Raw genomic sequence first — 461373 nt, forward strand, 5'->3', positions numbered from 1 at the left:
CGACTCCTTAGAATCTCTACTTAGAGTCCTTGCTCTAGTATGAAAGAGACAGAACCTTAAGGGGTTCTGTCTTTTTTTTTATGTCGATAAGCCCTACTTCAAACAAGATTTGTTGGTTTTTGCGTTAATTTATATTAATTAATTAGAGTCAAACAATTATCATATAATTAAATCGTTTTATTTATTTTACTTATTATTATGTCTGAGCCTAAGCCAATATATCAAAGCCCTGCTTTACATCAGGTAGAGATCGGAAAATCATTCTTAGATAGGAATCCGAAAATTGCTAGAACTATGCAAGTTACCGGAATAGTGCTAGCTGTCTTAGCTATAGTCGCTTCTGTATTTTTGATTACCGTCATGCCTTTAGGTTTACCGATTTCTGTGGCACTGGGTGGAGTCTTGCTTGGAATTGGTGGAAGTGTATTGTTTACCTCTGTGAGCCATTTAGCTCAAAATATAAAGAGGGCAGTTGTAGAGAATAAACGTCGGAAGCTTTTACTTCAGGAAAAACGCGAAGGGATAAAGCCAAGAGATGACAACTTAGAAATATTGTGGTCTAAATACCATCATATGGTGGATAAGTTTGCTCATTTAAACATGAGCATAGGCAAACATGAAAGAAGTATTCTAAGTCATATGGGTAGGGGAGAGGGAGCCTGGTTTGTAGAGAACCTCAATCAAATTACTAGCGATTACTTAACTTGTATGAGTTTACTTGAGGGTCGTCGGGCTGTTTATGATCAGGAAGATTATGCGCAGCGCGATGAGAGTTATCCCAGTGTTGCTAGGAAAAATGAACTACTTATTAGATTAGGAAATAACATCGTTTCTAAATTGTCTAAGGGTGGTGGGGCCTTTTCTTTAAAGATGCAGAGATTAAGCAGCACCATGTCAAAAGTTCATACGGGAATAACTTTAGGTTTGGTCGTTGGAGGCATTGCTGCTGTAGGGGTTATTGCTGCAGTTATCCCCGGAGGGATCTTCGCTCTACCTATGATTATAGCAGCGGCTATAGGAATCGGTCTTGCTGTTTTAGGTTTGTCCTATGCAATCGAAGCCATATTAGAGCGATCTAAGACAAATAAAAAACAATTACTTAAAGATCTAAAGTCCACGATTGATATTCAAGATTTGAAAGATATGACACTAGATCAAACTGTTCTTATGAATATGTTGAAAGTCTCTTTACAAGCCGATCAACAAATGACTTTGGATCACAAAGACTTTTACGAGGAGTATAATAGGATACGCGATAATTTGCAGTCCTTAAACGAACACCTCGAAGAACTAGAGTTTAAATACAAGCATATAAATAATGAGCACAAGCGACGTGCTAAAAGATTAGAAAAAAGGCTTGTGACTCTTTCCGATAAGCAGAATGCCCAAGAGGGTAGCAGTGCCCCTCAGGGACCTGCTGCTGGTCAATCAGATCTATGGGGTGATACTGCAGGATTTGATGAATTAGTCACTAAAGGTGCAAATGCTGCGCAACGCAGACGAGAAAATGATCGCCAAGGCAGATCATTTTTAGGCGATTATGGACAGCATTTAGATGCAGATCAGCTAGAATTTGCCTCTGGATGGAGCCCATCAGGAAAACGTGCTCTTGAAAAAATGTGGTCTGCAAAGCCTGGAATGACTGAAGAAGATTACTTCATTTTATATGAGGATGTAAATAAAGAGCTGACTGCATGTCGCAACGATATACAAACTCTGAAAGCATATATTATTTATATGCAGGCGCTCTTTGCTGAAATAAATGCAGGAAGAAGCAGGCTTGAAGTTTACTCAGAAGAGATTATAGGGATTTGGACGGATGCAAGTAACTATTGCCACAGGATTCTTAATCATCTAGTGGGAATGCAAATGCGGCTGATAGATTGTATAGAATCTAGAGAGATTCGCCCTGATGTCGGGAATATCTCTCCAGGGCAATTCCCTTACTAACGCATAGAGAGCTCTTCTACTATTTCTTGGGAGAGCTTTTTTGTTCAATTTTATCCCAATGATTTAACTGCTCTTTTAGTGTAAGAGCTTGAGAAGAGAGGGGACTATTTTCTTGCCATAGGGCGTATTCCTGACGCTTATCATTCACCATAGAATCTAAATTTTTGGACAGATTATGAATCTGCGTTTCTTTTGTAGATATTGCCGTATCATAGTCATTTTGTAGTTTATTGTTTAAGTCCCGCATATGCGGAATAAACGTATTCCGTATATTTCCAAATGCTACGCGGAACTTCTCGATAGATTCTACACCTAAATTCGAGATGTCTTGAGAAATTTCTTGGGTCAATGAAGTGCCAAAAAAATTATTTTTGATAGGCAAGTCTAGAATAAGTGCCACGGAAATTAGTAAAAGGATCATCCCTAAGCTAATACCAAAAATTAGCCAATTACCATAGAGTATAGCATAGCTCATTAAAGCGATCATTCCTAAACACGTAAGTACTGAGATAGCAAAACAAACCGTAGTACGTAGTATTAAATTAGCACGATAACTATCCCAGGGAAGGAGGAAAACTACTTTTTGATCTGGGGGAATAGGCGTTAATGTCATAGTCTCGTGACTTAGTTTGTTAAATTAGGAGTGGTTGCATCTGGCACATACATTTCCTGAGACGCATTTGATATTTCCTGCCAGGCACGTAGTTTGACCAGTAGATGATGTTCCTCTTGTTTTAATTGTTCTAGCCGCTGTTCTTTCCCGATGATCGAGTAAATCAATTTTGAATAGGCATTTTGAAGTAGTTGGAAAGAAGATAATGATGAGGTTTTATTTTTTACGAGGGTTATCGTTTGTTGGATCTTAGATGGTAGGCACTTAACTAGATAAATCATGCTAATAAGTAGGAGAATACAAACTAATGAAGCGACCATCAAAGTCACCCCACCAATAATTTCTGGAAGACTAGAAGAAATACAGCCAAAAGCTACCACTACAGCACCCCCAGTCATTGTTCCCATCAAAAGTATAATAGCTAAAATATAAGAGAAAGAGCTTTGCTTAATAAAAATAGCAACTTTTTTTTGTAATACCGTAGCGTCCTTTTCTACGTTGAAAAGCAAGGAGCATTGGCTAGGCAAGGATAGAAGATCTGGTGAAATAGAATTAGAAAGACTTAATACCACAGAATTCCTTAAAATATAGTGGTAAAATTTAAAGAATGTATTCATTTTATTCAAGGCGTAACATAAAGTAATTCTTTTTAAATTCTTTTCTGTTTTAGTTTTTTATGAATAAAACTGTTGTTGTTGCTATGTCTGGAGGCGTAGATTCCTCCGTAGTTGCCTATTTATTAAAAACGACCACTCCTTACAAAGTTATCGGTCTCTTTATGAAGAATTGGGAAGAGGAGGATAGCGATGGTCTTTGCTCTACAGCTAAAGATTACGAAGACGTGGAAAGAGTCGCGGGTCAGTTAGACATTCCCTACTACACAGTATCTTTTGCTAAGGAATACCGTGAGAGGGTTTTCTCTCGTTTCCTTAGAGAATATTCTAAAGGTTATACGCCTAATCCTGATGTTCTTTGTAATCGTGAAATAAAGTTTGATCTACTTCAAAGAAAAGTCCGTGAATTAGGGGGAGATTTCCTAGCGACAGGTCATTACTGTCGCTTATCTTCAGCTGCCGAGGGGAGGCATTTACTTCGGGGGCTAGATCCCCAAAAAGATCAAAGCTATTTCCTATGTGGCACACGAAGGGAATCTCTCGATAATGTACTTTTCCCTTTAGGGGGTATGACAAAAACAAAAGTACGTGCCATTGCTGAACAAGCTAGATTGGCTACAGCGCAAAAAAGAGATAGTACGGGGATCTGTTTTATTGGGAAACGTCCATTTAAAAGTTTTCTTGAAAAGTTCGTGCCTAATGTAGAAGGGGATATCGTAGATTACGATTCTCAGAAAGTTGTAGGCCGACATGAAGGCGCACACTATTACACGATAGGACAACGCCGTGGGTTAGATCTTGGGGGTTCAGAAAAACCTTGTTATGTTGTTGGCAAAGATATGGAAAAGAACATCGTATATATCGTGCGTGGGGAAGATCATCCTTTGCTATACCAGACCGAACTTACAGCTAAAGAATTGAACTGGTTTGTATCTCCAGAATCTATAACAAGATGTAGTGCAAAAGTACGCTATCGCTCTGAAGATGAAGAATGTGAAATTCTTCATTCAGATGAGGATAGTGAAGTGCGTGTACGATTTTCTTCCCCCGTTAAGGCAATTACCCCAGGGCAAACAATTGCCTTTTATGATGGGGAGAAGTGCCTAGGGGGAGGGGTCATAGAAGTTTCTATGACTCCCCATTAGGTATAGCCGCTGCGACGCTTTCAGTTTCTTGCGCTTCATCGCGTTCAAAAGTAACGCGATCTTCAGAAAGACGAGCACGAAGTTTTCGTGCTTCTTGACGACAAGACTCCTTAAGCAAAAGTTCTGCAAGAGGATCTTCAAGATACTGCTCAATAACACGACGTAGAGGTCGTGCCCCCATTTCTGGAGAATGTCCTTTTGTAACCAAGAAAGAAATCACTGAGTCGGGAATACTTAACGCCATTTGGTAATTTTTCAAACGGGAATCCAGTTTGTTAATTTCTAAATGGATAATTTCAGATAGAGCATCTTTCTCTAAAGGACGGAAGATAACACTTTCATCTAAACGGTTGATAAACTCCGGTTTTAAATGCTTCTTAACAGCATTCTCGATTTTTTCTTGAATCACTTTATAGTCAAAATTCGATCGAGACCCAAAACCGATTTCTCCGCTTTTCTTAATTAAGTCTGCACCTAAGTTAGACGTCATGATAATAATTGCATGACGGAAATCAATCTTACGACCGAAGGAATCTGTGAGACGTCCTTGTTCAAGAATCTGCAACATCAAGTCCATAATATCGGGGTGCGCTTTCTCAATCTCATCGAATAGAACAACGCAATAAGGCCGACGACGCACTTGCTCAGTAAGATGACCACCTTCCTCATGTCCAACATATCCTGGAGGTGACCCCATCATTTTCGTAGCTGCAAATTTTTCCATGTATTCAGACATGTCTACTTGAATTAAGGCATCCTCACCGCCAAACATCTCGATAGCAATTTGTTGAGCGAGTAATGTTTTCCCGACCCCTGTAGGACCTAAGAATAAGAAGGAACCTGTAGGACGATTAGGATCTTTAATGCCTGTTCTTGAACGACGGATAGCACGGCAAATACTTTTTACAGCTTGATCCTGGCCAATGACTTTTTTACGTAGGGTATCTTCTAATTTAAGTAGTTTCTCACTTTCTGCTTCAGTAAGTCTTGCTGAAGGAATTCCTGTTTGTAAGGAGACCACTTGAGCAACAGCTTCTTCATCTACAGGAATCTGATGCTCTTCTTTATGATTTTCCCATTCTTGCTTCATATTGGAAAGACGTTCACGAAGCTTTTTCTCCTCATCACGCAATCCTGCAGCTTTCTCGTATTCTTGAGTGCCGATAGCTTGCTCTTTAGCTAGTTTCGTAGTTTCGATCTCAGCTTCGAGTTTCATTAACTCTGTAGGCTGATCCATGGTATTCACTCGTACGCGTGCTCCAGCTTCATCAAGTAGGTCAATAGCCTTATCTGGAAGGAAACGCCCATGAACATATTGATCGGATAACGTTGCTGCTGCTTTCAAAGCTTCTTCAGTAATCGCCACGTTGTGATGTTCTTCGTATTTCTTCTTCAATCCACGTAGGATTTCTATAGTTTCATCTACACTAGGTGGCTGGACGATAATTTTTTGGAATCTACGTTCTAAAGCAGCATCTTTTTCAATGTGCTTGCGATATTCATCAATCGTTGTTGCTCCGATACACTGGATTTCTCCACGCGCTAATGCAGGTTTTAAAATATTTGAAGCATCAATAGCGCCTTCAGCAGCTCCAGCACCTACAATAGTATGCAGCTCATCGATAAATAAAAGGATGTTTCCATGTTTGCGGACTTCGTCCATAACAGCTTTGATACGTTCTTCAAATTGCCCACGGTATTTCGTTCCGGCAATCATTAAAGCAAGATCTAAAGTAATCAAACGCTTCTTACGTAAAGTATCGGGCACTTCATTAGAAATAATTTTCTGTGCTAATCCTTCAACAATAGCCGTTTTCCCTACACCGGCTTCACCGATAAGCACGGGATTGTTTTTTCTTCTACGGCAAAGGATTAAAATTAAACGTTCAACTTCTGCAGATCGACCAATAACAGGATCAAGCTTAGACTCGCGAAACATCTCTGTTAAGTCATAGCCATAGGCTTTTAATGCCGATAACTTATCACTTTTTTCTCCACCTAAGGCATGACCTAAAGAGGAAGATTTAGAAGAAGAAGAGGAACTTCCTCGAGGATTAGAAGAAGATGAAGGAGGAAGTTGAAGATTGAATGTTTCGAGCTCTTTAAGAATTTCTTTGCGAACTTCTCTAGGATCAATATGTAAATTTTCTAGAACTTGTAAAGCAACACCGTCAGCCTGATTTAAAATCCCTAAAAGAAGATGCTCGGTACCTACATAATTGTGTTCTAAAACCCCGGCTTCTTCATTTGCAGATTCAAAAGATTTTTTCACCCTCCCAGTAAGGGCAGGGTCGCCATAGACTTGAATTTCTGGGCCGTAGCCAATTAGTCTCTCGACTTCTTGCTTTGCCGTATCGAAGTCTACCCCTAAATTACGCAATACATTTACAGCTACTCCTTGGCCTAATTTGAGTAGGCCTAAGAGTATATGCTCTGTGCCTAGATAGTTATGATTTAACCTCTGAGCTTCTTTTTTAGCCAATTTAATGACCTGTTTGGCTCTGTTAGTAAACTTCTCAAACATAAAAACCTGAAAGACCGGGTAGAACTTTCCTTAAGCATATACGAAATTTAAAATAATGATGCAACTCTTCGATAAATAGATAAAGTATTACCGAGAAGAAAGAATTTTTTTCACAAAAATAGTAAAGAATCCTCCTCCTATGCTATACTGTTTCTACATTTTTTAACGAATGCTTCACCCCCGAAATATCCCCCCATTTCATTATGGCTATGCGCATAGTAGATTCCGGAAAAGGAAGTTCTGAGGCCCATATGGCCCGAGACAAGTATTTGCTAGAACACCTCAAAAAAGGGGAGGTAATCCTTCATCTCTATGAGTGGGATAGTCAATACCCGCTCACTTACGGCTATTTTATGCGCCCAGAAAAATTTTTAGTTGACAATAGGGCTGCGCTAGGCATGGACGCTGCTGCCCGACCTACGGGAGGGGGGTTTGTTTTTCATCACGGGGATTATGCATTTTCGTTATTAATGTCATCGGAACATCCTAGGTATGCGCCAACTGTTTTGGAGAATTACTATACTGTGAATCAGATGGTGTTACAGGTTTTGAATAAGGTTTTCCGTATTAAGGGCTCGCTTTCTTTTGACGAGGATGTGCACCACCCCCAGACGTCTAATTTTTGTATGGCTAAAGCGTCAAAATACGATGTTTTAATGGGAGATAAGAAAATCGGTGGTGCTGCTCAGCGTACTGTAAAACAAGGATTCTTACACCAAGGGTCGGTATTCTTGTCGGGAAGTTCCTTAGAGTTTTATCAAAAGTTTCTTTTGCCTGAGGTTATGGATGTTATCGCCTCTGCGATTGAGAAACGAGCATTTTTCCCTCTGGGTCTGTCAGCACCTTCTTCAGATCTTTCAGAGGCAAGAAAGGAAATAAAAGAGGGGTTAATTCAAATGTTTTCAAGTGGCCATCTATGAATACAATGCGATGGGGTTTGGTTATTGCGCTCTTTTGTTCATTTATAACAAAAGATGCTTTTGCCTTTACAGTGCATTTCCCTACTTCTAAAGAACACGCGAGTGTTATTGTTCATGATAATAGTGTTGAGGTTTACGAAAAGCTTCTATCAGCTATAGACGTTGCTGAGCATTATGTCGAATTATGTCCTTGCATGACGGGCGGGAATTTATTAAAAGAGATCGTTGAGCATTTACATGTACGCATGTCTCAGGCCCCGCAACTGTGTGCTTATATCCTTATTCAACCTACATTTATTGATAGTAAGGACAAGCAGGTCCTTGAAGATGCAAAAGCCAATTGGCCTGATAGATTTTTTTATCTATTTACCGGATGCCCCCCGGGATCAAGTATTCTAGCCCCTAATGTTATAGAGAGTCATATCAAGATCTCCATGGTAGATGGAAAGTACATTTTTATGGGAGGGACCAATTTTGAAGATTTTATGTGTACTAAAGGGGACACCATTCCTGAACCTGTAGAATCTCCGCGTTTAATTATCGCCGGCACCCGAAGACCTCGAGCTTTTCGTGATCAAGATGTCACTATCAGTTCTGCGCAACTTGGCACAGAGTTAAGAAAGGAATTTCATGCGCACTACGCTCTTTGGCATGCTTATGCTCAAAAACCTTGGTTTAATAAAAATCTCAATGATTTTCGTGCGCTCCCTTATCCAAAATTAACTGTTGAAGAAGCTGCAGCTACATATTGTAGCGCTATTGAAGAAAGTCCTGATCTTGTAACAACAGATCTTAAAAATATTCGTGTGATTTTTTCTGGGCCTGATGAAAGTAAAAATGCAATTACTCAAGAATATGTAGATTTAATCAATAGAGCAGAGAAATCTATCAAAATTGCGAATATGTATTTCATCCCTAAAGATGAGATTATTGAGAGTTTAAAATCTGCATGTTTCTCTCGTGGTGTGCTCTCAGAAATTATTACTAATGGATGTACGGAAAATAGTCCTGATCTTACCGCAGTGTATGCTTGGGGAAATCGCATGAACTATTTCTTTTTATCTTATGGAGAGCGTCCTTCTCTATGGAAGAAGTTCATATTTTCTAACAAAACACCTTGCAATTCTCTGTTTATCAATGAATATTTTGTTCCGGATACGCAACTACATAAAAAATGTATGATCGTAGACGGACGTTACTTTGTTATAGGGAGCTATAACTTCGGGAAGAAAAGCGATCTTTTTGATTACGAAAGTATTGTGGTCATTGACTCTCCAGAAGTTGCTGAAAAAGCTAATACCGTCTTTATAAAAGATTTGAGCTTATCCAAACCCGTCGATGATTCTGAGATTTTTGATTGGTACTTCAATCCTGTGTATAATCTCATAGGTCACTTACAAATTAATTTTATGCCTGCTTAAGTAGGGGAATAAAATTTTGCACAGAAAAGAGAGAACGCCTCTCTTTTCTGTTTCTCAGGGATCCTTCTTGGTTTTTTCCGATCAATAGTTTACACTAAGTTTTTTATTGTTTATTCCAAGAGGGTGGCTTTGCTAGCATTCTTTTATAAGCATCAGAAAAAATTCATTGGTTTAGTTATTGTCGGTGTATGTGTATCTGGAATAGGCATAGGCTGGGGACGCTATCCAGGGGAATCTGCAAGTAATGGATCTAGGAAGGTTGTTTTCTCTGTACCGGGGAAAAAATATTCTGAGAGAGAATTCCTAGCGATTAAGAGATTCTTTATGAATGAGGCGTATCCCTTTACAGGAAATCCTCAGGAATGGAATTTTTTAAATGAAGGGTTACTTACTGAGCGCTTTTTAACAAATAAAATTGGGGAAAAGCTCTTTTTAAAAATCTATTCTCAAGACTATCCAGCTTTTAATAAAGAGAAACGTTATCAAGCTTATCGAAGATTTGATACTCCATTTATTTCTTCTGAGGAAGTTTGGAAGTCTTCTGCTCCCCGTTTATATCAAGCTTTGACTACTTTGCAGGAAATAGATAATCCCGTGTCTCCTGAAGGATTTGTTGCTAGGGTTCAGCTCTTTTTAGAAGAGAAAAAATTCCCACATTATATTCTCAAACAGATGCTTGAATATCGTAGACAAATGTTCAATCTTCCCCAAGATGCTGCTTTGGCTCAGGGAAAAGATCTACGTTTATTCGGTTATAAGAATATTTCTGATTGGTTTGGAGATGCGTATGTTTCTGCTGCTGTTGAAGCCTTGTTACGCTTTGTCAATGAGCAGAAAAAGAATATCGCTATGCCTTCTTTAAAAGAAGCGCGGCAAGATTTCGAAGATAAAGCTCAACAAGCGTTTACTAAATTGACTAAACACGCGGGACTTACCTTGAGTTTTGATCAATTTGTGGCTTCTTATTTCGATTTTCTTGGAGTAAGCAAGTCAGAATTTTTCAATATGTATCGTGAGATACTTCTATGCAAAAGAGCCTTTTTACAATTAGAAGGTAGCGTGACCTTTGATTACCGTCCTTTGCAAGAGTTTTTCTCTATGGGGAAAGATTCTACATCTGTAGAAATGGTTAAGCTCCCTCGTGAATATCAATTTAAGAATAGAGAAGATCTAGAAGCTTTCGAGACTTATATCAGCCTTGTAGGCGTTCCAGTTAAGGATTGTCTCGATGTTCCACGGTTTACCTTGCCTATTAAAACTATTAAGGCGAAAGAGCCAAGATTGGTAGGGCGAAGATTTTTAGTTTCCTATAAAAGTATCCATCTTCAGGATCTCGAGACTAAAGTTCCCATGGTTGAGGTGCACCAGTGGCAACAAAATCCTGAAAATTTCCAAATTCTGCTTCAGCAGTTTCCTAAGATTGAAACATGCAACTCAAGCAAGGATTTCCAAGCTCTTAAACCCTCTCTTTTAGAAAAAATCTATTCTTTCACAAGAAAGGAGATTTTAAGAGCACATCCAAAAAGAATTCTCGAGAGCTTAGCTCAATGTAAACATGAGAGCCACGAAATTTTCCTTTCTTCAGGAAAAGATAGTATCTTAGAAGGCATTTTAGATGGTGATAAGCTAGCTGCATTATTATTGGATAATGAGCTCTTAGAGGCCTACAGTCAGGATGGAGAACACTATTACACATTTGTCGTAAATACGTGTTTTGAGGGAGAGGAGGTCATTCCTTATCGTGAAGTATTACGTAAGGATCTAGCGAAAGCCTTAGTTTCCTCACATAAAAATTCCTCACATATTGATAAGGTGATTTCTGCTTTAAAATCTCATTATCAAGAAGAGGAGAACGAGCATCTCTGGCAAAAACGCCTATGGTCTTTGGTCAAAGAACATAAAGAGGGAACATATCAAGCAGGGACTCTGTCCTGGAATCTTGAAAAATCTATAAAAATATTTACTCGTGGGGATCAAAGTATTCCTCGGCCTTATTCCGAACTAGCTTCTATGGAAGAGGGAGCGTTGTCAAATATTGAATTTAATCCTGAAGAAGGCCCATTTTTCTATAAATGTTTATCACATCAAACATGTGTTGATCCCGCTAGTGTGGAGAAGTTATTCCTCGCTAAGGGGCATTTAAATGAAGAAATCCTAGGGAGCTATATAGAACGTTTTATTGATGAAAGAGTCAGATAATGTGGGATTCTGATTATCATGTGTGGATTTTACCGATTCATAGTGACGTTGTCCGTTTAGGATTGACAGCTAGAATGGGGGAGAACTTAGGTCAAATGCTTCATATTGATTTGCCCACAGTAGGTAGTTTCTGTAAGGAAGGTGAGGTTCTAGTCATCTTAGAGTCTTCGAAATCGGCTATCGAGGTTTTAAGTCCCGTTTCTGGAGAGATTATAGAGGTTAATGAGGCTCTTAAAGAGGACATTCAGCTTCTTAATAATTCTCCTGAAGAATCTGGTTGGTTCATGGTTGTTAAACTCGATGAAAAATTAAATACAGAAAATCTTTCTCCTAGAAAATAGTCAGGTTAGTATTTCAAAAAAATTCTTACATTGATTATATTTTTTGAACTTGGATAAGAGTTTTTTTTTATTTTCTGAAGGAGTAAAATTTTTCCCTAAAGAGTTTAAAATGCACATTTTATTATGTCCTCGTTAATAGTTGGCAATGTCTCTACTCCTGTAAAGATGAAGAGCGCCCAGTTGGAGCTTTCAACGCAGCTTAAGGTAATAACAGCTATTACGGTATTATTAGCTTTAGCGGTGATAGGTCTTGCCTGCTATGGACTGTTTGGAACTCCACTGATAGCCACGCAATTAATGATATGGATTATGAGTGCTTCTATGACCTTAGAGGCGTTGATATGTTCTTGTGCGAAATATCATCTTCTTCGTCGTTATGAGAAAAACCTACTTAGCGGTGGAGAACCGATACAGTAATAGATAAAGGAACTATGATTTATGATGATTCACGTGCAAAGATTTCAACGACCTTCTCCTGAAGCTCCGAATACAGCAACTCTATTGTATCAACTACATAAAGGCCCTTTAAAGGAGCCTGAGGGATTGCGCACTTTCCGTAGAGTACTATCAACTCTTATGACTTCTTTAGCGATACTCGTCATGATAGTATTCACTATTCAATCTTCAACGATTACTCCAGCAGCGTTGTACACAGCAATTTTCTTTGCCTGCTGTACTCTTGTATGCATAGCAATGTTTATGGTAAAACACGTATTGTGTCACTTTCCAGAACTCGCTAGAGGGACTATCGAAATTACCTCGAATAGTTAACTTACTGAGTTTTTCCTCTTTTTATATTTATTGCTTTTTCCTTAGCAGCACGTTGTTGTGCTATTCGTACTTTTTTCACAGGTTTTAGATTTGTTGTTGTTATCGAAGAAGCATTTGGTGTTTCTAGAATATCCGATGTTGGTGCTGCTGCTGATGGCTTAGAGATATCAATACCTGTAAGACTCATAAAGGCCATAGCTATAAGTCCTGTGGTAATGAAGGAGATCCCCATGCCTTGAAGGTTTTTAGGAATATCAGAATAGGCAAGTTTTTCTTTAATAGTTGCAAATAAGACAATAGCTAACCACCAACCGCATCCTGCTCCTAAAGAGAATATCATCATAGGGATAAATGGATAATTCCGTGTAATCCCAAAGAGCACGCCTCCTAAAATTGCACAATTTACAGCAATTAACGGTAGGAAGATCCCTAAGGAAAGATAGAGATTTCTGGATACCTTTTCTAAAAGTAGTTCCAAGATCTGTGTGAAGGCAGCAATAACTACAATGAAGATAATCAGCTCAAGGAAATTTAGATTTACATTGGCTAATGAGGGGGATATCCAAGTTAAAGCTTTAGGCCCGGTAATAAATGTATGCACGACCCAGTTAATGCTTCCAGTAACTGTCAGTACTAAGGCTACAGACATTCCTAAGCCATTAGCAGTAGAAACTCGCGCGGAACAGGCAAGATAGCTACACATCCCAAGGAAATTCGATAGAAGGATGTTTTGGATGAAGGTTGCTTGTAAAAAGATACCAAAGACATTTAGCCATGTATATTCGCCTAACCACATAAAGTTACCTTTTTGCTTTCTTAGATCTAAGAATATTCACTCCCCAAATCATAATGCCTAAAAGGAAAAATGCTGAGGGCGCTAAAACCATCAAACCAAAGTTTTCATATCCATCAGGATGGGTTTCGGACGCGTAGAAACATTTTGGGATAAGTTGTAATCCAAGAATAGTACCAAAGCCGAAGAACTCTCTGACTATACTCACAGTAACTAATACCCAACCGTAACCTAATCCCGATGCAAGACCATCTAAAAATGCTGGAATAGGGGGAACATTTCTTGCTAGGCTTTCAGCTCTTCCCATAACGATACAGTTGGTGATAATCAATCCAACAAAAACGGAAAGCGTTTTTGAGATAGTAAAGAAAAAGGCTTTTAAAAACTGATCAATAACAATCACAAATAAGCTAATAATAATGAGCTGTGTGATCATACGGACGCTATCAGGAGTCGCTTTGCGTAATAAAGATACAAAGAATGAGGAGCATCCTGTAACAAAGCTTACAGCAAGACCCATAGTAATCGCCGTGTTTACTGTTGTTGTTACAGCAAGTGCAGAACAAATCCCTAAAATAGCAATAAGCGGTTGGTTGTTACCCCAAAGAGGATCAAGGAAATAACTCTTATATGATTTATTTGCTGCCATTGTGATCTCTCTGGTTAAGCTTTGCAAAAGATATCAACAAATTCCGATAGGGAGCTAAAGATTGTGCGTAAGCTTCAGTAACACCGTTACATGTTAATGTGGCTCCAGAAATACCATCGATTGATGATAATGCTTTCGGAGTTGTCCCAAATGCTGATTGTACCGATCCTTTAATTACTTCAAGACCTAAAGGTGTTGTAGCAAAATCCGTATTTCCTGCCGCAGCCTGTAAGAAGATTTTCTTTCCATAGAATTGCTTTTGCCATTGAGGATTGGCAATATTTGCTCCTAATCCTGGAGTCTCCGCTTGTTGATACCACGCTGTTCCCAAAACAGTATCACCGTTATTTTCTACAGCGAGATAACCGTAAATAGGTCCCCACAAACCAAATCCAGAAATGGGAATAATAATAGCACGAACTACTGAAGGATTTTTAATAACATCGGCAGCGCTCATGGCCCTAGCTTGTTCGGTATTTGCTAAGATTACATAAAACAATAACAAGGGCTGTTGGTAGAAATGGCCATTTTGATGTTTTTCTATAAACTCTGTCACGTTAATGTTTTTTTCTTCGAAAGAAAACATCTGTCCAAGTTTATCAGCGAGTAAAGGACGAACAAATCCTTGTGTATAGGCGTCCAAAACCGAGCTTGTAACAACAGGGGCATGTTGATCTGCAACTTTGAGTAGGTGGGATTTCTTATCATATACAGCAGGCTGCCAAGATCCTTCCTCATAGATTTGAAATTTTCCTGAGAAGTCTAAAACATGTGCTGCGGTTAGCATTTGCTGATCGCGATCAAAAATAGCTGCTCTTTCTTCGAAAGGAGCTAAGATATAATACACGGTAGAGAGAAAAACGCTGGAGAATAAACTTAACGCAAAAATGAAAAGGATAACATACCATGTTTTATTCAGATGCGGTTTTGGTTTCTCTGAAGACATAGTTTTATATTCTCCTTCGTCTGTACTTTCTTACAGCAAAGTAATCAAGAAGAGGAGCAAACACATTTCCAAGAAGAATGGCGAGCATAACTCCTTCGGGATATGCTGGATTAATTAAGCGGATAACAATGGTCATAAAACCAATAAATAATCCGTAAATCCATTTTGCTAATTTCATGGTTGGCGACGATACTGGGTCTGTAGCCATGAATACAAGACCGAAGCCTAAACCTCCAAGGAATAACTGTCGGTAGGCAGGAATAAAAAATCTTGCAGGAGCCCAAGCTCCATGTTTTCCAACGATAAGAATACTGAAAATTTTAAATAGCCAGGCAGTGATGAAAGCACCTATACCGAAGGATACCATCGTTCTCCACGACGCAATGCCTGTCACAACAAGAAATATAGCACCGAGTAAGCAAGCAAATGTCGATGTTTCTCCTAAGGAACCGATAATATTTCCCCAGAATAAATTTCCTGAAGAAAATTTCCCAATACCATAGATCACATCAGTAATTGAGTAGGCTGAATCAAACTGGGTTGGTAATAAGCCAAGGCCTCCTTCACTAAGAGGAGAGGTTACAAAGTTTTGCAATTGTTCTAAAGTGAGCTTATCTAACATTAATCCTGGATGAGACTCCGCCCAGATAGAAAATTGGGAGTGGATAACACTTTCTGTAGGAACATGCGGCATCTGCAATATGTTAGAAGCTATAGCATCTACGTGAACTCTTTTTACAGCAGGTGCTGTAGAGTTTAATGTTTGTAGGCAGGTAGATTGTGAGAAGCCATCGATAATCGATTTTCCTGCTGTAGAATTCATAGCAAGAAGACTTTCTTTAATTTTTGTTGGATTACTGCCTACCCAAACATCACCACTCATCTTTGCTGGAAATGTGAAAAATAGGAAAGCTCTTCCGGATAGTGCAGGATTGAGAATATTCATCCCTGTGCCACCAAACAATTCCTTACTAACGACAACACCAAAAGCAATTCCTAAGGCAGCCATCCAATAGGGAATTGTTGGCGGTAATGTTAGAGGATAGAGAATCCCTGTAACGAGTAATCCTTCGGCAATTTTATGCTTTCTAACGATAGCGAAGAGCACTTCACAAACACCGCCTACCGAATAACTAATTATTAGTAGGGGAAGAAAAATTTTACATCCTGTCCAAAGAATGGAAAATACGCCGATGTCGTTGAAGATAAATGAGAGATAACTACGAAATCCTGAGATATGTAAAAATGACTCCATGAGTTGGGCATTACCCGAACCATAGACTAAAGCTTGAACTCCTGAATTCCATATGGCTAAAAACGTTGCCGGAAATAGGGCAATAACAACAAGCATCATCCAACGTTTAACATCTACAGCATCGCGAATGAATGGAGGAGATGAAGGTTGATGGATAGGCTCGTAGCAAAACGTATCAATAGCGTCTGCAACTGGAGTAAAGCGTTGAAACTTGTCCTTTTGACAAATTTCCCAGATGGAATTAACAAATCGTTTAAGCATTGCTACTGAGAGGGAAGTTGAAGCTTCTACACGTTTAAGAACGTAACAAATTGATTGGAATTTTAGGAATAAAAATTTTCCATGATTCAGAGATTCTTTAGTTTTTTTCTTCGTTTGATTTTCCCTAGGCTGTGTTATGGTTGCCGAGCACCTGGAAAATTTTTGTGCCGCAGGTGTTTGGAATCTTTAAAAATAGAAAAGATATCAGGGCGTTGCCCACATTGTTTTCATGTTTTAAGAATAGATGAAACAGCCTCTTGCAGAAATTGCCTTCCATCATTTTCTAGGAAATCTTTTTGTTTGTACGTTCCTTCCGCGCAATCGCTTTCGCTATATTCTCAGGCTTGTCTTGGGAAGATTCCTGCTATCAAATTTTTTACGAGGGCTATAAGACGACAGTGGGAATTTCAGGAAATTTTTCCTAAAAAGATTTTTTATCTAATATCAAAAATTCCTAGAGATTTTGGCAAACAGCTGTCTAAAGAAACAGGAATCCCTTGTAAGGGGATTGTGCTTTCAGAGAGGCAACTGCGTAATTTAAAGAAAACTATAGGCTCTGGGCCTATAGGTATTCTATCTACTTATCCTTTATCTCGTGAATGGCAAAATAGTATCGAAAGGTATGCTCCGCAACCTGCAGTGCTTATCAGTCTTTTTCTTTCTGAGACTCTTCGTTGATTCCAACAATAGCTACGTAGCCTAAAAGCCGCACACCTTCATCAACGCAGAGAGTGCCTGCTTGGATATCGCCTTTCACTATCGCTTCACCACGGAGTTCTAATTTCCCACTGACTGTGATGTTGCCTTCAACAGCACCTTCAATAATTGCTTCTTGAAGTTGTATATCAGCTTTCACACTACCTTTAGGGCCTATGATGATTTTCCCATTAGAAACTAAGATCCCTTCAAAAGTACCGTCAATACGTAATAAACGATCAAAAGCTAACTCGCCTTTAAATGTTACACCTTCTCCAAGTGTAGTTTCTGGTTCTTCGGAAAATGAAGGTAAAGAGTCAATTTCAGAAGATGCAGAGGCCCATTTTTGTGATTCTTCACTTATAGGGTAAGAAAGAGGTAACGGCCGCGTTTCTGGAGATTTTGGAGAATCAAAAAGATTTGGAGGAGAATCTAAACGCTCAGATCTAGGATAAGAGGCATAGTTAGCATGCGAGGGAGTTTCTTCTTCGTATAATGTCTGAACATCTTCAAAGGGACTTTTTCCAGTTCTCCGAAACATTAGGAATTCTCCTAGATTACCCAACAATGTGGTTTTTACATAAACTAATTTGACGTGTTAGAGTCTCATCTTTTTCTATTTTTTGTTCTATAGTTTTACAAGCATAAAGCACTGTCGAATGGGTTTTCCCAAAAGCAGAACCTATAGCAACTAAAGAATCTGTAATTAGAGTTTTTGCAAGATACATAGCCACTTGACGTGCTAAAACAAGTTCTTTAGACCGTGAAGTTCCTTTAAGATCCTGTAGTTTTACTTGAAAGACCGTAGCAACACTTTTCAATATACTTTCTACAGAGACTTTTTGTTTGGAAGGAGAACGGAACAGTTCTCTTAAGGTATCTCGAACAATACTTTCTGTAAGTGTTTTTCCAAATAAACGACAATAAGCAGTGAGTTTATTAATAGCTCCTTCAAGTTGTCTGACATTTCCGTAAATATGATCTGCAATATAAAATGCGATTTCATTAGGAATATGTAAGCCTTTCTGCTCTGCTTTATGTTGTAAAATGGCTACGCGAGTCTCTAGATCAGGAATTCCTACATGAGCAACTAATCCCCATTCCATTCTAGCAATAATGCGCTCTGATAATTTTAGTTGTCCTGGGGGTTTGTCACTCGTAATGACAATTTGTTTATTTAAATTAATCAACGTCTCAAAAGTATTACAAAATTCCTCTTCGAAATTTTGTCTGTTTTGCAGAAATTGGATATCGTCGACGAGAAGTAGATCTAAAGAACGATAAAAATTCTTCATTTTATCGATAGATTTTAATCTAAGATGTTGGACTAAATCATTGATAAAAGCTTCTGTAGTTATGCAGTGAACGCGAAGATTTTTATGATGTTCTCTGACGTAGTGACCTACAGCATGGAGTAAATGTGTTTTCCCTAGTCCCACACCCCCGTGGATAAATAGAGGATTGTAAGAACGTCCGGGACGACCTGCTATACCTACAGCTGCAGATTTGACGAATTGGTTTGAAGGGCCTTCTATGAAATTATCAAAACGGTACGCTGCGTTTAATTTCAGTTCAAAGTCTTTAGATTCTTCAAAAGTTTCAGCAGGGCTCTCTTGGGGCTCTCTAGGCGCAATGGGTTGCGCAGGAGCTTTTTTGATTTCTGCAACAACAAATTCTAAAGCGGGCTCTCCTTGGGCATCAAGGGGAACAAAAGAACACAGATCTTGTTTATAATTATCAAGAAGGTAATTTTGAACAAAGATATTCGGAACTTCTAAACGGATCTTTTCTTGTGTTTCTTCTATAATTTGAATAGGAGAAATCCAATTCTCAAAAGCCGTTTTTGAGCAACGTGTCTTAACATAATTCACAAACTGTTCCCAAGTACTACAATCGCTACAGGTTAACATGCTGCTCTCTTTAATGTGTCGAGGATTTCCTTAATGGACGAGCAAACTTATGCTCGTTTAGGAAGAAATTGCCAATGTAGCATTGCTATTGATAAGCAATCAACAGTTTTTCTGCAAAAAACAGCAGGGGATTTCAAACGTATAAAGAATTATTATAAATTAGGGACAAAACGATCCTGAATAAGTGCACGCAAGATTAATGAGAAACAGCAGCAGGTTTTTTAATCGTTTTTTTAGCGTAGCTCATAAGCAAAGCTTCGGCATCATTAGCAATCATAGAATCCTCGCAAGACGTAAGGTAGGTTGCTATAGCGGAGGCTTCATCAATACGATTCAAACAAAAGAGAGCTTTGGTTTTATTTAGTAATGTAGGGAGGTGATCTCCTTGCATACGCAAAGCTTGATCTAAGACTCCTAAAGCTTTGGCGTTTTCTCCAATTTGCAAATATAATCCTCCAAGAGTTTGGAAATCATAAATGCTTAATGGATCTAAAATCACTAGGGCCTCGAAAAAGAGGATAGCTTTTTGATAATGTCCTTGACGAAGAAATGTGTACCCAGAAATGCGGAGTTCTTCGAGTTCTTCATCCCCCCATCCTAAGATGGCTTTCCATTCATTATCCAACATATCTTAGCCTTGAACAAATTGAAAAATACGAGAAATAACGTAATCAATCATAATGTTAGAAGATTTCAACCCTATATCAATAGCTTTGAGTAGGATTTTTCCTTCTTGAACGATGACGTCTTCTTCAGAGTCAGAAGCTTCTTCTTCCTCTTCACTTTCTTCTTGATCTTGGTGAGATAGAAAAGGTGTTACACGACTTTGATAAGAGAATTTTCCTCGAGTCAGTACTTTTAAATAGGAAGAAATTTTCTCTAAATCATCATCTTGCTGATCAGGAGATCCTAGTGAAGGAGCTAAATAGGGAGTAGAGAATCGTTGTTTATGGAAATTATTAGGAGGTGAAAAGAAAGCCCAATGGGTTTTCTTATTCGTCTGCATTAGGGAAGATAAAGCCGAGGGTTTTGGGGTCATGTCCATAATTTGGGCATGCTTGGCCACATCACGGATCGTCAAACTTTCCATGTGCACTTCCTTGCGGAAGTCATTCACTACTTTACTGTTAGACGCGTGTTTTTCGTAAACAGAGGTACTGTAATTAAAAATTTCTACCATAATACAGCCTTTTAAACCCTACTTTTTAAATCATAATAGGGTAAAGGAAAAAGTCAATAGTCTTAATTATTCTTAAAATCGAGGATGGCAAATGATAGAAATCTTTCCCCATTCTCTCCAATGGTGTATGTTTTTCTTTCGTTATTGTTTATAGAATGATTTAGGCGTTTTTGTGGCTGAGACTCCTTTCCATATTCCGGTATTAGTAAATGAGTGTTTGTCTTGGTTTTCTGATCGAAATCCAAGATCTTTCTGTGATGTTACTGTGGGAGCTGGAGGTCATGCCGAGGCTTTCCTCTCTACCTATCCTTCTATAATTTCTTATGATGGCTCCGACCGAGATGCTACAGCTTTATCTTTGGCAAGGGAACGTTTAGAAAAATTTGGAGATCGTGTGCATCTTCATCATGCTTCATTCGAGGATCTTGCTCAAGATCCTAAAGAAAATGTGTATGATGGGATACTTGCAGATCTTGGGGTTTCTTCTATGCAATTAGATACGTTATCTCGAGGTTTTAGTTTTCAGGGGGAAGATCACGATTTAGATATGCGTATGGATACCTCTCAAGGAATCACAGCAAGTGAAGTATTGAACACACTTCGAGAAGAGGAGTTAGGAAAGATTTTTCGTGAGTATGGAGAGGAACCCCATTGGAAAAACGTAGCTAATGCTATAGTGCATTTTAGAAGACGTAAGAAAATCATTACTGTCAAAGATTTAAAAGAAGCGACTGCAAGGGTTTTCCCTTCCTATCGTTTACGTAAAAAAATTCATCCACTAACTTTAATTTTCCAAGCTTTACGCGTGTATGTAAATCAAGAGGACGTGCAATTGAAAGTATTGCTAGAGTCTGCTATGCGTTGGCTTGCTCCTAAGGGACGTTTAGTAATTATTTCATTTTGTAGTTCTGAAGATCGTCCTGTAAAATGGTTTTTTAGGGAGGCAGAGAAGTCTGGTTTAGGGAAAATTCTTACTAAGAAGGTTGTTATGCCTACCTATGAAGAAATTAGGAGAAATCCTCGTTGTAGATCGGCAAAACTCCGTTGTTTTGAAAAGACATCCTGATGAATAAGTATCGTTTTTTACGCCTATCCTTTTGTTGTTGTTTTTTAGGAGGGTTACTTTATTCCTATATTAACAAACAAAATGATTTGACTAAATTACGGTTAGAAATTCCTTCTTTATGGTCAAAGTTGCGCCAAAGAGAACAAGACAACATTGCTTTGAGCTTTCTTATTGATAAAATAGAAAGTCCTGAACATCTCATGCATATAGCAACCCTTCCCGAATATCAATATCTCCAATATCCTACAGAAGATAGTGTTTGTGTTGTAACTGATGAATCATCGTAAATACTTAACAATAATCACTTGTGGGATGCTGCTTGCTTACTCTTTCTTGATTATGCGTTATTACAAAATTCAGATTTGTGAAGGCAAACGTTGGGCTGCGGAAGCATTAGGGCAACATGAATTTCGGGTCAAAGATCCTTTCCGTAGGGGAACATTCTTTTCTTTGATGAATGTACGTAAGGGAGATCCTGAACAACGACAACCTCTCGCCGTTGATATTACAAAGTTCCATCTTTGTTTAGACGCAGTAGCGATTCCAGAAGAACATCGCGATACGATTGCTGAGAAAATATATCATCTTATTGGTGATGGGGATTATGAGAAGTTGCGTGCAGAATTTGATAAGAAATCCCGACATAGGAAGTTATGTCTTTGGTTAGATCGTGCTGAGCATGACCGAATTCTTTCTTGGTGGCGAGGGTATGCATCTAAATCTAAAATACCTTCTAATGCTTTATTTTTCATGACGGACTATCAAAGATCCTACCCTTTTGGAAAGCTTCTAGGTCAAGTGCTTCATACTCTTAGAGAGGTGAAGGATGAAAAAACGGGGAAGGCTTTTCCTACTGGAGGATTAGAAGCATATTTTAACCATATCCTTGAAGGGGAACCTGGGGAAAGAAAATTTCTTCGTTCTCCTTTAAATCGTTTAGATCTTGATAAAGTTACAAAAATTCCTAGGGATGGATCGGATATCTATCTTACTATTAATCCATGCATACAGACGATTGCGGAAGAGGAATTAGAAAAAGGTGTGAAAGAGGCTCGCGCTAAGGGCGGGCGTTTGATTTTAATGAACGCCTATACCGGAGATATTTTAGCTTTAGCGCAATATCCTTTTTTTAATCCCGCAGAGTATAAGGACTTTTTCAATGATAAAGAAAAGATAGAACATACAAAAGTGACGTCAATAAGTGACGTTTTTGAACCAGGTTCTATTATGAAACCTCTTACTATTGCTATAGCATTGCTCGCGAATGAAGAGATGATAAAAAGATCTGGGAAACCTCTATTTGAGCCTTCGGAGCCTATCGATGTTACTCGCACTATTTTTCCTGGAAGAAAGCAATTTCCTCTTAAGGACATTTCATTAAATCGTCGTTTAAATATGTATATGGCGATTCAAAAATCTTCCAATGTGTATGTCGCACAGCTTGCCGATCGTATAGTCCAGAATTTAGGAAGCCATTGGTATGAAGAGAAGCTTTTGCTATTTGGCTTTGGAAAGAAAACGGGAATAGAATTACCCGGAGAAGCTGCGGGATTGGTCCCTTCTCCAAAGCGTTTTCATATTAATGGTGTTCCCGAGTGGTCTCTGTCTACACCGTATTCTCTTGCTATGGGCTATAATATTCTTGCTACAGGAATACAGATGGTGCGAGCTTATGCGATTCTTGCCAATGGTGGGTATAATGTGCGTCCTACTTTGATAAAGAAGGTTGTGGCTACTTCTGGACAAGAGTATGTATTACGTTCTCAAGTTCGGGGAGAAAGGATTCTATCTCAGAATATTGTTGATGAAGTGTTAAAAGCTACCCGGTTTACTACATATCCTGGGGGTACAGGGTTTCGAGGTTCTCCTAAAAACCATTCTAGTGCTGGGAAAACAGGAACAACAGAAAAACTTGTTAATGGGAAGTATGATAAACATCGCCATATTTCTTCATTTATCGGAATTACTCCTATATATCCTGCTGAAGAAACTTGCGTTCCTCTTGTTATGCTTGTTTCTATAGATGATCCTGAGCACTGTGTTCGAGAAGATGGTTCTAAAAATTATATGGGAGGGAGATGCGCTGCTCCTGTATTTGCTCGTGTGGCAGATCGTGCGCTCTCTTATCTGGGTGTTCCTGAAGATAAACAGAAATACAATTATAATCAGGAAGTTGCTTCTATGAAATCTTTGTATGAGGAATGGAATCGTTCGGGAAAATAAACTTACACTACCAAGTTGTGGTAGATGCGTGCTTGAACAAATTCGGGTTGTTTCCTGGAGAGACGCGTTAATAAGGATATAACTGTAAACATAATTTTCAGCGCCAATACGACTAAACCGAGACCAAGTGTTTCTAAGATTCCTGCAAAAGTGTGAAAGGCAATGTCTACTTTGCTATCTGCTTTAGTAGGCGCTGCAAAAATGCTAAATAGCTTAGCGGCTCCTAAGATATTTCCTAATATAGGAAGTGCGCGAACAACAGATTCTGAAATAGATTTTCTATTATTCAAAAGCCAATCGTTGTGCACAATGCCCTGACGGTTGCGTATGCATCCCCGTTGAATGATTTGTGGAAAATGTTTTGCATGCGCAACGAACTGCTCGTTGTCTTTATAACAACAGCGATGTTCTATTACATTAATTTGGCGTTCGAGGCACTGATACATCTTCCCTCATGGATTTTGTTGTCCCAATCGTAGAGAGAAGGATTCTATCAGGGAGTAATTTCTTTTCGCTATAAAAATAGGATATTTTTTAAGTAGAAGAAAAAATTAGATGGACTATTTTAATTGTTGCAAGTAAACTAGTTCGGCGGCAAATTTTTTGAGCTATCGTTGAAATTCGAAAGTTTATTTATGACGCATGAGCGTGAGCCAGGCTTTTTTTCTGTATGCAAGAGAAAAAGAGTATCTACAGACATATTAGGAACAATTTTGTATATAGAGGGGTCATTCCTTAAAAAGGAACTCCGGGCTAAAAAATGAATTTAAAAGAACTCCTCAACAACATAGAAGCAAAGATTTATGGGAAAGTTTCTCCCATAGAGGTGAGAAATCTTACCAAAGATTCCCGTAATGTTGGATTTGGAGATATTTTTATAGCTAACAAGGGGAAACAGTTTGATGGAAACGATTTCTCGCCCCTTGCTATTGAAAACGGCGCTATTGCTATAGCGTCTTCTATTTACAATCCTTTCCTATCTGTTGTTCAAATCGTTTCGTCGAATCTTCCTCAGCTTGAAGCAGAGCTTTCTGCGAAATATTATAACTACCCTTCTAAAAAACTTTGCATTGTTGGTGTTACCGGCACCAATGGCAAGACTACAGTTTCTCATTTAATAAAAACCCTGTTTGATGGTTGCAATAAGCCTTCGGGCTTGATAGGAACTATCGAGCATGTTTTAGGGAACAACCGCATTCAAGATGGTTATACCACTCCCGAATCTTGTCTATTGCAAAAGTATTTAGCTGAGATGGTAAAGAACCGTTTAACATCTGCGGTTATGGAAGTTTCTTCCGTAGGTCTTGTTTTAGAGCGGTTGGCAGAGGTCGATTTTGATGTTGGAGTTTTAACAAACATTACTCTCGATCATTTAGATTTCCATGGTTCATTTGAAGAGTATATAAACGCTAAGCTAAAATTATTCTCGAAGCTTCCTGCTACGGGTCTTGCTGTCGTGAATGGTGATTTATCCTATGCTTCGCGATTTTTGGAAATGACTCAAGCGCAACCCATTACTTATGGTATAGAGTGTCCAGCAGATTATCGAGCCATGCATCTGCGCTCTTCTCCTTTTGGAACTGATTTTGATTTAGTCTATAGGGGAGAGTCTTTGCCGTGCCGCCTACCTTTAATAGGGAAACATAACGTTTACAATATTCTTGCTGCTATCGCTGTTGCGCATCAACACTGCAATGGCGATTTGCAACAGCTAATTTCCTTAGCGGCAAATGTAGAATCGCCTAGAGGGCGATTAGAACCTGTTTTTTCAGGGCCTTGTCCTATTTATATTGATTATGCACATACCCCAGATGCCTTAGAAAATGTATGCAAAACACTACATGCTTTACTTCCTGAACAAGGAAAACTCATTGTTGTTTTCGGATGTGGAGGAGATAGAGATCAAAGCAAGCGACAAATCATGGCTGAAGTAGTCGAAAGATACGGATTTGCTGTTGTGACTTCAGATAATCCCCGAGGGGAAGATCCAGAAGAGATCATCAAGGCTATCTGTTCAGGGTTTGTAAAAAGAAATTTTTCTATCGAAATCGACAGAAAACAAGCAATTACATATGCTTTGTCCATTGCCTCAGATAGGGATATAGTGCTAGTGGCAGGGAAAGGGCATGAGACATACCAGATCTTTAAACATCAAACCATCGCTTTTGATGATAAGGAAATTGTGCGCGAGGTATTGTCATCTCATGTCTAATCGTTATATCTTGCTTACTCTTTGTATCTTTGGAATGGCTTTAGGAGGGGTTGCTGCTGAAAGTGCGCCTCCACAACGCGTGCGTCGCAATGAAGTGATCTTTATTGATCCCGGACACGGGGGTAAGGATCAGGGAACAGCGAGTAAAGAATTTCATTATGAGGAAAAGTCTTTAACCTTATCTCTTGCGTTTTCAGTGCAGAGTTATCTCAAGAGAATGGGGTATAAGCCAGTTCTTACCCGAACGTCAGATGTTTATGTAGACTTAGGGAAAAGAGCCGCTTTAGCAAATCAAAACAAAGCTGATATTTTTGTCAGCATCCACTGTAATTATTCTTCTAACGCGTCAGCCTTTGGTACTGAAGTATATTTTTATAATGGTAAAAATAATGTTGCTTCGAGAAGTCGTGCTTCAGAAGCTCTAGCTAAGGAAGTCCTAAACACAATGCAAAAAAACGGAGCGTTGAAAAATCGAGGAGTGAAGAACGGGAACTTCGCTGTTATTCGAGAAACAACAATGCCCGCAATTTTAATTGAAACGGGATTCCTCTCCAATCCTAGAGAACGAGCCGCACTTTTAGATGCGCGTTACCGAATGCATATAGCCAAAGGCATAGCTGAAGGCATCCATACGTTTCTTACTGGCCCTAATTTCCAAAAAACGAATTTAGTGAATGTTAAGGCCAGAAAACTTTCTGCAAAAGCGAGTTAGATTTCTATTGAGAAAACACTGAAGAAAAGAAAAGGTCGTCCTCGATGCGATTCGAACGCATGGCCTGCTGCTTAGGAGGCAACCGCTCTATCCTACTGAGCTACGAGGACACCAGGTGCAGTACTTTATCAAGTTAGATTAAAGAAGTCACGCGTTTGCCGTTATTAAATTAGAATATGAAAGCTTAGAAATTTTTTGTCAGACCATAAGATGCAGTAAGCATAGGTTTTGGCAAATACGAATCTTCGTTACTTATAACGATATAGAACGACTACGTATTTTTAAAAAATGTCTTGAATCCAAAGGATGAATAGATATGATACGCATATACTTCAAAAGTTTATTATTTAGGGCTACTCAACAAGTTACTTTAGGGCACTTTAATTAGGAGGCAACGGCTAATATGGCTACCATGACCAAGAAAAAACTGATCAGCACAATATCACAGGATCACAAGATTCATCCGAATCATGTGCGTACTGTAATCCAAAATTTTTTGGATAAAATGACAGATGCTCTAGTCAAAGGTGATAGGTTAGAGTTTAGAGATTTCGGCGTTTTACAGGTTGTAGAAAGAAAACCTAAAGTAGGGCGCAACCCTAAAAACGCAACTGTTCCCATTCACATTCCTGCAAGACGTGCCGTGAAATTTACTCCAGGAAAAAGAATGAAACGCTTGATCGAAACTCCTTCGAAGCATTCCTAATTTCGTGCCTTTCTCTTTTATCTAATTTATCAGAGTCAAGTTTTTAGGATGCTTAGAGACTTGACTCTAAAGTTTTTTGTTATTATTGTCTGGACGCAATCCGTTTCTGAGTAAAAAATTGTGAATATTGATGGGATCACAGCTAAGATTGCAAGAATGTGTCGAAGTGTTTCCCCATTCGAATTTTGATTCGCAGGTAAAGCAATTAATTTATGCCTGTCAGGATAAGAAACTTCGCGATTTCGTCTTTAAAGTTTTCCGACATCATCCTCTCTTAAAAGTTCATGACATCGCAAGGGCAATTTATTTGCTTATGGCTTTGGAAGAAGGACATGACTTGGGATTGGATTTCTTGAAATTAGAACAAGAAAGTTCTGGAGCAGCACGTCTATTTTGTCGAGGGGGATTTCCTTGGAAAGGTCTTCCTTATCCCGCGGAACATGCGGAACTCGGACTTTTACTTTTACAAATCTCTAGATTCTACGATGAAAGCGTGAAGCATGCTGAAATGATGAACTCCTTCCAGCAGGCATTATTTACGCATGAAGCGACTATATTTCCAGCTTTATGGAGCCAGGAATATACCCGATCTATAAAGGAAAAGACCTCGGTGAGTAAGTCTTTTCTATACCAGTTAGATCAGCAGGTAACCAGCGAGTATAGCTTTACAGATCCTAATCTAGGTTTCTGGATGCAACGAACACGTTCGGCATCCACTTTTATTGCTGGATCAGGGTGTAAAAGTGGTGTGGGAGCTTATTACTCCGGAGATGTTGGTATAGTAAACTACGGTCCGTGTTGTGGAGACATTAGCGATTGTCAGGGATTTGGTCTTTGTGGAATGGTTAAAGATTTCTCTATTATAGAAAATCAGGGTATTACGGAAATCTCTTTCCTTTCCGCTACCGCGGTGCCTTGTCCAAGAATTACAGGCTTTTCTTATTTACAAGATGCTTATTTAGGATCAAAAATTCGCCATTATATCACTATCTCAGAAAGGCAATGTCAGGTACGCTCTTCGTTAGAAGAAGATCCTTGCCAATCCTCATTCTCGATTTTCTGTAAGGGGAAAAGCTGCCAAGTGGTTGAAGGTCCTAGATTGCGGTCAAGCTCACTAGATTCTTATAAAGGACCGGCGAATGATGTAATAATTCATGGAGAACGGGATTCCTTGCGAATCCTATGCTCTAACCCTCATATGAAAATTTTTTCTTTACAGGGAAAAGAAAGGTTTTGGGGAAGTAATTTTTTGATTAATATTCCCTACCAAGACGCTAACGTCTCTGTTATTTTTGAAAAATGCAATTAATAGTTTATTATTTTTTGAAAAATTCTCAATAAAGTAATCTTATAATTGTTTTTTAAGAATTATTTGTATTAAAATTATCCTTTCTGTAAGAGGAGAAACGTTATTATGGAGCTTCTTCCCCACGAAAAACAAGTGGTAGAGTACGAGAAAACGATAGCCGAGTTCAAAGAAAAAAATAAAAAAAATTCTTTACTCTCATCCTCAGAGATACAGAAATTGGAAAGGCGTTTAGATAAGTTAAAAGAGAAGATTTACTCCGATTTGACACCATGGGAACGTGTGCAGATTTGTCGGCATCCCTCGCGTCCTCGATCTGTGAACTACATTGAGGGGATGTGTGAGGAATTTGTCGAGCTTTGTGGAGATCGTACGTTCCGTGATGATCCTGCCGTTGTTGGGGGATTGGCTAAGATCCAAGGCCAACGTTTCATGCTTATTGGTCAGGAAAAGGGATGTGATACTGCTTCTCGTGTGCATAGAAACTTTGGGATGCTTTGTCCCGAGGGTTTCCGCAAGGCATTACGTCTAGCAAAAATGGCTGAGAAGTTTGGTCTGCCGATTGTTTTCTTAGTAGACACCCCAGGAGCTTTTCCTGGACTTACGGCTGAGGAACGTGGCCAGGGATGGGCCATTGCTAATAATCTTTTCCAATTAGCTAGATTAAAAACCCCGATCATTGTTCTTGTTATTGGTGAGGGGTGTTCTGGAGGTGCTTTAGGCATGGCAATCGGAGATGTGATTGCGATGTTAGAGCACTCTTACTATTCTGTAATTTCTCCTGAAGGTTGTGCTTCTATTCTTTGGAAAGACCCAAAAAAGAATAGTGAAGCGGCTGCTATGTTAAAAATGCATGGTGAGGATCTCAAGCAATTTGCTATTGTGGATGTTGTAATTAAGGAGCCGGTAGGTGGTGCACACCACGATCCAGCTGCTGTATATCGCAATGTTCAAAATTTCATACTTCAGGAGTGGTTACGATTAAAAGACCTATCGATAGAAGATTTATTAGAAAAGCGGTATCAGAAATTTCGAACTATAGGTCTCTATGAAACTTCTTCTGAAAGCGGTCCTGAGGCATAAAAAGCATCTTACGTTATTAGGTTTTTCCCTACTTGCTATTTTAGGACTCACGGTATCTTCTCAAGCAGAGATTTTTTCTTTAAGTATTATAGCAAAAACAGGACCTGACGCTTTTGTTCTTTTCGCCCGCAAGGAAAAAAATCGCCTTGTAAAGGCTTCCCAGTTAAGCCAAGAGCAGATTTTAGAGAGATGGTCAGATATCTCTCCAGATTCTGATACGATAACTTCCGCGCAGGCAAATGCCTATATTTCTCGTTATGGTAGGGGAACCACATCCATAACCAGTAAGTTATCACGTCTTATTTCTCAGTACATAGATCTCTCGCGTTTCGGCTCTTTAGCTTTATTTTTAGTAATTGTAGCCATTTTCAAAGCTGTGACTTTGTTCTTTCAGAGATTCCTTTCTCAAGTGGTTTCTATTCGTGTAAGCTGTGATCTTCGTAGAGACTATTTCAAAGCTCTACAAAAGCTTCCCATGACATTTTTCCATGCTCACGATATGGGAAATCTTAGTAGCCGTGTGGTTACCGATTCCACATGTATTGCTCAAGCAGTAAATTCGTTAATGGTGAACTATGTTCAAGCTCCGATAACCCTCACACTAGCTTTAGCAGTATGTTTATCGATATCCTGGAAGTTTTCTCTTTTAGTATGCATTGCTTTTCCTATATTGATTCTTCCTATTGTGATCATTGCTAGAAAAATCAAAGCTTTAGCAAAGAGAATACAGAAAAATCAGGATAAGTTTTCTTCGGTACTTTTAGATTTCCTCGCAGGAATTGTCACTGTAAAGGTCTTTCGTACGGAGTCTTTTGCTTTTAAGAAGTATTGTGATCAAAATAGTCAAATTGCCGCTTTGGAAGAAAAAAGTGCAGCCTACGGTTTACTTCCTCGGCCACTATTGCATACGATAGCCTCGCTATTTTTCGCTTTCGTGGTGATTATTGGTCTTTATAAGTTCAATATTCCTCCTGAAGAGCTTATTGTATTCTGTGGATTGTTATACCTTATCTACGATCCTGTGAAGAAATTTGGAGATGAAAACACAACTATTATGAAAGGTTGTGCTGCTGCAGAAAGATTTTATGAGGTGCTTTCTCATCCCGATCTTCATAATGAATCTGAAGATAGTAAGGAATTCTTGGGTTTAGTAAAAAATATAGAATTTCGTGATGTTTCGTTTTCTTATACTAATCAGAAAACGGTGCTTAAAGAGCTGAACTTTACTATTAATAAAGGTGAGGCCATCGGTATTGTTGGTCCTACAGGAAGTGGGAAAACAACGATTAGTAAACTGCTTCCAAGGCTATATGAAGTAACACAGGGAGAGATTCTTTTAGATGGAGTTTCTATTAAAGACTATAGCAAATCTTCTCTTAGGAATCATATCGGCTGTGTTTTACAAAATCCGTTTCTCTTTTACGATACTATTTGGAATAACCTTACCTGCGGTAAGGATATTCCTGAAGACGATGTCATCCATGCGTTAAAGCAAGCGTACGCTTACGAATTCGTTCAAAAAATGCCTCAAGGGGTGCATAGCCTTCTTGAAGAATCTGGAAAAAATCTTTCCGGAGGACAACAGCAAAGGTTAACTATAGCGCGCGCCTTGTTGAAAAATGCTTCCATCTTGATTTTAGATGAAGCTACATCTTCTCTAGATGCTATTAGCGAAAACTATATCAAAGAGATCATCGGCCAGCTAAAAGGTCAGTGTACGCAGATAATCATTGCTCATAAGCTCTCCACTCTTGAATACGTAGATAGGGTAATTTATCTAGAACATGGTGAGAAAGTAGCAGAGGGAGTGAAAGATGAGCTTTTGTCCTCATGTCCCGCCTTTTTGAAAATGTGGGAATTATCGGGAACTAAAGACTGGGAATCCTCTGCAAGTGCTGAGTTGATAACACCGCTATCTCTTAGCTAAAGTAAGCATTAGATTTGGCTTGGGGTAGAAGTTGCTACGATGTCATAAATAGATGAGGAGAAAGCGTAGGAAAGCTTTTCAGCTAATACGTTTTTGTGTTTTTTAAGGTACACCCCACCTTCTTGCGTAGCATAATCTGAAGTTATTTTTATCATCATACAGTGTAGGTGATGATTTTTGCATAACCTAGCGATAGTATATCCCTCCATATCCACAAGTTGGAATGTCTCATGAAATCCATATCTATAAGGAGCATGAGCAGAAACCAAAGAGGCTTTGGGAAGATTAGGAAGCGTTGTGATTTCTAGCGCGATTGCCGAATCCAGTTGTTTGGGATGTGTTTTGCTAAGCTGCGCTACCTTATCAACGGTATAGAAGCTTTGTAAAGGAAGGTCGGGGGAGCAGCTTCCAGCAAAGCCAAGATTCACACAGGAATCATAATCTTCTAGTTTGGTATTGCTTAAAGCTTTTATCACGCCAGCTTCTCCCCATTGCTCTAAGAGGATCATGTCTATAGCTAGCGACATATGTGCATCGCGACATTGATAGAAATTTTTGTCATATCGAGTGAAGGAAAAATCTTGAATGAGAGATTTTGCTTCATTCATGTCTGCGAGAATAAGAAGAACTCTACATAGGTAATTAGATAAAGCAGCTGACATAATTTGATAATGTGTAGAGAGATTGTTCCCCTGAATTCGATAAGACAAGAGTATCATCGTTTACATAGGTGGCGATGAACTTGTTAATAACTGAGGTATCTTTATTTCTAGAGTATTCCAAAGCTTTATTTTCAGAACCTTTAGGATCTTTTAATGCTAGAAATAGAGATTTTCTTAACGCTAGGGTTAAAATATCAACAACAGTTTGTGGAAGTGTTTTTGATACAACAAGACACCCTAAAGGGAGAGGAAGTTGTGTTTTCTTTTCCCATAACGCACCAAGATCGGCTTTTAAAAATAGTTGCGCGCCATAGCTAAATCTTTCTTCATGAATGACTGCTCCTGCATTTACGTCACCACGTAAAATGGCAGCGATAATCTCACTGTATTTCATAGGAACAAGCTTTGCTTCAGGGTAGAATATCCTACAGAGAAGGTGAGCTGTTGTTGTTTCCCCAGGCGTGGCTATGGATCGTAAAGGTGACTTAGGATCCGAAGCTAGCACTAAAGGACCTACACCATGACCAATAATTGTCCCTACTTTCATAAGGGTGTAGTGATCAGCGACTTTTGGCAATAACGCTGCGGATATTTTTATTAGGGAATAGCGATGTTGCAAAGCTAATTCGTTTAATGTTGCAATATCTGCTATGGTAATTTGATCTAATAAGGAAAAACCTTCATGACGTTCTAAAAAAGAACGAAATAAGTAAATATCATTAGGGCAGGGTGAAAAAGCAGCTGAGAGGATCATGTCATTTGTTTCATTAAATCGATAGCAGCTTTCATATCTTTATCTAGGTTGCCTTGGTTTTCCAACCATTGGATATAAGATGCGGGAACCTCAGTGAGAGGTTTCCCTCTGTATTTGCCAAAAGGCATTTTAAAAGCTTTAGGATGCTGGCTCTCTTCCATTAGAGCCAGCACCTGCTCTGCAGAGAGATCGCCAATAAGCGCAGAAAATACATTGTATAGGGTAATGACATCGTCTAAAGCACGGTGGGCTTGATTTTCTGCAAAACCATATACTTGACGTAGGTATTGTAAATTATGTTTTGGTAAGTCGGGGCGATATTTTTGTGCCCATTTTAATGAGTCTATTGTCCGTAGGGATAAAGGTTCCAAGGAATGCCTACGGCATTCCTTTTCAAGTAGTGGGAAGTCAAAACTATCGTTGTTATGTGCAACAAGAATGGCTTCATTACCACAAAAATCACAGAATTGCTTGTAGGCTTCTGGAAATTTTGGAGCGGAACTTACTGTTGATGTCGTAATCCCATGAATTTTTGATGCTTCCTCAGGAATAGGAATTTCAGGATTTACATAGGTTACAAAGGATTGTTTAGTGACATTGTTATAGGCAGCAATTTCTATGATACGATCTTTATCTATCTGAGTTCCTGTAGTCTCCGTATCGTAAAAAATTAGTGCTGTCATCAGATCTTCCTAAATTATTCCTTTCTGTCTTTAGCTGCTTGTTTTTTCAATTCATCAAGATTCATGTTCCCTGAAGAGATCAAACCTATAGCATGAGAAAAACTATCACAAACCAGCCTAATAGTGTCGATATATACACGCAATAGGGTTTCATTAATTTCCCCATTGAGACAAGGAATTACCAAACGGTAAAAAATTAATCCTTGTTCTTCATCCATTCCAAATCCAGGAATATCCACATCTCTATTGAGCAAGTGTAGAAGACGTGCTGTAGCTTCTTTTTGGTTGTCGTAGAGTTGGTAGGGGAAATAGCAGATCATCTGAAGGATTTCTCCTTCACTACGAATCACAAAAAACAAAGGTAGCTCATGATCTCCAGCTTGGATATTGATATAAGTTAACCCGCTTTCTCTTTCTAAAAGAGGCTCTAATCCTGCATGTGTGAGATATTTTGATAGATTATTTTGATTTAAAGACCATGTTGTCATTTAAGACACTCCGTATTGTTCATAAATATGCTTAAAATTCTTTGTCAGTAGGATTAGAGATCTGAGGACTATCTACTTTTTTATTCTTATGAAATTTCCGTATGCTTTTGCTAAGAAAATCAGAAGTAGATGCGTGTTCTTTTTTCTCATTTTTTTGTAGGAGTTCATTGATATCTGTGTCGGGAGGAAATTCTGACAGTAGTGTAATTTTTTCTCCTGATTCTGCAATGACGAGAATTTTATTTACAACGCGAATGATGTAGATACAAGTTTTTGGATTTAAGGAGCGTCTATCAAGAATTTTAATTGTTGAAGAGTTTCCAAAGCCGGGACCTTTCGATTTTAAGAACTTTTTAAATGCCCAAACGCCAATGCCAAATAGCGTAAGAAGTAGTATTAACGATCCTAACATCTTAAACATTTCCAGCTTCATATTTTCTGGAAACATTCCTTGAAAACCCATGTGCTCATTAGAGGTATCCCCAAGAGCAAGATCGTCCATACAAAATGTTAGATAAGAAAAAAATTTATAAGGCATATTTGAGACCTTTTTGAGTTCCTATAGTCGTAAAACAACTAAGAAACAATTTGATTTGGGACATTTCACTAATGAATTGTTTTCGATCAGTTCTTTATAAGTTAATGCTTGATAGGTTCCAAGAACAAATTAAACTGTAACATTGTATATTCCTGCAAGAACGATGTAATTAAGATGACTAATTTAAAAATTTAAGAGAATATACTCAGAGCGATCTTGAAGGGTTTTTAATAGTTTCTTTCTTTATCGTGTTTTATGTGGATTTTGTTCTTTAAAATAGATGTAAATTTTTAATGACGATCTACGTATTTGTTGGGGAGCATGAAAGTTAGGATAACTTTATAGGGGAGTGTAAGATTGCTTTATGGATAAATTACTGATTACGGATATCGACGGTACGATTACACATCTTCCGCATCATTTAGATCCTGAAATTATTAAGAGCTTGCATCAGCTGTATTATTCTGGATGGCAGATATTCTTCCTTACAGGAAGGTATTTTTCTTACGCGCGTCAGTTATTTCGAGATTTTTCAGTTCCCTATTTATTAGGGTGCCAAAACGGTGCTTGTGTTTGGTCCTCTGAAGAAGAGAGATTTCTCTATTTTCAAGATATTCCCCATGAGATTTTACATATATTAGAGATGTATGTGGAAGATAGCGATGTGGTTTTTTCTATAGAAGCTGGAGCTAAGAATCAAGATCAGTATTATCGGTTTACATCTTATCCTAGTGAGGAAGATTTATTGCGTCATTTAGATCCTGTATATTTCCCCAACGCAGAAGATAGAGCACGATTAATAGAAACAAAAAAGCTTTCCGAAGACTATCCCTATGAGATGTTTGCCGTGGCAAAAATTTTTGGTAAAAAAAGCGAAGTAGAGAAAATACAAGCGAGAATGCATCAATCTAAAGAGTTAACTGCTAGTCTAAGGATGACCTTCATGCGTTGGCCTTTTGATTTTGATTATGCGATCTTATTTATGACGGATAAAGCAGTATCTAAGGGATATGCTGTTGATCGTGTTGTAGATTTGGTCTATGAAGGTCAAAAGCCTTTTATCATGGCTTCTGGAGATGATGCTAATGATATTGATTTGATAGAGCGTGGGGATTTTAAGATCGTGATGAATACAGCTCCAAAACATATGCACGCTGCAGCAGATTGCCTTGCCTCCCCAGCGAAAGATTTAGGGATTCTTCCCGCTTGGGAGGCAGGTGTAGAAATGTATCAAAGAATTAGGAATTCTTAGGAAGCATTTCAGGGCCAATTCCCATAATATTTGCTCCATGATCTACATAGAGAGTTTCTCCGGTAATTGCACTGGCAAGAGGGGAAACTAAAAATGCAGCAGCAGCCCCGACCTGTTCTGTTGTCATAGGGTTGGGGATTGGAGTCCAATCTAAGTAGTAATCTACCATTTGTTCAATAAACCCGATGGCTTTCCCTGCACGGCTCGCTAGAGGCCCTGCAGAAATGGTATTTACACGAATGCCCCATTTTCTTCCTGCTTCCCAAGCAAGCATTTTCGTATCACTTTCTAATGCAGCTTTTGCAGCGCTCATGCCGCCTCCATAGCCAGGTACGGCACGTGAAGAAGCTAAATAAGTTAAGGAAATGCTGCTGCCTCCGGGATGCATAATGGGGCCGAAGTGGGCTAATAAACTCACTAGAGAATAACTCGAAGTGCTTAATGCTGCTAGATAACCTTTGCGTGATGTTTCTAAAAGTGGTTTAGAAATTTCCGGACTATTCGCTAGGGAATGGATTAAAATATCAATATGACCGAAATCCTTTGTTACTTGCTCAACAACCTCAGAAATAGTATATCCTGAGATCCCTTTGTAACGTTTGTTTTCCGTAATATCTTGAGGAACATCTTCAGGTTTATCAAAGCTTGCATCCATAGGATAGACTTTTTTGATTTCTAAGAGGCTTCCATCGGATAGCTTTCTTGATTCGTCAAATTTTCCTAAATCCCAAGATTGGGAGAAGATTTTATAAATAGGTACCCAGGTGCCTACAATAATAGTAGCTCCTGCTTCTGCTAGTACTTTAGCGATTCCCCAGCCATAGCCCTGATCATCACCAATGCCCGCTATAAAAGCTACTTTGCCAGTTAAATCGATCTTTAACATTCGCCAACCTTATTTCTAAGTCCATACTGATACGAGGAGGTTAGCAGATTTCTTTATTATTACGAAACTCTTTGAAAACCTCATTAAGGAGCCCTATCCCAAGCTTTTTTTATCTTTACCCCTCCAGCTATCAATTAAAATTTTTATTTACATTTTAAATTCGCCGCTCTAACCTCCCTGCCCCTTGCGTAAGTTTGCAAGGTGAATCCTATGTTTAGTGTGATCTGTAAGTGAATAGGATTAAATTAAAATAGGAGAAAAATCATGGCATTTCCATTAGGGAATACGCGTTCTTCTTTAGGTTTTAGAGAACCTCAAGAAGAGACAAATGTTACAGAGAGCACATCATTAGTTTCTACAGTTGCTGAAATAGCACTAACTAATTCATCCACAGCCTCTACTTCACAAACAGCATCAAGTGCTTCTACGTTGATTTCTTCAGCTTTTGTTTCTGAAGCGGGGGATGCAGCGGTAACTGCAGCTGCGGTAGCTTTATCCACTTTGGATGCGAGCTTGGAAGATATCTATGTAGATATGGAGCCAATTAGGAGCGATAGCGCATCGCAAACGGAAAAGGTGAGTTATTTAGAATATCTAATAGAAAGAGAGACTCAAGGAGTGGTTTTACGTGACCATGTAAGAGAAGTTATGTCATATCGATCATCTTCCTCTGGCGCAGATCTTTTTGCGAGATCGTCGATACTCACACAACCTATTCGTGCAAGTATGGAGTGTTTAGATGATATTTCCATTTGCGAGAATACTGAAGAGACACCTTTAACAGCTGAAGAAAATGCCGTAGAGGATAAATCTCCGATACGTGCTCAGCTATTCAGTTTCTTTGTAGATCTTTTAAAACAAGATTTGCAGCACGGGAATATTAGTGGAGGTAGAGTTAAGGCGCTTTTAGATCACATATCTGGAGGTATGACTGCGCAAGAATATAAAGAGCTATTGGACTTGATTAAGGAGGGGGATTTCTCTTCGATAAGAGATATTAGCAAGTTGTGCAATATATTTATGTCCACACCTGTATTTCAATCTTCTCATCAGTTGCAGGCGCTATTTGCCTTTTTTAAAGGAGAAGGTGGAGCTGTTACCTTAGTCATGTTACATGAATTGATGGGTGTATTAACCGAAACGTTTGGTTTACCTCTTCCTGAGGGACTAGGTACATTCTTACTTGCTCTTAAAAATTTATATGAGACTACACATCCTGAAGGAGGCTCGGGAGTTGCTGCGGCAGTGTCTATAGTTTCATTAGTTTCTGGAATGTTGCAAAGTGAAACAACACGACGTGTTATGCAATCCTGTTATGATGGCTGTGCAGATTCTTGTACAGGAAATTGTGGTTGCACAGGTTGTGGATGTGCTGAAGGAGCTGCAGGTTGCGGTGGGTTTGGTTCATTGTTATGCGGACTTTTTGCAGGATGCTTCAATTTAAATACCGGCCGTAGTGGTGTTACAGAAGAAGATTTTAAAAAATTAGAAGACAAATACAGCTCTGCTGTTGTTTTAATTGCTTTAAATAATTTGGGAGTCAATACCGTAGATCTTCTTGCAGGGAGGTCAAAGGTTTTGATTACTTTAGATGCGCTTAAAGCTGAGTGCGACTCTTCTTCTAAAGATCTTAACAAAATTATCAAGAGTAAGAGTAGGGAGATGTGGGGAGAGGCTGCGTGCAACTACTCTCAGATTCTATCCCATCCAGTTCTTAAAGAAGGCATTGTCGTAGGTTTATCCAATCGAAATATTGTAATTAATGAAAAACGATTACAAGGGAAAGTGCTTATCGATTGTTCTTGGGGATCTCAAGGGTTTATTTCTACTAATGAGCCTTTTGATTCTCAGAGATTGGTAGGTTCTCTTGTCTCTCTTGTAGTGATGAAGAAAGAGGATAAAGTACACCGTAGATTGGGTGCTAATGATGCTGCTGCTGTAATGACGAGTGTATCTAGAATTCTTTCTGCTGCAATAGCTGAGGGAGAGAATATTTGGTTATCTACTGAAGATCTCATGACGTTGGTTTGCATTGTTTTAGCACATAGGAATTTTTCTGTGGTTGATGGAGAAGGTTCTGAGAATACAAGAATCTTTAAGACTCAGGAAATCAAAGATCTGTTTGCCACTGTTGAAGAGAATCGTATTCGATTAGAAAGGACGCAACAAGGTGATATTAGGGCTGGCTTGAACGCCACTGTTTTATACGCCAATATTGCTAGAAATGAATCTAAGAAAGAAACAGGTTACAGAGTATTTAAAGACAAGGCTAGAACTGAGGTTAGAAATAATCTTGTTACTCGTATGTCTATGCCGTGGATGAGAGCTTCCGGTTTAGTGTTAAAGAGCGCTTCAAAAGCAGATCTCGATGAAGTTCGCCATCCTATCGCAGAATCTTCTCTAGGTGTCTATATGCCTCAGGAGTATAGAGAAACTGCCGTGTAACTTAAATACATCAAAACGATTATCAAAATAGCCAAGGCTATTTTGATGATGAACATCCGAGCGTGTAATAACTCAAAAAATTGTTTCTAAGCGCCTAAGCCGTAAAGGGTGACAATAGAAACAAAAATGTGGTTATTATACGCTCACTTTTTTATATTTTTAAAATTTTTACTATACATTTTATTTCGTGTTCCCCAATCTGTTGCGCCTAATTTATTGAAAATCAACAACTTTGAGCTCAATTGCCTTTGTTTGTTGCTTTATTTAAGGAGAATAGAAATGACATCGCCTACAGGTAGGGGGAATGCGAATCCCGGTTTTATTTTTGATGAGGATTCAAATATTGGAGGAAATTCTACTGACGAAGAAAGAAGAGGAACACCGCGTCCAGGAGGAGCTAGGAGGATATCTGCTCGTGTTGAGGATGTGTTGCAACAAACGAATGTTTCTGGAGTCAATGCTGCATCACAAACCGATGACCCGCCTCCCATGCAAGTAACTGCGCAACCTGGTTCTGATGATCATAGGCGTCTCTCTGCGAGAGTTCAGTCGCTTTTAGGATCTCTCAGACAAGGTGGTGTGGCTCCTGCTCCCACACCTACGTCTATTCCAGCGCCATCTGCGGCTCCTACAGCTGAGTCTAGTGGGGATGCTGGCATGGAATCACTTCTATCTTTATTTTCGCATTTTGGTGGACGCGGTTTACCCCCCATGTCTACTGCAGATGCGATGCAGCCTATTGATTCTGTTGTTACTACGCAACCTGCTCCTCGGCGATTAGATATGCTGGCTGCTGGTATAACTCCCGGAGCCTTCGCGCTTTCAGCTATGACGTTGCCTACTCCTCCCGTGACTACACAACCCGTGACCACACAGCCTGTGACTACACAACCTGCTCCTGGATATGTCTTGCAGCAACCTAGTTCTGGTCTTGCTCCCGAGGCAAGAGCGCTTTTATCTTTACTTACACAAGCTAATGGAGGAGGGATTCATGCCCCCGCTCCAGCTGCGATGCCTTTGCCTGTGACTACACAACCTGCTGCTGCACCTGTTAGTCCTGCACAAGCTGCTGGCTATTTGACGGCATCAAATATGGTGAATCCTGGTACTAATCCCGCGTTGAATTCGCTTCTGGGTTTATTGAACCAAGCCGGAGGAGGAGTCGCTATACCCAATCTAGGGGGGATACCTTCCATTCCTTGGTCTACACAGCCTGTGTCTGGAGGTGCGTCGCAACAAACACTTATGGGGCTTTTAGGTTTATTTGGACAAGGTACTGGCGGTCTTTCTGGTTTAAATCCACAAATGTTTCTCAGTATGCTTCAAGGAATTGCAGCTACTCCTGGCCCTTACCAGAACGGTGCGAAAGCTATTTTGGATTTACTTCAGGGACATACTGGAACATCTATTCAGCATGGGCTTGGAGCTATAGCAAACTTAGTCAGTGGCCAGGGGTCTACGGCATCTAATGTGGGAGCGGCTGTACAAGCGTTAAGTGGGTTAGCGGGTTTGGCAGGTCCTGCGGGTGTTGCTGTTGGAGGTGTAGCCTCCCTTCTTGCAGCAGCAGTAACGAGTGAACCTGTACGTCGAGGAGGACGGTTCTGCTATGATAACTGGCATACAGGTTGTGAGGGAAATTGTTGCTGTCCTCAATGTGGCTGTGAAGAGGGAGAATGTGGCTGTGGAAGCTTAGGAAGATGTTTATGCGGTCTATTCGGAAATTGTTGCGGAGTGGGAGTCGATGCGCGAAGAGAGTTAGAGCAACAGCTAAGAGAAATAGAGGCTGAGTATGGTGACAGTATCTTTCTCATTGCTTTGAGTAATTTAGGTATAGATACCGTGGCTCTCTTATCTGGAAGCACGGCATTAATACTTCCTTCTTTGGATAGGATTCGTGAGGAATGTGGTCACTGTTCTAGAGATCTTCCAGGGATTTTGAAACGGAAAACAAATGCTATGTGGGCAGCTGCTGCTCAATGCTATGATAATGTATTGCGCAATCCATCTTTAAGAGCATCTTTTGTCGCTGGTATGGCAGGTAGATGTGATATCAATGCCGCTCAGTTAGCAGATGATATACGTATACTTCATCTTTGGGGAGGAGATGGCAGCCTTGTTGTAGCATCACCTTTTGATATGGAAAAGTTAGCACTTACTCTTCCAGAACTTAACGTGACCTCGCGTCGTAGTCCAGTAGCAGGGCCGCTAGGTGCAATTACAGCTGCAGTTGTCATGCAGGATTTAGCTAGGGTTTTAATGAAAGCTTCTCACGGAAGACGACAAATTTGGCTCAGTGTAAATGATTTGATGACTCTTACATGTATGATTCTTGCTTATCGAGGTATTAGTATTGTCTCTGATGACGTATTTACTGAGGGATCAAAGATACATAGGAGAGCTGATATGCGTCGGCTATTTACGGACATAGATAATCGTCGCTTCTTAAACGAGCGTACTCGAGGACCGGCTCCTTATGAAACTCTAGTAAATCCTTATGTGGAACTAGCTACAAGATGTTTTGCTGAAAGTGCTGCTCGCGCAGAGAGAATGAGACGTCCCGGAGATGCCTCTAGGGAAGAACTGTTAACAAGCCTCTCGAGTAGATGGATGTTAGCAGCAGGCATTACTCCCGCCAATCCTGTTGTAGCACAACCTTTAGGATTAAGGGCTCCTACACATATGCCAATTAGTGATTTAGGAGAGGCTGCATCTAGAGGAGATCAGGGTCGTGATTACGAACGGGAAGGTGCGCGACCTCGAGGAGACCATGGAAACAACAATGCAGGAGGCAGTACCGAAGAGGAAGAAGAAACTATAGTTTAACGTTTTTGTAGTAGATGTGGGGCTGCTTGTCTAGGATCTCCGGATGAGGAGGCTACCGCATCTACCTTTTCTTGAGAAAATGGCGATGTAAAGGTTAAAGCGTGTGCATGGAGTAGAGGACGAAATACATCTTTTGGTTGTTCTTTCCTGCCATAATCTACATCGCCAACAATGGGATGTCCGAGAGTTTGCATATGCAGACGAATCTGATGCGTTCTTCCTGTAATTGGTTCACAGCGTATTAAAGTGTAGTGCTTATAAGTACTCAACACCGACCAGTTTGTAATTGTTAATTTCCCACAATCTTTATTTGTATTTCCAAAAATTACAGCGCCGCAACGGCGTGACTTGGGAGCTGTGTGAGAAATTAACGTTCCCGAAGATTTTTTTGGGTGACCAAAAACTAAAGCAGTGTATTGTTTATGTATTTTTCGTTTTTTAAACAATTCCATGAGGGCATTAGCAGCATCTGCACTTTTGGCAAATAGGATGCATCCTGTAGTATCCCTATCTAGCCTATGGACGGTATAGAGTCCCGTTGTTTTTGCCAGATCTTCCGTAGAGATATGAGAAGGTTTGTCATAAATACAACAATGCTGATCTTCCCACAGCATTTTTGGCTCTGATCTTATTTGCAAGGTGAGGGTGATATGATCTCCAGGTTGAACTTTGTAAGATTCGAACCGTTCGACATGACCGTTTACACGACAACCGTGATAACGCACCGAATCAAGAATGATATGTTTTTTATAGTCGGGGAGCTGTGAACGTAGGAAAGATGATAATCTTTCTACATGATCAGCAACCCAAGAAAATTCTTTCATAAACTAGCAAAATTGAGAACTTAGGTAAAATTTTACGAGAATTTGTATGGTAAAGATAGCTTTTTCTGAAAGAGCGAAAAAATTTCCTGTAGAAAAGTTAAAACAATGGTTTACAGACAATAAACGTAGCTTCCCATGGAGAGACAATCCTTCTCCCTATAATGTCTGGGTTTCCGAAGTGATGCTCCAGCAAACACGAGCAGAAGTTGTAGTAAAGTATTTTATTGAATGGATGGAGAGATTTCCGACTATAGAATCTTTAGCCACAGCTAAAGAAGAAGATGTCATTAAGGCTTGGGAGGGTTTGGGGTATTATACCCGCGTGCGCAACCTTTTGCATGGAGCGCGCATGGTGATGAAGGATTTTGGGGGAGAGCTTCCTGATGATCCTTTAGATTTAATGCAGATCAAGGGGCTAGGTCCGTATACGGTACATGCGATTTTAGCTTTTGCTTTTAAAAGAAGAACGGCCGCGGTAGATGGCAATGTTTTGCGGGTAATCAGTAGGGTATTTTTGATAGATGCTTCTATAGATTTAGAATCTACTAAAACTTGGGTATTTAGGATTACCTTATCTCTTTTACCTGCTAAAGATCCACAGATAATTACGGAAGCTTTAATAGAGCTTGGAGCGTGTATTTGTAAACGTGTGCCCAAGTGTGAAATTTGTCCTTTAAACGCTATGTGTGGAGCTTATAAAGAAGGGAGACAAAAATCTCTTCCTATACGTCATGCTAGGAAAAAAACAGTGACACTATTTCGTTGGGTAGCGATTGTTCTTTATGAAGATTCTATTGTTCTTGAACAGAGAAAACCTGAAGAGATGATGGCTGGTTTATATGAATTTCCTTATATAGAGGTTGAGTCTTTTGATGATTTTTCGGATATAGAGGGGCTTATCCAAGAAATGGGGGAACGTGTGGGAACTCCTCTGGTATTTCATGGGGAAATAGAGGAACAGCGTCACGCATTTACACATTATAAGGTACGCCTTATTCCAAGAATCTTCCGTGCAAAATTTAAACCCAAGCCTGAGCTTCTTTATCCTTTAAAAGGATTAGACTCGTTGCCTTTTTCTTCTGGACATAGGAAAATCAAGGCTTGGTTATTAGAGAATGCTTACATTGTTTCTAATCCTGAACTTGTGAAGGTTTAAGTTCATGAAAAATATCGACTTTTCTCAATTAATAGAGCTTGTTAGAAAAATGGTCTCGGATGGTGTTTGTCCTTGGACAGATCATCAGAATTTTGATTCTATAATCGGCCATATTCTTCAGGAGTGTCAGGAATTATCCGAAGCTGTTCATGAGGGACATCCCATGGAGGAGGTCACTTCAGAAGCTGGAGACGTTCTTACTCTTGTATTGTTGTTGTGCTTTAAGATGGAGTTTCTAGGAATGTCTTCGGTAGATGCAATCATTACCGAAGCTCTTGCTAAGATTCGCCGTCGTGCTCCTCATGTTTTCGATTCAAGTAAAACAATTTCTTATGAGGAGGCAAGAAAGGCTTGGGCTCTTGCCAAACTCGAAGAGAAGAGTAGAAAATAGACAGTTTGCTAGGGGCTTTCCTCTTTAGTAAAATGCATCAAATATGGTATCAAGGAGCAGTAAGTTGGGGACCTTTTAAGAGAAGAGACCTACGAATCGGGTCAGGACTGGAAGGTAGCAGCCCTAAGAAGTGTTTTCTTTTGCTAGAAGTGTTCTCCAACTTACTCTTCTTTTCTTTCAAGTTTACACCGATAACATTCCGATATTCGTCGCATTGAATAGCATATGCAATACTATAGGTGCAGCAATATGACGTTCTTTTTCATAAAGAAATCCCGTAAATAGAGAAAAAATGAAAAGAACAGGAACAAATACCAAACTTCCCCAAGAATGCTCTACATGAGTAAGAGCAAAGATGACCGAAGAGTATAAGAGAGCATAAACTCTATTCATTTTATTTTTTAAAAAGGTTTGTAAAAACCCTCTGAAGAATATCTCCTCAGCAAAAGGAACCAACATGCCTAAACTTAGAATAAATCCCCGATCATGCGCGGTAGAGGTTAAGGTATCTTGAACTTCCTGAGTCAACGTTTGTTCTTGTAACGCCTCTATAGGCAAAATGAGTGCTAGCCCTTTATTCAGCACCAAACCAATGATCTGGGTAATGGGAATGACAATAATCCACATCCGTATAGCAGAAGATACCGCATGTAAAAATGTCGCTCCAGGCTTATTCCCTGAGTAAATTACACTACGTGTAACTTCAATAGGTAGCCCTAGAAGATAGAAAATATAAGCACAGGTTAGAAAAACCCCATGCAATGATCGTGCAGTGGTATGAGAATGCGATCCTGTAATAAAAGGAAGCAGACCAGGAAGAAACAAAAGAACAACTCCAGCAAGAATATGTCGTAGCTGTAATGGAGTTTTTTCTGAGGGTTTTGGCCAACTAAAAAAATTTCTTGATACAACAGCTGCTAAAGCTAGAAGTGCAAGAAGGACTAACCAAGAATGCATCATAAATTACGAATAATTTGCACAGACATAGCCTTCAACTCTGGCAACGACTTCTCGAAATAGACGCTGATGCATAAGCCCCATAGGTGTGGAATCGAAGTGTTTCGTGTGCCATCCGTAGCGATGATAATCGCTCGCTGTTGTAGCAAGAGGCTGGCTAGATTCAATGATTTCTTGATAGATCATTGTAACTTTATTATGACGAATATCGAAAACACGAACACGAACAGAAGCTGTTACAGAGTCGTGACCAAACATATCTTGTGATGTTTTCTGTTCTAAAAGTTCTGTAGCTACGACAAATTCTGCAGGGAGGAATTCGACGATGGCTTGTGGAGAAAAATCATGAACTACAGGAGCATAAAATTGTGAGATGACCTGTGGAGATGCAGAATGTTTAATAAGAAATAATTTTTCAGAAGAGTGGAATCTTTTGCTAATTTCTTGAGTGAATTCTGCTTGTAAACTCCATGGAAGTACTTCAGAGACCTTTCCAGAACGGTAAAATACTGGTAACATGGCAACAACACCCTTAGCCTTACTTCCTGATTTGTATAGCTTAGGATGATAGCTCCCCGATGCTGGTAGAGAACAGCTAGATAGGTTGATAGACAAAAGTCCACAAGAAACTAATAAGAGGAGTTTTCGCATAATTGCTGTCCTTACATTAACAAATATCGTTGGCTCAGGTAGTGAAAGTTTGCTTTTGTAAAGCGCCCCGTGCTTTCACAGAATTCATATTTTCCTATGAATAGGGATACTGAGTTGTTATTCCTGTTAAGTTATAACAAAGAAAAAAATAAAAACAAGTCCCGAAATCATAGAAAACCCTAGGGCTATTCCCTTTGGTTTTCGTTATTTTACCTGAGAGCTAGACTCTTGCTGATGGTATGAGCAGGGGCAATCCCATTCTTTAGGAATTAGTGTGCATCCTGGAATTAATAGTGCAGGGGATGAGAATACAAGAATAGAAAGAAACCATTTCATTACTTATCCTTAACATTGTCTTTTCTATCTTTTCATAAGCGCAAGAATAGTTTTATGCAAAGTCTATTTACACATTTATTTAGAAGAAAATTAACCTCTTTTTAGCTGTATATAGCGGTAATTGAAGAAGAATTAGAAAATGACTGTACTCTTAAGGGCACTGTTTTCTTAATGAAGAAAATTTAGGCAGAGTCTCTGTGAGTAACCTTCAGTTCCAGTAGGGATGATTAACTCTATATTGCCTACCTCAGAATATCTTTAGCAGTGGAGCTTATCTAGATCCTAGCTCTTAACTATTAAATTATGTGCTGGAGTACAAGGGTTTAAGTATTTTGAAATGAAAAAAGGAACCACGGACGTATGTCCGGGTTCCTTGCAATGTTTAAGAACGCTAAATAAACGTCTTATTGTTGGTTAAGCAGCTCTGCTCCTAATCCCTCGGCAAAATCCGGCTCAGTATTAGCAAATCCTAATACGGGGGTCTTGGGAACAAAAGGAGTAAAGGAGAGTTTAGGCCGTACATTATAAATTACTAGAACCAAAACAACGGAAAGAACAAGAGCTAGCACAGGAATCGCCCATAGAGCCGAAATCCCAGTAAGAACAGTGGCCGCTATACCCCCAGCAGCTATTAATACTGCAGCTACAATCGCAATGATGGAAAGGACTTTCGCTTTTCTTACGCCTTTATGATAGGACTCTGGAGTGGTAAAGCTCTGCGGTTTTACCTTTACCTCTCCAGGTTGTGGAGATGCTGGATATATTAACATATTTTATCCGAAAAATTGAAACCAATTACTAATACTATTTTAATGCTAAATGGTATTTAAGTCTTTTAATTATGTGTATTTAATTGCAGCTGGTTCCTTCTTGGGGGATGGAATTCTATAGGCATGCCCCGCTCTCTAACCACCACAATTGTTAAGGATGTGTTAGGATGACGTTCAGAAAATTCTTGAAGAGCGACCACAAGAGCCGCTTTTGCTGCTTTTAGATGGGGGTTATCGAAGGGAAGCTCTTCGGGATCAAGGGAACTTCCTCTGTTTGCCTCAGAGAATAGTAAAGGCATTTGCACCATGGTTGCTGGGCTCTCCCCAGAAATCGCTTCTTCAAAACATTTTATATAGGTTTCTTTACACAAATAGAAAGCTGCTCTAGGGTCGTAGCATTCTAGGGTTATGGGGTTGTAGACGTGAGAGAAGTAGAAAGGTAGTCCAGTATTTGGAGGATTTTTCAATCCTTTATTAGTTTCCCAGATACATTTTTTTGAGCAGGTCCCAGGCGTTAGTATAGGGCTATGATTCGGGGTTTGTTTCGCTCTATTCCAACAGTGAGAACTTATAGTTTTATAGAAAGGGTAGCGTCCCCCAAAGAGATCTTCTTTGTTCATTTGTGCATCCGTAGGATTTACCATCATTAACGTGCACTCAGAGGTTGTTCTAGGCACAGTGACATCACCCACAGTGGAAATCAGAATAATTCCTGGGTTGCTATTTAACCGCCATACAGATTGTTGCACGCTATCTGGAAGCGGGCGTATTTTATAGGGGAGATGACACCACCAAGATGCCGTCCATAAAGTTGTCAATAGATCATCATATTTAGGAACAGTAGGTAGATCTGCAGCAGATTTGCCATCAAGGGAACTATTTTTCCTGCAGAGGAGTTCTCGACAGGGAAAAGAGGTGGGTTGGACCGTGCTATTGGGATCTGATTTTGTATTTATCAAATCTAAAAGACAGCAAAGAATCATTAAAATAGGCACTAAGGAGAGGGTGATAATAAACGCTGCCGAAGGGAATGCCATAGCCAAACTAATTCCCAATAAAGTCAACACCCCAGCAAGTCCTAGAATGCATCCTAAGAGCTTTTTCTCATGTTTTTCTACGAATTGAGAACAGCTTCTTGATGAATCAATTTGGAATAGCGAAGCTTCTGGTTTTAAAGATACTGGTTGTATTGACATGTGTGTTTTGCATAGAGGATTCTATTTCACCGGGATTTGATTTAAAAATTCCCAGTCTTTAGTTAATTATTTCCTTGGGAGCGCGATTATAACACAACTTTTTCTATTTTAGCCAATTAGTATTAATTTATATGTAAAAAAGCAGTGAAGACTTAAATATAAAAATTTCTCTAAATATTATTGTTTTGGTATACCCCAGAGAGAACAATGAAGTATATTTTCTATTGATTGAGCCATCCGGGTTCATAGAACCTCTAATTTTTATCAGTGTTTAGTGATTTATAGTTTCCATGCAAAGTACTGTAGATTTCGATTATTTTGGTCTAAGTGACATAGGGATGGTTCGTTCCAAGAATGAAGATTTTTGGCAGGTAAATCTTTCCTCCAGAGCTGTGGCTATTGCAGATGGCATGGGAGGATGTTTAGGTGGTGACGTGGCTTCTCACGAGGCTATTTTTAGCTTAATGGAACTCATCGATGCTAGACAGTCCCAGTTAGAAGAGTTTCAGGATGATCAATATCGAGAGATGTTAACTATTATCCTTTCTGAAGTTAATGGTTTGATTTATGAGCATGGCCTCATGGAGTCTCGTCTTCAAGGTATGGGAACCACATTGAGCTTCATGCAATTTCTTAGAGACAAGGCCTGGCTACTTCATGTGGGTGATAGTAGAATTTACCGTTTGCGCGGTGAAGAGCTTTCCTGTTTGACGGAGGACCACTCCCTAGCAAATCAATTGAAAAATCGTTATGGGCTTTCTAAACAATCAGATAAGGTGTATCCTTATCGTCATATTCTGACTAATGTATTGGGAAGTCGTCCCCACGTTACCCCCGATATTCGGGATATTTCTTACGAGAAAGAAGATCTGTTTGTTTTTTGCTCCGATGGCTTAACAAACATGGTTTCTGATGTAGATATTCGGGATACTCTACTTCAAACTGCGACCTTAGAAGAAAGTGGGAATCTTTTAATTTCCCTAGCAAATAGTCGCGGGGGATCCGATAATGTTACCGTGGTGTTAGTCCGAATACAATAGTATCCGATTCAGGGAACTTTGTAATGATCTACTTGGATAACAATGCTATGGCTTCTTTAGAGCCAGGTCTTTTGCAATTTTTACAACAACTCTTTTGTGAGGGGATTTACGCCAATCCTTCTAGTGTACACAGTGCTGGGAAAAAATCCCGTAAGATAATTCACGACACTACAGCGTTAATTCAGAAGGTCCTCTCTTTTTCTGGGCAGGTAATTTATACCGCAAATGCTACGGAAAGTTTAAATCTGGCTATTGCTAGCCTTCCTAAGGGAAGTCATGTGATTACCTGCAGCTGCGAACATCCTGCGATCATAGAGCCTTTAAAAAATGCCAATCTTTCCGTGTCCTATTTGGATCCTGATTTGGGAAGTTGTACGCTCAGCCCAGAAAAAGTAGAAGCTGCGATTACACCAGCAACTTCAGCTCTCGTCTTTGGCTGGGTAAATAGTGAAATTGGTGCAAAAATAGATATAGAGGCGATGGCCAATATTGCCAGAGAGCATAATTTACAATTTATTGTAGATGCTACAGCAATTATCGGTAGGGAAAAGGTGGCCATCCCTCAAGGCGTCACTATGGTTGCCTTTAGTGGACATAAATTCCATGCTTTATCAGGAATAGGCGCTCTTCTTATCTCTCCAAGAGTGAAGGTATCCCCTTTATTTTTTGGAGGTGGTCAGCAAGGAGGCCTACGTTCAGGAACAGAGAATCTTTGGGGAATTGCTTCGCTATATTACATCTTCAACATACTTAATGAAAAACAAGAAGAGATAGCCTCAACGCTAGCGCAATACCGTAATGACTTCGAAGCCTGCTTAAAGAAGCGTATTCCTGATATTAAAATTCATTGTGAGCACCAACCTCGTGTAAATAATGTTTCGGCTATCGCTTTCCCGCCATTAGAAGGTGAAGTGATGCAGATAGCTTTAGATGTTGAAGGTGTTGCCTGTGGTTACGGATCGGCATGTTCTTCAGGAGCGACTACAGCTTTTAAATCTTTGGTCGCGATGAAAATAGATCAGGATATAGCACTAGCTACACTTCGGTTTTCTTTCTCTCATTTGCTAACACAAGAAGATCTTAATTTAGCCATAGAGAAGATCGTCAAGGTAACCACGCATTTAAAAAATGCTTGGTAGAGCTATGAGAGTAGATTTTTAATAGAGACGCTTTTAATTCCGTACAATGATACTTCTTTGACCTCTAGAAGAAGATTATCGGTAATCACCGAGGTTCCTATTTCTGCAGGGGTATCGAGTAATTGTAGAACTAGCTGCGCTAGAGTTTCTACGCCATAACGCGTAAGCTCAATTCCTAACTCCTTCTGTAGATCTTTGAGTTGCGTATTTCCAGGAAATGTTCTTTCTATCAAAGAGACGGTTTTCGGCTTTAATTGAGCAATATTTGACGTATTAAATAGGATTTTAAAAATCGCATTTAAACTAAGAATTCCCATAGGTTCTCCAGAAGAATTCAAGACAACAGCTACGCTGGAGCGGTTATCTCTAAATTCTTTTAGGATACGTATCAGCTTAGATTTTGCTGTGATAAACCAGGGTGAATGTAGGTTGTGAATTAACGCATCGTTAGGATTTTTATTCACAAAATCTTTAGGCAGCGCTATCCCTATCACATTCTTACGTGCTTTGTGGTATACAGGAATGAACTCCATGTCCGTATTTTTTATCTTACGACATAAATCCTTAACATTTGCTGTAGAGGGTAACATCGTTACCTGATCTAAGGGTTGGCATACCTGCTCCGCAGACGTCGCACTTAAAGAGAAAATATTTGTAGCAATAACATTAAAGTCCTGTTCTTCATGATGCGTTTCTAAAGCTTTTTGAAATTCATCACGACTTAATGTTGAGTTCAGCTTCTCTTTCTTTATCTTTAGAAGATAGTAAATCCCTTCTGTAAGGCTCCCTATGAACTGAATTAATGGATAAAATAGATAGTGAGAATAATACAATATAGGAGCGCCCCAAAGCGCTAATCTCTCGGGGATTTTACGTGATATGGTTAAAGGGAAAAGCTCAGCAAAAATCACAACAAGAAAAATCTGAGTAAAGGGAGCATAATCTGGAGAAAAACCTAGAGCCTTATAACAGTTTCTAGCTGATTCAGAACCCACTTGAAGCGCTATATTCACCCCAAGCATTACCGTTCCAAATAGACGATAAGGACGGCGAATAAGAAAGTTAATATAGCGCGCTTTTTTATGATCCTTAGTTAGGTAGTATTGCAGACGTACACGATTGAAGGAAACGCAAGCCATTTCCATCATAGAATAGAACCCCTGAAGAACAATACATAGAAAATTGATCCCAAGCCAAAAGAAAGGAGAATCAGTCATGTATTTTCCTTATATATACTCGGCGTATACGATTGGGAGCGGCATCCAAAACTTGAAACATAAGATTATTCCAAGTGAGCTTTGTTCCTGTAATCGGAATAGATTCCATCTGCTCAGTGAACCATCCTCCTAAAGTTGCGCTATTGTTATTTGTAGGGAGATTAATATTAAAAATCTCGCTAAGGTCACTTAGCTCTAAAGTTCCTGCTGCGATAATAACATCTTTCCCAGACATTGTATAAAGGACTTTCTCACTGCGTTGATCTATAATTTCTCCAGAAACGATCTCAAAGAGATCTTCTTGAGTGATTAACCCTTCGATGGAACCGTATTCATCAATGATCATCCCTAACGTTTCATCTTCAGCAGCAAGGTGACATAAAGCTGTTTTCGCTGATATTGTCTCAGGCATATAATAAGGTTTTTTCAACAAGGGTAAGAGGTCTTCAGACGATTGTAAGGGTTTGCCATGAAGTAGCAAAGCTTTCGCGGTGCAAATTCCTAATAGGTTTTGCAAATTGTCGTTACATACGGGAACTCGTGAGCAATGCTGCTGAGAAAATAGATCATAGAGATTATCCAAAGGTGTTTGAATGTCATAGTACAAAACATCCTGACGGGGTTTCATACGCTCTTTAACACTACAATCACTAAGAGATAGATAACCGTATAGTAGGCGACTTTCATCTTGATTAACAACTCCAAAGTCTTTGCAACTTTGTAAGACCTCTTTCAATTCCTGAGGTTGGATAATATCCATCTTCTGAGAGGAAAGAATCCATTGCACAATATAATTAATGCCACTGATTGCCCAGTAGAGTAAAGGCCGAAGAATTTTTGTAAATACTAAGATAAGAGGAGCAACAAAAGTGGCGATCTGCGTGTTAAAGGGAAGGGCAACAGCTTTGGGTAGAATTTCACATAGAATTAAAGTTAACGCTAAAGGGAAACCTACAATGAGTAGCCAAGAAGCCTGATCACCAACAAGTATAGCTACGCAGTTTTGAATCCCAATATTTAATCCAATATCAAGAAAGATCAGAGTAATGAGTAAATGGTGGGGATGCGAAAGAAGAGACGCGACTAACTGCTGCTTTTTATATCTAGAGCGCTTGTAATGAGAAATTAAAGAAGTTGGAAGAGAGAAAAGCGCTATCTGCGATAACGAAATAAATCCAGAACATAGGGTGAAACATATGATTAAAAAAATCAGAACAATAGAAATCATGCTTGTGTCTCAATCCATGCTCTTCGATTCTATAATCGGAGAGAAACATACTTTAGTGTAGCCCTTAGGAATTAGGCCTAGTCTACGAATCAAAGCAGATTCAATCACCGCAGGATTATCCCAATGTTGAATATGCAGTCGAAGTTCTTTTTGCTCTTCTTCAGCATAAAGGATTTTTTCTCGAAGTTCTGCTACACGCTTTTGTAAACGCATTTCCTCTTGTTTTAGTTCATGAATAGCACGGTCATACATAAACCCACTAATAAGCATGCAGAGGATTAACCACCAAGAGTTAACCACAATTTCTTCAAGACATCTCTGCCAGTGAACTTTTTGCATCTTCAAACTTTAAACAAAAGGAACGGTAATTCCTTGCTGTTTTTGATACTTACCTTTTCTTTCTGCATAAGAAACTTCACACATCTCATCTGCTTCAAAGAACAAGACTTGAGCTATTCCCTCGTTAGCATAAATTTTTGCAGGTAAGGGAGTAGTATTGGAAATTTCTATGGTAACGTATCCTTCCCATTCAGGTTCAAAAGGGGTTACATTAACAATGAGTCCGCAACGTGCATATGTGGATTTTCCTATGCACATTGTTAAGATGTTTCTTGGAATACGAAAATACTCTACGCTATGAGCAAGAGCAAATGAATTCGGAGGAATAATACAAACATCATCAGTAATAGAAATAAATGTATCTTCTGTAAAATGCTTTGGATCGACAAGAGAATTGTACACATTAGTGAATACTTTAAACTCTCTAGACAAACGAAGATCATAACCATAGCTAGATAAACCGTAGCTGATTAATTTTTCCCCAGTTTCCGCGTCTACATTGACTTGACCATCTGCAAAAGGCTCGATCATTCCATGAGCCAATGCCATTTTACGGATCCACTTATCTTCTTTAATGCTCATTTAGAAACCTTAATAGTTAGATTCTATAAGAACGTTTTTGTAATGTTTTGATTTTATAGAGACTGCCGTCATTAACCATAAGACAAAGACAGTTTTCTATAGGATAATAGAATACATCTTTTGTCCGTATATGCAAATACCTAAAAAATTCAAAGGTCTTTTAACTATTTGAAATAGAACGCTCTTGCGCTCTCCTAAAAAGAGAAGAACGTTGACCAGATGCAATCCTACGGGGATGTTAGATAATACCATAGGAAAAAGGCAAATCTTATTTTTTCTAAGATTTTTTTAATTGTTCTTAGCTACGAGCACGCATAGCATAAGTTTTCTTTTATGCGAGAGCGCCGTCTTTATTAGCTGCGTTGTCATTTTCGTAAGATGTTCTTATCTATGTTTCTCAAAGGAGTTGGTGTTGACGTTATAGAATTAGCCTAGGTATAACGGCATCTGAGCAGAGTACTACACGATAAAGAGTTCAAAAAACACAAAGCTTGTTCTCTCGAAGATTTCTTAAAAAGAAGAGAGAATAGTGTAGTTAATGCAAATTTCTTAGAAGACAGAAATTCCTATCCTTTGTGAGACTAAAGGAAATGCGGTAACATATGACACATCAGGTATCTGTCTTACATCAAGATAAAAAGTTTGATATTTCTTTGCGGCCCAAGGGATTAAGGGAGTTTTGCGGTCAAAAGCAGCTTACAGAACGCTTGGAATTATTTCTTCATGCTGCTGTACAACGGGGAGAAGTTCCTGGTCACTGTCTTTTTTTTGGCCCCCCAGGATTGGGTAAAACCTCGCTAGCCCATATCGTTGCTCATACCGTTGGTAAAGGACTAGTTGTCGCTTCAGGACCTCAACTTGTTAAGCCGTCCGATTTATTGGGATTGTTAACAAGCTTGCAAGAAGGTGACGTTTTCTTCATCGATGAAATCCATCGTATGGGAAAAGTCGCTGAGGAATATTTATATTCCGCGATGGAAGATTATAAGATTGATATCACCATTGACTCGGGGCCAGGTGCGCGATCAGTTTCTGTAGATCTTGCTCCTTTTAGTTTGGTAGGAGCAACAACACGTTCCGGAATGTTAAGTGAGCCCTTACGCGCGCGCTTTTCTTTTACAGGGCGGATGTCTTATTACTCCGATGAAGATCTAACAACAATTCTTAAGCGATCTTCTAATTTATTAGGTATTGATGCCGATACTGCGGCATTATATGAAATTGCCCGAAGATCTAGAGGGACACCTAGATTAGCCAATAATCTCTTGCGTTGGGTTCGAGATTTTGCTCAAATGCGTGAAGGTAATTGCATTAATAGTGACGTAGCCGAAAAAGCTTTGGCTATGCTATTAATAGATGATTGGGGATTAAATGAGATTGATATTAAACTCCTCACCACAATAATAGATTATTATCAGGGGGGCCCTGTGGGAATTAAAACTTTATCAGTGGCCGTAGGAGAAGATATCAAGACCTTAGAAGATGTATATGAACCTTTTTTGATTTTAAAAGGTCTATTAAAGAAAACATCTCGAGGAAGAATGGTTACCCAAATTGCCTATAATCATTTGAAAAGGTGTTCAGATAACTTGCAGAGTTTAGGAGAAGAAAAGTGAAGATATTGAAGTGCATCCTTTTAGGACTTTCCTTCAGTATGGGCGTCGCCGGGTACGCAGAAGTTAAAGTTTCTGATACGTTTACGGTGCAGTCTGTTGTTTCCGAACCTAAAATTCGTGTTCTTCTTCTGAATGAAAGTACGACAGCTTTAATAGAAGCTAAAGGTCCTTACCGTCTCTATGGTGACAATGCGTTGTTGCAAACCTCACCTCAAGGTTTGCGTTGTGCAGCTCATGCACTTTATGGTGGCATTCGCTGGGGAGAAAATTTTCCTGGGGTCCAATGTTTAAAAATAGAGCCTACCGATGATTCCGCATCTCTATTTGTAAATGGGCTACAATACAAAGGCGCTCTCTATATTCATAAGACGGATAAACATTGTATCGTTGTAACTAACGAGCTCACTGTTGAAGAGTACCTTAAATCAATTCTTTCTACAAAATATCTCAAAGAATTAGATAAAGAAGCTTTATCAGCCTGTGTAATTTTAGAAAGAACAGCTTTATATGAAAGGCTTCTTGCTAAAAATCCTCAGAATTTCTGGCATGTCACAGGAGCTGAAGATAATTATGCTGGTTATGGAGCCACAAGACAGTTTTACGGCGTTGAAGATGCTGTAGATTGGACATCACGATTAATTGTTGATAATCCTGAAGGATTAATTATTGATGCGGATGGCTTGCTCCAAGCTAATGTAGATCGTCTTGCTGTGGAAGGCTACAATGCACGTCAAATTCTTGAAAAATTCTATAAAGATGCAGATTTCGTAGTTATCGAATCCTGGGATGATGAAGCTAATGAAATTAGCTAGCTTGGTTTGCATAACTTATAGCAACTAGCATCATATGTGCATCTAAAGATACTTGCTTTGATAAGCTCTCTGATGCAAATCCAAAGCTATCTGCTACTTTCTGATAAGGAAGGAAGTTCTCTCTCAATTTTGGTAGATGGATTTCGATTTTTTCTTCACCTGTATAAAATGCTGTGAATAGGCTATATTTCGGAGATTTCAGCTCGTAAGCTAAAAATTTGCTAGGGTTCCATTGCATAGGATTGCCCTGTGCATCAAGCCAGGAAATATTTTCTTCAGTGAGGAATCCCTGATTAAAGATTTCCTTATGCTGTTTTCTAAAACGAATGGCATTACAGACAAAATCAAAAAGAGCATTGTTCTTAGATAGCTCGTCCCAAAGGAAATGGTTGGTATCAGTATCTAGTGCCCAGCGGTTATTATTGCCTTTTGCGCTATGCCCATATTCATCTCCAGACTGTAGCATAGGAATACCTTGAGAAAGGAATAGGGTTAATAGAAAATTGCGCATCTGACGTTCACGTAGCGCAAGAATTGTTGGATTGTTAGTTTCGCCTTCTTCTCCAAAATTATAACTGTAGTTTGCGTTGCTTCCGTCCCGATTCTCTTCTCCGTTTTCTTCATTATGTTTGGAGTTGTAGGAAACTGTATCATGTAAAGTAAATCCATCGTGACTACAAATATAGTTAATGGAATTACATGGAGAACCTTGAGGATAGAGATCTTGAGACCCGGAAATTCTTGAGGCGAAAGTGCCAATAAGATGGCCATCCCCATTTAAAAAGGACTTTATCGTATCGCGATATTGTCCATTCCATTCGCTCCATCGAGGACTTAAAGTAGGGAAATAACCTACTTGATATAAACCGGCAGCGTCCCAAGGTTCAGCAATAATTTTGGTTTCAGAAAGCACGGGATCATAGCTGATAGCCTGTAGAATAGGTGAGAAGGGGACGGGATTTCCTAGAGGATCTCGTGAGAACACAGAAGCAAGATCAAAACGAAATCCATCTACGTGCATTTCCTGAACCCAATAGCGTAAAGAGTCTAAAATCCATTGCGTTGTAGGCGTGTAGTTAGTATTTACTGTGTTTCCACATCCTGAATAATTCGCAAATTCTCCTTGAGAATTCACCATATAATACGAAGAAAGGTCTATCCAAGGCAAAGGGCAAGTGGTGTTGTCTAATCCTGTATGATTGAAAACAACGTCAAGGATCAACTCAATGCCTGCTTTATGCAAAGCTTTTACTAGAGTCTTAAATTCTCTGATCGGTGCGCAGGGATCCGAACCATAAGCGTAACGTCGGCAAGGAGAGAAGAAGTTTACTGAAGCATATCCCCAATAGTTGCAAAGATGCGAGGAATCAGCTGTTCGGAAAGGATGATGGGTTTCATCGAATTCAAAAATAGGGAGGAGTTCAATAGCATTGATTCCAAGTTTTTTGAGATAGTCGATCTTCTCGATAATACCTAAAAAAGTCCCTGGATAACATACTTTCGAAGAATTATTCCAAGTAAAAGAACGCACATGCATTTCATAAATGATTGATTCTTCTTTAGGTAAATTGAGACAGTGATCGCCTTCCCAAGAAAACTCTTCATTTTTTAAATAACTAAAGGCATAGTCTCCAGAAGTTTTTATAGAACCGAAAATTTGTGGAGAATGAAGGTTTTTTGCATAAGGATCAGCAAGGTATTTTTTAAAATCGAACTTAGCTGTTGTATTTGTAGGACCATCTACACGAAAAGCGTAAGACCACTGATCTGAAATCCCTTCGACTTCTATATGCCAGACGGCTCCTGTGCGGTTTTTTTCATGCGATAAAACAATTTCCTGAATGTGGGAATTCTTATCAGAAAGAGCAAGAACCACTTGAGTAGCTTGTGAGGAAAATAATGCAAAACGATAACGATGAGAAGAAAGTTGAGTTGCTCCCAGAGGTAGTGGAGAGCCTGGATAAAAACTAATTTTGTCCATTGTTAACCCGATAACACAATGGGTTAAGAAAAACAAGAAAGTTTTTGATTATAAGTCTTTGAAATCGTTTACTAACAAATCTACAATATGTTAACTTAAGAAACATAACAATTATCACAAGGAGATTCCCTCATGTCCAGGCAAAATGCTGAGGAAAATCTAAAAAATTTTGCTAGAGAACTAAAGCTTCCCGATGTAGCTTTTGATCAGAACAACACGTGCATTTTGTTTGTTGATGGCGAATTTTCCCTTCACCTTACTTATGAAGAGCATTCTGATCGTTTGTATGTCTACGCTCCCTTGTTAGATGGTTTGCCAGATAATACTCAAAGAAAATTAGCTTTATATGAAAAGCTTTTAGAGGGATCTATGCTTGGCGGGCAAATGGCTGGCGGCGGCGTTGGAGTTGCTACTAAAGAACAGCTCATTTTGATGCATTGCGTTTTAGACATGAAATATGCTGAAACAAATCTCTTAAAAGCATTTGCTCAGTTATTTATTGAAACTGTGGTAAAATGGCGAACCGTTTGTGCCGATATTTGCGCTGGTAGGGAGCCTTCTGTAGATACCATGCCTCAAATGCCACAATCCGGTGGTCCTGGTGGAATGCAACCTCCTCCTGCAGGCATTCGTGCGTAACTTAATCCAGGGTGCGTCATACGTCTTTTTCTATATGGCAAAGACGCTCCTTGTTCTTAAATGCGATTGTGCGATCTCTTTAAATAGAAAGTGCAACTAGACTTTCTTAGTTATTTTTAGTTAGATAATTCATGTGAATCATGGATAGATCTTTTTATTGGATTTTCAAGCATTATCTAACTGTTCTTTTTTCTTGTTTCCCAATGACACATATTGACGATATTACTTGGCGGATGTATAACACATTGTCTCGTGATATTAGCTTCTAAGACAAGCTGACGAAGACTCTGATATTGAGGTTTAGGTCATAGGCTTTGCCCAACTAGATATTTAATATTTAAAGAAGTATTTCGTATGAGTGCTTAACAGACAGTATAGAAAATGCTTTTCAAATAAACTCTAGGGGGAAGTTTGAATCTATTGGTAAGATTGCAAATCAGGTGATTTTCTCGATAAATTCGTGGTATGTGTATAAGTGTCTTTGATTGTATCTTTGAGGTATTAGAGGAGCTTTATAGCTAAAGCTACTTAACAGAAGTCAGATTTCAAAACCTTTAGGCTTTAGCCTTGTAGGTGTGTCAGATTTTCTTAATATTAAAATGACAACACAGCCTCTGCTCGCTATAGGTAAAGAAGCGTTGGCTCTAAAGGAAATTCAATAGGTGATTGTTATGATGTTTGGTTATTTTGTCGGTTATTTGGGAGCAGATCCTGAAGAAAGAATGACCTCGAAAGGTAAACGCGTGGTTGTATTGCGTCTAGGCGTAAAATCTCGCATAGGAACTAAAGATGAAACCGTATGGTGCAAATGTAATGTTTGGCATAACCGTTATGATAAAATGCTTCCTTATTTGAAAAAAGGGTCAGGGGTTATTGTCGCTGGAGATATCTCTGTAGAAAGTTACATGAGCAAAGATGGAACTCCACAGTCGTCTTTAGTCATTAGTGTTGATACCATTAAATTTAGTCCTTTTGGAAGAAACGAGTCGCGTTCTCTATCACTACTTGAAGAGAGCTCAGCCCAAACAACATCGTATGATAACGTTTCCTTAGGATTTGAAGGGGAAAGTTTGGATGCTGAAGCAATAGCGGATAAAGATATGTATGCCGGCTATGGTCAAGGTCAGCAATATGTATCAGAAGATGTGCCTTTTTAACGGCTAACGAAATAACGATTTTTATAAAGAGGTAATTGTGGTTCTATTTCATTCTCAAGCGTCTTGTAGTAAACGTATTGAAGCTGATGCGATTATTCTTCCTTTTTGGAAGCTGAAAGACAAGGTTAAGTGTGCAGCTTCAATCGCAAAAGAATACGAATCACTTTATCAAGTTGCTTTAGATAACTTTTCAGCGAAGAGCAGGGAAGTTGAGCTGATTTATAGCTGTGGACAGGGGAAGGAAAAACGTATCGTTCTCTTAGGATTAGGAAAGAACGAAGAGCTCTCTTCTCAAGAGGTTTTAGAAGCTTATGCTAAAGCAACCCGTCTGTTACGTAAGGCAAAATGTACGACGGTGAATGTGGTCCTCCCTACAATCTCCGAATTACGTATCTCTATAGAGGATTTCCTCACCAATCTAACTTCAGGAATTCTATCATTAAACTATAACTATCCTAAGTATACTAAGGAATCATCGAATGATCCCTTATTGACTAAAGTTAATGTATTGGGAATTGTTCCTAAGATTGCTGATAGAATCTTTAGGAAAGAAGAGAATATCTTTGAAGGTGTTTACCTGACTCGAGATCTTGTAAATGGTAATGCTGACGAGGTAACTCCTCAGAAATTAGCGAATATTGCTAAGGGAATGGCTAAAGAGTTCCCTAGTATGGATGTGAAGATTTTAAATAAGGATGCTATCCTTAAAGAAAAAATGGGTCTTTTAGCTGCAGTGGCTAAAGGATCTGCTGTAGATCCTTGTTTTATTGTTTTGACTTATCAAGGAAAGCCAAAATCCAAGGACCATACCGTACTTATTGGGAAGGGTGTAACTTTTGATTCAGGGGGCTTAGATCTTAAGCCGGGCAAAGCTATGTTAACCATGAAGGAAGATATGGCAGGAGCAGCTACAGTATTAGGTATTCTGTCAGGAATAGCTGCTTTAGAGCTTCCCGTAAATGTTACTGCTATTGTTCCTGCTACAGAAAATGCTATAGACGCTGCTGCTTATAAGATGGGCGATGTCTATACAGGGATGTCAGGCTTATCCGTAGAGATTGGCAGTACGGATGCTGAAGGGCGTCTAATCCTCGCAGATGCAATCACTTATGCTTTAAAATATTGTAATCCTACACGCATTATTGATTTCGCTACATTAACAGGAGCGATGGTTGTCTCTTTAGGAGAGGATGTGGCTGGTTTCTTCTCTAATAACGATGTATTAGCTCAAGATCTTTCCGAAGCTTCTGCAGAAACTAGCGAAGCGCTATGGCGACTTCCTCTTGTTGAAAAATATAACAAAGCTTTGCATTCCGATATTGCTGATATGAAAAATATTGGTAGTAACCGTGCAGGGGCTATTACTGCAGCACTTTTCTTAAAACGTTTTCTTGAAGATCAACCGGTAGCTTGGGCACATTTAGACATTGCTGGTACTGCATATCGTGAAAAAGATGAAGATCTCTATCCAAAATATGCTTCTGGTTTTGGTGTTCGTTGTCTTATTTATTACATAGAAAAGTTTTTATCTAAGTAATTGTTTTTAAACTTCTTTTGATTTAGTAATGCGTATTTGTTTTTAAATTATTAAAAATAAATACGCGTTTTATTAAAGTTTTTTCAATTTCTTGCCGATAGATGGGATAAGTAATTACCTGTCTAATTAGGGGAAATGAAAATGTTGAGAGTACAAAAAAAGCGTAGCAGCAAGAAAACAGCTACCAAAGCTGTTCGTAAACCTGCTAAAAAAGCTGCTACTAGAAAGCCTGTTGCTAGAAAGACAGTTGCTAAGAAAACTACAGCTCGCAAAACAGTTAGAAAGGCTACAACAGCTCGCAAGACTGTAGCTAAGAAAACTACAGCTCGCAAAACAGTTAGAAAAGCTACAACAGCTCGTAAGACTGTAGCTAAGAAAACTGTAGCTAAGAAGCCTGCTGTTAGAAAAACTACAGCTCGCAAGCCAGCTGCTAGAAAAGCAATAGCAAAACCTGCTATCTCATGCCACAAGAATCATAGACACTCAGCTGCTTGCAAGCGTGTATGTTCTTCTTCAGCTAAAAGAAGATGTGGTTCTAAAAGTCGTGTTCGTACAGCTCATGGCTGGCGTCAACAATTAATGAAACTCGTTTCTCGTTAGAAACAGGTTTTGTTAGACGAGGGTGAACGGTAAGGCTTTATAAAAGTTTCTTACCGTTTTTTTTGCCTGTTATAGACTCCCTCTGTACAGTTAGATGAGTAAAGGGTATAGTAAATCTCTAGGCGTATCTGTGCTAGGAGGTTCAGGAGATGCAAGAGCATACGTGCTTCCAAGATTTTTCCAAATTCTACAAGGAAAAGGCTCCTGCTCTTACGGTCATCGGCTCAAATTCTGAAGAAGATAAGAGTGTCTGCATGGAGCTTCTTGTTTCTGGGAAAACTCAGGAATTTGATGCTTCAGGGTTGACAATCAGCGATTTATCAAAGTGGACTGAATCTTATGGATTATTTGCCTCTAAAGAGGTGATTTCTATTTTCCAGGCTGAGAAGCTATCGCAGCAAACTCGAGATTTTCTTATTCGCTATGCGAGAAATCCCCGCCCCCACCTTATTGTATTTTTATTCACTACGAAACAATCGTGTTTTCAATCTTTACGTAAAGAACTCTCTTCCGCAGCTTTTTTATCGTTATTTGGTGAGTGGCAGTCGGATAGAGAGAAGCGCATGACCGTTCTTCTCTCTCAAAGAGCTGCACTTTTAGGGGTGACATGTTCTTTAGCTTTAGCCTCGGCATTTATTAAGAAATTTCCTCTAGGGGAGATGCATAACCTTATAGGAGAATTTCATAAGTTGTTGTGTTGCATAGGGAAAAAGCAAGCGCTAGAGTATAGCGATATTGAAAGCTTTGTAGTGAAAAAGGAACAAGTATCCTTATGGAAATTACGCGATGCTATTTTACAGAGGAATACTGCAGAAAGTCAGGCATTACTACGGGCTTTGCTTCTCGAACATGGAGAAGATCCTCTAGGATTGATAGCTTTTCTTCGAGGTCAGTGCTTATATGGTCTACGTAGTTTAGAAAAAGAAACAGCAGATAGGAAACATCGGTTTTTCATTGCCTATGGAAAAGAACGCCTCCATCAAGCGTTGAGTCATTTATTTTATGCCGAGAGTATTATAAAGAATAATGTCCAAGACTCTATAATAGCTGTTGAAACTTTGCTGATTAGGATGACAAATTCATGACTTTGTATATTTTCCCCAATACTTTAGGTAATCGACGTGTGGACCTTCTGCCTGCGGTTATCGGAGAGATTATCCCTAAACTCCAAGGTTTAATAGCGGAGAGTGATCGCGGGGGACGTGCTTTTCTTAGTCTCTGGAAAGTTCAAGAAACACATAAATTTCCCATTGCGGTGTTAAATAAAAATGATCGTTCTATAAAAGCTTGGGATTTTTACCTTGAGCCTATTATAAAAAAGCAGGAGAACTGGGGACTAGTCTCTGATTCTGGACTTCCTTGTATTGCAGATCCTGGAGCAGGACTCGTGCGTCGTGCTCGTGCTCTTAACCTTCCCATTCAGGCATTTTCAGGTCCATGTTCTATAACATTAGCGTTAATGCTGTCGGGATTGCCTGGACAGAATTTTACTTTTTTAGGGTACCTTCCGCAAAATCCCAAGGATAGGGAACGTTGTATAAAGAGTAGCTCAGGGAAACAACATACACAAATATGTATTGAAACGCCGTACCGTAATGTACATACATTTCAAGCGTTATTGGAAACTCTACCGGGATATGCTGAGCTATGTGTAGGTGTAGACATTACCGGAGATCAAGAGTTTGTTTCTACAAGATCTGTAGATGCTTGGTTGCGATCTGCAGATCTTGATAAGGTAACGAAACAAATCACAAAGATACCGGCAATTTTTTTATTTCACACTCCAAGATAATCTCTTGTGAGAGAAACCTTTATGTTAAAGGTTTCTCATGAATATCCCGGGAGTCCCTATTGCTGCAGCAAGAGCCTTTTGAGCAGCAGCGTTCAACAACAACAGGTTGTTTCACAGAAGTATTTTCAGCTTCTTTAGCAAGTTGTGCGTAATGGTCTTTTAATTTGCGCATTTTATGACAAAGAATAAAAGGTTCTATTGCTGACCAAATAAATAAGACGATGATAGATATTCGGGTCAATAGCTCTGCCAATAGCAGTATCCAAGAGAGCTCTCTTAAGGCGATATATGTTTCCTTAGAGGCTCAAGGAGGCAGAATAAGATTGTGGAGACAATAGTAATAACAACAGTGAAGTATACTAAATTCTTGTACTTTTTAAAATGCTTCTTAGGAGCTAAGGGCTCATTTTTAAATAGGAGTCTATAAAAAATGAATACAGGGATCGTTAGTGTTATGACGAATAAAATTAAAATTAAAGTGTCCATTGATATTTGTGGCTCAGCACTCTCCTTGTTTTTCGATCAACATACCTTAACTTTTCCCTTCTAAATTCGTCGATATTTTTATTATTGAATTAAGTTTTTATATTTAAAAAAATTTATTTTGTTCTATTTATTTGTTTTAAAATTGATCAATATAAGTTTTATAAATTAAAAAATGAAAAATACAAATAAAGATATAAAAGCGCAAAATTCTGGAAGAACCATCCCTGAAGACAAGATACAATTCTCCTGTGATGATGGTGTTGGGAATGCTATGCGTAAACCTTGGAACGTTTCTAATCAAAAAGTTACAAATATAGCTCGTGGATCTGGAACTCCTCCTACTGGCAGTATCGCTGTAAAAAGTGATCTTAGTGATTATCTTGAAAAGGGAGGTGTTACTACAAGAGGGGTCTTTCTAAGGACGACAGGGGGATTGATGATTGGGGACATTGACATGACATCCTCTTGTACTGTCGTGGGTCTACCTACATCATATAAAACTGCTACTGTGAATGAGAATGACATGGCTTCAGTAGGTATGGTCTCGGAAGATATAGGTTCTCTTGCTAATAAGGTAACCGAGCTTATTGATCGTATCAACCAGCTTTCATCAACAAATGGCTTGGATAAAATTATAAAAGATTTAGGAACGCCATCTAACAACAATGTTACAAAACCCACCGAATCCAAATGGTTAGTGCGTGCTGGAGGAAGCCCTATGCAGGGAGATCTTGGATTTAAAAAAAACAGCCAAAGTTCTCCTACGGATTCAGATCCTACCATTACAAATCTTGCAATCACAGGTTCTGTAGCCTCGCCAATAACTAAAACAGCACCCAAACCTAAACCAAAAAAAACAGCTCCTAAAAAAAGTTCTACAACAACAGGTTCCACAGCAGGTTCTACAACCAAGGCGCTTACGGCATTGGGGGCTATTTCTACAGCAACTACACAAGAAAACCTTCACAGAATTGTTGCTGTAAATGACCTTAAAGAAACTTTAGAGGCAATAAAAACGAAAAATACTACCTATCCAAATTGGACAGGAATGGATGTGCCGTTTGTTTGTTTAAAGCAAGGTACGAGCACGACATCTTCTATAGATTATGAAAAATCTGACAATGCGGATAAATATATAAAAACAGTAAGTGAAACCAGCGTTACATTATTGCGTAGAGGTATTTATTGCGTATCTTGTATCTATGATTTCACTCAACCAACGCCTCCCACTCCACCATCCGGATCTTCTACATCGGCTACAGAGGTTAGCTGTGCATTATCTCTTACTCCTAAAAATGGCACGAAAACAGAGCGTTATAAAATAACAGGTAAGTCGGACACGACATTGATAGGAAGGGCTTATATTTTTGTTGAGGGGGATCAAGCATCGATAGAAACAATACTAAGTTTTGATGTCACACCTACTCCAACAATTGAGAAACGAACATGGACAGTATCTTTTGTAGGTGCTGCTTATTAAATTATGGAATAATAAGGCTAAGAATAAACTTAGCCTTATTTTAAGAATCTATGGTGAAGGTGGAGTTGTAGTTGTTGCGAATGTTGATGGAAGAAGGGTTACCTGCCATGACCAAGATGTCACAGTCAGATCATTTCCTGTGTTACTGCTTCCGGTTGTCGGTGGATTAAATTTCAGTTTAAGATCAGAAGGTTTTTCAACAGGGATCTGACAGAATAAATTTTGTCCCGAACTTAAAGCAGAAACAGTGTAGACGGTAGTATCCGTAGTTGTAGATGTATTCCCAGATGAAGACGAACTTGAGTTTGAAGATGATCTTACAGATGTAGGTGCACTTGGAGATGTTCCTCCTCCGCTGCCATTGCTTGGAGTTCCTCCGCTGCCACCGCCGCTAGAAGAACCTCCTCCTGCGCTGCCACTACCGCCGCCTGCCGGTGTAGACGGATTCAATATCACACTAATATTTGCATTAGTGCCACCAGACCAGTTAGCTGTTACAGATAATGTAAGAATTCCTGGAGCAAGAACTTTGATAGTTTTTGTATCACTATCTTCAATCTTTAAATATTGATCTGTTACTGGAGTAGTGACTATCACATCGGTTGTTGTTGGAGTTGTTGTTGGGGGTGTCGTCGTCGGTGTCGGCGTTGTTTTAGGCGTTGTGGTTGTTGTAGGAGATGCAGCCGTGATATCCGACCCCATTTTTATACGTTTTGGAAGTGAGGGTTGTGGCAGAGACGGCGTAGGCACAGCAGGGGTTGGTGATGGCTGTGGTGCTGGAGCGGGAGGAGCTGGCGGTACTGGTGTTGGAGGAGTTGGAGCTGTTTTCCAATCAAACTCACCTGTAACTGTAGTTTGCGTAGAGATTGTATTCCCTAATAACCCAATTTGCGGTGTGGTAATTTTAGATTGTACATACTCAACATTTGCTGCGTCTTTAGTATCGCTATCAGATGGTGTCTTTAAACCTGTGACAGTATGTAGAGACATATCTAAATTACCCGACATAGTGCTCCCTTCAATTTTCACAAATAGTGATGTGTCGGGTGGTGGTGGAGCATCTGGATCATCGGCATCATCATCATCTGATTTCATCCCTAAGGCTTCTTCTATAGTGGTGACCTTTGCGGATACCTCAGTAATTTTTTGTACAGCATCATTAATTTGAGAGTTATTCGTTACTGTATTAGCTGTATCCATAACATATTTTACAGTTGCAGCAGCTGATGGATTTAAATCTGTTGACCCCTGAGTTGTAGGCATAGATATATTAATGATAGAGTGACCACTCATATCAATATTCCCCGTCATAGAACCACCTGTTGTGGCAAGATATCCAGATAGGGGATCGCTTTTGGATACGTAATTGGACTTTAAATAATCCAAAGATACCGCATCTGAGTCGTTTCTAGGCTCGGGTAAACCAGTAATATTTTGGTTATTCATATTAATGGCTTTTGTTGATGTGATCGATGTCGTTGTCACGGTAAATAAAGCTGGATCAGGACCAGCCTTTGTTTGTTTTCTAGCAGCGTTAATTAATGACAATTCTTCAGACTCGTTATTATCTATTTTATCTTTCATATTTTAAATAACAATTAATTGTTGTTTTTAATAAAAACAAATAACAATTATTAATGTTTTATTAAATTAAAAAAGAAAGATTCATTATTTCTTCAGCGATAGTATCGTGAAATAATCGACCTTGTTTATTTAAGAATAGAAACTCGTCGTTATGATCGAATAGTTCTTTAATTAGAGGAAGGGATGTAAGAGATTGTATTAATGAAGGTGGGAAATCTTTGATTTTTGCTCCTTTGGTAAGGCGTAATCTTAAAGCTAGGGCTTCTTTGATACGTTCTTTTTCAGGCAGGCATTCTGTAGATTCATGAGTAGGGAGATTTTTGCGTACAGCACGTAGATATTGTGAGATTCTTGAGAGATTTTTCGAGCGTACTTTATCTATGTATTGTGATGCAGAAACCCCCAATCCTAAAAAGGGTTTATCTGTCCAGTAGTAGAGATTATGTTTAGACTGCGCTTGAGATTTTGCATATGAGGCAAGTTCATAGCGAGAAAATCCCCGAGAGGAGAGAAGTTCTTCAGCGGAGAGGCTCATAGCTGCTAATATATCATCGTTAGCAATAGAGGGGGTTAGAATACGCCGATGCTTATAAAACGAGGTATGAGGATCTAAGGTCAGATTATAAAGAGAAATATGCGCAATAGGGAGAGTAAGAGCTTGATGAAGATCTGCAAGAAAATCTGCCAAAGATTGTGTAGGGAGACCGTAAATAAGATCTATAGAGATGTTATGAAATTCATGTTCGTAGCAACGGTGGACAGCATCCATAGATGTAGATGCTGAGTGGATCCTTCCTAAAGCTTTAAGAATGGGATCATGAAACGTTTGTACCCCAATACTTATCCTATTAATCGGTGTAAGAGTAAGATCTCTCAAATAGGATTCAGATAAGTCCTCAGGATTGGCTTCTAAAGTGATTTCTTGAGCGTGGGGAGCTAGGAGTGTAATTATATTATGCAGATGATGGGGAGGAATTAATGAAGGTGTTCCTCCACCAAAAAATACAGTGTCGATGAAGTGCGTATCTTTAATAGCTGCTAGCTTATTCAATCCTTCTTGAAGAACCGCATTGCAGTACAAACTTACAGATTCCGGATTGTAGGGAATAGTATAAAAGCTACAGTAGTGGCATTTCTTTGAGCAGAAAGGAAAGTGAATGTAGAGAGCTAAAGGTTGCTTACCATTCATTAGCATCGGGGTCAACAATGCCCCCACGTCTCCAACGATTGCGATCACTGAAAGGATCTTCATCGTCATCACTGGAATAATCGATTTCTACAGCGCCTTCTTCACGTTCTTCATCAGGAAGTTCGAGCTCTACGGTTTCACCTGGATCAATATCAATTTCTGTCTCTGTAGCTTCAACAAATTCCATATCTGACATGCTTGGACCGTCAGGATATACCGTTTTTGCAGGGCTACGTCTTGGAGTAACAAACTCTTCAACTTCGCCACTTTCTTTTAGAAGTTGCAGGCGTTCCTTCTCTTCATGGATTTTGTTTTCTAAAGAACGTATTTCTTCCTTATGTCTATCGATTTCTTTTTTTGGAACTAAACCCAATTGCATCCACTGGGTTAAGTCACGTAATTCAGATTCGAGTTTTTTCAGACGTTCACTTTTCATCTAGTGGGCACCATCCTGTATTCTAGAGAGCAGATGTAATGTATCCCTGGCTTTTTTTCAACAATAGAAAAAAAAGCAAAGATTGTTTTTTTTGAAAAATAAAAATTTGCTATGAAACGAAATTCGGATCGCATCTATCGAGAACAAACATCATATGGATTCTGAGTTTGCTGGACAAGTCCATTCTTCGGATATGGACTGGATCGAGGCTATGTATCAAAGGTTTCTAAATCACGAAACCTTGGATCCTTCATGGAAATATTTTTTTGAAGGGTACCAATTAGGCCAAGAGGGCGCTGTTTCAGCATCTTCTGGAAATGAAGAGGCGTATGCTGCTTTGCAAGAAAAGAAAGCCCGATTTCTTTGTATGATATACCGCTACTACGGGTATCTACAAAGCGAGATTTCTCCTTTGTCTCCTGTTACTCCTTCACCTTTAATTCAAGAAAAGATCAAGAATATAGATCTTAATGAAATTGTCCCATCTTTAGGTCTTCTTCCTCAGCCTAAAGTTCCTGTCCGCGATTTAATTCAGGCTTTAAAAAATTTTTATTGTCGAAGTATTTCTGTAGAAACTCTGACATGTTCTCCTCAATTACAGGAATATGTATGGAGGCTCATGGAGAGTAAGCCTCCTCAAAAATCACTCGAAGATCTTATGCGTTCATATCAAGATATGTGTAAGGCAACATTTTTCGAGGAATTCCTCCAGATAAAATTTACGGGGCAGAAGAGATTCTCTTTAGAAGGTGCTGAAAGCTTAATTCCTATGCTTGAGCATCTCATTTATTATGGTGTTACTCAAGGTATCACTAACTACATTCTTGGTATGGCTCATCGCGGACGATTGAATGTCTTAACGAATGTGTTGCGTAAGCCCTACTCTCAAGTGTTTATGGAATTTGAGGACAACCCTAAATCTCGAGGTTTAGATGTTGTCGGAGATGTGAAGTATCACAAAGGTCATGTTTCTAGATCTCTTTGTAAAAGTGGTGATGAGGTAACCGTAGTGATGTTGCCAAATCCTAGCCATCTAGAAGCTGTAGATCCTGTTGTTGAAGGTGTTGTCGCGGCTTTGCAACATCAGATGGATTCCGAAAAGGAGTATTCTTGTTTAGCAATTCTTATCCATGGGGATGCGGCATTTTCAGGGCAGGGGATTGTTTATGAGACTTTACAATTAAGTCAGGTTCCTGGGTATTCTACAGGGGGAACTCTCCATATTGTTGTGAACAACCATATAGGCTTTACAGCGCAGCCTAGGGAATCACGATCCACACCTTACTGTACAGACATTGCCAAGATGTTGGGGATTCCTGTATTTCGTGTGAATGCTGAAGATGTTTCCGCTTGTATGCAGGCTATCGAATATTCCCTAAAAGTACGTGAAGAATTTAATTGCGACGTTATCATCGATTTTTGTTGTTATCGGAAATATGGACATAACGAAAGTGATGATCCTTCAATAACGGCTCCTTTGCTTTATGATGAGATTAAGAAAAAATCGACAATTCGTGAGATCTATAGAAAGTATCTACTAGATAATTATCCTTCAGAAATCTCCGAAGATAGCCTAGAGAAAATTGAAAAAGGCGTTCAAGATATCCTCAATAAGGAATTCCAAGTATTAAAACAGGAAGAAAATCAAACTTTACCGAAAAGAAACTGTCGTCATTGCGATCGGATGGATCTCGGAGAGTTATTGGTAAACGATCTTGATGTGTCTTTAAGTAGAGATACGGTATTTCATATAAGTTCGAAATTATGTGGTCTTCCTGAGAATTTCACACCCCATCCTAAGGTGAAAGCTCTTCTTGATAAGAGAATGAAAATGGCTAATGGCGAAATTGGCTATGATTGGGGGATGGCTGAAGAGCTCGCCTTTGCTTCTTTGTTAATAGAGAAGTTTTCCTTACGTCTTTCGGGACAAGATGCTATTCGTGGTACCTTTAGCCAGCGCCATTTGTTATGGAGTGATATAACATCTGGAGATACCTACTCACCCTTATACCACCTCTCTCCTGATCAAGGATCCGTGGATATCTATAATTCTCCATTATCAGAATATGCTGTTTTAGGCTTTGAGTATGGTTATGCTCAACAAGCAGACCGTACCCTTGTTTTATGGGAAGCGCAATTTGGAGATTTTTCTAATGGAGCGCAGATTATTTTTGATCAGTATATTTCTTCTGCGATTCAGAAATGGGATCTACATTCTGACCTTGTTGTTCTTTTACCTCACGGTTATGAAGGTCAGGGCCCGGAGCATTCCTCAGCACGTATAGAAAGGTATTTACAGCTAGCTGCAAATTGGAATTTCCAAGTTGTTATTCCCTCTACTCCTGTACAGTATTTCCGTATCCTTCGTGAGCATACAAAGCGGGATTTATCCTTGCCTTTGGTGATCTTTACTCCAAAAATGCTTTTGCGTCATCCTGAATGCACAAGCTTTATAGACGAGTTTACCACCCCGGGAGGGTTCCGCCCTATACTTGAAGATATAGAGCCAAATTACCAAGCTAAGATTTTAGTTTTATGCTCCGGAAAGGTGTATTACGATTTTAAAGGAGCTTTACCTCAAGAACGTCAAAAAGACTTTGCTTGTTTACGTATTGAGAGTTTATATCCCTTGTATCTTGAAGATCTCCTTTCTCTTCTTGGGAAATATTCTCAAGCTGAGCATTACGTATGGCTTCAAGAAGAGCCTCAGAATATGGGTGCCTTTGATTATATATTCATGGCAACTAAAGAAATTTTCTCCAAAAAACTTACATGTATAAGCAGACCAAGAAGTAGCTCGACAGCTACAGGATCTGCACGTCTTAGCCAACAAGAATTTTTAACATTAATGGAAACATTGTTTTCTCTAGGTAATGTATGATTACAGAAGTACGCATTCCAAATGTCGCTGAATCCATAAGTGAAGTGACCATAGCTTCCCTTTTGGTAACTTCAGAAAGTCTGGTTCAGGAGAATCAAGGCATTATGGAGATCGAAAGTGACAAAGTAAATCAGCTTATCTATGCTCCTACATCTGGAAGGATTGTCTGGTCAGTTTCTGAAGGCGATGTTGTTGCTGTTGGAGGGGGTGTTGCTAAAATTTATGATGCTAATGAAGCTGTCCCTGAAAGCGCTATAGAGAACACTTCTTCTAGCGAATCTGTAGATGCTGAGATTATCTGCTTCCCAAGATCTAAAGCTCACGAACCTCCTGCGGAGGGGAAAACTTTTGTTCCCTTACGTGATAAAATTCAAAATGCCCCACAGCCTGCAGGATCTAAAAATGAGGTTCGTGAGCATATGTCTTCTATACGCAAAACGATTTCTCGACGTTTAGTTTCTGCTCTTCATGAATCGGCAATGTTAACCACATTCAACGAGATTCATATGACGCCTCTTATGAAACTCCGCAAGGAGAAACAAGAGAGCTTTTCTTCTCGTTATAATGTGAAATTAGGCTTGATGTCTTTCTTCATAAAAGCAGTGATTGAAGGGTTAAAAGCTTATCCTCGTGTGAATGCCTATATTGAAGGGGATGAAATCGTCTACCGTCAATATTATGATATTTCTATTGCTGTAGGCACAGAGCGCGGTCTTGTTGTTCCCGTGATTCGTGATTGTGATAAACTCTCTAGTGGGGACATTGAAGTAAAACTTGCAGATTTGGCAGGCAGAGCTCGCGATGGCCAGATTTCTATTCCTGAGTTAGAAGGAGGAAGCTTCACCATTACTAATGGTGGTGTTTACGGCTCTTTACTTTCTACGCCTATTATTAATCCTCCTCAAGTGGGGATATTAGGAATGCATAAAATAGAAAAACGTCCCGTGGTTCTTGATAATACCATCGTTATTGCAGATATGATGTATGTAGCTTTTAGCTATGATCATCGTATGATTGATGGTAAGGAAGCTGTAGGCTTTCTTATCAAAATCAAAGATGCCATAGAACAACCTGAAACTCTTTTAGATTTATAGGTTGTTATCTAGGAAGAAGAAGAACAGCGGTAACGTTGTTCTTTTTTATTGGTGTATCTATCACACTAGGTTCTGGATGGTTATTGCGATAGCGAGAAGAAAAGAAAATTTCATGTTCGGTATACGTACACCTTTCAGAAATAGTTATTTTAGAACTAGAGATCCCTAAATCTAATAGTTGCTTTCTCGCTATAGAGGGAAAGTCCATGTGATTTTCTTGCGGCATAAAAGCAAAGAAGCTAGGGGGAAAAAGCTCCCTATAATCAGGATAAATAGCGTAATCAGGTCCTAAAGAAGGTCCGACAACAACAATTAAATCTTGAGGGCGGGAGTTGTAGATTCGTTTTAACGTCGCTACTGTCACAGCATAGATATTCCCGACCAGTCCTCGCCACCCACAATGTACATTAGCAACAACATGTTTTTCGGGATCATAAAAGATGGCCGGTTGGCAATCAGAATGGCGGATATGTAGGGAAATTAGAGGATCCTCGGTATACAATCCATCTGCAGGGCATCCTGCAGGGGTTGTATACGTAGCGTGGCGTAAGCTGGTGCCATGCACTTGATGGAGATCGCAAAAACGTTCAGCGCCTAAAGCTTGGCGAATCTGCTCGTTTTTAGGAACGTAGACATAACCCTCAGCATCTTTTTGTTTTGGGAACAATCCATGACGCAAAGGGAGGTCAGAGAGCTCTGGAAAAGTCAGGGTAATTAGATCATTATCAGAAGTTGATTGTCTCATAGCTCCAAAAATATATTATTCGGGATCTTTCCATACACCATGTTCTTGCAAAAGACGAACGAGTTCTTCTTCGGCATCTTCCATGGGAATATGCGCTTTCACGCATGTGTGTTTTACATAGAGATCGATCATCCCAGTTTTCGACCCTACAAATCCGAAATCAGAATCAGCCATTTCTCCAGGGCCATTAACAATACATCCCATAACAGCGATTTTTAATCCTACAAGATGTTTTGTTTTTTCGCGAATGCGTGTTGTTACTTCGGGGAGATCGAAAAGCGTTCTCCCACATCCAGGACAGGAAATGTATTCTGTTTTCACTAAACGTACCCCAGCACTTTGTAAAGTACTAAAGGCGATTTCTCGAACAGTAGGTAAAGAAACATTGGGAAGGTCTAAAATCACAGCTTCACCTAAACCATCGAGAAGTAAAGCACCAAATTCCGTAGCTATAGATACAGCTGCTTCAAATTCATCATCAAGATCTTTTGAAAATACTAACTTCACAGGTTGCTCGTTACTCTGTTTCTTCTCGAAAAACTCTCTTGTGCTATGAATAAACGGAGGTGTAGCATGACAGTGAACAAAAGGCGCGCTTAAGACCTGCTCACTATTCCAAATTTCTTCATTATGATTGTAAAGACAGGGGACTTCATGATGATGGAAAACCAATAAATGCTCTTTTAATTTTTCAATAACAGAAGTTCCTATAAAGCTTTTTGGAACAATGATCCCATCGGGAGCTGTGAAGTCTTTTTTCCCATTTGTAGGGTTAATACCCAACTGTTCGAGCAACTTCTCCACGGTATTGTTTAAAAGATGCTCTTTCATAAGCTTAATAAATACACCGTAAACAGAGCCCCAAGGGGTGGCTTTAGTGATTTTCTTTGAGGCATTAACGAAGGTTTCAGAATTTTCTAAAGCGAATGGATTCTCTTTTTTCGGAAGATCAAGATATGTTGTGGTATGTTTTAATAAACTTTCACAAACAGGAATTTCTGTAGTAGGACATCCTGTTAATGAACAACGAATCGTATCTCCCAACCCTTCTGTAAGGAGCGTGCCAATCCCTACTGCAGACTTAATAATTCCATCCAAACCTATCCCTGCTTCCGTAACTCCTAGATGCAGAGGATAATGCCAACCACGAGCATCGAGATCTTTTGCCAGCTGACGGTAGGCAGCAACCATAACTTTCGGATTGCTAGACTTCATAGAGAAAACAACATCGCGATAGCCAAGTTTTTCACATACTTCAATATATTCAAGAGCAGAAACTACCATCCCCTCTATAGTGTCGCCGTAACGTTGCATAACACGTTCCGAAAGAGAACCATGATTCACACCTATTCTCATGGCTTTCCCTAAGCGCTTACACTTTTCTACAAGGGGAGTAAATTTTTCCTCTAATCGAAGAAGACTATCGGCATAATTTTTATCTGTGTATGTTTTCCCGGTGAACATATTGCGCTTATCAACAAAGTTCCCTGGATTGATACGTACCTTATCTACAAAATCAGCAACGTGCATCGCTGCTTGAGGAAAGAAATGAATATCCGCTACAAGAGGAATAGCAATTCCCATAGAAAGCAAACGTTCTTTGATATGCTCACATGCCTGTGCTTCTTTGATTCCTTGTACTGTTACACGAGCAATTTCGCATTTAGCCTCTACCAGAGCGCAAATTTGCGTAACCGTAGCCTCAACATCCGCAGTTGGCGTTGTCGTCATTGACTGCATTTTTATCGAATGCTCGCTACCTACATAAAGATTCCCAATTTTAACAGAGTGTGTATGACGCCTAGCGGCTTGTTTTTTAGAAGGCGAAATAACCATAAAAACCTAAAATAATTTTTATTATGAGATGAAGAATTTGTTTGCTAAAGGAGGGGAATCAAATCCCTGGAGTAAAAGTGACAGTAAATTTTAACGCATTTAAGGGTATTCATCAAAAAGAAAAGAATAGATTCAGTAAAGGGAAATCTTAGAGAAATAAAAACAGAGAATTTTGAAATAACCTTTCTATTTCTAAAGTTTTGATTTCAGATCCAGCGTATATAACTTATTCTTTGTGAATTAAGAAAGGTCTAAGGTTTGTAATAGACTCCACTTAAATAATAGAGAGCTTGTGAAAGATTTATGATGGAGATTGTTAAGAAGAGAGCTTTTTAAGCATCAAAATCGTCAAACTCATTAAAATCGCTATCGTCAAAGTCATCGATTGTTCCGTAAACTATAGGTTTCGCTTGGCGTAGAGGATTCTCCAGCAAACCGTAAAGACAGACAGTTAGACGACTATCTTGATCATTAGCTATTTCAGATAAAGCTAAGGATAACGCTGTTAACACCCTACTTTCGAATTTTGCATCGAGTGGTGCAAATGTGTTGATATAGAATTCGTTCTTATGATCTTTTGGGAACATAAGATCATGTCCATAAATTCCAATATGGTGAATTCCGTTAGCAATTAAGGATTTAAAGAAGCTGGTAAACATCTTTTGCTGATTTTCCAAGCTTCTTTGTCCGTACAGGGGATGAGGTTTATCCCCAGGTTGTTCATTTGCTGTTGTGGGGTAATGCCCAAAGGGATTCCATACATTAATGAGCTGTTTTGGACTATCTTTGGGGGATTGTGTAACATCGCTCCATTCTGTACATTTCCATCCCCCAGGAGTTTTAGGCGTTTGGGAAAACTCTGTGAGCCCTATATTCCAATTATAATCTCCCATTTCGAACCTAAATAGATCTACAGCACTATTGTGAATAGTATTCGGATTTGCAAGATCAGCTTCGGGAGGGACGAAACACACTCGAGAGACTTCTGTGTTATGATCAATAATAGGAGAAGAAAACGAGGGGGTTTTAAAAGTTGCCAACTTAACGTTAGGGTTGCCTTTCGCAGTGAAGATATTGATATTTTCTGCACCAGGAGCTTCCATATCTTTAGGTAGAGAAGAGCTTTCCTTAAAGTTTGCCTTTAACGTCTGGGCAAGATCTTGAGAAAGGAAGTCATAACCCCTGCTTTTTTCAAAAGCGCTATGAAGTCTTTTCTTCATGCTGCTCTTGGTGTTGCTAGGGATAAGCGCTAACGATGTTCCTAATAAAATTGTTCCCAGAGTAATCCCTATAGCCGTAGCAATTGCTAGGCCAGGGGCTCCAAGTGCTCCTAAAGTGATACCACAGGCCACTCCTGCAACTAAAGCAAGTCCTCCTAAGATCGCAAGAACCTTCTGAGTAGTCTCTCGGGTGTTTGGATTATATAAAACCCTATGAAAACATCCCTTTATAGAAAAACGCTGCTTAGGAGTTAGATTAAATATTTGATGTGGTGGTAGCGGATTATTATCCGATGAAATTTTTTTGGGCGACATAATTCAAATTATAAATAAATATATAAATAAAGTAATTTCCTTTTATTAATTTTTATTTGAATAGTTTGTACCACGCTTAATGTTAGTTGGTTGTGGTTTTTATAATGAAAGTCCTAATCCAGGAGGACTCACGACAACAACGTTCATGATCGTTTTAGGATTTGAGCTTGCGAATTGCGTTAGTGCTGCAACTAAACCTGTTTGTATAGCCGATTTCCATATAGCAGCTTCTTGAGGGTCTGATGAGAGTTGTGCGGGCGCTGTAGATATGAGTGGAAGTTGAATCATATCAGCACCTTGATTAATCGCCTCATTTAGACAATTTGCATAGGCAGTTTTTGCCAGGGTAAAGGCAGCAGCGGGATGATGGTTATGGGATTCAGGATCGGGGCCTTGGATAAAACCTAGGAAATTTGGTAAGCCGAGTTTTTTCTTATTGCTAGATCCGTCAGAGTTTTTCCAACGCATAGAAATGCATTCCCCCTCTTGCATATCAGGGATTACACAAGAGATGTTCAATGCATCTAAGTTTGACAGGATTGTATTATGTTCTACTACAATCATGAGATTACAGCAGCAATGAACTCGTGGAGAATAAATCACTCCTGTAGTGGTAAATAGAGTTGTTTGTGAGTTATTGATTTTCCAGGTTTTATTCAGTAAAGAGGGTGTAGTTTCTCCAAAGATACGTGGTAGGCTACTCCAATCAGTAACTACCTCGCCGTACTCTTCTAAGATTTGCGTATGCTTGATGTTTTCATCCACTTCAAAAAGGAAGGACGCCCCCCTAGGAATAGATTTCATATCTATTCTTTCTGCTATTTTAGGCTTTAGACAGGATCTTCTAAGAAGGAATAGGGATATAAGGAGTAGGGGAACGGTTAGAGCACATAGAGAAAGAAGAGATAAAATTCCCGTGATTACAGAGGGAATAATAGTTCCAAGTACCGCTAAACCTGCAATGACGACCATGGCAATACGGAAAGCTTTTGAGGTAACGCTATTTCTTTTAGGGGGTATTTCAGAGGGAAGTTGTGTTTGTCCAAAAGGTGGGGTGGTAAGGCTATGTGTCATGTAATCATAAAATGGGTGCTGGGGTGTTAAGTCGTGATTGCAAAGAGTAAAGGCAAGCACACCAGCGATGTTTTAATGGAAGTCATGCTGTATTTTATGCGTATTTTTCTTAATGTCTGTACCTTGTTATGTAGAATTTATAGATATACTAGAGGGTAGTCAACAAAGTTAGCAACTTAGATTTTAACTAAGAGGTTGTTCTGAAGCCTTTTTCTTAGATATATAGAAAGAGACATCTCAAGGGTTTGAAGGTATTTATGCAGAGGATCTCTAAAGGAGAAAGTAACAGATGCCTTCAAGGGGATAAAACTATCATGCACCTCAAATTAAGATTCCTAATGTTGAGATGCATGGTTTTCTTATATTTTTGATCCTAAAGAGGTAAGGTATTGATATCGGTAACGACAATAACCATCTCTGCATCAGGATTTGCTTCTGCAAAGTGTTGAGCAGCTGTTACCAAAGCAGCTTTTACACTATCTATCCATTGATCGCGAACACTACGTCCATCTACTATAAGGTCTTTGCTCGGAGCAAAAGCACTGGATGAGATAAGAGGGACTTGAACATACTTAGCCCCTTTTTCCAGAGCTTTAGCAAAGCAGTTCTCATATGCTTGAGTAACAACTTGGTAACATTGTTTTGCATCGTTGTTTAGCTGAGCAGCTGTGGGTCCTAAAAGTTGTGCAAGAAATGCTGGGCCTTCAGGTTTAAGATCATTATTCGTGCCATCAGCATTTATCCATTTTCCAGCGCTACACTCACCAACTTGTAATGTAGTCTTATTTTCTTTGGAATTTTCCCATCCTCGTTTACTTACTGCTTGTGTAAAGTGGTAATTTGTTCCACTACCTCCTCGGAACATAGTGCTATTAGCAGCGTTTACCAACATCGGAGACAGGTCCTGAGTGGTAAATCTAGGTTTAGTAATGTCTCCAGCGGTAGATACTAAGACGGTTTTGGTGTTTAGTGCTTTCCAGATTTTCATGGGAGCTGTAATATCGACAGCATCGAATACCGGTATATTGATAGCCGCTGAGAAAGGTAGTGGTATCCACCCACTAAGTAATTCGTAAGCACTCGGAACAAGATGTGAAGACGCAGGGGCATCCTGAGGTTGCGCAGGAGCTGGTGTGTCAACAAGAGCCGATTGACTTTCTGGAGATCGCGGTTGGGCACGTCGAGTTTCAGGAATCGTCAGTCTTGGATTCTCGGGCATTCCTTCTTCCAAAGGCGGGTAAGGAGTAGCGTCTCTTTGAGGTTTCTTGTTTAGCAGAACGCAGCAGGCCACAGCAATTATAGAAAATATCACCGTAGCAACAGCAAGAGCAGGCATTGCTAGCGTGATGGCTAAAGCTAGGGTTGTCACAACCCAGACAAGGGACAAAGCAGCGGCACTAGCCAGCGCTACCCGCTTAGCGATTCTTTGTCTATCTTGACTGGGTTGCACTTGAGAACAAGATGTCCTGGGAATACAATAGGACGATCCATGGGTATTGATAGGTTGTGACATAAAAATATTAATTTTTTAAAAGCTAAACATAATCAATATTTTAAAGCATAACTGCCCTAAGACACAGAGAGTTTTTTTTCAAGAAATTTCACTCGAAAAGCCGAGAAGAAAAGCCGAGACTCTCGTGTACGAAGAAGATTTTTTATTCCCTGGAATTCTAAGATAAAAAGATCAAGATATTTACAATAAGTGAAACGTTAAATATCTTGATCTTTTTCAGGATTTAAAAGGTCACCTTAACGCAGCCACCCTTAATTTTGCATTGGCAGGCTAAACGTTCGTTGGAATCCTCAGGTTCACCAAGAAAATCTTTTTCCTCATCGGTGAAGTCGGAGAGGTTTTCTTTTCCTTCTAAGACCTCAATAACACAGGTGCCGCAAACACCCTCAGTACATGCAAAAGGAACGCCTGAAGATTCACAAGGCTCAGTAATGCTAGAACCATCTTCTAGCTCAAACTCTTGTGTTTCGTCGTCGGATGAAACGATTAACTTTGCCATCAGTGACTTCCTGAAAATCTTTTGTTATAAACAACTAAACAATTCGGAGTAGAGGGATTCGAACCCCCGACCTATTGCTCCCAAAGCAACCGCGCTAACCAGGCTGCGCTATACTCCGTGCGAATGTCTCTAAGAAATAAAGACGTTAGCATAGAACAAAATAGTCTACAAGATAAACATAAGCTAAAATTCACTATTTTGTGATGTAAGAGTTTTTCTTGAAGATATATATTTTTTGTCATTATTGAAAGAAGTAGGAGAGTCTTAGAAGGGAGGAGCTTGGTGACAAGCAAACAAGAGAAACTATGGCGAATGGCTCTTATTCCCTTAGGTATTCTGCTTTCTTTTTTAATTCCCTTACCTCAAGTGCTTTTGGATATAGGATTGTGTATCAATTTTATCCTATCTTTAACCGTTGTCTTTTGGGTATTTTCCTTAAAATCAAGTCGTGACGCTAAGCTCTTCCCACCGTTATTTTTGTATCTCTGCTTATTTCGTTTGGGGTTAAACCTTGCGTCAACTCGATTGATTTTATCTTCGGGTTGGGCATCTTCTATGATCTTTTCTTTAGGCAATTTCTTTTCCTCAGGAAGTCTAGGAGCCGGAACTGTTGCCTGCTGTCTATTCTTTCTAGTAAACTTTCTTGTCATTGCTAAGGGATCAGAAAGAATTGCTGAAGTTCGCGCTCGATTTATTTTAGAAGCGCTTCCTGGAAAGCAAATGTCTCTAGATGCTGATCTTTTGTCTGGAAGAGCGTCCGGTATGGATGTAGAAAAGCAAAAACAGGACCTTTTTGAAGAGAGTGATTTTTTTTCCTCTATGGAAGGGGTATTTCGCTTTGTAAAAGGAGATGCCATTGTCAGCTGTATTTTGCTTATCGTTAACTCTATAGCCGCCACCTATTTCTCTTATTCTTTGGACGGCACTACGGATAGTTTGTGGCTCACGGTTGTTGGAGATGCTTTAGTAAGCCAAGTTCCTGCGCTATTGACATCGTGTGCTGCGGCTACATTGATATCAAAGGTGGGGCAAAAGGACTCTCTCATCGAGCATATGATGAATTACTATGAGCAAGCTCGAATCCATTTTCGAACAATTGCTCTTTTGCTCTCCTCGTTACTCTTTATTCCCGGAACCCCTAAGGGATCTGTGGCTCTTTTTGTCATTGCACTATTTATTGCATATAAAGAACCAAAAGGCATTCAGGATCTAGCGCTTATACCCGAAGAATTTCAACAAATACATCTGTCTCTTCCAACGAATTACACAGGAGAAGATCCAAGAGAGATCTATGCGCAAGTTCGTGAAGATATCTTCAATGAAACCGGAGTGCTGTTTCCTCAGGAAATACAGATAATTCATACTGAGAAAAAAGCTTCATTAAGTTGTGGCGGGCAGCATTTTTGTCTTAAAGAAGTATCGCAGTTACATCTCTTGCTAATATTAAGAAATTTAGCTCCAGACGCTATTCATGGAAGATATATCAAAGCTCTTATAAGAGATGCTCAAAATATTTTAGGGATCTCTATTGAGGAGATTATTCCAAAAAAAATCTCTGAAAACTCCCTGCTCTTTTTAATAAAAGCTCTAGTTAAGGAACGCATTTCTTTAAGGTTGTTCCCTAAGATATTGGAAGCGATAGCGTTATATGGCTCTCATGACGAAAGTCTAGAAACTCTTTCCGAGAAGATCAGAAAATATCTAGGGAAACATATAGGAAGAGCTCTTTGGAACAAGGAAAACACTTTAGAAGTTATTACCGTAGATTCACATGTAGAACGAATGATTGGTGACCTATACTCACAATCGCATCCCCTAATGTGTGATAAAGTTGTTCATCAAGTGCAAAATCTCCTGGGACAATCGGGAAATGAAGGTTTTCGAGCGATCATTACCGGATGCGAATCACGTTTTGAATTAAGAAAAATGATCGAACCACATTTTCCAGATCTTCTTGTTTTATCGCATAATGAACTCCCTGAAGAAATCCCTATTTCCCTTTTAGGATCTGTCTCAGATGAGGTTTTGACACTTTAATTGTGAATTTAATCTAATTAAAATGAATAAATTCTTTTAATTAGAATGTTGTTTAAAATATTTTTTATTTAATCTTAAAATAATTACTGAAGAAAAAATTTGTGAAAACACAAAACACGCAAAACATTTCTGAGATTTGGGAATTATATTGGGAAACCCAAGAGATTGAGTATCGAGATACTTTGATCGATTTTTACCTACATCTAGTCAAATGTGTAGTTCACCGTTTGATTTCAGGTATGCCTTCCCATGTAAAGACCGAAGACCTGTATGCTTCCGGAGTAGAGGGATTAGTGCGCGCCGTAGAGCGCTTTGATCCAGAGAAAAGTCGTCGTTTCGAAGGTTACGCCCTGTTTTTAATTAAGGCTGCTATTATCGATGATTTAAGGAAGCAGGATTGGGTTCCTAGAAGCGTTCATCAAAAGGCAAATAAGCTTTCAGAGGCTATGGATACCTTAAGGCAGTCTCTAGGAAGGGAGCCTACAGATGGAGATCTTTGCGAGTATTTTCAAATTTCCCAACAAGAGCTTTCCGGATGGTTTATTTCAGCGCGTCCGGCTTTGATCATTTCCTTAAATGAGGAAAGACCTTCACTATCCGACGGAGAGTCGGGTGTAGCTTTAGAAGAGCGCATTCCTGACGAACGGGCGGAAACAGGGTACGATATCGTCGATAAAAAAGAATTCTCCTCATTTTTAGCCAACGCTATAGAGGGCTTAGAGGAGAAAGAACGAAAGGTGATGGCTCTATATTATTATGAAGAGCTAGTTCTTAAGGAAATTGGCAAAATTCTTGGAGTTAGCGAATCTCGCGTCTCTCAGATTCATTCCAAAGCTTTGATTAAACTTCGAGCAGCTTTATCCGCCTTTATTTAACAAATCTGTTTTCCTTCTTTTTTAGTAGGAAATGTAAAGTTTACAATAATTCCAAGACTTAAACAGAGTCCTCCAGCCGCGCTTAATAATAAGAACCAGAGATTTGTAGTAAGTATTAAAGCTGCGCAGCTTCCCACTACAGCTAAAATTGCGAGAGTAAGAAGTACCGCCGAAGTGATACGGATAAGCGTGGTAGATGGAATAAATTTTGCTGTTTTACTTTGTGTTTGTTGAATACTTGGGGTATTACTTGAATGTGGGGTTATAGCAGCCACTGAAAACCTTTAAAAAGAAAAAACGATCCATTTTAATCTAAAAATGGATTTTTCTCCATTATTTTTTCTGTATAGAACTAATCATAGAAGGGGAATCTTGCATATAAGAAGACCGATAGTTAAGATAGTACTTCAATTATTAAGATTTTTTTGTAGTTGTCATGCGGGATTTCATAAAGCATCTGAAGGATCGAGGAATTTTAGAAGATTTTTCTCATGGATTAGACAGTGTAGAATCTCCCATTTCCGCATATCTCGGATTTGATCCTACAGCCGCTTCTCTCCATATTGGACATTGGATAGGGATATGCTTTTTACGTAGAATGGCTAGCTTTGGTATTACTCCTGTAGCTCTAGTAGGCTCTGCTACGGGGATGATAGGGGACCCATCAGGGAAAAGTATAGAGCGTACTTTGCTGGAGAGTAATGAGGTAGCGCACAATAGCAAGAAGCTTTCCGAGTGTCTTTCTCACTATTTGCCTGGAGTGCAAATAGTGAACAACATGGAGTGGTTTCAAGGCACCACCGTGATTGATTTTCTTCGAGATGTAGGGAAGCACTTTAGATTAGGAACAATGCTAGGCAAGGATACAATTAAACAGCGTATTCAGTCCGAAGAGGGCATTAGTTATACTGAATTTAGCTACATCCTCTTGCAATCATATGATTTTGCCCATCTATTTGAAAAGCATGGGATAGCTTTGCAGTGCGGAGGAAGTGATCAGTGGGGGAACATTACCTCAGGAATTGATTATATCCGTCGTAAGGGATTAGGACAGGCCTATGGGCTAACGTACCCATTATTAACAAATAGCCAAGGGAAGAAGATCGGGAAGACCGAATCGGGAACTATTTGGCTGGATCCTACTTTAACTTCTCCTTATGAGCTATACCAGTACTTTTTAAGATTGCCCGATGCAGAGGTTCCTAAAATAGCACGCACGCTAACTTTATTGAGCAATGAAGAAATCTTTGATTTAGATAAGAAGTTCCTTTCAGATCCCATAGCTGTGAAGAAGTTTGTTACTGAAACTATAGTTACTTCCATACACGGTGAAGATGGGCTTAAGAAAGCTCAAATGGTTACTCAAAGTATGCATCCTGGTAAAGTATCTTCCATTTCTGAGAAAGATTTCCAAGATCTTATTTCTATGGGCCAAGGAATCTCTTTAGATCGCGTACAGACCCTTGGCAAACGATGGATAGATCTCTTTGTTGGGGTGGGATTCTGTAACTCTAAAGGAGAGGCTAGAAGATTGATCGAACAGAAAGGTCTCTATGTAAATAGTGAACCTATAGCTGATGAGCACAGTGTGTTTGAAGAACGTCAAGTTTGTTACGATCAATATGTTTTACTAGCACAAGGAAAAAAGAAAAAATTAGTTTTGCATCTAATTTAAGTGTCGAGGAGGATCGGTGACAGAGCAAGCAGATATTGGGCTAATTGGTTTAGCTGTAATGGGGAAAAACCTTGTATTAAACATGATAGATCACGGTTTTTCTATTTCTGTTTATAACCGTAGTCCAGAGAAAACCCGAGAGTTTCTACAAGAACATTCTCAAAATACCCTCCTTCAGGGACACGAAAATTTAGAAGACTTTGTGCGTTCTTTAAAACGTCCTAGAAAAGTGATGCTGATGATCAAAGCAGGAGCTCCTGTAGATCAAAGTATCGAATCATTGCTACCTTATCTTGAACCTGGAGATATTATTATCGACGGGGGAAACAGCTATTATAAAGATTCAGAAAGGCGATGCCGAGACCTCAAAGAAAAGGGCATACTTTTTGTAGGGATGGGGATTTCTGGAGGCGAGGAAGGTGCTCGCAAGGGACCTTCTATTATGCCCGGAGGTAATAGTGAGGCGTGGCCAGCTATAGCCCCTATCTTTCAAGGTATTTCTGCTAAGGTTCATGGTAACCCCTGCTGTTGTTGGGTTGGCTCTGGAGGGGCAGGGCATTATGTAAAGACTGTACATAATGGTATTGAATACGGAGATATACAATTAATCTGCGAAGCTTACGGATTATTAAGGACACGTTTAGGCATCTCTCCAGAGGGTATATCGGAAATTTTTGCCGAATGGAATAGCCGAGAGTTAGAAAGCTACCTTATGAGAATTTCTGTAGAGGTGCTTTCTTTAAAAGGTCCTGACGGATCTCCTGTTATTGATACAATTTTAGATGTCGCAGGACAAAAGGGGACAGGCCGCTGGACAGCCATAGATGCTATCGACTCTGGAGTCCCTCTTTCTTTAATTATTGAATCTGTATTAGCGCGCTTTCTCTCTTCATGGAAAACGGTACGAGAACAGGCTGCTAGCGAACTTCCTGGTATTCCTATAGTCTTTGAAAAACCCAGAGACCCGCATCTTTTTATCGAAGATGTATTCCAGGCATTATATGCTTCGAAAATTATTAGCTATGCTCAAGGATTCATGCTGTTAAAACAAGCATCAGAAGAGCATCAATGGAATCTAAATTTCGGAGAGCTCGCTCTATTGTGGAGAGGAGGCTGTATCATCCAAAGCGCATTTTTAGATGCTATCCATAAAGGCTTTGAAAATGAACCCGAGGCTCCTTCGCTAATTTTACAAACCTATTTCAAATCCACATTACAAAACTCAGAATCTGGCTGGCGTAGAACTGTTGCTTACGCAGTTGGTTCAGGATATCCTGTGCCTTGTTTAGCAGCTGCTTTGACCTTCTATGATGGTTACCGAACAAAAGACTCTTCAATAGCTTTAGCTCAAGGACTACGAGATTATTTTGGAGCGCATTCTTACGAACGTAAGGATAGACCTCGAGGAGAATTCTACCATACAGACTGGATAGGGACTAAAACTACAACAGCAGTAAAATAATTTTTGAAAAAAAATGTAAGAGTTTCGACATAATGGTCGAATCTTTTGACAAGTTTCTTGTCTCTTCCAGGGGTGCTTCGGCACCCTTTCTTTTATTGTTTATCTATTTAAAATATTTAAGTTTTAATTCCTTATAGGTAATAAGGGCAGAGGAAAATCGTTAGGAATATCCCTTGTACTATTTTTCAGAAAGAGGGGGAGTATTGCCTATACAGAGGGAATTAGTCGATTTTGAGAACTTCAATAAAAGCAGTATTTGGAATAGAAACTTTTCCGAATTCCTTCATACGCTTTTTACCTTTTTTCTGCTTTTCCCAGAGTTTGCGTTTTCTCGTGATATCGCCACCATAACACTTTGCAGTAACGTTTTTGGAAAGAGCACGAATCGTTTCGCGAGCGATTACTTTTTTATTGATAGCAGCTTGAATAGGAATTTTAAAAAGTTGCTGAGGAATTACATCAACAAGCTTTTCACAGATACTTCGTCCACGAGCTTCTGCCTTGTCCCTATGTACAAGACATGAAAAGGCATCAACAGGCTCATCATTGATTAGAATTTCAAGCTTTATGATCGAGCCTTTACGGTAATCTCCTAAACGGTAATCAAAGGATCCATAGCCTTTGGTTACAGATTTTAATTTGTCATTAAAATCTGAGACGATTTCATTTAAAGGAAGATCATAAGAAAGAACTAATCTATGCTGATCTAACATTTCTGTTTTTAGACACACTCCACGTTTATCTAAACATAAGTTCATAATACTGCTTAGGTATTCTTGAGGTGTAATGATATTCACATGCACCCAAGGCTCTTCTAAATGCTCAATAATAGAAGGATCAGGGTAGGCCGTAGGATTGTCTATAAACAGGGTTTTTCCATTTTTTAAGACAATTTTATAGATTACGCTAGGTGCTGTAGCGATAATATCAAGGTCAAACTCTCTGATAATTCTTTCAAAGACAATCTCTAAATGTAGTAGCCCTAAAAATCCACAACGGAAGCCAAAACCTAAAGAATGGCTACTCTCTTGCTCTATAGTTAAAGCTGAATCATTAAGCTGTAAACGTCCTAAAGCATCTTTCAAAGTATCGAAATCTGAGGAATCAATAGGGTAGATACCTGCAAAAACCACGGGATTAATTTCCTTAAATCCATCCAGAGGTACTTTTGCCGGATGTTTTACCGTAGTTACGGTATCCCCAATTTTCACATCTTTTACTTTTTTTAGGTTGGCAATGAAATAGCCTACCTGACCCGCACGTAGCGATCCTTCAATTAACGTAGCCTCAGGAAGGAAAGCACCAACACCTAAGACTTCAAAAGCAGAACCTTTTGTCGCCATAAAAGTAATGCGATCACCTTTTTTGATCTCTCCGCTGATCACACGGACATAGACCATAATTCCCACATAAGGATCGTAGTGAGAGTCAAAAATTAAAGCTTTTAATTCAGTTTCTTCAGGGAGCTTTGGTGGAGGAATAAGTTCTATTATTGCCTCAAGAATCTCAGAGATTCCTTCTCCTGTTTTTGCCGAACAGGCGATTGCGTGGGTGGTATCTAACCCTATGTAATCTTCGATTTGTTTGCGGATTCTCTCTGGATTGGCAGCAGGCAGATCAATCTTATTTAAAATAGGAATAATCTCTAAATCACGCTCTAATGCTAGATACACGTTAGCTAAACTCTGCGCTTGCACACCTTGAGCAGCGTCAACAATAAGCAAAGCACCTTCACAAGCTGCTAGAGAACGCGAAACTTCATAAGAAAAATCTACGTGGCCGGGAGTGTCTATGAGATTAAGCTGATAAACTTCACCATTGTATTCATAATACATAGTCACGGGATGCGCTTTAATGGTGATCCCACGTTCTCGCTCAAGATCCATAGAATCCAGGAGCTGTTCACGCATTTCTCTTTGCTCAACAGTACTTGTACTTTCAAGCAGGCGATCAGCAATTGTAGATTTTCCGTGATCAATATGCGCAATAATAGAAAAGTTTCGAATATTTTCTAATTTATACTCTTTCAAAATACAGCAGGTGTTTTGTCAATTTCAGAGAGAGTCATGTTAGACTGAGCATCGTTAGTTGTCAATACTACTAGAATACAAGAAGGTGAGTTTAATTTATTTATGAAGATGAAAATAGAATAGTACTTGTATTTACAATTTATATATTTTATTGTTACAGGCGCATTTTGTTGTAAATATAAAAATCTATAAATTCAATAATTATAATTTAATATTTTGATTTTTATCTTATTTAGTATAATTCATGAAAGCTGCGAATCTTTTTGCTCACCAAACACTTCCTAAACAAGAAGTGGTTTGTCGATATATGCAGTCGAAGAGGCCAACAATATCTCAAACAATTGTGCTAATTGTTTTGAGTGTTTTATGTATTGTTTCAGGTCTAATTTCTTTATTAATTTTACCCTTATCTATAAATCTTACTATTTCCTTATTACTTGGTGGCTTAGGTTGGTGTATTTTATCTTTTGTTACCGCACAGCTTATTATCAAGTATTCACAACCAAAAAATACGCATATTCCTTTGGGATTTCGCCAGGTGATTAAATCAAAATTCTCTAAGGTGTTTTTTGATTTAGTAACTACTCAGGACTTAAACATTATAACATTTAGAGAATTAGTAACCTCTGTTTGTAATTTTAGAGAATTTGAAAACTCTTCTATTAGGAATAATTTAGATAAGCTTTCTTCACAACTAAGGGAAGCTATCATAGCTTTTGGTGTTGATAACTTAGATAGAGAAATTAATAATCAGGACATTTTTAACTTGGATAAATTACTTATAGAAAATTGCCCTCTATATTGGATGCAACGGTTTATAGAATTGGGTAGTAGTGAGGTTTTAGAGGGAAATGAAATAAGACAAGATTGGCAATATTCAGGAGATTATTGGTTTTCTGAACTAGGTTTGATCCACCAGTCTTCAGATAATAGTTTGAAACCACAAACGATTTTTAACCTACATTTATATGGAATAGTTCAAGAAGTAAGTGAGTCAGAATACTCTTGTTTGATGAATCATGCTAGAAATGGTCACTGGAATCATCAAGCTATAGAAGCTATAGTGGATAGATTATTGATTGTTTGTCAGGGAGACTATAGCAGATATATCAATGAGAAAGATCAGGATAAAATATCTAACGAGCTGCGTATAGAATTTACCGAAGAGGGAGTAAGAAACCTTCTTTTATGTATGTGTTTGCATGGATTGTCGTGGGAACAATTACAACTCATTCGCTCAACGCCTATTTCTTCTTGGCAATTTCTGTTTTGGATAGATAGGTCTACCCCTGAGGGAGGGATGCGAAGTCTTGCAAGAGGCTTTCTAGGAGATTTTATTGACGAATCTCATCCTAATTATGAGCCTGGAATAGCTCTATCAACGTATTCAGAATACAAGAACATTACTCAATATAGAAAGTGTATAAACCAAAATGAGAATAACGCCTTTAGGCATATCTGTTGCTATTTTAATCATCGTATGAGGTTTCATGAGAAAATAGTAAATATAGATGCCCTCCTAAACAATGTCATAAATGCTAGAAGATACACTGTTGATTTAGAAACGGGGAGTAGAGCCGAAATCCCGGCAGATATTTAAAGACAAAAAAAATCCTCACTTGTAAACAGGTGAGGATTTCTTCTACTAAAATCTCTACTTCAATTACGAAGAAGCGTTCTCAACAGCAGGTGTACCCTGAATTGTTGTGGAAGAACTAGCAACTTCAGAAGCAGCAGCGGCTTCTTCTCCTGCAAGTTCTTGTTCTTTGATCGCAGATTGAATTAAGAATAGCTTATTAAGTTTTGTAGCTGAGACTAACCATACAGCAATAATCAAGAAGAGAGCTATTGCTAGGTAAGGAGTCATCGCTCCAATACTTCCACAAACCACTAGAAGACTTTGTTGGATTAAAGAACCGCCGGATTTTCCGAAACGAGCAGCAACTACGTCAATAGCAGCTTTTCCTTTAACTTTTTGTTCTTGATCCAATGGAATGTAGGCCATTTCTTTTGTTGCATCGAAGAGGGCGTATTTCGTGGATTTAGATAGAATGTTTTGGATAGCCCCAACCATAACAGCAAGCATTAATGGTGTGGTTCCTAACGTAGCTACGATTCCAGAAGCCTGATCTCTGAAGATAACTAGAGCGAAGAAAAGAACGCCTGTTAACAATACCATAACTGGAGTTACGAGAGCTCCTGTTAACCAACCGAATTTACGGATAACGTTACCACCGACAAATAACATCACGATAACGGATACAACCCCGGTCCAGAATGAGAAGTTACCCATAAACTGGCTATATTCGTTAGCATTTGGGTATTGCATTTTCAATTGGCTCTTCCAGGTAACTTCTACGAGGTTAATACAAACGCCGTAGCAAATAACAAGAAGGGCTAGTAATAACATGTAAGGAGATCTTGCTAAATAAGCAAAGCTTTCCTTCATGCTCATTTTTGGCTTGGATTTCTTGGATTTGTTCAATTCTTTAGGATCATAGAATCTAGGATCTGTAAGAACGCACTTATTCATCCACCAGTAGCATAGAATAATTACGCCGCCGGAAAGAATAACCATACTCATTAAGAGGTAAAGGGAAAGTCCCCAAGGATCTGTATTTCCTGTAGCGCTAGCACGTAGCTTAGAAGCCCAGATAATAGAACGTCCGGAAGCTAGTAAAGCGATGTTAGCACCAACTCCGAATAAAGCGTAGAAACGTTTAGCTTCGCTAATTTTGGTAATTTCATTAGCAAAACCCCAGAACATTAAGGAGAGCATAACGCTTCCCCATAGCTCAGAAAGCACGTAAAACGCTGCAAAGGTCCAGTTTCTTAGCATAGCTACACAACCCATCAACCCCTGAGGAAGGATGGTCTGTAATTTATCGGCAAAATCCGTTGGGTGTAGGATGTGACGGAATGGATAAATCACTGTAGGGAATAAAGCGAAGAATAAAAGAAATGGGGTGATGACTGTGTAGAAGAGGGCTGGCTTGCTTAAAATATTGCTTAGCTTGGCATAGATAAGCATGAAGACAACAGCACAGGGAACGACAAGCCATAATTTGATGAAGGGTATAGCCTCTGCACCGGAGCCGGGAGCCGTTACGATAAGAGTGTCTTTTGTATCACGCAATACGGTGTAGTTAAACGCAATACAGAAGAACATTAGGAACATTGGCAGCACCTTTTTCAGCTCATGCATATGTATTGGCCAAAGAAAGGAGCGCAATTTTCCAAAAGGTTTTTCCGCTGTTTGTGTCATATTTACCCTCTGAAATAGCTTAGTTTTATAATTTATAAGTTATTAATAGTTTTGTCTTTAAAACAGTTAATTTTTAGTTTTTTAGTCTTCTAACATACCAATTTTTTTCTCTATTGACAAGAAAAAAGGAAGGGAGAAACCAGAAGCTCTCCTAAAGCTCTCTAGAGACTAGGGAAAAATCGGCTAAAATATTTATTTGACTTAGCCGATTGTAAGGTTTTTTTTAAACGAAAGACTGAGGAGAATCCAAGTTTGAAGAATTAGTTCTTACAGCTTCTACGTACGCATTCCATAACTCAACACTAACTATTCCGTTACGGATGGAACGAATAAGCTCTCTTTTTAAAGAAGGCAGGGGTTTTTTGGGGCTAAACCGTGCTAAGAGATCTTTGTCTCCTACTTGTCTGGCTAATTCTAGAACACGTTCTATATCAGTTTTCGTAAAGTTAATAAAGTCTCTACGTTTTTTAGACCCTCTAGGTGCTCGAGGCTTTGGATTAATGGCTCTTGGTGAATCAGATTCTAAGATAAATGTTTTTAGCATTTTTAGAAATTGTTCTGGGGCGGCACTTTTCATTTTCTTTAATGTAAAATGGTGCATGTAACCACCACTGGGTCCTGGAAGATAGCGACATAGATCGTTTTCCTTATCCCCGCAGACCTTTCTAATAGCTTTTGAGATCAGTTTTTCTATTTCTTCATTTATATTCGACTGTTCTACGGCCATGAAACCCACCTTTATAACTTGCTAAATCTTCGTAAAAATTAATCGACGCGCTTTATAAATTTTATAAGAAAGAATTTGGCATACTTTCAATTTAACGTTTAGAAAAATAAAATTAAAGTTCTGTTTATTTAGAGACGTAATTTATGTTGGATTTTGCTTTTTTTCGCAATGTTATTTTCCAGGAAAAGATCGTTCTGTTTCATAAATAACTTTGAAACAATCATAAGGATAAGAAGTCTTTAGCTGTAACATTTATTGCTTTATAATTAAAAGCCTTTTGATTGTCATGAAACTTGTTTTTTTTGTTTCATTTATAAGCGTGAAAATGTGAAGTGCACCTTTCTGCTTTATTTTCATTATTTCCTTGTTTATTAGTTCCTGGACTAGGTTTTCTAATAAATAACGGGATTTTTTTCTCTCTTTTTTATATACTTTACGGCTTCCATTATTTTGATTTTTATTAGTTTCTTGTCCCTAAATGGAGGCGTATGTCGTCAGCACGTCTATTCAAAAGAGTAAAACTTTCAATCTGCTTATTTTTAGTTTTTCTTGTTTCCGGATGTTCTTCTTCTAAGGTGCACAATAGTGATAATAAAGCCTGTGTATTATCTATGAATCGGATGATACACGATTGTGTGTCTAGAATTATAGGAGATACACTGTGTTCAATAGTTCTTATTGATGGCGCTATAGATCCCCATGCTTATGAGATGGTCAAAGGTGATGAGGATAAAATGGCAATGAGTAGGCTCATCTTCTGTAATGGTCTTGGTTTGGAGCACACAGCAAGCTTACGTAAGCATTTAGAGGGAAATTCTAAGACTGTGAGTATCGGAGAACGATTAATAGCTCGTAAAGTGTTTTCCCCTATAGAAGAAGATGGATTCTATGACCCGCATATTTGGACAGATATGAGTATCTGGACAGAAGCGGCTAAAGAGATAACTACAGCTTTAATTGCTGAATTTCCAGAATATGAAGAACAATTTGCCGCTAATTCCAAGGAATTAATAGAAGAAATGCATGTGTTGGATAGCTGGGCACAAAGATGTCTATCTACAATCCCTAAAGAATCTAGATATTTAGTTTCTGGTCACAATGCTTTTAGTTATTTTACAAGACGGTATTTAGCAACTCCAGAAGAGGTGCAGGCGAATGTTTGGAATAAGAGGTGTATGTCTCCTGAAGGGATATCTCCTGAAGCTCAGATTAGCATTCGCGATATCATGCTTGTCGTAGACTATATCCACGAACATAATGTTCATGTTATATTCCCTGAAGATACCCTAAATCAAGATGCTCTTAAAAAAATTGCTTCGTGTTTGAAAAAGGAGCATAATATCCGATTGTCAGCTCGTCCTTTATATAGTGATAATGTTAAACATGATTACTTTAATACATTTAAGCATAATGTGAGCACAATCACTGAAGAGCTCGGAGGAACTGTTTCTTGAATAGACAAAATGAAATTGCTTGGTCAGTACATGATTTATGCGTGAACTATGATCATTCCGATGTTTTATGCCATGTTTCCTTTTCTTTAAGAAAAGGATCTTTAACAGCAGTTTTAGGGCCGAATGGTGCAGGGAAGAGTACTCTTTTAAAAACCTCGCTCGGATTAATACGACCTTCGGCGGGCCATACTTTGTTTTTTGGAAATAAGTTTAAAAAAGTGCATCAACGTGTTGCTTATATGCCACAAAGAGCTAGTGTGGATTGGGATTTTCCCATGACAGTTTTAGATCTTGTTCTCATGGGGTGCTACGGCTACAAAGGAATGTGGGGAAGAATAACGGCTGATGATCGCGAGGAAGCCTTCAATATTTTAGAGCGCGTAGGTCTATCTGATTTGGCAAATAGACAAATAGGAAAGCTCTCTGGAGGACAACAACAGAGAGCTTTCCTTGCTCGAGCTCTTATGCAAAAAGCTGATCTATATCTTATGGATGAATTGTTTTCTGCTATAGATATGGCTTCATATCAGACTGTTGTAGAGGTATTGCGGGATTTGCAGGAGCAAGGAAGGACTATTGTTGTTGTGCATCATGATCTGAGTCATGTGCGCCAACTATTTGATCACATTATTTTATTGAATAAGCATCTCATTTGTTCTGGACCGGTTGATGAATGTTTAACAAGCAAAAACATTTTCCAAGCCTATGGTTGTGAGTTGGAGCTCTTAGACCGCACTCTTAAATTATCCCGAGGGAAGCAACAAGGAGCGTATTAAATGCTCGATTGTGCTTTTATTGGTTCTGTTTTTTTATCAAGCTTTCTAGCTGTTACTTTAATTTGTATGACAACGGCTTTATGGGGGACTTTGCTTCTCGTAGGCCGACAGCCTCTTTTGAGCGAGAGTCTTTCTCACGCTTCTTATCCAGGATTGCTTCTGGGAGCTTTGTTAACCTACAAAGTCTCTTTCTTCACAGATTCTATTATTTTGATTATTGTTTTTGGCTGTCTTGCAGCAATTTCTGGCTACGGAATTATAGTATTTTTAGAAAGAGTGTTAAGGGTTCATAAGGACGCTTCTTTGTGTTTCGTTCTTGTTGTTTTTTTTGGTGTAGGGGTTATTTTAGCAAGCTATGTGAAAGATTGCTGTCCTTTACTATATAATCGCATCAATGCGTATTTATACGGCCAAGCAGCTACTTTAGGTTATGCAGAGGCGAAACTTGCAGTCTTTGTTTTCCTTATCTCTTTAGCAACTTTGTGGTGGTGGTATCGTCAAATTGTCATAACAATCTTTGATAAAGATTACGCGTCAACTTGTGGATTGAGTACGCGTATCTCTGGAAGTATTGTTCTTATATTTATTTCCTTAGTGATTGTAAGTGGAGTGCGTTCGGTAGGTGTCGTATTGATATCTTCAATGTTTGTTGCGCCTTCTTTAGCAGCCCGTCAGTTGTCTGATAAGTTAAATGTTATTTTCCTTCTTTCATGTTTGTTTGGAGGGATTTGCGGAGCTCTCGGCAGCTATATTTCAGTAGCTTTTAGTTGTTCTGTTTCTGGACATGGAGGGGTAATTACTTTGCCTACAGGTCCTCTCGTTGTTGTTATATCTGGTTGTTTAGCTTTCCTTTGCTTAATGTTTTCGCCAAAATCGGGATGGGTAATACGCTATATACGTAAAAAACATTTTTCATTTTCCAAGAATCAAGAACATTTACTGAAGGTGTTCTGGTATTTACTAGAGGATCAATTACCCGAAGTAGGGGCACGAGATTTTGTTTGCTCTCGTAAGTATCAGGAATATTTTGGCCCCAAGCCCTTCCCTAGGTTTAGAATCCGTCTTCTCGAATTACAGGGGTTTTTAAAGCATAGAGATTGTCGCTGGAGTCTTAGTGAGAAAGGAAAAATCGAAGCGAAAAGGTTAGTTCGAGCTCACAGATTATGGGAATGTTATCTCGTCCATTCTTTAGAATTTAAAGAAGAAAATGTTCATGTTTTTGCAGAAGAGATGGAGCATGTTCTAACGGATGAGTTGGATTACGCAATTACGGAAATGTTAGATAATCCGCATTATGATCCACATGATAAATTAATCCCAGAAAAGCCAAATAAGAAGGAGGAACTATGATAGGAGCCTTTTCCCCGTATCATGGGGTATCCTTTATCCAATTTTTCATCGTCTTTTTCTCGAGAGTTTTTTCTGGAGAGCTTTTTCGAGGACACTTGTTTATCGATGATATTCAAGTTATCGTATTCTTAGCTATTGCTCTTACTGGAGCTTTTGTGGGGAGCTTCTTAGTTTTGAAAAAGATGGCTATGTATGCCAATGCAGTTTCTCATACGGTATTATTTGGCTTAGTGAGTATTTGTTTATTTACCCATCAGTTAACATCATTATCTTTAGGAGCCCTTACCCTGGCCTCCATATCAACCGCTTTACTTACAGGTTTTCTTATTCATTTTATAAGAAATATCTTTCGTGTTCCTGAAGAAGCTAGCACAGCTTTGGTGTTCTCTTTATTATTTTCTATGAGTTTACTTTTTCTAGTATTTCTCACGCGCAATGCTCACATAGGAACTGAACTTATCTTAGGTAATGCAGATTCATTAACTCGTGGCGATATTTTGCCCGTGTATACCATCCTTTTGCTTAATCTATTCGTTTCTTTAATTGGTTTTCGTAGTTTTGTTTGTGTTTCTTTTGATTCAGTATTCTCTTTTTCTTTAGGGATCCCTGTAAAAATCATCGATTACTTAATTATTTTGCAATTGTCAGCAAGCTTAGTAGGAGCATTCAGGGCTGTTGGAGTTTTAATGGCCTTAGCTTTCTTATTAATTCCTGGGCTTATTGCTAAAGTGTTTGTTGTTTCTGTAAGGGGAATGCTTTTTTGGTCTTTGATTTTCGGGTCTCTTACTGCATTAATCGCTCCTGCATGTTCTAGAGCAATTTTAACATCGTATGATGTGGGGTTATCAACTTCTGGTATTTCAGTTTTTATATTAATGTTTTTTTATATTTTCGTTTCTTTATTCCATTATGGTAAGAAATTAGCCTATAGAAGACTTTATTCAAAAAATAGCCCAAATACAGAATTGACAACTCTCTAATCTAAGAGTTATGATTTTTTAATTTGTTAAGGTTTACTATTTGAAACATTTAGCCATTTTAGGATCTACTGGAAGTATAGGGCAGCAGACTTTAAAAATTATCCGGTCTTTGCCTCATTTATTCAAGGTTGTCGCTCTTGCTTCATACGGTAATAATAAGGATGTATTTTTCGAACAAATTCGAGAGTTTTCTCCTTCTATAGTTTCCGTATACGATGAACAATCTTATTTTGAGATTTCTAAAGAGTTTCCTAATATCGAGGTATTCCTAGGTGAAGAAGGCTTGTTAGCAGCTGCTACGGCTGGGGAAGTCGATACTATTGTTGCTGCATCTTCAGGCGTTGTCGCTCTGCCAGCAATTATAGAAGCAATGAAATTAGGGAAAACCCTAGCACTAGCAAATAAAGAAGTCTTAGTTTCTGCAGGTGAGATTATCAAAGAGATTGCTAAGCAATACCAAACGAGAATTTTGCCCATAGATAGTGAACATAATGCCTTGTATCAATGTTTAGAGGGAAAGAATACTTCTGAAGTAAAAAAGTTAGTATTAACTGCTTCTGGAGGTCCTTTATTATACAAGTCTAAAGAAGATTTGAGCCGTGTGACTATTCGAGATGTCTTGAAGCATCCTATATGGAATATGGGTGCCAAAATTACCGTGGACTCTTCGACATTGGTAAACAAAGGCTTAGAGATAATAGAAGCTTACTGGTTATTCGGATTGGAGAACGCAGAGATAGATGCTGTAGTTCATCCTCAAAGTTTAATCCATGGTATGGTAGAATTTCAGGACGGAACGGTGCTTTCTGTAATGAATCCTCCCAGCATGCTCTTTCCTATACAACATGCATTAACCGCTCCGAAACGGTATCCAGCGCCTCATAAAGGGATAGATTTTTCTGTAAAACAAACATTAGAATTTTTTCCTGTAGATGAAGAACGTTTCCCAAGTATTGGTTTGGCTAGACAGGTATTAAGAGAGAAAGGATCCTCAGGACCATTTCTTAATGCCGCTAACGAAGTCTTAGTTCAAAGATTTTTAACAGAAGAAATTGCTTGGTGCGATATTCTAGATAAGTTAACAAGACTTATGGAAAATTATAGAGTTTCTTCATGCTCTTCATTAGACGATGTCTTTGCAGTTGATAAAGAAGCTCGAGCCCTTGCTCAAGAGATATAACCCGGTACGTATATGACAATAATATATTTTATTCTTGCAGCCCTTGCTTTGGGGGTTTTGGTATTGATCCATGAATTGGGTCATTTACTAGCAGCCAAGTCTGTAGGTATGACTGTTGAGAGTTTTAGTATTGGTTTTGGTCCGGCTTTATATAAAAAGAAGATTAGAAATATAGAATATCGTGTGGGTGTTTTCCCTTTTGGGGGTTATGTTCGTATCAAGGGTATGGACAAAAGAGAAAAGGGTATGGCTGCTGACCCAGACTCTGTTTATGATATACCTCAAGGTTTTTTCAGCAAATCCCCATGGAAAAGAATTATTGTTCTTGCTGCAGGTCCTGTGGCTAACATCTTATTAGCTTTTGTAGCTTTTGGTGCCTTACATATCTCTGGAGGAAGAAGTAAAGCTTATTCTGAGTATTCCCGTATTGTTGGATGGGCAAATCCTATTTTAAAAGAGAAAGGTTTAAACCTTGGAGATGAGATTATCACTTGCAACGGCAAGCCTTATTATTCGGATAAAGATGCTATTACCTCGGCTTTATTAGATAAGCATCTATCATTGAATGGAGTACATCCTGCGTATCTTTCAAAAACTTCTAGTGAATTTTCTTTGGATGCAGAATTCAATGTGAATAAAAATGGTATCCCTCTTGCTGGAGCCAGCTATCTTTTATATCGTTCTCAAGAGCCTATTTCCAAAGAATCTCCTATGTATTCAGCGGATATATTACCAGGTGATCGGCTAGTATGGATGGATGGGCAAATCCTATTTTCTCCGATGCAAGTTTCACAGATGCTTAATGAAGCCTATGCTTTTGTTAAGGTTGCTCGTTATGATCAGGAACTATCATTACGCATTCCTAGAATGTTAGCGAGTACGTTGTATCTATCTCCTTACGTAAGGAATGAACTTATTGACAACCAATATGAAGCTGGCATTAAAGGTAAGTGGTCTTCTTTATATACTCTACCTTATGTGATCAATAGTTATGGTTACGTAGAAGGTGAGCTACAGCCTATAGATCCAGAATCTCCGTTTCCTCCTATGGAAGAGAAGTTGGAGTTGGGAGATCGTATTATAGCTATAGATGGTACTCCTGTTAGTGGAAGTACGGACATCTTGCGTTTGGTTCAGGACCATAAGGTATCTATAATTGTTCAAAAAATGGCTTCAGAGCAGTTAGAAGAGGTCGATTCTTCACTTGCTGATGAGAGGTTTATCCGTTCTTATAATGCTAAGGATCTATTAGCGATTATTAATTCCATAGGAAGTACTCAAGGAGTACGAGAGTCAGGTCAGTATCGCTTGCTGCCTCCTGTTCAGCCTAAACCTTGGATAAGTATTTATTCTGATGATCTTTTAAATAAACGTCGTGAAATGGCGAAAAAAATTAAGAATCAGGACCAACAGCGTTATTATCTAGATAGAATAGAAGTAGAAAAACAAAAGCTATCTTTAGGGATCCCTTTGAAGGATATGACTGTAAAGTATAATCCTAGTCCAGATACTTTAATCATCAATATTTCTAAAGATAGTCTACGTACTATGAAAGCTCTAGTCGTAGGGCGACTGAATCCTCAGTGGTTATCAGGACCCGTAGGGATTGTCCATATGCTACATAAAGGATGGTCATTAGGAATTTCAGAAGCGCTATTTTGGATTGGGTTGGTAAGTATCAATTTAGCTGTTTTAAATCTTCTTCCTATTCCTGTATTGGACGGAGGCTATATTGTACTGTGCCTTTGGGAAATGATTTCAAGGCGTCGTTTGAATATGAAGCTTGTTGAGAAGATGTTGATACCATTTTCTCTGTTATTGATAGCCTTCTTTATTTTCCTAACGTTTCAGGATTTGTTCCGCTTTTTTGTTGCGAGTTAGGTTTCCAGGTTTTTGGAAAACCATAGAGATTGTAAGGATGAGAGCCAAAACAATGGATAACATAGATATCCTTGTTTTTGCTCGTATTTAGTCTAGAGCTCTTTTGTTTATTTTCCTTTACTTTTTGCTCTATTTCTTCAGGGACTTGTTCTATAGCTGCGGTTTTATTTCCGTGTTTTAAAAACTCCCTCATAAGGAAAATAGATTTCTTGTTTGCAATGATATAGGTGTGATTGGTATTGATCACGTACCCTTTGTGAGGAGTGTCTAGGCGAGTCTCAAATGTGCATACCTTTCCGTCATTTTCGCTTTCTAAACGGAAGGGGAGAAACTTACTGCGTTTATTTCCACTGAGTATAAGAACATCTACTGTAGAAGGCAGTTTGCCAACATCTAGCATTTTTCTTGGGCAATAGGTGAGCAATTGTCTGCCTAATTTACCTCCGAAAACGAATTGTACAAGCGCTAAAGATCTATAACGTCTTGCTAATGTAGATCCTGCATTTGGAGGAGCCATAAGTATAGCTTTACCACATTTTGCTTCTTGAGGGCAGTCAGGTTTTGCCAAGGCCACACGAACAATAACACCTCCTATAGAATGTGTTACGAAATTGATGGGGACACCAGGCTTTAACTCCGCGATCTTTTTGATGAGTTTAACAAGATGATCCGCATGTCTCTCTAATGTAAATTTGCGAGTTTCATAGTTCCAGATAAATACGTCGTAATTTTCTTTCTCTAAGACATTACCGATAGGTTTTAATGACCTGTAAGATCTTAAAAATGCGTGAACGCAGATTACAGATTCTTTTTGCTGCGATGTTTCCTTAATCCCATCAATTCCGGAAGGAAGAGTTTGAATTATAGAAGTATCCGCTAAAAGGGACGTTCCAGATATTAAGAAGAGTAAAATTAATAAGAATTTATTCATTTGCACACCGATATAATTATTTTAATAAGTTTTTTATTAAAAACCAGCGTGTTTAATTAACTTATTTTAAAAATAATTAATCTGTTAATTATGAGGTAATACAAATTACTAATTAACAATTAAATGTGAATGAATTGATATTTGAGCTTGATTAACTGAAAAGATCTTACTAGTTTCAGATAATGATTGATGAGGGATGTTTGTAGAGGTCATTAAAGTTTGCCCTAGAGTAGGAGCAAGGTCGAGTAGTTGTGAGATTCTATGATTGTCCAATCCCGCATGAATGTCATCCATACAGAATAAGGGACATGCGTTATAGATGTTTTTTATATAAAGACATTCTGCGAGTCTAAGGATGGCAAGCAAACTGTGTTTTTGACCTTCACTAGAAAATTGTGCTACAGAAAGGTCATTAATCATTAAAGTAAAGTCCTCACGATGGGGGCCTACGGATGTTGTCCCTAATTCTAAATCACGATGTAGTGCTGTTGTTAGCTGTTTACGAAGTTCTTCAATAATAGCTTCTTGGGAAAGATTCCCTTGTTTAATTAGTGAGCTTTTAAATTTAATGCGTAGTTGTTCTGATAAAGAATTACTCCATAATTCTTGAACTAATTGATTTAATTGTTCGCAGCAAAAATACCGGCTTACTGTGAGATAAGCACCTAGAGTGGCAAGTTGTTCATCCCAAACCGATAACGTAGACGTCTGTTTAGTTTTAAGTAGGGTATTTCTTTGTAATAACGCTCGGTGATAATAAGACAATGTGTGTTTATATTGAGGATCGCATTGAGATAGAAGTAGATTAAGAAATAGCCTGCGATCTGCAGGAGCTCCAGAAATTAAAGAACGATCTTTGGAAGAAAATAGAACGATAGGCACCATACCTATCAATTGCGATAGGGTTTTTATAGGGGAGTGATCACAAAGAATTTTTTTCCCCTGCTTATCTACGTAGGTAGATAGTGTATGACAAAACCCGTCTTTTTCAAAGGTCATCTCCAAAAAGAAATGAGAAGACCCAAAAAAAATAGCCTCTGTGAGATGTGTAGTACGAAAAGACCTACCTAAAGATAGAACATAGAGGGCCTCAAGAAGATTTGTTTTTCCCTGGGCATTTTCTCCAAAAATGTAGTTCATATCCGGAGATAAAGAAACTTCAGCTTCTTTATAATTTCTAAAATTTTTAAGACGCAGGGAAAGAATCTTCATTAATCATCATGCAATCTCATTGGCATAATAACGAATAGGCTACGAGTAGAATCGGTAATGATTCCAGGATTATAGGAATCTGAAATGCCTAAGCGAACTAACTCGTCTTTACTATGCTTTAAGATATCAAGGAAGAAGAAAGGATTGAAGGCAATTTCTAATAATTCTCCAGAGTAGTTTACTGCCATACTGACCTTCCCTTCACCAACTTTTGTACAGTTTGCTGTTAGGGTGAGCTCTCCGGGAGTAAAGGTAAACTTCACGGAATGCGAAGATTCATTAGTGAATAATGCTACCTGTTTTAACAAGGTAATTAACTCTTCTCTGTGAAGATCTAATTGCACACTACTTTCTGTAGAGATTACTGGAGAAAAGTCGGGGAATTCCCCAGAAAGTAATTTAGTAATTAATAATGTATTGCCACATTCTACAGCAATTTTTGCCTGATCTAAGAAGATTGTAGCTTCAGAATCTTCGGAACATAGCTTAATAATTTCTTCAACAGCTTTAATAGGAACAATATAATCGCCGATAAAGCTTTTATCTAAGGAGATTTCTGTATCCGTCTTTGCTAAGCGTTTCCCATCTGTACCTACTACAGTAACAATACCATTGGCAATTGTTAATAAAACTCCTGTAAGAACATAGCGACTTTCTTCTCGAGAAACAGCAAATGATGTGCGCTGCAACATCTCTCTGAGTTGCTCAGCAGGGAGAGTAAATCTTATAGCGTTTTGGATGTCAGGGAGCATAGGAAAGTCTTCTTTTCCCATGCTAAGTAGACGGAAACAAGAAGATCCTGAGGTGATCTTCGCCATTTCTCCAGTAGTTGCGGAGATTTCAAGATTCGCCTCTGTTAATTCCTTCACGAGTTGAAAAAATCTTTTTGAAGGGATGGAAATGGCTCCAGATTCATATACTTTTGCCTGAGCTACGCATCGGGTGCTTACAGTGAGGTCGGTAGCTGTAAAGACGAGCTCATCATTACATGTTTCGATAAGGACATGAGTGAGCACAGGGATAGGAGTATTTTGAGGAACAACGCTCTGGATTTTTTTTATAAGATTTCCTACCTCATTTCGGGATACGACGAACTTCATATTTTCCTACAACTGTAAGTCATTAAATTCAATCCTGCCCCTAAGAGAATAGGGGTCCTTGGAACCTCTTAGAAAAAGCTTCCCGGGATAAAGCAGGATATTACTATAAAGGGATTTTATGGTCTTCTAGATTTGCTAGGATTTTTCTAGGCCGCCCCCTTGCTAAGTTCAAGAAAGAAAATTGTGTTTTTTGTTATACTTCTTCCCAACTCTTTAGGTTGAGAAATGGGAAAAAATTATGTCCAGTAAGGAAATTGTTTCTAACCGCAAAGCCTTACGCAATTACGAGGTTTTGGATACTTTAGAAGCCGGAGTCGTGCTTACCGGGACCGAGATAAAATCGCTACGTGATCATGGAGGGAACCTTGGTGATGCTTACGTGGCTATTTCTAAAGGCGAGGCGTGGTTATTGAACGCCAGCATTGCTCCCTATCGTTTTGGTAATATTTATAATCATGAAGAACGAAGAAAGCGCAAGCTTCTTCTTCATAGATATGAGATTCGAAAATTAGAGGGGAGAGTAGCTCAAAAGGGTATAACAATTATTCCTCTAGGGATGTTCCTTTCTCGCGGCTATGTAAAAATTCGTCTTGGCTGCTGTCGTGGAAAGAAAGCTCATGATAAGCGACAAACGATCATAGCAAGAGAGAAGCAACGGGAAGTGGAATCTGCTATGAAGCGTTATCGTTGATAAAAGCTTCAATGTGATTTTCTTTTGCCCAGGCCAAAGCCTCTGTTTTTGTTGAAAAGGTCATGAGTACCGTAGCCATCGCATCAGCAAAAGCGCAACTCGGGTGAATAACCATTGCCGATATAATCGGGTACTCGTGCTGTTCTAAGGGCTTTCCTGTATGAGGATCTAAGATATGGGTATAGATTTTCCCATTTACAGACCATTGTTGGTAGTAGTTTCCACTTGTAGCAACCGCAGTATTTTTGAGTTCTATAATTTCGGGGGTCGCTGAGGAAGCAATACGCCATGGCCTTCCTGAGGGATGACGTCCTGAGATTTTAATTTCTCCTCCCCATTCTGCATAGCTATCAACACAAAAGTGCTGACAAGTTTCTAGTAAGCAATCAACAGCGAATCCTTTTACCGCACCACAAAGGTCGAGTTGTACATCAGAATGTTTTTTGGTAAGTGTTTGATTTGTTACATCAAGATCAATATGTTTCCATCCTGAATTTTCGTAATAAGATTTCCATACGTGTTCATTAGGAAGCGAATGTTGTTTAAGATGTAATAACCAAAGAGTTTTTAACGGTCCTAAAGTAGGATCGAATCTTCCCTTAGATATACGATAAAAACTGTCTACTTGCTTTAAGAAATCACATAATTCTTTAGATAGAGGAATAGCTACCCCTGCAGCTGCGTGATTGATTTTTGAGATTTCTGATTCTCTATTCCAATTATTATAGACCGTGTCAATGACATGAAATACTGCTTCGATTTCTTTTTTTAGCTGTTCGCTTTCTTCGTGTGACAGATATTTCCCTATGACAATGCGGTAAGGCATTGTCATTTTTTCTCCCTCCAAAGTCGTGAGCTTTGGAGTGCTACATCCATAGAGAATCCAGGAGAAGAAAATTAAGATGAGGATTTTTTGTAACTTTCCCATGTATTTTTCATCAGCATGGCCACAGTCATAGGCCCTACGCCTCCAGGGACTGGGGAAACGGCTTTGCATTTGGCAACGACATTATTGAAATCTACATCGCCAACTAACGTATACCCTTTGTCATTATTTGCAGCGACTCGTGATGTCCCGACATCAACAACAATAGCGTGAGAAGAGATCATAGTTTCTTTAATAAATAAAGGAACGCCAACAGCAGCAATGATAATATCCGCTGTTTTTAAAATCTCCGTAAGGTTTTCTGATTGGCTATGAAGTAGGGTGACTGTAGCATTCGTTGAAGGATGTTTTTGCATCAACATAGCCGCCAAAGGCTTGCCGACAATATTGCTTCTTCCCACAACTGCAACATGACGTCCATGAAGAGGAATTTCATAGTAATGCAATAACTCTATAATCCCTGCAGGTGTGCAGGGAGCAAAACCTCCCAGCTGTCCTAAGAGAAGCTTTCCCATATTAATGGGGTGAAGACCATCGACATCTTTTTCTGGAGAGATCGCTTGAATTACAGCATTGGCATCTAAATGCTTTGGTAGGGGGATTTGTACTAAAATCCCATGGATCATCGGATCATTATTGAGTCTGTCAATAAGTTTAAGGATATCAGTAAGCGTAGCGTCAGAAGATAACCTATGAGCTTTGGAGACCATGCCGAGATCTGTAGCTTTTTTTACCTTCATACCGACGTAAACTTCAGATGCCGGATCATTACCGATGAGCACTACTGCAAGACCTGGACGTGTTGAGCTATTAGAGATTTCCTGTTTGATTTTATTTAAGACCCGTTCGGCAACGGGGGCTCCTTTTAATAACATGAACGACTCCTTAAGAAGCCTCTCATCTTACGGATTCCTTGAGTTATTGTACAAGGGAGTAGGTAAATTATTCCGCTATAGATGAAGTCGATAGTAAAAGCATGTTTTGCATCCAGGAATAGGGAATGTAGGCTCCAATTAATTTTATGGTTAAAGAAGGCTAGCGTTGGATAGGAAAAATAAGAAAATACTAGGGCAAATATAGAATTAATGAGGGGGAGCGATAACCACTTATCCTTAAGAAAAATTTTATGCATTTTATAGAGAAGCGCCGACGTTGCGATATACAGAAACGAATGAATTCCAAAGAGATACGAAGAGCCTATATCGCAAAACAGACCTATGATGAGCGCATGAACCAACAGCTCTCGTTTTTGTAATCTATAAAAGTTAGCGACGAGATAAGGGGAAAAGAAAATAGGACAGAGATTAGGGGAGTATTGAGGGAGGATAAAGAAACTCAATACAGAGAGAACAAGGCACTGAAAAGATACTAACCGGTCCATGAGCAGATATTAGGATAGATTCACTAAGGTTCATATCAAGATTCGAGATTGTTGGCTCTTATTTTCTTTATTATTCTTTACAAATCATTGATAACATCTTGCTGATCAATAGTTTTATTAATTTAAATTAATTACTTTGTTTAATTAATTAACTTTTAACTAAAATTAATTAATAGGTTTTATTAGAAAGTTTTTATTTCTATGAGCGGGACAAAGAAGAAAAGAAGTAAACGGGATTTGTCTCGGGTGATTCAGAAGAAGACAGAACAGCTTCTGAACAAGCCTAAAAAATTACAAGGAAAGAAGTCTAAGTTATTTATTTCTAAAGATCAAAAGCAGCTTCGCCATCGTGCCGAGGAGTATGATAATTTAGTACGTTCCCTATTAGCTAGGAAAGATCAGGATACGAATCGTGTTTTAATTTTTAATTATCAGGACGGTTTTGTTTTCACTGATATGAATAATTTCGGAAAGTATTCCATAAAGCTATAGGTCTGAACGTTAAGAGCTAATAAAAACTTGCAGAACGGGACAAACCCGTAATAAGGTTGTGGGTAGTCTGGGCTAATTTTTGCGCTCCAGAAGCTGCCGCAATATTAAGATCTCCACAATCTTAATATTGCTGGACAGTTTGGTACGAGTACCTCATCTGGAACGACAGCGATGCACTTTCTTGCATTTACCGGCTCTTTTTCCCTCTCCTCTTATTTTTAAGTTTTTTCGCAAGGTGCCGCCACCTTGCGTTTTTTTTTGTTTTTTTCTCTTTTAAATTCTTCTTAAGTTCTTTTTTTTGAATTAATTATTTTTTATTTTAAAATTAAAACATAACTAATGGGTATTTTTTAAAAACTCTGAGAATAAATTATGGCAATTTCTGGAAATAGCAATATTTCTCCTTCAGGACCTGATAAGTGGGACCCCGCAATTATGGGGAAGCAGCCTGAGTCATTATCAGGACCTAAAGAATCTATATTTTCTGAGACACAAGAGGCTTCTTCTAGAAAACAGGAGGCTATGATCCAGTCTGGAGCCACTGCAAATTATGAAACGGATCTGCAGATTAATGAGGGAAAATACCGAAAGACTCAGGAAAAAGCCTCATCATCTCCTAAATCAAAGTTGCGTGGAAGCTTTTCCAAGGTGCGTGCGAGTATTCAGGGATTTCTCTCGGGGTTTGGTACGCGAGCCTCTAGAGTTTCTGCCCGTAAGGCAGAAGCTGGTGGAGAGGGGAGATCCATGTTGCCTAGCGATATGGAAATGGTCGGTAAGAAGGGAAACCGCATTTCCCCGGAAATGCAAGGATTTTATCTAGATGCATCGGGAATTAGCGATACCTCATCTGATGTTTCTAAGCTTTCTCTAGAGTCGTTACGTTCCACATCCTTAGGCTCACTCTCTGGATTAAGGGAAGATATCAGTGCCGCAGAAACTTCTTCTATAGCTTCATTTGGTTCATTTCAGACGGCTAGAACACCCATAACGGAATCTACAGTGACTGCTTGGACAGTAAATCGTCTAGGTGGGGAAATGATTAGCACAATCTTAGATCCCAATATAGAGACTTCTTCTTTATTACGCAGAGCATCTCTTGTAGGCAACGAGGGTATGGTAGATCTATCGGATTTAGAGAATCGTAGTCTTAGCACAGATACTCGGGCAGAAAATACTTCAAAAAATACAAAAATTATTGATTCGGGTCGCGATGCTGGAAAGCTAGAAGAGGTGGACCTAGAGGGATCGGGGATTTTAGAGACCGCGACTAAAGAAGCTGAAAAGAAAGAAAGTCGGGAAGATCTTATAAAAGATCAACTTGCCTTAGCAAAAATGATGGAGAGTTTGCTTGCTTCTGGAGCTCCTTCATCTGTTTATGTGCCTTTAGGGGCTACGTGGTCAGGAGGGAGTACAAACTTCCCAGCTCCAAAATTTTCTGGAACAGTGATACACAGTTATAATGATAAACCGCAGCATTCTCCTATAGGAATCTCTAGTAATCAAGGGCATACCAATTTTTCTTCTCCGCATATATCCGGAAATATGGTAAAAGTTTCTCCAACATTTACGGAACACAGTGAAAAACCCTACCGTTTTCCTCTGCATCCCTCTTCCGATGATCGTGTGCCAGATCTCACTGATGAGGGAGCTGTAAGCTTTTCTGCTTTGTCCGATGTGGACCCGGTATTTTCACCAGTTTCTGAAGAAAACCCAGTGCCGAGATACAATCCCTCCGCAGGGGCTATGGGATTTGATACGGTAAGTTCGGCCTATTTATTTTCTTCTCATCAGGGGATGTCTTTACTAGCCCCGCTACCTCGTTCTTTATCTGAGTATAAACACGAAGTTGAGAAGAGAAAGGGGCCTGGAGCACCTCCAGATCCCTTAATTTATCAATACCGTAACGTGGCTATAGATCCACCTTTGATTTTTAGATCCCCACAACCATTCGCTTCTTCATCGCGTCTAGGGGTTCAAGGAAAACCTGAGGCTGCTTCCGTGCACGATGATGGGGGAGGATCCGGTGGAGGATTTTCAGGACAAAATCGGGATCAAGATAACAGGCGTTTTTCTGGTGGAGATGAAAAAAGCAAATCTAAGGAGTTAGGTTAGGGAGATTACAGTGCGCATACTACCCTTTGATCCTTATGGAGCATTACCTCCTCAAGGAGTAAATAAAGATCCTCATAGCAATATACCTTTAAATCAGAAGATTTCTGATGAAATAGCTAAAAATGAAGCTATGCGTTTGGCTTTGCTTGCTATTACTGATCAAGAAAAAGACAAAAGAAAGAGAAAACATCGGTTTAAAATTCTTAACCGCAAACAAGCAAAAGTGCTCCTATCTCAATTGCGAAATGTAGATTTAGACTTTCAAAGTTTGAAAAATGCTGGTTTAAAAGAAGAAGAAGATAACGAAGAAGATAATGAAGAATCTTCAAAACAAGGGAAAACTTTCCATATTGCTAGTAGTAAGAAGCCTGTGAAGATAGGGGCATCTGCAGCTCAGGCTATTGCTGATGCTGCAGAGGCTTGGGTTATTGCTCGCAATAGAGGAGTCTTGGATATGGCCTCCCTATTATTCTGGCATAAAGATGATGAGTGTTAAGCAGCGCATTTTTCTTCAGGCAGCTGAATGACCTTTTCATCTCCATCACTAACTGGATAGGTTAGGGAACTTTGTTTCTCTAAATCTTTCCAGATTTTGTCCAATTTCTTTAGCTGCTTGTCTGTAAGATTATCTAGGATAAGCATGTCTTCTGAATTTATGCAAAAACCAGCTTCTGACCAGTTTACAGACCCCGCAATGAGAATTTTTTGATCTACAACAGCAAATTTATGATGTAGACGATAACGTGTTGTTTTTGTGTGTAGTGAGAGATTAGAATCTTTTAAAGCTTGAATCTGCTTTATCGATAATTTCTTAAAATCTTTATCAATCAGGATTTTTACATCTACACCACGTTTTTTTGCTTCATTAAGCTCACGAAATACTGGAGGATAGGTTAAGGCAAACATAGCCAAACGGATGGTTTTTTGCGCTGTTCTCAATGTCCGCAATACCGCTGATAAAGCCTTTCCTTGGTCCCCAGGTAGAGAAAAATATTGTGCATTTTGGCCATGAATCACACATTGCCCACAAGATTCATCCTTAATGTAGCGACAAAGTTCCTTACTTTTTAAACCAATGATCAAGTTGCTATCTTGAAGAAAGGAAGTATGTGTATAGTTTGCTGATCCTAGCCAAGCATGTTTGTCATCTATTGCTAGTGCTTTTTGATGCATTAGCTTTCTTCCCTCTGCAGGATGCTCAACTAAAGTCACATGCCTGTTTTTGGGGAACTCCTTAATCTTTGCTATCTTTTCATAATGAATCGCAACATTACGTTTTGCCCTAGCTTGATTGGCGAGGCTTGTAAAAATCTCAGGAGCGCTCAGACGATAAATACGAAGAAATATGCTTGTCTGGGCAGAGTCTATAGCATCGCAAAGCACCTTAAGAGTGTCATCCCCACACTGCTTGGAATAAATTACAGGCTCTTGCGAAGCAGTAAAGGTTTGAAATGTATCGGGAGCTTGCGATTTTGTAAGAAGACCAAAGAATAATAGTGATCCTATAGTTAAAAGGATTTTTAATTTCGATTTTGTTTTCTTTTTCATATAGTTAGTTGCTTTTTCTTTTAAAAATTAGTAATAAAAGTTTTATTATAAAAAAAATCACTATTTTTAAAGAAAACTTAATAAAACTAGATAGAATAATTAAGATTAGTATTTAGGGAAATACTCATTCCATCGATGAGAAACTTTTTGAATAGTTGTTTCATCGGCTTCGACTTCTTTGGGATAGTGAGGCTTCATGAGTGAATTAAGTAAGATCGGGAAGGTATAGTTTGGTCTATGATGGGCGACATTACTAAAACGAACATGTAGATCTGTCGCTGGTGCGAGACGTGTAAATGTTTTCCAAAGAAAATCTTTCGAGCTGGCTAGTGTCTCGTTTAGATTTTCTGTAAGAACAACGAGAGGCCACGAGCTGAGGTCGGGGTGATTTAATAACGCATCAATATTTACTTGTTGTAGTGTAGTTTCTAAAACGAGACAACCAGGACAAAAAGTTCCCATATTAGTGATATTAGGGAGAGATTTTCCCCGATATTTATGTGGAAGATCACGAATTGCGGGGCCTATGCCCATGAAAATAGCTTTAGAGCCTTTATTTAATTTAGGTCCTGTATAATCTAGGGTGTCATTTGATGTTTCCGAAAAGATAATCAAATCACGCTCGGGAACAATGCGTGATAGTATGGTTTCTAGAAGTTTAGGGAAGTTATCGAGATCCACGTGGTGATCTGTAATCATCAGGAATTTTGTTAGCGATAATTGTCCTTCTCCAAGAATCCTTAAAGAGGTTGCTAGGGATTCTTTCCAATAACGCTCTTTAACAACAGCTCCTGTTAATGCATGAAATCCTGCTTCTCCGTAACTTTTTAACTGTCTGACTCCTGGCATGACCATAGGGAATAAAGGCGAGAGGTATTCCTGAAGCTTATTTCCTAAATAGAAATCTTCTTGATAAGGTTTGCCTACGATTGTCGCAGGATAAATAGCGTCTTTTCGATGATAGATCTTCCTACATTTAAATGCTGGGAAGTCATGTTGAAGGCTATAATAACCAAAATGATCTCCGAAAGGGCCTTCAGGCCTACGTTCATTGCAAATACCCTCTCCTATCAGGATAAATTCAGAATCATAAAGTAGGGGATGAGGGGTATCAGGATCATTTTTATAATGCAATTTTGATCCTTGTAAAAATGTACAAAGGAGAAGTTCTGAGATGTTTTCAGGTAAAGGAGCTATTGCAGAAAGTATCAAGAAGGGATTCCCTGATAAAAATACAGTAACCGGAAGGTTTTCATTCTTTTGTTCTGCTTCATAAAAATGCATCCCACCACCTTTTTGGATTTGGAAATGCAAGCCTAAAGTATCGCGATCAAACCTTTGCATGCGATACATTCCTAAGTTAGGAATTTTAGAACTAGGAGATTCCGTATAGACCAAAGGAAGTGTAAGAAAAGCACCCCCATCTTCAGGCCAGCTTGTCAGCATAGGCAACTGATGTAAATCTACAGAAGCCATCTTCTTATGAGGAAATTTTAGGAAACGCGCTTTGCGTAACCCTAGAGATAGCCCTCGAAGTAACAAATTGCGATGTTTCCATAACTGCGATAGCTTAGGAGGAGAAGATAGTAAATGAATGACTTGAGGAATTAAACCTTTAGGGACCTTAGAAAAGATCTGATCTACACGCTTTTGCGTGCCAAAGAGATTGGTAAGAACAGGGAAAGAAGCCCCTTGAACATTATGAAATAAAAGAGCGGGACCCTGATTTTCAATGACCCTACGATGAATCTCAGGGAGCTCCAAATAAGGATCTACAGGAGCAAAGATATCGATAAGGTCGTTTTGGGAACGCAAAAGGGAAACAAGACGTCTTAAGGAAGACATAGCCATTCCCCTTTGTTATAAAGACTATAAGCCTTTGCTTTTAGCTCTTGCGATTACTTTCTCTAAGCCAAGCTTGTCGATAAGACGTAGGGCAGAGGTGGAGATTTTAAGTTTAAGGAACTTGTTCTCTTCTGTAGACCAAAGTCTCTTGGTGATCATATTAGGGAAGAAACGGCGTGGGGTTTTCCCTGTAACTTTTAAACCAATTCCTTTTTTCTTTTTCGCAATACCTCGGATGGTGTAGCTATTGCCACGGCGAGGTCTTTTTCCAGTAAGTGGACACTTTCTTGACATGATTTCCCTACATTAACTTCGTCGTTATCGCAAGAATAAGACATATATAATTGAAAAGAATCCATGTTAGACATTTTCTGATATATCTGAAAGATTTTTTCTTCAAAAAATTTTAATTATAGCTACTTAAAAAGAAAATTTTTCTTGATTTTTCTTAAAATAGTAAGATCTAAATCTTGGAAAAGATATCCGCTATATTTGCGTTGAATGCATCATGAGTCAGGATTTCTTCCACGGAAGGTTTGATCCTGTAAACCCAATTATTTTTTGATACGGTCCCTGGCATATTTATGCGTTCATACTTTAGATTATTGGATACTAAATCGGGACAGAGAGCAAGGTAGTCATTAATTAAATTAATGTGAAAAATAGACGAAGTCTTATGAGACAACGTGAGAATATGTTTTTGATCTTCCTCAGCTAGGACCGGGGTGAAAAACATTCCTAGAAATTGTGCAAATTTTTGAGCTTCTTTCGGAGCGTGCCGCCACCAAAGAGCCAGCGTGTCGGAATCATGCGTAGATAATGAGGTTACTGAAAGTGGGGAATATTCCCCTAGAGGAATAAAGTTTCCATCTCCTTCCCAATTACGCTCCCATCGAGGAATTCTCGTTCCACATATCCCTAGTTTTACTAATGTTTCTTTGACATCAGTAGGTACGCTTCCAAGGTCTTCTCCTATGGGAAGCATACGAGATGCACGTAGAATCTGCGTCAGTATATCCGTTCCCTGGGGGAGATATTCTTTAGGGTCGTCAGGTTGAAATTTTCCATTTCCTGAAGTATCCCACACCCACAAGCGAAAGAGCCCTACGATATGATCCAGCCTGTATAGAGAATAAAAATTTTCTGCATAACGTAGACGAGCTTTCCACCAAGTGTAGTTATCTTGAACAAGGTTATGCATATTATAGATAGGAAGATGCCAGTTTTGCCCTTCTGTATTGTAAATATCTGGAGGGGCTCCAGCAGATCCTGAAGAGGAAAAGAACTGTCTATAATACCAAACATCACAACTATCCTTACTGATAAGGATGGGAAGATCTCCTTTAAGGAAAACGTGGTTATCATCTGCAAAAGCTTTTACCTGGGACATTTGCTGAAAGCAGAGATATTGCAGATAGGAAAAAAAGCTGCACTCATCTTGAAATTGTTTTTCAAATTCCGTGAAGTTCTTAATGTCTGTGTAGGCTTTGGGCCAGTTGTTTACTGGGGCTCCTTTTAGGTGGTATTTAATAGAGCGAAATACTGTGTAGGGGCGTAGCCAATACTTTTCCTTTTCACAAAAAATTTCGAAATCTTCGTCTTTTAAAGCTCCGATTTTGACGACATATTGGTAATAGTCACGGAGGAACTCCCATTTAGCAGCTTTGACTTGTGGATAATGTACGTAGGGCAGTTTAGAGAGCTGCTGCATAGTTCTTAGCTTAGCATTCGCATAGGCAACTGATTGGGCATGGGGAAGGCTTGCTAAGGAAAGATACAGGGGGTTGAGTGCTACTGAAGATATGCTATTGTACGGGCTGCTATCTTCACCGCTATCGTTAATAGGAAGAATTTGTATGATTTGAAATCCGTGTTTTCGGCACCAGGAGATCATAGGAATGAGATCTAAAAACTCTCCGATACCACAGCTATTTCTTGTATGTAGGGAAAATAGAGGAAGGCAAATCCCATGTTTGGGCATGATTCCTAGAGTTTTCCAGCTTTGCTTTGCTGGAGAATTCTGGATACAACGTAGAGCTTTAGAAAATGGAGTCATAAATCATACAAGCGTAGGGCGTACATGTTTAGACAAACTTGCTGCTGTCAGTAATATTATAGATGGTACATACCTAAGACATGTAGATCAGGAAGATTGCCAGTTTCTAAAGCAGCAATCCAAATTTTTGCATGCATCGAAAAAAGATTTAAGTAGTGGAAAAGCTTATCCCCATTCAGATAGCTCATATTTAAAACATCAGATAGATATAGCTGTTGAGAAATTTCTCCATAGCCAAGAATCCCTTTAATGTTTGATTGAGGAGAGGCGTTTACAGAAAGAGCAGCTTTGAAAATGCGTTCACGGAATACATTTTCAGGAAGCGGTCCAAGGATTGTACCTACAGCAATATCACCAGAATTACCATCTTCTTCAAGTTGTACGGGAACCTGAGTAGCGCTAAAACGAATCAGACATGCTTGGTTTTTATCAGGAACCAAAGAGGTATTCAGTTTTGTTCCTAAAGACTCGAGAAGTTGTTCGAATTGATTTTGCATGATAATCCGTAAAAATTAAGACCAGGGATAAGGTTTGGGGAAGTCTGTAGATTTTGGGTAATCTTCGTTGTTAATATTCACAGCATCTAAAGCATTAGCCATCATTGTGCCTAATTGCTGACGCTTTTCTGCTGAAGCAAATAATCTTGGGGATGTCCCCCTTAAAGCAACAAAGAAGAGGTTGAGCATCCCTGTAACAGCTTCTGTATCGTCGCCAATAAGGTCACGGACACCGCGCTCCATTTTTGAAGCCGTAGGGAATTTATCATTGATTAACTTAAAGAAAGTATCGGCTACTTTATCAAATTTAAGATCCGGAACTGTTACCCCATCGGCTTTTAAAGATGCGGTAAGTGTTGGTAGCTTTGTCTCAAAGAAATGATAACCAGTAAGCACAGCTTGAAGGTTACGAGTTTCTGTCATCATCACCTGTAGTTTCGGAGCTGGAATTGAAGATCCTTCAGATTTTAAATCAGCAGCCATCCCCTTAAGTATGAAAGAGGAAACAGTGCCCATTTCTTCGTAACTATAACGTGACTGGAGAGATGTTAGTAATTGCTCACAAGAATGGAAATCAGACGTTACCTCAAGATAAAGAGCACGTAATCCTGGAGCAGAGGTATTTAATAAAGATGCATACTCTTGAGAGGCAAATAGAATATTTTTACCACCAACAACAGCTTGTCGATTTTGTTGCATGTGGTTTTGTTGTGCCCTGATTAAGGTGTCTTTTAAAGCTCCTTTAGAAGCTGGTGTTGTCTGGACTAAATAATCTAGGGCAACACTTTGAAGCGCAGGATCAGAGAACTTAGATTTTACAAGATCTAAAACATCTTCTTCGGAAGAACCATCATGCAAAGAATCTCGGATACTGCGTAAATCTTGACCTGAGATTTCAGCATTATTTTCTGTATACTTATCCGCAAGATCCGCGTCGGATTTATCTCCCGTGCTTTCAGACTTTTTCTCTGCTTGAGTCGCGCCTTTCCTTCTAGATTCTAGAGTTTGGAATTTTTCTTCTTTTTTCTTTGTACGTGTCGCAGCCTGAGGATTTGATAAATCCTGAGAATCCTTAATCATACTGATGTCGGATTGCTCTTGGCTAGCGATAACTTCTTGGGCATCAGCTTTCGCAGCTGCAGCTTGCACTTGCGCAACGTCAACAGCTTGTGAACCGCCTAAGCCACCAGCTCCTCCAGATGCAGCCATATATCCTCTTTAAGAATCGACAGATACTTATTAGAAAATCTGAATTCTTCCTAATGGCTGGATGCGAATCTCTGGGAGAATCTCTTGATAAGAAATCACAGCGATATCAGGGAATTCTGTCTCTATTAATTTCCTTACATATCGTCTTACGTCAATTGCTGTCAACAGCACAGGAGGCTGACCTCCAGGAGGTGTTGGCGTAATTGTATTTCTCATAGATTTTAAGATGAGATTTACAGAATCAGGATCCAAGGCAAGATAAGATCCCGCAGAAGTTTGCTTAATTGCTCCACGGATCATTTCTTCAATTTCTGGATCTAATAAATAGACAGAAATTGCAGATTGGCCCTGAGAAAATTTAAAGCTAATATAGAGTTTAAGAGAAGAACGTACGTATTCAGTAAGTAATACGGTATCTTTTTCTGTCTGAGCCCATTCACTTAATGATTCTAAAATCGTGCGCAAATCCTTAATAGAGATTTGCTCTTGGACTAGACGTTTGAAAATCTCTGTAAGTTTTTGTAGAGGAATAAGGCGGGTAACTTCCTTAACGAGATCAGGGAAGGAACGTTCCATAAATTCAATCATAGAGCGCACTTCTTGAATTCCCAAGAACTCTTGAGAGCTTCTATGGAAGAAGTACGAAAGATGAAGAATAATTACTTCTAAAGGTGTCCAGTATTTAATAGCTGCTTTTTCGAGAATGGTTTTAGCATCTTCACTAACCCAAGCTGAAGGTAGTCCCGCAGCATTTTTATAGGTAATGAAGGGGAGGTTATATCTTTTAAGATTCTCTTCTACTTCATTAGTCAATACGTGATTTGGAGGTACCTTACCTCGAACATAAGGAACTTCATTAAGAAGGATCATGTAGTCGTACCCTTCTAATGAAGGAGAATCAGTACGTACGTGAATTCCTGGATAACGGATACCGATATCTTGATACAAAGCCTGACGCATTTTAGGGATCATATCATCAATGAAGCTTTGACCAGATTTTGTTCTCTGTTGAATTAACTTAGATAGATCTTTTCCTAACTCTAAAATGACAGGGAGGGTTAGCGCATAATCGTCTGGATTGTCGCCAGCTGTTGCTGCTCCATCGGCAGCAGCCCCCACCGTTGTTGTTGCTCCCGATGCACCTTTTTTAGAGGCGTTATTTTTCTTAGCAAGAAGGATAACTCCAAGCAGGCCGAAGATGAAAGCGAGAATGGAGAATGACCAAAGTGGGAAGCCTTTAAAGAAGCCCACACCTAAAGTTGCTGCGCCAGCGAGGAGCAACGCTCTAGGTTCTTTAACTAATTGAGAAGAAATCTCTTTACCCAAGTTCGTGTTTTTGTCACTAGAAACTCGAGTAGTCACGATACCAGCAGTTAAAGAGATAAGTAGTGAAGGAATCTGAGAGACTAATCCATCACCGATAGATAAAAGAGTGTAGACGTGTGCAGCTTGAGCAAGGTCCATACCGTGCATGGCGACACCAATGGTCAAACCACCAACGATGTTAATTAAAGAGATAACGATACCAGCGATAACGTCCCCTTTAATGAACTTCATAGCACCGTCCATGGCTCCATAAAGCTCACTTTCCTTCTGAATCATTCCTCGTTTATCACGAGCTTGTTGAGCATCAATCATTCCTGCGCGCAAATCGGCGTCAATAGCCATCTGCTTACCAGGCATAGCATCTAATCGGAATCTCGCAGCAACCTCGGCAACACGCTCAGCACCTTTGGTAACAACGATAAACTGAATAATCGTAATGATTAAGAAGATAATAAATCCAACAACGTAGTTCCCTCCAACAACAAAGTCTCCGAAGGCTTGAATGACGTGTCCAGCATATGCTTTAAGGAGAATCTGTCTCGATGAGGAAATGTTAATTCCCAAACGAAACATTGTTGTAATTAGAAGTAGAGAGGGGAAAACCGATAATTGTAGAGCGCTAGGGATATACAAAGCCACCATCAATAGGAAGACAGACACCGCCAAGTTGATAGTGATCATCAAGTCGACAATAGTCGGAGGCAGGGGCAAGATGATCATTAAAACGACGCCTATCATCCATAGAGCCAGGATGAGGTCACTCGATTTATTGATCATGTTTAGGGCTGCTTCTCCCCCAAAGGTTCTACTGACAAAATTGAGTAACTTGTTCATTATAGATTATCGGGTTGGTTAATATTTTTATTGTTAGGATTTTGTGCATTAAGAGAAGTGATGTAGAGAAGGATTTCTCCAATAGCTTCATACGTCGACTCTGGAATAAACTTCAACTCTTTTCCTTCATCCCAAAGCTGATGCGCCAAAGGTACGTTCCTCATAATAGGAACACCATATTTCTCAGCTTCTACGATAATTCTTTTTGCACGTAAATTAATTCCCATGGCAATAATCCACGGAGCTTTATATTTTTCCGGCATGTAACCGATAGCTACAGCTATATCCTTGGGATTAGAGACCACCGCACTCGCGTGTTTGATTTGAGAAGAGGTGTCTTCATAAGCGATTTCTTGAGCAATCTGACGACGGCGTCCTTTAATCTCTGGATTACCTTCTGTATCCTTAAATTCCTGTTTAACCTCAAACTTTTCCATTTTTAGTTCTTTAGCGAAGTTCTTTCTTTGATACACTAAGTCAAGAACAGCAACGACTAAGAAAAAAATGCCAATTGAGGTGACTGCCTTATAAAGTATCTGTTTAAAGATCACAGCAATAACAATTGGAGAGACTCCTGCAGTTTCTATGATCAAAGGCACGCGATTTTTTAACGTAACGTATAAGATTAACGCAGCGCCAAAAATTTTCAAAATGGACTTCAGTAACTCGATTAAAGTCTTCACCTTGAATTTTTGTTTCAAGTTGTCAATAGGATTGAACTTTTTTAAGTCAGGCTTAAAAACCTCTGTAGAAAAAGTTGGGCCTACAACAAGAAATCCGACAATAATACCGACAAATCCCACAGCACCAAGTAGGGGAAGGGAAGTGGTTAGAATTAAAACTAAGCAATTTTGTAAATAGTATAGCGTGACTTTAGGGTCATGATTTATAGGGGCTTGCTTAAAAATAGAAACTAGAAAACTACCAAGATGTTTTGCGAAAAACGATGCTAGAGAAAATGTCGTGAACATCGAAACGATAAAGGTAACCGCGGAAGGAAAATCTTGAGATTTTGCTACCTGGCCTTTTTTCCTGGCGTCTCTAAGACGCTTCGGGGTCGCCTTTTCTGTTTTTTCACCCATTGCTTGGCCAAAGTTAGATAAAGAGCATCAAATAGGAATAATCTGAAAATTACCTTATAAGCGTGTTTTTCACAAGAGAGAAGCCTAGAGGTTTGAATCTTAATTGTTATAACTTTGTATTTTCTAATATAAGTTTTTTTAGATAGTCTTTAAAAAGACCTAACAGTAAGTTGCTAAGAAAATATTAGTCAGGAAACATCTAATCCTTTATTGTTTTTAGTGATCACACTAAAGATACTAGGTTCAGAATGCTAAGGATCTAGTGCGAGCTCCCACAAGCGTTGGATCAATAGTCCTGATGTTTGTGGGAATTCTTGTCTACCGCCAGGTGAAGGTTAAAAGTATCTACAAAAAGATGACATATGGGGCATACAGAGTGTGGGATTGTAGGACTTCCCAATGTAGGTAAGTCTGGGTTATTCAATGCTCTTACTGGAGCGCAAGTAGCTTCTTGTAACTATCCCTTTTGTACAATTGATCCGAATGTTGGCATTGTTCCGGTTATTGATAACCGTTTAGACGTTTTGGCTAAGATGAGTCAAAGTCAGAAGGTTATTTATGCCGATATGAAGTTTGTCGACATAGCAGGTTTGGTCAAAGGGGCCGCTGACGGCGCAGGATTAGGCAATAGGTTTCTCTCTCATATTCGAGAAACGCATGCTATAGCGCACGTTGTTCGCTGCTTTGACAACGATGACGTTACCCATGTCTCTGGAAAGATAGATCCTGCTGATGATATTTCTGTGATAAATCTTGAGTTAATCTTCGCTGATTTTTCCTCAGCAACAAGTATTCATAGCAAATTAGAAAAGCAAGCTAAGGGTAAAAAAGACCTTGGGGTTGTCCTGCCATTGCTAGATAGAGTGATTAAGCATTTAGAAAGTGGTCAGCCTGTACGTACATTAGACTTATCTCCTGAAGAACAGATACAGTTAAAGCCCTATCCTTTTTTAACAGCAAAGCCGATGTTATATATAGCCAATATCGGAGAGGACTCTATAGCAACTATGCATAATGATTACGTTGCTATTGTTCAAGAGGTGGCTAAGAAGGAAAACGCTCAAGTAGTTCCTATTTGTGTTCAGCTGGAAGAAGAGGTGATTTCTCTTCCTGTAGAAGAACGTCAGGATTTTTTAAATAGTCTGGGGCTTCAAGAATCGGGATTGAATCGATTAGTCCGCGCTGCGTACCATACGCTTGGATTGATTTCCTACTTTACGACTGGACCTCAAGAAACACGAGCTTGGACGATTCCTATAGGATCAACGGCTGCAGAAGCTGCAGGTCAGATTCACACTGACATCCAAAAAGGATTTATTCGTGCAGAAGTTGTCACTCTTGAAGATATGATAGCTTATGAAGGGCGCTCCGGAGTCCGTGAGGCGGGTAGATTACGCGCCGAAGGTAGAGACTATATTGTTCAAGACGGCGATATTATGCTTTTCTTGCATAATTAGTAGTAAAAAACGCCTTAGCTTCAGCGATATCTTTACGTATAGCTTTTGATAAATCTTCTCTGGAAGGGAATTTTTTTTCTTCACGAAGGAATTTTCTAGGAATCACAGAAACTGTCTCACCATATAAGTTTCCCGAAAAATCAAAGAGATGTGCTTCTAGACATAAGGAATTTCTCCCTACTGTAGGGGCTTCTCCGAGATTCATAATCCCTTGGTATGTTATAGAATTGTGTTCTATTTCGCATGCATACACTCCATAGGGAAGCAAACACTGCTCTTGAGGCAGGTTAATGGTAGCCACCCCTAATTGTATTCCTAATCCATAACCTGTTTCGATTTTCCCTACATATTTATAGGAATGTCCTAAATGACGATTCGCACTATCTAAATCACCTTGGATTAAGAATTGCCGAATTCTTTTACTGGATACAATCTCATTATCAATTTTATACGGAGGAACCTCGATGATTTCTATTCCTAAAGAATCAGCCAGAGGTTTCAATGTTACAGCGTCTCCTTGCCCGTCCTTACCCAATTTAGAGTCGTACCCTAATATTAAACGTTTGCATTTTAAAATTTGATGTAAGGAAAGTATGAAGCTCTCAGCAGATTGATCAGCAAAACTTTTCGAAAAGGGAAGGATATATAAATAATCTATCTGAAAATCCTGTAGAAGCAGGAACCTTTCCCTTGTGCTTGTAATTAGCTTGGGGAGGGATGGTTGTAAAATCGATCGAGGGTGTAAATCAAAGGTAATGATTCCAGATGTCCCTGAATAAGAAGACAAGACAGTAAGCAACTGCTTATGACCTAAATGACAACCATCAAAAAAACCTATAGTTATAGAATCCACAGAAGAAGGGACCGTTGCTAAACTATAGAGTATTTCCATTGAAGTCTCTTAGGTAAGGAGATATGTCAAAGTCTGGAGAGTCTAAAAGACAACCGTCAATACATTGATCTATAGAAAAACTTCCACTGCGTAAACGTCGAAGTTCTTCCAAATAGGCTCCACAGCCTAGCATATTTCCTAGTTCATGAGCAATACTACGAATATAAGTTCCTTTGCTACACTGTACAGAAAAATGTAGTAGGGGATACTCATATTTTGTAATTTGTAAGCTCACTTGAACTGTAGACTGGCGCCGCTCTATGGATAACCCCTGCCGAGCATATTCATACAGCTTTTTCCCATTAATCTTTTTTGCAGAGAACATGGGAGGAATTTGTTGGATTTCTCCCTGAAAATATCGCGAGGCCTCTAATATCTCTTCATAGGTAGGGATCTTTTTTGACCTACCAACAATTTTTCCATCGCAATCGTAAGAATCTGTAGTTGTGCCTAGATGGGCAATGGCAGCGTATTCTTTATCTTCAAATAACAAAACATCAGAAAGTCGTGTAAATTTTCTACCTATTAACATGACCATCACGCCTGTAGCAAAAGGATCGAGAGTACCTGCATGACCAATTTTTTTTACCCCGATTGACTTTGTTAAAGTACGAATAAGACTAAACGAAGTTCTTCCTTGAGGCTTATCTACTAGAAGAATACCTTCTTTAAGTTCTGTAGCAAGTTCCATAATGATGTCGTTAATGTTAGATCTTTCTGAGCAGATGATATTAATTCTTATCTTGTTCTCGTATTTTCCAGAGCAAGTTTTCTATATGATCCTGAGGAGAAAAAATATCTTCGATATAAAAATGTATCTCAGGAAAATACTTGAGCACAACACCTTTAGAAGCCTTATAAGCAATGAATCCTGCCGATGCCTTTAGTGCGTCCAAAGTTTCTGCTGATGTATTTTCATGAGGCATAATAGAAACATAGACACGAGCCGAATGTAAATCTTTAGACAAACAGACCCTAGTAACCGTAATCCATTGATTAGAGATTTTCGGGTGCTTTACATCTTTTAAGATCACATTGGCAATCGCTTCACGAAGCAGTGAATTAACCTTTTTTATGCGTCTATTTTCAGTCATAATATTTTAAAGCTTTTGTGGATGATAGATCACTTCGTAACATTGTAGAATATCACCTACCTGAGCATGTTGACATCCTTCTAATAAAATACCGCACTCAAAGCCTTTCTTAACTTCTTTAACGTCTTCTTTAATACGTTTTAGTGAAGATAAGTTGCCTTTCCAGACAATCTCGTTGCCACGTACAACACGAACTTTTTGATTTCTAGTCATGGTGCCTTCAGAAACCAAGCAACCGTAAATTGTACCTAATTGTGAGGACTTGAAGGTTTCTTTAATCTCTGCAGAACCGAGATTTTTCTCTTCAGCAATAGGATCGAGTAACGCTGTCATCATTTCTTTAACAGCATCTACAGCGTGGTAAATGATGTTAAACAATTGAACCTTCACTCCTAAGTTTTTAATAAGAGATTCGGCATGACTTTCTATTCCAGTATGGAAGCCAATAATAACAGCCTTAGATGCTGCAGCTAAACGGATATCGGATTCAGAAATTTCTCCAACGCTATTAGCAAGAATTTCCGCACTTACTTTATCGGAGGTAATCTTTAATATAGAGTTAGCTAAAGCTTCGATAGATCCTTGAACGTCAGCTTTGATAATAAGCTTCAGGATTTTCTTATTTTGCAGCATAGCGTCGAAATTAGGACGTTTCTTCTGCAAAGCAAATTTCTGTTGGCCAGCAAGTCTAGCTCCGACAATTTCTTTAGCTGTTTTTTCATTCTTAACAACTACGAAAGGATCTCCGGCTTTTGGCATACTAGACAATCCAGTAATTAAAGCAGGAATAGAAGGACTGGCTGATTTCATTAACTGATTGTGTTCGTTATGCATTGTTTTGACTTTGCCATAACAATCATTGAAGACTAAAGCTTCTCCAAGATGTAGAGTTCCGTTTTGCACTAAAATAGTTGCAACTGCACCCAAGCCTTTATGTAGCTCAGATTCAATGACAAGTCCACGAGCGCGGGCGGATGGGTTGGCTTTAAGTTCTAAAACTTCTGCTTGTAGGGCAAGCATTTCTAGTAGTTCAGATAAACCTTCTCCAGTTTTTGCAGAGGTATTAATTGTTACAGTTGTACCGCCCCAAGCTTCGGGCAATAGCTCGATCTCAGCGAGTTGTCTGTAAATGGTATCTGCGTTGAAGTTGGGTTTGTCGCACTTGTTAATAGCCACAACAATAGTAATATTTGCAGCTCGAGCATGTTTAACAGCTTCTAAGGTTTGTTCTTTGATTCCCTCATCACCGGCAACCACAAGAACAACGATATCACAAACTTCAGCTCCACGAGCTCTCATGGCAGAAAAGGCTTCGTGGCCAGGGGTATCTAAGATAGTGAGATTACCCACTGGTGTGGAACAACAGAAGGCTCCCATATGTTGGGTAATAGCTCCTGCTTCTACCGCTGCTACATTGGTTTTTCTCAATGAGTCAATCAAAGTGGTTTTCCCATGATCGACGTGACCCATAAAGGCTACGATAGGTGGGCGAGTGATCAGTTTACTTGGATCAGTTTCTTGGATTTCCTCTTTAACAGTGTTGCTCTCGATGCAAAGTTTATCTTGTTCAGATGAATCGATATCAATTGTACAACCAAACTCTAAACCAATAAACTGTACCGTTGTTTCATTATCTAAAACATCGTTCACAACATAGGTCATGCCGTGAATGAACATCTTCTGAATAAGCTCAGAAGCTTTTAGCTTCATTTCTGCTGCAAGATCCTTGATCGTGATAGGCAGAGGTACTTTAATATGTGTAGGGCGTTGTATAGCGTGTTCTTCGTAGTGTTTTTTCGTTTTTTGAACACGTTTTTTTCTCCACTTATCATCATCACTACTATCATTTAAGCCGTAGCGATCTCTACCAGTAAATGCTTTAGGATTGTCATCCTTTTTCGCACGATCTCTGAAATCAGATCCTGATTTTTTAGACACATCCCTACGATAAAATGGTTGAGATGTTCGATTGGTTGGAGAATGATGTTTATCATTTGAAGCATCAGAAGATTGCTGAGGCTTTGTCTGAGTTGTTTTTGTTTTTTCTTTCGGAGCAGGTTTATCTTCTTTTTTCGGAGCTTTAAATGTTTTGGCAAGCAGATGATTAATATGCTTCCCAGTAGGTCCAAAGTTAGATTTTATAGAAACCACGCTCTTGGGAGGTTCTTTTTTAACTACAACTTCAGGCTCTTTTTTCGGAGCTGGGGGTTCCTTAGCAACTACTTCAGTTTCTTCAGTTACTGGAGGAGGAGGTGTTGACACTGAGATTTCTTGCTCTGTTTCTACGAAAGAATCTACTTCTTCCACTACCGCAGAATCTGAAAATGCAGACGCATCAGAATCCACGGGAACAGGAGGCTGTGGAGAGTTTAGATCTTCAGATACAAACGATGAATGATTTTTAGCTCGAATTCTACGTGGAGAATTTTCAGCAGAGACAGGTTCAGTCATCGTAGGCACACCCGGATCTACAACACTCTTTTTCTTCACGACTTTTTCTTTTGCAATTTTTTCAGGAACCTTAGTTGAAGGCTTTTCTGAAGAGCTTTTCGTTTCTGAAGATCCTGCCTGAGCTAATTTTTGCTTTAACTTGTCTAATCCAGCAGCTTTCGTTAATTGAGCGTTTTTAATCTTCAATTTTAGGTTTTTCGTCAACTTTGCCTTCTCCATATTTGCTGACTTGCTCAAGGATCTTATAAGCAAGTTCTAAACTGATTCCAGGAACAGAAGCAAGATCATTAGCACTGGCTAATAATACCTTTCTGATCGTGTCGTATCCTGCATGTACAAGATTCTGGACAACCAACTTACTAATGCCTTCCATATCTAGCGGCTCATCTAACTGAGGGTTATCAAATTCCGCTAACTGTAGGCGTTGAATTTCTAATAGTTTATTGTATTCGCTCATGCGTTGAACTTCGAGCTCGTAGTCTAAAATTTGACTAATTAATCGAGCGTTAATTCCTCGCTTACCGATTACTGTTGCGTAATCAGCATCATGAACGACTATAGCAATAACCTTGTCATCTTCTAAGATTGCAATCTTTTGAATTTCTATGGGGCAAAGCAAATTTTGTAATAATTCTGTGGTTACGGGAGAATAGTTTACAATATCTATTTTCTCATCGTTTAACTCTCGAATGATATTCTTCACTCGAGAACCTCTCATTCCAACAAAAGCTCCTACAGGATCTGTTTTTGGATCAGATGAACTTACAGCTAATTTAGTTCTGTAGCCTGCTTCACGAGCAATTTTAACAATTTCTACAAAACCTTCTTCCAATTCTGGAACTTCTTGTAAGAAAAGTTGTTTAACGAATTCGGGATGGCTGCGGCTAAGAATGACTTCAGCTCCACCATTTTCGGATTCTTGAACTTCTTGTAATAAAGCATAAATCTTATCGCCAACTTTGTGTTTCTCTGTTTTAGGATAACAACGTGCGGGTAGAAGACCTTCAACTTTTCCTAAATCTATGATTAAATTTGATCCTTTGGCGAATCGTTTGACGACGCCAGAAAGAATTTCATTGACCCTATGTCGATATTCTTCATAGATAACATCTCTTTCAGCATGACGTAGTTTTTGGCCGATAATTTGTCGGGCTGCATGCGCAGCAATTCTTCCGAAATGCTCAGAAACAAAGGGAACGTCCATGTATTGCCCAATTTGGCATTCAGGATCGTATTCTCTAGCCTTGTCTAGAGGAATCTCTTTACTGGGATTTTCACATACTTCTACGATTTCTTTCTCACAGAAGACCTCTATATCACCAGTGCGAGGATTAATATTTACAGAAACGTTAGCATCATCTCTTAGTGTTTTTTTTGCTGCAATTTTTAAGGCGGACTCAATAGCGCCTATGATAACGGGGCGTTGAATTCCTTTTTCCTTTTCCATGTAGTCAAAAATAGCTACAAGATCTTTATTCATTATACTCCTCTTATAAATAAGGAAACTGACAGAGTGCTAAACCAAGGCAAGCTCATGCTGTAAAAAGCATAAGCTTAACCTTTTAAGTAATATTATTTCCCTTTTTTCTTTTTGTCTGAACCAACTAAATCATCTAGGTCCAAATTATTCAAATCTGTATCCATGTGATCGTGTTGTTTGTCAGCTAAGTACTCTTTTACAGAAAGAGATACTTTCTTGTGATCTGGATCAAGTTTGATGACTTTTGCAGATACAGAATCACCAATTGAGATAATATCTTCAATTTTTGAGAAAGGTTTTTCAGAAAGTTCTGAAACGTGAATCAGACCTTCAATACCGTTTTGTAGTTCTACAAATGCACCGAATGCGGTGATTTTAGTTACTACGCCAGAAATATTGCTTCCTGTAGGGAACATTTCTTCAATTTCGTTCCAAGGATTCGAACTTAATTGTTTGACTCCAAGAGTTATTTTTTTACTTTCCTTATCTACAGAGAGAATAACAGCTTCAACAGTGCTACCTTTTTTGAATAGTTCTGAAGGATGAGATACTTTTTTTATCCAGCTCATATCAGAGATGTGAATTAAGCCTTCAATACCAGGCTCTAGTTCAACAAAAGCTCCGTAATTTGTTAGATTTTTGATTTCTGCATGAACATGTAGGCCGATAGGATATTTCTCTTCGATGTTATCCCATGGATTATGTTCTGTCTGTTTTAGACCTAAGGAAATCTTACCCTCGTCTTTTTGAATAGATAGAACAATAGCTTCAACTTCATCGCCCTTGTTTACCACTTCGCTAGGATCAACAACATTTTTCACCCAAGACATTTCGGAAACGTGGATTAACCCTTCAATGCCTTCTTCAATTTCAATAAAGGCTCCGTAGGGGAGAAGTTTAACAATTTTTCCAACAATACGTTTTCCTGGAGGATATTTTTTCTCAATATCTTCCCAAGGATTGTGTTCTTTTTGCTTAAGACCTAAAGCAACACGTCCTTTTTCTTTGTCAACGCTTAGAATAATAACTTCGAGCTCTTGATTGAGTTCTACCATCTCAGATGGATGACGGATACGTTTCCATGTCATGTCTGTAATGTGTAGGAGACCATCAATACCGTCTAGATCTAGGAATACACCGAAATCTGTAATATTTTTAACAATACCGCGACGACGTTCACCGATATTAATTTGCTCAATGAGTTCCGCTTTTTTGGAAATTCGTTCTGCTTCTAGGAGTTCCCTTCTTGAAACAACAACATTTCTTCTGTCAATGTTGATTTTAAGAATTTTAAATTCGCAAACTTTTCCTACATAATCGTCTAAGTTTTTAATTTTCTTATTGTCGATTTGTGACCCGGGGAGAAAAGCTTCCATCCCAATATCAACAATAAGACCACCTTTGACTTTGCGTATAATTTGTCCTTTGACGATAGAGCCTTCTTCACAGTGAGCTAGGATATGTTCCCACTGTCTTTGGCGAGTAGCTTTTTCTCTGGATAAAACAACCTTTCCTTCTTCGTCTTCAGTTTGGTCTAAGTATACCTCTACTTCAGCACCGAGAACTAAGCCTTCAGAAGAATCTATGAATTCTGACATTGGAATGACTCCCTCGGATTTTAAGCCAACGTCAACGACTACGAAGTCCTTATTGATATCAACTACAGTACCTTTTAGGATGGCGCCAGGTTGTATCTCACTGGTAGTTTCCTCGTCGCTTGAAGTAATTCCGTGTGTCGAGCATAGAAGATCTTTGAATTCAACAACGTCTTCCGCGAGGCAATCTATAGTATCAAGAATTTTTTTGGATCCCCAAGTGTATTCGGATTGTTTTGGCATTTAATGTTATTCTCCTAAAAACTACAAAGTCAAAAAAGATAGTGTAAATATAAACCTTAAAAAAGGCAAGATCTCCCTTGCAGCAGTTTTTTTATTCTAATTTGTTGCTTAAAAATTTTTTATTTGTTTTAGATTTTATTTCTAAAGTATTCAGTAGGGTAAAAATAAATGACTCACACTAAAGTAATTATTATTGGCTCCGGTCCCGCAGGTTATACTGCAGCGATTTATGCTTCAAGAGCGCTTTTAAGTCCTATTTTATTCGAGGGCTTTTTTTCCGGTATTGCTGGTGGTCAATTAATGACTACTACTGAAGTGGAAAATTTCCCTGGATTCCCTGAGGGCATACTAGGCCAAAAGTTGATGGACAATATGAAATCTCAGGCGGCACATTTTGGAACTCAAATTCTTCCAAAAGATGTCACTTCGGTGAATTTCACCAAACGTCCTTTTGTGATCATGTCCAATGAGGAAAAATATACCTGTGATACATGTATTATAGCAACGGGAGCTTCTGCAAAACGTTTAGAAATTCCCGGAGCATCGGACAATGAGTTTTGGCAAAAAGGGGTTACAGCCTGCGCTGTGTGTGACGGAGCTTCTCCTATTTTTAAAAATAAAGATTTATACGTGATTGGTGGGGGAGACTCTGCTTTAGAGGAAGCGATGTTTTTAACTCGTTATGGAAAACGTGTGTACATTGTTCATAGAAGGGATACTTTAAGAGCTTCTAAGGTTATGATAAAAAAAGCAGAGGCTAATGAAAAAATTACTTTCCTATGGAATAGTGAAATAGTAAAAATTTCTGGAGATACTGTTGTTCGTTCAGTTGATATTTTAAATAACGTTTCTAAAGAAATCTCTTCGCGTGATGCGGCGGGGGTATTTTTTGCTATCGGACATAAACCGAATACGGATTTCTTGGCTGGTCAATTAGCATTAGACGAGCACGGGTATATTATTACTGATAAAGGAACGTCGAAGACTTCTGTCCCTGGAGTGTTTGCGGCTGGGGATGTTCAGGATAAATATTATAGACAGGCTATTACGGCTGCAGGAAGTGGCTGTATGGCTGCTTTAGAAGCTGAACGCTTTTTAGATTAAAGTTACAGCTACAGCTGTAGCATATTCACGGCTATGGCTGATAGATAGTAAAACTTTGGAGATTCCTAATTCTTTATACACCCTTTCAGGTAAATAGACTTCGGGATGTTTTGATGATTTAAGAATCTCTATGTCTTTCCACCTAACGACTTTTCCTATTCCTGTCCCTAAGGCTTTAGCTACGGCCTCTTTTGCAGCAAATCTCGCAGCAAAAGAAGGATAGGGGTTGGTTAGACTTAGACAGTACTCTTGCTCTCTCTTAGTAAAAATTTTATTTAATATTCTTTGACTGTGAGCTTTTATTGCTTTGCGGATCCTAGAAATTTCAATGATATCTGTTCCTATATGTGCAGTTTGCATGATGTGAATCTGAGTTTAAATGCTTTCTAAGAGTGTTTTGTGAGATTTAGCAAAGTAAGTCAAAGCCGTTTTAATAAGAGCGTAGCCAATAGTGGAGCGGATAAAAAAGAGAGTGGTCTCATTATGAATGTATCTACGTAGTAGTAGAGAGATAGCAATCATTGCTGCCATGATTAAGAAGCGTTTGGAAACAAAAGATTTTTTTATGTAATTTTGTTTTGATATAGTTTCCAAGAGTAGTTGGCGGGATAATTCATTTTGAGAAGATACGGATTTTAATAATAAAAAACGATACTTCAAAGATGCAATAACCCATGCTCCCATAGCTAGGGGAGCAAAAATTTTGAAGGAAAACTCCGGTTGATAGACAGCCGCGGAAGCTTTTAAAAGTAGTTTAACTCCTGCTGACAACCAAAGAATGCCTGGGAGACAAATAAGTAAATGATTTTTATTATTAGTCATGTGTTTTTGTCTGTTGTAATTTAACCATTCTATATGAAATTTATATTTTTTTCTATTGTGGATTGAATAATGCGCATCTTTTTATCAGCAATATATTGGAATCATTCAAAATTTTTATGGAATTCGGAAAATTGGCCTATCAAAGTTCCTTGGTACGGTCTATGTTTTTCTTTAGGTATTTTGTTCGCTTCTTTGCTTGGTATTTATCTCGCAAAGTCTTCCTATAATTCAGAAGATGAAAAAAACTTTTCTAAAGAACAGCTTAGTGGAGCTCTGGAAAATTTTGCTCTCTATTCTCTTTTATTTATCATTCCGGGATCGCGCATAGCCTATATTTTATTTTATGGTGGCGACTTTTATTTCAAACATCCTAGGGAGATTCTAAAAGTTTGGAATGGGGGATTAGCAAGCCATGGAGGTATGTTAGGACTGATTCTTTGGGCGTTGATTTTTTCTTGGAGATACAGAAAAAAAATCTCCGTGCTAACCTTTTTATTTCTTTGTGATCTTTGTGCTTCTGTATTTGGATGCGCAGCTTTTATGATTCGTATTGGAAATTTTATGAATCAAGAAATCGTAGGAAAACCTACAAGCTTGCCCTGGGGAATCATTTTTTCATCTCCCGCACAAGGAGTTTTAGGCGTGCCTGTGCATCCTGTGCAGCTTTATGAGGGGATGAGTTATCTGTTGCTTTCTATAATTTTGTTTTTTTTAAGTTATAAACGTTATTTTCGTTTAGGTTCCGGATGGGTGACATCTTTAGGATTAGTAGGCATATCTTTAATACGCTTCTTTGCTGAATTTTTTAAAAGCCATCAAGGCAAAGTTATAGGTCCAAATAGCCCATTAACAATGGGACAAATCCTGTCTTTCCCTTTATTTGTATTTGGTTTGTGTTTAGGGATAGCTTGTTTTCTTAAAAATAAGAAGAAGAGATCCCCCACTTCATCTGTAAAATAGAAAGAGTTCCATACGTAGTTAGGAATCTCTTATGGGAGATAAATAGATACTATGGTATTTTTAGCTTTTTAGTTTAATTTTTCAGAGTTTATCAGATGAATAAACGTTCATTGTTGTTTGTTTCTTTAATTGGCATAGCTTTTGTAGGGTGTCAAATCTTTTTTGGTTATAATGATTTTCGCTCTTGCAGGACTCTCACCGAGAAACAAAAAACAATTACCGAACAAGTGCTTGCTGCAACAAAATCCATGGGGTTAAGTGTTTCTCCTTGGACTACATCTCTTGAAGAAGAGACAAATAAAAATCACTATGCTGTACGCGTTGGAGATAAATTACTCCTTTTAAATCAAGGGGGATCAGCAAGTTCAGTTTATTCTTCTGGAGTGCGTTGGAATTTTATCGAAGAGACAACTGCTTGTGATAATATTCATGTTGCTTTGTATGGCGAAGCAAACGAGACCACAACTCCTTCAAACATGGGAAAAGTATTTCTTCCTGTAACCAACGAAGATCTTCCTGTTTTAGTTGTTGAGTTTCGTAATAATCAAGAACCTGTGGTGTTCTTAGGTCAATACAAGCAAGAGCAAGGTAAGGTTTATAATAAGGATAGTGCCGTTTACGGGACTTCTTTAGTATTCTGGAGATCTGGAAATGAATACCTTCCTTTAGGTATTTATAATTCTAAGGAAGAAAGGTTAGAATCTTTAGATCTTCCGATTACCAAGGCTGCTGTTTTTAGCGACTCTAAATCAGCAAATGCTGGTGCAAATTCTGCACAATATTTTGTTCTCTCTAATGAGTATATGCAGTTGATTGTTTCTCAAGAGAGCGGTTCTATAGAAGGAATCAACCTTCCATTTTCTTCCGAGGATAATAAGAGTATAGTTAATGAAATCGGCTTTGATAGAGAGTTAAAAGCTCAGGTTCCTAGTGAAGCTTCTTTCCCTGGCCTTCCTTCCGTAGGAGCAAATAATCAACCGGTTTCCGATACTGTCGGGGGATACTATCCTTTATTGCGCAGAGGGATTCTTTCCGATGCTAAAAAACGCACTCCTTCCAGTTATCATGCTTTAAATATTGTTTCCGGTAGAGAGCTTACAAATTCTGTAGCTTCTGGATACCGTGTTTCTACTTTCAACAGCACTATGTTGGAATTGGAAAGCAATGACGGTTCTATTAAAAAAACCTACAAGTTGCCTCAACAGCAGCCTTATGCTTTTGAAGTTGAAGTTGGCGTAAATCGTGCCAGTGATGACCTATGGATAACTTCAGGGATTCCTGAAGTTGAAATAATGTCTAATGCGTTTACTCCAGCTATTAAATATCATGTGATTAAAAAGAATAAGGGACAATTAGATAAGGTGAAATTACCTAAGGCTAAAGATCCTTTAGCTTTGCGTAGCGGAGTCTATCCTCAGTGGATACTAAATTCCAACGGATACTTCGGTATTATCTTATCGCCTCTTACAGATATTCCTGCAGGATACGCTGCTTCGTATGTTCCTGGTAGTTCTGTTCCTACACGCTTATCTTTATTATCTCCTAAAAATCAGGCTTATCCAGCTTCTAAATATCCTGGATACGAAACATTACTTCCTTTGCCTCAGAAAGAAGGAACACACCGTTTCCTTGTTTATGCAGGACCTCTAGCTGACCCTACTTTACGCGTTTTAGATAAAGCCTACACAAATTCTAAAGGTGAAAGCCCTCAATATCTTGATTGTATAACTTTCCGAGGATTCTTCGCGTTTATTACCGAGCCTTTTGCAGCTTTACTTTTCATCATTATGAAATTTTTCAGAATGATAACAGGCTCGTGGGGAATTTCTATTATCCTACTTACAGTATTCTTAAAATTATTGCTGTACCCATTGAATGCTTGGTCAATACGCTCTATGAGACGCATGCAGAAGTTGTCTCCTTATATTCAAGAAATACAGCAGAAATATAAGAAAGAGCCTAAACGTGCTCAAATGGAAGTCATGGCTTTATATAAAACTAATAAAGTGAATCCTATTACAGGCTGTTTGCCTTTATTGATTCAGCTACCGTTTCTTATAGTTATGTTTGATTTGTTGAAATCTTCATTCTTACTACGAGGAGCTTCTTTCATCCCAGGATGGATTGACAATTTAACAGCTCCAGACGTTTTATTTTCTTGGACTACACCAGTTTGGTTTCTTGGAAACGAATTCCACCTTCTTCCTATTTTATTAGGGATTGTAATGTTTGCTCAGCAAAAGATCTCTGCTTCGAAGAAGAAGGGGCCTGCTACGGATCAACAAAGACAACAGGAAACAATGGGGACAATGATGGCTCTGTTGTTCACCTTTATGTTTTATAATTTTCCTTCAGGTTTAAATATTTATTGGTTTTCTTCCATGCTTCTTGGTTTAATCCAACAATGGTTTACTAATAAGATTTTAGATAGCAAACATCTTAAAAATGAAATCTCTGTTAATAAGAAAAAACAAAGATAACAACTGAAAAAAAAGCTTTTTTATATTGAAAAAAGATATATAAAAACTATTTGGATGAGATAGTTTTATGCGGGCGTGGGAAGACTTTCTTTTGCTACAAGAAAAAGAAATTGGTACGAGTACTGTAGACAAATGGTTGAGGTCGTTAAAAGTCCTGTGTTTTGACGCGTGTAATTTATATCTTGAAGCCAAGGACTCTTTTCAAGTGACCTGGTTTGAAGAGCATATACGTCATAAAGTTAAAACTAGTTTAGTGAATAATAACGGGAAGTTAATCCGTGTTCACATAACTTCTTTGGATAAAACTGCGCCTTTTTATAAAGAAAAGCAGATTCAGCAGGAAAAAACAGCCTACTTCACTATGCAGTATGGTAATGTAAATCCTGAAATGACCTTTGGTAATTTTCTTGTAACTCCTGAAAATGATTTGCCATTTCGTATTTTGCAGGAATTTACCAAGCCCGCGGAAGATACCGCAGGCTTTCCATTTAATCCCATTTATCTTTTTGGTCCTGAAGGTTCCGGAAAAACACATTTAATGCAGGCAGCAGTAAATGCTCTTAGAGAATTCGGAGGAAAAATTCTTTATGTAGCTTCAGACTTATTTACCGAGCATTTAGTGTCAGCTATCCGTTCTGGAGAAATGCAGAGATTTCGTTCTTTTTATCGTAATGTCGATGCTTTATTTATAGAGGATATCGAGGTCTTTTCGGGGAAAGGAGCTACTCAGGAAGAGTTTTTTCATACTTTTAACTCCTTACAGACAGAAGGTAAGCTCATTGTGATTTCTTCGGCGTATGCCCCCGCGGATTTGAAGGCTATGGAAGAACGACTCATCAGTCGTTTTGAATGGGGAGTTGCTGTTCCTATTCATCCTTTAACAAAAGAGGGGTTAAGAAGTTTTCTAATGCATCAAGCTGAACAGCTATCTGTCCGTATAGAAGATACAGCCTTAGACTTCTTAATTCATGCCTTGTCTTCGAATGTGAAAACATTAATAGACGCTCTCAAATTGCTTTCGAAACGTGTTGCCTATAAGAAATTAGCGCAGCAATTACTTTATGAAGATGATATACAAACTCTATTGCATGATGTATTAGAGGTTGCAGAAAGCGTGCGGTTAACTCCTTCTGGAATCGTTCGTGCCGTTGCTAAATACTACGGAGTATCTCCAGAGAGTATTTTGGGACGTTCGCAATCTCGAGAATATGTGTTACCTAGACAGGTGTCTATGTATCTATGCCGTCAAAAACTATCTTTATCTTACGTGCGTATAGGAGATGTATTCTCCAGAGACCATTCAACCGTAATTTCGTCAATACGTGCTATTTCTCAGAAAGTGGAAGAAGGAGGAGATGACATTAGCATTGCTACGCAAGAACTAATGAAATCTCTTACTTCAGCGTATAAGAGCCTAGAATTCTTCCCAGAAGAAGAAATCTCTTGCTAGCATAATTGCTCATTTTTTCCACAGAATAAAGAGGCGATCTCTTTTCTATAGTTAATAATTAAGCAAGTAATAGACGCCACTATTAAGATGCTTTGGATAATTAAGGCTGCAATAATTGTAGGCATGGAATAGCACCCGCTTGCTAATAATAAACAAGCTGATAGAGCAGCAGCCACTCCTAAACAGACCCACAAGGCGGTGTGTTCAACCATTGGGCATTTAGGATGTCTCTCGATACAAGGCTTAGCTATGCTTACTGTGCGGCTAGAGTCGCGTTTGGAAGTTCTAGAATCCTGAGAATGAGTAGAGCTGCGGCGGTCAAGATCACTTAGTGTAAAAACATTCCTACTTGGACGCCAGGCAAATGCTCCGTATTCATGGGCTGAAGTCATAATGTTCTCGTTAATGAAAATAATATTTTGTACGAAACATTGTATAGCTTTTCTGGTTATACTGTCTCGCTTTTCTAAGTGCTTTCTTTTTTTTTAGGTTTTTCTTATGGAAATACAAAAATCACTTTCCCATTACCCTTTGATTCGGACGACTTATGAGTTTTGATAAGAATTTGGTAAATATTGAAACGATGAAGCAGGCGATTTTAAATCGTCTATATTTTGGCGTAGTACAATCTCCAGAATCTGCTTCAGCCAGAGATATATTTACAGCAGTTTCAAAAACTGTCATGGAATGGCTGGCTAAGGGTTGGTTAAAGACTCAAAGTAGTTATTACGAACAAGATGTTAAACGTGTCTATTATATTTCTATGGAGTTTCTACTCGGTAGAAGCTTAAAGAGTAATCTTTTAAATTTAGGAATACTCGATCTTGTTCGAGATGCATTGGCAGAGCTAAATTATGATTTCGATAGTTTAGTACAAATGGAAGCAGATGCAGGATTAGGGAATGGCGGTTTAGGACGGCTTGCAGCGTGTTATTTAGATTCCATGGCGACATTAGGGATTCCTGCTTATGGTTACGGAATCCGCTATGATTACGGAATTTTTGATCAGAAAGTCGTCAATGGATATCAAGTAGAGGCTCCTGATGAGTGGTTGCGCTATGGAAACCCTTGGGAGATATGCCGAGGGGAATACCTCTATCCTGTTCATTTCTATGGTAGAGTAATTCACTATACAGATGCTAGAGGCAAGGAAGTTGCAGATCTTGTAAATACACAAGAAGTATTAGCCATGGCTTACGATGTGCCTATTCCTGGATACGGAATAGACACTGTGAATACTTTGCGCTTATGGCAAGCGCAATCTCCACATGGATTTGAATTTAACTATTTTAATCATGGGGATTATATTCGTGCTATAGAGGACATCGCGTTAGTAGAAAATATCTCGAGAGTACTCTACCCTAACGATTCTATTTCTGAGGGGCAGGAGCTCAGATTAAAACAGGAGTACTTTTTAGTTTCTGCAACAATTCAAGATATCCTTCGTAGATATACGAAAATGCATATTTCTCTAGACGATCTTCCTAATAAGGTGTCTGTTCAGCTAAATGATACCCATCCCGCTTTAGGAATAGCAGAAATGATGCATATTCTTATCGATAGAGAAGAGCTCCCTTGGGATAAGGCTTGGGATATGACGACGCGTATATTTAATTACACGAATCATACGATATTACCTGAAGCTTTAGAGCGTTGGTCAATAGATCTGTTTTCACGATTATTGCCTCGACATTTAGAGATTATCTATGAAATTAATGCACGATGGTTGGAGAAAGTTTCCCAGAGATTTCCTGGAAATGATGATAAGCGAAAAGCCTTATCCATTATTGAAGAGGGAAGTGATAAGCATGTAAATATGGCAAATCTCGCTGTTATAGGTTCTGCTAAGGTTAATGGTGTATCTGCTTTCCATTCCCAACTTATAAAAACAACCTTATTTAAAGATTTTGTAGAGTTTTTCCCAGATAAATTTATTAACGTGACTAATGGTATTACTCCCAGACGTTGGTTAGCTTTATGTAATCCTCGTTTAAATACACTATTAGATCAGACAATTGGAGATGGTTATCTCGTAGATCTTTCTCAAGTTCATAAGGTGATCCCTTTTGCTGACGATGCCAATTTTAGAGAACAGTGGCATCAGATTAAGCTAAAAAATAAGGAAGACTTTGCATTAAAATTAAAAAAAGAAATCGGAGAAAAAATAGATCCGACATCTCTCTTTGATTTTCATGTAAAGCGTATTCACGAGTATAAACGCCAGTTAATGAATATCCTCAGAGTGATCTACCTTTATAATGATCTTAAGGAAAATTCTGCTTCTAGCATTGTTCCTACAACAGTGATTTTTGCTGGGAAAGCAGCTCCGGGATATGCCTTTGCTAAGCTCGTCATTAAACTTATTAATAGCATTGCAGATTGTGTAAATAATGATCCTCAAGTGAATGAGGTGTTAAAGGTTCTCTTCCTTCCGAATTATTGTGTGACTATGTCTGAAATGATCATGCCTGCTTCTGATCTCTCTGAGCAGATCTCCACAGCAGGAATGGAAGCTTCCGGAACAGGAAATATGAAATTTGCTTTAAACGGCGCTTTAACAATAGGCACTATGGATGGAGCTAATATAGAAATGTCAGAACATATTGGGAGAGACAATATGTTCATTTTCGGTTTATTAGAAGAAGAAATAGCAAAAATGCGTCGGGAGTATTATCCACAAGGGATATGCAATAACAATCCTAAGATCGCTCATGTATTAAAGTTACTAGATCAAGGATTTTTCAATACTTCAGATAAAGATCTCTTCAAGCCTATAGTACACAGGCTGCTTCATGAAGGAGACCCATTCTTCGTTTTGGCAGATTTAGAATCTTATATCTGTGCTCATGAATCTGCAGCGACCTTATTCACTCAAACTGATGAATGGGTGAAAAAATCTATATATAATGTTGGTGGTATCGGCTTTTTCTCCAGCGATAGAGCAATTGCTGACTACGCTAAAGATATATGGAATGTTCCTACGAATTGTAAGTCTTAAAAAAAGCATTTCTATTTCAGGAGAGACTCCCTTAATAGAAATGCTTTTGACTATGAAAACCAGAGCGTACCTTTTAGTTTAATAAAAGTACTGAAGGGGCTTCTAAAATCTTCTGTAAGCGTTTCATAAACATCGCTGCAGGATATCCATCGATCACACGGTGATCTATGGATAATGTTAATATGCATGTAGAACCCGCTACGATTTCTCCATTCATCACTACAGGTTCTTCTTGAACACTGCCTACAGCAAGAATGGCAGCTTGAGGAGGATTAATGATTGCTGTGAATTCAGTAATTCCCGTCATGCCTAAATTAGAGACGCAGAAAGATCCGCCCTTATACTCTTCCTCTTTCAAAGATTGAGATCTGGCTTTAGAAGCTAAACTTTTAATTTCTGCAGAGATCATTCCAACGTTTTTACGATCAGCACAACGTACAATCGGAGTAATTACACCATCGGGAATAGCCACAGCTATGGAAATATCAATAGTTTCAAAACGTACAATCTTATTGTCGATGCTATTAAATCCTGAATTTACTTCAGGAAACTCTTTTAAAGCTAACGCACAAGCACGAACGATACAATCATTAATGGAAAGTTTAATTCCTTGAGCCTGTAGCTCTTTAAGCAAGGCTAGTAACGGTGAGGTATAAACTTTTTGCCGTACATAAAAATGGGGAACAAAAGTTTTGGCAGCTTGTAATCTCTGTGCAATGATTTCACGAACAGGAGAAAGAGCTTCCTCATGATAAGCTCCTGGGTGAACTTCAGGAGCCTCAGGATACCCAAAGCCTGCAATGCCTTTGGCAGGGGCTTTCTCAAGGTCCTTTTCAACTATACGTCCTCCAGGGCCGCTACCTTTAATTCCAGAAATATCCAAATTCTTTTCCTTAGCTAAACGTTTAGCTAGAGGAGAGACTGGAACTTTTGAAGAATCTTGTTTTAAAGATAGAGGTTCAGAAAGGGGAGGCTCAGGCCTAAAGCCAAAAGCTACCATCATTGAGGCATTTTGATGTGATACATCAGATGCTGCTACGTCTCCCTGCTCTACGTTTTCTATAGAAGGTTGTGAAATTGGGGATTTTGGAAGTAACTCTTCTAAGTTGAAAGACTCATCTTTTTCAGAAGATATAACAGCTATAGGCGTGCCTATTTGTACTTTTGTCCCTTCTTTAATAAGACATTCTCGAAACCAACCTTCTTCAGATGCTGTATGCTCTAACACAGCCTTGTCGGTTGATATTTCAATGAGGACATCCCCAAACTCTATCTTATCACCATTGCTTTTATGCCACTTTACGATTGTTCCAACTTCCATAGTTGGGGAGAGTTTAGGCATCTTTAATAGAGAAATCACAAATTTACCTCATGATTTTTTCGATAGTATCTAAAATACGATTTACATTTGGGAGCGTTGCCTGCTCTAAGGTCTTGTTATAGGGCATAGGGGTTTCTTTTTGGCATACCCTCAAAGGAGGACTATCCAGGTAATCAAAAACATGTTCTGTAATTCTAGTAATGATTTCCGCAGAGATTCCCGCGAAGTAGTGGCCCTCTTCTACAACTATACAATTTCCTGTTTTCTTTACTGAAGAAAATATTCCAGAGATGTCTAGGGGCTTGATTGTTCGAAGATCTAGAATTTCTATAGAAAGACCATAACGTTGTTTAGCTATCTTCACAGCTTCTTTTACTACAGAAACCATACGTCCATAAGTAATAATCGTTAGGTCTTTTCCTTCCTCAATAACGCGAGATTTCCCAATAGGAACTAAGTATTCTTCAACAGGAACTTCACCTTTTAAACTGTACTCTAATTCATTTTCTAGGAAGAGAACAGGATTATCATTCCTAATTGCAGATTTTAATAATCCCTTAGCATCATAAGGATTTGATGGGGAGATAACAATCAAACCAGGGATATTCGCGTATAAAGCTTCTACGCAATGAGAGTGCTGACACGATACTTGTGCTGCAGCTCCATTAGGTCCACGAAATACAATAGGAACTGAAAATTTCCCACCAGTCATATAATGCATTTTTGCAGCATGAGAGATAATTTGATCCGCAGCAACTAAAGAGAAGTTCCAACTCATAAATTCTATAATTGGACGTAGCCCAGTTAACGCGGCTCCGACACCAATTCCTGCAAATGCTGCTTCGCTGATCGGTGTGTCAATAACTCTTGATGATGACCATTTGTCTAAAAGGCCTTTTGTAACTTTATAAGCACCGTTATATTCGGCAACTTCTTCTCCTAGTATACATACATTAGGATCCCTGGCCATTTCTTCATCAATAGCTTCTCTAATAGCTTCTCGGATTTCTAATGTAACGTGCTTAGGCATAAACACCTTCTTCTAATGTGGCAATCGCTGGTTCTGGATCTGATTTTGCTTCAGTGAAAGCTTTTAAGACCTCACTCCTACATTCCTGGCGTAGTTCTTGAAACTTCTCTTCTGAAAGTACTCCCAATTGTATTAGCCAATTTTTAGCAAAAATAATCGGATCTTTTTTTATAAGACATTGCATCTCTTCTTTACTTCTATAAAGATTAGGATCGGAAATAGAATGCCCTCTAAACCGTGAACATAGACATTCAACAATCACAGGAAGGCGCGTCTTTTGCATATACTCGTAAGCTTCCTTAAAGCCTAAAAGACAGTTAAATAAGTCAAAACCATTCAAAGTAAAAGAACGTATGTTATAAGAAGATCCCTGAGATTCTCCTATGGGTTGCTTCGCAATAGCACGATTAAGAGCGGTTCCCATTCCCCAACCATTATTTTCTATAACAAGCATAAGAGGAAGGCTATGCAAAGAAGCAAAATTCAATGTTTCGTGAAATACCCCTTGAGCAACAGCGCCATCTCCAATAAATCCTAGAGCAATTTTATCCTCACCACGGTATTTCATAGCGAATGCGGCTCCAGCAGCTAAAGGAATTTGTCCACCTACAATACCAAACCCTCCGGGGAAATTTGGACCACACATATGCATAGACCCGCCTCGACCCAATGCACAGCCAGTTTCCCTACCCAACAGTTCTGCTGCAAGTGAGCGTAGAGGAATATTTAGTAATATGGCTAAAGCATGACAGCGGTAGGACGAGAAAAACCATTGATCCAATCCTGTGTTAGCTAGTGTTGCAGTAGCAACGGCTTCTTGACCACTGTAGGAGTGGTAAAAACCACCGACTAATCCTTCTAGATATGCTTCTTCGCCACGAGTTTCAAACTCACGAATCAACAACATATTTTTTATGAATTCTAGACAGCGGCTCACGCCGTATATATCAACAATATTTTTTATAGTAGCCTCGTCAGATTCCTTAGAGGCGATATTGTAATGAGAGGAGTTGGGCATATCTTGATACGAGAGTTGCGTCAAGGATTAAGTTCACCCCATTATAAAGTCATGGATTTGAAAATACAAGACCAAAAAAGTAATTAAGTTTTTTAAAAAAAGAAAAATCTTTAATATCTTCCCATTTGTATATTTCCGACCAAGAAGTAAAAGGACTGTGGACACATGGACGTTTTTAGCAGACTAAATCGTCAGAATCATTTTTATGTGGAACAGATAGATGGTGTTATGAGAGATCCAAATTCTCATGATGACAACAATAATAAAGATAATGAATTAAAGAAAAAACTATTAACTATAACTAAGCGTGTGGTTGCCTCAGCTCAAGAGTTCCAACGGGGGAGAGAGGCTGCCAGTAATTATTTTAAAAAAACCCAGTGGATGCCCTATAAAAATGAGGAGTTAGAGGAGACTAAAGAGCTATTTTCGATGCTTACCTCAATGGATAGAAAATGAGCGCAATTATTTTTTTATGTTCCTTCTTGCGGTTTAGAATGGGACGATTTTAGAACAACCGTTGATCAACTTGAACAAAGCTATGGTTTAGGTGGTATTTTATTTTCCTGCGGTCCTTTTGAAAAGCAATGTAGATATATTTGTGATTTCAATAAATCTCAGACAATTTCCTTACTTTTAGGATGCTCTGTATCCCACAGTTTGCAGTTTTATTTATCTTATAGGGATTTATCTTTGATGGATTGTACAAACCCATATGCTTTGGGAGTTAGTATAGGGACGCTACTTAAAGAATATGGGGTGGCTGTTTCTTTAATTTTTAAAGAAATCGTCAGCATGGATTTGACTAATTATTCAGAGTTGATCAGGGGACTAAAACAGGCAGGGTGTATACAAGGAAAATTACATCATTGCGATTACTCTTCTACAACAACCACACCTAGTCCCATAGCTTTACGCTATAGCTTAGCAAATACTATTCGGGGATTAGCCATAGATGTGGACTTTTCTAGTGTGAAATTTATGGGATGTTCCACTCTTGGAAATATCAAAAACACAATTAAAACATTAAATTGCGGAGTTGAGTGTTTTACCTTCTCTAGTCTTAAAGAGCTTAGAGAAGGGATAAAGACCCTAACTCAGTTAATTTCTGCAGGAAAAATTAGTCCTGCCATCGTTAATAAAAGCGTAATAAAAATATTAACGTTGAAAAGACGATTTCAAACGATGAATATATAACCTAATTAAGGGGTTACTTGTGCTTCTTCGGATCTTACAGATAACCCTTTGATTTTTTCTTCCAACATTCCTAAACGTTCTTCTAATTTAGGTAGACCACGGATTTTTGCAACCTGACGGTGAATCTCTTGATAAGGACGTGCTGGAGCTCCTCCATAGATTCCTGGGGAAGAAATAGATTTCGTTACCCCTGTTTGCGCCATCATAATTACATGATCTGTTATTGAAATATGACCTGTAATTCCTGTTTGCCCTCCAATGATAACGTGGTTACCAATTTTTGTAGAACCAGCGATTCCTGCCTGAGCAACAATCATACTGTGTTTCCCAATCTCTACGTGATGGGCTATTTGAACTTGATTGTCGATTTTTGTGCCTTCACATATGACGCTGTTTTTGAAACGGCCTCTATCTATTGTAGTATTCGCTCCTATTTCGACATCATCTTCGATGATTACCTTGCCAAGGTGCTTTAGGTGTTTGTGACGACCAAAAGCGTTAGTTATGTAGCCGAAACCACAAGAGCCAATGACAGCTCCGGGCTGAACAATAACACGTTTTCCTATCTCGACACGTTCACGAATAACTACTTTAGGATGAATAAGGCAATTTTCTCCAAGAATTGAATACGCCCCTACAATACTTCCTGCTCCAATATATGAAGAATCTCCAATATGGGCGTGTTGGCCTATAACAGCATACGGTTCTATGCAAACATCTTTACCAATATGTGCTGTAGGATGAATAACAGCTGTAGGGTGAATGCCAGGAAATCCTGACTCAACGGGAGGAATGAATAACTCTATACATTTCTGGAAAGCTATTGATGGAAATTCAGAGACTACAAGAAAGTTCTTATTTAAATGACCATATTTTTGGGCTTGAGCTTTTGATAGAATGATAGCTCCAGCTTCGGTGATTTTTATAAAACGCGAATACTTTTCATTGTCTAAGAAGGTAATGTGATGAGCTTGAGCTTCACTTATTTCCTCAACACCAGAAATAGGAGTTTCTGTATTTCCTTGAACTTCAACTTTTAATAAGTCTGCTAACTCTTGAAGAGTATAGACCAGTTTCTGAGGCATACAAAACTCCTTGGTTCTTGATGTATCTTAATTATTTTCGAAAGATTCATCAAGAATTTTGATAATTTCATTAGTTTTATCAGCACTAGAAGCGATCGATAGAACTATTTCATCATTTAAAATAGCTGATAAACCTTCCTTCACGCGCAATACTTCAGAAGCTTTTTTTACTTCTTGTATGAGTTTCTGAACCCTTTTCATATTGCTTTGGTTCAATGTTTGGTAATATTGAGACTGTAAAGCGTTATACTCTCCAGAAAGGCTTTCAAACTTTTTTCTCAATTCATCAGAAGCAGAAGTTGAAAGACTCTCCATGTAGTCTTCGTCTTGTAATTTATTATAAAGTGCTGTCAGCTCTTCTTCCATTTTTTCGGAATTTTTTGAGAACTGCTGCTTCATATTTTCCAGTTCTTCTGTTTCTTTTTTCCCAAAAGCAGATTCTTCTAAACAACGTTTCAAGCTAACAACGCCTAAGCCTCCCTCAAGAGAGCTTTCATCAGCACAAACGTGCTGTGCACCTGCTAAAGTTAGTAAAGTTAAAAAGACTGAGCATAGTGATTTTTTCATATTAACCTTTATAAAATCTAAGAGATGAAGAACTTTTAGATTAGCAAAAGCCCTCTCTGAAGACAACCAAAGATTTGGAGTTTCGTATACTTTCTTTCTTAGCTATATTTAGAAGACGCCTCCTAAAGCAAAGAAGAATCGTTGTGAAACGTCGATCTTTTCTCCTTCAAACATTTCTGTGGGACGGAATGGCCAGCCAAACCCTAACATAACAGGAACGTTGTTCATTACGTCGAAGCGTAGACCAAATCCTGCACTACCACAAAGATCTTTCAATCGGATAGTGTATTCCTTAAGCCCAATAAATCCTGAGTCTAGGAAGACAAAAGCGCTAACGTTAGGCTGATTAATCAGAGGATATTGAAACTCTTCAGAAAGCAAGAGAGAAGATAGACCCCCTTGAGGTTCTGTGGGGGAGAACTTGGGACCAATGATAAATGGCTTGTATCCACGTACAGTAGTTTCTCCACCCAAGAAGAAGCGTTCGCTAATAGGAATACCTTCTATAGTTGTATTCCCAAAGGGTTTAAGAAACTGGGCTTCTCCTTTAATTTTCAAAACTCCTTTTCTTGTCAGTTTTCGGTATATCGAACTGTTTATAGAGAGTTTTGTAAAATGATATGTACCACCGAGACCGGAAACTTCAAAGTTTACACCACTACGTATTCCTGTCGTAGGATTTCTAGGATTGTTTACAGAATCGTAATTTAAGTTCACACCAGCGGCAGACACGAAACCTTTATTAGCAGCAAGATCTGGTCCTGATAGGTTTCTTTTCTTTTTGTGCAAACTTGTTTGAGTGCCGCGGTAATAGATTCCGTACTTTAATTGTTGATTTAAGATGTATGTAGTGCTGACATTTCCGCCATAAGTCTCAACAGAATAGTCCTTAGAAAGGGCTTTGTTGATAGATTTGTCCAGTTCTACACCTAGGATCCATGGTGTGTTTAAAAAGTGGGGTTTAGTCCATTTAATAGTATAATCAGTAACCTTATCCCCAAAATTAGCTTTTAGGAATAGGTATTCTCCACCACCTCTCAAGCATTTAAATCCTTTAGAGAATAAGTGTCTAACGCCTAGAAGATCGAAATTACTTTCAGAAAGTTCGACTCCTCCAAACAAATTGTCTAGGGAGCTAAATCCTAGGAATAGTCCTAGATTACCTGTTGTAGTTTCTTTAACATCTATGAAGATATCACGATATTCTTCGGAATTATCCAGGGGATCTAATTGAGAACGTACTGTATAAACACTGACACTTTGGAAATAACCCGTATTTCTTAAACGGTGTTCTGTATCCTCCAGTTTTAATCTATTAAAAGTATCTCCGGGGAATAGACTAGTTTCGTGTAGGATAACATCATGTTTTGTATGAGTGTTTCCTGTGATTTTGATTAAACCAACCTTATAAGGAGAGCCTTCACTTACTTTGTAAGTTACATCATAAACAGAACGCGATGCATGAGGAGAAAATGTTACGTCAACATTCGTATTGATGTACCCGTACTTAGCGTAGGTATTCTTAATTTTCTGGGCACCGCTCCATATGTTTTCAGGACAATAAATATCGTTAGGACCCGCAGCCAATTGTTTTTCTATAAGCCGTCTAGGCAATACATTAAATCCTTCAATATGAACGTGTCCTAAGGTATAAAGAGGACCTTTGTCTACATCCATATAGAGTATGATATTCCCACACTCATCAATTTCACGTCTTGGAGTAACTGTTGCGTCTGCATAACCCAAATTGTGTAGGTAATTAGTAATGGCAAACGAGTCTTGTTCAACAATATCTGGATGATACAGACCACTTCCTGTAAACCAGCTAGTGGTTTTGGAATGTTGTTTAGTAAGGATGAGTTCTTTGACATCAGACTTTTCACATCTGTTAAGGCCGCAGATCTCTAGCTTTTTGATTTTACCACAAGGACCTTCTTGAATCCGAACAGTTATGTCAATGTAACCTAGGTGTTCATTATGATCTAAGTCATAGGATAAATTAGAGTCAAAATAACCGCGCTTAAGATAGTAGACTCTGAGTTCATCAAAGTTTTTTAAAAACTTTTCTCTATCGAATACATCATTTTCGTAGACTTGCAGAGTTTTAAGAATCTTATGATTGGGGACAACTTCGTTCCCTGTAATGCAAACTTTTCTAATGCAAGGCTTGGCAACAAGAACCAAAGAGATTGTAGTCTTGCCGTTGGAAAAATCAACTTTCGGCTCTACTTTATCATATTCTTTAGATAGATTTCGTAGATCTTCGTCAAAGTCTGCTTGAGAAAACAAAGCACCACTTTTTGTCTTTAATTTCGGTAGTGGATGCTTGTTTAAAGAATTTTCACCTTCAGTTGTAATCGTAATGGATTCAACTAGTGTATATCCTTCCTTAACTGTTTCTGAAGCTGATAGGGCCAATGGGACTTGGATTAGCGCCAAAACAGTAAACCGCAGAATAACTTTATTTCGTATCATGAACATTCGAAAGAATTTCCCCTAGGACAGAAAAACTTGTTTATTGAAGTAAGCACAAAAATAAGGAGTAGGATGTTTTTTAACAAGATCTTACTATCTTGAAGATTTGCAGTGCTTCTAAAGAACTTATGTTTTTATGGCAAAAAAAATTAAAAATAGAACAATTTTATTTCAAGTTTAATATGGATTCCTCCCAGAAAACGCTCTGGCCAGGGTTCCCGAGTCTACGTAATCAAAAGATAATCCTATGGGCAAACCTAGGGCTAAACGAGAAATAGAGGCTGAAGAAAATGCTAATTCTTGTTTCAAAAAAAGAGCAGTAGCATCTCCTTCCAGAGTGGCATCTAAGGCTAGAATAATTTCTTGTGGTTTTAAAAATTCTATACGTTGTTTCAATAACCCTATTCTTTCCACATCAATATGTTTTCCTGTTATCGGGGATAACAGTGTTCCTAAGACATAATAATGACCTTTGAAAATTTGAGAGCGTTCTAAAGAAAAAATATCTTTAGGGGTGGCTACGATGCATAGTGTGGAGGTGTCGCGATTGTTTTGACAAAATTCACAATTGCTTTCGGGAAGATTTTTTAAACAAAAACAGGTCGAACAATGACTACGCGCGGCAGATACTTCCGAAAAAGCTTGTCCCATAGCTTCTAACTGATCTTGATCCCAATCCAACAGCTCAAAGGCTAACTTTTCTGCTGTTTTAAATCCTATTCCTGGAAGTTTTCTAAGAAGAGAGATTAATTTAGATAAATAATCTGGATATTTTAACATTGTAGAACTTATCTATATTTTTTGTTTTTCTTGGGAGTTCAGAAAGGACTTGAATACCTAAAATAAAAGTTAGGGTATAAACTCTTTGAATAGTATACTAGCTTTTTTCTTTATTTATGGTTGTGTGTGAAAAAAATAAGAAAGGCATCTATTTGGGCTACGGGTTCTTATCTACCCGAAAAAATCCTATCTAATTCTGATCTTGAACAGATGGTAGACACTTCTGATGAATGGATAGTAACAAGAACCGGAATCAAGGAAAGGCGTATTGCGGCACCAGGTGAATATGCCTCTATTATGGGTGCTAAAGCAGCGGAGAAGGCGATTGAAAAAGCTGGTCTTACTAAAGATCAAATAGAATGTATTATTTTTTCCACCTCAGCTCCTGATTATATTTTCCCTTCCAGTGCAGCCTTAGCCCAAGCTTATTTGGGAATAAAGGAAGTTCCAGCATTTGACTGTATGGCTGCGTGTACTGGCTATTTATACGGTCTGTCAGTAGCTAAAGCTCTTGTTGAATCGGGAGCTTATAATAATGTTTTGCTTATTGCAGCAGACAAACTCTCTTCCTTCGTAAATTATGAAGATAGAAATACTTGCGTGCTTTTTGGTGATGGAGGTTCTGCCTGTGTTGTAGGAGAGAGTCGTCCCGGAGCTTTAGAAATCACTAATGTGAATTTAGGGGCTGATGGAAGTGTCGCTGATCTCCTTAGTCTTCCCGCTGGAGGAAGCAGGCTTCCAGCTTCCCCAGAGACTGTAGCAGAAGGTAAACACTTTATTTACATGGAAGGTAAAGAAGTGTTTAAACACGCGGTAAGACGTATGGAATCGGCTGCTAAAATATGTATAGCTGAGGCGGGTCTTGCGGAGGGTGATATAGATTGGCTGGTCCCACATCAAGCTAATGAAAGAATCATTGATGCTATAGCTAAACGTTTTGAAATAGATGAATCTAAAGTGTTTAAAACTTTATCGAAGTATGGAAATACAGCAGCTTCTTCTGTGTGCATAGCTCTAGATGAATTATTGCAATTACATGTGATTAATTCTGGAGAGTATTTACTCCTAGTTGCTTTTGGAGGCGGATTATCTTGGGGAGCAGTTGTTTTACGACAGGTGGAAGGTTAATTCATGACGAAAAAAATAGGATTCTTATTTCCAGGCCAAGGTAGCCAATATGTTGGCATGGGTAAAGATTTAGTAGAAAATTATCCAGAAGCTGCTGAAGTGTTTTCTTTGGCTGATGAAACATTGGGATTTTCTTTGTCTTCAATCATGTTCGACGGTCCCGAAGAAAAACTTCTTGAAACAGCATACAGCCAATTAGCTATATATCTACATAGTTTGGCTGTAGTAAAAATTCTAGCTTCACGGACTTCTATAACACCCGCTGCAGTTTCTGGACTAAGTTTAGGGGAATATACTGCTTTAGTTGCTTCTGGGCGTATTTCTCCGATCGATGGTTTTAATATCATTAGCAAACGTGCGCAGTTTATGAATCAAGCTTGCCAACAAAGTCCTGGAGCTATGGCTGCGATTCTTGGATTGACTGCAGATGTTGTTGAACAAAATCTGGAAAGTTTAGGAGAGGGTATTTGGGTTGCTAACTACAATGCTCCTAAACAACTTGTGATTGCAGGTTTGCGAGAAAAAATAGAAGAAGCTGTAGCTTTGTTTACAGATTTAGGAGCAAAACGAGCGATTTTATTAAAAGTATTTGGTGCTTTTCATACGCCATTGATGCAAACAGCAGAAGATGAACTATCTCCTTATTTACATAATTTAGATATGAATAGTTCTGAAGTGCCATTTGTATCGAATGTCGTGGCAGATTTTTTAACAAACAATGATGAAATTCGTCAGTGTTTAGTAAAACAGATGACTTCTCCTACATTATGGTATCAAAGTTGTTCTAAGATAGATTTAGAAGTTGATGAATTTTTAGAAATAGGCCCAGGCAAGGTTCTTGCAGGCTTGAATCGTTCCATAGGGTTAAAAAAACCCATTAAAAGTTTAGGTACAGTAGAAAGCATCAATAATTTTTTAGCGGAGCTATAGATATATGAATAATGTATTGTTGGGGAAAAAAGCGATCGTTACAGGAGGATCTAGGGGTATAGGATTTGCCATAGCTAAGCTTTTTATTGAGCAAGGTGCTGATATTGAAATATGGGGAATAAATGATGAGGGTGGCAAAAAAGCCGCTGAAGAGTTATCCAGAATAGGACGGCCAGCGACTTTTGCTAAGGTTGATGTTAGTAATAACGAATCTGTAAAAGATGCTGCTCAGAATTTTATTTCAGCACATGGTAGTGTTGATATTTTAGTGAATAACGCAGGAATTACTCGAGATAATCTTTTGATGCGTATGTCTGAAGAAGAATGGTCTTCTGTTATTAATACGAATTTAAATTCTTTGTATTACGTGTGTTCGGCCGTAATTCGTTCTATGATTAAAGCTCGTTCTGGTTCCATAATCAACATTAGTTCTATTGTTGGTTTAATGGGTAGTCCAGGACAAACTAACTATGCCGCTGCAAAAGCTGGTATTATAGGGTTTAGTAGAGCTTTAGCTAAGGAAGTTGCCGCAAGAAATGTTCGAGTGAACTGTATAGCTCCAGGATGTATCGATACCGATATGACTAAGGTGTTAAATGATAATTTAAAAACAGAATGGTTAAAAAATGTTCCTATGGGAAGAATGGGTTCCCCAGAAGAAATTGCCAATGCGGCGCTATTTCTTGCCTCCCCCCTATCTTCTTATGTAACATCTCAGGTTCTGAGTGTTGATGGAGGCATGGCGTACTAAATAGATTGCAAACGATCTATATTGAAAAATTAGATTTTTGTGATATTAGTTGTTCTTCTCTTTTTCAGGAAATTTTAGATAATTGTTTAGATAAAACATAAGGATATAGCAATGAGTTTAGAAGATGATGTAAAGTCAATTATTGTTGAGCAGCTTGGCGTAGATGCGAGTGAAGTAAATGAAAATTCTTCATTTATCGAAGATCTTAACGCTGATAGTTTAGACTTGACAGAGTTGATCATGACTTTGGAGGAAAAGTTCAACTTTGAAATTTCAGAGCAAGATGCAGAGCAATTACGTACTGTAGGCGACGTTATCACATATATTAAGACTCGTCAGGGTTAGTAATATTACAAATTTTAGGGTGCGTTTGTATCCTTAGTGCATCATCTTTTCACTAAAATAGCGCACCATTTCTTCTATTTTTTTACGTTTATTTTTCAAAACAGTGTTAGATTTTCTTCTATGATGAGGGGTGTCTAAAGGTGATTTGCTTGGCGTAGAGTTCTAAAAGTGAGAGTGCAACAGAGGGACATTCTTCAACAATACTAAGAAATTGTCCTTTGCTTAAGATCAAAGTTCGTACTTGAGTTATAGCTTCGGCGTTATATTCTCGAAGCTTATTGCTGAATAAGCTTTCCTCTCCGAAACAATCTTGTGATGAAATTGTAATTGATAACGAAGAATTGTTATCAGTAATTTTGACATAGCCTTCTATTATAATATACAGACTGAAGCTGGGCTCTTCTTTAGAAAATATCTTTACTCCCGGCTTAAAAATCATAATTTCAGTTTTATCTGAAATAGCTAGGAGAACATCCATATCTAAAGAACTAAAAATAGGATTTTTTTTTAGAAGAAAGGCGCGGTCAATTAGATTCATCAGGAGACTCCTGGCTAAATAGTAAAGAAGGGAACTAGACTGTCAGAGTCGTCTTTATTATAATGGTCATACTCTTCATCTAAAGTCGAATACGGCGGTGCTGGTTGAAAATCAGCGTCACAGCTTGCTAATTCTTCCTTTAACTGTCTCGATGTGAGTTTACTTAAATACGAAGGAGAATTTTCCATCATATTTAATAACTCTTTTAAAGTTAAAGGAATAACACCGCATTTGAGGTAGTATTTTTCACTGCGTCTTTCTGTATTGTTAATGAATGGATCAAGCAGAGAAAATAGGTAATCTTCGCAGTTTTTCTCTAGAGATTCTAAAGCTTGAGCTTTTGCTTTTTTATTTTTCCCCGTTAAAGCTCTTATTAGAATATCCGAATGTTCCACAGATCCTAAGATCCCTAAAAACTCAAACATGAAGTTAACTTCCGATTGGTAGTTAGATTCCAAAGTATTAACTAATAGGCTGAGATTGTATTTAGGATAGGATTTTTGAATATAATTTTTATGATAATCATAAAAAATTGCTTTCAGGGCCTTAGATTTTACGATTTTATATGCATTCTTTTTGAATAATTTATTATCAATTTTACATAGGGCTTTTGCAGCAAGAATGCGACAGCGGTTATGGATGCTGTTGTCGGAAAGAATCTGTAGGAGTGAATTCGCGGTTTCTTTAGGAAGCTCTACAATTATAGACTCAGCATATTTTCTCGAAGCGCTTTTTAATAATGCTGTAGTGGTAACAAAGTCTTTTACTAATGAAGCGTCTAAGATGACTCCGATTATTTTCAGTAGATAGTAGCAAGCCTGATCGTTATGAACATTTTGTTTTAGGATTTGTATGAGTTTTTTGCAGTAGGGCCTGTGAATAGCCTTTACAGATGCTTGTAGTGCTTTGCATGCTTGAACAAAAATCTCGTTATTAGTGTTATCCAGAAACTCAACTAAAATAGGGAAATTATCAGGATTTCTTTCTAAAGTTAAAATAGTAAGACCGATAGCTACCACGCGATGATCTTTAGAGCTCAGAAGTTCTTTGAGTCGTGAATCTGCAACATCACGATATTGCCCACTCATTTCCTGACGGCGCACTGTAAGAATCGCTGCTAAAAGTCTGTCACCTGGCTCATCATAAAGATCTTCAGCAATATCAGATATGCGCAACAAATCGTGTTCTGCAAAATAGAGATGAATGCCTATGGCTATTGAAGGATGTGGTGTTGTTGATGACCAACGCTTTAGAAGCTCTAAAGTAAGGAAGTCGCGAGCCCAAAGGCTATTCTTTAACATCTCCATAGTTTTTAGCTTGCTAGGCAAGCTTAGCTTATTCATATGAGCTAATAAGCTGGGAAGTACACTACGACTTCCTAAATTTAATAGATATTGGAAGGCAAATATTTGATGGCGTTCCTGCTGGTGCTTCAGGTGTGTAAGTAGTAAAAGTTCAATTTGCCTCTTCTCTTTTGAAGTCATAGCTTTTATCCATTCGAGCATAGTCTTTTTTAAATGGATAGCTTGAGAAGATAAGTTTCTTAGGATAGCCCGTGCATAATACGAACGTAGTAAACAGGCGAGGACGACTGTAATCACGGATATAATGAGACAGACGGTGTATTGGTAGGAAATAGCAAAACACATTAGAGCCCATACAAACATTCCTATGGGTTCGATAAAACACTCTATCGTGATTCTAATTTGATTTCGTATGCTATTTGGAACACCATAAATCAATAACTGTAGATTGTTATCATCTAATGCATAAGTAAGCCCTTCTCGAGCTACCATCCCGATCGTAGCAATTCCCACTGAGGTTTTGAAGGACCAGCAGAGAAATAGGTTAGTGAAGCATAGGGGGGCAAATAGGATGATATTGTTTACGCCTATGTTTTTAACTATTCTACTATAGGCAAACAGAGCAAAACACATGTTAGTTAAGGAAATCCAGGAGGACCACTTAGTGATATGTGCTGTAAGTTCGTAGGTATTCCCGTCAGTAAAGTGTGTTTCAAAGATTTTTAGGTAATTGAATTCTGTTGCGATAGCGAGCAACTGCATTAAGAAATAAAAACAGAGAAGATAGAAAGTATAGCTATCTTTCAGACAGAGTTTAAAAGCTTTGGATACAGAGGGTGGGTGGCCGGTATCTAAAAAGTGGTCATGATCTTCTGATAGCTCTTTTAGCGATTTAGATACATAATGGACTAGAGGATAGCAAATGAATAGAATCACTATAAAAAGTATTAAAATTCTCTCTACGCCTATGTATTGGATGCGGTTCACTATCCCTGAACCAATGGCATCTCCTAAAAATATAATAGCATTGAATACGCTGAAGTGTCTTTTAGCATCCTGAAGATTGAAGAATTGGTCCACAAATCCCCAAAAATTTGTATATGCTAAGATGATTAAGCTCCAAGAGAGCATACGATAGATAAGCAGGGGAGTTGGAGGGATTTCACTACACGTTGCTGCGTAACAGAGAAGATAAAGATTACACACAATTACACTAGTTATTGGGATTAAAAATAGTGTTTTGGGTGAAACTCTTTTTTTGAATAAATTGTAAAGAATAAGTGAAGATAAAAGGCAGAGAATAGAAGAGGAGCCAAGATAGATGGATGGTAAGCCCTCAGTTCCTACATTCTCGAGAAAAAGCCCTTCACTTAAAGCTAGAGATCCATAACAGCCTACTCCCCAGATTAAGCCTAAAACCAGGAATAGAAGTGCTCGTCTCTCTTCTCCATGATGCAAATTGAGTAGCAAACGAAGGGCTTTTTGCATAACAAACCCACCTAAGAAAATAATATATTAACTGATGAAAATAATTAATTTCAAGGTGAGTCTGAGAGATTAAATAAACAATAAATTCGTAAATTTATTTTTTAATGTCCGGTAGGCCTAGTTTCAATAGGTAAGGGTTTATGGTGTCGAATTAGCGTTATGCATAGCACGCTAATTAAGCAGATAACAGTGACTATCGAAGCGCTAACAATAGCCCATATAGAGTTTGCTGTATTCACTAAGATAGCGGCAGCTTGAGGTAGTATGCCTGCAAGGCCTAAGGAGGCTAAAACAATGATGATAATCGCAACTAAAGATATAGCTAGAAGAAAAGCGGCTAGAGCCATAGGACCGCTGCAAACATTAGCTGGAGTAGATAGCCCGTGCAATTTTGTCTTGATTGCAGTGACTTCGGTTCTTAATTCAGATACTGCTGATACGGTACTTGCCATATGAGATTGCATCAGACGCATGAGATAATTTTGATCTGCAGCGCCAGTAGGATGATGCTGAGGCCAACCACCGTTTAAAGGATGTTGTTGTTGTATCCCTGCGAGAACAGTCTGGAGGTTGGATAGTTGTGTTGTGAGATCACTCGGATTTAATAAAGAAGATTGGAGTGAGGTGTCGCCTGGAGTTAAATCGGTTCTTACAGAGGTCATAATGCTTAGTTTCTCCTAAATATTCTTTTGTAATAATTAAGATTCTGTTTGAAAATTGTTAGTCATATAGATCGCAGGCCTGTTTCTTAATAAAGAGTTAATAGAATGTGAGCATAGAATCATCATTGAAACTGCGGCACACGAAATGATCGGTAAGGATATACAAGCACCAACTGTGTACATGTTGAGTAGGGAAATAAATAGGGGGAAACCGCCGCAAACAGTAACAATACAGATAACAAGTACTGTGATAGCAATGAGGGCTATAATTGTTAACGCTAACGCTGTAAGTTTAGCGCAAAGAGAAGGAGGTGTGCATCCTATTAGGTAATTAGTGCCTTCTGGATTAGGAGCACCCCCAGGTGTTCTTGATGAGCCTGAGCGGATTAATAGATCCGTAACTGCAGACAAACATCCTTTTAGTTCTGCAACCTCATCTTTTAAAAGGAGTACATCCGTGGCTACATTATTGCCAGTGGTAAGTGATAAAGTAGCTGTTCTGTCTACCAAACTGACTTTCGTTTCAAGTTCTTTCGCTTGTTGTTCTACGAGATTTAGCTTTCTATTAAAAGCTATTAAAACGTCATCTAATAATACGTCTCGACTTGCTGAAGATGCTGGTGTTGTTGACATATGCTTCCTTAAGTTATCTTTGGGAAAAATAATAAAGCTTAAGATACGATATCTTAAGGAAGAGAATATATCAAGATATAAGCTTTTAATTTTTTAAGTTATATAAAGAAAAGCGTTTAGATAGTTTTTTATTTAATGATCTAAAAATAATTAATCCCGCAGACCATTGCAAAAGCAAACTAGAAAGACTATATACAGATATAGGATTCCACCAATGCCCGTCTTCAGGGAAAAGCCCTTCATAAAAATACCAGCAAAGTAAAATTATTCCTTCAATAGGAAGCAGATATTTTACCATAGAATCAAAAGATTTATTGAGATGGATGTCTCCGGGAACAGCGTTAATTACTTTCTTTTTTAGAGGTGTCAGCCCGTACTTAGTTGCGGCGTAGATAAAAATAAGCCCGTTAATAATTAATCCAATGCCCCAAACAGTGTCTTGGTTTGCGAATACTGAAAGACTTAAGGATGAGGGGACACCAAGAATAAAAGCTATAATGGTGGCTGAGTACTCTGCTACATGCTTTTTTATTCCAAATTCTGAAAGGGTTTGTGATAACAAAAATAGCATTGAAATCATTGACGAGAGAGCTGCCATAGCAAAGGCTAAGAAGAATATAGAACTAAAAATAGCTGGTAAGTAGGCAGATCCAGGAACTCTAGTGAACAGTTCTGGCAGGTAGATAAAAGCTATGCCTATGCTTGAGGAGCCAACACCTTGTTGTAACTGTGTTGTTCCTAGAACATCTAGGGAAGCGCATGTAGCAAATACAATAATGCCCATGATTAAGGAGACGAGATTATTTGATATCGCTGTAAGGGCTCCGTTACTCACTACGCCGGTTTTTTTTGAAGCAAATCCGGAATATACTAGGAGTAATCCCCAACCAGCTCCTGTATCCCAAGCATTTTGTGTTAGAGCTTCTATCCATAGTTTGTAACTAGATAGCGAGGCAAAATCAAAAGTAAACAGTTGTTTGATTCCTTGCATTGCATTAGGAAGTGTAACTGCTCTAACAAGTAGTACTAGGGTACACACGCAAAACGAAGGGATAAGAATTTTATTACACTTTTCAATCCCTTGTACAATACCTTTGCGGATGATCATATAGGCTAAAAATAGAGACAGGAAGTGAAATAACAGAGGGAAGGAGCTTTGATAATGCGCTTCCCATAGCTGACAAAAGTTATTGCCAGCATAGATTTTACCAGAGATTGAGTAGTAAAAATAACTCAAACCCCATCCAACAATATTAGAGTAGTAAGCTAGAATACATGTTGTTACTAAAGTGACAAAGCCTCCTAACCACGCGCGTTTTGGTCCTGCCGTTTTGATTAACGTGCCTATAGGGGCGTTTTTAGTTAGTTTTCCTAGAGAAAGTTCTATGATAATCAGAGGAATTGACCATATAAATAGGAATAGGAGCCAAATTAAAATAAAGGCCCCATTACCGTTTTGCGCTGCGATTCTAGGGAAGCGCCAAATATTCCCTGCGCCAACGGCTATCCCCATCATAGAGAAAATAAAGCCTAGTCTAGAAGAAAAGTGAGTCTGATTTTTGCTCATGGTGTTTACTCGAGTTTAATAGATTTGTTTGCAAAGTGTTTATCTGTCAAACTAACCACACAGCAATCAGACCAAACATTTAATGAGGTCTCGATCATATCTAATATAGTGTAGAAAGGCAGAATAAGGCCCAACAAATGCAAAGGAATGTGCATTGAAGTAATTAATGAGGATGCAAGAAAAAAACATCCCATAGGCACGCCAGCATTTCCAACTGCACATAAAGTCGCAATGAATACCCAGCCAATCATTGAAAATAGAGAAAAGCTAATGCCGTTGGATATTCCCAAAAAAAGCACTGTAATCAAAATAAAAGCGGCACAGCCATTCATATTGATAACGGAGCATAAGGGGAAAGCTAGCCTTGATAATGAGGGTTTGATTTTGAGTTCCTCTTCAGCTAATTCCATTGTTAGTGGAAGGGTAGAGGCCGAGGATTTTGAAAAAAATGCTGTGATTAATGCTGGAGACATCCTTTTCGCAATGTTTAAGGGGGAAAGTTTATTTGCTTTCAAAAGCCATGGTAACACAATAAGCCCTTGAATCAAGTTAGCTCCTACTACGCAAAGCAGATACTTACTAAAGATAACCAGGTTCCCTTGATTTTGTGTAGCCTCTTTATAGAAGAGAATCGAGAAGGCTAGTGTAGCTGGAACTAGTAATTTAAGAACGCCTTTAGCGATATTCAAAAGTATAGAAAAGAATGTTGAAAACAGATTGTGAGTAAGATTCTTTTCTTTTTCAGGAAGGAACAGGGAAGCGATTCCTAATATAACCGCTAAAAATGTAGCTGAAATAACATTATTATCTATAAACGGCTCTAGAATGTTTCCAGGAATGGTATCCGACAACACCTTAAGGTAGCCAGTTGAGCATGTCGTTGCTGGTGTTTCTAAACTCCCTTCTAAGGGCATGGCAGGGTAAATAATAATAAATAATCCCAAACCCACTGTAGCGGATATCACTGTAGTGAGTAGCGTATAATAGAGTATTTTTCTCCCTAGAGACAACATTGTCTGAAAATTCTTGATAGACGTGATCGTTGACCCGATAGCAAAAAATACTAGGGGAAGACTTAAAAACCTTAGCAGTTTTAAAAAAATTCCTGATATGATCTCTGCGCTTTGAAATATTAAGGGGGAATTAAAGGAGGCTAGAGCCAACCCTATGAACATGCTTCCCAGCAATAGGAGATTGTAATGCGATTTTGCGATTTTCTTTCTCATGATTGGTACTAAAAATTTTTAATAAAAGCGTGATAAGAGTATAGTAATTCGAGAATTTCTTTTCTTTGAAATTGAAATAAAATAAAACTTTTTAAAAGTGTAACATGTCTTGTTTTAATTTGCCTGCGGTTAACGCAAAATTAACCCCTGTTAAGTCTAGTAATTTTCCTAATCAAGAGGATTGGAAGAATACTTTCCAAACTAAGGTTACGAAGAATTCCCGTACTCATTTGAATTTACAAAAGTATCAAGCAAATCGTCAAACGCGTGTTGTTATATTAGCACTATCTGTATTGATAACTCTAGTTTTATTGGCAATGCTGCTTAGTACTTTACAGTTACAAGCATTTGTTATGACATGGGTGTCGATTATAGTGGCTGTGGCTATTCCGACCATTTTGTTAACGGGCGGAATGTATATTCTACATAGAATTAGCAAGAAAGTAGATGTCTTGTCAGGTACAGTAATCAAGCCTTTTGGCAATAGGATCTGGGCCCCTATGCCGGTATGTTATTATTCCAAACCTAAGGAAGGGCAAAAAGAGGGTGCCCAGGAGATGGTTCAAGAGGGCCATATCGATTTATCAACTTTAGATGAAACTCAGTCTGGTGTAGCACTGGTATATTATTATCCTGAAGGCGTTGATTATAGAATCCCGACTTGTGTTTTCCCCTTAATTGCCACTCCTTTTCTTGTTCTTGTTAAGATGGTCTACAACTTAATTAGATTTATTGTGGTTCCTTTTTATATACTTTTGCAAATGGTCATTCAGTGCTTTTCTAAGAAGGATATATCTATAGAAGACCGTTTTGTTTTCAAAGATATTGTTAGGGAAATGGGGCGTTCTTTGGTTAATATGCTCAGGGCTCCTTTTTACGGCACGGCATCGATGATGACGGTTTTTTATGGGTTGCTTAATCCTTTAGGCGGTCGTGTTGCTTATGCTTGCGTAGAAAGGGATTGGAATGACGAAGTTATTCGTTCCCGTGGAATATGGTTGGCAGTTCCTCAGCATAATTTCCAGTTCGAAGGTGGAGGGTCGCGCCAAGGCTTGGGACAGTTTAGTTACTATCTCATTGGATGTTTCCAACCAATTTCTATGTTCCTATTTAAAGATGGTCATATTGTTTCTGGAGCTCATACTTCTGTTCAATACTATCCCGATGCGCACCTCCCCGTTTATCCTGGAATAGCCGTTGTTACTGCTTCAACTCCAGAGGGTGATGAGAACGATAAAGTGGAAGCTAGTGATAAAAGTGCAGCGTCTTAACGTGCTATACAGAGCGGTTTTCTTTTAGTATTCTCATATAAAATATTTTTGATGAAAAACTTAAATACGCTAAACTGGTCTAAAAGTTTTTCTGTTAGGCGTTTTTATATTTAATATCTTAAATATATCATTTTGAAATTTTCAGCTTTTCGTCTCAGAAAATCTTAAATAATAGTATATTATCTGAGATTATCCCTCTTTATTGAGGGATAGAACCTCAATCTTTTAGACCATCCTCTAAGTTATATGAGGAAAAGAAAATGACAGTATAGAAGTCACAAGATGGGATCATCCTTACCTTTCATTTCTTCTGAAAATTTCCATGAGGAATCGGATCTATTCGATGAATTCGGTTGCTCTGAAGCACGCTTAGATTTTCTCATGTCTGAGTTAATAAACCTGGAGGGGAGTTCTGATATTAGCGAGGGATATCTATCTTTGTCTGAGAGTTTATTAATGCTTACTCGTGATCACGTTGTGATAGTGAAGCGAGTCATTTTCTATGGAATGAAGTATGGTATTGATAAGAAAAACTCTCAAATTTTGATTGATACTTTATCTTACATAGATGTCTTATTCAAAAAGTTGGGGATAAGTTCTTCCGACAGATTGTCTTTATGTTCTGCTAAAATATGTGCAAATTTCGAATTATTTTCTTTAACTAAAGATGTGGCTTTTCTCGAGCGTATTGTTAAAGATTTTGATGTGATGGAGCAGTTGCTTAAGCTTCATCCTCATTTGGATAATAAATTAGGCTGGGAACATTTTTGTCATGGTGGAAAACATGAGGAGGTTTCTCATTCAGCTACCGCCTATGTATATGAAGCTATAGGGAAGACGTTTCTAACACTATACTATAAGAATAGGGAGAAAGAAGCTCTTGTACGTAGTTGTCAGTCTTTTTCTAAAGTGTTAAGTTTACTTCCCAATCGAGCAGGCGCTCATGCAGATTATGCCGAATGTCTACAAATCCTTGGATTGGAGTTAGGGAAGTCTTCTTATTTACAGCAAGCAATAGACCATTTATCTAAGGCTATTTTCTTGAGTTTCAATCGTCATATTGATAACTTTGCTTATGAAAATTATCGCTATAGCTATGCTCTGGCTGTCGTAAGATTATTTAATGTTACTTATGAGAAAGAGCATTTCTATGATGCAACTAGGGTACTGTATGAAACGATTCAGGCATTTCCTCATATTGCGGAGTTGTGGGTTTTATGGGGGGAATTATTAATTCGTTCCGGTTGGCTTAATAGCAACATGAAGCATATAGAAATGGGTTTGGATAAGCTGACTTCAGCTCAGAAGAAAGGCGCGGACCCAGTTATTCTTTCCGCATTATTAGCTAATGGTATAGCTGTATTAGGGTTATATTTAGATGAGCCAAATTTATTTAGAGAAAGCCGAACGAGACTAATTGCTGCTATGAGGGCTTTCCCAGGAAACTCTCATTTGATTCAAGCTTTAGGCGAGGTGCAGCTTTGCTCTGCTTTATATTTTAGTGATGATGCTAATTTCGCTGCTTCAGCTTCATGTTTCAAATCTTGCATTGAATGGGACGCAGAAAATGTCAATAGTTGGCAGAAATTATTCGATGTGTATTTTGCCTGGGGAGTGAGGAAAAGAAATGTAAGGTTGCTTCAGAAAGCTGTGGATGTAGTGAAAAGATTGTGTTCTTTACGTCCTGAGGTATTTTTATTTTGGAGTGATCGAGGTCTTGCCTTAAAGTGTTTGGCTGAGGCGACGACAGATCTTGCTTATAAGGAAATTTATTTAGAAGAATCTTTATTATATTATCGTAAAGCCTGGAATCTTTCCCATCGAATAGAGATCTTGGAATTGTGGGGACATTCGTGCTATTTATTGGCAGATCTTCAAGAATCTCAAGATTATTATGATGAGGCCTATGCCTTAATATCCAATATAGATGAGGAGAGACAGTCTTTTAGAGCTAAGATTATTCTTGCTTCTACTCTTTTAGGAAAAGGGAAACTATTGCAAGATGAGGCTCTAGTTGAAGAAGCTCTGGTTATTTTAAATTCATTAATAGATGAATATCCTGATCAAGAGGATTTATTACTTTTGTTAGGAGAGGCCTGGTTATTTCTATTTTGGAAACGGCGTTGTTCGGAATCCGAGGAATTAGTTAGGGTATACTTAGAACGGGCAATTGCTTTAGGATGTAGTGAGGCTTACTATACTTTAGGTAAGTTCTATGCTGTGAAAAAAGAAATTGGTCAAGCTTGGGCTATGGTAATGCGTTCTGTAGATTTTGGTTTTAAAATTACAGAATCGCGATGGCTGAATGATCCCTGTTTAGCAAATTTACGAGCTGGACATGCGTTTCATGAAGTTGTAGCTAATCAAAGAGGTAAACTATGGTGGGCGAACAAAACAGAGGCGAAGAGAAACTAGATGCGGCTCTTGGTTCCGGAAACTTAATGGATTCAAAAACTAGCCATTTGGATGATGAGCTAAGTTTTAAGTTGGAGAAAGCGTTTACCTGTTTGTCTGCGGATATACATTCCCACGATCTCTCCAAAATTGTTAGTGAGTATAATCCTATAGATTTAGCTTATGCGGTTTCTTGTCTTCCCCCAGATTCTCGTGCGATTCTTTATAAAAATCTTTCATGTATTGCATCTCGAGTAGCTTTTATTATTAATACGGATTCAGCTTCTCGCTGGGCTATTTTCCGTAAATTAACTGATATAGAAGTCTGTGCGCTCATTGATCAGATGCCTCCTGACGAAGCTGTATGGGTATTAGATGATATTCCTGATCGGCGTTATCGTAGAATCTTAGAATTGATAGATTCTAAGAAGTCATTAAAAATTCGCGATTTACAGAAACATGGCCGCAATACTGCAGGAAGACTTATGACTAATGAGTTTTTCGCATTTTTGATGGAAACTACCGTAAAGGATGTTTCTGCGTGTATTAGGAATAATCCTGGAATAGATTTAACCCGTCTTGTTTTCGTTTTAGATTTTAAAGGGGAGCTTCAAGGTGTTGTTACTGATAGAAGTTTAATAATTAATCCTCCTGAGATGTCTCTAAAGCAGATTATGCATCAGGTAGAGCATAAAGTATTGCCCGATGCTACTCGAGAAGAGGTTGTTGACTTAGTAGAACGCTATAAGATAGCTGCTTTACCTGTTGTTGACGAAGAGAATTTCTTAATAGGTGCTATTACTTACGAAGATGTTGTAGAGGCTATTGAAGATATTGCTGATGAAACAATAGCGCGTATGGCTGGAACTACAGAAGATGTGGGATATCATAGCTGTCATGTTGTTCAAAGATTTTTACTCAGAGCCCCTTGGCTATTAGTTACTCTTTGTGCTGGATTGGTTAGTGCTTCGGTCATGGCATATTTTCAGAAAATTGCCCCGTCATTACTAGCTCTTGTTATTTTCTTCATTCCTTTAATTAATGGGATGTCTGGAAATGTCGGTGTTCAATGTAGCACGATTTTAGTCAGAAGTATGGCTACCGGGACCCTTTCTTTCGGGCGCCGTAGGGAAACCATCTTTAAAGAGATGAGCATCGGTTTATTAACAGGTGTTGCTTTGGGTATTCTTTGCGGTATCGTCGTTTACCTTATGGGATTCATAGGGATAAACCTTTTCGCTGGAGGAGGACTACAGTTAGGAGTTACTGTAGCAGCTGGGGTGTTAGGAGCATCATTAACGGCTACAACTTTAGGAGTTCTTTCACCATTTTTCTTTGTGAAATTGGGCGTGGACCCTGCTTTAGCTTCAGGACCTATAGTTACTGCTCTAAATGATATTATGTCGATGGTGATATTCTTTTTAATTACAGGATTTTTGAACTTTTTCTTTTTCAGTTAACGGCTTTTCTCAAATTGTTTGATCACTTCATTTCGTAAAGGTTCTTATTTCTTCGATACTGCACTTACATTCTAAAAAAGATTCCTCAGATCAGCCTTTAGATACTCAAGGATACAAGCGGTGTGTTTCTAGAGATATCATGATTATGGTCATCTTTTTTTCCATCATTGTTGTTATTGGCATTATAGGAGCAGTACTTGTTGGAGCAAATGTTCTCACATCTTTAATGGCGTTACTTTGCTTTTCTGCCATTGCTACGTCAGTATGTTTGATAGGTTTAGTTCTCATTTTCATTTTAAATGCTGAAAAGAGGATTTTTCCAAAAATTACTCTTCCTGACGAGATGGAATTTTCGACAGAGGAACAAACTTTTCTACAAACATTGCTAGAGTTATCGGTTTCTGACCAGATTATAGAGACGGAAATCCCTAGCTTATCTGAGGGAACTCTTGAGCATGTATTTATTTCTGGAACATTTTATCGTGAGAATCCTGCCTATAGGGAAAATATTTCTACACGAGTAGAAAGTTTGGAAACGTCTCTGATGAATTTCGCTAATACCTTTACGAAAGCTGTAGTGCATTGTGGTCAGGAATCAGGAAACTTAATTCAGGGGGTCCTTAAGGAGATAAAAGACTTATTTATTCCTTCATTAAGTTCTAGGGAAAAAGAGACATCGCTTTGTCATTGTTTACAAACATGGAGTGAGCTGTTGATGCAGCACTCTTTTGTAGACTTTATTGTTCTTATTCTTGAAAAACCTAATATCAATCGCTTCTTACTTGAGAACTTTATAGAAATTGCTGAATCTTGGCGTGCCCGCCCAGGAGGCCTCGCCTATATTCGTAAAGCTTTACAGTCGTTTAATCTTTGGCTTTATGGTTTGTATGTGGGTGAGCCTTGTATCAATATTCTAGAATCTTACAATTCAGATCTTCTTAATGAAGAGGTGCGATCTTATTTAGAAAGTGGGAATTTCGTTCACTTAATGTTTTCTAGAGCAGACCCAGAGTTGCGTGATAGATTTTCTGATTTTCTAGAAGAATCTCTTCGTGGATTAGCTGCAACAGAATGCCATAAAATTCATCGCGGTATGAACTCCGATGGGTATATACAAAATGATCCTTTGTTACGTTCCGTTATAGATAATCTAAATTTAAGAATGACTTTTTGCTTAAATTTACCCGCATGTTCTTCTTGGAAATTTAGATTTGCTCTAGCGAGAAATTTAAATGGAATTTTTAATTTAAGTGAGTTTGTTCGTGATAATTATTACGGCCTAGTTGCTAATCCTTTTTTACTTATAGAGCTTCTTCATAGCCATTCTAAGTACCAAAGTTTTATCCAGGGATTGCTCACGAAAGCCATGTCTATGGCTCATTGGAAAGCTTTATTTAAACCGATGATTACCGGCTTATTTAGTGCGGGGATGGCGAATAGAAGAGAGCTCGAAGTCATGGCAAATCACCTGGGAGTAAGTATAGAAGAGGTAACCAGCGTTATTTCTTCTAACTCTTTCTTAGAAGTTTTATTTCCCAACTTATTCGAAGAATAGACGTTGTTTTGTTCTAGGAGATGTTCTTTTGGGAAAAGATGTGGATTTTGTGTGATTAGAAAATGGGGAAAAGCAGTCCTTAAAATATTTTTAAGGAGCTGCTTTTATTAGACTTATTTCATTAGTTTCTTATGAGCATAGTAGATGCCAAAAGGTATCATACAGTTTACAGAGAAAGCAAGTAGTAAGAAGGTTGAATAACCTATTTTACCTGCTGCCGATAACTGTGTGACCTCTTGAGGAGGTAAAAAGCTAATCCATAAGGCAAATATACAGGAAAGTATTCCTAAGAATGAAAGTACGCAGATACCAAAAAACTTCCCAGGAACTGAGTATAAACGTTGAGCTTTTGGTTCTTTAATACGAAGAACAGGCCCAGCAATGAATAGACAAATATACATAGCTAAGTACATTTGTACGCTTAAAGCACTAAGAATCCAATAGGCCAAATCTGCTGAATCCAAACATAAGAATAGCAAAGTAAACAAAGTAACTACAATTGCTTGAAATAGCATAAGGTTCGTAGGAACGTTCCTTGAGTTTACTTTTTTAAACATTTTAGGAAGACAATCGTTTTGTGTAGATACGAATAATCCCTTAGTTCCTGCGAACATCCAAGCATTAAGCTCTCCCAAAGACCCAGCAATTGTCATAACAACAACAATGCTTGTCATCCAAGAAAGATTGTACTTATCAAAAAATAGAGAAAACGCTTTAACAAGACCGGAAACCAGGCTGATTTCTTCTTTAGGAATAACAATAGCTATAGAAAGTGATCCTAAAACCAAAATAGCTAAAGTAGCAACAGCTCCAATGAATACAGCTTTAGGGTAATTCTTTCTAGGGTTGACCATATCTGAGGCTAGATTGGCATTAGCTTCTAATCCACAAAGGGCTAAAAGCATACCTGAAAGCAACACAAAAGAGGACATGCCATGAAATTCAGGGAGTAGATCACCCCAAGAAAGAGAAATGGCTATAGGATTTCCAGAGACAATCCAGGAAATCGCTAGAGTAACTAAGATTGCTCCTGGAATTAAAGTTCCTATGATAACACAGACCGAACTGAAAAGGGCTGATGTACTAATCCCAAAGAAATTAAAAAAGGTCAAACCCCAAAAGCCAGCAAGGATAACAGTTGCTAAATAGACTTTGTTATGGGCCAGTTCTGGATTAATTTTATACACGAGTGTGCTTGCAATAAATGCCAGCATAGCTGGATACCAAGTCATATTATGGAACCATTGCATCCATATAGAGAAGAATCCCCACCATTTTCCCAAGGCATCGCGAGTCCAGATATAGATTCCTTGAGGTTTAAAAGATGCTAGTTCGGCTGAAATAAGCGCGTAGGGGATCATAAAACAGCCCACGGCAAGAGCATAAAAGAAAAGCGTCGATAAGCCGTGCTTGGCTGTTAAGGGCAAGTTCCTTAAACTAATCACTACTGCTAGAGATAACATCCCAACAGTAAACGTGCCCAGGGGTTTTGAAGATTTTGAATGGGTATGCATAAGAGCCTTCTATTAGATTACGCTATTGTAATACTTGGGTCTAAGTAAATATCTTGAATCAAATTTAATAATTGTATGCCTTCGGTAAGAGGTCTTTGAAAAGCTTTTCTTCCCAAAATTAATCCCATACCTCCAGCTCGCTTGTTAATCACAGCGGTTTTTGCTGCCTCTGCAAAATCATCTTTTCCCGAGGGGCCTCCCGAATTAATAAGACCTACCTTACCGCAGTAACTGTTTAGTACCTGGTAACGGCAGAGGTCAATTGGATGATCTGAAGAGAGTTCGGAGTATACTCTATCATCTGTTTTACTAAATTTGATAGCTTTAAAACCTCCTTGACATGTGGGCAGTTTCTGTTTCACGATATCAGCACCCAAGGTTGCTCCTAAATGGTTTGCCTGACCGGTTAGATCTGCAGCTGTATGATAATCTACGCCATTGGTCACGAAATGCGAGTTTCGTAAATAACACCATAATACTGTGGCTAAGCCTAATTCCCTAGCTCTTGCAAAAGCTTGAGAGACTGCGACAATCTCTTGAGAAGATGTTTCAGAACCAAAATAAATAGTTGCTCCTACAGCAACAGCACCCATATTATAAGCACTTTCTACCTGGCTAAAGAAAATTTGATTATATGTTGTTGGGTAAGATAGAAGCTCATTATGGTTAAGCTTCAACATAAAGGGAATTTTATGAGCATATTTTCGTGAAAGTAGGCTCAAAACTCCATAAGAGGAAGCTACGGCAGAGCAACCACCTTCTATAGCTAATCGGATAATGTTTTCCGGATCAAAATAAATAGGATTTGGGGAAAAGGAGGCTCCTGCCGTATGTTCTACGCCCTGATCTACTGGGAGAATGGAAAGATAACCGGTATTTCCTAGCCTTCCATGAGCAAACATAGCTTGCAAAGATTTTAATACCAGATTGTTTCTATCAGAATAAGAGAAAACTTTATCAACAAAGTCAGGGGAGGGAAGGGTAAGACTTTCTTTAGGGATATATTTGCATTCATATTTCAACAAATTTTCCGCGTCATTGCCAAGCAAATCATGTATCTTTGACATACAATCGAGACTCCTTAAGTGGTAACAATGGTCAGTTTGTGAGTAATCAGTAAGATTTGTCAAGAATCTTTATAGAAGAATCATAGAAAAATAAAAAACTATACTTTTTAAAATCTTTAAACAATTAAAATAGAGTACTACTTCGTTTGTTTTAGAGTAAAATTAAATGTCTCAGCCTACAATCAATCTGAATCCCCGTTTAAATGATCTTACTGAATCGCTATCTATTACCTCTAAGCAGAAAGATATCGCGTGTAAGATAAGGCAGTGTCAAATTGTCAGCTTAATCTCGGCAGTAGTCGCAGCCGTTTTATTATTGACAATCTTGATTCTTCAATTGATTCCTGGGGTTCCTATTGCCTTTAGCATAGTATTGGGGTTGACACTTGTGGTTGCTACGGCGGTGTCTTTAATATTTTTTGCTTCTTATTTTCTCAAAATCAGAAAAGTACTTTTTGATCTTTCCGAAGCTTCCGCAGAACTTCGCGAAGCATTTGCTAACTTCTCTTTAGATTTAATACGAAATATAGAGCCTCAAAAAATCACACAACCTCCAAGATATGGTTTGAGAACCCGCACTAGAGCTCCGAGGGTCTCAACTCAAGAATCTTCAATACGCCCCCCTTCGCTAGCTCCTACACCGACTCTGCCGCCAGTTTCTACACCTACACCTCCAGTCGCCCCTACAGAAGAGCGGTTGGCAGAAATTTTCGAGCCCTCTCCTGGAGAGGCGCCTGCAGAGGCTCCCGATGTTCTTCCCCATGTTCAGGAGGAGGTGCCTCCAGGTGGTGTTGCTGAAGAACCTGCGGCTGCGGCAGGACCATCCGTAGAAATGGACGTGGATTCCCTATTTCAAAGCAGTCTATTGCACTTTCTCGATATTGCTGATAGAGGTGTTCATCCCGGTATAGATAAACATCCGAGATATAAAAAAGATCACAACACTGCTTGTAAAACATTTTCTAACTTCTGCGGGAGCATTGCGAGATTTTGGGATAAAGTAAAAAAAGGAGAGATACCTATAACTACTGGGGAAATAGTATCGATGTTTACTCCGCCAATTTTCGGTAGAGATAATCACCCGGTGCTATCTATTACCTATAGTGGGAAAGATGCATTTTCAAGCGAGATTTACGGTGCCTTTTGGTTGCATGATGCTTTAAAAGATCCTGAAAAATTGGAGAAATTATTGGATGTTATTCGAGTGTTGAAGATGTCGAATCTGTCATTACGGACGCAAGAAGAGCAGTTGGTTGCCTACACAGCATCTCTAGTCACTTTCAACGTATTGCTTTCAGGATGGTGTCTATGTAATCAGAACCTCGCCTCGAATATCGTGGGGTCAGTACAGGCATTAAGGATATCTGAAGAAGACAAAATGATGGTTCTTGAAATGTTGAACTCTGGGAACGTTCTCGGAGCCCTAGTGTTTGTGCATGGTGATAGAAATCCAGAAGTAAAAGCACTTATGCGCATCAATGATTTAGACCCGGAAGGAAACCCTCTGCCAGATCCTCAAAATGCTATCAATATACTATATGAGCATATCGATCCTTATAGCGCGCGTGCAATTACAATAATGGGAGACTTAGCTGAAACAAGTGACGAACAAGATGAAACTCTTGTTAAGGAAGCTCAACGTATTTTTGAGAAGCTGGGCGCAAGTCTACCAATGACTGCAGCAGGATTGGGATATGACATATGGAATAGAGGCAATACAAATCTAAACGCAGCATCTTTAGAAGCCAGCCAATTCTTAATGAATAATCCTCCTGCATCAACATCTAAGATGTTCTCATTCTTAAGAGCCGTTCGTGGTGCACCAAAACTTCAGTCTCGTCTGAAAAATTATCTTCCTTATGCAGGGAAGGAAGCTATTGGGGCTCTTCTCTCAACATTAATATTAGGCGGGTACTCTCTAGGACTGTTTACCTACCGACAAATTGATGGGCTATGCAGTGCCTTAGGAATTTCTGAGCGAGAATTAATAAGATTCATTCTGTCTAAAAAAATAGCAGGAGAGATTCTCCCAAAACTTTTATAAAAGGCTCTTTGGTAATTCGTTAAGTGAGTCCCGTGAATAGGGATTTTTATAATTTAATCTCTATTCACTTTTTATATTTTAAATATTTAAAATTGACCTTAAAATGCGTATCTCGTGTCCAGAACCATCATTCATCTTCTTCTTAATGGCATAGGCGGGATTTTTATGAATTTTTAGGTTGATTTTGTGTTTGAGAAAAACTTTCCTATCATTTCTGTACAAAAAGTAAATAAAGAAATAGGAAATCATCGTATTTTAAACGATATCTCCTTTTCAGTTTTCCCCGGGGAAATTTTTGGAATTATTGGCCATAGCGGTTCCGGCAAAAGCACCTTATTGCGTTGTTTAGATTTTCTTGTTTCACCAACTTCAGGATCTATCTCCGTCGCGGGGTTTCACAACCTTCACTCAGACAAAACCAATTCTCGCTTAGCCTTTGCTAAGCGTGTTGCTTATATTTCTCAAAGTTGTGGACTGTTTTCAGCAAAAACTGTGTTTGAAAATATAGTATATCCTTTGAAACTTCATTACCCCGATATGACAAAATCTTTGATTGAAGAGAAAGTGGACAATGCGTTGGATTTCTTAAATCTATATGAACGGAAGCACGCATATCCTAGTAGATTAAGCGGGGGGCAGAAACAAAAGGTAGCTATTGCAATAGCTATTGTATCCGACCCTGTTGTTTTGCTTTGTGATGAAATCACTTCCGCTTTAGATCCTAGATCAACAGAAGATGTCACTGATAAATTACTAAAGTTAAATGAAGAGCGAGGCATTACTCAAGTTTTTGTTTCACATGAAATTGAAGTAGTTAAAAAACTCTGTTGTCAAACTCTAGTTATGCATCAAGGTGCTATTGAAGAATTAGGTCCTACAGAAAAACTGTTTTTAAATCCTCGCAGCTCGATTACCGAGGAGCTCTTTCATATGAATTCGATCGCTAAGGGGATTTACAATCATGGTGAGAATGAAGAAATTCTAAGATTAGGTTTCTCACAAGGTTTAGCGGTTCAAGGAATGATAAGTAAGTTGATTCAAGATGGACAAATCTCTATCAATATTCTTTCTGGAGACATCAATCTCTTTCGTAAGGTTCCTTTAGGCTTTCTTATCATCGCTTTATCTGGAGATAAGGAGGAAAGAGAAAAGGCAAAAGATATTCTTATCAAGAAGGGAGTTATCATACAACAACTCCAGAAGACAAAATAGCGAGGGGAAGACGTGCAAACAGACATGATCTATCTGCTAATTAAAGAAACAGGTAGCACTTTATATATGGTAGCTGCATCTTTCTTTTTCTCATCCATTTTAGGTGGTCTTTTAGGATTAGGACTTTTCGTAACAGCTCCCTATGGATTGAAACCAATGAAAAGTATCCATTCAACAACTTCCATTGTGTTGAGTTTCCTTACCGCTATTCCGTTCGCTATTTTAATAGTTATTTTATTCCCAGTAACGCGGTGGATAGTAGGTACCTCTTTAGGGGCAACAGCCTCCATAGTGCCTTTAACTTTGGGAGCTTTACCTTTAGTCGCTTCTTTTGTGTCTGATGCGTTGCGTGTGGGGGCGTTAACATGTGTTGAACCCTCTATAGCTTTAGGGATCCCTAAAGTAAAAATTGTAAAAGATATTCTTTTCCCAGAAATTTTCCCCCAGCTAATTTTTTCATTAAAGTCGTTAGTTGTACACCTGATTGCTTGCTCTACCTTTGCAGGGTTTGTTGGGGGTGGAGGATTGGGGCAGATTTTATTGCAATATGGTTACTATCGTTTTGATTTTTCCATAACGCTATCTGTATTGGTTACTACTTTGTTTTTTATTGAAGGTATCCGGATTTTGGGGGATACTTGGGGACGGCGTATACTAAGACGTCGGGGGATTCTATGAAAAAAATAAAATTACTAGCGCTAGTTGCTTTATTAGCTTCTTTAACAGGGTGTAATAAGAACTCTGAAGAAGTTTTGCGTATCGCTGCCAGTCCAACGCCACACGCTGAACTTCTCTATAGCTTGCAAAAAGAAGCAAAATCCTTAGGATTACGTCTCCAAATACTTCCTGTAGACGATTATCGTGTGCCTAACCGTTTACTTTTAGATAAACAAATAGAGGCAAATTATTTCCAACACGAAGACTTCTTAAAAGATGAATGCTCGCATTATCAGTGTGAAGGAAAGCTGACTGTCTTAGCTAAAGTGCACTTAGAGCCCATGGGGTTATATTCTAATAAGATTCAATCTCTTGATGAGCTTAAAAGCAGAAAACAATTACGTATTGCTGTTCCTGTAGACAGGACAAATGAGCAACGCGCTCTCGATCTATTGAAAGATTGTGGTTTGATTGCTTATAAAAAATCTTCTCATCTAGATATGACAGCGAAAGATGTTTGTGGTTGTGGGGATAGAAAAGTTATTGTTATAGAGATTGCAGCACCTTTATTAGCATCTTCGTTACCCGATGTAGATGCCGCTGTTATTCCTGGAAATTTTGCTATTGCTGCAGGATTTTATCCCTATAAAAATAGCCTTTGCTTAGAGGATGTTCACACATCTAAGTATACTAATGTTGTTGTTGTACGCTCTGAAGATGTAGATAGTCCGCAAATACAGAAATTACGTCAGTTATTTGAGAGTGCTTCTGTGAAAGACTTCTTTGATGCGAAATACAAAGAAAGCTTTTCACTTCATTAATCTATGCGGTCTATACTCTAACATTGGCGGAATGAATCACTTAATTTCTCAATGAAAAGTATAGATGTTTCTGACAGTGGTTTTGCTTGCGCTTGTTTTGATAGCACCTCTTCCATCTATCTTTGTTATTCCAATGGCTTTTGAATGTTTAGTGGTTTTAGACCTAGTGTCTAGGAAGCATAAAGATACATTCAAAGAGATGCGTGAGATAATTATGCAAAGATGAGAAAGCTCTTGCTCAGGAGAATCCACGTAAGGTGGCTATCTTTAAGGGAATTATAAGTAAAAAACTTTTCTATTCTTAAGTATTCCGTTGGATTGTTGTTTAATTTTTATCAAGAACCCGACATGAATAAGTCGTGTTGTTGTCTAAAAAAGATGGCCAACAGGACGCTTAAAGCTGTATTGACTTTTTTCGCGCTGCTGGATATAAGGCATTCTTTTAATGCAACGTATCATTAGACATTTATGTTGTATTTCTTTTAGGTGTTTTATGTTTCCCTTCCTTAAAAATCGAGAGTTACACAAAACGAAAACTTCTAAAAAAACAGCTTCTACAATTAAACATGCAAAGCATTACTTAAATGGATATTTAAAGAAAATAGAGCACATTGTCGCTGCCAATCCTAAAGAAGTAATAGAAGCATGGAATGAAATGTTAGGAACCAAGTATAATGGAATGTTCCAAGCTTTAGGGTTTAAGGATCATATTCTATTGGTAAAGATTTACAGTTCTTCTTTGTATGCTTCGCTAAAGCAAACGAATCAAAGTAGTTTAATCGCTCGGTTGCACCAAGTAGTTCCTCACGCTAAGATCAAGGAAATACAGTTTTTGTTAGGATAATGTATGGACGCAAAAGAAAAAAGTTACGACGCCTCAGCTATTACCGTTTTAGAAGGGCTTCAAGCCGTTCGTGAGCGTCCTGGGATGTATATTGGAGATACTGGAATTACAGGACTTCATCACTTAGTGTATGAAGTTGTAGATAACAGTATCGACGAAGCTATGGCGGGCTATTGTTCTGAAATCTATGTTAGGATTTTAGAGGATGGTGGTATTACTATATCCGACAATGGTCGAGGGATTCCAATACAGATTCATGAAAAGGAATCTAAGAAACAAGGTAGAGATGTTTCTGCTTTAGAAGTTGTTCTCACGGTGCTTCATGCTGGGGGAAAGTTCGATAAAGATAGTTATAAGGTGTCTGGAGGATTGCACGGGGTTGGTGTCTCCTGCGTTAACGCCTTGGCTGAGAAATTAGTCGCAACGGTTTATAAAGATAAGCAAGCTTATCAAATGGAATTCTCCAGAGGAGTTCCTGTAACAGCCTTGCAACCTTTAGGGGTTACAGATAAGCAGGGAACAGAAATCACTTTCTATCCCGATAACAAAATCTTTTCCTCATGTGTTTTCGATCGTTCTATTCTCATTAAAAGACTAAGAGAGCTTGCTTTCTTAAATCGAGGTATCACTATCGTTTTTGAAGATGATCGTGATGTCAGTTTCGATAAGGTTGTCTTTTTCTACGAAGGCGGAATTCAGTCTTTTGTTAGCTACTTAAACCAAAATAAAGAAAGTCTTTTCCCAGAACCTATTTATATTTCTGGGATCCGCACAGGGGATGATGGGGATATTGAATTCGAAGCAGCTCTCCAATGGAACTCTGGATATTCTGAACTCATTTATTCCTATGCTAATAATATTCCTACTCGTCAGGGAGGAACGCATCTTACAGGATTCTCTACTGCACTAACTCGCGTGCTTAATGCCTATATTAAAGCACATAATCTAGCTAAAAATGACAAGTTATCCTTAACCGGTGAAGACATCCGTGAAGGGCTCACTGCTGTGGTTTCTGTTAAAGTTCCTAACCCTCAATTTGAAGGTCAGACCAAGCAGAAATTAGGAAATAGTGATGTAGGATCTGTGTCACAACAGATTACCGGAGAAGCTCTAACGACATTTTTTGAGGAGAATCCTCAAATTGCCAAAATGATCGTTGAGAAAGTCTTTATTGCAGCTCAAGCTAGAGAAGCTGCGAAAAAAGCTAGAGAGTTAACCTTAAGGAAAAGTGCTTTAGATAGCGCACGACTTCCAGGGAAGCTTATCGATTGCTTAGAAAAGGATCCTGAAAAATGTGAGATGTACATTGTAGAGGGAGACTCCGCTGGAGGTTCTGCTAAGCAGGGGAGAGATCGTCGCTTCCAAGCTATCCTTCCTATCAGAGGTAAGATCTTAAACGTAGAGAAAGCTCGTTTACAAAAGATTTTTCAAAACCAAGAGATTGGAACAATTATTGCAGCTTTGGGTTGTGGTATCGGATCGGACAACTTCAACTTAAGCAAATTGCGTTATCGACGTATCATTATCATGACAGATGCTGACGTTGACGGCTCTCACATTCGTACACTGCTATTGACATTCTTCTATCGTCATATGACCGCATTGATTGAAAATGAATGCGTGTATATAGCCCAACCTCCTTTATATAAAGTTAGCAAGAAGAAAGACTTCCGCTATATCCTTTCTGAAAAAGAGATGGATGATTATCTTTTAACATTAGGCGTGGGGGATAGTAAGCTTGTTTTCAAAAATGGAGGTCGTGAGATAAGCGGAGAAGCTTTGGATAGCTTTGTAAAGCTTATCTTAAACGTAGAAAGTTTTATAGTTGCTCTAGAGAAGAAAGCTATACCTTTTTCTGAATTTTTAGAGATGCGCAGTGAAACTTCTGGGTACCCTCTATATTATTGTCCTCCAAAAAGTGGAAAACAAGGAGGACGTTACTTCCATTCTACAGAAGAGAAAGACAAAGAAGTTTTGTCATCTGAAGATCCAGATTCTGTAAAAGTTGTTGAATTGTATAAAACGGCTGTTTTTGCGGAGATCCAAGAAGAACTCCGTGATTATGGTTTAGATATTCGTCATTATCTCAATCCAAAAGATTCTGAGATGGTGATTACAAATGAAGATTCAAAAACGCTTCCATACACTTGCTATACTTTGAAAGAAGTCATTGATCATCTTAAAGCCCTTGGAAGAAAGGGAATAGAAATCCAACGCTATAAAGGTCTTGGAGAGATGAACGCAGATCAGCTTTGGGATACGACTATGAATCCTGAGCAAAGAACTTTAGTACGTGTATCATTGAAAGATGCTGTAGAGGCAGATCATATTTTTACCATGCTTATGGGAGAAGAAGTCCCGCCAAGAAGGGAATTTATTGAAAATCACGCTCTATCAGTTAAGATGAATAATTTAGATATTTAGGAGACGGTTATCACTATGTTTAACAAAGAAGAAATCATTGTCCCTAAAAATCTAGAAGAAGAAATGAAGGAAAGTTACCTTCGTTATTCTATGTCTGTGATTATTTCCCGGGCACTTCCTGATGTTCGTGATGGTTTGAAGCCTTCACAGAGACGCATTCTTTATGCGATGAAACAATTAAATCTTACCCCTGGAGCCAAGCATCGTAAATGTGCGAAAATTTGCGGTGACACCTCTGGAGACTACCATCCTCACGGCGAAAGTGTTATTTACCCTACATTGGTGCGTATGGCTCAAAATTGGGCTATGCGTTATCCACTGGTAGATGGACAAGGAAACTTTGGTTCTATTGACGGTGATCCTGCAGCTGCTATGCGTTATACGGAAGCCCGTCTAACTCATAGTGCGATCTTCCTAATGGAAGATTTAGATAAAGATACCGTAGACATGGTATCCAACTATGATGAGACAAAACACGAACCTGTTGTTTTCCCTTCGAAATTCCCTAACCTTCTTTGTAATGGTTCCTCGGGTATTGCTGTGGGTATGGCGACAAATATCCCTCCACATAATCTTGGGGAATTAATTGAAGCTACGCTACTTGTATTAAGCAATCCTAATGCTTCTATTGAAGAAATCTTAGAAGTCATGCCTGGTCCTGATTTCCCCACAGGGGGGATCATTTGTGGCGGTGAAGGCATTCGCTCTACATACCATACAGGAAGAGGTAAAATAAAAGTCCGCGCACGTCTTCATGTAGAAGAGAATGCGGATAAGCATCGTGAGAATATTATTCTCACCGAGATGCCTTACAATGTAAATAAATCCAGATTAATCGAGCAAATTGCCGATCTAGTTAATGATAAGACCTTAGCAGGAATTTCAGACGTTCGAGATGAATCGGATAAAGATGGTATCAGAGTCGTTCTTGAGCTGAAGAAAGGAGAATCATCGGAAATTGTTATTAACCGTCTCTATAAGTTTACTGATATTCAAGTGACTTTCGGAGCTAACATGCTTGCCTTGGATAAAAATCTCCCAAGGACCATGAATATTCATAGAATGATTTCTGCTTGGATACGTCACCGTACAGAAGTTATCCGTAGAAGAACCCGCTACGAATTGAATAAAGCTGAAGCACGCGCGCATATTCTTGAAGGTTTCTTAAAAGCTCTTTCTTGTTTAGATGAGGTTGTTCGTACAATTCGCAATAGTGATAGTAAAGAGCACGCTAAACACCAACTAGTTGAGAATTTTGGATTTACCGAACAGCAATCTGTAGCTATTCTTGAATTACGCTTGTACCAATTGACAGGGTTAGAAGCTGAGAAAATTCAAAAAGAATACGATGAATTGCTAAATAAAATTGCTTACTACAAACGTGTTCTTGCTGACGAAGGTCTCGTCAAAGATATCATTAGAAATGAACTGCAGGACATTCAAAGAGTTCATAAAACTCCTCGTAGAACTAGGATAGAATTTGATGCTGATGATATCCGCGATATTGAAGATATCATCACTAATGAACCTGTAATTATTACCATATCAGGTGATGATTATGTAAAAAGAATGCCTATAAAAGTCTTTAGAGAGCAGAAACGTGGTGGTCACGGAGTTTCTGGATTCGATATGAAGAAAGGCTCTGATTTCTTAAAAGCAGTATATTCAGCATCCACAAAAGACTACCTATTAATCTTCACTAATTTTGGTCAATGTTACTGGCTGAAAGTATGGCAATTGCCTGAAGGTGAAAGACGCGCCAAAGGTAAGCCGATTATTAATTTCCTTGAAGGCATCCGTCCTGGAGAACAACTTGCAGCAGTTCTTAACGTTAAGAACTTTGAAAATGCTGGATTCTTGTTCTTGGCAACGAAACATGGTGTTGTTAAGAAGGTCGCTCTTGAAGCTTTCAGCAATCCTAGAAAGAAAGGTATTCGTGCTTTAGAAATAGATGACGGCGATGAGCTCATTGCAGCTGCTCATATTACTAGTGAGGAAGAAAAAGTCATGCTCTTTACAAGATTAGGCATGGCTGTACGTTTCCCTCATGACAAGGTACGTCCTATGGGAAGAACAGCACGTGGTGTACGCGGTGTTTCATTAAAGAATGAAAATGATCGTGTAGTGGCTTGCCAAATTGTTAAAGATGATCAATCTGTTCTTGTTGTTTGTGATAATGGTTTCGGAAAACGTTCTCAAGTGGGAGACTTCAGAGAAACCAATCGTGGTGGAGTAGGAGTACGCTCTATCCTTATCAATGAGAGAAACGGGGATGTTCTTGGAGCTATTTCCGTTACAGATAATGACAGTATTTTACTGATGTCAGCACAAGGGCAAGCTATCCGTATTAATATGCAAGATGTACGCGTTATGGGAAGATCTACTCAAGGTGTGCGTTTAGTCCATGTTAAAGACGGTGATATCCTAGTTGCTATGGAGAAACTCTCTTTAAATGAAGATGAAACTCTAGCAGATATCGAACAAGAGAGTCCCTCACCACAAGTATAGAGGAAAACGCTGTGTTTATAGTCATTGAAGGATGTGAAGGTTCTGGGAAAAGTTCCTTAACAGAACTCCTAAAAGACAGGCTAATAGCTGAGGGGAAAGCGGTTGTTGCCACTAGAGAGCCTGGGGGGTCTCCTCTAGGAGAGCGAGTGCGGGATTTGATTTTAGAACCATCTACACCATCAATTTCCCCTTATACAGAGCTGTTTCTATTTCTTGCTGCACGTGCGGAACACATAACTAAAAAAATATTTCCAGCATTAGAATCAGGAAATATTGTCATTTGTGATAGATTTCACGATTCTACAATTGTCTACCAGGGAATAGCTGAAGGATTAGGCAAAGAGTATGTGACAAGCCTATGTCATCATGTCGTAGGAGAGAAAAAGTTTCTTCCAGATTTAACTTGTCTTTTAGATATTCCAGCTGATGAAGGCTTAAGAAGAAAACAACAGCAAAAATCTTTAGATAAATTCGAAGATAAACCTTTAGCCTATCATACAAAAATCCGTGAAGGGTTTTTATCTCTTGCTGAAGCACATCCTAATAGTTATCTTATTTTAGATGGGAGACAACCTCTCGAAGAGTCTCTTAATAAAGTAATGACAGCCTATACAGAACTCGCGTTATGCAAATAGAAGAAAAGGTTGATAATGACCCCTGGGAAGCCTTACTTGATAATATTAATCAAGGGAAGGTCTCTCATGCAATTTTATTGCATGGGAATGCATTATCCTTACTTTCACAATATGCGTATGATTTAGCAGCGCATATCCTTATTAAAGATACTCCTGAAGCACAATATAAAATTACCCAAAGAGTTCATCCTGATATTCACGAGTTTTTCCCTTCAGGGAAAGGAAGATTGCATCCTATAGAGATTCCTAGAGACATTAAAAAACAGATAGGCGTGCTGCCTTATGAAGGGTGTTATAAGATCTATATCATTCATGAAGTAGATCGCATGACTCTTCCAGCAATCTCTGTGTTTTTAAAAGTTCTTGAAGATGCTCCCGCGCATAGTGTGATTCTACTGACATCGGCAAAACTTCAGCGTATCCCGGCAACGATTCTTTCCCGTAGTTTATCTATCTATATTCAAGGCAAGGAAAACGTAGCCCCAAATGAAGAAGATATAGAATATCTTTTAAACTATGCCTCTGGGAAAATGAAAATTACAGAAGTAGGACAAATAGTTAAAGGCAACGCCGATACAGATAAGCAGGTGCTTAGAGATAAAGCTAAGGTCCTTTTGGAAATTCTTCTTAAATTATTTAGAGATCGCTTTATGCTTTCTTTAAATATCCCTGCAAGCGCGCTGGCATATCCTAAATACGCCAAAGACATCCTGAATCTACCTATACTACCTTTAGAAAAGGTATTGATTATTATAGAGAAAGCTCATCAAGCTTTGGATAACTCTTCATCAGCAACAAGTTGTATGGAATGGGTAGCCTTACAACTTGTATCACTGAATAATCGTTTAGCGCGTTAACTTAAAGTGTTTGTCCATAGAGGAATCGTTTCCTGCATTTTCTGTAAAACGAGCGCTGGAATTTCATGCCCTCCCTTAAAAGAAATAAAATCTCCCTCGAGTCGTGAAGAGAGGAGCTTGTTTAGCCTTTCCCCATGATAATAAGGTAAAATCGCATCCTGATATCCATGACTTTGAATAAAGGGAACTTTCGCACAAAGATTCACATTGTTTTCCCACCCTTTATCTAATAGTAAAGCTCCAGAACAAATCAAAGCTCCTCGGTAAGGAATTTTAGAAGATAGCACAAGATGCGTTGTCATCATAGCACCCTGACTAAACCCTCCAAGAATAACATCTTGTCGAGGACGACCTAACTCCTCAATAAGATTCTCTAAAGCTGTTTTTGGCTTTTCAAAGTCGATATTAAATAACGTTTGATATTGCTGTTCTGTCTCAGGAGTAATATCAGGATTCGAAATCAAACTTTGAAATAAAGGAATATCTAAAGGAAACCACGCCTTGCCTTCTCCAAATTCATAAGAAAGATCTTCTACCCCATGGGGAAATATCCATGTAGGACGTATACCTTTGAAAGGACATGCTGAAGGAAAGAATGCTAAGTTATCAGCATCTGCTCCATAGCCATGACAAAAGATAATAACGGGATCATCAGGATCTCCAGGACATACTATGGCGTCTAATCCAGCAAACTTACGACGAAAAAATGAATAATCCATGAATGCTCTCAAAGGTAATTTTATAGTGAAATTTTAGACCAAGTTAGTCGGATTAATTTTAGAGATCAAGGCTTTCTTATGAACCTGCACTATCAAGAAAAAATTAGAATTCTTTTTTCTATAAGGTAAATGATTAATTTCATTTACATTAAAAACGTTTTAATCTTTTTTAATAAAATCTATTTTAAAAAACTTGGATTTAGAAACATGCCTATGCTAAAGTCTTTCCAGGAAAAAATTAAACCTGATTTTTAACTCAATCATTCGATTTTTGGTTCAAAAGTTCTAAAAGCGATTAATTCTAGACCGTTTATGTCCGGTGCTGATCCAGATTTTTTTTTACGTCAAGCTGCAGATTACTTACATCAAGGAAAGGTAATAGCCTTTCCAACAGATACCGTCTATGGTTTAGCTGTGGCATTAAATTCTCCAAATGCTCAAGAGAAGATCTATTCTCTAAAACATAGAGAGCGGGGGAAGCCTTTAGTTATTTATGTAAACACACTTGAAGATATTGAAAAGTTCTCAGGCTGTCCTTTGTCTTCACAAGCGATGAAACTAGCTCAAGAGTTTCTTCCAGGGCCTTTAACTTTACTTGTAGATCATAGGAATTCTAGATTTTCTCAAGAAAAGTTAGGCTTTAGGATTCCTTCCCTTCCTGTAGTAGAAAGGTTAATTGATCTATCAGGCCCTTTATTAGGAACCTCTGCGAATATTTCAAATTTCCCTCCTGCAGTAGTTTCTGAAGAAGTTGTTGAAGATTTTCCGAATGAGGATATTTTTATTATTCCTGGTCAATGTTCCTTTGGATTAGAATCTACAGTAATATCTACAGATCCATTAAAGATATATCGTGAGGGGATAATCTCACGACAAGCGATTGAAGAGATTATGGGGGAGACAATAGAGCCGTGTGTAACGCAGCATGCATTTTCTCAGCATGTTAAAATTTACACGCTAAGAGATAGTGCTGCTTTGAATGAGTTTCTTAAACTCCATGAGGGGTTTCAGGGTAGTGTTTGTGAAGATCCTCAGCCATGGAATTTCTATCCTACATTACGAAAAGCATTACGATCTTCGGATCCCACAGTTATATTTGTTTATAATCAGCAGACATCTTCATATCCGGAGCTTATGTCTTATCTAGCGCCTTATACCCACACTAGGTGATTTCATGATCATAGATATGCACTGTGACCTTCTTTCTCACAAAACTTTTTCTGATCATGATCCTTTTGTCCGTTGTTCCCCTAACCAACTACTCTCTGGGGGAGTCAATAAACAAGTGTGCGCTATATTTACTGAACATAGCGAAAGTTCCCCAAAAGCTGACAAACAAAATCAACTATTTTTCAGCCTTCCAGAATCGGATACACGCATCCAACTGATCTCTTTTGATTCTGATATTGTAGATCAAGACAACAGTAAAAACTCTCTTTCGATTATTCGTAGTATAGAAAATGCCTCAGCATTAGGTTCTGACTACCAACATCTCAGTGAACTTTTGCGTAAGCTTATTCAGCTATTTTCCATGGGGCCTATTGCTTATTTAGGTATTGTCTGGAATGGGAGAAATCGTTTTGGAGGAGGGGTTTTTGATCCCCATAAACTGACTCCTGATGGTAAGCGTTTATTAGAGGTTATGGAGCAATTGGCTATTCCTATAGATCTTAGCCATTGTTGTGATAGGCTCGCGGATGATATTCTAGATTATACCCTGGATAAGCTGCCTACCATGCAAGTTCTTGCTAGCCATTCTAACTTCCGAGAAGTTCAAAATATCCCCAGGAACCTTACCAATGCTCATGCAAAAGAAATAGCATCTAGAGGCGGCGTGATCGGTTTAAATATTGTGAACTACTTTGTAGGAGCATCTTTAAAAGATTTGCAACAGCATGTCTATCATGCTGAAAAATTGGGGATCTTGGATAAACTCGTCCTAGGAACAGACTTTTTCTATTCTGATGAACACGAGAAGTTCTTCCCAGAATGCTCTACAGCTAAAGATCACCCAAATATTCATAGTATTCTCAAAGATAGATTACACGCAAAGGACGCAGAAAAGATACTTTGGCAATCTGCCCAGACATTTTTAAATGAAACACTGCGTCTTCAAAAAGAAAGAAGAGCCATCCGTTTAGATATATAAAAAAAGCCCGAAGCATATACTTCGAGCTTTTTTTTAAAGATAATTTCAACAAAGGAAGATGAATCTTATACGTCTTCCTTAGCCTCTTCAGCTTCTTCTGCAGTATCATTTTGTGAGCTTCTTTCATCAGCAGATTGCTCACGTGAAGATGAACTTTCAGAAGTAGGGATTGCTCCTGATGATGAGTCACTTCTTGAGCTTCTTGAGCTTTTCCTATTTTCCCACCAAGCGCTTAAACGAGAGCGTGGACTTGAAAGGCCATCAATACCAGCATTTAATGAAAGCGTCGAGCTACTTCTTCTCATTGGTATAGCAGGCGTTGCCTGCTCGCCTTCACTTATTTTTTTCTGTATGTGCTGAATTACTAATTCAGCTGCATCTAATTCTTTTGTTTTTGCAGCTAATTGACCATTTAATCTACCAACTTCCTTCTCAAAATCATCAGTTAATCTACTGATTAAACCTTCTTGGTTAGCAACAGCTCTAGCAAGATCATCGCTAAGGGTGGCTATCTGAACAGATGTTTTTTGAGCGTCTGAAACTAGATCTTTAACTTTATCATCAAGTTGCTGAGCCTTTTCTTTTTCCGAAGTCAATGCAGCCTGAAGCTCTTGAATACGTTCTTCTTTTCTCTGAATGGCTGCTTCAGACTCTTGAGGACGTGCCTGAAGTGCACGATTTTCTTCTCTAGCTTGCGTTAATCCTTGTTCAGCTTCCTGTAAACGTAATTGTAGATCTGCAGCACCGCGTTTCTCTGTTTCAAGTTCTTTGGAAATTGCTAAAATCTGTCTTTGAGATTCACCAAGCTCTTCTTGTAGGCGGGTAGCCTCACCTGTTTTCTGTTCGACCAAACTGCTAATTCTTATGATTTCACTAGCCAATACGTCTTCTTCTTGATGAGAAGGAGCCGGCTTTTTAAGAATGCGCATAGCTATCCCAAAGGCGATCAGTCCTGCACCTAAGGCAAGAACGGTAGCCCCTAAAGCAATAGAGAATGCTGAAGGCAAACTAGCAATCGTAAGAGTTAGAAGCAAAATCCCGGATATAACTAAAATAATACCTACAGCAATAAGGGTAATGCTAACAACCTTGCGGCTAATATGAGCATCCTGACATACCCGTTTTAATGCTGAAACCTTTTCTATAGCCTCTTCTTGAGAGGAGGAACGTGATATAGGAGAAATCATATTCTAAACTATTTAAAATAATAAAAATCGAAGAAAGTTTAACAAAATTATTATTAATATTCATTAAAAAGAGAGAAAATAAGATCTTGCATTATAGAAAGATTTTTAATTTCTTCTCTTATGCTAATAATAAGAAATAATAAACCACAGAGAATAGGAGAGTAGAGCTCTCTAATAAAGTTTTAATGCCATTAAAACTAAAGAGTTATCAAGATTTCTTTATAATCCAAGAGCGTCAGAAAGAGGCGTATCTAACTATGTAGGATTGATATTTTCATTAGCGTCTTCAAACTCTTCATCAGATTCGTTATTATCGTTGCTAATAGATAAGCTTTCTATAGTTTCCTCGTCCTGTTCTGTATTCTCAATGACAGGTGGCGCGGTAATAGCAAGTAGGGGAGGTGTGCCTGCTGCCCCTCCCATAGCGGAAGAAACAGTTTGTCGCCCACTAGGTAAGAAGGAACCTAAAAATTGCGATGTAGACGAAATAGATGAGGAAATTGTGCCTAGCCAGGAGGAGATTGTAGGAGGTGGGGGGATAATAGGCTGATTTAGTTTTAAACTCGAAATTTGATTTTTGTAATGCGTTATTTGAGCACTATGTGCAATGAGCTCTGTTGTTAGGTCAAAGTTTTTAGTATTAGCTTCCTGAAGATTCCTCTCCAATAGATTTGAGCGTGATACCGCGCTCTCTAAACTTTTTTCAAACAAGATCCTTTCAGTTCTTCTTAAATCTTGTTCGTGTTGCATCAAATATAAATGGGCAACTCCTTGAGCGCTTAAACTGAAGGCACGGATATCTTGAAGACCGCCAACAAATAGGGCTGCTCCTGCGATGCCTAACCCTAAACTGATTCCAGGACGGAACCAAGTAGTGATCAGAAGCTCAGAAATAAGAGCGCCAACGATACAACCTATACCGAGAACAATTTCAGTCATTGCGATTACTGTTCTTGTTTTCCCCATACAATGCACCCGACCATAGGTCAAAACATCTAATGAAGAGGGGAAAAGTACGGAAAGAATAGTCTCTGTATTTTTTTCGTTTGGAATAATTAGCCCTCGGCCTCTAATAGCAGTTTTTATATCTAGATAATTTCTTCTCCAAACAGCATTTTGAGAATAGACAACCTTAAGACAATGGGCAATGACCACAGAACCTATAACGAGTCCTGCTACCCCCAAGGAAATACTTAAGGCTGAGGTGAGTCCTAAAGGAAGGATTAATACGCTCACTCCAACAAGAAGTAGGATAATACCTAGAACAAAAGCTCCAATAACAGCTAGGAAAGTCTGTCTTTCGTTTTTAATAAAGTTTCGGTTATTCGCCAAAACAGAAATCGTTCTTACTTGATTCTCTGAATTTCTGACTTGAATATCAACGGGAATAGACATACATTAAAAGACTAAATCATTAAAAGAAACATGCTACCATTTAATTATAAATGGTGTAAATCCAATTTTCTTTTTAAACCTCTTCATTAGTTTGCATTATAATAATAGAACTCGAAAGCGTAATAACACTTTTTTGAAAAGAGAGAGTAAGGCTAACCCCACAGAGGTGCGGGGTTAGTTTTCAATTTTTGATTAATTAGAAGAGAATCTATAAGAGTCCTTCTTGTAATGGGAATAAATAACTTCTACAACATCTTCTGATGAATCAACTAGGTGCAAATTTTTTGGACATGTATGGGTGTAGTGTAAGTTTTTCATCCACTCTACCAAAGGTCTCCAAAACTGTGTATCTACTAGGACAATAGGATTTGGGACTTCTTGACACCTAAAGTTATCTAAAGCAAAAAAGAGCTCGCTTACCGTTCCCAGCCCTCCAGGAAAGACGATACAGCCTGAAGAATTTCCGATCATCCCTTGTAGGCGATGGGAAATATGGGAGACCTGACAATAATTTCATTAGCGGCTTTCATAATTCCGAGCCCAGATCCAGTAACTACGGAATAACCATTTTTAGCTAATGAGAGACTTATATTTTGAGCCTTGTGATAATTTTCATCCGTAGGGGAGGATCCACCTGCTACAACTATCCATGGACCCCGCCCTTGATAAAATTGAGATGAGGAGATGATTTGTTCACAATCATTAATATGCTTAGCTTCCCAAACCTGAGAAAATGCCTCTGATGCAGGGGCGGACATTAACAGGGCGAAACAAATAAACCGCGCTTCACAAAAAACTAATTTCATAATTAAAACATACTATTTTGCAGTTAAAGCGCAGCATCTTAATTATCTTGAATCATAAAAGTCTATTTTAATTATAAGATATCGTGTTATAACACACTCCTATTTCAAAGGTGCGATGAATCCTATATCGGCAACCTTTCTTTACAATCTATTAACTGGCAATCTGGGGATTAAAAACGTCCTATGCGAATAAAGTATTTCAACCAATTGTTAAGCATGAAATATGCTCTATTTTCGGCCATATTTCTATCTGCGACCACAGTATTTGCTTGTACATTCCCTGAAATTTCCCCAGACTTTTCTAAGAAAGGGTGGGTGACATTACTGATAGGAGGGTTTGCTTTTTTCTGTGCGAGAACAGTGGGAATTTTGGTAAATCAGATCATTGATCACGCTATAGATAAGAAAAACCCAAGAACCTCTTTTAGGGTATTACCTTCAAAAAAGCTCTCATTCAACTTCGTTTCATTTGTTGCAGCCCTAGCTTCGCTCTTCTTTGTCATTCTATGTATGTTTTTAAATAAGGAATGTACCTGGCTAGCTTTAGTCTCTACTATTCTTATGGTTGTTTATGCTTATGCAAAACGCGTGACTTACTTATGTCATTGGATACTGGGGTTAATTTATTATCTGGCAATTCTTATGAATTTTTATGCCTTATCCTCAGGCCCTCTTTCTTTGAAGATGTTTACCATAGTTTCTTTATGGGGGATAACAGCAGCAATGATCATCGCTGCGAACGATATTATCTACGCTATTCAGGATTTAGATTTCGATAGAGAAGAAAAGCTCTACAGCATTCCTGCATGTTTTGGAAAAGAAAAGGCTATCCGCATTGCTTCGGGATGCTTAATCATTAGTTTAATATCTTATATAGTGATGTCTTTGCTTGCATCTTTCACTAAATTAGGTTGTGTATTATCTTTTTTCCCAGCCTTAGTCATTTGCAAGACTATGAAAAACTATCATGGGATGCATAAGAACAAAGCTAATTTTGAAAGATGTTTCTTTAGGGGAAATATTTACCTTGCTTTATCCTTTTTCGTCGTCATGGTAAGTTTATTACTTTCATAATGTTAATGGATACGCATGAAACGTTATATTGTAGGCATCTCCGGAGCTTCTGGAATAGTCTTAGCTGTAAAGCTCATAGAAGAACTATCTAAAATGCAACATGATGTTGAAGTCATTCTTTCTCCAGCAGCAATGAAAACCCTCTATTATGAGCTTGACACCTATTCTTTGCTGTCTTTAATTCCTGAAGAGAACCATCCCTATATTCATCAACACAACATCAAATCTATAGAGAGTAAATTAGCCTCAGGATCCTATCGCGTAGATGGTACTGTCATTGTTCCTTGTAGCATGGCAACATTAGCAGCTCTTTCGGTGGGATTGGGGGACAACCTATTAAGAAGAGTCGCTGATGTTGCTCTAAAAGAACGTAGGAAATTGATTTTAGTTCCTAGAGAAAGCCCCTTACATGCGATTCATTTGGAGAACTTACTCAAACTATCTCAAAATGGAGCTATTATTCTTCCTCCTATGCCCATGTGGTACTTCAAACCACAAACAGTCGAGGATATTACTAAGGATATTGTTGGTAAAATTCTATCTTTACTAGACGTAGAAAGTGACTTAGAAAAAGTTTGGGTAAACCCAGCCTAGTTGGCGCGTTTACCGTTGATTACTTCATGAAGATTTTCAATCGCAATAAATGCGTAAGGATCTTCTCTGTGGACGATTTCTTTAAGTTGTGAAAGCTGCAAACGCTCGACAACAATATAAAGAATATGCCTTTGTTCTCCAGAATAGCCACCTTCAGCATGGATATACGTAAGACCAACTCCCAAATTCTCCATAAGGATATGGCCGAGTTTTCTTGGAGAAGAGGTGATGATCGTGACGGATTTTGTATCTTCAAGGCCCAAAATCACCATATCCATAACCTTTGTAGCAATACCATAGGTTAAGAACGAGACAAACGCTGTGTGCCAATTTTGATAAACGATCCCTGCTAATGCAAAAATGAAAAAGTTGGCAAAAAGGATAACTTGACCAACAGTATATCCTCTTTTTTTATTGATAATGATTCCTAAAATCTCCGTACCATCCGTAGATCCTCCATGACGGATAATCAAACCGCACCCCACCCCGATAATGGCACCGCCGAAAACCACGGTTTCCAGTTCGGATCCCTTAAAAACGATAGGGTGGAATCCAAACCATACAGGTAGAGAATCAATGAGCCATAAGGCGCAAGAAAAGACAATAACGGCAGTCATCATCTGAATAACGAAATACTTGCCAATCTGTTTGAAAGCCAAGATAACGAAAGGTAGGTTAAATAATATCAAACAAAAAGGAAGGTACTTATGACCAAAGAAATGGGAGGCAATAAGAGATAGTCCTACGATGCCGCCGTCAATAAGCTCATTAGGTACTAAAACCATTTGAACGCCGCAAGCAGCAAGAAACCCTCCAAGAATAAACCAACTTAAGGTCTTGGAAAAGTACAGAGGAAAGCTAAACTTCGTTAAACGAGTTCCATGGGGCATTTTCAACCTCTGATTGAATGTTCGCGAGAGACGGGGCTTGAACCCGCAACTTCCGCCTTGACAGGGCGGTGCTCTAACCAATTGAACTACTCCCGCAAATGGACACGACAGGATTTGAACCTATGACCCCCTGTGTGTAAGACAGGTGCTCTAACCGCTGAGCTACGCATCCAAACAAGATTAGGTGTACACATTAGCAGAAGAAATAGTTTAATCACAACCATTTTTAATCCGATAATAAAGAAAGCCCAACGTTTTAAGTGAATGCTTGAGGTGAGAATGATTTTTTTGTCCCCAAAGATAAGTCTTAGGGGATTTTCTAGAATATTTTAATGGGATAAGAGAATTTATATATTAAGAAATTAGGGCCAGAAACTGACCCTAAAAAATGAGAGTTAGGGATTAATTTTCCATACCTAAACTATTTGCAAAATCATAAAACCCTACTTGCAACTGCTCGAATTCTTCCAAAGAAAAAGTTGCTAAAGGAGAAGTTGTTGCCATTACAGGAGATACAGCAATATAGCTAGCTCTCAGAGTTTGCCATTCCTCAGAAGGAATCTCCTCTACTATCTTAGGACCACCACTGAGTTTAAAGATTTTAGAATCCCCATCACAAAATAGAAAGTGGGGAACTCCGCAGGAATATTCTGGTCCAGTAGTGACAAATCGCATACCTTTCCAACGCTCGTTGCTTGCTGGAAAATTGACATTTAGAGCCACAGGATGTGGCGCGAAAGGTAAGGATAGAGCATATAGAGATAGGGATTTTAGCATTTCTGGGATATCAAAATTCTTCTCCTGGAAAAAACTAAAGTTCCCCTCTTGAGAAAGTGCTACCGCAGGAACTCCACATAGAGTAGATTCTATAGCAGCTCCAAGGGTCCCGGAATAAAAAACATGCCGTCCTGCATTAGATCCGCGATTAATTCCGGACAATACGAGGTCAGGCAATTCATCTTTAAACAGATACGCTAAAGCGATTCTCACACAATCTACAGGAGTTCCAGAAACAGACCAGGCGCCTGCAACAGGCAGAGGATAATCGTATGGTTGTAAAATCACGGGTTCATGAAAAGTCATTGCCATGCTTTTCGCAGATTGTTCTGTTTTAGGGGCGACTATATACAGATCAGCAAAATCAGCTTTTAATAAATTAGATACTAATAGCGTCATTCCTGGAGCGAAAATACCGTCATCATTGGTTAATAAAATCTTTAGTCTTTTTTCGCACTGCTCAGACAGCTCTGAAACACTAGCTGCTTTTTCTTTAGAGAAAGCGGTTGTTAAAGGAAGACACATTAACAATGCGCAAAAAAGATGCCGAGCTCTAAAAAAATACTTTTTCATGAAACTACTCGTTTATTTAAATCAAAGCCGAGAAAAGTAAACAGAAGAGTTATAAATAGCCATAAAAAAATAGCTACATACGTTTGAATTTTTAGATCTTAGCAAAGCAAAGAGGAAGGAAAATGAAGGGTATTTGCAATAGAATTGCTTATAATTTTAAGAGAAATTTATGAAGCAGATAACCCTTAAACTATTCTGAAAATAGTCGTCGACAGGGAATACCTACTTCGCTTGATTTTTTTTAAACGTCAAACAACCTGGTATCAGCTTCAGAGCACATAAATTCTTGGAAAGTTTCTTGTAGTTGTTGAAATTCTGATTCGCTAGTTAAAGCTAATGGGGAGTTTCTTACTAACAAAGGAACAACGGTAATATAGTTGTCTAAAAGACAACGGCATTCCTCAGAAATATCTTCATCCATGACGACCTGACAATCACTTAAGGAAAAACTTTTGCGTTTCCCATCACTACTTAAAAGTTTAGGCAAACCACAAGCAAACTCTTTTCCTGTAGCAACAAGCCGCATACCTTTCCATGGTTCATTGCGTTCGCTAGCAGGGAAATTCACGTTAAAACCCGTGACAACAGGGAAAGGATTTGATAAAGCATAGAAGGATAGCTTTCTAAGCAGCTCAGGAGCAGAATCTGTTTGAAAGAAAGAAATGTGTTGCTCCTGAGAAAAAGCTATAGAAGGGACGCCAGATAAAATGGCTTCCATAGCGGCACCGGCGGTTCCAGAGTAAAAGATATTTCTTCCCGCATTAGATCCATGATTGATTCCTGACAATACAAGATCAGGGAAGGAATCATAAAACAAATCCCCTAGGGCAAGTTTAACACAATCTACAGGGCTCCCGGAGACTGCCCAAGCACCTGCAACCTCCTGTGGATAATCAACGCTTTCGATAGATACAGGTTGGGTATAGGAAAAGGACATGCTTTTCCCTGACTGTTCTGTGCTGGGAGCCACTACATACAGATCAGCAAAATCAGCCTTTAGCAAGTTAGAGACTAAAAGACTCATCCCTTTTGCTGAAATACCATCGTCATTAGTTAATAGAATCTTTAATCTTTTGCTCATAAAATTACCGGAAAATAAATCTTGCTATAAAGATTTTAGCAAGAATGATTTATAAAAACATGTTTAATTGGTTTTAATTTTTTGGGCTTTTGATAAACCGTGTTGCTCAATTGCTAAAGCAATATTATGTCGCGCTTGAGGGAAAACATCTTCCAGCAACTTTAAAGCGGATTCCGTTTTTGTTCTTAAGGAGACAACGGGGCAGCGGCAGGTAACACGAGCGAACCCACTTTCTTTAGCAAACTTACGTATCCATGATTCAGGAGTAAGAATCAAGGGGCGTAAGATTGTAATATCAAAATGTACCATATCTAAAACAGGCAGCATACCTGCAAACTCTGCTTTATGTAAAAGGTTCATTAAAGCCGTCTGCACTACATCGTCTCGATGGTGTCCAAAAGCTACCGCAGTAGCACCAAGCTCTTTTGCCGCTTGGAAAAGTAGGCGTCTTCTAACTTGCGAGCATGAATAGCATTCTGGAACTTCAGGATCATAAGGAGAGGCTATCGACGTAAAAGGGACCTGAATTTTATCACAGATATTAGCTAGGTATTGTTGGCTAACTTCTGCACCACAGGAATATTTCCCGCCGATATTGACAGCATAAAGATCGAGCTCGGGGAACCCCCTTCCTGAAATCGCCTTAAGCATTAAAAGTAAAGAAAGGCTGTCTTTACCACCGCTAAGAGCCACAACGATCTTAGTGTGATTTTCTAACATAGAATAGGTGTACAAAGCCTTGCGGACCAAACTTTCTATGCGTTTGCCAGCTTTAATCCAAGGGGGTTGTAAGTGTAGAATAGACATGGAAAAATAGTAAAAGGATAGAACAAAGCTTGCAATACAATCTTAATTTATAGGAAAACTTGTAATTGGTTTTTATCCCTATCTTATTTAAACTTTCCTTTAAATGCTTCGCTTTGATAAGGATTACATGTCAAAAAAAATTAATAGAAATGATCCATGCCCATGCGGCTCTAATAAGAAATATAAGCAATGCTGTCTTGCTAAAGAAAGTCAATCCGCACGTTATACTTCTGAAGGCAAGTTTAAGTTTTCTGCACAAGTGCTTCCTTCGGGACAAGAAGGCAGTAGCTGCACACAATTATTTCAGCGTCTTTCTGAAAGCTTAACATCTGAGCAAAAGCAAGCGGTTAATAAGTACCACGAAATTACTAAGAACAAAACGACGCCTGGGAAGAAAACTATAAAAAAAGCGCAGGCTGAAGAAGAGCGTTTAGTTTCTGAGCAACTTAAGAAGCATAATTTTCAAGTTATGGAAACAAATCTCTCTGCAGATGCTCTAGCTGGACAGATGAATCAAGACACGTCTTTTGTTTCTGAAGACTTCATTCCTACACAAGAAGACTATCGTATAGCAGAAAATACCGATTCTGACTTGGAAGAAAATAACCAATAGCGTATAAATTGATTTCCTATTGATTGATAAAGCGTTCTATTCGAAGCAATAGGTTTCCCAAGTTTTCGCTGGAGTAGCTCAATTGGCAGAGCATTCGATTTGTAATCGAACGGTTGAGGGTTCAAGTCCTTTCTCCAGCATTTTTTGGGGGTGTCGCATAGCGGTCAATTGCATCGGACTGTAAATCCGACTCCTTACGGATACGTTGGTTCAAATCCAGCCACCCCCAACCTCTTCTCTATTCCTTTCTTTTTTCCATCTTTTTATTTTTATTACCAATTTAATTATTAAAAGTTAATTTTTTTAAAATAAGTTAACTAAGTGTAATTAAAATTGACCTATATTTTATTATCTGATTTTTATTAGAAAAAATTATAATAAAATAATAAATGAGCACTTCTAATTCTAATAACAATAATAATGATTGCTATTTCTCTGTAGATTCTATTTTTGAAGAGGATGTTGTTGCTGGAAATGTACAAACCAACGACACCAAAGCCAATTCGATAGTTTCTACAAATAGCTTTTCTGTAACTACGCCGGGGAATGCTTCTTTTAAAGGAGCTATAAATGCTTCCGGTCTTACATCAGCTAACGCACTTAAAATAGAGAACACACAAAGCACTGCTTCCATAGATTTGCATGGCAATAGACTCAGTAATGTCGCTCGCCCTACTCATGATTCTTCACCGGTTCCTGCAAACTATGTGCGTTCTCCAGAATATTTTTTCTGCTCACTCAACCAATACGGAAGAATCTACATCAATTCATCAACACCTATCCCAATTATAGGACCAGATAGGATCGTATACCAATCTCACAGCATTTTTTCTCATATACGATTCGTTGACTACGTAAAACACTCTGTTAAGTCGGTTACATATCCAGGAACTCAATGGGTGCAATTGCTAAGCAAAGGGATCTATATGATAGATTTCGGAATTAATAAGCGTTGGGGTTGGGATAATGGTTGGGGATCGGATGTTGCCCTAGAAGATGCCGATGGTACGATTTATAGCAACAATACTATCTATAGTGGCGGGGGCTATGCAGACCAAGCTGCTTTAAGCACAGCAGTAAATATTAAAAATCCTCCCGCCGATCCGAACTCTGCAATACTTAATCAGAGCAACTTATCAAAATCTCTATTTTCTGCACGTCTCGCAGGAAATGGTGCAGCATTAAGCGGATTTTATTTCGGTATCATTTTTTACCCCGAGGATAATGGATAACCATGAACAAAAAAGATAAAAACATCCTCAGCTCTACCCCAAGTAATCCGGACAATAAATTTATAGAAGCAGAGGCTACTGGGGTAAAAGATCAAAACCTCTACCTACAAAATGCCACATTAAATATTGATGGGAATTTAAACATAGAAGATGAATTTAACGCGGATTCTCTGACTGTAAAACAAGATGTAAATTCAGATTGTGATTTCTTTATCGGAGGAAATCTTTCAGGAGAAAATGGTTTTTCATTACAAGAAACTATTTTGAACGGAGATATTACCGTTACATCCTCCGTCACATCTAATTCTCAGACACAGCCGTTGTTTAGTAATGTCTCTGACCCTCTTTCTCAACGTGATGCGCTCACATTTAATTACTATAAAAAGCATTGCGTACAAGCCTACACTTGTTTCATAGACTACCGTGGTAGAGCTAGTCTTGATGCTAATTCTTTAGTATATCTGAAAACGAATACTTCAAAAGATTTCGAAAATTATACCCCTATGTATCGGAATTATTTTAATGTTGATACTCGATATATTCAAATTCGAACTCCAGGTATTTATCAGGTATCTTTTGAACTCACAAGAATAGGTGGGCAGCATTCTGGAAATGATGAAGTAAATTTATTCTTAAGATTAAATTCGGGACCACAATATCAAAATTTATGCATAGCAGACACTCGTGGACATTATAATACCGATAGAACGTCTACCTCTCTATATGCCATTTTCTCTGTTACAGATGTAAAAAGTTCTGATTTACCTACAGTCTCCGTCTATACAGGAGCTCACATACTGTGCATGTTCTCCTCTGTAAGCGTGATTTGGTTCCCATTCCCAACAAGATTTTCTGAGGAGGATTAAAACACTATGTCAGCACCTAAAACTAAGATCGCTTTCCCTACATTTGTTCGTTTTAATATCTACTCTAAAGACTTATCTACTGAGAAAAAAAAACAAGCTCTTACTGTAAAAGACCACATAACCTCAAAGAACACTACCGTTACTAATCTGACCTGCACAGAAGGAAAACTCAACTGCAATCAAGACTTGTTTGTGGGCCGAGAAATGAATGTGAAAATAGGTCCCGATAAGCGTGCAGATTTCTACGGAAGGGTAAATCTAACGAATCACACTGTGATCTATCCTAATGGGCTCACCAACACTCAAGAACATGCTCAGCACTATGTTTCCTATGGACGCTTTAAACAAACGAAAACCTCAGTTTCTATGCGTTCATCAACTTCGGGAGGACACGTAGGAACAGGAGATGTAAAAAGAAGCTGGGATATTCCTTGGGATCGATTCGGACAGAAAGTTGGTGAAATGGGAATTCCTGATTTAAAAATCAACGGGGGGAAACTAGAATTTAAAGCTACTCCAGCTCAACCTAAACTTTTCCGAATTAGTGTCGTAATGGCAAAACACGGGGGGTGGTTAGATAATGGAACAGGAGGGGAGTGTCTTTTAATGGCTGTAGTGGGTGGAAGAAATATATTTTTACAAGGATCCACGTGCTCAGGCACAAGCTACTACAGACCTAAACCGATGAAATGGATTGCGACCACATATTTTGCCACACAAGACGGATACTTTGTATTAAGGAACGTGAGCTATTCGTGGCGCGCTGCTTCGTTTTCTTGGAACGTAGTTCAACTACCTTTTTTGAAATAAACTATTGAACTACAGCTTCGCCCGGTAAATTTTATTCTCCGGGCACTTTTTTTATTACGCGACCTACGAGATCATAACCTACGTAACCGGTAATTTCGATTAAATAACGCTCTCCAAATCCTGAAACCAAACGCGCTTCATTAACAATAATACAGGGGTCCACTTCTGGAGCTTGTCCATAAAAACGAGCGGTTAGTAAAAGTTCACTATCGGGGTGGTAGCCATCAATAACAGCTTCAACAATCTGTCCAACAAGTTGCTTATTATGCTTCTCAACATTTTTCTTTTGTGTTTGAGAGAGAATCTTCAGTCTTTTCGATTTGACACTCTGCGATATTTGATCCGCCATGTTTGCTGCGACAGAACCTTCTTCTTGGGAATAGGAAAAGATTCCCAAGTTGTCAATCCACCCCTCGCTAACGAAATCTACAAGATCCTGAAACTCTTCATCGGTCTCTCCAGGGAAACCAACAATGAAAGAAGAACGGATATAAATATGGGGAATCCGTGTACGGAGCTTAGTTAACAAATCTAAAATTTGCTCTTTAGACGTTGTTCTTAACATGCTTTTTAAGACACGATTATTAATATGCTGTAGAGGAATATCCACATAGGGGAGTAGACGCGGATCACTTTCCATAAGATCAATAATCGTATCATCAACTTCATCGGGGTATAGATAAAGCATACGAATCCAATAATCCCCGGGCTCTTTGAGCATCTCTTTTAATACACTATCTAAACAAGATTTCCGGTCTGCAGAGAGATCTTTACCGTAATCACCTAAATCCTGAGCAATTAAAATAATCTCCTTCACTCCCATTTTCAATAATAGGCGGAATTCTTTAATAATTTGATCTAGAGATTTACTTCTTAAACCACCCTTAATCGTTGGAATAATACAAAAAGCACAGCGTTTACGACATCCCTCAGCTATTTTTAAATAGGCATAGTGCTTAGGAGTTGATAGCTTTCTTGGGATCTCTCCCATTTCTAAATAACTTTTAGAAGTTAGCTTTTCTCCTGCTTCCTTAGATTCAATTGCAGATAAAATATGCTCGACATCCCCAGAACCTAAAACATAATGTATGTAGGGGAGCCAAGGTTTTAACTCCTCTTTATGCTTAGACACCATACAACCGGTTAATATAATCTTGGCACTTTCCTTTTTTGCCTTAATTATACGCTGGAGATAATCCTTGGATTCATCTCGAGCTGCTTTTAAAAAAGCACAGGTATTTAAAATCAAATAGTCAGCTTCTTCAAGGGTTTCCGTAGCTTCATAACCAGCTTTCAATAAGATACCTAGCATGACCTCACTATCCACAAGGTTTCGAGAGCAACCCAAACTAATAAAATGAATTTTATTTTTTGAAGTTGCCTGTTTAAAAAAAACCTGTTCTTTAGTTGACATGAAAATTCTCTTCTAAATTATGGGGAAGTTTTCTTGATTCTTTTTGAAAATAAATATAGTATCATAAGCGATTTATCATTTTCTTGAAAGGATTCATCAATGGCTAGTAAGAATCGCGAAATCATTAAATTAAAAAGTTCTGAAAGTTCCGATATGTACTGGACTGTTAAAAACAAAAGAAAAACAACAGGTCGACTAGAACTCAAAAAATATGATAGAAAACTGCGTAGGCACGTAATTTTCAAAGAAGCTAAGTAAAAATTTTTATTTGCCTGCTAGCTTCTATTTTAAGTTGTTGAGTAGGTCATGAAATTAGAGCTTTTAATCGCATTTAAGTATCTAATACCAAGAAAGAAAAGATTATCTTCTGCCATTGTCTCTCTATTTTCAATAGGCATCATTTCTTTAGTCACTTGGTTGTCCATTGTTTTTATTTCCGTAATTTACGGTTTAGAGCAACGTTGGATTCATGATCTTTCCCAGCTTCATTCTCCAGTAAAGATTTTGCCTTCATCCGCATATTATGACTCTTATTACTACCAAATAGATAGGCATGCGGATCTCTCTCAATATACAACAAAGACTATAGGAGAAAAACTCGCTTCGTCTTTTGCCGATCCTTATGATGCAAATTCAGATTACTCTCTGCCAGAGAACTTTCCACTACCGGACACAACCCTAAATGGAGAGCTAAAGGATCCTGTAAAAGTCGCCTTTGAATCTCTTACTCCCTATCTAAATCAAAACCAGGCTCAGCTTTTGGAATTTGAAGAGGGGATTGGCTATGTACAGATGGATAGAGTTCCTCATCCTAATAAGTCAGAATCTCGAACATTTTCCCAATTTGTTGCCTATCCGTCAGACGAAGTTTATAAAAGCAGAGTACTTCCCTATGAACATACGGACTACGGTTCTAGCATTTTAAATCCTTTTAATAGTTCTAATGAAGGCTGGGAAAAAGATTTTGCCTATTTGCAAAATACTTACCGGGGTGCTTCCATTATTCTTCCTATTAACTATCGTGATATGGGTTATAAAGTAGGGGATAAAGGAGATCTTAGTATTTTCTCTCCAGAAACTCAGAAGGAAATCAAACACCCCGTATACGTTATTGGATTCTATAATCCCGGTTTATCTCCCATGGGGAGTAAGATCGTATTTATTGATATGGATCTGGCTTCTCTAATACGTTCGGAATCTACAGGATTAGGGATGCATAACGGCCTACATGTTTTCTTCCCCAATACTAAGCAGATAACTCCCATGAAAAATGAGATCGAAGCTATCCTGCGTCAAGCAGGTGTGGATCAATACTGGGAAGTGTCATCTCTTTATGATTATCAGTATTTCAAGCCTATTTTAGATCAGCTTCGCAGCGATCAGGTACTATTTTTGCTTGTCTCTATTATTATCCTCATCGTTGCTTGCTCAAATGTAGTGACCATGTCCATTCTTCTAGTAAACAATAAGAAGAAAGAAATAGGGATACTTAAAGCTATGGGGACGCCTTCACGCAGCTTAAAAATTATTTTCAGCTTTTGTGGGGCACTTTCTGGAGCTATTGGTGTAATTTTTGGAACAGCTTTTGCTATTATCACGATGAAAAACCTCTCACTAATTACCCGAGGATTAAGTTATCTACAAGGCAGAGAAGCTTTTAACTCTACATTCTTCGGTCAAGGATTGCCTCAAGAAATCCATATGCCAACGATTGCTATACTTGGTTTAGGCACTTTAATCTTAGCAGCTATTTCTGGAGCTTTACCAGCGAGAAAAGTTGCTAAAATGCACGTATCGGATATCTTAAAAGCGGAATAACTATGGCACCTCTTATTGAAGCGAAAAATCTTTCCAAGGTTATCCAACAAAGCGATCAAACTATCGAGATACTAAATAATGTAAGCATTAATCTATATCCCGGAGAGGTTGTTGCTATTACAGGAGCTTCAGGAAATGGGAAAAGTACACTCCTGCATTTATTAGGAACATTAGACACTCCTTCGTCGGGGGAGCTTTCTTTTCTAGGCAAGAGGAAGGAAGCGTACAACCTCTCTAAGTTAAGAAACCAGCATATTGGTTTTGTCTTTCAAAATTTCTATCTCTTAGAAGACGACACTGTAGTTAAAAATATCTTAATGCCTGCAAGCATTGCTCGACAAAACATTGCCAAGGGCTCTTCAGCATATGAAAAAGCCTTGGCGTTAATAGAATCCGTAGGTCTATCCCATCGAATACATTCACGCTGTTGCAATCTATCCGGGGGAGAAAAACAACGTGTCGCTATCGCTAGAGCCTTAATAAATGATCCATCAATTTTATTGGCAGATGAACCCTCTGGAAATTTAGATGATCAAACTTCAGAATGCATTCACGATCTTCTTCTATCTCAATCACATCATTCACGTGGAGTGCTTATCGTAACACATAATAAGCAACTCGCACGTCAATGCCATCGTGAGGGAGTTTTACAAAACGGGGAACTTGTTTTTTAACCTTATTCTCTTTTTTCCCCTGTAGATAAATTTAAAGAGTATCTAGGAAGACTATCTAAAACCTGCTCTTGATTTAGGAAGTCTATAGATTTATGATAGCGTGATTGTCTGTTAAAGTATTTAAGAAGTCTACTCTCAGGGTTTCTTACTTCTCCCGTGAAAATGGATTCTTTTTTCAGACCTAAATTATCGAAATCTCTCCACGTTAGAAGAGAAATTAAAGGTTCGTACAAATGATTCTGCTCATCAGAAACCTCTCCAAGGCAAGGGACAGCAAATCTACGCACGCCTTGTTTACTACCGTCAAGAGCACATAGAAAATCCCAGTTCTCAACATCCAATGATTTAATTAAAGAAAGCTGATCCCAAGAAATGCCATGTGTACATAGCTCTAAAAGGGAATGTTGAATCCCCGTGAAAAACTGTGTAACATCAATACCTGAATCCTCATCTCCCTGCCTTCCTATCTGTAAACACGCATCTGATATTTTATGTTTTATTTCCTCTACTTGTTCGTTTCCCCAATCTGCATTACGTGCATACAAACCACATGCCTCAAAATCCTCTCTAGAGATCCTTTGAGCAATAAGATGAGTGTTTTTCGAAAAAATAGTCCCTGCATTCCTACAGCCTCCTGATTTTCCTAACCAATAGGAGGCTATTTCTAGATGGGATGCATTAACAAAATCTCTAGTGGGGGATTCTGGAGCTATTTTTATAAATTTTCTCAACCAGTATATAGGGCAGTTACTAGTTAATACAGAATTCAAAGAAGCAAGATCTACCTCTTCAAGATCATCGATAAAGTTAGAGACACCATAATTACATAAGGCTGCTTTCAATTTTTTCGGAAAATCTCCTAAATACTTATGGAAAGCAATCCCCCTATCCTCACCAACCTCTTCCAATCGATGAAGCAATAGACGTATTTCTTGAATAGTGAGCTGCTTCTTCTGAATAAACTTACAAAAAGCATCAGGATAGTTCTCCTTAAGAACCTCCTTAAATCCCTCAGGCATATTCTTTCTTAAATAGTTCGTGATCATCGCAAAAACAAATAATGCAAGAGCTATAGTACCAAAAGTTCCAGCCCAAACAAATCCTATAGGAGTCGCCATAATAATTGCTGGAATAATAGCTATAATCAAACTAATAGCGGAGATAACAGCCATAACTATGGCTATAGTCAAACGATCCTGAATTCGTTTATCAAACGAATAAGAAGCATGACATCGGCAATCATTCTTAAAAAGGGAATGTAAAATAATTCCTGACATAATAAACACCCTGGAATACGCAGATTTTGACAATGAAAATTATGATTAATCTTATGTGAATTAGGGCTGAAAAAACCCTAGAATCTAGGTGTCTGTAAGCACACGCATGATAATCGAGGTGTGTTTCTACCAAGGCATTATAACGATCAGACAGTTCTACTAAAAACTTTATTACAACGAAGCTATGTTTTATTTGTTATAGCTTTGTAAATAAGATTCTTAAAAAGAAAGAAAAGAGTAGCTGTTTTCTAATTTTGTAAAATAAAAAAAATAAAGCTAGCTTATTTAACATGAAATAGCATTGAATTACTTGGAAGGGAATGCCTTCCTGTGGCTCTATGAGCACGATAAAGTAGTTTTGATTTCCCTTTCAAAAAATAATCAATTTATATTAATTATCTTTTGGAAATGCATCTCACGATTGCTTTTGTTGCTTTTTATTTGGAAAAAAAATTGCACAAATTTATAATCCCCCCTTCTAATAAGGCGGTTATATTACTATGGAAAAAAGAAAAGACACGAAAACAACCATTGCTAAAGCATCTGATGCTCAGAATAAGTCTTGGTATGTTATCGATGCTACAGGCAAAACCTTGGGGAGGCTTTCTTCAGAGGTGGCAAAAATCTTGCGAGGCAAGCATAAAGTAACTTATACGCCTCACATAGCTATGGGTGATGGTGTTATCGTTATCAATGCAGAGAAAGTGCATTTGACAGGTGCTAAGAAAGGTCAAAAAATATACCGATACTATACAGGGTATATTTCAGGAATGCGCGAGATTCCTTTCGAAAATATGTTAGCTAAAAAACCATCTTATATTATCGAGCACGCAATTAAAGGTATGATGCCCAAAACTCGCTTGGGTAAACGTCAGTTGAAATCCTTAAGAATATTAAAAGGGGATTGCTACAAAACGTTCGAAGCTCAGAAGCCGATTTTATTAGATGTTTAATTTGGGGTAAGTTGTGGTAAAAAATACAATAGAAGAATCAGTAGCTACTGGAAGAAGAAAACAAGCGGTATCTAGCGTTCGCCTTCGTCCAGGAACTGGTAAAATTGATGTAAACGGAAAAGCCTTTGAAGAATATTTTCCTTTAGAAATTCAAAGAGTTACCATTCTTTCCCCATTAATGAAAGTTCTCGGAACCACCAATGAATGTGATCTGATTATCCGCATTAATGGCGGTGGAATTCAAGGACAAGTAATTGCGACTCGCTTAGGGTTGGCAAGAGCTTTGTTAAAAAAGAATGTTGATTCAAAACAAGAATTAAAAAGTCACGGTTTTCTTACTAGAGATCCTAGGAAGAAAGAACGTAAAAAATACGGACACAAGAAAGCACGTAAGAGCTTCCAATTCTCCAAACGTTAAGATCCGTTATTTTTTACCTATTCAAAGCAAGCGAAGGAGTTTTTACAACTCAGTCCGCTTGCTTTTTTATTTTCCAAATCTAAAAAACTTATTATTTTTTCTTTAAAAGAAGATCTTTCTTTTCTTTGGGATTCCAAAGCATGTGTAGCCTTGATTATTTAGAGTCTGGAATCTCTCTTTGCTAAACTCTATATCCACCCCTAAAGAAGCCCGAACAATTTTCCCTAAGGTTTGGGTTGCGTGAATTAAAGAGGTGGGGTCTTTCTTCAGCATAACGTGGGAAATTTGTGAGTTCTGATCATTTCTAAGAAAGACCAGCCCTCCTGGGGGGAGATCTTCAAAACACTCGACTATCTCGCAATCCTTGTATTGGTCTCTAGCGTTCCTAGGGATACTCAATCCATGGGCTTGAAATAGAATATTCACAAACCCTGAACAATCTAATCCATAATCTATGAGGGAGTGGTGAACACAACGTCCTCCCCACACATAGGGAATATCTAAAAAGCTTTCAGCTTCCCTAAGCAAAAGATCTATGGAGGGGTGAGCATCACAAAAACGCACATGGTTGACATCACAAAAAGGAACTTCCTTATCAAAAGGGAATTTCATTCCTTTTTTAACTTCTTCGGGGAGGGTTACCCTCCCTCGAGAATCTATCGATAATGGCGCGCCATAGGGCAGAGGTATATGCCACGGCTCTAAAAAAGCCTCAAAAGACCTAACAACAGCATTGGGTAGGATGTATTGAGACAGGGGAGAAAAAGAGGTTTTGGAAGACATGTGTTTAACAGGATACGGTCGCCAAATATCCTGATCACGAACCAACTGAGAATAGGCATAATACGTATCCTTACCAACAAGCAAGCGCTCTCCAAAAAGCAACTGTGTTTCTAGATCCCCGTGCTTAGATGAAAGATCTGAAACAGATGTGTAAAGTTGATAATGTTTCATCTTTCTTATCTATAGTAGGCGCTTACTTCCCGGTTAGGCTTCCGTACAAGCTAAAATACTTTGAAAAACTTCATCGGGAGATGTCTCAGAAGGGATATGGATGAGTTTTCCCAGATCTTCATAATAGTTAATTACAGGAACTGTAGCTTTTTCATAACTTTCTAGTCTCTGATGAATAACCTCTAAACTATCATCAGAACGACGAATCAAGGCAACATGACATGTTGGGCACTCCTTAAAACCTTGACTCTGGTTATATACATAATTACATGCAGGGCAAATAAATCGAGAATGAATCCTGGAAATAATTTCCTCAGCAGAAACATCTAATTGTATTACACGATAATCTGCTGCATTGGATTTAACTAAAAAATCATTCAAAAGGACTGCTTGATCTAAAGTTCTAGGAAATCCATCGATAATACATCCAGACTTACAACCTGGTTTATTTAAAGTTTCTTGTACTATCTCCCAGACAAGATTATCGGGAACAAGAAGTCCTTTATTTATGTATTCTGCAGCTTTACTTCCTAGGGGGGTAGCTGACTTTATAGCAGATCTGAAAAGGTCTCCCGAGCTAATATGAGGAAGCCCTAAGTGATTAGCAAGACGTTGCGATTGCGTGCCCTTACCAGAGCCCGGAGGCCCCATAATAATGTAAAAAATACTATTTACCATAACTATTATCAAATCTTTCCCACTCGGGAGGGGGGTGCATGAATTCAAGAGTTTATCATTAATGCTGTAAACGTGCATCAAAGAAAACCTTGTAATAAACATTTTAGAAATCAAAAATCCAGGAAGAGAATAGGAAAATTTCTCTCTATCGCGCAACAGTTAAACTCTAAAACATTTATTAACAAATACAACTTAATACCTTAGGCTAAAAAGTTAAAAGGATTTGAAATAAACGATATATAAAAATACAATACTTCGGTTGTTTCCTGTTTTATTACGAAAACTATAGATCTAATGACAAATCCTATAGACAATCTTAATCCTAACAACCTGATTTTAGATTTCTTCGATTCTATTACAGGAAAGAACTCTATTTATGAAATCACAAAATGTGATCCAGGTCCTTTAATTAGGATTTCAGATTCTCAGTGTGTCGATAACCTAGACATTAATAATCTAGCGATTATAAGCCACGTTTTCACGTTAGAAACGGCTCCTCTATTTCAGCAAGACACCTCTCCTGTTGTACAACATGGGGCAGAATATTCGGTATGTTCTCTGAGGGGAAGTCTGTGTTTAAGCTTATCAGAAAGTTCCAGTCTTTTTCTGACGCTAATTCACGAAATTTGCACACTAATTAATGTTATCTTTCAAAATACGTTCGGCAGTGTAATAAGAAGTACTATTAGTGTCTGCTCGCTTATTCAAAAAAGCTTTCTTTTCTATCGAAATGAGAAAAAAATCTTAAGAATTATCAAGCAAGACAACACAATATCCGCATTTAAAAAAGGCGGTTATCTAGCAGCGGCATCAGCATTAAATCATGCTAGAAAAACCGCATCATCCTTACTTGCCTGGAAGGTATCTGCTCTAGCCACAGCGATACTCTCCGTACTCGCTATCATAGTATTCATTATAGGGTGTATATTTGCATTTAACGCTGGGGGCATTTTCTCAGATACCTCCTTTATGTCTCAAGCAGCATGGACGTTAGGCGCTGGGGGACTTGCTTTTCTTCTTTTAGGCCTACTTTCCATCCCACAATCTCATTGTAGTTATTACCGCCGACAAGCGGCTATAGACTCTATTCATCGTTCGCTGCTGTGTCTCCACATTAGCGAACAAATTCGTGTATCATCTCAAGATTCTGATAACCTCTCCTCTGTAGTAGCCAGAAACTGTCTGAGTCCCTATAGCGATCTTTTAGATCCTCAAGTTTTCCCTCCTTTCATTCCCTCTGAAGAATCCACGAGAAATCACCCTATAGAAAGACAGTATCTACACACAAATAGCCTGTCAGATCTAATCGCTTCTCTTGCTATTGATTCTAGAGAAAGCTCCATACCTCTACCGCCTTCTTTGCCTCCTCCTTATGCAGAACTTCCACCAGCCTATGAAGAAGGTTTTAGAAGAAGATAGAAGAAGAAACCAAAGTAATAAGAAATTAACGTTTACCAAATTAGAGGGGATATCATGGCGTGTTATTTAACTTTTGGCAATGAAGATATTAGCGGTTTTTCAACATCGCAAAAAACTTCGTGTGCAGTTTTCGATCTTATTACATTTCCTGTAGTTTCTATAGTTATAAGCATCTTAGCCTGGGCAATTTTACTTATAAAAATAGTAGCTAAAACATTGAAATTCCTATTCCAGCTCATTACGGCTCCATGTAGAGGGGATGATGAAGTATCTTTACGACGAGCTTTCGGTAGATTAAGAACAGAAATGATCACAGAACATCTCATCCTACTACCTTTGATAGGCTCCATTCTTCAAGGATTAATCCTCGTTTATAGGGCAGATCAAAATGGCTATGCAGAGCTAGGATCTTTAGATTCAGCTGTTTGCTTCATGGAGAGCAGTCCAGCATATTTAGCCAATCTAGTTAAATGGTAAAGATTTTTTAAACAATTAAAGAATTTGCAAAGAGCTTGTTAATTAACTAGTAAAATAATCATTGCAGTTTAAAGACAGGAATCGTTTATAATTTTAATTTATTTTGAGAAATTAAAGTATGGCGTCTACTTCCTTAAACAATAAGCTCTTAGCCTCTAACGAGAGTGCTCGTTCGACGATTTTAGATCTTACGGACCATGGACCTCACAGTTTTACAGAATTACCTATGAGCTCCCCTGCTCATACTTTTCTAATTTATCGATCTAGCGCAACATCTGCAGCAATAAATAATTTAGCAACGACGTGTCCTGCTTTGCATCCTACAGGCACCTCTTCAGAAATGGAAACGGCTTTCGCGATGATGTCGGCTTCAAGTGCTGTATGCCATTGTGTTGAGCACATTCTTTGTGCACATGCTCTATGTCATATATTGAATGGGGCGGGATCCGGGAACTCTGGCGACTCTGTTATCGTTGCTGTTATTTTTGGTATCTTTGCCACTTTAATTTTAGCAATTTTCGGTTCTTCTTTAGGCTCTGCTATTTTAAGCGCCGTGAAAATCCATAGTGTCTCTAAAACGATCTCTAAGTTACAAGAGTCTAATAATGAGATTATTCAAGATTTAGCAGACTCTCGCGTCAATGATCAGGCAGGCGCCAGATCAAAAGCTGCTGCGCTATTAACTGTAGAGGGGAATAAGGAGTTAGTTTCCGCCTACAAGCACTACAGAGCTTCCAAAATAGCCTTCTTAGTGTGCGCTATTATTTGCACCCTGGCTATAGCGGCATTAGCTGCTGCTGCTGTATTAGGTGTTTTCTTCTCTGGTCCTTTAGCTGCTGCTGCTATTTCCGCTGCTATTCTTGGTTGTTGCGCTGCAGGAGGAAGCTTAATAGTTGTTGCCTTCATAGGCTTTATGATTGCTTCGGTATATATGGCCAAAAGACAACAAACTGCTGTCGCACATTTAAATACTGCCACTCTCTATGCTATGGTCGCAGACCAAATCCTGAATAATCCTGAGGACTACGACGGAAATGCGATGAGCCGGAGGGTTACGCGCCAGGTTCTAGCAAAATCTCCTCAAAGGTTATTTAATCAAATGGAGCGTGCGTATCTAGATATAGAAAACCTTCTACATTACTCCAGACAGACATCTCCAACTCCAAGTGCCCCTCCGCCTAGTTATGCAGATCTGTATGGAAGCGGCCTACCTCCAAGTTATGAAGAAGCTACGCGATGAAATAGATAGAGTAATTAGGAGAAGTGTTTCCTGATCTTAGATTTACAGATCCCTATTTATACATTAGATAATATCTAATTTATACAGTGGGGAAATCGAGTCGAAATCTTTCGAATCATAAGCATCTGCAGCAAGAATCCAAAATAGAGGCGTTTTTGCTTGTCCGACCAGCTCTATAGGGTAGGGTTGCGGTTGCTTATCTTTAGGGAAAAATACGCTACTTACGATAGCTTTTTTATTCTCTCCTTGAACATAGACAACTATGTGTTTTGCTTTGTGCACAGTGGGAAGGGTAAGAGTCATTCTCTCAGTTTCTAATTGAGGAACTTCATTAAATACGACTAGACGCTCTTGTTCTTTTAGAGCTTGTGTATTTGGGAATAGGGATAGGGTATGACCGTCTTCACCAATCCCGAGCATAACCATATCAAAACTTACTTCAGGAACTACGGATTCTATAAGGTTTTGATATTTTCTTGCTCCGTCAGGATTTTCAGTTTCCATGCGAAAAATCTGCTCTTCAGGAATATACAAATCCCGAAGAATACTCATGGCCTGACCATAGTTACTTTCATAAGATGTGTGGGGGACATTTCTTTCATCTCCCCAAAATAGAAAGATCTTAGTAGGATCGGAGATCTTATCTTTGTTTTTTACAATTTCCTTAAAGATTTCTAAAGGAGTTCTCCCTCCAGAAAGAGCAACATAAAAAGCTCCGCGCTGTTTAATGGATTTATTAGCACTTGCTATCCAATCCTTACTAGCCAGATCAATAAACAACTCGGGTTTCTTCGTGAGGAGGAGTTTATTCGTATCGTTAAAATTCACTAATGTTGCCATAATTATCTCAAAATACAGTTAAGTTACAGGGGACGCCAACTTCTTCCATCAGCTTGTAGTAATTCCTCTGCTTCCTTAGGACCTGAAGATCCAGCAACATAATTAGGGAAATGCGCATCTGAGGAATCTTGCTCCCATCGCTTTAAAATCGGTGTAAAGAGCTCCCAAGAATCCATAACTTCATCACTACAGGTAAATAGAATCCTATCGCCTAGAATACAGTCACAAAGCAATCTCTCGTAAGCTTCCGGCGCCGTTGTCTTGAAATACGTATCGTAGCGAAAATCCATTTTCACAGGACGTACGATATTATTCATTCCAGGAACTTTACAGTTAAATTTCAAGGCCACGCCTTCATCCGGTTGTATACGGATAATTAGCAGATCATTTTCTAAAGGACATACGGGACAAGATTCCGCTGTAAATAAGCTGGGCAAAGACTTTTTGAAAATGATAGAGATATCTGTAGAGCGTTTAGAAAGACGTTTACCGGCTCGAAGATAAAAAGGCACTCCCAACCAACGTGGGTTATCAATAAACATCTTTAACGCTACATAAGTCTCCACATTAGAATCTGGAGCTACATTGTCTTCTTCACGATAGCCAAGAACAGACACATCTTGTACTTCTCCCGGACCATATTGTCCACGAATAATATCTTCTTTAGCAAATGGACGGATTTTCTTAAGAATATTGATCTTTTCTTTTTTAATTTCTTCAGAATTGAATACTGAAGGAGGTTCCATAGTTAATAGACATAAAAGCTGCATCATATGGTTTTGCACCATATCACGAAGCATTCCAGATTTTTCAAAGAAGTTCCCTCGTGTGCCTATGCCTATAGATTCACTCACGCTAATTTGCACATGATCAATGTATTGAGAATTCCAACAAGACTCAAATAGAGTATTTGCAAAACGTATCGTAAGAATATTCTGTACAGTTTCTTTCCCCAGATAATGATCGATACGATAGACAGAATCTTCATCTAGATTATCATCTATGTACTTTTGTAGTTCTTTAGCGCTTTGTAGATCCACACCAAAGGGTTTTTCTATAATCACTCGAGACCATGGCTTGCCTTCGCTTTGATCATGATAAAAAAGCTTATGCTTATTAATATTTTCGATAATCTCGGGGAAATACTCTGGAGGCGTTGATAAGTAAAATAGCCGATTCCCTTGTGTCTTATATTTCTTATCAATATCCTCAAGTCTCTCTTTTAATGAGGCGTAGCCCTCGGGAGAAGAGAAGTTGGATTCGTGATAAAATATACGTGATTCAAACTCTTCCCAAATGCGGATATCAAGCTCTTGAGCACGTGAAAAGTTTTGTATTGCCTGTTTCATTTCTTCACGAAATTCCTCATGGCTTTTCTTTCTTCTAGCAAAACCTACGCAGACAAAGTTTTCAGACAGCCTACCCTCTTTAATAAGATGATACAATGCTGGGAATAACTTGCGCGCTGTAAGATCTCCGGTAGCTCCGAAGATTACCATCACACAGGGAGGACATGGGAGCAAGGTTTTCCCGCCATCTTTATTTTCATTACTTGTCATTTCCATGGTGCTTAGGGCCTCGTGACATAGCTAAAAATGCGTAGAATAACAAAAAAAGAATAAAAATAACTACGAAGAAACTTTACCTGCACAGAAATTCCCCTACAGATGAAAAATGGCTATGTTTTTCTCAATCTCTTTCTTTTTGAACGGTTACGATGAGCGTTGTAAAGTTTTCTTTGTTGAGCCCTATAGGGGAGTTCCTTGTAGGGCAATCACAATGGTTAACCATGCCGCAGGATTAAGGTAATCTGCATGGCATGCAGATTACTCATAGACTCTCTATTTAAAGGGGGGATTAGGGTGCTTTAACGAAACGGAAATCCACGACTCCTGTAGGGGAAAAGTTAAAATTCGATAACTTTTTATTTAATGCGAAATGAAAAGCGTCATGATAAATCGGTTCGATGATATGGAAAGTTTCCAAATATAAAGCGGCTTGTGAAATGAGTTCATTACGCTTTTCTAGATCCCTTTCTTCTTGAATAGTGGTTAGGAGCTCTATGAAGTCCTTATGATCTAACGCATAGGGAGGCACTCCGGAAGGGTGAGCAAAAATTGTTAGAAATGCCATAGGATCAGAAAAATCTGCGAACCATCCTCCCGTAGCTAATGAAAAATGTCCCGAAGCTAATTCTGCTTGTAAAAGAGCAAACTCTTTTCCTGCTATCGGAATAGAAAATCCTAAGGTATCTTTCCATTGCTCACGAATCATCTGAACAAGTAAAGCACTTGCAGAGGAACCTGAAGGAAAGACTAAGGAGTGGCTCTCCAAATCTTTTGATGTGATATTCAGCTCTTCTAAAGATTCTTGAAAGAGCTTTTTCGCTAGATGCTTACGCTGTTCTTTAGAAGGAAGCTCTAAATTCGGGTAGGTATGCAAGTTATTTGGCAGCAAATGTAGCGCGGGCTTTGCTCTATCTAAAAATATTGTAGAAACCAAGGATTCCTTATCTAAAGCCAAAGAGAGTGCTTGTCTTAACTTCGCATGATTAAGAGGGAACTTATTTACGTTGAAAGTTAACCAAGAGGTCCCTGCAACGTCAAAAGAGCGGAGACTTCCTTTGGATTGCAGATGAGATAGCGTCTCAGTTGGGATACGTTCTCCCCAAGGAGGCCCTTGCCAATGCAACTTCCCTTGATTAAACAACAGAGCTGCGGTATTTGCATCTGGGATAAAGTGCACTGTGATCGTTTGAGTTTTTACTGCCTCTTGGTTGTAATAATGAGGATTTTTCTCAAGACGCAGCCACTGCTTTTGTTTAATTTGTTTAGGATAAAAGGCGCTACTGGCGATAGGGAGAGCTAGTTGTGACTCACGTTGTTCTTTATGAACAGGGAAAAAAATAGGTAAGGCTAAAAGTTTTAAAAAATGCGAGGTTGGAGATTCTAGTTCGATGACTAACGTCTTATCATCTTTAGCGTAAAAGCCTACATTCTCCTCAGGAAGCATTCCTTGCTGAATTTTCTTAATGTTTTTAATCGGATCGAAAGCAAAGTTATACACTCCAGAGACTTCTTGACTTACCACTTGTTTCCAAGAAGCAATAAAATCTTCAGCAGTTAGGGGATCGCCATTACTCCAATAAGCTTGCCTTAGATGAAAGGTGTAGGTCTTTCCATCCTCAGAGAGAGAATAGTTTTCTGCGAGTGCCGGTTCTAAATTTCCCGTCTGAGTATTTTCTTGAACCAGTCCCTCATAAATATGCTTAATTAGATTAATATCAGAGAGCAAACGAACTTGGCGAGGATCTAAAGACCTCGGGTCGTCTTTCATATTTATAGAGAGGTGATCTTGTGATTTTCGAAAATTATTACATCCATAAAGCACTAAGGAAGAGGAGACAAGGAAGCTGAGATAGATTCCCAATGATATCTTGCGCATGGATGAATTCCTATAGTAGATTTATCTGAAAGAAACAGCTCTCGTCCTAATCCTGCGATCATCGCAGCATTATCGGTACATAACTTAGAAGAGGGAAAGTATAAAGGCAAATTTAGAGTATTTTTTAATAAATTTTGGAAATACTTATTACTTGCTACTCCCCCTCCGACCAGGATCGATCTGCACGAAATTTTTTTTACAATATTAGGAAGTTTTTGTGCAATGCTCGTGAAAGCAGCTCTTTGAAAAGATGCTGCGATATCACTTTTTTCCGCTTCAGAAAGCTCTGGAAGGGGGGTACGACTATTGCTGTTATTTCCCTTAATTGCGTAAAGAACAGCGGTTTTCAATCCACTAAAGGATAAATCACAACCGGGAACTTTAGAGGGTGAAAAAGAATAGGATTCCTCGCATCCACAGGAGGCAAGCTTTTCTATTAAAGAGCCTCCGGGATAAGGAAGCCCCAGGAATCTTGCCACCTTATCAAAAGTCTCTCCTATAGCATCATCTCGGCTTTTTCCTATTAACTTATATGTTAAAGGATCTTCCATCAAAAACATCGCCGTATGCGCTCCGGAAACCGCTAAGCCTAAAGCAGGAAACTCCACATTTTCTGCTTCCATATAAGCTGCATAAAGATGAGCTTCGACATGATTTACACCAATGATGGGCTTTTGACATCCTATCGCCAAACCTTTGGCAAAATTCACGCCTATAGCTAACGAACCTATTAGCCCTGGGGTATGTGTTACTGCAATAAGATCAATGTCCTCTAGGGAAACTCCCGACTCTTTTAAAGCAGAATCCACAACAGAGGGGAAAACCCTTAGATGAGCTCTGGAGGCCAGTTCAGGAACAATGCCCCCGTAGGCAACATGATCTTGTTGAGAGAAGACGACATTAGCCATAATGTGCCCCTTAGCATCTACCAAAGCACATGCCGTCTCGTCACAAGAGCTTTCCAACCCAAGGGTAAGCATAAAAACCAAAGAAAAATATAAACCAGTGCTCTATAGTAAAGTGGTCTTCTGAATATCAGCAAGGAAAACTTCAAGAGGCAAAATGAAAAAAAATGTAGCACTGGATAAAGCTTTAAAAGAAATTTTAAACGAAGAAGGAGCTTCAACTCAGGAAGAAATTTGCGAAAAACTCTCTTCCTTAGGAATTGCAACGACACAATCTTCTGTGTCTCGCTGGCTAAAAAAGGTTCACGCTATAAAAATCCCTGGGGACAAAGGTGCCCGCTACTCTCTTCCTCCCTCAATAGACGACTCTAGCATCAAACATTTGGTCTTTTCTATCCGTCATAATTCTTCTTTAATTGTCATACGCACAGCTCCTGGTTCAGCTTCCTGGATAGCTAGCTTAATTGATAACAAGTTTGCAGAAAGCATCTTAGGGACTTTAGCCGGTGATGACACCATTTTCATCACACCCATCACAGAATCAACAATTTCCTTAACAGCCAAAGATATAGAAAACTTCTTGCTAGTTTTTTCGGAATAACTGCATGATTATGCTTTATGAGTAAATAAATATGCATGGCTAGTTATGGAACATGTGGTTGCTACAGCAAAGGTGCTATTGCGAGGTTGCGGGTATACGTTATGCGTTAGCGGGATCTCTATATTGTTTGGCTCCTTATTAGGTTTAATTATCGGAACGATGACATCGCGTTATTTTCCTTGTCGTATTACGCGCTGGCTAGGAAATCTCTACGTTACGGTAATTCGGGGCACACCACTATTCATTCAGATTCTTATATTCTACTTTGGTCTTCCTTCCATCATTAGGTTGGATCCTACACCATTAATGGCGGGGTTAATTGCTTTAAGCATTAATTCCTCAGCTTATCTCGCTGAGAGTATCCGTGGGGGAATTAATGCTCTATCTGTAGGACAGTGGGAATCTGCCAAAGTTTTAGGTTATAAAAAGTCGCAAATTTTTGCGTATATCATCTATCCGCAAGTGTTTAAAAATATCCTACCTTCTTTAACTAACGAGTTTGTTGCCTTGATTAAAGAAAGTAGCATTTTAATGGTTGTAGGCGTTCCTGAGCTTACTAAAGTGAGTAAGGATATTGTTTCTAGGGAGCTTAATCCTATGGAGATGTATAGCATCTGTGCAGCTTTGTATCTGCTTATGACATCATTATTTTCTTATGTCGCTAGATTACTAGAAAGAAGGAGGGGTTATGACTGTTAAGGTTAGAAATCTTGCTTATTCGATAAATGATAAACTCATTTTATCCAACGTATCGTTTTCCTTAGAAGAAGGGCATATCACACTCTTTGTTGGTAAGAGCGGTTCTGGGAAAACTACAATATTACGTGCTCTTGTTGGCTTAGTCGAGCCCTCAAGTGGGGACATCTTGATAGAAGGCGAGACTCCCGCGCTAGTCTTTCAGCAGCCGGAGCTTTTCCCTCATATGACAGTTTTAGATAACTGTATGCATCCGCAAATGAAGGTGAAGCATAGAAGTAAAGAAGAAGCCAAAGACAAGGCTTGTAATCTTTTAAAACTTTTAGACATTGAAAACATTTCCACAAGTTATCCACACCATCTTTCTGGAGGACAAAAACAACGTGTAGCTATAGTCCGTTCTCTATGCATGGACAAGCACACGCTGCTTTTTGATGAGCCGACATCTGCATTAGATCCTTTTTCAACATCTACATTTAGACGTCTTCTTGAGTCTTTAAGAGATCAAAATCTTACACTAGGAGTATCTACTCATGACATGCACTTTGTTCAGGGATGTTTAGATCGCGTCTATCTTGTAGATCAGGGAGAAATTGTTAGCACGTATGATAAGCGCGACGGCGCTTTAGATGATGATCACCCTTTAAATCTTTATCTAAATTCCGCGCGATAGATATTTGTAAACAGCTGCGTATGCAGCTGTTCCCTAATGTTAGTACTGTCGCCAACTACAGGAGTAGGCAGCTTGCACGACATAAAGATCTTGAGGACAGGCGCCTTCTTTATGATTTTCTAAATACAGCGCTACACCACCGCAGTTTTTCGGAACGGTAAATACTTGAGAATTTCCAGGAGACAGCTCGACTATATCGTAACTATGTCCTCCTACCATCATAGTGCCTACAGAATATAGGGGAATCTCTATATAGCTTGTACTACTTTGGAGCTCTTCCTTATGATTCCAAGAAGGATAGTCATAACAGGCTCTCAATTTGACGCTAGGCGCTCTACATTCTAACACTGAGGGAATTAAAGCTTTAAGAGTGAGCTCCCAAGTATAGATTCCCGAATATTTCCCGTATAAAACGTTATCATCTAATACAAAGCAACGGCGCTCCTCATTAGAGAAGGTATGCTTTAAAGAATTTAGAGGAAATTTCCCTGAGAGTGTTGAGCTTTTTGTTTCCCAAGTAAAGCCTAGTATTCCTTGGGAAAGAATCTCTAGAGGAAGAGGGTAGTCCACCTTATGACTCAATCCTGTTGAATAAAGAAGATTGGTTTCCATACGTGTAATTTGAGGTGAGAGTAGAGTTTCTTTAGCTTCCTCGGGAAGAGCTCGGTGTTCTAAATAACGCTCGAGATAACCTAAAGATATGGCATCGGAGCGCTCTTCAGGGTTTGCTAATCCTGTAATTCTATAACCATCCATATCTACAATACCACGAAATTTCCCCCCGGATACCGGCATCACTTGAAAATTAAAACCTGTTATCGCTTTGTCATGCCTTTTAGTTTTTTCGTATGTTTCGTTAAGCTTATCCAGGATAGGAGATAACTGTTTCCCTACATACCCTACGGATGCTGCATGAGAATCTCTAGGATTTTTAGGAGTCTCTAATCCTGAAATCGTATGATTATTCATATCAATATCTCCCAAGAGCCTACCTCCAGATAGAGGTAAGAATTTCTCATAGATCTCTATCAAAACATCTCGAACAAGGTAGCTTTGATCATTGATGGACTCATCAATACCTTCTCCTATAAGAGTCTTTAACTCCCTCAATTCTTCTAAAAGACTTTGAAGAGAGAGTTTCATAAGACGCGTATCCGCTTCTAAAGCTTGAACTTTCTCCTCCGTTGTTTTTGTATTTAAGCTATCAATGTCCTCAGCATGTTTCATTAAAACGGTCTTGATCCCTTGAATGTCTGCGTGAATCTTATGGATATCTAAATCCACAAGATCCTGTGAATTTCCCTTTATCCTCTCTACCATAGTTATGGTCTTTTGAATCATAGAAGCCAGAGGCTCGTTCCTATTACTCTTATTGTTAGCCGTAGGGTTAAGGAAAGAATTTCGCTTTCTCATAGTTTTATCCTGTACAAAATAATTAATTATTATTTTGCGAATTAATAAAACTAGTTAATTAATAAAACACTATTTTATTATTAATTAAAACCGCCTACCCTTATTGGCACTATTATCTTCGGGTGCCTCTTGAGGTTTTTCCCAAGGTAGGGGAGATACGGTTTGCGGAGGCGTCGAATCCCCTAAGGAGGAGAAGAGTTTATCCGCTAAGGTGCTGAATGGGCTAGCGATTGTGTAGCTTTTTAATAGAGCGATACGTGCGTAAGCTGAGGACCAATCCACTTCTGGAGAGGAGATAGCCCCTCGGATTTTGATAAGAAAGAAGTTCTTTGTTTTTAACGAAGTGTTATGGAAGTATTTCTTAATGACTTCGGGATCAATTCCTAGGGTCATGGAGATTCTATCTTTGAGAATATTAGTTTTTCCCCAAAGGGCTAGGCGTATTCTATTATCAATGAGAGCATCAAAGCGCTTACAGATAATGGATCCTTTTTGCACTGAGAAAAATATCGGTGTGAACCAGGATTCTACGAATTGTTTACTCTCTTCAATATCCAGGAATTTGAAGAGATCGTACATAGTTCCTGTATTAGCGATGGCAACCTTACCGAAGTCTAAACTTGCTGCTTGAATACGGAATTCTTCAAATGAGTAAGGGGAAATCGGCAGATAAAAGTTCTCTTTGCTTACCTGTAACAATACGGGGTGTTGTGAATAGGCATTTCCTGAAATTAGCGGGTTAAATTCTTTAAAGAAGGCGTTATTAATCTCTTCATTGATGTATAGGGTAGCGATAAGGTCATCTTCTAAAAGGATCGCGTTTTCTTTTAAGATGAGTGGGATGTACGCTTGGAGGTTCGCGGAATCTACCTTTACCGTTATAGGCCCTTCTCCTCTGAGAAAATGATGTGTCATGCCTACATGAATTCTTTGCCCCGCCAATGAAGAAATTTTGACTTTTACATTCGGAGAGATGGGGAAAATTCCTGTAATGAATGGGGAGGGAATATGCTTCCATTCTGCAGTTTGTTTAAATTCCCTTTCTGAGGGGTTTAGCAGGTGCTCTACAGAACCTTGAATAAAAAATTCTGCGGAAATTTTACTATCTTGATTGGGCACAAGACAGCTTCCCTGAAGATCATACTCTACCTTGGTATCTAGATTACTTGAATATAACGATCCTGATAGGTTGTTAATGATGAAGGTTTCTTTAGATACATAATCGTAGAAAATCAGAGGGTTTGTTGATAAGGAGCCTTCAAAACCACCTTCTGTAAGCAAGGAAAGACAAGAAAGTCCTGATTTTTGCTCAGCACAGGAGAGTTTGTAGATATCCAATCTAGCAATAGCTGTTCTATGCAATGTACATGAAGGAGCACACGAAGCTTTCTCAAAAAAACTTGCGTAGCGTTCTGAAGTGATCTCCCATTGTAAAGTCCCTTGTGTTTTTGAAGATAGCATTAGGGAATCATCCATAACCAAATTTATATCACCCTTAAGAGCTTCTGTTGTCACAGCAGAATGAAGAACAAGCCTGTCTTCTTCTTTTGGATTGTAGAGAACAGAAAATGTCATATTTCCTGTAGGGCCGATATAGGTCGACAAATTGGCTTCTTTTTGTTGGATCCTAAGAAGCCTATCGATAGGAAAATCTATGATTTCTCCAGAACTTTGAATTTTTATGTTGTTGATATCTATAGACTTTTGAGGATCTACAACAGAGACCAAAACATCGGGAATAATGATCCTAGAAGGAGGAAGTATAGGATCTTCAGGATCTTCAATAACAAGTTGTGTATTTCCCTTAGTAAGATAGCGTGCACCGTCTGTATGAAAAGAAAAGCTCGCTTTAGTCAGTTGTAGGGGAATTAACTTTGAGGAAACCATGCTTAAAGGCAAGTCACGAAGCTTGCCATGAACTAAAGTAGAGCAAGTATCGGGACGTATAGGTTCGTTAGGTCTTCCAAATTTCCCATGAATGAAAACTTCATTTTCTCCGGCAGTAATTTTTCCGGAAAATTTGGGGAAGTAGATATGTTTTTTCGCTATTTGTACTTTTCCTGAAAACGTAGCTTCAGCATAAGAGAATTGTTGAGAAAATTTTTTCTTTAAGTTGTCTTCGAGATGGTAAGTAGCACTACCTTGAAATAGCAAAGCTTGTAGGGTTCCTGAGGATGTGCAATTCATCTTTAATAGGGAGTTATCGAGATCTGCCTCAGCTTTTAACTGTGAATTCTTATATTCCCCTCGAATCTCTAGAGAATAGTAGGGAACTTCTAGGGGGATATTAATGATAAAAGGTCGTGGGAATAACGCACGCAAATACGTATGCGGTAGCATCGATTGTTGTAGAAGAAATTCCGTACGATGTTTTTTACTATCAATGGTCATCATCCCATTGATATAGGATTGTGCAGCGCCTCCAAATACAGCTACCGAAGATCCACGGATATGTGTATAGCGTGCGCTTTTCTTAATTCCCACACTGACATTTCTCATCTGTATGGAAAGATTCGGGTCTTTCGGGGATAGTGAAACCAGGGGAAGATTAGCCTGTAAGTTCGCTTCTATAGCTCTCCATTGGGTGAAGTCTAAAGGAATCTTTGCATTAGCGACATGAGCGCGGATCTGCTGGCTAGAAATTCGCGTGGGACAAGAAAATAACTCCGAGCATAGTAAGGAAGCAATTTTCGGTTGTAGTTCTATAAATGAGGGGCTGCCCTCAACTATGTAAAATATAGATTGGTGAATATATCCCTGAAGCTTTGCTTGAATTTGGCTTCCCTGGGCTGTTGCTGTCATAAGGATTTTACCGTTACTATGATTAGCAGCAGCATGAAGATCTATAACATCCTCTTCAGAAAGCATACGATCCATAACAGGGGAGGCTAGGAATAACTTAAAAAAGGATGCAGGGACGGAGTTGAATTCTGCGACAATATTAACCTTAGGAGTCACTATACTCTCTATGAATACTCTTCCGCTAACATTATCTTCGGTAACAATCCCTTTAACTATGAGCTTTTCTGGAGTCTTTTCAACATAAAATCCCGAAAGCACTAATGTAGCCCCTTTAATCGTCTTCATGCTTATAGAGCCATGTTCGGAAAGTATGGAGCTATGTGCTAAATAAGAAAGAAACACTCCTGGATCGAGATGCCCTACCGAGGGTTTTTCTATAGTTGAGGACTCATCAACTTGTAATGACCATCCTGATAAGGCTATGCCTTTAGGGCGTTTATAAAGAAGTAATCTCAATAAAGACCCATTAACTTCTATCTTCTCCGCAGAGAACAGCTCCCCCTCTTTATTTTTCCCAACAACTTTGACTTTTTTTGCATATTGAGGTCCTAACCATGATAACTGCAAATCTTCAACATCACAGGAAAGCCCTGTTTCCTTATGAACCAAAGATAGAAAGAGATATTTTCCGGATCCTTTAGAAAGCAGCGGGGGCAGGAAATAGATAAACGTTAGGAGCAATCCCAAGCTTATACTTATCCCTAAAGTCTTATACCAAGATCTTTGTTTCATTTTATCTTTCCAGCGATATCCGAGAGAGTGAGGTTGTAAGGACTTTTCGTTGCTTGATCAAACATATCTCTCAGACTACTTTGTATTAAACTTAACGCTGTGTCTGGATGGATTTGATTAAAGGTTTTCAGGTGTAGAAGCTTCTCAACAACATCTTTAATAGTAAGCCCTGAAATATTATGCGTAGGCTTATACGCTTTCTTATAAGAAAGAATTAAGCCTTCATTTTCCAAGATATCCAAAGATTGGAATATCTCTCCGATAGGAATCTTAGAATTTTTGGCTATGCTCCTTGCTGTGGGAGACGTAAAAGCCTCATCAAAATCTCTCGAGATCACAGAAAGAATATAGGTACACACCACAAGTTTTACATAGCAATTCGGCAAGTATTTTTCCGTAGGAAGAATGAAATTGCATCCTTGATTTTGAATAAGAAAAGTAAACGCTCCTCCAAAAAGATACAGCATCGCGTAGAGATAAAGAAGAAGTAGAAATGAAGGTAGCGCGACTAAAGCTCCATAAGTAAAACTGTAGTTAAATAAGTAAAATTGCAAACAGAAGAAAACCTTCTGAAAAAAGATCCAGAGAGTTCCTGCTGTGAGCGCCGCGATTAACGCGGCTGTCTTTTGCACAGAAACTCTAGGCAGAAAAGCATAACAGCAAAATAACGCTAGATAAATGAATAAATAGGGAGTCAACCGTGAAAAGACATATAAAATGGTAATAGAGTGGCTTAAAGAAAAGAGCTTTGCATAGGCTACAGGCATGATTTGCGTAATGTAAATCCACGAGCCGCAAACAATAATAAAGATCATTGGGCTGACAAGCGTAATGATGAAATACGCGATTAATCTCTGCACAGATATCGGAGTCCAACCTGTTCTAAAGATCTTATTCAAACCATCTTCTAAAGATAAAAGCATAAGAATCCCTGCCCAACAAAAGACAAAGAAGCTACCCACCAATACCAAACCGATATTGCTTGTTGTAGCATTGTGCGCTGCCGCTACAATTGCTAAAATGGGCTCTTTATAATCAGGAAACCTAACTAGAAGCCATTCTTTCCAATCAAGATTTGCAAAAAGATGCTGAGACAACCTTAGGAAAAAGACCAGTATCGGAATGCAGCTGAACAAACCATAGTAACTTAAAACACACGCTTCCTTAGACACCTCATTTTTCACTAAAACTTGGGGAGCCAATAAGAACGACCTAATGATTCGGTTATTTCGAAATCCCGATTTTGGATTCTTTTTCTTTCTAGAAAATATCGAGAGCTTTCGAAACATAGTTAAATCAAAAATGCATTTTTTACTTATTTTAATAAAAAACGATTATTTAATACTAAGTTTTATAAATTTTATTTTATTAGTTCTTATGAGTTTTAATACATGAGATCATTAAGAATAATGGAAACTCTTCGCGACAAAGGTTTTCTGCTTTTGCGTGTGCTCCTATGGATTTTTTCGGTGATATCCACTCTTCCATATTCTCAATAACGAACCCATATTTTGATAATGCTTGGGTCCAATAACTTAGAGGAAAGTGAAAAGAAATAGAAGATTCTGACTGTTTTTTCCCAGGGTGTGCAACAATCGAAACGGTTATTTTAGAAAGATAGCGATCGATCTTTCTTGAAAGAAGCTTTTTATCTTCGTCGTAATGCCACGAAGACACTCTAGGAATACGAAAACAAGGATGATTTAACACCATAAAGAACCGGCCTCCATCGTTAAGAAGCTTCGAAGTGTTTTTAATCGCTCGCTCTGGGGTTTCCATATTTTGTAGCGACAAAATAGCTACAGCATGGGAAAAAGACTGGGGAGTCTCTAGGACTAACCTTTTTGTAAGATCTTGGATTTTAAACTCATGGTCTCGTGACTTTCTCAATTTCCTTGCTATAGAGATCAAGCTCGGAGAGATATCTAACCCTAAATATCCGCACTCCTTAGGAATGGCTCTTTCTAAAATTCCCTGGCCACAACCGATATCCACCAAAGAATCTTCAGATTGTAGATTCATTAGGGGAAGTAGCTTAGGAAGAATGACCTCTTTATGATAATAATGCCCCTCTCCCTGAACGATCTTATGATAATCTTCAGCGATGGGCTCCCAGGAAGTAGAATTTCTTTCTGTTTTCCTAGAAGAGTGGTGCTTTTTATTGGATGAATAACGAGACATTAGAAAGGAAATTTATAGAGAGATAAAAAAAAAGGCAAGAGAAACTCTCCATGCCTTTTTATTACTAAAGATTCTTGATTCTCATATCAGGAAGGGGTGGCTCGTTATCACCTACAGCTTTAACCCCTTCTGCTGTTCGCTCATATACCCGACTTAACTATCTTTATGCTCTCCAGCATCAGATTGATTTTCATCTTGGGGTTGCGCGCTATCATCTTGTGAAGCTTCCTCTACGGTGGAGGACTCTGCACCATCCTGAACCATAACACCGATAAGACGACTTTCAACTGCATGTAAGTTAGTTGTAGAGTCCTTTAGAAGGGTTGTGGATTCCTGTAGAGTCGCAATTGAATGGGACAATGTTGAACAAGCCTCTTCTAACTCTTGTTTACGCTTTTCTAAAAACCGCACTTGCTCTTCTCTAAGTTGAGCATCAGCTTTTAGTTGCTCTATTACGGTTTTATTCTCTGTTATAAGCTCTTTCAATGCATTCAAATTGGTTCTTAACTCAGTTACAGAGGACATCATTGCCTGAACAGCTTCTTGAGAAAAGGTCTCTTTCAAAGACTGAGCTAATTTCTCAAATGGAGAGAGCATGGTTTCAACTTTAGTACCAACAGACTTAAACTCTTCCAGACTGAGTTGGAAATCCGCAATAAGTGCAGTAAAATCACCGGTATTCGCTTCAAGCCTATCACCAAAATCCGATAATCTAGTATGTAGTTGTTTAAGTTGGTTAATTTGCTCTGAGAGCTCAACGTTAACAGCTTTTAGATTTTCTACTGCGGTATGTAAACGCGTGTTTTCTTCGCCAAATTGCTGAATTTGCTGTTTCATGTGACGGACCACTTGAGACGGTGTGCCATCTCGAATTGCCGTAATAACGATCACAAAGGATACAAGCATGATCGCAAGCATAAGAATAAGAGAAGGCGTTGAGATAACGCTACCGAGATATAAGCAAACTAAGGCTGCGATACCAACAACAAAGAGGGCGATGGCAGCGATAATTTTAACAAGATAGCAAATCCTTTGAAGTAGTGGGCTTCTTCCTTCAGGCTCGATAGCCGTTTTAGCCCCTACAGCAGCAGCTGAAGAAGTTGGAGCTTCTATTGAAATGGGTATAATTTTATTGTTGTCGAAATCCTTACCATGATCTCCAAAAGTAGGTGAGGACGCTCTCGATATTACAGGACTTGTGTTGTCTGTGGATACTGTCATGGGGTTATTTCCATCTTAAAAAATTAAATTTGACACAGACTAATTACATGAATGTATAAAATCAAGATCTTTACCAAAAGTTATGCCGTTGATTTTCATAGACAAAGAAAAAATATAAACTCTAAGCAACTGAGGAGAAATAGGATTTTTGGGCGTTTTTATAAAAATGCTCTCTCAAAGATTTGAGAGATTATTTTGAACAAAAGAAGTGATTCCCGCATTTTTCATGTAAATCCAACAAGATCTCTAGGAATTTTAATCAAAAGATGTAAGAATCTACGTCTCTGAAGTTTTTCTTGTAGATATCTTCTTTTCGGGGATATGGTGAGATAAATGATTTGCTAACTACACCTTAGAGAGGCTTCTTTAATTTTGATGTGTTTGCAATAGGCAATAAGTGAATAAAAAACAACGTCAGAAAACATTAATCGCCCCCTCAATTATGGGAGGAGACCTTGCATGTATAGGTGCAGAGGCAAAAAAAATAGAAGAATCTGGAGCGGATCTCATTCATATTGATGTTATGGATGGGCACTTCGTTCCCAATCTGACTTTTGGCCCAGGAGTCATCGCAGCAATCAATAGATCCACAGACCTCTTCTTAGAAGTTCATGCGATGATTTATACGCCTTTTGATTTTATAGAAGCCTTTGTAAAGGCTGGGGCTGATCGTGTCATCGTGCATTTTGAAGCCTCCGAAGATCTCAAAGAATTATTAGCTTATATTAAAAAATGTGGAATACAAGCAGGGCTAGCTTTTTCTCCAGAAACCTCTATAGAATTCATTCCTCCATTTTTACCTTTCTGCGATGTTCTATTATTAATGTCGGTACATCCTGGATTTTGCGGTCAGGGATTCATTCCTGATGTTCCTGATAAAATTCGTTTTACAAGACAAGCACTTAAAACTATGGGTCTGGAAGATTCCTGTTTGATTGAAGTGGATGGAGGAATAAACGAGGCTTCTGCAAAAGAATGTCGCGAAGCAGGTGCGGATATTTTAGTCGCTGCATCCTACATGTTCCAAAAAGATGCGCTGACTATGGAAGAAAAAGTTTTGCTACTTCGAGGAGAAAATCATGGTATTAAGTAGCCAACTCTCAGTGGGAATGTTTATTTCCACAAAAGATGGTCTTTATAAAGTCGTAGCGGTTTCTAAAGTTACAGGGAATAAAGGGGAGTCTTTTATCAAGGCTTCGTTAAAAGCTGCTGATTCCGACGTCATTGTTGAAAGAAATTTTAAAATTGGCCAAGAAATAAAAGAAGCCCAGTTTGAATCTAGAAATCTAGAGTATCTCTATATTGAGGATGAAAACTTTCTTTTCTTAGATTTGGGAAATTATGAAAAAATTTATATTTCTAAAGAAATCATGAAGGATAATTTTTTATTCTTAAAAGCAGGGGTTACTGTTTCTGCTATGGTTTATGATGATGTTGTTTTTTCTATAGAGTTGCCCCACTTTTTAGAGTTGATGGTATCTAAAACAGATTTCCCTGGAGACTCGCTTTTAATTACCGGGGGGACAAAAAAAGCTTTATTAGAAACCGGGGTCGAAATTACAGTACCTCCTTTTGTAGAAATTGGAGATATCATAAAAATTGATACGCGTACGTGTGAATATATTCAACGCGTATAACTTCAGGCTAGAAGATAAGAGAATACAGGTATGGATTTAAAGCAAATAGAAAAGCTCATGATTGCTATGGGAAGAAATAGCATGAAACGTTTTGCGATAAAACGTGAAGGGCTAGAGCTTGAACTGGAAAGAGACACAGGAGACAAACCTAATCAAGAACCTGTATTTTACGATAGTAGGTTATTTGCTGGTTTTTCTCAGGAACGTCCTATTCCCACTGATCCTAATAAAACAGTAGCAAAAGATGTGGCTTCAGAAAAAACAGAAGCCGACTCCCAACAATCTCCGGGAGATTTTATTAGCTCTCCTCTCGTAGGAACATTTTACAGCTCTCCTTCTCCTGACTCTCCCTCTTTCGTTAAGCCCGGGGATATGGTTTCTGAAGATACGATTGTTTGTATTGTAGAAGCTATGAAAGTTATGAATGAAGTTAAGGCCGGAATGTCTGGTCGCGTTGTCGAAGTCTTAATCACCAATGGTGATGCAGTACAATTTGGATCTAAGTTATTTCGTATAGTTAAAGCTGAATAATGAAAAAAGTCTTAATAGCTAATCGTGGGGAAATTGCGGTACGTATTATACGTGCGTGTCATGATCTTGGCTTATCCACAGTCGCAGTATATTCCCTAGCAGATCAAGAAGCTTTGCACGTGCTATTAGCAGACGAAGCTGTTTGTATAGGAGAACCTCAAGCTGGGAAATCCTATTTAAAAATATCTAATATTTTAGCTGCTTGTGAGATTACAGGTGCAGATGCTGTTCATCCCGGTTATGGTTTTTTAAGTGAGAATCCGAATTTTGCTTCTATTTGTGAAAGTTGTGGATTGACTTTCATTGGCCCTAGCTCAGAGTCTATAGCGACAATGGGAGATAAAATAGCGGCAAAACAGCTGGCTAAAAAGATTAAATGTCCTGTGATTCCAGGTTCTGAGGGCATTATCAAAGACGAAGCTGAGGGATTAAAAATCGCTGAAAAAATAGGCTTCCCTATAGTGATTAAGGCTGTTGCTGGTGGTGGTGGCCGGGGTATCCGCATCGTTAGAGAGAAAGATGAATTTTTCCGTGCTTTCTCAGCGGCGAAAGCAGAAGCAGAAGCAGGATTTAATAATCCTGATGTTTATATTGAAAAGTTCATTGAAAACCCAAGGCACTTAGAAGTCCAGGTCCTTGGAGATAAGCATGGCAATTATGTCCATCTTGGAGAAAGAGACTGTACGGTACAAAGACGTCGGCAAAAACTGATTGAAGAGACTCCTAGTCCTATACTCACTCCAGAATTACGTACCAAGGTAGGGAAGGTTGCTGTAGATCTAGCGAGAAGTGCCAACTACCACTCTGTAGGGACTGTAGAGTTCTTGTTAGATAAAGATAAGAAGTTCTACTTCATGGAAATGAACACGCGTATTCAGGTAGAGCATACGATTACGGAAGAAGTTACAGGGATTGATCTTCTTAAAGAGCAGATTTATGTAGCGATGGGGAAAAAGCTTGCTTGGAAACAGAAAAACATTGTTTTCACGGGGCATGTTATCCAGTGTCGTATTAATGCTGAGGATCCGAGCAATAACTTTGCCCCATCTCCGGGTCGTTTAGATTACTATCTTCCTCCTGCGGGGCCTTCAATACGTGTGGATGGAGCTTGCTATAGCGGCTACGCTATTCCTCCTTACTATGATTCTATGATTGCTAAGGTGATTTCTAAGGGAAAGAACCGTGAAGAGGCTATAGCCATTATGAAGCGTGCTTTAAAAGAGTTTCATATTGGAGGGGTGCATTCTACTATACCTTTCCATCAATTCATGTTGGACAATCCACAATTCATCAATTCAGACTATGATATCAACTACGTTGATCATCTTCTCTCTCAGGGGAATACCCTATTTTAAAAGTTCTTTGTAATTCTCGTGTCTAGAGATTCGTTCTCTAGACAGGTTTGTTTCTTTTTTAATTAAGAAATCTTAATAAAATTACTTGCATTAAAAACTGTTATAACAATTAACGCTTTTTGTTATAATGTTTTAAGATTGTTAAATTTTATTTAAATATTTTTAATCTTTATGAGAATACACGAAAGTTTTTGTTTAAGTTCTTTTAATAAAGAACCGAGTTGCTTTGATAAGGTTTTATCTACGGTAGATCGTTATTTCTATTTCGGCGGGAAACAGATAGAGATTGTTGCTAGAAATGAAAAAACACGAGAACTTTTCTGTCTTACTAGTCCTGGGCGAAATGTCTCTATTGTAGAAAAGGTTTTGAAAATCCTTTCTTATTTCATATTCCCAATTGTGCTTACTGCTCTGCTTGTACGCTTCTTACTGTATAAAATATTACATAAAAATCATAGGGTGGTCTTGATCAATAGCCAAGAGCCCTGCACACCGATTGGTCTCTATTTAAAAGAGGCTATAGCCATCCGTGATAAGTTCATGGATTTACGTGGTAAACTACGTAATAACAATGAACTTAGAAGAGCTCTTATAGGTGAGGGACTGTGGGTAGAGCATTTTTATCTAGATGAAACCTCGACTCAACTCTTGCTTACGATGACCTCACAGCGTTTCTCGGATATAGCCTTTACCTTTGTAGTTCCTGCTACAGCTAACGTAATGCCGAAACCTGAGGATCTGCAGTGCTCTATAATGGAGCATTTATGGAACTGTACAAAAGCGATAAACGTTGCTCAACGAAAGAAATTAGACAATTTAATCCTTAGCAAACCTGTGGGTATCAGTGTACGCGATGGCGTGCTGATTCATCATATTCATAGTATCCATCTACACGAGAGATCTTTGAATAAAAAGAACGTTTCCACAAGTGTTGAAGAGCATAATAACCTACAGAATTGCTTAAATGATCTTGTGAACTTTACTGTAGCAACAGGTTATCATGGGAAGGCATTTGCAAAATCGCACAGGAAATTTGTCTGCATGGATAATGCAGAAAATCTCTATATGACTCTGGTCATTGACCCTGGCCACGTATGTCAAAGATGCCCAAATAAAAATGCGGAGATAGAAAATCGCGCTTCCTGCCTAATGCCGATACTTAAGAGTGTGCCTCCAGAGTATCTTAAAGGGATGTTAGGACAGATCCCTAGCTCGATAAAATCTAAGATAGAAAATTTACACTCCTTATTGTCTAAACAATTCTTAAACAACACTTTGGACATCCAAGCGCCTTTATTTTCTCCTGATGCTCTACAGGGGCAAATATCAGATGAAGAAAAGAAAGAATTAGTGAAAAACTTCCTAGGGTTTATCTCGAAAAGAGCTGTTGTTCAAAATGACCAAGGGCGTCCTAGGGTGCTCTTCTACAAGCATGGGCAAAGTTATCCTGGAGGAGGCGACGGAGTATTGATTAATCAGCTGAATAATTATGGCTCTATGTTCTTCAAGACTACCGGCACTCAGGAAAAATGTTTAGGGGAGAGTATTATGGATCAGCTGGTGCATATGGGGATCTTCTCTGAATATGAAAATACCGACACGATAGTTTGCGCCTATTTTGACTAGATTTTTAGGTTGATTAAAGATTAAAAATCCCGTCTGTAATATGATGTCAGCCGCTTAACCTCAATAGAATGAGGAATAAGCGGCTATTAAATTTAAAACATTAAGGACTGGCAAGAAATACGAAATTTTAACCAGTAAAACACACTCTGAAATACTTGAGGGGCTGTCTTTTGAGTAAAGTATGACGACAACAGCAAGAACATTATGTTAAATTCTGTAACATTTTCACCTATCTATACTCCTAATCGGATAGAGAAAGTCTCTGCTTTTCTAGATTCCTATTTTTATCTAGGAGGGAAGCGAACAAAGGTTATAGATAAATCAACAGAGCTCGGCCTTAGATTTGCTATACAAGATCAGGGACGGGAAGTATCTACTGCTGAAAAAGTCTTAAAAATACTCTCTTGGATCTTTATTCCTATTGTTATTGTAGCTTGGCTGCTAAGGCAAGCTTTGCATTTATACTTACATCTTACCTATCCGTGTGTATATCTTGATGCACCGTTATCGGAAGCTCTTCAAAAAGACATCATCACCACGTGTCAAAAAATAGCCTACGCTACCAAATTTAGAACTATTTTAACGACAGAAGAAGAGGCTTGTCAGGAGCTCATAGCTGAAGGTATTACCCTAATAAAGCCCGAAGAAGAATTTGCAAATGTTCTTCCTGAAAGGTTTTACCTAGATTCTCGGACATCTCAAACGTTTTATATTCTAGGGAGTCAGCAACAATTAAGCGCTCTTTATCTGAACCTTTACGACCTCATCCTGTCAGGAAGAAACCTTATTTCTGAATCCGAGTTAACAGGGAAGAAAGATAAGAAATCTATAGAGAAAAACTTAAAGGATAATTTCGGAATTACAGCAAAGATTTCCCGACTTCCCAATCAGAAACAGGGGATACATCACGGGCTAAAAGCAGAGTTTTCTTTCGAGTACTATCCTGAGTATACCTGTACCTTGAACGATGATTCCATAAGCATTCATAAAGCAGCCCCCTCACCTCAGATCGATTTAGAAGAAGCGACTGTTGCGAGATTTGTAAGAAATGTCTTGGAAGCACGTCATAAAGAAAGTAGCACGTTTATATCTTGGCCGAAATACGTTGGCTGCGACATGAGCTCAGGAATCGTTGTTTTAGATGATGAGGAAGAATATAAACAATTAGTTGTTAGTAGTCCCCAAGGAGAAACTGCGGCGAATCTTTCGCTTTTTTCAGTGCAATCTTTTATAGATTGCTATCGAAGCATGAAAAACCGCCATGTAGTTCCCTATATCTTAGGGCAGCAGGCGGCTTTCAAACACCGTCAAAACAAATACCAACTGATTATGAATGAGTCGGGGAGCCGCCTACCCATGGATTCGTATGAAAGTAGAAAAAACGTGATGTCTGCATTTTTACGACAGGTCCCTAGTACCTTCTTAAAAGAAGTATTAGAAGAGGCGACTTTTGAGGAGGTTGCGGCAGCGTTAGACTCTTTAGATCATCAAAAGATAGCCCGCGCTTTAAATCTAGATGAAGTTAGAATTCCAAAAGCATTCATTTTACAAAGAAGACCAGATTTAAGAGGCTGTTCTGATAAACAGATCAAATTAAAATTAGCTATCCAGTTGATTGGGGGAATTTTATCAGATCTAACTGCTCCAGAAATCTTCATACATTATAAAGAAAAAGATGATTCCCCTCAGAGATTCAAAACAACTTTCTGGGGACATCTTGCTGATCCATCGGGACCGGGTTTGCCGGACTCTATACTTGCACAATTAGAACGCATGCACGTTATTGATGGATATTCAGAAGTCAATCGTGGGATGTACGTCCGTTTGAATCTTGTAAATACGGACCTCTAAAATATAAATCTTCCCTATGCAAACATGACAATGAGCGCTGTATTGTATAGATAACAGTATGCGCCCTTTTAGGGCGCGTACTGTCTTTTTTCACTATATATGAGGTTCTATGTTTAAGTCGGGGTTGTCCCTTGTTGATGGAAGCTGGGATCGAGATCGCAAGTAGAATGTTTAATCAGACGGCACTCTCTTATATCAGCTTCTTCTGGATCACCAAGATAACTACGTGCCTGCCGACAGAAATCATTGTACAGTAATCTCCACTGATTCTCTATAGAGCCTGGTTGGTAGAACCTCGCCCTTCTAGCTTCAATATGTTCCTGAGAAGCGCTATCTCTACAATACATATACGTATGTCTTAATAAGGAGTAGGCAGTAGACATCATATAAAATGTCTTATAGTATATTGAATTCTGTCTTGCTAGAGCTTCTAAATTTGAAGTCGCATCCTGATGTGCTGCTCGGTAATTTTCTAAATCTAGCAAAGAACGCACACTAATCGCATAGGATAGTTGTAGAAATTCTGTAGAAACGCGTGTAAATTCTGGATCAGTCCAAAGCTGATCATCGGGGAAAGAGAGTTCTCTAGAATCATCTATACGCAATAAATTTAAGAATTGATTGTGCCTTTCTCCTCTTAAAGCACATAAATAGCGAATATCATCATCTATAGGGGGACGTAAATATCCACATGTAATAGGCTCTATTCTTGATCTCTCCGCATCAAGCGTCTCAGCTGCAAATTTCAAAGCCTCTGCCCCTATAGGATCTATGTCCACTCGCGCACCTACTGACGCACCTACTGAGGCATCTTCGGGTTCTCTTGGAGTCTTTAAACAAACCTTCACTGCAATCAAAAATGCACTGAATGCAATGGCTCCAAGAACGATAAAACTCAGGCCAAGGCCTCCTAAAATCAATAAAGGAAGGCTAGCACAACTAGCGAGTCCTAAAGCACCAAGAATTACGAAAATTATTGGGATTGCACATCCGATGATACTGCCACAAACCACAAGAGGTTTGGATTGGCATAAACTTTTCTTCGGCTCAATATTTTCTAATGAAACCTGTCTGCCCAAGATGCTATTTATAAAAGCCATAAAATCCTAAAAATAAAAAACAAATCGAAAAATTCTAATTTAAACAAAAATAGAAGTCAATTTTTTTATTTTTAAGTCCTCTAAACAAAAATATTTAGAAAATCTTTGTCCTACAGTTAATGAAATTTTATCTTTTTGAAGAATTTCAGTTTAAATTCGCGTGCTGAAGACATTCTAGGGGCATACCTTCTAAGATTACAACACATCGGGCTCTGCATCTCAAAGCTATGCATTGCTATATTTCTAAAATGACCACGATATACGTAAGCGCTTCTAAGCGTAGCTTTTACACAGAAAACTATTGTATTAATATTTTTGTTCCTTATAATGTTCCAAACGATTTTGACCTCGTCTACTGTAAAACAACATTGCGTGATTAGAACATTATAAAAAATACATCGTATGCATTCGGGTTATGACTCTTCCAGAAAAAACAACTTCTGTCGCCTCTTCGGCTCAGACTCACTCCAATTACACAGCAGCTTCTAATTCTTCTTCTTTGCGTCAAAATAATACTACTCGCGCGGCTTCTTTAGATGAAAGGCTTGCCCTTTATGACGAAGCTGTAAATCAAAATAACTCTACTGAAACGGTTGTGGAGATAGGGAAGAAGCTACAGGAAGAATTTTATAATCTAACGACTTCGCAGCCTACAAGAACAACAGCGTCGCCCTCCAATCATACGGGAAACTGGAAAACATCTTTCTTATATAATTTAGCGCAACTTATTGCCCATATTGTCCCTCCGCAGATATTACCGGCTAAAATCGCCAAGCCGACGATTATTCCACCAGCTGCAAATGCTACAGGAAATTCTACGACAGAGATTTCTCAACGTGCTTCTAACGCCTCTATATCTCAGAACACCACTTCTTTATCTCAGCCCGTGATTGGGGGGGGGGGTAGACCTACTGCCAAGAAAAAAGTACTGGGGACATTAGTAAAAAAATCAGCTTCTTATCGATATAAGAAGACCTTAAAAACAACTGCAAAACGTGCTCCTAGGCACATCTCTAAATCTTCTTCTGTCATTGCAAGCTCTGCTGCTTTAGAGCCATCTTTCATTGAAAAAACTGAAAATCAACTTATCGAAAAGACGGTGTCCGCGGATTCTGTTCAGAATGTAGAAGATTCACCTTCTTTTTCTAGAAGGAAACGTGCTTTAGAAGAAGAAGCTCAAGAAGCAGGTGCGGAGAAATACGATCTTACCCCAGAGAACATCGTAGATAAGTTAGGATTAACTGAAGCACAGAAGAAAACATGCCGTGCGTCCATCAATAACATTAAGAAGGCTATAGGATACTACAACAATTTAGCAGAGAAAAATTCTCGGAAAGGGCAAGACCTCTTAGTTAAACAGTCTGTTTTTTTAGAAACGATACAAAAAAAGGCTGGGTTACCTGAGACACATGCAAGTGCCAAGGTGATGACGACGATTAAAACAGAGTTTTTATCCCATCGGGTTGCTGTGAATAAGCATTTACACGGTATCTGGATTGCTGGATCTCCTCCGGATGATGTTAGTCCCTACATCAAAGTATTTTTACAGACATATGAGGATTTTGATTTCTTTTTCTGGGTAGATGAGAGTGCTTACGGCGCTGCTAAATTTTCATCTACTCTGAAAAGAATAGCTTTTGACGCATCTATCACGGAAATAAAGGAAAAAACACCGGAAGCTGCAAAAGACTTTATTCAAAATTATGAAGAATTAAAGAAGAAATACGATTCCGCTGAAGATGCTGAGCAAAAAGAACAGTATCAGAAGGATTTACACGACTTTTCTGAGAAGTACGACAAATTAAATAAAGAGGTGAAGGAAAATTTCAACGCTCTATTTTTAAAAAACATGATCACTTCTCAGGATGGGTTTTTTAATTTCTGCATGCTTAAAGGTACGAGTACCGTTACGGATGCTTTGCGCATAGAATATCTCGAACAAAACCTGAAACTTCCTCAAGAGGAGATCGAGCAATATAAGAAAACGATAGAGGATAATAAAAAGAAAATTCAGGATATCGTTGCTAAAGCCAACAAGGGTTTAGGGTCTGAAAGAGTTAAAATCAAAGATATTAAAGAACTGACTTCCATGAAAGACAAAACCAATCTCTATAATTATGAGATGGAGATGTTTTTACGATGGAATTATGCCGCAGCATCGGATCAGATCAGAATGTATATGCTCAAAGAATACGGGGGCATTTATACCGATTTGGATATCATGCCCTCATATTCTCAGGAAGCTACTGATGCCATTTTTAGCAAGGGCGGGAATAGGTTTTTTGAAAACTTACAGATTAGGCGGGTGATCTCTACTGCAGCTTTGAAAATAGCGACTGAAGAAACCCCTGTTACATTGGAAGAAATCAGTAAGGAAATCAAAACATCACAACTTACACGCGAGGACAAAAAAAAGCTCAAAGAGTTAATCCCTGAACTTGAGAAGCTACATAAAGACGAAGGAGGGGGTGGTAAAGGAAAGTCTAAGAAAGGTCTCTTTCAGACGATGGCTCCTGACACGGTTCGAGATACGATGCCAGTATTGCGAAGGTACCATAAGTGGAGTACGGGTTGGAATGTTCGTATATTGAATGGTTTGATGATGGCTCATAAAGACAGCGCTGCGGTTGACGCTGTCATTAAAGGGCAACAGCGCGCGTATGCTGAATTAAAAGACTTAAGGGAAAACGTTCTTAGCGGGACTTTCTTTAATACTCTTGATGATCTCACACATTTGGATCAAAAAGATAGGGTGGGACATTATTTAGTCAAAGATTATCTCGGAAAGAGTCTATTTTACAATTTTAGACAAGATTCGATTATTCCTGGTGCGGTAAGTACATTAGGAATTACAGGTCCTGATTTAATTAAGAAAGAACTGGTCAAGTATTTCAAAGATTTTGGCCCGATGGGAAAAGAATTTCTTAATGAAAATGGGAGGAACTTAGGAGATTCTGCGTATTTAGGCTCCTATAAACAAATTAAAGATGAGCATGGTGAAACTACCTATGACTGGAAGAATCCGCTATCTGTAGGAGCTAATGACGTCACTCCTGGAGATGAGAGTTCGTGGTGTAATGTCAGACAAAAATGCGCTGGGGAATTACTTTTTTCTGATTCATCAAAGTTACGTGTAGAGACGCCTAAGGGAATAGAGCGTACAAAAGTTAATGAGGCAGACTTCACTAAGTTATGGAAGGAGGAGTCGAGAAAAAAACTGCCTAACCGTTTGTTAGCAAGGTTTAATGAACTTATTGACAACCCTAATATAGATGTCGCGAAATTATCTGATTTAGATTATGACATCCTTAAAGCCAAACTAGCAATCACTAACGATCCTGCGGCAACGACATCTTTATTTTCCCTGCAGCTACAGCTTGCAAACCTTATTCGTGGTGTGCAACTTCCTGTTGGCAATCAGATGAACTTTTTCCCAGATTTGTATAAAAATGTCGAGGATGACCTAGAAAAAGCCATTAAGCTGTATCTCAAAAGCCATTCTCAGACGACCATTACCTTATGGTATAGCTCGTCAGGGAACCTCTCCTTGTTTTTAAGAGATATGCTCTCTGTAGCTGAGAGACAACTTGCCGTTGGTAATCTCATTGACTCTGTAGGGCAAGCTCCTCTTTCTGAAAAACAGATTAATCTCTTAACAACCTATGTGGAACTGAAGTCTAAAGAGATTTTAAGTAGTTTCTCCTCTGATGAAGATTTGACGAACTTTCTAGAGACTTTGAATAGCATCACAGAGGATGCTCAACTTCGACCTCAAATCGAGAAGATTGAAGAGAAGATTTCATCAGGGCACTTCTATCAAGATCTGGAAGAGCTCATAAATAAGTGTCTGGGTCTACCTGAGCACAAAAGAAGAAAGCTGATTCTTGACACGATGAAGGATATAACCCGATTTAGTGGTCTGGATAAGCAGGAACAGCAAAGCGCACAAAAATGGTATGAAAAAATCTATGATACTACGTTAGAAAAACGCGTCTTAAATCCCCAAAAAAAATTAGAGGCCCTTCTCAAAAAATTTGAGAGTAGCGAACGTGTTCGTCTAGAGAACTTGGATCTATTCTTACGTGATAGATCCTTATTTTCACGTATGCATCGGGATGGGTATGCCTTTGCTGATTCCAATGATCTCTATCGGTTCATGGTAGCTGAAGCAGGAATTTCAGGAATCTTTTCTGTAGATAGTGTCTTGCCTCCCCCCTCAAAGCATCTCGTCAATATGATGAAAACAACGCTAAACGCTGATTATGAGGATATGCATGACACTCTTGGCGCCGTATATAATTATCTAGCTCTAGATCCTGAGACTGAAGAGGCAAAAGCTGCTTTAGATAAGATCCCTGAAGGATTAAGGGAGAAACTTCAAAACTCTCATATTCCTGATTTACTCATCCCTCCAATTGATAGCCATGTCTCTGCTTTAGGAATGCAATATGGAGTAGAAGAAGGAGGGGAATCTGAGCGTATAATGGCAAGCATTATGCCGGGGGAATTCAATCCAACCAGCTACATCATGTCAAGCTATTTAGATACTCTTTATCAGCTACATCAACGCATTCATGATGGTTCCTTAACTCTAGAATCCGCTAAAAAATTATTAAATGAAAATCACATCTATTGTTTTGTTGAAGACACTCGTCTTCAAGAGCTTGTAAACCTTGCGCAAGAGAAGAAATACCTCTCCCTAACTGAAATTAATAAACTTCTCTCTAAGAAAAAGAATTTCGCACAAGCAGCATCAGCCTTGTTGGATGGTGTTTTACCCGGAGCGAATCAGATCTTACAACGTGATGCGGATTTCGGCCGTCCCTTAGCGACGACAATGCTAGAGCCGACAGCAATGAATCCGTATGATTATCGCGGTGCAGGGTTAAGTAAAGATCTTTTCTCGACTCCTCCTGATGTGCCTACACTCCCAAATGTTGTAGAACGAGCGAAGTATTCTCTAATGGCATGGCCTGATTTTTCTAGAGAGCATATACATCCATGGAGTGTTTTAGCACGCACATTTGGCTCCAATATTGTTCACGTACACCCGCAAACATTCCTATATGATTTAGAAGGACGTTGTATGGGCTTGGCTATGCTCTACATGTCAGCGAAAACCCCAGTAGAGTATGCCTTCCTCACGCAAAATCTTATGACAGTAAGTTCTCTATTTCAAACAAAAGAGCGTGATCATCTCCCCCTATCAGAGGCAGATAACAAATTCTTACTCAAAAGCCAGAGCTACATTGATTGGTTACAGTATCGTGGAAACAAAGAGATAAAAACGCAGGGGATACTCACTCCCCATACATGGGATATTGCAGCGTTATCTGAGAAATTCTCGAAAAGCACAGGATCAAAAAGCCTATTAGTGACCACGCCTACGCATTCCTTAGTTGTTCAACACTTGGATTGGGGTTACAGATTTACAGACCCGAACTTTGGACATTGTGACTTTGCAACATTACAACAGGCTCTCTCTTTCTTAGAATCTTCAGTACAGTTATCTGAAGAAGTAAAACTTCGCTATGGAATCTCCGAACACAAAGATATAAAAGAGCAGCTAAAAGTTTATACCTTAGATTCTCAAAAAGCAGAGAACTCCTGGTTCCCATCGACCAACTTGAAATTCCTCTCATATGATCAACATATGATTACTTTAGATAAGATGATTCTAAGGGGAGATGTCTATGTAGGTCGTAAAAAAATATCCTGGAGGCACTTATATGCCGCAGGAGCTACGATTGATCATAAAAGGATCGATGAAAAAACTCGTGAAACAGATCTAGACAAATTACAGATAAACGGGGAGATTTTAAGTGATTTTCTTTCTAGAAATACCTTAGACGCTCCTCTTGCTAGCACCATTCAATACCTCTTAGACACTTACGGCACAGAACCTGGGACAAAAGAGGTCAGCAGAAGCTTAATTGTTGAAACTCCAAGAGATTTTGCTTCCATAATAGGTGGGTTCAAAACTAAAGCGCACCAAATGAGCGCCATGTTGCGCAATGTAATGGATTCTATAAGATCATCCATCAAAGATATTCCCCCCGGCAATCAAGATAGAGTGTCTGTCACAGACATAGAAGTCGATGGGGAAGATAGGATTTCCTTCAAATTCAAATGTGGCAGCTCTCCGGAAAAAAAAATACAAATCCCAAGTCATGGACTAGTCAAAGTATTTAGACAGCTAGGGGGCATGTTAAATGACCTTGCTGGCACAGGCGTTATGGATATGGAGCTCGGTATGTCCGCAGTCTCTATTATACAATATGCACGCTTGGTGGAAGCAGGAAAGGGGGGAAGTGCCCTAGCTATTTTCAATTTGTCTTTAGACGTCAAAGAAATGGCTGAAATGACCTTGGGAGCTATTGTCCAAGGTGTAGGAAAGAAATTCATTACCGAAAAAGGGATAGACGGCCTTCGACTGGAATCTGTCTTGTCCAAACAACTTATAAAAGTTTCTAATAAAGTTGGAGGGACTGTAGGGAAAGCGCTGTTTAGAGTAGGACAAATGTTAGAGCTCCCCATCCTAGAAACTGTTGCAGGTGTTTGGGGTCTCTACAATAGCGTGGAAGAACTCATGCAAGCCTCTTCACATAGCGATATGATGGGAGCTCGTGTGCAAGTTGCCTTTGATGTGATTTCCTTAGCGTTAACACTATCAGCTGTTGTGGCTCCTGCAGCGATGTTGGCAGCCGGGCCTATTGCTGCTATCGGGATGGGAGCCTCATCCATTGCCCGCAATGTAGCAAAAACAGAAGGACGCCACAAGGAATGGGGGAAATATAAGAAATTTCTAGAAGATGGATCGGAGCATGTTGTCACCGCGTTCCCAGAAAGAGGTCTTATAGATTTATCTGGCAACCAAATTTTAGGGAATATCTATCTAGATCTAACGCACAATCCTCCGATTTTTAAAGGAGAGCGCTCCTACAATGCTAACAGATGGATTGGCCATAAGCCACATTTATCGGACCATCAGATCCGAGAAAAACTCGGTTATGCATTTAGGATTACTCCAACTTACGCTTTAGCGCTGGGGCATGCCAATAGCTACTGGCCTCCTGAAGTTCCTCATATCCCTGCAGGAACCTATAACACTGTGATTCTAGGATACGGAATTACCTACAAAGGCACTACTGAGGTTGTTTACCTGTCAAATAAAATCGTTTGGCGGGAAGCAATTATGGATCCAGAATCTCGTTACTTTGTCTCTCCTTTAACAGCTCAAAATCATAGAAGTACGGTAATTACTGGGAAGACGCACACAACTATTGTTCCTGTTCGTCTTTTAGATGACGATTCAAAAGAAAGGCTAGATCAAGCCTTAGAATATAAAAATTATGAAATCCGGATTCAAGGGGGCTCAGGAGGAGTCTCGGTTCAAATCGGAGGTGCTGGGTACTATAACCTCACCGGAGCTCCAGGAGCTGAAAATGTGATTTCATTCCGAGCTATTCCCCCCCCATTGGCAGTGCAATTCAATCTGTCCCAAGGGCTGCAAGATGTGCCTCTGATAAGACCTAATGGCACAAAAATAAATATGTTGAAAATCAAACAAAAAGGGTTTTCTACAATCATTGGTTCTTCTGGAGGGCAGGATACTTTAACAGGACATCGTGATACCAAATTCTACGTCAGCCCAGGAGGAGGGAAGGTATATTCTGGAGCGGGGACAAACTGGTATTACATCCCTAAATTAAATGAGAACCTGACTATTGTACTCGCTACGAATTCTACGGATCATAGTCTTCATCTCAACATGCATTCCTATGAGCTGCATTCAGTCGAGAACAACTTAAACTTATTAGGTCTCAACGGAGATAAGCACAAAGGCATATACATTGAAAATGCAGATAAGAGTAGTTTGTTTGATCGTTGGATAGGGCACTTTATAGTCAAATTCTCTGATGGCATTACAGTTGAAGCTGTAGAAAGACCTATCCCTGGGAATCATACAAATGCCACCACTTTAGGTTTTACAAAATGTGACCAATCTACATGGGCGTTAAAACATCCTGAAGAGCCCGGATTCGTGGATAATATTGTGAAATGGATGAAAAAATACCTCTGGTGGTTTGCTCCCGAGGTATCCATCACTCAACAACACGGTCATGTATCCTATTTCGATCAGGAAAAGCTTTTTGTTTATAAACCTGACAAGCATAGCGAATTAGAAATTCGCGCTCAGGAAGAATTCTTAACAACAGTTCAGGGTTCTGTAGGTTCTTCCTATATCTTGTCTTCTGCACCAAATAAGCAAGCTAAACGTATTGATATTGTACTAGCAAAAGATGAAGACGCTCCTCAATATCTTGATCTCAGCAGTCTTATTCCAAGTTTAGTAAAAGGCAGAATAACCAACGGCAGTAATTCAAGTATAGATTTAGAAATTTCTTCCCCAAGATACACGATCCCTCTATCTCTACAATGGGATCCGGAAGCATTGCCTGAAAAAACAGTAATAGAAGTACATCCTCAGAATCGTCCTACACTAGGGGAATGGTACAAGATTCTGAAAAAAGACCCTACACAATGGCATACTCTTTACCGCTACTCCGTCCTAATTCCTGAAAGACTTGAAGGCATCCTTAGCATGAACAATACGGCAACCTTGATGCTAAGTGAGTCGCGAAAAAACGAAGAGCATATCCTTGGCGTGGAAAATAAAGGGGATGTGAATCTAAAAATCTGGGGAACACTCTGGGCGGGACATATCAAAGGCGCTATGCGCCATCTACATTGGAAAACGTTTAACAATTACCGAGCTCTAGAGAAATTTGGCATTACAATAGATGCGCATGGTTTCCAATATCTTGCTTTCGAAGGCACTGAAAAGAGTGGGGATAACATCCTCTTCCATAGTGTGCTAGAGTCCTACCCATTCAAAGCTAAGCAGACGCCACAAACAGAGCTCTCTCACCATAAATGGAAGTTCTATGATGAAATTCAAGTCTTCGCAACCACATTACACCTTCAGGATTTCAATCGCTATCACATAGCCTCAGAAAATAAGGCGTTATCACGACAGTTACTGTATGCTAAAAATTTAGTCAGCATATCAAACAGAGATTTCATCGTAAAACTCTTCTATGTCAGAGAGGGATTCGGGATAGGCGCCATGCGTTTGGTATTTAAAAACTTCTTTAATGAACATATGGAGGATATTACCGAAAAAACATTAGAGAGGGAAGCAAAACCCTGGATGGCTTCCAATCCACACGCATTCATTGATCCAAGTTATCAGAATCACTTAGAGCTCATATTAGGGAAGGAGAGGTTGAACCTCGCCACATTAGTCAGAGAATTCTGTGCTTCTTCCCATATTCTTCCTCTAAGTGAAGATGAAGATCATCGCTTGATTCTTCCTGAGCGTTATCAGCCAGCAAACTTAGCTGTATTAACCTACACTATAGATTCTAACAAGATTCACAATGGGCCAGCAAATACGTTGCGCTTCTTTGACAACACCATGAAGGAGTATAGGCTACCTTTAACAACAATCTTGAAAAGCTCGTATTACTTAGATCCGGTAACTGGAGATCTTTATATAACGCGGCTAGTGGCAGAACAGACCGATATACAGCATCAAGCATTCGTTATTAAGTTGAAGGGTTTTAAACGGCATTGGGAAAGCTATAAACATATTTTCATCTCAGGAGCTCATGTAGGACTTACCAGATCTAAAGGCACAGCTCTGACATTTATCGGTCCAGAGCTACGTCATCTAGAAATTGATTTTCCAAGAAATACGACCCACCACGTATTCCCAGAAAGGCTGGTTTCTCGATCAGGCTTAGTATTCCCAACTAACGACCAGGTTGTAAATTATGATCCTCGAATTGATAAACAGTTCCATACCATACTAGATTACATGTTATGGAATCTTCGTGACAGAGCATGGGGATCTAAGAGAGCTAAAGCATACGATAGCTATTTATTAGAATCTGCCATGCATATATACGATAAAAATCCTCAATGGAAAATCCCTGAAAGCATGCTGCATTACGCTATTGGCTACTACAAAGTGCAAGTTCCTCGATGGGTACGTTCTCATATGCGCCCCTACACACTTGTAAAAATGCTAAAAGGAAGTATTACACTCTCGTTAATCACTACACAAAATGAGATTTTTGCTCACAAACGTGGATCCGGTTTCAATATCTACTTTGCCCTGCTTGGATTGAATAAACACGTAGAACCTCATAGTAACAAGCCTGGGGACATGACGTTGCGTCTAAAACAAGATGTCATTCTGAAAGTGAGGAAAGTCGATGAAAGTGAATACCAGAAAAAAAGAGTCTATGTGGTTGCAGAAATTGCTACGGAAGAAGACCGTAGTCTACGGCCTAACTCACAAGTACTCATCTTTCCCGGGGGGGAGAAGATCAGATATAGAAGAAGTCTGAAAAATCCAAAAGAAAGCAATTCTACAATCACCGATTAACAATGACTTTACTCATTAGTGGTCGGTGGATTTTACTATTTTATTCTCGGGAAATGGAGAGCAAAATCGAACTGTCAGAAAAAAAGTTACAACTAACTATTGCTAGAATGTTTGTGTTTTTGATAAAATGATGCTAACCACTTATATTCCTCGTGGGCTTGAAAATGCTGTTCCATATTAAAGAACAAATGTCAAAATTGAGTTTTTATTTAGAAAGCTCTTCTTTCTCCCAAATGTTTTGGTGGGCTTGCGCCCGTTAATCTTTTTATTTCATTCAATTTTTGTTTTGAACTGTGTTGTTAACTAGACATCTTGTTAGCTTCACGACCGTTATTTTACGTCGTTTTGTCATTTCTCCTATGTGTCTGTAGGCTATGCCAAGCGATGGTATGTACTGTTTTGTTTGTTGTTATTTCATTCAAAAGAAAAATTACGTTTTATAATTAGGAGAAAACATAATGTATACTTGTGATACTTGTGAGGAAGATTTAGACCTTTCATTAGATTTAGGTGAAACTTATGAAGAACTCGAGACCTATGGGGGACAATATGTTCCACTAGAACTCGTTAAGCCCTTGGAAGATCTGGACCGGAGCTATGAACAATTAAAAAAAGATCCTCAATTTCGAGAAACCTTCCACCATATTTTAAAAAATTACGCAGGGAGACCAACGCCTTTAACAGAGGTCAAAAATTTTTCTAGAGCCATCAATGGCCCACGGATCTTTTTAAAAAGAGAGGATCTTCTACATACAGGAGCTCATAAAATCAATAACGTCTTAGGCCAATGTCTTATAGCCAAGTTTCAAGGGAAAACCCGTGTTGTGGCAGAGACTGGCGCCGGACAACACGGAGTTGCTCTTGCAGCAGCAGCAGCATATTTAGGCATGGAATGTGTGATTTTCATGGGGGAAACGGATATCAATAGACAAAAGCCCAATGTAGACAGAATACGTGTCTTGGGAGCAGAGGTTGTTTCCGTGAAAAGAGGAAATTCCGGCCTTAAAGAAGCTGTAGATGCCGCTATCGAAGATTTTATTTTTAAACATGACCACACGCATTTTTGCATAGGATCTGCGTTAGGCCCCTATCCCTACCCGAAGATTGTGCGGGATTTTCAATCTGTGATTAGCTTGGAGGTCAAAAGCCAAATCAAAGAGTATACGGATCGAGATCCTGATATTCTGATTGCCTGTGTAGGAGGAGGATCCAATGCTATAGGTTTTTTTCATCATTTTATTCCAAATACAAAGGTGAAACTTGTAGGCGTAGAGGGAGGTGGTCTTGGAGTCGAATCTGGGAAACATGCGGCAAGATTTGCCACAGGGAAGCCTGGCGTGGTTCATGGTTTTCATTCGTATGTACTCCAAGACGAGGACGGGAATTGTGCAGACACTTACTCTATCTCTGCAGGATTAGATTACGTAAGTGTTGGCCCAACACATGCAGAAATGCATGAATCTGGACGTGCTCAATATACCTATGCAACGGATGATGAGGCTTTAGAAGCTTTCCGTCTTCTATCAAAGACAGAAGGTATCATTCCAGCTTTAGAATCTTCTCATGCCTTGGCTCATATGATAAAAATAGCTCCTTCTCTAGATAAGGATACGATTGCCATTGTTAACCTTTCAGGAAGAGGAGATAAAGACCTATCACAAATTATAGACCTCGACAAAAGAAAAAAACATTCTTAGACGCACAATATCGTGAGTCTTGTAACCAGAAAACATTTCCATCTTTGTATTTTCCTCAGTACAAAGATGGAAATACTTTTTTCAAAAAATATTAAATCGAGTTTGAGAGACTCTTATCATTCGCAGAAGAAGATGGGGAAGGGTTTTTTGCTAAAATAGATATGAAGCTCACATGATAAACGCGGCTATCATCAAGACTTTTCTGAAATCCTGATTTAATTTTTCTTATAGCGTATGCTTGCTCAGAAATTGATTTAATATTAGCGATATTGCGACTGATTAGCACAGTAGCTACAGTATAATTACCTACTTGTAATTGATAGTTATACTTAGCACCATCAAATCCTTGCAAATCTAAGCGTACTTTTCCTTCCGTAAGAATCTGACTTTTGGCCTGATTCCTCCAAATATTGGAGTACGTCATCTTATTGACTAGAATTTTTGCGTCACGTTTATGCGTCTTTACAATATTCTCAACTTTGGATGAGCAGCCTTGAAATGACTGCTTACGAGTTACCGCTATCTCCTTTGAAAACGATCCAGAACCCGATCTCAAATCATAGCTATGCCAACAAGGGGAAATAGGGAAAGCCATAGGCTACCCCCCCCCCCCCAACGCGAGGAAAGCCCCCGAGAGATAGTTAGGAGGCTATAATAGCCTATTCTTATGAGAAAATAACCGCATAGTAATCCAGAAATAAAGTTTCCTAAGAAATTTCCTTTCTCTAAATGATTCACATCTTCTCCATAACAAGAATTTCCATTTACCCCGGCTGAAGAGTAGGTCCTGCAAAAAGATATATTTTCTATTTGAGACAAATGGGGGAAGGGGGGGGTACGTCAGCAGAAGAATTATAGAAGTTCTTCATAAAAGAAGAGCTCTCCGCAAATATCGGTATAGCAATTCGTACATCTAAAGATGACTTAGATAATAGTTTAGTTCCTAAAGGCATACCGAATCTTCTATCAGAACTCAGTTGTGCTAATGTTAAAAACATCTGAAGGAATTTTCTCTACAAACGATTTTCTTCTTTCATATAGGAGTCTAAAGTCAAAGCACCGCTCTACATGGGGATTACTATATTTTTTTAATAACACCACACGATGTAATAACCTTAATAGCCTATTTGCCCATAAAATTCTAATAAAAAAGAACTTATATTAAAAGTAAAAGCGTTGTGAAAAGAAACTTTCCAAGTAAAAAAGTCCGTAGTTGCATTTTCTTTTATAGAATAGATCAGAATAACAAACTTAATTTCCTATAATTATACTTATCGAACTGTAAATGAAAAAATAGAGACAAGAAGAGTTATGCCAACTCCTGTTGAAAAATCAAAGGCTTTGTAAAAAATTTTTGTCGTAAGCGGCTGTAATTAAACAGGTTGGTTTCAAGAAAACTTTTCCAAGAAACTAGATAAAAATCCATGCCTTTGGCAAAATTCCCCGGTACGCCAAAACAACATGGGGTACGCTGAAAGAGAATTACATAGAGCTAGAGTTTAGATATGCTTTCGCGGTGAAAATCCTGCCTACAGAGCTGCCTCAGGGGGAAAACATGCTATGCTCGTGATGTATGCCTACGTGTAAAGATATAGTTTTGGTGGCATATTTTTCCAGTCTTTTATTTCTTCATGTCTAAATTATTTAGAATTTCTTCGTATTCCTAAATTATTTAGATAAATCTAACAAAGACATTGCATCACTTACCCATAATTTAATCATTGAACTCAATGATGAAGAGAAGTTGTTTCAAAAACCAGTCTCTTTGTCCATCTATTTTTTCTCTTATGGACTCATTTTTTCAAATTTCATTAGAGAATGGCTGAGAGCCATTTCTTTTGTTTATGTTTCGCAGAATAAAGGAGATGCAATGGTAGCACCTGTTCGAATTCCTATAGAGGATTTAACTAGCGAGAACCAAGAAAACACTCCTTCGCAAGAAGGAAGAGCCAGTTTAGAGGCTGTCGCTAGCCAATTGAATGAAGTTATTATCAATATGTCTGAAATAGATCTGACAAATAATGATGATAGCGATGTAGGAGGGAGTAGAGCGGTTTCTGAGTCTTTATGTATAGCTAATACAGAGACCCCAGAGCCTGCAGACTACGATATTGGAACAACATACGTTAATGGCAGTTGGCAGACAGAGACGGAAGCTCAGCTAGAAGGCATGCATATCAGCGGACTTCGAGGAGAACCCGTACGAGTTCTATATAATTCCGGAAGAGGTCTCACATCTTCAGGATTTTTAAATCGACGTAGTTCCGTTAGCCCTATGAATTCTCTATGCGTTACTATATTAGAGATTTTACAAGCATTCTTTTCTCATCCAGAAAACGCTGGAAGAAGACACACTCTTATATTTTATGGCGATGCAGGAGCCTATGTTCAGCAAGTCCTAGATCATTCCCCATATGCTAGTCGTGTAGATTGTATAGGGATTGCTCCAACAACATATGTCACTGGACATTCAAACGTTCACCATTTTCGCGTTTCTGGAGATCTAGCCACTTTACGAGATCGCGATGGTTATAATAACTCTAGTGTTAGCACCTTAGGATATTCAGCCGGAACTGAAGGCCTTCTTTTACCTGGATTGCGAGATCCTTCCTATCAATATGTTCTAGGGATACAGGATCCTTCTCAATTAAATGAAGGTCCAGTTACAGATCCTGCAGTTGCCATATCCCTAATACAAATGGGCTCGGACATGCGAGCTTTTGCTCAAGCAGAACGCGCATTCAACGATGTAGATAATCCCAACGAAGCCTTAGTTAACCCTTATCCTTCTACCTGGCCCGATACTATACTCACCGGAATCTTCCTTGTTCCCAGCATACTTGCAATAATGCAAGACGTTTTCGTGCGTAGTCTTTTACCAGAGGAAGACCAGCCTTTCTACTGGGTCTCACATGTGGGATACTCTGCAGGGCTACTTCAAAGACTCGTGTTAATGTTCACAAACCATAGGGACCTAAGATTCAATCATAGGGGAGCACGCTTACTAGTTAGGTCTTTTGCAGCTCCTATGCTGTTAATTTCTGCCGCAGAATCTGTAAACTATCTACAAAGAATGCGAAGACCCATCCCGATTCTACAAGCAATTTACTTTGGCGGATCGGTAATGAGTGGAACTTGGGTAGTTTTGGCTATTGGAAACACGTTCTTAACCCGTATGCGCGCAAGCGTACAAAGACTTGGACTAAGACTCATGAGAGATCCTGAACAAGAACGAGGGGGTAATGAGAGAAGAGCTATTCGCGTTGCTGATGCTGCGAGGCGCGGAATTGCTACAGCTCTGCCCACCATGTGTGCAGGGGTTGTCGCGGGACTAGGCGCTGGACTACTCAATGGGTGTTCTATACCAAGCGCCTTGAATAGGCCTATCAATGCAACAGCCCATAATCTCCCTGAGAATAGAACCTGGGTATTTGACGGAGATATATTAAGGGATCCTTCTAGATCATGGGTATCAGGAGATTGGTTCGGCTTATCTGCAACTATTTCTTTCTTACTAGGGCTCATCGTGATTTGTACTTCTATTGGAGTCATAGTAGCCTCCGTAAGAAGAAATCGTCACCGCAGAACATAAAAAGTGACAAATAACCTGTAATGCTGTAGCATTACAGCAAATCAAGGGAAAAGAAATGGCGCAGGAAAGTAATGAAAATGGTTGGGGAGACTTTTTAGAGCTGTGCTCTAAAATTAAGACTCCTGAAGCATTTCATGATTTCTTTGCGTTATTTCTTACTTTTGGAGAGCGAGAATCTATGGCTTCTCGTTTTTTAATTGTCCAAGCGTTACTCGCGGAGCAGCTCACACAACGTGAAATTGCCCAAAAATATGGCGTGAGTATCGCACAAATTACAAGAGGATCAAACGCTTTGAAAGCGATTGATCCTAAATTTAAAGAATTTTTAAAAAATTTAAATAGAAAATATGGAAACCAGTAGAGCCAATACATTTTCTACAAATGCTTTAGCCTTATTGAACGCTTTGTGCGTATATTCCTCTATATTTCTTTGGTGGGCATTCGCCCTATAATTTTCCCCCTATTTTCCTAATTCGAAAACTTTGACCCTAAAGACAGTAAAAGCTTCTTAAAGCCTTATATTGATGCTGCCAACAGAAAATTTGTAAATTCATTGATATAGTTGTAGATCCAAGTAATTTGAGCGCTGCTATGCTACAGACCTATTTGCAATCAATTATGAATCAATCACATTTAACATATGATGAGGTGGAATCCGTTACTAATCTCATGTTAAATGGAGCTGATCCGCATCAAATAGCAGCCTTTTTGGCTGTGTTAAAATATCGAGGAGAAACACCCACAGAAGTTGCTGGAATGATCTCTGCGTTACAAAAACAAGCGACACCTGTAAACCTTCCTTTTCCAGCTTTAGACATCGTAGGGACAGGAGGAGATTTAGCAAATACAGTTAATATTTCCACAGGATCAGCCATATTAGCAGCAGCTTGCGGGATCCCTATTGCAAAACATGGAAATCGTTCTGTTTCTAGTCAAAGTGGGTCTGCAGATGTTTTAGAAGCACTCGGAATAGAAATAGAAATGTCTCCAGAAGAATTGCTCTCTTGCGTTCAAGAAGTAGGTATTGGATTTATGTTTGCTCCTATCTACCATCCCTCATTAAAGAAATTAGCTCCTATACGAAAAGGAATGAAATTCCCTTCCGTATTTAACATTTTAGGCCCACTGCTCAATCCTGCAAATACTGAGTACGCTTTAATAGGGGTTTCTAATGAGCCTATTTTAGAACTTATGAGCGAAGTTTGTCTCAAGTTTAAGAACACAAAGAGAACCTTTCTTTTTCATGGAAGTGGTCTTGATGAGTTAACCACACTAGGAAAAGTCGTGGGTTATGATATTCAACAAGGCAAAAAAACTCGCCTTGAAATAGATCCCACATCGTTAGGGTTTAATTCTTGTAAAATCGAAGACCTAAAAGGCGGTAATTCTAAGTTAAATGCTTGCATTCTGAAAAAAGCTTTCATGGGTCAACAAAGCGCTATTGCTGACGCTCTTATTTTCAATGCTGGAGCAGCCATGTGGGTTTTTGGCAATGCTGCAACTTTAGAAGAAGGGATACATAGTGCCCGAAAAACACTAATGGAAGGAGAAGCACTAAGAGTACTAGCACAGTGGGCAGCATTTTCACAACAACTAAAGTTGAAGAGGGGATCATGCAATTAGCTCATCATTTAACAAACATTATTGCTTATAAAAAACAAGAAGTAGAACGGCTCAAAGAAGAAGTTAGCTCACAGAAAAATCATTATCTGAGTCAAATTCTAAAGCAAAATCACTTACAAAAAGAGCAGTTTGCCACAGCTCTAAAGGAACCGGGTTTATCCATTATTGGTGAAATAAAAAGACAGTCTCCAACACGTGGAAAAATTAGAAGTATAGATAGTCCAGCAGATCTTGCATTAAAATATTGTTGTGGAGGGGCCTCTGCTATTTCAGTTCTTACTGATACTCAAGGCTTTGGCGGATCTTTTTTAGATATGCAACAGGTAAATCAAAAACTCCAATCACAATACTCTCATGTTTCTGTATTGAGAAAAGATTTCATCCTACATCCTTTACAACTAGCCGAAGCTATTTTCTTCGGAGCACATGCTGTTCTTTTAATCGTGAGCGTTGTTGGAGAAAATTTAAAATTTCTCATACAAGAAGCCCAGAGATTAGGTTTAGAAGTTTTAACCGAAATTCATGATTTGTCAGAACTTGAGTTAGCTTTAGAAGCAGAAGCTCCCATTATTGGGGTTAACCACCGCAATCTTCAAACTTTTGAAATCGATCTCAATCTATCCGAGATTCTAAAACCCTTTATCCCTCCTCAGATCATTACTGTAGCTGAATCAGGAATCCATCACCCTACACAAGCCAAACGGATGCGCGAGCTTGGATTTGACGCTATTTTGGTCGGAGAAGCCCTTGTGAGCTCTAAAGATCCTTCTTTGTTAATTAAACAAATGAAAGGAGAAGAAAATGAAAGTTAAAATTTGTGGAGTTACACATCCAGAAGACGCAGAATATGCCGCTCTTTTAGGAGCAGATTATATTGGAGTGATCTTTGCCGAGAAATCAAAACGAAAAACCTCATTATCCATGGCCAAAAGCATTGCTGATACAACAAAACGCCTGGGTGCCGAGCCTGTAGGCGTGTTTGTGGAACAAACTACAGACCAGATTATTGCTATCTGCGAGCAAACAGGAATTAAGACTATTCAACTACACAGTACTTTCCCTTTAGGAGCTCTTGAAAACCTCTTGAGAGATTATTCCATCATTTATGCAATTTCTGTCCGAGAAAATGGAGATGTTTGTCACCCACAATCTTTGCCCCCCAAAGTCATTCCTTTATACGACACTGAGAAGGGGGGGACGGGCAAACAGTTTAACTGGAAAGCATTTTCGTTGCCAAAAGATACCTTTTGGATGCTAGCCGGGGGATTAAACCCTAAAAATATAGAAGAAGCTGTTGCTACTTTGCATCCCAATGGAGTTGACGTTGCTACCGGTGTAGAATTCCCAAATAAGACAAGAAAAGATCCAGATTTACTTAAGGCTTTCATCCTGTCTGCAAAAAAATCCGGGGAGAAAATATGAAACATCCTTATCCATTTGGCGGGCAATTTATGCCAGAAATATTGATGGCTCCTGTTCAAGATTTAAGCAATAGCTGGAAGTCCCTGCAAAATCACAGTGACTTTAAAAATGAGTTAGATTCGGTTTTAAAAAATTATGCAGGAAGACCAACACCTCTGACTGAAATTAAGAACTTTGCCAAAGCAATACATGGACCACGAATTTTTCTAAAAAGAGAGGATCTTCTACACACTGGAGCTCATAAAATTAATAATGCTCTAGGCCAATGTTTGCTCGCAAAACATCTAGGAAAAACACGAATTATTGCAGAGACGGGAGCTGGACAACATGGAGTTGCAACAGCAACTGCTTGTGGCTGCTTGGGTCTTGAATGCGTCATTTACATGGGTGCTAAAGATATCGAAAGACAGAAGCCCAATGTAGACAAAATGAACTTATTAGGCGCAGAAGTCATTTCTGTTAACCAGGGAGCCCAAACCTTAAAAGATGCTGTTAACGAAGCCCTTAGAGATTGGTCTAAAAATTATGAATCTACGCATTATTGCTTAGGATCAGCTCTCGGGCCAAGCCCTTACCCTGAGATGGTGCGTAACTTCCAATCGGTAATAAGTTTAGAGGTGAAATCTCAGCTTCAGGAGATAGGTTTCTCTCCTGATCTTCTTATTGCTTGTGTTGGAGGTGGATCAAACGCTATTGGGTTCTTCCATCATTTTATTCCCGATACACGCGTTAAACTGGTTGGAGTTGAAGCAGGAGGATTAGGAATTGAGTCGGGTCATCATGCTGCTCGATTTGCTACAGGTCGTCCTGGAGTCTTGCACGGATTTTACTCCTATCTTTTACAAGATAACGAAGGACAGGTGTTGCCCACACACTCTATTTCTGCTGGTTTAGATTATCCCGCAGTAGGCCCCGATCACGCAGTATTATACGAGTCAGGAAGGGCTTCTTATACTGTAGCAACAGACAAGGCTGCTTTAGAAGCTTTCTTTCTGCTTTCACGACTCGAAGGCATTATTCCCGCTCTAGAATCATCTCATGCTCTTGCAGAATTGATTAACATAGCTCCTACTCTTCCAAAAGAGAGTGTTGTTGTCGTTAATCTATCCGGAAGAGGGGACAAAGATTTAGAGCAAATAACCAATCTAATAAAGGCTGGCAACAATGAATAGAATTGAAACAGCATTTAAAAACACAAAACCCTTTATTGGATATTTGACAGGAGGGGATGGTGGATTTGACTATAGTGTTGCATGCGCTCACGCTTTAATTCGGGGAGGTGTTGATATCTTAGAAATAGGGTTCCCTTTTTCAGATCCCGTTGCAGATGGTCCTATAATCCAAAAGGCTCACACAAGAGCATTAGAAGAAAAGACCGACTCTACAACCATTTTAGAAATCGCAAAAGCTCTACGTGAAACCTCTAATATTCCTTTGGTGTTATTTAGCTATTATAACCCGCTTTTGCAAAAAGGTCCCCAGTATTTGCATCAGTTAAAAGCAGCAGGATTTGATGCTGTTTTAATTGTAGATCTACCCATTCCTCAGCATGCAAATGAATCTGAGCCCTTCTTTCAAGCTTTAATCGAAGCTAAGCTGTTCCCCATAGTATTAGCTACACCTTCCACACGTGAAGAACGGTTATTACAAATCAGAAAGTTAGCAAAAGGTTTTCTCTATTACGTTTCTCAGAAAGGAACTACAGGAATAAGAAGCAAGCTTTCTGATGATTTTTCTACACAAATAGCGAGATTACGCTGCTATTTTCAAATTCCTATTGTTGCTGGATTTGGCATAGCCAACCGAGCTAGTGCAGCAGCAGCTTTAAAACATGCTGATGGCATTGTTGTAGGTTCTGCTTTTGTGGAGAAATTAGAAAAGAAAATATCTCCTGAAGAACTTACAACATTTGCTCAATCTATAGATCCCCGTCAGTAAGAGAAGAAAAAATGAATGAAATTTTAAAACATTATCAGAAAAAAGCCGCCCAATTAGATGAACAGGATTCTCTGAAACATTTGAGAGCTCGTTTTGCCTTACCGAAAGATCCTAATGCTATTTATTTCTGTAATAATTCTTTGGGCCTTCCTGCAGTAGGTGCTTTTACGAAAATAGAAGAACTACTGCAACGCTGGTCAGATGTAGGAGTGAACGGATGGTTTGAGGGAGTTGGAAACTGGTATCGTTCATTTGACAATCCTTTAAGACAACCTCTTTCCAAGATTTTAGGTGCGGAATATGAGGAAGTCGTTGTCATGAATAGCCTCACCATGAACTTACATTTGTTATTGGTTTCGTTTTACCGACCAACCGATACAAGATATAAAATATTAATCGAAGGTCCTACATTTCCTTCGGACTTATATGCGATAAAAAGCCAGCTGAGTTTTCATGGGAAAAATCCTGACGACGCTTTAATTATTTTAGAGCCACGTGCAGGTGAGGATTTACTTCGTTATGAGGATTTTCAACAGACTTTGGAAGAACAAGGTGAATCTATAGCCCTTGTATTTATGAACTGTGTCAATTTTTTAACGGGACAGGTTCTTGAAGTAGAAGCCATCACAAACTTAGCAAAAGAAAAAGGCTGTGTAGTTGGTTGCGACTTAGCGCATGCTGCAGGGAATATTCCCCTTAAACTCCATGAATGGGGAGTGGATTTTGCCTTGGGATGTTCCTACAAATACCTTTGTGGAGGACCAGGTGGGCCAGGTATTGCTTTTGTTCACAAATCCCATCATAATGAACAACTTCCGCGTTTCAGCGGATGGTGGGGAAATGATCCTGAAACACGTTTCCAAATGCAACTACAGCCAGAGTTTATTCCTTACAGCGGCGCTTATAGCTGGCAGGTGAGTACACCGTCTATAGTATCTCTAATGCCTCTTCTTGCGACTCTGGAGGTTTTTGAAGAAGCTGGTATGGAGAGGGTAAGACACAAATCAAAACAAATGACAGCTTTCCTATTAGAATTACTAGAGTTAGCTCCTCCTTCATGTTTTGAAATTATCACTCCAAGAGATCCAGAGTTGCGGGGAAGCCAGCTCTCCATTCGTATTCAACAACATAGCGAAGAGGTTTTACAAAAGCTGGAAGCCCAAAGGATAACTTGTGATTCGCGACCACCAGATATTATTAGAGTAACGGCAACACCTCTTTATAATACTTTCAGCGAAATCTACAAATTTACCTGTAAGTTATTTGAAGTGTTAGAGATCAAATCATGAATAAACAACCAATTTTATTATCAGGTTCTTCTAACTTAATATTGGCTCAAAATGTTTGTGCTGAGCTGAAAATAAAACTTGGGCGTATGGAGTTGAATCAGTTTCCTGATGGAGAAACTCACGTTAAGGTTTTAGAAGATGTTCGAGGTCGTGATGTTTTTATAATGCAATCGATTGTAGGTCAACCAAACCACTACTTATTCGAATTGCTTATTATTGCTGATGCCCTGAAGAGATCTTCCGCAAAGAGTATCACAGCAATTATTCCTTATCTCGGCTATTGCCGCCAGGATCGAAGAAATAAAACAGGGGAACCCATTACAGCCAAGCTTGTAGCGGATGTTCTTACTACAGCAGGTATTACCAACCTTATCACATGTGATTTACATGCTGATCAAATAGAAGGCTTCTATAAAACACATGTAGATCACTTACACTGCCAACAGCTTTTTGTAGACACTATAAAAAGCTGTATAAGCCAAGACTGTATTGCAATAGCTCCCGATATAGGGAGCATTAAAATTGCAGAAAGGATAGCAAGGATGTTAGATACTGGACTGGCTGTGATTAAAAAAGAACGTCTAAATTCGTTCGAAGTGAGCATGCAATTAATAGGAGAAGTACAGGATAAAAATGTCGTAATTATTGATGATTTGTGCTCAACAGCCAATACGCTGGTTGAAGCTGCAAATTTATGTAAGCAAAAAGGAGCAAAAAAAATCATTGCTACGGTGACTCATGGTCTTTTTGTTGGTGATGCTATACAAAAAATTGAGACAAGCGCTTTAGAGAGTCTTTTTGTTACAGATACAATACACTTACAAAGCACCTCAACATGCATAAAGACTTTATCAACAGCTCCAATGATCGCTTCAGCAATCAAAGCAGCATTATCTTTCTGACTAGGAGGTCTTTAGATTCTATTAGATTCTAATAGACCTCACCACCCATGCAACATAATACATATTATCAGACCATGCAAGTGTTGAGGAAAAGATAGGACACGCCGCTAGCCTACCACCCTGCCCCTCTTCTTTTGGAAGAGCCCTGAACGATTATCCCGATATGACCTACCAGTTGATCGTTGTGATAAGTAAAAAACTTACGCTCAAGAATATATAGAAACTCTCTGTGAATGTGAACAATAATTCTTGCACAACTTAGGTAAGAAGTTAATTATTCCTAAGAACTTCAACATTCTCGAATAATCAAAACATGGTTTCCCGCAGGATCTGTACGTATTCTTCGGATACTGATAATACGCGAGTTAATAAATCCACGTAGTTTGGATAGCTGTTCTCTTTGTAAAGCTAGATATTCCAATACATGCATATCTGCCCATTCTTGAGCAGAATACCCCACCTGGTTATTGATTCTCATTTGTCCTATAGATTCAAATTCTAGCCTTGGGAACTCTGGATGTATGAAAAAAATATCATCATCATCCCCTAAGATATCGCTACCCCGTGTCTTAGATTTAATCCCCACACCCATCCTATTTAGAACTGATTTGCTTCCTATATCTCTGAGACGTTGATGTTCATTTAGTATGCTTTCCATGTTCTTTTCTCCCAAGGATGGAAGGTAAAAATTCATAGATTTGAGTTGCTCTTTGCTGAATATATAAGGAGGATGTTCATTGAATCCCAGTGAAGGATCAATTAAGCTAGCCGTCCTTTCAGACCATCTCTCCCATCCTCCATATTTGCAATACAGAGTTATTCTCACCACGACCTTAATAATAAAGGCTATAATTGCAGGAATGATAAGCAGATATAGAAACAGTGTTCTTACTCTCTCTTGAAAGAGTAATGGAATCCGTATGTCCACATAAACAAGTTGTCCCCGTATATTGATTTTATCAATATACAAAACACGAGATCTATCTCGTAATTGAAGTAACCTATCCACCCTTTCTGCTAAAGATTCTAGATAGCCACTTCCCCTACCAATTTTAGGAAGATCTTTCAAAAACCTATGTGAAAAAATCGCTGATGAAAAAAAACACGAAATCATGAATTCAAGTAGGGAAATGAAAATTGAAATTCAAAATAGAAAGATCTGATCTAATCACCGATGTAAAAGATCTTTCTATGCGTAATGAATTGCCGTTATTGACTTCTGATCAAGTGAAAACGCTGCTGTTTTTAGAGCCATTCTACGACAGTCTTTTACAGAGCATGGAAGAATAACTCCAATATGCAGGCTAGTGCAAAAACAGGCCTTCGATAAAATCCCGAATCTTCCCTAATTCTTTTGCTATTTTTACAAAAAAGCTTTATCCACAAGTAGATCGTAGTCTTTTTTGATCTTCGAATAAGTATTCGTGAATCCTATTTAAAAGCATTATTTTTGTATCAACATCCACAAACGAAGAGACTATAGCCTCCACATTGAGTTGTATGATTTCTTTAAAAGTTAGAGGTGAAGATTTCACATGAGTTAAATGAGAATCTTCATCGGCAGGGAATCCAGATAAAAGCAACATCGTATTTTGCAAAGAAGTCCCTCCCATTTGGGGATTATCAGAACTCAATGTTACGCTAAGCTTATGGTCTCTGAATAATGCAAAGAAAGGATGCTCATCAAGATTATTAATGATCGTTTTACCGCTCTTGTTCAATCCAGAATATTGATGCAACGAAGCTCCAAGTACCAGGTTAATAGCCGGAGCCATAACAAGTGTGATGTTTTTCTCTTGAATTTCATGAATCGTTGGCACATGTTCAATTGCCTGAAACCCATGGGCTATTCTTTGTATAGGTAAAGCTTGTATCGTTTGGTTTAAATATAAAAATCCCGTCCCCTCTCCTGCGTGAGCTTCACAACCAAATCCTTTCTCATAAGCATGACGATAACCCGAAGTTAATTTTGTTGGTGCTGCCTCAGGACAAATTTCTGCTCCGGCAGATTGCAAGCCAACAAAGAGGTTAGGGAAGAACGACTCGGCTTCATCAAGCCAACTCGCAGCCTCTTCTGAGCGTTGTTGTGTAGATTGCTGGAGATTAGAAGAGCCTGTTTTATTAAAACAATTGAGAAAGCGAAGGGTAATTCCTTGACTCTGGAAAAGTTGAGAAGCTCTAGAAAATAGATCATACAATCGTAAGCGAGCTTCTAGAGGTTTAAGCGAAGGATAAATTACATAAGCTATGCGGATATTTTGTTGGACTTCGGTGTAAATGATATTATCTTGTCTACATTGTTTTAAGTAATTTTGCAGAACAAGCCACAGATCATTTTCGTTCTGGATTCCTCCCGGAGGATATCTATGCCCCTGTACGGTAGCCATAATCCGATCAAAGCTAGCAAAATCACGGGTGATAATAGCATATTTTAATAAAGAAACATTAGGGTCCCGCTCATAGCGAATACTCTCAAAGTTTCTGAATATTTCAGCATAACTCTTGTGAGGGTTCCCATTAGAGAAGGCTGGAGATTTCCATTGATTATTCTCCCACTTTATCAGACCATTTCTGACTCCCAACTCCCAAGCTGTTTCTGGCGAAATAGTCCCTGGAAGGTGCACGTGAATATCCGCTTTAGGGAGATCTTTAATAAACTGACTCGTACAAGGAGTGTCATCGTACAACTCAGATGTCAACTGTGACAACTGTTGGATAATTAAAAAAAACCTCTTATCGACCATATCTTATTTTACTTTCTTAATATCAGATCTTACTCCCACTCAATAGTTGCCGGCGGTTTATCGGAAATATCGTAAACCACCCTGCAAACTTCAGGGATTTCATTAATGATACGCGAGGAACAACGGTTAAGAAATTCTCTAGATAAAGATGGCCAGCATGCTGTCATAAAATCAGTAGATTCTATTGCACGTAAAGCTATCGTATAACCGTAATGACGGCAGTCACCTTTTACAGCAACAGATTTACATGGCAAGAAAACAGCAAAAGCTTGGCTAACCTTGTGGTATAAATTCGCTTTTTTTAGTTCTTCAATAAAAATGCTGTCAGCATTTTTCACTATTTCTACATATTCCCGACGAACTTCCCCAAGAACTCGGACTCCTAAACCAGGACCAGGAAAAGGATGTCGGGATATTAGGACGTCCGGCAAACCCAAAACTTTACCTAAAGCTCTAACTTCATCTTTAAAAAGAAAACGTAGAGGTTCTAAAAGCTTCAAATTCAACTTTTCTGGAAGTCCACCTACATTATGGTGAGACTTGATTACTTGTGTTGCGTCACAAGATTTTGCAGATTCAATTACATCAGAGTAAATAGTCCCCTGAGCTAACCATTGAACATCGAGATTTCTAGATACTTCATCGAAAACTTCGATAAAGGCGGCTCCTATGACTTTACGTTTTTGCTCAGGATCTTCTATTCCGGATAGGTCATGGAAAAATTTTTCAGAAGCATCTACCACAAGGATCTCTAACCCTAGAGAAGAGAATTGTTGTTTAACTTCTTCCACTTCATTCTTTCTTAATAGTCCAGTATCAACGAAGACACAAGACAAGCGATCACCTAGAGCATTATGAAGCAAAACAGCTAAAACAGAAGAATCTACGCCTCCAGATAGGCCGAGAAGGACACGTTCTGTTTCTCCCACCTTTTCTTTAATGCTTTGAATAAGTTGTTTTTCTATTGTTTCAATTTTCCAAGTTTCTGAGGCCTGACAAATATGCTTCACAAAATTTGATAAAATTTTATCCCCTACGGCTTGAGAATCTGAAACTTCAGGATGGAATTGAAGACCAAAAAGTTTTTTCTCTGGGCATTCTATAGCAGCAATAGGACAGTGCTGAGAACTCGCTATAACAAAGAAATCTTTAGGAGGAATAACAACAGAATCACAATGACTCATTCGAATTTCTGTATGGAAAGCATCCTGATCAACAAGACCTTTAAAAAGTTCGCTTGGATAAAACACTATAGGTGTATAACCAAATTCGCTTTTTCCTCCCTGAACTTCACTTCCAAAATCTCTAGCAATCAGCTGCATGCCATAGCACACTCCAAGTATAGGGATGTTGCTGTTATAGATTTCCTTATCAACTTTAGGGCTATTCTCCTGATAAACCGAATGTGGTCCTCCTGAAAAAATTAGACCTGAGGGAGATATTTGAAGAATCTTTTCTAAAGGTGTATTCCAAGTGAGGACCTCACAAAAAACGGAAAGCAAACGTATTTTTTTTGCTAGAACGTTCGTATATTGGGAACCAAAATCAAGAATGAGAATATTACTCAAGATAGAAACCCTCTATTATTTAGAGATTAGATAATTCGGAGCATGCTGAATGTGTTGCAAGTTATGGATGTGGCTTTCAGATCTTCCAGAATGAGTGATTCGGGAAAATACAGCGTTCTGGCGCAATTCTTCTAAATTGCGAGCTCCTAAATAGCCCATCCCCGATCGAATCCCTCCTAGAATTTGATAGAGAACGTCGTGAAGAGAGCCTTTGTAAGGCACAAGCCCTTCAACACCCTCTGGAACAAATTTTTTAGCATTACTTTCTTGAAAATAGCGCTCGGCACTACCTTTCTTCATAGCACCGAGAGAACCCATACCTCGATACATCTTGTAAGCACGTTCATTAATCTGAACGATTTCTCCTGGAGCCTCATCAGTTCCTGCTAGCATGCTACCGAGCATAACACAATGCGCTCCAGCAGCTAGAGCTTTAACAATGTCTCCAGAATAGCGCATCCCCCCATCGGCAATGACACGTACAGAAGAATCACGCAATGCTTCAGAAACATCCATAATTGCTGTCAACTGAGGCAATCCTACACCCGAGATAATCCGCGTTGTACATATAGATCCGGGACCAATCCCCACTTTAACAGCGTCTACACCAATTTCAGCCAAACAAAGAGCAGCTGCCTTTGAAACAATATTCCCCACAATGAGAGTTACAGGATAATTCTTTTTAAGGGTAAAGGCTGTATCAAGCACCAATTTAGAATGCCCATGAGCAGTGTCGACTACTAAAGCATCTATACCTGCCTCAACTAAAGCTTCTGCTCTTTCTAAACCTTGTTGACCGATACCTACGGCACCGCCAACTACTGAAGAGGCGCTTTGCGATTTTATCTGTTTTACGACAGCAACCTGTGCATTCACATCCATATTTTTATGAACAATCCCAAGTCCTCCTGCCACACTCATGGCTGTAGCCATAGACAACTCTGTGACTGAATCCATTGCTGCAGACAAGATAGGGATAGTTAAAGATAAAGATTCTGAAACAGAAGAAGCTAAACAAGTATCTTGAGGAAGAACTTCAGAATACTGAGGAACTAATAAAACATCATCAAAAGTCAGGGCTTCGCGCATATACTTCTCAATGAGGAAAAATGATTAAGACCGGGCGCTGATTGAGAAACTTATTCTTCTCATCAGTAATAAATAAAAGAAAAATCGTACTCGAATACAGTTAAACGATTTCAATTGGGGGAATTGTAATACCACCACACAATAATCTCAACAGATTATTGAAGATTTTAAGAAAATCACAAGGAAATCAAATGGAAAGCCGTTGTAGATCCTGAGACGATAAGAGAGGCTAAAATTATTCAGGAGCATTTGATTTAGAATAGGGAATAGACAAACTAGGGCTGATAAATAGCTCCTAGAGAAAAAACTATTTGGTTCATCCTTATTTAATAACGCAATGGAGCGTCTTTGTATTCTTCATGAATAGTCTTTATTGACTGCTCATTAGATAAAAATGTCGTGTCTAGATAATCCTGAGCAAAATTTTCTCCGAAATTCTTTTTTACATTATCAGATTCGACTGCAGCCCAGATCATAGAATAATAACCTTTTACTGGTAAAACATCACTGGAACACACTTGAGGTCCAGCAATCCAGGCAAAAGCTATACTACGGTTACACTTCCCCGTAGGTCTATAATCAGACACTACAACAGGAACAAATTCATAAACTCCTTCACGACGACGACAAGACACAAAATCATCTTCTCCAATACCCAAAACAATACCGTTGCAAGATTTTCCTGGCATACGTTTTAAATTTAAAAAACCGCGATTTTTAGGACCATCTGCTTCGGTTAATCTAGTAGTCCCCCCTACACAATCAACATCTAAATTGAATATTCTTACATAATCACGTAACCAAACAGCATAGGGATGGTATTCCTCAAGAGTATTTCTCGCTGAAGCTGGATTCATTAAACTCCCATAAACAAACATAGGAATATAAGGAGTGGTTAGATTCATTTTTGCATGTATTTCTCTCCAGATCCTACGAGATTCTTCGTCCACTCTCGCAATAACTTTAGGATCTTTATTTTCCTTTGCCAAGCATTGTGCTGGTGTATAAGCGGCAGGATAGGAAGAAAAATCAGAAATAGGTAAGTTAATACAAAATACCTGATCAACACTAGCATCCTTTGTAAAAGTGGGTTGAGAACAACCACTAAGAACTAATAAACATCCGCATAGATATGTTATTGATTTATACATTAAAGATCCTCCCCTATACATGAGAAAAAGATAATTACGCATGAGTACTCCCCAATTCATTGACTTCTATGAGAGCTGCTAATTTCTTAAGATTTTGAATATGTTCAACATAATCATTCTTCGGCATGAATTTGAATTTCACTCTCTTTTTAACAAGCTTATGAAAAATACTTATGTGAATTTTAAATAAGCTTCAAGATATAAGCCTTGCAGGGATTCCATCATTCAAACGGATAGACCTGTCAAGCAGATAGAATTGATGAACCAATTTAAAAAAAATCCATAAGAAGTCAATAAGAGGGAAATAAGTATCCTCATGAAATTAAATGTCTTTTCTCCATTCTGAAATTATTACGAACGATCTATCCATCTTAAGAATTCAGATGACCCATTGCGGTTAAAAAATTTTTTATATATCCTATCCAACCAAAAATTAATAAACCAATTAGGGATTCGGCATGTCAAATCCAATACCTACACAACGCCTAAATATTTCTTCTTTTCACTCAATTACGAGTCATACTTTAATGGAGGGAAATTTTTCCCCTCGCAGAGCATCTCTACGACTATTTTTAGATACAATGTTGATTGTTCTAGGTTTCTCTACTGTAGTTTCAATCTTTGTAGCAATATTTTTTCTCAATGGACTCAGCATGCTAAACACAACAACAATTGTCTTATCTGTATCGTTGATTCTGATGGGCATTATATTTATCAGCATCGGAGTGCTTTTCTTTGTCAATAACATAGAACAAGGACTTTCAGGCATTTTGAAAAAACGTTTAAGTGAAGCAGAGTCGGAAATCAAAGATCTTAGAGATCAGCTACAAAATTATGAGCTTAATCTTGCATTTGCTCCATCGGAAGATCGTATAGAAAATTCTGAAAATATAGAACCCCCTGCATCTACAGAGGTCCCTGTAGAGACCATTGTGGAGATAGATGAACATATGAGTTCTACAACGTCTTGAATGAAAATTTTAGATCAGACTTTAGCTAAAACGTTACCAAAAACAAACAGCCAAAAAATCAATCATTTAGGAAAGCTTGGGTGGATTTTCTAAAAAAACGCGTTTCTAGCACTACCTGAGCCCTATTATTTTTTTGTTTTTATTCAATGTTTTTATCGCAAACAAAGTTGCAAGTTGTTAGTGTCTTTTGCTTTTAAACTAAATATTGCAAACGAGACAAGGATATGAGAACACAAAACTTCTTTCTATCGAAAATCAGATTATTGGGTGCTTTATGCCTAGCTTCCCTTGCTGTTTTAATTACTGGATGTGATGCTGATGATGCATTTACTAGCGATAAACAATTAGTTGAAGAAGCTAAAACTTCAGCTCCAATTTTCACCAAAACCAACGGCGCTGATGACATCTGGGATACAATAAAAGCAGCCTGGGGATTATCTAAGCAGATGAATTGTGTTCCCGTAGTGATTTACGACGACCTTATGAATCCTTCCAAATTCCAAGCTAAAGGGGGAAGTATTTGGAACACTGTTGTAGAAGTTTCTAACAGCAAACGTATTTTCAACTACGATACACGTGCCGATAAAAATGATGCACGTAATGATAAAAAAGAGAATTCTGCAAAAAATTACGCTGATATTAACGCTCTTGCTTTAGATTTACAAAACAGTAAAGAAGAATCTCATTTCACCGCTGTTTTACATGGCGTTGAAAAAGAAACATTTATCGCTTTATGCGATTATTATCCACAACACAGTTTAGTACCTGTAATCGTAACTAAAACATCTGATGACCGTACTACTTATGGCCTCGGATTTATGTTCTCAGTAACAAACCCTGCTTTACAAACTCGTCAAGACGTGCTTCCTAACCACGCACGTTTCTCAGAAATCTGGGATAGCATCAATTGTAAAGATGTTACTGACTTGTACGGAGAGGATTTCCCTGCAACCTATATCAATACAACAGTCCTTGCTAACGGAGAGGATTTCCCTGCAACCTATATCAATACAACAGTCCTTGCTAACGGAGAGTCTATCACCTCTTTAATCCCAGCAAACAAGTAATTTAAAGTGATCTTTAGAATACTTGTTACAAAACCTCGCAAATATTTTTGCGGGGTTTTTTCATTTCAACTCAATACAGACAAACATCTATTATAAAAAAAACACTTTTCATCAACGTCTTGCCACATCAAAAGCCTGAATAGCCTTCAAATCACAAACATCTGCAATATTTTTATTGCGTTCACATTTAATGCTTTAGAGATTAACCTTCTAAGATTCCCAATCTCTACTTAAGGCAAATCCATGTTATTAACTTACGAAACTGGTTTAGATTTTCTTCACCAAACACGAAAATATCCCTGCTTCGTAAGAAGCGCTTTCGCCCGTGAAGCCCAAATGGGTCAAGAACCGTACTTACGTTTAGGTATAGTGGATTTAACGTTAATTTCTTCTAACGATCTAAAATTGTCTTTATTAAACTCTATTCCTATTTTAGGAACTATTCGTGGTTTAGCACGTCTTTATAGCGTGTGGTCTGTTAAAGATAGAAGTAAAGACCGCGTCAAAGATTTAGTAACACACACCTTTTTAGGGATTTTCGAAACCCTAGGGTTAGGCGTAGGCCTTCTAGTTATGAAAATCGTTATTACAGCTTTGATACGCATTGCCTTTCTTATCCTTGTATTATTTGCTGCGCTCTACCAATTCACAAGAACAAAAGTCCAACAGCTATCATGTTTTTCTGAATAAAATTCTATAACTAATAAAGATTAGAACAAGCAACGAAAGGAAGTTGGGTTAAACATATTATTAACCTCTCTTCCTAGCCTTCCCTTAGGAAATCTTTTAGATTTTTTAATATTCCTTTGCTCTATTTTTGTATCAAAGTAGCCCTAAAGTAAAATAGATGCAAATTAAGTTGCTTTCTCTCTATACTTTTAGATCATTTGCCAATCTAAATTCTTTATTAATTGATCTATCTTCTAGGAATCCTAGACTAAGGAGAGGCTATTTTGCATAATGAAATGATTTTTATAGCACAAACCGTGTTGATTGTACTGGCAGGGATATTCTTTGCTTCTAAAAGCACAGGATGGCTAACGGGATGGTTGGCTACTCTATCAGTAATTATGAATGTATTTGTGCTAAAGCAGATTGTTCTATGCGGTTTAGAGGTGACCTCTGCTGATGTCTATATGATCGGGATCCTCTCCTGCTTAAACTTCTCTAGAGAGCTCTATGGGCAAAATAAGGTAAATGAGGCGATGATCGGCTCGTGGATTATCACAATAGCATTTCTTCTTCTAACGCAATTGCATCTCGCCCTTGTTCCTTCACCAAATGACACAACCCAAAACCATTTTATAGCGTTATTCTCACCAACACTAAGACTCACTTTAGCCTCTTTGATCACTGTGATTTTCGTGCAGATTGTGGATCTTAAGCTCTTCTCATATCTCAAAAACTTATTTCAAGATAAGGCTTTTGGAACCCGCTCAGCTATCTCTTTAATCTCCTCGCAAGTCTTAGACACCCTTCTCTTTTCTTTCCTAGGTCTCTATGGCATTGTATCCAACCTCTTTCATGTCATCCTATTTTCTCTCATTACAAAAGCGTGTGTGATTGCCCTATCAGTTCCTATCGTAGTTCTTGGCAAACATTTTAGAAAAAGAAATGCAGTGTAACCCCTCCCACAAATTCTATTTACAGGAAAATATAGGCCACTATACGCTTATTTTTCTGTTTCCAAGCGAGATATGAAATAATAGTTTTCTCCGGGGATAATTCAGGTTCCTAACCGTGGCATTAAAATTTCACGTTCTTCATCAATCTAAAAAATCGCGAGCCCGTGTCGGCAAAATAGAAACTGCCCATGGAATCATAGACACCCCTGCTTTTGTGCCCGTGGCAACCAATGGCGCGTTAAAAGGCGTCATAGACCATAGCAATATCCCACTCATGTTTTGCAATACCTACCACCTCCTGGTGCACCCAGGAACAGAGGCTATTGCCGCTATGGGAGGACTTCATAAATTTATGAATAGAAATGCTCCTATAATCACAGATTCTGGAGGATTTCAAATCTTCAGTCTTGCCTATGGCTCAGTAGCAGAAGAAATCAAAAGTCGCGGGAAAAAGAAAGGCTCTTCATCAATCTTAGAGGTTAATGACGAAGGCGTATGGTTTAAATCTTATAGAGATGGGCACAAACTCTTTCTATCCCCAGAAGTTTCTGTACAAGCTCAAAAAGACTTGGGTGCTGATATCATTATCCCCCTTGATGAGCTCCTACCCTTTCATTCCGATGAAAAGTATTTCCTATCCTCATGTTCACGAACGTATGTCTGGGAAAAACGCTCTTTAGATTACCATAAAAAAGACCCTAGACATCAGTCTATGTATGGGGTAATTCATGGGGGTATAGATCCTGAACAAAGAAAAATAGGTTGTCAGTTTGTTGAAGACCATCCTTTCGATGGTTTTGCTATTGGAGGCAGCTTAGGAAGAAATCTGCAAGAAATGCTCCCTGTTGTTGACGTCACCACTTCATATTTATCTAAGGATCGCCCTGTGCATCTTTTAGGGATAGGAGATCTCCCCTCAATACATGCTACTGTCGGCTTGGGCATAGATTCTTTCGATAGCTCCTACCCAACCAAAGCAGCGCGCCACGGTTTGATCCTATCCTCTCAAGGGCCTATCAAAATTGCCAATCAGGCTTATGCTAATGATCTTTCTTCCCTAGATCCTGAATGCACATGCGCTACATGCACTTCAAACATCTCTAGAGCTTATCTACGGCATCTTTTCAAGGTTCATGAACCTAATGCAGCTATTTGGGCCTCTATCCATAATTTGCACTATATGCAAGAAGTAATGAAAAATATCCGAGAACAGATCTTAAATGACGAGATCTGATTCTCCTTGTTTTTTTAAATCGACACTCAAACTATTAATTCTATCGTCATTAATTTAAATCACTTAAAACAGCATTAAATAAAAAAATCTAGGGATTTGCTTTTTATTGAAAATAAGAATAAATTTCCTTCTCTAGTTTCATAGATAGAAAACCTCTCTCAAAAACCAAATAAAATTCCCGCTTCTAAATTATTCAACCTGAAATAGAAGACATTATAATTAATAAAACTATTATACTCTAAGTATAAACATGGCTTGTTTCATCTATAAATATAAAAATAATACAGAGTTTTTTTGTGATAATCAGAACGCCTGCTGGTTATTTAAACAAGGCTTTATCAGGTCAGACACTCAATTGCTGCCCTACACACTGGATTGGGAAATCGACATAACTCATACCGATGAAATCAAAGAACTTATTATTCGTTGTGTTCCTATAGTGGGGAGCATTCTCGGTTTCGGAAAAATCTATAGTTTGTGGTCCACAAGGGATCCTACAGACCGATATAAAGATATCTTATTTCATACTCTCTCTGGAGTGTTAGAAACTTTAGGGTTAGGTATCGTAGCCTTAAGTTTAAAAATCATCAAAACAACAATCTTTTACTTCTTTGAATTCCTTGAATGCTTAATGTATGCGATTATCTCTATAATTCTCCCTGACTCTCCAGCTGCAGAAAGATTCGTGCTTATCTAACCATGAAAGTATGCACTTTAACAACCTCCCACAAACAACTCAGAACGTTTAGCCGAAAATCTAAAGTTTTAAATGACTATGTTTATCAATAAGTAAAGACTAGGAATATCTTTACAGAAGCCATCTAATTGAAATCATACTTCAAAAAAACAAGCCTACAAGACATTATGAACAAACAGCTTGCGTGTTTCGCACTTTATTTATAATTGAAATTATTAAGAAAGAGAAATAGTCTCTTTAGATCTTAATTTTAATAGAAACAAATATAGTAATGTCTGTTGATGTATAATAAGGAAAACCTATCCTTGTAGTCCTAAATTTTCTGTCCTTTTTCCCCAACAGTGTTTGTGGTTATTTTCTACGAAAATAACTCACAACAACATCAAGAATCCCCAGATCAATATACAAGATAGTTGCGAGTTCCATCGAGATAACCAGCTTGTATCATGTAATTCATAGACATTCTTCTATACCCTATAAATTCAACTAAAGAGGATGTCACACTCATGTTTATAAATACCTATAGAGATAATTCAGAATTTAATCATACAACACAAAACTATCCCACATTATTTAAACTGGGATTTGTTCGTGATGAATTCGGACTTAAAAGGTGGAATTATGAATGGATACTGTCCATTGATATCGACGATTTAGATGCGGATGGTATCGCTGTACAAATTTTACGCGCTCTCCCTCTTATAGGAACCGTCATGGGATTAAGTAGAATCTATAGCGTATGGTCTACAGATACATTCGATGACAACCTAAAAGATAAAATCATCCATACACTAGCAGGCCTTATCGAAACCTGCGGATTAGGACTCATCACTTTAATCATGAAAGTTTTTTATAATATTTTCGCACACATCATTTTCGCAATTACCGCTTCATGTGTGCGGCTATGCAAAGGCATAGAAAAAGAAGAAGAAGTCAGAGAACTCTTAGGCAATATATTCGCTTGTGGAAATTGATCTCTCTAAAACTTTCCATTTTTGAAATAAATCATTAAAAAACAAAGATTTCTAAAAAATAAAAACGATAGGTTATTACACTTTAATAGCTTGCAGATTTGCTTTGCATTTATAATTGCAACTATATGAAACAATACATAAACTGCTTTGCTCTCAGCGTTTAAAAATGAAAAATATAGTTATGTTTATTGAAAGATATCAAAACAATCGGGATTTTGTTAATGCAACAAGAGACGTTTCTCCCCTATTGAAATCAAGCTTTGTTCGTAAATCTCATTATGTGCGATCTATTAGCGAGGAATGGAATCTCACAACAAGAAATGGCGTTTTCTCCAAAACAAATCTTCAGGAAATTAAAAAAGCCACGCCTCTCTTAGGAACTATCCTAGGTCTAGGCAGGTTGTATAGCGTATGGTCTACAAAAGACAATATAACAAGTAAAAAAGAGCTCGTCCTGCATACCCTAACCGGCGTTGTGGAAACTTTAGGATTAGGGATCATTCTCCTAATCGCAAAAATTATGCTTACTGTAATCAAAACGTTATGGGAGAAAGTCGCTATGCGCTATTCCTTTTGTACTTGTTACAGAAATTTAGAAACTAGCTCCACATCTTCAGGACGTTCTAGGAATCGTGACAATTCTCAAGAGATTCGAGATTTCAAACCGAAGCCATTTGAAAATCCACCCGCAAATCCTTTCGACTTACCTAACTTCACTCCAGAGCAACTCTCTAATCTAGTCTCTACTATGGTGCAAGGCGATCCTTCTAAGGGAGAGAATATAACAATATCGCTCACAATAAATCCTGAAGCTATGGAACATATGGTAAATGCAACAACACAGCTCTTAGCTAATACCATAAATATGAATGAGATTAGTGAGGAAGAATTGACAAGAAATATGTCTCAATTTCAAAATCTTCTAGATCCAAATCTGATGCAGGGCTCAATGCCCGCGGTGGCAGCTTCTTTAAGAGAGTTACCCTCTAGTGAAGAAGAAGAATCTTAAAATTCACTCCAATTAAGTATAAAAAAATCTGAATCTCTTCTCATGTATTATCTCTTATACACAACAAAATATAAGAGAAGAGCCTTCGAATCTTAAAAGCACACTCAAGCTATCTCTTTTTACCTCAAGACAAAATCAATAAGCAAGAAATAGGGGAAACAGCAATCTGTGAACCTAAAAACAAACGTTGTACACTCCCTTGATCCCTTTCCTTAACGACCAAGACCTTCTCCACTGCGGCCTATAAGTCATTAGAAAACATATATTTCCAAAATAACAAAAAAATATTGAAACCATATGAAGCAATTTATAATCTACTCTGCTCTCAGCATTTAAAAGTGAAAAATATAGTTATGTTTATTGAAAGATATCAAAACAATCGGGATTTCATTAATGCGACAAAATATGTTTGTCCTTTATTGAAATCCAGTTTTGTTCGCGGATCTCGCGGTGTTCAACCTATTTGCGTGGAATGGACTCTCACAACAAGAAATGGCATTTTCTCCAAAACAAATCTTCAGGAAATTAAAAAAGCCGCGCCTCTCTTAGGAACTATCCTGGGTCTAGGTAGGTTGTACAGTGTATGGTCTACAAAAGATAGAACAACAAGTAAAAAAGAGCTACTCCTACACACTCTAACCGGTATTGTGGAAACTTTAGGGCTGGGGATCATTCTCCTAATCGCAAAAATTACGCTTACTGCAATCAAAACAATCAGGAAAAAAATTAACCTATACTATTACGGTTCGAGACGCCTACCCTCCAATGTATTTGCTCGCTCTGACAGTGCTTCTGATGATGAGAGTTCCTCTGATTCTGATTCAGAGATAGTAACATCAGCAGTACCTCTAGAGTTCTATAATAGGCTAGAACAATTTGCTGCTATGGTTACTACACAGGAATAAACAACGGGAAACAGTAACCACTCGCCAAGACCTTACATTCTAAGAAACAATAATTTGCCACCCTTACAGCAGCTGACGAAGCATTGTGAAAGAGTATATTATAAAACAGAATCTCTTCCGATGTATTATTTTGTATAAACGATATAAGGAAGAGATTCGATCTTACTCATAGCAAACTCAAGCTACTTCTTTTTACTTCCTGATAAAATCAATAAACACGAAATAGCGCAAAATGCTAAGGCTGATGCCATGGGAACAGTAATAAATCCAAAAACGAATAGTTTTGTGGAGCAAGACACCCTACCGCAAATATCTATCGTCATTCCAGAAATCTCTTGAAGACAAATTTGATACACGGCAATCACCATGCCTGTAATTGATAAAGGTAAAGCATAGATCTTTACTAAATTATCCTCACGGTATGTAGCGATTCCTAAAATAATAGATAAAGGGAATAAGCAAATTCTTTGATAATAACATAAAACACAAGGCTCTATGTTTAACAGGTAGCTGTAATAAATACTCATCACTGTCCCTGTAGAACAAATCAACCAAGCAAAATATAAAGCGTTATTACGAAGGAATCTAATCATCATTTTCCTCTGTAGCTTGTAAATGGCGGATTTGTCGAATCACACGTTCTAACTCATCAAACGTAGGATCCTCGATGAGATAATCTCCAACAACAGCTGTTGGTGTTGCTAACTGCCCGCCAAGAACCTGAGAACCATAAATATTATTCTTCTTAATTTGCTCTTCATACTGCTGAGAATCAACACATTGCATTAATCCCTTAGGATTAATGCTACGCCCTGAATGCGTTTTCAAATTCTCAGAAAGCTTAGTTAATACTTCCGGAGTGGCCCAGCGTTTCCCCTCTTCCTTAGGATAAGTAAGCAACCTATGGAAATATTCTATATAAGCTTCTATATCCACCTGACGTGGATCATGATGGTATATACAAAGTAATGCTTGAGCCGCCGGCATCGATCCCCGAATAAAACATACAGGAATTAACGTAAATGATACCTCTCCTGTATCAATGTATTTCTTTCTTAATAGAGGGAAAACCTCTGTGCTAAACTCCGCACATGCAGCACATGAGGGTTCCTCAAACACCGTAATGTTAATCGGCGCATAAGGATTCCCAAGAGTCGGGAAATGCTTGGCATTGGTAGGGATATGCGCTTTGGGAGGCAATATCTGCTGCTTTTTATAAAGCATTAATCCAAAGCATAGTAGGAAAAAAGCACTTGTAACTATGACTAATATCTTTTTATTCAATGATCGTTCTCTTCTCTTATAAGGCTCTTACAGAACCAAGAAATAGAATAAAAAAATAAAAATTCAAAACTATTTTTACACAACAGAAGAGAGAAGAGGCCTTATTGGCGTCTCGTACATATCAAGATAAGTTGAGATTAATAAAAAACCTTTTAGTTTTATTATTCTCATTCTATTTAGAAAGAAACATCCCAAAGTTTTTCTTTTCATGGATAAAGAAACCCTAGAAAATATTTATAAGCACTTCCGTTATCGATTTTTCAAACTCAGTATTCTCCCTGCATTTTTAGGACTGTTGCTTATATGCACGCCATACACTCTGAACTATCAAGCGCCTAGCGTCATCCTGTCTGATAGGATCTGCGGAAGCCTGTTAATCATCTTAGCCTTGATATCTTTTTTTAGACGTTCAGTACTTTGGTTTGGGGTATTTATAGGTATTTGGGTAACTCTTTTCCCTTGTTTCCCAGAACGCTCTTCTATCGTTTTTGCAAATGATACACTGATAGGCTTTGCTATCTTTGCTGTTGTTTGCATCTCCCCTACACGACCAGAAGCTTTGGAAGTCGGCCCTACTCTTCCTGAAGGCATGTCCTATAATCCATCTTCAGGAGGACGGCGTGCTGCTGTCTTAATCTTAAGCTTATTAGCTTGGCTGCAATCACGCTTTTTAACAGCATCCGCTTTAGGGATTTCCTCATCTGCTTTTGAGAGCGAATTCTTTGCCTATGCAGCGATGATGACTGCCTATTCCCTACTTGTTGTATTATCTCTATCCGGAGGAGAGCGTCGCTGGCATACACGACCAAAAATAGTGTTGGCAACAGCAATCACGTTACTATCTGCTATTATCCTCACCCTCATCCCTATCATATCGAAACAGATATCTTTAGATTGCTGGCTATGCCTTGCTCTTACGATACAGCCTGCTCTAGCATTCGTTTTTGCCTATGATGAATTCAGAGCAACATTCACATATCTAGGACAATTTCTTCGAAAAAAACGTGAACTTATTCGTATAGCACTATTCGGATCCGAATACTACAGAGATTCATTGTTTTGGGAAGAACGTACCGTCCTTCCTTTTACAAAAGCATGTAAACAAGCTTTTCTAGGCATTTCCTTCCCAATTAACCTTTTGATTGCTGTTTGGATAGCTATAGGCTTCATCAAAGTCAGCGATAGATTCGCCGTTACAGATGCACTGAGAAATTATATCGATATTTGCTGCTGGTTCATCATCGTACTCGCCACGCTATCTTTTGCCGATAGCCTGCGCCACCTTAGATGGCTATGTGTGATTTTTGCAGCTGCAATCCTACTTTCTCCTGTTGTCTTCCATATTCCCCTGCACGCTCCTATATTGATTCCAACCGTAATCGTCGGGATTGTTCTGATTGTTCTATCCATAGGGAAAATAACACAGAAAAAATAAATCACTCTTTACTGCGTGAGCATTGAGCTAATGCCTAATGAGGTATCTTGCTGCGGTACCTCAGCAGCCCTATCTTCCTCTTCTTCGGCTTCAAGGCGATCTCGTTTTTCCTTGTCGTCTGCACTCGCATAAATATCTTCTCGAGCACGATCTATACCCTCAGAAATAACACCATCATGCATAGAAGCATGCGGGGAATCCTTATGAGGAATAACCTCTATCGTTTGCAATAACGTAACACAAGAAAATGTCTGCGGATATTCAGGAAGGAGAACTTGAGATTCTACAAACGCTGCGACCTCTTTCTTCGTAAACTTCCCTTTTTGACTATTGCAATGATTTAAAATCTGTACGTAATTGCTCTCTGCTAATTTTTTATGCTTACTTAAAGCTCCTTTATGATGCTGAAAGGCATACATAAATAAAGGCGCCACAATCAATACCAAAGAAAAAATCCCAGGAAAAAGGAAAGGCAAAAACACATCTAAAGCAAAAGAAAATCCCTCTAGAGGGTACCCAACTAACATAGATCCTATCAAGATCAGCACTAAAGAACAGACTAAAACAATCCCAGCGATAAATACAAGAGGAGCGCCCTTACAACGATGGGAGTGAATACCACGATAAAGAGAAAGTTTGTCCTCAGAAGATAGTAAGGTATAACCTAACTTCGAAGACTCTAAGTTAACAAGCGGAAGGGTCATGTTGCAAGACACTCCCGAATGTTCTCTATAAGCAGATGAACATTACCAGCAGAGCGAGTTGAATCATTGAAAAATACAGGAACAAGTCCACAATTTTTAAGGACGTAAAATGCATCTCCAAGGAAGGCAACATCACGAAAATCATGGGTAACAAGCACTACAGTTTTATAGTCTTTTTTTGCTACCAGCAAAATGTACTTATACAACTGCTCCTTAGTTGTAATGTCCAAAGAAGAAAACGGCTCATCTAAAAGTAATATAGGCTTAGGAGATAAACACTGACAAGCCAAAGAGACTCTTTGCTTTTGTCCTTCAGATAACTCGTCGGGATAACAATCTAATAAATCGCCTATGTTAAAGCTTTCAATAACCTCGGCCAACTTCTCAGGAAATATAGAAAAACGCTTGCTCCTCACTCCCAATTCAGAAGCGAGATAAATATTTTTCAGTACTGTTCTCCAAGGAAGTAGTGTGTGCTTTTGCTGCATATAGGCAACGTCTGTTTGCTGAATAGGCTCGCCTAACCATAAGATTTCCCCTTCAGAAGGAGATAAGAAATTAGCAATCAAACGAAACAATGTCGTCTTCCCTATTCCGGAAACACCCAAAATAATAGAAATCTTGCCTGGATGAGAAGTAAAAGAAGCGTTTTTAAATATTAACTTATCTGAGTAGGAATAGCTGAGATTTTTGACTTCCAACATGTAGAAACCATGATTGTGGATAGGAAGACGGCTTGCGGTTACCAAGACTTGAACTTGGGACCTCGACATTATCAGTGTCGCGCTCTAACCAACTGAGCTATAACCGCGAGTTTGGAGACTAGGAGAGTCGAACTCCTGACCTTCTGAATGCAAATCAGACGCTCTACCAGCTAAGCTAAGTCCCCGTTTATTCTTCTCTTATTGCTATCGAAAAAGAAAAAGTTATCTTAATGACTAAGAGATTTAACCTCAACCAAAGAATTAAGAAAAAAATGAATTAGTGAGCCAAACAGATTTCTTTAAGGACACTTTTCAAAAGAGAGTCCATATAAAATTTACTTGTTTCACTCTGAAGCTGCAGCCAATCGGCATTACTTGAAGACTCTAAAGGATGAGGAATAAGAATATTAACTCCTAAACAAGGAATATCAAATTCATAACACACTTGAGAAACGGCTCCCCCAGCACTATCAAAACCTTGAATGTCAGAATAGACTTTTTGCAGTGAAAGGAAATAATTTTTAGACATGGTAAACGCCTCTCCTGTAGCGATGATGCCCTCCGCAAGTCCATGCTCTGTAGATGTCGTAGGCTTCAAATAACCGTGCGTTTTTAATAGATCCTCAATAGCTTTTTTATGAGTGGCTATAAACTGTCTTCCTCCGCTCTTTGCAGCCTCTCTATAGGCATCGCTTGTTGCAAAAATGCACTGCTTGATATCGGGAATTTCGAATCTTTTAAAAAACGGACGCACATCGGAATCATAATTCACATAGCCATTCGAAATTAAAACATTTCCAAAACGGCCCGTTTCTGAACGTGAATAACAGGTACCAATAATTAAAATAAGCTCTACACGATGCTTTAAAATCATATTACAGCTAATTACAGCGGCAGATACCTTGTTAGGCCAAAAAGAAGACATAACTAGATACTTCCCGAAATAATCTCCAGAATAGTATGTCCTTCTTCCTTCTATAGTTTTCTTACTATTAGCAAACCAAGGTATAGGACATTCTGCATCAGAAGATTCAGAAATTTCAGGAAGAGCAAAAATGATTCCTATACGAGATAGAGGCGCACTTTTTTCGCCAAAAATTTCAATGGCATCGGCTTTTAAAGAGATAACGGAACAACAAAGAATGGTGAAAAAAACAACGCGAAGAACCATAAAAATTCCCTCTATCGGATTCTGGTTCCTTATAGAAAAACACACTGTTAAAAAGAATGAAAAAGCTGGAGGTGAAGATAGCCCTTTCGACTCTAGAGGTAGCGAAAAACTAGACTCGAAAAGGCAAACCTTCTATGAATCTTTATTCATAACAAAGAGAAAAACACGTCTTTTAAAGTCTGACTTTCTTTTTTAAATCTATAACTCTCGCTTCACGCACTTTGGTAATCTTAAATGATTTCGTGAACGTTTCGTATTCTTTGTCCAAAGCCTTAGCATTTTTATTTTTATAAACCATGAAAACTTGATAAAGAGTATGGTTTACTGAAACCAACATCCCTCTAAAATAGATATCTTCACAAGATATCCAAAATTCTAAAGCTTTATGTCCTTGCACCTCTTTTGCCTGCATAAATAAAACCTGAGACTCTGGAAGGGCCTGCAGCATTCCCGAAAATCCTTCTTGAAGATTTAACTCAGGACGGCTGACATCAACTTTCTCAGGATATTCCCATACAGACACAACATATACAGTATTATCTGATTGTGTTTCTGTAACGTATGTATCATAGCGTATAGTAAGTTCTGATTGAGGAACCTCTATAATCTGACCCGAATGGTCCGGATCTCCAGGAAACTCTGCAGAAAACCCACAACTTTTCGTATAGTCATAGCGTTTCCACTTTAGACTATCTTTGATTTGAGATATGGATACACCGTCTTTGGTCTCTCTACTAGAGAACCATCCCTTCATTTTAGAAAGAAAACCTGTTTTCGACTCCCCGGCAACTAATGAAGCTGGACATAGGGTTTGAAGAGATATTAATACGGTTAATAGGAACTTACTTAATCTTGAAAGCATAATAAAAATAAAATACGTTTATTAATTTAATAATATAACTTCCGAGACTTTTTATTATAAATAAAACACAAAAAATCGAAATCATCAAAAAGCCTTGTGTTTTATAAAATCCGTAATGATAATCCTGCTTGTAAAAAAATCTTAGAAATTAAGAGTTATAGCGCTTATGAAAAAGCAAGTATTTGCTAGTAAAAAGGTTGGAGTTCTACCAGCACGATGGGGCAGCGCAAGATTTACTGGGAAGCCCTTAGCAAGCATTCTCGGAAAATCTTTAATACGAAGGACTTATGAGAATATCAATCAAAGCATCGCATTAGATAAAGTCATTGTAGCTACTGATGATCAACGTATTATGGATCATGTTCTAGACTTCGGCGGCGATTGCGTGCTGACAAGTCCTGAATGCGCTAATGGAACAGAGCGCACAGCAGAAACCATATCTCGTTACTTCCCTGAAGCTGAGATTATAGTAAATATTCAGGGAGATGAGCCCTGCTTACAGCACACCGTTGTTGATGCCCTTGTGAGAAAACTAGAAGAATTTCCTGAAATTCAAATAGTTACTCCAGTGGCTAAAACTACAGATTCTCATGAGATCTTAACAAATCAAAAAGTGAAATGTGTTTTCGATAAAAACGGAAAGGCTTTATATTTTAGCAGGAGCCCTATTCCACACATCTTAAAAAAAGAGACACCGATTTATCTTCATATTGGCGTATATGCATTTAGAAGGAATGCCCTATTCAATTACATTGAATCTTCCCCTACACCATTAAGCCAAGCTGAAGATCTGGAGCAACTGCGTATACTAGAACACGGTGGATCTATTCATGTGTGTGTCGTGGAAGCTAAGAGCCCCTCAGTTGATTATCCTGAAGATATAAACAAGGTGGAAAAATACTTAACATGCCATTCAAGTGCATCTTTTTAACAGGAGGAGTTGTTTCTTCCCTAGGCAAGGGATTAACCGCAGCCTCATTAGCTCTATTATTAGAGCGTCAAAATCTTAAAGTTGCCATGTTAAAACTGGATCCCTATCTTAACGTTGATCCGGGAACTATGAATCCTTACGAACACGGTGAGGTCTACGTTACCAACGACGGAATAGAGACGGATCTAGATCTTGGTCACTATCATCGATTCTCTTCAGTAAACCTATCGAAATATTCTACAGCAACCTCAGGACAAATCTACGCTCGAGTGATTAAAAGAGAACGCGAAGGAGTTTATCTAGGAAGCACTGTTCAAGTTATCCCTCATATTACTAACGAGATCATCGAAGTGATCCTAGAATGTGCTAAGGAAAATCAACCTGATGTATTAATCGTAGAAATTGGTGGCACTGTTGGTGATATAGAATCCCTACCTTTTCTCGAAGCTATTCGCCAATTCCGTTGCGAGCATGCGGCAAACTGCTTCAGCATTCATATGACTTATGTGCCTTATTTAAAAGCTGCTGGAGAGGTAAAAACAAAGCCTACGCAACATTCTGTTCAAAGCTTAAGAGGAATTGGAATTATTCCTGATGCCATTCTTTGCAGATCTGAAACGCCTCTAAGTAACGAGGTGAAAAAGAAAATCAGTCTATTTTGTAACGTCCCCGATAGCGCCGTTTTCAATGTTGTAGACGTCGAGCATTCCATTTATGAAATGCCCTTAATGCTCTCTCGAGAAAAGATTTCTACATTTATTACGGAAAAGTTAGGGCTATTTACAAAGCAAGAAGACTTAAGCGATTGGAAAATTCTCATAGAACGTCTACGCAATCCTCTTCCAAATAAAGTGCGTATTGGTTTGGTAGGTAAATACGTACAACATAAAGATGCGTATAAATCTGTCTTTGAGTCGATTACTCATGCCGCATTAAGTTTAAATTGCGCGGTAGACATTCTTCCTTTAGATTCTGAAGATCCTCATTTCCTTGAAGCCCTAGAAGAGTGTGATGGCTGTTTAGTTCCCGGAGGTTTTGGAATTCGTGGATGGGAAGGAAAAATTACTGCAGCAAAGCTCTGCCGAGAAAGAGGCATCCCTTACTTTGGTATTTGCCTAGGAATGCAAGTTCTTGTTGTTGAGTATGCTCGCAATGTCATGGACTTAGAAAAAGCCAATTCAACAGAAATGGATCAAGATACACCACATCCTGTTATCTGTATGATGGATGGACAAGCCGCTCTAGTCGCTACCGGGGGAACCATGCGTCTTGGCGCCTACCCTTGCACACTATCTCCAGGAACCAAGGTGTATGAAGCCTACGGACAATCCGAAATTATGGAACGCCATCGCCACCGCTATGAAGTAAATTTTGACTATATACAGCAATTAAAAGATCACGGTCTGAATATCGTGGGGAGATGTCCGCAACAAGGACTTTGTGAAATCGTAGAAACCGAAAATCATCCCTGGATGGTCGGTGTGCAATTCCATCCTGAGTTCCTGTCAAAATTGATAACACCTCATCCTCTATTTGTAGGCTTTATTCAGGCAGCACTTCTATACTCGAAGAATAAAAGCCATGTCTAATCCTAAGAATAAGAAAGAAAAAACTTTCCTAGGTATAGACTATGGACAGAGGCGCATAGGCCTTGCCTATGCCGCCTCGCCTCTGTTCATCAGTCTACCTATAGGATGTATAGAAGCAGGAAATACAGTAGAGGCTACCGCTAAAATTCTTTTCAATATTATTCAAGAACGCAGCGTATCTTGTGTTGTGTTAGGGAATCCTATTCCTATGCAAAAAGGACAAAAATCCGCCCTACAAGAAGAAATCACCAAACTTTCTTCCTTAATTCAGGAATCTTGTGGCGTTGAAGTTATCCTTTGGGATGAAAGACTTTCTTCTGCACAAGCAGAGCGCATGCTAAAAGGTGATTGCGGATTAAGTAGAAAAAAAAGAAAAGGGAAAACCGATACTATTGCCGCAACGCTAATTCTCACCAGCTTTTTAGAAAGCTCCCCCCCAAAGATATTCCTAAAAAAAACATGCCCGAAGCCTCCTGTCAGATAGATTTTTTAATTCATTAAGAATAAAAAAATTCAATCTATGCAATTTATATTTTTCAAAAAAAAATCCATACATAAATTATTTAAATTCAGCAATGTATAAATTACTTTGAACAAAAAACTAAAAAATCTTAACCTTTTGTCTCTGAAAATCCCAGATTGATCTATAATACAAAAGATTTTCAGTGCCATCACAACACGATGAAATAAATCTTAATGTCCTTCCTTTAAAAAAAAATGATAATGAAGGTGTTCTCCTTTTTTATGATGTTCACACGGTGGCTGTTTGCAATTGTTCTCGCGTCTTCAATTCTAGCAGGCTGTTCCCCAGCAGCTTTGAGATCATCAAAAACTCTTACGATTGCCATTCATGACGATCCTGTATCTCTATCTCCTGAGCAAGCAAAGCGCGCGTTAGATCTTTCTATTTCCAAGCTTATTTTTGAAGGACTTACAAGAGAAAATCCTTATAAAAATGATGTGGAATTTGCCTTGGCAAGTCACTACACCGTATCTGCTGACGAAAAAATCTATACATTTTTCATAAAACATGATGCCTGCTGGAGTAATGGCTCTCCCATTAGGTCTCAAGACATTGCTAAAGCTTGGGAATACGCGAAAACCTTCTCTCCTCACCATAAAGCTTTCGAAGGCATCCATTTCAAAGCCTGCTCACCATCGAGTATTACTTTAACCTTAGACACGCCAAATCCTAAGCTATTACAATTGCTAGCCTTCCCCGCATTTGCCGTTTTCAATCCTGAAAATACGACTATGTTTAGCGGACCTTTTCATCTAGTGACCCACAATCCTGGCCATAGCCTTCTATTTGAGAAAAATCCTCACTACTATGACAGGGACAAGGTCAGCATAGCCTATGTGAGCCTACTGGTGATCCCAGATTTGTATACTGGAGCCCTTTTACTCAATCGCGGGAAAATTCACTGGCTAGGGCAACCTTGGCATCAAGGCTTAACTAAAGAATTAAAGGAAACGACTCCATACCATTATAAGAGCTATCCTGTAGAAGGAACGTTCTGGCTGATACTCAATACAAAAGATCCTATACTATCGCAATTTCATAACCGTTATAGATTAGCAGCAGCTATTAATAGAGAAGAAATCATCGAGCATGCTCTACAAGGAAATCAAGAACCTGCTCATACACTATCGAGAAACTCCTCTCCCTATTATCAATACAACAAGCCAAAACCCATTACCCCTACAGAAAAACTCACCCTCACCTACCCTTCTAATATTTTAAGATGCCAACGCATTGCAGAAATCCTTAAAGAACAATGTAAATCCGTAGGCCTCGATCTATTTCTTGAAGGGTTAGAATACCATGTATTTCTAAGCAAAAGACAAATGGGAGATTTTACGATAGCTACAGGCACAGGAGTAGCCTACTACCCCAACGCTCCTCTTCTTCCCGAAGCAGAGAAGCTTATGAAAAAATTGGAAGTTATTCCTATCTACCATATGAGCTACGATTATATTACACTATCTCCGATAGAAAAAATCCTCCACAACGCTTCCGGAGCTGTAGATCTTAAATACGCACGTTTGCCTTAAAAGCCCCGACAACATAGTAGGAAGTGAAAAATCTTAGCTTTTATGGAGCTAAGATTGGAAATTATTTTTTTTAACAGTAATCTAAATCCAACCTACTATTCAACTGCAAGGCAATCTCATGACGAATAGATTCAGAAAATACTACGCTGCTTGTTTCTTATCTCTTGCTAGTGTGTTTCTAATCAGCTGTCATCAACAATCTTCTCAAGATATAGGGAAATCCTTAAGAATCGGCATGTCATACGATCCTATTTCTTTAGACCCTAGATGCACCTATTTAAAAAAAGATATCTCCTTAGCAAAAGCTCTTTACGAAGGTTTAGTTCGCGAACATATTTCTAAGGATCATGTTATCTTGGGAATGGCTAAAGATTATACAGTATCGCAGGAAGGCTGCGTGTACACCTTTAATTTAAGAGATACACAATGGAGCAACGGCGACCCGGTAACAGCGTATGATTTCGAAGAATCTATAAAGCAAATTCATACAAAAAATCTTCCTATCTCCTACCATAACCTTCTCTATATCATCAAAAATTCCAAAGCGATTATCGAGGATAATCTTCCTGTAGAGCAATTAGGGGTTAAAGCCTTGGATGTAAATACACTAGAAATTACTTTAGAACACCCCTCATCTAATTTCATAGAAATGGTCTCGCACCCGTTATTTTTCCCCGTCCATACATCCTTGAGGGAATATTATAAAAATCCACAAATTAAGCCCGTTTATATCTCTAACGGACCTTTTATATTGAGTGATTTTCAGCCACAAAAACATCTGACAATGAAAAAAAATCCCCACTACTATGATGTCGAGAAAGTGAAAATCGATACTCTGATCTTTAAAGTAATGTCCGATGCTCACACAGCAGCAAAATTCTTTAAAAATAATCTCATTGATATTCTAGGGAATCCTTGGATATCAAAAATCCCTCACGAAATGCTACACAACACTCCCGACGAGATAAAACACGTATACTCTGTATGCTCAACTTCTATACTCATCTATAATCTAGATATGCCTGTGCTACAAAATAAAGCCCTCAGAAAAGCTCTGGCCTATGCTATCGATAAAGAATCCCTAATCCCTCTGCTCAATTCAGCAAGAATTGCTAATTCCTTTTTACCTCCAGAATTATCTGAGGTACGGAATCAAGCGGCGCTCAGTAAAGAACAACGAGAAGAAAAAGCCCGAGAATACCTCAAAGAAGCAAAAACGACGCTATCAGAAAAAGATCTCGCAGAACTATCTCTTATTTATCCTCAAGAATCCAGTGTGTTTTCTCTCGTCGTCCAAGAACTTCAACAACAGTTTAAAAACGTTCTCGGTATGCATATTCCCATTCAAGGTGTGGAATACTTCTGCTTCTTAGAAAAAAGAAATAAAGGTGATTTTTACTTATCCGTAGGAGGGTGGATAGCAGAATATCTCAATGCGAGAAATTTCCTCACAGTACTCGGAAATCCAGAAAATAAAGAAACAAGCCATCAACTAGGAAAATGGAACAATAAACAGTTCGATCAGATCTTAAGCAAATACCATACACATACATTCACAAAAGAAGATCAAATCCTAGCCGAAGCACTTATCGAAGACGAACTCCCCGTATTCCCTATGTACCACTTTAACTATATCTATATAGCACAACCCCAGGTAAACAATCTCTACGCCTCGCCTCTAGGCCATGTAGATCTTAAAGAAGTGGAGCTCCTTCCCCTTACATGACTCAAAACTTATAAAAATATCGCTATATAGATATTTCTTAAAAATCAAACATATAGCTTTAAAATATCTAATAAACCTATTGATTCAGCGACGCTAATTACATAATTGGGTAAAATGAAACCAAGATAACAAACCTTGGCTGAGCGTAAAAAAACGCTTTTTAAACGTATGACAAGAAAATTGCGCAAGTTTCTAACTCCTACCCTATCAGCTCTCTTTTTTTTAGGAAGTTTACTGCTGTGCACAAGCTGTCATACACACACTTCTAAAAATCAAAATTCTTTAAAAATAGCAATTAGCCATGATCCCATGTCCCTGGATCCAAGAAGTGCTTGCTTAAGTAAGGATATTTCGCTAGCTCAAGCACTTTACGAAGGCCTTGTTAGAGAACGTTCAGGAAATCCTGAACTTGCTCTAACAAAGTGCTACACCATATCTGATGATCAGACCGTCTATACTTTTTACCTTAAAGATGCCTTATGGAGTAACGGAGACCCGATTACAGCATATGACTTCGAAGAATCTATAAAACAAATTCATAAGCTCGAAGTTACCTCATCCTCCAACTTCCTCCTCAGCGTTATTAAAAATTCCCAAACGGTAATGAGTAAGGAGCTACCTATGGATAAGTTGGGAATTCGCGCCATAGACAAATCAACATTAGAAATCACCCTGGAAAAGCCCATCCCCTACTTTCTCGAGCTGCTTGCCTATCCTATTTTCTTTCCAGCACACAAATCCTTAAGAGATTTCTATTCTTCAGGAAAGACGAACCTTCCTAATATTTCTAACGGCCCTTTTATCATCGAAACCTACCAGCCGCAACACCAACTAACTATTAAAAAAAATGCGCTGTATCACGACAAATCTTCGGTACATCTTGATACAATTGTATTCCAAATTGTTCCCGATACACATACAGCAATTCAGCTCTTACAAAAAAATCTTATTGATTGGGTAGGCTCTCCCTGGAGCTCCCCTATTTCTAAAGAAGACCAATACCATATCCCTAAAGACAAACTTCATAATTATCCCGTGCTGGGAACAACAGCTCTAATATGCAATTTAAAAAATAGCCCCACCCAGAACCTCGCCCTAAGAAAAGCCCTGGCCTATGCCATTGATAAAGCAACCTTACTGCAATTTATTAGCCAAGGAAAAGTCGCTGACCATTTCCTACCCCCAGAATTATCAAAAATCCATAAACGATCTTATGTATCTCAGGAAGAACTTCAGGAACGCGCTCGGTTGTGTTTTAAAGAAGCCCTAAAAGAACTCTCCCCAAAAGATATCTCAGAATTATCCATTATTTATCCTTTAGAGTCCGTCTGTTTAAACTCCATTGTCCAAGAGATACAACAGCAAATCAAAAATGTCTTAGGAATTCATATCACAATCCAAGGTATGGAATACCATTGCTTCTTAGATAAAAGACGCCGTGGTGATTTCACACTAGCTACAGGAAGATGGGTAGCAGACTATCCAAGACCTTCATCCTTTCTTGCAATTCTTGGAAACTTTAAAAGTGATGAACCTACCAAATCTTTAACAAAATGGGAAAATGCACAATACAACCACATTCTAAACGCCCTACTTTCCCCAGAAGAAAATATTCAAAATCAAATCTTAGCTGAAGAACTTATCGAAGACGAACTCCCCATTATTCCTCTATACCACTTCGAATATACCTACGCAGCTAATCCTAGAATTCAAAATATCTATACCTCATTACTGGGGCACATTGATCTAAAAGAGATAGAACTTTCAAAATAAGCTGCCCTTTTCATCACCGCCGAAGACTCTGATCAGCTTTTGCCTAAGTCAAACAAAATATTGACTTAAACTTGAAAAAAAATGTCTTAAAAGCGAATCTCCTCACGAATCAATGAATTATTTTATATTGAAGCTGCGATAAATCAGAGATATAATATTTTTGGTTGAGAAAGGTCCTAAATCAAGGATCTTTGCCAAGATATCAAAGATATTTAAGGTGTAGGTAATGTTTCGTTATATAAAGAAGCGCTTAGTATTTAACTTGCTTTCTTTATGGATCGTCCTAACCTTAACTTTCCTGGTGATGAAAACCATTCCAGGAGATCCGTTTAATGACGAAGGTAGCAATACTTTATCCCAAGAAACTTTACAAATTCTTAAGGCTCGTTACGGATTAAACAAGCCCCTATACCAACAGTATATTCAATACTTAAAATCTTTGGTAACCTTAGATTTTGGAAACTCCCTTGTTTATAAAGACCGCAGTGTAACAAGTATTATCACTACAGCATTTCCTGCATCAGCAATTCTTGGACTTGAAAGCCTTGTTCTTTCTATCTTCGGAGGCATCTCATTAGGAACACTAGCAGCATTAAGAAAGAAGAAGCAGGGACGCTATATCCTTCTTTCTTCTATTTTACAAATTTCCATTCCTGCCTTTGTCCTTGCAACTATGCTGCAATACGTTTTTGCAGTGAAGATACCGATTTTCCCGATAGCCTGTTGGGGGAATTTCTCCCATACAATTTTGCCCTCCCTAGCTTTAGCAATCACTCCGATGGCATTCATCACCCAGCTAACGTTTTCCTCAGTATCTTCAGTCTTAAACAAAGACTACGTGCTACTTGCTTACGCTAAAGGGCTCTCGCCAATAAAAGTTATATTGAGACATATTCTCCCCTATGCGGTATTCCCTACCATTTCCTATGCTGCCTTTCTTGTAACTACAGTCATGACAGGAACTTTTGCGATAGAAAATATTTTCTGCATTCCTGGTTTAGGGAAATGGTTCGTCTGCAGTATTAAACAGAGGGATTATCCAGTAACACTAGGATTATCCGTATTTTACGGAGCTTTCTTTATGCTAGCCTCCCTATTGTCGGATCTTATACAAGCAATGATAGATCCTCAGCTTCGTTATTCTTACAAAGAAGCTGAACAGAAAATAAACTTTTCTCAGGAAAACAAGCATTTCGAGCAAAATCCATAGAACTTAGGTGACCAATAAAATAAAACTAAAAGAAACAAATAAGGTGCTCAAAAAAAACTTCATGGATATTCCTTTAAAATCTTCTCACCCCACTCTATGGCAACGTATGAAAGGAAATACCATGTTTATGGTAGGCATCTCCATACTAGGAACCTTAATCCTAAGTGCTGTTCTCCTTCCATGGATTTACCCTAATTACGAACAGACATCTTTAGAACATACCTTATCCCAACCAGGGAAAATGTTTCCTTTTGGAACCGATTCTCTAGGACGTTGTATGCTCGCTAGAACGGTTCAAGGTATTCGCCTATCGTTACTGATTGCAGTAACAGCAACCCTTATTGATGTCTTTGTAGGCCTTCTTTGGTCTACAATAGCGCTATCCGCAGGGAAAAAAGTCGCTTTCCTGATGATGCGGATTACAGAAATCCTATTTTCTATTCCTAGAATCCCTGTAATCATTCTTCTTCTTGTTATCTTTGATCATGGGATTCTTCCCTTGATTCTTGCGATGACGCTTACAGGATGGATCCCCATAGCACGCATTATCTACGGGCAATTCTTATTATTAGAAAATAAAGAGTTTGTACTTTCTGCAAAGACTATGAACGCATCTACTTTTCATATTCTTAGAAAGCATCTTCTTCCCAATACACTTACACCGATTATCTCTACGCTCATTTTTACTATTCCCGGAGCGATATATACAGAAGCCTTTATTAGCTTTTTAGGCTTAGGGATTCAGCCTCCACAAGCCAGTCTAGGAACATTAGTAAAAGAAGGGATTAACGCTATTGACTACTATCCTTGGTTGTTTTTCATTCCATCATTTTTCATGATTACACTCTCAATAAGCTTTAATCTTATTGGTGAGGGAGCAAAAGCTCTATTCATAGAGGAAAACTCTCATGCCTGATACCTTGCTCAACATACAAAATCTAACGATAGCATCAAATAATCCACGTAAATTGCTGATAGACAATCTTAGCCTTACAATCAAAAAACGCCATGGCCTAGCTTTAGTTGGAGAGAATGGTTCGGGAAAAACAACAATTACTAAGGCGATTCTTGGTTTCCTTCCAGATAATTGTGAAATTATAGAAGGAAATATCTTCTTTGAAGATCAGGACTTAAAGACCATGTCTTATAAAAATTTCCAAAAGATCCGCGGAAGAAAAATCGCTACGGTATTGCAAAATGCTATGGGATCCCTCACCCCATCTATGCGTATAGGGGCGCAAATTGTAGAAACCTTACGACAACATACTCCCCTAACAAAAAAAGAAGCTTATACAAAAGCTATAGAACTATTAACAAGCGTACGTATACCGAATCCAGAACGCTGTTTTCATCTCTATCCTTTTGAATTAAGTGGGGGCATGCGTCAACGTACGGTAATCGCGATATCTTTAGCAAGCTCTCCAGAACTTATTCTTGCTGATGAACCTACAACAGCTCTAGATTCCGTATCACAAGCTCAAGTATTGCGCATACTTCGTAAGGTCCATAAGGAAAATAATACAGCAATGTTGTTAGTTACTCACAATCTCGCCTTAGTAACAGAACTCTGTGATGATATTGCGATTATTAAAGATGGCCAACTTATAGAAACAGGAAGCGTAAAAGAAATTTTTTCTTCTCCACAGCATCCTTATACCAAGCGTCTTTTAAAGGCTGTATCGAAAATCCCTCTGACAGCCTCCTCTTCGCCTATTTTAAAAGCGAAGCTTGCTACTTTAAGAAATACAGATACCTTACAGACAATTCATGAGTAATTTAGTAACTATAAACAATTTATCCCTTGCTATTAGAAAACAAGTTATTCTCAATAACATCAACCTTCAATTGAAAAAGGGAGAATGCCTGACAATTGTTGGTGCGAGCGGATCAGGGAAGTCTTCATTAGCTCTGGCTATTTTAGGATTAATGCGACCAAATCAAGGAACGATTACCTTTCATGTTGATCCTAAAACACCAAAAGCAAAAACAGTACAGATTGTCTGGCAAGACGTGCACTCAAGTTTAAATCCTACTATGAGTATCGAAGATCTCATTTCAGAGCCCCTGCATATCATAGGCACCTACTCTAAAGAAAAACAAAAAGAAAAAATCCAACGTGTTTTACAACTCGTTAATCTACCGCTATCCGTACTACGCTTAAAACCTCATAAGCTTAGCGGGGGACAAAAACAACGTGTAGCCATTGCAAAAGCTTTAGTATGTGAACCTGATCTCCTTATTTGCGACGAACCTATATCAGCCCTTGACACTCTTAATCAATCACTCATCCTAGAGCTTTTCCAAACAATAAAACAGGAATGTGAAAGCACTCTACTCTTCATTACACATGACATGTCAGCAGCTTATTATATTGCCGATACGATTGCTGTCCTGGACAAAGGATCTCTTGTAGAATATGGTCCTAGAGAAAAAATCTTCCTAGATCCTAAACATAAAAAAACCCAAGAGCTTCTTGATGCTATTCCGCTATTTTCTCTAGAAGATACCGAATGTTATCCCACCTATACACCTCAAGAGAAAGTACTTGTTTAAACTAAACAAAAAAAAATTAGACCTGAAGTGAACACCTAAAGTTCTTTGTAGTATGTGAAGAGTTATGTATACTGCGATGCATACTCATCTCACGATTTGTCTAAAACTGCGTGATTGTGAAACAACAATTACAAAGATAAAATAAGTCATATACACCGCCTAGAGAATTGTCTCTCAATAACATAGGAAAATCATTGTTGAGCGCTTTAGGCGTGATGTGTAAATCGTTGACAGGAAGAAGTTGAGCATGCTACGAATCAAACTAATAGCCCTTGAAATGGAGCGTCATTGACGATGGAAATTTCTCACATCTTGGAAGACCTCGCTTACGATGAGGGAATACTTCCCAGAGAAGCTATAGAAGCTGCTATCGTCAAACATACGCAAATCACTCCTTATCTGCTTCAAATTCTTGAAGACGCTACGGAGCGTGTACCAGAATTAATCAACGATGGTAGCTATCAAGGACATCTCTACGCTATGTACTTGTTAGCGCAGTTTCGAGAAACTCGAGCGCTTCCACTCATTATCAAACTTTTTTCCTATACTGACGACACCCCTCACGCTGTCGCTGGCGATGTTCTTACCGAAGATCTTCCAAGAATTCTCGCTAGTGTCTGTGATGATGAATCTTTGATTAAAGAGCTTATAGAAACTCCTGGTATTAACCCTTACGTAAAAGCTGCAGGAATTTCCAGTCTTGTCCACCTTGTAGGAATAAAAAAAATCTCCAGAGATGCCACTGTGCGTTATTTTGGAGAATTACTAAACTATAGATTAGAAAAAAGCCCTTCTTTTGCTTGGGATAGTCTCATAGCTGCCATATGTGCGCTATATCCCGGAGAATTATTCTACCCGATTAGCAAAGCTTTTAATGCTGGCCTCGTAGATGTAACTTTCATTAGCATGGAAGATGTAACGAATATCATAAATGAAGAAACTATTGAGTCCTGCCTTCAAGAACTTCTATCCTCTCCAGAACTCATTAACGACACCCTAGAAGAAATGGAAAAATGGCTCGAAGATTTTCCTATAGAGCCTTAATCCTAAAGGGATTTTTCCAACAGACCACAACGCAAAGAGGTCCCAAGTGAATAAACAAAAACGTTTCCTATCTCTTTTATTCCTTACTCTCGTACTCTTAGGTATATGGTTCTGTCCTCACCCGGAAGCAATAACTCCCGAAGCCTGGCATCTATTCGCTGTATTCACAACGACAATTTTAGGGATTATCCTACAACCCGTGCCTATGGGAGCCATAGTCATTATTGGGATTTCTATACTGTTACTTACACGCACCTTAACCCTGGAACAAGGGTTGTCAGGATTTCATGAGCCGATAGCCTGGTTGGTCTTCCTATCCTTTTCCATAGCAAAAGGTATTATTAAAACAGGACTTGGAGAACGCGTTGCTTATTTTTTCGTAAGCGTCTTAGGGCAAAACCCTCTAGGATTAAGCTACGGTTTAGTCATCACAGATTTTCTACTCGCTCCCGCTATTCCTAGCGTGACAGCACGTTCTGGAGGTATTCTCTATCCTGTCGTTATGGGATTATCAGAATCCTTCGGAAGTTCTTCGGAAAAAGGTACAGAGAGCCTAATCGGATCTTTCTTAATTAAAGTCGCATACCAAAGTTCTGTAATTACCAGCGCAATGTTCCTTACAGCTATGGCGGGAAACCCTCTATTAGCAGCTTTAGCAAGTAATGCAGGAATCTCTTTAACTTGGGCACTATGGGCAAAAGCCGCGATAATTCCTGGATTGCTTAGCTTAGTCCTCATGCCTATAGTACTTTATAAGTTCTATCCACCAACAATTACCTCCTGTGAAGAAGCCATCCGCTCAGCAAAATTACGTCTTAAAGAAATGGGACCTTTGAAAAAAGGTGAAAAGATTATCTTAATGATTTTCATTCTTCTTGTTGTCTTATGGACATTTGGAGACCTTTTAAGAATCTCAGCGACAACAGCAGCATTAATTGGCTTATCCCTACTCATTCTTACAAATATTTTAGATTGGCATAAAGATGTTATGGCCAATACCACCGCCTGGGAAACTTTTATTTGGTTTGGTGCTCTTATCATGATGGCATCATTCCTAAACCAGTTTGGCTTTATTCCTCTAATTGGTAATTCCGTAGCTGCGGGAGTCGCAGGATTATCTTGGAAAGTAGGGTTCCCCATCCTCTTCCTGATATACTTCTACTCGCACTACTTATTCGCAAGTAACACAGCGCATATCGGAGCGATGTTCCCGGTATTCCTAGCTGTTTCTATATCCCTAGGAACAAACCCGATTTTTGCCTGCTTAGTATTCGCTTTTTCAAGTAACCTATTTGGTGGCCTCACCCACTACGGTTCAGGACCTGCTCCCCTGTACTTTGGCTCTCAACTCGTTTCAATTAAAGATTGGTGGAGATCCGGTTTCATCCTGAGTATTGTAAATATCGCCATTTGGATCGGCATTGGCACCCTATGGTGGAAACTCCTTGGTCTTTTCTAAACCGAATCTCCCTTAACAACGAGAATACAACCTTCTGCCAGAAGGTTTTCTCATTGTTGATAAAGAAAAACACAGCTAACTTACAAAAATAACCGTCCATTAATTGTTATGCATCCGAACTCTAGCGATCTCAATGGTGTAATTATTCCAGGCACGCCTCCCCTGCCTAGAGAACTACAAAAATTTCCCTCTTTAGTTGCTACTAGTGATCAACGTTTTTCTCCTAAATTTGATGCGGATGTTGCTAAGCTTTTCCCAAATACCTATGACAGCCCTTATCTAAAATTCACCTCAGGAACTCTACCAACTCTACAACCATTAAAAGTCGGTGTTATGCTATCTGGAGGCCCCGCTCCTGGTGGGCATAATGTCATTTGGGGACTATTGCATAGCTTAAAAAAAATCCATCCTGATAGCTCCTTAATAGGATTTTTAGATAACGGTCAGGGCATCCTTAATAATAATACGGTAGAAATTACCGAAGAGTTTATGGAATGCTTTAGAAATTCTGGAGGGTTCAATTGTATAGGGACAGGGAGAACAAATATCATTACCGAAGAAAATAAAGCTGCATGCTTAAAAACAGTGAAAGCTTTAAATCTTGATGGCTTAGTCATCATTGGCGGAGATGGTTCAAATACAGCAACTGCCATCCTCGCGGAATATTTTTCTCAACACCATCCTAAAACATGCGTTGTTGGCGTCCCTAAAACTATTGATGGAGATCTCCAACACTTATTTTTAGACCTGACTTTTGGATTTGATTCAGCGACAAAGTTCTACTCTTCAATTATTAGCAATATCTCAAGAGATACACTATCTTGTAAAGCCCATTACCACTTCATAAAACTTATGGGCCGATCCGCATCTCATATTGCTTTAGAGTGCACGCTACAAACCCATCCCAATATCACCCTTATAGGCGAAGAAATCGCAGAAAAGAATGTGCCTCTAAAAACTATTATCCATAAGGTATGCTCGATCATTGCAGATAGAGCCGCTATGGGAAAATACTACGGCATCATTCTTATTCCTGAAGGTATTATCGAATTTATTCCTGAGATTAATAATCTTGTTAAAGAAATCGAAAGGCTTCCTGAAAATGCTGATAAATTCTCATCGCTATCTCGAGAATCTCAAAAACTATTAAATAGCTTCCCTGAGGCTATTGCTAACCAGCTTCTTAATGACAGAGATGCTCACGGAAATGTCTATGTATCTAAAATTAGCGTAGACAAACTTCTTATCCACCTTGTAGATAATCATTTAAAAAAGCATTTCAAAAATGTTCCCTTTAATGCAATTTCCCATTTCTTAGGTTATGAAGGGAGATCGTGCTTACCGACAAAATTCGATAATACTTATAGCTACGCTCTCGGCTATGGCGCGGGAGTGCTCACACTGAATCGTTGTAACGGTTACCTCACAGTTATTGAATCGCTAATCAATATTGTAGATAAGTGGCGGCTACGCGCCATGCCTATCGTGAAAATGTTTACAACAAAGAAAAATTCAGATGGAACTATAAGACCTCTAATAAAAAAGAGCTTAATCGATATAAGCAGCCCAGCTTTCGTTAAGTTTAAATTATACAGAAAAATTTGGGCTCTTGAAGACTCCTATCGCTTCTTAGGACCATTGCAAATTGATACACCACCAAACGCTCATTCTGATCATTTCCCTCCACTAACCCTACTCCTTAACCATAATGAATGGCAAAAAAGATGCTCAATTTGTATGGAAATTCCTGATTGCGATTACTAATCTTCCCCCTCTTAAATCGCTAAAATTAAGAGATAAGGATTAGACTTTCTTCTCGACGAATTCTTCTTAAAGAATTAAAACATGATAAAAGCCTCCCGTAAGCTTAGGAGAAATGGAACCAAATGAGCACTACATGCCACAAACATGAACAACGCCATGTTATAAAATTTAATATTCTGAATAACATCACAACATTCGGTGTTCTTCACACACCTGTGCAAGCTTGTACTCCCTATCCTTTAGTGATTATCCTTCACGGCTTAGCCTCAAATAAAATTGGTTCTAAACGTACTCATGTACAGCTTGCTGAAAACCTTACACAATGTGGCATTGCTGCTTTACGTGTTGATCTTCCTGGGCATGGCGATTCAGAAGGCTCCCTTTACGACTTCTCCTTTAGCGATTATATCAATAGCGCAAATGAAATTGTTTCATATGGTTATGGCTTAAATACTATTGATACAAAAAATATCGCTATTTTTGGTTCTTCCTTAGGAGCTACTTTAGCTCTATTAAATATGCCTACTTTGCCATATGTAAAGAGCCTTGCTGTATGGGCACCAACAATTCAAGGTGCTATATGGCTACAAGAAGCCATCAATATCCCCAATACTATCCTTGCCCACGCTCCAGCCTCAGAAGATATTCTCTATGCAGGGATGCCCATAAATAAAACGTTCTGCTCACAATTTATCCAAATGGATGTCACTAAAGAAGTCCCTAAATTTTCTGATTCTCTATCTATCCTACATATGCAAGGAGAAGACGATACTACAGTATCTCTACATCACCAAAAGATCTTTGCTACAGCTATGAGCCAGAAACCCAATCCCTTTGAAATGCGCACGTATCCAAATGTAGGACACCATGTACCTCTGTCTTGCTCTATGTTATCAGAACTTGTACAATGGTTAAAACATCAACTCATTCCCTAGGAATTACCTATGGAGCTTCTCTCTGTAAATAAAAGTTACTTCGAATTGCAGCGTTTGCATTATCGTCCAGAAACACTAAGTTTCTTAAACGGTATCACATCACTACATATTGTAGACTCTACAGAGCCTCCTGCGATTCCTAAAAACCTTCAAGAACATATTCCTAATTTATGCTCTATTCCTGAAGTAACTATTGAAAAAGGAGAAGCCACACCTTCACAACCTTTGAAAATTGGCGTTTTACTTTCTGGAGGGCAAGCTCCTGGAGGCCATAATGTAGTTATAGGACTCTTTGAAGGCCTACGCGCTTTTAATCCTAAAACAAAGCTCTATGGATTTATCCAAGGTCCTTTAGGGCTAACACGTGGATTGTATAAAGATCTAGATATTTCTGTAATTTATGATTATTACAATGTCGGTGGTTTTGACATGCTCTCTTCAAGTAAGGAGAAAATAAAAACCAAAGAACAAAAAAGTACGATTCTCACTACTGTGAAAAAGCTTAAGCTTGACGGCTTACTCATCATAGGAGGGAATAATTCTAATACGGATACAGCAATGCTTGCGGAATATTTCCTTAAGCATAACTGCACTATCCCGATTGTAGGTGTCCCTAAAACCATTGATGGTGATCTCAAAAACTTCTGGATTGAAACGCCCCTAGGCTTCCATACTTCCTGCCGCATCTACTCAGAAATGATCGGGAATTTAGAAAAAGATACTTTATCCATAAAGAAGTACCACCATTTTGTCCGTCTTATGGGACAAAAAGCTTCATATACAACTTTAGAATGTGGTTTGCAGACCCTACCTAACGTTACTCTCATTAGCGAACATATCGCCATGAGGAAGATTTCTCTACAAAAGCTTAGCGAACATATCGCTATGGGTTTAGTAAACCGCTACAGGTCTGGGAAAAATTATAGCACGATACTCATTCCTGAAGGCTTAATTGAACATGTATTCGATACAAGAAAGCTCGTCAATGAGCTGAATGTCTTATTATTAGACAACAATCTGAATTTAGATAATGTACAGAGCAAACTCTCTCCAGAATCTCTGAAGACATTGTCTTCTCTACCTATAGAAATTGCTCATCAACTACTGATTGCTCGAGATTCTTATGGAAATGTGCGTGTATCTAAAATTGCTACCGAAGAACTCCTAGCTGCATTGATAAAAAAAGAAATCCAAAAAATAGAACCAAAAATGGAATTCCAACCCGTGAATCACTTTTTTGGTTACGAATCTCGTGCAGGATTTCCTTCAAATTTCGATGCCAATTATGGTTTAGCCCTGGGTATCGTTTCCGCTCTTTTCCTCGTCAGACAACGTACCGGCTATATGGTAACCATCAATAACCTTGCTCGTTCCTATAGTGAATGGATTGGCGGAGCTACACCTCTATATAAAATGATGCAACTAGAACATCGTTTAGGAGAAGATACACCGGTCATTAAAACTGACTCTGTTAACCCTCATGCTCCCGAAGTCCAGTATCTATTAAATCAAAGCGATGCATGCTTAATGAAAGATCTTTATTGTTTCCCCGGACCATTGCAATACTTTGGCGAGGAACGCCTATTAGATCAAAGACCATTAACATTATTGTGGGGAAATAGAGAGTAGGAAAAATAAGCACCCTTTAAGGCAACATAGCTGGCTACTCAAAAAACTACTTTCTAAAAAGATGCTTATAGAAGAAAATAGCGGTAGTCGGACTTGAACCAACGACTCGCAGATTATGATTCTGCTGCTCTAACCATCTGAGCTATACCGCCACACTAGATGGTAAATTTAATAGCGGGAGAAGGATTCGAACCTCCGACCTTTGGGTTATGAGCCCAACGAGATGACCACTACTCTATCCCGCGATAAGAAAACAATTTAGCAAAATCTCACATTTTTGCACAAGGAATATATCTCTTAAAAGATTCCCAGGTACGATCAAAAGCTGCTCTTTCTTCATATAGGAACGCTTTTCCCTTCTGAACATAAACCATTCTTTCTTCAGGATGATCAAGTAAAGAGGTCACGATCTCTAACATATTTTTCTCATCTACACGACAACCTGCGCCTAGGGATAATAGACGTTGGGCTAAATCGGATTGAGATGTAATACAGGGACCAAAAATCAATGGGACGCCACATTGCAGAGGCTCTAAAAGATTATGCCCTCCAACCTTATCATCAAATGTACCACCGACAAAAGCAAGATCAGCAGCAAAATATAGCTGTTTTAACCAACCAATAGCATCAACAATAATCGCATCGTGTTTATCAAATGTGACCTCTTGGCTCCACAATCCATAAGAAATATTTTCTTTTAATAATAAATTTTCTAACTCTTTAGATCTCTCGATATGACGAGGAACCCAAAGCACTTTAATATTTCTATGACGAAGTTGACGCATTAAAGGAATCCAAGCATCAATATCTTTAGGATGTATAGAACCTAAAACAAGCAATTCTGTATCTTGGGATAGTTGAAGTTTTTCTCTCCAGTAATTGCGCTGGTTATTTTCAGAAGAGATTTCCGTATAGGTTTTGATATTTCCTGTGACCTCTATCTTCTTTTCATCAACACCAAGACGTAAAAAACGTGCCTTATGTTGATCATCTTGAAGTAAAAATCCATCTATAGGAGAAAAATAGTTCCTGCCAAAACGCTTTAAAACTGTGAACCATTTGCAAGAGTTTACAGAAAGCTTCCCATTAATGACGATTGCCGTAGCCCCTAACCTTTTTGCCTCTTCAAGAAGGTTTAACCAACAATCTCCTTCGGAAAATACAAGTAAAGAGGGTGAGATAGCTCTAACAACAGGTTTAATAATCAAACTTAAATCTAAAGGCAAAATGAAAGTTGTAGCTCCCATGGGGCCAAATAATCTTTCTGCAGTCTCATTTCCAGCTTCAGTACAGGCAGTGACAACACAATGCCACTGCGGGTAGTCTTTCATGAATCGCTGCACCAAAGGAACAAGGAGAGCTACCTCCCCTACAGAAGCGCCGTGAAACCAAACTACAGGACCTTTTCCAGAAACTTGAGGTTTCTCTAAACCAAAGCGAATTTTCAATGACTTTTTATACTTCCCATGAACGAATCTTTTATAAAGAATCTTAGGAAGCGCTACTGCAAATGCAAAAATTAAAAAACAATCATATAGAAAAGTACGTAGCTTAGTAAGCCGCTGTTTGATCATAGAACGAAATTCACCAATCTATTAGGAACAAAAACTTCCTTTTTAACCTCTTTACCTTCTAGATATTTAGCGACCGCTTCTCTTGCCAAAGACAAGACATCTTCCTTAGAAGTCGCTTTATCCATATCTAAACGAGCACGCAGTTTCCCATTTACCTGTATGACAAATGTCACTGAAGTGTCTTCTAAATATTTAGGATCTACTTTTGGCCACCCCGCAGCATCTATACCAGGAGCATAACCCAAGACTGTCCATAGCTCCTCACTAATGTGCGGTGCTATAGGAGCTAAAGCTTGTACAACCATAGCTAAAGCTGATCTAGGATAAATATCAAGTTTCACAAATTCATTTATGAATTCCATGAAAGAGGATGGAATGGTGTTTAAAGACATTTTTTCAATATCTTCACCAACACGGTGAACCAATCTATGTGCTAAAGCCATCCCTTTAGGATCATCTACATCCTGAACAGAAGCTGATGTCGCCATTTCGTAGAAACGATTGAGAAAGCGTCTGCAGCCAGAAACACCTTGATTAGACCAAAGCTTATTCTTATCTAAGGGTCCTGAAAACATTGCATACATACGCAATGCATCTGCACCAAATTCATCGATAAGAATCTGAGGATCTACTCCATTGAGCTTAGATTTAGACATTTTTTCCTGACGCACTTCTAATTCTTCTCCAGAAGCACTCATCCATACACCATTATCTTCACGAGCATCTTCAGGATAAACATAACCCTTACCAGGAATTCGATAAGAAGTCGCTAGAACTAAACCTTGATTTATCAGTTTTTTAAACGGCTCTGCAGTAGAAACCATACCAGCTTCATAAAATACTCGATGCCAAAAACGCGAATACAACAGATGTAAAACTGCGTGTTCTGCGCCCCCAATATATAAATCTACAGGCATCCAATACCTTTCATTTTCATTAGACCAGGGAGCTTGAGAATTGTGCGCATCACAAAAACGTAAGTAATACCAACAGGATCCTGCCCATTGCGGCATCGTATGCGTTTCCCGTCTTCCTCGACGGTTGGTCTTTGTATCATGAATATCCACCCACTCTTTTACCTTTGCCAAAGGTCCTTGACCGAAACCTTCTGGACGGTAGTCCTGAATTTCAGGAGGCAGTAAAGGAAGTTCATCGTCTTCCAAAGGACGGCAGGTGCCATCTTCAAAGTGAATAATAGGAATCGGCTCTCCCCAATATCTTTGGCGAGAAAACAGCCAGTCACGTAGTTTATACGCAACCTTAGCCTCTCCTAAATTTTTCTTTTGTAAATAAGCAATCACATAGTCACGAGCTTCTTGGCCTGCAAGACCGTCTAAAAGAAAATCTCCGTGGTTACTATGAATACAGCACTCATCTTTATCGAGAACTTCATAAATAGGTAAAGAGAAAGCTTCTGCAAATTCTCTATCTCTTTCATCATGAGCAGGAACACCCATAACAACTCCAGAGCCATAACCTAAGATGACATAATCTGAAATCCAAATAGGAATATCTGCACCGGTTACAGGATGCTTAGCATAGGTTCCTGTAAATACTCCGGTTTTTACCTTAGTCTCACTTATGCGATCCCTTTCACTTTTACTTTGAGCAGCACGGATATAGCTCTCTACAGCTTCACGTTGATTCTCAGAAATCAATCGATTCACTTCGGGATGCTCGGGAGCAACCACTAAAAACGATACGCCACCTATAGTGTCGGGACGGGTTGTAAATACTTCTAAAAATCTCTCATTATTTACTTCGAAACGAACAAGAGCCCCTTCTGACTTACCTATCCAATTTCTCTGAAGCTGTTTAACATTTTCTGGCCAATCGAGATCTTCTAGACCCTCCAAAAGCTGATCGGAGTATGCTGTAATACGCAAAATCCACTGGCGCAACATTCTACGCTCTACGGGATAGCCTCCTTCCACAGACAAACCATTTTCTACTTCTTCATTAGATAAAACCGTCCCAAGCTCTGGGCAATAATTGACCGCCATGTCCGCCATATAGGCAAGGCCCTTCTCATAAAGAAAAAGGAATAGCTTTTGCGTCCAACGATAGTAATCGGGATCACTAGTAGCAAATTCCCTACCCTCATCATAGGAAAAGCCCATAGCAGAAAGTTGCTTTCTAAAATTTTCTATATTCTTTTGTGTCGTTTCTCTAGGATGTGTACCCGTCCTCACAGCATACTGTTCTGCAGGCAATCCGAAACTATCCCAACCCATGGGATGTAAAACTGCATATCCTTTAGCTCTTTTATAGCGGGCTACGATATCTGTAGCGGTATAACCTATCAAATGACCGACATGCAACCCTGCTCCAGAAGGATAGGGGAACATATCTAATACATAATATTTAGGTTTATCACTGGCCTCATCTGCCTCGAAGCTTTTGTGCTCCTTCCAAAATTCCTGCCATTTTTTTTCTATCAAACTAGGATCGTACCGCATAATATCCTGACAAAGAGTCTTTTTAAAACAAAATAGAGGCTAGTGTATCGTTCACTTGATGAAAAAACAAGAATCTTCTATTCGTCGAGCGCAAAAGATTAAAAAATTTTATAAAAACACAACTTGTGCTATAATCTTGCCCCGCTTTTCCTTCCCCGCCCCATTGACAAAAAAAATATAAAACCCTACTTTAATTATCTTTTATTTAGGTTGTTTTCCATGTTAGTTAAAATGCGCAAATTATCCGCATTTATTTCTTTATTTTTCATAATAGCAAATGCACCGCAAGCGGAAGCCATTAAAATCCCCGGATTCCCAGAAATCCCCGACTCCTTACTTGTCATCAATAAAACAAAGACTCCGAAAAATGAAATTTGTCGAGCGGTCAACATACAAAGTGGAGAACACAATCTTGTAGGCACTTTACACTTACCAACAACTCCTATGCCGGAAGATGGTTATCCCATGGTTATCCTATTGCATGGATTCAGGGGTAGTGCCGTTGGCGGCTTAACAGGATCTTATAGGAAAATTGCACGCACTTTAGCTCAAGTAGGCATTGCTAGTGTACGCTTTGATATGGCTGGGTGCGGCAATAGCGAAGGCATTACTACCGAAGTGCCTATTGGCACCTATTTAAAGAATGGCGAAGACATTCTTAATTACGTATTGCAATATCCTGAAATCGATCAGAATCGCTTAGGTCTTGCAGGTTTCTCTTTAGGATGCCATACAGCATTTCATTTAGCACGCTTCTATCATCCAAAAGAATTTCAGATTAAAGCTATAAGTATTTGGGCACCGGTTGCTGATGGCGCGATTCTATTTAAAGAGATGTACGAAGCTGTGAAGAACAACTCTTCTATTGTGGGGAATCTTGGAAAAGATTTTGGATTTGGCCCTGCTCCCCTAGTGGTATGTGAAGAGGATGTTGGAGATTTTCTCTCCCTTCAGGATCATATTGTTTTAAACTCTCTGCCTACGAAAATTCCTGTTTTACATCTACAAGGTCTCGAGGATAATTTGGTTTCACTAACCCAGAGAGATTTATTTAAAAATACGGCCCCAGGAAATACAGAATTCAAAACCTATGAAGATACTGACCATAATCTTGGATCCTCACCGCACCTAACCGTGATCATTGACGACATTGTTGAGCATTTTCTATCTAATTTATAAAAACGCTCGCGATCTGGTCTGTAGATCTAAAAACACCTCTTGGGAAGAAACGGGTTAACAAGCTTTTTCAAATCATTACCTACTTGATTCATCAGATCTTTTTCCCTATACTAGGTTTGTTCGTGTCTTCTACTTATAGAGATCGATATGACAGATGTATTAGTCATAGGTGCAAACCCCACGGGTCTCATTTTAGCAAACATGCTAATTCAGCATGGCATCCTTGCAAAAGTTATAGACCATCGAGATTCTCCAGACGATCCTGGTTTTATAGACTGTAGGGAGCTGCCTGTTGTTTTGTCTTGTTCTTCTTTAGAATTACTAGATAACGCAGGCTTATTGGATAATTTCATAGAGAAATGTCATAAGCTCTTTGGTGCTCGTTATCACTGGAAGAAACGCACAGTCTTATTTAAATTCAATCAAGCGTCAGAGTCTCGTTTCCCTTTTTCTTTATCCACCTCCTATCAAGAGCTAACCAAACACCTTATTCATAAGTTTGAAGAACAAGGGGGAACCATTGATTGGGGTACGCGTCCCATTACTTTGGTAGACAATAGCATCTTTATTGAGAGTACTAAGACATCACAAAATTTCGAAAATCGAGAAATTTATAATCCTAAGTGGGTAATTGCTGCTGAAGCTGATGCCGATCCTGATATTCGTGACCTCTTTAAAACCCAACTAAAACCACGCAAACAGGCAAAAGAAGTTCTATTTGTTGACTGTGATGAAGGTGAGCCTTTTGAAGAAAGTCACATCCATCTTGTTCCTAGCTCAAAAAGCTTCTTAAATTTTGTATTTTACAACCATGAGAAAGGGTCCAAGCAGCTTTGTTTAACTAATACCTCCTATCCACTATCAATCAAGCATAAGCAAAAGCTTCTCTATAATTATAATCTTGCTGTTGCTGATGAGCATTATCATATAAAATCCGTGTTTCATCAGTATCCTACGGACCATAACAACTTCCTATTTGTTGGTAGCCTAGCCAACAACTTGGCTTTCTCTTACCTTACGGGAATAAATTCGAATATCCATGCGGCCTTCAACTTAACATGGAAGCTTATCCCTGTTTTAAAAAAGGCTGCGTCAAAACACCTCATAACCGCTAAAGAACATGAAAGTGGGAATATTCTTCCCCATTTTAGCGAGAACAGGCAAAGACGCGCTAAAAATCTATTATTCTCCAATCCTTATGCCCCCGCCCTTATGTATTATTTCTTAAAGGGCTGCCGTCAACTGGATGTTTTTGGAGGAGAGTATTATTATCCCCCTCACAAGGCATTGAAATATCAAAATAGTGATATTATTAAGATGTCTTCTCAAGATAAAGAAATTCTTGGTCCTGACCCTGGAATGCGTGCTATTAATGCGCAGCTGGATAATGGGAGTTATTTATTAGATGGTTTGAAGAGCACCAAGCACCTTCTGATCTTCTTTAAGGAACGTAACGACCTAGAACAGGCTCTCAAAGAAGAATACGGGGAATGGTTAGAGGTCATTGTTACTAAAGAACAAAAGATTGCTAATCTTTATCATGCAAATCCGGACTCGTTATTTATTATCCGTCCTGATTGCTACATCGGTTATAGAACTCATAAGTTCAAATTACATGAACTTATTTCGTATCTCTTGCGGATCTTTGCCGCTGAGAAAGTAGATTAAGGGAATACTGTATCTGAAAATTTCTGGCTTTCCAGATACAGTAGACTCGCTTTCCTATCTAATCGTCAATCTCATCAGAGAATAACTTATTACGAATGGCGTCCCTTTCTGCAATTAACTCCTGTTTACTTAACTGTAGCCTTGCAAGTAGCTCAGATAGATTTCTGAGCTCTTCTTCACAACCTGCACGAGTTTCAGCGAGTATCCTCTCTCTATTTTCAACTACGCAGGAGGCTTTGATAAATTGCTTCTGTAGTTCTTTAATGTCTTGTATCTTTTGAGTAACCAATAGGGATTGAACTCTGAAATCCTTTATGATACGTATTAAAACATACTTAGGAAGCTTGACGAGTTTGCCATAAAACTCGCGGATCTTCTCTTGGTTAGCGGAGGAGCCAGAACTATCACAGGCACGGAGACTCTCTAATACATTAGCAACCAGATTGCGATTTTCTCCCCTATTTACTCTCTGCGTTATCCATTTATCAATACGTTTTATTGCTAGGGAACATAACTCGTGGCGACCGATAGCAGTATTGAGACCAACAATCTCTTGAAGAGAGTGTTTTTCTCTCATCATTTGTGCGCTTTTAACAAAGTTTTCATCTCCCAATACCCTTCCGTAAGCTAATGGGGATAGCTTTCTTTCTAAACCTAAGTAAGAGGAAAGAGATCTTTTTGCCTTCTTATATTCCTCAGGAGAAATCTCATCTCCAGAATCTATTTTCACTTTGAGAAGTTGCAGTTCTTTTAGGGCTTCTTGAACCGCCGAACTTCCCTTACCATAAATAGTGGATGAAGAGAACTCTAGGAATGGGGAAATGTAACCTATACCTAAGACGTCCAATACTTTCTTACGTACCTCAAGCTCTTGCTCACCAACTGCAGATCTTTCCACTCTCCCAACAGAAGCTGCTCTAGCAGGTTGTAAACGAGCAAGCTGCTCCCTACGGGTTTGATCAAACCTCATATCGTTATTTCCTAAACAGGCGGATAACTCTAACGCATCTTGGAGTTCTTGGAGATACCCTCTATTCGCAGCTTCTTTAACTAAAGCATCAAAGCTATTTTTGGCATCCCGCACAGCAGCATCATCCTGAGAATTGTAGATCTTAAATATCAGCAGAGTCAGGAGGTCAAGCTTGCTGTTGATTTCTTGAGGATCCGTTTCTGAAACAGGAGATTGCGATAGCGCTTGGGCACATATATCTACCATTCCCCGGCTCTCAACGAGCTTCTTCTCTAAAGCTGGAAATTGTTCTTTACCCTCTTCAAATTGCCTTCGCAACAGATGACGATAAGCAGATTGCTGCTCATAACGCGCCTTCTCAACACCATAACGGAGACGGTAGTCTACTATCTTATTCTCCTCTTTCTCTATGCGATCAATCTCTATGATAAGCTGGTCCAGATGATGTTGACGTGCAGCTATAGCAATAGCTCTAGCAGGATCAGAAGGTTGCACCACTTGTTGAATGGACGCTGCTGGCTGCAGCACTTCAGCAGACTTCTCACCCTCTACAACATTTTGAAGATTCTTAGTTCCAAAACGTTTCTTAATACCCTTATCTAAAGATTTCGATGCGCTTTTAAGATCTTTGATCGTTTTTTTGAAATCATCTTTCTTATTCGCAAGGGGACCATCTATATCCTTAATCACTCCCCTGGCCCAAGCTTGTTCATAACCCTCCAACTGCAAGATATCTTGAATCCGAGAAAGACGCTCAACATCCGAATTATCCAATTCTGAAGGGAGGATCTTTGTTGAAGGAAGCATATCTTTCGCTAGAGAAGCCGCGCGTACATCAAAAACCTTTTTCTCAATCACATGATTAAAGAACATCGGAAGGATCTGTAAAATAAGAGCAAGAGCGCTAAGACCTACAGGCAACCATACCATCTGCAATGACAGTAGGGATAAACTGACAACAAGAAGAAGCAGACCCGCGATGAACATCACAATAGACTGTCCCATATTCCACTTATTGGCGATTTTCTGTACCTGCTTTAAGAGGCTATCTAAATCTTTATTTCGTGTTTCCCAGAAATTCTTTCCGACCTTTTGGGTATCACTCACTGTCTGTGCAGCACTTTCTGCAGCCTCTCCCAACTCCGTAGCCGCTGTAGAAGCTACACCTTCGCTACGCGCTGATAATAGCGTTTCTAAATCTCCCAGTTTAGAAGATTTAGAGTCATGCATAATCGAAAATAGATGATCAGAAGAGCGAACTACCTCTTCAACAGCGATGTTATTGGGGTCTTTTAAGGACTGCTCTAAATCTGCCATCCCTCCAAGAAGCGCCTGCATCTGCGCAATGCTATCATCGAGTAAAGTAGCGATACTTTCCCTAGGTCCAGGACGTCTCCCTTTAATCGCAGCTACAAGTTCTGCTTCTTTTTTCTTAGAAGCAGCCTTTAAAGACGACTCTCTGCTAGTAATCGCCTGTAATAACATGGACTTCCCTGAAGTCCCCTCAGCTTGTATTCTTTGCCCCGCAGACTGAATATCAGGAAGCACACTATCTAATTCACTAATTAGAGCTTTAAACTCTTCAGACCATGCCGTGATCTCTTCTTTAGTAGGAAGATTTTGAGAACCTCCAAGAGCCCCATAGATAGTATCTAAAAAGCTACGACAGCCGTCTATAAAATCGCTAACATCAGAGGCTTTATGATGTGTTTTCTGTAATTTATCAATTTCAGACTCTATTGTAGAATAGCCCTCAGAAAAATCACTCATGAAGATTCGCGTCATCTTCTGAGATTTAAAGAGATTGTATTTCTCACTCCACTGTTCGACCTTCTGGCGTGACCTTTCTAATCCCCGTATAATCTCATTTTTTTCTTCGAGAATTTCTTCTACGGATTTTGCAGATATAGATCCCCAAGTATCTCTGTTCACTAATTCTAATAACTGATCGATAGAACTTAAAATCCTAATACGTTGATTATCGGGATGTCTTTGGACAGCCTTCTCCATATCCATACGGACAAACTTTCCAAGCTGGATACACTTATAGATCTTATCGAATAGAAGTTTGACATCCCCTAGACTTGCAAGATAACCAATAAATTCTTTCTCCACACCATGCAATAAATTCGCTGAGTCTGCATGTTTGTTTCCGAGAGATTTACGCATCTCCTTGAATTCTGCCTGTATAGATTCCTCAAGAGATGTTTTTATTCTATTGAGATTTTCTATATTCCCAGATTGATGTTGCGCGATCACATCCTCAATCTGCATAAGAATATTTCTCACCACAACCTGGCGATCCTGGTTCACACCCTCATGTATGCAGAGCTTGTTAGCAGCCGATACAATTTTTTTATGTACATCAAGATTTGTAGGATCCGCAGCGAATGCGCAGACATCCTTTTGCCAACTATCAAAATGCACTACCCAATCAGCAAACTGCATTTTATTGATATGCGTCTGTAGCTTTGTGAACATATCCAAGGTAACATCGACAGTTTGCCGTTCCTGAGATAGGTAAACTCGTGTTGCTGGAGATACCTCATATAACCAAGAGGAAAGCGTCTTACTGTGTGAATACATACGCTCATATTGATCGATAGATTGGCGAATCTCCAAACCAACTTTATTCCCAAATCCACAAATGCTCATTAAAGATTTACCGAGATCTATGAAATTCATCCCGGGAAGTAGTGAAGGTAGATCCAATCCGGATTCTTTCAGGGCTGAGTTAGAAAGACCTCGCAATGCTGCATAGGCAGAATTATTTTTTAACAACTCTACTTTAGCGTTCAACACATCGGTAAGGCGTTTTTCCCAAACCGTATTATCAACCCTATCCACACCAAGAAGCGCTTCACATTGATAACGTGAATTTATTTCCCCAGCTAAACCTAAACTTTGATCTAAAGAAGCTCCCCCATCAAAGGAGTTTTGATGCTTATCTGGACGCAATTGCGCCAGTAGCTTCTCTTTTAATGATCCCCCTTTAGGAAGCTCTATATGATACTTAGATAAGGTCGAACGTTTCAGATCTGGGTGTTTATTAAATAAATGTCTACGATATACCTGTAGAGAACGATATTTTAATCTTATTTCCTGACAACGCGCTCTTAGCTTGTTACTGACGGCTCCACAAACTAAAGATACTCCTATGGTAATCACGATAGGTATCCATATAGCTACATTGAAGACCATAGCCACAGGAAGGACAAAGAGAATCGCCATTCCAATCACTGTCAAAATAACCAGAGCTACCTTATATAAACGCATCTTCTTAAGATCCGTCTTTTCCATAGCAGCAATCTCTCTCTCCACGGTATGTAAAAGAGTTTCCTGGGTAGTTAATGAAGCGCGGATTCCCGTAGCTTCCGGACTCAAAGGAGATGCTGAGGAAGCTTGAAGAAACGATGCCCCTTGAGGATTTTGATTAGTATCTCCGTTGGCTAGGAAAATAGACACAGGCTACCTCGAGATATAATAATTTAAAAAAATGTTTTATTTTAGATAAACATTATAACCTTATAAGAATTTATATTAAATAACATAAGAGAGAAATAGAGCAGTTATTTACTTAATAATGAAAGTTAAGAACTTAACAAAAAGATAAAAAGGTGGGATTCTAGTTAGGGTAAAGGATTTTTAACAGATCATTTTCATTTAAAATAGGGATTTCTAGTTCCTGGGCTTTTTTAAATTTAGACCCCGGATCTTCCCCAACAACGAGATAATCTGTGCTTTTAGAGACTGAGGAGCCTACTTTCCCCCCACAATTGCGAATAGAAGCCTCAGCTTCAGATCTTGTCATTTTTTTAAGAGTTCCTGTGATGACAAAGGTTTTCCCTAAACACGATGAACTTTCCCTATGATACGGCAAGACATTTACCCCTAAGGAAAGCATTTTCTGGATCTCTTCGATAGTATCTTGTTGATTAAAGTATGCCTCTATAGACTCGGCAACTTTATCTCCGATTCCCTCAATACTCTTTAACTCTTCTAAAGAAGCTCCCATTACAGCTTCTAAATTAAGGAAATGCTGAGCAAGAGCCGAGGCTACCCTAACACCTACATAAGGAATCCCTAGAGCTGCGATAAAACGATCTAAAGGTGCTTGTTTTGCTTTCTCTATGCTCTTAAGGACGTTCTTTACAGATTTATCTTTGAATCCCGGCACTTGAAGAAGATCTTCTTCGGTAATTTTAAAAATATCACAGCATCGGTGAATCACTCCGAGATCAAAAAGCTTTGTGATTACCTTTTCTCCGAGATGATCGATATCTAAAGCTCCTCTTCCCACAAAAAAACGGATTTTCTCGATAGCTCCTGCAGAACATAACGGATTAGTACAACGTACAGAAACTTTATCAGATTCACGGGTCACCTTGCCATGACATACGGGGCAAAATTCCGGCATCACCCAAGGTTGCGTACCCTCAGGACGTTTTTCTAAACACACACCGACAACCTTAGGGATAATTTCTCCTCCCTTTTCTACATATACAGTATCGCCGATACGAATATCTTTCCGTTCGATTTCTTCTTCATTATATAGAGAAGCTCGTGAAACTCTCGATCCCGATAAAAATACCGGGCTTAGCTTAGCCACAGGAGTTAGTACCCCTGTTCTACCTACTTGAATTAGGATATTCTCTAAAATGGTTTCGGCTCTCTCCGGAGCATACTTATAAGCCAATGCCCAGCGGTAATGCTTCGCAGTCATTCCTAAGGCTTTCTGAGCTTCTACATCATCTACTTTGATGACAACACCATCGATTTCCATAGGGAGCTGATCACGAAGACCTTCTATCTCATCAAGACTCTTCACCACCTCGGCTATAGTTTGACATTGCCGCGGTTGACCGAATATAGGGAATCCCCATCTCTTACATAGCATCAGGTTATCGTAATGCGATTCTGTATTCTCATCTGAAAGAGACCCATAAACAGAGAGTTCTAGATTCCTTTGTGCCGCCTCTTTAGCAGATAACAGCTTTAATGTACCTCCAGCCGCGTTTCTGGGATTAGCAAATTCTGGCTTTTCGGCTTGTCTTTGTGCAGCGTTTATCTGCTCAAAAGTTTCTCGTTTGAAAAATACCTCACCACGAACTTCAAGAAATTCTGGAGCATCTTTTGGCAAACGGAGAGGAAGAGAACGTATAGTACGAATATTTGCTGTAATATCTTCGCCCTTCTGGCCATTGCCACGACTTAACGCTTGAACAAGGATTCCCTGCTCATAACGGATAGCTACGGCAATACCGTCAATTTTCAGCTCTAAGGTATATATAGGGGCATAGCCTAAGGTTTTCTCTACACGAGAAAAGAAATCATTAAGCTCTTCTAAAGTATACGCATTCGCAATAGAGAGCATGGGATGAGAATGCGCAACTACTGGGAAATTCCCTGAGACGCGATCTCCAAGACGCATAGATGGTGACCACAATACCTTCCATTCGGGATGCTGAGCTTCTATAGCAAGAAGCTTTTGCATCTTCATATCGTAGTCATAATCTGAAATTACGGCATTATGAAGAACATAATAACAATAATCATCTTTTTCGAGCTCCTTACACAGAGATAGATACTGTTCCCTGGAATACATACTTTCCATGCAGTGTTTACTTAACTCCTTTTGCGCAGCGGAAGCCGTAGGTACTATTTACCGCACCAGGATTATTACGATGACGGTGAGCACAACGAAGATCATCTTTTAAGCTCTTCCAACACCCTCCTCTTAGCACACGATAAACACCTTGAGCAGGACCTTGAGGCGCATGGGATTCTTGAGCCGAGATTTCATAGAAATCATAGCCATACCAATCTTCACACCACTCGTATACATTCCCTGCCATATCATACAATCCATAAGGATTGGCGGGATAGCTCATTACTGGCGTTGTATCTGAGCTAAAGAAGTTTGCCTGGCTTTTATCTATTTCTTCACCGCAAGGATACCGCAGCTGAGTCACGCCTCCACAAGAAGCAATTTCCCATTCAGCTTCCGTGGGGAGCCGTTTCCCCACCCAAGAGGCATAGCCAGAAGCTCCGTACCACGTAACACCAACAACAGGATGCTTAGCATAACCAGGTTCAATAACAAGCTTGCCAGAACGGCGTTGTATTCGTGAATCCTTAAGACGAATAAGCTCATTATAATACTTATCTTGTTCACTTCCCGAACATTCTAAATAACGAACAAACTGCTCATTCGTCACGGGATGAATATCTAAGAAAAAGCTATGTAAAAAAATCTCATGTACAGGATGTTCATCACGTTGTCCCTCCCGACTTCCTCGGAGAAACTTTCCCCCTTCAATAAATACCATTTCGGTGAATAAGGGCTGTGGCTTCACCTCTTCTTTTTCTTCTTCTACATAACGGCTAACAACCGGCTCTCGTATTAATAATGATTGTAAAGCGTTAGAGTAACTTTCATCTTCAGCAACAACTTCTTCCTTAGAATCTACAGAGGTATTCATCGCTTCGTCTATAGATTTGGCTTCCACGAGGACAAATTCTAAATGATCCGAGGTTTCCTCTATTATTTTGTCCTCAACTTTCTGAAGAATATTCGCTACACTAGGAACTTGAGGTTCTTCCTCTATCTCTCTTAAATCTTCTTCGCTGCATTGTATTTTAGCTGCGAGGAACTGCTCTCCTAAGGTTTTTTTCACAAGTAAAGGAGCCAACTTCTTAGGCCTTTTCTCTACGGCATAACTTAAACAGGATTGAATTAATCGATCCCAATCATAAACATACTCAGGGAAAGCTTCTGAGGGTAAAGGAAACGCACCCTGAGGCAACTGTCTAAATAAAAGAAAATATACAATCACTCCAAATGCATAGACATCTTCAGCAACTGTTCCTAAAGCAGTTTCTGGAGCTTGGAATAAAAGTATCTGCTTTAACTTATCAAAAGAAGATTTCTCAGAAGAATCTCTTAAAAGGCTCTGGGTATATTGATCCTTAAGTAAAAAAGAAAACCCCAACTCTGGAAGAAATACTTTTGGGGATTGTCCGGTAAGATCGATATGTACAGAATCCAAACTTAAACCACCGTGAATTAATCTATTCGCGTGGGCATAGTCTAAAATCTCAGCAAGCTGACAGATAAGATCTTTAGCTTCTAATTCTGATAATCCTTGAGAACAACTGGAAAGATATTGAGCTAAAGAGAGCGTGGGGACTTCTTTTTCTTCGGTTACTAAAAAATACTGCCCTTCTGCTTGTGAAACATTTTCTATAGAGATAATCCCGGGATGTCTTATTGTTGCCAATTTGATAATAGCTTCATGAAAAGCAGTCATAAAGGCTTCGGATGAAGAAAGCTCAGAACAGAGTAATTTTAAAATATACCGTTTTTTTATAAAACGATGCTCGGCAAGAATATCTTGGCACCACAAACCCTTTCGCAAATAACAGAGGATCTTATAGTCACCTAAAAACTCAACTCCTATATCTTGCTCACCTTCCATGGGGCAAACTCCTTGCCTTTTTGAGATTTTCTATCTTCGCTTATATTGAGCTAACTATAGTGAGGGAAAGGGATGATTGCAATATACAAGAATAACAAAAAAGGACTCCGGGAAAATTCGCCTAAAGTCCTTCTTTGTTTAAAAAGTAAATGCAACAATATTAGATTTCTTATTTTACGATTCTTTCTTAACTACAGTTAGTTACGCTCTATTGCCATTCAAACAACATGACAACTAGAAACACATCACAGTCTATTCACTAATCACAGATTGACTGGCGGGCTCTTCTGCAACAAGATTTCTTGCCAGAGGTTCTTTAGTTATTTTCCCAACACCACATAAACGCAGAGTCATTACTACAACCCAAGATAAAAAGAGGATACCCAAAACAATTGCGCATCCACCTGCCAACACTGAAGTTGGACAATATAAATTCAAAGCTGTAACTCCAAGGACTAAAATAGCAATAGCAAATATAGCGCCAATAACAGTAATCACAACTCTGCTAATATCTACACATTTACGTTCTGCTCGAAAAGCAGGGATTTTTTCTACGGATAGATCACAACTCCCTAAACCACCAATAACATCTTTCGCATTCTGAATAAAAGGCATCAAAACCCCTCTATTTTCATTAAGTATCTAGAGACAGCTTATAGATTATATAAACAGGATTCAAACATGCAATCAGAGATTCTCCTCTGATTGAAAATTACCGAAAAGAAATAATCTTGCGGCGGATAATCCCGCTGCAAGATTTTGTTTATTTAAATGATCTGCGTCAAAATAAACTTATGTTTCTGCTCTCATAAAACATTACCCATACCTAGCTACGCTGAGCATAAGTTCTATTAAATTATGAAAGACAGGGATCTTTAATGAAAGACCGCCTTACTCAGCACGGAGCTCTACGGGAGCATTCTCAGCATGGAGTTCTTCAGCATGGAGCTCTATGGGAGTATTCTCATTAACAACCTGCTTACAAAACATATGTTTTAAGACAATAGCAGCCCAAGAAAGACCAAGTAATGCCAAAGCAATAGAAAGCACGCCGCAAGCAAGAGCTGTTCCACCACTAGCGCAGCAAATACAACCGACGATTATAGATGCAATTGCCATAATAGCTACTAAAGCACAAATAGCAGCTCTAGATATGCTTGAACATGGGCGACTTTTATCAAAAGCAGGAACAGCTTCTCGAGACAAGTCAATTTTTCCTAATCCACCACAAACCTCTTTAACATTTGTCATGCAGCTCATGATTATCTCCCTTTTTTTTTAAAATTCAGAGCAACGATATAAAATGTTAAGTTTTAAGTATATAAAAATATAACTTGACAAAGCGCCTCACAGGCTTGAAACTAGCTTGTGAAGGCACTTGTAAAAGACAGTCAAAAAAAAGAAAAACCGCTTATTCCCCACACCAATCTAACCCACACATAGCTAAAGAAGAGATTCGATCTAATCCAACACCCCTGAGAACACACTACCGCAGGGAATTTCCATAAAAAAGCCGCTCTTATGACCTTAAAGATCACAGAACGGCTGTTAATCACTTGTGTCGTTTACCTAACACACCTTAAATGATAAGGAGACCATCAGAGACAGGAATTAAACATCCTGACTATTTCTGATCAGATCAGATTTTCTAGCTTGGAAGCTAGAAAATACACCATAGCTCCAGTAAAGTGCCAACATTAGCATAACAAATCCTAAAACTATAGCAGCGCCACCAGCCAATGACATAGCGGTGAAAGATGCTGCGGTACATGTCCCAATACCACAAATTAAAGCACCAAAGCCAAGCAGCAAGGTCACAAGCGTCATAATAACACGAACAATATTCACAGAAAGTTGCGGTTTTACAAGATACTTCGAGCTAAAACCACTACAACCTAAACCCTCGCGTATGTCTGACATCACTTGTTTACAAGACATAAAACACCCAATATATCGATAATAAAAATTCTTGCAAAATACCTTAAGGTACGCAAATAAATACGTGCTAATAAAAAATAATTAGCTGTTTAACAAGATTGCGCACTTACAGAAGAAGGTAATCGCGGACTTCTTTTTTGCCTCGCCGTTTCAAGAGCAGTATACAAATCATTTGCGAAGGAATTCCAACGCAGCGCATGACTTCTCCAGCATCTCTCACGTCGCAACTCACCCTGCCTCAAAACCACGGATGTAACAGCAAAGGTCAATAAAGCTGATCCCAGAGAAAATGCCAAAGGCATCAGGCATATACAGCCAACAGCCAAAACCCCAGCAGCAACGATAGCAGCTAAAATTAAGCACACAGCTCCTAAAATAGCGGCAGCGATCTCAATACCTACTCTATATGTAGGAACGACCCGCATCTTACTTATCTCTGCTGTGAGATTATCACATTTACTGCGGATCTGTTGAGAAGACATCTGAACAGAAGTTACAGTTTTTTCTATATTAACTCTCATAAAACACGTATTTTATAAATAAAAGACGATTAACTATATAGAAAAATAATATTAATCTCAATAAATCAAAATATTCATATTAAGGCGCTATTAAAAATATTTTTTGACGAATGTCATGATACAAAGTGAAGGATTTCTTATCCCCACTCTGCAAGCCTTTAGCGACAAGGAGCTTTTCCGCTATTAAAAAATAGTTTTGAGCTTTCTCATAATCATGACGATCACAAAGTATCCTAGATAGCTTCAGATGGAGTGCGATATCATCTACAGACTCTTTAGCACACTGCTCTAAAAGAGCCACACCTTCTGCGGTTTTTCCAAGATGCAAGAGAACAGAAGCCAGTCTACGGCGAGATTCGCTACATTTTGGAGAACGCCGTATAGCCTTTTTTAATGCCTCTTGATAGGAGAGGACCTCGTCATAGGTAGATCCTGGATGAGTAAACAATAGCTTTAGAGTTGCTTTATCAATATTCCCCTGTAAATAATCATACGCTACGGATCCTACAGATTGCGCTTGAGAAGAACTCTTAAGAAGAGCTTCGCCTGCTTTCTTCTGACCTTTGAGAATTTTCACAACGCCCATAAGCTCCTGGAGGTCATCGTCATCTACATACTCTTTAGCTTTTTCATAAGCGAGATCAGCTTCATGATATTGTTGCTTTTGCAAAGCAAAAGATCCTTGGTTGATAAATGTTAAGCCTATAAGATCTTTTTCACAACGTACGCGCAACTCATCAACATTCAAACACTCACAATATTGTTCCGTAGGAAGATGTCTTCCTCCTGCGGTAGTTTCAATATTGATTTTTCCCCCACCATATCTTAAGTAGATATGCCCTGGAGGTGTGACAGATTCTAAAGGAAGCTCCAAGCGTTGCGCTAGGGAGAGGTATAGGGAAGAAACACCCAAGCAAACCCCGAATTTTCTATCCGCAACAGAAGATAAAAAAGAAAACTCATCGGAAAACATTTCATTTTTTGATGGGTAACGAATCCCCTCTTCATAAAAAAGAATCGTATTCAGAGCTTCTATCGTTGCCTTATGAAAACCTTCTGAACCTAAAACATAATGTTCTCTATCTAAATACCTTTGACGTTCAATATAGGCACGCAACGCCAGAATATCTAGATAACGAGTATAATGCTCTGCCTTACGCATCCCCTCTTCTCCAGGAAATTCAGCAAGTACTAAAGCACGGGCAAGATCTTTTTCAGGAAGATGGTTACCTTCAGAATTACATAAAAAGACGACCCCGGGAAGAGATAGTTTTTTCATAACTGCAATATCTTCAGGTGAAAAAATATAGTTAGGATTTTTAGATAATAAAACGCAATTCGATAGGGTTGCTAACTCACCAGTTGTTAGCTGAGGGAAAAAATTTGCCAGTTTTTGTCTACTTTGCTTATCGCCATGTGTTACAAAATATGCACATAAGCTCTCCAAACAATAGGGATCGAGATTCCAGAAAGCATCATGTGTATTTTGTGCAATAGCTCTATCTTCACAAAATGCCTTTGATCCAATACCTTCTACAGCAATAACAAGCATAAGAAAAACACAAAGTAGCCTTGGCATCATAAACATTCTTTCCTAAGTATCTTTCATCTAACTTTCATACTGAACAATAACTATACCAGAGTCTCTCTCATATTTTGATTCTTTATTTGTTAAATGGTTAACTTAACAATGGATTATGAAAAGAAATATTCGATCATTCTTATTTCATGATCTTCCGAAAGGCTCTCCATCTTTTCAATGACAAATACACACTTATGAAATTTATCACCTCAAGAAAGCGAAGCCGATTCCCTTGACTTTTAATCATTTTTGTGATCGGGTGGACATAATATCAAATTACCCAAGAGCATAAAACATGAAACATCCAGTTTACTGGTTCTTAGTGTCTTCGGGGCTGCTCGCTTCAACCTCCTCGAGCTTTGCAGCAGCAGTTCAAGAGACTCTAAATTCCTCTGATAGTTATAATGGAAACACAACAACGACTCCATTCGTACCCAAAGAAACATCAACAGGTGCTGAATATACTTGTAACGGCAATGTATGTATTACTTATGCAGGGAAAACAACACCTTTAACAAAGAGCTGTTTCACAGAGACTACAGAAAATCTTACTTTTCTAGGACAGGGCTATTCTCTTTGCTTTGATAATATTACTGCTACAGCTAAGCCAGCAGCTATTGAAGTAAGTGCCAATGATAAGACGTTATCAATCTCTGGATTTTCTTTATTTTCATGTTCTTATTGTCCTCCAGGAACTACTGAACAAGGGGCTATTCAATCCAAAGGGGTAACTACTTTCAGCAATAACGACAAAATTATTTTCGAAAAAAACTGTTCAACCGAGAAAGGTGGGGCTATCAAATGTGATACAGGCACCAATGCCGAGCTAAAATTCGAAGGAAATAAATATCTGTTGTTCTCTGGAAATTCTTCTCAGCAAGAAGGTGGGGCTATTTATGCGAAAAAACTCTCCATCATCTCTGGAGGGCCAACCCTATTCTCTAATAATTCAACCTCTAAAGCTGCTGACCCTAAAGGCGGGGCTATTTGCATAGCTGATGCAGACAGCGAATGTAGCTTAACTGCCGAAAATGGGGATATTATTTTTGATGGAAATAAAATAATAACCACGGGCACTCCTTCAACGAAAAGAAACTCTATCGATTTAGGCTCTGGAGGGAAGTTCTCTCAGTTAAGAGCTAGAGATGGTTTTGGCGTTTTCTTTTACGATCCAATCGCCAATAATGGCAGCGACACTGATACATTAGAAATCAATAAAGCTGACGGAGCTGCAACCTATTCCGGTCGTATTGTCTTTTCTGGAGAAAAGCTCACAGAAGATGAAAAACAAGTTACAGACAATTTGAAATCCTTTTTCAAACAACCCCTCACAGTAGGATCTGGATCTTTTGTACTTAAAAATGGCGTAACAGTGTCAGCAAAGCAAATCACCCAATCCGGCGGCGCTATTGAGATGGATGCGGGGACCAATCTAACCTCAACCACAGAAGATATTTCCCTAAGCAATCTGGTTATCAATACCGCCTCATTGGGGGGGGGGGGGGTACCTCTGGCAGCACAAATCTCAGCTGAAGGAACCAACAAAAGTGTTACAATCTCCTCTCTTAATTTAGTCGATGCCGACGGAAACGGCTACGAATATCCAGTCTTCTCCACAACACGAGAATTTCCTTCTATTATAGAAGCTAAAGCTAATGGTACAGGAACACCTACAATCCCAACAACTCATCTAACTGACCATGCTCCAGCCGCTCATTATGGCTATCAAGGTCTCTGGACAACATCCTGGGCACAAGGCACAGCCACAACCTCACAACTAGCTACTTTAGCTTGGCAACAAACTGGCTATAACCCTAACCCTGAACGTCAAGGACCTCTAGTCCCTAATACCTTATGGGGATCGTTCTCAGATGTACGCGCCATTCAAAACCTCATGGATATTAGTGTCAATGGTGCTGACTATCAAAGAGGCCTCTGGGCATCGGGATTAGCTAACTTCTTACAGAAAAGCGGAACGGAGACAAAACGCAAGTTTCGTCACCATAGTGCTGGATATGTATTGGGAGCGTATGCCAAAACACTTTCCGATGATGTCTTCAGCGCCGCTTTCTGCCAACTCTTTGGAAGGGATAAAGATTACTTAGTCTCTAAGAATAATTCTAATATCTACGCAGGATCTATTTATTATCAGCATACCTCCTTCTGGGATGCTTGGGATAACCTGCTACAATCTACTCTCGGCGCGCAAGCTCCGTTAGTACTCAATGCACAGTTAACGTATAGTCACACGTCTAACGACATGAAGACAAATATGACGACTAAATACGCTCCACAAGGCGTCGTCTACCCAGAGATCAAGGGTGATTGGGGTAACGACTGCTTCGGAGTGGAACTCGGTGCTACTGTGCCTATTGAATCTCCCTATTCTTCCTTATTTGATATGTACTCTCCTTTCTTAAGATTCCAATTGGTTTATGCTCACCAAGAGGACTTTAAAGAAAATAACAGCACTGAAGGAAGATACTTTGAAAGCAGCGATCTCACAAACCTCTCCATGCCTATCGGCGTGAAGTTTGAGAGATTCTCTGACAATGACATAGCTTCCTACAATGTAACTTTGGCTTATGCTCCGGATCTTGTAAGAAGCAACCCTGATTGTAAAACGTCTCTGCTCGTTAGCCCAACCACAGCTGTTTGGTTAACTAAAGCAACAAACCTAGCTAGACATGCTTTCATTGTAAAAGCAGGAAATTATCTTTCCTTATCTTCTAACTTTGAAATCTTTAGCCAGTTTGGTTTCGAGCTCAGAGGCTCTTCTAGAACCTATAACGTAGACCTCGGATCTAAGATCCAGTTCTAATTCCAACCACCTCCCCTGCCCCATCCGGGGCAGGGCCTACTTATGCCCCACAACCACACCGCAATAAAAAAAAAGACCCTCTATCATATGAGAGAGGATCTAAAACAATAGATAAACGGCGCTTGTATTTAAGAACTAGCCTTCTATTTTTTTGAATAGCAAGACATCTTTAGACATCGTAAGCTCTATAGAAGTATCAGATTTGATATCACCTTTAAGTAGCGCTTTTGATAATAGCGTAACTACTTTTTGTTGAATGAGCCGTTTTAAAGGTCGTGCTCCAAAAGAACTGTCATAACCCTGTTCACTTAAATAAAGAATCACAGAATCATCCCAAGTTAACGTTACACGTCTTTCTAACAAACGTTGCGCAACCCTACGCATTTGAATACCGACTATCTTAACAATATCTTCAGTATTTAAAGGCACAAAAGGAAGGATATCATCAATACGATTGATGAACTCTGGACTGAAGTATTTTTTTAATGTGGGAGCCACTACGGATAATACGGTCTCTTTACTTACCCGACTACCTTTCTTCGCGCAGTAATCAGCAAGTTCTTGAGAACCTATATTTGAGGTCATAATGAATAAAGCGTTTTTACAGTTTACCTTACGCTTCTTACTATCTGTAAGAATTCCCTCATCAAAAATCTGCAGAAGAATATTAAAGACTTCCTTATCTGCTTTTTCGATTTCATCGAAAAGCACTACAGAATAAGGACGGCGACGTAAAGCCTCAGAAAGACTTCCTCCTTCTTCATAGCCTACATAACCTGGAGGTGATCCTATCAACTTAGATACGGAATGTTTTTCCATATATTCAGTCATATCAAAACGCACCATAGCCTCTTCTTTGTTAAACAAAAGATCAGCTAAAGCTTTAGCAAGTTCTGTTTTCCCGACTCCGGTAGGACCTAAAAACAGGAACACCCCTAAAGGACGTTGTGGATCGCTCAGTCCTACACGCGCAGCACGTATAGAATCACTAACAGCAGAAATGGCAAATGGCTGACCTACAACACGCTCTTCTAAAGACTCTTCTAAAACAAGAAGCTTTTCAGCTTCTCCTTCCAACATCTTTTGAATAGGAATTCCTGTCCAATTTGCCACTACCTGAGCAATAAGACGCTCATCTACCTCTTCTTGAAGCAAACGATTGTCCCTTTGATTTAAAGCTTCTTCATCCTCGCGGATTTCTTCTTCAAGAGCAGGGATTAAGCTATAGCGTAGCTCTGCAACACGGTTGTAATCGGCAACACGTTCTGCTTCTTCTTCAGAAAATTTCATATTTTCTAAAGAATTTTTCTTTTCTTTAAGACCTGTGATAAGTTTCTTTTCCTCATCCCAACGCAAGCGTAAAGCAGCAAGCTCTTCTTTAAGTTGCTCTATAGACTGTTGCATAGCCGCAGCCTCTTCTTGATATGAAGGAGCCTTTTCACGCTTAATAGCTTCTTGCTTAACAATCAAAGCGGCAAGTTCACGTTCTTTCTCATCAATGGGTAGCGGTAGACTACCAATTTGCATGCGAATTAAGCTCGCAGCTTCATCTATTAAGTCGATCGCCTTATCGGGAAGAAAACGATCTGGAATATACCTATAGGAAAGAAGAACAGCAGCATTTAATGCTCCCTCAGTAATACGTACGCCATGGAAAATTTCATACTTCTCACGAAGACCTCGAAGGATAAATACTGCATCTTCTAAAGAAGGCTCTGTGACAAAAATAGGTTGGAAACGCCTTTCTAAAGCAGCGTCTTTTTCAATATACTTTTGGTATTCATTCAGGGTTGTAGCACCAATACAATGTAGAGTACCACGCGCTAAAGCAGGCTTTAATAAATTCGCAGCATCCATGGCTCCGTCGGTAGCACCAGCACCTACAAGAGTATGCACTTCATCGATAAATAAAATGCTCTCGCCATCGACAGACTCCACATCTTTAAGAACGCTTTTTAAGCGCTCTTCAAATTCCCCGCGATACTTTGCTCCAGCTATTAACGCTCCCATATCTAAAACATAGAGCTGCTTCCCTTTTAAGCTTTCTGGAATATCACCTTGAACAATACGCAGAGCTAATCCCTCAGCAATTGCTGTTTTTCCCACGCCTGGTTCCCCTATAAGCATAGGATTATTCTTAGTTCTACGTGATAAGACTTGAACAGTACGACGAATTTCTTCATCCCTACCAATCACAGGATCTAACTTGCCTTCCTTTGCTAACAAAGTTAGGTTCTTACAATACTTTTCTAGGCCCCGAAGGTTGTTTTCAGCGCTAGGAGAGTCCATACGATTGCCACGCCTTATATTAATAATGAGTTTTTTAAGATCGTCTAAGGATATTTTTACCGTTTTTTTCCAAGAAGCAAAAGGCTCCTTGTTGGATTTCCAAAAAGCTAACAGTACATGATCTCCAGAAAGGTATTCATCTCCGAGATCTTTCGCCTCCTGTTTCGCATCTAATAGTAAACTTTGCAGTCCTGGCGAAGGCTTAGGCATAGCGCTGCCTTCAATAACTGAAGGTTCTAAAGAAAGCGCTTCATCTACCGCAGAAGTGAGTAATTTAGGATTATTGTGAATATCCTTAATTATCAAATAAAATAGTGATTCCGTATTCTCTAAAAGACATTTGAGAAAATGGTTTTCACTTACGTAAGGATTTTTTGCTGATTGAGCGAGCTCAAAAGCTTTTTCTAGAGCTTCGCTAACCGCATCTGATATCTTATCCATAGCCCTAATACTCTCCTGAAACATATTCTTTGCATAAAAAACACAAAAAATCTACTTATTTTCCAAGGCAATCCCTTGTTGCTCAAGACTTTGCTTCTTGTCTTTTGCTCTGCGCTGTTTTTTCCATCGCGAGCTGTACTGATACAACAATCCGTAATCTTTAACAGCAGAAGTAATATCTTTACAATCTTCCATCAACCCATCGATACGCTCAACACGCACACTATCCAAACAATCCGCCAATCTATCAGCGCTCTTATGTATAGACTCTGTGGCTAATCGTGCCTGCTTTACTAATGAAGTATCTTTTTCTTCATCAAGTAAAGTGGCTATTTTAGCATAGAGATGGGTAGTTTCAGCTTCAAGTTTCTCTAAGGCTTTATCTGCCCTATCAACAAACTGTATTAATTTCTCAATAGGATCAATATTCTGTCCGCAAACTAAATCCTGAGCATAAAGACGATGGCTCTCATCTCTTATCTTTCCAGGAATAATATTCACAATAGATTCTCCTATAATTTTAGGAGAATACATAGCGAAAGTATCCTCTTTATATAGAGAAATCCCCGAATCGATTTTCAATACTAATTCATAACAATACAGCTCTCCGGACTTCCCGCAGATTCCCCTATCCATAATATTTTGTACAGAAGCTACAGAACCTACGATCTTCCCTGCAAGACAGACATTCATTCCCTTGCTTACACCACTAAGATGGGTAAAAGCTACATGAATTTCTTGTTTGCCATCTCCGCGACTTTTAGGAGTGAATAGCATTACAGAAAATAAGCCTAAGATCCCCGCACATAGGAATAATCCAAAAAATATTGATTTATGATCTTCTTTAGACACTTACCCTCCTTAACCGGCATGCCACAACGTTACTCACTGGCGAAAAATTGTCTCGCTAATACATCATTCGTTTGTATAAATTCTTCCTTTGTATAGATAAGGGGGATTGTTCCTTCATGATGAATAGCAATACGATCTGCAAGAGTTAATGCTAATGTAATATCATGGGTAATCACAATACCTCCGATCCCCTGTTCCTTACGCAAACGGAAAATCAGATGGGTCATTTCTCGACTCGTCATAGGATCTAATCCCGCTGTAGGCTCATCATAAAGAACAAGTTTGGGAGAATAAACTAAGGAACGTGCTAAAGCGACACGCTTAACCATACCCCCCGACAACTTATTCGGCATAAACTCTGCAGCATAACTTAATCCTACATTCGCTAAAGCTTGATCTACCTTAGCATTTATCTCGCCTTTAGAAAACACCCTATAACGTTCATTATACGCATGAAGCCCAAAGGCAATATTTTCTCGAACAGAAAGAAAATCAAAAAGGGCGCCACCTTGAAATACCATACCAATGGTGAGATCTTTTAAACGTCCTTTATGGGTAAGTTCCTCAGCATAACGCACCTCTCCAGAATCAGGAATCTCTAATCCCATAATATGACGAAGAAGGACACTTTTCCCTGTCCCAGATTTACCTAAAATCACCAAAAGCTCATCAGGAAATACCTCTAAAGAAATCCCCTGCAATACCGTATGGCCTTGACCTTCGGTATTGCAATAGCTCTTATAAACACGATCTACACAAATCCAGGGCTCTACCATACATTTCCCTAGCAACCTAAAACATGAAAAAATGACGTAATGACACAATTAGCGAATAAGATAGAGATGTAGGAGGTAACCACTCCCGCAGTGGTGACCTTAGCCACATCTGTAATACGACAATGCTTCCCTAAGCCCTGATAACACGCTAAAGAGGTAATGATAAATCCAAATACTAAAGATTTAACAATGACCATCACAATATCGGATAGCAATACATTTCCCGATACCATATGTAAATAAACCTGAGCAGGGAGTTGAAAAGCATAACGACATAGCAAATACCCACAAAAGATCCCCGACCATACTGCAGCAATTACCAAAGCAGGCATAGCAATAATCCCTGCAATGATCCTGGGTAGAGCAAAGTATTCTAAAGGATTCACTCCTAAAGTCTCCATAGCGCTAACTTGTTCTGTCATGCGCATAGTTCCTAAAAATGCAGAAATCGCTCCTCCCACTCTTCCTGAAAGAGCGAGAGCTGTAAGCACAGGACCAATTTCCACTAAAATACTTTTTACAACGAAAAATCCTATAGCGCAGGACAAGCCATGAATGCCTAATTGATAATAGGACTGTAGAGCTAAAACGATTCCTGTGACAGCTCCCGTAAGCATAACTACAGGCAAAGAAGCAACGCCAATATCATAGCCTTGTAGGCTTACAGACCGAAATAAACTTTTCTTCCATGAACAACTTTTGATTACTGCACAGGTAAATCCCATCCATCTGCCTAATTCCAAAGGAAATAAACATAATACGCGGAAAATACGAGAACGTTTTTTTGTTTCCATGCTCATATCCTCACAATATGGAGAAAACCTTGCGTCTTAAATACCTTCGAAGGTTTTCACTAAACTATCAATAAGGACATTTTGCGTATAGGCTAGATTTTCTCTACTATGGACAGAAGAAATAAAACTCGCTTCCATAGAAGCTGGAGACAAATACACCCCTCGAGAAAAGGCATGCCGATAAAATATCCCAAAGGTCTTCTGATCACATTCCTGCACATCACGGAGATTTCTAGGAGGGGTTTCTCTAAAAAAGAAAGAAAACATAGAACCCGCTCTTACCAATGCTATAGGAAATCCTTTACAGCGAATGAAGTCTTCTATAGGAGATAAGAACCCTTCTGTGAGATTTTCTAACTTAGGATAAAAATCTCTCTCCTGACAAAGCTCTATAGAAGCTTGCCCTGCAGCCATAGCAATAGGATTCCCTGAAAGAGTTCCCGCCTGAAATACTGTTCCCACAGGCATCAAATGCTCCATAATACTTTGATGAGCTAGAACGGCAGCAACAGGCATCCCTCCGCCTAAAATCTTCCCGTATACAGTAATATCGGGAGTAACATCGAGGATAGAGCGCATCCCTCGACTCCCCATACGAAATCCTGTAACAACCTCATCCATAATCGATAAAGCTCCATACCGTCGGCATGTGGTTATAATGCTCTCAATCCACCCGGCTTCAGGAAGAACAACACCCATATTGATAGCTATAGGTTCAAAGATCACACAAGCAACGCGTTCCCCTATCTTCTCCATTACCTCTTCAAAAGTCTTCAGATCATTGTAGGGCAAGATTAAAGTTAGGGGTAAGCAAGGATCTGAAGAAAAATATCTATCTACAAGATGGGGAACTTCCATAAGATTATTCTCATCTATAGTCATTCCCTTTAGCAAAACATCAGCATGTCCGTGATAACATCCTAAAAATTTAATCATCACTGAGCGTTGCGTAACTCCACAGGCAAGACGCACAGAAGTCATGGCAGCTTCCGTTCCTGAAGAGACAAAACGTAGTTTATGATCTTGCAATCCCAAACAAGAAAATAGAGTGGTGGCTAGAGAAATTTCATTTTCTGAAGTGAGTCCATAAGAGGTTCCTTGAGATGCTGCACTGCAAAGCGCATCTAAAATCTTTGGATGGCTGTGACCGTGAATCAACGATCCCCAAGATCCACAAAAATCAATAAAGTTTTTCCCAAAACTATCTATGAAAACATCTCTAGAAGCACTAGAGACAATAGGAGGAACAATCCCCACAGGAATACAGGCTCGTATTGGAGAATTTACTCCTCCGGGAAAATAGCGACAAGCTTCAGTATAGGTCATTGGTGTTTCATCGATAACTGGCATAGAACCCCCTAAGAAAATCCGGGGTTATTTTGAGCCATAGCCACTTTAAAACCTAGGAAAAGCCTCACTAGAAATTAAATAAAACTTGAGTCTAATTCAGTAAAAGATTCTCAGGCACTGTGGATAGTGAAGCGTATTTCCCTCCCAAATCTTTAAGGATCCTAGACCAGAGATTGTCGGGATTATCAGAAAATACATACTCATAGCTTGCGGGAGCTAAAAACCAATTCCCCTCTAGGAATTCTTTTTCTAGCTGTCCTGCTTGCCAACCACTATAACCAAAACATAAGTTTATCGTTGGCCCGGACTCACTAGCAGCGATCTCTTGTAGGAAAGACAAATCTCCCCCTAAATATACAGAAGGACAGATTTCTAACGTCTGTTCAGAAATTTCAGAACAGGAATGCAAAAGCATCATTTGATTGGCCTGCAGAGGGCCTCCCATGCAAAAACGGATATTGTTATTAGACACCTTATCAAAAGTAAAAATATCATCAGATATTTCTAAACCTAATGTCTTATTTAAAATGAGCCCGAACGAACCGTTCAGGCTATGCTCACATAATAAAATTACACTGCGAGCAAAGACTCCCTGATCTGTATCAGGAGAAGCCAATAACAATGAGCCTTTCTCTAAAATAGCATAGGGAATTTTTGCCATAAGATACCGTATTATTTTATTCTTCGTAAGCTATGGCAGCATCAAATACAGATTTCACACAAAGAATAGGGACTTTATGTGTAAGTGCTAAAGAAATGCTGTCGCTAGGGCGAGCATCAACATCGGTGACATAGAGAAAATCTCCTTGTTTTTGCTCTAAAAACATGCGTGTATAAAATACATTATCTTTGTAATCATTAATGACAACACGCACCACATGGATATCAAAACCTGAAAAAACAAAGTTGAGGAGATCATGAGTTAGTGGTCGTGATAAAGAAAAGTGTGAGGAATCAGAGTGATGAAATGCCTGGCCCATGGATGCATGTCCGTATATCGCAAATTTTTTCTCCTCGGTACCTAAGACAATTCCTGCGTAATGACAAAAGCTGACTAACTTGTAAAAGTTAAGCAAAACTAAAGGGGTATCTTGGAGCAGTTCTCTTTCTATACTCATAATCCACCGGTGTTCTTTTTGCCAATCTGACCGTTGGTATAACCCAACCATACCTCAACATTCTCTATAACAAACCCTGCTTCAATAATACCATGAATTTGTAATAGCTTGAGGAGATCTTCCTCGGGATGGGGGTATACATTTGGAGTATGAATATCGTAAATATAATTCCCGTTATTGGTGATAAAAAATCCCCCACGAGGATTCTTTCTTAAATTTCCCAGATATCCAAAATTCTCCAAGGTAGCAATAATAGAAGATCTTCCAAAAGGACTAATCTCCACAGGAAGACCAAACTTCCCTAAAACCTTAACGCTTTTACTCTCATCAGCAAGTATCAAACGTCGTTGACTCGATTGCAGTAGTATCTTCTCTCGAAAAATGGCTCCACCGCCACCTTTGATCATCCGCAGTTGGGGATCTATCTCATCAGCACCATCAACAGCAAGATCCGTGTTGATGAATTCTTCATCATCAATCAAGGGGATCCCTAAACTACTTGCTAGGGAATAAGACTCTTTCGAAGACGCCACAGCACGAATATCTAAATTCTCCTGCTTTTTCCTTTCAGCAACAGCTTTGATGAATTCTCTAGAGGTCGAACCACTTCCCAATCCTAAAAGCATTCCGGAGGTCACCAAAGCAGCAGCTTCACGAGCTAAATGTCTTTTTACTTCTAAATAGGGATCCTCTTTCACAATACCTCTATTTGTTCCATTCTCTATAGCTTTTATGTCGAGAACTCTCTCATGTCATGCAAAAACTAAAAGCCAAAATCATACTAATATAATCACCTTTGCAAGGTCAAATTAGGATATTAGCAAACCACGTATAGGTTAAAAAAACAGCGTTGATTATCTTGAATATTACATCAAAAACGTAAATGCTTTATACCCATTCTTCCCAAGTTTTATAGGCAAGGCTAGGTTGAAATTCAACATCATCGACATCCGTAGATATATCTAAAATACGATTCCAAATCTGTTTTTTTGAAAATTTATTTAAGTACTGACCTTTATGATTGCTAAGATCTTTTAGCAAAGCTTTTGCTTCTGTATTTAATGTACAAATCCCTAATCCTGAATATAACCAAATCAGGAACTCTTCTCTATCTTCTCTGGATAAAGAAGATTGTGTGGCTAAAGCTGTATCTACTATAGCTTTTACATTAGCATCTTCTTTCCAGATAGTATACATGGATTGGTTCATAGCTGCGGATAATGTTCGATAGTCTTGCATACTTATTGAAGAGAAAACTGGTAAATATTGAGGATGAAAAATTCCCAAAAACGCCATTTGCCCAATGATTAAACTATTTAAGACATCGCTGTTATAATCCTGAAGAACCTTAGAAGAAAAAGTTTCCAACCAATAGCATGGGCAATTCTCTTCAATGATAGAATCTAAATCCAATTCGCCATTACGCATTAAATTTGCCAAATTTTCCCGAGATTCTTGAGATAAACTATTAAAAGCTGCGAGTAATTCTTGAGAATCTGTAAAAGGATCTATATCCGCTCCAGAAGCTAAAACTCCTAATCTATAAAGCTGAGCAAATGATAAATTGTATTTATCTAACACACAAACTGTAGCTATAGAACTGTCTTCTTTATGTATATGAGATAGGAAAGCTCGAGGATATTTAGCAAAAATTCGCTCACGCAATTTATTAGGGATTTTCTTATTTTCGACAATACGATTTCTTCTATGTGCATAAATACGCTGCAGTCCAATCAATGCACTAATACAGCCAAAAGTAGCTGCTGCAATTAAAGGAAATCCCATGCCAAGTGTTAAGCCTAATACAGGAATAGCAACAGAAAGCGCTATTATCCCAATGGCAAATAATGTGACTAATATTATTAAGGCGTAAGAAATTTTAGATTTAGCAAATTTATTAGAAACAGAGGATGCGGCAGCTCTATCTTCTGCCTTAGTATCCATAGGTTTTTGATTATCTATTCTCATTTTCAGTGCTAACACAATATCTTTAAGTACAAATTATGTATTAAACATTTAGGAGATAAAATAGTAATTGATAATAGAATATTTTTTTGCCCATATATAAATTGATTATTTAAAACTTAAGAAAATCAATAATATAACATCAAATCAGAGTCAGCATTCGCGTTAACAAGATTGCTCGTCAGCGATATCTTACTCCCGTATTGGGATCTATGAGATAGTAATGAAGATGAGACGAGGAAAGTTTTTGCTTCTGCAAGTTATGTTTGCTGTGTTTGTTAAAAAATTCCAAAGTCCCTTTATGAAAACCATAAACACGATGAGAGTCATAATGATAGAAATGCATCCACTCTTTCAATGTAAGTAAAGCTATTTTAGGATCAAAATTTTCTGGATTCTCTTCATCGAGGTATGGAGAAGTAATCAGTAATAATTCCATTAGAATACCCCCAACACGAGATGTATCGAATGCATGGAGAAAACCTAGCTGGCGGCATTCTATATCTTTAAATAACTGTAGTTGCTTCCAGGTAATCCCGTGTTTACATAGCGCCAATAACCAAGGAGTACGTGATTTATTAAAATCTTCTAATAACCATGATCCTCTTCGTTCAAACCCTTCTATAGTTTTATTTTCTAAATACGTTCTAAATCGCACATCTAGCTCTTCAACAAAATTACGTACCTCTCCCCAAGTATTATTTCTTGCATGTTGGGATAGCATACCGTACTCTTCTTCAGAAATAAGACGTGCTAGCAGCCAAACAAAAGGATGAAACGCTGTTTGATTTATATCCGATAAACCTGCTCGATTCACCCAATACACAGTAGGTTCCATACGCTCAGCATCGGGATATTCCCTAGGGCCAAGGTGAATGAACTTATTTATCAGGCACAAAGGACAATTCTTTAAAAGAATGTTCTCTAACTCAGGCAATTGAATGCCCTCACAGGCCTGTTGCAAACGCTCAAGACCAAATGATTCCACTCTATTTTTACAATCCTCAGAAGGAAAATTAAAATTCCCCGAAGACAATCCTAATAAAACAGCGCGGAATTCTTGAAAATTAAGAGTCTTACTAAAGACAAGATCATGAATAATTTTAGGATAAGATTCTTCTATAAGAGAACGAAACCCTGAAGGAAGAGGATGCTTTAACTCACGGATTGCATGACACAATGCCAAAGCGGCCGTTACCCCAACAATAACTAAAGAGAGAGCTAAACCCATTACAAGTAAAGGATGAGAAAATCCATAGATAACTAGTGATAAAAAGCTAACAGCACAGACAAAACAAAATATTCCTGTTATAGCTAAAGCATTCTTACGTAATGTATCCATTACGCAACGCATCTTCTTTCCCAGATTTATTAAGGATAAAGAATGAAAGGAGTGTGTCTCAGGGAATATGTTTTTAAAGTCATAACCCACCTAGTTATTTTTAATTTTGGAAACAAAAAAAATCCGGGAATTTTTAATCGCATCTAAAATTAAAAACAACAGGCAAAATCAATCCATCTCAGAACTTTTTATTTCTTAGAAAATCTGAAATAAAATTGTTAGTTACAACCGGAGAAATGATGAAAAGCAAATCCAGAAAGCTGATTTAATAAAACCTACATTACTGTCTAAACTTAAAAGATTTTTACTCTACGATCGCACCCGTCTCTCTATTTATATTGCGCTCAGGCAAACAAGGGATATCTCTATTTGTATTACATTCTCGCAAAGTATTTTGACTGCGTTTTCTTAAGAGAGCCATAGTGCAATCATAAATATAAAAATCCTTTTTATACTTATGGGAATCAAGACCTTTCTTCCATTCTCTAAAAGTAAATAAGATTAAGTGTGGGTCAAAAGCCTCGACATCACTTTCATTAGCATAGGGTGAAATAGAAAAGTATGATTTCATCAAACAAGCTCTTCTCCTAGACATTTCGAATTCATCCATTAGGCCAACACTTGAACAGTCTAATTCTTTAAGTAATTGCAATTGTTCCCAACAGACACCGTGTTTACATAGATACAATAACCAGGAGCCACCAATGAGAGATCTCAGCATACCTTTAGTCAAACCATCCTGTTCGACAAAATAGTTGTCTACACCCTCTCTTACACGAAGTCTTAAGTTCTCAGTTAAATCTTTAATCTGATCCCAAGTAGAATCTTTCGCATGCTTCAAAAGTATTTCATATTCTTCCTTAGTCACTACTTGAGATAAAACCCAATTATGAAAATTAAAAAATACAACGTAGCTACTTGACAATCCTAAACGACTTAACCAATATACTTCCGGAGGTAAATTGACAGATTCAGGGAACTCTTTAGGACCTAGTTGGATAAACTTACTTAAAAGATATAGAGGACAATTTTTCAAAAGAATCTTCTCTAGATCGGGCAGTTGAATACCCTCACAAGCGCTTTGTAAACGCTCAAGACCAAATCTCTCTAACTTCTCCCGGCATTTTTTCGAGGGAAAAGTAAACACCCCAGAAGATAAACCTGAAATAACAACACGTAGTTCTTGAAGGGTCAATCTCTCTTGAACTACTAGCTCGTAAATAGATACGGGAAACTCTTTTTTTATTATTGATAGGAAACCTTCAGGAAGGGAGGGCCCGAATTCACGTCGTATATAACGACGTAAGGATATTGCCAAGAGAACTAAGGTAAGAACCAAAGAAATAACTAAACATATGATTAAAGCAGGCTGAGCTGCTACACAAATTAAAGCAATAGCAAATGCCATGGAAAGAGCTAAACAAAATACACTGCCCACTCTTAGAGCATTTTTACATAACTTATCCACAGGACAACGAGAGCAAATCCCCTTTTGAACTACTTCAGACAAATGGGGGTGGGAAGTGATTAGTGACGTCATAGGTACCCTACTAAAAAAATCCCCTAAGTTTTAGATTAGAAACCTATTGCGAAGGAGGAAGAAAATATTATTTCAACACAAGACTTGAAATATGTTAATTATTTAACATATTAAATTCAATAAATAGTAAAATTGAACTAACTCTTCATTATCTTCGTGAATATAATTCGATATAGAGTTGATTACCCCCCCCCCTTCATCTGATCTTTCTGAATCATAAAGCAATATAACGGCTTTATATAAATTTTCTTAAATAGACTCAGTTGCCCCCAAGTTACACCATACTTACACATATAGAGTAGACAAGGTGCGGCTGTTTTTCTCCGTAAGGGATCCTCTCGTATATGTTCAATACGATCCCAAGTAGCGTTTTGAGCATGTAATAACAATTGTGTGTATTCATTTTGAAAAGTAGATTACGCAAACATCCACACGTAGGGATGGAATACTGTATCCAAACCATCTGATAAACATAGACGGTTGAGCCAATAAATTGGCAGGTCTAAATCTTCTAATTCAGGAAATTCTCTAGGACCCAATTGGATGAACTCATTGATTAAACAAAAAGGAAAATGCGTAAATAAAAGATCTTCTAAATCTAACCGCTCAACTCCCCCACAAACTATTTGCAACCACTCAAAACCAAACTTTTCAGCTTTTACCCTAGACGTATCGAAATAAAATATCACGCAACTCATGTAACTCGAATCTTTGTTTAAAAACCAACTCGCAAATCACACTAGGGTAGGCTTAGCCAAGAACAGTAAGGGAACCCTCAGGAATAGGAGGTTTCATTCTCAACTGTAGCGTTATTCCCACAGAAACTAAGAAAATTACCAAAGCATAAACTAAAAAGCGGACAAAGAAGTAATACAGAATGAATTATCTCATAGATAATAGGAATAGCAAGTATAGTAGAAAGGATAAGCAAACAAATCCCGCATAATGCCAAATATTTTCACGCCCTGCCTCACTAATACCAGGAGGCAAATCTAAATATTTGCAATTCAAAAAATATAAAGTTATTTACTCATCACTAAATCATTCACAAGTCCTAGATTATTTAAAACCGACAACTATAACAATCAAGAACTGATACTAATTAATATAAATTAGCTATGATCAAACCTCCATCGCTCCTGTACAAGAATCATAAGTGTAGCGCGGCACCCCACTTAACTCTTCGCAACCAAATGGCGTCTCCTTAAGAGCTTCTAATTCATTTCGTTTAGCATTTAACAACTTTATAGTTGATTCATGTGCTCTCCATCTTTCGCCTCTTCTAGAACTTTCAGATTGATCTTCTATCCATTCTTCCCATGTAAATAACGCAATATTTGGATCAAAGTTTTCTTTCTTCTCATTGATATATGCAAAAACAGAGACTATGTTTCTTGCTAAATGCCCTCCTCGACTTTGTTGTTCAATTTCATAGAGGAAATTTACAGAACGGCTATCTATTTTTGTAAACAACTGCAACTGCTCCCAACTCACTCCGTGCTTACATAGATAAAGGAGCCATGAGGAGGTTCCTAAATCCCACCCCACACTACTCTTTGTACAAGAAAAACTTGGCTGATATTCGTTATCTAAATAAACCTTTAGACAATTCTGTAAATGAGAAATTAAATCCCGAGTTTGCTCCCATGTATTATTCTTAGAATGATCGAGCATCATCTTGTATTCTTCTCGGGTTGTCACTCGAGATAAAATCCAAACAGATGGAATGACAATGGTATTTATTTGACTCACAAATCCTAAACGACTGGTCCAATAAACAGCGGGAGATATTCTCTCTGCTATAGGCAATTCCCTATCCCCTAATGCAATCAACTTATCGAGAAAATAGAAAGGGCATTCTTTTAGTAAAATTTCATCCAGAGGTTGTAACTCAATATCACGACAATCAAATTCCATAATAGATAAACGGGAACTTTGTAATTTCATCCTGAGATTTTCGGGATAATTTTCAAGCTTTCTACTCTCAATCAATCCGTCTATAAGAAGGCGTAGCTCTTGAATCGTTAAGAACTCCTGAATACATATCTGATAGATGATTCTAGGATAATTTTTTGCTACTATAGAAAGAAATCCTTTTGGAAGAGACGTCATTTCACCTACATAACTTGTAGCATCAACTGTAGCCTCTGCATCGATTACTAATTGACTATCATATAACCAACTTAAATCAAGATCTATTTCTAAACTATCTTCTTCTTTAATAGAGTCATCACTAACAATTGAGGAAGATAAATTAAATGCAGCATTTAAAATAGAAGTCGATTCTTCATCAAAAAATTCCTCTCCAACAGTACTGGAATCTAGCATAGATGCAGCAATAGTCTCAGAATATGATTCTGGAGTTTCAGCTAAAACAAAATCGTCATCAGAAGATTCTCTGTCATCAATTGTAGAATCCAATACAGATACAGATGTAGCACTAACCTCTATAGACTCATCTAAAGAAGAACTCTCTTCAGTAGAGGAGGAGATAGAACCATTTGTCCCAGAATCAACGATAGGCGTTATAATAACATAAGGGTGTCTAGAATAATATAAAGCAGAGATTAGTAAAGCTCCACAAAGCACTAAAGAGATTACCAAACCTAATATCATTACTGGTCCAGAAATGCCGCTGAAAATAACAGAGGCCAAGACAAAAGATACGATCGCACAAAAAACGCCAGATATAACTAAGGCCTGCTTATATAAGCGCTGCGAAACGGAAGAACATGAACAGTCATCAATTAAAGATGATTTAACACAGAAAAAAAATGTACTATGACAACCCATTGACCCACAACTATCAAGAATAGTTTTCTTATCCAAATGACAGGGGGACAACAAGTTAAATTAAAAAGCCCTGATGTATTAGGGAAAGCAGTCTATTTATAATTAACTAATTAGTGAATCTATATTTTTTAGTTGCGAAATAATTTTCTACAACAGAATGAACCAAGAGGTTAATAAACAATATATTAAGAATTACTCATAGGAACTTTCTGGGTAAAAAAAATCAAGATTATTTATGAAGGTTAAAAGTTCCGGTGTGTATCACAGGAAAAAGCAACCGTAAAATCTCTAGATTCTTGGTAAAGATTGTCAGGAATGCACATTTGTGAATTAATAATGACTTCTTATAAAGATTATGACCCCATGAACATTACCGATCTTCTTATCTACTTAAATGATCTATTGTCTTCGGAATCATTTCCCGATTACGGCCCCAATGGTTTACAAATAGGAAATCTTAACGCAAATGTTGAAAAAATAGCTGTTGGGGTAACTGCAGATTTATCAACAATACAAGCAGCTATCAAATTAGGCGCCAACGTATTAATTGTTCATCACGGATTATTTTGGAAAGGCATGCCCTATCCTATTACAGGAATGCTTTATAATCGTATACAGCTCCTAATTAAGCATGGCATACAACTATTAGCTTATCATTTACCCCTAGATGCACACCCAACCATTGGAAATAATTGGAAAGCGGCCCGCGATTTACAATGGACAAACTTACAGCCATTCGGCAGTTCTCTTCCCTATCTAGGAGTCCAAGGATCCTTCCAACCAATATCCATAGAAAATTTTGTAGAAAATCTATCTAATTACTACCAATCCCCTATAAAAGCTCAGGCGCTGGGCGGCCCACAAACCATCTCCTCAGCAGCACTCATCTCCGGAGGAGCTTACAAAGAGCTATCTCAAGCTATTCTTTGTAAAATTGATTGTTTCATCACAGGAAATTTTGATGAACCCGCATGGTCCATGGCCCTAGAAAATCATGTGCATTTTCTTGCCTTTGGTCATACGGCAACAGAAAAAGTAGGACCAAAAGCTCTCGCAGACTACCTTCAGACCAACCTACAAGTTTCCTCAACATTTATTGATACCGACAATCCATTTTAATATGCAAAAATGTGCGTGATCGTTCTTGGCTTTTTCTTAGAACTTCCCTTATAGTAAGTTCTTTTTTGCTATTTCAAAAATCCATAGATCATCATGACCGTAGATACAGAAAAACAACAAGTAGTCCGTCCAAGAAACGAAATCGCTGCTGCAGACTGCTGGGATGTCAGCCCTCTATACCCAAATAGAGAAGACTGGAAAGCAGATTTAGACTCTTTTGGGTTGAAAACAGACGGTTCGCCTACCTGGCCAGAACTGCAAGCAACGCAATATCAACTTGAGGATTCCGAATCTCTCCTTTCTCTATTAACGAAACTTTTCTCAGTTGAAAGAAAGCTTGATAAACTCTACGTTTACGCCCACCTCGTTCATGATCAAGACATAACAAACCAAGAGGGAGTCGCAGATCTAAAATCGATCACACATCTACACATTCTCTTTTCTGAAGAGATCTCTTGGATACAGCCTGCCTTAATTGGTTTATCAGAGCCTATAATAGCGCAACATTTATCGGCTCCCTGCTTAGCTCCCTATAGATTCTATTTAGAAAAAATCTTTAGACTATCTATGCATACAGGTACTCCTGGAGAAGAAAAAATTTTAGCCTCAGCATTTGCACCTTTTGAAGTGGCTAGCAAAGCATTCTCTTCTTTAAGTGACTCAGAAATTCCCTTTGGTCAAGCTATGGACTCAGAAGGAAATTCCCATCCTCTTTCCCATGCACTAGCTTCATTATACATGCAATCTACAGATAGGGAATTAAGAAAGACAGCTTACCTAGCACAATGTGAAAGATATTATAATTACCGCCATACTTTTGCTAATCTGCTGAATGGAAAAATCCAAGCACATCTCTTCTATGCGAAGAATAAAAAGTATGGTTCTTGTTTAGAATCCGCGTTGTACCATAACAATATACCCACAACGGTGTATACCAATCTTATGGATATTGTGAAGAAGAACGCTTCACTAATTACCAAATACTATTCCCTAAAACAAAAAGCTCTGAATATAAAAGACTTTCACTTCTATGATGTCTATGCACCCCTAAGCCAATCCGAAGAGAAGAAATACTCTTATGAAGAAGCTGTAGACCTGATTTACGATAGTCTTTCTCCTCTGGGAACTGAATACGTTGATATTTTAAAACAGGGATTAACCACAGAAGGTTGGGTAGACAAATACGAGAACCTGAATAAACGCTCTGGAGCCTACTCTTCGGGATGCTATGACAGCTACCCTTATATTTTATTGAATTACACAGGAACATTATACGATGTATCTGTAATCGCTCATGAAGGTGGTCATAGCATGCATTCGTATTTCAGCAGGAAAAACCAGTCTTTCCATGACGCTCAATACCCTATTTTCCTCGCTGAAATTGCCTCAACTCTCAATGAAATGCTTCTTATGGATTCAATGCTGAAAAAGAGCAATTCTAAGGAAGAAAAGATCACTATTCTTACAAGATGTTTAGATACGATCTTTTCTACGCTATTTCGCCAGGTTTTATTTGCTTCTTTTGAATACGAAGTCCACTCTGCAGCAGAACAAGGTATTCCTTTAACCGAAGAATATCTATCCTCAACCTATAAGAATTTACAAAATGATTTTTATGGGGGGATCATAACATTCGATACTCTTTCCAACATAGAATGGGCAAGAATTCCCCATTTCTATTACAATTTCTACGTATACCAGTACGCAACAGGCATCATCGCCGCCCTATGCTTTGCGGAAAGAATTCTTAACAAAGAAGATAACGCTCTCGAATCGTACATGAACTTCTTAAAAAGTGGTGGCTCCGACTTCCCATTAGAAATCTTGAAGAAGTCCGGATTGGATATGGCAACCAGCGAGCCCATATACAAGGCCTTTTCCTTCATAGAGAGAAAAATTCAAGAGTTATCATCTTTAATTTAAAACAACTAAAGAAAAGTAGCACTTGATATTATTAAGTGCTAAAATCATTGCCAAAAAACGAGAGACTTTGGTATCGTTCCTGAGAAACGGCAAAGTCTCTTTTAGAACAAGAAACACAAGGAGCTTATAACATGTCAGATCAAGCAACGACCCTTAGGATTAAGCCCCTGGGCGATAGAATTTTAGTGAAAAGAGAAGAAGAAGATTCTACAGCGCGCGGCGGCATCATTTTACCTGATACAGCAAAGAAAAAACAGGATCGAGCAGAGGTATTAGTCCTAGGCACTGGAAAACGAGATAAAGATGGCAACGTCCTACCTTTTGAAGTTACCGTGGGTGATACTGTTTTAATAGATAAATACGCGGGACAAGAACTTACCGTTGATGGTGAGGAGTACGTCATTGTTCAGGAAAGCGAAGTTATGGCAGTTCTCAAGTAAGAGAAATCATTATTTATAGATTGCAAAAAGTTAAGGAGCACAAAAAAACAATGGCAGCAAAAAATATTAAATATAACGAAGACGCCAGAAAAAAAATCCATAAAGGAGTTAAAACCCTTGCAGAAGCTGTAAAAGTAACCTTAGGTCCTAAAGGCCGTCATGTGGTTATCGATAAAAGCTTTGGTTCTCCTCAAGTTACCAAAGATGGCGTAACTGTCGCTAAAGAAATTGAGCTCGAAGACAAGCATGAGAACATGGGAGCTCAAATGGTAAAAGAAGTCGCTAGCAAAACTGCAGATAAAGCTGGTGATGGAACTACAACAGCTACTGTTCTTGCAGAAGCTATCTACAGTGAAGGATTGAGAAACGTAACTGCAGGCGCCAATCCTATGGACCTCAAAAGAGGCATTGATAAGGCAGTAAAAGTCGTTGTCGATGAAATCAAAAAAATTAGTAAACCCGTACAACATCACAAAGAAATAGCTCAAGTAGCGACTATTTCTGCAAATAATGATGCTGAAATCGGTAATCTTATCGCCGAAGCCATGGAAAAAGTTGGCAAAAACGGCTCTATTACTGTTGAAGAAGCTAAAGGTTTCGAAACTGTCCTCGACGTTGTCGAAGGTATGAATTTCAACCGCGGATACCTATCCAGCTACTTCTCTACAAATCCTGAAACACAAGAATGTGTTTTAGAAGAAGCTCTCGTGCTTATCTATGATAAAAAAATTTCCGGAATCAAAGATTTTCTACCAGTTTTACAACAAGTAGCAGAATCAGGACGTCCCCTACTTATCATTGCTGAAGATATCGAAGGAGAAGCTTTAGCTACTTTAGTAGTAAACAGACTACGTGCTGGATTCAGAGTGTGTGCAGTAAAAGCTCCTGGATTTGGTGATAGAAGAAAAGCTATGTTAGAAGACATCGCTATTTTAACTGGTGGTCAACTCATCAGCGAAGAGCTTGGCATGAAGCTTGAGAACACAACTCTAGCTATGTTAGGAAAAGCTAAAAAAGTCATCGTTTCCAAAGAAGATACAACAATTGTTGAAGGTCTTGGCAGCAAAGAAGATATTGAATCTCGCTGCGAAAGTATCAAAAAACAAATCGAAGACAGTACTTCTGATTACGACAAAGAAAAACTCCAAGAACGTTTAGCTAAACTTTCCGGAGGCGTAGCTGTAATCCGTGTAGGAGCTGCTACAGAAATCGAAATGAAAGAGAAAAAAGACAGAGTAGATGATGCTCAGCATGCAACTCTTGCTGCAGTTGAAGAAGGTATTCTACCTGGCGGTGGTACAGCTTTAGTTCGCTGCATCCCTACTTTAGAAGCTTTCATTCCTATTCTTACAAATGAAGATGAGCAAATCGGAGCACGTATTGTTCTCAAAGCATTATCCGCTCCATTAAAGCAAATTGCAGCCAATGCTGGTAAAGAAGGCGCTATCATCTGTCAACAAGTGCTTTCTCGCTCCTCTAGCGAAGGCTATGATGCTTTACGCGATGCTTACACCGACATGATTGAGGCAGGAATTCTCGATCCAACTAAAGTTACACGTTGTGCTTTAGAAAGCGCAGCTTCTGTAGCTGGGCTTCTATTAACAACAGAAGCTTTAATTGCCGATATTCCTGAAGAGAAATCCTCTTCTGCTCCCGCAATGCCAGGCGCAGGAATGGATTATTAATCCTTAATTTAGAGAGCATTTTCTCTAATATTATAAGGTCTCCTTTCATCCATCTTGAGAAGAAAGGGGGCCTTTTTTATTTTCTAATATTTCTTTCTTCATCTATGTTGGAAACCAAGATAAATCATATTCTCATCATGCATGTTTAAACTTTTAAAGAATTTATTTTTATTAGCATTTTGCGTTATCGCTTATTTTTGGATTCGCAAAGAAAGTATTGTTGAGCATTGGTTATCTGCAAAATTACACACTCAAGTAACTGTAGGCAGGGTCTCTCCTAGAACCTCAGGGATGAAAATCCGTTACCTATGTATTCATAATCCCATGCCATCGGAGCGTTTCCCCTATGCCATGGAAATTGAATACGTGAACTTGCGTTTTTCTCTTATTTCTATGCTTCTATCTAAGAAAATAGAGATCTCAGATCTTCTTATTCATGGAGCCAACTTCACTATACTTCCCTACGACAATCAGTCGTCAAAAACGAACTGGTCGTTATTATGGAAAAATTTCACTCCACAAAATCAAGAAGTGCTCGGGACATCTCCAGCACAATCTTTTTCATCAAGACTCGATGACGTTCCCGTATTGATTAAACGTTGCCTATTTGTAAATACGCGTATTCATGGAGTAAAAGCAAATAATAAAGAAATTCCATATCTTGCTGTACCCTCTTTGGAATACCACAGCAATATAAACAAACAAGGTTCTCTACCAAACCTTGCAACAGCGCTAACCTCTATTCTTTACCTCGCCGTAGAAGAAAGTCTATATCATGTAAATATTCCCGGAGATATCGTTAAAGCACTGTCTAAGCAATCCCATACCTACTTTAGCTCCGCCTACCCTATCCTAATAGAAAATGAAGAGCCAGAAACTACAGTAACTCAAAAAAAGTCCACTAATGAAATCGTAGGATTTGTTAGAGAGCTATTTTTTCATTAAAAAGAACAAATAATAAAATTCTTTGTCCCCCTTCCCACCTCATTCCATAGCGTAGCCGCAACAGCTTTAATACAAGAAGATATTTATACAGAAAACCTATTGACTTTTTTGCTATTTCACTTAAAATTGTCTTTTTTGGATGTTCCGGAGTAGCTCAGCGGTAGAGCAGTGGACTGTTAATCCATTGGTCGTTGGTTCGAACCCATCCTCCGGAGTTCTCTTTACTAAGTTCCTATGGAGTAGAGGGAAATGACCAAACCCACCTCACAAGAAATCACCACAATAAACCCAGTTCAGACTAGTTTTCCTTTATTTTGCAGACAGTCTATTTCTTCATCTGCTCTAGGGGTGTGTATCAGCGTGTCTGCTATTTTAGCTACAGCAGCTGTTATCGCCTGTTTATGTTTAGCTCGTTCATCAGAAATACTGATTATCATAATGGCATTAATTACAGGGGTTCTTGTTATTCTCTGTTTCCTACAAATTGTTTTTCATATTCACGGAAAAAAACAAAGGGCAATACAACATCCATCTCCCCTACAACCCCAGCCACTAGCACCCACACAAACTCTGGTTCTTCCACAACTTCCTGAAGCTACCCTTACAGAGCTACAGCAAAAGATGTCTACAGATCCGAAACCACAATAGAAAATCTCCTACATGTCAATCAAGAGGACTTCTTTCCTGATAAGGATGCCTGGGCAGAGATTTTCCTAAAAGATCCGCAATTTCTATTACAAAGTATCTTGGCTTCGTGGAAAACCTGCCAAGAAGATGGCGATGAGGTAACTCTCTCTAGAGATTATATAGGGTTTGATATTGTCCTCACAACTCACGATTTTGCAGGACTAGAAGCAGAGGCTGTTATCAATGAAGAACCCCAACGGTGCTACATACATCAGGAGCTTCAAAGAAATCTACCCCGAGATACAGGTAGCCAGGTCATAAGAACGAAATTAGGAAATCTAACTTATGTACTTCCTATTCTTCGAGATTCTTTAACACCTAATGAAAATGCTGATACAACAAGTCAGGAAGAGATCAATGAAGCCTTCTATAAAATCTTCAAAAGTTTCTTCACGAAGTACTACATAGCATTAAACGCTAGCGTTGCTAGAGAAAAAATTATCACTCTACAACTCCTTAGATCTGGTTGTCCTGATCTCAGAGTACGTCAGATGGAAATTTTCGCGCTATTTTGCGCTATTGAACAAATGCACTTCACGCAAACACCAGAAACTCCAAGTCTATTTAGCAATACAGTCGCTTCTCAACAATTGCCGGTATCGCCACTAACGTCTCCAACAGCAACTGCTTATGGTCAGCTACGAACATCTCCTACAAGTCCTCCAATGCTCACACCTCAATTTGATAGCATGCAAAGATTCTTAGCTCAGGAGAGACATCATCAAAACATTCCAACAGATGCAAGTCAAACGTCAGTCCATTCTATCTCCGGAAGATTACTGGAAAATATTTGTAGAAAAAGATATAGCGTCATTCCCAAGAGAATGCTCTCCATACGGACTTGTTTCTCATCCTTGCGGAAATCATGAAGATTCCATGCGGCATCTAAATCAAGCCCGTTTTATGGAAACTGAACATCTTGTTATTGCAAATCTAACCGAAGCTGAAATTCAAAATCTCAGTCGCCTCTCTAGACGAATAACTCCCCAGCACTCTCGAGATAACAACTATTAAACTATGCAATCAGACAGCTACAGGTGTCGTTGTACGCAGGAGTCGTGATAAAAGAGACGCACGGTACTGATTCAACACTGTAGCGTTTGTTAGAATCTCACGAGCCTTAACAACATTATCCTCGGGCATCTGGCAATGCTCAGGAAGATATTCTATATGTAATCCTGAAAGGACAACTAAGCCTTTGTCTAACCGTCGGGAAATAATCGCAGCAGGTTGTTCAGGAAGATCTTCATACCGAGCTTCTACACAAATTTCTGTATAAGCATCTGCGTGCTCAAAATAGGGCCCACCATTAAATAAAGCCCAACCATACGTATTTAAGTTAGAAAAAACCAGCGGCGCGGCGCGAACCCCTACCGGAGTGGTATAAGAAAATACGCTACCATAGGCAGGGCCTACAGCACGACCAGGGAAAAACCCTAATCCCCGATCGGCAGTATAAAGAAAGCCATCAGGCTCATCAAAACTCAAACTCTTACATGCAAAGTAAGCGCCTGCACAGATACCTAGATAACTCCCCCCCTCACGAACATAGTTATCTATTCTTGCTGTTCCTAAACCATGTAAAGTTTCATGATAGGGGCGGTCAGCACCCCCAGGAATAATCAGCAACCTAGCCGTACACTCCCATAGGGGATCATAAAGAAGGAACTTCCCATCTACCCGGCAAATTTCTAGGTTTTCCTCAGAAGGAAGACTACTTCTTAACCAGCGCATCAGATGGCGTAAATAATAGGGGGAGACACCCGCGTCAGAATAAATGAGTATTTTTGTTCTCATAGTAAATAAACCGGATAATACTTGGATTAGAATCACCCGAATATTATAAAGTGTTTAATCCATTAAAAATGTTGCTTATGGTAAAATATCTGTTTTATTACCTATAAAACCTTTAGCGTCTCAAGAGGCGGATATGTTTGTTAACGATTCTCAAATACAACAAGCTCGTAATGTTCCCCTAGGACTGTTTCATAGCCTCCTCGCTTGTCTCTATTGGGGAATCGTCTTCGTAATCCCTGATTTGTTAGAATCTTTTCACGAACTTGATATCGTCTTAACCCGTTATACCATTTTTGGTATTTTTTCTCTTTTCCCTATCCTATGGAAAAGACAAAATATCTTTAAAAATGTCTCTTTGCGTATTTGGGGTCAAAGCTTCCTCTGGGCCTTTCTTGTAGATATTGTCTACTATCTCGGCATTACCCTAGCCATTCGTTACATAGGCGCCGCTATAACCATTATTATCGCGGGATTAGCTCCCATAGCCGTCCTATTTCATTCGAATATAAAGAAAAAAGAGATTTCCTATGCCCTACTCTCTGCGATTAGCAGTGTGATCTTCCTAGGGGTCGTGCTAACAAACCTTTCGGAGTTTCATTCAACAACAGCAGATCCTTTGCAGTATTTCATGGGACTTTCCCTTGTGACCATCTCCACAGGAATTTGGGTTGCCTATATCGTCTGCAACCACGACTTTTTGTTAAAAAATCCTAACATTTCCCCTGATTTATGGTGTGGACTGTTAGGGGTAGCTTCGTTAATTTTATGTCTACCCTTGATTATTCTTTTTGATTGTCTTGGCATCACGTATGTTGCTCATAACTTCATAGCACATACGCCGACATCAGAACGGTTCCTCTTTATTGTTCTATGCTCAGCTATGGGGATACTCTCTTCGTCTCGAGCCATCACGTCCTGGAATAAAGCTAGCCTACACCTCCCCCCTGCTTTTTTAGGGGCCATGTTAATCTTTGAGCCTATTTTTGGTTTGATTTTATCCTATCTTTATCAAAGGATCTTACCCAGCTTACAAGAAGGGATAGGGATTTTCTTAATGTTAGGAGGTAGCCTCACCTGCTTAATTCTTTTTGGAAGAAGGGCGGGTCAAAAGGAACCGGAAGAATCCGAGATTCTTCCTTCGGCAGATTAGCGAAAAAACATTTCTAAAAAAGGTAGAAAAGCTGAAAAGTTTCTCGTGGCAAGTTTTATAAGACTTGCCTCTAAGAATCTAGGAATGATTTTCTACTGCAAGAAGAACAGTACATCTTTAAAAATACTGATCGAATAAAAAATTTATATTCAGCTACACTCACCTTACTATCTTAATCAACGAAACTTGATAAAGATAAAATCAAAATCTCGCGTTTGAAAACACAGAACGCAATGTATAACGCGAACATCTTGGTGAAAAAAAAGAAACTACTTAAGTGTTCTTATGGACACATTGCAAACACTAGTGTATAGGTGTCTTTCGTTATTACACTTAAGCACTAGGGAGTTTTTCAATCCCAATAGCTAGAAGTATTGGAGAAGGGGAACTTGCGTGTCCCAGGAGGAAAACAACTTGAAAAAAGTCATACTCCCAAACTTCCTAAGCTACAGCTATGGAAATACGCTAAATAATTCTCCCACGACACTCGTCCCCTGAAAGTAGATTTAAGAATTCTATGGAGAAAATTTCCGGAAAATTAGAAGGCATACTTTTTGAAGATCAAGATTCAAAGGAAACTGCTGCGCGCATAAGAATACCCTATAAGGGTACGGTCATCGTTATCAAAGGGCAGTTCCCTAACTCTTTTCTACAAATTGGGATGCAACTGCATCTATATGGAAAATGGTCAGAAAATCCTAATTTAGGAAAATACTTCCAAGTCTACAGTTGTGATTCTCTAGAAGGGAGAGATAATCGTGGGGTAGTCAATTATCTTACCTCTAAACTTATCAAGGGTATCGGTCCAAAAATCACTGAGAAGATTATTGAAACATTCCAAGGTGAAACTACTGATATCCTGGACAATCAACCAGAAAAATTAATTGAAGTTCCAGGAATTAGCCAAACGCGTTGTGACAGCCTCTGCGAGCAACTTCGCGAACAAAAAGATCTTAGAACCACCCTGCTCTTCCTACAGCAATATAATATTGCTATTCACTATGGCGTAAGAATTTATAAAAAATATAAAGAGCACTCCATAGAGAAAATCTGTGAAGATCCCTTCCTTCTCGCTAGAGAGATGGAAGGAATAGGATTTAAAACTGCGGATCTTATTGCCACGCGCTTAGGAGTGCCATTAAATTCACAAAGCCGATTATTTGCAGGAATCCAACATTCCCTGGAAGAACTCCAAGAAGATGGTCATACCTGTTATCCCCTACAAAGGCTTGCGCAGGCTGTAGAGAAACTCCTAAATCAAGATATCCCTGACAAACTGATACAAACTGAAGAGATCATCTCTCAAATATATAACATGCAAGAAAAAAACCTTTTGCATATTCAAGAATTAGAAACCGTACCGCACGTCTGGGTAAAGCATGTTTACCTGGCAGAAAAGACTGTAGTTTCTGATTTAAAACGGATCTTATTTTCCTCGAGGAGAATTCGTCCTATAGATGGCAACAAAGCTATTCAATGGGTTGAGGAGAATCTCAACCTTCACCTAGAGCAAAAGCAAAGAGAAGCTGTTCATGCATGTTTTTTAGAAAAGATTCACATTATCACTGGAGGACCAGGAACAGGGAAAAGTACCATCACCAAGGCTATCCTTAAAATATTTGAACAGGTTACCTATAAAATCATTCTCGCTGCTCCTACAGGGAAAGCAGCAAAACGTATGACAGAGATCACGGGAAAGCACTCCGTGACTATTCATGCTCTGTTACAGTATGATTTTAAAACACGTTCTTTTCGTAAGAATTATGAAAATCCCATAGACTGTGATCTCATCATAGTCGATGAATCGGGAATGATGGATACCTATCTCCTACATCATTTTCTAAAAGCACTTCCCGATCATGTGATTGTTATCCTCATTGGAGATGTGCATCAGCTACCTAGTATTGGCCCTGGAAATATCTTAAAAGATATTATCAATTCTAAAAAAATCACCGTAACCAAGCTAAATAAGATTTTCCGTCAGGTACATGACTCAAACATCATTATCAATGCCCATAAAGTAAATGAAGGAGAATTCCCCATACTCTATTCTGAATCTGGGCGTAAGGATTTCTTATTTTTCCAAAAAGAAGATCCTCAGGAAGCTGTGGATCACATTGTCCAACTAGTTACACAATTCATTCCTAAGAAATACCATATCTATCCTAAAGATATTCAGATTCTTGCCCCTATGAAAAAAGGCATCTTAGGAATCCATAATCTCAATAAAGTATTAAAGTCTGCTCTAAACCCTAAACAAGCAACTCTCCATGGTAAATTTCATTCCTATGCTATTGGAGATAAAGTTATGCAAATCCGCAATAACTATAATAAAGAAGTGTTCAACGGAGATATTGGCTATATCTCCATGATCAACTTTGAAAATAAGCGTGTTGTAGTCAACATGGAAGGAAAGTATGTTGTCTATTCCTTCTCGGAACTTGATGATCTTGTTTTAGCCTACGCCACTTCAGTGCATAAATATCAAGGAAGTGAAAGTCCCTGTATTGTCCTTCCTATACATACATCCCACTTTATGATGCTCTATAGAAATCTTCTTTACACAGCAATTACAAGGGGGAAACAGCTTGTTATTCTAGTGGGAACAAAAAAAGCAATCGCCATAGCCACAAGAAATGATAAGGTACAACATCGCTGTACAGGACTCGAGCAAGCTCTTGAGCAGCTTACACAACCTGGACAAGAAACTATCTCATTTTCATAAGATGAAAATAAAGCTAATCTACAATTGTGAACAACAACTGCGGTGTTGTTAGAGAGAAAACCTCATCCGAGAAATCTATAAATTCTGTATTCCAAAGGTTTTTCACACGATCTTTATCCTGATTTTCAAGATCTAAAGATTTGGGAGCCAGCATATTCCATATCTCCCAAGCTGTCCCTGGCAAAATAGGATACGCAATCAGCGCGAGCAACTTCTGACAATAACACGCACAAAAAAGTATAGCCTCTACACGATGCGCGAATCCTTCTTTAAGAAGCTTCCATGGTGCCTGATCGTTAAAGTACACATTTCCTAATGCAGCTAGCTCCATAATTGCAGAGCACGCCTTACGCAAGCTATACTTACTATAATACGCTTGGGCTTCCTGAACAATTCTTTGGCAGTCATCCAGAAACTGTCTGTCTTTATCTTCTAAAGCTTCTGGACACGTTAATTCTCTAAACCCATTTTTCTCTGCAAAAGCAAGCACACGGTTAATAAAATTCCCAAACTTACCAACAAGCTCTGAATTACACCGTGTCTTAAAATCTAGGAAAGTAAATTCACTATCAGAAGTTTCTGGAGCCGTTGCGGCTAATACATAACGTAATTTATCAAGAGAATAGGTATCCAAGAAGGCATCCATATCTACGAAATTCCCCTCAGATTTACTGAATTGGGCCCCCTCAAGAAGATAAAACTCCGAGGATATTAAAGCGTTCATTTTCTTATAAGGGATGCTTTGCCCCAATTCCATAGCAGGAAATATCGCCGCATGAAAAGGAATATTATCCTTACCTATAAACTGTACATACTCTGTCGACTCTTCTAACCAAAAGTCTTTCCAAAGATCGGGAGTGTTCACAGACGCTGCCCAATCCATAGTGGCGCTGATATAGCCAATAGGAGCGTCAAACCATACATAAAATACCTTATTTGGGAAATCAGGAACGGGGATTCCCCAAGATAAATCTCTAGTAATGGCACGTGGACGCAAATTCTTAATATAATCTACAACGAACTTACGAATATGCTCAGGTAAATATGCTTTTTCTATAAATGCTAATAAAGGCTCGACCATACGTTCTAAATGAAAATACGCATGCTCTGTCTCTTTAAGAACGAGTTGTGATCCCGATAATTTAGATCGTGGATTGATTAAATCCGTAGCTTCGTAGTCAGCGCCACACTTTTGACATTCATCACCACGAGCACCATCAAAACCACATTTCGGACAGGTACCTTCTACATAACGATCGGCAAGAAAACGCTTTTCATCTTCAGAATATAGCTGAAACGAAATCTGATTTTCTACTAAGCCTTTAGATTTTAGCTCTAGATAAAAATCTTCAACAATAGCCTTGTGAAAAGGATTTGTAGTACGTGAGAAGAAATCCAAGGAAATTCCCAATTTATCAAAAGTATCCTTATGCACCTTATGATACATACTCACATACTCTTGATAGCCTAAACCTACGCGTTCGGCATTTAATGTGATTGCGATTCCATACTCATCAGAACCACAAATATAAAGAACATCATCCCCCAATAATCTACGAAATCTAGCATAGACATCTGCAGGCAAGTAGGCTCCAGCTATATGTCCAAAATGTAGAGGTCCGTTCGCATAAGGCAATGCCGAGGTAATTAAAACGCGCGAGGGCATTATTTTACATCACTCCATGTGTAAGCTGAAGGGTCTTTTCTTCTTCCCGACACGGATCCTTCTCTTCTTCTTTCAGTAACGGGAGCGGTAGCATTCTCTACATCTTCTTCTGTAAAATCTGCCTGAACTCCGTCCCTTTCTAATAAAACTAAAGCCTCAATGGCTGCATTAGAAGAACGTACGTCGCCTTTTGCTATTCTAATTTTTGCCTGCTTAATCGCATAATTTACTAAACTAAACGGGCTTTCAAATAATTGGTTTAACTTTTCATTTGTTAAACGATCTTTGTTGCTCATAATACGTTCCTATGTTCTTCTGCTATAAAAATACTCTTCAAAATCTCGTAAGATTTTTGCAAATCATCATTGATAATGACGTATTCAAATTGGTTCGATGCTGCTTGTTCAATAAGACTATGCTGCAATCGTTCTTGTCTTTGAGAATCTTGCTCAGACCCTCTATATTTTAAACGCCTCTCTAATTCTTCTTGCGAAGGTGCGGAAATAAAAATCGTGACTGTAGGGATCTTACTTTTTAAAGACAAAGCTCCTTCTACATCAATCACTGCAACCGCATGTTTCCCTGATTTCCAAATTTCATCAATTTCTAAACGACTAGTTCCGTAATACTCTCCAAAAAGCAAGACCCACTCTAGAAAATTATTACTATCCAATCGTTGTTTAAACTCTTCTTGGGAAACAAACCAGTAATCTATACCAGAAACTTCTTCGGGACGAGGAGCTCGCGTTGTTAAGGATAAGGTTTTTTGAAAAGAATCGGGAAATTCTTGTGCTAACATACGCACTAGTGTAGTTTTCCCAGCTCCTGCAGGAGCACTAATAGTAAATAATTTCGGTGCACACGAGGGGTGATCAGGGGAAAAAGGAACACGAACTTTATCTTTCATAAAATATTAGACTACCTGCCTTATGGGAGCAAAACTCTTTCTATGACAATCACAAGGGCCAAAAGCCCTTAATGCTGCTAAATGCGCGGCTGTTCCATAACCTTTATGCTTGTCAAAGCCATAATTGGGATAGCGTTGATGAAGCTCTCGCATTAAGTCATCTCTATATTCTTTAGCTATTATCGATGCTGCGGCTATGGATGCGGATTTTGAATCTCCTTTGATAATCTTCTTACAAGGAATCTTATGGGGTAAATGTAGACCATCTATTAGAAGAAAATCAGGATGAACAGATAAGTTGGCTATTGCTTTCGCCATAGCTTCCTTGGTTGCTTCAAGAATATTGATCTCATCTATTCTTTCTACAGAGACAACTCCGATTCCATAACATACATCTGGATCATTCAATAGAATATCGCGAATTTTGCCTCTTTCTTTGGGAGTCAATTTTTTACTATCATTCACTCCGGCAAATATCTTACCTCGAGGAAGGATACAAGCTCCTGCAACAACAGGCCCCGCTAAGGGGCCTCTTCCGACCTCATCTACTCCAGCTATGATAGAAAAACCCTCACCATAAACTTCTTCTTCAAAGATAGTTTTAGATAAAAATAATTGTTCCTCATCAATAGCTAGTGTCTTCATGGTCCGGTATATCTTAAGTAAAATCAGAAATCAGCTAAATTCAATAGATATAACTAACTACTTAGGAGCTCTAGGACCAATATATTCCTTAACTTTAGCAGCCTTACCGGTCTTACCTTTCAAGTAGTATAGACGAGCTCGAGAAACTTTACCTCGTTTCACAACCTCAATACCTACGATCTTAGGACTATGAAGTAAGAAACTCTTTTCCATGCCTTCGCCGTAAGCTACGCGGTGTAAAGCAACAGTTTCCCCTGCTCCTCCACCTCTACGGGCCATAACTGTCCCTTGAAATACCTGTGTACGTTCTTTACCACCGTCCACAATTTTTGTAGCTACACGAATTGTATCTCCAACACGAAAATCTGTAAGAGCTTCTTTTCGAAGCTGTTCGTCTTGCAATTCCTTAATTAAGTTCCCCATAACTTCACCTAAATTCTCTATTTCTATTTTACCTTTTTGTAAGAGATCGTCCATTGATGTCCGTCAAAATCACGAACTAATCTCACCGTTCCATGATCGTCAGCTTGTTCTAGAGTCCCTCCAAGCATTTTCCATCGTCCTAAAAAACTAAAAAAATCGTCTTCACAATCCAATCGAAGCGACAAAATGGCTGTATTTTTATTTTTTAACCCTACTTCTTGCAAATGGAGAACCATTTGCGTTCTTCCAGGGATCTGTAGTTTATCCTTACTAGGTTGATTTAATCTAAACATCTTAGAATAAAACTTTCGCGATCGTTGTAGATCTTCAACCTCTAAAACTACAGCACTCTCACCTTCTAATGTAGACTGTTTCGTATCTTCTTCCCGTGGGAAAACTTCTTCATTCTCTCGATCGTAAAGATAGCGAATATATAAATCAGGACGCCTTTCTCGGGTTCTATCTAAACTTACCTGCTTTCTCCACCGCGCAACCGCTTGATGATCTCCTTGAAGAAGCACTTCGGGAACCTCTTTACCTTCAAATACTCGAGGACGTGTGTATTGAGGTCCCTCTAACAACCCATTTTCTAGAGAATCCTTTTCTGCACTCTCCTGATTTCCCAAAACTCCAGGAATAAATCGAGATAAAGCATCGATTACGACTAAGGCTGCAATTCCGCCATTAGTTAAAACATAATCTCCGATACTTATCTCCTCATCTACTTCACTTTCTAAAGCTCTTTCGTCAATGCCTTCATAGTGCCCACATAAGAATATCAAATGAGAACACTTTGCCAATTCTCGGCTCTTCTGTGCTGTTAAAGGCTTTCCTTGAGGAGAAAGATGTATTACCCTGCTATCGCTTCTTTTAATATGCCGTATTGCCTGTACTACAGGCTCTGCCATAAGAAGCATCCCATCATTGTTAAATGGGGCGTCGTCTACTTGCTTCCACTTTCCTAATCCGAAATCTCGGATATCTCTGGATTGGATTTTTAACAGCCCGTTCTTAATAGCCTTACCTAAAATACTAGAACGTAAAGGACTATCAAAATAGTCTGGGAATAAAGAAAGTATCTCGATCTCCATCCCAATCCTAAAAATTACTTCGCAGCAGCTTTTGCAGCTTCAGCTCTTTTTAAAGAACGACGTTGGCGATAAGCGCGACGTTTTTGACATACAGCAGCTTTGCGAGCAGCTTGTTTAGCCATCAATTCACTGTAAACTCCAGGAGCGCCTTGTTTAATCAAAACAGCAGCTTTTTCTGTAAGTTCAGCACCTTGGCTTAACCAGTGGAAAATTCTATCACCTTTCAATTGATAGTTAACTGCGCTATGAGGATCGTACCAACCTAATAATTCTATATATCTACCATCACGAGGAGACTCAACATCAGCAAGTACTAATCTATAGACTACGTGATTTCTTCGCCCTTGTTGTCGTAAACGAATTTTTAACGCCACAGGTTTCCTCCAGACATTTTCTTTTTCATTTGTTCTATTCTCTCTTTACTCATATTTTTAAAAAACTTTTTAGATTGTGCCATACGCTTGCGAAACTGGTTTACATCACCTACAGTTAACCCGCAACCGGCAGCAATTCTTTTCATGCGACTCATGTCTAGCTCAACTTCCTCTTTTCTTTCTTCAGGAGTCATAGAAAGAATAATCGCTTCTGTTTTTTTCATATGCTCTTCGGAATCCGCTATATCTTTATCGCTAGGTTTAGCACCGCCAAAACTCGGCATCATCCCCATAAGCTTTTTAAGTGGACCCATACGTCGAAATGCCTTCATCTGCTTATAATAATCTTCATAAGTGAAGGTCGACTCTATTAATTTTTTCCCAAGTTCTTCGTCTTCTTCTTCAGAAATACATTCGCGCATTTTTTGGACAAAATGCACGGTATCTCCCATACCTAAAATACGATCTGCCATAGATTCAGCATTAAAAGGTCGAAGATCTTGTATTTTCTCTCCGCAGCCCTCAAATTTTATTGGTTTTCCCAATAAACTTTTCATGGACAATACAGCTCCGGCTCGAGCATCTCCATCTGTCATGGAGATAATCACTCCCGTGAGATCTAGATAATCATCAAACGCTTTAGCCGTGGTAACAGCGTCCTGTCCCATAGCTAAATTCATAACAAATAGCCGCTCACATGATTTGGAGATTTTTTGTATGGAAGCCAATTCTTCCATCAACACTTCATCCACATGCAATCGGCCTGCTGTATCAATTAAAACAAGATCATGGCCATGCTGCTTCGCATAGTCTAAAGCCTGGGAAGCTACTTTTACAGGATCCTGACCTTCCGGATTATACAGCTCAGCGCGGGTTTTTGAAATCAAGTTTCTTAATTGATCTACTGCCGCAAAGCGTTTTAAATCGCAGGGGACAACGAGCACCTTCTTTGCCTTACCTTCCTCTAGAGCATAAGCGGCGAGCTTAGCGCAGGTCGTCGTTTTTCCCGTTCCTTGTAAGCCGCAAAGTAAAATGACTCCAGGATTCCCTGAAGTAATTAAATCGGCCTTACCGCTAAGCAATTCTGTCAATTCTTCATGTAAATAGCGTATAAACTGCTGTCCGGGAGAAACGTGCTTCCATACTTCCTCTCCGAGAATTTTTTCCTTTACCTTAGCAATAAAACTTTTCACGACATGATAGTTCACATCGGCGTCTAGTAAGGCTAAGCGGACTTCCCGGATCGCTTCGGAGATATTTTCTTCAGTAATTCTACGAGAGGAAACTAACGAAGAAAAAATTGAGGATAGTTTTTGCGACAAAGAACTGATCATCTACTCAGCAAAAATCAAGAATAATCTCATGAGGATACAGCATCACTTGCATGATTTTCAAGAAAAAAAATCCTATCGCATCCCGAGAGATCTTGGTATATGTTCCCTGAGATGCCACGATTTGCAAAAATTCTTTTTACTGAACTCCCCTGCTTATAGCCAATTTCCAGCCAACCGACACCTCTGGGGAGCAAAATAGTATTCAGCTCATTAGCAATGCGTTCATAAAATTCCAATCCAGAACTGCCTCCAACTAATGCTTTCCACGGCTCGTGACAACGAACCTCAGGATCTACATGCAGGATCTCATCGAAAGAAAGGTAGGGAGGATTGCAGACAAAAGCATCCCCAGGGCAAGAATATGGAGCAAACAAGTCCCCGTTAAGAATTTCAACATTTAAATTATTTTTAAATGCATTTGTCTTAGCTACAGCCACCGCTTTTGAGCAAATATCTGAAAGAATAACTTGAATATTAGGGCAATATTTTTTTATAGATAATCCCAAACAACCACTTCCGCAACAAACATCATAAAATGTTTGAATATGAGGATGATCGCTTAAATATTTTACGATCTGTTCGGCTAATAATTCTGTTTCCATTCTAGGGATAAGGACGCGAGAATCCACTTCCAGATGCAGGCCTAAAAAATGTACACTGCCGTGAATATAGGCTGTTGGATAACGCTGAGCTCTTTTTTGAATACGCTCCCAATAGGCCGGAATAAGATGTTCATCTAATGTAATAGATGCCAGTTGCGCTCTGGACCTGATTTCCAGAAAATCCATTAAAACATCTGCGGCTTCTCTATCAGGGAAAGCTACACCACAACACTTTAAATATGCAGCAGCTTCTCTAAGAATTCTCTTCGTTTCCATGTTGCAAGAGCTGGTGATACGCATGGCTAACTAAAGCTGAAGTGATAGCGTCTAAATCCCCTTCCATAACCTTATCTAGATTATAAAGGGTGAGCCCTATCCTATGATCAGTCACGCGATTTTGTGAGAAATTGTATGTACGAATTCTTTCCGAACGATCCCCACTACCCACCTGAGCTGAGCGCATAGCAGAAGCTTCTTTCTGACGTCGCTGCATTTCTGCATCACGTATACGCGCTTTTAAAATACGCATAGCCTTAGCTTTATTTTTATGCTGGCTACGTTCATCTTGGCAAGTAACAACAACGCCTGTAGGCAAGTGGGTAATCCGAACCGCAGAGTCAGTAACATTGACGTGCTGACCTCCTGCTCCAGAAGCCCTAAAGGTATCTATTTTTAAATCTTTCTCATCGATAAAGACTTCTTCATCATCTTCTGCGGGTTCTGGCAACACAGCAACAGTAATTGCGGAAGTATGCACACGACCTTGCGTTTCAGTTTCAGGAACTCTTTGCACGCGGTGCGTTCCAGCTTCATACTGAAGCAAACGTTTTACAGCTGCTCCAGATATCCCCATGACATATTCTTTATATCCCCCGATATCAGATTCAGAAGCAGAAAGCACTTCGTACTTCCATCCCTTAGTAGAGGCATACAAATGATACATGCGAACACAGTCTCCCACGAAAAGAGCTGCTTCATCCCCACCCGTACCCGCACGCAACTCCATGATCACATTTAAATCATCATCTGGATCCGGAGGAACTAATAGATTCTCTAAAACTTTATAAAGCTTATCAACCTCAGCTTTTCCCAATTGAATGCCTTCTTCTAGCATAGCAATCATTTCAGGATCTTTTTCTTGAGCTAGCGCTTCTTTATCATCATTGAGAATTTTTTCTTGTCCTAAAACTTTATCATATACGTTCTTTAATTCAGAAAGACGCGCATGTTCCTTACTTAAGCTACTATACTCTTTAGGATTCTCAAAAATTTCTGGATTAGAGATTTTAACTTCCACTTCCTCTAAGCGCTTCAAATATTCTAGAATCTTTTTTTCCATGAGTTACTTCTCAATCAAGAGCTCCTGACATACTTCTCGATATGAATATCGCGGAGCTTTTAAGTTAATTTTTTTAATTCTTTACCATCGAAGAGGTACGAGCTCTCCTCTTCAACACCACAACTATTGAAAAATTAGAGAACACATTAACGCTCTATAAGGTACAGCGCATACTGCTAGGCTAAGGAGATTTTCAATCACCTTGCTGTCAACATCATGAGTCAATGTTTTATCACATCCCGTCAATATGCGTCACTGCAAACGAAAAAAACATTCTAACAACTATTTGTTGAACAGATAGACATAGTACAGGATCTGAATGTTTTTAAATGAAACACAAAAAAAACACGCTTCAATACATCCTAGAACAAGGAGAATGAGAACGTGTTTTAACAAAAACATTAAAGCTTAATAGATAAGACTATTTCTTTTTCTTTGCAGGAGCTTTTTTCTTACCTTTAACCACAGGTCCTTCTTCTGCAGGAGCTTGAACAGGTTGCGCAGGCTTTGCATTGCTGTAACGTTTTAAGAACTTATCTACCCGACCTTCGGCATCGACTAATCTCTTACTTCCAGTGAAGAAAGGATGTGAGGAAGAGGATACGCTGACGTAGCATACAGGATACTCTTGTCCTTCATAAACTTCCGTCTTATCGCTTTGGTATGTAGATCCGCAAACAAATTTATATCCTGTAGAAGAATCTACGAATAAAACTTTGTTATATTCGGGATGAGTGTTCTTTTTCATATTGACAACTCCAAAATCACCGTCTTATGGTATGTGGGAAACAAGATCATGAATACTAAGGGAAAAGTGTACAGAAACACCTTATGAAAAAGCAAGAAAAAATACGTTTATCATCTCTGTTTCAAAGACTTTTTATTTTAGTACTTTTCCTTTCTCCATTCCCCGCTTTTACTGAAGCCCCCCTTTCTCTAAAACAAAATATTTTTCGTGCTCGAACTGGTGACTATGCCGTTTTCAGCAAGGGAGTTCAAAAGTTTTTTTTATTTGTAAAATCTGTATCTTCCGACACAGTGTGGATAGAGATGACAGAATTCCCACACCTATCTCAGCAAGATCGAGCTTTAGTACAAAATAAACCGTGGAAGAGCTTAATTCATGAGCTACATTCCCCCAGAAGAGTTTTTTTAATTTCTCTATCAAAAAAAGATATTGATATCTTTTGTTTGAACCCAAAAACTCATCAACTGCGTCGTTTACAACCAGAAGATCTTCCTATCTTCTCCACGCTCTTACAACTCTCTTTAAATGAAGCTCCTAATCATTTAATAAAAAGACAGGGGAAAAACCAAGATCCGTGGTCACCTAGAATTACTATAGAGGGAAATTGCTCTCTTAAAACACCTGCCCAAGCTTGGCATGCAAATTGGCCTAAAGATTCTTCCGTGCTATCAGGGAAAAATGTACTCATGTATTTCACAGCTTGTGAAATCTCTGCGTTCCCCTTATGGACTAGCATAGAGACTCCAAAAGGAACTGTTGTTTTAAGAACTATTGATGTAGGTCATGACGCTTCATCTTCCTATTCCTACATTCTTCCTGACATTAACGAGTAAACTAGAAGGACAAAACCTATTCCAAAATAATTTCCAGATGTTTTTATAGATTAATATTTGAAAAAACACGAATTTTTAAGCCCATCTAGAAAATATTTTTGATTGAAAAATCTAATACAGTAAAATAGCGCTCAATGCTTTTTTAGATATTCTAGTTTTAGTGTTTAAAATATGCAGTGAAGCTTTATTTTAGGTGCGCTAAATATAGCCTCACAATTTCGATCAGGGAAGCGCCCTTTTCGAGCCCCTCATTTTAATATGAGGATATTCAAACTCAGAAAGACATTAAGGGTTTCACTAGGCATCTTCATGAGACATCGGTATTCCTTAAATAAAAGTCGTCAAATACTTCATACGACTTATAAATTACTTAAAAGCAAAAAACTTTCTCAACATCCCGACTCTCAAAAAGAATTGCAAACATTACTAGAACAACTTGAAGAGGCTATCTTCCAACAAGATCAGGAAACAGCCAGCCAACTTGCGGAGCAAGCTCAACAGTTCAGTAAACGTTATCCTGCTTCTTTTGCTAAGAAATCTTGGGAACTCACCAAAGCAATTCTATTCGCTGGTTTGGTCGCTTTCCTTATTCGGCAATTTTGGTTTGAACTTTATGAAGTTCCTACTGGGTCTATGCGTCCAACGATTTTAGAACAAGATCGCATGATTGTTTCTAAAACAACTTTTGGGCTGCATTTCCCTTTTAAGAAAAAACCTTGGGGATTTCGTCCTGAATCCATTACTCGTGGCGGGCTTGTAGTCTTTACTGTTGGGGATCTCCCCATCCCAAATTCTGACACCAAGTACTTCGGATTCATCCCTGGGAAAAAACGTTATATTAAACGTTGTATGGGAAAACCTGGAGACACTCTTTATTTTTATGGAGGGAAAATTTATGGGATTGATAAAGACGGGGCCGTAATTCATTTTCCTCATACTTTTGGTCTTGAGAATCTCTATCACGTCCCTTACATATCTTTTGATGGCTCTGTAGAAATCGTAAATAACGATAAAACTACCGTCCTCTTTAAACAAATGAATCAATCGTGTGGAAAAATTTCGCTACCCCAGGAAGGGCCCTACGGCAAGTTCTTCTATAACGATTCTTGGCATAATGACGTCCCTAATGCGTTAAAAACTCCTCATACATCTCCAGTTAGCTATGCTGATCTTTTTGGCATGGGAAACTACGCTATGGTACGCATCCTTAACCATAAACAAGCGAGCTTATGCCATGCAATCTCAAGTCCAGCAGCTCACTATTTAGAGATTTGTCATACTCCCAATGTTTCTTATCCTGCACCGCATCTTCAGCACTATAATAATCAGATCATTCCTACCATACAACCGATGAAAACGCTTCTTCCCCTACGTCAGGAGCATATTCATCTTATTAGGAATAACCTCACTACATCACGGTTCATTATTTCTGATGGTGTTGCTTATAAATACCAACCATTTGCGACTGGAGCAGAGAGTTCAGCAAAACTTTTTGCCCTCCCGTTCCCAGGTTTAGATAACGGTTGCTATGAGTATTCTAAAGGGGAAGCATACAAAATAGGTTTCGGAGGGACGCGTTATAAGCTCAAGTCAACACATCCATTAATGCAGCTAAACGATAGCCAGGTAATTGACCTATTTAATTGTGGCATCAATTTCAGCTCATTCTTTATTCCAAAAAATCCCAAATACAATCCTTTGCCAAGTCGCTATGCATTTTATAATCAAGGAAATCTCTATGTTATGGATTCTCCTATTTTCATTAAAAATGACCCTGCTTTGCAAAAGTTCGTAGAGTCAGAAAAAGCAAAACAAGAAGCCTCTTCAGAAGACCGGCCTTATGTAGGTTTTATTGATCGAGGTCCTCCTCCCCAAAATCTAGAACAGTTCTCAGAATTCATTCATAATTTTGGAATACAAATTCCTGAAGGTCATGTGTTAGTTTTAGGAGATAATTATCCTATGAGCGCAGATAGCCGTGAATTCGGTTTTGTTCCCATAGAAAATCTTTTAGGATCCCCCTTGTGGATTTTCTGGCCTTTGGGACATTTTGGACATTTAAAAAATGTTCCTGCCCCAACCACACTACCTGGGTATTTAGTCAATAGTCTAGCTTTAGGATTCTTTGTTGTTATCTTCGGACATATGTATTACCAAAGACGCCGCCGTCTATTTCCGAAAAATGACAAAAAGAAATAAAGAAGATTCTCTATTTTACAGAGAATCTTCTTTATCCATGAAGAAATGGTATATCTTAGTTTGCTTTAGAAGCTACTGTAAGAGCAATAACTGTGGGATGACCATTGATATCCCACTCCTCACCCTCAACACTATCTTTAAACTCAAATTGAACAGTTAATGTCTCTTCGCAGATATAATCTTCGTAATGTAAAAACGCCTTCTCAACATCTTCTGATGAGTGTATCTGCAAAAGAATGCGATCAGAAACATGCAATTTATGGTTGCGACGCATTGTATTAATTTTATTCACTAATTCTCGAGAGATTGCCTCAACAATAAGATCTTCAGTTAACTGACAATCAAGAACTACCGTAAATAATGAAGAACTTCGAGCAACATATCCAGGATCTGTTTCCCAAGAAATTACCACATCATCTATACCCAAAGTGATCTCTTCAAAACCTAAGTTGAGAAGGAGATATTGTTGTTTTAGCAACTGCTGTATCTGATCTTGAGAAAGATTGCTTAAAGCTCTTTGCACATCCTTTATTTTCTCACCAACCTTTCTACCTAATGAGCGGAAATTAGGCTTCACAGTTGTTTTTACGAAGCTTGGAGTCTCTTTATAAAATACAATATTTTTTACATTGAGTTCTTCTGCAATGAGTTGCTCAAACGAAGTTAATTCATCCAAACGATCTTTAGGACCTACAATATAGAAATTCGCTAAAGGTTGACGTACTTTTAACTTATGTTCCTTACGTAGAGAATGGCCTAAACCTACAATCTCACGAGCATCGCTCATGCGTTGTTCTAAATCCGGGAACACTTTAGCAAGATCTATATGAGGGAAATCACAGAGATGCACAGACTCTGCAGAATGTTCAGTTTTAATCTGTTGGTAAATATCTTCAGAGATAAATGGGATAAAAGGAGCAATAACTCTACAAAAAACAGTAAGCACTTCATATAGTGTAGCAAAAGCTGCTCTTCTATCTGGAGTATCTTCAGATTCCCAAAAACGTCTACGACAACGACGGATATACCAATTTGTTAAATCATCAATAAAGGTGACAAAAGGATTTACAGCAGTATTTAAATTGTAAGAGCTCATGCTCTCACGAACTTTACCAACAACAGTATAAAGATTAGAGAGGATCCACCTATCGATCTCACTATAGGTTATCTCTTCTTTATCATAATTATCCGCATCAAAACCGTATAGATCCGTATAGGTTTTGAAAAATGATAATACGTTTGTTAAAGGTAAAAGAATTTGTTTAAGAATAGATTCAACGCCCTTATCAGAAAACCGCAAATCCTCAGCTTTAACAACAACACTATCCAACAAATATAATCGTAGGGCATCAGCTCCATAGGTATTCATGATTCCCATAGGACTAGGATAGTTATTTAGCCTTTTGGACATCTTATTGCCATCTTCAGCTAAAACAATACCGTTCACTATCGCATTTTTAAATGCTGTCTGATCAAATAGGGCTGAAGAAATCACCGTGAGGGTATAAAACCATCCTCTTGTCTGATCTAGACCTTCAGCAATAAAGTCCGCAGGAAACCCAGCTTCCGTCTCCTTCTGATTTTCAAAAGGATAATGATTTTGCGCATAAGGCATAGCGCCTGAATCAAACCAACAGTCAAATACATAGGGAACTCGTTGGAAAGTCTTTCCTTCTTTTTCAACTTTTAATTGATCAATAAAATGACAATGTAAATCAGAGATCTTCTCTCCAGTAAGCTCTTCAAGCTCTTTTACAGAGCCTATAACTAAGATTTCTCCCTCTTTACTTTTCCAAATAGGAATCGGGGTTCCCCAATAACGGTTCCTACTAATAGCCCAATCTCTAGCACCATCTAACCACTTACCAAAACGCCCTTCCTTAATATGCTCAGGCACCCAGTGTATCTTCTGGTTAGCTCGCAACATTTTATCCTTGATCTTCTCAACAGAAACAAACCAAGAGTTCACTGTTTTGTAAATTAATGGGGTGTCTGTTCTCCAACAGAAAGGATAACGGTGCATTACAGTCCCGTGATAAAAAACCTTTCCTAGGTTTTTTAAAGATTTGATAATTCCTTTATCACAACTCTTAATGTATTGGCCTTGATATTCAGGAATCTCTTCGGTAAAGCAGCCGTGATTATCCACAGGACACACTATAGGCACGTGATGTTCTTTACATACAAAAAAGTCCGCTTCACCAAATGCAGGAGCCATGTGGACAACCCCTGTACCTTCGCTCTCTTCTACAAATGAGCCAGAAAGAATTTTGTAAGCTCCTTCTGCACGTTTATGTTCAAAAAAGCTAAAGGGAGGTTCATAGCTCTTCCCTACTAAAGCTGTCCCTAAAAAACTTTCTAAAATTTCATATGAATCTGGATCTGAAAACCATCGAGATAGACATCCCTGGCCTAAGATCCATTGTTCTCCAGAAACCTTATCTGCAACACGTACATAAGTAATTTCTGGACCTACAGCAGCTGCCATGTTGGACACCAATGTCCATGGCGTTGTCGTCCATACTAATAAAGATGCAGGGTCTCCGTGCAAAGCAAACTTAATCACTACGGAAGGATCGTCTACTTCTTTATAATTCTGCCCTGCTTCAAAATTGGATAAAGGTGTGCCTAATTTTGTGGAAAAAGGAACAACTTTCACACCTTCATAAACTAAACCTTGATCATAAAGAGAACGGAATACCCACCAAACGCTTTCCATAAATGAAGCATCCATGGTCTTCCATGTTACAGAAAAGTCTACCCAACGCCCCAGGCGATGCACATAGCGTTCCCACTCATCGACATAACGAAAAACAATCTTTCGACATTCCTCATTAAACTTAGCAACACCAAAATCCTCAATAGCTCCTGGCGTGGTAAGATCTAAAGATTTTTCCACTTCATATTCTACAGGAACACCGTGACAGTCCCATCCAAAACGTCTAGGAACATAATATCCATCCATAGTGGCGAAACGTCCGACAACATCCTTAATTGTCCCGGCAAGAAGATGACCATAATGAGGCAAGCCTGTAGCAAACGGTGGCCCATCATAAAAAGAATACAGAGTCTTGCCTTCTCTATTTTTTAACGATTTTTGAAAAATATCGTGTGTTTTCCAAAAATCTAATATCCTCTCTTCTCTGTTAGCAAGACTTTCCTTGCTACTTTCGCCTTCTGTATTCATGCTTTAGCCATTGAGTGCGTATAGATATAAAATCACTCCAAAAATAAAGATTTTCCAGGTTTTCGTCCACCCTACCCTCAAATTTGAGAAAAATTCTCCTTCTCTTGACAACATTTAAAATAGAAGGATACTTGAGTTGCGCAAAAGCGAAGAAAAAATTAAAATATTCTCTGGGGGTGTATAGGTTTCGACTTGGAAATGAAGTGTTAATTGCATGCGGAGGGCGTTGGCTGGCCTCCTAAAAAGCCGACAAAACAATAAATGCCGAACCTAAGGCTGAATGCGAAATTATCAGTTTCTCTGACCTCACCGAGGAAAGATTAGCTGCTTAATTAGCAAAAGTTGTTGTCTAGATAACCTCTAGATAACCCGGTGCTCATAGACTCCACCAGAGGTTTGTGAAACACCGTCATCTATCTGGTTGGAATCTACCTTCTCTAATTCTCAAGGAGGTTTATTCGAGATTATTGAGAGTCGTTGGCTTCCATAGATGTTCTTAGCTGAGGAAGTTCAATGTATGATTACTAGGGACTAAGCATGTAGAGGTTAGCAGGGAGTTTACTAAGGACGAGAGTTCGAGTCTCTCCACCTCCATTTTTCTTCAATTATTAGACGCTGTCTTAAAACTTAAGCCTTTCTTTTTCAAGAAGATGAAGTAATTTCTTGAAAGGCACGCTAATTTCAATCAACATCTATCGAAAAACTTATTTTTGCAGTATAGTTTTCCTCTAAATCACACAATGACAAGCTTGAGTAAAGTATGAAAATCACAAAAGATGCGGTTTTAATCATCAATCACCAACACTCTCCAACCGGTGGATTAGATCATTATTTTGAAAAAAATAAGCAACATGTTGTTCAGAATCCATTGCATCGTTCGTGTTTGGAATCTTTGGTGAGCTATTTACCAATTTTCAGTACTTTTACAGGATTACGGGCGTTATTAGGGATTTCCCGTGTTGAGGCAGCTGTGCTTCTTCCAACAGGAGGCTATAGCGAAGTATGCACAATTTCCCCTTGCTGGGACATCAACGAAGCTTTACCTACGATTCGCAAGAATGCTTGGTTAGAAATCTTCGGAATAAAAGGTCTTTTAACCATTTGCAAAGTAGTTTTCAAAGTTCTTCGAGTAGCGGTTAATTACTTTAAAAAAGTCTGCGGTTATGTAGAACCCACATTTGTTGATATTAACCCTAAGCAACAACTTATGCTCCCTTTAAAGTCTGCTGAGGAAGAAATCAAAGATTTCCTAGGCTAAGAACTATAAAATAGTTGCAGCGGCAGCAGCAAGTTCAGAGCGTTCTGTACGCGTCATGAACATATGACCATAAAGAGATACATGATGAAACTTACCCACTAAGTAAGTAAGGCCATTAGAATTCTCATCGAAATAGGGACTATCGATCTGTGTAGGATCCCCTGTCAGGACGATTTTCGTTCCTTTTCCCGCACGAGAAATAATCGTTTTAATCTCATGAGGTGTGAGATTTTGCGCTTCATCAATAATCATAAAGACTTTTGGCAAAGAGCGTCCACGAATATAGGTCAAAGCCTCCATCTCTAATTTCTTAGCATCCATTAAAGATTGTAGGACCTCTGAAAAATCCCCCATACCACTAATGTTAAAAAGGAATTCCATATTATCATAAATAGGTTGCATCCAATGTAAAAGCTTTTCCTCCTTAACTCCTGGGAGGAATCCAATATCTTTCCCCATAGGAATGATAGGACGACTTACCAGCAACTTATTGTAATTCCCTTTATCAAACACCTGATGCATAGCTGCAGCTAATGCTAAAATCGTTTTCCCAGACCCAGCCTGTCCCATAAGAGTAACTAATTTTATATCGTCTAACAAAAGTAGATCTAACGCACACTTTTGTTCGGTATTTAAAGGTTTTATTCCCCAAATTTTATCTGGAAGAGGTTTTAAAGAAACAATTCTTCTCTCTCGTTCATGATAACGACCAAGAGCAAAATAGTTCTCTCCTCCTGAAATAAAAAAATATTCATTAGGCGATGGAGCTATATCCAAAGGGATATCTAAATATCCGTTGGTATAAAAGCTCTCCACATCAGATGCCGACACACTTAATTCACGATAACCCCGGTATAGCGATCTAAAAGAGAATCGTTTATTTTCATAATCTCTAGCTTCTATTCCTAAAGCCTCAGCACGCACCCTACGCCCTAAACTCTTGGTCACAAAAATCATCGGCTCGCGTTGTGCTATTACTTGAAGCAGCTCTAATGTAAGAAGTTTTCGACGTTTTTCATCATTAGTTAAATTAGCAATTGAAGATACTTCTATACGCAACTCACTCCCATTCGGAAGAAATATTCCCTCAGAAGGATTCGTAGAGCGTTCAAGTAATAAACGGATATTACTCAAAGCTCGAGAAGCATTTTTCGCTGACTCATCGCGATCTTTAGCAAATGCTTCCAACTCCTCAATTACAGTAAAAGGAATAATAATTCGTTTATCCTCAAAAGATGATAGAGCCTCAGGATCATAAATAAACACACTCGTATCAATGACCATTGTTTTCTTCATTCAGCTAACTCCTAATGAAACAGGGCTCCCACCCTAATAAAATAATGAAAATACTTAAAATAAGTACTCAAAAAATCTGTACTTATATTGACAAAACTTTATTAGAAACTTCTTGACCCTTTTATATAATTCTAAGTAAAAAAAACTCTATTCTTATTCTTATAAAAAGAAAAATTGCTTAACGTTTTCAAGAAGTTAGGTTGAATTTAGCAATCGATAATGCTAATTGCTAATTCAATTGTCAAAAAAACAGAGCTGCTCTACAATGACGTTAAGCAATGACAGTAGAGTTTACCCACTGGAGGTCGCCATGAAAGTGAAAATTAATGACCAATTGATTTGCATCCCTCCCTATATTTCTGCACGATGGAATCAAATAGCCTTTATCGAATCTCAAGAAGGAGAAGTTAAGGGTCAGGCCACTCTCAAACTACATTTAATTGACGGCAAGCTCATTTCCATCCCTAATCTTGATCAATCCATTATTGATATTGCTTTTCAAGAACACCTTCTCCATCTAGAAGCTTCTCAAATGATTCGAGATGAATCTGGTCGTGAAGATGATAAACTAGGCATGTTGATCAATGTACTTCAGCAATTATCTAAAGATACTGACGTGCAAATATTTTCACATAAAGGTCTGATGTCTCCGCTATTTTCTGGAGCCAGCCCTATGGAAATGATCCTACAGCATACTCCAGAACATAAAGACCATCCTGATGCGCCGGCGGATATCTTAGAAAAAATGGTGATGGTGATTCGCACTTTAGCAGGAAACAATCCCAATGTTCTCCCTAAAGCTGAGCCTCATTGCAACTGTATGCATTGTCAAATTGGCAGAGTAATTAGTGAAGAAGAGGACGCTACTGTTTCTGAACAAGATTTATCTTTCCGCACATGGGACATTAGTCCAAGCGGGAACAAATTGTATCTTGTTACTGATCCACTAAACCCAAATGAGCAGTTTAGCGTATATTTAGGAACGCCTATCGGATGTACATGTGGACAGTTAAATTGCGAACATGTAAAAGCAGTTCTCTATACCTAAAGCTTAGTCGAATTTTCTCGGTTGGTAAGATAATTGACTTTTTCATTGCAGTCGATATAATCTTTTTTCTAGGGGTCGCTTCCCCTAGAGAGCTAGGTCACATCCTTGTATCGATTTCTAATGTGAACACATTGTAGGAGTAAAGCATGCGAACGCTATCGATTTCTATGCTTTTATTTACCATCGGGTCTGGAATAAGTTCAGCAAGTTTACTTGCCGCTCCTTCCACATCAACGACATCTGTTGCGCAAATGGACAAGTCTTCCTTTGCTCCATTTACGGGAGAGATTAAAGGGAATCGTGTGCGTTTACGTCTAGCTCCTCATGTAGATAGCTCCATTATCAAAGAACTGTCTAAAGGCGATTACATTGCTGTTATAGGAGAAAGCAAGGATTACTATATCGTTGCTGCTCCTGAGGGACTCAAAGGTTATGTATTCCGCACCTTTGTCTTGGACAACGTTATTGAAGGCGAGCAAGTGAACGTACGTCTAGAGCCCTCTACATCAGCTCCCGTGCTTGCACGTTTGTCCCGAGGCACACAAATTGAAGCAACACCGATTCAGCAACAAGGAAAATGGTTGGAGATTGTTCTACCTAGCCAATGTGCTTTCTATGTTGCAAAAAACTTTGTTTCTCAAAAGGGATCTATAGATCTTTATAAACAGAGAGAAGGTCAGAAAAAAATTGCTTTAGATTTACTCGATTCTGCTGTGCAGTTTGCTCAAGATGAGCTGAAAAAAGGTTTGGATTTAGTCGATTTAGAAGCAATTTATAAGAAGATTAATCTTGTACAATCTGAAGAATTCAATGATGTTCCTGGCTTGCAGCCATTAATACAAAAAGCTTTGGAAGAGATCCAGGATACCTACCTAGCAAAATCCTTAGCAAATCAAGATAAGGCTATTGGGAAGCAACAGGCATCTAGTTCGTCTGATACTCTCTCTACCCCAGAAAGACCTGCTACTACCGGATCCTTATTATCTCGACATATTCGCAAACAAACGGTAATAAAAACTTCTCCAAAAACTCAAGGCAGAGAAAGTCTTGAGTATTCTTTGTTTAAGATTTGGGCAAGCATGCAGCCTCAGGAACATGCTAAAAAGCTGACTCAAGATGCCTTCTATGAAGAAGAGAAGAAGAAAAAGAAGACTTTCGTTGGAGAGCTCGAGCTTTATCCCCATGTCGTAAAGAATAATCCTGGCGACTATTTGCTGAAAGATAAGGAAAATACTCTAGCCTTTGTCTACGCGACAAAAATAGACTTAGAAAAGTGGGTAGGAAAGAGAGTATCTGTAGAGTGTTTACCTCGTCCAAATAACCATTTTGCTTTTCCAGCTTATTATATTATCGACATCAAAGAAGTTGTTTCGTAAATCACTCTTTTATGTTTACTTTCAAATTGTCAGAGCTTGAATATGCAAGACAATGTGAAAGTAAAGTTTCTCCTGCACTTCCCTAGTGTTGAATACGCTGATTTCCCAAAGCCTCTCTAACACTTGCAGGTATCTTCATTATACAAAGGAAGATTCTTTAACTTTGACCAAGAAGCTGCCCAAGGATTTTTACACAATTGTAAAAAACTCTGAAACACGAAAAAGGCAGCCTCTACTCTTAGAAAGGTTTGTAAGCTGAAGAAGCTTACAAACCTAAAACAGGAAGCGTGTTATAAAAATCTTCTAAACGTTTTTAATACACCGAAGGGAAATCTGTTTTCCCTCTGAAAACACGATAGACGTAGACACCATAAGCTATAATCAACGGTAAACCTACCAGTACGATTACCAAAAGACTTTGCAATGTTTTCGTGCTGGCCGCCGTATTGTAAATAGTGTAGCTATTCTCAGGGCTTACTGTAGAAAATAAGATATTTGGGAAAATCAAAGTCACTGTTGATAATATCAACAGAAGTAAATGCAACGAAGAATAGAGAAAAGCAGAACCATAACGCTTTTTAAATACGCAACTTCTAGCTGCTAAGCAACTCCCCAAAGTCATAGAAAATAACAATATCAATACAGGGTATGTAGGGACTCCGGCAAAACTTCCCACTTGGAAAGAATATCCATTTATTTGCGGTATCATAGCTAGCGTAGCGCCAATTAGAAGAAAATAAACGACCAAAAATGCTGATATAATATAAGAGAAACGCTTAATAATCCGTTGTTGTAACTCCCCTGCGGTCTTCATTAACACGAAAGTTGCTCCATGGATTGCAAAAGCACTAACGACAAGAGCACCACACAATAGAGCGTAAGGACGGAAAAACAATATCCAAGATAAGGAAGAATACGGAGTCGTAGGAGATATAGGTAATCCTAGGATCATATTCCCCACTAAAACTCCGAGAAAGAAGCTAATAGCGATCCCCGATACACAGAAAACAACATCCCAGAAAGCTTTCCATTTCGCAGATTCTGCCTTACTACGAAATTCTAAAGAGCATCCTCGAAAGATATAAAGTAAAACTAATGTCCATATTGGCATGTAGAAAATAGATAATAATGCACCGTAGGCCGGCGGAAACCCTGCCATAAGTCCACCAAAAATAATAATGAGCCATACTTCATTACCATCCCAAACAGGCCCTATGGAATTCAGTAGCGTACGGCGTTCTTCATCAACGCGAGATATGAAATAGATCGTACTTAAACCTAAATCAAAACCATCCCCTAACGAATAAGCAAAGACTGCAACTACTAGTATAGCATACCAAGCTATCGGCAACAGTGAAGCTAACGAAAAATCCATGACTATACTTCCACCTCATTAAGATCGTTTTGATCGGGTCCTCGTTGTATTTTCTTCCATAGAAGAAAGAGGAATAAAGATAAGAGACAAACAAACACTATACTAAATAAAATAAGAGTCTGAACAACCTGGCCTCCCCGTATTATAGGAGAAACAGCATCGCTAGTTTTTAATAAACCGTAAACTATCCACGGTTGTCTTCCCATTTCTGTAGCAAACCAACCCACTTCATTACATACCGTAGGACAGAGAACGGATAATGAGAGTACAGATAAAACGAAAGATTTTAATGCCCAACGCCTTTTCTTATAAACACACCAGGTAATGACTGCCAAAAGAACCATCAATCCCCAAAGCATAACCATTAAATGGTAGAATTGGAAAACCATCTGCACATTAGGCCATTCATCTTGTGGTGTTTGATCTAAACCAGCAACTGGAGTTTTAGTATTCCTATGCACTAAGAACGAAAGAGCTCCAGGAATAGGCAGGCCTATAACTCTCTGATTCTTTACATCAACATAACCGAATAAATAAATGGGACTATATTCTTCTGTTTTAAATAACCCTTCAAAAGCTGCTAATTTCGTAGGTTGATTTTTAGCAACACCACGAGCGCTAACATCTGCGGACCATAATTGTAAAATAAGTAAGACAATCCCAGTAATCGCGCCTAATTTTAACCCCTGACGAGCAAATTCTACATGGCGTTGTTTACGCAAATAATACGCGCTCACACTAATCACAAGGAAAACACCTGATAACCAAGTTCCCAATACAACGTGAATAAAACGCTCTATACTTGAAGGAGAGAAAACTACTTGCCAAAATGAAGTCAGCATAGGGACAAGCTGTCCATTATGCATGGCCATTTCATAACCCGAAGGCGTTTGCATCCAAGAATTGGCACATACGATCCAGAAAGCACTCATATGAGCTCCTAAAGCCACCATACAAGTAGAGAAAAAATGCATTTTTTTAGAAACTTTATGACGTCCAAATAACAAAACGCCTAAAAATCCCGATTCCAAGAAAAAGGCGAAGATACCTTCGCTCCCTAAAAGGGTTCCAAAAACATTGCCATTGTACTCAGAAAATCTCGACCAATTTGATCCGAAAGAAAAAATCTGCATGATGCCAGTGACTACTCCAACAACAAATGTTAAAGCAAAGACACCAATCCAAAACCAGGTCATCTGTTTATAAATATTCTTCTTCGTAACTAGATACAAGCCCTCCATTAAAACAAGCATCATACTGAGGCCCATACTCAAAGGAACAAACAAGTAGTGAAATGCAATAAATAAACCGAACTGTATTCTAGATAAAATCTCCGTGTCCATATGCCCGCCAGGAATCTGAGAACAAATAAAAAAGCTGTAATGTGAAGTATATAACAAACTATTGCAACTATAAAATACTTTGCTGTTAACCTTTTTCTCTATATGCTACAGTATTATATTACCTTCTTTTAGAAAGCAGTCGCTTGCCTTTAGGGTGAGAATTTCTTCGAGTATTCTATTCTAGGAAACTAGTAAAGCTATGCCCATAGATATTACTTACTATACGACACCCTTGTTAGAAATTATTCTGATTTGGGTAGTATTAAATTATCTTCTGAAGTTCTTTTGGGGAACTCGAGCCATGGACGTTGTCTTTGGTTTGCTTGCCTTTCTTTTTCTATTTGTCTTAGCAGATAAGTTACATTTTCCTATTATCCGACGATTGATGTTACATGTTGTCAATGTCGCTGCCATCGTCGTTTTTATTATTTTCCAACCAGAAATACGCTTAGCCTTATCACGTGTACGGTTTCATGGGAGGAAGTTTGTTATTGATCTACAAGATCAATTTATTGAACACCTCACCTCATGCATCTATCAGATGTCCGATAGGCAAGTTGGTGCTCTTGTCGTTCTTGAAAATAAAGATTCTTTCGATGAGTTTTTAAGTTTTTCTTCAGTAAAAATTAATGCGGACTTCTCAGAAGAACTCTTGGAGACGATTTTTGAACCCTCATCTCCCCTCCATGATGGAGCAGTAATTCTCAGAGCAGAAACTATAGCCTATGCGCGTGTTGTTCTTCCTCTAGCACACGATACAACACAGTTATCACGTTCTATGGGAACGCGTCACCGAGCGGCTCTAGGAGCAAGTCAACGTACCGATGCGTTGATTATTACTGTATCTGAAGAAAATGGCTACGTATCGTTATCTCGTGATGGGATTTTGACACGTGGAGTGAAAATGGACAGATTCAAAGCTGTATTGAGAAGTATTCTTGCTCTTAAAGAACAAAAACGTAAACCCTTTAGCTCGTGGATTTGGAAAAAATGATCGATTTTCTTTCTCGTTTTTTCATGCGCAACTGGCTGAGAAAAGTGGTGTCTTTAGGGTTTGCTATCATCATTTGGATTCTCGTCGGACAAACAGTAACCATTACCCGCACATTGAATAACATCCCTGTGCGTATTGTTGATCTTGATCCTGATCAAACGGTGTTGGGATTGCAAAGCAATGGTCTATTGGACAAGAAGGTTTCATTAACCATCGTAGGAAATAAAAGTACTGTTCATGATCTTCGTCCTACAAACTTGGAAGTAGTGATTAGCGCTACGGGACATACGGAAAGCTGGATAGCTGCCATTGATAAGTATAATCTTGTTAGCCTTGATGGTGAGATGAATATCCGTAGAGATATTCAAAGTGTCTCTGCTGATGATATTTTTATTTGCCTGACACAATATGTTACTGAAGACGTTACGGTGACGATTACAACTCCTGTAGGAAGTCCACCTAAGGGTTATGAATATTTAGACGTTTGGCCAAAATATCTTATCCAAAAAGTCAGCGGTCCTAAAGAATATGTAAATGCTCTTAAGGAACAGGGATTAGAGCTCACCTTTAATCTCAATAAGGTATCTTTTGAAGAATTGGAGAGAAATCGGATAGCCCAAGGGAATCACGATGAGATTATCTTTCCTATTCCTGAAGAATGGAAAAAAATTCTTATTCCTTTTGGCAATACCAATACCTATGAAAATCTTAATGATCCTCAAGCAGATTTCTTACGCTTACTCTTTTTAAAACAAGAACTCATTCCTCTAAATCTTAACCTCCCTGTTTTACTTTTCTTCCCTGTAAAATACAGCAACACCTTCAATCCTCTAGCTTATACTTTAGAAGCTTCTCACCCTATTATTCTTAACCAAGGCATCTATCAAATCAATATTCCCCTCTATGCAAAAGATGTCAGTAAGCTTTTCTTAGATGTTGTGAAGAATAACATTGCCTTAGCTGTGGTTATGGCGCCACCACATGGGAATAACTCTGTAAACTGGGCTGTAGAATTTATAGACGAAAAGACTCTTGAAGACACCTTTGTTCAAGCTATCATGGCTCAAGAACATGGGATTCTCCATGATTTCGCTTTGATTGACGAAACAGGGATTCGCCATCGCTTCCGTGAATATTTAAGAAAGCTTTCTTTATTCGGGAAAGATGGATCTCCACTGCACCTTTCTGCGGAGATTTCCCATAACAAAGTGATTATCCATTCAAAATCTAGGGAAACCTCAAAGCTAATTCAAAAAGAGTGGTAAAGCCCTGAAATCTATACCACTAGATGTTTGTAACTAGAAGCTTGTGTAGTTAATAGTAAAAACTATAAAAACAGTTGGAAGAGTTATCGAAGCCTATAGTGTCGATGATAGCCGCTCATTCAACTGATGAGCGCGATCTATTATAAAATACTACCTATTTGCTCCCAATCTCTTGTTATATTGTATGGGTAGGGATTCTATATCATGTTAAAGAGCATACGTCGCGCGAAACAAACTATCCTTGATTCGTTCGTTTACTATTTAGGAATATCGTTCATCAGTATTTTTAAACATATTCCCCGCTCTCTTCTATGTTGTTTTGGAAGAGTTTTAGGCACTATCGTTTTCTATACCATCTCTGACTACAGGAAAACAGCACTTACAAATTTAGCCCTTGCTTTTCCCTATAAGTCTTTTAAAGAGAGAAAGCACATTGCTAAACACTCTATACAACATGTGATGATTACTGTTTTAGAGTTATTAGCTGTGGAGGGATTAATAGGGAATATAGATAGTTTAATTTCAATAGCAACTGAGGAAACCCATCCGGAAGGATTCTGCGGTGGCGACGTCCTGACACAAAAAGAATTGGCAGATACATTTTCCAAGCTGAATGAAAACGAAGGGATTATTTTATTTTGTGGTCATCAAGCAAATTGGGAACTTCCTTTTCTTTTTATCACTCGAGATTATCCTGGTTTAGCATTTGCAAAACCGATAAAAAATGCCCGATTAAACAAAAAAATTTTTTCTCTACGGGAAACCTTTAAAGGGAAAATTATTAGCCCAAAACAAGGCATACATTCTGCCCTTCAAGCTCTACAACAAGGACACATTATTGGTATAGTTGGTGATCAAGCATTACTCATATCCTCTTATGCATATCCCTTATTTGGGCATGAAGCTTTCACAACAACATCTCCAGCACTACTCGCCTATAAAACAGGAAAACCGGTAATAGCCATAGCAGTGTTTCGTCATGAAAACGGGTATAGAATTGTTCCTAGTAAGAAGTTTTATGCTGATAAATCTTTACCCATCAAAGAAGCCACCTCTTCACTGATGGACAATCTCATGGGATTCTTAGAAAAAGGTATAGCGCATAAGCCTGAACAGTGGATGTGGATGCATAAACGATGGAAACGAAAGCTCTTCAGCCATCTGAAAAAGAGACATGCCTATAGCCATATTCTCGTTATTGCCAATTACGCTACTCTGGGAAATTTTCAGGGATTCCTTACGGATCTTGCCGATCTGTATTCAGGGGCTTCACTAACATTAGCTTTAGAAATCCCAACGAATGAGAAGATCCCTACCGACGATTTCCCTCAATACACTATAAAAGAATTCTCATCTCTTGAAGCTCTACACACCCTTCCTAATAGCTTCCCCGCTGTTTTTGATCTTGTAGGGCTCCCCAAAAACCTACACAAACATTTTAAAACAACAGGTTCCAAGACTCTTTATACACAAAAAACACTAGAAAGAAAGCTTCTCCATCCACAAGCATCTTTAATTACCGCATTAAAGAATTTCTCAAAAAAATCTTAAAGGGAAGTAAAAAATTTTTTTGTTTTTTTTCCCAATTTAAGAGAGAATGCTCTTTGTTATTTTTAAATCAGAAGAATTTTATGTGCTTAACAGGATGTTTAGGGTCTACATTTGAATGTACTCTTAACTGTATTTGCTTTTGTAAAGACTCTCAGAAAAACAAACGTGCTCTTGCGTTGATTTCAGCATTAGCATTAGCAGTATTAGCAATAGCTGCCGTTGTTGTTTTCTCATTAATCTGCGCTGGAACTATCCATGTTCCCGATACCCTATGGGGAATCAGTAAGTACATTCTAACACCGATACTCCTGGTCATAGCGCTTATCACAGCTTCACTATCTGCAGGATGTTTTAAAGCTAGAAATCGCTTTATACCTATTTAAAATGAGAAGCATCAGCTTATTTAGCTGATGCTGTGATGATATCATTTACCGTTGTTAAGGTAAGATTATTAGTATCTTTCATTTGAGCGCCACGACTCAAAACTAAAATCTTATCATAATTTGATAAAATTCCTCTTTCGATTCCATAAATACAAGCTTGATGTCTCCATACTGCACGGTCTGACTCTTGCGTAAGCATAGGATAGACTCCCCACTCTAAAGCAAGCCTGTAATACACAGATAGATTTGGTGTAACAGCAATAATTGGAAAACGCGGACGGTATTTAGAAAGGAAAATGGGTGATCCTCCGGATTCCGTGTAAACGATAATGGCTTTAGCATCAGCTTTCTCAGCAATTTGAATTCCTGATAAACCTATAGACTTAAGATAAGGGGATACCTTAACAGCACATTCACTATCGCTAAGTTCTAAGAAAGACTTATAATTAAGATTTTTTTCTGTCTCTTGAATCACAGAACGCATAATTTTCACAGCCGCGACAGGATAACTTCCCGAGGCCGTTTCCCCAGATAACATTACTGCTGAGGTACCATCATAAATAGCATTAGCAACATCAGAAACTTCTGCTCGTGTCGGTAAAACATTGCGAATCATAGATTCTAACATTTGCGTAGCGGTAATGCAAAAACGTCCCATTTCACGAGACATCTTTGCCATAAACTTCTGTAAATTAGGGACCTCAACAACAGAAAGCTCAATCCCTAAATCTCCACGGGCAATCATAATCCCATCGGAAGCTTTAGCAATCTGAGAAAAATTCTCTACTCCCAAACGATTTTCTATCTTAGCAATAATGGGCATATCCGGACGGCCAGCATCTGCTAAGCACTTGCGCATACTTTCGATATCCTCAGCATAACGGACAAAAGAAGCAGCAATAACATCAACGCCCTGCGCAACGCCAAACTGAAGATCATTGATATCCTTATCCGTCATAAAAGGAAGAGCTAAATCAATTTCTCTTATGCTTAAAGACTTGTGCGACTTTAATTCTCCAGAGTTAATAAACTCTAATTCTAGATGATCCTCACCAACAGAGGTCACAACAGCTTGAATATAACCATCGTCTATCAAGACATCAACACCCTCACGCACATAAGGGAAAACACATTGAGGATGTAAGGTAACGCCACCTTCGGCAGATCCCTCTACCTCTTTTCCTACTAAGGTAATTTTCTGACCTCGAGATACCTGAATTGGTGTGGGAATATTCCCTAAACGAATTTCTGGACCCTTGGTATCCAACATAATCGCTAAAGGAGCCCCTTTCTTTTCTCGCAATTCCTTAAGAAGACGAATTGTCTCACCATGACTTTCATGAGTACCATGACTAAAATTCAACCTAGCAACATTCATACCCGCATCTAAAAGCTTCTCAAGCATTTCTGGAGTGTTTGTTGCTGGACCTATAGTACAAATGATTTTCGTTCTTGCGATCATATTTCCCTAATTTCTCAAACCAATCAAAAACTTATTTACCTTATAGCTAACATGAATCTCTTAGTACAAAAATAATTTAAAAGATACTTAAGCAATAGCTAACATGCTTCGCTACACACGACAGAATACATGATTCAATCTTAATTTGTATGTTGAAATACTTAACACTATACTATTTTATGGGAAACATAGCCGATACTTATCTCTTAATCTTATGAAATGAGTAGTTTGCTTTTTTCTCTTTCTATAAAGTTACAAGTAAATCAAACTAGTTTCCTACGTAGTTATTATTCGTATAGCACATCTCTCTCTATTTACTAAATTATCGTGAGATCTATGCCTAGCTTACCCGTTCATATTTCTGGTATTACAGTTAGAAATCTAAAAAATATTTCTATAGAATTTCTTCCTGGAGAGATTGTCTTACTTACCGGGGTATCAGGATCTGGAAAATCTTCATTAGCCTTTGATACCGTTTATGCAGCAGGAAGAAAACGGTATGTAGCCACTCTACCAGCATTTTTCGCTACGAATTTATCTCCTCTCCCCGACCCCACTGTAGAAAAAATTCACGGTCTTTCCCCAACGATTGCTGTTAAGCAAAACCATTTTGCCTATCATGCGCACTCTACTGTTGGAAGTGCCGCAGAACTCTCCCAACATCTTGCTTTATTATTCTCGCTAGATGGAGAAGCTAGAGACCCGCATACAAAACAAACTCTTCATTTACAAAGTAAGGAAAAGATTCTCGCGACACTTGCAACCATTCCTGAGGGAACGCAAGTGACCATCTTAGCACCGCTGATAAATATAAGCAGAGCTTCCATTCAAGAATGTGTGCGACAGGGATACACAAAAATCCGTATAGACAACGTCATTTCTTCTATTTATCCCTTTCTCACGTCTCCCCTTAGTGAAGAGTCCCCTGTAGCTATTGTCGTTGATTCTTTCATTAAAAATGAAAGTAACAATGCGCGTATGAAAGTTAGCTTATTTTCTGCTCTTGATCTAGGACAAGGGAAGTGTTCTATAAGCACTGAGACATATGAGGAAACTTTTTCCACGCAGGTATACATACCGGAAACCCAACAGACGTATGCACCATTAACACCACAAGTATTTTCTCCTCATAGTCTCGAAGATCGTTGTACACAGTGTCAAGGATCAGGAATCTATATTACCATTGACGATCCCTCGCTTATTCAAAATGACCTATCTATCCGAGAAAACTGTTGCAAACTAGCAGGAAACTGCTCTACGTACTTTTACCACGCTCTGTATCAATCTCTCGCCGACACCTTAAATTTTAGTTTAGACACTCCATGGAAGGATCTTCCTGATTCTGTCCAAAATGCTTTCCTCTATGGTCAAAAGCATCTTGTTCTTCCTGTACGCCTTTTTGATCCTACATTAGGAAAGAAACCCCTATCTCACAAAGTTTGGAGAGGGATTCTTAATGAGATTGGCGAAAAAGTCCGTTATGCCGCAAAACCTTCAAAATACATTCCTGAAGGGACATCAGCAACGTCCTGTCCTACATGTCAAGGAACCGGAATTGGAGAATACGCTTGTGCAGCTACATGGCAAGGAAAAACTTTTGTAGAGTTTCAGAAAATGCCTCTTGATGAGTTTTTTTCTTTTACATCTTCTATAACACCGACATTACCCTCCATTCGTGAAGTCTTAGATGGTTTAAACAATCGCCTTTCCATATTGATAAACTTAGGGCTTTCCTACCTCACCCCAGAAAGAACACTCGCAACATTATCAGGAGGAGAACAAGAACGCACAGCTTTGGCTAAACATTTAGGAGCTGAGTTATCAGGAATTACCTATATTCTTGATGAGCCCTCCATAGGACTCCATCCTCGCGATACACATAAACTGATTCAAGTAATTCAAAAATTACGCGATCAGGGAAATACCATTCTTCTTGTTGAGCATGATGAGCAGATGATCTCTTTTGCTGATCGCATTATCGACATTGGTCCAGGAGCGGGGATCTTCGGAGGTGAAGTACTATTTAATGGGACTCCCGCAGATTTTTTAAAGACTTGTGATTCACTAACAGCAAGCTATCTGCGCCATGAACTTACCATAGACATCCCTGTAAGACGCCCCAAGACAAAAGCACGTCTTACACTGTCTCATGCCACGATTAACAACTTAAAAGACATTACTATTTCTCTACCTCTAGAGAGAATAACCGCAGTGACAGGAGTTTCGGGATCAGGAAAATCTTCTTTAATTAACGACACTTTAGTTCCTGCTATGGAACGCGTTATTCAAGGAGATAAGGACTCCCATTTATGTATAGAAGAGGGCACCATAGAACGTGTCGTACATATTACTCGAGATCTCCCCGGCCGTTCTCAACGTTCTATTTCTCTAACCTATATTAAGGCTTTCGATGATCTTCGAGAATTATTCTCCCAACAGCCTAAAAGCAAACGCTTGGGATTAACAAAAGGTCATTTTAGTTTTAATCTCTCTTTAGGAGCCTGTACAGAATGTCAAGGTATAGGGTCTATAACTCTTGATAACCATACCCCCATTCCCTGTCCTCTCTGTCATGGGAAACGGTTCCAACCGCAAATTTTAGAAGTGCGCTATCAAGGAAAGAATATCGCTGACATTTTAGCAATGACAGCGTATGAAGCGGAAAAATTTTTCATGTCGACTCCCCATATTCATGAAAAAATTCATGCTTTATGCTCCTTAGGTCTTGATCATCTCCCTTTAGGAAGACCTTTATCCAGCCTATCAGGAGGAGAAATCCAAAGATTAAAACTTACCTATGAGCTACTCGCTCCTTCTAAAAAACCTACTCTTTATATTCTTGATGAACCGACAACAGGATTGCATACTCACGATATCCATGCTCTTATCCATGTTCTTCAATCTCTTACTCAACAAGGACATACTGTAGTCGTTATAGAACACAATATGCATATTGTGAAAATCGCTGATTACGTTATTGAACTAGGTCCTGAAGGAGGAAATCTCGGAGGATATCTCTTAGCCTCATGCACTCCTGAAGAACTAATTTCCCTCAATACACCTACAGCAAAAGCTCTGCAGCCATATTTTAAAAAGACGAAAGCTCTTCCTAAACTAGCTGAGAAATCTCAAAATAGGCATCTTCTCAAAGATATTTCTATTCAAAATGCCTATCATCACAACCTTAAACATATTGATATTACTCTTCCTCGCAATGCTCTAACAGCAATTTCAGGACCTTCGGCATCAGGGAAACATTCTTTAGTCTTTGATATTCTTTATGCTGCAGGAAATATTGCTTATGCTGAGCTATTTCCCTATTACGTGCGCCAAGCTCTTATTAAGCAAACCCCTCTGCCACAAGTAGAAAGTGTCCGAGGATTATCTCCAGTCGTTGCAATAAAAAAAACAGGAATACGAAAAAACTCAAGATATTCGTTAGCGTCATCTTTAGACATTACCAACGGTCTTGAAAAACTCTTTGCTCTGCTAGGAAAACCTCATTGCCCCTTAACAGGAAAACCTCTAAAAAAAATCACTCCGCAGACAATTATCGATAAACTTTTCCAAAATTATGAAAATTCTTACGTCACAATAACCGCGCCTATATCTCCTGAAGAAGACCTGTCTATTGCTCTAGAAATGAAGAAAAAAGAGGGATATTTAAAGCTATTTGCTAATAATGAGATTTATGATCTTGGAGAACATCTTCCTGAAATTCTAGAAGATCCTGCCATCATTATCCAACATACAAAAATCTCCAAAAGTCATGAATCTTCTTTGCTATCCTCATTAACGTTAGCTTTTTCCTTATCACGAACAATACGCTTACATATTCATAATCAGGGGAAAATACAACACTCTCTATCTTACACTCTAGGTTGGCAAGATTCCTTAGGAAACAGCTATCCTAATATCACGCGCAAACTCTTATCCCGAGAGCATAGCGAAGGACAATGTCAACAATGTTGTGGATCAGGGAATGTTTTAAAACTCTCTTTAACGGCACATAAAGATAAAATTCTTCATTATTCCCCCTTGGATCTCTTTAAGCTATTTTTCCCCGATATTTCTCCAAAACGTGTGGTTGATCTTATTAGAGAACTGAAGATTTCCTCATCTACGCAAATTCAAGATCTCGATCCCCCTACTCAAGAAAAATTATTTCAAGGAACTCAAAAACATGCAGGACTAGAAAGAATTCTCATGGAACAATGCAATCTTGTTCCCTTCTGTCCTCTTCTCCATCCTCTAATTCTATCCGATACATGCTCGGGATGCTCAGGATGGGGAATCCATACCTATGCGCAACAGGTGCGCATAGGGGAAACATCTCTCATAGATATCTACCAAGAAGATACCGAATTCCTCAAAAATCTGTTAATGACCCTCCATGACGATCAAGCGCAACCTATTATCCAAGATCTACAAAACCGCTTAGCATTTATTGATAAGGTTGGATTGAGCTACATCACTCTAGGGCAACAACAAGACACTTTAAGTGATGGCGAGCACTACCGCCTCCACCTAGCAAAGAAAATCTCTACAAATCTTACAGATATTGTTTATCTTCTTGAAGATCCCCTGTCAGGACTCCATCCTCAAGATATTCCAACATTAACCAAATTACTTAAAGAACTCGTTACCAACAATAACACTGTTATTGCTACAGACCGGAATCATCTATTAGAACTCTGTGCGGATCACACGATAAATTTAGGACCAGGATCAGGACCTCAAGGAGGATATCTCACCAATCCACTCCCATCATCTATAGAGGATGATGATCATAAAAAAGTTTTCTCTAAAGACACTTTAGAGGTTCGTCTCTCGATTCATAATATCTCTAATCTTCATGTACAAGCTCCTTTGTATAGTCTCGTTGCCATCGCTGGAGTGTCGGGATCTGGGAAAACCTCATTACTCACCGAAGGGTTTTATAAGCAGGCTCAAAAGCTTATCGATACTGGAAATGCGCATTTCTCAAATGTAGTGTTCCTAGATTCTCATCCGCTATCTTCTTCACAACGATCTGACATCAGCACATATTTTGATATTGCTCCATATTTGAGGAACTTCTACGCATCGCTCACACAAGCCAAAGCCTTAAATATTACAGCAAGTATGCTCAGTACAAATACAAAACATGGGCAATGTTCTGATTGCTTAGGCTTAGGATACCACCTAATAGATAGAGCTTTTTATGCTTTAGAAAAGCGCACGTGCCCGACATGTTCAGGATACCGTATTCAACCCCTATCTCAGGAGGTTGTCTATGAAGGGAAACACTTCGGGAAACTCTTGAAAACTCCTATTGAAGAGGTCCTGACTATTTTTCCTTTCCTTAAAAGAATACAGGCTCCCCTACAAGCTCTCATAGACTCAGGGCTTGGCTATCTTCCTTTAGGCCAAAATCTCTCTTCCCTATCTCTAAGTGAAAAAATCTCTGTAAAAATTGCTCGATTCCTTCACTTGGCTCCTCAAGAGCCCTCGCTATTTCTTCTAGATGAAATAGCCACCTCCTTAGATGTGAATAAGAAATGCCAATTGCAAAAGCTATTTCGCACGCTGATATCTCAAGGGCATTCTATTATCTATGTTGACCATGACATACAGCTGTTAAAACATGCCGACTATATTATAGAACTGGGACCTGGATCAGGGAAATACGGAGGAAAAGTACTCTTTTCAGGACAGCCTAAAGATCTTGCCACTTCTAAAAAGTCAGTACTAAAAACGTATATGAGTGGATTATAAAGAACGCTCTTTAGAATCGTAAGCCGTGCGGCACTTATCGCGTTCTTCACTATTTCCTAAACAATGGAAAAAGATAAATTTCTGCAACAATAACTGCCGCCGTTCTTGATAACTCAACTGCTCTTCACAAATACCTAAAGGACTACAAAATACTCCTATCAATGCTCGTGGAAATACAGAATCTTCTCGACATCCTGAAAGATGTAGATAAGCTAAGGAGCTATCTTCAGCAAGTGCTAGCCAATAACCATAAAGAACGAAGGCGTGACTGCTATCGTCTATCCACGAAGATTCGTCATAACTAGACAAAAGATCGTAAACTTTATTCGCATCTTTCATCCATAAATAAGAGAGCACCTCATAGGGCAAAAGATACCTATAACGCTGCTGAGGAGAAATATACTTTTCTACTAGAGCAATGGCCTTCAGAATCTCTTCACCTCTACCGTGAATCAAAGCGTCTTTAGCAAATAAATCAAACAAATATAAAATCAATACAGGATCTAAATTTTCAATACCGTCAAAGACCTTTTCTATAGACTCCTGGAGCGTTAACGCTTCCAATCCTGAAAGGAAACAAAGAAGCTGATCAGGAAGAATTTCTACGATTTCCTTAGAAAACGTTGTTGTTCGGATGTTCTCACGTAAAATTCCTGAGTATTCTTCAATAAACTCCTTATTTCCTAAATCTGCAGCAGTGTAAAAAATATCCGCAAGAGCACGATAATCCTTTAAATCCCAAGATCTTTGAAACAACCCGAGAAGAAACGGTGTAAATCCTGACCAATAGCTCAACAGCAATTCCATTTTAGAAGAACGAAAATCCACAGGGGAAATATCTAGATTGCAAAATAAAGTATCTTGAATTTTTCCATGTAAATTCTGAAGGAAATGCTCTTCTTCAGAAGCATTTATAGATTCGGGAGCAACATGAAGAGCAAGAAGCATAAAGACTAAAGAAATGCGGTGATTGCTATATAAAGCTTCATGCAAACGATAAACAACATGATCACGAACACGAGAGATTTCAGGACGTTGACAATAGCGCTTTAAAGCTAGTAATAAGCTTTTGACCTCTTCGTTATACTCTCCTAATCTTTGATATACCAAAGCTTTCCCGAGATACTCCAAAGGAGCCGCAACACTATTATGTAAAGTAGAAAACTCCTCAAGAGCTTGGATAAATCCTTCAGAGTCACTATTCTCAGAAGCTTTTTCTAATAAAGCAATGCCTATACGAAATTGTGCTTCATATCCCTCCTTACGTCCAGGAAAAGACTCAACAATCCTACGATAAAACGTAATGGCACGCTCGTATAACTTTTCATTAAGAAAGGCATCGGGAACCGCTAAACAACTGACTTGTAAAGATCCACTACTTTCTAAAACAACAATGTTTCCGCAAACATCAGCAACATCCTGAATGATCACCCCAATACGTCCTCCCCGAGCAGGGAGATAATCCATATGAATCGTCCAGACAATATTATCGATAATCAAAGATAAACGGTGATTTTGCTTTTCAAAAGCTATGAAAAACTTCTCCTTATTTCCATCGATGTGCCGGGAAGTCTTTTGTATCTCTAAGCCATTTTTTACTAAAGATACCGATAGGATATTTTCCTTAATGTGCAGCCAAAAACCATAACCATGGTAAAAATCCCCATGATCTACGCCTTCGGAAGGAGGAAGCAAAATTCCAAAGCCTTCTTCTAGTCCCTTACGCAATAGCGTATATTCCAAACGCACTTCTGAAAAACTTTCTATCTTAGAAATGGCTAGGCTGTACCATAAAGCTGGTGACACTTCCAGCATTGGGAAATACTTAGATAATAAAATAGGTTCATGGAACTTCCAACATTCTCTATCTTGAGTATGTAAAACAATCTTAGGAGTCCATTCGGGACTTCCCTGTAAATGTTGTTCTATATCTGCTTTCAAAGCACTTACAGAACGATAACGTTCCCTGGGGTCTGCCGCTAAAGCCCTCATGACCACTTGAGAGAGAAACGGAGGAATTTCTCTATGAGGAGCAATTTCTTCAGGGAAACTAATTTGATGACGAAGACTGATTTTCTGACCCTTTTTCTTGCGATAAGGAAAAGATAATGTCAGCATCTGATAGAGAATCACTCCCAAAGCATAAATATCAGTACTTTCTGAAGCTGGAGTCCCTCGTAAACGTTCGGGAGCCATATAATCTGGAGTGCCTACGATCTTACCAGGAATCGTCATGTTAGAAAACAATGATCCCGGGATACGGACATCAATATCCGAAAGAAAATCTTCCTCCATTTCTTTAGATAATGCTGCTCCCCAATCTAAGATAACGACCTCACTAAAAAGTCCGAGCAAAATATTATCAGGCTTAAGATCTCGATGAAGAATTCCCCGAGAATGTACATATTCTACAGTGGAACAAATCTTATGAAATATAGAAAGAAAAGTCGCTACCGATGTTTGCTCTGCAAGATCCTTAGGAAGGGAATCACATTGCCATACACTTTTTAGCAGGCTTTTAAGAGTATATCCCTCTATATAAGGCATTGTGTAATAAACAGGATCACTATCACTACAAATCGTAAAAACAGGGACAACCCCAGGATGGACAAGATCAGCAGCGATCTTAGCTTCTCTAAGAAAACGTTTTTTTAATAACTCATTATCAGAAAGATCCTCACGGATCCTCTTAAGAGCAACCTTACGCGAGCATACGGGATCATAGGCTAAATAAACCTCTCCCATACCCCCTTTACCAATCATTCTGATAATATCATAACGCTGCAAGAGTGCTTTGCCCTCAATTTCTAAGAAAAGGACGCTAGCTTATCAAGAATACTTTGTAATTCCATACGATTATTTTTTAAAGTTTCTTCTTTAGAACGTACAAGATCTGGATTAGCCTTTGCTCGAAAACTCTCACTACTCAATAAGCGTGAGACACTTTCAATAGAATTTTCCAAACGCATTTTCTCTTTTTCTAGGCGATTTCTTTCTTTAGTAATGTGTTCCATAGGCACAAATACTCCAAGACGAATACCCTCAACAACACCTAAACTATAGACACGATCCTTAGGTTCTTCGGAAAGATACTCAAGAGAAGCTATCCCACCAAGAGCACACATCATAGGGACGTAAGTCTCTATAGAAATTCCCTCAGGGCAAATAACAAACACTTCTAAAGAAGCTCTAGGATCTAGCTGCATCTCGCCCCGAATATTTCTAATGGTATACACTAGCCTTTCTGCAAGAGCAAAAGATTCATGAAGATCTTTAGGAATAGCAATATCTATAGCTTGTGGATAAGGAGCCACTACATAAGATTCTGCTCGCAACATATCTAAAGCATGCGCTGTGATAGTATCCGCGCATGGTGCATCAACATCACCTAGTGTTGCCTTTAGCTTTAAAAATAGCGTTTCCGTAACAAAAGGCGTTATAGGATGTAAAACACCTAAAATATTCACCAACAAAACTGCTAATAACTTCTGTTTTGTAAGCCGATCTTCCTCATTACCTTGTTTGCCATAGAGCGTAGGTTTGATAATTTCTATATATGTAGAACAGAAATCATTCCTAAAGAACTCATACGCCATGGTTGTTATCTTATCAAAAGCATAACTTTGATATGCAGATTCTAACTGCTTTAGCAACTGATTGAATCCATCAAGAATATAGAAATCTTCTAACCCTAGAAGATCCTTATCTATACCATAAACAAGATCTTTACTTGTTAAATTGGAAATATGACCAAAGATAAACCTCGCCCCATTCCAAATCTTATTCGCAAAATTTTTGTATTCCTCAAACAAACGGTAGTCGAGATCTATTTGCTCACCACGATTTGCACATGAACACAGTGTCATACGAACAGCATCAGCGCCATACTTACCAATCATCTCTAAGGGATCGATAACATTCCCCTTAGATTTGGAAAGCTTCTCCCATTTCGCCACAACATCTTTAGGAAGGGCTTTCCCCATGTCATAAGCATGTTTTTCCTCTCCAGAGATGTATGTCCATTCTCCAAGATCGTTATAGCGCTTATAAGATTTACCAAAAATTAATCCGTGTAAGAAGACATCGCTAAAAGGCTTCTCTTCAACCATAGCACTGCAAAGCAATACCATGCGTGTTACCCAGAAAAATAGAATGTCATGTCCTGTAATGAGAACTGCTGTGGGATAAAATTTCTCTAAATCTCCAGATTCTACATCAGGCCAACCTAAACATGTTAATGGCCATAACCCAGAAGAAAACCAAGTATCTAATACATCAGGATCTTGATACCAAGAATCAGGATCTTGAGCGACCTCTTCGGGAATCCCTTCACCATCATAACAGAGGATACGATCTTCATCACTCTTATGATACCATACAGGAATGCGATGTCCCCACCACAACTGCCGACTGATACACCAATCACGAAGGTTATTCACCCAAGAGAGGTAATTTCGAGTAAATTCTGGAGGGAAAATCTTTATAGAATCATTAGCAACAAACTCACGTAAAGAATCTCGGAAACTCTCTACAGAAACAAACCATTGTTTCGACAAATATGGTTCAATAACTGCTCCCGAGCGGTAAGACACGCCAACTCTCAGCTTATAAGGCTCTTTTTTAACAAACAGCCCCATAGCCTCCAACGCTGTGATAATATCTTCACGAGCTTTTTCTTTACTTAATCCTGCAAAGATTCCCCCGTTCTCATTAATCTCTCCGGTAGGAGCCAGAATATTTACCATAGGTAAATTATGATTGATTCCTGTGCGGTAATCATCTCGATCATGGGCGGGGGTAATTTTTACAGCTCCAGTACCAAATAAAGGATCTACAGACATATCCCCAATTATAGGGATCTCCCGATCTACAAAAGGTAAATGTACCTTAGCTCCTAATAAATGGCTGTAACGCTCATCATCAGGGGAAATAGCAATGGCAGTATCCCCAAGTAATGTTTCTGGACGTGTAGTCGCCACGATGATTTCTTCAGAGCTATCGACTACTTTATAACGAATGTAGTACAGCCAACCATCTTTTTCTTCATACTCGACTTCATCATCTGCAAGTGCTGTTTGTAAAACAGGATCCCAGTTAACAAGATAGTATCCCCTGTAAATATGTCCTTTATCAAAAAGAGCCTTGAAAGCTTTTTTTACAGCACGGTTCGCTAACGGTTCCATAGTGAAACGTAAGCGAGACCAATCGCAAGAGCATCCTAGCTGACGCAATTGAGAAAGAATGACTCCTTCACTCTTCTCTTTCCATTCCCAAACATGCTTGATGAATTCTTCTCGAGAAAAATCTATACGGCGTTTACCCAAGGAAGCATATAAATGTCTTTCTACTACGGTTTGTGTAGCAATACCTGCGTGATCTGTACCAGGGACCCAGCACACCTCAAATCCAGACATCCGCTTGTAGCGAATAAGAACATCCTGAAGAGTATTCACAAGCGCATGGCCCATATGCAAAATGCCCGTAACATTCGGCGGGGGCATGATAATAGCATAAGGGGGCTTATCACTTGCTGATTGAGCCGTGAACATACCTGACCCTTCCCAAAAAGCATAAAGCTTGTCCTCTAATCCTTTAGGATCATAAGCTTTGGAAAATTCATCCTCTTCCATAATTCTATATCCAAATCTTTATAACATTTTTAGATGCCGCAACGGCAAAAAACTAAGTCTAAAAAGCATCTACAGAAATGACTTCCATCCAAAGATGATGGCGTCGGCTGACTATTTCTCTGTCTCCACTAGATAAAGAAACCTTATAAGAAACAATGCCCTGGCGCTCTTCGTAATTATCGCCTTTCAGACAGTACACACGGTAACCAGAAAGCTGAAGCACTTCATACGTCAATTTTTCTATCTTCCCATCACCATAGTACACCCAAAGATGTAGAGTTGCGGGAAGCATTTTCTTCATCCGATAAGGCAGACTCCAAGTAACAACAACCTGCTGACCAAATACCTCATGAACACAAGCCTGCTCTATACCCAGATGTGCCGCAGCCGTATAATCATTATCTACAAATTCTGTAAATGAGGACAACGAAGGTTGCGAACACGCTGATAAACATAGTACTGAGACCAGAGGAAATAGGACTATGATCAATAAGATTTTAGAATAATAATAACGCAAAAACAAAAGCAAAGAGTGCAAACGATTCAACTATCCCAATAGATGCAAAAGATTTACCATAAATAGCCGAAGATCGAGCGTATGCTTGGATAGCACTTACACAACATTTCCCCTGCATTATAGCAGACAATAACAATGCTATACCAACGGAAAGCCCCATAGCAATAGCGCCTATAGCACCAACTTTCCCATCTTTAATCCCATCTCTGAGCAAAAGCATGAAAATCAATCCATAGATAGATTGTGACGATGGCATTGCTGATAAACCTATTATCTTTCCATGTCCTTCGTCAATTCGGGACATCACAGCATGTGAAGCCACCCCTGCCATACCACAACCAATGGCACTGCCTATCATTGCTAAGCCCATGGCAAAAACAGGACCAACAACCGATAAATCAATCATTATGTACCTCTATATCTCATAATAATATCTCAAGAAAACCTCAAAGAACCTGCTCTTTAGTTCTCTTGTTTATAATTTAATTTTTCCAAAGACAACGGATTCTATCAAACCGTAGAATTATTGCCTAAATCTATCCCTTGGTATCCACAACCTTATGGCACACTACTTTCTTTAAAGGGTGTAGGAGTTTCCCTCCGCCATCAAAGCTATAGTGATACCACTCAATAAAGTTTAATCTAAGTCCATGAATCACTCCTCCCATAATAGAGAGAAGGATATTCACTGAATGACCGAACAAAATAATAACGAAGGCTATAGCAGGAGAGAAACGGTTGCTAATTTGCACAATTGTTGTTCCTACCATAGCTCCTGCCAATCCTAATGCGTAAATACGCAAATAAGACAAAACATCTGAGAATACTTGTATAATTGCTGTAATCTCATCAATACCCCCAACACCACGTTGCAAAACTGCACCGGCAACAGCAAGGCCTATACCAACAAACACTCCGTAATAACCAATGATTCCCCCAAGATCGTAGGGAACGTGAAATAGGTAATGAATCAAAGATACGGATTGCAAATATAAGGGAAGATATAGATAGGCCCCACACATAAAAACAATCCATCCTAGGCCAGAATAACGCTGCCGCATATAACGCAACATTCCCAAAGCCATATGGACGACTCCAACAAATAGCGCCAATTCCATTAGGATATTATCTATAAACTTATCGTAAACAACAGCACGTGCTACCGTTTCTCCTGTAGATTTTTCCGTAGCAAGAAGGAACTCTTCGGCACCTTGTTTATCCTTCAATAAAGGATGCTCATTGACTAACTCTTTATATCCTTTAGGATGCTTATCCAAGTAATATTCTGCTTTCTTCAAAGCCAACATATGGGTAAGGGAATACTCTCGCAAAGGATTTGAAGGACTTATAGAAATCCCAAAAAATGACGTTGTAGCAAATCCCCAGAAAATACATCCCAACCCTAAAATTGAGAACATCTTCAAGAAACGTGCCAATGATTTAGATCGCTTCAGGACCCGTCGAGCTTTAAACGTTATAAAAAGCGAAGTTGCTAAAAAAACAAGCCCGTAACCACCGTCATTGACGATCATAGAAAAGAAGAAGAAAAACGAAATAAATACCCATAATGAGGGATCTTTATCTGAAGATGCCGGCGTATCATAAATATTCACCAGATCTTCTCCGATACGTCCTAGGCCACTATTTTCTAAATATGTAGGGACAATCTCATCAGGATCCGGAGCTACCTTATGCAAACAAATATCAAACTGATCACACAACTTCTCTAGTTCTTGGATACGATCAGAGATTACCCATCCTGTAATAGAAAATACCTTACCATCAAAGAGCTCTTCTACACTCTCTTCAGCATGGCGTAAGCGTTGTTCGTTATCATAATCGCATAAACCTTCAAGAACATCCTGACGGTAAGCATAAAGTTCACAAATCCTAGTCTTCTTAAACTGTATCTCTCTTAAAAGAACGGTTTCTTTAGCTTGCAATTCATTAACAGAGTGTGGAGCATCAATCTCTGTGAATTGATCTTTTGACAATTCAACGACACCGATAACAGCGTAGTAATCAAAATTATATGCTGTAGATAAGTAAAAGACATTAGATTGCTCTACTTCTAGATTGTCCTCGTCCACATGTTTACGATAGAAAAATCTGATCGTTAATCCAGTTTTCCTTGTAAATTCAATAATATCATCAGAGGAAAAGGGTCCTAAAGGTTTAACTCTAAGAATCTCCTTCCTTAAAGCTTTTATAGCTTCTGTTAAAGAATGGATTTCCTGATGAAGAGCAAACACCTCATCTACTATCTGCTCAACAGTTAAATCTTGAGATTTTGACAAAGATAAGTGAGCGGAAGGGTAATCTCTTTTCAGGGAATTTAAAATTTTCAAACACTCAGAAAAATGACGTAGTTTTTCTGAAGTAATCAATCTTTTATCAGAAATGAACTCAACAACTCCAAGTTCTCTACAAGCAGTAAAAAATTCTGATCGATTTCTTCCAATAAAGAGATACTTATCGACATTTACGCGCATTCGGATTCCTCCTTACGCTGCTGTATCTTTTTCTTAGCCATTTTAACCTGGCCAACATCTGTAATACTACGATCACTTAAGAAAATCGCGATTTTCTTAATCATTCGCGTAGTCTCTGGAATTAGCTTCTTCTCAAAGAGATTTACACGAATGGATACATTTCTTAATTCTTCCTCAAGAATTCTTTGCTTTTCCGCAGCTACTTCAGAACGCACTTTATTAATTACAAACTCTCGAGAGTAAGCTACAAGCGTATCGATCCAAATAGGAGTATCTAAAACAGAATAAGAAGATTCAGCTAGGATAATATTCCTTATCACAGGGACTTCTATCCCCGTAATATTTTCATAGTCTTTTTCAACTTTCTCTATCTTAAAACTATTTGCAATCGCATCAACATAAAGAGGAACACTATAAAGCTCTGCGAAAGCATAAATACTTTCCCTGGCTGCTTCATACGCTTGTATGCTCTCACTAGCCTCTCGAATAGCATTGGTAACTTCTACTTGCAGCAATGCTTTTTTTAATTTTAACGTCGGTAAATATGTTTCCAGACGTGAGAGTTTTACCTTTTCTAAACGATAGGCATTCTTTGTTAGCTTTATCTGTGAAGACATGACTTCGGCCAATACTTATTGATCAACTGTTCCTTTATACCCACTTCTTCGGAATGGAAACTTTGAGCAAGAATTTTCCAACCAATATCTAAAGCTTCTTCTAAAGGAATATTTACTTCTAAACTCATTAATCGGGTTTCGAAAAGCTCAGCAAATGCCAATAACTTTTTATCCCAATTTGACAACTTAAAGCCCATGGACATTCTTTCCGCAGCTTTTCTAGAATCGGCATATAGCCGTATTAAAGAGTTTGCAAGATCTCCATGATCTTCTCTAGTTACTTTACCAATAACCAATTGCTTCAAACGAGATAGAGAACCAAACGGATCAATACGGTTATTCTTCAGGTAAAACTGACCTTCCGTAATGAATCCCGTGTTATCGGGAACAGGATGGGTAATATCATCTCCAGGCATCGTAGTCACACTGATTAAAGTAATGGACCCGCCCTCTGCTATATCCACAGCTTTTTCATAACGCAATGCAAGATCCGAATACAAAGATCCCGGATATCCACGGTTCGCAGGGATCTGGTCCATAGTAATGGCGATTTCCTTTAAAGCATCTGCAAACGCTGTCATATCCGTAAGTAAGACCAACACATTCTTATTGTGATCTACAGCAAATTTCTCAGCACATGCTAAGGCCATATCAGGAATTAAAACACACTCTACAGGTGCATCTACAGCTTTATGAATAAACATCACACATTTATCGGCGAATCCTAATCTCTTAGACTCATCAACGAAAAAGCTATAGTCAACGAATGTCAATCCCATACCACCGATAATGACAATGTCGGCATCTGTTTGTGCAGCTATACGCATCAATAAGGCGTTATGACTCTCTCCAGAAGAAGAGAAGATAGGAATCTTTTGAGACTTCACTAAACAATTGAATACGTCAATCATAGGAATATTGGTTTTCACCATATCCCTAGGAACAACACGACAAACAGGATTAAACGTAGGTGTTGAGATTGCAATCGGATCACCGAAACACTCTCCCTCGCCATCAATAGGTTTACCCACACCATTTAAACGTCTACCTATTAGAGATTCCCCGTAAGTAACCTCCATAGAACGACCTAAAAATATTACCCGATCCCCTGTCGACAATCCGGAAGTTCCACCAAAGACTTGTAAGGTTACTTTCTTAGCATCAAAGCGTAAAACAGAAGCGTATGAAGATCTTCCATCCACTCTTTCAATTTCCGCTAGTTCACCTAAACGCGCTCCCTCAGCTTCTACAGTTATTAAGTTTCCTTTGATGTCGGTAATTTTTGTATATATTGTCTGCATAACCTTACGCTGTTTGTACCATCTTCGTCTCTAATAACCTAAGAACTACTTCCATTCCTTCCTTGTATTCCTCGGAAAGGAACTTCTGTCCATTTAAGGTTTTGATTTTACTTTGCAATTCAAGGAAAAAACTCCTCGCATTATCGGGACAATCAAAGCTAAATTTCGCATCAAAAATACGACTCATTAATGAAAATAACTCAATTTGCCGATCAAAAGGACAATAACAATCCACAGCATCAAAAGCATTCTGTTGGAGATAACAAAAATCATATAATTCTGCTTTTAGGTAGATCTCCATATCCTCCATGGGGATACCCTCTTCTCCAACAACCTCCATACGTTTGCCAATTTCAGATCCTTCACGAAGGAAGTAATTTGCTTTTTTGACTGCTTTGCCCCAACCCTGAATCTTATTCTCTAATATATCTCCAACTTGATCTAGGTATTTTGACCACGAAATCATAGGATCAATAGAAGGGTAACGGCGAGCATCCGCACGAGCTTTAGAAAGACCACAGAAAGCTCCTACTACAGATAACGTAGCTTGTGTTACAGGCTCTTCAAAGTTCCCTCCCGCAGGGGATACAGCACCACATATTGTCAAAGAACCTTCTGAACCGTCTTTCATACGTACAGCACCACCACGCTCATAAAAAGCAGCTATTCTTGATGCTAGATAAGCTGGAAAAGCTTCTTCTCCAGGAATCTCTTCTAATCTTCCTGAAATTTCTCTTAATGCTTGAGCCCAACGTGATGTGGAATCAGCAAGCAAAAGTACATGCAGACCCATCTGTCTATAGTACTCTGCAACAGTAATGCCTAGATAAATGGAAGATTCTCTAGCTGCTACTGGCATAGAAGAGGTATTACAAATAATGCATGTTCTATGCATTAAAGACTCCCCTGTATGAGGGTCTGTAAGGTGAGGAAATTCTTGTAATACCTCTACCACTTCACCCGCACGCTCTCCACATGCACAGAGAATCACAATATCTACAGCAGCATACTTCGATAAATGGTGTTGCAAAACTGTCTTTCCCGCACCAAATGGGCCAGGAGTACAAAACGTTCCACCCTTTAACACTGGAATTTGTGTATCTAAAATACGTATGCCCACGTCCATAATCTCATGACAGGGCACTTTATCCCCTTGGATAAATGCCTGCTTAATTGGCCATTTCTGAACCATAGTAAAGCTGTATTCTTTCCCTTCCGCATCCCGAGCTTTAGCAACTACTGTATCAACACTATAGCTACCTTCCGAAATTACCCAGGTAATCGTCACCTCTTTAAAACAGGAAAACGGCACCATAATCTTGTGGTTAAAGTACCCTTCTTTTACAAAACCTAGAGCATCTCCACGAACAAGAACATCTCCTACAACCGCTTTTGGGGTATATTCCCACAATGTATTCTTACAAAGAGCATTAACATACTCTCCTCTCTTTAAGAAGAAGCTACTTTCTGCCAACACCTGCAGACGATTTTGCAATCCGTCAAAGATCCCCTGTAATAACCCTGGACCTAGTTCTGCTTCTAACAAATGTCCTGAGAAAGTGACTAAAGCTCCTCGGCAAACGTCTTGAGTATCTTCAAAAACCTGAATTTTGACCTCTTGACCAACAACTTCAATGACTTCTGCTTTCAGCCATGTGTCGTTAACGTTAACATAAGCAACTTCCCCTTGACGTACATGCCCATCAAAACGCACACGCAATAAATTGCCATAGGCTTCTACAACATATCCCTGAGTTGTTTGTCCCGAAGTTGCTACCATGTGATTGCCTTTTCCATAGAATTAATAATGTTTTTGCCTTGCTCTAAATTTACCATACTATTGCGAATGGCAAATAAATACGCTGCAACCCTTGCTAAAACTGCATTCGCATCAAAATATTTATCACGATACATCTCTTCAATTTTATGAAACTCGTACAAAGATAGTGTACGGTTCAATGTATGAGGTAAGCGACCGTAATCCTGTAATACATCACTCAAATCTGAAAATTCTCCTGGAAGCTCATAATTAGGAGCATCTTTTTGCATCAACACTTGAAGCACCACAGGATCAGAACTATCTTCATCTCTTAATACATAAGAAACATCAAGCTTCATAATTCGGGAGCGAAAACCTGCCAAAATAACGCGTAGGTTTTGCTTAAATGTAAAATACGTACGCAGGAACTCAGAAGAGCTACGTTGGTAATGTGATAGAAATTCTCTAACTAACGAGGAGAAGTTATCTAGACGCTCTTGAGAAGTCTTATATTGCAATAAGAAATCCTTAAAGAAATCCTCGAACTCACAGTCATCCGACCATTGTTGAAGATTCACCATACTTTCAACATTCTCTTGTGTCACTATACCATAAGCATGCGGTAGAGGTTTTCCAGACCAGAAAAATGCAAAATTTTCAAAATCAAAAAAACGCTTTAAGATAACGTAATGGCCTAGATCTTCATTAGATAAGTTTAAATGAAGTAAATCATCGAGATCATCAAAAGAATAGACGGGCCGGGACTCAGGAAGCTGAGGAAGAAAAAACGACGATAAAAAGTAGTACTGAGTCATGGCAATAACTCTAAAATTGGTTAGGACTCCGCATTTGAAGAAAAAGCCTATGAGCCCTGAAATATCATTTCACGAAAATCTTTTTGCAAATAACGCATTAAAAGATCAAGCAAGGTATCCGAACTAAGATCTAAAACCCAATTCTTGTCTTCAACTTTTAATTGAACCCCACCAACAAAATTACCGACAGCTACTCCCTTACCTTTAAGTTTTGCTAATACGGATTTTCCTAGGAATTCATTAACGGCTCTTGTCGCCACGTGTTTGCCAATACAAGCTGTAAGATCCCCGGAAATGCCTTGGTCTTCTATAGCCTGTATCAACGCTGCAACAAGTTTAGCAGATACCTCAGGATCAGCTAAAGCATTGTCTAGCCATTCCGCCAAGGATTCTTTAAAGACTTTATTTTCTACAGCTTGTTTTAAACTTTCTAAGGAACGCTTTCCTGCTTGAGCTAAAGCGGACTCCCCCTGTTTTAGCTTATGGTCAGCATCTTGTTGAGCTGAAGTAATAATCTGACTCGCCCGTTCTTGAGCTTCGTCAATTATCCTTTTTGCCTGCTCTTTCGCATTACGCACAATGGCTTCTGCTTCATCTTCAGCAGGTTTTAAAGTTTCTATTCGTAGAGCATCGCAGATTTGCTTTAACTTATCTTCTGCACCGAGATCTGCCATATCGTTGCTACCATGAGAAAACAGAGTTTATCTTAAAAAAAAATTCGATTATAGTTCAACTAATCCAACAGATTATAGCATTAGATCATTTAATTAAAATTAAATAAAAGATTTCCATGAAACTTCACGCTCTTATTCCTTTTCTGATTGCTAGTTTTTCGCTCGCAGCAAGCGAAAATTCTCAAACACAAAGAACATTGCAGAACAACGAAAAACAGGCTCACAGACGTCCCTCGAGCGTTTATCAACGAAGATTATTAAAAAGATCACAAATCATTGTTTCTAACAAAACTGCTTCTCGCTATGTGCCTCACAAAACAAATAAAAATAGAAGAACAAGACAAGAGGAAAAAGCAAAACATTTAATTTCATGGGTTTCCTATTCTGGAGATGAATATTCGATTCGCATTCCAAGTAATTGGCAATGCATAAATGATAAAACTCAACTCCCTGAAAAACTCGATGTGGTATTTATTGGCCAAGGGACAGGATCGTTGACCCCTACAATCAATATTGCTCAAGAAATCACATCTAACAATCAATCTGCATACATTGAAGAGATTCTTACCTATCATAAATCTAATGAAATGACCTTAGAATCTTCTGTATTTACGCACCTACAAGCTGCCAACGGGGAATTTACTATTATTAAAACAGAAAAGAATTCTTCTTGGGGAAAGGTTTTTTGCCTTCAAGGCGTTGCCGTGATCAATCACAAAGCCTATATCTTTACAAGCACGGCTACCTTAGATGATTATCCCAATGTATCTTTGATTTTCTTAAAAACAGTCTCTTCATTTAAGCTTTCAGCAAAAGAAGCTGCTTCCGGAGACGCTATCCTTGAAGAAGCATTAAAATCACTTCAAGGGGAATAATATTTAGAGTTTTTAAACTAAAGACTCATTCTCTTTGTATAAGACTTCTCTTTTAAGAGCGTCGAAGATAAAGCGAATTGCTATCTTCTTGCCTTCAACAGTTAAGTTGAAAACCACAGGAAATCTAGAAAAGAGCAATTGGAAAGGAATCTCTACAGCACTGTCTTGAACAGATACAGAAACCGCAGCATTTCCTAATATAGAAGAGGCTTCATGAATCCTCAGACATAACGCAGCAAACTGACGAATAGAGTTTCGCATTGATGAGTCGAAGACATATGTAGAAGAACAACAACTACAAGCTAGGACTTCCTCCAAGCTAAATACAGAAAAAGAAACTTCTCCTTCGCAGCAGCACGGACAGGAAAAAACAAGTAACGAGTTATGGTTCATCTTATCTTCTTTAATTTGCCTTTCAAGCATTCAACTCAAAGGCAGTTTTTCTTACGCATCTTGGGCGGCTATTTGCTTAATAAATTCTGTAACCGCTGCTTCAAGAATTTGAGTATCGCCAGAAAATATACGAATACCCTCAGCAAGTTTCTCTGTAGCCATGGCATCTTCATTCATTAAGAAACGAAATACACTTTCTGTCAATTCAACAGGTTGTACATCAAGTTTCTTAGCAGCAGCCACGTCTAATTTTTTCGCAACCGGTGATTGATCCTTTTTCAATTCATCTAACAACTTTGGAGAAACTGTTAGCAAATCACATCCTGCTAAGGCTAATACCTGCTCCTTAGAACGGAAAGAAGCAGCCATGATTTGTGTAGGGATATCAAACTTCTTATAATAAGTATAGATATTCGATACAGACGCTACACCAGGATCAGCATCTATAGAGTAACCTTCATCTCCATAAGCTGCTATCCACCAATCATAAATACGACCAACAAACGGTGAAATTAACGTTGCGTTTGCTTTCGCAGCAGCAATAGCCTGAATCAAATTAAAAATGAGAGTGACATTACAAGCAATACCTTGCTTTTCTAAAACTTCTACAGCTCGAATGCCTTCCCAAGTACCAGGGATTTTAACTAAAAGACGTTTCTTATCGCCACCAGTAGCAGCAAATAATTCACTTAGAAAAATAGCCCTTTGAATCATCGCTTCTGTATTAAACGAAAGACGAGCGTCTATCTCTAAAGAAACTCTACCAGGAATACATTTTAGAATCTCTAAACCAAAATTTACCTGTATCTTGTCTAAAACAAAAGTCAGAGTTTGAATATCATCGCCATTTTGTCGAATGCCCCAAGCAATTGCTTCCGTTAGCAATTCTTGATATTTCGGCTCTTGCGCAACTTTGAGAATGAGAGATGGATTCGTCGTTGCATCTTGAGATCCTGAAGTTTTAACTAACTCTGGATCACCAGTATCGCAAACAAGAACACTCAAGAGTTTTAGCTGCTCGAATTGGCTAGACATAAGCACCCTGTTATCACTATTCGTCTTGAGGTGAGACTACCAAAAAAAAACATTACTATCAAGGAGGTTATGGTTCAAAACTTAACCTCCTATCTCGATCGTTAAAGCCTAAAGCCTAGTTAACAAGCGCATTCAGATTCGCTTTCAAAGTCGAAAACAAGATCCTCTTGTTCTTTTTCTAAGTATTGCTTAATCCGCTTATGTGTATCAAACCCTGTACCTCCTGGAATCATATGTCCCATAATGACATTTTCTTTGAATCCTAAGAGATAGTCAGTTTTGCTACTGCAAGCCGCATCAGTCAATACACGAGTCGTATCTTGGAAGGACGCTGCAGAAATAAATGATTCTGTACCCAACGAAGCTTTAGTAATTCCCAATAACACAGGAACAGCTTGAGCTGGTTTACCACCATCTTCTTCTGTACGTCTATTTTCTTCGTAAAACTCTTTCTTATTAACTTCTTCACCAAAAAGTAAAGTGGTATCACCTGGATCGGTAATACGAACTTTCTGCAACATCTGACGAACAATGATTTCAATGTGCTTATCGTTAATATCCACACCTTGCAGACGATAAACTTCTTGAACTTCATTTACTAAATATTTCTGTAATTCGCGAACACCGCAGATTTCCAAGATTTCATGAGGAACAACTAAACCATCTGTTAGCTGCTGCCCTTTCATCACGTTATCTCCACGCTGAACAATCAAGTGTTTGGTCAATGGAATTAAGTGTTCTTCTTCCATTCCAGTGATTTCATCACGAACAACAAGAATACGTTTGTTTTTCTGAATTCCTTTAAAATCTACAACACCATCGATCTTCGCAATGTCTGCAGCATCTTCAGGTTTTCTAGCTTCAACCAATTCAGCAACCCGCGGTAAACCACCAGTAATATCCTTAGTCTTGATTGCTCCACGAGGTAATCTCGCTAACAACATACCTGGATCAACTTTTTGGTTTTCTTCAACAGAAATAATAGCTCCAGAAGGAATTGCGTATGTTCCAACTAATTCTGTTAAACCGGCATCAGAGTAAATAGCAATTTGAGGATGTAATTCCCCGCGATGCTGTTTAACAATAAGCTCGACTAATCCTGTGTTTTTATTGACAACTTTCTCTGTAGAAATACCTTCCACTAAGTCTTCATATTTCACAAAACCAGGTTTATCACAGATAATTGGAATATTATGCAGCTCAACTTCAGCAATTCTTTGACCTGAGGATACTTTTTCCCCATCGCCAACCAAAATCTTTACACCAAGCTCTACTGGATAAGTCTCTAAACTTTCGATAGATTTGGTACTTAAGAGCTTCTTGTATTCTTCTAGACTACGGCCTTCATCACGAACAACGTGAATCGCTCCCTTCTTGTTCAATACCAGATGGTTGCCATCTTGACCTACAACAACCCGAAGATCCATATACACCAAAATACCGTCATTATCTGTAACGATTTCTGGAGTTGAAGATGTCGCAGCGATACCTCCAAGGTGGAACGTTCTCATTGTCAACTGTGTTCCTGGTTCCCCAATAGACTGAGCAGCAATAATACCTACAGCTTCCCCTAAACCAATGAGGCGACCATTAGCAAGATTCAATCCATAACACTTAGCACAAACACCGCGACGGCTTTCACAAGTAAGTGTAGAACGAATTTTAATGCTTTCGATACCAGCATCGTCAATGAGTTCTGCCTGAGCAGATGTAACAACATCTCCATTCTTAGCAAGAAGCTTGCTCTTATCCCCTGGCTGATAAATGTCTTCAGACACCGTACGACCGTAAATACGATCCTTCAAAGGTAAAAGTTCTTCAGAACCTTGGCGAATTGCAGAAATCTCAATATGATTCAATGTTCCGCAATCTTTCTCTGTAATAATTACATCCTGAGCTACGTCAACGAGTCTTCGCGTTAGGTATCCAGAGTCCGCTGTTTTTAAGGCAGTATCGGCTAAACCTTTTCTAGCACCGTGAGAAGAAATCGAGTATTCAAGAACTGTTAACCCTTCGCGGAAATTTGAAGTAATCGGAGATTCAATAATCGCTCCGTTTGGCTTCGCCATCAAACCTCGCAAGGCTCCTAACTGTTTCAACTGAGATTTATTACCTCGAGCTCCAGAATCAATCATTAAGAATAAAGGATTGTGTTTGCTCTTAGCTTGCTTACTAATCTCAACATAAAGAGCATCTGATAACAATTCAGAAACTTCCGTCCAAATACTAATAGTCTTAGAATGACGCTCCCCGTCTGTGATAATACCGTCATCGTATTGCTTCTTAACAACAGCAACTTTATCGTAAGCTTCTTTAAGAATCTCACTCTTAATCTCAGGAATTCTAACGTCTTTCAATCCCATGGAGATCGCAGCTTTTGTCGCTTGGATAAACCCTAGATCTTTAAGGTCATCTAAGAAACGCACAGTCGCTTCAAGACCAACTTTCTTATAGCATTGTAAAATCAATTCACTGATACGCTTACTTGGCATGCTGTAATTTTGAAACCCTAATTCCTTAGGAACAATTCTATTAAACAGAACGCGTCCAGGAGTGGTCTCAATAATCTGACCATCAATACGCACTTTAATTTTTTCATGGATGTGGATACCACGTCCAGTCTCATCACAACGGTTATTTATACGCTCATCAAGGAATCCACCTGTATATAATGCGCGCAATACCTCAGTAACATCTCTAAAGATCTTAATTTTTCCACCGTGATCTTCAGGGAAGTAAGTAGGATCAGCCATTAGATAGTAAATACCCAACGTCATATCTTTAGAAGGTGTTGCAACAGGCTTTCCGGAAGATGGTAAGAAGATGTTGTCAGGAGCCATCATCAAAACTTTAGCTTCTAGCTGTGCTTCAATAGACAGTGGCACGTGAACAGCCATTTGGTCTCCGTCGAAGTCGGCGTTGAACGCTGCACACACTAACGGGTGAACACGAATAGCTTTACCTTCAATCAATACGGGCTCAAAAGCCTGTATCCCTAAACGGTGAAGCGTAGGAGCTCGGTTAAGTAATACGGGATGACCTTTAATAATTTCTTCTAAAACGTCCCAAACTTCAGGGGCCCCGCGTTGAATCATTTTCTTAGCAGAGCGAATAGTGTAGACGCTTCCTTGATCTTTAAGTCTTTTAATAATGAATGGTTCGAATAACTCAAGAGCCATTTCTTTAGGTAAACCGCATTGATTAAATTTCAATTCGGGGCCGACGATAATAACAGAACGTCCAGAATAGTCGACACGCTTACCTAAAAGGTTTTGTCGGAAACGTCCATTTTTCCCTTTCAACATTTCAGAAAGAGATTTTAAAGGACGATTACCCGCTCCCATTACAGGATGTCCATGACGACCGTTATCAAATAACGCATCCACAGCTTCCTGTAACATACGTTTTTCGTTGCGAACGATCACTTCAGGAGTTTTTAATCTTAAAATAGCTTTTAGACGATTGTTACGGTTAATTACACGACGATATAAATCATTTAAATCAGAAGTTGCAAATCTTCCGCCATCTAAAGGAACTAATGGACGAAGATCGGGTGGAACAACAGGAACGCTTTTTAAAACCATCCACTCAGGATGATTAGAAGAGGAAACAAAACCTTCAATGATCTTTAATCGTTTAGCGAGCTTCATTCTAGCTTGCTGAGATTTTGTTTTTCGCAAACGATCCTTAAGCTCTTTCAATAAACTTTGAAGATCTTCTGATTTTAATAAATCGTAAATAGCTTCTCCGCCCATTTTAGCAACAAAAGCGTCTTTACCCCACTTCTCAACTACTTCTCGATATTGAGCGTCATTTAAAAGCTGTTTCTTATTTAAATCTGTCTTACCTGGATCGATAACTACATATTCTTCATAGTAGATAATCCTTTCAAGATCAGATGCAGTCATTCCTAAGACGTTACCGATTCTTGAAGGTGTAGTCTTAAAAAACCATATGTGCACAATAGGCACTGCAAGCTCTATATGAGCCATACGTTCACGACGTACCTTAGAAAGGGTGACCTCTACTCCACAGCGATCGCAGACAATGCCCTTGTGTTTAATCTTCTTATATTTACCACAACAACATTCCCAATCCTTCGTAGGCCCGAAAATCTTTTCGCAAAACAATCCACCTTTTTCAGGTTTAAACGTACGGTAATTGATTGTTTCAGGCTTCTTGATTTCCCCACAAGACCACTTATCGCGAATAGTAATATCTGAGGCAATTCCAATTTCTAGTTTATCAAATAGCCCCTCTTTGGATAGAGTGGCATTGTCTCGAGAACCTTCTCCGAACATTATTGTTTTTCTCCAACAAGTGATTTGTTAAGCATCTACTACCATAGGACGAACATCAAGTCCTAGACCCTGCATTTCTTTAATCAAAACGTTAAACGACTCAGGCGTACCTGATTTAAGGAGGTTTTCTCCTTTAACAATGGATTCGTAAATCCTTGTTCGTCCAGAAACGTCGTCTGATTTTACTGTAAGAATCTCTTGAAGCATATGAGCTACACCATAAGCTTCTAAAGCCCACACTTCCATCTCCCCAAATCTTTGACCTCCCATCTGAGCTTTACCTCCAAGAGGTTGCTGAGTTACTAGAGAGTAAGGTCCAATAGATCTAGCGTGGATTTTATCCGCAATCAGGTGGCTGAGTTTCAACATATAAATGTAGCCAATAACTACAGTATTATCGAATCTCTCTCCAGTCTTTCCATCGTATAGGTAAGACTTACCATCTGCAGGTAATCCCTGTTCGATCATCATGTCCCAAATACGAGACTCTGGGAATCCTTCAAATACTGGAGTTTTTACATGAATGCCGGCAGTTTTTGCAGCATAACCAAGATGCGTTTCCAATACCTGGCCTAGGTTCATCCTCGAAGGCACCCCAAGAGGATTTAAGATCATCTGTACAGTTTCACCATTAGCTAGATAAGGCATGTCAGCTTCAGGAACGATCTTAGAAACAACACCTTTGTTTCCATGGCGTCCAGCCATTTTATCTCCAACTTGGAGCTTTCTTTTTGAAGCAACATAAACTTTAACCTGACGAATGACACCATGGTCAAGATCAGCATCTCCTTCACGGATATGCTCAACTTCTGTTTTATAATTGACTTCTAAGCGTTGTAAAGAAGTCTCATAGTCAGAAAGTAGACCTTTTAAGACGTCATACATTTCACAAGGAGGCATGAGCAAATCAACTAAAGACTCTTGTTCAAGAAGCTCTATAGTTTCTTGATCAAATACTGTACCTTCTTGAACCAAAATATCTGCTGTACGGCGATGAATAATCGAAGCAGGAGCTTTCTCATTAAGTAATAAGGCTCCAAGTTTCTCACGGTATTCAGTCTTTAATACCGAAACCTGATTCTTATAACCCTTCTGCAAATCTTTTAAATGAACAGCTTCTTCTACAAGCTCATCATCACTCTTGGATAGTCTGTCTTTTCTACTAAAGACCTTAACATCCATGACAACGCCCTCTGTTCCCGGAGGTACTGTCAAAGAAGCATCTTTAACATCAGCAGCTTTCTCACCAAAGATAGCGCGTAATAGGCGTTCTTCAGGAGCGAGTTCTGTTTCTGATTTTGGTGTAATTTTACCAACAAGAATATCACCAGGCTTTACTTCAGCACCAATACGGATAATCCCGTCCTCACCTAAATTAGCTAAAACTTCTTCAGAAACATTAGGAATATCACGAGTAATCTCTTCTTTTCCTAATTTTGTATCTCTAGCTGTTAATTCGAATTCTTCAATATAAATTGAAGTATACGCATCTTGCTTGATGAGCTTTTCAGAAATAATAATCGCATCCTCAAAGTTGTACCCATACCATGGCATGAAGGCAACTAAGATGTTTTTTCCTAAAGCAAGCTCTCCTTGATCTGTAGCAGGACCGTCGGCAATAACATCACCTTTAACTATGACATCTCCAACACTACATAGAGGTCGTTGGTTGATACATGTACCTGAATTAGATCTTAAGAATTTTTTAAGATCGTAAGTACGTTTCAATGTTGGGTTATGTTTAGGTGCAATAACGACCTTATAACCGTCCACGTAGTCAACAACTCCATCTTCCTCAGCAACAACAATAGCTCCGGAATCTTTAGCAGCGCGAGCTTCTAATCCTGTTCCAACTATAGGAGCTTCAGTTTTCAACAAAGGGACAGCTTGACGTTGCATGTTTGATCCCATGAGAGCACGGTTAGCGTCGTCATGTTCTAAAAATGGAATCAAACCTGTAACAATCGAGACCAATTGTTTTGGAGAAACGTCCATATGTGTAACAGTACTCGTATCAGCTTCAAAAGCCTCTCCACGACACCTTGCCCAGCATACAGGATCCACAAACATATTATATTCATCTAGAGCTGCTGAAGCCTGAGCAATAACGCATTCTTCTTCAACATCGGCTGTCATGTATTCAATTTCATCAGTGACAACACCATCTCTAACAATGCGGTAGGGAGTTTCAATAAATCCAAATTCATTGATTTTCGCAAAAGAAGAGAGCGAAGTAATCAAACCAATGTTTGGTCCTTCTGGAGTTTCAATCGGACAAATACGTCCATAATGGCTCGCATGTACGTCACGAACTTCAAACCCAGCTCTTTCTCTATTCAAACCACCAGGACCTAAAGCTGACAAACGACGCTTATGCGTTAATTCCGCTACAGGGTTGGTTTGATCCATAAATTGAGAAAGTTGGGAGCGACCAAAAAAGTCTTTCAAAACACTTGCTAGACCTTTCGCGGAAATAATTTTTCCAGGAATTAATGTATCGGAAGAGAAATCAAATAGATTCATTCTCTCACGAACGATTTTCTCCATTCTAGCCAAGCCAGAACGGCATTGGTTTTGAATTAATTCCCCTACGGAACGTACACGACGGTTTGCTAGGTGATCAATATCATCAATCGAGGCTCTCTCATCACCCATTTTTAAGCGGATAAGATACTTTAAAGCACCGATGACATCTTCTTTTCTCAGAGTAACTTGTGATAGAGTCTCTTCGTCCATTGGGAAGCCGAGCTTTCTATTCAACTTATAACGACCTACTCTTCCTAAGTTATAACGCTTAGAATCAAAGAATAGACGCATAATTGTAGAACGCGCATTAGCTAATGTTGCAGGCTCTCCTGGACGTAATCTTCTATAGAAATCTTTTAAAGCAGCTTCATAAGAGTCTGTTGGATCTTTCGCCAACATTTTGATGATAGGGTGATTCTCATCTGCCTCTACCGCTATTTTTAAAGTTGAAATATCCGCGTCCAGCATACGTTTTAACATTGCTGTACTAAGTTTTTCACCAGCTTTTCCGTAAACCAAGGAGGAGGATTCGTCGAGAACATTATCCGCTAAGATTTTACCAACTAAAAGGGTGAAGTCTTTTTCACTCTTTAAAGAGCGCTCTTCTATTTGGAAAAACTCTTCAATAATATCAGCGTCAGATGAATACCCTAAAGCACGAATAAACGTCATAGCTAAAATCTTGCGGCGACGTTTTTTTCTATCAATATGGATATAAATTAAGTCATTGATATCAAAAATAGCTTCTAACCAGCTACCTCGATAAGGAATAATTCTGAAGGAAAACAAAATGTTTCCTTTAGAGTGCTTTTCTTGCTCAAAATTAATTCCTGGAGACCTGTGTACCTGAGAAACAATAACTCTTTCAGCACCGTTAATAATAAAGGTACCTTTATCTGTCATAATGGGTATAGTTCCCATATAGACTTCTTCTTCTTTGATACCTGTTTCATCAGTCAAACGGAAGCGAACTTTTAGAGTTACACTGTAGGTGATCCCTCTACGGATACACTCTTCGGGAGAGTATTTCGGCACACCTAAGTTATAAGACAGATACTCTAAGATAGTAGCTTCATTGTAAGATTTAATTGGAAAGATCTCTCTAAAAACTTCTTCCAAGCCGACATTATCGCGCTCTTCCGCAAGCTTCCCAATCTGAAGAAATTGCTTATAAGATTTAATTTGAATTTCAATAAGATTTGGAAGATCTAAGATGTCTTCCTTTTTTTTGACGCTAACCCGCTCCGGGCATTTGAACATGCGAGCTCTCCTAAGACTATTGTGATGCCAAAAGACTTCCCTTAAACAAGCCTACGTATGCCTGTTAAGGGAGCATTACGATTGTATACATGATAAAAAAGAAAAGAAAAATCTTATAGATTTTTCTTTCCCATAGATTACAAGCCTTTGAAGGAAGCTTTTGCTCCAGCATCTTGTAATTTCTTAACAGTATCTTCAGCATCAGACTTAGAAGTCTTTTCTTTAACAGTTTTAGGTAAACCTTCTGTCATTTCTTTAGCTTCTTTTAAAGCTAATCCTGTAACTTCTCGGACAACTTTTAAAACGCCAATTTTTTTATCTGCAGGAACATCTTCCAAAATCACTGCAAATTCTGTTGACTCAGCAGGAGCAGCATCACCACCAACAGCAGCGCCAGCAGCAACAGCCATCATAGGAGCAGCAGCAGTGACATCCCATTTATCTTCCAACAATTTTTTTAAAGCAGCTAGTTCTAATACTGTTAAGTTGCTTAATGTCTCTACTAAAGTTTCCAAACTTTGTGTCGTCACTTTTGTCACCCTTACTTAATTTGAGAGTTTTAACATTCTTCTTAGTTTTTTTGTGTTTTCTGGTCGATACAAGAGATAACACCAGAAAGAGCTGATCCCATAATTCCAACAACCTGAGACATAGGAGCAGCTAGCAGTCCCACAACTTGTTGTCTCAATTCTTTCATTGAAGGTAATTTGGCAACAGCCTCTACTTCTTTACCCGACAAGTTAGCGCTATCAATCCGCCCGGCAAGAAAAACTAGTGAATCGTTATGTTGTTTATTAAAATCTAATACTTGTTTTGCCGCAGAAACAGCATCGTCATAAGCAAATACTACGCCTAAATGCCCTCCAGTATCTGAAGAGTCTATCTCAAAACCTGAATTTTCTATAGCTTTGAAGAAAATTCTTTTTTTCAATACTTCAAATTCTGCAGAAACTCCGGAGAGTGAATTACGAAACTCTCTAGAATACGCTGCCGAAAATCCAAGATATCTCAATAAAATAAAACCTTGGGATGCGGAGATTTTCTCTTCTACCTCTTGAAGGAGTAATTTCTTTTCTTCTTTCATTTTCCCTCTTCAATTAAGACGCCATTAATTCCCTAGTATCGACAGAAATACCCGGCCCCATAGTCGAAGAAACGGTAAATGATACTAGATATTGACCTTTAGCTGCTGGCGGCTTAGCTTTAATTAAAGCAGAGCATAAAGCTTCGATATTTTCTTTAAGAAGGTTTCGATCAAATGATAGTTTACCTACACCAGCGTTACACACTCCAGCGCGATCTGCTTTAAATTCAATTTTTCCCTTACGCAACTCAGCAATAGCTTTAGTAACATCCATGGTTACTGTGCCAGCTTTAGGTGTAGGCATAAGATTTCTAGGTCCTAAAACCTTCCCTAGCTTTCCGACTTCGCGCATCATATCTGGAGTGGCAACAGCGACATCAAAGTCAACCCAACCACCTTTAATTCTTTCAACAAGATCATCACTACCTACGAAATCAGCTCCAGCGTCTAGCGCTTCCTTAGCTTTTTCTCCAGCAGCAAACACAAGAATTTTTAAAGTTTTTCCTGTACCGTTAGGCAAGGAAACGGATCCACGAATTTGTTGATCACTTTTCTTTGGATCTATGCCCAATTTGATAGACACGTCGACAGTTTGATCAAAGCGCACTGTGGGGCATTGTTTTAAAATATCTATAGCTTCTTGCAAAGAATATGACTTTGAAAAATCATAGCTTTTTAAGATGCCTCGTATACGTTTTCCATGTTTTGTCATAATTATGCAGCCCTATTACAATTTACTCGACGTCTATACCCATACTTCGGGCTGTTCCTTCCACCATGCGTTTTGCAGAATCCAGAAGAACGACGTCCATATCTTTCATTTTTTGTTCGGCAATAGCTGTCACTTGTGCCTGAGTTAATTTTCCAACTTTATTTCTGTTAGGAATTTTAGACCCAGACTCTAGATTCAATGCCTTTTTGATCAAAGAAGATACGGGAGGTTGTTTGGTGATGAATGTAAAAGTTTTGTCTGAATAAACAGTAATCACTACTGGCAATAGGTCTCCAGGACGATCTTGCGTTGCAGCATTAAACTCTTTGCAAAATCCCATAATATTCACACCTGCGGCACCTAAAGCAGGTCCTATTGGAGGAGCTGGATTGGCTTTGCCACCAGGGATTTGCAGTTTAATTAACTTAATTACCTTTTTATTCGACATACTAAACCTTACTCTATCTTGACGCCCCTCTATGAATAAAGAGGAAGAAACGAAAAACTAAAATTATAAGAAGATGGGGAATAAGAATACACAGATTTTCTTACTCTTATTCACTTTCTTGTTCCGGAGCAACCTCTTCCACTTGCCAAAACTCTAAATCATCAACACGAGTTTCTCTTCCAAAGATGGACACCATGACGCTGAGACGTCCTTTGTCATGGAAAACTTCAGAAACGACACCGATGAAGTTTACGAAAACACCGTCATTAATTTTGACTCTTGAACCAACATCAAATTTATGTTTTTGTACAACGCCAGCTTTTTTCTCTTCGATATCCTTTAAAATATTTCTTACTTCATCTTCAGATAGAGCTAGAGGAACTCCCCCGCCTAAAAATTCAACAACGCCAGGATTATTTTTCACATATAACCAGGATTCATCTGTTAGATGCATTTTAATTAATAGGTATCCTGGCCAAATGAATTTTTCGACTACTTTATGTTCGCCTTTTTTCACTTCCATGACGTTTTCTATAGGCAAGACAATCTCTTGTATAAAATCGGTCATTCCAGATGATTCTTTAAAATCTTCTAAAGCTTTTTTAACTTTTTTTTCTTGAGCCGTAAAAACTTGAACGACATACCACTTAAACATGCAACTAACCAAACAAAAAGCTTGTTATACTACTTAACAATGTAAGTAGCTTACGAAACACGAGATCCACACAATATATAGAAAAGCCTAAGCCAAAAATACTTGCTATCACGATTTTAACGTATCTTTTCAGATCATGCTTGCTGACCCATTCAATTTTTTTAATTTCATCTAGAAAGCCAGCTCTCGCTTGCTTTTTAGCTTTAGAGATTTTTTTAGAGAGCGTCTCTTGATGATTGCGTTGTTTCATAAGCGAATTTCTAGATCAAAAAAATTAAGTCTATACGGGTGCGAAGGGAGTCGAACCCCTGACCGGCGGCTTTGGAGGCCACTGCTCTACCAGCTAAGCTACACACCCAAAAGCATGACTAAGACGGGGTGTCTCAATCATGCTTATAAAATTACCTATATTAGGCAATGATTTTTGAGATTGTTCCAGCGCCGATTGTACGACCACCTTCACGAATAGCAAATCTCATACCTTCTTCTAGAGCTACTGGGCTAATTAATTGAACTTCGAATTCAACGTTATCGCCTGGCATAACCATCTCTGTACCTTCTGGGAGAGTTACAACACCTGTAACATCTGTTGTACGGAAGAAGAACTGAGGTCTGTATCCGGTAAAGAAAGGTTTATGACGTCCACCCTCTTCTTTTTGTAGAATGTAGACAGCACCTTTAAATTGTGTGTGAGATTTCACGCTATTAGGTTGGCAGATAACCATACCACGTTCAACGTCATTCTTACCGATACCTCTGAGGAGCAAACCAACGTTTTCCCCTGCTTGACCTTCTGGAAGTTCTTTTCTGAACATTTCCACACCGGTAACAATTGTCTCTCTAGTATCTCTTAAACCAACAATCTGTACTTTATCACCCACTTTAACGATTCCACGCTCGATACGTCCTGTGACCACAGTACCACGACCAGAAATAGAGAATACGTCTTCGATAGGCATTAAGAAAGGCTTATCAACTTCACGCTCTGGAGTAGGGATGTTATCATCCACTGCTTGCATTAACTCGCGAATTTTTTCAACGTAGCTTGCATCACCTTCTAAGGCTTTCAAAGCAGAACCACGGATAATTGGGCAACCTTTATAACCTTTTTCTTCTAGAAGTTCGGACAATTCCATTTCAACTAAGTCTACGAGCTCAGCATCTTCTTGAGAAATCATATCGATTTTGTTAAGGAAAACAACGATGTAAGGAACACCAACCTGTCTCGCCAAAAGAATATGTTCTTTGGTCTGAGGCATCGCACCGTCAGTAGCGGAAACAACGAGAATCGCTCCATCCATCTGAGCAGCACCTGTAATCATGTTTTTAACATAGTCAGCGTGTCCAGGGCAGTCTACGTGAGCGTAGTGACGGTTAGGGGTTTCATATTCAACGTGAGACGCGTTGATAGTAATTCCTCTAGCTTTTTCTTCAGGAGTATTGTCAATAGAACTGTAATCGCAAAAATTAGCTAACCCCTCTGCTGACAGTGCACGTGTAATTGCAGCTGTTAGCGTCGTTTTACCGTGGTCAACGTGTCCAATGGTCCCTATATTGATATGGGGTTTATTACGTTGAAAAGTTTCTTTTGACATTTCAGAATCCTCATTAAATTAGTTTTACTCCAACCATTGCTTCTGCCCAGAATAGGAATTGAACCTACGACCGCTTGCTTACCATGCAAGTGCTCTACCACTGAGCTATCTGGGCCTATATTCACTGTTTCATAATGGCTCAGAGAATTGCCTAGTCTATGTCACTTATTTTAAAACATCAACAGAAAACAGTTAACGATGCCTGTATACAACTCTAGCTTTTGTTAGATCATAAGCTGACATTTCAACGGTGACGCGATCTCCAACAAGCAAACGAATATTGCTCATACGCATTTTACCACACAAATGAGCTGTGACCGGCATGCCATTCTCTAATAATATTTTGAAATGCATCCCGGGAAGGAGTTCTTGCACTCTACCCTCAAGCACGATGGTGTCTTCTTTTTTGGCCATGTATTAATTATCCTTAAACAAAATCCTCTCGGCCAAAGACATCTTAATATTGAAGAGTGGCCAGACGGGCAGATTTGGTCTTTTTAAAGAATAGAGCTTATCCCATTCCGCTCCATCCATAAATGCAGCAGAATTATATTCAGTGTGAAGAAAAAGTCAAACGCCTTTCACAGATAGCTAAAATATTATAAAAAAATAATTGAACAGTTCGGATCATGCGAAAAATTTTATTACAATATTTACAACTAAAATCAATTTACTTTACTATGTGGCGACTTAATTATCTTTAATAAATATAGAATGACATCTTCTGTTACTTTTAGAGCTCTTTCTCCTAGTAGTTTGGAGGGTGCGGCGAGCATGCAAAATCATAGTGAATCTGATAGTGAATCGGATGCTGCTATAGAGAGAGCTCAGCTACCTGACAGCAAGATTAATGGGATTACAGTATCCTCTTCTATTCCTCCATTATCTTCTTTAAAAATTTTACCCCACATCTCCTCTCCCAAAACATGTATGGATCATGTACGTTCTGTAGGAGAAAAAATTAGTTCCTTCTTAAGGGATAATTGGAAGTATATTCTACTTTATATCCTTGCTTGGGCTTTAATATTAGCCTGTCACCATACTATGGCTGTAACTTTGACTATATGGCTTGGTATCGGTTTAGGCATTGGGGTGGTTTTTGGTATTTTTACTGCCAATGTTTTAGATAGAAAAAATAAATATAAGAATACGAATAGTCTTTGGAATTTGATGAATTATGGGTTACAGCAACTTGATCCGAATGGAACGCGTCAAATTCTTTTAGCTACAATTATCGCCTCTATTTCTGCTTTAATTTATGCCATTCCACAAGCTGTTGGAATCACTATTGGGGCCTGCATAGGAAACCAAATTAGTATTCTCACCTGCTATGGTCTACGTTTAGGAGATGATGACAACTATGTTGCCGACAGAGAGGCTTTTAATAAAAAAGTAGCAGATATTCAAAAGGCAATTAATCAATACCAACTTATTAAAAATCAAATGATTATGCAGAAGCAAATTTCTGCAATTGCGCAGCAACAGAATAATCCTCAAATGATCAATGCGCTGCATACATTGCAATTAAAGATGAATGCGCCTTTGCCTTATGTATTCGATATGCCTACAACACAGTATCGAGATCACTTACATTTTAGTGATCCTGATCTTGTTATTGCTTCAGCAAATCAAAGAATCCTTGCATTATCACAAACTTTAACTTACCTAAGACAAGAGCCTAATCGTGTTGTTGAGGAATAGTTTTGGATCCCTCTGTATGCCCACTACATCACTCTGGATGTTTGAAAAAACAGCACCGCATTTCACAGATGCTGTTTCCTGAAAAATTTCATAAAGATGTCTTATACAACACGCTTTTAGATATTGGATCAAAATCTAAGGCATTCGATAAAAGTAGAATCACAAGAGAAAACCTTGTGTTAGGCTGTCAGAGCGATTTATATCTCTATGAGGTATATCAAGAAGGTCGGTTATTCTTTTTTACCTACACGGAAGCTTTGATCTCTTCTGGGATCGCTGCTTTATTTGCTGAAGTATATTCCGGAGAAACTCCTGTCACCATATTAACGTGCAAACCTGTATTTTTTGATCAACTTAGTCACTACCTGTCTATTGGAAGGGTAAATGGCGGGGAATCTCTCTACATGCGCATGAAGCAAATCTCCGTGCGTTATTTGAAATCTTCGGAATAGATGACGGATATCACTTGCTTGTCAGAAGCTTATATGTTAATATTCGTTCTCTTAATCACGGGGCAGTAGCTCAGCGGTTAGAGCCACGGACTCATAACCCGTTGGTCACAGGTTCGAATCCTGTCTGCCCCAAGTTCTTCTTCTTTCCTTTCACATCCCTCTTTTTTAATGTTATTTTCTATATTTCACATGATTTTCTCACAAAATTTCATGCCGTTTTCTAGAGCAGTTTCATGCCATTTTTCTAACCTAACTCATTTATAATGTTTGACATTGGGGGGGGGGTTAATATCGCCCGGTTTTTAAAAACTTGTTATTGATTTCATGAGACTAATAACCAGTGTGACAACCGCAGGCAACTCAGCAATCGGGGAATTGTAAGGGTTAACTTAGTCTCTCAAAACATTTTTATTATAGGAGATTTTATGAAACTACCTGACACCCTTCCACCTCCTCCTCCACTCCCTTCATGGTTAGTAGATCAAGCTCGTGAATCTAGCATGGAATCCTCCGAAGTGCATTCTGAGCAGGTACTTCCTCCCTCATCATCGCCATCAAGAATTTCTAAAATTTTATCTTCTAAAGTCACTTACGTTGCAGCTGTAATCTTGGCTCTATTAGGAATAATCGCATGTGCCATAGGAACCATATTCTTTCCTGCATACGCCAATTTCATTGTTATTGGCGGTGCTATACTTTCGGTAATTGCTATTGCTCTGGTATCTGCATTACTTGCCCATGGGAAAAAAGAAGTTGGAGCCCTTCATGCAGAGTTGCAGACATCAGATGCTAAAATAGATCAGTTATTAGATCAATATAACGAGCTTGTCGATGAGTACAACCAAGATAGCGTCGATGATGAGCAGAGTATTGAAAAACTCACAGCTGATTATAATACATTAGCTCAACAGTATAACGATCTCCTTCAACAATATAGTGATTTGCAAGAAGATAAAAGTTGGAGCGAGAGTGAAATAGCTGATGCTGATGCCCAAAAAATTAGTCAGCTAGAACAACAAAATGCGGATCTAGTAATCCAAAACAACCTTTTGCAAGAAGAAAATACCTCTCTACAAAACAACTGTGGAACACTATTTCATGAAAAAACTGAAGAAGAGTCACGCAATCTAGAGCTTTCTGACAACTGTAAAAAGTTGCAAAAGGAGCTAGCTGAATTAAGAGCTGCATTAGAGAAGAAAAAATCTGAGATCTCTGATCACAAGCTCCAATGTGATATGCAGACTTCAGAAATAAGTCATTTAAAAACCGACCTTACGCATCTTCAGCAAAAGATGGCAGACCATCAGAGAGCTTCACAAAAAACACAGGAACAGCTTGAACAACAATTAGCAAGCCAACAAGAATTAGTTGTAAAAACTGAAGAGGCACTCAGAACATCAACAGAAGAACAACTAAAACTTGAAGCTCTATTAAAAGAGGCTGCAGGCTCATCTCAGGACATTACAGCAGAACAACTCTTAGCAGTAACATCCGAAGCTGAGGGCTACAAACAACAACTAGAGCAACTCCAGTTGAAAATAACAGCTCTTCAACAACAATTAGAGCATCAAAGACAACAATATCAAGAGATGCAGGAACTCGATATCAAACAAGAAGGAGCCTTAAAACAGAAACTCTCTAATTTAGAAAAAGATAAGGAAGATCTTCATGCTGCATTAGAGACATCTTTAAAGAAGGAGAAATATTTACAAGGACAACTCGTCGATGTAGAAGGGCAAGTGGAACAGCTAAAACAAGTTTTAGAGACTGAAGGGAAAAAACTCCTAAAAGATATACAAATTTTAGACCAACGTCTTGATGTATATCGACTCAACCAGGGCCTAATTCTTGAGAAATCAGTAAAGACTGTCAAAGTACAACATGTAGTAACCTCTAAGAGCAAGGGCCAAAAAGTTATAAGGACGACTGAACATCCTGTAACTAGTTGGGAAGATAAAACAGTAGTGGTCACCATGCAAGCGTTTGATAAAAAAGCTCTCAAGAAAACTTCTGGAGCCGACGTAGACGCAGTAAGCTCATCTACGCCTGAAACCGAGCCTACAGGGCCTTCTGAAGACAAAACAACGTCTAAAGATGCAAAGACTCCTGCAATGAAAAAACCAAAATTGTTCAGCAAAATTTTCCGCTCTCATAAAAAATAAACCCCCAAGGCCTCGCACACATTTGTGGGGCCTTTTTTATTATAAAGCCCTGCTGAGAGACACACACTAAGCCGGTACTACTATTTGACTTATATAAAACCCTTATCTAACATGCTTGCGTGTAAACAGGCAACTTGTATGCATGCGACAAACAACTGATTCTATATCCGCTAATTTATCACGTGAAGGAACGACCCTCCCCTCCAACAGGAAGCCATAAAACCCTAAAATCCGGGATAATCCTTGCTTTAACTATACTGTCGACGTGTTTAGCCTTGGGAGCCTGCATAGCAGGAATAACCATTTTTCCTACACCACCAAAATTGATTGTTATCGGCGGCATATCTACAGCACTGATCAATACCCTGTGCTTGTGTGCATTAATCCTGTTTATCCGCAATTCTGCAGTTAATTTGCATAGGGATGTAGATATTAAGTTGTACCTGTTATCTCAACACTATAGGAACTTCATTGATGAGCATGACGTCTTTATTGAAGAATACTATGCCTTCCTTGATGAATATCGGCTTTAACCCATCACGCCTTAGTAAACATCCTGAAAAAGGATCTAAAAAAAACGAGAAATAGAACAATAATATCTTTCTTTTAGAACAAGGAAAGATCACGTCTAAACAATCTTTTCAAAAAAGGTTTCTCTCGTTTCTACGTGGGTCATATTATTGGCATTCCTAGTGAGGAGTGATTCTACGAGAAAAATCTAAATATTTTGAACGTATAAACAAGGACATCTCAGGCATGGAACTACAGAAAGACTGCAAGGTTTCCATCCATAAGCATGGGGTTCTGCTCAAGTATCTATAAGCAGAAACAAGGAGCTGGCAGATCTAAACGTAAAAAAATCTTAATTAAAAGAGGTTCCTATCATGTTTTTATAGCAACCTCTTTCGGCAAAAGAACTTTTACCAAGAAACTAACGATACCTTAGATACTGCTTTTGAAAGAACTGCACAGCCATTCTTCCTTGAACAACCAGAGCTATCTTTACCACCTCTCCAGGAATAAACGGTAAAGCACCTAGTTGTAAACCCAAAACAAGATCTAGAAACTCTGTTGTTGACAACAGATAACAGAAGATAGCGAGCCATATTGACCCGAACACGAGTATGATAGACGCTGCTCCCGTAAGAATAGACACCAAAATACAATTGCTGGGATTCTTGTATAGACGATACAGTTGTGATATGAACGCTGCAGTTAGAGGAAACGCATAGAGATAGCCTGCTGTTGGTCGGAAAAAGGCATTTACGCCATACTCTGCACCATAAAATACAGGGAAAAACAACCCTTCTAATAGATAGGCAACCACACTGCTAAAAGCAACCAGAGGAGAGTACGCCACCCCAATACAGTACACCCCTAAAGTTTGGAAAGTAATTGGGGTGGGAGTAAATGGAAGAGGAAAGGAAATTTTTGCTAACAAAGTAAGGAAAATTGACCCCTCTAAGATCTTCACTATTGGGCTATTCAACACCCCTAACAGCCAAGACCGCTTGGCCAGACTATAACTCATACTTCTCTCCTATATGCTATCCGATGTTTCGGCACTATTCTGTAGCTTTATACTTACTCTTGTCAATTTCTGAATTAAAAAATACATCCTCTTTAGGATGCACAAAGGAAACTTAACCAAAATGGGTGCGAATTATTTTTTTAATCAAAAAAACCATAAACCCCTAATTGTGAAATTATTATGTTTTGAATTAAAATATTAGCGAAGACTTTTTATTTTAGAACATTTTTCATGTCTTACCTCTTATTTTTCACATCTATTAGCCCTTTTAAACTCTTTTCCTGTCTGGGGGGAGGGGGGGTTAGCTCCTCGCCGCACTGTTCCTTATCGACGTCTCCTATGTTCTTTAATGAGGGTTGAAAAGAACAAGGGGTAATTTTACATGTCATCATCCAATCCTTCGCTAGTAGGATCATCGGATCCTGCTCCAACATGTCCATTTCAAAATTGGACTCCTCCTCGTCCAAATCCTCAGCCAGCTGAGATTACGAATCTATCCCAGCGCATCAGTGGTTTTGTGACAAAATTTATTCCTCTAACCGACGACGGTTGTACAAAACGTTCTCCTAAGTGTCCCTCATGTCCTCGCGAAGCTTGCGTCCACTCAGGGAACGGAGAACCCATGATGAATTTATGCAATTGTTGGACATGTTGTTTCGGCAAACCCACTATAAATGACACGAGGGGTTTTTATAATTTTATTAAAGAATACGCTAGAATCCACGGGAATGCATGTGCAGCCCACTCTATGTTACAAGCTGGCATTAATATCGCAACGGCATCAAAACAGCGCGGAGAGATATCCGAAGAAGAAAAAAGAAAAATGGCTAAATGCTGCCCCACTGTAGTCAGAACCAAGATTGAGCGAGGTTATTATGATGTTACTCGTATCTCGGTAACAATGATGGACCTCGTGAGCGACTTACAAGAAGAAGGCGTGATAACAGGTTTGAGCGGACAGTTACTCAACCTATGGCATACGGCTCCAAGAGATGTAAACCCTGATGATGCCCAAAAAATTTGGATACGGGATGCTGATGGGCGCCTATCCCCATTCTGCTACTTAAGATGTCTACATTATATCAGGGCAATTCGTTGTTTTAGAACAGATAGTGCAAATCCGCTGCAAGGAAACTTTTTACTTCTCGAAAGTCCTGCAAGTATTATCGCTGCAAGTGTAATGTACTCTCTTGCGGCGTTACTCAATAGCGATAGATTCAGAGATCTCCTACTCGAGGAAGAATCTGATGGAGAAGGCGGAACAATCTATACCTGCCCTTATAGAGTAGTTCAAATGCTTATTCTACTTTCCATGCTCGCTCGAGGTAAACAGCCTTTCACAGGCAGGCCGCGACATCGCGAACAACTCAAAGACGAGGAAAAATGTACAATTATTCTGGCCTCGAATGAATTTAGAGAACGCGTCTTAGGGAAGTTCATACAGCGTAGACCTGGCGTACAAACTGTAAGCGTACTACTCAGAGAGTTCCCTTCAACGGGAATGAACTTAGGTCTAAAGCCTTGGAGTAGAGTGAGCTCAACCTCTGATTCAACTGACAGTTATGAACCAACAGGCTCCGGAGAATTAGAGGCAGAGCCAGGACCTTCTCGAAGAAGACGTAGACGTCAGACTCCTCCCCAAGCACCATCCTCTTCAACAGAGTCTGCAACGTCTCCTGAAACTAGTGAGAGATGTTCTCCACCTAACTCGCCTGCATCCAGCGGCTCATCTCCTAGACGCCTTGTTACTGTGGAAGAGGCTCCTAGTGACGATGATTCCGATTTAAAGCAACTCGCCTCCTTCTTACAAGAACCAATTGTCTCCCCACTACCTAGCTCGCCTGCATCCAGCTGCTCATCTCCCGACCGCCTTGTTATTGTGGAAGAGGCTCCTAGTGACGATGATTCCGATTTAGAGCAACTCGCTGCCTCTTTGCAAATACAAATTGTCTCACCACCGCCACCTAGATCTCTTGGAGATGGGGGCGAGCAAGCAGAATCTCTTCGTTCTTTGTCAGTTCAGACTATGGGGGCTTACTATACAGAAACGGGGGAAGGAACATCTGCTCAGCCAGCAGAGGAGCCCACAACAAGCTCAGCTACACCTCCGGTAGATAGTAGCCTTCCTCCTAAAAAACGCGGGAGAAACTGGCAACCTACCGATGGGGGACCCACGACAAGCTCGATAACACCTTCGGAAGACAGCCACCCTCCTAAAAAACGGTGGAGAAACTGGCAACCCACCTAATCTCAGATTCTGAGAACAACTTTACTTAGGATTTTCCGATCTTCCTTTATGGAGATACGGAAAATCCTGGTGAAGATCACTAAAATTGCTATAAAAAAGCAAGAAATTCCAAAAATACTACAACAACCCAGCAAGCCCTTAAAAGGGAAATCTTTAACTAGGAAGAAGACGATCGGGACATTCACAAATACTCCCCCAAAACTCTCTTCTTGGATAGTTCTTATCTAATGAACCATACACTAGGTAGTTGGAAGCGATATGATTATAGACAACAACGCCGCGAAGTAAGCAAAGGATACTTATAATATAAATACCAAAACCTACGGCACCTGTTGTTATTGAACCAAGTCCCATACCCACAATACTACAAATCACACCAAACACCACAAAAACGATAGAGAATATGATATTGATACGCTCTGCTAAAGAAAACTCCTTCCACAAATTGATCTGTTGTTGATTTTGCACACATGTGTGTGCGGTGAGTACTGTTGCCATAACCACTGTCTTTCTCTAGCCTTGGGGGAACAAAGTATAAAACAAAATTAAAAAAAACACTATACGGTTTGTCATTTTTTACTGACGACGATTTCTACTTACCAAACCCACCAGAATCATAATATTTGCCACTAATACGATCATACATATAAACAGGCTTACCGTCTGCGATACCACTAAAACATCTCCAGTTTGCCAAGCTAAGGAAGCATTGTGTAGCTGATTAGAATACACACCTGTATCTGTAATAGAGCTCCTACCTAATACGCTAGGCAAGTTAATAATTATACTGTTTAAAATGCCGATAGTAACAGCTAAGAATATTCCATGAGCTGAGCCTATCATCATCTGAACAGAGCCTATCCTCCCTCCTTCTGTAGAACGCACAACTCCCCTAGATTCTTCAGATGATCCTGTTAATCTTTGTAAAATTGAGCTTTGGATACGCCCACGCAATCCCCTCAAACAATGTCGAAATATCTCCATGAACACGACACTACCGCTTAATGTCGATGCTACAACAAATACAGCTTGTAAAATTGCAGGAGAGCGTCCGTATCTTCTTACGCAATTGATATTATCAAGTAGAGTCACTAAGAAAATTAACGGAGCTATCCCGTGAGCAGCTAGTCTTATTGATCTATACGAATCGCGAATAGACCGGCGATTTGTAAACAATAGAAGGAAATAACGAAGTAAATTCAAACTGTAGCCACAAACAATGACATAAGAAACTTCAACATCAGGATGGTAAGTAACGGAAAGAATAATGTACTCTTGCAATAGACCGCTAATTCTAAATATGCTGAATATACTCGATAAAACCACATCGGTTGCTGCTGTTGGCGCGAAGTTAAATTCTGCCTCTGCAGAAGTATCTCCCAATCTTAATAATTCTGATAATCTCTCAAATGCTCCACTTCCATGACCGATCTCTACCAAAGCAATCTGATTCGCGGTTCTTTCAGCTTCTATTTCGAAGGGAGGAGGTCCTATTAAACGCAAAGCCCAAAGATAGCTCGGGCAACGTACACTTGGGAAAAACACCCCCTCTGCTCCCGAGGCGTAGGAAACCGTCGTTACATTAGCTTGCGTAAATCCATCATGGTCTAAAAGAGTGGTGATATCTCCAGCCACTCTAAAATGATGTACGTTATTTCCTATGACGTATACCGTCGGAGCAATACCAATCACACGAATTCTATCTACATAGGGAGTACGATCTAACACCTGCTGAACTACGGCTCCCCCATCTCCATAAAATATAATTACATGGTTTCTATGTTGATTCCCAGGACGAGAGAAGAAATGATGCAAAGAATCTAATAATGCTTGGCATAAGGGACTAGATCGAGAAAAGCTAGGTCTTCGAGACAATCGCGAATACCAATCTCCTGATCCTAAATTATACAACATGCGTACGGGGACGTTACGCACTTCACTAATATATAGAGATTCTAGCTGTGCTTCTGCTAGAGTTTGACCACTACCATTAATATAGGTAACATCGACATCATATGCCGCAGGGATTTCTCTATTGTTATCAAAAATACTTACGGCTTCAAATATCTCTGAGGATTCTGTGACAAACGGCCTAAGACCGCCATGAATAAATAAATTTACTTGTTCTGTAGTCTGTTCAGGAAAGTGGGTCTCGGTATCCCTAGAATCTATATGTTGATCTTCTAAACTGATACTTTCTAGAGTCGGACTGCTGCCAAGATTGACAGGCAAAACCATAAAAAACATCCAGCCCTAAAGGCAGGTATAGGTATTCATAAACTCTCATGCTAAGAACAGGAGCCCCCTATTTCCTAACAAGCCTTTGTGCTACACCTAGCACTACATTCTGTAAAATCACACCTAGGAATGTTTCTACAATCATCCCAACATATAAAATGCTTAGGATGAATGCTTACAGATATGATTTTATTTAGTCATGCGTATCTGTGAACAAATGGACACAAGGTTTTTATTCATTAACGGTATTTTGTCTACAGCTTTTTCTAAAAATCTCCAAGAACATAAAAAAAAGTATCTGTAAAGAAAATCGCAGATACTTCTATAAGATCGCCAAACTATGAGAAGCGTTAATATCTTTGTTGAGCCACGATATCCCTAACATACCTCTCGCGCTTCCACGTAAGTTCCTTATCTGTTTTCTCTTTTTGCCAAGCAAGAAGGTCTTTTTTAAATTCCAACTCTCTTTCTCGCATATCGAGGTCTTTACGGACATATTCCATATCTTTAGAATGACGATATTGACGCCAAACATTGGCGATCTCATCGAGCTTTTGCAACAAAACATCAAAAGAAAGATTTTCGTTATTTAAATCTTCAGAGGGCATACGAAGACACGAGAGAATATCTCTACATGCCTCTAGAATTCTCTGCCCTGAGGGCGACTCTTTCATTAGCTCTATAGCTTGCTCATCGCTTTCTAACTCTATATTCTCATTTTTACATATAAGAGCAAGATCACGGTACAACTCCTGCCCCTCTTCGACTAAAACTTGAAATAAAGAATCCAGCTGATCTGCTAAGGCTTCCCTCTCCTCATTACTCATAGAATCAAAATAACTTTCCATTCTAGAACTTCGCTTTTCAACATGCTCTTGCACAACAATCTCTGAAGTCTCAGCAAAAACCTGACTGCAGCATACTAGAGGCAGGAATGCAGTGGCTAAACTATAAATAAAAAAATCTCTTAATCATACCTACTCGCGTTCTTGTAATCTGAATTAAGCTAATCAAATTCATCGAAAAGTATAGAAAATGAAAATCCAAAAATCAAATAAATGTGCCAAAAAAAAAACGACTTAAAATTTTACAAATAAAAATATAAAAACTAAGACAAGTATTAATGAATATTAATGTCCCTTATAGATAAAAAAATCCCTTAGACTACTTTCACAGTATGCTTTTCAATATGAGGAAGATTTCCTGTGTTCTTTTCTTTTATCTTCTAAAGGATTGTGCATGCATAAAATATATAAAACACAAGAAATCGATATATAAACTACTGTGATAAACATCAGCATAGCATGATAAACAAAGGCAGAGAGTCGTGTTAGCCCGATTCTTGACAAAAACTTATAAACCCTATCTAACCTGAGCATTTCTAAAATAAAATTCAGAAAATTCGATTTGCACACTACCTGACTTTGCTCATTTTTTAGTGCAGCTACAGGTTCAACGGCTTGGACAGGCACGAGAGGGATTTTAGTATGTCGATGCATCGGTAATGAAGTAGAGAAAAAGCGCTAACAAGCAAAGGAAAATGCATCACAAATCATTTAAATTCAACAGGAAAGAACTCTTAACTTTTACAACACAACCTATTGAAAATGTATGCTTTCCGCTCTGAAATCTATGTATGGACTGGATAGATTTGCGACCACTTCAACATTTTTTCCACAACATTTGGCAAGGCTTCTGCATTTTGCAAATCCGCAATAGATAAGGGTAAACGCAAAACGCTGTGAGCAATATCTTGCTTGTAGGCAAGCACAGCCTTTATCGCTATAGGGTTTGTCGTAAGGCTAAGCCATAAAGATAGCTCTTGCCACAACAGCGTGTTGCTTTCTTGGTAAGGATTATCTACGTAGCTACGCGCTTCTCTCGGCCAGCTATTGGACAAAACAGAAATGAGTCCTTGAGCTCCATATGAGTGCATTTGGGGCCACAAGCTATCATCTCCGCAATACACAACAAGATGAGGAGCTATTTGTGCATATTCGCGGCATCGTTCTATAGATCCTCCAGAATCTTTCACTCCGTAGCAGGAGGGATGGCTGGCTAATGCACCTACAGTCTCTAAATACAAAGGTGTTCCTGCTCTAGAGGGAATGTTGTATAAAATTACAGGCTTGTCCGTAGTATTTAAGAGGGATTCGAACCATAAGGTCTGACCATAGACCCCAGGTTTTGTATAAATAGGACTAGGGATTAAAAATCCGTCAATAGGATACGCATGGCATATCTTCATCCACTCTAAAGCATCGTTTAATGAAGTGCCAGACACTCCCACAACTATAGGAATCTGCAATTTCAAAGAACATGCAAAAGCAACTAAGCTCTCTTTTTCCTTCACTGTTAATGCTAGACTTTCGCCAGTACTTCCAAGAAGCACAACGCCATTTCCTTCTTTTTTTTGAGAATATAAAATTCTCTCAAAACTTAGAAAATCAATTTCATAATTAGGAAGAAATGGAGTAATGCATGCGGTAAGTAATTTCATAATGCTTATGTTATACTACAGAAAACTTCTGCTTAACATAATCATTATGGAGTTGTTCTACAATACTTCCCGCTAGATTTTCAGGAACGACTAAGCTCAATGCCATGCAACTTTGACAACAACAGAATACAGGAGCAGGGTAATTACGTAATTTATCTGTAACTGTAGTGACAACCTTTGTTGAAGCTAATCCAGAACCAATCATCGTAATCAAAGCTAGATCATAAAGCATATGCACGGTGCCTATGTTAGACAGCTGGCTATAGAGATCTTGGATAATCTCTTCAGAAATATCATCATCATCGGTGGTAAAAGATACCTTGGCATCTTGAGAAGTTATCAGTCCAGGAAGAATACGGTAGGTATCGAGTATGGGCAATATCTTATCTAAGCTCACAGCACCTAAAATACCACAGTCTACAGACCATAATCTCTGATGCTGACGTAAGGAAAGCGCCTTTACACGAGGTTCATAGCTCACGGTTTTATCCATAGCATAGATCCACGTACCTCCTTTAGAAACATCAAAAGTGGAGGTTACAAAAATAGGAATCCCAGCACGCACACACGGAGAAAGCATAGGAGGATAAAGAATTTTAGCTCCGAAAGTAGCGAGATTTTGCATTTCTTCAAAACTTAATTCTGGTATGAGCTGCGCATCTTCAATAATTCTTGGATCCATCGTATAAATGCCGTTCACATCGGTATAAATACGCACTTCTTCAGCGCAACTCATCTCAGCAATTAACGCTCCGGAATAATCACTTCCTCCTCTACCCAATACCGTGGTCTTACCAGAAGTACTCGCTCCTATAAATCCTTGAGTGATATAGCAAGCATCACCTTTCAGATTAAGTGTATGCCAATTTTCTCGCATACGTGAAATATCAGGGGTTGCCCGATGATATTCATCATCTGTCAATATGACCGTTCTTGCTTCCAAAAATTCTATAGGAAAATTATTGCTATGACAGAAAGCTTGAAACAAAGAAGCGGATATATCCTCACCTAACGCAAGAATCTCTGCGCGATCACCTAGAGAAATTTCTTTTTTATCCACCCACTTGTTTAACTTCTCTATCCAAGGAGATAGGGAAAAGGCAAGCTGGAGTTCATGAATAATTTCATCATGCTTCTTGGCAATATCAAGAACAATCTGTTCACGATATTCACTAGAGACACAACAAAACATATCTAATAGATCTGTAATTCCCGCTACAGCGCTAACAACAATAAAACGTGGTGTATTCTTACAAACAATAGCGTACACCTTGCGTATACTTTCTGCAGTCCCTAAACTCGTCCCGCCAAATTTATACACTACTGGAGACATGCATATTCTCCAGTATGCTGAAAACAATAGTTGTGCATGTTTGTCAATAAAGCTCCCGCAGCGCCCCGAACAAGATTATGTATCAATATATTCATTTTTATTGTTCGAAAATCTCCTCCACCATAAGTAATGGGGCCTATATGAACACGCATATCATCATCCGTAAGATCTTTTCTTGCTTGTGGATGCCAAAGAGTATCATAAAGCTTATATGTCCCTGGAAATTCTTCATTCCTACGATGGTAGGAATGAAGAATTTCTTCAATATCCATAGAATTGAGAAAAGTCACATGTAAAGTTAATGTATGCCCATACACTACAGGAACACGATGCACAGAAACTGCTATAGGAAAATGCGCAGGTTCATCACACTTGCCTAAAATCTTTAGCGTCTCTCTATGAATTTTTTCTTCTTCCCCTACTATATGAGGAATCGTATTTCCCAAAACATCCATAGAAGAAACCCCAGGATGACCGGCTCCACTTGCCGATTGTAATGTGACAATATTTACGCGATCAATACCAAATTCCTGTAAAGGAGATAAAGCTAAGGCAATACCAGAAACACAGCAATTAGAATTCGTAATGATCCTTCCTGAAAAAGGCTGCTTAACCACAAGACTCATATGATCTTGATTGACTTCAGGGATAAGAATAGGAACCGCAGGATGCATTCTATAGGCAGAGGCATTAGAGAAAACCAACTTTCCCTTAGACAAACAATATGTCTCCAAGGATTCTGCTATGCCTTCCGGCAAAAAAGATACGATAATATCTGATTCGATATCTTCAATTCTACGAATAGGGACGCGAGCCATACTTTCTGGCATGGGACCTAAAGACTCTTGCCAGACACACGCAGAACCATAAGTTTGACTATATTTTGTCTCGGAGGCAACCACTTCACAAATATGCCAAGGAAACCATTTATGCAAGAGAGCGACAAACTTTTGACCGACCAGCCCAGTAGCTCCCAAAACAGCCACACGCATGTGTTGCCTCCTGAAATCATACTATATCATCACTGATAATGAATAAAAAAGCAGGTTAACAAAACAGCCACTTAATCTAGAGTGTCGGTACGAAAAAAAATACGCACTCCTCTTATTCAAAAATCAAGGAATCTTAGAGGCCGCATTGTAATAACCGTTTTGTTTTTTAAGCAAGAACTGTTCGTTTACACAGAAACCTTTAGCCCCACTTCAGGTCCATAACATCCAGGAGGTGGAGATTCGTTTAGCAACCAGTCTAAAATTCTCAAAACCCCCTCAGCAAAGACTTCGCGAGAAAAGACAGTATGCCGCAAGGTAATTTGCTCCTTATCACTGATAAAAGCGATTTCATGCTCCCCAGAAATGTTGCCCACACGCGATGCGTGCAATTCAATATTCTTCACACTGTCGCTATCAGCCCCAACACGATACTCCTGCTGCCATTCCTTCTTCTTAGCATCACAAAGAATAGAAACTAATTCGTTCGCTGTTCCTGAAATCGCATCCTTCTTCCCTCGATGATGCACCTCAGTAATGCGAATATCATAGGCATCATCAAAAACAGCGGCAAGTAGAGCTGCTAAACGCTTCTGCACATACGCTCCTAAGCTCGTATTTGGACAAACAACAACAGGAACATAAGCTGCTAAATCCTCTATTTTTTCGTCTATAGATGAAGACGGTGCAGGTTTAGTCGTAGCAAAAATCAAAGGTTTTGGATTAGAGAGCAAAGCCCGGAAAAGTTCTTCAGACAAAGATGAAGAAGAAAAATCTACAAGAACATCATTATTGTCTATAACAGAGGCTAAAGAATGCGTACTTGTTCTGGAAAATCCAGGGCCCAAAGTAAAACGTGCTGTTGCCCTCAATAAATTACTGAGTAACGTCCCCATTCTTCCAGAACATCCGATAATACCAACGCGCATAAGTCCATCTCAAAATGCAGCAAAAACACTACCAATTATAGCTCTAAGAGATATTAGCTTTCCCTCGACAAAAATCCTAAAGGACCCTAGAATTTAAATCTCTTTGATTCTTTTCAACATGAATTATTCTTTAAAATTCGTAATAATCAATACAAATAGAAAGCTTTGTTAATTAAAGTAGATCTTAAACTATAAACTTACGATCATTCATGGCTCATCATATTGCCACACCACCTTCTAATTCTGAAAATTATTCGGGTGCACTTCTAAATTCTCGACTTCCTTTGTGGAAAGCTTACTGCCCTCAAGTTTTTTTTGAATATTTAGAAGCGCTACACTTAGTTAAAGGATCGGCTATAGATTTCGACCTTATCAATAACATCTTATTGTCAAAATCAGGATTTACACTATCACCAACGCAAGAATATCTCCCTCCCCACAATTACTTATTTGAGTTAAGTCAAAAGCGTTTTCCTATAGCTACACAAATGCGCGCCGTAGATGACGACGGCTTTTCTATTTTTCCCGATCTGATTCACGATGTATTTTGCCACGTTCCCTGGCTACTACATCCCGAGTTTATGAAGTTTTTCTTTACTATGGGACAGCTGTTTATAAAAGCTATACGTAGAGCAAAGGAGATCTACCCTATCGAAGATCAACCGCGCATCCTCAATAGTAACGCTCTCGCCATCTCAAGATGTTTTTGGTTTACCGTAGAAAATGGCCTTATCGAAGAACAGGGAAAAAGAAAAGCTTATGGAGCTGCTATATTGAGCTCCACGGAACAATTAACCTATACTTTTAATAATAACGTGTTCGTCTCCCCATTTAAAACGGAGCACATTATACAACGTCCTTGCAATCCAAATTCCATACAAACAACATTCTTTATTATCCGCGATTTCGACGAATTAAATGCTATCTCGGAACAAATGCACCAGTTTCTAAATCAGGGACAACTTGATTTTATTGTCTTTGGTCCCCACGACATATATTATCCAGACATCGTCTACTTTTTAAATGAGCATGTCCTTGCATAAAGATAGGGTATTTTTTAACCTAGCCCTCACCTTTTCATTGATTCTGATCCTATCGAATCTGGTAGCAGCTTCTAGGCTCATCGTCACCCCCTACTTCACTATTCCCGGAGGACTACTTTTCTATCCCATGACCTTTATGATTTCTAACATCGTTAATGAAATCTTTGGTCCGGAAAAAACCCGACACATGGTATTTACAGCATTTGCCGGAAATATTCTTTCCTTAATACTTCTCCAAATCGTCTCTTTTCTTCCAGCTTCTTCCTCAGAAATAGCAAATGCCTGGCATACGCTATTTGATATTAGTCCCGTCGCCTTTATCGCCTCCTTTACCGCTTTTTCTACTTCACAACATCTAGACATCGTTTCCTTCCACTTTTTTAAACAGCGCTTTCCTAAATCCCCCCTTTGGATACGTAATAACGCATCCTCCATGCTCTCACAAATGGTCGATACCCTCATTGTTGATCTCGGCGTAATCTACCTAGGAATGCATCTACCCCTTACAAAAACTTTACAAATCATGACATGCTCATACCTATATAAAATTTTCTTTAGCATAGCTACTACGCCAGTTTTTTATATGGGAATAAGAAAGATATCCAGCGTTTATAAAGATAATATAAAAACAAAACACGAGACATTAGTATAGAGAAACAACTAAATGGGACTGAAATTAAATGATTTCTTTTTCTAAAAGAGTTATAATTTTTTAGAAAAAGAATAATCAAACAATTTTATGGCTAATTTCCTTCTTTCTTCGCCAAGTATCCCACCAGGGTCAACCTATACCCTATACAATCCTCTTCCTGGGCAAGGGAACGCTGCGCCTGCGAGGAAAAAAACACCTGTTACTGGTCCAGGATCGTTTGATAACGCCTCATTTTTAAGTAAACTAGCCCGAGCAATCCTAGCTGCTATACTGATTATTGTTACTCTAGGGTTAATTCTGTGCATCATGTCCTCACAAAATCTCTTGGACTTGAATACCCATGAAATCTGCTTAGATTACTCAGACTACGACTATCCTTCTTATCTCCCTTATGGGTATGATCCAACGTTCTTCCCAGCAACCCCAACAGTTACATTTGAAAGCTGGGATAGCTCCGAGATTTTAGACCAATTCCTACGGTTATTCAAAACCCGTACCGATTTGTTCGTTCCAGAAAGAACTGTAGAAATCGCTACCTATTTTTCTATAGAACGCATAATACTTCAGGATATGCATATGTATGACCTGAATACTCAGCAACTCCTAGACCAACCCGATCCTAGCCAATGTCGCCACAATGAAATAACCGAGTACCCTCACCTACAAGGCAGAAACTGTAATAATTTCCGCATATTTGCCTATCCTATGTGGCACCATCCCATGGCAAATAATCAAGAGGAAATGACAGCGAGAATGGATGCAACAATACAAGCAGGGTATGCAGGAATATCTCATTGGACCTCGGTAATTGTAAACCTAGATAGAAGAGAAGTACTTTTCTTCGACAGTCTCGCGCATTTTGTAGAGAACAATAAGATCGATCCCGTTTTGAAATCGCTAGCGACCAGATTAGGAAACTGTCATTTGGATGCTAACGGAGCACGCTCTCCATTTACTGTAAAAAAAGTTGTCAAAACTCCTGTGCAAAAAGATGGTTCATCTTGTGGGATGTGGGTAGCATTATTCCTTGAGAAATATTTAGAAAACCCCAACTATGTCCCCCCTACCATGGGATATACTGAAACCCAAAACTTTATACAAAATTATCTAGACAATCTTCCTGGAGCCGACGGAAATCACGATATGCAGCCAGCACCTATAAATTAAACTCCTTATGTATCACTGTAGCAATCTCAAAAAACAGATAGGGTATTTTCTAACCGGATTAACCTTATTGTCCTCTACTTACGCATTAGCAACAACTGAGGAAAATCATCCCTGTGTTGTGCTCACAGGAGCTTCAGGTCAATTAGGATCAGGAATCGCACGCTATCTTCATGATAAAGATTACCACCTACTGCTTGTCGGAAGACAAAATAGCAAGCTATGCGCTCTGCACCAGCAAAACCCCAATTCCTCAACCCTAGCTATCGACTATTCCCTTCCAGGATATCTTGCTGATTATAAAAATGCGCTTAAAGAGCTCAATCGCCCCATTCACGGACTTATTATTTCTACCCCACGGCCTATTTGGAGTGGCATATTACAATCTCCAGAGTCTTGGGAAACTACATTACAGACAACCTTCATAGCACAGACCGCTTTGATTCAAGCGACTCTTCCCTATATGAGTCCACAAAGCTCTATTGTGATTATCGGAGGAACCGCATCGGTACAGTTACTCTCCTCCTACGGACTTTCCTGTGTGATTCGTCGTATGTGGACAACATACGCGAAAGCCTTAGCCCATGAATTAGGTCCTAAAGGGATTCGCGTAAATGTTGTCTCTCCAGGAATTGTGTGCACTTCATTTCACAAAGAAAGAATTCGAGAAAGAGCAAGAGTAAATCACTCTAGTTATGCAGAAGAATACACTAAAGAAACCGACGCCATACCCTTACGACGTTTTTGCGAAACCGAAGAGCTAGCACAAACTATCGAGTTTCTTCTCTCGTCATCATCATCTTTCATTTCAGGAATTAATTTAGTTCTCGATGGAGGGTTTACAAGCTCTCTGAACTAACGCAGAGTTTCCCCAATGCTAAAGAAACAACTGGGTTAGGATATGCACTAAAAGAAACCCACATTCCTCCTAAACCTTGAACAGAAACTCCTCTACTAGCACCTATAGCTACTGCAGGTCCTTTTTGTAACCAAGGAAAACTTGAAGTGCAATAATCCACCTCCCCCTCTTCAAAAGCTTATACTTCTCTCATTAAAATAAGAAATCTCTTTAATTGGTATCACCTGGCATAATTGCACATCAAGTAGAGTGCAATTACGCTAGCTCTTCTTTCCTAAAATCCTCCGTTTTTTTAGAGGCCAATTTCAACCTCTTTCTTTGCACAAAAATGCGCATCATTATGGCCCTAATTTTGGTCTCCGTTTTCAAAATTTGACTAGCTAGACTAACGCTTTTAGAAGGATTTTCAAGGTTGTTAAAATATTTATCTTCATAGTTTAAACATTCCAACATCTCTTCCGGATCATTTCCAAAACACTCACGAACTTTAGCAGGCAAAGCGTCAAACAGCTCCCAAACCTCTATAATTGCGTTTAGAGCCTCGAAACAGTCAATAGGGCAACAAACCACATGACACAGAGATCGTTGCTCTAAACGCCTTAAAACGCTTACAGCATTAACCTTTGCAGCAATAATGATCCTCAAAACTCATAATTGCTCCATACTTTTACACCTCAGCTTTCCGTTTTGGTTTTCACAGAACTCACTTATCTACGAACGTGAGTCTTTGTTGTTCAAAACAGAAAACTGAGTACAAAATTAGAAATGATCAATAAGACCAGAAACAGAATAGACAGGCATAGGTCGTGCACAACGCAAAGAAAATCTGGCTCTTGAGGAGCAGAAACGCATCAGAAACAACCGCACATCCCGCCTCACTAAAGAACCCTTCTCAGGCAAATTCCTATCCTCATACGTCAACGTAAGAAAACTATTCTGCCCATAAAGAGACGCTTCATGAATGCAACGATACGACCACACCTTCGCACTCCCATGCACAAGCACTTCGTTCTTATGCATGGGAGTGCGAAAGTATGTTATGCGTGCAGCTGCCAAATTATTCAGAGAAACTGAGAACCCGCTGTACGGTTTAGTTCTGCTTAGGAAATACATTTTCTTAGACGATAAATGAGGATTCAGGCAAAATTTTTTGTAAAATAAAAATAAGTTAGCCAAATGCTTACTTATAAGATCTCTCCCTCATCTATCTCTGGAAGTGTTGACGTTCCTCCGTCGAAGTCTCATACTTTACGAGCGATTTTCTGGGCTTCGCTATCTCGAGGCACATCAACAATAAACAATCCTCTCGAGTCTCCTGATTCAGAAGCAATGATTCAAGCTTGCAAGCAATTAGGAGCCAAGATTTATAAAAAATCTTCGTCTCTTGAAATTACAGGCACACCTCATCTTAGATTGCCAAAAGATATCGCTATTGATGCGGGAAGTTCTGGGATTGTTTTTCGTTTCTTTACTGCACTTGCAGCAATATTTTCTGAAAAAGTAACGATTACAGGATCTTCCCAATTACAAAGGCGCCCTATAGCTCCTTTAATCCGAGCTTTAGAAAATTTCGGAGCTACATTTTCCTATCAAAGAGACCCTTACACGCTACCTTTTTCTGTTTTAGGTCCTATTTCTTCAGGGTATACTGAAGTGTTAGGAGAAGATTCGCAATATGCTTCAGCACTTGCTATGGCGTGCTCGTTAGCAGAGGGGCCTTTCTCCTTCACTATAATCAATCCTAAGGAACGCCCTTGGTTTAAACTGACATTGTGGTGGCTAGAACAATTAGCCATTCCCTATTCACAATCAGAAGAGAATACATATTCATTTGTAGGAAAATCTCGACCTGAAGGATTTTCCTATACAGTTGGAGGCGATTTTAGTAGTGCAGCCTTTCTTGCTGTTGCTGCACTACTTTCTCAATCCCCACATCCTACGTACTTAAGGAATCTTAATATGCAAGATGTTCAGGGAGATAAAGAATTGTTTGTTCTCCTAAAAAAGCTAGGAGCAAATATTGTTTTTGAAAACGACATAGTGATTATTTTCCCCTCAACCATCTCTGGTGGGAACATAGATATGGATCCTTTTATTGATGCTCTTCCTATTCTTGCTGTTCTCTGTTGTTTTGCTACCTCGCCCTCACATTTATATAATGCACGAGGAGCAAAAGACAAAGAAAGCGATCGTATTGTCGCTATTACGGAAGAACTGCAAAAGATGGGTGCATGCATCCAACCCTGTCATGATGGCTTACTTATTAACCCTAGTCCTCTATATGGGGCTTCTATGTTTTCCCATAATGATCATAGAATAGCTATGGCCTTATCTATAGCAGCAATGCATGCTTCTGGAGATAGTAGTATCTCTGATACTGAGTGTGTGAAAAAAACTTTTCCAAATTTCATACAGATTCTGAATTCCTTACATGCAAATATTCAGGAGTACCATGAACCTATTTCTATGTGGACTACCGGCAGTGGGCAAGACCTTATTGGGTCGTGCCCTTGCTAACTATCTATCAATTTCTTTCTTTGATACTGATGATTTAATTGTAAGTAACTACGACAACGGGCTATATTCCTCAGCAGGTGAGATATTTCAAGCTGTTGGAGAAGAGGCGTTTGCAACTTTAGAGGTAGAGGCTTTACGCTCCTTACCCCGAGATAATAGCGTTACTGCTTTAGGTGGGGGTACCATTATGCATCAAGAAGCATATGATATAATTAAGCACAGGGGAACATTGATCTATCTTTCTCTTCCTGTTACTGAAATTTATCAACGGCTCTTGAAACGCGGCCTTCCCGAAAGATTAAAACACACGCCAAATGTAGAAGAGATTTTAAAACAACGTATAAATCGTATGCAGCGTGTAGCAAATTACAATTTTTCTCTGAATCATATAGACCTCTTTGATGAACGCTCTTTATTATCGGCATGTGAATCTCTTAATATTTTACTAAATCCATGAGAAATCGATTCGGTTCTTTATTTTCTCTGACCACGTGGGGAGAATCTCACGGCCCATCTATTGGAGTTGTTATCGACGGTTGTCCTGCAGGGCTCCTTCTCGATCCCGAAGATTTTATTCCTGCAATGTCGCGTAGATCTCCGGGAAGACCTGGAACTTCCCCTCGTAAAGAAGCAGATATCGTTCACATTCTTTCTGGAGTATATCAAGGGAAGACAACTGGAACACCGATCTCTCTTCAAATTTTCAATACTGATGTGAAGAGTGCTACATATCATCAGCAAGAGGATCGTTACCGGCCCGGTCATGGGCAGCTTGCTTATGAAAAAAAATATGGTCTTGTAGATCCTCTAGGAGGAGGAAGATCGTCTGCTAGGGAAACAGCATGCCGCGTAGCTGCAGGGGTTATCGCAGCGAAGATTCTTGCTCACTACGATATTTATTGTTTAGCTTTCCTATCCAAACTAGGAAAGGAATCTATCGAAACCTATCCAAAATTATCTAAAGAATTTGCCCAAAACATTTATAACTCGCCTTTCCTTTCGCCTCTCGACAACGACTCTATCCTCCAAACACTAACTCATCTACAAAACGAACAAGATTCTTTAGGTGGGGTAGTATCTTTCATTACTTCCCCTATTCATGAAAGTCTTGGTGAGCCGGTATTTAATAAAGTGCAGGCAGTTTTAGCTTCTGGGCTGATGAGCATTCCTGCTGCTAAGGGGTTTGAAATCGGGTTGGGATTTGCCTCTACAGATAGTTATGGGTCGGAATATATTGATCCATTTATCATTGAGAACGAAAACATCTCCATGGGATCGAATAACTGTGGAGGCTCTTTAGGAGGCATTACTGTGGGAATGCCTCTCAATGGCCGCGTAGCCTTCAAACCCACATCTTCGATTAGGAAGCCCTTTCTCACAGTAACAAAAACTGGAGAGCCGTCTATTTACGCTACGCAAAAAGAAGGTCGTCATGACCCTTGTGTAGCTATAAGAGCTGTGGCTGTTGTAGAAGCCATGGTCAATCTTGTTCTTGCTGATTTATTACTACAACAACGGTGTGCAAGGCTATGATAGAGAATTTCATTTCTGATCCTCATAATGTTAAGTTCGTGGAAAATTTCTTCAATAGCGAGTTATTTTCTTCCCTATCTACCGACTATCCGATTGTAATGATTAGCGATCACTATGTTGCTGAGGAACTTCTCCCTCCTATCCTAGATTTTATGGATAATTTGGGTTATAGGGTGATCCTGCTCACATTCCCTCCTGGAGAAAAAAATAAAACATGGGAAACTTTTATTTCCCTACAAAATCAGCTTATTGACCAAGGTGTTTCTTTAGGATCTACGATCATCGGTATCGGCGGGGGTATAATATTAGACATGGCGGGATTCTTAGCCTCTACATATTGTCGAGGAGTTCCGCTATTTTTAATCCCCACGACGCTAACAGCAATGATTGATGCAAGTATTGGAGGGAAAAACGGGATTAATCTACGAGGGTTTAAAAACCGTTTAGGGACTTTCTATCCTCCAAAAGATGTATGGATATGTCCTGAGTTTTTAGCAACATTACCTAAAAAAGAATGGCTCCATGGAATTCCTGAGGCTATAAAGCATGGATGCATTGCTGATGCCTATATATGGGAGTTTCTAGACAATTGTAGGGATAGGCTCTTTTCTTCTCAGGAAATTCTCCATGAGTTTATCAAAAGAAACTGCATGGTCAAGGCTGCTATTGTCGCTAAAGATCCTAAAGATCAGAATCTGAGAAAAACCCTCAATTTCGGTCATACGATTGCCCATGCAATAGAAACACTATCCAAAGGGCACATCTCTCATGGATTAGCGGTAAGTGTGGGAATGATGATAGAAATGAGAATTTCTCTAGAATCGGGAATTATGAAAAATCCCTATCTTATTGAACAATTAGACAACTTATTAAAATATTTCTGCTTACCTACGGCTCTTCAAGAACTAGGATCTTTGATTCCACAACACCTTCATAATGAATTTTATCATCCAGAAAATATCCTCCATACCTTAGGCTATGATAAGAAAAATCTATCCAAAAAAGCTGTAAGAATGGTCATGGTAGAACATTTAGGAAGAGCTGCTTCGTGTAATGGAGCTTATTGTGCAACACCACATACGGATATTCTTTATGAAGTTCTAAAAAGTGAATGTCATGTTGTGTGCAACAATTAGTGGTCCCTCTTTTTTTGAAGCAAAACAACAGCTTCTGCACTCATTGCCTTTCGTAGATAGTATAGAATTACGTATCGACTGTCTTTTATCTTTATCATCAGACCAGCTGAAACATTTGGTTTGCTTAGCTAAGAAACCTATCCTCACGTTGAGAAGACACGCGAGTCTATCTGAAATCGCCTGGGTAGAACGTACTATGGAATTAGCAAAATTGCAGCCTGATTATCTGGATATTGATAAGGATTTTCCTAAAGAAGCTTTAAGAAAGATCCGAAACCAATATCCTAATATCAAGATCATTTTGTCATATCATAGCCAAACTTCAGAACACGTCCCCACCCTCTATAATGAAATGCTAAAACAACAAGCGCATCATTATAAAATTGCTATTACTTCTACAAAATCTGTAGATGCGCTACGTCTTATACAGATAAAAAAACATCTTCCTGAAAATACTACAGTACTGTGCATGGGAAATGAAGGCATCGCTTCGCGTATCCTTTCACCACTAATGAAGAATGCTATCAATTATGCTTCAGGAATCCACGCTCCTAAAGTCGCTCCGGGGCAGCTTTCTATAGAAGATCTATTAGCTTATAACTATGCGAATCTCTCTTCAGAAGCACGTATCTATGGCCTCATCGGCAATCCCATAGATCGTAGTATCAGTCATCTTTCCCACAATAAGCTGTTTTCAGAACTTCATATGAAGACGAGCTACATAAAAATCCTTTTATCCTCTGCAGATCTTAAAGAATTTTTCTCTCTAACACGTGATCTTCCTTTTGGAGGACTTAGCGTAACTATGCCTTTCAAAACTGACGTTCTTGATTATATCGATGTTTTTGATCCCTCTGTAAAACATTGTCAATCTTGCAACACTCTTGTTTTCAATAAGAATAAGATCACAGGACACAATACGGATGGTTTAGGATTACTGAATCTTTTAAAACGCAAAAACATTGCCGTTCACAATACCCATGTGGGTATTGTAGGCTCCGGAGGAGCCGCAAAGGCTATAGCAACAACATTTGCTTATTCGGGAGCTTGTATTAGCATTTTTAACCGCACGGAAGAAAATGGTAAAAAACTTGCTGAGCTATGTAATGGCAATGCGTTCCCCCTAAGCTCTTTATCAGAAAAGCATGCTATAGATATTCTAATTTTATGCCTTCCTCCGCATGTAAAAATCCCTGAAATCTTCCCTCCTGTAGTTATCGATATCAATACATTGCCTAAAGAATCTCCCTATACTAGGAAAGCTAAAGCCCAAGGATGTCATGTTCTTTACGGATATGAAATGTTTGCTGAGCAAGCTCTCCTACAATTTTCCCTTTGGTTCCCTAGAAGTCTCTCCCAAGACGATAGCGAGAGATTCCGTATTAACGTAGAAAATATTGTTAACACCATGTAAAAAATCTTTCTTTTGCTTTATGCTTCTCAAAAATTTTTTCTTTGTAAGCATATGCAAAAGTACTGGTTATTTTTCTTTTTTCTCTTTCCTCTAGCTCTGTATAGCGAAACTACGCGTTATGTAGAGGTAAAATCTATTCATGAAATTGCGGGTGATATTCTTTATGATAGTAGTGACTTTTGGTTAATATTTGATCTTGATGATACTTTATTGGAAGGTGCTGAAGCATTATCACAATCGCTATGGCTACAAAAAACAATGGAAGGATTTCAACAACTGGGACTTTCTGAAAGTGAAGCTTGGGAAGCTATCTACCCTTACTGGGAAGGCTTTCAGGAAAAAGGATCTGTAAAAACTATAGAAAATGCCATGCAGCTCCTCATCACAAAAATACAAGAACAAAAGAAAACTCTCTTTGCTTATACAGAACGTAAGCTCTCTTCAAAGGACATCACCTTACAACAACTAAAAAGCTTAGAGCTAAAATTAGACAGCACGGCTCCTGCTGTTCCTAATCATCTACCCAAAGGGATTCTCTTTACTTCAGGGGTGTTATTCGGAGACGAACTTCATAAAGGGCCAGGATTACAACTGTTTCTAGATGCTATAGGCACTCTTCCTGAAAAGATCATTTATATTGATAATCGTAACGAAAATGTTTTGCGGATTGGCGAGTTATGTAAAAGCAAAAAAATTTCTTATCTAGGCGTTACCTATACAGCTCAGAAGTTTTTGCCCCCTATATATATTCCTGAAATCTCTAAGGTTCAATATACCTACTCTCAAAAACTCCTTAGCAATGAAGCTGCTGCTTTACTCCTAAGGCACCAAATGACAGAGTAGCATTGCGAAATAAATACCCTGGTTTTGCCAAAAATGATGGCATAAAAAAACTTCTTTTTTTAGACACATGACAAAGGATGGCGTATCTTTTCTTTTGGTAGTTCATGGCGTCTTTTCATTCTTCCCTATTAACCGCTCTATGTACTTTATGTACTTACGGTATATTGACGATGCCTGCTTATGGACTCGATCCTAACCACCCTAAGCATCACTATCATAAATATTCCGAACGATTGAAAAGAAGTAATGCTGAAGATTCTGCCTTTTATTTATCTTCGGCATCAGAATCCTCTGAAGACTTACGCCAAGAACCTCGTCGTCACATACTTACCCCAGTTCGCAATGTTCTAAAAGATGACCCCTGCGACGAGGGACTGTCGATCTCAAAATTGTTGCACTCGATTGAAAAAGAGACTAATTCTCAAATATCTGTGGATTTTACCATTCTCCCTCAATGGTTTTATCCTAAGAAAAGTGCCCTTGCAACAAGTGAAGAAAAGCAGCCTACTTGGCAATTTTATGTGAGTCCTAACATCTCCTGGCAACTATACAATAGTCCAACAGCAGGTGTAGGAAGTATCGATTTTTCCTATACATTAATACGTTATTGGAACAACTCTGCACAAAATGCCAACAATGCTATAGGCATTGCCGGCGAGATCAACGATTACAGCTCTCGAACCAATACGCTATCTCTGCTCACATTTTCCCAAACATTCCCTGGGGAGATGCTTACCGTTTCGTTTGGCCAATACAGCCTATATTCTATAGACGGAACTTTATACGATAACGATCAGCAATGTGGTTTCTTAAGTTACGCCCTATCGCAAAATGCTAGCGCGACATATTCCTCAGGAAGCGTGGGAGCTTATGTACAATTTACGCCTATCCCTTCTATAAATATCCAAGCTGGTTTTCAAGATGCCTATAGTATTGTAGGCTCTTCTTTTGATGTCTATAACCTCACGAAAAATCGATACAATTTCTATGGTTATTTCTCTTGGGCGCCACAAAGTTGTCTAGGTGCTGGGCAATATTCTGCATTAATCTATTCTACAAGAAATGTTCCTCAACAGCCTGTCCAAACGACAGGATGGTCGCTGAACTTCGGTCAATACCTTGGGGAAAAACTGTATGTCTTTGGAAGATGGAACGGGTCTACAGGAACAGCAGTAAACCTTAACCGTTCTCATGTTCTTGGATTAGCGTCAGCAAATCCTATTAACCGCAACCCTAAAGATCTGTTGGGAGCGGCTTGCTCAATGAGTAAAGTTAACCCTAAAGTCGTTACAGATAAAAAAATTCGCAAATATGAAACTGTAATAGAAACATTCGCAACTGTAGGATTTGGTCCTCATCTTTCCCTATCTCCAGATCTGCAAGTCTACATCCATCCAGCACGAAGACCAGATAGACGTTCTGCAACTGTTTACAGTATTCGAGCCAACTTCTTTGTCTAAAATCCTTTTCATTCTTAGGAGTTTTATATGCCTTACGGAACACGCTACCCAACACTAGCCTTCCACACAGGAGGAATAGGAGAATCCGATGACGGGATGCCTCCACAACCTTTTGAAACTTTTTGCTACGACTCTGCTCTTTTACAAGCGAAAATCGAAAATTTTAATATTGTTCCTTACACATCTGTATTACCTAAAGAACTCTTTGGGAATATTGTTCCTGTAGATCAGTGCATAAAGTTCTTCAAACATGGAGCTGTTCTCGAAGTCATCATGGCTGGTCGTGGCGCTTCTACATCAGACGGAACTCATGCGATTGCTACAGGTGTAGGGATCTGCTGGGGACAGGATAAAAATGGAGAGCTTATCGGTGGATGGGCTGCAGAATACGTAGAATTTTTCCCCACTTGGATCAACGATGAAATCGCAGAATCCCATGCGAAGATGTGGTTGAAAAAGTCTCTCCAACACGAACTAGATCTTCGCTCCGTTGTTAAACACAGCGAATTTCAATATTTCCATAATTACATCAACATTAAGCAAAAATACGGGTTCTCATTAACTGCACTAGGATTTCTCAATTTTGAGAATGCCGATCCAGCAACAATTAAGTAAGGAGAATTCATGTTTTTAAATAGGGGTAAATCTAAGAAAAATCTTGGAGCCATAGCTTTAGCAGGCATGGTAATTAGCTCTATGATTGGGGGAGGAATTTTCAGTCTTCCCCAAAATATGGCAGCATCTGCAGGAGCAGGAGCTATTATCTTAGCATGGCTCCTAACAGGCATAGGCATGTTTTTCATTGCCAATACTTTTAAAATTCTCTCCTTAGTACGCCCTGACTTAACAACAGGGATTTATATGTACAGCCGAGAAGGATTTGGCCCTTATGTAGGGTTTACTATCGGTTGGGGATACTGGTTATGCCAAATCTTTGGTAATGTCGGTTATGCCGTAATGACCATGGATGCGTTAAACTATTTCTTCCCTCCCTATTTTAAAGGTGGGAATACTATCCCTGCGATTATTGGAGGCTCTATCCTTATATGGGTCTTTAATTTTATAGTCCTTAAAGGAATCCGCCAGGCATCTTTTATCAATATTATCGGAACAGTATGTAAACTTGTTCCTCTTATTGTATTTATTATCATCACAGCATTCGCATTCAAACTTGCTATTTTCAAAACGGATTTTTGGGGAGATGCGGTTACAAAAACACAACCGGCACTAGGATCCGTAACTAGCCAGTTAAAAAGTACAATGTTAGTCACTCTATGGGCTTTCATCGGAATCGAAGGTGCTGTTGTTATGTCAGCACGTGCTAAAAGCCCTAGCGCTGTCGGGAAAGCTACTCTCCTAGGTTTCGTAGGATGCTTAACCGTGTATATCCTTTTATCTATTCTACCTTTTGGATCCCTATTCCAATATCAACTTGCTGGTATTCCCAATCCTTCAACAGCTGGGGTGTTAGGCATGCTTGTAGGAAGATGGGGAGAAATTTTAATGAACGTAGGTCTCCTTATAGCCATACTCTCTAGTTGGTTATCTTGGACTATAATTGTTGCTGAAATCCCTTATACTGCAGCAACAAATGGTACATTTCCCGAGATCTTTGCTATAGAAAATGCGCAACATTCCCCTAAACTCTCGTTATATATCACCAGCGCTCTTATGCAAATCACCATGCTTTTTGTATATTTTTCAACAAACGCATGGAATACGATGTTGAGCATTACAGGAGTGATGGTTTTACCTGCCTATTTAGCAAGTGCCGCTTTCCTTTTTCAGTTTAGCAAAAACAAAAAGTATCCAAATAAAGGCCCCGTCAAATCTTACATCGCAAAATATACAGGATTTTTTGCTGTTATTTATTCCCTTTGGTTGATCTATGCTGGAGGCTTAAATTACCTGCTTATGTCTGTCATTCTCTTGGCTTTAGGCATTCCCTTTTACATAGATGCCGGCAAGAAAAGTAAAAGAGAGAAGACATTTTTTGCAAAAAAAGAGGTTACAAAAATTATAATAATTGCTTTGTTGGCGTTATTAGCGATTTTTCTTTTTTCTACGGAGAAAATTCGTCTATAACGATCCCAATCACCCTTTGGGAGGGGCCTTCGGGTCCCTCTCATTTTTTCTTTAGTTCTCATTCTTTTTCTCTCACATTCCCTTCTGTTATTTAATGTATTATTTTCTTATTCTTAGGAGATAGAGAAGAGTTCTTAATACATCCTCGATTTCAAGGTAAACGTATGCGTATAGCAGTTTTAGGAGCAGGATATGCAGGTCTTTCCGTAACTTGGCATTTGCTACTACATTCTCAGGGAACAGCAACGATAGATCTTTTTGATCCCGTTCCTTTAGGTCATGGCGCATCGGGATTATCTTCAGGTCTCCTTCATGGTTTTACTGGAAAAAAGGCGAGTAAACCTCCCCTTGCGGACTTAGGAATTACCTCTACCCACGGCTTAATCACAGAAGCCAGCAAAGCATTAAACATCCCTATTGTTCTTTCCCGAGGGATTATCCGTCCTGCGGTAGATGACGAGCAGGCGGAAATCTTTATGAAACGCGTGGAAGAATTCCCTAATGAAGTAGAATGGTGGGAAAAGGCGCGGTGTGAAACGACAGTTCCAGGTATTGTTGCTAATTTCGGTGCCCTATTCATAAAGAACGGCGTCACCATTAATAACATTGCCTATATTAACGGTCTTTGGGATGCCTGTGCTAATCTCGGCACGCAATTTTACGATGAGCTTATAGAAAATATTCAAGATATCGAAGAGTTTTACGATCATATTATTGTCACTCCAGGAGCTAATGCTCATGCCCTCCCTGAATTGCAAAATCTTCCCATATCTAATGTAAAGGGTCAGCTTATAGAAATTTCCTGGCCTGAAGATTTAGCCATGCCGCAATTTAGCATCAATGCGCATAAATACATGGTAGCAAACACTGAGAAAAACACGTGTATCTTAGGAGCAACTTTCGAACATAACCAGCCTGAACCTGTTACTGACGAAACTATTGCTTATAATGAGATCATGCCTCCTGTTCTTTCGCTATTTCCAGCTCTTAAAGATGCCAAGATTCTCAACTATTATGCAGGAATGCGTTCATCAAGCTCTACCCGCTTACCTTTGCTTAGCAGAATAAAAGAAAACCTTTGGTTCCTAGGAGCTCTAGGATCCAAAGGTCTACTGTATCACGGCATTACCGGAGATATGCTTGCTCAAGCTGTATTAAAACAATCTACAGCTTATATAGCTAAAGAGTTCCTATTCACTCCCTAATCAGATTTTCTTTTGAGGTTTGCTTCTCTAAGTAAAAATCAAAAGAAAAATTAAAGAAGAAGGAAACGGCGGGTGTAAGAATTAGAGCTATTGGCATGACCAATACCAAGACTTCCATCAAAAACGAGCCTGTATTCATATCTGATAAACAGACTAAATGCGACATCAAATAAAACGAGTCTAAAGCTAACCAGCTACACAACGCTAAAGGTGTTGCTGCTATGACAAATCCAATAGACTGATTCAAGATATTTCCCTGAAAACAACGCAATAGCTGCATGAAGTCGATACTATCGCGATCGCTTAAAGCTGGTATGCAGAAAAATAGAGATACAAAAGCACCTAGAAATAGCAAAATCAAAGTTGTTGCCGAAAGGTAAGGAATAAAAATTAACAAGGTATGGAAGAACTTACCCACCCACGGCAAAGAACCCAAAAATACTGAGAGTAAAATTACCGTGCTTACCACAATCATGGCTATAAAAAATGGCATGGAAACAAGTAGTGATAGCCATAGGGATTTCCAATTCTTATGAAATGCTGAGGTTACCTTACATGCACTCCCTGCAGACTCCTGTTTCAACAGTGCCTGTACAATCACTCCAGAAGCACAAATAATGCTAAAAGAAGAGAAAAAAGCTCCCAATCCTAATGTTGATAGCGAAAAGCTAAGAACAAACTGTGAGCATAGTTTTAAAAATATGGCAAAAACAAAACCAAAACAGCACAAACTAGAAAAAACAAAAAGAAATCGCTGCTTATTAAAGATCTTTTTAAAAGCATTTTGACTTAATACGTCAAAAGATCGAGTCATAAATCACCCCACTAACTTGCGCTTATAACAAAGAGACACTGGCTTTTTCCTGAGAAATTTCATCCAAGGATATTTGAATCTTATTTTTTATGAAGGCATCCCAAGGCAATCCAGGAACAATCTCGTAATCCCCAGAGGGCAACATACGACATGGGAAACCAAAAATCAAATCATCAGGAATACCGTAAGGATTATAATCGGAACATACTCCACTAGAGAACCACTCTCCATCCTTCGGAAGAAAAATAGAGCGTGCAGCCTCTGCTAAAGCACGAGCAGCAGACCCTGCAGAAGATTTTCCACGAGCTTCAATTACAGCGCTTCCTCGATTTTGGATAGAGGGGAACATAATATTTTCAAGCCAATCACGGTCGCTAATAACTTCTACAGCGGGTTTTCCTGAAATTAATGCCTGAGTAAAATCAGGAACTTGTTTTGCAGAATGATTCCCCCAAACAACAACATTGGTAACTTCATCCAAAGGCACTTCTGCACGATGTGCTAACATCGTATGCATACGATTTTGATCTAAACGCAGCATAGAATGGAAATTTCTTCTATTCAATTTTGGAGCTTTATTCATAGCAATCCAACAATTGGTATTTACAGGATTGCCAACGACAAAAATCTTCGCATCACGCTTTGCACACACGTTGAGCACAGAACCTTGAAGAGAAAAAATCTCTCCGTTACGTTTTAGAAGATCCGAACGTTCCATTCCAGGGCCTCGTGGTGCCGCTCCTATGAGAAAAGCTGCGTCAATACCATCACAAGCATCTTCTAAAGACGTTGTAACACGTAGCGATTGTAAAAGAGGATAAGCACAATCATCGAGTTCCATACGGACACCGGAGAGCGCTCTTTCTAAACCTGGAAGATCATACACACGAAGATCAATGCTGCAATCACTACCAAAAACATCGCCATGAGCTAGAGCGAACAAAAAGCTATAGGCGATTTGCCCTGTTCCACCCGTCACAGCAACGCTAACCGTACGCATTAGTTTCATAATCATGCCTCACTAAAAAAATCACTATAATCTTTAAATAAAAACAAAATCAAGTGCGTCTTTTTTCGATAACCGAAAAGAATAATTCCCGGCTACAACCATATTAAGAGGCGAAATAAACAAAAGCGCTACACTCTTATCCACAATACTCCGCATCTGAATTCTATACCAAGACTTATGCTTTACTTACGTTTCTGTCAAACCCTAGTTCCCACTTAGAACCTCTATAAAAGATAAAATACCAGGGGAACTAGAGTAAAAAATTTCAAAAAATATTAACGCGCAAAAAAGATAAAAAGAAACATTTCTGTTTCTTTCAGAACAGTTATGAAACGAAAAAATGAAAAAAAAGAAAGGCTAGGAAGCTATGCGGTAGAAAATAGCTCCTCGAGCTCCTACCCAAACTCCGGTACCAGATTTGATTACCTGCTCTCCCTTACGAGTAGATAAAACACCATGAATATCTAAAAATCCTACAGAACGCACACGAATAAAAAACATAGCATTTCCATCCATCTAAGAAAATGAAAGTGCTATTGTACCACAAAAAACCATTAAAGTATTCAGGGAAAACAAGTTTTGTCTCCCCGAAATTCTGAGGAATTTTTATTTTTTAATATTGTTAAAAAGCCTTAACAAGGCTTCTGCTTCAAGAAGAGCTCCCTCTTTCTCCTGACCTTGCATAACTTGCAAAACCTGGTTTGCTAAATCTTTTCCCAGGGTAACTCCTTCCTGATCGAAGGAGTTAATTCCCCAGCAAAAGCCCTGAAAGACGATTTTATGTTCATAGAAGGCTAAAAGAGCTCCCATAGTGTAGGGAGTGAGTCTTTCAGATACAAGAAGAGAGGAAGGGCGATTTCCTCTAAAATTTTTATTCGGATTAGTATTTTCCCGTCCTTTTGCTAAGGCTATGGACTGCGCTACCATATTAGCAAAGAGCTTTTGAGAAGAACTCGATCCGGCGATAACGATATCTTTCCCTCTTTGGTTTTCTTGAAAACCAATGAATTCTATAGGCACAATATCGCTACCTTGATGAAGGCACTGGAAAAAGGAGTGCTGGCTATTTGTTCCCACCTCACCCCAAAGAATAGGGCTTGTGGCAAAGCCTATCACCTCTCCGGTTTGGGCAACACTCTTTCCATTAGATTCCATACCACACTGCTGTAAATGCGCAGGGAAATACTCTAATCCTGTAGCATAGGGAACCACAGCAGAGGTGGGATAACGTAAGAAATTACGATTCCAAATCCCTAACATTGCCGATAATAAAGGAAGATTTTCGCTCATACGAGGTTCTAAAGCAGCGAGATCCATAGATGCTGCGCCTTCAAGGAGCTGTAAAAACACATCAAATCCATAGGCAAAGCCTAAAACAACCCCGCCAACCATAGATGTTGAGGAATAGCGGCCTCCGATACTATCCCAAATATGGAAAACTTCAAGATATTTACTTGTATCATCCATAGGGCTACCCTCGCAGGTAACAGCAATAAAATGATCTTGAAAATGCAATCCTTGTTTTAAGAAATGATCTGCTAATAATTCTTCATTAACAGCAGTCTCTAATGTAGTACCTGATTTTGATACCGTAACAACCAAAGTTTTTGCGCAATCGATTTCTTGTAAAACCTCTGCAGCATTATCAGGATCCACATTGGAGACAAAATATACTTTTTTATCTGAAGGGCAACAGCCTTTTAAAGCCCAGTGCAAAGCTTTAGGACCGAGTTCTGACCCCCCAATCCCAATTTGTACAATCGTTGTAAAAACATCCCTATAGCGATTGAGAAAGTCCTTTAAACGTTGAGCTTCGATTTTTGATCTTAAAGAAATGTCTTCAGCATTACCTTGTAAAGGGCTTTCCTTAACCCATGCACGTGTCGCCGTATGCAAAGCAGGTCGCGATTCACTAGGAAAATTCTCGATATAGTTGACAACTTCTCCGTTTTGCATTGCCTGCATAGATTCTATAAGGCCACGTTCAGAAGCTAAATCCTCTAATGCAGATAAAATTCCCTCATCGACACGCTCCGTAGCGTAACTTAATGTAAAGCCCTCTACAGACAAGGAAAACCTTTCTATACGCTCTTTAGAAATTACTCCTGGGGCTGTTAAATCTATAGGTGCCACAGCCAAATCTTGTAATATCTTTGTTGAGGAGCTATCTAAAAAGCCTTTTTTATTCATCGTCTACCTCGTTCTAGCTTAAAAACTACCTAAATATCTATACTGAAAACTAACCAGCCGAAGTTAATTTTTATGACCTCAGCCCAGTTTTGCGATGTTATTCTCGAACAATTTATTCTTTTTCTCTCTGTAGATCGCGGTCTTTGCCGCAACTCTATTTCTGCGTATTGTCAGGACATTACCCTATTCCTAAAAATAAACGCCATTACATCAACCGAAGAAATTTCCCAAGATAGCGTGTATCTGTTTGTTCAGCAGCTACATAAACGCAAAGAAGCTGAATCTACTTTAGCGCGTCGCCTGATTGCCTTAAAAGTATTTTTCCGATTTCTTAAAGAAGCAAAGCTTCTTGATCATCCTCCTCTTATTGAACATCCGAAAATTTGGAAACGCCTTCCTTCTGTTTTAACTCCGAAAGAAGTCGATGCCCTTTTATCTGCTGCCCAACAATCTAAAACCTCTCCTATAATCTCTGCTCGAGATACTGCTATTCTCCTTACCCTCTATTCCACAGGGATTCGCGTATCCGAACTTTGCGACTTATGTATTAGTGACGTTAGTGATGATTTTCTACGAGTTACAGGGAAGGGCTCCAAAACACGCCTTGTTCCCCTAGGAAAAGTCGCCTGCAAGGCTATTGACGCCTATCTATGCCCATTTCGAGAAACCTTCCAAAAGCTCCACCCGGAAGAACATCATCTATTTCTTTCCGTACGCGGCCATAGATTAGAACGCTCTTGTGTATGGAGAAGAATCCACTACTACGCAAAGCAGGTAACCCATAAACGCGTCTCCCCGCATTCTCTAAGGCATGCCTTTGCTACGCATCTATTAGATAACAAGGCTGACCTCAGGATCATTCAAGAGATGCTCGGGCATGCCCGCATTGCCTCTACAGAAATCTATACACACGTAGCTGCAGATACGTTAATGGAAAACTTCCTCTCCTACCACCCGAGAAATCCTTAATCGCAATGATAGAAAAAAGTACCGTCTTCAAAGCGAGAATAGCAATCTTCGTTACCCCGGGATGCTCCAGTGTACTCCCCGTAAGTCTGTGGGTAATAGTATTCATACTCATAAGGATAATAGAAGCTATAGGGGACGTGACCAGTTGACTCTTGGAAGTGTAATTCCGATACAGGTACGGCCTTGACTAAGGATGTACATCCCGAAGCAAGGAAACTTTCCGCAAAAGCCACAGAAAAACAACAACTTAGAGAATAAGTGAGAACTAGAAGCATTTTCTTCATAAAATTCCTCAAAAAAAATCTAAAACTCTAGATTTTATTTTACTATGAACAGGAATTTAATGATTGTCTTAGAAAAGCTATATTGAAATGCCCAGGATAGGACTTGAACCTACATGCCGCGAAGCACTGGATCCTAAATCCAGCGTGTCTACCAATTTCACCACCTGGGCAGAAAAAGATTCTATGATGGTTAGCAGACTCATTTTGGTTCCTATTGCTGTTTTTGTAAATAGAAAATCCTCATATTCTTCAGCATTCTCTCCTACCGCCTAACCCTTTTATAATCAAACTTGCAGGAAAATGGGGTTTTATATAATTTTCATCGCTTCTACATCCCCATAATTTATTCGTGCGAAAATTAGTATGAACACTCCCCTGCCTTCAGCAGTTCCCTCTACCAACATGACGTTAAAGGAAGATGCCTCCTCTTCATCCTCAGCATCAACATCTTCCAGTATTTTAAAGACTGCAGCAGGAGATGTTGCGCTTTCCGTATTCACTTCCGAAGGAACCACACCAGCTTCCTTAAACTCTCTAGTTGCTCTTGCCCTTGCGCAAATTTCTGCAGCTTCTGGAGAAAATGCCAATCCTTTACAAGATTGTGCTCATAATCTTGTCTTCCTTTCTCCAGAAACTATTGAAGTTGAAATACTCATCTCTGATCTTCTTCAAACTTTAGAGACTACAGATCTTATAAACACACAGGAAGAGTCCTCAAGTTTAGGAAAACAAGAACAGCGCCTTCCTCAAGAAGGATGCAAACCACAGGATTTAGCACCAAGATCTACAATAGATTCGTACGGCACACCGAAAGCATTACAACAACCTGCCGTGAAACTCGCTGTCCGCTATTCTTCTGCAAAGGCTCCTGATTCTCGGCCTTATACAAGTTCCTCCTCACCGCAGCATACTTCGGGACAATTTGCCCAACGTGCTGCCCAGGCGCCAGGAATACTGCAACACTCCCAAACAAAAAAAGATGGAGAGCAAATTTCTTCTCAATCTCACAATTCCTTTATTGCGGAGAAAAAAGAACAGCAGATTTTCACCACAAAGTCTCAAGAATCTCAGCAGGATCGTGAAAACCGAGATCAAAAACAAGATCGCCAACATGATGGCCAACATCAAGATGATGATGATGATCAGCAAAAAGGTAGGGGGAAAAAATATAAATCAAAGACTTCTGCCGAAGCAGTTCCTGCTGATCTCTCCGTAGCGCATCTACGCTATCTTAATGAGGTACGCCAATCTCGAGAAATTCATGTTGAGGAAGAAAAAACATTTAAGAAGAAAGCGCAATCTCCGATGGCACTTTTTTCTGCTCCAACTCCTCCAGCAGGATTTACCCCAATTCCTACTCCAAAGATTGAAAACGTATTCATACGTTTTATGAAACTTATGGAAAGGATTCTGGGACAGGCCGAAGCCGAAGCCCAAGAATTATATCTTCGCGTTAAAGAGCGTACCGATAATGTAGACACATTAATGCTGCTCATTTCTAAAATTAACTCTGAAAAAGGTGCTATTGACTGGCGAGATGATTCAGAAATGAAAGCTCTCGTGGATCAAGCAAAAAAACTGGGTGTAACGATAACAGATACTCTGCAATGGTCTGAAGAAGAGAAAAAACTTCTAAAAGAAAATATTCAGATGCGTAAAGAAAACCTGGAAAAAATCACCCAGCTTGAACGAACAGACATGCAAAGGCATCTTCAAGAAGTCTCACAATGTCACCAAGCACGCTCCAACGCCTTGAAACTTCTCAAAGAACTCATGGATACCTTTATTTACAATTTGCGTCCGTAATGTCATACTTAGCTTATTTATTAGAAAAAATAGCCTCCTCAAGTAAAGAAGATTACCCCTTTCCAGATGATTTGGAGAGTTATCTATCAGGATATTTCCCAAGCAAAGAATTCCCATTAGATACATACCAGAAAATCTTCAAAATCTCTGCAGAAGAATTAGAACGTGTTTATAAAGAAGGTTACAACGCTTACCTAAATCGAGAATATCAAGAAAGTAGTAAAACTTTTCGTTGGTTAGTCTTCTTTAATCCTTTTGTTTCTAAATTCTGGTTTTCTTTAGGAGCCTCTCTCCATATGAGCCAGCTTTATCCTCAAGCTTTACATGCTTATGCGGTAACGGCAATATTACGAGATAAAGACCCCTATCCTCACTATTATGCCTATATCTGTTACACTCTCATGGACCAACAAGAAGAGGCAAGCAAGGCTTTAGAAGCTGCGTGGGAACGAGCAAAACATCATAGCGCTTACCAAGAACTAAAAGCTGAAATCTTGGATATAAAAAACCACGCATAATCCCATAACTTTAGGGAACTGACTATGTCTTCTTGGCTCGCACAATCTACCGAGATTCTCTTAAATCAACAGCCTTACATTCCCGATAGTCCTAAGCAATCTGAAGCGCTATCAGATATAAAATATTCAATCACACTAGCTCCAGAATCTTTAGGAAAATCTCTAAAACTCTTTTCCGAGACACTGACGAAAACAGTATTCACAAAAAATGAAGGGAAGACTGTTTTGAATAAACAGCTGACTCTCGCGAGCGCTAGAGAGAAAATCTTACACTTTGGAAGTTCTTTAGCATCGCAATTACCAAAGAAAGCACAGTCGTCATCATCTTCTTCACCATGGAATCTTTTTTCGCAAAAAAATTCCAAAGAATCGATGCAAGCTCTTCTTAAAGATTTAATCATGCCGAAGACTCAGGAAAAGGCACCTGAAAAGAGCTCTCGCGCCGATGCATCTCTATTCATGCCTAAACCTAAACAATCTGAAGAACAACCAAAAACCCAACGTAATTTAGAAAGAACTGAGATCTTCCGTGAATCTACAGAAGATTTGGGACATAAAATGCTGCCTGAGGAGGAATCTCTTTCTTCTCGGAATGCTGATCTGCGCAGCAAAGAAGAAGAACGTCCTACTCTAAAATCGCCCCTAGGAAAATACAGTAAAGGATTATCACAAGATGAGCATCCAGGAAAACAGCAGCATCAAGAATGTTTCTTTAAAAAATTCAAAAAAAACCACAAAACGCGAGCAGCTTCTGTTGTTCCTGTTATTAGCCCTCCTTCTCTTGGTGTATTTACCTTAAGTTACCTTTTGACAAAACAAGGAATACTTTCAGATTTTTCTGCCTACGCATCCTATAAAGATTGTGTAGAAACGACCCAGAAGGAATTAGAAGCAACACATGCAGAACGCATAACACAACTCCAAAAATACATAGAAAAGGAGGCACAAGCAAAGCGTTGGGGCTCAATAATGACCGTTATAGAATGGATCCTCCCATGGATTTCTGTAGGGACATCTGCCACTCTCGTCATTATGGGTGGAGGTCTTTTCTGCTGGTTAGGTTTAATCGGTGCTCTCATTATGCTAGTACTGACTTTACTAGATACTTTAAATGGCTGGGAAAAAATTGAAAAACTTCTTCCAGGAAAGAACAAACAGAAAAAACAACAGATATTGAAAACAATACAAATCTCTCTTTATATCATAGCCACATTACTCTTGCTTGTCTCTTTAAAGACGGAAGGCCTCGGATTTTCTAAACTCACAGAAGGCATCATGAGTGGAATCGGCCCCGCTGTAGAAGGAGCTTTAGGTCTTATACGTGGATGTATGCTTTGGATACAATCACGGCTATCGAAAATCAAAGCCAGGTATTTAACTCTTGAAGCAAAAATAGAGTTATTAAATTTTGAGAGGGATGATCACGTCGCTCGCACTCAAGAACTCATAGAAAGCATTCATGATTCTTTAGAAAATCTCGGACGCGTGTTACAGTTGTGTAGAGAAATAGATAGAACGTTTCTGGAAGCCCTAAGGTAAATTCTTTTTAAGGAATGTCATGACAGCATCTTGTTCAACAACAACGATTACAACTTCGGAGAATGCCGAACTTGATTTGATAATGACCGAATCAGGATCCGAAGCATCTTCAACAACAGATGCTAAGGTAACCGTTCCTGATTGTTGCCAAATGGCTATTTTACGTTCCATGTCCGATGCTTGTTTAAACTTATTAAATCAATCAGGTTCGGTATTTTCACAACTTCCTTCACAAAATAAACCTGCGCCCTCAGAAACCTTAATGGCAAAAAATGGTATGCTGATGAAATCTTCATCTCTACCGAATCTGTCATCACAAAAATCTCTGGATACATTTTCCTCAGCTGATAAGAATCCAGCTTTACGACAAACTAACCAACTCTCCTCGTCTTTTTCTTCTGTAAAAGAACAAAAAGCACAAGCAAGTATGGGATTTTCCTCTTGCTTAGCTCCTAAAGACGAAAGTGCCGTAACAAAAACAACAACAGTGATCTTAAACCTACCAGAATCTAAAGATGATGGTTATGGGGAAAAACCATCCCTTACCTTATGCAAAACGCAAGTTGAAGTGCAAACTTATGACAAGCAAACCATAAAAGAGCACAGCTCGAAAGATACTGGGAGAACTTCTGAAGACGCTGAAAAATCTGCACCATCTTTACCAAAACCTTCCACATCTTCTCTCAGTCCTATGGCGCTATTCAGCCATGTACAAAAAGAGATTGCAGAACCACGTTTCAATGCAAAATCTCAAGAAAAAGAAGAAGGAAAAGGAGAGCACGGAGAACAGGGACAACAAGACCAAGAGCAACAACATCATAAACAGAAAAAAGATTTCGCTATTGAAAAACTTTCTAATCAGATGGCTGCTCACTATACGCAATCTCCTAGCTTGCCTGATGAAATTATTGAATTTGCTCTTACGGAAGCACAGCTAAGCTCTTTACTGCACATGCGTGTATCCAATCTAGATGTCCTTAGAATCTGCGCAGAAATTATGAAGCTGATGTTAAATAGCAGAGAACAAGAGAATCTTGCTCGTTTAGAAGCTAGGAAGCATCTTTTGGAAAAAGCTAGGGAGCTGATTGAAAGTTACGAAAGTCAAGCTAAGATGGCGCAGTGGTTGGGAATTGCCACAGCAACTTTAGGAATCATAGGAGCGGCTTCTCCACTCCTTGGAGAGATCTCTGGAAAACGTATTTTAGGATTCGTTCAAAAACATACAGGATTATGGAAAGAAGCAACAGCACGAACATTCTTTAAAAGTGCTGGTAAAATTTGTACTTCCCTATCGCAGCTTACAGAGACCTCATCAAAAATTTATGAGCTGAAAGAAACTGCGTCACGAACATTTGCAGAAAACTATAAAGAAATATTCCGTATAGAACATGACGAAATCACCCGTTCTATCGAAGAGGTAAAGGACCACTGGAAAAATATGGATAATTTCTTACTACAAATACTACAAACAGAACACGATGCTGTTCGCAGCCTTTATCAATAGAGGGTATTTACTTTCGTATATTTTTATATGCTTTTGTCTTACCCCAAGGAAAAGTAACATCACAACTTTTCTCTGTGTAAAACAGCATATCTCCATCGGGTAAAGAGTCTAGAGGAAAGGAAATGCTAATGACCATATTTCCTGACTTTAGCTTTTCTAAAGCTATGAGGACACCTTTCAACACTTTTAAAGAATACGACGAGCCGTAAAAATAGACGCAAGAAGCTTGTGACAATTCTGTTTCATGAAAATTTTCCTGAAAAAACACTGTAGGCTGTGCAGACAACAGCCTATGCATACGAGAGGCAAAGTTAATAAACGTAGATTGGTTATCTATACCCACAACCTGGCATCTCAGAATATGGGAAAACCAAAAACATACTTTCCCTAGTCCACAGCCTAAATCATAAACAACATCTTGAGAAGTAACTCCGAATTCCCTACTGACTTTGTTTAATGCTGACCAAGGGGTCTCTCCATAAACATTTCCTTCCTTTAGCAATGAAGATTGTGGAGAACGGCGTAACTTCCTGTAGGGATTTCTGAATAAGGAATAAAAAAACTTCGCTAAATCATATACGATGAGTTTTGGATATTTCATATAGAGTGAGAAGGATAAATAGATATATTCTCTAATAGAGAATATTATTCTATGCATTCCTACTCGCAATATATGTAAGAATGAAGACTTTTTAATTACGGAGCTCTTTAGGCGGTTGAAATACGACATCTTCTATAGCAAATATATCTTCTTCAACTTGTAAATCGGGTATTAACTCTTTTAACCTAGAAATACAAGATTGAACAATATGCTCGGGAGTTGACGCTCCTGCTGTTATTGCAATATCACCAGAATAATTTAAAATCTCATCAGAAATATGATCCGGGCTATTCACTAATCTAGCAGGAATATTCCTTTTTTCAGCAACTTCTCGTAAACGATTGGAGTTAGAGCTTTGCACATCTCCAATAACATAAACGAAATTCACCTTAGGCAATACCGAACGTAGAGCTTCTTGACGATTTTGTGTAGCATAACATACAGAAGAACTCGGCAAAGTGATGATATGCGGATAACGCACCTTTAACGCCTGGGTGATTTCAGCAACATCATCTAAGCTTAACGTCGTTTGAGTTACAAAAAACAAAGGGACACTCTCTTCAAAAGGAAGATTAGCTACATCCTCTACCTTTTCTACCACGGTAACACTTTCAGGAGCTTCTCCGCGAATCCCAATAACTTCCACATGCTTTTTCTTCCCTATTAAAATAATTTGATAACCTTTGCTTGCATAAAGCTTCACCGCAGAATGAATCTTAGTTACCAAAACACAAGTCGCATCAATATCAAAAAGATTCCGAGTTCTTGCCTCTTCGCGCACCTCTGGAGGAATCCCATGAGCAGAATAAACAACCTTTTCTCCAGAAGGAACATCGCTAAGATCTTCGATAAAGATCGCCCCTCTCCTCTTGAGATCATCTACTACATGTCGGTTATGAACAATTTCATGTTTCACATAAATCGGGGCTCCCCATTTCTCTAAAGCAGTCTCTACCACTTGAATAGCGCGAACTACCCCAGCACAAAACCCTCTAGGATTATTTAATATAACCCTACGCATATATCTTCCCTCCAAACATGGATACAATGCTAAAAAAAACCTTTAGAAAAAGATTTTTGTCTTTTTCTAAAGGTTACTAATATAACAGATATTTATTTTTTCTTCCAAATTAAGAAGCTTTGTTATCAGCTTCTCTTTCAATAAGATCAAGAACTAAACTTTTCACAGTGCTAATGTAATCAGAATATTTTCCTGTTTGTACATCCGTATCTGTAAAATCTAAGAATATATGAGGAGAGACCCCTAAATTCTCTATGTAAGAACCGTCAGGTCTTACTGCTAGAGATCCTGTTAAAGAACAACTTTTAATGCCTGTTCTATTAGGGAACTCTACGTTAAAGACAAAACCTCCGGCTCCTGCTGTGGCCGTTCCTACAATAAGAGCTCGACCGCTATCCTTCATAATCGCAGGGAATAAATCTCCGCAGGAGAAATCTTCCTGATTGATTAAGACGCAGATAGGACGTGTATAACGATGTTCAGGATGTGGATGTACTTTAGCAAATCCTAACAAAGGCATAGGTGTAGAGAGATTAATATCCCCATTTGCCCAACATTTTAAAACAGTATTAGAAAATGTCTGTAGATATCCTGCCGCATTCATATCGATAGGATAACCTTCCATATCCTCACCGAGAGCATTTCTTGCTTGCTCATCGGTTTCAACTCCTTCAAGAAGGTTCAACCATTGTACTGCAGATTGTACTTCACTTTGAGTGAGAATCATTCTATGTTTAGGTGTTTCTAAAGGTCTGTCTGTTAATCTAGAAATCAATGCATAAAGATAGAAGACACTACCACCAGGATTGTTTGTCTGATCGATAATCAAAGCTTCGGTTTTCTCTTGTAAAACACTAATGATCTCGCTGAAGTCATCCCATGGGGATTCCATATTCATAGCAGTACGATCTTCCATATCTGTCCAAGAATATGTAGAAATCCTAAGGAATCCAATACTGTGAGACTGTCCATGATTATCGGTGCAGGTGAACACATAAGCATGGTAAGGACCACTTTTAGCTTTCCATGTCACATGTCCAAAATCAGGTAAGAAACCTCTTTTACTTCCGATATTGTAATCACTACTTAAACCACGTTTATATTGCTGACGTAATTCCTTCCAGAAATAAGGAACCATTTCGTTTGTGAATAAACAATTTTCAGAAGCACTAGATAATAAAGGGCAAGCACGGCTAGATCTCATCTGGATGATAGGATCTTTTACTAAAGGAGATATTAAAGATAGATCTTGAATATATTCAGGCGTATGGCGCCATTTAGCTTTTACCGTACGCGTTAAACCGCTAGGACGACGAATTTTTAATGTTGCCACTCCCATAGGAATTTGATGGCCTAAGGCAGCAGAACGAGAAAAGAGTGTTCGTGCAGCTGCAGCGTAATCAGAAAGAGCTCCTCTACCAGTACGTATACTCTCGATTACCTCCATAATCGGCATACCGTCCATCTCTAAAATTTCATCACCTACAGAAATTTCAGAGTTATACGTATGCACATCAACAATAAAGCATCTGCGAGAATTGCTTAACTTAACCGTATAAGGTAGATGAGAATTCTCTGTGCGGAAGAAAGTAATCCCGGCATGAAAATCTTTTAAATCAGAGATATATTCTGCAAGAACTCCTTGGCAGTAGCTTGTTGAAGGATTTTCCTCAATACACAATTTTAAACGTGCTTGATCCGTTGCATCTTTCAAATCCCAATGAAAAAGCTTATGTTTCCACTCTTTAGGAGCATATTTAACATCAAGTAAGTGTTCCAAAAAATCCAAGTCAGAACATGCATTTTTTTGAACTAAAGTCTTAGCGGAACCTGAAATTTGAAAACCTAATACTAAGGAGCAAATCAAGGCTGTAATTTGTTTCACTTTCATATTTACCTCTCTTCCAAATAGAGAATGTTTATAAGGAGGTGGTATGATAGGGGGATAAAGATTTTATTAAAACAAAGTTTTTCAAAAAAATTCTTTAACCTTGAGACAACCTACTCAAAACAACATAGCAATGCGCTCGAGCATAAAGTATGAAATAAGACCGCCAAAATAACTAGCCAATGCAATCCAAGAGATCTTCTTAAAATACCATAGAAAATCAACTTTCTCGATACCCATGAAGGCAACTCCAGCAGCCGATCCTATGATTAAAATACTTCCCCCAGTACCTGCCGCATAAGCAATCAACTTCCATAAAGTATCGTCCATCGGGACTTGATACATACCCATAGTCGCAGCAACAAGGGGAACATTATCCAATACGCTTGAAATAAGACCAATAAAAATAGCGACAACATTTCTAGAAAATATCCTGTCCATACTCATTGAAAGTTCGGAAAGAACATTGGAAAAAGTCAAAGCATTGACAGCAAGCAAGATACCTATGAAAAAGGTAATTGAGGAGATATCGATCTTCGTTAAAATGTGAGGGATACGCAAATGATAGCGATCTTCACCATGGGGGGAGTGAATCCAATCACTAGCCAACCAAACAAGACCGAGTCCTAGTAAAGCTCCGATAAATGGAGGAACTCCTAAACAAGCTTTCCAGACAGGAACCATCAATAAGGATCCTAGACCAATACAAATGATCAAACCACTTTTTTTAGGAGAACCTTCTATCTCAACATCCTTAGAGATCATTCCTGTAGTGCGCTTTTTAAGCATAAATTGCGCACAAACCCCGGCAATAAGAACGCAAACCAAACTAGGAACAAATAAAGCGCGAATAATTCCCCAAGAAGTGACTTTATCATTGATCCATAGCATTGTTGTTGTTACATCTCCTAAAGGTGTCCAAGCACCTCCAGCATTCACACTAATAACACAAATAGCCCCTAAAAGCAGACGATCTTCTCGAGATTTCACCAACCGCTTCAAAATGGAAATAATGATGATGATAGATGTTAAGTTATCTAAGGCTGCTGATAAGAAGAAAGAAAGTGCTATAAGCACCCAAAGGAGTAAGGTCCTAGACTGTATATAACAACACCGTACGATTATCGAAAATCCCTTATGTGCATCTATAAGTTCAACAATAGCCATCGCTGCGAATAAAAAAAAGATTACCTGAGCCATATCAGCAATTTCTTCAGCTAGAATCATGTGATCCGCATGTTGTATATGAGAAAAACAAACTAGCCACATTAAACCTCCCATAGCAAGAGCCACGGCAGATTTATTCACTCGCACAATATGCTCGAAAACAATCGCGATGTATCCAAATAAAAACAGAGCACACAATTGGAATTTCAACATAATGACCTCAAAAATAATTCTACGAACTAGTGTACTCCTATTTACGGGTTAGGTAAAGTAGGAAAAATAGTTCTAGATTAAGAAAAGCATTTCTTTGTTATATACTAAAATCAAAAATTTGTTATTCAGCTCCGTTTTGTATGGCAATACTATATTCTTGAAACTTAGATTTAATAAGACAAAACCTCTATAAACATAACGAACTATTTGACAAAGATACTAAAGAACAGAACAATAATAAAGTTCTCTAGTTCTGCACCCACGTTAGGAGTCTAGTGAAAGTCGCCTTATCGTTTAAACATCTTGTTCCTAAGCTCTACACATGTATTAAGGATGGTTATACCTTTAATACATTTAAAAAAGATTTCTTAGCTGGACTTACTGTAGGCGTTCTAGCTTTTCCTTTCGCTATTGCTATTGCAATCGGTGTGGGCGTATCCCCTATTCAAGGTTTATTAGCTTCGATCATCGGAGGGTTTATAGCCTCTGCTTTAGGCGGTAGCCGTGTTCTTATATCGGGCCCGACAAGCGCTTTCATCTCTATACTTTATTGTATTTCGGCAAAATATGGAGTCGAGGGGTTATTCACAATCACCCTAATGGGAGGGGTATTCCTGGTAGCCTTTGGGCTTACAGGACTGGGAACTTTCATTAAATATATGCCCTACCCCGTGGTTACAGGATTGACAACGGGATTAGCTGTTATCATTTTCTCCTCTCAAATTAAAGACTTTTTCGGTCTGCAAATGGGAGATAGCGTTCCTACAGACTTCATTGCTAAATGGATAGCTTACTGGGATTATCTATGGACCTGGGATAGTAAAGCTTTTGCCGTAGGGTTATTCACCCTACTCATCATGATTTACTTCCGCAATTATAAGCCGCGATATCCAGGAGTCATGATCGCTATTATCGTAGCTTCAACACTAGTGTGGTTACTAAACATCGATATTCCTACGATTGGCAGTCGTTACGGAGCTCTTCCAAAATCGATACCTATGCCTTCGTTCCCACATCTTAGCCTGACAAAAATTTTACAGCTTATGCCGGAAGCTTTAACTATTGCCGTTCTTTCCGGTATTGAAACTCTACTTGCAGCTGTAGTTGCTGATGGTATGACAGGATGGAGACATCAATCCAATTGCCAGCTTGTTGCACAAGGTATCGCAAATATTGGTACATCATTCTTTGCCGGTATGCCTATAACAGGTTCCTTATCAAGAACTGCAGCAAGCATTAAATCTGGAGCTACAACTCCTATAGCAGGATTGGTTCACTCAGCCTTTATCTGTGTTATTCTTTTAGCTTTAGCACCACTAACAGTAAAAATTCCTCTTACCTGTTTGGCCGCTGTTCTTATTCTGATTGCTTGGAATATGAGTGAGATACATCACTTTATTCATTTATTCACTGCTCCTAAAAAAGACGTTGTTGTTCTTCTAACCGTCTTTATCCTTACGGTTATGACGAATATCACTTCTGCAGTGCAAGTGGGTATGATGCTTGCCGCGTTTCTATTCATGAAACAGATGAGTGATCTGTCTGACGTGATATCTACAGCAAAATATTTTGATGAGAATAAGCAGGCAAAAGATGATAATTTCTTTTCTAAATCTGAAGTTCCTGCACATACAGAAATTTATGAAATTAACGGGCCTTTCTTCTTTGGAATTGCTGATAGATTGAAAAATCTTCTCAATGAAATAGAAATGCCGCCAAAGATTTTCATATTATGTATGAGTCGCGTGCCTACAATTGACGCCTCCGCTATGCATGCTCTAGAAGAATTCTTTTTAGAATGCGATCGCCAAGGGACGCTCTTGCTTTTAGCAGGAGTGAAAAAAACACCGCTAAGCGATCTCAAACGCTATCATTTGGATGAGCTTATCGGTGTTGATCATATCTTCTCGAATACGAAGAGCGCTCTCTTATTTGCTCAAGCTTTGATCAATTTAGAAAGCAAAGCCTCTCATTAAAATTTTCCCACCATAGATTCGGGAACAACAAGGCGGTCAAACTCTTCTGCAGATAGATAACCCATTTGTATACAGGCTTCTTTTAAATTAATATTGTCATGGAAAGCTTTTAAAGCCATTTTCGAGCATTTATCATATCCTAAAACTGGAGTTAAAGCTGTAACAAGCATTAAAGAGTTATCCAAATACTCTTTAAGACGAGGTTTATTCACACGCAAACCTGAAACAAAGTAATCTGCAAAAGCCTGCATACCTCCCGCAAGAATATCCACAGATTGTAAAAAGTTATAAATTATTACAGGTTTCATCACATTGAGTTCAAAATTTCCTCGACTTCCCCCCATGATTACTGCTTGGTTATTCCCTATAACCTGAGCACAAACCATTTGCAAAGCTTCGCACTGTGTAGGATTGATCTTCCCCGGCATTATTGAAGATCCCGGCTCATTCTCAGGAAATAGCAACTCTCCTAAACCACACCGAGGACCAGATCCTAAAAAGCTTAGATCCGTAGCTATCTTTGTTAAAGCACAAGCTAAAGTAGCTAAAACACCATGAGCATTTACTAACGTATCGTGGTTAGATAATGCTGAGAAATAATTCGATGCAGCAACGAAAGGCTCTCCGGTTTCCTGACGCAAATAGTGGATCACTTTATCTATAAATCCATTAGGAACATTCAATCCCGTACCTACTGCAGTTCCCCCTATAGCTAACTCATACATATGCGTAAGGGAAAACGCTACCCTCTCTAAGGATTGACGTATCTGATTACTATAACCAGAAAACTCCTGTCCTAATGTCATAGGAACAGCATCCATTAAATGTGTTCTTCCTATCTTTACGCAGTCACGAAATTCAGCTACCTTAGCATCTAATGCCCTTTGCAAATGATCCATAGCGGGAATGAGCTTTTTCTTCAGATTAATCACCGCAGCAATATGCATAGCTGTAGGGAAAACATCATTCGAAGATTGGGATTTATTGACATGATCATTAGGATGTATCGGTGTTTTACTACCTACAACCCCTCCATGACGTTGAATAGCTAAATTAGCAATAACCTCATTTACATTCATGTTGGATTGCGTGCCGCTGCCCGTTTGCCATACCTTTAAAGGAAAATGCTCCTCAAATCCGCCTTCAAGAATCTCAGAAGCAGCAGAAACAATCATGTCACAATATTTTGAATCTAAAAACCCTAGATCATGGTTGGCTTTAGCAGCACATTGTTTGATCAAAACTAAAGCTCGAATAACTTCTTTAGGCATAACCTCAGGAGCCCAAGAAAAATATTTTTGAGAGCGCGCTGTCTGCGCACCATACAACTTATCTTCAGGGACTTCTACAATTCCTAAACTATCATTTTCTTGCCGCATATATTCTATTCCCTTATGATTTCTTTATTATTTCTTTCCTCTACATTACAAAATGAAAACAAAGTTTTTGTGTTACTTTCTAACTATTTCTCTTTTCATTTTGTTTTGGGAATTTTTTGCTAGAAATAACGCATCATTTTCCTTTCTCTGTCCGCCTCCATCAAAAATAGCAGCGAATTTTTCAGATTCTATGAATCTTATCCTTTCTTCTTCCTGGTATACTCTGCGAGGTATTTTAGGAGGATTCTTTTTAGCGCTATTCTTGTCGATAGGCTTGGTTATCCTTATGCTAACCTGCAAGCTAGCAAAAGATCTCTTAAATCCATTTTTCATACTGGTACAATGCACTCCCATGTTCACCCTAGCACCGTTAATTGTGCTGTGGTTTGGCTGGGGATTAAATGCTGTCATTGTTCCTACGGCTCTTACTGTCTTTTTCCCTCTAACAATAACGATCTATCAGGGGATCACATCCACCCCCCCAGAGCTTTTAGAGCAGTTTACGCTACATCAGGCAACAAAACGACAAGCCTTCATTAAACTACGCCTCCCCCATGCTCTTCCTCATATATTTTCAGGGTTAAAAATTGCTATGGGATCTGCAGGATTTGCCGCTATAGCTGGAGAATGGGTAGCTTCACAATCAGGTCTCGGCATTCTTATTTTAGAAAGCCGAAGAAATTATGATATGGAAATGACCTTTTCAGGATTGTTTGCTCTAACAACGGTAACTTTCATCCTATTTCAAGGAATTTTACTAAGCGAGAAACTGATCTTTGCTCTATTTCGCATAGAGATAACAATAAAAAAACTTCGCCTGCCAAGTAGAAAATTGGCTATGTTACTTATTCCCTTACTTATTCTTCCTATATGGAAAATCAAAACTAAACACACACAACCCAGTAATCTAACTCCTATAACTTTGCTTTTAGATTGGACTCCCAATCCTAACCACATTCCCTTGTATGTAGGGGTTTCTAAAGGCTTTTTCCAGAATCAAGGTATAGATTTACATATTCAAAAAAGTACTGATACCGGAGCTGTTATTCCCCATGTTCTATTCGAACAGGTAGATCTGACTCTCTATCATGCTCTTGGAGCAATAAAAACCTCTCTTCAAGGAGCTCCTGTACAAATAGTCGGATCGCTAATCGGTTCTACTTTGCAAGGATTTATCTATAGGAAAGAAGATAACATCTCAAAATTCAAAGACCTAAACAATAAAGTTTTAGGGTTTTGCCTAAACAACTCGCGAGATCTTTCTTGTTTATTAGAGACGTTACGCCTACATGGGGTTGTTCCCTCAGAGGTACGCAATGTTAGCTCTGATTTAATCTCCCCCATGTTACTGAAGAAAATCGATTTTCTCTATGGAGCTTTTTATAATATTGAAGGTGTTAAGCTAGATACTTTAGGCATGCCTGTAGGCTGTTTCCTATCCGATTCCTACGGTCTTCCTACTGGCCCTCAACTTCTCTTATGTGGAAAAAAAGATACGAAAGCCACATCTCCAGAAATTGTCGAGGCAATACAAAGAGCTCTTCAACAAAGTATTCATTACTGTCAACAACACCCTAAGAAAGCCTTTCAAGCATATCTTAAAGCGACACCGGACACACCTAAAATTGTTAAAGATGAACTTCTTCAATGGGAAGCAACTCTCCCTTTACTTGCAAAATCTCAAGAACCACTGAGCAAAGAACTCACAAATGCTTTATTACAAGCTATAGTTCACCGTTACCCGAACTTGGCAGATAAGATTACAAGCTTCTCTCTAGATCACATATACCCGTCTAATTCACAGGTTTGCCAGGATGAGAAAATACATGAGCAAGCCGAAATAGGACATCTCGAAGCACTTCCATCGGTTTCTGGTCAGCACTAATACGAGAAACCTTATGAATAGGATAGTGTTGAATGATAGCATCGATATCTTTTTGATATGATTGCAAACGCTTTTGCAATACTTCAATACCGACCTCGTTAATTCTTCCCTTAGCATAGAGAGATTGTTGCGTACGCTCGAGCAACTTCACCTCTTCATGCACCTCTAAAATAATTACATGACGTACCATGATATAGGAATCAAGGAGTTTTGCCTGACCTACTGTCCTTGGCAGACCGCTAATAAGCAAATCTTGACGATCTGGGAGGAATTGTCCAGTAGCGACTAGTCCCTGAACATAGTAATTCCACACGGCAACAACATCTTCATCTGGAATCAAAGATCCAGAAACTGCATATTTATGAAACAGCTGGCGAATGGGAGACCCTATAGGATAACGGCGGAAAATATCCCCAAGAGAAACATAAACCTGACTACCCCCATGGGCTATAAAATTTCCCAATAAATCTTTACCAGCTCCAGGAGGACCAAATAAAAGAATAGAAGAAAAAGGTTTACTATAGAGCTCTATACTGTCTGCTATCGATTCATCTATCATAAGATAATTTACCCTGCCTCCTCTACAATTTCCAGGTTTCTCCTCTCTTTAGTTGATTACCTTGAAAAATAATAGCCTTAGCATATAAAAATTCTTCCCATGGACACTATTTATTTTCTATTATCCCAAGCTTGCATATTATTATTTGCAACAGATGCTTTAACTAATGTTTTAGTATTAAACCATGTACTTGCTCCTTATTCCAGAAAGGCGCGTTTATCTCTATTAGTCAGAGAAAGTGTATTTGCTCTCTTTAGTATGTTCGCTCTTTACCAGGCCGCTTTGGGTACTCTCTATGTGCTAAAAACACCTCTATGTGCCATAAAAGTTGTAGGGGGAATCGCCGTCACTCTAACAGGAATCCGGGCTATTTTAAATTTAAGTAGAGAAAATAGCTGGAAAGGGTTTACCTCTCCCTCTTCCTTATCCATGGTAACACCTATTGCTCTGCCCCTGATGATCGGACCTTCTTGGCTAGCTGCCTGCTGTACTTTAATAGGCAAGCGCTATAGCTTTGCTTCTGTTTCTCTTATTCTCATTCTTTCTTGGTTCCTTATTTCCCTAACAACGATCATCCTACAAGTTTTTATTGGTGGGGGAAAAGAAAAGACCAAGCCACTTCTTGCTATACAAACAGTACTTGGTCTTTTTGCGACAATTGTAGGTACACAGTTACTTATGTCCGGATTACAACTAGCCTTCTTATAAAAGAGACGTCTTATGTTAACTCTTATCAATCTTAGCTTGTTATTCTACGTACTCTTTGACGCTCCGGGATCTGTTCCCGTTTTTGTGTCCTTGTTGAAGCGCTACTCTGCGAAAAGACAACAGCATATCATTCTTAGAGAATGTGTCTTTGCTCTTGCTACCCTATTACTTTTTGTTACCTTTGGAAGAAAATTCTTCCAATTTCTTGACATCTCCTTATATGCATTTCAATTCATCGGTGGTGTTTTGTTATTTTCAGTATCATTGAAAATGATGCTGGTCCCCCCACCTGTAGAATCTGATTCATCTGAACCTCAATCAGAACCTATCTTCTTTCCTCTAGCCTTCCCTGTAATCACCGGGCCTGCGGTAATTACTGCTTTGCTTAGCTATATGGAAGAAAATCTGTTTTCTAAAGAACTTATTCTTGGTGCTATGATTATAGCTTGGGTACTATCTGTATTTACTTTATTGAGCTCGAGTTTTTTCAATCGTATCCTCGGATCTTCCGGTTTAGTTGCCTTAGAAAGATTGTTCAGTGTTGCCTTATTATTAATGTCTGCAAACCTCATGCTTAAAGGTATTTCCATCGCGTTTAACATAGGTTTTTATATTAAGTAGTGTAGTGAAATGAAAAGAAATGATCCCTGCTGGTGTGGAAGCAAACGCAAGTGGAAACATTGCCACTATCCTCAGGCTCCTCAAGTGTCCTGGGAACAACAAAAACAATATTACGCGTCGCAATACGATATTATTTTAAAGACTCCTGAGCAAATCGAAAAAATCCGTTATGCGTGCCAAATCACTGCTCGCATCCTCGATGCTCTCTGTGAAGCATCTAAAGAAGGTGTAACTACAGAAGAGTTAGATCAACTCTCTCGCAAATTACATAAAGAGTATCATGCGATCCCCGCACCTTTAAACTATGGAACCCCACCTTTTCCAAAAACAATCTGTACATCACTTAATGAAGTGATCTGTCACGGGATTCCTAATAACAATCCTTTGAAGAACGGCGATATTATGAATATCGACGTTTCTTGCATTGTTGATGGATATTATGGCGATTGCAGCCGCATGGTAATGATTGGAGAGGTCTCAGACATAAAAAAACGTGTATGTCAAGCATCTTTAGATTGTCTAAACGCAGCTATAGCTGTGTTAAAACCTAACCTACCCCTATATGAAATTGGCGAAGCTATAGAAGCTTGCGCCGATACTTACGGATTTTCTATTGTCGATCAGTTCGTAGGGCACGGAGTAGGAATAAAATTCCATGAAAACCCTTACGTCCCTCATTACAGGAACCGTAGTAATATACTATTAGCTCCTGGAATGACATTCACCATAGAACCTATGATCAATGTTGGGAAAAAAGAAGGAATTATCGATCCTAGAAATCACTGGGAAGCAAGAACTTGTGATAACCAGCCCAGCGCACAATGGGAGCACACCCTGCTTATTACTGAGACAGGTTATGAGATACTAACTCTTCTAGAGAAGTAATC

General features: G+C 38.9%; 389 protein-coding genes, 15 tRNA genes, 2 other RNA genes and 2 pseudogenes (2 of these 408 only partly in view). 198 read left to right on the top strand and 210 right to left on the bottom strand.

Annotated features, from left to right (window positions below; all coding sequences use genetic code 11):
- Together CCA_RS01765 and CCA_RS01770 are read left to right on the top strand one after the other, a co-directional pair.
- Positions 1-11 carry the 3' portion of a hypothetical protein gene (locus CCA_RS01765; protein ID WP_011006315.1) on the top strand. The gene continues 1246 nt to the left of window position 1, outside the view, so 11 of the gene's 1257 nt are visible here — the last part of the coding sequence; the start codon falls outside the window, past its left edge; the stop codon is at positions 9-11.
- A gap of 187 nt (positions 12-198) precedes the next feature.
- Positions 199-1950: a stage II sporulation protein M gene (locus CCA_RS01770; RefSeq protein WP_011006316.1), complete on the top strand. Its 1752-nt coding sequence runs from the start codon at positions 199-201 to the stop codon at positions 1948-1950.
- A gap of 19 nt (positions 1951-1969) precedes the next feature.
- Here the strand turns inward: CCA_RS01770 and CCA_RS01775 are convergent, their stop codons facing one another.
- Together CCA_RS01775 and CCA_RS01780 are read right to left on the bottom strand one after the other, a co-directional pair.
- A complete protein-coding gene (locus CCA_RS01775) occupies positions 1970-2563 on the bottom strand; it encodes a hypothetical protein (protein WP_011006317.1) in 594 nt (197 codons plus the stop codon).
- 11 nt (positions 2564-2574) lie between these two features.
- Positions 2575-3135: a hypothetical protein gene (locus CCA_RS01780; protein ID WP_011006318.1), complete on the bottom strand. Its 561-nt coding sequence runs from the start codon at positions 3133-3135 to the stop codon at positions 2575-2577.
- 104 nt (positions 3136-3239) lie between these two features.
- On the opposite strand from CCA_RS01780, the gene mnmA reads away from it, so the two are divergent.
- A complete protein-coding gene (gene mnmA / locus CCA_RS01785; RefSeq protein ID WP_011006319.1) occupies positions 3240-4322 on the top strand; it encodes a tRNA 2-thiouridine(34) synthase MnmA in 1083 nt (360 codons plus the stop codon).
- Here mnmA and CCA_RS01790 read toward each other — a convergent pair.
- Positions 4306-6846 carry an ATP-dependent Clp protease ATP-binding subunit gene (locus CCA_RS01790; protein ID WP_011006320.1) on the bottom strand — a complete coding sequence of 847 codons (2541 nt, stop codon included), beginning with the start codon at positions 6844-6846 and terminating at the stop codon, positions 4306-4308. The genes mnmA and CCA_RS01790 overlap by 17 nt on opposite strands.
- 203 nt (positions 6847-7049) lie before the next feature.
- On the opposite strand from CCA_RS01790, the gene CCA_RS01795 reads away from it, so the two are divergent.
- From CCA_RS01795 to CCA_RS01820, 6 genes are all read left to right on the top strand, one after another.
- Positions 7050-7766, top strand: a complete 717-nt coding sequence (locus CCA_RS01795) for a lipoyl protein ligase domain-containing protein (protein WP_011006321.1) — start codon at positions 7050-7052, stop codon at positions 7764-7766.
- Entirely contained in the window at positions 7763-9187 is a 1425-nt protein-coding gene (locus CCA_RS01800) for a phospholipase D-like domain-containing protein (protein WP_011006322.1), read from the top strand. Before CCA_RS01795 ends, CCA_RS01800 begins: the two co-directional genes overlap by 4 nt.
- Positions 9188-9316: 129 nt before the next feature.
- Entirely contained in the window at positions 9317-11386 is a 2070-nt protein-coding gene (locus CCA_RS01805) for a hypothetical protein (RefSeq protein WP_011006323.1), read from the top strand.
- Positions 11386-11727: a glycine cleavage protein H-like protein gene (locus CCA_RS01810; protein WP_011006324.1), complete on the top strand. Its 342-nt coding sequence runs from the start codon at positions 11386-11388 to the stop codon at positions 11725-11727. Before CCA_RS01805 ends, CCA_RS01810 begins: the two co-directional genes overlap by 1 nt.
- 123 nt (positions 11728-11850) lie before the next feature.
- Complete coding sequence (locus CCA_RS01815; RefSeq protein WP_011006325.1) at positions 11851-12144, top strand: hypothetical protein; 294 nt, start codon at positions 11851-11853, stop codon at positions 12142-12144.
- Between the two features lie 21 nt (positions 12145-12165).
- Complete coding sequence (locus CCA_RS01820) at positions 12166-12498, top strand: membrane protein (protein WP_011006326.1); 333 nt, start codon at positions 12166-12168, stop codon at positions 12496-12498.
- A 1-nt stretch (position 12499) separates the two neighbouring features.
- Here the strand turns inward: CCA_RS01820 and nqrE are convergent, their stop codons facing one another.
- From nqrE to CCA_RS01840, 4 genes are read right to left on the bottom strand one after another with little or no spacing between them, the layout of a single operon-like run.
- Positions 12500-13294 carry an NADH:ubiquinone reductase (Na(+)-transporting) subunit E gene (gene nqrE, locus CCA_RS01825; protein ID WP_011006327.1) on the bottom strand — a complete coding sequence of 265 codons (795 nt, stop codon included), beginning with the start codon at positions 13292-13294 and terminating at the stop codon, positions 12500-12502.
- Positions 13295-13298: 4 nt separating this feature from the next.
- On the bottom strand, positions 13299-13940 hold the full coding sequence (gene nqrD, locus CCA_RS01830; protein ID WP_011006328.1) for an NADH:ubiquinone reductase (Na(+)-transporting) subunit D: 642 nt from the start codon (positions 13938-13940) through the stop codon (positions 13299-13301).
- Positions 13927-14886, bottom strand: coding sequence for a Na(+)-translocating NADH-quinone reductase subunit C (locus CCA_RS01835; RefSeq protein WP_011006329.1), 960 nt, complete (start codon positions 14884-14886; stop codon positions 13927-13929). The genes nqrD and CCA_RS01835 overlap by 14 nt, the downstream gene beginning before the upstream one ends.
- A 4-nt stretch (positions 14887-14890) precedes the next feature.
- The gene (locus CCA_RS01840) at positions 14891-16402 is read right to left on the bottom strand and encodes a Na(+)-transporting NADH-quinone reductase subunit B (protein WP_011006330.1); all 1512 of its coding nucleotides are present in this window, start codon (positions 16400-16402) and stop codon (positions 14891-14893) included.
- Positions 16403-16483: 81 nt separating this feature from the next.
- On the opposite strand from CCA_RS01840, the gene CCA_RS05450 reads away from it, so the two are divergent.
- The gene (locus CCA_RS05450) at positions 16484-17080 is read left to right on the top strand and encodes a hypothetical protein (protein WP_041462204.1); all 597 of its coding nucleotides are present in this window, start codon (positions 16484-16486) and stop codon (positions 17078-17080) included.
- Here CCA_RS05450 and CCA_RS01850 read toward each other — a convergent pair.
- Both CCA_RS01850 and dnaA (CCA_RS01855) read right to left on the bottom strand, forming a co-directional pair.
- The gene (locus CCA_RS01850) at positions 17049-17639 is read right to left on the bottom strand and encodes a bactofilin family protein (RefSeq protein ID WP_011006331.1); all 591 of its coding nucleotides are present in this window, start codon (positions 17637-17639) and stop codon (positions 17049-17051) included. The genes CCA_RS05450 and CCA_RS01850 overlap by 32 nt on opposite strands.
- A 16-nt stretch (positions 17640-17655) precedes the next feature.
- The gene (gene dnaA / locus CCA_RS01855) at positions 17656-19008 is read right to left on the bottom strand and encodes a chromosomal replication initiator protein DnaA (protein ID WP_011006332.1); all 1353 of its coding nucleotides are present in this window, start codon (positions 19006-19008) and stop codon (positions 17656-17658) included.
- Positions 19009-19041: 33 nt separating this feature from the next.
- Between dnaA (CCA_RS01855) and CCA_RS05290 the strand changes: the two genes are divergently transcribed.
- Positions 19042-19188, top strand: a complete 147-nt coding sequence (locus CCA_RS05290; RefSeq protein WP_157850886.1) for a hypothetical protein — start codon at positions 19042-19044, stop codon at positions 19186-19188.
- A 16-nt stretch (positions 19189-19204) separates the two neighbouring features.
- On the opposite strand, the gene CCA_RS01860 is transcribed toward CCA_RS05290, so the two are convergent.
- On the bottom strand, positions 19205-19636 hold the full coding sequence (locus tag CCA_RS01860) for a type III secretion chaperone (RefSeq protein ID WP_011006334.1): 432 nt from the start codon (positions 19634-19636) through the stop codon (positions 19205-19207).
- Positions 19637-19639: 3 nt separating this feature from the next.
- Positions 19640-20188, bottom strand: coding sequence for a DUF5399 family protein (locus CCA_RS01865; protein ID WP_011006335.1), 549 nt, complete (start codon positions 20186-20188; stop codon positions 19640-19642).
- A 172-nt stretch (positions 20189-20360) separates the two neighbouring features.
- Here CCA_RS01865 and rsmH point away from each other — a divergent pair, with 172 nt between their 5' ends.
- The 3 genes from rsmH to CCA_RS01880 are packed head-to-tail and all read left to right on the top strand — an operon-like array spanning position 20361 to position 23477.
- Positions 20361-21254 carry a 16S rRNA (cytosine(1402)-N(4))-methyltransferase RsmH gene (gene rsmH / locus CCA_RS01870; protein WP_011006336.1) on the top strand — a complete coding sequence of 298 codons (894 nt, stop codon included), beginning with the start codon at positions 20361-20363 and terminating at the stop codon, positions 21252-21254.
- Positions 21254-21541, top strand: coding sequence for a hypothetical protein (locus tag CCA_RS01875; protein WP_011006337.1), 288 nt, complete (start codon positions 21254-21256; stop codon positions 21539-21541). Before rsmH ends, CCA_RS01875 begins: the two co-directional genes overlap by 1 nt.
- Positions 21528-23477 carry a peptidoglycan D,D-transpeptidase FtsI family protein gene (locus CCA_RS01880; protein ID WP_011006338.1) on the top strand — a complete coding sequence of 650 codons (1950 nt, stop codon included), beginning with the start codon at positions 21528-21530 and terminating at the stop codon, positions 23475-23477. The genes CCA_RS01875 and CCA_RS01880 overlap by 14 nt, the downstream gene beginning before the upstream one ends.
- 2 nt (positions 23478-23479) lie before the next feature.
- Here the strand turns inward: CCA_RS01880 and CCA_RS01885 are convergent, their stop codons facing one another.
- On the bottom strand, positions 23480-23923 hold the full coding sequence (locus CCA_RS01885) for a hypothetical protein (RefSeq protein ID WP_011006339.1): 444 nt from the start codon (positions 23921-23923) through the stop codon (positions 23480-23482).
- Positions 23924-24237: 314 nt separating this feature from the next.
- Between CCA_RS01885 and CCA_RS01890 the strand changes: the two genes are divergently transcribed.
- Together CCA_RS01890 and CCA_RS01895 are read left to right on the top strand one after the other, a co-directional pair.
- A complete protein-coding gene (locus CCA_RS01890) occupies positions 24238-25689 on the top strand; it encodes a UDP-N-acetylmuramoyl-L-alanyl-D-glutamate--2,6-diaminopimelate ligase (RefSeq protein ID WP_011006340.1) in 1452 nt (483 codons plus the stop codon).
- Positions 25682-26401: an N-acetylmuramoyl-L-alanine amidase family protein gene (locus CCA_RS01895; RefSeq protein ID WP_041462205.1), complete on the top strand. Its 720-nt coding sequence runs from the start codon at positions 25682-25684 to the stop codon at positions 26399-26401. The genes CCA_RS01890 and CCA_RS01895 overlap by 8 nt, the downstream gene beginning before the upstream one ends.
- Positions 26402-26437: 36 nt before the next feature.
- Here CCA_RS01895 and CCA_RS01900 read toward each other — a convergent pair.
- Positions 26438-26511, bottom strand: a tRNA-Arg gene (locus CCA_RS01900).
- A gap of 293 nt (positions 26512-26804) precedes the next feature.
- On the opposite strand from CCA_RS01900, the gene CCA_RS01905 reads away from it, so the two are divergent.
- From CCA_RS01905 to CCA_RS01920, 4 genes are all read left to right on the top strand, one after another.
- A complete protein-coding gene (locus tag CCA_RS01905; protein ID WP_006344016.1) occupies positions 26805-27107 on the top strand; it encodes an HU family DNA-binding protein in 303 nt (100 codons plus the stop codon).
- Between the two features lie 124 nt (positions 27108-27231).
- On the top strand, positions 27232-28416 hold the full coding sequence (locus tag CCA_RS01910) for a hypothetical protein (RefSeq protein ID WP_193328804.1): 1185 nt from the start codon (positions 27232-27234) through the stop codon (positions 28414-28416).
- A gap of 105 nt (positions 28417-28521) precedes the next feature.
- On the top strand, positions 28522-29496 hold the full coding sequence (locus CCA_RS01915) for an acetyl-CoA carboxylase carboxyltransferase subunit alpha (RefSeq protein ID WP_011006343.1): 975 nt from the start codon (positions 28522-28524) through the stop codon (positions 29494-29496).
- A complete protein-coding gene (locus tag CCA_RS01920; protein WP_011006344.1) occupies positions 29462-31423 on the top strand; it encodes an ABC transporter ATP-binding protein in 1962 nt (653 codons plus the stop codon). Before CCA_RS01915 ends, CCA_RS01920 begins: the two co-directional genes overlap by 35 nt.
- An 8-nt stretch (positions 31424-31431) precedes the next feature.
- On the opposite strand, the gene CCA_RS01925 is transcribed toward CCA_RS01920, so the two are convergent.
- Genes CCA_RS01925 through CCA_RS01945 form a run of 5 tightly spaced genes read right to left on the bottom strand, consistent with a single transcriptional unit; the run spans position 31432 to position 34548 of the window.
- Entirely contained in the window at positions 31432-32085 is a 654-nt protein-coding gene (locus CCA_RS01925) for a hypothetical protein (RefSeq protein ID WP_011006345.1), read from the bottom strand.
- Positions 32066-32839 carry a 1,4-dihydroxy-6-naphthoate synthase gene (locus CCA_RS01930; RefSeq protein WP_011006346.1) on the bottom strand — a complete coding sequence of 258 codons (774 nt, stop codon included), beginning with the start codon at positions 32837-32839 and terminating at the stop codon, positions 32066-32068. Before CCA_RS01930 ends, CCA_RS01925 begins: the two co-directional genes overlap by 20 nt.
- Positions 32836-33522: a putative quorum-sensing-regulated virulence factor gene (locus CCA_RS01935; protein ID WP_011006347.1), complete on the bottom strand. Its 687-nt coding sequence runs from the start codon at positions 33520-33522 to the stop codon at positions 32836-32838. Before CCA_RS01935 ends, CCA_RS01930 begins: the two co-directional genes overlap by 4 nt.
- A gap of 14 nt (positions 33523-33536) precedes the next feature.
- Complete coding sequence (locus CCA_RS01940) at positions 33537-34010, bottom strand: YbjN domain-containing protein (RefSeq protein WP_011006348.1); 474 nt, start codon at positions 34008-34010, stop codon at positions 33537-33539.
- Between the two features lie 31 nt (positions 34011-34041).
- Positions 34042-34548 (bottom strand): FliO/MopB family protein, encoded by a 507-nt coding sequence (locus CCA_RS01945; protein ID WP_011006349.1) that lies wholly within the window; start codon positions 34546-34548, stop codon positions 34042-34044.
- Between the two features lie 364 nt (positions 34549-34912).
- Here CCA_RS01945 and CCA_RS01950 point away from each other — a divergent pair, with 364 nt between their 5' ends.
- Complete coding sequence (locus CCA_RS01950; protein WP_011006350.1) at positions 34913-35800, top strand: HAD-IIB family hydrolase; 888 nt, start codon at positions 34913-34915, stop codon at positions 35798-35800.
- On the opposite strand, the gene CCA_RS01955 is transcribed toward CCA_RS01950, so the two are convergent.
- Positions 35787-36686, bottom strand: a complete 900-nt coding sequence (locus CCA_RS01955; protein WP_011006351.1) for an enoyl-[acyl-carrier-protein] reductase — start codon at positions 36684-36686, stop codon at positions 35787-35789. The two genes, CCA_RS01950 and CCA_RS01955, sit on opposite strands and share 14 nt — an antisense overlap.
- Positions 36687-36950: 264 nt before the next feature.
- On the opposite strand from CCA_RS01955, the gene CCA_RS01960 reads away from it, so the two are divergent.
- Both CCA_RS01960 and CCA_RS05160 read left to right on the top strand, forming a co-directional pair.
- A complete protein-coding gene (locus CCA_RS01960; protein WP_011006352.1) occupies positions 36951-39131 on the top strand; it encodes a hypothetical protein in 2181 nt (726 codons plus the stop codon).
- A 279-nt stretch (positions 39132-39410) separates the two neighbouring features.
- The gene (locus CCA_RS05160; RefSeq protein WP_050707692.1) at positions 39411-41954 is read left to right on the top strand and encodes a hypothetical protein; all 2544 of its coding nucleotides are present in this window, start codon (positions 39411-39413) and stop codon (positions 41952-41954) included.
- Here the strand turns inward: CCA_RS05160 and CCA_RS01970 are convergent.
- Entirely contained in the window at positions 41951-42778 is an 828-nt protein-coding gene (locus tag CCA_RS01970) for an RluA family pseudouridine synthase (RefSeq protein ID WP_041462207.1), read from the bottom strand. The genes CCA_RS05160 and CCA_RS01970 overlap by 4 nt on opposite strands.
- 46 nt (positions 42779-42824) lie before the next feature.
- On the opposite strand from CCA_RS01970, the gene mutY reads away from it, so the two are divergent.
- The 3 genes from mutY (at position 42825) to ffs (ending at position 44489) form a co-directional block, all read left to right on the top strand.
- Positions 42825-43934 carry an A/G-specific adenine glycosylase gene (mutY, locus tag CCA_RS01975; protein WP_011006354.1) on the top strand — a complete coding sequence of 370 codons (1110 nt, stop codon included), beginning with the start codon at positions 42825-42827 and terminating at the stop codon, positions 43932-43934.
- A gap of 4 nt (positions 43935-43938) precedes the next feature.
- A complete protein-coding gene (locus tag CCA_RS01980; protein ID WP_011006355.1) occupies positions 43939-44325 on the top strand; it encodes a MazG nucleotide pyrophosphohydrolase domain-containing protein in 387 nt (128 codons plus the stop codon).
- Between the two features lie 63 nt (positions 44326-44388).
- An RNA gene (gene ffs, locus CCA_RS05240) (signal recognition particle sRNA small type) lies at positions 44389-44489 on the top strand.
- A 19-nt stretch (positions 44490-44508) separates the two neighbouring features.
- On the opposite strand, the gene CCA_RS01985 is transcribed toward ffs, so the two are convergent.
- From CCA_RS01985 to CCA_RS02000, 5 genes are all read right to left on the bottom strand, one after another.
- Positions 44509-45285 (bottom strand): CPBP family intramembrane glutamic endopeptidase, encoded by a 777-nt coding sequence (locus tag CCA_RS01985; protein WP_011006356.1) that lies wholly within the window; start codon positions 45283-45285, stop codon positions 44509-44511.
- Positions 45286-45288: 3 nt separating this feature from the next.
- A complete protein-coding gene (locus CCA_RS01990) occupies positions 45289-45933 on the bottom strand; it encodes a CT253 family lipoprotein (RefSeq protein WP_011006357.1) in 645 nt (214 codons plus the stop codon).
- A 204-nt stretch (positions 45934-46137) separates the two neighbouring features.
- Complete coding sequence (locus tag CCA_RS05430) at positions 46138-46269, bottom strand: hypothetical protein (RefSeq protein ID WP_011006358.1); 132 nt, start codon at positions 46267-46269, stop codon at positions 46138-46140.
- A 404-nt stretch (positions 46270-46673) separates the two neighbouring features.
- Positions 46674-47039 carry a hypothetical protein gene (locus tag CCA_RS01995; protein WP_011006359.1) on the bottom strand — a complete coding sequence of 122 codons (366 nt, stop codon included), beginning with the start codon at positions 47037-47039 and terminating at the stop codon, positions 46674-46676.
- 65 nt (positions 47040-47104) lie between these two features.
- A complete protein-coding gene (locus CCA_RS02000) occupies positions 47105-48235 on the bottom strand; it encodes a hypothetical protein (protein WP_011006360.1) in 1131 nt (376 codons plus the stop codon).
- 290 nt (positions 48236-48525) lie between these two features.
- Here CCA_RS02000 and CCA_RS02005 point away from each other — a divergent pair, with 290 nt between their 5' ends.
- Both CCA_RS02005 and CCA_RS02010 read left to right on the top strand, forming a co-directional pair.
- A complete protein-coding gene (locus CCA_RS02005) occupies positions 48526-49275 on the top strand; it encodes a PP2C family protein-serine/threonine phosphatase (RefSeq protein WP_011006361.1) in 750 nt (249 codons plus the stop codon).
- 23 nt (positions 49276-49298) lie between these two features.
- Positions 49299-50414, top strand: a complete 1116-nt coding sequence (locus CCA_RS02010; RefSeq protein ID WP_011006362.1) for a cysteine desulfurase family protein — start codon at positions 49299-49301, stop codon at positions 50412-50414.
- A 2-nt stretch (positions 50415-50416) separates the two neighbouring features.
- Here CCA_RS02010 and CCA_RS02015 read toward each other — a convergent pair whose 3' ends face one another.
- Genes CCA_RS02015 through dcd form a run of 4 tightly spaced genes read right to left on the bottom strand, consistent with a single transcriptional unit; the run spans position 50417 to position 53780 of the window.
- The gene (locus CCA_RS02015) at positions 50417-51631 is read right to left on the bottom strand and encodes a CNNM domain-containing protein (RefSeq protein ID WP_011006363.1); all 1215 of its coding nucleotides are present in this window, start codon (positions 51629-51631) and stop codon (positions 50417-50419) included.
- The gene (locus CCA_RS02020; RefSeq protein ID WP_011006364.1) at positions 51624-52859 is read right to left on the bottom strand and encodes a hemolysin family protein; all 1236 of its coding nucleotides are present in this window, start codon (positions 52857-52859) and stop codon (positions 51624-51626) included. The genes CCA_RS02015 and CCA_RS02020 overlap by 8 nt, the downstream gene beginning before the upstream one ends.
- 9 nt (positions 52860-52868) lie before the next feature.
- A complete protein-coding gene (locus tag CCA_RS02025; RefSeq protein WP_011006365.1) occupies positions 52869-53198 on the bottom strand; it encodes a membrane protein in 330 nt (109 codons plus the stop codon).
- Between the two features lie 9 nt (positions 53199-53207).
- Complete coding sequence (dcd, locus tag CCA_RS02030) at positions 53208-53780, bottom strand: dCTP deaminase (protein ID WP_011006366.1); 573 nt, start codon at positions 53778-53780, stop codon at positions 53208-53210.
- Between the two features lie 602 nt (positions 53781-54382).
- On the opposite strand from dcd, the gene ruvB reads away from it, so the two are divergent.
- Both ruvB and CCA_RS02045 read left to right on the top strand, forming a co-directional pair.
- A complete protein-coding gene (gene ruvB, locus CCA_RS02040; protein WP_011006368.1) occupies positions 54383-55396 on the top strand; it encodes a Holliday junction branch migration DNA helicase RuvB in 1014 nt (337 codons plus the stop codon).
- Positions 55393-56208 carry a SpoIID/LytB domain-containing protein gene (locus CCA_RS02045; RefSeq protein ID WP_011006369.1) on the top strand — a complete coding sequence of 272 codons (816 nt, stop codon included), beginning with the start codon at positions 55393-55395 and terminating at the stop codon, positions 56206-56208. The genes ruvB and CCA_RS02045 overlap by 4 nt, the downstream gene beginning before the upstream one ends.
- On the opposite strand, the gene CCA_RS02050 is transcribed toward CCA_RS02045, so the two are convergent.
- The gene (locus tag CCA_RS02050) at positions 56201-58189 is read right to left on the bottom strand and encodes a glycogen debranching protein (RefSeq protein WP_011006370.1); all 1989 of its coding nucleotides are present in this window, start codon (positions 58187-58189) and stop codon (positions 56201-56203) included. The two genes, CCA_RS02045 and CCA_RS02050, sit on opposite strands and share 8 nt — an antisense overlap.
- A 132-nt stretch (positions 58190-58321) precedes the next feature.
- Between CCA_RS02050 and CCA_RS02055 the strand changes: the two genes are divergently transcribed.
- The 6 genes from CCA_RS02055 to CCA_RS02080 all read left to right on the top strand — a co-directional run bounded on the left by CCA_RS02055 (position 58322) and on the right by CCA_RS02080 (position 63914).
- Positions 58322-58828 carry a type III secretion chaperone Slc1 gene (locus tag CCA_RS02055; RefSeq protein WP_011006371.1) on the top strand — a complete coding sequence of 169 codons (507 nt, stop codon included), beginning with the start codon at positions 58322-58324 and terminating at the stop codon, positions 58826-58828.
- Between the two features lie 671 nt (positions 58829-59499).
- Positions 59500-59985 carry a single-stranded DNA-binding protein gene (locus CCA_RS02060; RefSeq protein WP_011006372.1) on the top strand — a complete coding sequence of 162 codons (486 nt, stop codon included), beginning with the start codon at positions 59500-59502 and terminating at the stop codon, positions 59983-59985.
- Between the two features lie 37 nt (positions 59986-60022).
- Complete coding sequence (locus tag CCA_RS02065; RefSeq protein ID WP_011006373.1) at positions 60023-61522, top strand: leucyl aminopeptidase; 1500 nt, start codon at positions 60023-60025, stop codon at positions 61520-61522.
- A gap of 141 nt (positions 61523-61663) precedes the next feature.
- The gene (locus CCA_RS02070; RefSeq protein ID WP_011006374.1) at positions 61664-62122 is read left to right on the top strand and encodes a histone H1-like repetitive region-containing protein; all 459 of its coding nucleotides are present in this window, start codon (positions 61664-61666) and stop codon (positions 62120-62122) included.
- A gap of 149 nt (positions 62123-62271) precedes the next feature.
- A complete protein-coding gene (locus CCA_RS02075) occupies positions 62272-63207 on the top strand; it encodes a DNA polymerase III subunit delta (RefSeq protein WP_011006375.1) in 936 nt (311 codons plus the stop codon).
- Complete coding sequence (locus CCA_RS02080) at positions 63204-63914, top strand: SAM-dependent methyltransferase (protein WP_011006376.1); 711 nt, start codon at positions 63204-63206, stop codon at positions 63912-63914. Before CCA_RS02075 ends, CCA_RS02080 begins: the two co-directional genes overlap by 4 nt.
- A gap of 19 nt (positions 63915-63933) precedes the next feature.
- Here CCA_RS02080 and CCA_RS02085 read toward each other — a convergent pair whose 3' ends face one another.
- The gene (locus CCA_RS02085) at positions 63934-64167 is read right to left on the bottom strand and encodes a hypothetical protein (protein WP_011006377.1); all 234 of its coding nucleotides are present in this window, start codon (positions 64165-64167) and stop codon (positions 63934-63936) included.
- 405 nt (positions 64168-64572) lie between these two features.
- Between CCA_RS02085 and CCA_RS02090 the strand changes: the two genes are divergently transcribed.
- Positions 64573-65880 (top strand): hypothetical protein, encoded by a 1308-nt coding sequence (locus CCA_RS02090; protein WP_011006378.1) that lies wholly within the window; start codon positions 64573-64575, stop codon positions 65878-65880.
- Between the two features lie 48 nt (positions 65881-65928).
- On the opposite strand, the gene CCA_RS02095 is transcribed toward CCA_RS02090, so the two are convergent.
- The 3 genes from CCA_RS02095 to CCA_RS02105 form a co-directional block, all read right to left on the bottom strand.
- Positions 65929-67464: a hypothetical protein gene (locus CCA_RS02095; protein WP_011006379.1), complete on the bottom strand. Its 1536-nt coding sequence runs from the start codon at positions 67462-67464 to the stop codon at positions 65929-65931.
- Between the two features lie 61 nt (positions 67465-67525).
- Positions 67526-68653 (bottom strand): radical SAM family heme chaperone HemW, encoded by a 1128-nt coding sequence (gene hemW, locus CCA_RS02100; RefSeq protein ID WP_011006380.1) that lies wholly within the window; start codon positions 68651-68653, stop codon positions 67526-67528.
- Positions 68643-69089: a hypothetical protein gene (locus CCA_RS02105; protein ID WP_011006381.1), complete on the bottom strand. Its 447-nt coding sequence runs from the start codon at positions 69087-69089 to the stop codon at positions 68643-68645. Before CCA_RS02105 ends, hemW begins: the two co-directional genes overlap by 11 nt.
- A 154-nt stretch (positions 69090-69243) precedes the next feature.
- Between CCA_RS02105 and CCA_RS02110 the strand changes: the two genes are divergently transcribed.
- Positions 69244-71970 carry a 2-oxoglutarate dehydrogenase E1 component gene (locus CCA_RS02110; RefSeq protein ID WP_011006382.1) on the top strand — a complete coding sequence of 909 codons (2727 nt, stop codon included), beginning with the start codon at positions 69244-69246 and terminating at the stop codon, positions 71968-71970.
- The gene (gene sucB, locus CCA_RS02115; RefSeq protein WP_011006383.1) at positions 71967-73064 is read left to right on the top strand and encodes a dihydrolipoyllysine-residue succinyltransferase; all 1098 of its coding nucleotides are present in this window, start codon (positions 71967-71969) and stop codon (positions 73062-73064) included. Before CCA_RS02110 ends, sucB begins: the two co-directional genes overlap by 4 nt.
- A 4-nt stretch (positions 73065-73068) precedes the next feature.
- On the opposite strand, the gene pgeF is transcribed toward sucB, so the two are convergent.
- The 7 genes from pgeF to CCA_RS02150 form a co-directional block, all read right to left on the bottom strand.
- Positions 73069-73809, bottom strand: a complete 741-nt coding sequence (gene pgeF / locus CCA_RS02120) for a peptidoglycan editing factor PgeF (RefSeq protein ID WP_011006384.1) — start codon at positions 73807-73809, stop codon at positions 73069-73071.
- Between the two features lie 15 nt (positions 73810-73824).
- Positions 73825-75645, bottom strand: coding sequence for a 4-hydroxy-3-methylbut-2-en-1-yl diphosphate synthase (locus CCA_RS02125; RefSeq protein WP_011006385.1), 1821 nt, complete (start codon positions 75643-75645; stop codon positions 73825-73827).
- Between the two features lie 332 nt (positions 75646-75977).
- Positions 75978-77180 (bottom strand): membrane protein, encoded by a 1203-nt coding sequence (locus CCA_RS02130; RefSeq protein WP_011006386.1) that lies wholly within the window; start codon positions 77178-77180, stop codon positions 75978-75980.
- Between the two features lie 99 nt (positions 77181-77279).
- Positions 77280-78254, bottom strand: coding sequence for a macro domain-containing protein (locus tag CCA_RS02135; RefSeq protein ID WP_011006387.1), 975 nt, complete (start codon positions 78252-78254; stop codon positions 77280-77282).
- Between the two features lie 373 nt (positions 78255-78627).
- Positions 78628-79767 (bottom strand): macro domain-containing protein, encoded by a 1140-nt coding sequence (locus CCA_RS02140; RefSeq protein WP_011006388.1) that lies wholly within the window; start codon positions 79765-79767, stop codon positions 78628-78630.
- Positions 79768-79990: 223 nt separating this feature from the next.
- Entirely contained in the window at positions 79991-80266 is a 276-nt protein-coding gene (locus CCA_RS02145) for a 2Fe-2S iron-sulfur cluster-binding protein (protein WP_011006389.1), read from the bottom strand.
- 43 nt (positions 80267-80309) lie between these two features.
- A tRNA-Pro gene (locus CCA_RS02150) sits at positions 80310-80384 on the bottom strand.
- 194 nt (positions 80385-80578) lie between these two features.
- On the opposite strand from CCA_RS02150, the gene CCA_RS02155 reads away from it, so the two are divergent.
- Positions 80579-82303 carry an EscV/YscV/HrcV family type III secretion system export apparatus protein gene (locus tag CCA_RS02155; RefSeq protein ID WP_238374158.1) on the top strand — a complete coding sequence of 575 codons (1725 nt, stop codon included), beginning with the start codon at positions 80579-80581 and terminating at the stop codon, positions 82301-82303.
- 101 nt (positions 82304-82404) lie between these two features.
- Positions 82405-83178, top strand: a complete 774-nt coding sequence (locus tag CCA_RS02160; RefSeq protein ID WP_011006391.1) for a FliA/WhiG family RNA polymerase sigma factor — start codon at positions 82405-82407, stop codon at positions 83176-83178.
- On the opposite strand, the gene CCA_RS02165 is transcribed toward CCA_RS02160, so the two are convergent.
- A complete protein-coding gene (locus CCA_RS02165) occupies positions 83175-83453 on the bottom strand; it encodes a hypothetical protein (RefSeq protein WP_011006392.1) in 279 nt (92 codons plus the stop codon). The two genes, CCA_RS02160 and CCA_RS02165, sit on opposite strands and share 4 nt — an antisense overlap.
- Positions 83454-83614: 161 nt before the next feature.
- On the opposite strand from CCA_RS02165, the gene tyrS reads away from it, so the two are divergent.
- Positions 83615-84853 (top strand): tyrosine--tRNA ligase, encoded by a 1239-nt coding sequence (gene tyrS / locus CCA_RS02170; RefSeq protein ID WP_011006393.1) that lies wholly within the window; start codon positions 83615-83617, stop codon positions 84851-84853.
- Positions 84854-84869: 16 nt separating this feature from the next.
- A complete protein-coding gene (gnd, locus tag CCA_RS02175) occupies positions 84870-86315 on the top strand; it encodes a decarboxylating NADP(+)-dependent phosphogluconate dehydrogenase (RefSeq protein WP_011006394.1) in 1446 nt (481 codons plus the stop codon).
- 221 nt (positions 86316-86536) lie between these two features.
- On the opposite strand, the gene lepA is transcribed toward gnd, so the two are convergent.
- Positions 86537-88345: a translation elongation factor 4 gene (gene lepA, locus CCA_RS02180; RefSeq protein WP_011006395.1), complete on the bottom strand. Its 1809-nt coding sequence runs from the start codon at positions 88343-88345 to the stop codon at positions 86537-86539.
- Positions 88346-88589: 244 nt separating this feature from the next.
- Between lepA and CCA_RS02185 the strand changes: the two genes are divergently transcribed.
- On the top strand, positions 88590-89945 hold the full coding sequence (locus CCA_RS02185; RefSeq protein WP_011006396.1) for a DUF1389 domain-containing protein: 1356 nt from the start codon (positions 88590-88592) through the stop codon (positions 89943-89945).
- A gap of 63 nt (positions 89946-90008) precedes the next feature.
- On the opposite strand, the gene npt1 is transcribed toward CCA_RS02185, so the two are convergent.
- Together npt1 and CCA_RS02195 are read right to left on the bottom strand one after the other, a co-directional pair.
- Positions 90009-91610, bottom strand: a complete 1602-nt coding sequence (gene npt1 / locus CCA_RS02190) for an NTP/NDP exchange transporter Npt1 (RefSeq protein ID WP_011006397.1) — start codon at positions 91608-91610, stop codon at positions 90009-90011.
- 223 nt (positions 91611-91833) lie between these two features.
- A complete protein-coding gene (locus CCA_RS02195) occupies positions 91834-92337 on the bottom strand; it encodes a DNA binding protein DdbA (RefSeq protein ID WP_011006398.1) in 504 nt (167 codons plus the stop codon).
- 488 nt (positions 92338-92825) lie between these two features.
- Between CCA_RS02195 and CCA_RS02200 the strand changes: the two genes are divergently transcribed.
- The 6 genes from CCA_RS02200 to CCA_RS02225 are packed head-to-tail and all read left to right on the top strand — an operon-like array spanning position 92826 to position 99958.
- Positions 92826-93791: a metal ABC transporter solute-binding protein, Zn/Mn family gene (locus tag CCA_RS02200; protein ID WP_011006399.1), complete on the top strand. Its 966-nt coding sequence runs from the start codon at positions 92826-92828 to the stop codon at positions 93789-93791.
- The gene (locus CCA_RS02205; protein ID WP_011006400.1) at positions 93788-94567 is read left to right on the top strand and encodes a metal ABC transporter ATP-binding protein; all 780 of its coding nucleotides are present in this window, start codon (positions 93788-93790) and stop codon (positions 94565-94567) included. Before CCA_RS02200 ends, CCA_RS02205 begins: the two co-directional genes overlap by 4 nt.
- Positions 94568-95917 carry a metal ABC transporter permease gene (locus CCA_RS02210; protein ID WP_011006401.1) on the top strand — a complete coding sequence of 450 codons (1350 nt, stop codon included), beginning with the start codon at positions 94568-94570 and terminating at the stop codon, positions 95915-95917. It abuts the gene before it with no gap.
- A complete protein-coding gene (locus tag CCA_RS02215; RefSeq protein ID WP_011006402.1) occupies positions 95914-96897 on the top strand; it encodes a metal ABC transporter permease in 984 nt (327 codons plus the stop codon). Before CCA_RS02210 ends, CCA_RS02215 begins: the two co-directional genes overlap by 4 nt.
- Positions 96898-96937: 40 nt before the next feature.
- The gene (dxr, locus tag CCA_RS02220) at positions 96938-98077 is read left to right on the top strand and encodes a 1-deoxy-D-xylulose-5-phosphate reductoisomerase (RefSeq protein ID WP_011006403.1); all 1140 of its coding nucleotides are present in this window, start codon (positions 96938-96940) and stop codon (positions 98075-98077) included.
- A gap of 12 nt (positions 98078-98089) precedes the next feature.
- Positions 98090-99958 carry a site-2 protease family protein gene (locus CCA_RS02225; RefSeq protein ID WP_011006404.1) on the top strand — a complete coding sequence of 623 codons (1869 nt, stop codon included), beginning with the start codon at positions 98090-98092 and terminating at the stop codon, positions 99956-99958.
- Here the strand turns inward: CCA_RS02225 and CCA_RS02230 are convergent.
- The 3 genes from CCA_RS02230 to dnaN all read right to left on the bottom strand — a co-directional run bounded on the left by CCA_RS02230 (position 99909) and on the right by dnaN (position 103201).
- A complete protein-coding gene (locus tag CCA_RS02230) occupies positions 99909-100889 on the bottom strand; it encodes an esterase/lipase family protein (RefSeq protein ID WP_011006405.1) in 981 nt (326 codons plus the stop codon). The genes CCA_RS02225 and CCA_RS02230 overlap by 50 nt on opposite strands.
- A gap of 108 nt (positions 100890-100997) precedes the next feature.
- Positions 100998-102101, bottom strand: a complete 1104-nt coding sequence (recF, locus tag CCA_RS02235; RefSeq protein ID WP_011006406.1) for a DNA replication/repair protein RecF — start codon at positions 102099-102101, stop codon at positions 100998-101000.
- Positions 102101-103201 (bottom strand): DNA polymerase III subunit beta, encoded by a 1101-nt coding sequence (gene dnaN / locus CCA_RS02240; RefSeq protein WP_011006407.1) that lies wholly within the window; start codon positions 103199-103201, stop codon positions 102101-102103. The genes recF and dnaN overlap by 1 nt, the downstream gene beginning before the upstream one ends.
- A 238-nt stretch (positions 103202-103439) precedes the next feature.
- Here dnaN and smpB point away from each other — a divergent pair, with 238 nt between their 5' ends.
- A complete protein-coding gene (gene smpB / locus CCA_RS02245) occupies positions 103440-103892 on the top strand; it encodes an SsrA-binding protein SmpB (RefSeq protein ID WP_011006408.1) in 453 nt (150 codons plus the stop codon).
- On the opposite strand, the gene CCA_RS02250 is transcribed toward smpB, so the two are convergent.
- The 3 genes from CCA_RS02250 to mreD are packed head-to-tail and all read right to left on the bottom strand — an operon-like array spanning position 103873 to position 106159.
- The gene (locus tag CCA_RS02250) at positions 103873-104820 is read right to left on the bottom strand and encodes an FAD:protein FMN transferase (RefSeq protein WP_011006409.1); all 948 of its coding nucleotides are present in this window, start codon (positions 104818-104820) and stop codon (positions 103873-103875) included. The genes smpB and CCA_RS02250 overlap by 20 nt on opposite strands.
- The gene (folD, locus tag CCA_RS02255) at positions 104790-105653 is read right to left on the bottom strand and encodes a bifunctional methylenetetrahydrofolate dehydrogenase/methenyltetrahydrofolate cyclohydrolase FolD (protein ID WP_011006410.1); all 864 of its coding nucleotides are present in this window, start codon (positions 105651-105653) and stop codon (positions 104790-104792) included. Before folD ends, CCA_RS02250 begins: the two co-directional genes overlap by 31 nt.
- On the bottom strand, positions 105644-106159 hold the full coding sequence (gene mreD / locus CCA_RS02260; RefSeq protein ID WP_011006411.1) for a rod shape-determining protein MreD: 516 nt from the start codon (positions 106157-106159) through the stop codon (positions 105644-105646). The genes folD and mreD overlap by 10 nt, the downstream gene beginning before the upstream one ends.
- A 201-nt stretch (positions 106160-106360) precedes the next feature.
- On the opposite strand from mreD, the gene ltuB reads away from it, so the two are divergent.
- From ltuB to CCA_RS02275, 3 genes are all read left to right on the top strand, one after another.
- The gene (gene ltuB / locus CCA_RS02265) at positions 106361-106651 is read left to right on the top strand and encodes a late transcription unit protein LtuB (RefSeq protein WP_011006412.1); all 291 of its coding nucleotides are present in this window, start codon (positions 106361-106363) and stop codon (positions 106649-106651) included.
- A 372-nt stretch (positions 106652-107023) separates the two neighbouring features.
- Complete coding sequence (locus CCA_RS02270; protein ID WP_011006413.1) at positions 107024-108763, top strand: hypothetical protein; 1740 nt, start codon at positions 107024-107026, stop codon at positions 108761-108763.
- 10 nt (positions 108764-108773) lie between these two features.
- Entirely contained in the window at positions 108774-109259 is a 486-nt protein-coding gene (locus CCA_RS02275) for a hypothetical protein (protein WP_011006414.1), read from the top strand.
- Here CCA_RS02275 and CCA_RS02280 read toward each other — a convergent pair.
- The 8 genes from CCA_RS02280 to sctU form a co-directional block, all read right to left on the bottom strand.
- Positions 109256-110311, bottom strand: a complete 1056-nt coding sequence (locus tag CCA_RS02280) for a phospholipase D-like domain-containing protein (protein ID WP_011006415.1) — start codon at positions 110309-110311, stop codon at positions 109256-109258. The two genes, CCA_RS02275 and CCA_RS02280, sit on opposite strands and share 4 nt — an antisense overlap.
- Positions 110312-110416: 105 nt before the next feature.
- On the bottom strand, positions 110417-112156 hold the full coding sequence (locus CCA_RS02285; RefSeq protein ID WP_041462210.1) for a menaquinone biosynthesis decarboxylase: 1740 nt from the start codon (positions 112154-112156) through the stop codon (positions 110417-110419).
- Positions 112157-112180: 24 nt separating this feature from the next.
- Positions 112181-112450: a 50S ribosomal protein L28 gene (gene rpmB, locus CCA_RS02290; RefSeq protein WP_011006417.1), complete on the bottom strand. Its 270-nt coding sequence runs from the start codon at positions 112448-112450 to the stop codon at positions 112181-112183.
- A gap of 169 nt (positions 112451-112619) precedes the next feature.
- The gene (locus CCA_RS02295) at positions 112620-114212 is read right to left on the bottom strand and encodes a 4-alpha-glucanotransferase (protein WP_011006418.1); all 1593 of its coding nucleotides are present in this window, start codon (positions 114210-114212) and stop codon (positions 112620-112622) included.
- Positions 114213-114268: 56 nt separating this feature from the next.
- Entirely contained in the window at positions 114269-114709 is a 441-nt protein-coding gene (locus CCA_RS02300; RefSeq protein ID WP_011006419.1) for a CesT family type III secretion system chaperone, read from the bottom strand.
- Positions 114710-114724: 15 nt separating this feature from the next.
- Complete coding sequence (sctW, locus tag CCA_RS02305; protein WP_011006420.1) at positions 114725-115918, bottom strand: type III secretion system gatekeeper subunit SctW; 1194 nt, start codon at positions 115916-115918, stop codon at positions 114725-114727.
- A gap of 30 nt (positions 115919-115948) precedes the next feature.
- Positions 115949-118078 (bottom strand): type III secretion system export apparatus subunit SctV, encoded by a 2130-nt coding sequence (gene sctV, locus CCA_RS02310; RefSeq protein ID WP_011006421.1) that lies wholly within the window; start codon positions 118076-118078, stop codon positions 115949-115951.
- Positions 118078-119160 carry a type III secretion system export apparatus subunit SctU gene (gene sctU, locus CCA_RS02315; RefSeq protein WP_011006422.1) on the bottom strand — a complete coding sequence of 361 codons (1083 nt, stop codon included), beginning with the start codon at positions 119158-119160 and terminating at the stop codon, positions 118078-118080. Before sctU ends, sctV begins: the two co-directional genes overlap by 1 nt.
- Positions 119161-119522: 362 nt before the next feature.
- Here sctU and ychF point away from each other — a divergent pair, with 362 nt between their 5' ends.
- Positions 119523-120617 (top strand): redox-regulated ATPase YchF, encoded by a 1095-nt coding sequence (gene ychF / locus CCA_RS02320; RefSeq protein WP_011006423.1) that lies wholly within the window; start codon positions 119523-119525, stop codon positions 120615-120617.
- Here ychF and CCA_RS02325 read toward each other — a convergent pair.
- The 6 genes from CCA_RS02325 to rpsA form a co-directional block, all read right to left on the bottom strand.
- A complete protein-coding gene (locus CCA_RS02325; RefSeq protein ID WP_011006424.1) occupies positions 120595-121509 on the bottom strand; it encodes a bifunctional riboflavin kinase/FAD synthetase in 915 nt (304 codons plus the stop codon). The two genes, ychF and CCA_RS02325, sit on opposite strands and share 23 nt — an antisense overlap.
- On the bottom strand, positions 121493-122200 hold the full coding sequence (truB, locus tag CCA_RS02330; protein ID WP_041462211.1) for a tRNA pseudouridine(55) synthase TruB: 708 nt from the start codon (positions 122198-122200) through the stop codon (positions 121493-121495). The genes CCA_RS02325 and truB overlap by 17 nt, the downstream gene beginning before the upstream one ends.
- 40 nt (positions 122201-122240) lie before the next feature.
- The gene (rbfA, locus tag CCA_RS02335) at positions 122241-122603 is read right to left on the bottom strand and encodes a 30S ribosome-binding factor RbfA (protein ID WP_011006425.1); all 363 of its coding nucleotides are present in this window, start codon (positions 122601-122603) and stop codon (positions 122241-122243) included.
- Positions 122604-122609: 6 nt separating this feature from the next.
- Positions 122610-125273, bottom strand: coding sequence for a translation initiation factor IF-2 (gene infB / locus CCA_RS02340; RefSeq protein ID WP_011006426.1), 2664 nt, complete (start codon positions 125271-125273; stop codon positions 122610-122612).
- On the bottom strand, positions 125230-126534 hold the full coding sequence (gene nusA, locus CCA_RS02345; RefSeq protein WP_011006427.1) for a transcription termination factor NusA: 1305 nt from the start codon (positions 126532-126534) through the stop codon (positions 125230-125232). Before nusA ends, infB begins: the two co-directional genes overlap by 44 nt.
- Before the next feature lie 92 nt (positions 126535-126626).
- The gene (rpsA, locus tag CCA_RS02350) at positions 126627-128372 is read right to left on the bottom strand and encodes a 30S ribosomal protein S1 (RefSeq protein WP_011006428.1); all 1746 of its coding nucleotides are present in this window, start codon (positions 128370-128372) and stop codon (positions 126627-126629) included.
- A gap of 168 nt (positions 128373-128540) precedes the next feature.
- On the opposite strand from rpsA, the gene trxB reads away from it, so the two are divergent.
- Positions 128541-129476 carry a thioredoxin-disulfide reductase gene (gene trxB / locus CCA_RS02355; protein ID WP_011006429.1) on the top strand — a complete coding sequence of 312 codons (936 nt, stop codon included), beginning with the start codon at positions 128541-128543 and terminating at the stop codon, positions 129474-129476.
- Here trxB and acpS read toward each other — a convergent pair.
- Together acpS and CCA_RS02365 are read right to left on the bottom strand one after the other, a co-directional pair.
- Complete coding sequence (gene acpS, locus CCA_RS02360) at positions 129468-129836, bottom strand: holo-ACP synthase (protein WP_011006430.1); 369 nt, start codon at positions 129834-129836, stop codon at positions 129468-129470. The two genes, trxB and acpS, sit on opposite strands and share 9 nt — an antisense overlap.
- Before the next feature lie 15 nt (positions 129837-129851).
- Positions 129852-130298, bottom strand: coding sequence for a hypothetical protein (locus tag CCA_RS02365; RefSeq protein WP_011006431.1), 447 nt, complete (start codon positions 130296-130298; stop codon positions 129852-129854).
- Positions 130299-130367: 69 nt separating this feature from the next.
- Between CCA_RS02365 and CCA_RS02370 the strand changes: the two genes are divergently transcribed.
- The 3 genes from CCA_RS02370 (at position 130368) to dnaA (CCA_RS02380) (ending at position 135188) form a co-directional block, all read left to right on the top strand.
- Positions 130368-131258: a prolipoprotein diacylglyceryl transferase gene (locus CCA_RS02370; protein WP_011006432.1), complete on the top strand. Its 891-nt coding sequence runs from the start codon at positions 130368-130370 to the stop codon at positions 131256-131258.
- Between the two features lie 95 nt (positions 131259-131353).
- Positions 131354-133738, top strand: a complete 2385-nt coding sequence (gene yidC, locus CCA_RS02375) for a membrane protein insertase YidC (protein WP_011006433.1) — start codon at positions 131354-131356, stop codon at positions 133736-133738.
- Positions 133739-133805: 67 nt separating this feature from the next.
- Positions 133806-135188 carry a chromosomal replication initiator protein DnaA gene (gene dnaA, locus CCA_RS02380; RefSeq protein WP_011006434.1) on the top strand — a complete coding sequence of 461 codons (1383 nt, stop codon included), beginning with the start codon at positions 133806-133808 and terminating at the stop codon, positions 135186-135188.
- Here the strand turns inward: dnaA (CCA_RS02380) and CCA_RS05410 are convergent.
- Positions 135185-135580 carry a hypothetical protein gene (locus CCA_RS05410; RefSeq protein WP_011006435.1) on the bottom strand — a complete coding sequence of 132 codons (396 nt, stop codon included), beginning with the start codon at positions 135578-135580 and terminating at the stop codon, positions 135185-135187. The two genes, dnaA (CCA_RS02380) and CCA_RS05410, sit on opposite strands and share 4 nt — an antisense overlap.
- Positions 135581-135735: 155 nt before the next feature.
- On the opposite strand from CCA_RS05410, the gene CCA_RS02390 reads away from it, so the two are divergent.
- Positions 135736-138186: a glycogen/starch/alpha-glucan phosphorylase gene (locus tag CCA_RS02390; protein ID WP_011006436.1), complete on the top strand. Its 2451-nt coding sequence runs from the start codon at positions 135736-135738 to the stop codon at positions 138184-138186.
- A 73-nt stretch (positions 138187-138259) separates the two neighbouring features.
- Here CCA_RS02390 and CCA_RS02395 read toward each other — a convergent pair whose 3' ends face one another.
- Genes CCA_RS02395 through pdhA form a run of 3 tightly spaced genes read right to left on the bottom strand, consistent with a single transcriptional unit; the run spans position 138260 to position 141555 of the window.
- Complete coding sequence (locus CCA_RS02395) at positions 138260-139546, bottom strand: pyruvate dehydrogenase complex dihydrolipoamide acetyltransferase (RefSeq protein WP_011006437.1); 1287 nt, start codon at positions 139544-139546, stop codon at positions 138260-138262.
- 4 nt (positions 139547-139550) lie between these two features.
- Positions 139551-140537 carry an alpha-ketoacid dehydrogenase subunit beta gene (locus CCA_RS02400; protein ID WP_011006438.1) on the bottom strand — a complete coding sequence of 329 codons (987 nt, stop codon included), beginning with the start codon at positions 140535-140537 and terminating at the stop codon, positions 139551-139553.
- Entirely contained in the window at positions 140530-141555 is a 1026-nt protein-coding gene (pdhA, locus tag CCA_RS02405; RefSeq protein WP_011006439.1) for a pyruvate dehydrogenase (acetyl-transferring) E1 component subunit alpha, read from the bottom strand. The genes CCA_RS02400 and pdhA overlap by 8 nt, the downstream gene beginning before the upstream one ends.
- Positions 141556-141720: 165 nt before the next feature.
- On the opposite strand from pdhA, the pseudogene CCA_RS02410 reads away from it, so the two are divergent.
- A pseudogene (locus tag CCA_RS02410) lies at positions 141721-142749 on the top strand (hypothetical protein).
- A gap of 5 nt (positions 142750-142754) precedes the next feature.
- On the opposite strand, the gene lpxD reads toward CCA_RS02410, so the two are convergent.
- The 4 genes from lpxD to recR form a co-directional block, all read right to left on the bottom strand.
- Positions 142755-143834, bottom strand: coding sequence for a UDP-3-O-(3-hydroxymyristoyl)glucosamine N-acyltransferase (gene lpxD, locus CCA_RS02415; protein WP_011006440.1), 1080 nt, complete (start codon positions 143832-143834; stop codon positions 142755-142757).
- A gap of 27 nt (positions 143835-143861) precedes the next feature.
- Complete coding sequence (locus CCA_RS02420) at positions 143862-144401, bottom strand: OmpH family outer membrane protein (RefSeq protein ID WP_011006441.1); 540 nt, start codon at positions 144399-144401, stop codon at positions 143862-143864.
- Positions 144402-144509: 108 nt separating this feature from the next.
- Positions 144510-146882: an outer membrane protein assembly factor BamA gene (gene bamA / locus CCA_RS02425; RefSeq protein ID WP_011006442.1), complete on the bottom strand. Its 2373-nt coding sequence runs from the start codon at positions 146880-146882 to the stop codon at positions 144510-144512.
- Positions 146883-147053: 171 nt separating this feature from the next.
- Positions 147054-147656 carry a recombination mediator RecR gene (gene recR, locus CCA_RS02430; RefSeq protein WP_011006443.1) on the bottom strand — a complete coding sequence of 201 codons (603 nt, stop codon included), beginning with the start codon at positions 147654-147656 and terminating at the stop codon, positions 147054-147056.
- Between the two features lie 126 nt (positions 147657-147782).
- Between recR and CCA_RS02435 the strand changes: the two genes are divergently transcribed.
- From CCA_RS02435 to acpP, 4 genes are all read left to right on the top strand, one after another.
- Positions 147783-148784: a beta-ketoacyl-ACP synthase III gene (locus tag CCA_RS02435; RefSeq protein ID WP_041462212.1), complete on the top strand. Its 1002-nt coding sequence runs from the start codon at positions 147783-147785 to the stop codon at positions 148782-148784.
- Positions 148785-148787: 3 nt separating this feature from the next.
- Positions 148788-149714, top strand: a complete 927-nt coding sequence (gene fabD / locus CCA_RS02440) for an ACP S-malonyltransferase (protein WP_011006445.1) — start codon at positions 148788-148790, stop codon at positions 149712-149714.
- A gap of 4 nt (positions 149715-149718) precedes the next feature.
- Entirely contained in the window at positions 149719-150465 is a 747-nt protein-coding gene (gene fabG, locus CCA_RS02445) for a 3-oxoacyl-ACP reductase FabG (RefSeq protein WP_011006446.1), read from the top strand.
- Positions 150466-150576: 111 nt separating this feature from the next.
- Entirely contained in the window at positions 150577-150810 is a 234-nt protein-coding gene (gene acpP / locus CCA_RS02450) for an acyl carrier protein (RefSeq protein ID WP_011006447.1), read from the top strand.
- A 118-nt stretch (positions 150811-150928) separates the two neighbouring features.
- On the opposite strand, the gene CCA_RS02455 is transcribed toward acpP, so the two are convergent.
- The 6 genes from CCA_RS02455 to CCA_RS02480 form a co-directional block, all read right to left on the bottom strand.
- A complete protein-coding gene (locus CCA_RS02455; protein ID WP_011006448.1) occupies positions 150929-151348 on the bottom strand; it encodes a cyclic nucleotide-binding domain-containing protein in 420 nt (139 codons plus the stop codon).
- 14 nt (positions 151349-151362) lie between these two features.
- A complete protein-coding gene (locus CCA_RS02460) occupies positions 151363-154140 on the bottom strand; it encodes a membrane protein (RefSeq protein WP_011006449.1) in 2778 nt (925 codons plus the stop codon).
- Positions 154141-154241: 101 nt separating this feature from the next.
- Positions 154242-154802 (bottom strand): hypothetical protein, encoded by a 561-nt coding sequence (locus tag CCA_RS02465; protein ID WP_011006450.1) that lies wholly within the window; start codon positions 154800-154802, stop codon positions 154242-154244.
- Positions 154803-154838: 36 nt separating this feature from the next.
- Positions 154839-155435, bottom strand: a complete 597-nt coding sequence (gene incB / locus CCA_RS02470; RefSeq protein ID WP_011006451.1) for an inclusion membrane protein IncB — start codon at positions 155433-155435, stop codon at positions 154839-154841.
- An 85-nt stretch (positions 155436-155520) separates the two neighbouring features.
- Positions 155521-157002: a sodium-dependent transporter gene (locus CCA_RS02475; protein WP_011006452.1), complete on the bottom strand. Its 1482-nt coding sequence runs from the start codon at positions 157000-157002 to the stop codon at positions 155521-155523.
- A gap of 5 nt (positions 157003-157007) precedes the next feature.
- Positions 157008-158228, bottom strand: coding sequence for a dicarboxylate/amino acid:cation symporter (locus tag CCA_RS02480; RefSeq protein ID WP_011006453.1), 1221 nt, complete (start codon positions 158226-158228; stop codon positions 157008-157010).
- 104 nt (positions 158229-158332) lie between these two features.
- Between CCA_RS02480 and CCA_RS02485 the strand changes: the two genes are divergently transcribed.
- From CCA_RS02485 to CCA_RS02500, 4 genes are all read left to right on the top strand, one after another.
- Positions 158333-159499, top strand: coding sequence for a hypothetical protein (locus CCA_RS02485; protein ID WP_011006454.1), 1167 nt, complete (start codon positions 158333-158335; stop codon positions 159497-159499).
- Between the two features lie 282 nt (positions 159500-159781).
- Positions 159782-161914: a tetratricopeptide repeat protein gene (locus CCA_RS02490; RefSeq protein WP_011006455.1), complete on the top strand. Its 2133-nt coding sequence runs from the start codon at positions 159782-159784 to the stop codon at positions 161912-161914.
- A 26-nt stretch (positions 161915-161940) separates the two neighbouring features.
- Positions 161941-163353, top strand: a complete 1413-nt coding sequence (gene mgtE / locus CCA_RS02495) for a magnesium transporter (RefSeq protein ID WP_011006456.1) — start codon at positions 161941-161943, stop codon at positions 163351-163353.
- Between the two features lie 145 nt (positions 163354-163498).
- Complete coding sequence (locus CCA_RS02500; protein WP_041462266.1) at positions 163499-164908, top strand: CT214 family putative inclusion membrane protein; 1410 nt, start codon at positions 163499-163501, stop codon at positions 164906-164908.
- Between the two features lie 113 nt (positions 164909-165021).
- On the opposite strand, the gene CCA_RS02505 is transcribed toward CCA_RS02500, so the two are convergent.
- On the bottom strand, positions 165022-166422 hold the full coding sequence (locus CCA_RS02505) for an amino acid permease (protein WP_011006458.1): 1401 nt from the start codon (positions 166420-166422) through the stop codon (positions 165022-165024).
- 17 nt (positions 166423-166439) lie between these two features.
- Positions 166440-167489, bottom strand: a complete 1050-nt coding sequence (locus tag CCA_RS02510; protein ID WP_011006459.1) for a class I fructose-bisphosphate aldolase — start codon at positions 167487-167489, stop codon at positions 166440-166442.
- A gap of 166 nt (positions 167490-167655) precedes the next feature.
- Between CCA_RS02510 and CCA_RS02515 the strand changes: the two genes are divergently transcribed.
- From CCA_RS02515 to CCA_RS02560, 9 genes are all read left to right on the top strand, one after another.
- Positions 167656-169533: a CT214 family putative inclusion membrane protein gene (locus CCA_RS02515; protein WP_011006460.1), complete on the top strand. Its 1878-nt coding sequence runs from the start codon at positions 167656-167658 to the stop codon at positions 169531-169533.
- A gap of 186 nt (positions 169534-169719) precedes the next feature.
- Positions 169720-170745: a methionine ABC transporter ATP-binding protein gene (locus CCA_RS02520; RefSeq protein ID WP_011006461.1), complete on the top strand. Its 1026-nt coding sequence runs from the start codon at positions 169720-169722 to the stop codon at positions 170743-170745.
- Positions 170746-170811: 66 nt separating this feature from the next.
- Positions 170812-171423 carry an ABC transporter permease subunit gene (locus tag CCA_RS02525; RefSeq protein ID WP_193328806.1) on the top strand — a complete coding sequence of 204 codons (612 nt, stop codon included), beginning with the start codon at positions 170812-170814 and terminating at the stop codon, positions 171421-171423.
- Positions 171420-172223: a MetQ/NlpA family ABC transporter substrate-binding protein gene (locus CCA_RS02530; protein ID WP_011006463.1), complete on the top strand. Its 804-nt coding sequence runs from the start codon at positions 171420-171422 to the stop codon at positions 172221-172223. The genes CCA_RS02525 and CCA_RS02530 overlap by 4 nt, the downstream gene beginning before the upstream one ends.
- Before the next feature lie 493 nt (positions 172224-172716).
- Positions 172717-173067, top strand: a complete 351-nt coding sequence (locus CCA_RS02540) for a DciA family protein (protein ID WP_011006465.1) — start codon at positions 172717-172719, stop codon at positions 173065-173067.
- Between the two features lie 3 nt (positions 173068-173070).
- A complete protein-coding gene (gyrB, locus tag CCA_RS02545) occupies positions 173071-175491 on the top strand; it encodes a DNA topoisomerase (ATP-hydrolyzing) subunit B (protein ID WP_011006466.1) in 2421 nt (806 codons plus the stop codon).
- 15 nt (positions 175492-175506) lie between these two features.
- Complete coding sequence (gene gyrA / locus CCA_RS02550) at positions 175507-177999, top strand: DNA topoisomerase (ATP-hydrolyzing) subunit A (RefSeq protein ID WP_011006467.1); 2493 nt, start codon at positions 175507-175509, stop codon at positions 177997-177999.
- An 11-nt stretch (positions 178000-178010) separates the two neighbouring features.
- Complete coding sequence (gene tmk / locus CCA_RS02555; protein ID WP_011006468.1) at positions 178011-178634, top strand: dTMP kinase; 624 nt, start codon at positions 178011-178013, stop codon at positions 178632-178634.
- Entirely contained in the window at positions 178625-179491 is an 867-nt protein-coding gene (locus CCA_RS02560; protein ID WP_011006469.1) for a PRK05917 family protein, read from the top strand. Before tmk ends, CCA_RS02560 begins: the two co-directional genes overlap by 10 nt.
- Here CCA_RS02560 and CCA_RS02565 read toward each other — a convergent pair.
- The gene (locus CCA_RS02565; RefSeq protein WP_011006470.1) at positions 179488-180210 is read right to left on the bottom strand and encodes a hydrolase; all 723 of its coding nucleotides are present in this window, start codon (positions 180208-180210) and stop codon (positions 179488-179490) included. The genes CCA_RS02560 and CCA_RS02565 overlap by 4 nt on opposite strands.
- A gap of 312 nt (positions 180211-180522) precedes the next feature.
- Between CCA_RS02565 and CCA_RS02570 the strand changes: the two genes are divergently transcribed.
- Positions 180523-181380, top strand: a complete 858-nt coding sequence (locus CCA_RS02570; RefSeq protein WP_011006471.1) for an L-threonylcarbamoyladenylate synthase — start codon at positions 180523-180525, stop codon at positions 181378-181380.
- A gap of 4 nt (positions 181381-181384) precedes the next feature.
- On the top strand, positions 181385-182359 hold the full coding sequence (locus CCA_RS02575; protein ID WP_011006472.1) for a membrane dipeptidase: 975 nt from the start codon (positions 181385-181387) through the stop codon (positions 182357-182359).
- 65 nt (positions 182360-182424) lie between these two features.
- Here CCA_RS02575 and CCA_RS02580 read toward each other — a convergent pair whose 3' ends face one another.
- The 3 genes and pseudogenes from CCA_RS02580 to CCA_RS02590 all read right to left on the bottom strand — a co-directional run bounded on the left by CCA_RS02580 (position 182425) and on the right by CCA_RS02590 (position 185699).
- Positions 182425-183546 carry a DUF308 domain-containing protein gene (locus CCA_RS02580; protein ID WP_011006473.1) on the bottom strand — a complete coding sequence of 374 codons (1122 nt, stop codon included), beginning with the start codon at positions 183544-183546 and terminating at the stop codon, positions 182425-182427.
- Between the two features lie 255 nt (positions 183547-183801).
- A complete protein-coding gene (locus tag CCA_RS02585; protein WP_011006474.1) occupies positions 183802-184941 on the bottom strand; it encodes a CPSIT_0556 family inclusion membrane protein in 1140 nt (379 codons plus the stop codon).
- A gap of 192 nt (positions 184942-185133) precedes the next feature.
- A pseudogene (locus CCA_RS02590) lies at positions 185134-185699 on the bottom strand (LOG family protein).
- 231 nt (positions 185700-185930) lie between these two features.
- Between CCA_RS02590 and CCA_RS02595 the strand changes: the two are divergent.
- A complete protein-coding gene (locus CCA_RS02595; protein WP_011006475.1) occupies positions 185931-186821 on the top strand; it encodes a 4-hydroxybenzoate octaprenyltransferase in 891 nt (296 codons plus the stop codon).
- A gap of 15 nt (positions 186822-186836) precedes the next feature.
- Positions 186837-187415 carry a flavin prenyltransferase UbiX gene (locus tag CCA_RS02600; protein WP_011006476.1) on the top strand — a complete coding sequence of 193 codons (579 nt, stop codon included), beginning with the start codon at positions 186837-186839 and terminating at the stop codon, positions 187413-187415.
- Here the strand turns inward: CCA_RS02600 and CCA_RS02605 are convergent.
- The 6 genes from CCA_RS02605 to CCA_RS02630 form a co-directional block, all read right to left on the bottom strand.
- Entirely contained in the window at positions 187412-188305 is an 894-nt protein-coding gene (locus CCA_RS02605; protein ID WP_011006477.1) for a YitT family protein, read from the bottom strand. The two genes, CCA_RS02600 and CCA_RS02605, sit on opposite strands and share 4 nt — an antisense overlap.
- 22 nt (positions 188306-188327) lie before the next feature.
- Positions 188328-188401, bottom strand: a tRNA-Asp gene (locus CCA_RS02610).
- Between the two features lie 3 nt (positions 188402-188404).
- Positions 188405-188477: transfer RNA gene (locus CCA_RS02615), tRNA-Val, on the bottom strand.
- 230 nt (positions 188478-188707) lie between these two features.
- On the bottom strand, positions 188708-189655 hold the full coding sequence (gene surE, locus CCA_RS02620; protein ID WP_011006478.1) for a 5'/3'-nucleotidase SurE: 948 nt from the start codon (positions 189653-189655) through the stop codon (positions 188708-188710).
- 241 nt (positions 189656-189896) lie between these two features.
- Entirely contained in the window at positions 189897-190736 is an 840-nt protein-coding gene (gene surE / locus CCA_RS02625) for a 5'/3'-nucleotidase SurE (RefSeq protein WP_011006479.1), read from the bottom strand.
- A gap of 63 nt (positions 190737-190799) precedes the next feature.
- Entirely contained in the window at positions 190800-191543 is a 744-nt protein-coding gene (locus CCA_RS02630; protein WP_011006480.1) for a tRNA 2-thiocytidine biosynthesis TtcA family protein, read from the bottom strand.
- 127 nt (positions 191544-191670) lie between these two features.
- On the opposite strand from CCA_RS02630, the gene CCA_RS02635 reads away from it, so the two are divergent.
- The 6 genes from CCA_RS02635 (at position 191671) to CCA_RS02660 (ending at position 195064) form a co-directional block, all read left to right on the top strand.
- Positions 191671-192156, top strand: coding sequence for a YecA family protein (locus CCA_RS02635; RefSeq protein ID WP_011006481.1), 486 nt, complete (start codon positions 191671-191673; stop codon positions 192154-192156).
- A gap of 67 nt (positions 192157-192223) precedes the next feature.
- Positions 192224-192296 (top strand) — tRNA-Thr (locus tag CCA_RS02640).
- A 6-nt stretch (positions 192297-192302) separates the two neighbouring features.
- Positions 192303-192385, top strand: a tRNA-Tyr gene (locus CCA_RS02645).
- Between the two features lie 160 nt (positions 192386-192545).
- Complete coding sequence (locus tag CCA_RS02650) at positions 192546-193388, top strand: hypothetical protein (RefSeq protein WP_011006482.1); 843 nt, start codon at positions 192546-192548, stop codon at positions 193386-193388.
- A 2-nt stretch (positions 193389-193390) separates the two neighbouring features.
- Entirely contained in the window at positions 193391-194254 is an 864-nt protein-coding gene (locus CCA_RS02655) for a hypothetical protein (RefSeq protein ID WP_011006483.1), read from the top strand.
- 6 nt (positions 194255-194260) lie between these two features.
- The gene (locus tag CCA_RS02660; RefSeq protein WP_011006484.1) at positions 194261-195064 is read left to right on the top strand and encodes a hypothetical protein; all 804 of its coding nucleotides are present in this window, start codon (positions 194261-194263) and stop codon (positions 195062-195064) included.
- A 31-nt stretch (positions 195065-195095) separates the two neighbouring features.
- Here CCA_RS02660 and rimO read toward each other — a convergent pair whose 3' ends face one another.
- Complete coding sequence (rimO, locus tag CCA_RS02665; protein WP_011006485.1) at positions 195096-196478, bottom strand: 30S ribosomal protein S12 methylthiotransferase RimO; 1383 nt, start codon at positions 196476-196478, stop codon at positions 195096-195098.
- A 99-nt stretch (positions 196479-196577) separates the two neighbouring features.
- Between rimO and rpmG the strand changes: the two genes are divergently transcribed.
- Genes rpmG through CCA_RS02680 form a run of 3 tightly spaced genes read left to right on the top strand, consistent with a single transcriptional unit; the run spans position 196578 to position 198970 of the window.
- Positions 196578-196736: a 50S ribosomal protein L33 gene (rpmG, locus tag CCA_RS02670; protein ID WP_006343203.1), complete on the top strand. Its 159-nt coding sequence runs from the start codon at positions 196578-196580 to the stop codon at positions 196734-196736.
- Positions 196737-196784: 48 nt separating this feature from the next.
- Positions 196785-198296: an ABC transporter permease gene (locus CCA_RS02675; protein ID WP_011006486.1), complete on the top strand. Its 1512-nt coding sequence runs from the start codon at positions 196785-196787 to the stop codon at positions 198294-198296.
- A 2-nt stretch (positions 198297-198298) separates the two neighbouring features.
- Entirely contained in the window at positions 198299-198970 is a 672-nt protein-coding gene (locus CCA_RS02680) for an ABC transporter ATP-binding protein (RefSeq protein ID WP_011006487.1), read from the top strand.
- A 2-nt stretch (positions 198971-198972) separates the two neighbouring features.
- On the opposite strand, the gene CCA_RS02685 is transcribed toward CCA_RS02680, so the two are convergent.
- On the bottom strand, positions 198973-200247 hold the full coding sequence (locus CCA_RS02685; protein ID WP_011006488.1) for a DUF1389 domain-containing protein: 1275 nt from the start codon (positions 200245-200247) through the stop codon (positions 198973-198975).
- A gap of 500 nt (positions 200248-200747) precedes the next feature.
- Here CCA_RS02685 and rplM point away from each other — a divergent pair, with 500 nt between their 5' ends.
- A complete protein-coding gene (gene rplM, locus CCA_RS02690; protein ID WP_011006490.1) occupies positions 200748-201200 on the top strand; it encodes a 50S ribosomal protein L13 in 453 nt (150 codons plus the stop codon).
- Positions 201201-201213: 13 nt separating this feature from the next.
- Positions 201214-201618, top strand: coding sequence for a 30S ribosomal protein S9 (rpsI, locus tag CCA_RS02695; RefSeq protein ID WP_011006491.1), 405 nt, complete (start codon positions 201214-201216; stop codon positions 201616-201618).
- Positions 201619-201720: 102 nt separating this feature from the next.
- On the opposite strand, the gene CCA_RS02700 is transcribed toward rpsI, so the two are convergent.
- Together CCA_RS02700 and CCA_RS02705 are read right to left on the bottom strand one after the other, a co-directional pair.
- A complete protein-coding gene (locus tag CCA_RS02700; protein WP_011006492.1) occupies positions 201721-202572 on the bottom strand; it encodes a C40 family peptidase in 852 nt (283 codons plus the stop codon).
- A gap of 33 nt (positions 202573-202605) precedes the next feature.
- A complete protein-coding gene (locus CCA_RS02705) occupies positions 202606-203250 on the bottom strand; it encodes an adenylate kinase (RefSeq protein WP_011006493.1) in 645 nt (214 codons plus the stop codon).
- 294 nt (positions 203251-203544) lie between these two features.
- Here CCA_RS02705 and garD (CCA_RS02710) point away from each other — a divergent pair, with 294 nt between their 5' ends.
- The 3 genes from garD (CCA_RS02710) to garD (CCA_RS02720) all read left to right on the top strand — a co-directional run bounded on the left by garD (CCA_RS02710) (position 203545) and on the right by garD (CCA_RS02720) (position 206386).
- A complete protein-coding gene (garD, locus tag CCA_RS02710; protein ID WP_011006494.1) occupies positions 203545-204669 on the top strand; it encodes an inclusion membrane protein GarD in 1125 nt (374 codons plus the stop codon).
- A gap of 54 nt (positions 204670-204723) precedes the next feature.
- Positions 204724-205146: a hypothetical protein gene (locus CCA_RS02715; protein ID WP_011006495.1), complete on the top strand. Its 423-nt coding sequence runs from the start codon at positions 204724-204726 to the stop codon at positions 205144-205146.
- Positions 205147-205264: 118 nt separating this feature from the next.
- The gene (gene garD / locus CCA_RS02720) at positions 205265-206386 is read left to right on the top strand and encodes an inclusion membrane protein GarD (protein WP_011006496.1); all 1122 of its coding nucleotides are present in this window, start codon (positions 205265-205267) and stop codon (positions 206384-206386) included.
- A gap of 63 nt (positions 206387-206449) precedes the next feature.
- On the opposite strand, the gene pgl is transcribed toward garD (CCA_RS02720), so the two are convergent.
- The 4 genes from pgl to tsaD form a co-directional block, all read right to left on the bottom strand.
- On the bottom strand, positions 206450-207226 hold the full coding sequence (gene pgl / locus CCA_RS02725) for a 6-phosphogluconolactonase (protein WP_011006497.1): 777 nt from the start codon (positions 207224-207226) through the stop codon (positions 206450-206452).
- Between the two features lie 23 nt (positions 207227-207249).
- Entirely contained in the window at positions 207250-208791 is a 1542-nt protein-coding gene (gene zwf, locus CCA_RS02730; RefSeq protein ID WP_041462214.1) for a glucose-6-phosphate dehydrogenase, read from the bottom strand.
- Between the two features lie 292 nt (positions 208792-209083).
- Positions 209084-210670, bottom strand: coding sequence for a peptide ABC transporter substrate-binding protein (locus tag CCA_RS02735; RefSeq protein WP_011006499.1), 1587 nt, complete (start codon positions 210668-210670; stop codon positions 209084-209086).
- Positions 210616-211650, bottom strand: a complete 1035-nt coding sequence (tsaD, locus tag CCA_RS02740; RefSeq protein WP_011006500.1) for a tRNA (adenosine(37)-N6)-threonylcarbamoyltransferase complex transferase subunit TsaD — start codon at positions 211648-211650, stop codon at positions 210616-210618. Before tsaD ends, CCA_RS02735 begins: the two co-directional genes overlap by 55 nt.
- An 82-nt stretch (positions 211651-211732) precedes the next feature.
- Here tsaD and argR point away from each other — a divergent pair, with 82 nt between their 5' ends.
- The 3 genes from argR to CCA_RS02755 are packed head-to-tail and all read left to right on the top strand — an operon-like array spanning position 211733 to position 213545.
- Positions 211733-212176: an arginine repressor gene (gene argR, locus CCA_RS02745; RefSeq protein ID WP_011006501.1), complete on the top strand. Its 444-nt coding sequence runs from the start codon at positions 211733-211735 to the stop codon at positions 212174-212176.
- A gap of 45 nt (positions 212177-212221) precedes the next feature.
- Positions 212222-212875 (top strand): amino acid ABC transporter permease, encoded by a 654-nt coding sequence (locus CCA_RS02750; protein WP_011006502.1) that lies wholly within the window; start codon positions 212222-212224, stop codon positions 212873-212875.
- Positions 212865-213545 carry an ATP-binding cassette domain-containing protein gene (locus tag CCA_RS02755; RefSeq protein WP_011006503.1) on the top strand — a complete coding sequence of 227 codons (681 nt, stop codon included), beginning with the start codon at positions 212865-212867 and terminating at the stop codon, positions 213543-213545. The genes CCA_RS02750 and CCA_RS02755 overlap by 11 nt, the downstream gene beginning before the upstream one ends.
- Before the next feature lie 39 nt (positions 213546-213584).
- Here CCA_RS02755 and CCA_RS02760 read toward each other — a convergent pair whose 3' ends face one another.
- The 5 genes from CCA_RS02760 to incA form a co-directional block, all read right to left on the bottom strand.
- Positions 213585-214958, bottom strand: a complete 1374-nt coding sequence (locus CCA_RS02760; RefSeq protein ID WP_011006504.1) for a hypothetical protein — start codon at positions 214956-214958, stop codon at positions 213585-213587.
- An 84-nt stretch (positions 214959-215042) separates the two neighbouring features.
- On the bottom strand, positions 215043-218492 hold the full coding sequence (locus CCA_RS02765; RefSeq protein WP_011006505.1) for a hypothetical protein: 3450 nt from the start codon (positions 218490-218492) through the stop codon (positions 215043-215045).
- Complete coding sequence (locus CCA_RS02770) at positions 218489-219781, bottom strand: YhjD/YihY/BrkB family envelope integrity protein (RefSeq protein ID WP_011006506.1); 1293 nt, start codon at positions 219779-219781, stop codon at positions 218489-218491. The genes CCA_RS02765 and CCA_RS02770 overlap by 4 nt, the downstream gene beginning before the upstream one ends.
- Before the next feature lie 79 nt (positions 219782-219860).
- A complete protein-coding gene (locus tag CCA_RS02775; RefSeq protein ID WP_011006507.1) occupies positions 219861-220673 on the bottom strand; it encodes a class I SAM-dependent methyltransferase in 813 nt (270 codons plus the stop codon).
- Between the two features lie 153 nt (positions 220674-220826).
- Complete coding sequence (incA, locus tag CCA_RS02780) at positions 220827-221894, bottom strand: inclusion membrane protein IncA (protein ID WP_011006508.1); 1068 nt, start codon at positions 221892-221894, stop codon at positions 220827-220829.
- A gap of 397 nt (positions 221895-222291) precedes the next feature.
- On the opposite strand from incA, the gene rpe reads away from it, so the two are divergent.
- From rpe to CCA_RS02810, 6 genes are all read left to right on the top strand, one after another.
- A complete protein-coding gene (gene rpe / locus CCA_RS02785; protein ID WP_011006509.1) occupies positions 222292-222987 on the top strand; it encodes a ribulose-phosphate 3-epimerase in 696 nt (231 codons plus the stop codon).
- Positions 222974-223531, top strand: a complete 558-nt coding sequence (locus CCA_RS02790) for an elongation factor P (protein WP_011006510.1) — start codon at positions 222974-222976, stop codon at positions 223529-223531. Before rpe ends, CCA_RS02790 begins: the two co-directional genes overlap by 14 nt.
- A gap of 30 nt (positions 223532-223561) precedes the next feature.
- On the top strand, positions 223562-224062 hold the full coding sequence (accB, locus tag CCA_RS02795; protein WP_011006511.1) for an acetyl-CoA carboxylase biotin carboxyl carrier protein: 501 nt from the start codon (positions 223562-223564) through the stop codon (positions 224060-224062).
- Complete coding sequence (gene accC / locus CCA_RS02800; protein WP_011006512.1) at positions 224062-225417, top strand: acetyl-CoA carboxylase biotin carboxylase subunit; 1356 nt, start codon at positions 224062-224064, stop codon at positions 225415-225417. The genes accB and accC overlap by 1 nt, the downstream gene beginning before the upstream one ends.
- A 171-nt stretch (positions 225418-225588) precedes the next feature.
- A complete protein-coding gene (locus CCA_RS02805) occupies positions 225589-227043 on the top strand; it encodes a DUF648 domain-containing protein (protein WP_011006513.1) in 1455 nt (484 codons plus the stop codon).
- A 204-nt stretch (positions 227044-227247) separates the two neighbouring features.
- On the top strand, positions 227248-228894 hold the full coding sequence (locus CCA_RS02810; RefSeq protein WP_011006514.1) for a DUF648 domain-containing protein: 1647 nt from the start codon (positions 227248-227250) through the stop codon (positions 228892-228894).
- A gap of 113 nt (positions 228895-229007) precedes the next feature.
- Here CCA_RS02810 and CCA_RS05295 read toward each other — a convergent pair whose 3' ends face one another.
- On the bottom strand, positions 229008-229994 hold the full coding sequence (locus tag CCA_RS05295) for a hypothetical protein (protein WP_011006515.1): 987 nt from the start codon (positions 229992-229994) through the stop codon (positions 229008-229010).
- Between the two features lie 415 nt (positions 229995-230409).
- Here CCA_RS05295 and CCA_RS02820 point away from each other — a divergent pair, with 415 nt between their 5' ends.
- Both CCA_RS02820 and trpB (CCA_RS02825) read left to right on the top strand, forming a co-directional pair.
- Complete coding sequence (locus tag CCA_RS02820; RefSeq protein WP_011006516.1) at positions 230410-240450, top strand: LifA/Efa1-related large cytotoxin; 10041 nt, start codon at positions 230410-230412, stop codon at positions 240448-240450.
- 458 nt (positions 240451-240908) lie between these two features.
- The gene (gene trpB / locus CCA_RS02825) at positions 240909-242147 is read left to right on the top strand and encodes a tryptophan synthase subunit beta (RefSeq protein ID WP_011006517.1); all 1239 of its coding nucleotides are present in this window, start codon (positions 240909-240911) and stop codon (positions 242145-242147) included.
- A gap of 91 nt (positions 242148-242238) precedes the next feature.
- Here trpB (CCA_RS02825) and CCA_RS02830 read toward each other — a convergent pair whose 3' ends face one another.
- Entirely contained in the window at positions 242239-242742 is a 504-nt protein-coding gene (locus tag CCA_RS02830; RefSeq protein ID WP_050707694.1) for a hypothetical protein, read from the bottom strand.
- 1275 nt (positions 242743-244017) lie between these two features.
- On the opposite strand from CCA_RS02830, the gene CCA_RS02840 reads away from it, so the two are divergent.
- The 9 genes from CCA_RS02840 (at position 244018) to CCA_RS02880 (ending at position 252913) form a co-directional block, all read left to right on the top strand.
- Positions 244018-245739, top strand: coding sequence for a DUF687 domain-containing protein (locus CCA_RS02840; protein ID WP_011006518.1), 1722 nt, complete (start codon positions 244018-244020; stop codon positions 245737-245739).
- A 55-nt stretch (positions 245740-245794) separates the two neighbouring features.
- Positions 245795-246100, top strand: a complete 306-nt coding sequence (gene trpR, locus CCA_RS02845) for a trp operon repressor (protein WP_011006519.1) — start codon at positions 245795-245797, stop codon at positions 246098-246100.
- Between the two features lie 230 nt (positions 246101-246330).
- A complete protein-coding gene (gene trpD / locus CCA_RS02850; RefSeq protein ID WP_011006520.1) occupies positions 246331-247362 on the top strand; it encodes an anthranilate phosphoribosyltransferase in 1032 nt (343 codons plus the stop codon).
- A complete protein-coding gene (locus CCA_RS02855; RefSeq protein ID WP_238374146.1) occupies positions 247311-248174 on the top strand; it encodes an indole-3-glycerol-phosphate synthase in 864 nt (287 codons plus the stop codon). The genes trpD and CCA_RS02855 overlap by 52 nt, the downstream gene beginning before the upstream one ends.
- Positions 248164-248784 carry a phosphoribosylanthranilate isomerase gene (locus CCA_RS02860; RefSeq protein WP_011006522.1) on the top strand — a complete coding sequence of 207 codons (621 nt, stop codon included), beginning with the start codon at positions 248164-248166 and terminating at the stop codon, positions 248782-248784. The genes CCA_RS02855 and CCA_RS02860 overlap by 11 nt, the downstream gene beginning before the upstream one ends.
- A complete protein-coding gene (gene trpB / locus CCA_RS02865; RefSeq protein WP_011006523.1) occupies positions 248781-249956 on the top strand; it encodes a tryptophan synthase subunit beta in 1176 nt (391 codons plus the stop codon). Before CCA_RS02860 ends, trpB (CCA_RS02865) begins: the two co-directional genes overlap by 4 nt.
- Positions 249949-250722 (top strand): tryptophan synthase subunit alpha, encoded by a 774-nt coding sequence (gene trpA / locus CCA_RS02870; protein ID WP_011006524.1) that lies wholly within the window; start codon positions 249949-249951, stop codon positions 250720-250722. Before trpB (CCA_RS02865) ends, trpA begins: the two co-directional genes overlap by 8 nt.
- Positions 250723-250733: 11 nt before the next feature.
- Complete coding sequence (gene kynU, locus CCA_RS02875) at positions 250734-252011, top strand: kynureninase (protein ID WP_011006525.1); 1278 nt, start codon at positions 250734-250736, stop codon at positions 252009-252011.
- Complete coding sequence (locus tag CCA_RS02880) at positions 252008-252913, top strand: ribose-phosphate diphosphokinase (protein WP_011006526.1); 906 nt, start codon at positions 252008-252010, stop codon at positions 252911-252913. The genes kynU and CCA_RS02880 overlap by 4 nt, the downstream gene beginning before the upstream one ends.
- Before the next feature lie 289 nt (positions 252914-253202).
- Here the strand turns inward: CCA_RS02880 and CCA_RS02885 are convergent, their stop codons facing one another.
- Positions 253203-254027, bottom strand: a complete 825-nt coding sequence (locus CCA_RS02885) for a hypothetical protein (RefSeq protein ID WP_011006527.1) — start codon at positions 254025-254027, stop codon at positions 253203-253205.
- Between the two features lie 23 nt (positions 254028-254050).
- Here CCA_RS02885 and CCA_RS05300 point away from each other — a divergent pair, with 23 nt between their 5' ends.
- Complete coding sequence (locus CCA_RS05300; protein ID WP_011006528.1) at positions 254051-254203, top strand: hypothetical protein; 153 nt, start codon at positions 254051-254053, stop codon at positions 254201-254203.
- An 86-nt stretch (positions 254204-254289) separates the two neighbouring features.
- Here the strand turns inward: CCA_RS05300 and CCA_RS02890 are convergent, their stop codons facing one another.
- The 4 genes from CCA_RS02890 to CCA_RS02905 all read right to left on the bottom strand — a co-directional run bounded on the left by CCA_RS02890 (position 254290) and on the right by CCA_RS02905 (position 259465).
- Positions 254290-255657 carry an adenosine deaminase gene (locus tag CCA_RS02890; protein ID WP_011006529.1) on the bottom strand — a complete coding sequence of 456 codons (1368 nt, stop codon included), beginning with the start codon at positions 255655-255657 and terminating at the stop codon, positions 254290-254292.
- 29 nt (positions 255658-255686) lie between these two features.
- Positions 255687-257225, bottom strand: a complete 1539-nt coding sequence (gene guaA / locus CCA_RS02895; protein WP_011006530.1) for a glutamine-hydrolyzing GMP synthase — start codon at positions 257223-257225, stop codon at positions 255687-255689.
- Positions 257226-257240: 15 nt separating this feature from the next.
- Positions 257241-258314, bottom strand: a complete 1074-nt coding sequence (gene guaB, locus CCA_RS02900) for an IMP dehydrogenase (protein ID WP_011006531.1) — start codon at positions 258312-258314, stop codon at positions 257241-257243.
- A 326-nt stretch (positions 258315-258640) separates the two neighbouring features.
- On the bottom strand, positions 258641-259465 hold the full coding sequence (locus CCA_RS02905; RefSeq protein ID WP_041462271.1) for a gamma-glutamylcyclotransferase family protein: 825 nt from the start codon (positions 259463-259465) through the stop codon (positions 258641-258643).
- 458 nt (positions 259466-259923) lie between these two features.
- Here CCA_RS02905 and CCA_RS05415 point away from each other — a divergent pair, with 458 nt between their 5' ends.
- The 9 genes from CCA_RS05415 to CCA_RS05165 all read left to right on the top strand — a co-directional run bounded on the left by CCA_RS05415 (position 259924) and on the right by CCA_RS05165 (position 267947).
- On the top strand, positions 259924-260436 hold the full coding sequence (locus tag CCA_RS05415) for a membrane protein (RefSeq protein ID WP_011006533.1): 513 nt from the start codon (positions 259924-259926) through the stop codon (positions 260434-260436).
- A gap of 224 nt (positions 260437-260660) precedes the next feature.
- Positions 260661-261503, top strand: coding sequence for a hypothetical protein (locus CCA_RS02915; RefSeq protein ID WP_011006535.1), 843 nt, complete (start codon positions 260661-260663; stop codon positions 261501-261503).
- A gap of 243 nt (positions 261504-261746) precedes the next feature.
- Positions 261747-262193: a hypothetical protein gene (locus CCA_RS02920; protein ID WP_011006536.1), complete on the top strand. Its 447-nt coding sequence runs from the start codon at positions 261747-261749 to the stop codon at positions 262191-262193.
- Positions 262194-262456: 263 nt separating this feature from the next.
- Positions 262457-263128 (top strand): queuosine precursor transporter, encoded by a 672-nt coding sequence (locus CCA_RS02925; RefSeq protein ID WP_011006537.1) that lies wholly within the window; start codon positions 262457-262459, stop codon positions 263126-263128.
- A 115-nt stretch (positions 263129-263243) separates the two neighbouring features.
- On the top strand, positions 263244-264362 hold the full coding sequence (gene tgt / locus CCA_RS02930; protein ID WP_011006538.1) for a tRNA guanosine(34) transglycosylase Tgt: 1119 nt from the start codon (positions 263244-263246) through the stop codon (positions 264360-264362).
- A gap of 250 nt (positions 264363-264612) precedes the next feature.
- Complete coding sequence (locus tag CCA_RS02935) at positions 264613-265059, top strand: hypothetical protein (RefSeq protein ID WP_011006539.1); 447 nt, start codon at positions 264613-264615, stop codon at positions 265057-265059.
- A 506-nt stretch (positions 265060-265565) separates the two neighbouring features.
- Positions 265566-266033 carry a hypothetical protein gene (locus CCA_RS02940; protein ID WP_011006540.1) on the top strand — a complete coding sequence of 156 codons (468 nt, stop codon included), beginning with the start codon at positions 265566-265568 and terminating at the stop codon, positions 266031-266033.
- A 166-nt stretch (positions 266034-266199) separates the two neighbouring features.
- The gene (locus CCA_RS02945; RefSeq protein ID WP_238374147.1) at positions 266200-267042 is read left to right on the top strand and encodes a hypothetical protein; all 843 of its coding nucleotides are present in this window, start codon (positions 266200-266202) and stop codon (positions 267040-267042) included.
- A 353-nt stretch (positions 267043-267395) separates the two neighbouring features.
- A complete protein-coding gene (locus CCA_RS05165) occupies positions 267396-267947 on the top strand; it encodes a hypothetical protein (RefSeq protein WP_011006543.1) in 552 nt (183 codons plus the stop codon).
- Positions 267948-268129: 182 nt separating this feature from the next.
- Here CCA_RS05165 and CCA_RS02955 read toward each other — a convergent pair whose 3' ends face one another.
- On the bottom strand, positions 268130-268540 hold the full coding sequence (locus CCA_RS02955) for a disulfide bond formation protein B (protein WP_011006544.1): 411 nt from the start codon (positions 268538-268540) through the stop codon (positions 268130-268132).
- Positions 268533-269171 (bottom strand): thioredoxin domain-containing protein, encoded by a 639-nt coding sequence (locus CCA_RS02960; protein WP_193328807.1) that lies wholly within the window; start codon positions 269169-269171, stop codon positions 268533-268535. Before CCA_RS02960 ends, CCA_RS02955 begins: the two co-directional genes overlap by 8 nt.
- A gap of 268 nt (positions 269172-269439) precedes the next feature.
- Between CCA_RS02960 and CCA_RS02965 the strand changes: the two genes are divergently transcribed.
- Complete coding sequence (locus CCA_RS02965) at positions 269440-270666, top strand: SPW repeat domain-containing protein (protein ID WP_011006547.1); 1227 nt, start codon at positions 269440-269442, stop codon at positions 270664-270666.
- An 8-nt stretch (positions 270667-270674) separates the two neighbouring features.
- Here the strand turns inward: CCA_RS02965 and CCA_RS02970 are convergent, their stop codons facing one another.
- The 6 genes from CCA_RS02970 to CCA_RS03000 all read right to left on the bottom strand — a co-directional run bounded on the left by CCA_RS02970 (position 270675) and on the right by CCA_RS03000 (position 274107).
- Positions 270675-271370 (bottom strand): hypothetical protein, encoded by a 696-nt coding sequence (locus CCA_RS02970; RefSeq protein WP_041462217.1) that lies wholly within the window; start codon positions 271368-271370, stop codon positions 270675-270677.
- Positions 271367-272074, bottom strand: a complete 708-nt coding sequence (locus CCA_RS02975) for an ATP-binding cassette domain-containing protein (RefSeq protein ID WP_011006549.1) — start codon at positions 272072-272074, stop codon at positions 271367-271369. Before CCA_RS02975 ends, CCA_RS02970 begins: the two co-directional genes overlap by 4 nt.
- Before the next feature lie 33 nt (positions 272075-272107).
- Positions 272108-272181, bottom strand: a tRNA-Ile gene (locus CCA_RS02980).
- Between the two features lie 5 nt (positions 272182-272186).
- A tRNA-Ala gene (locus CCA_RS02985) sits at positions 272187-272259 on the bottom strand.
- A 92-nt stretch (positions 272260-272351) separates the two neighbouring features.
- On the bottom strand, positions 272352-273245 hold the full coding sequence (locus CCA_RS02990) for a 5'-methylthioadenosine nucleosidase (protein WP_011006550.1): 894 nt from the start codon (positions 273243-273245) through the stop codon (positions 272352-272354).
- Positions 273246-273417: 172 nt separating this feature from the next.
- Positions 273418-274107, bottom strand: coding sequence for a hypothetical protein (locus CCA_RS03000; RefSeq protein ID WP_011006552.1), 690 nt, complete (start codon positions 274105-274107; stop codon positions 273418-273420).
- Positions 274108-274273: 166 nt separating this feature from the next.
- On the opposite strand from CCA_RS03000, the gene kdsB reads away from it, so the two are divergent.
- From kdsB to CCA_RS03075, 15 genes are all read left to right on the top strand, one after another.
- Positions 274274-275038 (top strand): 3-deoxy-manno-octulosonate cytidylyltransferase, encoded by a 765-nt coding sequence (gene kdsB, locus CCA_RS03005; protein WP_011006553.1) that lies wholly within the window; start codon positions 274274-274276, stop codon positions 275036-275038.
- Positions 275014-276627, top strand: coding sequence for a CTP synthase (locus CCA_RS03010; protein WP_011006554.1), 1614 nt, complete (start codon positions 275014-275016; stop codon positions 276625-276627). Before kdsB ends, CCA_RS03010 begins: the two co-directional genes overlap by 25 nt.
- Positions 276620-277111, top strand: coding sequence for a Holliday junction resolvase RuvX (gene ruvX, locus CCA_RS03015; protein ID WP_011006555.1), 492 nt, complete (start codon positions 276620-276622; stop codon positions 277109-277111). Before CCA_RS03010 ends, ruvX begins: the two co-directional genes overlap by 8 nt.
- 260 nt (positions 277112-277371) lie before the next feature.
- Positions 277372-278682: an ABC transporter substrate-binding protein gene (locus CCA_RS03020; protein ID WP_193328798.1), complete on the top strand. Its 1311-nt coding sequence runs from the start codon at positions 277372-277374 to the stop codon at positions 278680-278682.
- 118 nt (positions 278683-278800) lie between these two features.
- Positions 278801-280408 (top strand): peptide ABC transporter substrate-binding protein, encoded by a 1608-nt coding sequence (locus tag CCA_RS03025; RefSeq protein WP_011006557.1) that lies wholly within the window; start codon positions 278801-278803, stop codon positions 280406-280408.
- Positions 280409-280588: 180 nt separating this feature from the next.
- Complete coding sequence (locus CCA_RS03030; RefSeq protein WP_083748003.1) at positions 280589-282181, top strand: peptide ABC transporter substrate-binding protein; 1593 nt, start codon at positions 280589-280591, stop codon at positions 282179-282181.
- Between the two features lie 226 nt (positions 282182-282407).
- Positions 282408-283391: an ABC transporter permease gene (locus tag CCA_RS03035; RefSeq protein ID WP_011006559.1), complete on the top strand. Its 984-nt coding sequence runs from the start codon at positions 282408-282410 to the stop codon at positions 283389-283391.
- Between the two features lie 61 nt (positions 283392-283452).
- On the top strand, positions 283453-284307 hold the full coding sequence (locus tag CCA_RS03040; protein ID WP_041462277.1) for an ABC transporter permease: 855 nt from the start codon (positions 283453-283455) through the stop codon (positions 284305-284307).
- Positions 284300-285166 carry an ABC transporter ATP-binding protein gene (locus CCA_RS03045; RefSeq protein WP_011006561.1) on the top strand — a complete coding sequence of 289 codons (867 nt, stop codon included), beginning with the start codon at positions 284300-284302 and terminating at the stop codon, positions 285164-285166. The genes CCA_RS03040 and CCA_RS03045 overlap by 8 nt, the downstream gene beginning before the upstream one ends.
- Positions 285159-285944, top strand: a complete 786-nt coding sequence (locus CCA_RS03050; protein WP_011006562.1) for an ABC transporter ATP-binding protein — start codon at positions 285159-285161, stop codon at positions 285942-285944. Before CCA_RS03045 ends, CCA_RS03050 begins: the two co-directional genes overlap by 8 nt.
- Before the next feature lie 288 nt (positions 285945-286232).
- Positions 286233-286988 carry a DUF1186 domain-containing protein gene (locus tag CCA_RS03055; RefSeq protein ID WP_011006563.1) on the top strand — a complete coding sequence of 252 codons (756 nt, stop codon included), beginning with the start codon at positions 286233-286235 and terminating at the stop codon, positions 286986-286988.
- Positions 286989-287034: 46 nt separating this feature from the next.
- On the top strand, positions 287035-288447 hold the full coding sequence (locus CCA_RS03060) for an anion permease (RefSeq protein ID WP_011006564.1): 1413 nt from the start codon (positions 287035-287037) through the stop codon (positions 288445-288447).
- 108 nt (positions 288448-288555) lie between these two features.
- Positions 288556-290211: a diphosphate--fructose-6-phosphate 1-phosphotransferase gene (locus CCA_RS03065; protein ID WP_011006565.1), complete on the top strand. Its 1656-nt coding sequence runs from the start codon at positions 288556-288558 to the stop codon at positions 290209-290211.
- Between the two features lie 122 nt (positions 290212-290333).
- Positions 290334-291146: an alpha/beta hydrolase gene (locus CCA_RS03070; protein ID WP_011006566.1), complete on the top strand. Its 813-nt coding sequence runs from the start codon at positions 290334-290336 to the stop codon at positions 291144-291146.
- Between the two features lie 9 nt (positions 291147-291155).
- Positions 291156-292775 (top strand): diphosphate--fructose-6-phosphate 1-phosphotransferase, encoded by a 1620-nt coding sequence (locus CCA_RS03075; protein WP_011006567.1) that lies wholly within the window; start codon positions 291156-291158, stop codon positions 292773-292775.
- Positions 292776-292853: 78 nt separating this feature from the next.
- Here the strand turns inward: CCA_RS03075 and CCA_RS03080 are convergent.
- From CCA_RS03080 to leuS, 4 genes are all read right to left on the bottom strand, one after another.
- Positions 292854-292927: transfer RNA gene (locus CCA_RS03080), tRNA-Met, on the bottom strand.
- A 20-nt stretch (positions 292928-292947) separates the two neighbouring features.
- A tRNA-Met gene (locus tag CCA_RS03085) sits at positions 292948-293020 on the bottom strand.
- Positions 293021-293044: 24 nt separating this feature from the next.
- Positions 293045-294349 (bottom strand): lipid IV(A) 3-deoxy-D-manno-octulosonic acid transferase, encoded by a 1305-nt coding sequence (waaA, locus tag CCA_RS03090; RefSeq protein WP_011006568.1) that lies wholly within the window; start codon positions 294347-294349, stop codon positions 293045-293047.
- Entirely contained in the window at positions 294346-296808 is a 2463-nt protein-coding gene (leuS, locus tag CCA_RS03095; RefSeq protein ID WP_011006569.1) for a leucine--tRNA ligase, read from the bottom strand. Before leuS ends, waaA begins: the two co-directional genes overlap by 4 nt.
- A 231-nt stretch (positions 296809-297039) precedes the next feature.
- Between leuS and CCA_RS03100 the strand changes: the two genes are divergently transcribed.
- Together CCA_RS03100 and CCA_RS03105 are read left to right on the top strand one after the other, a co-directional pair.
- Positions 297040-297987, top strand: coding sequence for an alpha/beta hydrolase (locus CCA_RS03100; protein ID WP_011006571.1), 948 nt, complete (start codon positions 297040-297042; stop codon positions 297985-297987).
- A gap of 147 nt (positions 297988-298134) precedes the next feature.
- Entirely contained in the window at positions 298135-299655 is a 1521-nt protein-coding gene (locus CCA_RS03105) for an FAD-dependent oxidoreductase (RefSeq protein WP_011006572.1), read from the top strand.
- 58 nt (positions 299656-299713) lie between these two features.
- Here CCA_RS03105 and CCA_RS03110 read toward each other — a convergent pair whose 3' ends face one another.
- From CCA_RS03110 to CCA_RS03145, 8 genes are all read right to left on the bottom strand, one after another.
- Positions 299714-304090, bottom strand: a complete 4377-nt coding sequence (locus CCA_RS03110; protein ID WP_011006573.1) for a membrane protein — start codon at positions 304088-304090, stop codon at positions 299714-299716.
- A gap of 160 nt (positions 304091-304250) precedes the next feature.
- Entirely contained in the window at positions 304251-306239 is a 1989-nt protein-coding gene (gene ligA / locus CCA_RS03115) for an NAD-dependent DNA ligase LigA (protein ID WP_011006574.1), read from the bottom strand.
- Between the two features lie 7 nt (positions 306240-306246).
- Positions 306247-308103: an SUMF1/EgtB/PvdO family nonheme iron enzyme gene (locus tag CCA_RS03120; RefSeq protein ID WP_011006575.1), complete on the bottom strand. Its 1857-nt coding sequence runs from the start codon at positions 308101-308103 to the stop codon at positions 306247-306249.
- A gap of 252 nt (positions 308104-308355) precedes the next feature.
- Positions 308356-308718 carry a hypothetical protein gene (locus tag CCA_RS03125; protein WP_193328799.1) on the bottom strand — a complete coding sequence of 121 codons (363 nt, stop codon included), beginning with the start codon at positions 308716-308718 and terminating at the stop codon, positions 308356-308358.
- 276 nt (positions 308719-308994) lie between these two features.
- Entirely contained in the window at positions 308995-309363 is a 369-nt protein-coding gene (locus tag CCA_RS03130) for a hypothetical protein (RefSeq protein WP_011006577.1), read from the bottom strand.
- Positions 309364-309714: 351 nt separating this feature from the next.
- The gene (locus tag CCA_RS03135) at positions 309715-310041 is read right to left on the bottom strand and encodes a hypothetical protein (RefSeq protein ID WP_011006578.1); all 327 of its coding nucleotides are present in this window, start codon (positions 310039-310041) and stop codon (positions 309715-309717) included.
- Positions 310042-310130: 89 nt separating this feature from the next.
- The gene (incD, locus tag CCA_RS03140; RefSeq protein WP_011006579.1) at positions 310131-310562 is read right to left on the bottom strand and encodes an inclusion membrane protein IncD; all 432 of its coding nucleotides are present in this window, start codon (positions 310560-310562) and stop codon (positions 310131-310133) included.
- Between the two features lie 79 nt (positions 310563-310641).
- Positions 310642-312144 (bottom strand): transglutaminase family protein, encoded by a 1503-nt coding sequence (locus CCA_RS03145; RefSeq protein ID WP_041462280.1) that lies wholly within the window; start codon positions 312142-312144, stop codon positions 310642-310644.
- A 295-nt stretch (positions 312145-312439) separates the two neighbouring features.
- On the opposite strand from CCA_RS03145, the gene CCA_RS03150 reads away from it, so the two are divergent.
- Positions 312440-314965 carry an autotransporter domain-containing protein gene (locus CCA_RS03150; RefSeq protein ID WP_011006581.1) on the top strand — a complete coding sequence of 842 codons (2526 nt, stop codon included), beginning with the start codon at positions 312440-312442 and terminating at the stop codon, positions 314963-314965.
- A 135-nt stretch (positions 314966-315100) separates the two neighbouring features.
- Here CCA_RS03150 and CCA_RS03155 read toward each other — a convergent pair whose 3' ends face one another.
- The 13 genes from CCA_RS03155 to CCA_RS03215 form a co-directional block, all read right to left on the bottom strand.
- Positions 315101-317695, bottom strand: a complete 2595-nt coding sequence (locus CCA_RS03155; protein ID WP_011006582.1) for an ATP-dependent Clp protease ATP-binding subunit — start codon at positions 317693-317695, stop codon at positions 315101-315103.
- Positions 317696-317746: 51 nt separating this feature from the next.
- A complete protein-coding gene (locus CCA_RS03160; RefSeq protein ID WP_011006583.1) occupies positions 317747-318547 on the bottom strand; it encodes an MlaD family protein in 801 nt (266 codons plus the stop codon).
- 29 nt (positions 318548-318576) lie between these two features.
- Positions 318577-319323, bottom strand: a complete 747-nt coding sequence (locus tag CCA_RS03165; protein WP_011006584.1) for an ABC transporter ATP-binding protein — start codon at positions 319321-319323, stop codon at positions 318577-318579.
- 8 nt (positions 319324-319331) lie between these two features.
- Positions 319332-320117, bottom strand: coding sequence for an MlaE family ABC transporter permease (locus CCA_RS03170; protein WP_041462219.1), 786 nt, complete (start codon positions 320115-320117; stop codon positions 319332-319334).
- A 36-nt stretch (positions 320118-320153) separates the two neighbouring features.
- Positions 320154-321467: an aspartate aminotransferase family protein gene (locus CCA_RS03175; RefSeq protein WP_011006586.1), complete on the bottom strand. Its 1314-nt coding sequence runs from the start codon at positions 321465-321467 to the stop codon at positions 320154-320156.
- Between the two features lie 91 nt (positions 321468-321558).
- Positions 321559-322128, bottom strand: coding sequence for a YqgE/AlgH family protein (locus tag CCA_RS03180; RefSeq protein ID WP_011006587.1), 570 nt, complete (start codon positions 322126-322128; stop codon positions 321559-321561).
- A 16-nt stretch (positions 322129-322144) separates the two neighbouring features.
- Positions 322145-322585 carry a bifunctional nuclease family protein gene (locus CCA_RS03185; protein ID WP_011006588.1) on the bottom strand — a complete coding sequence of 147 codons (441 nt, stop codon included), beginning with the start codon at positions 322583-322585 and terminating at the stop codon, positions 322145-322147.
- Positions 322582-323283 (bottom strand): ribose 5-phosphate isomerase A, encoded by a 702-nt coding sequence (gene rpiA, locus CCA_RS03190; protein WP_011006589.1) that lies wholly within the window; start codon positions 323281-323283, stop codon positions 322582-322584. The genes CCA_RS03185 and rpiA overlap by 4 nt, the downstream gene beginning before the upstream one ends.
- A 190-nt stretch (positions 323284-323473) precedes the next feature.
- Positions 323474-324568, bottom strand: coding sequence for a DUF1389 domain-containing protein (locus CCA_RS03195; RefSeq protein WP_011006590.1), 1095 nt, complete (start codon positions 324566-324568; stop codon positions 323474-323476).
- A gap of 163 nt (positions 324569-324731) precedes the next feature.
- Positions 324732-325904 carry a DUF1389 domain-containing protein gene (locus CCA_RS03200; RefSeq protein WP_157850887.1) on the bottom strand — a complete coding sequence of 391 codons (1173 nt, stop codon included), beginning with the start codon at positions 325902-325904 and terminating at the stop codon, positions 324732-324734.
- 292 nt (positions 325905-326196) lie between these two features.
- Positions 326197-327432 carry a DUF1389 domain-containing protein gene (locus CCA_RS03205; protein WP_011006593.1) on the bottom strand — a complete coding sequence of 412 codons (1236 nt, stop codon included), beginning with the start codon at positions 327430-327432 and terminating at the stop codon, positions 326197-326199.
- Between the two features lie 416 nt (positions 327433-327848).
- The gene (locus tag CCA_RS05170) at positions 327849-328130 is read right to left on the bottom strand and encodes a DUF1389 domain-containing protein (RefSeq protein WP_011006595.1); all 282 of its coding nucleotides are present in this window, start codon (positions 328128-328130) and stop codon (positions 327849-327851) included.
- A gap of 424 nt (positions 328131-328554) precedes the next feature.
- Entirely contained in the window at positions 328555-330279 is a 1725-nt protein-coding gene (locus tag CCA_RS03215) for a DUF1389 domain-containing protein (RefSeq protein ID WP_157850888.1), read from the bottom strand.
- A 309-nt stretch (positions 330280-330588) separates the two neighbouring features.
- Between CCA_RS03215 and CCA_RS03220 the strand changes: the two genes are divergently transcribed.
- The 9 genes from CCA_RS03220 to CCA_RS05315 all read left to right on the top strand — a co-directional run bounded on the left by CCA_RS03220 (position 330589) and on the right by CCA_RS05315 (position 338038).
- Positions 330589-331344 carry a Nif3-like dinuclear metal center hexameric protein gene (locus tag CCA_RS03220; RefSeq protein ID WP_011006597.1) on the top strand — a complete coding sequence of 252 codons (756 nt, stop codon included), beginning with the start codon at positions 330589-330591 and terminating at the stop codon, positions 331342-331344.
- 93 nt (positions 331345-331437) lie between these two features.
- Positions 331438-333267 (top strand): oligoendopeptidase F, encoded by a 1830-nt coding sequence (gene pepF, locus CCA_RS03225; protein WP_011006598.1) that lies wholly within the window; start codon positions 331438-331440, stop codon positions 333265-333267.
- A 131-nt stretch (positions 333268-333398) separates the two neighbouring features.
- Positions 333399-333707 (top strand): co-chaperone GroES, encoded by a 309-nt coding sequence (locus tag CCA_RS03230; protein ID WP_011006599.1) that lies wholly within the window; start codon positions 333399-333401, stop codon positions 333705-333707.
- 50 nt (positions 333708-333757) lie between these two features.
- A complete protein-coding gene (gene groL / locus CCA_RS03235; RefSeq protein ID WP_011006600.1) occupies positions 333758-335392 on the top strand; it encodes a chaperonin GroEL in 1635 nt (544 codons plus the stop codon).
- A 141-nt stretch (positions 335393-335533) separates the two neighbouring features.
- A complete protein-coding gene (locus CCA_RS03240; RefSeq protein WP_011006601.1) occupies positions 335534-336337 on the top strand; it encodes a hypothetical protein in 804 nt (267 codons plus the stop codon).
- A 143-nt stretch (positions 336338-336480) separates the two neighbouring features.
- A tRNA-Asn gene (locus CCA_RS03245) sits at positions 336481-336552 on the top strand.
- A gap of 34 nt (positions 336553-336586) precedes the next feature.
- A complete protein-coding gene (locus CCA_RS05305; protein WP_011006602.1) occupies positions 336587-336985 on the top strand; it encodes a hypothetical protein in 399 nt (132 codons plus the stop codon).
- A 98-nt stretch (positions 336986-337083) separates the two neighbouring features.
- The gene (locus CCA_RS05310) at positions 337084-337893 is read left to right on the top strand and encodes a hypothetical protein (protein WP_011006604.1); all 810 of its coding nucleotides are present in this window, start codon (positions 337084-337086) and stop codon (positions 337891-337893) included.
- Between the two features lie 7 nt (positions 337894-337900).
- Positions 337901-338038: a hypothetical protein gene (locus CCA_RS05315; RefSeq protein ID WP_157850889.1), complete on the top strand. Its 138-nt coding sequence runs from the start codon at positions 337901-337903 to the stop codon at positions 338036-338038.
- A gap of 9 nt (positions 338039-338047) precedes the next feature.
- Here CCA_RS05315 and CCA_RS03255 read toward each other — a convergent pair whose 3' ends face one another.
- Positions 338048-338821, bottom strand: a complete 774-nt coding sequence (locus CCA_RS03255; protein ID WP_011006605.1) for a BPL-N domain-containing protein — start codon at positions 338819-338821, stop codon at positions 338048-338050.
- A gap of 133 nt (positions 338822-338954) precedes the next feature.
- Here CCA_RS03255 and CCA_RS03260 point away from each other — a divergent pair, with 133 nt between their 5' ends.
- Together CCA_RS03260 and CCA_RS03265 are read left to right on the top strand one after the other, a co-directional pair.
- Positions 338955-339971, top strand: a complete 1017-nt coding sequence (locus CCA_RS03260; protein WP_011006606.1) for a DMT family transporter — start codon at positions 338955-338957, stop codon at positions 339969-339971.
- A gap of 517 nt (positions 339972-340488) precedes the next feature.
- On the top strand, positions 340489-342696 hold the full coding sequence (locus CCA_RS03265; RefSeq protein WP_011006607.1) for an SF1B family DNA helicase RecD2: 2208 nt from the start codon (positions 340489-340491) through the stop codon (positions 342694-342696).
- A gap of 13 nt (positions 342697-342709) precedes the next feature.
- Here the strand turns inward: CCA_RS03265 and metG are convergent, their stop codons facing one another.
- From metG to CCA_RS03320, 11 genes are all read right to left on the bottom strand, one after another.
- On the bottom strand, positions 342710-344362 hold the full coding sequence (gene metG, locus CCA_RS03270; RefSeq protein WP_011006608.1) for a methionine--tRNA ligase: 1653 nt from the start codon (positions 344360-344362) through the stop codon (positions 342710-342712).
- Positions 344362-344658, bottom strand: a complete 297-nt coding sequence (locus tag CCA_RS03275) for a hypothetical protein (protein ID WP_011006609.1) — start codon at positions 344656-344658, stop codon at positions 344362-344364. Before CCA_RS03275 ends, metG begins: the two co-directional genes overlap by 1 nt.
- Entirely contained in the window at positions 344655-345269 is a 615-nt protein-coding gene (gene gmk, locus CCA_RS03280) for a guanylate kinase (protein WP_011006610.1), read from the bottom strand. The genes CCA_RS03275 and gmk overlap by 4 nt, the downstream gene beginning before the upstream one ends.
- Positions 345270-345275: 6 nt before the next feature.
- On the bottom strand, positions 345276-345914 hold the full coding sequence (locus CCA_RS03285; RefSeq protein WP_011006611.1) for a ribonuclease HII: 639 nt from the start codon (positions 345912-345914) through the stop codon (positions 345276-345278).
- Between the two features lie 57 nt (positions 345915-345971).
- The gene (rplS, locus tag CCA_RS03290) at positions 345972-346337 is read right to left on the bottom strand and encodes a 50S ribosomal protein L19 (protein WP_011006612.1); all 366 of its coding nucleotides are present in this window, start codon (positions 346335-346337) and stop codon (positions 345972-345974) included.
- Between the two features lie 23 nt (positions 346338-346360).
- Positions 346361-347428 (bottom strand): tRNA (guanosine(37)-N1)-methyltransferase TrmD, encoded by a 1068-nt coding sequence (gene trmD / locus CCA_RS03295; protein ID WP_011006613.1) that lies wholly within the window; start codon positions 347426-347428, stop codon positions 346361-346363.
- A 14-nt stretch (positions 347429-347442) separates the two neighbouring features.
- On the bottom strand, positions 347443-347802 hold the full coding sequence (locus CCA_RS03300) for a 30S ribosomal protein S16 (protein ID WP_011006614.1): 360 nt from the start codon (positions 347800-347802) through the stop codon (positions 347443-347445).
- Complete coding sequence (gene ffh / locus CCA_RS03305; protein ID WP_011006615.1) at positions 347793-349136, bottom strand: signal recognition particle protein; 1344 nt, start codon at positions 349134-349136, stop codon at positions 347793-347795. The genes CCA_RS03300 and ffh overlap by 10 nt, the downstream gene beginning before the upstream one ends.
- A 26-nt stretch (positions 349137-349162) precedes the next feature.
- Positions 349163-350014, bottom strand: coding sequence for a peptide chain release factor N(5)-glutamine methyltransferase (gene prmC, locus CCA_RS03310; protein ID WP_011006616.1), 852 nt, complete (start codon positions 350012-350014; stop codon positions 349163-349165).
- On the bottom strand, positions 349992-351077 hold the full coding sequence (gene prfA / locus CCA_RS03315) for a peptide chain release factor 1 (RefSeq protein WP_011006617.1): 1086 nt from the start codon (positions 351075-351077) through the stop codon (positions 349992-349994). Before prfA ends, prmC begins: the two co-directional genes overlap by 23 nt.
- Before the next feature lie 421 nt (positions 351078-351498).
- Complete coding sequence (locus CCA_RS03320; RefSeq protein WP_011006618.1) at positions 351499-351825, bottom strand: type B 50S ribosomal protein L31; 327 nt, start codon at positions 351823-351825, stop codon at positions 351499-351501.
- An 83-nt stretch (positions 351826-351908) separates the two neighbouring features.
- On the opposite strand from CCA_RS03320, the gene CCA_RS03325 reads away from it, so the two are divergent.
- Both CCA_RS03325 and lepB read left to right on the top strand, forming a co-directional pair.
- The gene (locus CCA_RS03325; protein WP_011006619.1) at positions 351909-352658 is read left to right on the top strand and encodes a hypothetical protein; all 750 of its coding nucleotides are present in this window, start codon (positions 351909-351911) and stop codon (positions 352656-352658) included.
- 309 nt (positions 352659-352967) lie between these two features.
- Positions 352968-354857: a signal peptidase I gene (gene lepB / locus CCA_RS03330; RefSeq protein ID WP_011006620.1), complete on the top strand. Its 1890-nt coding sequence runs from the start codon at positions 352968-352970 to the stop codon at positions 354855-354857.
- Positions 354858-354912: 55 nt separating this feature from the next.
- Here lepB and ileS read toward each other — a convergent pair whose 3' ends face one another.
- On the bottom strand, positions 354913-358044 hold the full coding sequence (gene ileS / locus CCA_RS03335; protein WP_011006621.1) for an isoleucine--tRNA ligase: 3132 nt from the start codon (positions 358042-358044) through the stop codon (positions 354913-354915).
- Positions 358045-358216: 172 nt separating this feature from the next.
- On the opposite strand from ileS, the gene ssrA reads away from it, so the two are divergent.
- Positions 358217-358641, top strand: a transfer-messenger RNA (tmRNA) gene (ssrA, locus tag CCA_RS05260).
- A 163-nt stretch (positions 358642-358804) separates the two neighbouring features.
- Positions 358805-359302 (top strand): hypothetical protein, encoded by a 498-nt coding sequence (locus CCA_RS03340; protein ID WP_011006622.1) that lies wholly within the window; start codon positions 358805-358807, stop codon positions 359300-359302.
- A gap of 3 nt (positions 359303-359305) precedes the next feature.
- Here the strand turns inward: CCA_RS03340 and CCA_RS03345 are convergent, their stop codons facing one another.
- On the bottom strand, positions 359306-360598 hold the full coding sequence (locus CCA_RS03345) for a PhoH family protein (protein ID WP_011006623.1): 1293 nt from the start codon (positions 360596-360598) through the stop codon (positions 359306-359308).
- 310 nt (positions 360599-360908) lie between these two features.
- On the opposite strand from CCA_RS03345, the gene CCA_RS03350 reads away from it, so the two are divergent.
- Together CCA_RS03350 and CCA_RS03355 are read left to right on the top strand one after the other, a co-directional pair.
- On the top strand, positions 360909-361646 hold the full coding sequence (locus tag CCA_RS03350; RefSeq protein WP_041462221.1) for a hypothetical protein: 738 nt from the start codon (positions 360909-360911) through the stop codon (positions 361644-361646).
- 146 nt (positions 361647-361792) lie between these two features.
- The gene (locus tag CCA_RS03355; RefSeq protein WP_011006625.1) at positions 361793-363022 is read left to right on the top strand and encodes an SH3 domain-containing protein; all 1230 of its coding nucleotides are present in this window, start codon (positions 361793-361795) and stop codon (positions 363020-363022) included.
- 313 nt (positions 363023-363335) lie between these two features.
- Here CCA_RS03355 and cydB read toward each other — a convergent pair whose 3' ends face one another.
- Entirely contained in the window at positions 363336-364397 is a 1062-nt protein-coding gene (cydB, locus tag CCA_RS03360) for a cytochrome d ubiquinol oxidase subunit II (RefSeq protein WP_011006626.1), read from the bottom strand.
- A gap of 2 nt (positions 364398-364399) precedes the next feature.
- Positions 364400-365740 carry a cytochrome ubiquinol oxidase subunit I gene (locus CCA_RS03365; protein WP_011006627.1) on the bottom strand — a complete coding sequence of 447 codons (1341 nt, stop codon included), beginning with the start codon at positions 365738-365740 and terminating at the stop codon, positions 364400-364402.
- 199 nt (positions 365741-365939) lie between these two features.
- Between CCA_RS03365 and cdaA the strand changes: the two genes are divergently transcribed.
- The 4 genes from cdaA (at position 365940) to CCA_RS03385 (ending at position 369933) form a co-directional block, all read left to right on the top strand.
- On the top strand, positions 365940-366734 hold the full coding sequence (gene cdaA / locus CCA_RS03370; protein WP_011006628.1) for a diadenylate cyclase CdaA: 795 nt from the start codon (positions 365940-365942) through the stop codon (positions 366732-366734).
- Positions 366731-367999: a CdaR family protein gene (locus CCA_RS03375; protein ID WP_157850891.1), complete on the top strand. Its 1269-nt coding sequence runs from the start codon at positions 366731-366733 to the stop codon at positions 367997-367999. Before cdaA ends, CCA_RS03375 begins: the two co-directional genes overlap by 4 nt.
- A gap of 204 nt (positions 368000-368203) precedes the next feature.
- Entirely contained in the window at positions 368204-369550 is a 1347-nt protein-coding gene (locus CCA_RS03380) for a lipid A biosynthesis lauroyl acyltransferase (protein WP_011006630.1), read from the top strand.
- An 80-nt stretch (positions 369551-369630) separates the two neighbouring features.
- Positions 369631-369933, top strand: a complete 303-nt coding sequence (locus CCA_RS03385) for a hypothetical protein (protein ID WP_041462222.1) — start codon at positions 369631-369633, stop codon at positions 369931-369933.
- A 16-nt stretch (positions 369934-369949) separates the two neighbouring features.
- On the opposite strand, the gene pyk is transcribed toward CCA_RS03385, so the two are convergent.
- The gene (pyk, locus tag CCA_RS03390; RefSeq protein WP_011006632.1) at positions 369950-371395 is read right to left on the bottom strand and encodes a pyruvate kinase; all 1446 of its coding nucleotides are present in this window, start codon (positions 371393-371395) and stop codon (positions 369950-369952) included.
- 336 nt (positions 371396-371731) lie between these two features.
- Between pyk and uvrA the strand changes: the two genes are divergently transcribed.
- Positions 371732-377152, top strand: coding sequence for an excinuclease ABC subunit UvrA (gene uvrA / locus CCA_RS03395; protein WP_011006633.1), 5421 nt, complete (start codon positions 371732-371734; stop codon positions 377150-377152).
- On the opposite strand, the gene pknD is transcribed toward uvrA, so the two are convergent.
- From pknD to CCA_RS03445, 10 genes are all read right to left on the bottom strand, one after another.
- Positions 377147-379939, bottom strand: a complete 2793-nt coding sequence (gene pknD / locus CCA_RS03400; RefSeq protein ID WP_011006634.1) for a serine/threonine-protein kinase PknD — start codon at positions 379937-379939, stop codon at positions 377147-377149. The two genes, uvrA and pknD, sit on opposite strands and share 6 nt — an antisense overlap.
- A gap of 20 nt (positions 379940-379959) precedes the next feature.
- Entirely contained in the window at positions 379960-382782 is a 2823-nt protein-coding gene (locus tag CCA_RS03405; RefSeq protein ID WP_011006635.1) for a valine--tRNA ligase, read from the bottom strand.
- Between the two features lie 58 nt (positions 382783-382840).
- Positions 382841-383320 (bottom strand): hypothetical protein, encoded by a 480-nt coding sequence (locus CCA_RS03410; RefSeq protein ID WP_041462223.1) that lies wholly within the window; start codon positions 383318-383320, stop codon positions 382841-382843.
- Positions 383280-383705 carry an ATP synthase subunit C gene (locus tag CCA_RS03415; RefSeq protein ID WP_011006637.1) on the bottom strand — a complete coding sequence of 142 codons (426 nt, stop codon included), beginning with the start codon at positions 383703-383705 and terminating at the stop codon, positions 383280-383282. The genes CCA_RS03410 and CCA_RS03415 overlap by 41 nt, the downstream gene beginning before the upstream one ends.
- Before the next feature lie 130 nt (positions 383706-383835).
- The gene (locus tag CCA_RS03420) at positions 383836-385791 is read right to left on the bottom strand and encodes a V-type ATP synthase subunit I (protein ID WP_011006638.1); all 1956 of its coding nucleotides are present in this window, start codon (positions 385789-385791) and stop codon (positions 383836-383838) included.
- Positions 385782-386408, bottom strand: coding sequence for a V-type ATP synthase subunit D (locus tag CCA_RS03425; protein WP_011006639.1), 627 nt, complete (start codon positions 386406-386408; stop codon positions 385782-385784). Before CCA_RS03425 ends, CCA_RS03420 begins: the two co-directional genes overlap by 10 nt.
- Positions 386393-387709, bottom strand: a complete 1317-nt coding sequence (locus tag CCA_RS03430) for a V-type ATP synthase subunit B (RefSeq protein WP_011006640.1) — start codon at positions 387707-387709, stop codon at positions 386393-386395. Before CCA_RS03430 ends, CCA_RS03425 begins: the two co-directional genes overlap by 16 nt.
- A gap of 4 nt (positions 387710-387713) precedes the next feature.
- The gene (locus tag CCA_RS03435) at positions 387714-389489 is read right to left on the bottom strand and encodes a V-type ATP synthase subunit A (protein WP_011006641.1); all 1776 of its coding nucleotides are present in this window, start codon (positions 389487-389489) and stop codon (positions 387714-387716) included.
- Positions 389483-390283, bottom strand: a complete 801-nt coding sequence (locus CCA_RS03440; RefSeq protein WP_011006642.1) for a DUF2764 family protein — start codon at positions 390281-390283, stop codon at positions 389483-389485. The genes CCA_RS03435 and CCA_RS03440 overlap by 7 nt, the downstream gene beginning before the upstream one ends.
- Before the next feature lie 47 nt (positions 390284-390330).
- Entirely contained in the window at positions 390331-390957 is a 627-nt protein-coding gene (locus tag CCA_RS03445; RefSeq protein WP_011006643.1) for a V-type ATP synthase subunit E, read from the bottom strand.
- Positions 390958-391073: 116 nt separating this feature from the next.
- Between CCA_RS03445 and CCA_RS03450 the strand changes: the two genes are divergently transcribed.
- Positions 391074-391832, top strand: coding sequence for a hypothetical protein (locus tag CCA_RS03450; RefSeq protein WP_011006644.1), 759 nt, complete (start codon positions 391074-391076; stop codon positions 391830-391832).
- 12 nt (positions 391833-391844) lie between these two features.
- Here the strand turns inward: CCA_RS03450 and CCA_RS03455 are convergent, their stop codons facing one another.
- The 14 genes from CCA_RS03455 to infA form a co-directional block, all read right to left on the bottom strand.
- Positions 391845-392225, bottom strand: a complete 381-nt coding sequence (locus CCA_RS03455) for a hypothetical protein (protein ID WP_041462283.1) — start codon at positions 392223-392225, stop codon at positions 391845-391847.
- A 51-nt stretch (positions 392226-392276) separates the two neighbouring features.
- Positions 392277-393260: a transaldolase gene (gene tal / locus CCA_RS03460; RefSeq protein ID WP_011006646.1), complete on the bottom strand. Its 984-nt coding sequence runs from the start codon at positions 393258-393260 to the stop codon at positions 392277-392279.
- 119 nt (positions 393261-393379) lie between these two features.
- Positions 393380-397561, bottom strand: a complete 4182-nt coding sequence (gene rpoC, locus CCA_RS03465; RefSeq protein ID WP_011006647.1) for a DNA-directed RNA polymerase subunit beta' — start codon at positions 397559-397561, stop codon at positions 393380-393382.
- A 27-nt stretch (positions 397562-397588) separates the two neighbouring features.
- Positions 397589-401347, bottom strand: coding sequence for a DNA-directed RNA polymerase subunit beta (gene rpoB / locus CCA_RS03470; protein WP_011006648.1), 3759 nt, complete (start codon positions 401345-401347; stop codon positions 397589-397591).
- Between the two features lie 137 nt (positions 401348-401484).
- Positions 401485-401877, bottom strand: coding sequence for a 50S ribosomal protein L7/L12 (gene rplL, locus CCA_RS03475; RefSeq protein ID WP_011006649.1), 393 nt, complete (start codon positions 401875-401877; stop codon positions 401485-401487).
- Positions 401878-401918: 41 nt separating this feature from the next.
- The gene (gene rplJ / locus CCA_RS03480) at positions 401919-402431 is read right to left on the bottom strand and encodes a 50S ribosomal protein L10 (protein WP_011006650.1); all 513 of its coding nucleotides are present in this window, start codon (positions 402429-402431) and stop codon (positions 401919-401921) included.
- A gap of 13 nt (positions 402432-402444) precedes the next feature.
- Positions 402445-403143: a 50S ribosomal protein L1 gene (gene rplA / locus CCA_RS03485; protein WP_011006651.1), complete on the bottom strand. Its 699-nt coding sequence runs from the start codon at positions 403141-403143 to the stop codon at positions 402445-402447.
- A 22-nt stretch (positions 403144-403165) separates the two neighbouring features.
- The gene (gene rplK, locus CCA_RS03490) at positions 403166-403591 is read right to left on the bottom strand and encodes a 50S ribosomal protein L11 (protein WP_011006652.1); all 426 of its coding nucleotides are present in this window, start codon (positions 403589-403591) and stop codon (positions 403166-403168) included.
- Positions 403592-403697: 106 nt separating this feature from the next.
- Positions 403698-404246 (bottom strand): transcription termination/antitermination protein NusG, encoded by a 549-nt coding sequence (gene nusG, locus CCA_RS03495; protein WP_011006653.1) that lies wholly within the window; start codon positions 404244-404246, stop codon positions 403698-403700.
- A 4-nt stretch (positions 404247-404250) separates the two neighbouring features.
- On the bottom strand, positions 404251-404496 hold the full coding sequence (gene secE, locus CCA_RS03500; protein WP_011006654.1) for a preprotein translocase subunit SecE: 246 nt from the start codon (positions 404494-404496) through the stop codon (positions 404251-404253).
- 35 nt (positions 404497-404531) lie between these two features.
- Positions 404532-404604, bottom strand: a tRNA-Trp gene (locus CCA_RS03505).
- A 52-nt stretch (positions 404605-404656) separates the two neighbouring features.
- Positions 404657-405841, bottom strand: coding sequence for an elongation factor Tu (tuf, locus tag CCA_RS03510; protein ID WP_011006655.1), 1185 nt, complete (start codon positions 405839-405841; stop codon positions 404657-404659).
- Between the two features lie 43 nt (positions 405842-405884).
- A tRNA-Thr gene (locus tag CCA_RS03515) sits at positions 405885-405956 on the bottom strand.
- 77 nt (positions 405957-406033) lie between these two features.
- Positions 406034-406255: a translation initiation factor IF-1 gene (infA, locus tag CCA_RS03520; protein ID WP_006343365.1), complete on the bottom strand. Its 222-nt coding sequence runs from the start codon at positions 406253-406255 to the stop codon at positions 406034-406036.
- 300 nt (positions 406256-406555) lie between these two features.
- On the opposite strand from infA, the gene CCA_RS03525 reads away from it, so the two are divergent.
- From CCA_RS03525 to CCA_RS05320, 5 genes are all read left to right on the top strand, one after another.
- Positions 406556-407542, top strand: coding sequence for a hypothetical protein (locus CCA_RS03525; protein WP_011006656.1), 987 nt, complete (start codon positions 406556-406558; stop codon positions 407540-407542).
- Positions 407543-407544: 2 nt separating this feature from the next.
- Entirely contained in the window at positions 407545-407994 is a 450-nt protein-coding gene (locus CCA_RS03530; RefSeq protein WP_011006657.1) for a SufE family protein, read from the top strand.
- A gap of 59 nt (positions 407995-408053) precedes the next feature.
- Positions 408054-408126 (top strand) — tRNA-Ile (locus CCA_RS03535).
- A 293-nt stretch (positions 408127-408419) separates the two neighbouring features.
- Positions 408420-410156 (top strand): IncA family protein, encoded by a 1737-nt coding sequence (locus CCA_RS03540; RefSeq protein WP_011006658.1) that lies wholly within the window; start codon positions 408420-408422, stop codon positions 410154-410156.
- Positions 410157-410338: 182 nt separating this feature from the next.
- Positions 410339-410689, top strand: coding sequence for a hypothetical protein (locus CCA_RS05320; RefSeq protein ID WP_157850892.1), 351 nt, complete (start codon positions 410339-410341; stop codon positions 410687-410689).
- A 398-nt stretch (positions 410690-411087) separates the two neighbouring features.
- Here the strand turns inward: CCA_RS05320 and CCA_RS03545 are convergent, their stop codons facing one another.
- Complete coding sequence (locus tag CCA_RS03545; RefSeq protein WP_011006662.1) at positions 411088-411687, bottom strand: biotin transporter BioY; 600 nt, start codon at positions 411685-411687, stop codon at positions 411088-411090.
- Positions 411688-412069: 382 nt separating this feature from the next.
- On the opposite strand from CCA_RS03545, the gene CCA_RS05185 reads away from it, so the two are divergent.
- Positions 412070-413935 (top strand): hypothetical protein, encoded by a 1866-nt coding sequence (locus CCA_RS05185; RefSeq protein WP_011006663.1) that lies wholly within the window; start codon positions 412070-412072, stop codon positions 413933-413935.
- 153 nt (positions 413936-414088) lie between these two features.
- Here the strand turns inward: CCA_RS05185 and CCA_RS03555 are convergent, their stop codons facing one another.
- From CCA_RS03555 to CCA_RS03590, 7 genes are all read right to left on the bottom strand, one after another.
- On the bottom strand, positions 414089-414433 hold the full coding sequence (locus CCA_RS03555) for a hypothetical protein (RefSeq protein WP_041462224.1): 345 nt from the start codon (positions 414431-414433) through the stop codon (positions 414089-414091).
- A gap of 78 nt (positions 414434-414511) precedes the next feature.
- Complete coding sequence (locus CCA_RS03560; protein WP_041462285.1) at positions 414512-416173, bottom strand: DUF687 domain-containing protein; 1662 nt, start codon at positions 416171-416173, stop codon at positions 414512-414514.
- Between the two features lie 350 nt (positions 416174-416523).
- The gene (locus CCA_RS03565) at positions 416524-417021 is read right to left on the bottom strand and encodes a hypothetical protein (protein ID WP_238374148.1); all 498 of its coding nucleotides are present in this window, start codon (positions 417019-417021) and stop codon (positions 416524-416526) included.
- 782 nt (positions 417022-417803) lie between these two features.
- Positions 417804-418673: a 4-hydroxy-tetrahydrodipicolinate synthase gene (gene dapA / locus CCA_RS03575; RefSeq protein ID WP_011006668.1), complete on the bottom strand. Its 870-nt coding sequence runs from the start codon at positions 418671-418673 to the stop codon at positions 417804-417806.
- Positions 418674-418683: 10 nt separating this feature from the next.
- A complete protein-coding gene (locus CCA_RS03580) occupies positions 418684-420006 on the bottom strand; it encodes an aspartate kinase (RefSeq protein ID WP_011006669.1) in 1323 nt (440 codons plus the stop codon).
- Positions 419994-420998 carry an aspartate-semialdehyde dehydrogenase gene (gene asd / locus CCA_RS03585; protein ID WP_011006670.1) on the bottom strand — a complete coding sequence of 335 codons (1005 nt, stop codon included), beginning with the start codon at positions 420996-420998 and terminating at the stop codon, positions 419994-419996. The genes CCA_RS03580 and asd overlap by 13 nt, the downstream gene beginning before the upstream one ends.
- A gap of 185 nt (positions 420999-421183) precedes the next feature.
- Positions 421184-421924, bottom strand: a complete 741-nt coding sequence (locus tag CCA_RS03590; RefSeq protein ID WP_011006671.1) for a 4-hydroxy-tetrahydrodipicolinate reductase — start codon at positions 421922-421924, stop codon at positions 421184-421186.
- A gap of 209 nt (positions 421925-422133) precedes the next feature.
- On the opposite strand from CCA_RS03590, the gene CCA_RS03595 reads away from it, so the two are divergent.
- From CCA_RS03595 to CCA_RS03610, 4 genes are all read left to right on the top strand, one after another.
- Positions 422134-422967, top strand: a complete 834-nt coding sequence (locus CCA_RS03595) for a phenylalanine 4-monooxygenase (protein ID WP_011006672.1) — start codon at positions 422134-422136, stop codon at positions 422965-422967.
- Complete coding sequence (locus CCA_RS03600; RefSeq protein ID WP_050707697.1) at positions 422954-423619, top strand: queuosine precursor transporter; 666 nt, start codon at positions 422954-422956, stop codon at positions 423617-423619. Before CCA_RS03595 ends, CCA_RS03600 begins: the two co-directional genes overlap by 14 nt.
- Positions 423620-423706: 87 nt before the next feature.
- Positions 423707-424786, top strand: coding sequence for a Ulp1 family isopeptidase (locus CCA_RS03605; RefSeq protein WP_011006674.1), 1080 nt, complete (start codon positions 423707-423709; stop codon positions 424784-424786).
- A 7-nt stretch (positions 424787-424793) separates the two neighbouring features.
- Positions 424794-425642: an SDR family oxidoreductase gene (locus CCA_RS03610; RefSeq protein ID WP_011006675.1), complete on the top strand. Its 849-nt coding sequence runs from the start codon at positions 424794-424796 to the stop codon at positions 425640-425642.
- Between the two features lie 255 nt (positions 425643-425897).
- Here the strand turns inward: CCA_RS03610 and CCA_RS05470 are convergent, their stop codons facing one another.
- Both CCA_RS05470 and CCA_RS05390 read right to left on the bottom strand, forming a co-directional pair.
- On the bottom strand, positions 425898-426287 hold the full coding sequence (locus CCA_RS05470; RefSeq protein WP_011006676.1) for a scaffolding protein: 390 nt from the start codon (positions 426285-426287) through the stop codon (positions 425898-425900).
- A gap of 114 nt (positions 426288-426401) precedes the next feature.
- A complete protein-coding gene (locus CCA_RS05390) occupies positions 426402-426623 on the bottom strand; it encodes a hypothetical protein (protein ID WP_202943187.1) in 222 nt (73 codons plus the stop codon).
- A 195-nt stretch (positions 426624-426818) separates the two neighbouring features.
- Between CCA_RS05390 and aroA the strand changes: the two genes are divergently transcribed.
- The 10 genes from aroA to CCA_RS03670 all read left to right on the top strand — a co-directional run bounded on the left by aroA (position 426819) and on the right by CCA_RS03670 (position 437835).
- Positions 426819-428159, top strand: coding sequence for a 3-phosphoshikimate 1-carboxyvinyltransferase (aroA, locus tag CCA_RS03625; RefSeq protein ID WP_011006678.1), 1341 nt, complete (start codon positions 426819-426821; stop codon positions 428157-428159).
- On the top strand, positions 428095-428616 hold the full coding sequence (locus CCA_RS03630) for a shikimate kinase (RefSeq protein WP_011006679.1): 522 nt from the start codon (positions 428095-428097) through the stop codon (positions 428614-428616). Before aroA ends, CCA_RS03630 begins: the two co-directional genes overlap by 65 nt.
- Positions 428613-429692, top strand: coding sequence for a chorismate synthase (gene aroC, locus CCA_RS03635; RefSeq protein ID WP_011006680.1), 1080 nt, complete (start codon positions 428613-428615; stop codon positions 429690-429692). The genes CCA_RS03630 and aroC overlap by 4 nt, the downstream gene beginning before the upstream one ends.
- On the top strand, positions 429689-430828 hold the full coding sequence (gene aroB / locus CCA_RS03640; RefSeq protein WP_011006681.1) for a 3-dehydroquinate synthase: 1140 nt from the start codon (positions 429689-429691) through the stop codon (positions 430826-430828). The genes aroC and aroB overlap by 4 nt, the downstream gene beginning before the upstream one ends.
- Positions 430809-432242: a bifunctional 3-dehydroquinate dehydratase/shikimate dehydrogenase gene (locus tag CCA_RS03645; protein WP_011006682.1), complete on the top strand. Its 1434-nt coding sequence runs from the start codon at positions 430809-430811 to the stop codon at positions 432240-432242. The genes aroB and CCA_RS03645 overlap by 20 nt, the downstream gene beginning before the upstream one ends.
- Before the next feature lie 51 nt (positions 432243-432293).
- A complete protein-coding gene (locus tag CCA_RS03650; RefSeq protein WP_011006683.1) occupies positions 432294-433085 on the top strand; it encodes a DUF2608 domain-containing protein in 792 nt (263 codons plus the stop codon).
- A gap of 104 nt (positions 433086-433189) precedes the next feature.
- Positions 433190-434545, top strand: coding sequence for a carbohydrate porin (locus CCA_RS03655; protein ID WP_011006684.1), 1356 nt, complete (start codon positions 433190-433192; stop codon positions 434543-434545).
- A 27-nt stretch (positions 434546-434572) separates the two neighbouring features.
- Positions 434573-435160 carry a pyruvoyl-dependent arginine decarboxylase gene (locus CCA_RS03660; RefSeq protein ID WP_011006685.1) on the top strand — a complete coding sequence of 196 codons (588 nt, stop codon included), beginning with the start codon at positions 434573-434575 and terminating at the stop codon, positions 435158-435160.
- A 9-nt stretch (positions 435161-435169) separates the two neighbouring features.
- Positions 435170-436630 (top strand): amino acid permease, encoded by a 1461-nt coding sequence (locus CCA_RS03665; RefSeq protein ID WP_011006686.1) that lies wholly within the window; start codon positions 435170-435172, stop codon positions 436628-436630.
- A gap of 164 nt (positions 436631-436794) precedes the next feature.
- Positions 436795-437835: an FAD-dependent oxidoreductase gene (locus tag CCA_RS03670; protein WP_011006687.1), complete on the top strand. Its 1041-nt coding sequence runs from the start codon at positions 436795-436797 to the stop codon at positions 437833-437835.
- Here CCA_RS03670 and CCA_RS03675 read toward each other — a convergent pair.
- The 4 genes from CCA_RS03675 to CCA_RS03690 form a co-directional block, all read right to left on the bottom strand.
- On the bottom strand, positions 437825-438649 hold the full coding sequence (locus CCA_RS03675) for a hypothetical protein (protein WP_011006688.1): 825 nt from the start codon (positions 438647-438649) through the stop codon (positions 437825-437827). The genes CCA_RS03670 and CCA_RS03675 overlap by 11 nt on opposite strands.
- Positions 438650-438671: 22 nt before the next feature.
- On the bottom strand, positions 438672-439658 hold the full coding sequence (locus tag CCA_RS03680; RefSeq protein ID WP_041462226.1) for a malate dehydrogenase: 987 nt from the start codon (positions 439656-439658) through the stop codon (positions 438672-438674).
- 357 nt (positions 439659-440015) lie between these two features.
- The gene (gene ltuA / locus CCA_RS05330) at positions 440016-440159 is read right to left on the bottom strand and encodes a protein LtuA (protein ID WP_011006690.1); all 144 of its coding nucleotides are present in this window, start codon (positions 440157-440159) and stop codon (positions 440016-440018) included.
- Positions 440160-440264: 105 nt separating this feature from the next.
- Complete coding sequence (locus CCA_RS03690) at positions 440265-441848, bottom strand: glucose-6-phosphate isomerase (RefSeq protein ID WP_011006691.1); 1584 nt, start codon at positions 441846-441848, stop codon at positions 440265-440267.
- Positions 441849-441920: 72 nt separating this feature from the next.
- Between CCA_RS03690 and CCA_RS03695 the strand changes: the two genes are divergently transcribed.
- Positions 441921-442817 carry a site-specific tyrosine recombinase XerD gene (locus CCA_RS03695; RefSeq protein WP_011006692.1) on the top strand — a complete coding sequence of 299 codons (897 nt, stop codon included), beginning with the start codon at positions 441921-441923 and terminating at the stop codon, positions 442815-442817.
- Here CCA_RS03695 and CCA_RS03700 read toward each other — a convergent pair.
- Together CCA_RS03700 and CCA_RS03705 are read right to left on the bottom strand one after the other, a co-directional pair.
- Positions 442814-443101, bottom strand: coding sequence for a hypothetical protein (locus CCA_RS03700; RefSeq protein WP_011006693.1), 288 nt, complete (start codon positions 443099-443101; stop codon positions 442814-442816). The two genes, CCA_RS03695 and CCA_RS03700, sit on opposite strands and share 4 nt — an antisense overlap.
- Positions 443102-443189: 88 nt before the next feature.
- Positions 443190-443271 (bottom strand) — tRNA-Leu (locus tag CCA_RS03705).
- A gap of 193 nt (positions 443272-443464) precedes the next feature.
- Between CCA_RS03705 and CCA_RS03710 the strand changes: the two genes are divergently transcribed.
- Genes CCA_RS03710 through CCA_RS03725 form a run of 4 tightly spaced genes read left to right on the top strand, consistent with a single transcriptional unit; the run spans position 443465 to position 448468 of the window.
- Positions 443465-444907, top strand: coding sequence for a hypothetical protein (locus tag CCA_RS03710; protein ID WP_011006694.1), 1443 nt, complete (start codon positions 443465-443467; stop codon positions 444905-444907).
- Positions 444907-445425, top strand: coding sequence for a SycD/LcrH family type III secretion system chaperone (locus tag CCA_RS03715; RefSeq protein WP_011006695.1), 519 nt, complete (start codon positions 444907-444909; stop codon positions 445423-445425). The genes CCA_RS03710 and CCA_RS03715 overlap by 1 nt, the downstream gene beginning before the upstream one ends.
- 24 nt (positions 445426-445449) lie before the next feature.
- Positions 445450-446964: a hypothetical protein gene (locus CCA_RS03720; RefSeq protein WP_011006696.1), complete on the top strand. Its 1515-nt coding sequence runs from the start codon at positions 445450-445452 to the stop codon at positions 446962-446964.
- A gap of 19 nt (positions 446965-446983) precedes the next feature.
- Positions 446984-448468: a CarD family transcriptional regulator gene (locus CCA_RS03725; protein ID WP_011006697.1), complete on the top strand. Its 1485-nt coding sequence runs from the start codon at positions 446984-446986 to the stop codon at positions 448466-448468.
- A gap of 7 nt (positions 448469-448475) precedes the next feature.
- Here CCA_RS03725 and CCA_RS03730 read toward each other — a convergent pair whose 3' ends face one another.
- From CCA_RS03730 to CCA_RS03745, 4 genes are all read right to left on the bottom strand, one after another.
- A complete protein-coding gene (locus CCA_RS03730) occupies positions 448476-449198 on the bottom strand; it encodes a class I SAM-dependent methyltransferase (RefSeq protein WP_011006698.1) in 723 nt (240 codons plus the stop codon).
- On the bottom strand, positions 449161-450090 hold the full coding sequence (ispH, locus tag CCA_RS03735; RefSeq protein WP_011006699.1) for a 4-hydroxy-3-methylbut-2-enyl diphosphate reductase: 930 nt from the start codon (positions 450088-450090) through the stop codon (positions 449161-449163). The genes CCA_RS03730 and ispH overlap by 38 nt, the downstream gene beginning before the upstream one ends.
- 109 nt (positions 450091-450199) lie before the next feature.
- The gene (locus CCA_RS03740; protein ID WP_011006700.1) at positions 450200-451981 is read right to left on the bottom strand and encodes a protease-like activity factor CPAF; all 1782 of its coding nucleotides are present in this window, start codon (positions 451979-451981) and stop codon (positions 450200-450202) included.
- A 114-nt stretch (positions 451982-452095) separates the two neighbouring features.
- On the bottom strand, positions 452096-453358 hold the full coding sequence (locus tag CCA_RS03745; protein WP_011006701.1) for an NhaD family Na+:H+ antiporter: 1263 nt from the start codon (positions 453356-453358) through the stop codon (positions 452096-452098).
- 275 nt (positions 453359-453633) lie between these two features.
- Here CCA_RS03745 and CCA_RS03750 point away from each other — a divergent pair, with 275 nt between their 5' ends.
- The gene (locus CCA_RS03750) at positions 453634-455334 is read left to right on the top strand and encodes a solute carrier family 26 protein (RefSeq protein WP_011006702.1); all 1701 of its coding nucleotides are present in this window, start codon (positions 453634-453636) and stop codon (positions 455332-455334) included.
- Here the strand turns inward: CCA_RS03750 and fumC are convergent.
- Complete coding sequence (gene fumC, locus CCA_RS03755; RefSeq protein ID WP_011006703.1) at positions 455331-456713, bottom strand: class II fumarate hydratase; 1383 nt, start codon at positions 456711-456713, stop codon at positions 455331-455333. The genes CCA_RS03750 and fumC overlap by 4 nt on opposite strands.
- A 52-nt stretch (positions 456714-456765) precedes the next feature.
- Here fumC and CCA_RS03760 point away from each other — a divergent pair, with 52 nt between their 5' ends.
- Positions 456766-458598, top strand: coding sequence for an ABC transporter substrate-binding protein (locus tag CCA_RS03760; RefSeq protein ID WP_011006704.1), 1833 nt, complete (start codon positions 456766-456768; stop codon positions 458596-458598).
- Here CCA_RS03760 and CCA_RS03765 read toward each other — a convergent pair.
- Positions 458507-459157, bottom strand: a complete 651-nt coding sequence (locus CCA_RS03765) for a nucleoside monophosphate kinase (RefSeq protein ID WP_041462227.1) — start codon at positions 459155-459157, stop codon at positions 458507-458509. The genes CCA_RS03760 and CCA_RS03765 overlap by 92 nt on opposite strands.
- Positions 459158-459256: 99 nt before the next feature.
- On the opposite strand from CCA_RS03765, the gene CCA_RS03770 reads away from it, so the two are divergent.
- Genes CCA_RS03770 through CCA_RS03780 form a run of 3 tightly spaced genes read left to right on the top strand, consistent with a single transcriptional unit; the run spans position 459257 to position 461371 of the window.
- A complete protein-coding gene (locus CCA_RS03770; protein ID WP_011006705.1) occupies positions 459257-459865 on the top strand; it encodes a MarC family protein in 609 nt (202 codons plus the stop codon).
- 12 nt (positions 459866-459877) lie between these two features.
- Entirely contained in the window at positions 459878-460486 is a 609-nt protein-coding gene (locus CCA_RS03775) for a MarC family protein (RefSeq protein ID WP_011006706.1), read from the top strand.
- 9 nt (positions 460487-460495) lie between these two features.
- Positions 460496-461371, top strand: a complete 876-nt coding sequence (locus tag CCA_RS03780) for a methionyl aminopeptidase (RefSeq protein WP_011006707.1) — start codon at positions 460496-460498, stop codon at positions 461369-461371.
- Here the strand turns inward: CCA_RS03780 and CCA_RS03785 are convergent.
- Positions 461328-461373: the 3' portion of a hypothetical protein gene (locus tag CCA_RS03785; protein WP_193328808.1), read on the bottom strand. Its footprint extends 1106 nt past the window's final position; the window shows 46 of its 1152 coding nt (coding positions 1107-1152); its start codon lies off the right edge, out of view; its stop codon occupies positions 461328-461330. The genes CCA_RS03780 and CCA_RS03785 overlap by 44 nt on opposite strands.

The organism is Chlamydia caviae GPIC (assembly GCF_000007605.1).
Lineage (GTDB): Bacteria > Chlamydiota > Chlamydiia > Chlamydiales > Chlamydiaceae > Chlamydia > Chlamydia caviae.

What these genes read in the sequence shown, in the direction of transcription:
- CCA_RS01770 (WP_011006316.1), top strand. Translation starts at nt 199, where the DNA reads ATGTCTGAGCCTAAGCCAATATATCAAAGCCCTGCTTTACATCAGGTA.
- CCA_RS01775 (WP_011006317.1), bottom strand. Translation starts at nt 2,563, where the DNA reads ATGACATTAACGCCTATTCCCCCAGATCAAAAAGTAGTTTTCCTCCTT.
- mnmA (WP_011006319.1), top strand. Translation starts at nt 3,240, where the DNA reads ATGAATAAAACTGTTGTTGTTGCTATGTCTGGAGGCGTAGATTCCTCC.
- CCA_RS01790 (WP_011006320.1), bottom strand. Translation starts at nt 6,846, where the DNA reads ATGTTTGAGAAGTTTACTAACAGAGCCAAACAGGTCATTAAATTGGCT.
- CCA_RS01795 (WP_011006321.1), top strand. Translation starts at nt 7,050, where the DNA reads ATGGCTATGCGCATAGTAGATTCCGGAAAAGGAAGTTCTGAGGCCCAT.
- CCA_RS01800 (WP_011006322.1), top strand. Translation starts at nt 7,763, where the DNA reads ATGAATACAATGCGATGGGGTTTGGTTATTGCGCTCTTTTGTTCATTT.
- CCA_RS01810 (WP_011006324.1), top strand. Translation starts at nt 11,386, where the DNA reads ATGTGGGATTCTGATTATCATGTGTGGATTTTACCGATTCATAGTGAC.
- CCA_RS01815 (WP_011006325.1), top strand. Translation starts at nt 11,851, where the DNA reads ATGTCCTCGTTAATAGTTGGCAATGTCTCTACTCCTGTAAAGATGAAG.
- CCA_RS01820 (WP_011006326.1), top strand. Translation starts at nt 12,166, where the DNA reads ATGATGATTCACGTGCAAAGATTTCAACGACCTTCTCCTGAAGCTCCG.
- nqrE (WP_011006327.1), bottom strand. Translation starts at nt 13,294, where the DNA reads ATGTGGTTAGGCGAATATACATGGCTAAATGTCTTTGGTATCTTTTTA.
- nqrD (WP_011006328.1), bottom strand. Translation starts at nt 13,940, where the DNA reads ATGGCAGCAAATAAATCATATAAGAGTTATTTCCTTGATCCTCTTTGG.
- CCA_RS01835 (WP_011006329.1), bottom strand. Translation starts at nt 14,886, where the DNA reads ATGTCTTCAGAGAAACCAAAACCGCATCTGAATAAAACATGGTATGTT.
- CCA_RS01840 (WP_011006330.1), bottom strand. Translation starts at nt 16,402, where the DNA reads ATGCTTAAACGATTTGTTAATTCCATCTGGGAAATTTGTCAAAAGGAC.
- CCA_RS05450 (WP_041462204.1), top strand. Translation starts at nt 16,484, where the DNA reads ATGATTCAGAGATTCTTTAGTTTTTTTCTTCGTTTGATTTTCCCTAGG.
- CCA_RS01850 (WP_011006331.1), bottom strand. Translation starts at nt 17,639, where the DNA reads ATGTTTCGGAGAACTGGAAAAAGTCCCTTTGAAGATGTTCAGACATTA.
- dnaA (WP_011006332.1), bottom strand. Translation starts at nt 19,008, where the DNA reads ATGTTAACCTGTAGCGATTGTAGTACTTGGGAACAGTTTGTGAATTAT.
- CCA_RS05290 (WP_157850886.1), top strand. Translation starts at nt 19,042, where the DNA reads ATGGACGAGCAAACTTATGCTCGTTTAGGAAGAAATTGCCAATGTAGC.
- CCA_RS01860 (WP_011006334.1), bottom strand. Translation starts at nt 19,636, where the DNA reads ATGTTGGATAATGAATGGAAAGCCATCTTAGGATGGGGGGATGAAGAA.
- CCA_RS01865 (WP_011006335.1), bottom strand. Translation starts at nt 20,188, where the DNA reads ATGGTAGAAATTTTTAATTACAGTACCTCTGTTTACGAAAAACACGCG.
- CCA_RS01875 (WP_011006337.1), top strand. Translation starts at nt 21,254, where the DNA reads ATGAATAAGTATCGTTTTTTACGCCTATCCTTTTGTTGTTGTTTTTTA.
- CCA_RS01880 (WP_011006338.1), top strand. Translation starts at nt 21,528, where the DNA reads ATGAATCATCGTAAATACTTAACAATAATCACTTGTGGGATGCTGCTT.
- CCA_RS01885 (WP_011006339.1), bottom strand. Translation starts at nt 23,923, where the DNA reads ATGTATCAGTGCCTCGAACGCCAAATTAATGTAATAGAACATCGCTGT.
- CCA_RS01890 (WP_011006340.1), top strand. Translation starts at nt 24,238, where the DNA reads ATGAATTTAAAAGAACTCCTCAACAACATAGAAGCAAAGATTTATGGG.
- CCA_RS01895 (WP_041462205.1), top strand. Translation starts at nt 25,682, where the DNA reads ATGTCTAATCGTTATATCTTGCTTACTCTTTGTATCTTTGGAATGGCT.
- CCA_RS01905 (WP_006344016.1), top strand. Translation starts at nt 26,805, where the DNA reads ATGGCTACCATGACCAAGAAAAAACTGATCAGCACAATATCACAGGAT.
- CCA_RS01915 (WP_011006343.1), top strand. Translation starts at nt 28,522, where the DNA reads ATGGAGCTTCTTCCCCACGAAAAACAAGTGGTAGAGTACGAGAAAACG.
- CCA_RS01920 (WP_011006344.1), top strand. Translation starts at nt 29,462, where the DNA reads ATGAAACTTCTTCTGAAAGCGGTCCTGAGGCATAAAAAGCATCTTACG.
- CCA_RS01925 (WP_011006345.1), bottom strand. Translation starts at nt 32,085, where the DNA reads ATGTCAGCTGCTTTATCTAATTACCTATGTAGAGTTCTTCTTATTCTC.
- CCA_RS01930 (WP_011006346.1), bottom strand. Translation starts at nt 32,839, where the DNA reads ATGATCCTCTCAGCTGCTTTTTCACCCTGCCCTAATGATATTTACTTA.
- CCA_RS01935 (WP_011006347.1), bottom strand. Translation starts at nt 33,522, where the DNA reads ATGACAGCACTAATTTTTTACGATACGGAGACTACAGGAACTCAGATA.
- CCA_RS01940 (WP_011006348.1), bottom strand. Translation starts at nt 34,010, where the DNA reads ATGACAACATGGTCTTTAAATCAAAATAATCTATCAAAATATCTCACA.
- CCA_RS01945 (WP_011006349.1), bottom strand. Translation starts at nt 34,548, where the DNA reads ATGCCTTATAAATTTTTTTCTTATCTAACATTTTGTATGGACGATCTT.
- CCA_RS01950 (WP_011006350.1), top strand. Translation starts at nt 34,913, where the DNA reads ATGGATAAATTACTGATTACGGATATCGACGGTACGATTACACATCTT.
- CCA_RS01955 (WP_011006351.1), bottom strand. Translation starts at nt 36,686, where the DNA reads ATGTTAAAGATCGATTTAACTGGCAAAGTAGCTTTTATAGCGGGCATT.
- CCA_RS01960 (WP_011006352.1), top strand. Translation starts at nt 36,951, where the DNA reads ATGGCATTTCCATTAGGGAATACGCGTTCTTCTTTAGGTTTTAGAGAA.
- CCA_RS05160 (WP_050707692.1), top strand. Translation starts at nt 39,411, where the DNA reads ATGACATCGCCTACAGGTAGGGGGAATGCGAATCCCGGTTTTATTTTT.
- CCA_RS01970 (WP_041462207.1), bottom strand. Translation starts at nt 42,778, where the DNA reads ATGAAAGAATTTTCTTGGGTTGCTGATCATGTAGAAAGATTATCATCT.
- mutY (WP_011006354.1), top strand. Translation starts at nt 42,825, where the DNA reads ATGGTAAAGATAGCTTTTTCTGAAAGAGCGAAAAAATTTCCTGTAGAA.
- CCA_RS01980 (WP_011006355.1), top strand. Translation starts at nt 43,939, where the DNA reads ATGAAAAATATCGACTTTTCTCAATTAATAGAGCTTGTTAGAAAAATG.
- CCA_RS01985 (WP_011006356.1), bottom strand. Translation starts at nt 45,285, where the DNA reads ATGATGCATTCTTGGTTAGTCCTTCTTGCACTTCTAGCTTTAGCAGCT.
- CCA_RS01990 (WP_011006357.1), bottom strand. Translation starts at nt 45,933, where the DNA reads ATGCGAAAACTCCTCTTATTAGTTTCTTGTGGACTTTTGTCTATCAAC.
- CCA_RS05430 (WP_011006358.1), bottom strand. Translation starts at nt 46,269, where the DNA reads ATGAAATGGTTTCTTTCTATTCTTGTATTCTCATCCCCTGCACTATTA.
- CCA_RS01995 (WP_011006359.1), bottom strand. Translation starts at nt 47,039, where the DNA reads ATGTTAATATATCCAGCATCTCCACAACCTGGAGAGGTAAAGGTAAAA.
- CCA_RS02000 (WP_011006360.1), bottom strand. Translation starts at nt 48,235, where the DNA reads ATGTCAATACAACCAGTATCTTTAAAACCAGAAGCTTCGCTATTCCAA.
- CCA_RS02005 (WP_011006361.1), top strand. Translation starts at nt 48,526, where the DNA reads ATGCAAAGTACTGTAGATTTCGATTATTTTGGTCTAAGTGACATAGGG.
- CCA_RS02010 (WP_011006362.1), top strand. Translation starts at nt 49,299, where the DNA reads ATGATCTACTTGGATAACAATGCTATGGCTTCTTTAGAGCCAGGTCTT.
- CCA_RS02015 (WP_011006363.1), bottom strand. Translation starts at nt 51,631, where the DNA reads ATGACTGATTCTCCTTTCTTTTGGCTTGGGATCAATTTTCTATGTATT.
- CCA_RS02020 (WP_011006364.1), bottom strand. Translation starts at nt 52,859, where the DNA reads ATGATTTCTATTGTTCTGATTTTTTTAATCATATGTTTCACCCTATGT.
- CCA_RS02025 (WP_011006365.1), bottom strand. Translation starts at nt 53,198, where the DNA reads ATGCAAAAAGTTCACTGGCAGAGATGTCTTGAAGAAATTGTGGTTAAC.
- dcd (WP_011006366.1), bottom strand. Translation starts at nt 53,780, where the DNA reads ATGAGCATTAAAGAAGATAAGTGGATCCGTAAAATGGCATTGGCTCAT.
- ruvB (WP_011006368.1), top strand. Translation starts at nt 54,383, where the DNA reads ATGACACATCAGGTATCTGTCTTACATCAAGATAAAAAGTTTGATATT.
- CCA_RS02050 (WP_011006370.1), bottom strand. Translation starts at nt 58,189, where the DNA reads ATGGACAAAATTAGTTTTTATCCAGGCTCTCCACTACCTCTGGGAGCA.
- CCA_RS02055 (WP_011006371.1), top strand. Translation starts at nt 58,322, where the DNA reads ATGTCCAGGCAAAATGCTGAGGAAAATCTAAAAAATTTTGCTAGAGAA.
- CCA_RS02060 (WP_011006372.1), top strand. Translation starts at nt 59,500, where the DNA reads ATGATGTTTGGTTATTTTGTCGGTTATTTGGGAGCAGATCCTGAAGAA.
- CCA_RS02070 (WP_011006374.1), top strand. Translation starts at nt 61,664, where the DNA reads ATGTTGAGAGTACAAAAAAAGCGTAGCAGCAAGAAAACAGCTACCAAA.
- CCA_RS02075 (WP_011006375.1), top strand. Translation starts at nt 62,272, where the DNA reads ATGCAAGAGCATACGTGCTTCCAAGATTTTTCCAAATTCTACAAGGAA.
- CCA_RS02080 (WP_011006376.1), top strand. Translation starts at nt 63,204, where the DNA reads ATGACTTTGTATATTTTCCCCAATACTTTAGGTAATCGACGTGTGGAC.
- CCA_RS02090 (WP_011006378.1), top strand. Translation starts at nt 64,573, where the DNA reads ATGAAAAATACAAATAAAGATATAAAAGCGCAAAATTCTGGAAGAACC.
- CCA_RS02095 (WP_011006379.1), bottom strand. Translation starts at nt 67,464, where the DNA reads ATGAAAGATAAAATAGATAATAACGAGTCTGAAGAATTGTCATTAATT.
- hemW (WP_011006380.1), bottom strand. Translation starts at nt 68,653, where the DNA reads ATGAATGGTAAGCAACCTTTAGCTCTCTACATTCACTTTCCTTTCTGC.
- CCA_RS02105 (WP_011006381.1), bottom strand. Translation starts at nt 69,089, where the DNA reads ATGAAAAGTGAACGTCTGAAAAAACTCGAATCTGAATTACGTGACTTA.
- CCA_RS02110 (WP_011006382.1), top strand. Translation starts at nt 69,244, where the DNA reads ATGGATTCTGAGTTTGCTGGACAAGTCCATTCTTCGGATATGGACTGG.
- sucB (WP_011006383.1), top strand. Translation starts at nt 71,967, where the DNA reads ATGATTACAGAAGTACGCATTCCAAATGTCGCTGAATCCATAAGTGAA.
- pgeF (WP_011006384.1), bottom strand. Translation starts at nt 73,809, where the DNA reads ATGAGACAATCAACTTCTGATAATGATCTAATTACCCTGACTTTTCCA.
- CCA_RS02125 (WP_011006385.1), bottom strand. Translation starts at nt 75,645, where the DNA reads ATGGTTATTTCGCCTTCTAAAAAACAAGCCGCTAGGCGTCATACACAC.
- CCA_RS02130 (WP_011006386.1), bottom strand. Translation starts at nt 77,180, where the DNA reads ATGTCGCCCAAAAAAATTTCATCGGATAATAATCCGCTACCACCACAT.
- CCA_RS02135 (WP_011006387.1), bottom strand. Translation starts at nt 78,254, where the DNA reads ATGACACATAGCCTTACCACCCCACCTTTTGGACAAACACAACTTCCC.
- CCA_RS02140 (WP_011006388.1), bottom strand. Translation starts at nt 79,767, where the DNA reads ATGTCACAACCTATCAATACCCATGGATCGTCCTATTGTATTCCCAGG.
- CCA_RS02145 (WP_011006389.1), bottom strand. Translation starts at nt 80,266, where the DNA reads ATGGCAAAGTTAATCGTTTCATCCGACGACGAAACACAAGAGTTTGAG.
- CCA_RS02155 (WP_238374158.1), top strand. Translation starts at nt 80,579, where the DNA reads ATGGCTCTTATTCCCTTAGGTATTCTGCTTTCTTTTTTAATTCCCTTA.
- tyrS (WP_011006393.1), top strand. Translation starts at nt 83,615, where the DNA reads ATGCGGGATTTCATAAAGCATCTGAAGGATCGAGGAATTTTAGAAGAT.
- CCA_RS02185 (WP_011006396.1), top strand. Translation starts at nt 88,590, where the DNA reads ATGAAAGCTGCGAATCTTTTTGCTCACCAAACACTTCCTAAACAAGAA.
- npt1 (WP_011006397.1), bottom strand. Translation starts at nt 91,610, where the DNA reads ATGACACAAACAGCGGAAAAACCTTTTGGAAAATTGCGCTCCTTTCTT.
- CCA_RS02195 (WP_011006398.1), bottom strand. Translation starts at nt 92,337, where the DNA reads ATGGCCGTAGAACAGTCGAATATAAATGAAGAAATAGAAAAACTGATC.
- CCA_RS02200 (WP_011006399.1), top strand. Translation starts at nt 92,826, where the DNA reads ATGTCGTCAGCACGTCTATTCAAAAGAGTAAAACTTTCAATCTGCTTA.
- CCA_RS02210 (WP_011006401.1), top strand. Translation starts at nt 94,568, where the DNA reads ATGCTCGATTGTGCTTTTATTGGTTCTGTTTTTTTATCAAGCTTTCTA.
- CCA_RS02215 (WP_011006402.1), top strand. Translation starts at nt 95,914, where the DNA reads ATGATAGGAGCCTTTTCCCCGTATCATGGGGTATCCTTTATCCAATTT.
- CCA_RS02225 (WP_011006404.1), top strand. Translation starts at nt 98,090, where the DNA reads ATGACAATAATATATTTTATTCTTGCAGCCCTTGCTTTGGGGGTTTTG.
- CCA_RS02230 (WP_011006405.1), bottom strand. Translation starts at nt 100,889, where the DNA reads ATGAATAAATTCTTATTAATTTTACTCTTCTTAATATCTGGAACGTCC.
- recF (WP_011006406.1), bottom strand. Translation starts at nt 102,101, where the DNA reads ATGAAGATTCTTTCCCTGCGTCTTAAAAATTTTAGAAATTATAAAGAA.
- dnaN (WP_011006407.1), bottom strand. Translation starts at nt 103,201, where the DNA reads ATGAAGTTCGTCGTATCCCGAAATGAGGTAGGAAATCTTATAAAAAAA.
- smpB (WP_011006408.1), top strand. Translation starts at nt 103,440, where the DNA reads ATGTCCAGTAAGGAAATTGTTTCTAACCGCAAAGCCTTACGCAATTAC.
- CCA_RS02250 (WP_011006409.1), bottom strand. Translation starts at nt 104,820, where the DNA reads ATGGGAAAGTTACAAAAAATCCTCATCTTAATTTTCTTCTCCTGGATT.
- folD (WP_011006410.1), bottom strand. Translation starts at nt 105,653, where the DNA reads ATGTTATTAAAAGGAGCCCCCGTTGCCGAACGGGTCTTAAATAAAATC.
- mreD (WP_011006411.1), bottom strand. Translation starts at nt 106,159, where the DNA reads ATGGACCGGTTAGTATCTTTTCAGTGCCTTGTTCTCTCTGTATTGAGT.
- ltuB (WP_011006412.1), top strand. Translation starts at nt 106,361, where the DNA reads ATGAGCGGGACAAAGAAGAAAAGAAGTAAACGGGATTTGTCTCGGGTG.
- CCA_RS02270 (WP_011006413.1), top strand. Translation starts at nt 107,024, where the DNA reads ATGGCAATTTCTGGAAATAGCAATATTTCTCCTTCAGGACCTGATAAG.
- CCA_RS02280 (WP_011006415.1), bottom strand. Translation starts at nt 110,311, where the DNA reads ATGAAAAAGAAAACAAAATCGAAATTAAAAATCCTTTTAACTATAGGA.
- CCA_RS02285 (WP_041462210.1), bottom strand. Translation starts at nt 112,156, where the DNA reads ATGTCTTCCTTAAGACGTCTTGTTTCCCTTTTGCGTTCCCAAAACGAC.
- rpmB (WP_011006417.1), bottom strand. Translation starts at nt 112,450, where the DNA reads ATGTCAAGAAAGTGTCCACTTACTGGAAAAAGACCTCGCCGTGGCAAT.
- CCA_RS02295 (WP_011006418.1), bottom strand. Translation starts at nt 114,212, where the DNA reads ATGACTCCATTTTCTAAAGCTCTACGTTGTATCCAGAATTCTCCAGCA.
- CCA_RS02300 (WP_011006419.1), bottom strand. Translation starts at nt 114,709, where the DNA reads ATGCAAAATCAATTCGAACAACTTCTCGAGTCTTTAGGAACAAAACTG.
- sctW (WP_011006420.1), bottom strand. Translation starts at nt 115,918, where the DNA reads ATGGCTGCATCTGGAGGAGCTGGTGGCTTAGGCGGTTCACAAGCTGTT.
- sctV (WP_011006421.1), bottom strand. Translation starts at nt 118,078, where the DNA reads ATGAACAAGTTACTCAATTTTGTCAGTAGAACCTTTGGGGGAGAAGCA.
- sctU (WP_011006422.1), bottom strand. Translation starts at nt 119,160, where the DNA reads ATGGGTGAAAAAACAGAAAAGGCGACCCCGAAGCGTCTTAGAGACGCC.
- ychF (WP_011006423.1), top strand. Translation starts at nt 119,523, where the DNA reads ATGGGGCATACAGAGTGTGGGATTGTAGGACTTCCCAATGTAGGTAAG.
- CCA_RS02325 (WP_011006424.1), bottom strand. Translation starts at nt 121,509, where the DNA reads ATGGAAATACTCTATAGTTTAGCAACGGTCCCTTCTTCTGTGGATTCT.
- truB (WP_041462211.1), bottom strand. Translation starts at nt 122,200, where the DNA reads ATGGAACTTGCTACAGAACTTAAAGAAGGTATTCTTCTAGTAGATAAG.
- rbfA (WP_011006425.1), bottom strand. Translation starts at nt 122,603, where the DNA reads ATGACTGAAAATAGACGCATAAAAAAGGTTAATTCACTGCTTCGTGAA.
- infB (WP_011006426.1), bottom strand. Translation starts at nt 125,273, where the DNA reads ATGGAGAAGGCAAAGTTGACGAAAAACCTAAAATTGAAGATTAAAAAC.
- nusA (WP_011006427.1), bottom strand. Translation starts at nt 126,534, where the DNA reads ATGAATAAAGATCTTGTAGCTATTTTTGACTACATGGAAAAGGAAAAA.
- rpsA (WP_011006428.1), bottom strand. Translation starts at nt 128,372, where the DNA reads ATGCCAAAACAATCCGAATACACTTGGGGATCCAAAAAAATTCTTGAT.
- trxB (WP_011006429.1), top strand. Translation starts at nt 128,541, where the DNA reads ATGACTCACACTAAAGTAATTATTATTGGCTCCGGTCCCGCAGGTTAT.
- acpS (WP_011006430.1), bottom strand. Translation starts at nt 129,836, where the DNA reads ATGCAAACTGCACATATAGGAACAGATATCATTGAAATTTCTAGGATC.
- CCA_RS02365 (WP_011006431.1), bottom strand. Translation starts at nt 130,298, where the DNA reads ATGACTAATAATAAAAATCATTTACTTATTTGTCTCCCAGGCATTCTT.
- CCA_RS02370 (WP_011006432.1), top strand. Translation starts at nt 130,368, where the DNA reads ATGCGCATCTTTTTATCAGCAATATATTGGAATCATTCAAAATTTTTA.
- yidC (WP_011006433.1), top strand. Translation starts at nt 131,354, where the DNA reads ATGAATAAACGTTCATTGTTGTTTGTTTCTTTAATTGGCATAGCTTTT.
- dnaA (WP_011006434.1), top strand. Translation starts at nt 133,806, where the DNA reads ATGCGGGCGTGGGAAGACTTTCTTTTGCTACAAGAAAAAGAAATTGGT.
- CCA_RS05410 (WP_011006435.1), bottom strand. Translation starts at nt 135,580, where the DNA reads ATGACTTCAGCCCATGAATACGGAGCATTTGCCTGGCGTCCAAGTAGG.
- CCA_RS02390 (WP_011006436.1), top strand. Translation starts at nt 135,736, where the DNA reads ATGAGTTTTGATAAGAATTTGGTAAATATTGAAACGATGAAGCAGGCG.
- CCA_RS02400 (WP_011006438.1), bottom strand. Translation starts at nt 140,537, where the DNA reads ATGCCTAAGCACGTTACATTAGAAATCCGAGAAGCTATTAGAGAAGCT.
- pdhA (WP_011006439.1), bottom strand. Translation starts at nt 141,555, where the DNA reads ATGCCCAACTCCTCTCATTACAATATCGCCTCTAAGGAATCTGACGAG.
- lpxD (WP_011006440.1), bottom strand. Translation starts at nt 143,834, where the DNA reads ATGCCTCAGAAACTGGTCTATACTCTTCAAGAGTTAGCAGACTTATTA.
- CCA_RS02420 (WP_011006441.1), bottom strand. Translation starts at nt 144,401, where the DNA reads ATGAAAAAATCACTATGCTCAGTCTTTTTAACTTTACTAACTTTAGCA.
- bamA (WP_011006442.1), bottom strand. Translation starts at nt 146,882, where the DNA reads ATGTTCATGATACGAAATAAAGTTATTCTGCGGTTTACTGTTTTGGCG.
- recR (WP_011006443.1), bottom strand. Translation starts at nt 147,656, where the DNA reads ATGTTAAAATATCCAGATTATTTATCTAAATTAATCTCTCTTCTTAGA.
- fabD (WP_011006445.1), top strand. Translation starts at nt 148,788, where the DNA reads ATGACGAAAAAAATAGGATTCTTATTTCCAGGCCAAGGTAGCCAATAT.
- fabG (WP_011006446.1), top strand. Translation starts at nt 149,719, where the DNA reads ATGAATAATGTATTGTTGGGGAAAAAAGCGATCGTTACAGGAGGATCT.
- acpP (WP_011006447.1), top strand. Translation starts at nt 150,577, where the DNA reads ATGAGTTTAGAAGATGATGTAAAGTCAATTATTGTTGAGCAGCTTGGC.
- CCA_RS02455 (WP_011006448.1), bottom strand. Translation starts at nt 151,348, where the DNA reads ATGAATCTAATTGACCGCGCCTTTCTTCTAAAAAAAAATCCTATTTTT.
- CCA_RS02460 (WP_011006449.1), bottom strand. Translation starts at nt 154,140, where the DNA reads ATGCAAAAAGCCCTTCGTTTGCTACTCAATTTGCATCATGGAGAAGAG.
- CCA_RS02465 (WP_011006450.1), bottom strand. Translation starts at nt 154,802, where the DNA reads ATGACCTCTGTAAGAACCGATTTAACTCCAGGCGACACCTCACTCCAA.
- incB (WP_011006451.1), bottom strand. Translation starts at nt 155,435, where the DNA reads ATGTCAACAACACCAGCATCTTCAGCAAGTCGAGACGTATTATTAGAT.
- CCA_RS02475 (WP_011006452.1), bottom strand. Translation starts at nt 157,002, where the DNA reads ATGAGCAAAAATCAGACTCACTTTTCTTCTAGACTAGGCTTTATTTTC.
- CCA_RS02480 (WP_011006453.1), bottom strand. Translation starts at nt 158,228, where the DNA reads ATGAGAAAGAAAATCGCAAAATCGCATTACAATCTCCTATTGCTGGGA.
- CCA_RS02485 (WP_011006454.1), top strand. Translation starts at nt 158,333, where the DNA reads ATGTCTTGTTTTAATTTGCCTGCGGTTAACGCAAAATTAACCCCTGTT.
- CCA_RS02490 (WP_011006455.1), top strand. Translation starts at nt 159,782, where the DNA reads ATGGGATCATCCTTACCTTTCATTTCTTCTGAAAATTTCCATGAGGAA.
- mgtE (WP_011006456.1), top strand. Translation starts at nt 161,941, where the DNA reads ATGGATTCAAAAACTAGCCATTTGGATGATGAGCTAAGTTTTAAGTTG.
- CCA_RS02500 (WP_041462266.1), top strand. Translation starts at nt 163,499, where the DNA reads ATGGTCATCTTTTTTTCCATCATTGTTGTTATTGGCATTATAGGAGCA.
- CCA_RS02505 (WP_011006458.1), bottom strand. Translation starts at nt 166,422, where the DNA reads ATGCATACCCATTCAAAATCTTCAAAACCCCTGGGCACGTTTACTGTT.
- CCA_RS02510 (WP_011006459.1), bottom strand. Translation starts at nt 167,489, where the DNA reads ATGTCAAAGATACATGATTTGCTTGGCAATGACGCGGAAAATTTGTTG.
- CCA_RS02515 (WP_011006460.1), top strand. Translation starts at nt 167,656, where the DNA reads ATGTCTCAGCCTACAATCAATCTGAATCCCCGTTTAAATGATCTTACT.
- CCA_RS02525 (WP_193328806.1), top strand. Translation starts at nt 170,812, where the DNA reads ATGGTAGCTGCATCTTTCTTTTTCTCATCCATTTTAGGTGGTCTTTTA.
- CCA_RS02530 (WP_011006463.1), top strand. Translation starts at nt 171,420, where the DNA reads ATGAAAAAAATAAAATTACTAGCGCTAGTTGCTTTATTAGCTTCTTTA.
- CCA_RS02540 (WP_011006465.1), top strand. Translation starts at nt 172,717, where the DNA reads ATGTTTCCCTTCCTTAAAAATCGAGAGTTACACAAAACGAAAACTTCT.
- gyrB (WP_011006466.1), top strand. Translation starts at nt 173,071, where the DNA reads ATGGACGCAAAAGAAAAAAGTTACGACGCCTCAGCTATTACCGTTTTA.
- gyrA (WP_011006467.1), top strand. Translation starts at nt 175,507, where the DNA reads ATGTTTAACAAAGAAGAAATCATTGTCCCTAAAAATCTAGAAGAAGAA.
- CCA_RS02560 (WP_011006469.1), top strand. Translation starts at nt 178,625, where the DNA reads ATGCAAATAGAAGAAAAGGTTGATAATGACCCCTGGGAAGCCTTACTT.
- CCA_RS02565 (WP_011006470.1), bottom strand. Translation starts at nt 180,210, where the DNA reads ATGGATTATTCATTTTTTCGTCGTAAGTTTGCTGGATTAGACGCCATA.
- CCA_RS02570 (WP_011006471.1), top strand. Translation starts at nt 180,523, where the DNA reads ATGTCCGGTGCTGATCCAGATTTTTTTTTACGTCAAGCTGCAGATTAC.
- CCA_RS02575 (WP_011006472.1), top strand. Translation starts at nt 181,385, where the DNA reads ATGATCATAGATATGCACTGTGACCTTCTTTCTCACAAAACTTTTTCT.
- CCA_RS02580 (WP_011006473.1), bottom strand. Translation starts at nt 183,546, where the DNA reads ATGATTTCTCCTATATCACGTTCCTCCTCTCAAGAAGAGGCTATAGAA.
- CCA_RS02585 (WP_011006474.1), bottom strand. Translation starts at nt 184,941, where the DNA reads ATGTCTATTCCCGTTGATATTCAAGTCAGAAATTCAGAGAATCAAGTA.
- CCA_RS02595 (WP_011006475.1), top strand. Translation starts at nt 185,931, where the DNA reads ATGCGAATAAAGTATTTCAACCAATTGTTAAGCATGAAATATGCTCTA.
- CCA_RS02600 (WP_011006476.1), top strand. Translation starts at nt 186,837, where the DNA reads ATGAAACGTTATATTGTAGGCATCTCCGGAGCTTCTGGAATAGTCTTA.
- CCA_RS02605 (WP_011006477.1), bottom strand. Translation starts at nt 188,305, where the DNA reads ATGCCCCATGGAACTCGTTTAACGAAGTTTAGCTTTCCTCTGTACTTT.
- surE (WP_011006478.1), bottom strand. Translation starts at nt 189,655, where the DNA reads ATGAAAAAGTATTTTTTTAGAGCTCGGCATCTTTTTTGCGCATTGTTA.
- surE (WP_011006479.1), bottom strand. Translation starts at nt 190,736, where the DNA reads ATGAGCAAAAGATTAAAGATTCTATTAACTAATGACGATGGTATTTCA.
- CCA_RS02630 (WP_011006480.1), bottom strand. Translation starts at nt 191,543, where the DNA reads ATGTCTATTCTACACTTACAACCCCCTTGGATTAAAGCTGGCAAACGC.
- CCA_RS02635 (WP_011006481.1), top strand. Translation starts at nt 191,671, where the DNA reads ATGTCAAAAAAAATTAATAGAAATGATCCATGCCCATGCGGCTCTAAT.
- CCA_RS02650 (WP_011006482.1), top strand. Translation starts at nt 192,546, where the DNA reads ATGAGCACTTCTAATTCTAATAACAATAATAATGATTGCTATTTCTCT.
- CCA_RS02655 (WP_011006483.1), top strand. Translation starts at nt 193,391, where the DNA reads ATGAACAAAAAAGATAAAAACATCCTCAGCTCTACCCCAAGTAATCCG.
- CCA_RS02660 (WP_011006484.1), top strand. Translation starts at nt 194,261, where the DNA reads ATGTCAGCACCTAAAACTAAGATCGCTTTCCCTACATTTGTTCGTTTT.
- rimO (WP_011006485.1), bottom strand. Translation starts at nt 196,478, where the DNA reads ATGTCAACTAAAGAACAGGTTTTTTTTAAACAGGCAACTTCAAAAAAT.
- rpmG (WP_006343203.1), top strand. Translation starts at nt 196,578, where the DNA reads ATGGCTAGTAAGAATCGCGAAATCATTAAATTAAAAAGTTCTGAAAGT.
- CCA_RS02675 (WP_011006486.1), top strand. Translation starts at nt 196,785, where the DNA reads ATGAAATTAGAGCTTTTAATCGCATTTAAGTATCTAATACCAAGAAAG.
- CCA_RS02680 (WP_011006487.1), top strand. Translation starts at nt 198,299, where the DNA reads ATGGCACCTCTTATTGAAGCGAAAAATCTTTCCAAGGTTATCCAACAA.
- CCA_RS02685 (WP_011006488.1), bottom strand. Translation starts at nt 200,247, where the DNA reads ATGTCAGGAATTATTTTACATTCCCTTTTTAAGAATGATTGCCGATGT.
- rplM (WP_011006490.1), top strand. Translation starts at nt 200,748, where the DNA reads ATGGAAAAAAGAAAAGACACGAAAACAACCATTGCTAAAGCATCTGAT.
- CCA_RS02700 (WP_011006492.1), bottom strand. Translation starts at nt 202,572, where the DNA reads ATGAAACATTATCAACTTTACACATCTGTTTCAGATCTTTCATCTAAG.
- CCA_RS02705 (WP_011006493.1), bottom strand. Translation starts at nt 203,250, where the DNA reads ATGGTAAATAGTATTTTTTACATTATTATGGGGCCTCCGGGCTCTGGT.
- garD (WP_011006494.1), top strand. Translation starts at nt 203,545, where the DNA reads ATGACAAATCCTATAGACAATCTTAATCCTAACAACCTGATTTTAGAT.
- CCA_RS02715 (WP_011006495.1), top strand. Translation starts at nt 204,724, where the DNA reads ATGGCGTGTTATTTAACTTTTGGCAATGAAGATATTAGCGGTTTTTCA.
- garD (WP_011006496.1), top strand. Translation starts at nt 205,265, where the DNA reads ATGGCGTCTACTTCCTTAAACAATAAGCTCTTAGCCTCTAACGAGAGT.
- pgl (WP_011006497.1), bottom strand. Translation starts at nt 207,226, where the DNA reads ATGGCAACATTAGTGAATTTTAACGATACGAATAAACTCCTCCTCACG.
- zwf (WP_041462214.1), bottom strand. Translation starts at nt 208,791, where the DNA reads ATGGAAATGACAAGTAATGAAAATAAAGATGGCGGGAAAACCTTGCTC.
- CCA_RS02735 (WP_011006499.1), bottom strand. Translation starts at nt 210,670, where the DNA reads ATGCGCAAGATATCATTGGGAATCTATCTCAGCTTCCTTGTCTCCTCT.
- tsaD (WP_011006500.1), bottom strand. Translation starts at nt 211,650, where the DNA reads ATGCTTACCCTTGGGTTGGAAAGCTCTTGTGACGAGACGGCATGTGCT.
- argR (WP_011006501.1), top strand. Translation starts at nt 211,733, where the DNA reads ATGAAAAAAAATGTAGCACTGGATAAAGCTTTAAAAGAAATTTTAAAC.
- CCA_RS02750 (WP_011006502.1), top strand. Translation starts at nt 212,222, where the DNA reads ATGGAACATGTGGTTGCTACAGCAAAGGTGCTATTGCGAGGTTGCGGG.
- CCA_RS02755 (WP_011006503.1), top strand. Translation starts at nt 212,865, where the DNA reads ATGACTGTTAAGGTTAGAAATCTTGCTTATTCGATAAATGATAAACTC.
- CCA_RS02760 (WP_011006504.1), bottom strand. Translation starts at nt 214,958, where the DNA reads ATGAGAAAGCGAAATTCTTTCCTTAACCCTACGGCTAACAATAAGAGT.
- CCA_RS02765 (WP_011006505.1), bottom strand. Translation starts at nt 218,492, where the DNA reads ATGAAACAAAGATCTTGGTATAAGACTTTAGGGATAAGTATAAGCTTG.
- CCA_RS02770 (WP_011006506.1), bottom strand. Translation starts at nt 219,781, where the DNA reads ATGTTTCGAAAGCTCTCGATATTTTCTAGAAAGAAAAAGAATCCAAAA.
- CCA_RS02775 (WP_011006507.1), bottom strand. Translation starts at nt 220,673, where the DNA reads ATGTCTCGTTATTCATCCAATAAAAAGCACCACTCTTCTAGGAAAACA.
- incA (WP_011006508.1), bottom strand. Translation starts at nt 221,894, where the DNA reads ATGACAGTATCCACAGACAACACAAGTCCTGTAATATCGAGAGCGTCC.
- CCA_RS02790 (WP_011006510.1), top strand. Translation starts at nt 222,974, where the DNA reads ATGGTATTAAGTAGCCAACTCTCAGTGGGAATGTTTATTTCCACAAAA.
- accB (WP_011006511.1), top strand. Translation starts at nt 223,562, where the DNA reads ATGGATTTAAAGCAAATAGAAAAGCTCATGATTGCTATGGGAAGAAAT.
- accC (WP_011006512.1), top strand. Translation starts at nt 224,062, where the DNA reads ATGAAAAAAGTCTTAATAGCTAATCGTGGGGAAATTGCGGTACGTATT.
- CCA_RS02805 (WP_011006513.1), top strand. Translation starts at nt 225,589, where the DNA reads ATGAGAATACACGAAAGTTTTTGTTTAAGTTCTTTTAATAAAGAACCG.
- CCA_RS02810 (WP_011006514.1), top strand. Translation starts at nt 227,248, where the DNA reads ATGTTAAATTCTGTAACATTTTCACCTATCTATACTCCTAATCGGATA.
- CCA_RS05295 (WP_011006515.1), bottom strand. Translation starts at nt 229,994, where the DNA reads ATGGCTTTTATAAATAGCATCTTGGGCAGACAGGTTTCATTAGAAAAT.
- CCA_RS02820 (WP_011006516.1), top strand. Translation starts at nt 230,410, where the DNA reads ATGACTCTTCCAGAAAAAACAACTTCTGTCGCCTCTTCGGCTCAGACT.
- trpB (WP_011006517.1), top strand. Translation starts at nt 240,909, where the DNA reads ATGTATACTTGTGATACTTGTGAGGAAGATTTAGACCTTTCATTAGAT.
- CCA_RS02830 (WP_050707694.1), bottom strand. Translation starts at nt 242,742, where the DNA reads ATGGCTTTCCCTATTTCCCCTTGTTGGCATAGCTATGATTTGAGATCG.
- CCA_RS02840 (WP_011006518.1), top strand. Translation starts at nt 244,018, where the DNA reads ATGGTAGCACCTGTTCGAATTCCTATAGAGGATTTAACTAGCGAGAAC.
- trpR (WP_011006519.1), top strand. Translation starts at nt 245,795, where the DNA reads ATGGCGCAGGAAAGTAATGAAAATGGTTGGGGAGACTTTTTAGAGCTG.
- trpD (WP_011006520.1), top strand. Translation starts at nt 246,331, where the DNA reads ATGCTACAGACCTATTTGCAATCAATTATGAATCAATCACATTTAACA.
- CCA_RS02860 (WP_011006522.1), top strand. Translation starts at nt 248,164, where the DNA reads ATGAAAGTTAAAATTTGTGGAGTTACACATCCAGAAGACGCAGAATAT.
- trpB (WP_011006523.1), top strand. Translation starts at nt 248,781, where the DNA reads ATGAAACATCCTTATCCATTTGGCGGGCAATTTATGCCAGAAATATTG.
- trpA (WP_011006524.1), top strand. Translation starts at nt 249,949, where the DNA reads ATGAATAGAATTGAAACAGCATTTAAAAACACAAAACCCTTTATTGGA.
- kynU (WP_011006525.1), top strand. Translation starts at nt 250,734, where the DNA reads ATGAATGAAATTTTAAAACATTATCAGAAAAAAGCCGCCCAATTAGAT.
- CCA_RS02880 (WP_011006526.1), top strand. Translation starts at nt 252,008, where the DNA reads ATGAATAAACAACCAATTTTATTATCAGGTTCTTCTAACTTAATATTG.
- CCA_RS02885 (WP_011006527.1), bottom strand. Translation starts at nt 254,027, where the DNA reads ATGATTTCGTGTTTTTTTTCATCAGCGATTTTTTCACATAGGTTTTTG.
- CCA_RS02890 (WP_011006529.1), bottom strand. Translation starts at nt 255,657, where the DNA reads ATGGTCGATAAGAGGTTTTTTTTAATTATCCAACAGTTGTCACAGTTG.
- guaB (WP_011006531.1), bottom strand. Translation starts at nt 258,314, where the DNA reads ATGCGCGAAGCCCTGACTTTTGATGATGTTTTATTAGTTCCTCAGTAT.
- CCA_RS02905 (WP_041462271.1), bottom strand. Translation starts at nt 259,465, where the DNA reads ATGTATAAATCAATAACATATCTATGCGGATGTTTATTAGTTCTTAGT.
- CCA_RS05415 (WP_011006533.1), top strand. Translation starts at nt 259,924, where the DNA reads ATGTCAAATCCAATACCTACACAACGCCTAAATATTTCTTCTTTTCAC.
- CCA_RS02915 (WP_011006535.1), top strand. Translation starts at nt 260,661, where the DNA reads ATGAGAACACAAAACTTCTTTCTATCGAAAATCAGATTATTGGGTGCT.
- CCA_RS02920 (WP_011006536.1), top strand. Translation starts at nt 261,747, where the DNA reads ATGTTATTAACTTACGAAACTGGTTTAGATTTTCTTCACCAAACACGA.
- CCA_RS02935 (WP_011006539.1), top strand. Translation starts at nt 264,613, where the DNA reads ATGGCTTGTTTCATCTATAAATATAAAAATAATACAGAGTTTTTTTGT.
- CCA_RS02940 (WP_011006540.1), top strand. Translation starts at nt 265,566, where the DNA reads ATGTTTATAAATACCTATAGAGATAATTCAGAATTTAATCATACAACA.
- CCA_RS02945 (WP_238374147.1), top strand. Translation starts at nt 266,200, where the DNA reads ATGAAAAATATAGTTATGTTTATTGAAAGATATCAAAACAATCGGGAT.
- CCA_RS05165 (WP_011006543.1), top strand. Translation starts at nt 267,396, where the DNA reads ATGTTTATTGAAAGATATCAAAACAATCGGGATTTCATTAATGCGACA.
- CCA_RS02955 (WP_011006544.1), bottom strand. Translation starts at nt 268,540, where the DNA reads ATGATTAGATTCCTTCGTAATAACGCTTTATATTTTGCTTGGTTGATT.
- CCA_RS02960 (WP_193328807.1), bottom strand. Translation starts at nt 269,171, where the DNA reads ATGCTTTATAAAAAGCAGCAGATATTGCCTCCCAAAGCGCATATCCCT.
- CCA_RS02965 (WP_011006547.1), top strand. Translation starts at nt 269,440, where the DNA reads ATGGATAAAGAAACCCTAGAAAATATTTATAAGCACTTCCGTTATCGA.
- CCA_RS02970 (WP_041462217.1), bottom strand. Translation starts at nt 271,370, where the DNA reads ATGACCCTTCCGCTTGTTAACTTAGAGTCTTCGAAGTTAGGTTATACC.
- CCA_RS02975 (WP_011006549.1), bottom strand. Translation starts at nt 272,074, where the DNA reads ATGTTGGAAGTCAAAAATCTCAGCTATTCCTACTCAGATAAGTTAATA.
- CCA_RS02990 (WP_011006550.1), bottom strand. Translation starts at nt 273,245, where the DNA reads ATGGTTCTTCGCGTTGTTTTTTTCACCATTCTTTGTTGTTCCGTTATC.
- CCA_RS03000 (WP_011006552.1), bottom strand. Translation starts at nt 274,107, where the DNA reads ATGCTTTCAAGATTAAGTAAGTTCCTATTAACCGTATTAATATCTCTT.
- kdsB (WP_011006553.1), top strand. Translation starts at nt 274,274, where the DNA reads ATGAAAAAGCAAGTATTTGCTAGTAAAAAGGTTGGAGTTCTACCAGCA.
- CCA_RS03010 (WP_011006554.1), top strand. Translation starts at nt 275,014, where the DNA reads ATGCCATTCAAGTGCATCTTTTTAACAGGAGGAGTTGTTTCTTCCCTA.
- ruvX (WP_011006555.1), top strand. Translation starts at nt 276,620, where the DNA reads ATGTCTAATCCTAAGAATAAGAAAGAAAAAACTTTCCTAGGTATAGAC.
- CCA_RS03020 (WP_193328798.1), top strand. Translation starts at nt 277,372, where the DNA reads ATGATGTTCACACGGTGGCTGTTTGCAATTGTTCTCGCGTCTTCAATT.
- CCA_RS03025 (WP_011006557.1), top strand. Translation starts at nt 278,801, where the DNA reads ATGACGAATAGATTCAGAAAATACTACGCTGCTTGTTTCTTATCTCTT.
- CCA_RS03035 (WP_011006559.1), top strand. Translation starts at nt 282,408, where the DNA reads ATGTTTCGTTATATAAAGAAGCGCTTAGTATTTAACTTGCTTTCTTTA.
- CCA_RS03040 (WP_041462277.1), top strand. Translation starts at nt 283,453, where the DNA reads ATGGATATTCCTTTAAAATCTTCTCACCCCACTCTATGGCAACGTATG.
- CCA_RS03045 (WP_011006561.1), top strand. Translation starts at nt 284,300, where the DNA reads ATGCCTGATACCTTGCTCAACATACAAAATCTAACGATAGCATCAAAT.
- CCA_RS03050 (WP_011006562.1), top strand. Translation starts at nt 285,159, where the DNA reads ATGAGTAATTTAGTAACTATAAACAATTTATCCCTTGCTATTAGAAAA.
- CCA_RS03065 (WP_011006565.1), top strand. Translation starts at nt 288,556, where the DNA reads ATGCATCCGAACTCTAGCGATCTCAATGGTGTAATTATTCCAGGCACG.
- CCA_RS03070 (WP_011006566.1), top strand. Translation starts at nt 290,334, where the DNA reads ATGAGCACTACATGCCACAAACATGAACAACGCCATGTTATAAAATTT.
- CCA_RS03075 (WP_011006567.1), top strand. Translation starts at nt 291,156, where the DNA reads ATGGAGCTTCTCTCTGTAAATAAAAGTTACTTCGAATTGCAGCGTTTG.
- waaA (WP_011006568.1), bottom strand. Translation starts at nt 294,349, where the DNA reads ATGATCAAACAGCGGCTTACTAAGCTACGTACTTTTCTATATGATTGT.
- leuS (WP_011006569.1), bottom strand. Translation starts at nt 296,808, where the DNA reads ATGCGGTACGATCCTAGTTTGATAGAAAAAAAATGGCAGGAATTTTGG.
- CCA_RS03100 (WP_011006571.1), top strand. Translation starts at nt 297,040, where the DNA reads ATGCGCAAATTATCCGCATTTATTTCTTTATTTTTCATAATAGCAAAT.
- CCA_RS03105 (WP_011006572.1), top strand. Translation starts at nt 298,135, where the DNA reads ATGACAGATGTATTAGTCATAGGTGCAAACCCCACGGGTCTCATTTTA.
- ligA (WP_011006574.1), bottom strand. Translation starts at nt 306,239, where the DNA reads ATGGAAAGTATGTATTCCAGGGAACAGTATCTATCTCTGTGTAAGGAG.
- CCA_RS03120 (WP_011006575.1), bottom strand. Translation starts at nt 308,103, where the DNA reads ATGGAAGGTGAGCAAGATATAGGAGTTGAGTTTTTAGGTGACTATAAG.
- CCA_RS03125 (WP_193328799.1), bottom strand. Translation starts at nt 308,718, where the DNA reads ATGCCTTTTATTCAGAATGCGAAAGATGTTATTGGTGGTTTAGGGAGT.
- CCA_RS03130 (WP_011006577.1), bottom strand. Translation starts at nt 309,363, where the DNA reads ATGAGCTGCATGACAAATGTTAAAGAGGTTTGTGGTGGATTAGGAAAA.
- CCA_RS03135 (WP_011006578.1), bottom strand. Translation starts at nt 310,041, where the DNA reads ATGTCTTGTAAACAAGTGATGTCAGACATACGCGAGGGTTTAGGTTGT.
- incD (WP_011006579.1), bottom strand. Translation starts at nt 310,562, where the DNA reads ATGAGAGTTAATATAGAAAAAACTGTAACTTCTGTTCAGATGTCTTCT.
- CCA_RS03145 (WP_041462280.1), bottom strand. Translation starts at nt 312,144, where the DNA reads ATGATGCCAAGGCTACTTTGTGTTTTTCTTATGCTTGTTATTGCTGTA.
- CCA_RS03150 (WP_011006581.1), top strand. Translation starts at nt 312,440, where the DNA reads ATGAAACATCCAGTTTACTGGTTCTTAGTGTCTTCGGGGCTGCTCGCT.
- CCA_RS03155 (WP_011006582.1), bottom strand. Translation starts at nt 317,695, where the DNA reads ATGGATAAGATATCAGATGCGGTTAGCGAAGCTCTAGAAAAAGCTTTT.
- CCA_RS03165 (WP_011006584.1), bottom strand. Translation starts at nt 319,323, where the DNA reads ATGGTAGAGCCCTGGATTTGTGTAGATCGTGTTTATAAGAGCTATTGC.
- CCA_RS03170 (WP_041462219.1), bottom strand. Translation starts at nt 320,117, where the DNA reads ATGGAAACAAAAAAACGTTCTCGTATTTTCCGCGTATTATGTTTATTT.
- CCA_RS03175 (WP_011006586.1), bottom strand. Translation starts at nt 321,467, where the DNA reads ATGCCAGTTATCGATGAAACACCAATGACCTATACTGAAGCTTGTCGC.
- CCA_RS03180 (WP_011006587.1), bottom strand. Translation starts at nt 322,128, where the DNA reads ATGGCAAAAATTCCCTATGCTATTTTAGAGAAAGGCTCATTGTTATTG.
- CCA_RS03185 (WP_011006588.1), bottom strand. Translation starts at nt 322,585, where the DNA reads ATGAGTATAGAAAGAGAACTGCTCCAAGATACCCCTTTAGTTTTGCTT.
- CCA_RS03200 (WP_157850887.1), bottom strand. Translation starts at nt 325,904, where the DNA reads ATGCGTTGCGTAATGGATACATTACGTAAGAATGCTTTAGCTATAACA.
- CCA_RS03205 (WP_011006593.1), bottom strand. Translation starts at nt 327,432, where the DNA reads ATGACGTCACTAATCACTTCCCACCCCCATTTGTCTGAAGTAGTTCAA.
- CCA_RS05170 (WP_011006595.1), bottom strand. Translation starts at nt 328,130, where the DNA reads ATGAGTTGCGTGATATTTTATTTCGATACGTCTAGGGTAAAAGCTGAA.
- CCA_RS03220 (WP_011006597.1), top strand. Translation starts at nt 330,589, where the DNA reads ATGAACATTACCGATCTTCTTATCTACTTAAATGATCTATTGTCTTCG.
- pepF (WP_011006598.1), top strand. Translation starts at nt 331,438, where the DNA reads ATGACCGTAGATACAGAAAAACAACAAGTAGTCCGTCCAAGAAACGAA.
- CCA_RS03230 (WP_011006599.1), top strand. Translation starts at nt 333,399, where the DNA reads ATGTCAGATCAAGCAACGACCCTTAGGATTAAGCCCCTGGGCGATAGA.
- groL (WP_011006600.1), top strand. Translation starts at nt 333,758, where the DNA reads ATGGCAGCAAAAAATATTAAATATAACGAAGACGCCAGAAAAAAAATC.
- CCA_RS03240 (WP_011006601.1), top strand. Translation starts at nt 335,534, where the DNA reads ATGTTTAAACTTTTAAAGAATTTATTTTTATTAGCATTTTGCGTTATC.
- CCA_RS05305 (WP_011006602.1), top strand. Translation starts at nt 336,587, where the DNA reads ATGACCAAACCCACCTCACAAGAAATCACCACAATAAACCCAGTTCAG.
- CCA_RS05315 (WP_157850889.1), top strand. Translation starts at nt 337,901, where the DNA reads ATGCGGCATCTAAATCAAGCCCGTTTTATGGAAACTGAACATCTTGTT.
- CCA_RS03255 (WP_011006605.1), bottom strand. Translation starts at nt 338,821, where the DNA reads ATGAGAACAAAAATACTCATTTATTCTGACGCGGGTGTCTCCCCCTAT.
- CCA_RS03260 (WP_011006606.1), top strand. Translation starts at nt 338,955, where the DNA reads ATGTTTGTTAACGATTCTCAAATACAACAAGCTCGTAATGTTCCCCTA.
- CCA_RS03265 (WP_011006607.1), top strand. Translation starts at nt 340,489, where the DNA reads ATGGAGAAAATTTCCGGAAAATTAGAAGGCATACTTTTTGAAGATCAA.
- metG (WP_011006608.1), bottom strand. Translation starts at nt 344,362, where the DNA reads ATGCCCTCGCGCGTTTTAATTACCTCGGCATTGCCTTATGCGAACGGA.
- CCA_RS03275 (WP_011006609.1), bottom strand. Translation starts at nt 344,658, where the DNA reads ATGAGCAACAAAGATCGTTTAACAAATGAAAAGTTAAACCAATTATTT.
- gmk (WP_011006610.1), bottom strand. Translation starts at nt 345,269, where the DNA reads ATGAAAGATAAAGTTCGTGTTCCTTTTTCCCCTGATCACCCCTCGTGT.
- CCA_RS03285 (WP_011006611.1), bottom strand. Translation starts at nt 345,914, where the DNA reads ATGAAGACACTAGCTATTGATGAGGAACAATTATTTTTATCTAAAACT.
- rplS (WP_011006612.1), bottom strand. Translation starts at nt 346,337, where the DNA reads ATGGGGAACTTAATTAAGGAATTGCAAGACGAACAGCTTCGAAAAGAA.
- trmD (WP_011006613.1), bottom strand. Translation starts at nt 347,428, where the DNA reads ATGGAGATCGAGATACTTTCTTTATTCCCAGACTATTTTGATAGTCCT.
- ffh (WP_011006615.1), bottom strand. Translation starts at nt 349,136, where the DNA reads ATGATCAGTTCTTTGTCGCAAAAACTATCCTCAATTTTTTCTTCGTTA.
- prmC (WP_011006616.1), bottom strand. Translation starts at nt 350,014, where the DNA reads ATGGAAACGAAGAGAATTCTTAGAGAAGCTGCTGCATATTTAAAGTGT.
- prfA (WP_011006617.1), bottom strand. Translation starts at nt 351,077, where the DNA reads ATGGAAAAAAAGATTCTAGAATATTTGAAGCGCTTAGAGGAAGTGGAA.
- CCA_RS03320 (WP_011006618.1), bottom strand. Translation starts at nt 351,825, where the DNA reads ATGAAAAAGAACACTCATCCCGAATATAACAAAGTTTTATTCGTAGAT.
- CCA_RS03325 (WP_011006619.1), top strand. Translation starts at nt 351,909, where the DNA reads ATGAAAAAGCAAGAAAAAATACGTTTATCATCTCTGTTTCAAAGACTT.
- lepB (WP_011006620.1), top strand. Translation starts at nt 352,968, where the DNA reads ATGAGACATCGGTATTCCTTAAATAAAAGTCGTCAAATACTTCATACG.
- ileS (WP_011006621.1), bottom strand. Translation starts at nt 358,044, where the DNA reads ATGAATACAGAAGGCGAAAGTAGCAAGGAAAGTCTTGCTAACAGAGAA.
- CCA_RS03340 (WP_011006622.1), top strand. Translation starts at nt 358,805, where the DNA reads ATGAAAATCACAAAAGATGCGGTTTTAATCATCAATCACCAACACTCT.
- CCA_RS03345 (WP_011006623.1), bottom strand. Translation starts at nt 360,598, where the DNA reads ATGAAGAAAACAATGGTCATTGATACGAGTGTGTTTATTTATGATCCT.
- CCA_RS03350 (WP_041462221.1), top strand. Translation starts at nt 360,909, where the DNA reads ATGAAAGTGAAAATTAATGACCAATTGATTTGCATCCCTCCCTATATT.
- CCA_RS03355 (WP_011006625.1), top strand. Translation starts at nt 361,793, where the DNA reads ATGCGAACGCTATCGATTTCTATGCTTTTATTTACCATCGGGTCTGGA.
- cydB (WP_011006626.1), bottom strand. Translation starts at nt 364,397, where the DNA reads ATGGATTTTTCGTTAGCTTCACTGTTGCCGATAGCTTGGTATGCTATA.
- CCA_RS03365 (WP_011006627.1), bottom strand. Translation starts at nt 365,740, where the DNA reads ATGGACACGGAGATTTTATCTAGAATACAGTTCGGTTTATTTATTGCA.
- cdaA (WP_011006628.1), top strand. Translation starts at nt 365,940, where the DNA reads ATGCCCATAGATATTACTTACTATACGACACCCTTGTTAGAAATTATT.
- CCA_RS03375 (WP_157850891.1), top strand. Translation starts at nt 366,731, where the DNA reads ATGATCGATTTTCTTTCTCGTTTTTTCATGCGCAACTGGCTGAGAAAA.
- CCA_RS03380 (WP_011006630.1), top strand. Translation starts at nt 368,204, where the DNA reads ATGTTAAAGAGCATACGTCGCGCGAAACAAACTATCCTTGATTCGTTC.
- CCA_RS03385 (WP_041462222.1), top strand. Translation starts at nt 369,631, where the DNA reads ATGTGCTTAACAGGATGTTTAGGGTCTACATTTGAATGTACTCTTAAC.
- pyk (WP_011006632.1), bottom strand. Translation starts at nt 371,395, where the DNA reads ATGATCGCAAGAACGAAAATCATTTGTACTATAGGTCCAGCAACAAAC.
- uvrA (WP_011006633.1), top strand. Translation starts at nt 371,732, where the DNA reads ATGCCTAGCTTACCCGTTCATATTTCTGGTATTACAGTTAGAAATCTA.
- CCA_RS03405 (WP_011006635.1), bottom strand. Translation starts at nt 382,782, where the DNA reads ATGGAAGAGGATGAATTTTCCAAAGCTTATGATCCTAAAGGATTAGAG.
- CCA_RS03415 (WP_011006637.1), bottom strand. Translation starts at nt 383,705, where the DNA reads ATGATTGATTTATCGGTTGTTGGTCCTGTTTTTGCCATGGGCTTAGCA.
- CCA_RS03420 (WP_011006638.1), bottom strand. Translation starts at nt 385,791, where the DNA reads ATGCGCGTAAATGTCGATAAGTATCTCTTTATTGGAAGAAATCGATCA.
- CCA_RS03425 (WP_011006639.1), bottom strand. Translation starts at nt 386,408, where the DNA reads ATGTCTTCACAGATAAAGCTAACAAAGAATGCCTATCGTTTAGAAAAG.
- CCA_RS03430 (WP_011006640.1), bottom strand. Translation starts at nt 387,709, where the DNA reads ATGCAGACAATATATACAAAAATTACCGACATCAAAGGAAACTTAATA.
- CCA_RS03435 (WP_011006641.1), bottom strand. Translation starts at nt 389,489, where the DNA reads ATGGTAGCAACTTCGGGACAAACAACTCAGGGATATGTTGTAGAAGCC.
- CCA_RS03440 (WP_011006642.1), bottom strand. Translation starts at nt 390,283, where the DNA reads ATGACTCAGTACTACTTTTTATCGTCGTTTTTTCTTCCTCAGCTTCCT.
- CCA_RS03445 (WP_011006643.1), bottom strand. Translation starts at nt 390,957, where the DNA reads ATGGCAGATCTCGGTGCAGAAGATAAGTTAAAGCAAATCTGCGATGCT.
- CCA_RS03450 (WP_011006644.1), top strand. Translation starts at nt 391,074, where the DNA reads ATGAAACTTCACGCTCTTATTCCTTTTCTGATTGCTAGTTTTTCGCTC.
- CCA_RS03455 (WP_041462283.1), bottom strand. Translation starts at nt 392,225, where the DNA reads ATGAACCATAACTCGTTACTTGTTTTTTCCTGTCCGTGCTGCTGCGAA.
- tal (WP_011006646.1), bottom strand. Translation starts at nt 393,260, where the DNA reads ATGTCTAGCCAATTCGAGCAGCTAAAACTCTTGAGTGTTCTTGTTTGC.
- rpoC (WP_011006647.1), bottom strand. Translation starts at nt 397,561, where the DNA reads ATGTTCGGAGAAGGTTCTCGAGACAATGCCACTCTATCCAAAGAGGGG.
- rpoB (WP_011006648.1), bottom strand. Translation starts at nt 401,347, where the DNA reads ATGTTCAAATGCCCGGAGCGGGTTAGCGTCAAAAAAAAGGAAGACATC.
- rplJ (WP_011006650.1), bottom strand. Translation starts at nt 402,431, where the DNA reads ATGAAAGAAGAAAAGAAATTACTCCTTCAAGAGGTAGAAGAGAAAATC.
- rplA (WP_011006651.1), bottom strand. Translation starts at nt 403,143, where the DNA reads ATGACAAAACATGGAAAACGTATACGAGGCATCTTAAAAAGCTATGAT.
- rplK (WP_011006652.1), bottom strand. Translation starts at nt 403,591, where the DNA reads ATGTCGAATAAAAAGGTAATTAAGTTAATTAAACTGCAAATCCCTGGT.
- nusG (WP_011006653.1), bottom strand. Translation starts at nt 404,246, where the DNA reads ATGTTTAAGTGGTATGTCGTTCAAGTTTTTACGGCTCAAGAAAAAAAA.
- secE (WP_011006654.1), bottom strand. Translation starts at nt 404,496, where the DNA reads ATGAAACAACGCAATCATCAAGAGACGCTCTCTAAAAAAATCTCTAAA.
- tuf (WP_011006655.1), bottom strand. Translation starts at nt 405,841, where the DNA reads ATGTCAAAAGAAACTTTTCAACGTAATAAACCCCATATCAATATAGGG.
- infA (WP_006343365.1), bottom strand. Translation starts at nt 406,255, where the DNA reads ATGGCCAAAAAAGAAGACACCATCGTGCTTGAGGGTAGAGTGCAAGAA.
- CCA_RS03525 (WP_011006656.1), top strand. Translation starts at nt 406,556, where the DNA reads ATGACATCTTCTGTTACTTTTAGAGCTCTTTCTCCTAGTAGTTTGGAG.
- CCA_RS03540 (WP_011006658.1), top strand. Translation starts at nt 408,420, where the DNA reads ATGAAACTACCTGACACCCTTCCACCTCCTCCTCCACTCCCTTCATGG.
- CCA_RS03545 (WP_011006662.1), bottom strand. Translation starts at nt 411,687, where the DNA reads ATGAGTTATAGTCTGGCCAAGCGGTCTTGGCTGTTAGGGGTGTTGAAT.
- CCA_RS05185 (WP_011006663.1), top strand. Translation starts at nt 412,070, where the DNA reads ATGTCATCATCCAATCCTTCGCTAGTAGGATCATCGGATCCTGCTCCA.
- CCA_RS03555 (WP_041462224.1), bottom strand. Translation starts at nt 414,433, where the DNA reads ATGGCAACAGTACTCACCGCACACACATGTGTGCAAAATCAACAACAG.
- CCA_RS03560 (WP_041462285.1), bottom strand. Translation starts at nt 416,173, where the DNA reads ATGGTTTTGCCTGTCAATCTTGGCAGCAGTCCGACTCTAGAAAGTATC.
- CCA_RS03565 (WP_238374148.1), bottom strand. Translation starts at nt 417,021, where the DNA reads ATGGAAAGTTATTTTGATTCTATGAGTAATGAGGAGAGGGAAGCCTTA.
- dapA (WP_011006668.1), bottom strand. Translation starts at nt 418,673, where the DNA reads ATGAAATTACTTACCGCATGCATTACTCCATTTCTTCCTAATTATGAA.
- CCA_RS03580 (WP_011006669.1), bottom strand. Translation starts at nt 420,006, where the DNA reads ATGTCTCCAGTAGTGTATAAATTTGGCGGGACGAGTTTAGGGACTGCA.
- asd (WP_011006670.1), bottom strand. Translation starts at nt 420,998, where the DNA reads ATGCGTGTGGCTGTTTTGGGAGCTACTGGGCTGGTCGGTCAAAAGTTT.
- CCA_RS03590 (WP_011006671.1), bottom strand. Translation starts at nt 421,924, where the DNA reads ATGCGCGTTGGTATTATCGGATGTTCTGGAAGAATGGGGACGTTACTC.
- CCA_RS03595 (WP_011006672.1), top strand. Translation starts at nt 422,134, where the DNA reads ATGGCTCATCATATTGCCACACCACCTTCTAATTCTGAAAATTATTCG.
- CCA_RS03600 (WP_050707697.1), top strand. Translation starts at nt 422,954, where the DNA reads ATGTCCTTGCATAAAGATAGGGTATTTTTTAACCTAGCCCTCACCTTT.
- CCA_RS03605 (WP_011006674.1), top strand. Translation starts at nt 423,707, where the DNA reads ATGGCTAATTTCCTTCTTTCTTCGCCAAGTATCCCACCAGGGTCAACC.
- CCA_RS03610 (WP_011006675.1), top strand. Translation starts at nt 424,794, where the DNA reads ATGTATCACTGTAGCAATCTCAAAAAACAGATAGGGTATTTTCTAACC.
- aroA (WP_011006678.1), top strand. Translation starts at nt 426,819, where the DNA reads ATGCTTACTTATAAGATCTCTCCCTCATCTATCTCTGGAAGTGTTGAC.
- CCA_RS03630 (WP_011006679.1), top strand. Translation starts at nt 428,095, where the DNA reads ATGAACCTATTTCTATGTGGACTACCGGCAGTGGGCAAGACCTTATTG.
- aroC (WP_011006680.1), top strand. Translation starts at nt 428,613, where the DNA reads ATGAGAAATCGATTCGGTTCTTTATTTTCTCTGACCACGTGGGGAGAA.
- aroB (WP_011006681.1), top strand. Translation starts at nt 429,689, where the DNA reads ATGATAGAGAATTTCATTTCTGATCCTCATAATGTTAAGTTCGTGGAA.
- CCA_RS03645 (WP_011006682.1), top strand. Translation starts at nt 430,809, where the DNA reads ATGTTGTGTGCAACAATTAGTGGTCCCTCTTTTTTTGAAGCAAAACAA.
- CCA_RS03650 (WP_011006683.1), top strand. Translation starts at nt 432,294, where the DNA reads ATGCAAAAGTACTGGTTATTTTTCTTTTTTCTCTTTCCTCTAGCTCTG.
- CCA_RS03655 (WP_011006684.1), top strand. Translation starts at nt 433,190, where the DNA reads ATGGCGTCTTTTCATTCTTCCCTATTAACCGCTCTATGTACTTTATGT.
- CCA_RS03660 (WP_011006685.1), top strand. Translation starts at nt 434,573, where the DNA reads ATGCCTTACGGAACACGCTACCCAACACTAGCCTTCCACACAGGAGGA.
- CCA_RS03665 (WP_011006686.1), top strand. Translation starts at nt 435,170, where the DNA reads ATGTTTTTAAATAGGGGTAAATCTAAGAAAAATCTTGGAGCCATAGCT.
- CCA_RS03670 (WP_011006687.1), top strand. Translation starts at nt 436,795, where the DNA reads ATGCGTATAGCAGTTTTAGGAGCAGGATATGCAGGTCTTTCCGTAACT.
- CCA_RS03675 (WP_011006688.1), bottom strand. Translation starts at nt 438,649, where the DNA reads ATGACTCGATCTTTTGACGTATTAAGTCAAAATGCTTTTAAAAAGATC.
- CCA_RS03680 (WP_041462226.1), bottom strand. Translation starts at nt 439,658, where the DNA reads ATGAAACTAATGCGTACGGTTAGCGTTGCTGTGACGGGTGGAACAGGG.
- ltuA (WP_011006690.1), bottom strand. Translation starts at nt 440,159, where the DNA reads ATGTTTTTTATTCGTGTGCGTTCTGTAGGATTTTTAGATATTCATGGT.
- CCA_RS03690 (WP_011006691.1), bottom strand. Translation starts at nt 441,848, where the DNA reads ATGAATAAAAAAGGCTTTTTAGATAGCTCCTCAACAAAGATATTACAA.
- CCA_RS03695 (WP_011006692.1), top strand. Translation starts at nt 441,921, where the DNA reads ATGACCTCAGCCCAGTTTTGCGATGTTATTCTCGAACAATTTATTCTT.
- CCA_RS03700 (WP_011006693.1), bottom strand. Translation starts at nt 443,101, where the DNA reads ATGAAGAAAATGCTTCTAGTTCTCACTTATTCTCTAAGTTGTTGTTTT.
- CCA_RS03710 (WP_011006694.1), top strand. Translation starts at nt 443,465, where the DNA reads ATGAACACTCCCCTGCCTTCAGCAGTTCCCTCTACCAACATGACGTTA.
- CCA_RS03715 (WP_011006695.1), top strand. Translation starts at nt 444,907, where the DNA reads ATGTCATACTTAGCTTATTTATTAGAAAAAATAGCCTCCTCAAGTAAA.
- CCA_RS03720 (WP_011006696.1), top strand. Translation starts at nt 445,450, where the DNA reads ATGTCTTCTTGGCTCGCACAATCTACCGAGATTCTCTTAAATCAACAG.
- CCA_RS03725 (WP_011006697.1), top strand. Translation starts at nt 446,984, where the DNA reads ATGACAGCATCTTGTTCAACAACAACGATTACAACTTCGGAGAATGCC.
- CCA_RS03730 (WP_011006698.1), bottom strand. Translation starts at nt 449,198, where the DNA reads ATGTCGTATTTCAACCGCCTAAAGAGCTCCGTAATTAAAAAGTCTTCA.
- ispH (WP_011006699.1), bottom strand. Translation starts at nt 450,090, where the DNA reads ATGCGTAGGGTTATATTAAATAATCCTAGAGGGTTTTGTGCTGGGGTA.
- CCA_RS03740 (WP_011006700.1), bottom strand. Translation starts at nt 451,981, where the DNA reads ATGAAAGTGAAACAAATTACAGCCTTGATTTGCTCCTTAGTATTAGGT.
- CCA_RS03745 (WP_011006701.1), bottom strand. Translation starts at nt 453,358, where the DNA reads ATGTTGAAATTCCAATTGTGTGCTCTGTTTTTATTTGGATACATCGCG.
- fumC (WP_011006703.1), bottom strand. Translation starts at nt 456,713, where the DNA reads ATGCGGCAAGAAAATGATAGTTTAGGAATTGTAGAAGTCCCTGAAGAT.
- CCA_RS03760 (WP_011006704.1), top strand. Translation starts at nt 456,766, where the DNA reads ATGAAAACAAAGTTTTTGTGTTACTTTCTAACTATTTCTCTTTTCATT.
- CCA_RS03765 (WP_041462227.1), bottom strand. Translation starts at nt 459,157, where the DNA reads ATGATAGATGAATCGATAGCAGACAGTATAGAGCTCTATAGTAAACCT.
- CCA_RS03770 (WP_011006705.1), top strand. Translation starts at nt 459,257, where the DNA reads ATGGACACTATTTATTTTCTATTATCCCAAGCTTGCATATTATTATTT.
- CCA_RS03775 (WP_011006706.1), top strand. Translation starts at nt 459,878, where the DNA reads ATGTTAACTCTTATCAATCTTAGCTTGTTATTCTACGTACTCTTTGAC.
- CCA_RS03780 (WP_011006707.1), top strand. Translation starts at nt 460,496, where the DNA reads ATGAAAAGAAATGATCCCTGCTGGTGTGGAAGCAAACGCAAGTGGAAA.